This is a genomic window from Candidatus Palauibacter sp., from assembly GCF_965222475.1.
In the GTDB taxonomy this organism is placed as follows: domain Bacteria; phylum Gemmatimonadota; class Gemmatimonadetes; order Palauibacterales; family Palauibacteraceae; genus Palauibacter.
On sequence record NZ_CBDCUB010000008.1, the window covers coordinates 749,730 to 1,203,576 of the forward strand.

General features: G+C 68.7%; 363 protein-coding genes, 2 tRNA genes and 14 pseudogenes (1 of these 379 running past the window's edge). 272 read left to right on the forward strand and 107 right to left on the reverse strand.

Annotated elements, in window-relative coordinates; translation table 11 throughout:
* The 25 genes from mutS to ACOQPP_RS18820 form a co-directional block, all read left to right on the forward strand.
* On the forward strand, window positions 1–214 hold the final stretch of the coding sequence (mutS, locus tag ACOQPP_RS18700) for a DNA mismatch repair protein MutS (protein ID WP_419167271.1). It extends 2,471 nt beyond the left edge of the window; only the last 214 of its 2,685 coding nucleotides appear in the window; its start codon lies beyond the left edge, outside the window; its stop codon occupies window positions 212–214.
* A complete protein-coding gene (locus tag ACOQPP_RS18705) occupies window positions 207–623 on the forward strand; it encodes an energy transducer TonB (RefSeq protein WP_419167270.1) in 417 nt (138 codons plus the stop codon). Before mutS ends, ACOQPP_RS18705 begins: the two co-directional genes overlap by 8 nt.
* Window positions 624–633: 10 nt before the next feature.
* Window positions 634–1,791, forward strand: a complete 1,158-nt coding sequence (ddlA, locus tag ACOQPP_RS18710; RefSeq protein WP_419167269.1) for a D-alanine--D-alanine ligase — start codon at window positions 634–636, stop codon at window positions 1,789–1,791.
* A gap of 35 nt (window positions 1,792–1,826) precedes the next feature.
* Window positions 1,827–2,726, forward strand: coding sequence for a rhomboid family intramembrane serine protease (locus tag ACOQPP_RS18715; protein WP_419167268.1), 900 nt, complete (start codon window positions 1,827–1,829; stop codon window positions 2,724–2,726).
* Window positions 2,727–2,862: 136 nt separating this feature from the next.
* Window positions 2,863–4,953 (forward strand): elongation factor G, encoded by a 2,091-nt coding sequence (gene fusA / locus ACOQPP_RS18720; RefSeq protein ID WP_419167267.1) that lies wholly within the window; start codon window positions 2,863–2,865, stop codon window positions 4,951–4,953.
* Window positions 4,954–4,966: 13 nt separating this feature from the next.
* On the forward strand, window positions 4,967–5,698 hold the full coding sequence (locus ACOQPP_RS18725) for a YebC/PmpR family DNA-binding transcriptional regulator (RefSeq protein ID WP_420637149.1): 732 nt from the start codon (window positions 4,967–4,969) through the stop codon (window positions 5,696–5,698).
* A gap of 14 nt (window positions 5,699–5,712) precedes the next feature.
* Complete coding sequence (gene ruvC, locus ACOQPP_RS18730; RefSeq protein ID WP_420637150.1) at window positions 5,713–6,192, forward strand: crossover junction endodeoxyribonuclease RuvC; 480 nt, start codon at window positions 5,713–5,715, stop codon at window positions 6,190–6,192.
* A complete protein-coding gene (ruvA, locus tag ACOQPP_RS18735; RefSeq protein ID WP_420637151.1) occupies window positions 6,189–6,779 on the forward strand; it encodes a Holliday junction branch migration protein RuvA in 591 nt (196 codons plus the stop codon). Before ruvC ends, ruvA begins: the two co-directional genes overlap by 4 nt.
* The gene (ruvB, locus tag ACOQPP_RS18740) at window positions 6,776–7,870 is read left to right on the forward strand and encodes a Holliday junction branch migration DNA helicase RuvB (protein WP_419167263.1); all 1,095 of its coding nucleotides are present in this window, start codon (window positions 6,776–6,778) and stop codon (window positions 7,868–7,870) included. Before ruvA ends, ruvB begins: the two co-directional genes overlap by 4 nt.
* Window positions 7,860–8,981: a tRNA preQ1(34) S-adenosylmethionine ribosyltransferase-isomerase QueA gene (gene queA / locus ACOQPP_RS18745; protein ID WP_420637152.1), complete on the forward strand. Its 1,122-nt coding sequence runs from the start codon at window positions 7,860–7,862 to the stop codon at window positions 8,979–8,981. Before ruvB ends, queA begins: the two co-directional genes overlap by 11 nt.
* A complete protein-coding gene (tgt, locus tag ACOQPP_RS18750) occupies window positions 8,978–10,129 on the forward strand; it encodes a tRNA guanosine(34) transglycosylase Tgt (RefSeq protein WP_420637153.1) in 1,152 nt (383 codons plus the stop codon). The genes queA and tgt overlap by 4 nt, the downstream gene beginning before the upstream one ends.
* Window positions 10,130–10,169: 40 nt before the next feature.
* On the forward strand, window positions 10,170–10,472 hold the full coding sequence (gene yajC / locus ACOQPP_RS18755) for a preprotein translocase subunit YajC (protein ID WP_419167260.1): 303 nt from the start codon (window positions 10,170–10,172) through the stop codon (window positions 10,470–10,472).
* Between the two features lie 52 nt (window positions 10,473–10,524).
* On the forward strand, window positions 10,525–11,019 hold the full coding sequence (def, locus tag ACOQPP_RS18760; protein ID WP_419167259.1) for a peptide deformylase: 495 nt from the start codon (window positions 10,525–10,527) through the stop codon (window positions 11,017–11,019).
* A 51-nt stretch (window positions 11,020–11,070) separates the two neighbouring features.
* The gene (gene fmt, locus ACOQPP_RS18765) at window positions 11,071–12,060 is read left to right on the forward strand and encodes a methionyl-tRNA formyltransferase (protein WP_420637154.1); all 990 of its coding nucleotides are present in this window, start codon (window positions 11,071–11,073) and stop codon (window positions 12,058–12,060) included.
* A gap of 52 nt (window positions 12,061–12,112) precedes the next feature.
* Window positions 12,113–12,781, forward strand: coding sequence for a thiamine phosphate synthase (locus tag ACOQPP_RS18770; RefSeq protein ID WP_420637155.1), 669 nt, complete (start codon window positions 12,113–12,115; stop codon window positions 12,779–12,781).
* 19 nt (window positions 12,782–12,800) lie between these two features.
* Window positions 12,801–12,950: a sulfur carrier protein ThiS gene (thiS, locus tag ACOQPP_RS18775; RefSeq protein ID WP_419167256.1), complete on the forward strand. Its 150-nt coding sequence runs from the start codon at window positions 12,801–12,803 to the stop codon at window positions 12,948–12,950.
* Window positions 12,951–12,953: 3 nt separating this feature from the next.
* Window positions 12,954–13,730 carry a thiazole synthase gene (locus ACOQPP_RS18780; RefSeq protein ID WP_419167255.1) on the forward strand — a complete coding sequence of 259 codons (777 nt, stop codon included), beginning with the start codon at window positions 12,954–12,956 and terminating at the stop codon, window positions 13,728–13,730.
* Window positions 13,682–15,028: an RsmB/NOP family class I SAM-dependent RNA methyltransferase gene (locus ACOQPP_RS18785; RefSeq protein WP_420637156.1), complete on the forward strand. Its 1,347-nt coding sequence runs from the start codon at window positions 13,682–13,684 to the stop codon at window positions 15,026–15,028. The genes ACOQPP_RS18780 and ACOQPP_RS18785 overlap by 49 nt, the downstream gene beginning before the upstream one ends.
* Window positions 15,025–15,822, forward strand: coding sequence for a PASTA domain-containing protein (locus ACOQPP_RS18790; protein ID WP_420637157.1), 798 nt, complete (start codon window positions 15,025–15,027; stop codon window positions 15,820–15,822). Before ACOQPP_RS18785 ends, ACOQPP_RS18790 begins: the two co-directional genes overlap by 4 nt.
* Window positions 15,801–16,766 carry a YbbR-like domain-containing protein gene (locus ACOQPP_RS18795; RefSeq protein WP_419167252.1) on the forward strand — a complete coding sequence of 322 codons (966 nt, stop codon included), beginning with the start codon at window positions 15,801–15,803 and terminating at the stop codon, window positions 16,764–16,766. The genes ACOQPP_RS18790 and ACOQPP_RS18795 overlap by 22 nt, the downstream gene beginning before the upstream one ends.
* 2 nt (window positions 16,767–16,768) lie before the next feature.
* Complete coding sequence (gene tsaD / locus ACOQPP_RS18800) at window positions 16,769–17,854, forward strand: tRNA (adenosine(37)-N6)-threonylcarbamoyltransferase complex transferase subunit TsaD (protein WP_420637158.1); 1,086 nt, start codon at window positions 16,769–16,771, stop codon at window positions 17,852–17,854.
* A gap of 60 nt (window positions 17,855–17,914) precedes the next feature.
* A complete protein-coding gene (locus tag ACOQPP_RS18805) occupies window positions 17,915–18,748 on the forward strand; it encodes a prolipoprotein diacylglyceryl transferase (RefSeq protein ID WP_420637159.1) in 834 nt (277 codons plus the stop codon).
* Window positions 18,745–20,979 (forward strand): BamA/OMP85 family outer membrane protein, encoded by a 2,235-nt coding sequence (locus ACOQPP_RS18810; RefSeq protein WP_420637160.1) that lies wholly within the window; start codon window positions 18,745–18,747, stop codon window positions 20,977–20,979. The genes ACOQPP_RS18805 and ACOQPP_RS18810 overlap by 4 nt, the downstream gene beginning before the upstream one ends.
* On the forward strand, window positions 20,976–25,604 hold the full coding sequence (locus tag ACOQPP_RS18815) for a translocation/assembly module TamB domain-containing protein (protein WP_420637161.1): 4,629 nt from the start codon (window positions 20,976–20,978) through the stop codon (window positions 25,602–25,604). Before ACOQPP_RS18810 ends, ACOQPP_RS18815 begins: the two co-directional genes overlap by 4 nt.
* 3 nt (window positions 25,605–25,607) lie before the next feature.
* Window positions 25,608–26,534, forward strand: coding sequence for a diacylglycerol/lipid kinase family protein (locus ACOQPP_RS18820; RefSeq protein WP_419167247.1), 927 nt, complete (start codon window positions 25,608–25,610; stop codon window positions 26,532–26,534).
* Window positions 26,535–26,552: 18 nt separating this feature from the next.
* Here the strand turns inward: ACOQPP_RS18820 and ACOQPP_RS18825 are convergent, their stop codons facing one another.
* Both ACOQPP_RS18825 and ACOQPP_RS18830 read right to left on the reverse strand, forming a co-directional pair.
* Window positions 26,553–27,878 (reverse strand): DUF222 domain-containing protein, encoded by a 1,326-nt coding sequence (locus ACOQPP_RS18825; protein WP_419167246.1) that lies wholly within the window; start codon window positions 27,876–27,878, stop codon window positions 26,553–26,555.
* 196 nt (window positions 27,879–28,074) lie between these two features.
* Window positions 28,075–29,295: an exo-beta-N-acetylmuramidase NamZ domain-containing protein gene (locus ACOQPP_RS18830; protein ID WP_419167245.1), complete on the reverse strand. Its 1,221-nt coding sequence runs from the start codon at window positions 29,293–29,295 to the stop codon at window positions 28,075–28,077.
* Between the two features lie 67 nt (window positions 29,296–29,362).
* Here ACOQPP_RS18830 and ACOQPP_RS18835 point away from each other — a divergent pair, with 67 nt between their 5' ends.
* Window positions 29,363–32,572, forward strand: coding sequence for a glycoside hydrolase family 3 N-terminal domain-containing protein (locus tag ACOQPP_RS18835; protein ID WP_420637162.1), 3,210 nt, complete (start codon window positions 29,363–29,365; stop codon window positions 32,570–32,572).
* Window positions 32,573–32,634: 62 nt separating this feature from the next.
* Window positions 32,635–34,002: a sodium:solute symporter gene (locus tag ACOQPP_RS18840; RefSeq protein ID WP_420637392.1), complete on the forward strand. Its 1,368-nt coding sequence runs from the start codon at window positions 32,635–32,637 to the stop codon at window positions 34,000–34,002.
* 115 nt (window positions 34,003–34,117) lie between these two features.
* On the opposite strand, the gene ACOQPP_RS18845 is transcribed toward ACOQPP_RS18840, so the two are convergent.
* The gene (locus ACOQPP_RS18845; RefSeq protein WP_419167243.1) at window positions 34,118–34,672 is read right to left on the reverse strand and encodes a DUF3226 domain-containing protein; all 555 of its coding nucleotides are present in this window, start codon (window positions 34,670–34,672) and stop codon (window positions 34,118–34,120) included.
* Entirely contained in the window at window positions 34,669–35,964 is a 1,296-nt protein-coding gene (locus ACOQPP_RS18850) for an AAA family ATPase (protein WP_420637163.1), read from the reverse strand. Before ACOQPP_RS18850 ends, ACOQPP_RS18845 begins: the two co-directional genes overlap by 4 nt.
* 75 nt (window positions 35,965–36,039) lie before the next feature.
* Here ACOQPP_RS18850 and ACOQPP_RS18855 point away from each other — a divergent pair, with 75 nt between their 5' ends.
* Complete coding sequence (locus ACOQPP_RS18855) at window positions 36,040–36,168, forward strand: hypothetical protein (protein WP_419167242.1); 129 nt, start codon at window positions 36,040–36,042, stop codon at window positions 36,166–36,168.
* On the opposite strand, the gene ACOQPP_RS18860 is transcribed toward ACOQPP_RS18855, so the two are convergent.
* Entirely contained in the window at window positions 36,162–36,476 is a 315-nt protein-coding gene (locus tag ACOQPP_RS18860) for a hypothetical protein (protein WP_419167241.1), read from the reverse strand. The genes ACOQPP_RS18855 and ACOQPP_RS18860 overlap by 7 nt on opposite strands.
* Before the next feature lie 224 nt (window positions 36,477–36,700).
* Here ACOQPP_RS18860 and uvrA point away from each other — a divergent pair, with 224 nt between their 5' ends.
* From uvrA to ACOQPP_RS18890, 6 genes are all read left to right on the forward strand, one after another.
* Window positions 36,701–39,604, forward strand: a complete 2,904-nt coding sequence (gene uvrA, locus ACOQPP_RS18865; protein ID WP_420637164.1) for an excinuclease ABC subunit UvrA — start codon at window positions 36,701–36,703, stop codon at window positions 39,602–39,604.
* A 286-nt stretch (window positions 39,605–39,890) separates the two neighbouring features.
* A complete protein-coding gene (locus ACOQPP_RS18870; protein ID WP_420637165.1) occupies window positions 39,891–44,891 on the forward strand; it encodes an Ig-like domain-containing protein in 5,001 nt (1,666 codons plus the stop codon).
* A gap of 318 nt (window positions 44,892–45,209) precedes the next feature.
* Window positions 45,210–48,548 carry an Ig-like domain-containing protein gene (locus ACOQPP_RS18875; protein ID WP_420637166.1) on the forward strand — a complete coding sequence of 1,113 codons (3,339 nt, stop codon included), beginning with the start codon at window positions 45,210–45,212 and terminating at the stop codon, window positions 48,546–48,548.
* A gap of 122 nt (window positions 48,549–48,670) precedes the next feature.
* Entirely contained in the window at window positions 48,671–51,721 is a 3,051-nt protein-coding gene (locus ACOQPP_RS18880) for a leucine-rich repeat domain-containing protein (RefSeq protein ID WP_420637167.1), read from the forward strand.
* A gap of 211 nt (window positions 51,722–51,932) precedes the next feature.
* Window positions 51,933–54,242 carry an RCC1 domain-containing protein gene (locus ACOQPP_RS18885; RefSeq protein WP_420637168.1) on the forward strand — a complete coding sequence of 770 codons (2,310 nt, stop codon included), beginning with the start codon at window positions 51,933–51,935 and terminating at the stop codon, window positions 54,240–54,242.
* A 155-nt stretch (window positions 54,243–54,397) separates the two neighbouring features.
* The gene (locus ACOQPP_RS18890; RefSeq protein ID WP_420637169.1) at window positions 54,398–56,842 is read left to right on the forward strand and encodes an Ig-like domain-containing protein; all 2,445 of its coding nucleotides are present in this window, start codon (window positions 54,398–54,400) and stop codon (window positions 56,840–56,842) included.
* Here the strand turns inward: ACOQPP_RS18890 and ACOQPP_RS18895 are convergent.
* Window positions 56,740–57,267 (reverse strand): annotated as a pseudogene (locus ACOQPP_RS18895) (transposase); the annotation flags it as partial. The gene ACOQPP_RS18890 and the pseudogene ACOQPP_RS18895 overlap by 103 nt on opposite strands.
* A gap of 352 nt (window positions 57,268–57,619) precedes the next feature.
* Between ACOQPP_RS18895 and ACOQPP_RS18900 the strand changes: the two are divergent.
* The 6 genes from ACOQPP_RS18900 (at window position 57,620) to ACOQPP_RS18925 (ending at window position 66,728) form a co-directional block, all read left to right on the forward strand.
* On the forward strand, window positions 57,620–62,641 hold the full coding sequence (locus ACOQPP_RS18900; protein WP_420637170.1) for an Ig-like domain-containing protein: 5,022 nt from the start codon (window positions 57,620–57,622) through the stop codon (window positions 62,639–62,641).
* A 217-nt stretch (window positions 62,642–62,858) separates the two neighbouring features.
* Window positions 62,859–63,764, forward strand: a complete 906-nt coding sequence (locus tag ACOQPP_RS18905) for a tyrosine-type recombinase/integrase (protein ID WP_420637171.1) — start codon at window positions 62,859–62,861, stop codon at window positions 63,762–63,764.
* Window positions 63,765–63,978: 214 nt separating this feature from the next.
* A complete protein-coding gene (locus ACOQPP_RS18910; protein WP_420637393.1) occupies window positions 63,979–64,554 on the forward strand; it encodes a phage integrase central domain-containing protein in 576 nt (191 codons plus the stop codon).
* Between the two features lie 134 nt (window positions 64,555–64,688).
* On the forward strand, window positions 64,689–64,961 hold the full coding sequence (locus tag ACOQPP_RS18915) for a hypothetical protein (RefSeq protein ID WP_420637172.1): 273 nt from the start codon (window positions 64,689–64,691) through the stop codon (window positions 64,959–64,961).
* 400 nt (window positions 64,962–65,361) lie between these two features.
* Window positions 65,362–66,063 (forward strand): HepT-like ribonuclease domain-containing protein, encoded by a 702-nt coding sequence (locus tag ACOQPP_RS18920; RefSeq protein ID WP_420637173.1) that lies wholly within the window; start codon window positions 65,362–65,364, stop codon window positions 66,061–66,063.
* A gap of 503 nt (window positions 66,064–66,566) precedes the next feature.
* Window positions 66,567–66,728, forward strand: coding sequence for a hypothetical protein (locus ACOQPP_RS18925; RefSeq protein WP_420637174.1), 162 nt, complete (start codon window positions 66,567–66,569; stop codon window positions 66,726–66,728).
* A gap of 13 nt (window positions 66,729–66,741) precedes the next feature.
* Here the strand turns inward: ACOQPP_RS18925 and ACOQPP_RS18930 are convergent.
* Window positions 66,742–68,228 (reverse strand): IS3 family transposase gene (locus ACOQPP_RS18930; RefSeq protein WP_420637175.1). Its coding sequence is split into 2 segments (ribosomal slippage): window positions 66,742–67,829 and window positions 67,829–68,228, totalling 1,488 coding nucleotides; the frame shifts between segments, so codons are not numbered across the junction.
* A gap of 1 nt (window position 68,229) precedes the next feature.
* On the opposite strand from ACOQPP_RS18930, the gene ACOQPP_RS18935 reads away from it, so the two are divergent.
* Window positions 68,230–69,150, forward strand: a complete 921-nt coding sequence (locus ACOQPP_RS18935) for a helicase-related protein (protein WP_420637176.1) — start codon at window positions 68,230–68,232, stop codon at window positions 69,148–69,150.
* A gap of 343 nt (window positions 69,151–69,493) precedes the next feature.
* Here the strand turns inward: ACOQPP_RS18935 and ACOQPP_RS18940 are convergent.
* Window positions 69,494–70,650, reverse strand: a protein-coding gene (locus tag ACOQPP_RS18940; protein WP_420637177.1) for an IS3 family transposase whose coding sequence is annotated in 2 segments (ribosomal slippage) — window positions 69,494–70,401 and window positions 70,401–70,650 — 1,158 coding nt in all. Because the reading frame shifts where the segments join, the coding sequence is not laid out codon by codon here.
* Between the two features lie 250 nt (window positions 70,651–70,900).
* Here ACOQPP_RS18940 and ltrA point away from each other — a divergent pair.
* The 7 genes and pseudogenes from ltrA (at window position 70,901) to ACOQPP_RS18975 (ending at window position 75,577) form a co-directional block, all read left to right on the forward strand.
* Window positions 70,901–72,187 (forward strand): group II intron reverse transcriptase/maturase, encoded by a 1,287-nt coding sequence (gene ltrA, locus ACOQPP_RS18945; protein WP_420637178.1) that lies wholly within the window; start codon window positions 70,901–70,903, stop codon window positions 72,185–72,187.
* A 211-nt stretch (window positions 72,188–72,398) separates the two neighbouring features.
* Window positions 72,399–72,686, forward strand: a complete 288-nt coding sequence (locus ACOQPP_RS18950; protein ID WP_420637179.1) for a transposase — start codon at window positions 72,399–72,401, stop codon at window positions 72,684–72,686.
* 20 nt (window positions 72,687–72,706) lie between these two features.
* Window positions 72,707–73,261 (forward strand): IS3 family transposase, encoded by a 555-nt coding sequence (locus tag ACOQPP_RS18955; protein WP_420637180.1) that lies wholly within the window; start codon window positions 72,707–72,709, stop codon window positions 73,259–73,261.
* Between the two features lie 98 nt (window positions 73,262–73,359).
* A pseudogene (locus ACOQPP_RS18960) lies at window positions 73,360–74,480 on the forward strand (IS256 family transposase); the annotation flags it as partial.
* Window positions 74,480–74,590: pseudogene (locus ACOQPP_RS18965) on the forward strand (IS110 family transposase); the annotation flags it as partial. The pseudogenes ACOQPP_RS18960 and ACOQPP_RS18965, both read left to right, overlap by 1 nt.
* Window positions 74,591–74,645: 55 nt before the next feature.
* Window positions 74,646–74,891, forward strand: a complete 246-nt coding sequence (locus ACOQPP_RS18970; protein WP_420637181.1) for an integrase core domain-containing protein — start codon at window positions 74,646–74,648, stop codon at window positions 74,889–74,891.
* Window positions 74,888–75,577, forward strand: a complete 690-nt coding sequence (locus ACOQPP_RS18975; protein WP_420637182.1) for a transposase — start codon at window positions 74,888–74,890, stop codon at window positions 75,575–75,577. The genes ACOQPP_RS18970 and ACOQPP_RS18975 overlap by 4 nt, the downstream gene beginning before the upstream one ends.
* Before the next feature lie 315 nt (window positions 75,578–75,892).
* Here ACOQPP_RS18975 and ACOQPP_RS18980 read toward each other — a convergent pair whose 3' ends face one another.
* Both ACOQPP_RS18980 and ACOQPP_RS18985 read right to left on the reverse strand, forming a co-directional pair.
* Window positions 75,893–76,753, reverse strand: a complete 861-nt coding sequence (locus ACOQPP_RS18980) for a hypothetical protein (RefSeq protein ID WP_420637183.1) — start codon at window positions 76,751–76,753, stop codon at window positions 75,893–75,895.
* A gap of 204 nt (window positions 76,754–76,957) precedes the next feature.
* On the reverse strand, window positions 76,958–77,236 hold the full coding sequence (locus tag ACOQPP_RS18985; protein WP_420637184.1) for a hypothetical protein: 279 nt from the start codon (window positions 77,234–77,236) through the stop codon (window positions 76,958–76,960).
* Between the two features lie 751 nt (window positions 77,237–77,987).
* Between ACOQPP_RS18985 and ACOQPP_RS18990 the strand changes: the two genes are divergently transcribed.
* The 3 genes and pseudogenes from ACOQPP_RS18990 to ACOQPP_RS19000 all read left to right on the forward strand — a co-directional run.
* Complete coding sequence (locus ACOQPP_RS18990; protein WP_420637185.1) at window positions 77,988–78,581, forward strand: hypothetical protein; 594 nt, start codon at window positions 77,988–77,990, stop codon at window positions 78,579–78,581.
* 73 nt (window positions 78,582–78,654) lie between these two features.
* The gene (locus ACOQPP_RS18995; protein WP_420637186.1) at window positions 78,655–78,903 is read left to right on the forward strand and encodes a sigma factor-like helix-turn-helix DNA-binding protein; all 249 of its coding nucleotides are present in this window, start codon (window positions 78,655–78,657) and stop codon (window positions 78,901–78,903) included.
* Window positions 78,900–79,073: pseudogene (locus ACOQPP_RS19000) on the forward strand (SUMF1/EgtB/PvdO family nonheme iron enzyme); the annotation flags it as partial. The gene ACOQPP_RS18995 and the pseudogene ACOQPP_RS19000, both read left to right, overlap by 4 nt.
* A 353-nt stretch (window positions 79,074–79,426) precedes the next feature.
* Here ACOQPP_RS19000 and ACOQPP_RS19005 read toward each other — a convergent pair.
* The 5 genes from ACOQPP_RS19005 to ACOQPP_RS19025 form a co-directional block, all read right to left on the reverse strand.
* Window positions 79,427–82,000: a leishmanolysin-related zinc metalloendopeptidase gene (locus ACOQPP_RS19005; protein WP_420637187.1), complete on the reverse strand. Its 2,574-nt coding sequence runs from the start codon at window positions 81,998–82,000 to the stop codon at window positions 79,427–79,429.
* A gap of 232 nt (window positions 82,001–82,232) precedes the next feature.
* A complete protein-coding gene (locus ACOQPP_RS19010) occupies window positions 82,233–82,388 on the reverse strand; it encodes a hypothetical protein (protein WP_420637188.1) in 156 nt (51 codons plus the stop codon).
* A gap of 240 nt (window positions 82,389–82,628) precedes the next feature.
* Window positions 82,629–83,624: a tyrosine-type recombinase/integrase gene (locus tag ACOQPP_RS19015; RefSeq protein ID WP_420637189.1), complete on the reverse strand. Its 996-nt coding sequence runs from the start codon at window positions 83,622–83,624 to the stop codon at window positions 82,629–82,631.
* Window positions 83,617–84,570 (reverse strand): tyrosine-type recombinase/integrase, encoded by a 954-nt coding sequence (locus ACOQPP_RS19020; RefSeq protein WP_420637190.1) that lies wholly within the window; start codon window positions 84,568–84,570, stop codon window positions 83,617–83,619. The genes ACOQPP_RS19015 and ACOQPP_RS19020 overlap by 8 nt, the downstream gene beginning before the upstream one ends.
* Window positions 84,567–85,964, reverse strand: coding sequence for a tyrosine-type recombinase/integrase (locus tag ACOQPP_RS19025; protein ID WP_420637191.1), 1,398 nt, complete (start codon window positions 85,962–85,964; stop codon window positions 84,567–84,569). The genes ACOQPP_RS19020 and ACOQPP_RS19025 overlap by 4 nt, the downstream gene beginning before the upstream one ends.
* 170 nt (window positions 85,965–86,134) lie before the next feature.
* Here ACOQPP_RS19025 and ACOQPP_RS19030 point away from each other — a divergent pair, with 170 nt between their 5' ends.
* From ACOQPP_RS19030 to ACOQPP_RS19070, 9 genes are all read left to right on the forward strand, one after another.
* Complete coding sequence (locus ACOQPP_RS19030; RefSeq protein ID WP_420637192.1) at window positions 86,135–86,593, forward strand: hypothetical protein; 459 nt, start codon at window positions 86,135–86,137, stop codon at window positions 86,591–86,593.
* Window positions 86,594–86,924: 331 nt separating this feature from the next.
* Window positions 86,925–87,125, forward strand: coding sequence for a hypothetical protein (locus ACOQPP_RS19035; RefSeq protein ID WP_419167226.1), 201 nt, complete (start codon window positions 86,925–86,927; stop codon window positions 87,123–87,125).
* A 254-nt stretch (window positions 87,126–87,379) separates the two neighbouring features.
* Window positions 87,380–87,637, forward strand: coding sequence for a hypothetical protein (locus ACOQPP_RS19040; RefSeq protein ID WP_419167225.1), 258 nt, complete (start codon window positions 87,380–87,382; stop codon window positions 87,635–87,637).
* 48 nt (window positions 87,638–87,685) lie between these two features.
* Complete coding sequence (locus tag ACOQPP_RS19045) at window positions 87,686–88,090, forward strand: hypothetical protein (protein ID WP_419167224.1); 405 nt, start codon at window positions 87,686–87,688, stop codon at window positions 88,088–88,090.
* A 26-nt stretch (window positions 88,091–88,116) separates the two neighbouring features.
* Window positions 88,117–88,974, forward strand: a complete 858-nt coding sequence (locus tag ACOQPP_RS19050) for a PspA/IM30 family protein (protein WP_420637193.1) — start codon at window positions 88,117–88,119, stop codon at window positions 88,972–88,974.
* On the forward strand, window positions 88,971–90,137 hold the full coding sequence (locus tag ACOQPP_RS19055) for a DUF1611 domain-containing protein (protein ID WP_420637194.1): 1,167 nt from the start codon (window positions 88,971–88,973) through the stop codon (window positions 90,135–90,137). Before ACOQPP_RS19050 ends, ACOQPP_RS19055 begins: the two co-directional genes overlap by 4 nt.
* 381 nt (window positions 90,138–90,518) lie before the next feature.
* Window positions 90,519–90,983: a hypothetical protein gene (locus ACOQPP_RS19060; RefSeq protein WP_420637195.1), complete on the forward strand. Its 465-nt coding sequence runs from the start codon at window positions 90,519–90,521 to the stop codon at window positions 90,981–90,983.
* A complete protein-coding gene (locus ACOQPP_RS19065; protein ID WP_419167220.1) occupies window positions 90,980–91,540 on the forward strand; it encodes a hypothetical protein in 561 nt (186 codons plus the stop codon). Before ACOQPP_RS19060 ends, ACOQPP_RS19065 begins: the two co-directional genes overlap by 4 nt.
* Window positions 91,537–91,920, forward strand: coding sequence for a hypothetical protein (locus tag ACOQPP_RS19070; RefSeq protein ID WP_419167219.1), 384 nt, complete (start codon window positions 91,537–91,539; stop codon window positions 91,918–91,920). Before ACOQPP_RS19065 ends, ACOQPP_RS19070 begins: the two co-directional genes overlap by 4 nt.
* Here the strand turns inward: ACOQPP_RS19070 and ACOQPP_RS19075 are convergent.
* Window positions 91,917–92,363, reverse strand: coding sequence for an inositol monophosphatase family protein (locus ACOQPP_RS19075; RefSeq protein WP_419167218.1), 447 nt, complete (start codon window positions 92,361–92,363; stop codon window positions 91,917–91,919). The genes ACOQPP_RS19070 and ACOQPP_RS19075 overlap by 4 nt on opposite strands.
* Window positions 92,364–92,562: 199 nt before the next feature.
* On the opposite strand from ACOQPP_RS19075, the gene ACOQPP_RS19080 reads away from it, so the two are divergent.
* Window positions 92,563–92,928, forward strand: a complete 366-nt coding sequence (locus ACOQPP_RS19080) for a helix-turn-helix domain-containing protein (RefSeq protein ID WP_419167217.1) — start codon at window positions 92,563–92,565, stop codon at window positions 92,926–92,928.
* Window positions 92,929–93,333: 405 nt separating this feature from the next.
* The gene (locus ACOQPP_RS19085; protein WP_419167216.1) at window positions 93,334–93,888 is read left to right on the forward strand and encodes a hypothetical protein; all 555 of its coding nucleotides are present in this window, start codon (window positions 93,334–93,336) and stop codon (window positions 93,886–93,888) included.
* Here ACOQPP_RS19085 and ACOQPP_RS19090 read toward each other — a convergent pair.
* Complete coding sequence (locus tag ACOQPP_RS19090) at window positions 93,863–94,036, reverse strand: hypothetical protein (protein WP_419167215.1); 174 nt, start codon at window positions 94,034–94,036, stop codon at window positions 93,863–93,865. The genes ACOQPP_RS19085 and ACOQPP_RS19090 overlap by 26 nt on opposite strands.
* A 131-nt stretch (window positions 94,037–94,167) precedes the next feature.
* Between ACOQPP_RS19090 and trpS the strand changes: the two genes are divergently transcribed.
* The 16 genes from trpS to ACOQPP_RS19170 all read left to right on the forward strand — a co-directional run bounded on the left by trpS (window position 94,168) and on the right by ACOQPP_RS19170 (window position 111,350).
* Window positions 94,168–95,229 carry a tryptophan--tRNA ligase gene (trpS, locus tag ACOQPP_RS19095; RefSeq protein ID WP_420637196.1) on the forward strand — a complete coding sequence of 354 codons (1,062 nt, stop codon included), beginning with the start codon at window positions 94,168–94,170 and terminating at the stop codon, window positions 95,227–95,229.
* Window positions 95,230–96,276, forward strand: coding sequence for a D-2-hydroxyacid dehydrogenase (locus tag ACOQPP_RS19100; RefSeq protein WP_420637197.1), 1,047 nt, complete (start codon window positions 95,230–95,232; stop codon window positions 96,274–96,276).
* A gap of 113 nt (window positions 96,277–96,389) precedes the next feature.
* Window positions 96,390–96,989 (forward strand): RCC1 domain-containing protein, encoded by a 600-nt coding sequence (locus tag ACOQPP_RS19105; protein ID WP_420637198.1) that lies wholly within the window; start codon window positions 96,390–96,392, stop codon window positions 96,987–96,989.
* A gap of 389 nt (window positions 96,990–97,378) precedes the next feature.
* Window positions 97,379–98,200, forward strand: coding sequence for an Ig-like domain-containing protein (locus ACOQPP_RS19110; RefSeq protein WP_420637199.1), 822 nt, complete (start codon window positions 97,379–97,381; stop codon window positions 98,198–98,200).
* Window positions 98,197–100,599, forward strand: coding sequence for an Ig-like domain-containing protein (locus tag ACOQPP_RS19115; protein WP_420637200.1), 2,403 nt, complete (start codon window positions 98,197–98,199; stop codon window positions 100,597–100,599). Before ACOQPP_RS19110 ends, ACOQPP_RS19115 begins: the two co-directional genes overlap by 4 nt.
* Window positions 100,600–100,763: 164 nt before the next feature.
* Window positions 100,764–101,591, forward strand: coding sequence for an Ig-like domain-containing protein (locus tag ACOQPP_RS19120; protein WP_420637201.1), 828 nt, complete (start codon window positions 100,764–100,766; stop codon window positions 101,589–101,591).
* Window positions 101,592–101,938: 347 nt separating this feature from the next.
* Entirely contained in the window at window positions 101,939–102,589 is a 651-nt protein-coding gene (locus tag ACOQPP_RS19125) for a hypothetical protein (RefSeq protein WP_419167208.1), read from the forward strand.
* A gap of 321 nt (window positions 102,590–102,910) precedes the next feature.
* Window positions 102,911–103,804, forward strand: coding sequence for a dihydrodipicolinate synthase family protein (locus tag ACOQPP_RS19130; protein WP_419167207.1), 894 nt, complete (start codon window positions 102,911–102,913; stop codon window positions 103,802–103,804).
* A gap of 126 nt (window positions 103,805–103,930) precedes the next feature.
* A complete protein-coding gene (locus tag ACOQPP_RS19135; RefSeq protein ID WP_419167206.1) occupies window positions 103,931–105,250 on the forward strand; it encodes a Fic family protein in 1,320 nt (439 codons plus the stop codon).
* Window positions 105,251–105,266: 16 nt separating this feature from the next.
* On the forward strand, window positions 105,267–106,586 hold the full coding sequence (locus tag ACOQPP_RS19140; RefSeq protein ID WP_420637202.1) for an adenylosuccinate synthase: 1,320 nt from the start codon (window positions 105,267–105,269) through the stop codon (window positions 106,584–106,586).
* A 487-nt stretch (window positions 106,587–107,073) separates the two neighbouring features.
* Window positions 107,074–108,432 carry a signal recognition particle protein gene (gene ffh, locus ACOQPP_RS19145; RefSeq protein WP_420637203.1) on the forward strand — a complete coding sequence of 453 codons (1,359 nt, stop codon included), beginning with the start codon at window positions 107,074–107,076 and terminating at the stop codon, window positions 108,430–108,432.
* A gap of 13 nt (window positions 108,433–108,445) precedes the next feature.
* Window positions 108,446–108,913 (forward strand): 30S ribosomal protein S16, encoded by a 468-nt coding sequence (rpsP, locus tag ACOQPP_RS19150; protein WP_419167203.1) that lies wholly within the window; start codon window positions 108,446–108,448, stop codon window positions 108,911–108,913.
* Entirely contained in the window at window positions 108,861–109,499 is a 639-nt protein-coding gene (rimM, locus tag ACOQPP_RS19155) for a ribosome maturation factor RimM (protein ID WP_419167202.1), read from the forward strand. The genes rpsP and rimM overlap by 53 nt, the downstream gene beginning before the upstream one ends.
* 5 nt (window positions 109,500–109,504) lie before the next feature.
* A complete protein-coding gene (gene trmD, locus ACOQPP_RS19160; RefSeq protein WP_419167201.1) occupies window positions 109,505–110,185 on the forward strand; it encodes a tRNA (guanosine(37)-N1)-methyltransferase TrmD in 681 nt (226 codons plus the stop codon).
* Between the two features lie 110 nt (window positions 110,186–110,295).
* On the forward strand, window positions 110,296–110,667 hold the full coding sequence (gene rplS / locus ACOQPP_RS19165; RefSeq protein WP_419167200.1) for a 50S ribosomal protein L19: 372 nt from the start codon (window positions 110,296–110,298) through the stop codon (window positions 110,665–110,667).
* Between the two features lie 92 nt (window positions 110,668–110,759).
* Entirely contained in the window at window positions 110,760–111,350 is a 591-nt protein-coding gene (locus ACOQPP_RS19170; protein ID WP_420637204.1) for a ribonuclease HII, read from the forward strand.
* On the opposite strand, the gene ACOQPP_RS19175 is transcribed toward ACOQPP_RS19170, so the two are convergent.
* Window positions 111,280–112,527: a glycoside hydrolase family 113 gene (locus tag ACOQPP_RS19175; RefSeq protein WP_420637205.1), complete on the reverse strand. Its 1,248-nt coding sequence runs from the start codon at window positions 112,525–112,527 to the stop codon at window positions 111,280–111,282. The genes ACOQPP_RS19170 and ACOQPP_RS19175 overlap by 71 nt on opposite strands.
* 134 nt (window positions 112,528–112,661) lie before the next feature.
* Here ACOQPP_RS19175 and ACOQPP_RS19180 point away from each other — a divergent pair, with 134 nt between their 5' ends.
* Together ACOQPP_RS19180 and ACOQPP_RS19185 are read left to right on the forward strand one after the other, a co-directional pair.
* On the forward strand, window positions 112,662–113,372 hold the full coding sequence (locus ACOQPP_RS19180) for a class I SAM-dependent methyltransferase (protein WP_419167197.1): 711 nt from the start codon (window positions 112,662–112,664) through the stop codon (window positions 113,370–113,372).
* Between the two features lie 97 nt (window positions 113,373–113,469).
* Window positions 113,470–114,666: a hypothetical protein gene (locus ACOQPP_RS19185; RefSeq protein ID WP_420637206.1), complete on the forward strand. Its 1,197-nt coding sequence runs from the start codon at window positions 113,470–113,472 to the stop codon at window positions 114,664–114,666.
* 8 nt (window positions 114,667–114,674) lie between these two features.
* Here the strand turns inward: ACOQPP_RS19185 and ACOQPP_RS19190 are convergent, their stop codons facing one another.
* Window positions 114,675–115,070 carry a type II toxin-antitoxin system VapC family toxin gene (locus ACOQPP_RS19190; protein ID WP_420637207.1) on the reverse strand — a complete coding sequence of 132 codons (396 nt, stop codon included), beginning with the start codon at window positions 115,068–115,070 and terminating at the stop codon, window positions 114,675–114,677.
* A gap of 302 nt (window positions 115,071–115,372) precedes the next feature.
* On the opposite strand from ACOQPP_RS19190, the gene ACOQPP_RS19195 reads away from it, so the two are divergent.
* Together ACOQPP_RS19195 and ACOQPP_RS19200 are read left to right on the forward strand one after the other, a co-directional pair.
* The gene (locus ACOQPP_RS19195) at window positions 115,373–115,972 is read left to right on the forward strand and encodes a hypothetical protein (RefSeq protein ID WP_420637208.1); all 600 of its coding nucleotides are present in this window, start codon (window positions 115,373–115,375) and stop codon (window positions 115,970–115,972) included.
* 45 nt (window positions 115,973–116,017) lie between these two features.
* Window positions 116,018–116,090 (forward strand) — tRNA-Lys (locus ACOQPP_RS19200).
* A 12-nt stretch (window positions 116,091–116,102) separates the two neighbouring features.
* Here ACOQPP_RS19200 and ACOQPP_RS19205 read toward each other — a convergent pair.
* Complete coding sequence (locus tag ACOQPP_RS19205; protein WP_419167192.1) at window positions 116,103–118,865, reverse strand: TonB-dependent receptor; 2,763 nt, start codon at window positions 118,863–118,865, stop codon at window positions 116,103–116,105.
* 213 nt (window positions 118,866–119,078) lie between these two features.
* Here ACOQPP_RS19205 and ACOQPP_RS19210 point away from each other — a divergent pair, with 213 nt between their 5' ends.
* A complete protein-coding gene (locus ACOQPP_RS19210) occupies window positions 119,079–119,777 on the forward strand; it encodes a porin family protein (RefSeq protein ID WP_420637394.1) in 699 nt (232 codons plus the stop codon).
* On the opposite strand, the gene ACOQPP_RS19215 is transcribed toward ACOQPP_RS19210, so the two are convergent.
* From ACOQPP_RS19215 to ACOQPP_RS19250, 8 genes are all read right to left on the reverse strand, one after another.
* Window positions 119,774–120,577 (reverse strand): N-acetylmuramoyl-L-alanine amidase family protein, encoded by an 804-nt coding sequence (locus tag ACOQPP_RS19215; RefSeq protein ID WP_419167191.1) that lies wholly within the window; start codon window positions 120,575–120,577, stop codon window positions 119,774–119,776. The genes ACOQPP_RS19210 and ACOQPP_RS19215 overlap by 4 nt on opposite strands.
* Window positions 120,578–120,736: 159 nt before the next feature.
* Complete coding sequence (locus ACOQPP_RS19220) at window positions 120,737–123,487, reverse strand: M14 family metallopeptidase (protein ID WP_420637209.1); 2,751 nt, start codon at window positions 123,485–123,487, stop codon at window positions 120,737–120,739.
* A 22-nt stretch (window positions 123,488–123,509) separates the two neighbouring features.
* Window positions 123,510–125,348, reverse strand: a complete 1,839-nt coding sequence (locus tag ACOQPP_RS19225) for an AAA family ATPase (RefSeq protein ID WP_420637210.1) — start codon at window positions 125,346–125,348, stop codon at window positions 123,510–123,512.
* A gap of 109 nt (window positions 125,349–125,457) precedes the next feature.
* Window positions 125,458–128,286: a leucine-rich repeat protein gene (locus ACOQPP_RS19230; RefSeq protein WP_420637211.1), complete on the reverse strand. Its 2,829-nt coding sequence runs from the start codon at window positions 128,284–128,286 to the stop codon at window positions 125,458–125,460.
* Window positions 128,283–129,548, reverse strand: a complete 1,266-nt coding sequence (locus ACOQPP_RS19235) for a type II toxin-antitoxin system HipA family toxin (protein WP_420637212.1) — start codon at window positions 129,546–129,548, stop codon at window positions 128,283–128,285. Before ACOQPP_RS19235 ends, ACOQPP_RS19230 begins: the two co-directional genes overlap by 4 nt.
* Before the next feature lie 9 nt (window positions 129,549–129,557).
* The gene (locus ACOQPP_RS19240) at window positions 129,558–129,905 is read right to left on the reverse strand and encodes a hypothetical protein (protein WP_419163973.1); all 348 of its coding nucleotides are present in this window, start codon (window positions 129,903–129,905) and stop codon (window positions 129,558–129,560) included.
* A 59-nt stretch (window positions 129,906–129,964) separates the two neighbouring features.
* Entirely contained in the window at window positions 129,965–133,816 is a 3,852-nt protein-coding gene (locus ACOQPP_RS19245; protein WP_420637213.1) for a hydantoinase B/oxoprolinase family protein, read from the reverse strand.
* Between the two features lie 7 nt (window positions 133,817–133,823).
* A complete protein-coding gene (locus ACOQPP_RS19250; protein ID WP_420637214.1) occupies window positions 133,824–134,612 on the reverse strand; it encodes an SDR family NAD(P)-dependent oxidoreductase in 789 nt (262 codons plus the stop codon).
* Between the two features lie 503 nt (window positions 134,613–135,115).
* Between ACOQPP_RS19250 and ACOQPP_RS19255 the strand changes: the two genes are divergently transcribed.
* From ACOQPP_RS19255 to ACOQPP_RS19315, 13 genes are all read left to right on the forward strand, one after another.
* Window positions 135,116–135,346, forward strand: coding sequence for a type II toxin-antitoxin system RelE/ParE family toxin (locus ACOQPP_RS19255; protein ID WP_420637215.1), 231 nt, complete (start codon window positions 135,116–135,118; stop codon window positions 135,344–135,346).
* A 1-nt stretch (window position 135,347) separates the two neighbouring features.
* Window positions 135,348–135,794: a helix-turn-helix domain-containing protein gene (locus tag ACOQPP_RS19260; protein ID WP_419163978.1), complete on the forward strand. Its 447-nt coding sequence runs from the start codon at window positions 135,348–135,350 to the stop codon at window positions 135,792–135,794.
* 52 nt (window positions 135,795–135,846) lie between these two features.
* A complete protein-coding gene (locus ACOQPP_RS19265; protein ID WP_419163979.1) occupies window positions 135,847–136,332 on the forward strand; it encodes a hypothetical protein in 486 nt (161 codons plus the stop codon).
* Between the two features lie 292 nt (window positions 136,333–136,624).
* Window positions 136,625–136,924 (forward strand): AbrB/MazE/SpoVT family DNA-binding domain-containing protein, encoded by a 300-nt coding sequence (locus ACOQPP_RS19270; RefSeq protein ID WP_419163980.1) that lies wholly within the window; start codon window positions 136,625–136,627, stop codon window positions 136,922–136,924.
* Window positions 136,917–137,315, forward strand: coding sequence for a type II toxin-antitoxin system VapC family toxin (locus tag ACOQPP_RS19275; protein ID WP_420637216.1), 399 nt, complete (start codon window positions 136,917–136,919; stop codon window positions 137,313–137,315). Before ACOQPP_RS19270 ends, ACOQPP_RS19275 begins: the two co-directional genes overlap by 8 nt.
* Before the next feature lie 103 nt (window positions 137,316–137,418).
* Complete coding sequence (locus ACOQPP_RS19280) at window positions 137,419–137,679, forward strand: type II toxin-antitoxin system Phd/YefM family antitoxin (RefSeq protein ID WP_420637217.1); 261 nt, start codon at window positions 137,419–137,421, stop codon at window positions 137,677–137,679.
* A gap of 12 nt (window positions 137,680–137,691) precedes the next feature.
* Complete coding sequence (locus tag ACOQPP_RS19285) at window positions 137,692–138,111, forward strand: type II toxin-antitoxin system VapC family toxin (protein WP_420637218.1); 420 nt, start codon at window positions 137,692–137,694, stop codon at window positions 138,109–138,111.
* A 234-nt stretch (window positions 138,112–138,345) separates the two neighbouring features.
* Window positions 138,346–138,729 carry a BlaI/MecI/CopY family transcriptional regulator gene (locus ACOQPP_RS19290; RefSeq protein WP_419163984.1) on the forward strand — a complete coding sequence of 128 codons (384 nt, stop codon included), beginning with the start codon at window positions 138,346–138,348 and terminating at the stop codon, window positions 138,727–138,729.
* Window positions 138,726–140,792, forward strand: a complete 2,067-nt coding sequence (locus ACOQPP_RS19295; RefSeq protein ID WP_420637219.1) for a M56 family metallopeptidase — start codon at window positions 138,726–138,728, stop codon at window positions 140,790–140,792. The genes ACOQPP_RS19290 and ACOQPP_RS19295 overlap by 4 nt, the downstream gene beginning before the upstream one ends.
* A complete protein-coding gene (locus ACOQPP_RS19300; protein WP_420637220.1) occupies window positions 140,789–142,036 on the forward strand; it encodes a hypothetical protein in 1,248 nt (415 codons plus the stop codon). Before ACOQPP_RS19295 ends, ACOQPP_RS19300 begins: the two co-directional genes overlap by 4 nt.
* Window positions 142,033–143,373, forward strand: coding sequence for a M56 family metallopeptidase (locus tag ACOQPP_RS19305; RefSeq protein WP_420637221.1), 1,341 nt, complete (start codon window positions 142,033–142,035; stop codon window positions 143,371–143,373). The genes ACOQPP_RS19300 and ACOQPP_RS19305 overlap by 4 nt, the downstream gene beginning before the upstream one ends.
* A complete protein-coding gene (locus ACOQPP_RS19310; protein ID WP_420637222.1) occupies window positions 143,373–144,134 on the forward strand; it encodes a hypothetical protein in 762 nt (253 codons plus the stop codon). The genes ACOQPP_RS19305 and ACOQPP_RS19310 overlap by 1 nt, the downstream gene beginning before the upstream one ends.
* A 66-nt stretch (window positions 144,135–144,200) precedes the next feature.
* Window positions 144,201–145,421: a 6-bladed beta-propeller gene (locus ACOQPP_RS19315; protein WP_419163988.1), complete on the forward strand. Its 1,221-nt coding sequence runs from the start codon at window positions 144,201–144,203 to the stop codon at window positions 145,419–145,421.
* A gap of 327 nt (window positions 145,422–145,748) precedes the next feature.
* On the opposite strand, the gene ACOQPP_RS19320 is transcribed toward ACOQPP_RS19315, so the two are convergent.
* Entirely contained in the window at window positions 145,749–146,162 is a 414-nt protein-coding gene (locus tag ACOQPP_RS19320; RefSeq protein ID WP_419163989.1) for an SRPBCC family protein, read from the reverse strand.
* Window positions 146,163–146,215: 53 nt separating this feature from the next.
* Window positions 146,216–147,622 (reverse strand): MBL fold metallo-hydrolase, encoded by a 1,407-nt coding sequence (locus tag ACOQPP_RS19325; RefSeq protein ID WP_420637223.1) that lies wholly within the window; start codon window positions 147,620–147,622, stop codon window positions 146,216–146,218.
* 106 nt (window positions 147,623–147,728) lie between these two features.
* Here ACOQPP_RS19325 and ACOQPP_RS19330 point away from each other — a divergent pair, with 106 nt between their 5' ends.
* The 5 genes and pseudogenes from ACOQPP_RS19330 to ACOQPP_RS19350 all read left to right on the forward strand — a co-directional run bounded on the left by ACOQPP_RS19330 (window position 147,729) and on the right by ACOQPP_RS19350 (window position 154,007).
* Entirely contained in the window at window positions 147,729–148,754 is a 1,026-nt protein-coding gene (locus ACOQPP_RS19330; protein WP_420637224.1) for a hypothetical protein, read from the forward strand.
* The gene (locus tag ACOQPP_RS19335; protein ID WP_420637225.1) at window positions 148,727–149,086 is read left to right on the forward strand and encodes a hypothetical protein; all 360 of its coding nucleotides are present in this window, start codon (window positions 148,727–148,729) and stop codon (window positions 149,084–149,086) included. The genes ACOQPP_RS19330 and ACOQPP_RS19335 overlap by 28 nt, the downstream gene beginning before the upstream one ends.
* Window positions 149,087–149,132: 46 nt before the next feature.
* Window positions 149,133–150,380: a hypothetical protein gene (locus ACOQPP_RS19340; protein ID WP_419163992.1), complete on the forward strand. Its 1,248-nt coding sequence runs from the start codon at window positions 149,133–149,135 to the stop codon at window positions 150,378–150,380.
* A gap of 119 nt (window positions 150,381–150,499) precedes the next feature.
* The gene (locus ACOQPP_RS19345; protein WP_420637226.1) at window positions 150,500–151,759 is read left to right on the forward strand and encodes a hypothetical protein; all 1,260 of its coding nucleotides are present in this window, start codon (window positions 150,500–150,502) and stop codon (window positions 151,757–151,759) included.
* Between the two features lie 519 nt (window positions 151,760–152,278).
* Window positions 152,279–154,007 (forward strand): annotated as a pseudogene (locus tag ACOQPP_RS19350) (IS1634 family transposase).
* 87 nt (window positions 154,008–154,094) lie between these two features.
* Here the strand turns inward: ACOQPP_RS19350 and ACOQPP_RS19355 are convergent.
* Window positions 154,095–154,565, reverse strand: a complete 471-nt coding sequence (locus ACOQPP_RS19355) for a hypothetical protein (protein ID WP_420637227.1) — start codon at window positions 154,563–154,565, stop codon at window positions 154,095–154,097.
* Between the two features lie 163 nt (window positions 154,566–154,728).
* Here ACOQPP_RS19355 and ACOQPP_RS19360 point away from each other — a divergent pair, with 163 nt between their 5' ends.
* Window positions 154,729–155,199 carry a DinB family protein gene (locus tag ACOQPP_RS19360; RefSeq protein ID WP_419163995.1) on the forward strand — a complete coding sequence of 157 codons (471 nt, stop codon included), beginning with the start codon at window positions 154,729–154,731 and terminating at the stop codon, window positions 155,197–155,199.
* 22 nt (window positions 155,200–155,221) lie between these two features.
* Here the strand turns inward: ACOQPP_RS19360 and ACOQPP_RS19365 are convergent, their stop codons facing one another.
* A complete protein-coding gene (locus ACOQPP_RS19365; RefSeq protein WP_419163996.1) occupies window positions 155,222–155,506 on the reverse strand; it encodes a FeoA family protein in 285 nt (94 codons plus the stop codon).
* Window positions 155,507–155,716: 210 nt separating this feature from the next.
* Here ACOQPP_RS19365 and feoB point away from each other — a divergent pair, with 210 nt between their 5' ends.
* Entirely contained in the window at window positions 155,717–157,570 is a 1,854-nt protein-coding gene (gene feoB, locus ACOQPP_RS19370; RefSeq protein WP_419163997.1) for a ferrous iron transporter B, read from the forward strand.
* Between the two features lie 158 nt (window positions 157,571–157,728).
* A complete protein-coding gene (surE, locus tag ACOQPP_RS19375; protein WP_420637228.1) occupies window positions 157,729–158,643 on the forward strand; it encodes a 5'/3'-nucleotidase SurE in 915 nt (304 codons plus the stop codon).
* A gap of 57 nt (window positions 158,644–158,700) precedes the next feature.
* Here the strand turns inward: surE and ACOQPP_RS19380 are convergent, their stop codons facing one another.
* Together ACOQPP_RS19380 and ACOQPP_RS19385 are read right to left on the reverse strand one after the other, a co-directional pair.
* On the reverse strand, window positions 158,701–159,753 hold the full coding sequence (locus ACOQPP_RS19380) for a deoxyhypusine synthase family protein (RefSeq protein ID WP_420637229.1): 1,053 nt from the start codon (window positions 159,751–159,753) through the stop codon (window positions 158,701–158,703).
* Between the two features lie 60 nt (window positions 159,754–159,813).
* Window positions 159,814–161,490, reverse strand: a complete 1,677-nt coding sequence (locus ACOQPP_RS19385; RefSeq protein ID WP_420637230.1) for an amidase — start codon at window positions 161,488–161,490, stop codon at window positions 159,814–159,816.
* Between the two features lie 251 nt (window positions 161,491–161,741).
* Between ACOQPP_RS19385 and ACOQPP_RS19390 the strand changes: the two genes are divergently transcribed.
* The 4 genes from ACOQPP_RS19390 to ACOQPP_RS19405 all read left to right on the forward strand — a co-directional run bounded on the left by ACOQPP_RS19390 (window position 161,742) and on the right by ACOQPP_RS19405 (window position 168,455).
* On the forward strand, window positions 161,742–163,382 hold the full coding sequence (locus ACOQPP_RS19390; RefSeq protein ID WP_420637231.1) for an AAA family ATPase: 1,641 nt from the start codon (window positions 161,742–161,744) through the stop codon (window positions 163,380–163,382).
* Window positions 163,383–163,493: 111 nt separating this feature from the next.
* Window positions 163,494–164,090 carry a DUF6088 family protein gene (locus tag ACOQPP_RS19395; RefSeq protein WP_419164002.1) on the forward strand — a complete coding sequence of 199 codons (597 nt, stop codon included), beginning with the start codon at window positions 163,494–163,496 and terminating at the stop codon, window positions 164,088–164,090.
* Window positions 164,083–165,114 (forward strand): nucleotidyl transferase AbiEii/AbiGii toxin family protein, encoded by a 1,032-nt coding sequence (locus ACOQPP_RS19400; protein ID WP_420637232.1) that lies wholly within the window; start codon window positions 164,083–164,085, stop codon window positions 165,112–165,114. Before ACOQPP_RS19395 ends, ACOQPP_RS19400 begins: the two co-directional genes overlap by 8 nt.
* A complete protein-coding gene (locus ACOQPP_RS19405) occupies window positions 165,111–168,455 on the forward strand; it encodes a sacsin N-terminal ATP-binding-like domain-containing protein (RefSeq protein WP_420637233.1) in 3,345 nt (1,114 codons plus the stop codon). The genes ACOQPP_RS19400 and ACOQPP_RS19405 overlap by 4 nt, the downstream gene beginning before the upstream one ends.
* 200 nt (window positions 168,456–168,655) lie before the next feature.
* On the opposite strand, the gene ACOQPP_RS19410 is transcribed toward ACOQPP_RS19405, so the two are convergent.
* A complete protein-coding gene (locus ACOQPP_RS19410; protein ID WP_420637234.1) occupies window positions 168,656–169,876 on the reverse strand; it encodes an ISL3 family transposase in 1,221 nt (406 codons plus the stop codon).
* Window positions 169,877–170,108: 232 nt separating this feature from the next.
* Here ACOQPP_RS19410 and ACOQPP_RS19415 point away from each other — a divergent pair, with 232 nt between their 5' ends.
* The 3 genes from ACOQPP_RS19415 to ACOQPP_RS19425 all read left to right on the forward strand — a co-directional run bounded on the left by ACOQPP_RS19415 (window position 170,109) and on the right by ACOQPP_RS19425 (window position 174,474).
* On the forward strand, window positions 170,109–170,750 hold the full coding sequence (locus ACOQPP_RS19415; protein ID WP_420637235.1) for a hypothetical protein: 642 nt from the start codon (window positions 170,109–170,111) through the stop codon (window positions 170,748–170,750).
* Between the two features lie 120 nt (window positions 170,751–170,870).
* A complete protein-coding gene (locus ACOQPP_RS19420) occupies window positions 170,871–172,430 on the forward strand; it encodes a serine hydrolase domain-containing protein (protein ID WP_420637236.1) in 1,560 nt (519 codons plus the stop codon).
* Between the two features lie 79 nt (window positions 172,431–172,509).
* Entirely contained in the window at window positions 172,510–174,474 is a 1,965-nt protein-coding gene (locus ACOQPP_RS19425) for a CocE/NonD family hydrolase (protein WP_420637237.1), read from the forward strand.
* 62 nt (window positions 174,475–174,536) lie between these two features.
* Here ACOQPP_RS19425 and ACOQPP_RS19430 read toward each other — a convergent pair whose 3' ends face one another.
* The 6 genes from ACOQPP_RS19430 to ACOQPP_RS19455 all read right to left on the reverse strand — a co-directional run bounded on the left by ACOQPP_RS19430 (window position 174,537) and on the right by ACOQPP_RS19455 (window position 184,720).
* On the reverse strand, window positions 174,537–181,319 hold the full coding sequence (locus tag ACOQPP_RS19430; RefSeq protein ID WP_420637238.1) for an Ig-like domain-containing protein: 6,783 nt from the start codon (window positions 181,317–181,319) through the stop codon (window positions 174,537–174,539).
* Complete coding sequence (locus tag ACOQPP_RS19435) at window positions 181,307–181,645, reverse strand: hypothetical protein (RefSeq protein WP_420637239.1); 339 nt, start codon at window positions 181,643–181,645, stop codon at window positions 181,307–181,309. Before ACOQPP_RS19435 ends, ACOQPP_RS19430 begins: the two co-directional genes overlap by 13 nt.
* Window positions 181,646–181,988: 343 nt before the next feature.
* A complete protein-coding gene (locus tag ACOQPP_RS19440) occupies window positions 181,989–182,399 on the reverse strand; it encodes a type II toxin-antitoxin system VapC family toxin (protein WP_419164568.1) in 411 nt (136 codons plus the stop codon).
* Between the two features lie 478 nt (window positions 182,400–182,877).
* Entirely contained in the window at window positions 182,878–183,216 is a 339-nt protein-coding gene (locus ACOQPP_RS19445) for a hypothetical protein (RefSeq protein ID WP_420637240.1), read from the reverse strand.
* Entirely contained in the window at window positions 183,201–184,523 is a 1,323-nt protein-coding gene (locus ACOQPP_RS19450) for a hypothetical protein (RefSeq protein WP_420637241.1), read from the reverse strand. Before ACOQPP_RS19450 ends, ACOQPP_RS19445 begins: the two co-directional genes overlap by 16 nt.
* Entirely contained in the window at window positions 184,520–184,720 is a 201-nt protein-coding gene (locus tag ACOQPP_RS19455) for a hypothetical protein (RefSeq protein ID WP_420637242.1), read from the reverse strand. Before ACOQPP_RS19455 ends, ACOQPP_RS19450 begins: the two co-directional genes overlap by 4 nt.
* Window positions 184,721–185,590: 870 nt before the next feature.
* Here ACOQPP_RS19455 and ACOQPP_RS19460 point away from each other — a divergent pair.
* Complete coding sequence (locus ACOQPP_RS19460) at window positions 185,591–185,875, forward strand: hypothetical protein (RefSeq protein WP_420637243.1); 285 nt, start codon at window positions 185,591–185,593, stop codon at window positions 185,873–185,875.
* Between the two features lie 38 nt (window positions 185,876–185,913).
* On the opposite strand, the gene dapB is transcribed toward ACOQPP_RS19460, so the two are convergent.
* Entirely contained in the window at window positions 185,914–186,735 is an 822-nt protein-coding gene (gene dapB / locus ACOQPP_RS19465; RefSeq protein WP_420637244.1) for a 4-hydroxy-tetrahydrodipicolinate reductase, read from the reverse strand.
* A gap of 331 nt (window positions 186,736–187,066) precedes the next feature.
* Here dapB and ACOQPP_RS19470 point away from each other — a divergent pair, with 331 nt between their 5' ends.
* The 4 genes from ACOQPP_RS19470 to ACOQPP_RS19485 all read left to right on the forward strand — a co-directional run bounded on the left by ACOQPP_RS19470 (window position 187,067) and on the right by ACOQPP_RS19485 (window position 194,862).
* Window positions 187,067–188,218, forward strand: coding sequence for a N(4)-(beta-N-acetylglucosaminyl)-L-asparaginase (locus tag ACOQPP_RS19470; protein WP_419164573.1), 1,152 nt, complete (start codon window positions 187,067–187,069; stop codon window positions 188,216–188,218).
* A gap of 409 nt (window positions 188,219–188,627) precedes the next feature.
* On the forward strand, window positions 188,628–191,843 hold the full coding sequence (locus ACOQPP_RS19475; RefSeq protein WP_420637245.1) for an Ig-like domain-containing protein: 3,216 nt from the start codon (window positions 188,628–188,630) through the stop codon (window positions 191,841–191,843).
* 137 nt (window positions 191,844–191,980) lie between these two features.
* On the forward strand, window positions 191,981–193,663 hold the full coding sequence (locus ACOQPP_RS19480; protein WP_420637246.1) for an Ig-like domain-containing protein: 1,683 nt from the start codon (window positions 191,981–191,983) through the stop codon (window positions 193,661–193,663).
* Window positions 193,645–194,862, forward strand: a complete 1,218-nt coding sequence (locus tag ACOQPP_RS19485; RefSeq protein ID WP_420637247.1) for a leishmanolysin-related zinc metalloendopeptidase — start codon at window positions 193,645–193,647, stop codon at window positions 194,860–194,862. Before ACOQPP_RS19480 ends, ACOQPP_RS19485 begins: the two co-directional genes overlap by 19 nt.
* Here the strand turns inward: ACOQPP_RS19485 and ACOQPP_RS19490 are convergent.
* Window positions 194,859–195,827, reverse strand: a complete 969-nt coding sequence (locus ACOQPP_RS19490) for an aldo/keto reductase (RefSeq protein WP_419164576.1) — start codon at window positions 195,825–195,827, stop codon at window positions 194,859–194,861. The two genes, ACOQPP_RS19485 and ACOQPP_RS19490, sit on opposite strands and share 4 nt — an antisense overlap.
* Before the next feature lie 205 nt (window positions 195,828–196,032).
* On the opposite strand from ACOQPP_RS19490, the gene ACOQPP_RS19495 reads away from it, so the two are divergent.
* Window positions 196,033–197,358, forward strand: a complete 1,326-nt coding sequence (locus tag ACOQPP_RS19495) for an aspartate aminotransferase family protein (protein ID WP_419164577.1) — start codon at window positions 196,033–196,035, stop codon at window positions 197,356–197,358.
* A 193-nt stretch (window positions 197,359–197,551) separates the two neighbouring features.
* Here the strand turns inward: ACOQPP_RS19495 and ACOQPP_RS19500 are convergent, their stop codons facing one another.
* Window positions 197,552–197,710 carry a hypothetical protein gene (locus ACOQPP_RS19500; protein ID WP_420637248.1) on the reverse strand — a complete coding sequence of 53 codons (159 nt, stop codon included), beginning with the start codon at window positions 197,708–197,710 and terminating at the stop codon, window positions 197,552–197,554.
* 140 nt (window positions 197,711–197,850) lie between these two features.
* Between ACOQPP_RS19500 and ACOQPP_RS19505 the strand changes: the two genes are divergently transcribed.
* Window positions 197,851–198,642: a carboxypeptidase regulatory-like domain-containing protein gene (locus tag ACOQPP_RS19505; protein ID WP_420637249.1), complete on the forward strand. Its 792-nt coding sequence runs from the start codon at window positions 197,851–197,853 to the stop codon at window positions 198,640–198,642.
* 46 nt (window positions 198,643–198,688) lie between these two features.
* Here the strand turns inward: ACOQPP_RS19505 and ACOQPP_RS19510 are convergent, their stop codons facing one another.
* From ACOQPP_RS19510 to ACOQPP_RS19520, 3 genes are read right to left on the reverse strand one after another with little or no spacing between them, the layout of a single operon-like run.
* On the reverse strand, window positions 198,689–199,738 hold the full coding sequence (locus tag ACOQPP_RS19510; protein ID WP_419164579.1) for a peptidyl-alpha-hydroxyglycine alpha-amidating lyase family protein: 1,050 nt from the start codon (window positions 199,736–199,738) through the stop codon (window positions 198,689–198,691).
* Entirely contained in the window at window positions 199,735–200,658 is a 924-nt protein-coding gene (gene tesB, locus ACOQPP_RS19515) for an acyl-CoA thioesterase II (RefSeq protein ID WP_420637250.1), read from the reverse strand. The genes ACOQPP_RS19510 and tesB overlap by 4 nt, the downstream gene beginning before the upstream one ends.
* Window positions 200,659–200,704: 46 nt before the next feature.
* Window positions 200,705–202,414: an amidase family protein gene (locus tag ACOQPP_RS19520; RefSeq protein ID WP_419164581.1), complete on the reverse strand. Its 1,710-nt coding sequence runs from the start codon at window positions 202,412–202,414 to the stop codon at window positions 200,705–200,707.
* 110 nt (window positions 202,415–202,524) lie between these two features.
* On the opposite strand from ACOQPP_RS19520, the gene ACOQPP_RS19525 reads away from it, so the two are divergent.
* Window positions 202,525–203,427, forward strand: coding sequence for a creatininase family protein (locus ACOQPP_RS19525; RefSeq protein WP_419164582.1), 903 nt, complete (start codon window positions 202,525–202,527; stop codon window positions 203,425–203,427).
* 155 nt (window positions 203,428–203,582) lie between these two features.
* On the opposite strand, the gene ACOQPP_RS19530 is transcribed toward ACOQPP_RS19525, so the two are convergent.
* Together ACOQPP_RS19530 and ppsR are read right to left on the reverse strand one after the other, a co-directional pair.
* A complete protein-coding gene (locus ACOQPP_RS19530; RefSeq protein ID WP_420637251.1) occupies window positions 203,583–206,987 on the reverse strand; it encodes an amidohydrolase family protein in 3,405 nt (1,134 codons plus the stop codon).
* A gap of 26 nt (window positions 206,988–207,013) precedes the next feature.
* On the reverse strand, window positions 207,014–207,850 hold the full coding sequence (gene ppsR / locus ACOQPP_RS19535; protein WP_419164584.1) for a pyruvate, water dikinase regulatory protein: 837 nt from the start codon (window positions 207,848–207,850) through the stop codon (window positions 207,014–207,016).
* A 77-nt stretch (window positions 207,851–207,927) separates the two neighbouring features.
* On the opposite strand from ppsR, the gene ppsA reads away from it, so the two are divergent.
* From ppsA to ACOQPP_RS19635, 20 genes are all read left to right on the forward strand, one after another.
* Entirely contained in the window at window positions 207,928–210,318 is a 2,391-nt protein-coding gene (ppsA, locus tag ACOQPP_RS19540) for a phosphoenolpyruvate synthase (RefSeq protein ID WP_420637252.1), read from the forward strand.
* The gene (locus tag ACOQPP_RS19545) at window positions 210,288–211,835 is read left to right on the forward strand and encodes an APC family permease (RefSeq protein WP_420637253.1); all 1,548 of its coding nucleotides are present in this window, start codon (window positions 210,288–210,290) and stop codon (window positions 211,833–211,835) included. The genes ppsA and ACOQPP_RS19545 overlap by 31 nt, the downstream gene beginning before the upstream one ends.
* A 37-nt stretch (window positions 211,836–211,872) precedes the next feature.
* Window positions 211,873–213,270 carry an aldo/keto reductase gene (locus ACOQPP_RS19550; RefSeq protein ID WP_419164587.1) on the forward strand — a complete coding sequence of 466 codons (1,398 nt, stop codon included), beginning with the start codon at window positions 211,873–211,875 and terminating at the stop codon, window positions 213,268–213,270.
* Between the two features lie 193 nt (window positions 213,271–213,463).
* Window positions 213,464–214,687 carry an alpha-hydroxy acid oxidase gene (locus tag ACOQPP_RS19555; protein WP_420637254.1) on the forward strand — a complete coding sequence of 408 codons (1,224 nt, stop codon included), beginning with the start codon at window positions 213,464–213,466 and terminating at the stop codon, window positions 214,685–214,687.
* Window positions 214,688–214,849: 162 nt separating this feature from the next.
* Entirely contained in the window at window positions 214,850–215,896 is a 1,047-nt protein-coding gene (locus tag ACOQPP_RS19560; RefSeq protein ID WP_420637255.1) for a hypothetical protein, read from the forward strand.
* A 177-nt stretch (window positions 215,897–216,073) separates the two neighbouring features.
* Window positions 216,074–218,557: a DUF1592 domain-containing protein gene (locus ACOQPP_RS19565; RefSeq protein ID WP_420637256.1), complete on the forward strand. Its 2,484-nt coding sequence runs from the start codon at window positions 216,074–216,076 to the stop codon at window positions 218,555–218,557.
* A 46-nt stretch (window positions 218,558–218,603) separates the two neighbouring features.
* A complete protein-coding gene (locus ACOQPP_RS19570; protein WP_420637257.1) occupies window positions 218,604–220,040 on the forward strand; it encodes a DUF1552 domain-containing protein in 1,437 nt (478 codons plus the stop codon).
* 2 nt (window positions 220,041–220,042) lie between these two features.
* Window positions 220,043–222,064, forward strand: coding sequence for an ankyrin repeat domain-containing protein (locus ACOQPP_RS19575; RefSeq protein ID WP_419164592.1), 2,022 nt, complete (start codon window positions 220,043–220,045; stop codon window positions 222,062–222,064).
* Between the two features lie 9 nt (window positions 222,065–222,073).
* Window positions 222,074–222,394 carry a GYD domain-containing protein gene (locus ACOQPP_RS19580; protein WP_419164593.1) on the forward strand — a complete coding sequence of 107 codons (321 nt, stop codon included), beginning with the start codon at window positions 222,074–222,076 and terminating at the stop codon, window positions 222,392–222,394.
* 230 nt (window positions 222,395–222,624) lie between these two features.
* Window positions 222,625–223,137: a hypothetical protein gene (locus ACOQPP_RS19585; protein WP_420637258.1), complete on the forward strand. Its 513-nt coding sequence runs from the start codon at window positions 222,625–222,627 to the stop codon at window positions 223,135–223,137.
* A 304-nt stretch (window positions 223,138–223,441) separates the two neighbouring features.
* The gene (locus ACOQPP_RS19590) at window positions 223,442–224,353 is read left to right on the forward strand and encodes a hypothetical protein (protein ID WP_420637259.1); all 912 of its coding nucleotides are present in this window, start codon (window positions 223,442–223,444) and stop codon (window positions 224,351–224,353) included.
* Between the two features lie 17 nt (window positions 224,354–224,370).
* Window positions 224,371–225,477: a 6-bladed beta-propeller gene (locus ACOQPP_RS19595; protein WP_419164596.1), complete on the forward strand. Its 1,107-nt coding sequence runs from the start codon at window positions 224,371–224,373 to the stop codon at window positions 225,475–225,477.
* Window positions 225,474–226,619 (forward strand): carboxypeptidase-like regulatory domain-containing protein, encoded by a 1,146-nt coding sequence (locus ACOQPP_RS19600; protein ID WP_420637260.1) that lies wholly within the window; start codon window positions 225,474–225,476, stop codon window positions 226,617–226,619. Before ACOQPP_RS19595 ends, ACOQPP_RS19600 begins: the two co-directional genes overlap by 4 nt.
* 112 nt (window positions 226,620–226,731) lie before the next feature.
* Window positions 226,732–229,386, forward strand: a complete 2,655-nt coding sequence (locus ACOQPP_RS19605) for a CehA/McbA family metallohydrolase (protein WP_420637261.1) — start codon at window positions 226,732–226,734, stop codon at window positions 229,384–229,386.
* 27 nt (window positions 229,387–229,413) lie between these two features.
* On the forward strand, window positions 229,414–231,024 hold the full coding sequence (locus ACOQPP_RS19610; RefSeq protein WP_420637262.1) for an acyl--CoA ligase family protein: 1,611 nt from the start codon (window positions 229,414–229,416) through the stop codon (window positions 231,022–231,024).
* A gap of 27 nt (window positions 231,025–231,051) precedes the next feature.
* Window positions 231,052–231,630 carry a hypothetical protein gene (locus ACOQPP_RS19615; RefSeq protein WP_420637263.1) on the forward strand — a complete coding sequence of 193 codons (579 nt, stop codon included), beginning with the start codon at window positions 231,052–231,054 and terminating at the stop codon, window positions 231,628–231,630.
* An 81-nt stretch (window positions 231,631–231,711) separates the two neighbouring features.
* On the forward strand, window positions 231,712–232,479 hold the full coding sequence (locus tag ACOQPP_RS19620; RefSeq protein ID WP_420637264.1) for a hypothetical protein: 768 nt from the start codon (window positions 231,712–231,714) through the stop codon (window positions 232,477–232,479).
* A complete protein-coding gene (locus ACOQPP_RS19625) occupies window positions 232,473–233,279 on the forward strand; it encodes a hypothetical protein (RefSeq protein WP_420637265.1) in 807 nt (268 codons plus the stop codon). Before ACOQPP_RS19620 ends, ACOQPP_RS19625 begins: the two co-directional genes overlap by 7 nt.
* A 431-nt stretch (window positions 233,280–233,710) precedes the next feature.
* On the forward strand, window positions 233,711–234,079 hold the full coding sequence (locus ACOQPP_RS19630; protein WP_420637266.1) for a BlaI/MecI/CopY family transcriptional regulator: 369 nt from the start codon (window positions 233,711–233,713) through the stop codon (window positions 234,077–234,079).
* Window positions 234,076–235,311: a M56 family metallopeptidase gene (locus ACOQPP_RS19635; protein ID WP_420637267.1), complete on the forward strand. Its 1,236-nt coding sequence runs from the start codon at window positions 234,076–234,078 to the stop codon at window positions 235,309–235,311. The genes ACOQPP_RS19630 and ACOQPP_RS19635 overlap by 4 nt, the downstream gene beginning before the upstream one ends.
* A gap of 120 nt (window positions 235,312–235,431) precedes the next feature.
* Here ACOQPP_RS19635 and ACOQPP_RS19640 read toward each other — a convergent pair whose 3' ends face one another.
* Entirely contained in the window at window positions 235,432–235,836 is a 405-nt protein-coding gene (locus ACOQPP_RS19640; RefSeq protein WP_419164607.1) for a PIN domain-containing protein, read from the reverse strand.
* Window positions 235,814–236,056, reverse strand: coding sequence for an AbrB/MazE/SpoVT family DNA-binding domain-containing protein (locus ACOQPP_RS19645; RefSeq protein ID WP_419164608.1), 243 nt, complete (start codon window positions 236,054–236,056; stop codon window positions 235,814–235,816). The genes ACOQPP_RS19640 and ACOQPP_RS19645 overlap by 23 nt, the downstream gene beginning before the upstream one ends.
* 220 nt (window positions 236,057–236,276) lie before the next feature.
* Between ACOQPP_RS19645 and ACOQPP_RS19650 the strand changes: the two genes are divergently transcribed.
* From ACOQPP_RS19650 to ACOQPP_RS19730, 17 genes are all read left to right on the forward strand, one after another.
* Window positions 236,277–237,050: a c-type cytochrome gene (locus ACOQPP_RS19650; protein WP_419164609.1), complete on the forward strand. Its 774-nt coding sequence runs from the start codon at window positions 236,277–236,279 to the stop codon at window positions 237,048–237,050.
* Window positions 237,047–238,447 (forward strand): cbb3-type cytochrome c oxidase subunit I, encoded by a 1,401-nt coding sequence (locus ACOQPP_RS19655; protein ID WP_419164610.1) that lies wholly within the window; start codon window positions 237,047–237,049, stop codon window positions 238,445–238,447. Before ACOQPP_RS19650 ends, ACOQPP_RS19655 begins: the two co-directional genes overlap by 4 nt.
* Window positions 238,444–240,402, forward strand: a complete 1,959-nt coding sequence (locus ACOQPP_RS19660) for an acetoacetate--CoA ligase (RefSeq protein WP_420637268.1) — start codon at window positions 238,444–238,446, stop codon at window positions 240,400–240,402. Before ACOQPP_RS19655 ends, ACOQPP_RS19660 begins: the two co-directional genes overlap by 4 nt.
* Before the next feature lie 3 nt (window positions 240,403–240,405).
* Window positions 240,406–241,476: a P1 family peptidase gene (locus ACOQPP_RS19665; protein ID WP_420637269.1), complete on the forward strand. Its 1,071-nt coding sequence runs from the start codon at window positions 240,406–240,408 to the stop codon at window positions 241,474–241,476.
* An 18-nt stretch (window positions 241,477–241,494) separates the two neighbouring features.
* Complete coding sequence (locus ACOQPP_RS19670) at window positions 241,495–241,767, forward strand: CopG family transcriptional regulator (protein WP_419163438.1); 273 nt, start codon at window positions 241,495–241,497, stop codon at window positions 241,765–241,767.
* 6 nt (window positions 241,768–241,773) lie between these two features.
* Window positions 241,774–242,214 (forward strand): type II toxin-antitoxin system VapC family toxin, encoded by a 441-nt coding sequence (locus ACOQPP_RS19675; protein WP_420637270.1) that lies wholly within the window; start codon window positions 241,774–241,776, stop codon window positions 242,212–242,214.
* A gap of 19 nt (window positions 242,215–242,233) precedes the next feature.
* On the forward strand, window positions 242,234–243,625 hold the full coding sequence (locus ACOQPP_RS19680) for a sodium:solute symporter family protein (protein ID WP_420637271.1): 1,392 nt from the start codon (window positions 242,234–242,236) through the stop codon (window positions 243,623–243,625).
* 204 nt (window positions 243,626–243,829) lie between these two features.
* Window positions 243,830–243,902 (forward strand) — tRNA-Glu (locus tag ACOQPP_RS19685).
* Between the two features lie 146 nt (window positions 243,903–244,048).
* Entirely contained in the window at window positions 244,049–245,029 is a 981-nt protein-coding gene (locus ACOQPP_RS19690; protein ID WP_420637272.1) for a TAXI family TRAP transporter solute-binding subunit, read from the forward strand.
* Window positions 245,026–246,894, forward strand: coding sequence for a TRAP transporter permease (locus ACOQPP_RS19695; protein ID WP_420637273.1), 1,869 nt, complete (start codon window positions 245,026–245,028; stop codon window positions 246,892–246,894). Before ACOQPP_RS19690 ends, ACOQPP_RS19695 begins: the two co-directional genes overlap by 4 nt.
* 246 nt (window positions 246,895–247,140) lie before the next feature.
* On the forward strand, window positions 247,141–249,288 hold the full coding sequence (locus ACOQPP_RS19700; protein WP_420637274.1) for a HigA family addiction module antitoxin: 2,148 nt from the start codon (window positions 247,141–247,143) through the stop codon (window positions 249,286–249,288).
* Window positions 249,289–249,290: 2 nt separating this feature from the next.
* On the forward strand, window positions 249,291–251,414 hold the full coding sequence (locus ACOQPP_RS19705; RefSeq protein ID WP_420637275.1) for an AAA family ATPase: 2,124 nt from the start codon (window positions 249,291–249,293) through the stop codon (window positions 251,412–251,414).
* A gap of 30 nt (window positions 251,415–251,444) precedes the next feature.
* Window positions 251,445–252,185, forward strand: a complete 741-nt coding sequence (locus ACOQPP_RS19710) for a toll/interleukin-1 receptor domain-containing protein (protein ID WP_420637276.1) — start codon at window positions 251,445–251,447, stop codon at window positions 252,183–252,185.
* Window positions 252,186–252,649: 464 nt separating this feature from the next.
* Window positions 252,650–255,778: a site-specific DNA-methyltransferase gene (locus ACOQPP_RS19715; RefSeq protein WP_420637277.1), complete on the forward strand. Its 3,129-nt coding sequence runs from the start codon at window positions 252,650–252,652 to the stop codon at window positions 255,776–255,778.
* Complete coding sequence (locus ACOQPP_RS19720) at window positions 255,778–258,963, forward strand: DEAD/DEAH box helicase family protein (protein WP_420637278.1); 3,186 nt, start codon at window positions 255,778–255,780, stop codon at window positions 258,961–258,963. The genes ACOQPP_RS19715 and ACOQPP_RS19720 overlap by 1 nt, the downstream gene beginning before the upstream one ends.
* Window positions 258,964–259,208: 245 nt before the next feature.
* Complete coding sequence (locus ACOQPP_RS19725; RefSeq protein WP_420637279.1) at window positions 259,209–259,742, forward strand: hypothetical protein; 534 nt, start codon at window positions 259,209–259,211, stop codon at window positions 259,740–259,742.
* Between the two features lie 56 nt (window positions 259,743–259,798).
* Window positions 259,799–260,878, forward strand: coding sequence for an IS630 family transposase (locus tag ACOQPP_RS19730; protein WP_420637280.1), 1,080 nt, complete (start codon window positions 259,799–259,801; stop codon window positions 260,876–260,878).
* Between the two features lie 680 nt (window positions 260,879–261,558).
* Here ACOQPP_RS19730 and typA read toward each other — a convergent pair.
* Window positions 261,559–263,424, reverse strand: a complete 1,866-nt coding sequence (gene typA / locus ACOQPP_RS19735) for a translational GTPase TypA (RefSeq protein WP_420637281.1) — start codon at window positions 263,422–263,424, stop codon at window positions 261,559–261,561.
* 226 nt (window positions 263,425–263,650) lie between these two features.
* On the opposite strand from typA, the gene ACOQPP_RS19740 reads away from it, so the two are divergent.
* Window positions 263,651–264,295, forward strand: coding sequence for a hypothetical protein (locus ACOQPP_RS19740; protein ID WP_420637282.1), 645 nt, complete (start codon window positions 263,651–263,653; stop codon window positions 264,293–264,295).
* A gap of 4 nt (window positions 264,296–264,299) precedes the next feature.
* Window positions 264,300–264,851, forward strand: coding sequence for a hypothetical protein (locus tag ACOQPP_RS19745; RefSeq protein WP_419164618.1), 552 nt, complete (start codon window positions 264,300–264,302; stop codon window positions 264,849–264,851).
* A gap of 3 nt (window positions 264,852–264,854) precedes the next feature.
* Here the strand turns inward: ACOQPP_RS19745 and ACOQPP_RS19750 are convergent, their stop codons facing one another.
* The 4 genes from ACOQPP_RS19750 to ACOQPP_RS19765 all read right to left on the reverse strand — a co-directional run bounded on the left by ACOQPP_RS19750 (window position 264,855) and on the right by ACOQPP_RS19765 (window position 268,775).
* Window positions 264,855–265,250 (reverse strand): co-chaperone GroES, encoded by a 396-nt coding sequence (locus tag ACOQPP_RS19750; protein WP_420637283.1) that lies wholly within the window; start codon window positions 265,248–265,250, stop codon window positions 264,855–264,857.
* Between the two features lie 122 nt (window positions 265,251–265,372).
* A complete protein-coding gene (locus ACOQPP_RS19755; RefSeq protein WP_420637284.1) occupies window positions 265,373–266,509 on the reverse strand; it encodes a hypothetical protein in 1,137 nt (378 codons plus the stop codon).
* Window positions 266,510–267,670 carry a hypothetical protein gene (locus ACOQPP_RS19760; protein WP_420637285.1) on the reverse strand — a complete coding sequence of 387 codons (1,161 nt, stop codon included), beginning with the start codon at window positions 267,668–267,670 and terminating at the stop codon, window positions 266,510–266,512.
* Between the two features lie 79 nt (window positions 267,671–267,749).
* Window positions 267,750–268,775, reverse strand: coding sequence for a hypothetical protein (locus ACOQPP_RS19765; protein WP_420637286.1), 1,026 nt, complete (start codon window positions 268,773–268,775; stop codon window positions 267,750–267,752).
* A 181-nt stretch (window positions 268,776–268,956) separates the two neighbouring features.
* On the opposite strand from ACOQPP_RS19765, the gene ACOQPP_RS19770 reads away from it, so the two are divergent.
* Genes ACOQPP_RS19770 through ACOQPP_RS19785 form a run of 4 tightly spaced genes read left to right on the forward strand, consistent with a single transcriptional unit; the run spans window position 268,957 to window position 272,573 of the window.
* A complete protein-coding gene (locus ACOQPP_RS19770) occupies window positions 268,957–269,283 on the forward strand; it encodes a PadR family transcriptional regulator (RefSeq protein ID WP_419164623.1) in 327 nt (108 codons plus the stop codon).
* Complete coding sequence (locus ACOQPP_RS19775) at window positions 269,273–270,055, forward strand: hypothetical protein (protein WP_420637287.1); 783 nt, start codon at window positions 269,273–269,275, stop codon at window positions 270,053–270,055. Before ACOQPP_RS19770 ends, ACOQPP_RS19775 begins: the two co-directional genes overlap by 11 nt.
* 2 nt (window positions 270,056–270,057) lie before the next feature.
* Window positions 270,058–270,435, forward strand: a complete 378-nt coding sequence (locus tag ACOQPP_RS19780) for a hypothetical protein (RefSeq protein WP_420637288.1) — start codon at window positions 270,058–270,060, stop codon at window positions 270,433–270,435.
* On the forward strand, window positions 270,435–272,573 hold the full coding sequence (locus ACOQPP_RS19785) for an SUMF1/EgtB/PvdO family nonheme iron enzyme (protein ID WP_420637289.1): 2,139 nt from the start codon (window positions 270,435–270,437) through the stop codon (window positions 272,571–272,573). Before ACOQPP_RS19780 ends, ACOQPP_RS19785 begins: the two co-directional genes overlap by 1 nt.
* Before the next feature lie 70 nt (window positions 272,574–272,643).
* Here ACOQPP_RS19785 and ACOQPP_RS19790 read toward each other — a convergent pair whose 3' ends face one another.
* The 3 genes and pseudogenes from ACOQPP_RS19790 to ACOQPP_RS19800 form a co-directional block, all read right to left on the reverse strand.
* Window positions 272,644–272,847, reverse strand: a complete 204-nt coding sequence (locus tag ACOQPP_RS19790; RefSeq protein ID WP_419164627.1) for a hypothetical protein — start codon at window positions 272,845–272,847, stop codon at window positions 272,644–272,646.
* A complete protein-coding gene (locus ACOQPP_RS19795; protein ID WP_420637290.1) occupies window positions 272,844–273,731 on the reverse strand; it encodes a hypothetical protein in 888 nt (295 codons plus the stop codon). The genes ACOQPP_RS19790 and ACOQPP_RS19795 overlap by 4 nt, the downstream gene beginning before the upstream one ends.
* Window positions 273,728–274,114 (reverse strand): annotated as a pseudogene (locus ACOQPP_RS19800) (bacteriocin fulvocin C-related protein); the annotation flags it as partial. The pseudogene ACOQPP_RS19800 and the gene ACOQPP_RS19795, both read right to left, overlap by 4 nt.
* A gap of 486 nt (window positions 274,115–274,600) precedes the next feature.
* Here ACOQPP_RS19800 and ACOQPP_RS19805 point away from each other — a divergent pair.
* Genes ACOQPP_RS19805 through ACOQPP_RS19815 form a run of 3 tightly spaced genes read left to right on the forward strand, consistent with a single transcriptional unit; the run spans window position 274,601 to window position 278,313 of the window.
* Window positions 274,601–275,068, forward strand: coding sequence for a (2Fe-2S)-binding protein (locus tag ACOQPP_RS19805; protein WP_419164629.1), 468 nt, complete (start codon window positions 274,601–274,603; stop codon window positions 275,066–275,068).
* 18 nt (window positions 275,069–275,086) lie between these two features.
* Window positions 275,087–277,450 carry a xanthine dehydrogenase family protein molybdopterin-binding subunit gene (locus ACOQPP_RS19810; protein WP_419164630.1) on the forward strand — a complete coding sequence of 788 codons (2,364 nt, stop codon included), beginning with the start codon at window positions 275,087–275,089 and terminating at the stop codon, window positions 277,448–277,450.
* Window positions 277,447–278,313: an FAD binding domain-containing protein gene (locus ACOQPP_RS19815; protein WP_419164631.1), complete on the forward strand. Its 867-nt coding sequence runs from the start codon at window positions 277,447–277,449 to the stop codon at window positions 278,311–278,313. The genes ACOQPP_RS19810 and ACOQPP_RS19815 overlap by 4 nt, the downstream gene beginning before the upstream one ends.
* Window positions 278,314–278,323: 10 nt before the next feature.
* On the opposite strand, the gene ACOQPP_RS19820 is transcribed toward ACOQPP_RS19815, so the two are convergent.
* Window positions 278,324–280,027, reverse strand: coding sequence for a gamma-glutamyltransferase (locus ACOQPP_RS19820; RefSeq protein ID WP_419164632.1), 1,704 nt, complete (start codon window positions 280,025–280,027; stop codon window positions 278,324–278,326).
* Window positions 280,028–280,181: 154 nt separating this feature from the next.
* Between ACOQPP_RS19820 and ACOQPP_RS19825 the strand changes: the two genes are divergently transcribed.
* From ACOQPP_RS19825 to cysC, 5 genes and pseudogenes are all read left to right on the forward strand, one after another.
* A complete protein-coding gene (locus ACOQPP_RS19825) occupies window positions 280,182–280,904 on the forward strand; it encodes a TetR/AcrR family transcriptional regulator (RefSeq protein WP_419164633.1) in 723 nt (240 codons plus the stop codon).
* Complete coding sequence (locus tag ACOQPP_RS19830; RefSeq protein ID WP_419164634.1) at window positions 280,901–282,436, forward strand: efflux transporter outer membrane subunit; 1,536 nt, start codon at window positions 280,901–280,903, stop codon at window positions 282,434–282,436. The genes ACOQPP_RS19825 and ACOQPP_RS19830 overlap by 4 nt, the downstream gene beginning before the upstream one ends.
* A 9-nt stretch (window positions 282,437–282,445) precedes the next feature.
* Window positions 282,446–283,810, forward strand: coding sequence for an efflux RND transporter periplasmic adaptor subunit (locus ACOQPP_RS19835; RefSeq protein WP_419164635.1), 1,365 nt, complete (start codon window positions 282,446–282,448; stop codon window positions 283,808–283,810).
* Window positions 283,807–287,040 (forward strand): efflux RND transporter permease subunit, encoded by a 3,234-nt coding sequence (locus ACOQPP_RS19840; RefSeq protein ID WP_420637291.1) that lies wholly within the window; start codon window positions 283,807–283,809, stop codon window positions 287,038–287,040. The genes ACOQPP_RS19835 and ACOQPP_RS19840 overlap by 4 nt, the downstream gene beginning before the upstream one ends.
* A pseudogene (gene cysC, locus ACOQPP_RS19845) lies at window positions 287,027–287,656 on the forward strand (adenylyl-sulfate kinase); the annotation flags it as partial. The gene ACOQPP_RS19840 and the pseudogene cysC, both read left to right, overlap by 14 nt.
* On the opposite strand, the gene ACOQPP_RS19850 reads toward cysC, so the two are convergent.
* Entirely contained in the window at window positions 287,649–288,146 is a 498-nt protein-coding gene (locus ACOQPP_RS19850; RefSeq protein ID WP_420637292.1) for a hypothetical protein, read from the reverse strand. The pseudogene cysC and the gene ACOQPP_RS19850 sit on opposite strands and share 8 nt — an antisense overlap.
* Entirely contained in the window at window positions 288,146–289,516 is a 1,371-nt protein-coding gene (locus ACOQPP_RS19855; RefSeq protein ID WP_419164638.1) for an NAD-dependent succinate-semialdehyde dehydrogenase, read from the reverse strand. Before ACOQPP_RS19855 ends, ACOQPP_RS19850 begins: the two co-directional genes overlap by 1 nt.
* Window positions 289,517–289,610: 94 nt before the next feature.
* Between ACOQPP_RS19855 and ACOQPP_RS19860 the strand changes: the two genes are divergently transcribed.
* From ACOQPP_RS19860 to ACOQPP_RS19895, 8 genes are all read left to right on the forward strand, one after another.
* Entirely contained in the window at window positions 289,611–290,414 is an 804-nt protein-coding gene (locus ACOQPP_RS19860; RefSeq protein ID WP_419164639.1) for a 2-keto-4-pentenoate hydratase, read from the forward strand.
* 82 nt (window positions 290,415–290,496) lie between these two features.
* Window positions 290,497–292,074 (forward strand): 4Fe-4S dicluster domain-containing protein, encoded by a 1,578-nt coding sequence (locus ACOQPP_RS19865; protein WP_419164640.1) that lies wholly within the window; start codon window positions 290,497–290,499, stop codon window positions 292,072–292,074.
* A complete protein-coding gene (locus ACOQPP_RS19870; protein ID WP_420637293.1) occupies window positions 292,071–295,088 on the forward strand; it encodes a molybdopterin-dependent oxidoreductase in 3,018 nt (1,005 codons plus the stop codon). Before ACOQPP_RS19865 ends, ACOQPP_RS19870 begins: the two co-directional genes overlap by 4 nt.
* Before the next feature lie 8 nt (window positions 295,089–295,096).
* The gene (locus ACOQPP_RS19875) at window positions 295,097–295,981 is read left to right on the forward strand and encodes a TorD/DmsD family molecular chaperone (protein ID WP_420637294.1); all 885 of its coding nucleotides are present in this window, start codon (window positions 295,097–295,099) and stop codon (window positions 295,979–295,981) included.
* A complete protein-coding gene (locus tag ACOQPP_RS19880; protein ID WP_420637295.1) occupies window positions 295,974–297,182 on the forward strand; it encodes an AI-2E family transporter in 1,209 nt (402 codons plus the stop codon). Before ACOQPP_RS19875 ends, ACOQPP_RS19880 begins: the two co-directional genes overlap by 8 nt.
* 31 nt (window positions 297,183–297,213) lie before the next feature.
* Window positions 297,214–298,593, forward strand: coding sequence for a short-chain fatty acid transporter (locus ACOQPP_RS19885; protein WP_420637296.1), 1,380 nt, complete (start codon window positions 297,214–297,216; stop codon window positions 298,591–298,593).
* 39 nt (window positions 298,594–298,632) lie between these two features.
* Window positions 298,633–299,127, forward strand: coding sequence for a SixA phosphatase family protein (locus ACOQPP_RS19890; RefSeq protein ID WP_419164645.1), 495 nt, complete (start codon window positions 298,633–298,635; stop codon window positions 299,125–299,127).
* A gap of 190 nt (window positions 299,128–299,317) precedes the next feature.
* Window positions 299,318–300,817 carry a serine hydrolase gene (locus ACOQPP_RS19895; RefSeq protein WP_420637297.1) on the forward strand — a complete coding sequence of 500 codons (1,500 nt, stop codon included), beginning with the start codon at window positions 299,318–299,320 and terminating at the stop codon, window positions 300,815–300,817.
* A gap of 527 nt (window positions 300,818–301,344) precedes the next feature.
* Here the strand turns inward: ACOQPP_RS19895 and ACOQPP_RS19900 are convergent.
* From ACOQPP_RS19900 to ACOQPP_RS19920, 5 genes are all read right to left on the reverse strand, one after another.
* Window positions 301,345–302,847: an AAA family ATPase gene (locus ACOQPP_RS19900; RefSeq protein WP_420637298.1), complete on the reverse strand. Its 1,503-nt coding sequence runs from the start codon at window positions 302,845–302,847 to the stop codon at window positions 301,345–301,347.
* An 88-nt stretch (window positions 302,848–302,935) separates the two neighbouring features.
* On the reverse strand, window positions 302,936–303,610 hold the full coding sequence (locus tag ACOQPP_RS19905; RefSeq protein ID WP_420637299.1) for a choice-of-anchor V domain-containing protein: 675 nt from the start codon (window positions 303,608–303,610) through the stop codon (window positions 302,936–302,938).
* Window positions 303,611–303,620: 10 nt separating this feature from the next.
* Entirely contained in the window at window positions 303,621–304,679 is a 1,059-nt protein-coding gene (locus ACOQPP_RS19910) for a virginiamycin B lyase family protein (RefSeq protein WP_420637300.1), read from the reverse strand.
* 171 nt (window positions 304,680–304,850) lie between these two features.
* A complete protein-coding gene (locus ACOQPP_RS19915) occupies window positions 304,851–306,290 on the reverse strand; it encodes a hypothetical protein (protein WP_420637301.1) in 1,440 nt (479 codons plus the stop codon).
* Between the two features lie 8 nt (window positions 306,291–306,298).
* The gene (locus ACOQPP_RS19920) at window positions 306,299–306,739 is read right to left on the reverse strand and encodes an SRPBCC family protein (protein WP_420637302.1); all 441 of its coding nucleotides are present in this window, start codon (window positions 306,737–306,739) and stop codon (window positions 306,299–306,301) included.
* A gap of 148 nt (window positions 306,740–306,887) precedes the next feature.
* On the opposite strand from ACOQPP_RS19920, the gene ACOQPP_RS19925 reads away from it, so the two are divergent.
* Window positions 306,888–307,466, forward strand: a complete 579-nt coding sequence (locus tag ACOQPP_RS19925) for a hypothetical protein (RefSeq protein WP_420637303.1) — start codon at window positions 306,888–306,890, stop codon at window positions 307,464–307,466.
* A gap of 1 nt (window position 307,467) precedes the next feature.
* On the opposite strand, the gene ACOQPP_RS19930 is transcribed toward ACOQPP_RS19925, so the two are convergent.
* The gene (locus ACOQPP_RS19930; protein WP_420637395.1) at window positions 307,468–308,019 is read right to left on the reverse strand and encodes an O-acetyl-ADP-ribose deacetylase; all 552 of its coding nucleotides are present in this window, start codon (window positions 308,017–308,019) and stop codon (window positions 307,468–307,470) included.
* A gap of 112 nt (window positions 308,020–308,131) precedes the next feature.
* On the opposite strand from ACOQPP_RS19930, the gene ACOQPP_RS19935 reads away from it, so the two are divergent.
* From ACOQPP_RS19935 to ACOQPP_RS19970, 8 genes are all read left to right on the forward strand, one after another.
* The gene (locus ACOQPP_RS19935; RefSeq protein ID WP_420637304.1) at window positions 308,132–309,700 is read left to right on the forward strand and encodes a radical SAM protein; all 1,569 of its coding nucleotides are present in this window, start codon (window positions 308,132–308,134) and stop codon (window positions 309,698–309,700) included.
* Window positions 309,701–309,746: 46 nt separating this feature from the next.
* Window positions 309,747–310,028 carry a hypothetical protein gene (locus ACOQPP_RS19940; protein WP_420637305.1) on the forward strand — a complete coding sequence of 94 codons (282 nt, stop codon included), beginning with the start codon at window positions 309,747–309,749 and terminating at the stop codon, window positions 310,026–310,028.
* A gap of 644 nt (window positions 310,029–310,672) precedes the next feature.
* Window positions 310,673–311,032 carry an Ig-like domain-containing protein gene (locus ACOQPP_RS19945; protein ID WP_420637306.1) on the forward strand — a complete coding sequence of 120 codons (360 nt, stop codon included), beginning with the start codon at window positions 310,673–310,675 and terminating at the stop codon, window positions 311,030–311,032.
* 132 nt (window positions 311,033–311,164) lie between these two features.
* The gene (locus tag ACOQPP_RS19950) at window positions 311,165–314,920 is read left to right on the forward strand and encodes an Ig-like domain-containing protein (RefSeq protein WP_420637307.1); all 3,756 of its coding nucleotides are present in this window, start codon (window positions 311,165–311,167) and stop codon (window positions 314,918–314,920) included.
* The gene (locus ACOQPP_RS19955) at window positions 314,875–316,668 is read left to right on the forward strand and encodes a 1-acyl-sn-glycerol-3-phosphate acyltransferase (RefSeq protein WP_420637308.1); all 1,794 of its coding nucleotides are present in this window, start codon (window positions 314,875–314,877) and stop codon (window positions 316,666–316,668) included. Before ACOQPP_RS19950 ends, ACOQPP_RS19955 begins: the two co-directional genes overlap by 46 nt.
* 242 nt (window positions 316,669–316,910) lie before the next feature.
* Window positions 316,911–317,477 (forward strand): NYN domain-containing protein, encoded by a 567-nt coding sequence (locus ACOQPP_RS19960; protein ID WP_420637309.1) that lies wholly within the window; start codon window positions 316,911–316,913, stop codon window positions 317,475–317,477.
* Window positions 317,474–318,220: an ABC transporter ATP-binding protein gene (locus ACOQPP_RS19965; protein WP_420637310.1), complete on the forward strand. Its 747-nt coding sequence runs from the start codon at window positions 317,474–317,476 to the stop codon at window positions 318,218–318,220. Before ACOQPP_RS19960 ends, ACOQPP_RS19965 begins: the two co-directional genes overlap by 4 nt.
* Window positions 318,217–318,924 carry an ABC-2 transporter permease gene (locus ACOQPP_RS19970; protein WP_420637311.1) on the forward strand — a complete coding sequence of 236 codons (708 nt, stop codon included), beginning with the start codon at window positions 318,217–318,219 and terminating at the stop codon, window positions 318,922–318,924. The genes ACOQPP_RS19965 and ACOQPP_RS19970 overlap by 4 nt, the downstream gene beginning before the upstream one ends.
* Here ACOQPP_RS19970 and ACOQPP_RS19975 read toward each other — a convergent pair.
* The 8 genes from ACOQPP_RS19975 to ACOQPP_RS20010 all read right to left on the reverse strand — a co-directional run bounded on the left by ACOQPP_RS19975 (window position 318,894) and on the right by ACOQPP_RS20010 (window position 325,556).
* Window positions 318,894–319,577, reverse strand: a complete 684-nt coding sequence (locus tag ACOQPP_RS19975; RefSeq protein ID WP_420637312.1) for a hypothetical protein — start codon at window positions 319,575–319,577, stop codon at window positions 318,894–318,896. The genes ACOQPP_RS19970 and ACOQPP_RS19975 overlap by 31 nt on opposite strands.
* The gene (locus tag ACOQPP_RS19980) at window positions 319,574–319,963 is read right to left on the reverse strand and encodes a PIN domain-containing protein (RefSeq protein ID WP_420637313.1); all 390 of its coding nucleotides are present in this window, start codon (window positions 319,961–319,963) and stop codon (window positions 319,574–319,576) included. The genes ACOQPP_RS19975 and ACOQPP_RS19980 overlap by 4 nt, the downstream gene beginning before the upstream one ends.
* Window positions 319,960–320,232, reverse strand: coding sequence for a type II toxin-antitoxin system Phd/YefM family antitoxin (locus ACOQPP_RS19985; protein WP_420637314.1), 273 nt, complete (start codon window positions 320,230–320,232; stop codon window positions 319,960–319,962). Before ACOQPP_RS19985 ends, ACOQPP_RS19980 begins: the two co-directional genes overlap by 4 nt.
* Before the next feature lie 53 nt (window positions 320,233–320,285).
* Window positions 320,286–320,792 carry a hypothetical protein gene (locus ACOQPP_RS19990; protein ID WP_420637315.1) on the reverse strand — a complete coding sequence of 169 codons (507 nt, stop codon included), beginning with the start codon at window positions 320,790–320,792 and terminating at the stop codon, window positions 320,286–320,288.
* A gap of 68 nt (window positions 320,793–320,860) precedes the next feature.
* Window positions 320,861–324,226, reverse strand: coding sequence for a WD40/YVTN/BNR-like repeat-containing protein (locus tag ACOQPP_RS19995; protein ID WP_420637316.1), 3,366 nt, complete (start codon window positions 324,224–324,226; stop codon window positions 320,861–320,863).
* A 108-nt stretch (window positions 324,227–324,334) separates the two neighbouring features.
* Complete coding sequence (locus tag ACOQPP_RS20000) at window positions 324,335–324,640, reverse strand: hypothetical protein (protein WP_420637317.1); 306 nt, start codon at window positions 324,638–324,640, stop codon at window positions 324,335–324,337.
* Window positions 324,641–324,795: 155 nt separating this feature from the next.
* On the reverse strand, window positions 324,796–325,143 hold the full coding sequence (locus tag ACOQPP_RS20005; RefSeq protein WP_420637318.1) for a hypothetical protein: 348 nt from the start codon (window positions 325,141–325,143) through the stop codon (window positions 324,796–324,798).
* Between the two features lie 179 nt (window positions 325,144–325,322).
* Window positions 325,323–325,556, reverse strand: coding sequence for a hypothetical protein (locus ACOQPP_RS20010; RefSeq protein ID WP_420637319.1), 234 nt, complete (start codon window positions 325,554–325,556; stop codon window positions 325,323–325,325).
* A 562-nt stretch (window positions 325,557–326,118) separates the two neighbouring features.
* Here ACOQPP_RS20010 and ACOQPP_RS20015 point away from each other — a divergent pair.
* Window positions 326,119–326,547, forward strand: coding sequence for a DUF433 domain-containing protein (locus ACOQPP_RS20015; protein ID WP_420637320.1), 429 nt, complete (start codon window positions 326,119–326,121; stop codon window positions 326,545–326,547).
* Between the two features lie 166 nt (window positions 326,548–326,713).
* Here the strand turns inward: ACOQPP_RS20015 and ACOQPP_RS20020 are convergent, their stop codons facing one another.
* From ACOQPP_RS20020 to ACOQPP_RS20030, 3 genes are all read right to left on the reverse strand, one after another.
* On the reverse strand, window positions 326,714–327,598 hold the full coding sequence (locus tag ACOQPP_RS20020) for an HNH endonuclease (RefSeq protein WP_420637321.1): 885 nt from the start codon (window positions 327,596–327,598) through the stop codon (window positions 326,714–326,716).
* 5 nt (window positions 327,599–327,603) lie between these two features.
* On the reverse strand, window positions 327,604–328,113 hold the full coding sequence (locus tag ACOQPP_RS20025; protein ID WP_420637322.1) for a hypothetical protein: 510 nt from the start codon (window positions 328,111–328,113) through the stop codon (window positions 327,604–327,606).
* Window positions 328,114–328,283: 170 nt separating this feature from the next.
* Window positions 328,284–329,258, reverse strand: a complete 975-nt coding sequence (locus tag ACOQPP_RS20030; RefSeq protein WP_420637323.1) for a phosphorothioated DNA-binding restriction endonuclease — start codon at window positions 329,256–329,258, stop codon at window positions 328,284–328,286.
* A 135-nt stretch (window positions 329,259–329,393) separates the two neighbouring features.
* Here ACOQPP_RS20030 and ACOQPP_RS20035 point away from each other — a divergent pair, with 135 nt between their 5' ends.
* From ACOQPP_RS20035 to ACOQPP_RS20050, 4 genes are all read left to right on the forward strand, one after another.
* Complete coding sequence (locus ACOQPP_RS20035) at window positions 329,394–330,557, forward strand: ATP-binding protein (protein WP_420637396.1); 1,164 nt, start codon at window positions 329,394–329,396, stop codon at window positions 330,555–330,557.
* A 290-nt stretch (window positions 330,558–330,847) separates the two neighbouring features.
* The gene (locus tag ACOQPP_RS20040) at window positions 330,848–331,267 is read left to right on the forward strand and encodes a hypothetical protein (RefSeq protein ID WP_420637324.1); all 420 of its coding nucleotides are present in this window, start codon (window positions 330,848–330,850) and stop codon (window positions 331,265–331,267) included.
* Window positions 331,268–331,681: a hypothetical protein gene (locus ACOQPP_RS20045; RefSeq protein ID WP_420637325.1), complete on the forward strand. Its 414-nt coding sequence runs from the start codon at window positions 331,268–331,270 to the stop codon at window positions 331,679–331,681. It begins immediately after the preceding gene.
* 324 nt (window positions 331,682–332,005) lie between these two features.
* Entirely contained in the window at window positions 332,006–332,713 is a 708-nt protein-coding gene (locus ACOQPP_RS20050; RefSeq protein ID WP_420637397.1) for an aminotransferase class IV, read from the forward strand.
* Window positions 332,714–332,728: 15 nt separating this feature from the next.
* On the opposite strand, the gene ACOQPP_RS20055 is transcribed toward ACOQPP_RS20050, so the two are convergent.
* Window positions 332,729–332,902, reverse strand: coding sequence for a ribbon-helix-helix protein, CopG family (locus ACOQPP_RS20055; RefSeq protein ID WP_420637326.1), 174 nt, complete (start codon window positions 332,900–332,902; stop codon window positions 332,729–332,731).
* 223 nt (window positions 332,903–333,125) lie between these two features.
* Between ACOQPP_RS20055 and ACOQPP_RS20060 the strand changes: the two genes are divergently transcribed.
* Window positions 333,126–334,046: an alpha/beta fold hydrolase gene (locus tag ACOQPP_RS20060; protein ID WP_420637327.1), complete on the forward strand. Its 921-nt coding sequence runs from the start codon at window positions 333,126–333,128 to the stop codon at window positions 334,044–334,046.
* A 451-nt stretch (window positions 334,047–334,497) separates the two neighbouring features.
* On the opposite strand, the pseudogene rhuM reads toward ACOQPP_RS20060, so the two are convergent.
* The 4 genes and pseudogenes from rhuM to ACOQPP_RS20080 form a co-directional block, all read right to left on the reverse strand.
* Window positions 334,498–334,821, reverse strand: a pseudogene (rhuM, locus tag ACOQPP_RS20065) (RhuM family protein); the annotation flags it as partial.
* A 10-nt stretch (window positions 334,822–334,831) separates the two neighbouring features.
* Complete coding sequence (locus ACOQPP_RS20070; RefSeq protein WP_420637328.1) at window positions 334,832–335,431, reverse strand: type II toxin-antitoxin system VapC family toxin; 600 nt, start codon at window positions 335,429–335,431, stop codon at window positions 334,832–334,834.
* Entirely contained in the window at window positions 335,428–335,706 is a 279-nt protein-coding gene (locus ACOQPP_RS20075) for a ribbon-helix-helix protein, CopG family (RefSeq protein ID WP_419164661.1), read from the reverse strand. The genes ACOQPP_RS20070 and ACOQPP_RS20075 overlap by 4 nt, the downstream gene beginning before the upstream one ends.
* An 88-nt stretch (window positions 335,707–335,794) precedes the next feature.
* Window positions 335,795–335,926 carry a hypothetical protein gene (locus tag ACOQPP_RS20080; RefSeq protein ID WP_419164662.1) on the reverse strand — a complete coding sequence of 44 codons (132 nt, stop codon included), beginning with the start codon at window positions 335,924–335,926 and terminating at the stop codon, window positions 335,795–335,797.
* A 323-nt stretch (window positions 335,927–336,249) separates the two neighbouring features.
* Here ACOQPP_RS20080 and ACOQPP_RS20085 point away from each other — a divergent pair, with 323 nt between their 5' ends.
* From ACOQPP_RS20085 to ACOQPP_RS20140, 12 genes and pseudogenes are all read left to right on the forward strand, one after another.
* Window positions 336,250–338,649, forward strand: a complete 2,400-nt coding sequence (locus tag ACOQPP_RS20085) for a glutamine amidotransferase (protein WP_420637329.1) — start codon at window positions 336,250–336,252, stop codon at window positions 338,647–338,649.
* Window positions 338,646–339,674 carry a hypothetical protein gene (locus ACOQPP_RS20090; RefSeq protein WP_419164664.1) on the forward strand — a complete coding sequence of 343 codons (1,029 nt, stop codon included), beginning with the start codon at window positions 338,646–338,648 and terminating at the stop codon, window positions 339,672–339,674. Before ACOQPP_RS20085 ends, ACOQPP_RS20090 begins: the two co-directional genes overlap by 4 nt.
* On the forward strand, window positions 339,671–342,382 hold the full coding sequence (locus ACOQPP_RS20095; RefSeq protein WP_420637330.1) for a tetratricopeptide repeat protein: 2,712 nt from the start codon (window positions 339,671–339,673) through the stop codon (window positions 342,380–342,382). The genes ACOQPP_RS20090 and ACOQPP_RS20095 overlap by 4 nt, the downstream gene beginning before the upstream one ends.
* Complete coding sequence (locus ACOQPP_RS20100) at window positions 342,379–343,176, forward strand: DUF4159 domain-containing protein (RefSeq protein WP_419164666.1); 798 nt, start codon at window positions 342,379–342,381, stop codon at window positions 343,174–343,176. The genes ACOQPP_RS20095 and ACOQPP_RS20100 overlap by 4 nt, the downstream gene beginning before the upstream one ends.
* A gap of 55 nt (window positions 343,177–343,231) precedes the next feature.
* Window positions 343,232–344,320 (forward strand): AAA family ATPase, encoded by a 1,089-nt coding sequence (locus ACOQPP_RS20105; protein WP_419164667.1) that lies wholly within the window; start codon window positions 343,232–343,234, stop codon window positions 344,318–344,320.
* 55 nt (window positions 344,321–344,375) lie between these two features.
* Complete coding sequence (locus ACOQPP_RS20110) at window positions 344,376–345,302, forward strand: DUF58 domain-containing protein (protein ID WP_419164668.1); 927 nt, start codon at window positions 344,376–344,378, stop codon at window positions 345,300–345,302.
* Window positions 345,299–345,865 (forward strand): annotated as a pseudogene (locus ACOQPP_RS20115) (BatA domain-containing protein); the annotation flags it as partial. The gene ACOQPP_RS20110 and the pseudogene ACOQPP_RS20115, both read left to right, overlap by 4 nt.
* 388 nt (window positions 345,866–346,253) lie before the next feature.
* Entirely contained in the window at window positions 346,254–347,387 is a 1,134-nt protein-coding gene (locus ACOQPP_RS20120) for a hypothetical protein (RefSeq protein ID WP_420637331.1), read from the forward strand.
* Window positions 347,388–347,444: 57 nt separating this feature from the next.
* Window positions 347,445–350,930, forward strand: coding sequence for a DUF4175 family protein (locus tag ACOQPP_RS20125; RefSeq protein ID WP_420637332.1), 3,486 nt, complete (start codon window positions 347,445–347,447; stop codon window positions 350,928–350,930).
* 33 nt (window positions 350,931–350,963) lie between these two features.
* The gene (locus tag ACOQPP_RS20130; RefSeq protein WP_420637333.1) at window positions 350,964–351,977 is read left to right on the forward strand and encodes a sulfite exporter TauE/SafE family protein; all 1,014 of its coding nucleotides are present in this window, start codon (window positions 350,964–350,966) and stop codon (window positions 351,975–351,977) included.
* Between the two features lie 82 nt (window positions 351,978–352,059).
* A complete protein-coding gene (locus tag ACOQPP_RS20135; RefSeq protein ID WP_420637334.1) occupies window positions 352,060–352,350 on the forward strand; it encodes a hypothetical protein in 291 nt (96 codons plus the stop codon).
* Complete coding sequence (locus tag ACOQPP_RS20140) at window positions 352,343–352,804, forward strand: hypothetical protein (RefSeq protein WP_420637335.1); 462 nt, start codon at window positions 352,343–352,345, stop codon at window positions 352,802–352,804. The genes ACOQPP_RS20135 and ACOQPP_RS20140 overlap by 8 nt, the downstream gene beginning before the upstream one ends.
* Window positions 352,805–352,980: 176 nt before the next feature.
* Here ACOQPP_RS20140 and ACOQPP_RS20145 read toward each other — a convergent pair whose 3' ends face one another.
* Together ACOQPP_RS20145 and ACOQPP_RS20150 are read right to left on the reverse strand one after the other, a co-directional pair.
* A complete protein-coding gene (locus ACOQPP_RS20145) occupies window positions 352,981–353,673 on the reverse strand; it encodes a DUF4276 family protein (protein WP_420637336.1) in 693 nt (230 codons plus the stop codon).
* A 12-nt stretch (window positions 353,674–353,685) separates the two neighbouring features.
* Window positions 353,686–354,756: an AAA family ATPase gene (locus ACOQPP_RS20150; RefSeq protein WP_420637337.1), complete on the reverse strand. Its 1,071-nt coding sequence runs from the start codon at window positions 354,754–354,756 to the stop codon at window positions 353,686–353,688.
* 210 nt (window positions 354,757–354,966) lie between these two features.
* Here ACOQPP_RS20150 and ACOQPP_RS20155 point away from each other — a divergent pair, with 210 nt between their 5' ends.
* Genes ACOQPP_RS20155 through ACOQPP_RS20170 form a run of 4 tightly spaced genes read left to right on the forward strand, consistent with a single transcriptional unit; the run spans window position 354,967 to window position 357,504 of the window.
* Window positions 354,967–355,974: an ornithine cyclodeaminase family protein gene (locus ACOQPP_RS20155; protein ID WP_419164676.1), complete on the forward strand. Its 1,008-nt coding sequence runs from the start codon at window positions 354,967–354,969 to the stop codon at window positions 355,972–355,974.
* A 44-nt stretch (window positions 355,975–356,018) separates the two neighbouring features.
* On the forward strand, window positions 356,019–356,780 hold the full coding sequence (locus ACOQPP_RS20160; RefSeq protein WP_420637338.1) for a DUF1295 domain-containing protein: 762 nt from the start codon (window positions 356,019–356,021) through the stop codon (window positions 356,778–356,780).
* A 58-nt stretch (window positions 356,781–356,838) separates the two neighbouring features.
* Window positions 356,839–357,075 carry a FitA-like ribbon-helix-helix domain-containing protein gene (locus tag ACOQPP_RS20165; protein WP_419164678.1) on the forward strand — a complete coding sequence of 79 codons (237 nt, stop codon included), beginning with the start codon at window positions 356,839–356,841 and terminating at the stop codon, window positions 357,073–357,075.
* 6 nt (window positions 357,076–357,081) lie between these two features.
* Window positions 357,082–357,504 (forward strand): type II toxin-antitoxin system VapC family toxin, encoded by a 423-nt coding sequence (locus ACOQPP_RS20170; protein ID WP_420637339.1) that lies wholly within the window; start codon window positions 357,082–357,084, stop codon window positions 357,502–357,504.
* Between the two features lie 37 nt (window positions 357,505–357,541).
* On the opposite strand, the gene ACOQPP_RS20175 is transcribed toward ACOQPP_RS20170, so the two are convergent.
* The 3 genes from ACOQPP_RS20175 to ACOQPP_RS20185 are packed head-to-tail and all read right to left on the reverse strand — an operon-like array spanning window position 357,542 to window position 360,856.
* A complete protein-coding gene (locus ACOQPP_RS20175; protein ID WP_419164680.1) occupies window positions 357,542–358,834 on the reverse strand; it encodes an OFA family MFS transporter in 1,293 nt (430 codons plus the stop codon).
* A gap of 1 nt (window position 358,835) precedes the next feature.
* Window positions 358,836–359,576, reverse strand: coding sequence for a hypothetical protein (locus ACOQPP_RS20180; protein ID WP_420637340.1), 741 nt, complete (start codon window positions 359,574–359,576; stop codon window positions 358,836–358,838).
* On the reverse strand, window positions 359,573–360,856 hold the full coding sequence (locus ACOQPP_RS20185; protein WP_419164682.1) for an ABC transporter substrate-binding protein: 1,284 nt from the start codon (window positions 360,854–360,856) through the stop codon (window positions 359,573–359,575). The genes ACOQPP_RS20180 and ACOQPP_RS20185 overlap by 4 nt, the downstream gene beginning before the upstream one ends.
* Before the next feature lie 296 nt (window positions 360,857–361,152).
* On the opposite strand from ACOQPP_RS20185, the gene acnA reads away from it, so the two are divergent.
* Genes acnA through ACOQPP_RS20205 form a run of 4 tightly spaced genes read left to right on the forward strand, consistent with a single transcriptional unit; the run spans window position 361,153 to window position 366,292 of the window.
* Window positions 361,153–363,936 (forward strand): aconitate hydratase AcnA, encoded by a 2,784-nt coding sequence (acnA, locus tag ACOQPP_RS20190; protein ID WP_420637341.1) that lies wholly within the window; start codon window positions 361,153–361,155, stop codon window positions 363,934–363,936.
* A gap of 51 nt (window positions 363,937–363,987) precedes the next feature.
* On the forward strand, window positions 363,988–364,737 hold the full coding sequence (locus tag ACOQPP_RS20195; protein ID WP_419164684.1) for a ZIP family metal transporter: 750 nt from the start codon (window positions 363,988–363,990) through the stop codon (window positions 364,735–364,737).
* Complete coding sequence (locus ACOQPP_RS20200) at window positions 364,734–365,552, forward strand: formylglycine-generating enzyme family protein (RefSeq protein WP_419164685.1); 819 nt, start codon at window positions 364,734–364,736, stop codon at window positions 365,550–365,552. The genes ACOQPP_RS20195 and ACOQPP_RS20200 overlap by 4 nt, the downstream gene beginning before the upstream one ends.
* Window positions 365,552–366,292, forward strand: coding sequence for a ZIP family metal transporter (locus ACOQPP_RS20205; protein ID WP_419164686.1), 741 nt, complete (start codon window positions 365,552–365,554; stop codon window positions 366,290–366,292). The genes ACOQPP_RS20200 and ACOQPP_RS20205 overlap by 1 nt, the downstream gene beginning before the upstream one ends.
* Window positions 366,293–366,330: 38 nt before the next feature.
* Here ACOQPP_RS20205 and ACOQPP_RS20210 read toward each other — a convergent pair whose 3' ends face one another.
* Genes ACOQPP_RS20210 through ACOQPP_RS20225 form a run of 4 tightly spaced genes read right to left on the reverse strand, consistent with a single transcriptional unit; the run spans window position 366,331 to window position 370,000 of the window.
* On the reverse strand, window positions 366,331–366,906 hold the full coding sequence (locus ACOQPP_RS20210) for a cytochrome c-type biogenesis protein (RefSeq protein WP_419164687.1): 576 nt from the start codon (window positions 366,904–366,906) through the stop codon (window positions 366,331–366,333).
* Window positions 366,906–367,463, reverse strand: a complete 558-nt coding sequence (locus ACOQPP_RS20215) for a TlpA family protein disulfide reductase (protein WP_420637342.1) — start codon at window positions 367,461–367,463, stop codon at window positions 366,906–366,908. Before ACOQPP_RS20215 ends, ACOQPP_RS20210 begins: the two co-directional genes overlap by 1 nt.
* 7 nt (window positions 367,464–367,470) lie before the next feature.
* The gene (locus ACOQPP_RS20220) at window positions 367,471–369,552 is read right to left on the reverse strand and encodes a heme lyase CcmF/NrfE family subunit (RefSeq protein WP_419164689.1); all 2,082 of its coding nucleotides are present in this window, start codon (window positions 369,550–369,552) and stop codon (window positions 367,471–367,473) included.
* A gap of 7 nt (window positions 369,553–369,559) precedes the next feature.
* Window positions 369,560–370,000: a cytochrome c maturation protein CcmE gene (locus tag ACOQPP_RS20225; protein WP_419164690.1), complete on the reverse strand. Its 441-nt coding sequence runs from the start codon at window positions 369,998–370,000 to the stop codon at window positions 369,560–369,562.
* Between the two features lie 282 nt (window positions 370,001–370,282).
* Here ACOQPP_RS20225 and ACOQPP_RS20230 point away from each other — a divergent pair, with 282 nt between their 5' ends.
* Entirely contained in the window at window positions 370,283–370,966 is a 684-nt protein-coding gene (locus tag ACOQPP_RS20230) for a hypothetical protein (protein ID WP_419164691.1), read from the forward strand.
* Between the two features lie 273 nt (window positions 370,967–371,239).
* On the opposite strand, the gene ACOQPP_RS20235 is transcribed toward ACOQPP_RS20230, so the two are convergent.
* Window positions 371,240–371,497: a hypothetical protein gene (locus ACOQPP_RS20235; RefSeq protein ID WP_420637343.1), complete on the reverse strand. Its 258-nt coding sequence runs from the start codon at window positions 371,495–371,497 to the stop codon at window positions 371,240–371,242.
* Window positions 371,498–372,140: 643 nt separating this feature from the next.
* Between ACOQPP_RS20235 and ACOQPP_RS20240 the strand changes: the two genes are divergently transcribed.
* The 11 genes and pseudogenes from ACOQPP_RS20240 to ACOQPP_RS20290 all read left to right on the forward strand — a co-directional run bounded on the left by ACOQPP_RS20240 (window position 372,141) and on the right by ACOQPP_RS20290 (window position 385,797).
* Window positions 372,141–372,698, forward strand: a complete 558-nt coding sequence (locus ACOQPP_RS20240; RefSeq protein WP_420637344.1) for a TlpA family protein disulfide reductase — start codon at window positions 372,141–372,143, stop codon at window positions 372,696–372,698.
* A 199-nt stretch (window positions 372,699–372,897) separates the two neighbouring features.
* Window positions 372,898–374,244, forward strand: coding sequence for a hypothetical protein (locus tag ACOQPP_RS20245; RefSeq protein WP_420637345.1), 1,347 nt, complete (start codon window positions 372,898–372,900; stop codon window positions 374,242–374,244).
* The gene (locus ACOQPP_RS20250; RefSeq protein ID WP_420637346.1) at window positions 374,187–375,095 is read left to right on the forward strand and encodes a TlpA family protein disulfide reductase; all 909 of its coding nucleotides are present in this window, start codon (window positions 374,187–374,189) and stop codon (window positions 375,093–375,095) included. Before ACOQPP_RS20245 ends, ACOQPP_RS20250 begins: the two co-directional genes overlap by 58 nt.
* A gap of 38 nt (window positions 375,096–375,133) precedes the next feature.
* Entirely contained in the window at window positions 375,134–375,574 is a 441-nt protein-coding gene (locus tag ACOQPP_RS20255) for a hypothetical protein (protein ID WP_420637347.1), read from the forward strand.
* Window positions 375,575–375,660: 86 nt separating this feature from the next.
* Complete coding sequence (locus ACOQPP_RS20260) at window positions 375,661–378,453, forward strand: TonB-dependent receptor (RefSeq protein WP_420637348.1); 2,793 nt, start codon at window positions 375,661–375,663, stop codon at window positions 378,451–378,453.
* Between the two features lie 131 nt (window positions 378,454–378,584).
* Window positions 378,585–380,105 (forward strand): DUF6850 family outer membrane beta-barrel protein, encoded by a 1,521-nt coding sequence (locus ACOQPP_RS20265; RefSeq protein WP_420637349.1) that lies wholly within the window; start codon window positions 378,585–378,587, stop codon window positions 380,103–380,105.
* Between the two features lie 432 nt (window positions 380,106–380,537).
* Window positions 380,538–381,068 carry an RNA polymerase sigma factor gene (locus ACOQPP_RS20270; RefSeq protein ID WP_419164696.1) on the forward strand — a complete coding sequence of 177 codons (531 nt, stop codon included), beginning with the start codon at window positions 380,538–380,540 and terminating at the stop codon, window positions 381,066–381,068.
* A gap of 5 nt (window positions 381,069–381,073) precedes the next feature.
* A pseudogene (locus tag ACOQPP_RS20275) lies at window positions 381,074–381,190 on the forward strand (hypothetical protein); the annotation flags it as partial.
* Between the two features lie 258 nt (window positions 381,191–381,448).
* A complete protein-coding gene (locus ACOQPP_RS20280) occupies window positions 381,449–383,230 on the forward strand; it encodes a hypothetical protein (RefSeq protein WP_419164853.1) in 1,782 nt (593 codons plus the stop codon).
* A gap of 311 nt (window positions 383,231–383,541) precedes the next feature.
* A protein-coding gene (locus ACOQPP_RS20285) for an IS630 family transposase (RefSeq protein ID WP_420637350.1) occupies window positions 383,542–384,677 on the forward strand; the annotation gives its coding sequence in 2 pieces (ribosomal slippage) (window positions 383,542–383,974 and window positions 383,974–384,677; 1,137 coding nt in all).
* 124 nt (window positions 384,678–384,801) lie between these two features.
* A complete protein-coding gene (locus tag ACOQPP_RS20290; RefSeq protein ID WP_420637351.1) occupies window positions 384,802–385,797 on the forward strand; it encodes a BF3164 family lipoprotein in 996 nt (331 codons plus the stop codon).
* Between the two features lie 667 nt (window positions 385,798–386,464).
* On the opposite strand, the pseudogene ACOQPP_RS20295 reads toward ACOQPP_RS20290, so the two are convergent.
* Both ACOQPP_RS20295 and ACOQPP_RS20300 read right to left on the reverse strand, forming a co-directional pair.
* Window positions 386,465–386,641: pseudogene (locus ACOQPP_RS20295) on the reverse strand (transposase); the annotation flags it as partial.
* Window positions 386,590–386,868, reverse strand: a complete 279-nt coding sequence (locus tag ACOQPP_RS20300; protein ID WP_419164698.1) for a transposase family protein — start codon at window positions 386,866–386,868, stop codon at window positions 386,590–386,592. The gene ACOQPP_RS20300 and the pseudogene ACOQPP_RS20295, both read right to left, overlap by 52 nt.
* Window positions 386,869–387,168: 300 nt before the next feature.
* Here ACOQPP_RS20300 and ACOQPP_RS20305 point away from each other — a divergent pair.
* A protein-coding gene (locus tag ACOQPP_RS20305) for an IS3 family transposase (RefSeq protein WP_420637352.1) occupies window positions 387,169–388,325 on the forward strand; the annotation gives its coding sequence in 2 pieces (ribosomal slippage) (window positions 387,169–387,418 and window positions 387,418–388,325; 1,158 coding nt in all).
* Window positions 388,326–389,164: 839 nt separating this feature from the next.
* Here the strand turns inward: ACOQPP_RS20305 and ACOQPP_RS20310 are convergent.
* Window positions 389,165–390,340 (reverse strand): 6-bladed beta-propeller, encoded by a 1,176-nt coding sequence (locus tag ACOQPP_RS20310; protein WP_420637353.1) that lies wholly within the window; start codon window positions 390,338–390,340, stop codon window positions 389,165–389,167.
* Between the two features lie 615 nt (window positions 390,341–390,955).
* On the opposite strand from ACOQPP_RS20310, the gene ACOQPP_RS20315 reads away from it, so the two are divergent.
* From ACOQPP_RS20315 to asnB, 9 genes and pseudogenes are all read left to right on the forward strand, one after another.
* A complete protein-coding gene (locus ACOQPP_RS20315) occupies window positions 390,956–391,375 on the forward strand; it encodes a hypothetical protein (protein ID WP_420637354.1) in 420 nt (139 codons plus the stop codon).
* Window positions 391,376–391,922: 547 nt separating this feature from the next.
* Window positions 391,923–393,080 carry a M20/M25/M40 family metallo-hydrolase gene (locus tag ACOQPP_RS20320; protein WP_419164700.1) on the forward strand — a complete coding sequence of 386 codons (1,158 nt, stop codon included), beginning with the start codon at window positions 391,923–391,925 and terminating at the stop codon, window positions 393,078–393,080.
* On the forward strand, window positions 393,080–393,910 hold the full coding sequence (locus ACOQPP_RS20325) for a zinc ribbon domain-containing protein (RefSeq protein ID WP_419164701.1): 831 nt from the start codon (window positions 393,080–393,082) through the stop codon (window positions 393,908–393,910). The genes ACOQPP_RS20320 and ACOQPP_RS20325 overlap by 1 nt, the downstream gene beginning before the upstream one ends.
* The gene (locus ACOQPP_RS20330; protein WP_419164702.1) at window positions 393,907–395,109 is read left to right on the forward strand and encodes a M20 family metallopeptidase; all 1,203 of its coding nucleotides are present in this window, start codon (window positions 393,907–393,909) and stop codon (window positions 395,107–395,109) included. The genes ACOQPP_RS20325 and ACOQPP_RS20330 overlap by 4 nt, the downstream gene beginning before the upstream one ends.
* A gap of 33 nt (window positions 395,110–395,142) precedes the next feature.
* Window positions 395,143–396,621, forward strand: a complete 1,479-nt coding sequence (locus ACOQPP_RS20335) for an MBL fold metallo-hydrolase (protein WP_420637355.1) — start codon at window positions 395,143–395,145, stop codon at window positions 396,619–396,621.
* A 35-nt stretch (window positions 396,622–396,656) separates the two neighbouring features.
* Window positions 396,657–396,926, forward strand: a pseudogene (locus ACOQPP_RS20340) (hypothetical protein); the annotation flags it as partial.
* Window positions 396,927–397,047: 121 nt separating this feature from the next.
* Window positions 397,048–398,163 (forward strand): annotated as a pseudogene (locus ACOQPP_RS20345) (choice-of-anchor B family protein); the annotation flags it as partial.
* 13 nt (window positions 398,164–398,176) lie between these two features.
* Window positions 398,177–398,956, forward strand: coding sequence for a choice-of-anchor B family protein (locus ACOQPP_RS20350; protein WP_420637398.1), 780 nt, complete (start codon window positions 398,177–398,179; stop codon window positions 398,954–398,956).
* Window positions 398,957–399,005: 49 nt separating this feature from the next.
* On the forward strand, window positions 399,006–400,679 hold the full coding sequence (gene asnB, locus ACOQPP_RS20355; protein WP_420637356.1) for an asparagine synthase B: 1,674 nt from the start codon (window positions 399,006–399,008) through the stop codon (window positions 400,677–400,679).
* 240 nt (window positions 400,680–400,919) lie between these two features.
* On the opposite strand, the gene ACOQPP_RS20360 is transcribed toward asnB, so the two are convergent.
* Window positions 400,920–402,272 (reverse strand): ISNCY family transposase, encoded by a 1,353-nt coding sequence (locus ACOQPP_RS20360; RefSeq protein WP_420637357.1) that lies wholly within the window; start codon window positions 402,270–402,272, stop codon window positions 400,920–400,922.
* 400 nt (window positions 402,273–402,672) lie between these two features.
* On the opposite strand from ACOQPP_RS20360, the gene ACOQPP_RS20365 reads away from it, so the two are divergent.
* The 13 genes and pseudogenes from ACOQPP_RS20365 (at window position 402,673) to ACOQPP_RS20425 (ending at window position 416,382) form a co-directional block, all read left to right on the forward strand.
* Entirely contained in the window at window positions 402,673–405,168 is a 2,496-nt protein-coding gene (locus tag ACOQPP_RS20365) for an IPT/TIG domain-containing protein (RefSeq protein WP_420637358.1), read from the forward strand.
* Window positions 405,169–405,204: 36 nt separating this feature from the next.
* The gene (locus ACOQPP_RS20370; protein ID WP_420637359.1) at window positions 405,205–405,531 is read left to right on the forward strand and encodes a hypothetical protein; all 327 of its coding nucleotides are present in this window, start codon (window positions 405,205–405,207) and stop codon (window positions 405,529–405,531) included.
* 147 nt (window positions 405,532–405,678) lie between these two features.
* Window positions 405,679–406,560, forward strand: coding sequence for an IS1595 family transposase (locus tag ACOQPP_RS20375; RefSeq protein ID WP_420635964.1), 882 nt, complete (start codon window positions 405,679–405,681; stop codon window positions 406,558–406,560).
* Window positions 406,557–407,576, forward strand: a complete 1,020-nt coding sequence (locus ACOQPP_RS20380; protein WP_420635743.1) for a DNA-methyltransferase — start codon at window positions 406,557–406,559, stop codon at window positions 407,574–407,576. The genes ACOQPP_RS20375 and ACOQPP_RS20380 overlap by 4 nt, the downstream gene beginning before the upstream one ends.
* Window positions 407,573–408,304 (forward strand): restriction endonuclease, encoded by a 732-nt coding sequence (locus ACOQPP_RS20385; protein ID WP_420635744.1) that lies wholly within the window; start codon window positions 407,573–407,575, stop codon window positions 408,302–408,304. Before ACOQPP_RS20380 ends, ACOQPP_RS20385 begins: the two co-directional genes overlap by 4 nt.
* On the forward strand, window positions 408,288–408,437 hold the full coding sequence (locus tag ACOQPP_RS20390; RefSeq protein ID WP_420635745.1) for a hypothetical protein: 150 nt from the start codon (window positions 408,288–408,290) through the stop codon (window positions 408,435–408,437). The genes ACOQPP_RS20385 and ACOQPP_RS20390 overlap by 17 nt, the downstream gene beginning before the upstream one ends.
* Window positions 408,438–408,697: 260 nt before the next feature.
* On the forward strand, window positions 408,698–409,993 hold the full coding sequence (locus ACOQPP_RS20395) for a hypothetical protein (RefSeq protein ID WP_420637360.1): 1,296 nt from the start codon (window positions 408,698–408,700) through the stop codon (window positions 409,991–409,993).
* 173 nt (window positions 409,994–410,166) lie between these two features.
* Window positions 410,167–411,408, forward strand: coding sequence for an ATP-binding protein (locus ACOQPP_RS20400; protein ID WP_420637361.1), 1,242 nt, complete (start codon window positions 410,167–410,169; stop codon window positions 411,406–411,408).
* A gap of 38 nt (window positions 411,409–411,446) precedes the next feature.
* Window positions 411,447–411,725 (forward strand): hypothetical protein, encoded by a 279-nt coding sequence (locus ACOQPP_RS20405; protein ID WP_420637362.1) that lies wholly within the window; start codon window positions 411,447–411,449, stop codon window positions 411,723–411,725.
* A 167-nt stretch (window positions 411,726–411,892) separates the two neighbouring features.
* Window positions 411,893–412,114 (forward strand): annotated as a pseudogene (locus ACOQPP_RS20410) (integrase); the annotation flags it as partial.
* Between the two features lie 235 nt (window positions 412,115–412,349).
* A complete protein-coding gene (locus ACOQPP_RS20415; protein WP_420637363.1) occupies window positions 412,350–414,914 on the forward strand; it encodes a TonB-dependent receptor in 2,565 nt (854 codons plus the stop codon).
* Window positions 414,915–415,164: 250 nt separating this feature from the next.
* A complete protein-coding gene (locus ACOQPP_RS20420; RefSeq protein ID WP_420637364.1) occupies window positions 415,165–415,476 on the forward strand; it encodes a hypothetical protein in 312 nt (103 codons plus the stop codon).
* Window positions 415,477–415,512: 36 nt separating this feature from the next.
* A complete protein-coding gene (locus ACOQPP_RS20425) occupies window positions 415,513–416,382 on the forward strand; it encodes a choice-of-anchor B family protein (RefSeq protein ID WP_420637365.1) in 870 nt (289 codons plus the stop codon).
* Window positions 416,383–416,485: 103 nt separating this feature from the next.
* Here ACOQPP_RS20425 and ACOQPP_RS20430 read toward each other — a convergent pair whose 3' ends face one another.
* Genes ACOQPP_RS20430 through ACOQPP_RS20440 form a run of 3 tightly spaced genes read right to left on the reverse strand, consistent with a single transcriptional unit; the run spans window position 416,486 to window position 419,359 of the window.
* Window positions 416,486–417,559 (reverse strand): hypothetical protein, encoded by a 1,074-nt coding sequence (locus ACOQPP_RS20430; RefSeq protein ID WP_420637366.1) that lies wholly within the window; start codon window positions 417,557–417,559, stop codon window positions 416,486–416,488.
* On the reverse strand, window positions 417,556–418,965 hold the full coding sequence (locus ACOQPP_RS20435; protein ID WP_420637367.1) for a M56 family metallopeptidase: 1,410 nt from the start codon (window positions 418,963–418,965) through the stop codon (window positions 417,556–417,558). The genes ACOQPP_RS20430 and ACOQPP_RS20435 overlap by 4 nt, the downstream gene beginning before the upstream one ends.
* Window positions 418,958–419,359 (reverse strand): BlaI/MecI/CopY family transcriptional regulator, encoded by a 402-nt coding sequence (locus ACOQPP_RS20440; protein ID WP_420637368.1) that lies wholly within the window; start codon window positions 419,357–419,359, stop codon window positions 418,958–418,960. Before ACOQPP_RS20440 ends, ACOQPP_RS20435 begins: the two co-directional genes overlap by 8 nt.
* A 338-nt stretch (window positions 419,360–419,697) precedes the next feature.
* On the opposite strand from ACOQPP_RS20440, the gene ACOQPP_RS20445 reads away from it, so the two are divergent.
* Genes ACOQPP_RS20445 through ACOQPP_RS20460 form a run of 4 tightly spaced genes read left to right on the forward strand, consistent with a single transcriptional unit; the run spans window position 419,698 to window position 425,587 of the window.
* Window positions 419,698–421,692, forward strand: a complete 1,995-nt coding sequence (locus ACOQPP_RS20445) for a hypothetical protein (RefSeq protein WP_420637369.1) — start codon at window positions 419,698–419,700, stop codon at window positions 421,690–421,692.
* A 58-nt stretch (window positions 421,693–421,750) separates the two neighbouring features.
* The gene (locus tag ACOQPP_RS20450; RefSeq protein WP_419164715.1) at window positions 421,751–422,281 is read left to right on the forward strand and encodes a (2Fe-2S)-binding protein; all 531 of its coding nucleotides are present in this window, start codon (window positions 421,751–421,753) and stop codon (window positions 422,279–422,281) included.
* A gap of 16 nt (window positions 422,282–422,297) precedes the next feature.
* Window positions 422,298–424,679, forward strand: a complete 2,382-nt coding sequence (locus ACOQPP_RS20455) for a molybdopterin cofactor-binding domain-containing protein (RefSeq protein WP_419164716.1) — start codon at window positions 422,298–422,300, stop codon at window positions 424,677–424,679.
* Window positions 424,676–425,587: an FAD binding domain-containing protein gene (locus ACOQPP_RS20460; protein WP_420637370.1), complete on the forward strand. Its 912-nt coding sequence runs from the start codon at window positions 424,676–424,678 to the stop codon at window positions 425,585–425,587. Before ACOQPP_RS20455 ends, ACOQPP_RS20460 begins: the two co-directional genes overlap by 4 nt.
* Window positions 425,588–425,970: 383 nt before the next feature.
* Here the strand turns inward: ACOQPP_RS20460 and ACOQPP_RS20465 are convergent, their stop codons facing one another.
* Window positions 425,971–427,119, reverse strand: a complete 1,149-nt coding sequence (locus ACOQPP_RS20465; protein WP_420637371.1) for a hypothetical protein — start codon at window positions 427,117–427,119, stop codon at window positions 425,971–425,973.
* A 472-nt stretch (window positions 427,120–427,591) separates the two neighbouring features.
* Here ACOQPP_RS20465 and ACOQPP_RS20470 point away from each other — a divergent pair, with 472 nt between their 5' ends.
* The 6 genes from ACOQPP_RS20470 to ACOQPP_RS20495 all read left to right on the forward strand — a co-directional run bounded on the left by ACOQPP_RS20470 (window position 427,592) and on the right by ACOQPP_RS20495 (window position 436,101).
* Entirely contained in the window at window positions 427,592–429,148 is a 1,557-nt protein-coding gene (locus ACOQPP_RS20470) for an acyl-CoA synthetase (protein ID WP_419164719.1), read from the forward strand.
* 157 nt (window positions 429,149–429,305) lie between these two features.
* Window positions 429,306–430,094, forward strand: a complete 789-nt coding sequence (locus ACOQPP_RS20475) for a cyclase family protein (RefSeq protein ID WP_419164720.1) — start codon at window positions 429,306–429,308, stop codon at window positions 430,092–430,094.
* 63 nt (window positions 430,095–430,157) lie between these two features.
* Window positions 430,158–431,318 (forward strand): serine hydrolase domain-containing protein, encoded by a 1,161-nt coding sequence (locus tag ACOQPP_RS20480; RefSeq protein ID WP_419164721.1) that lies wholly within the window; start codon window positions 430,158–430,160, stop codon window positions 431,316–431,318.
* 32 nt (window positions 431,319–431,350) lie between these two features.
* The gene (locus ACOQPP_RS20485) at window positions 431,351–432,757 is read left to right on the forward strand and encodes an amidase (RefSeq protein WP_419164849.1); all 1,407 of its coding nucleotides are present in this window, start codon (window positions 431,351–431,353) and stop codon (window positions 432,755–432,757) included.
* 1,256 nt (window positions 432,758–434,013) lie between these two features.
* A complete protein-coding gene (locus ACOQPP_RS20490; protein WP_419164722.1) occupies window positions 434,014–435,231 on the forward strand; it encodes a M20 family metallopeptidase in 1,218 nt (405 codons plus the stop codon).
* 78 nt (window positions 435,232–435,309) lie between these two features.
* The gene (locus tag ACOQPP_RS20495; RefSeq protein ID WP_419164723.1) at window positions 435,310–436,101 is read left to right on the forward strand and encodes a carboxypeptidase-like regulatory domain-containing protein; all 792 of its coding nucleotides are present in this window, start codon (window positions 435,310–435,312) and stop codon (window positions 436,099–436,101) included.
* Between the two features lie 53 nt (window positions 436,102–436,154).
* On the opposite strand, the gene ACOQPP_RS20500 is transcribed toward ACOQPP_RS20495, so the two are convergent.
* Together ACOQPP_RS20500 and ACOQPP_RS20505 are read right to left on the reverse strand one after the other, a co-directional pair.
* Complete coding sequence (locus ACOQPP_RS20500; protein WP_419164724.1) at window positions 436,155–437,645, reverse strand: sodium:solute symporter family protein; 1,491 nt, start codon at window positions 437,643–437,645, stop codon at window positions 436,155–436,157.
* Window positions 437,645–437,944, reverse strand: coding sequence for a hypothetical protein (locus ACOQPP_RS20505; protein ID WP_420637372.1), 300 nt, complete (start codon window positions 437,942–437,944; stop codon window positions 437,645–437,647). The genes ACOQPP_RS20500 and ACOQPP_RS20505 overlap by 1 nt, the downstream gene beginning before the upstream one ends.
* A gap of 133 nt (window positions 437,945–438,077) precedes the next feature.
* On the opposite strand from ACOQPP_RS20505, the gene ACOQPP_RS20510 reads away from it, so the two are divergent.
* The 4 genes from ACOQPP_RS20510 (at window position 438,078) to ACOQPP_RS20525 (ending at window position 442,970) form a co-directional block, all read left to right on the forward strand.
* Window positions 438,078–439,049 (forward strand): MBL fold metallo-hydrolase, encoded by a 972-nt coding sequence (locus ACOQPP_RS20510; RefSeq protein ID WP_420637373.1) that lies wholly within the window; start codon window positions 438,078–438,080, stop codon window positions 439,047–439,049.
* A gap of 1 nt (window position 439,050) precedes the next feature.
* Window positions 439,051–441,369: a hypothetical protein gene (locus tag ACOQPP_RS20515; protein WP_420637374.1), complete on the forward strand. Its 2,319-nt coding sequence runs from the start codon at window positions 439,051–439,053 to the stop codon at window positions 441,367–441,369.
* 76 nt (window positions 441,370–441,445) lie between these two features.
* On the forward strand, window positions 441,446–442,276 hold the full coding sequence (locus ACOQPP_RS20520; protein ID WP_420637375.1) for a hypothetical protein: 831 nt from the start codon (window positions 441,446–441,448) through the stop codon (window positions 442,274–442,276).
* A 13-nt stretch (window positions 442,277–442,289) separates the two neighbouring features.
* A complete protein-coding gene (locus tag ACOQPP_RS20525) occupies window positions 442,290–442,970 on the forward strand; it encodes a metal-dependent transcriptional regulator (RefSeq protein WP_420637376.1) in 681 nt (226 codons plus the stop codon).
* A 12-nt stretch (window positions 442,971–442,982) separates the two neighbouring features.
* Here the strand turns inward: ACOQPP_RS20525 and ACOQPP_RS20530 are convergent, their stop codons facing one another.
* On the reverse strand, window positions 442,983–443,735 hold the full coding sequence (locus tag ACOQPP_RS20530) for an NAD-dependent deacylase (protein ID WP_420637377.1): 753 nt from the start codon (window positions 443,733–443,735) through the stop codon (window positions 442,983–442,985).
* Window positions 443,736–443,858: 123 nt separating this feature from the next.
* Here ACOQPP_RS20530 and ACOQPP_RS20535 point away from each other — a divergent pair, with 123 nt between their 5' ends.
* The 8 genes from ACOQPP_RS20535 to speB all read left to right on the forward strand — a co-directional run bounded on the left by ACOQPP_RS20535 (window position 443,859) and on the right by speB (window position 449,157).
* Complete coding sequence (locus tag ACOQPP_RS20535; RefSeq protein WP_419164732.1) at window positions 443,859–444,107, forward strand: hypothetical protein; 249 nt, start codon at window positions 443,859–443,861, stop codon at window positions 444,105–444,107.
* A complete protein-coding gene (locus ACOQPP_RS20540) occupies window positions 444,104–445,000 on the forward strand; it encodes a PHP domain-containing protein (RefSeq protein ID WP_419164733.1) in 897 nt (298 codons plus the stop codon). The genes ACOQPP_RS20535 and ACOQPP_RS20540 overlap by 4 nt, the downstream gene beginning before the upstream one ends.
* A gap of 64 nt (window positions 445,001–445,064) precedes the next feature.
* Window positions 445,065–445,415 (forward strand): HesB/IscA family protein, encoded by a 351-nt coding sequence (locus ACOQPP_RS20545; protein ID WP_419164734.1) that lies wholly within the window; start codon window positions 445,065–445,067, stop codon window positions 445,413–445,415.
* Between the two features lie 40 nt (window positions 445,416–445,455).
* Window positions 445,456–446,115, forward strand: coding sequence for a dephospho-CoA kinase (coaE, locus tag ACOQPP_RS20550; protein WP_420637378.1), 660 nt, complete (start codon window positions 445,456–445,458; stop codon window positions 446,113–446,115).
* Window positions 446,108–447,163: a DHH family phosphoesterase gene (locus ACOQPP_RS20555; protein ID WP_419164736.1), complete on the forward strand. Its 1,056-nt coding sequence runs from the start codon at window positions 446,108–446,110 to the stop codon at window positions 447,161–447,163. The genes coaE and ACOQPP_RS20555 overlap by 8 nt, the downstream gene beginning before the upstream one ends.
* Window positions 447,164–447,276: 113 nt before the next feature.
* Window positions 447,277–447,702, forward strand: coding sequence for a hypothetical protein (locus ACOQPP_RS20560; RefSeq protein WP_419164737.1), 426 nt, complete (start codon window positions 447,277–447,279; stop codon window positions 447,700–447,702).
* A gap of 94 nt (window positions 447,703–447,796) precedes the next feature.
* On the forward strand, window positions 447,797–448,243 hold the full coding sequence (locus ACOQPP_RS20565; protein ID WP_419164738.1) for a Fur family transcriptional regulator: 447 nt from the start codon (window positions 447,797–447,799) through the stop codon (window positions 448,241–448,243).
* An 11-nt stretch (window positions 448,244–448,254) separates the two neighbouring features.
* Window positions 448,255–449,157 (forward strand): agmatinase, encoded by a 903-nt coding sequence (gene speB / locus ACOQPP_RS20570; protein WP_419164850.1) that lies wholly within the window; start codon window positions 448,255–448,257, stop codon window positions 449,155–449,157.
* 1 nt (window position 449,158) lies between these two features.
* On the opposite strand, the gene ACOQPP_RS20575 is transcribed toward speB, so the two are convergent.
* Window positions 449,159–450,940 carry an ABC transporter ATP-binding protein gene (locus tag ACOQPP_RS20575; protein WP_419164739.1) on the reverse strand — a complete coding sequence of 594 codons (1,782 nt, stop codon included), beginning with the start codon at window positions 450,938–450,940 and terminating at the stop codon, window positions 449,159–449,161.
* A gap of 111 nt (window positions 450,941–451,051) precedes the next feature.
* On the opposite strand from ACOQPP_RS20575, the gene ACOQPP_RS20580 reads away from it, so the two are divergent.
* Window positions 451,052–451,798: a hypothetical protein gene (locus ACOQPP_RS20580; RefSeq protein ID WP_419164740.1), complete on the forward strand. Its 747-nt coding sequence runs from the start codon at window positions 451,052–451,054 to the stop codon at window positions 451,796–451,798.
* 5 nt (window positions 451,799–451,803) lie between these two features.
* Here the strand turns inward: ACOQPP_RS20580 and ACOQPP_RS20585 are convergent, their stop codons facing one another.
* A complete protein-coding gene (locus ACOQPP_RS20585) occupies window positions 451,804–452,565 on the reverse strand; it encodes an endonuclease III domain-containing protein (RefSeq protein WP_419164741.1) in 762 nt (253 codons plus the stop codon).
* A 121-nt stretch (window positions 452,566–452,686) separates the two neighbouring features.
* On the opposite strand from ACOQPP_RS20585, the gene murQ reads away from it, so the two are divergent.
* Window positions 452,687–453,847 (forward strand): N-acetylmuramic acid 6-phosphate etherase (gene murQ / locus ACOQPP_RS20590; RefSeq protein WP_420637379.1); only part of this gene is annotated, 1,161 nt, incomplete at its 3' end.

The window sequence follows — 453,847 nt, forward strand, 5'->3', positions numbered from 1 at the left end:
AGGCGGGATGGGCCAGCTCTCCCTGTTCGAGGCGGCCGGGTTCCCCGCGGGGCAGGCGCCGCCGGCGCCCGGCTCGCCCGGCGATGAGGATGCGACCGACCTCGATGCCGCCCGCGAGCTGCTGGAGCGGCTGGCCCGGCTCGACCTCGACCGGCTCACCCCGATCGAGGCGCTGAACACGCTCGCGGAATGGAAGGCGTTCGGCGATGCGTAGACCCGGCCCGGCGGTGGCGACATCCGGGCTCGCGGCGCTCGCCTGGCTCGCAACGGCCGCCTGCGCCGAAAACGTCCGCCCCAGCCTCGGCGGGCTCCGCCCCGACCGGCTCGGCGACGGCAGTTTCGTCACGCCCGTTCTCCTGCCCCCGTCCGCTCCGTTCGTCTATCCGCCCGACGCCTGGGAGCGGGGTGTGGGGGGCGAAGCGCTCCTCCGCATCTACATCTCCGGGCTGGGGCGGGTCGATTCCGTGGAGGTCATGAACTCCGCCGGCGACGCCGTGCTCGACTCCGCGGCGCTGGCGAGTGCCCGGCGGCTCCGCTTTCGTCCCGCCCGGCACGGCGACACCGCCATCGCCATCTGGGGCGTGCTCCCCGTCCTCTACCCGCTGCCGCTCCCGGATGGCTGAAAGGGCCGGGATGGCCGAAACCCCCGAGACCGCCGCGCGGCGCCTGCGCGTCGGCGTCCTGTTCGGTGGCGAGTCACCGGAGCACGAGGTGTCGCTGCAGTCGGCGCAGAACGTCATCGAGGCGATCGACCGCGACCGCTACGACGTCGTGCTCATCGGCATCGACCGCCACGGCCGCTGGCGCCTGGCCGATGGGTCCGGCTTCCTGCGGGACGCGTCGGACCCGCGGCGCATCCGCCTCCCCGCCGGCGCGACGCCCCTCGCCATCGCCTGCGGCCGGGACGCGGACATCGTGCCGCTGGCGCCCGGCGACCCGCTCCCGCCGCTCGATGTCGTATTTCCCGTCCTCCACGGCCCCATGGGCGAGGACGGCGCCGTCCAGGGCCTGCTTCGCCTCGCGCACCTCCCCTTCGTGGGCCCCGGCGTCCTCGGCTCGGCGGTCTGCATGGACAAGGACGTCGCGAAGCGGCTCCTCCGCGACGCCGGGATCCCGGTCGCCCCCTTCCTCACGGTGTCCGATCGCGAGGAAGTCCCGGCCTGGACCGCGGTCGTGGAGGCGCTCGGCGCCCCCGTGTTCGTGAAGCCGGCGAACATGGGCTCCTCCGTGGGCGTTTCCCGGGCGGACACGGAGCGCGATTATGAGCGGGCGCTGGACGAGGCCTTCTCCTTCGACACCAGGATCCTCCTCGAGCGCACGATCCGCGGACGAGAGATCGAGATCTCGGTGCTGGGCAACCGGACCCCCGAGGCCTCGATCCCCGGGGAGATCGCCCCGCGGCACGATTTCTACTCCTACGAGGCGAAGTACCTGGACGAGGCCGGCGCCGACCTGCTGATCCCCGCGGACCTCGACCCGGACACCACCTCGCGCGCGCAGGATCTCGCGATCCGCGCCTTCCGCGCGCTGTGCTGCGAGGGGATGTCCCGCGTCGACCTCTTCCTCACGACCGAAGATTGCGGCGAGGTGCCGGCGGGCGAACTCATCGTGAACGAGATCAACACCATCCCCGGCTTCACCCGGATCAGCATGTATCCGAAGCTGTGGGCGGCGAGCGGCGTCTCGTACCCGGAACTCATCGACCGCCTCATCCGGCTCGCGATCGAGCGGGGGGAGCGGGAGCGCCGCCTCGCGTCGGCGATCGACCTCACGACGGACGACACGAAATGACGGAACGGAATGACGGAACGGAGTGACGCAAGCGCATGATGCGGCAGCAGGCGTACGGTAGCGGCGGGGTCCGCTTCGGCCACGGCTTCCCGATGAGCCGCTGGGTCCTGCGGCTCATGATCGCGAACTTCGCGATCTTCCTCCTCATGAGCCTGCGGATCATCCCGGCCCCGGCGCTCGAGTGGCTGGGCTTCGCCGTCCCCGGCTTCCTCACGCGCCCCTGGACCGCCGTCACCTACATGTTCCTGCACGGCAGCTTCATGCACGTGTTCATGAACATGCTCGCGCTCTTCTTCTTCGGGCCGCCGCTCGAGCAGAAATGGGGCAGCCGCTTCTTCCTCAAGTACTACCTCGTCACGGGACTCGGGGGCGCCGCCTCCTCCGTCCTCCTCTACTCCGTCCTCGGGCCGACGATGATGATCGGGGCCTCCGGCGCCGTCTTCGGCCTCCTGCTGGCCTTCGCCCTCAACTGGCCCGACGCGAAGATCCTCCTCTGGTTCGTCTTCCCGGTGCGGGCGAAGTGGTTCGTGATGGCGCTGGGCGCCTTCACCCTCCTCTCGACCGCGCAGGGCTCCGCCGACGGCGTGGCTCACTGGGCGCACCTCGGCGGCCTCGTGAGCGGGTTCGTGTACCTGCGCTACGGCGAGCGTCTCCGCCGGTTCGCGGAGAAGGCGCTCTACACGGACAAGGAGAAGCCCGCGCCCCGGCCGCGGCGCAGGCGCCGTGCGGCCTCCACCGGCGAGGCGCCGCCCCCCACCCCCCGCCGGCGGCGCCGGCAGAACGGCGACGCCCTGGACGAGGTCGACCGCATCCTCGACAAGATCCGCGCGACCGGAATGGACTCGCTGACCCCCCGTGAACGGGCGTTCCTCGACGAGGTGAGCCGGCAGTACAGGGACACGCAGGACACCCCGACGAAGTCCCGCACGCACTGAACGCCCCGGCGACGCCCGGCGCGTCCCCGCGCGGCTGGAGTTTTCCGCCGCCGGTTTCTACAATATCCGCCCCGCGCGAGCCGCGTTCGACGTCGGCCTGCGCCCCGCGATCCAGTCTCCATCCCGGGAGGTGTCCATGGCGTCTGCCGCCTCGGCATATGAAACGCCCAACATCCGCAACGTCGTTCTCTTCGGTCACGGAGGCGCCGGCAAGACGACGCTCGTGGATTCGATGTGCTACGTCGCCGGAAATACGAACCGGAAGGGCGACGTGCAGAAGGGGAACGCGCTCACCGACTTCACCCCCGAGGAGACCGGCCACCGGATCTCGATCAACCTCGCCGTGGCCCACGCCGTCTGGGACGAGACCCGGATCAACCTCATCGACACGCCCGGCTACCTCGACTTCCTCGGCGAAGTCCTGGCGGGGATCCGGGTGGGAGACGCCGGGCTCTGCGTCGTCGACGCGATCTCGGGGGTCGAGGTGGGGACGGAGAAGACGTGGGCCGCCGCCGAAGCCGCGAGCCTGCCGCGGGCCGTCTTCGTCTCGATGATGGATCGGGACAACGCGAACTTCCGGAGCACCGTCGACCAGATCCGGGCCGAACTCGCGCCGAACGCGATGCCCGTCCAGGTCCCGATCGGGGCGGGCGCCGACTTCGACGGCATCGTCGACCTGCTCACGATGAAGGCGCACATGTTCAAGGGGGGCGACAGGGGCGCCGCGGACGAGGTCGATCCCCCCGCCGAGGTGGCGGCGGAGGTGGAGGAACTCCGCGAGACGCTCATCGAGGCGATCGTGTCGGCGGACGATGACCTGCTCGAGGCCTACTTCGAGGGAGAGGAACTCGATCCCCGCCGCGTCGTGGAGGTCCTCTCGGAGGCGATCCGCGCCGGTGATGTCGTCCCCGTGTTCTGCGGTTCGTGCCAGACGAGCGCCGGGGTGCCGGCCCTCCTCGACCGCATCGTGGAACTCCTGCCCTCGCCCGACCGCGCGACCCCCCAGACCGCGTCCAACGGAAGCGGCGAGGTCGTGCTGGAGTCGGAAGCCGGGGGGCCCGCCGTGGCCCTGATCTTCAAGACGACGTCCGAACCGCACGTCGGCGACCTGAGCTACTTCCGCGTGTACAGCGGCCGCATCACGAACGGCCTCATGCTCCTCAACCCCGGCCGCGGCTCGACCGAACGCCTCGCGCACCTCGCGATCCCGCACGGCGTCCGGCGCGTCGACGTCGAGTCCCTGAACCCCGGCGACATCGGCGTCGTGACGAAGCTCAAGGACACGCACACCGGCGACACCCTGTGCGACGGCGCCTCGCCCGTCACTCTCGAGGGGATCCGCTGGCCGGCCCCCGACCTCTCCCTCGCGGTGACCGCCCGCACGCGCGCCGACGAGGACAAGATCGGGAGCGGGCTGTCGAAGCTGCACGAGGAGGACCCGACCTTCGCCGCGGGCTACGACCCCGAGCGCGGGCAGACGATCATCCGAGGACTCGGGGAGATCCACCTCAACATCTCGCTCGAGAAGATGACCCGGAAATACGGGGTCAACGTGGACACCCACGAGCCGCGGATCGCCTACCGCGAGACGATCACGAGGACCGCCGAGGGCCAGGGCCGCCACAAGAAGCAGTCCGGCGGGCGGGGCCAGTTCGGCGACTGCCATGTCCGCCTCAGCCCGCTGCCGCGCGGAGGGGGATACGCGTTCGTGGACTCGATCAAGGGCGGCGTGATCCCGACGAAGTTCGTCCCGGCCGTGGGAAAGGGGATCGAGGGAGCGTCAAGCAAGGGCGTCCTCGCGGGCTACCCCCTGGTGGACTTCCAGGCCGAGTGCTACTACGGCTCGCACCACTCCGTCGACAGCTCCGACATCGCCTTCCAGATCGCGGGCTCGATCGCGTTCCGGAAGGTGGCGCGGGAGGCGAACCCGGTGATCCTCGAGCCGATCATGGAGGTGGAGGTCGAGACGCCCGAGGAGTACATGGGCGAGGTGATGGGAGACCTCAACCAGCGGCGCGGCCGGGTGCTCGGCATGGACTCGAAGGGGCGGCGGCAGGTCGTGAAGGCTCACGTCCCCCAGGCCGAACTCTACAAGTACTCCGCCGCGCTGCGCTCGCTGACGCACGGGAAGGCGACGCACACCCGCAGCCTGGCTGCGTACGAGCAGGTTCCGCCGCATGTTCAGGAGAGGGTGATCGCGGAGTCCCGGCGAAACGACGATGAGTAGCAGGCGGTAGCCCGTGGCGGGCCATTCGAAGTGGTCGAAGATCAAGCGCCAGAAGGCGGTGACCGACAAGGCGAAGGGGAAGCTCTTCTCCAAGCTCGGGCGCGAGATCGCCGTGGCGGCGCGCGAAGGGGGAGGGGACCCGGACTTCAACCCCCGTCTCCGGACCGCGATCGACAACGCCAAGGGCCAGCGCATGCCGGCCGACAACATCGAACGCGCGCTCAGGCGCGGGACGGGCGACCTCCCCGGGGCCTCGTACGAAGAGGTCACGCACGAGGGCTACGCGCCCGGCGGCGCGGCGCTGTATCTGGAGTGTCTCACGGACAATCCGCGGCGGACGCTGGCCGAACTCCGGCACCTGCTCGACAAGCGGGGCGGGAATCTGGGGCAGAGCGGCTCCGTCGCCTGGATGTTCGAACGCAAGGGCCAGATCCTCGTGCCGGCCGACCGCAGCGACGAGGAGGCGGCGCTCGATGCGGCGCTCGAGGCCGGGGCCGAGGACTTCGAGGCGGACGACGGGATGTACGTCGTGACGACGGGGGCGGGCGACTTCCACGAGGTGCTCGCCTCGATGCGCGCGGCCGGGATCCCGGTCGCGGAGGCGGATCTCGCCATGGTCGCGAAGAACACGGTGAGGGTCGAGGGACGCGAGGCGGCGAGGGTGCTCGACATCCTGACGGCGCTCGACGATCACGACGATGTGCTGCAGGTCAACACGAACGTCGATCTGGAGGTGGGGGACTGAGCGGCCTCCTGAAGGTGCTGGGGATCGATCCCGGCACGCGGGCGACCGGCTACGGCTGCATCGAGGGGGGGCGGTCGGTCCCGGGCCTCGCGTACCGCCTCATCGAGTGCGGCGTCGTGCGGCCGCGCGGGACGGATCTGGGCTCGCGGCTGGAGGACATCCATCGCGGGGCGCTCGACATCATCGACCGGCTGGCGCCGACGTGCGTGGCGATCGAGAGCGCCTTCCACGGGCGGAACGCCCGCACGGCCATGGTGCTGGGGCACGCGCGCGGCGTCCTCGTCCTCGCGGCGCAGTTGCGGGGCCTCCCGATTCACGAGTACGCGCCGCGGCAGGTGAAGAAGCGGGTCGTGGGGACCGGCGCCGCCAGCAAGGAACAGGTCGGATTCATGGTCAAGCACCACCTGCGGCTCGGCGATGCGCCGCGCCCGGCGGACGCGGCGGACGGCTGCGCGGTCGCCCTCTGTCACCTGATCGGCGGCGGGCTCCCGTGATCCGGCGCCTGCGCGGGGAACTGGTCGGGCGCGGCGCGAGCGCCGTCGAGGTCGTGACGGGCGACGGCGTCGGCTACGAGGTCAACGTGCCGCTCGGGCTGGTCGACCGGCTGCCGCCCGAGGGGGCCGCGGTCGAACTGCACACCGTGCTCGTCGTGCGCGACGACGCGTTCGAACTGTACGGCTTCGAGACCGCCCGGGACCGCGAACTCTTCCAGCGGCTGCGCACCCCGAGCGGCGTGGGGCCGCGCCTCGCGCTCGCGATCCTCGGGGCGCTGCCGCCGGGCCGGGTCGTGCGGGCGATCCGCGCCAAGGACCACCGCACCCTCCAGACCGTGAGCGGCGTGGGCCGGAAGACGGCGGAGCGAATCGCGATCGACCTCGCGGACAAGCTCGATGACCTGGGCGACCCCGGCGGCGACCTGCCGCCGGCCGGCGGCCCGGCCGCGGCGGGCGTGCAGGCGCTGCGCGCCCTCGGCTACGGTCGCGGGCAGAGCGAGAACGCCGTGCGCCGCGCGCTCGATGCGCTGGAGGGCCGCGAGGTCGGCGCCGAGGAACTCGTGCGCCGCGCGCTGCGGCACGTATGACGACCCCCGGGGCGGACGACCGGCCGCGCACCGAGATCACCACGCCCGAGGTGCTCGAAGACGATCTGCGCCCCGACGCCTCGCTCCGCCCGGCGCGGCTCGACGAGTTCATCGGCCAGGCGCGCGTCAAGGAGAGCCTCTCCGTGTTCATGGAGGCCGCGCTGGGCCGCGGCGAGGCGCTCGACCACACCCTCTTCTACGGCCCGCCGGGCCTCGGGAAGACGACGCTCGCCCTCCTCCTCGCCCGCGAACTCGGGGTCGACATCAAGCTCACCTCCGGCCCCGTGCTCGAGAAGCCGGGCGACCTCGCCGGCCTGCTCACGAACCTCCCGCCGCGCGGCCTCCTCTTCATCGACGAGATCCACCGCCTGCGGCCCGTGATCGAGGAGTTCCTCTACCCCGCGATGGAGGACTACCGGATCGAGATCCGGCTCGGGGACGGCCCCCGCGTCGAGACGTTCACGATGAAGCTCGAGCGCTTCACGCTCGTGGGGGCGACGACCCGCTTCGGGCTCCTCACCGCCCCCATGCGGGCGCGCTTCGGCGTCGTCGAGCGCCTGGGCTACTACCCGAAGGAGGAGTTGGCGCGGATCGTCGTCCGCTCCGCGAGCCTCCTCGACATCCCCACCACCCGCGAGGGCGCCGACGAGATCGCGCGCCGCGCCCGCGGCACGCCCCGCATCGCGAACCGTCTCCTGCGCCGCGTGCGCGACTTCGCGGAGGTGCGGGGCGACGGGACGATCGACGCCGCGACGGCTGTGGAGGGCCTCAAGCTGCTCAACGTGGATGAGTACGGCCTCGACGAGATGGACGCGCGCGTGCTCAAGGCGATCATCGAGACGTTCGAAGGGGGCCCGGTGGGGCTCGCCTCGCTCGCCGTGGCGGTGGGGGAGGACGCGGGCACGCTGGAGGAGGTGTACGAGCCGTACCTGATCCAGAACGGGTACATGCAACGGACGCCGAGGGGCCGCGCGGCCACCCGGAAGGCGTACGCGCGCTTCGGCTACGCGCTCCCGCGCGGAGAAGCCGGCGGGGCGCAGGGCGCGCTGTTCGGCGATGACGTCGGCGGTGACGTCGGCGATGAAGGCTGAGCGGGCGGGCCGCACCGAGGCGTACGCCTACGAACTGCCGGCCGAGCTGATCGCGGCCCGGCCGGCCGAGCGCCGGGATGCCAGTCGGCTCCTCGTGGTCGATCGCGCGCGGGACCGCTTCACGGACGCCGCCTTCCCCGCGCTGCTCGAGCGGCTGTCGCCCGGCGATGCGGTCGTCGTCAACGACAGCCGCGTGTTCCCGGCCCGGCTCCTCGGCCGCAAGCCGACCGGCGCCCGCGCCGAGATCCTCCTCGTCCGCCCCGAAGCCCCCGCGCTCGACCCGACGGAACCCTTCGACCGGGCCGACACCCGCCTGTGGCGCGCCATGGTCCGCCCCGGCGGCAAGCTCAGGCCCGGCCGCACGGTCGATATCGCGGACGGGTTCACGGTCGAGATCCTCGACTCCGCCCCCGACGGCACGCGCCTCGTGCGGCTCGCCGGCGACGAGGACCCCTGGACGCTCATCCAGCGCCACGGCCGCGTCCCCCTCCCACCGTACATCGTGCGGGACGGGGCGGTTCGGGACGGGGCGGTTCGGGACGCGGCGCCGCGCGACGACGCGGAGGACCGCGAACGGTACCAGACCGTCTACGCGGCGCCGGCCGGGAGCGTCGCCGCCCCCACGGCCGGGCTCCACTTCACCCCCGAACTCCTGGCCGCCCTCGGGGCCCGGGGCGCGCGCCTCGTCCGCCTCACCCTGCACGTCGGGTTCGGGACCTTCCGCCCCGTGACGGCGACCCGCGTCGAGGAACACCGCGTCGCGCCCGAGGCCTACAGCTTCTCCCCCGAGGCGGCCGACCGACTCAACGCGACGCGCGCGGCGGGCGGCCGCGTGGTCGCGATCGGCACGACCTCCTGCCGCGTGCTCGAGACCGTGGGCGCCGCCGGCCGCTTCGAACCGGGCCGGGGCTGGACCGATCTCTTCATCCGCCCCCCATACGGTTTCCACGCCGTTGACGCGCTCGTGACGAACTTCCACCTCCCGCGCTCCAGCCTCCTCATGCTCGTGGCGGCCTTCGCGGGGCGCGAACTCGCGCTCGCGGCCTACGCGCACGCGATCCGGGAGCGCTACCGCTTCTATTCCTACGGCGACGCGATGCTGATCACATGACGGACGGTCACATGAAGGACGCCGGGCACTTCCGCCTCGACGGGACGAGCGGGCGCGCCAGGGCGGGGGCGCTCGACCTCCCGCGCGGCACGATCCACACCCCGTGCTTCATGCCCGTGGGGACGCTCGGCACCGTGAAGTCGCTCACCCCCGGCGAACTCCGCGCGGCCGGGGTCGAGATCCTGCTCGGGAACGCGTATCACCTCTACCTGAGGCCCGGGACCCGCGTCCTCAAGGAACTCGGCGGACTCCACCGTTTCATGGGCTGGAACGGGCCCATCCTCACGGACTCGGGCGGTTTCCAGGTGTTCTCGCTCGCGCGCATCAACGAGATCGACGACGAAGGGGTGACCTTCCGCAGCCACCTCGACGGGAGCCTGCACCGGCTGACGCCGGAACTGTCGATGGACATCCAGGCCGCGATCGGATCCGACATCCGCATGGCGTTCGACGAATGTCCCCCCGGCGAGGCGTCGCGCGAGGCGGCCCGGACCGCGGTCGAACGCTCCCTCGCCTGGCTCGAGCGCTGCCGCGACAGCCACCGGGCTCATCCCGATAGCGGCGGGCTCCTCTTCCCGATCGTACAGGGCGCGTCGTTCGAGGATCTGCGCCTCGAGTCGATCGAGCGCACGCTGGCGGCGGGCGAGTGGCCGGGGATCGGGATCGGCGGCCTCTCCGTGGGCGAGGCGAAGGACGCTACGCACCGCGTGCTCGACGTCATCGAACCCGCGCTGCCCTCCGACCGCCCCCGCTACCTCATGGGGGTCGGCTATCCCGACGATGTCGTCGAGGCGGTGCGGCGCGGGGTGGACATGTTCGACTGCGTGGCGCCGACCCGGAACGGGCGCAACGGCACCGCTTTCACGGCCGAAGGTCGCCTCAACATCAAGGGGGCGCGCTTCGCGGCCGATCCCGCTCCGCTCGACGCGACGTGCGACTGCGCCTGCTGCGCGGGCTACAGCCGCGCCTACCTGCGCCACCTGTTCGTGAGCAACGAACTCCTCGGCCTGCGGCTCCTGTCGCTGCACAACGTGCGGTTCCTGATTCGATTGACTTCACTCGCCCGCGCGGCGATCCTGCGGGGCGACTACGACCGCTGGGCCGATGCCTGGTTGGCCACGTACCGGCGCGGACCCGCGGCGCCGTGACGTCAGGGGAAGCCGAGGACACGGAAGGCGAGGACGGAGCATGCTGATTGTCAGCTTCATGGGCGGCGGGGAAGGCGGGACGGCGAACCCGGCCGCGACGATGATGATGATGTTCGGGTTCATCGCCATCTTCTACTTCATCTTCTTCCGCCCGCAGCGAAAGCAGCAGCGCGAGCATAAGGAGTTGGTCAAGAACCTGAAGCGGGGAGACGAGGTCACGACCATCGGCGGCATCGTCGGAACCATCGTCCACCTCACGAACGAGCGCGTCACGGTGAAGACCGGCGACACGCGGATCGAGGTCGAGCGCTCGAAGATCGGCAGGGTCGACTCCAGGCGCTGACGGAGCCGGCCCGTAAAATCGACATGAAGGTCCGCACCGGGAAGACCCCGCCGTGATCCTGGAAATCCGCACCTTCGGCGACCCCGTACTGCGGGAGAAGTGCGCCCCCGCGGCGGACATCGACGACGGGATGCGCCGCCTCGCAGAGGACATGCGGGAGACGATGTACGACGCCGACGGCATCGGGCTCGCCGCGCCGCAGGTGGGCGTTCCGGTCCGGCTCTTCGTCTACGACGTGCGCGATCCCGACATCGCCCCCGGCGTCCTCGTGAACCCCGAGATCGTCGAGGGACGGGGGACGTCAAAGGAGGAGGAGGGCTGCCTCAGCATCCCCGGGCTGTCGGAGATCGTCGAGCGCAGCGCGTCGATCGTCCTGCGCGGGCTGGGGCTGGACGGGGAACCGGTGGAGATCCGGGCCGACGGTCTCCTCAGCCGCTGCCTCCAGCACGAGACGGACCACCTCGACGGCGTCCTCTTCCTCGACCGCGTGAGCCCGCTCAAGCGCAAGATCCTGCTCGCGAAGTGGCGCAAGCAGGAGCGGGACTGAGGCGGTCGCGGCAGTGCGGGCGGCAGCGGCGCCGAGGCGGCGGCGCACGGCGTGAGGGTCCTGTTCTGGGGGACGCCCGGGTTCGGCCTCCCTTCGCTCGAGGCGATGCGCGCCGCGGGTCACGAGGTGGTCGGCGTCGTGACGAATCCCGACCGGCCATCCGGCCGCGGACGCGCGGGGCGGGGGCGGGCGCTGCGCGCGAGCCCGGTCAAGGAGTGGGCGCTGGCGGCCGAAGTGCCCGTTCTGCAGCCCGTCCGCCCGGGTGAGGCGGCGTTCCTCGACGCGGCCCGTCGGCTCGCCCCCGACGTCTCCGTCGTCGTGGCGTACGGCCGCATCCTCCCGCGCGAGGCGCTCGACCTGCCGCCGCTCGGTTCGTTCAACGTCCACGCATCGCTCCTGCCCGCCCTGCGCGGCGCCGCCCCGATCAACTGGGCGATCATCTGCGGGCATGCCGAGTCGGGGGTCAGCATCCAGCGCATGGTCGCCGCGCTCGACGCCGGACCGGTGCTCGGTCGGACCCGCATCCCGATCCACCCCGTGATGACGGCGGGGGAACTGTACGAGGCGGCGTCCGCGGCGGCGGGGGCGCGACTCGTCACCGTCCTCGCGGACCTCGCCGCCGGACGCGCCGTCGAGACGCCGCAGGACGAGACGCGGGTGACGTGGGCCCCGAAGCTCGACCGCGAGGCGGCGCGCATCGACTGGTCCCGCTCGGCCGCCGAACTGGACCGCTGGCTGCGCGGCTGCGACCCCTGGCCCGCCGCATGGACCACCCTCCGCGGGCGGTCGCTGCAGTGCTTCGAACCGACCGTCGAGCCCGACGCCCCCGGAGCGGGCGACCCCGCCACGACGGCCGGGGCCCCCGCGCCGGGCACCGTCATCGAAGCGCACCCCGTGCGGGGGCTGCGGGTCGCCACCGGAGACGGGGTCCTCCGCGTCGGCGCCGTCAAACCGGCCGGCCGCCGGCGCATGTCCGCCGCCGCCTGGGTCCGCGGGGTCGCCCGGGGGGTCGCCGACCTGAAGGAGGTCCGCTTCGACTGACGCGCGGCTTGACGGTTTCCGCCACCGGCTCGACGGCTTCCCGCGGCTGCACGTGCTCGTCTCGGAGCGGGAGGTGGACGGCCCCGCCGGCCTCGCGGCGGTCGAACGCGTGATGGAGCACACGGCCCCCATCGCGGTACATCTGAGGGCGCGTCTCCCCACCCGTCGCCTGTTCGAGATCACCGCTGAACTGGGCTCGAGCGCGGCGCGGACGAGGGGTTGGCTGGTGGTGAACGGACGGCCCGATGTCGCGCTGGCGGCCGGCGCGCGGGCGGTGCAGCTTGGACGAACCGCCCTCGGGGTGAAGGAGACGCGCCGCATGGTCGAGGCGTGCGCGGGGAGGCTGGCGATCGGGGCATCCGTACACGATGCGGAGGGTGCGGTTCGAGCCGTTCGGGACGGTGCCGACTACCTCGTGCTGGGCACGATCTACGCCACGCCCTCGCACCCCGGGCGCGCGGGAAGCGGCCCCGCGGCGGTGACCGGGGTCGTGGCCGCCGCCGTCCGCGCCGCGCCGACCGCCGCGCCGGTCCTCGCCATCGGCGGCCTGCGGGCGGAGCGGATCGACGAGGTCGTGGAGGCCGGCGCGTACGGGATCGTGGTGGGCCGCGCGGTGTGGTCGGCCCCCGACCCGGCGCGGGCCGCGCTCGATCTGAGGAGAAGACTGGACCGGAGATGGGATGGACGAGATAAGGATACAGGTGAACGGACGGGAGCATGACGTTCCCGCGGGAACGTCCGTGGCGGTGTTGCTCCGCGACCTCGGACTGGACGGGCGGGCGATCGTCGTCGAACTGAACCGTCGGATCGTCCGGTTGCCGGAGATCGAGAGCGTTCGGCTCGAGGCCGGCGACCGCGTCGAACTCGTCCACTTCGTGGGAGGCGGCTGAACGATGGACGCGCTCGAGATCGGCGGCCGCACGTTCGATTCCCGTCTCATCGCGGGGACGGGGAAATACCCGAGCCCCGAGGTGATGCTCGAGGCGATCCGGGCCTCCGGTGCCGACATGGTCACGGTCGCGGTGCGGCGGGTCGACATAGAGAACCCGGACCGCGACGACATCCTGCGGACGATCCGTCCGGACGAGTTCGAACTCCTCCCCAACACGGCGGCGTGCTACACCGCCGAGGACGCGATCCGCTTCGCGCGGCTGGGGCGCGCGGCGGGGATGAGCGACTGGGTGAAGCTCGAGGTCATCGGCGACGCCGACACGCTCTTCCCCCACACCGAGGCGTTGATCGAGGCCACGCGGGTGCTCGTGGCGGAGGGGTTCACCGTCCTTCCCTACACGAACGACGACCTCGTGACGGCGCTGAGGCTCGAGGACGCCGGGGCCGCGGCCGTGATGCCGCTCGCCTCTCCGATCGGGAGCGGCCTCGGGCTGCTGAACCCGCTCAACATCCGGATCATCAAGTCCAGGCTCTCCGTCCCGGTCATCGTCGACGCCGGGGTGGGGACGGCCTCCGACGCGTGCGCGACGATGGAGCAGGGGGTCGATGGCGTGCTCATGAACACGGCGATCGCCGCGGCGGAGGATCCGGTGGAGATGGCGCGGGCGATGCGGCTGGCGGTGGAGGCGGGGCGTCGCGCGTACCTCGCCGGACGCATGCCGCGCCGCGAATGGGCGGTGCCGTCGAGCCCGCTCGAGGGTCTGCCGCCCCCGGATTGAGTCCGCAGACCCCGCTGACCCCGCTGAACCCGCGCGCGGCGGCCCACCGGATCCTGGCCGGTGTGAGGGTCGGAACCCTGTCCGATCTCGCGGCCTCGCGCATCCTCCCCGACGTGGACCCCGTGGACCGCGGCCTGGCCCTGGACATCGCGTTCGGCTGCCTGCGGCTGCGCGCGCGCCTGGACGTCTGGATCGAGGCCTTCGCGGACCGGCCGCTGCGCCGGATCGACCCGGTCGTGCGGGACTGGCTGCGGATCGGGGTCTACCAGCTGACGGAGTTGCGGACGCCGGATCACGCCGCGGTCGGCGAGACGGTGCGCGCGGCGCGGGCCGGGGTGGGGCGGAAGCGGGTCGGGTACGTGAACGCCGTGCTGCGGGCCGTGGCCAGGGGCCGGGACGGCACCGATCCGTTCCCCGCGCCCGACGCGGATCCGGTCGCGCACCTGTGTGCATGGGGCTCGCACCCCGAGTGGCTCCTGCGGCGCTGGCTCGCGCGCTGGCCGCTGGCCGACGTGCGGCGGCTCGTCGAACGGCAGAACCGTCCCCCGGACGTCGTGCTGCGGATGCTGGACGGCGACGACCCCGCGCCGCCGGAGGGCGTCCGGCTCGCGCCCGTGCCCGGCTGGCCGCGCTCCTTCACGCTCGCGGAGGGCGCCCCCGCGGCGGCGCTCGCCGGGCTCCGCGCCGTGGTGCAGGACCCTGCGGCCTCCTCGGTGGTAGATTATGTCGGTCGTCGGCCCGCCGGACCCGTGCTGGACGTGTGCGCGGCGCCGGGCACGAAGGCCGTGGGGCTCGCGGCGGAGTACGGCGTGCCGGTCGTGGCGCTCGACATCTCGCGGGGGCGGCTGGCCCGCCTCGCCGCGCCGGCCCGGCGGCTGAAGCTGCCGGTGAGCGCGGCCGTCGCCGACGCGCGCCGGCTTCCGGTCGCCGAGGCCGGGACCGTGCTGGCCGACGTGCCCTGCACGGGCACCGGGGTCCTGCGACGGCGGGCCGACGCCCGCTGGCGGCTCGACGAACGCGGCCTCGGCGCCCTCGTGGCGCTGCAGCGCGAGATCATGGACGCTTGCGCCGATGCCGTACGGCCGGGCGGCCTTCTGGTCTACAGCACATGTTCGCTCGAACGCGAGGAGAACGAAGGACAGGTGGACGCCTTCCTCGAGCGCCGGCTCGACTACCGGCGCGAACCGCCGGACGCGGCCCCCGATGGCTGCCTGACCCCGCGCGGCGACCTCTTCGTCCGCCCCTGGGTCACCGACACCGACGGCGCCTACGCGGCGCGGCTGCGGAGGGTCGCGTGAAGTTCCTCCGCGTCCTCCTCTTCACCGGCGTCATGTTCGGCCTCGGCTACTTCGCGGCCTCGCGCTGGCTCTTCCCCGCGGCGGCGGACCCCACCGACGTCGACTTCACCGAGGTGCCCGATCTCACCGGCACTCCGCTCGCGGAGGCGGAGCGGCAACTCGCAGCCCTCGGCTTCGCCGCCCTCGAGCGCGGCCGCCTCAGCCACGCCGGCATCGCGGCCGGGGCCGTCGTCGCCCAGAACCCGCTCCCGGGCCAGACCACCCAGACCGGCGACACCGTCTTCCTCACGACGAGCGCCGGCGTCGAGACCCGCGTCGTCCCCGATCTCGCAGGACTCCCGACCGCCGACGCGGCGACGCTGCTCTCCCGACTCGGGTTCGAGATCGACATCGAGGATGTGGAGGATACCCCGGCGGCCGGCGCGATCCGCACCGAACCCGAAGCCGGCGCACGTCTCACGCTGCCCGCCTCGGTTCGGCTCTTCGTGAGCCGCGGAAGGGCGATCGTCACGGTCCCCGACCTGCGCGGCCGCCACGTCGACGACCTCGAGGCCGTCCTGGAGGAGGTGGAACTGCGCCTCGGCGCGGTCCGCTACCAGGCCGACGCGCGCGACGTGCAGGGCCGCGTCGTGTTTCAGAGTCCGGAACCCGGCTCCCACCTGCGCGGAGACGGGCTCGTCTCGGTGATCGTGGCCGGGACGCCGCCCGACCCACCGCCCGACACGCCGCCCGATACCGTCTCCAGGATGGAGAGACAGGATGGAGAGATAGGATGGACCTTCAGGGACTGCTGACCCGGAACTGGCCCTACAAGGCGGCCGCGCTCGTGCTCTCGATCCTCCTCTGGCTGCGCGTGTCGGCCGACGCCCAACTCGCCGAACAGGCCGTGCCCACCCTCCTCGAGATCCAGGTGAGCGACTCCGCCTGGAGTCTGCGCGAGGTCATCCCCTCGGAGATCATGACCACGTTCCGCGGCGGGAGGAACGAAGTCTTCGCCACGCGCTTCGAGGAAAACAGGATCCGCAAGGTCATCGATCAGGTGGAAGACAGCGTGGTCGACGTACCGCTCTCGGTGTCCGAGGTCATCTACAACCGCGAACTCGGCGTCGAACCCGTCGCGGTGAGCCCCGCCGTCGTCTCCATCCGGCTCGAGGAGCGCGTGGGGAGGTGGGTCGCCGTCGCCGGGAGGACGGACGCGCGGGCGGCGCCGGGCGCCTTCGTCGTCGGCATGCGGCTCGCGCCCGACAGCGTGTGGCTGCAGGGGCCCGCCTCGTTCGTGAACCGCGTCTCCGAGGTCACGACCGAGCTTCTCCGGGTCGGCGCGGTGTCGAGCCCGGTGACCCAGCAACTGGGGATCGCGCTGCCGCCCGATCTCGCGGGACTCTCCGTCGAGCCGGCCACCGTGATCGGCACCGTCGAGGTCGACTCCCTCGTCACCCGCCGGTTCGAGGCCCCGGTGTCCGCCACGGGCCCGGGGGCGGGCTCCGGAGCGGGGGCAGTGTCGCTCGATCCGCCCACCGTCGCGGCCGCCGTCTCCGGCCCGGCCTCCGTCGTGGACGGACTCGATCCCGCCGACCTCACCCTGACGGTCGAGATCCCCGCCTCCTTCGAGGGCGCGGGTTCCTTCCCCGTGCGCGCCCGGCTGCCCGAGGATGTGGCCGCCACGGTGACGATCGACCTCTCGCCGGAGCGCGTGTCCGCCGGCTCCGGCCCCGGCTCTGCCCAGAGCGACCCGTAAACGTGAGACCCACAGGCGCGGACGCGCCCGCCCTCGGGTTCCGGGACGGTCCGGTGCTCGGCATCGAGACCTCCTGTGACGAGACCTCGGCCGCGGTCGTCGACGAGACCGGCATCCGGGCGCTGGCCATCGCCTCGCAGGACGCGCACGCCGCGTTCGGCGGCGTCGTACCGGAGATCGCGGCGCGCGAGCACATCCGGTCGCTCGACGCGATGGTGCGGCACGCGATGCGCGAGGCGGGAGTCGGCCGCGACGAGATCGCGGGCGTCGGGGTGACGGCGGGCCCCGGCCTCGTCGGCGCCCTCCTCGTGGGGGTGAACTGGGCCAAGGCCTACGCCTTCGCCCGCGACCTCCCGCTGCTCGGCGTCCATCACATGGAGGGACACCTGTTCGGAACCGCGCTCGAGCACGACGCGGCCCGGCCGCCGTTCATCGGCCTCCTCGTGTCGGGCGGGCACACGCTCCTCCTCGAGGCGCGGGCGTGGGGCCGCTACCGGCTCCTCGGGCAGACGCGGGACGACGCGGCGGGCGAGGCGTTCGACAAGGTGGCGCGCCGCCTGGGCCTCGCGTATCCCGGCGGTCCCGAGATCCAGCGCGCCGCGTCGGGCGGAGATGCCGCCCGGTTCCGGTTGCCGCGTCCCATGCTGACCGGGCGCGATGATCCGGGCGATCGGTCGCACTACGACATGTCGTTCTCGGGCCTCAAGACGGCGGTGGCCCGCATCGCGGCGGAGCGGGAAGCCGACGGGACGCTGGAGGAGGCCGTGCCCGATCTGGCCGCCGGGTTCCAGGAAGCGGTCGTCGATGTGCTCACCGCGAAGACGCTGCGCGCCGTGGAACAGACCGGCTGCCGCCGGGTCGTTCTGGGGGGTGGAGTGGCGCGAAACTCCCGACTGCGCAAAAGTTTATCGGAGCGTCTGGGCTCGTCCGGGGAGCTGTACGCCCCCTCGCCCCGCCTCGCGACGGACAACGCGGCCATGATCGCCGCCGTCGCGCGTCACCGCCTGGCGAACGGCGAGCGAAGCCCGTGGTCGCTCAACGCCGAGGCGGGTCTCGCGTTTCCCGGCCTGGTCCGGGACCCGGCCTGATCCGCGGGCCGGGCCGGCCCGGCCCGGCCGGCAGCCCGTGACCCGAGGGAGTGTGCCAACGTGTATCCCGAACTCTTCACCCTGAACCTGCCGCTGATCGGCGAGTTCACGCTCACGTCGTTCGGACTCCTGATGGCGCTCGCGTTTCTCTCGGGATACATGGTCCTGCGCGCGGAGACCGACCGTCTGGGCGCGGGCCGCGACCTCGCGGCCGACATGCTGATGGGAGCGCTGATCGGCGGCATCGTCGGGGCCAAGATCTACTACGTGCTCCTGAACTGGGACCGCACGGTCGTCGACCCGCTCGGGATGATCTTCTCGCGCAGCGGACTCGTCTGGTACGGCGGCTTCCTCGGCGGCTTCCTCGGCGTCATGTGGGTTCTCGGCCGCCGTCCCGTCGCGCGCGGCCTGGCGGTGGACGCCGTCGCCCCCGCCCTCTCCCTCGCCTACGGGATCGGCCGCCTCGGCTGCTTCCTCGTCGGCGACGACTACGGGCGACCGACCGACTCCTTCGCGGGCATGGCCTTCCCCAACGGGCTGCCGCCCTCGACCGCGGGCAACCTTCGCCGCTTCGGCGCGGAGGTCGACCCCGCGCTCCCCGACGCCGAGGTCCTCGCCGTTCATCCGACCCAACTCTACGAGACGGGGCTCTCGCTCATCATCTTCTTCATCCTGTGGCGGCTGCGCCGACACCCGCACGTCCGGGGGTGGCTGTTCGGCCTCTGGCTGGCGCTCGCCGCGACCGAGCGCTTCATCGTCGAGTTTTTCCGCGCGAAGGACGACCAATTCCTCGGGAGCTTCACGCTCGCGCAGGCGATCTCGATCGTCATGTTCGCCGCGGGCGTGGCGGTGGTCGTGAGGCTGCGCCGCCGGGCGCGAGAGGCGGCCGTGTGAACCGCCCGGCTCCGGTCGGGCTGCCGCTCGCCGGCGGACTGGCGCTCGCCGTCGCGCTTGCCGGGCCGCCCCCGCTAGCCGGCCAGACGCCGACCAGCGAAGACGTGACCCGCCGCGCCGAGGTGCGCGCCCTCTACATCAACGGCAACCAGGCGCTCTCCGACAGCCAGTTGCGCGCGGCCATCCGCACCCGCGACACCGAGTGCAAGAGCCTCCTCCTGCAATTGCCGTTCTGCCTGCTCAGGCACGCGGGGGTGACCGTGGGGTTCGCTCACAGCCGGGCCTACCTGGACACGCTCGCCGTGGCGCAGGACGCGGCCCGGCTGCGCGCGTACTACAACCTGCGCGGCTACTACGAGGCGCAGGTCGATCGCGAGATCCGCAGCGACGGCCGCGAGGCCCGCGTCTGGTTCATGATCGACGAAGGCCCGCCGACCCTCATCGACAGCCTCGTCGTCCGGGGATTGCCCGAGACCCTCCCCCCGGAGCAGGCTTCCGCCGTCCTCGGCCTGGCGAAGGGAGATCCCTTCGATCAGCTCCGGCTCCGGGTCGGCAAGGACAGCCTCGTGCAGATGCTCCGCCGTCAGGGGTACATCGAGGCGCTCGTGCTGGAGGAGGGCAGCCGCGTCTACGGCGGCCCCGCGCGGGTGGAAATCGACGTGCACCCCGGCCCCCGCTTCCGCGTGGGCGAGGTCCGGATCGAGGGCGCCGAGGCCCTCGGCGAGAATGTGGTCCGCGACCTCTTCCCGCTCGCCCCGGGGCAGTACTACAACCAGGAGGCGGAACAGGAGGGCCAACGGAATCTCTTCGGCCTCGAGGCCGTCCGCTTCGCCTCGATCCGCCAGGAGGACCCGTCCCCGCCGGACGGCGCCGCGCCGGGGCGCGCGGCGGCCGACTCGACGATCGACCTCGTCGTCCAGATCACGCCGGCCGCGCCGCGGGCCGCGCGCGGGGGGGTGGGATGGAGCACCGACGCCTGCGTGCAGGCCGAGTCGCAGCTCACGCACCGCAACCTCCTGGGCGGCGCCCGCCGCCTGCAGCTCACGGCCCAGCTCTCGAACCTCTTCGCCGGGGAGCTGGGCGGCGCCTTCCCATGCTCCGACGTCGGCACCGGCGCGGAGTTCCGGAAGCTCAACTACCTGCTGCAGACCGAACTCATCCTCCCCGTCGTGTTCTCGGGCGAGAACAGCCTCCGGGCGCGACTGTTCATCGAGCGCGAGACGATCCCCGACGTCTTCATTCAGGAGGCGCTGGGGGCCGAGATCGGGATCACGCGCCGCCTGAGCCGCACCATGACGGCGACCCTCTCGTACTCGCCCACCTACACCGGCTTCGGCGAGCAGTCCGCCGACATCTTCTTCTGCGTCAACTTCGGCTTCTGCGAGGTCGAGGACATCGTCACCGTGACCCGTTCCCGGTGGCTCGCGCCCCTGACCCTCGGGTGGGTCTGGAACCGGACCGACGACCCGCTGCGCCCGACCCGCGGCTTCTACGTCACGGCCGAGGCCGAGGGCGCGGCCCGCAGCACAGGCTCGCAGTACAAGTACGTGCGGATCGTGGGCCAGGCCGCCGGCTTCTTCGAACTCGAGCCCGGCCTCGTGGTGGCCGCCCGCGCCCGCAGCGGCATCGTCCGCTTCCCCGGCACGCGAATCTTCACGCCCGGCGCGTCCCGGGCCGACCGCCTCGTCCACCCCTCGCGGCGCTTCTTTGTCGGCGGCCCCCAGAGCGTCCGCGGCTTCGGTCAGAACCTCCTCGGCCCGCGCGTGCTCGTTGCCGACGCGCTCGAGGACTGTCCGGGAGGAGATTTCGAGGCCTGCGTCGAGCGCCTGGCGGCCGAAGACCCCGGCGCCTTCGACCAGCGGCCGAGGGGTGGCGACGCCGGCCTCGACATCAGTCTCGAGCTGCGCAGATACCTGAGCCCGCAGTGGGGTCTCGTCTTCTTCGCCGACGCGGGCAGCGTCTCCCAGAACCTGACGGAGCTGAAGAACGTCGTGTGGACGCCGGGGATGGGACTGCGGTTCACGAGCCCGATCGGTTCCATCCGGCTCGATGTGGGCTACAATACAACGTATGCGGCCGAGTTGCCGGCGATCGTATCCCTGCAGGACGGGACCTTGATACAGATGGACGAGCCCGTGCGATTCGACCCGTTCCGGTTCGACGACCCGGCCCCGCTGCGTGAGATCTGGCGCCGCTTCCAGATCCACATATCGATCGGAGAGGCGTTTTGACCTCCGACGCACTGCCCCCGCCCGAAGAGACGCCGGCCGCGGAGCCGACGCCGGAGCCCGCGCGCCGCCGCCGCCGGCTCGCGCTTCCCGTGATCGGGGTCCTGGGTCTGCTCGCGCTCGGGACCGCGTACTTCGTGACCCGGACCGCGCCCGGTCGCGACGCGGCGCTCTCCCTCATCGAGGAAGCCCTCGCGGGAAGCGTGAACGGCGAGGTCCGGATCGGCCCCGCGCTCTCCGGCAACGTCGTCACCGGCCTCACCCTCTCCCGTTTCGAGATCCTCGACGCCGATAACTCGGTGTTCCTGGCGCTCGACACCGTCACGATCGCGTACGACCCCCTGGCGCTGCTCCGCCGGCAGCTGGAGATCCGGCGTCTCCACGCAAGCGGTCTCGACCTGCAGCTCACGCAGTACCCCGACGGCCGCTGGAACTTCGACCGTATCTTCGCCCCTACGCCCCCGGCCGCCGATCCGGCCGCCGACCCGGCCGCCGACCCGGCCGCCGACCCGGCCGCGGCCTCGCTGGCGCAGGCCGCGAACGGCGGCGCGCTGAGCCTCCTCTTCCGCAACCTGACCGTGGCCTCCGGCCGCATCCGCATTCGCACCCCGTTTACCTCGAGGATGAGCGGAAGCCAGCGGGCGCGCGCGCTACGGGAGGCCCGCAGCGGCACCTCCCCGTGGGCCCTGTTCGAGACCCCCGAGGGCGAGTTCGACAACCTGTACGAACTCTCGAACGTCCGCGGGCGCCTCCCCCTCTTGCGTGTCTCGGATTCGGCCGGCCCGCTCCTGATCGAACTCGAGAACCTGAGCGGCACGCTCCTCGCCGTGCGCCAGCCGCTCCAGCTGGAACGCCTCAGCGGGAGCCTCACGCTGGGGGACACCGCCCACATCTCCATCGAACGGTTCGAGACGGATCGCTCCGTGGTGCGCGGGACCGGGTGGATGGCCGGGGCCGATCCCGTGCGGCACCGCTTCGAACTCGAAGCCGAGCCGATCGATGTCCGGGATCTGCGCTGGATCCCGATCGACCTCCCCGAAGCCGGCGGCGGGCCGATGCGAGTCGACCTCTACAGCCGCGGCGCGACCACCGTCGTCGACATCTCGAACGGCGATTTCCGGACCGGCGAGACCCGCCTCACGGGCGGCATGGCCCTCGCCCTCGGTCTGCGCCCCAGGTTCGAGAGCCTCGATGTGCGGCTGGCCCCCTTCGACCTCGAGAGCCTGGACCGCCTGCCGGGTCGCGAGTCCGCGCCCGCCGGCAGCGAGGGGTGGGCCCGCGGCACCATCCGGGGCTCCGGCTACATGGACGACCTGAGGGTCGACGCCGATCTCACCTTCGAGGCCCCCGGGCCGACGCTTGGGGCGGCCCCCGGGGCGGAGACGCTCCCCTCCCGCCTGCGGGCGCGCGGGGGCGTCGCCTTCAACGCCGAAGCCGGTGCCGACACCGGAGCCGAGGCGATAAACCTGGGGCTCCGCGGGCTCGAGGTGACGCTCGAGCGGTTCGAGCCGCGCTGGACCCGGCTACTCGGTATGGATCTGGAGGTCGGCGGACGCTTCGATGGCACCCTCACGCTGGATCGCGATGCGGGCGGGGCCGTGGACTTCGTCGGCGCGGTGGATCACCTGTCGTCGGCGGGCGACTACTCCCGTTTCTCGGGCGCCGGGAGGTTGGACCTCGACGGGTCGGGCGTCGAAGCGGCGCTCGACGTGAACCCCCTCTCCCTCTCCCTGCTGCGGCCGTGGGCGCCCGGCGTCGAACTCGCCGGCAGCGTGACCGGGCCGGTCCGGGTCAGCGGGGTCCGCGAGGCCCTCGGCATCGACGCGAGCCTGGACTCCGACCTCGGCGGCCTCACGCTCGACGGGGAATTCGACCTCGCCTCCGAAGAGTTGCGCTACGACGCGCGGATCGAGGGGACCGATCTCTCCCTCAACGAGTGGATCGAGGGCGCCCCCGCGTCGCGGCTCGCCATTCGCGGACGCGTGGCGGGAGCCGGCGTCGACCCCGCGACGCTCGAGGCCGCCTTCGACTTCGACATCCTCTCCTCCGCGGTTGATCAGGCCGAGATCTTCGACAGCCGCGTCCGCTTCGACATCGCGGACGGCGTGGCCACGATCGACAGTCTCTACCTCGCCTCCGACGTGGGGACGCTGCTGGCGCGCGGCAGCCTCGGGCTCACGGCGGGGCGCGAGGGACGGCTCGACTTCGAGGCGGACGCCGCCGACCTCTCCGACTGGGACCGCTGGTTCGTGGAAGAGATCCCGGGCGCCGCCGCGGCGGAGGCCGGCGAGCCACTCTTCGACACCATCGAGGCGGTGCTGGGCGGCCCCGGGCGCGGGACGCCCACCGAAGGGCTCGAGGGCCGGCTCACGGCGCGCGGCCGGGCGACCGGCCGCTGGGGAGATCTCGCGGTCGCGGCCGACGTCGAGGCTGTCGGGGCACGGTTCCGCCGCTACCGGGCCGACCATATTCACGCCCGCGTCGAGCGGTTCGACCCGATCGGCAGGGACGCCTTCGACGCACGGCTCACGGCCACCGGCGCCGAACTGAACGGCCGCCCGCTCGACTCGCTCTTCGTCCACCTCGACCGCAAGGCCGCCGAAGCCACGGGCGCCACCTTCTACGCGCGGCGGGATTCGAGCATCGAGGCCTCCGCCCACGCCGATGTGACCAGCGGGGCTGTGTGGAGCGCCGGTCTCTCCGAGTTCCGCCTCCGCCTCGGCAAGCTCGAGTCGCGGCTGGCCCGGCCCGCGCGCCTCGTGTACTCCGATTCCGGGCTCGTCGTGGACGACCTGTGGCTCGAGGGCCAGCTCGGACGCCTGCGCGCCAACGGAGCGATCCCCGCCGCGGGGGACGGGGAACTCTCGCTCGAGCTGTTCGGCTTCCGCATCGACCAGCTCGGCTACCTCCTCGCGGAGACGCCGGCCGTCGGCGGGACGCTCGGCGGCTCCGCCACCATGCGCGGCACCCTCACCTCCCCCACGTTCGAGGGGACGCTCGACATCCTCCGGCCCTCGGTCCGGAACCAGACCTTCGAGGCGCTCAACTCCCGCTTCCGTTACGCCGGCCAGCGGCTCGAGGGGGCGATCGATCTGGTCGACGCCGGCCAGCGGCTCGGCCGGCTGGGCGGCTCCATGGCGACCGACCTCTCCCTCGTGGACGTCGAGCGCCGTCTCCTCGACGACCCGTTCGACCTCGACCTCACGGGCGACCGACTCCCGCTCGCCCTCATCCAACTCTTCGTGGGCGGGCTCGAGGCGGTCACCGGCGTGGCGGCCACCGACCTCGCCCTGCGCGGCTCGCCCCGCCGACTCCGCTACACCGGCGACGTACGCCTGATGGACGGGCGCGCGTGGGTACCGGACCTCGGCGTCTGGCTCACCGATGTCCGCGCCGGGGCCGAATTCCGCAACTCCTCCGTGGCCTTCGTCGACTCTATCCACATCGCCTCGGACCTGGGCGGCTGGGCGCGCGCGCGAGGTACGGTGGACATCGCCCGGATCCGGGACGCGGTCTTCGACCTGGACTTCGAGACGACCGCCTTCCACGGCGTGTCGCGGCCCGACATGACGATGGCGGTGGCGGGCCCCGGCCGGCTCTCCGGTTCCTACACCGCCCCCAGGGTCACGGGCGACTTCGTCCTCACCGATGGGGACCTGGGGCAGGACGAGTTCCTGCGGGCGCGGGGGATCTTCGACCTCCGCGACGCCCCGATCCGCGACCTCCTCGACGCGCAGGCCGCGAGCGAACGCCGGATCGTCCAGCGGTTCCGGAACCCGTTCCTGGAGAACCTCATCGTGGACGCGCGCATCGCCCTCGGTCCCGAACTCTGGTTGCGGTCGCTGCAGATGGACGTGGAACTCGTGTCCGAGGGACTCGATGTCTATCTCAACCGCGGCACGGACTCCATCTACGTGATGGGCGAGGTGGGGATTCCGCGCGGCACCTACCGGATCGAAATCCCGCCCTACGTCCGACCTCTGCGGATCACGAACGGGGCCATCCGGTTCGTCGGAGATCCCGACTTCAATCCGGACCTCGACATCACGGCCGAGTATCGGAACCGCACCATCGACGGCCCGGTGATCGTGGAGGCCCACATCGCGGGCCCCCTGCGGGAGTACGAACTGCTCCTGACCAGCAACCCGCCCATGGGCGACACGGACCAGTGGTGCCTGCTCGCGGTAGGGACCCCGTGCTACCGCTCCGCCGACCGGCAACTGGCCGGGCGGCTTGTGCAGGAGGGCATCCTCAACACGGTGAGTTCCGGGATCAACGCGGCGTTCGTGGGGACGACCGGCCTCTCTTACTTCAACCTCACGTCGATCAGCGCCGGCGGCCCGGGGGGCGTGGCGGCGAACCGGAACGTGTTCGAGCGCACCGCGGTGGAGTTCGGCTGGTACGCTAGCAACGACCTCTTCCTCTCGTTCTGGCAACCGCTCGGTGGCGGACCTCCGCGCGCGACCCTGGAGTGGTCGTTCCTCCCCAGCTGGTCCGTGGAGGCCCGCACCGCGAGCCGCTTCGACGAGCGACTGTTCGGTCTCGCGTGGGGGACGAACATCGCCAACGACCGCACGTTCCGGCTCTTCCTGTTCCGGGAGTGGGCACTGGGCGGCGGTCCCCCGTAGCGGATGTCAGGCCCGTACCCGTATCCCGACTCGGAGCGCTTCCTCGTGCTCCTCAACCCCGGCGCCGGAGGCGGCGCGACCCAGCTGGAGTCGCTCCGCCGGCGGGTGGGTGGCGCCTTCGCGGCGCGCGGCGTCCCCTTCGACCTCTTCGAGGCCGCGGGTCCGGAGGAAGGACTCGAGGTCGCGCGCGCCGCCGCCGAGCGCGGCTACCGGGCGATCGCCGCCGTGGGAGGCGATGGCACCGTCAGTCTGGCGCTGCGCGGCGTCGCGGGAACCCGGGTGCCCGTCGCGATCATCCCCTTCGGAACGGGCAATCAACTCGCCCTCAACTTCGATATCCCCGCTTCGCTGGAGGACAGCGTCCGCGTCGCCGTGGAAGGGAAGGCGACCGAGATCGATCTCGCCCGCGCGAACGGAGAACTGTTCGCGCTCATGGCCGGCGCCGGACTCGACGCAGAGATCATGGCCGACGCCACCGCCGAGCTGAAGAGTCGTCTCGGCTTCGCGGCCTACCTGTACAGCGGCCTCAAGAACGTCATCGGCCACCCCGCCGCAAACTTCCGGATCATCGCGGACGATCAGGAGGTGAAGGTGAAGGCGTCGATGGTCCTGCTCGCGAACGCGAGCCAGCTCGGGGCCGGCCCCCTCCCGGTGGAGTTCAGGATGGCGCCCGGCGCCTCATTCCAGGACGGCCTGATCGACGTTTGCATCTACGCCCCGCGGAACCTCCCCGAGGTCGCCCGTCTCCTGTGGCGCGTGTCGAGAAACCAGCTCGGCGGCGACGATCAGATGATTTTCTTCCAGACCCGCCGCGTCCGAATCGAGGCCGACCCGCCCGTGGCGATCGAAATCGACGGCGAACCCCGCGGCGAGACCCCCATCGAAGCCGAAGTCGCCCCGCTCGCCGCCCGAATCCTCGTCCCCCGGTAGCGGCGGCGGCTCTCTCCCTCAAGCGGCGATCTCGAACTGTCCCCACAGGACCCAGAGCGCCCAATCCAGGTCCAGCCGGTCCCCGTCCCACTTGGCGGTCGCCGTCCAGGGGTTGATCCCCTGCTGCCGGTGCCAGCGCCCGAGCCCCGCGTCGGTCGTCCACGGCGCCTTCACGTCGTCCCGCGCCGGAGGGACCGCCGGGACGATCCTTCCCTCGGGGTCTCGGAAGTGGGCCGCGCCCGCAGACCCCATCTCCACTCGCCAGCCGCCCTCGTGCACCGTCCGGTGATGGAACCGGCATAACAGGATCAGATTGTCGAGCGCCGTCTCGCCCCCCTCCGCCCACGGGATCGCGTGGTGGGCCTGCGTGTAGCGCGACCCGCAGCCGGGAAAGCGGCAGCCCCCGTCGCGCACGTCCAGCGCCTTGCGCAGCCGCCAGTTCACCGTCCTCCTCCGGCGGCCCACGTCGAGCACGGAGCCGTCCAGTCCGCGCTCGACCCGCACCGCCTCCGCGTCGCACGACAGGCGCCGGGACGTTCCCGCGGGAACGCATGAACCGTGCTCGGTGGCGACAACATCCGCGTTCCCGGCCACGGTGTGGACGACCAGCTGTACCTGCGCCTCGGTACGCTCCTCGAGCCAGGCCCCGAGGGCGTCGTGGTTCCGCTCCAGCGGAGTCCGCGGGAGCCTGAGGGGGGCCGGCTCCCAAGCGGCCTCCGTCTCGGCCTCCGTCTCGGTGGCGGCCTCGGCCTCCCGTTCGGCCTCCAGCTCCTGGCGGTAGAGTTCGTCGCCGGCGGCGTCCAGCGCCTGCATGAGGAGGGCGCCCACCTCCGGCAGGATCCGGCCCCGGATCCGGTACATGCCGTCGTGGTCCACCTGGACCGAGAGATGGCGGCGGTGCGCGAGCTCGGACTCGCCGTCCCATCCGACGGCGGCCGCGGCCTCCGCCGACCGCTGCGCGCGCACGAAGCGCTCCACCTGGCTCGCGGTGTGGCGGAGGGCGAAGTCGACCAGCCGCTCCTCGTTCTCCGGCGTGACCGCGCGGGTCAGGGCCCGGACCTTGGACCAGGAGAGTCGCCCCCTCTTCATCTCGGCGGCGGTCAGGGGAAGCTCGGCGAGGCGGCGGGCCACGCGCACCCGCTCACGGGCGGGCCCGGTGCTGATCCCGGTGCGCCAGGAGAGCCAGTGGGCGCAGGAGCGCCAGCCGCTCCAGCGTTCCTCGCGGTCGAAGCGGTGGAGGAGGGACAGGAGCCGGTACTGGCCCGCGTCGAGGTGGGCGCAGAGTTCGGCGATCTCGTCGCCGAGGGGGTCGCCGGGCGGCTGGCGGGGGGTATCGTGCAGCATGGTCTTCCATCCGGGATTCAGGGTTGAGGGCACGCGAACCTGTCGCTTTCGGTCCAGTTTCGGTTCGCATCTCAACCAGATCTCAACGCCGGGATCTCCCCGTCGCGCCTCTCCGGCCAACGGCCTCCCGCGGTTTTCGACAGCGGTCACACGTTCCCGCGGGAACGTCCGCGTCGCCCGGCGAGGCGTCGGCTGGCTAGCGGGGATAGATGAGGTAGGGGCGCGCGAGGGCCTCGAAGGCGGCGACGTCGGCGGCCCATTGCGCGGTGATCCCGTCGAGCGTGGCCCCGCGCTCGATCGCGAGGCGGAGGCGGTCCGTGCCGGCGAGGCGGTCGAAGTGCGGCTCCCTCCACGCCCACTGCGAACCCGACAGGCGACGGGCGACGAGCAGGGCGGCGATGGCGGTCCGCACCGGATCGTAGGCGGAGCGGTCCGACACCGTGAGGCGGATGCCGGAGACCGTCTCCCCCGCGAACTTGCGGTCACCCGGCGACTCCGGCGCGAAAGTGGCCGCCGCGATCTCGACCCCCGGCAGCCCCGCGTGCTCCCGGATGCCCGCGGCCCACGCTTCGCCATCCAGCCACGGGGCGCCGAGGAGTTGGAACGCGGCGTCCGTCCCGCGGCCGACGGAGATGTTGGTGCCCTCGAACAGGCAGGTGCCTGGATAGTGCGCGGCGCTCTCGATCGAGGGCATGTTCGGCGACGGCGCGATCCAGGGCAGCTCCGTGTCGTCGAACCAGCGGTCGGCGGACCAGCCGGCGGCCGGGACCACGTGCAGTTCCACCTCGACACCGAACTCCCCGCGGTAGAGGCGCGCGAGTTCCCCCGCCGTGAGCCCGTGCCGCACAGGCACCGGATACATGCCGACGAAGCTCGCGAACGCCGGGTCGAGCACCGGCCCCTGCACGAGCCCCCCGATCGGATTCGGGCGATCGAGCACGATCACGGGGACCCCCGCGCGCCCCGCCGCCGTCATCGCGCGCGCCATGGTGGAGACGTACGTGTAGTAGCGTGCGCCGATGTCCTGGAGATCGAACGCGAGCACGTCGATTCCGGCCAGCATCTCCTGCGTCGGCGCCAGCGTCTCGCCGTAGAGAGAGTAGATGGGAAGCCCCGTCGCGGCGTCCGTCTCGTCGTCGATCGCGGTGCCGCCGACCTCCGTCCCGCGGATCCCGTGCTCCGGAGCGAAGAGCGCGACGAGTTCGGCCCCCTCGTATTGATGAAGGAGATCGATCGAACTCGTGCCGTCGCGGCCCACCCCGCTCCGGTTCGTGATCAGCCCCACCCGCCGCCCGTCGATGAGATGAGATGAATCGGCGAGCAGGACCGCGACCCCCGGCCGAACCTCCGGCGTTCCCCCGCACCCGACGAGGACCCACGCAGCGAGAATCGCGCGCGCGGCCGGGTGCCGCCCCACAACCCGCCGTGTAGGTTCAGGACGGCGAACGGGACATGGGGGACACGGGGAGAGGGCGGAGGCCGACATGCTGCCGAGACTAGGGACGAAAAGCAGCCCCCGAAAGCCGGCGACCTCTCTTCCGGCGCTCGCGCTGGGGCTGGCGGCCTGCGCCTCGGTCGCGGTCACCGTCTTCAGCTGCGCCACCGCTCCCGGCCCGGCCGGCTCGAACCCCGCCGCGCGGAACCCCGCCGCGCAGGACCCCGCCGCGCAGGACTGGGTCGAGGAGACGCTCGCCGGCCTCAGCCTGCGCGACCGCGTGGCGCAACTCGTCATGGTGTGGCTGAGCGGCGGCTACGCGCCGGCCGGCGACGAGGAGTTCAGCCGCGTCGAAGCCCTCGCGCGCGACGACGGGATCGGCGGGATCGTGATGTCGCTCGGGACCCCGCTGGGATACGCATGGCGCCTCAACCGGCTGCAGGCGGACGTCCGGATCCCGCTCCTCGTGGCGGCCGACTTCGAGTCCGGCGCCGGCTTCCGCGTGAGCGGGATCTACGCGCTTCCCAACATGCTCGAGATGAGCGGCGCGACGGTGCTGCCTCCGGCGATGGCGCTGGGTGCGGCGGACGACGAGGACCTCGCCCGCATCGCCGGCAGCCTCACCGGCATGGAGGCGCGGGCCCTCGGCGTGCATCTCGCCTTCGCGCCCGTGCTCGACGTCAACAACAATCCCGCCAACCCCATCATCAACACGCGGTCATTCGGGGAGGATCCCGAGCGGGTGGCGGCGCTGGGCGCGGCCTTCATCCGCGGCGCGCGCAGCGCGGGACTCCTCACGACGGCCAAGCACTTCCCGGGTCACGGGGACACCGGCACCGACACCCACGTCGCGCTCGCGGTGATCCCCGGCGACCGCGCGCGGCTCGACAGCCTCGAACTCGTCCCCTTCCGGCGGGCGATCGAGGAGGGCGTTGATGCCGTGATGACGGCCCACGTCGCTGCGCCCGCGATCCTGGGCCCGGGGGCGCCGCCCGCGACGCTGTCTCCTTATTTCATGACCGAGATGCTACGCGGCGACCTCGGCTTCGACGGCGTCCTGTTCACCGACGCGCTGGACATGGCCGCGGTCGCCGACGGCTACGGGGACGGCGAGGCCGCCATCCGCGCGCTCGAAGCGGGGGCCGATGTGCTCCTCATGCCGCGCGAGCCGCTGCGCACCATCGCGGCCGTCGAGGGGGCGGTCCGCTCCGGACGGCTCACCCCCGAGCGCATCGAGGCCTCCGCCCGCCGCGTGCTGACCCTCAAGGCCCGCGCCGGCCTCCACCGGGGGGCGCCGCCGGTCGACGCGGACCGCATGCGGACGCGCGTCGGGACGGAGTTCAACCGGAGTGCCGCCCGGACGATCGCGTCGCGCTCCATGACGCTCGTCCGGGACGAGGACGAGGCGATCCCGTTCGACGCCCGCGCGACGCGCTCCGTCCTCTCGGTGACCTTCGCCGGCGCGAACGACCTCGCCGCGGGCCGCGCCTTCGACCGCAAGCTGGGCGAGACCGTGCGCGTCCGCCGCGCGCGCGTCGGCTTCGACACGCACCCGGCCGTGTACGATTCGCTGCTCCGCCGCGCGCGGGCCGTCGATGCCGTGACCCTCTCCGCCTACGTCCGGCCCGGCGCCGCCAGCGACACGACCGATCTCCCCGAGGAAGTCCGCGGTTTTCTGGAGGCCGTCGACGCGAGCGGGAAGACGACCGTGCTCGTCTCGTTCGGGAGTCCCTACCTGCTGACGTCGGTGCCCGATGCAAAAGCGTACCTCCTCGCGTGGGGCGGGGGAGAGGCGTCGCAGGAAGCGGCGGCCGAGGCGCTCCTCGGAGAACCGACCCCGGGGCGGCTCCCGATCTCGCTTCCTCCGTGGCACGCCCTCGGCGACGGACTCGGGAGCGGGCTCCGGCCGCTCGCCGACGCCGATCCGGAAGCCGATCCGGAAGCCGACATGCCGCGGGACGCCCACGCGGCGTTCGAACCCTTCACGGGTGAGACCCGGCCCGTGGTCGTGGGGCGCGTGCGCAGGCCTTGGGAGGACGAGCCCGGGAACGCGGGGATGGACCCGGACTCGCTGGCGCGCGTGGACCGGCTCATCGAGGCCGCGATCCGGGACGGGACGACGCCCGGCGCGGCGCTCGTCGTGGGCCGCGGCGACCGGATCGTGCGGCTGCGCGCGTACGGCCGCCTCGACTGGGCGACGGCAGCGCGCCAGGTGAGTGATTCGAGCCTCTACGATCTGGCCTCGCTCACGAAGGTGATCGCGACCACGACGGCCGTCATGCAACTCGTCGATGGTGGGGATCTGTCGCTCGAGACGCGGATCGGCGAGCACCTCCCCGAGTGGTCGACCGGCTGGAAGCGCGACGTCACCGTCCGTCAACTGCTCACGCACCAGGGCGGTCTGCCGCCCTTCCGTCCCTTCTGGCGCTCGCTCGAGGGGGAGGCCGAATACCGCGAGGCGATCGCCGCGCTCGAGCCCGACCATGAACCGGGGGAAGAGACCGTCTATTCCGACATCGGACCGATGACGCTCGCCTTCCTCGTGGAGGAGATCACCGGACAGGCGTTCGACTCCTACCTGTACGAGTCCGTGTTCCGTCCCCTGGGGATGAGGGAGACCTGGTTCAATCCCCCCAACTCACTCCGCGGGCGGATCGCCCCCACCGAGATGGACACCGTGTACCGGCAGCGGCACGTGATCGGGGAGGTACACGACGAGAACGCGCACGCGCTCGGCGGCGTGGCGGGACACGCGGGACTCTTCTCCACCGCGCAGGACCTGTCCCGGTTCGGTGCCTGGATCCTGGCGGCGGCCCGGGAAGGGCGAGATCTCGCCCCCGCGGCGCGCCCCGCCCCCGCGCGCCTTGCGGTGACGCGGTCGCCGAGGCTCGGCTCGCCCTCGCCGGAAGTTGTCGCGCAGTTCGTGGCCCGGGCCGCCGCCGGATCCAGCCGGGCGCTGGGGTGGGACACGCCGTCCGGGCGCTCCTCGGCCGGAGACTACCTCGGTGAGGAGGCGTTCGGGCACACCGGGTTCACGGGGACGAGCATCTGGGTGGACCCCGAACTCGATCTCTTCGTCGTCCTGCTCACGAACCGCGTGAACCCGACGCGGGCGAACCAGAAGCACATCGCGCTCCGGCGGGCGGTGCACGATGCCGTCGCGACCTCGATCCGGGACCAGGAGGTGCGCCCCCGCGGCGCGGAGCCGGGCGACCCGCGGTTGCAGCCGGACTCCTCGACGTTCCCGCGGGAACGCTGAACTCCGTCGATCTGCTGATCCTCGTCGTCTATCTCGGCGGGGTCACGGCGTGGGGGGCGTGGCTGGGGCGGGGGGCGCGCGGCGGCGAGGAGTACTTCCTCGGGCGGCGCGACCTTCCGTGGCTCGTCGTCCTCCTTTCCGTGGTGGCGACGGAGACGAGTACGCTCACCTTTCTGTCGATTCCGGGGATCGCGTACGGCGGGTCGCTCGCGTTCCTGCAGATCGCGGTCGGCTATGTGCTCGGGCGCATCGCGGTCGCCGCGTGGCTCCTGCCCGCGTACCACGAGGGGCGGCTGCGGACGGCCTATGAACTGCTGGAGGCCCGCTTCGGGCCGGAGACCCGGCGCTTCACCTCCGCGATCTTCATGGTCACGCGCCTCCTCGCCGATTCCGTGCGGCTGTTCGCCACGGCGATTCCGCTCACGCTGGTCACGGGCTGGCCCCTCGTCACCTCCGTGCTCGCGATCGGGGCGCTCACCTTCATCTATACCTTCATCGGCGGCATCCGCGCCGTCGTGTGGGTGGACGCGTCGCAGATGGTCCTCTATCTGGCCGGCGGCCTCATCGCGCTCGTCGTGCTCGGCCAGGCCGCGCCCGGCGGGTGGCCCGACATCCTCGCCCGCGCGGCGGAGGCCGGGAAGCTCACCGTGATCGACCCGGCGCTCGACTTCGGGCGGCCCTACACCCTGTGGGCCGGGCTGCTGGGCGGCGCCTTCCTCTCCATGGGCTCCCACGGCGCGGACCAACTCATCGTCCAGCGCCTCCTCGCCTGCCGCGATCTCGCCGCCAGCCGCCGCGCCCTCGTCGGCAGCGGCTTCGCCGTCCTCTTCCAGTTCACCCTCTTCCTCTTCGTCGGCCTCGGGCTGTGGGCGTGGTACGACGGCGCCGCCTTCGCCCGTTCGGACGAGATCTTCGCCCGCTTCATCGTCGAGGCGCTCCCGGCCGGCGTCCGCGGCCTCCTCATCGCGTGCGTATTCGCGGCCGCCATGTCCACGCTTTCAAGCTCGATAAACGCGCTGTCCTCGACCACCGCCTACGATTTCTGGGCCCGCGCCGGAGCCGCCGCCGGAGCGGACGAGCGCCGCATCCTCCGGGTGGGGAAGATCGCGGCGGCGGTGTGGACCGTCCTCCTCGTGGCGGCGGCGATCGGGTTCATCCCGCAGAGCGAGGAGAGCGCCGCCGTCGAGGTGTCGCTGGGGATCGCGTCGCTCGTCTACGGCGGGTTGCTGGGGGGCTTCGCGCTCGCCCGCTTCTCGCGGCGGGCCACGAGCGGCTCGGTCCGGCTCGGGATCGCGCTCGGGATCGCGTCGGTGGCCTGCGTGTGGATGTTCGGGCGGGCCGCCGTCGCCTGGCCGTGGTTCGTGCTCATCGGCGCTGCGGTCACCGTGGCGGTGGGACTCTTCGCCGGCCGACGCCCGCGGCGCTCCTGAACGGCCGCACGCTCAAGGGGCGCGGGCGACTGGTCAATCCAATTCGCCAAACAAGCGTTCGAGCCAATCCAGGAACTTCCCGGCCAGCTCTCCGTCGACCTCCAGGTCGCCTTCCTTAAATCGCCGCGCCCATGCGACCCGGTTGCTGTCGCGTTGCCGCCCAGGCATACACGGTTGCGCGCTGAACCTTCCTGTCGCTGAACTTCCGGATGTCAGCGGGGATCCCCTCAATGTACGATTCCGACCGAGGCCACACCGGGTCACCGTCGGGGACCATGCGCGACACGAAATCTTCGAGTTCGCCCGAGGACGTATTGTCCGGCATCACCCAGATGCCAACGCGCGGCAATCGGGTGTTGCCTTCAATGCAGACGCCCCCCGGTTCCGGTCCGTCCGGAACGCCGGTGATGCCGGCCTCCTCCAGTCCGCTGGCAACATCGGCCCAGCGATCCGAGATGCTCTCGTCGGCATCGAGAACGATGCCCAAGGCTCTCCGCCCGTCGACCTTGACTTCGCCTGGAATGGAAGCGAGCAACGGATCAACGCCGCCCTTGTCTTGGACATGAAATTCCGGCTCCCCGTGAGTGCGAAGATACAGATGAAGCACCACGTGAAGGTCGTCCGGTCCTTCAACCAACAGGACTCCTGGAGATTGAGGATCGTCGCTCACCGAACCTCGATACCCTGCTTCGCGACGACGCGCATGTCGTCCTCGGAGTACTCGACTGCCCACGTCTCGCCATTCCGTCGGTTGATGCGGGCGAGGGCGCCCTCGATGTCTTGACATTCGGTTGCCGCCCGGGCGAATCCCTCTACGCAATCACGACTGTGCGTCGTCGCCAGAACCTGAACGTTGTTCGCCTCCGCGGTCTCCAGAACCATGCGCCAGAAGCGCTTCTGCACGGAGTGATGGATACCGTTCTCGGCTTCGTCGATGACCAGGAATCCGCTGCGGCTGTTTGCCAGGGCCAAGGCCACGCCGAACAACCGCACGGCTCCGTCCCCCAGACTCTTCAGCGGAACGGGAGCGGGATCGCTCTTGAACCTTACGATCGGCCGAGTGCGGCGCCGGTAGCGCGGGTGATCCGCAACCGTGGTGGCGCGATGCACTCCATCGCCCACAACCAGCCTCAGAGCATTGACGGCCGCGTCCTCGTCGTCCGTCAGCGCAACGGCGTCCCACAAGCGCGCGATCTCGTCGTTCGCCAATAACCCCGGACCCAGAGACCGGCACCGGATCTCGGGAGGGCTCATGTCGGCGCCCATGGCGCGTTTCAGGATCCGAGCCGCATGAGCCTGCGCCATTGTATACCGTCCATCCGCAGGCGATCCCTCGTCAATCGAAAAGAACGGGAGGATCTGTTCCGTGCCCTCGAAGTGACACATCAACGCCTGGACGGAGCCATCGGAAGGTAACTCCGGTATCAGTCCTTCAATCAGGGAGAGTTGCTCTTCGGCCAGGGCAACCTCTTCGATCGTCAACTGGTGGGCGGCAGCGACGGGACCGATCGCGATCCGCTTTTCCGGCAGGCTCCGTCCAAAAAACAGCGCGGCGAAATCGAGAGCCCGGATCTTGTCCGGGACCTTGTCATCGTCGCCATCGGCATCTGCGGCGTACTCGTCCCGGTCGCGTAGCAGGCTAGACAGAGCCGAGTGGCGGCCTCGAGCCGCGAAGACTCGGACAGCCTCGAAGACGGTGGTCTTCCCCACGCCGTTGTTTCCGGTTAGCAGCGTCACCCGGCCGAGCCGGCCGATCGAAAGCTCCCCGATTCCCCGAAACCCGGTGATGGTCAGGTTTGGGAGATGAAGTCGATTCTTGGGTATTTCCTGAGCCATTAACTCTCCAGCCACGCGGATCGGCAGGGCGAAAAAGCTGCCCCCGGGGCCAGACGGCGGCAATTCGGACTGGCCCCTTTCCGGCCCGTCGAGCCCGCTTGATCGCCCAGCCGCCGAACCGGCCACTTCGCGCTCGCCCGCTTCTCGCGGCGGGCCACGAGCGGTTCGGTCCGGCTCGGGATCGCGGTCGGGATCGCGTCGGTGGCCTGCGTGTGGATGTTCGCGCGCGCGGCCGTCGCCTGGCCGTGGTTCGTCCTCATCGGGGCGGTCATCACGGTGGCGGTCGGCCTCCTCGGCGCCAGGCCGCGGGCGCCGGACGCCCGCTACTGATCCGGCTCGCTGAAGCCGCGGACTACGGGCATGGAGATCGCGGCGATCTGAGCGGCGATCTGCTCCGCCATCAGGTTGAGGTGCGCGTCGACGTGGTCGCTCAGGTCGGCGAAGCGCTCACGCAGGCCGACCATCTCGTTGCGAAGGTCTGCGAACCGGTGCTCCCACTTTGCGTCCATCGCGTCGAACCGGATGTCGATGGCCTCGAACCTGCCGTCGATGGCCTCGAACCTCGGTCCAAGTGCCTTCGCGACGGCGGCGGCCACCGCCGCGTCGCGTCCGTTCCGTGTGTATCTGCGGATCAGCAACGTGCTCCTCGCATCCGGGCCGTCCCGGAGCCGGGTGAAGGGAGCCACGCCGCGGCGCGACCCCGTGGACACAATATACCTGGCCCGGCCACTCAACGGGGGATCATCGGCACGCACGGCTGCGACAGCCCGCCCCTCGCGGCCGCAGCGCGTGCGCTGCAACCCGCTGCGGCCGTAACAGCCAACTGGCGCGCGACCGCCGACCGCGCCTACGATCCCCGGCTATGACAGACACCAACGCCGGTCCCGCTCCGGCCCCCGCCGCAAACGCCCGCCCCGCCGGCGACGGCAACTCCCGGGACGGCAAGGCGCTCATCGTGCGGGGGGCTCGGGAGCACAACCTCCGCGACGTCAACGTGGAGTTGCCGCGCGACCGGCTCATCGTCGTCACCGGGCTGTCCGGGTCCGGGAAGTCGTCGCTCGCCTTCGACACCATCTACGCGGAGGGGCAGCGCCGCTACGTCGAATCCCTCTCCGCCTACGCCCGGCAGTTCCTCGGCGTCATGGAGAAGCCCGATGTGGATGTGATCGAGGGACTGTCGCCCGCGATCGCCATCGAGCAGCGCACCGCCGGCGGCAACCCGCGCTCCACCGTCGGCACCGTCACCGAGATCTACGACTACCTGCGCCTCCTGTGGGCGCGCGCCGGCACCCCCCACTGTCCCTCGTGCGGCCGCCCCGTGCGCCCCCAGTCGCCGTCGCAGATCGCCGGGCAGATCCTCGGCTGGCCCGCCGGCGCCCGCATCGAGGTCCGCGCCCCTCTCGTCAGGGGACGGAAGGGAGAGTTCCGCGAACTGTTCGAGCGCACCCTCAGCGAAGGGTTCGTGCGGGCCCGTGTTGATAACGAGTTGATCGACCTCTCCGACCCGCCGCGGCTGGACCGGCGCCGCAACCACCACATCTCCGTGGTCGTGGACCGGCTCACGGTGCGCGCCTCCGACCGCGAGCGGCTGGCCGACTCCGTGGCCACCGCCCTCCGCATGGCCGACGGCGTCGTCGAAGTCGCCCTGTACGCAGACGCCGACGCAGACGCAGACGCCGACGCTGACGCTGATGCCGAAGCTGACGAAGAGGCGCACCTGTTCTCGGAGCGGTACGCCTGCCCGGGGTGCGGGCTGGGGATCCCCGAACTGGAGCCGCGGCAGTTCTCCTTTAACTCTCCCTTCGGTGCGTGTCCCGAGTGCGACGGGCTCGGCTCGCAGCGCGTGCCCAACGCGGACCTCATCATCGGGGGGGACCGGATCTCCATCCTCGAGGGGGTCCTGCTCCCCATGGGGGCGCCGAGCGGCAGCGTCCGCCGCCACCGCCTGCCCCGGCTCGCGCGCAAGATGGGGTTCGACCTCAACACTCCGTGGGGGGCACTCGACGACGACCAGAAGCAGGCGATCCTGTACGGCGACACCGACGTCGGCTGGGAGGGCGCGATCGCCGCTACCCTGCGCCGCTACCACGACACGACGAGCGAGCGGGTGCGCCTCGCGCTCGAGGAGTACATGACGCTCTCGACCTGCCGCGCCTGCGACGGCGGCCGGCTCAGGCCGGAGAGCCGGGCCGTGACGATCGACGGCGTCTCCCTCCCGGCGCTCACCGCGAAGTCGGTGGCCGACCTCCGCCCCTTCCTGCTCGGCTGGCTGGAGCAGGCCCGCGCCGCCGCCGGCCAGACGGCCGAGATCCGCGTCCCCATCCTCAAGGAGGTCGTCGAGCGCCTCGAGTTCCTCGACCACGTCGGGCTCGGCTACCTCACCCTGGCCCGCTCGGCCGGCACCCTCTCGGGCGGCGAGGCCCAGCGCATCCGTCTCGCGACCCAGATCGGGAGCCGCCTCGTCGGCGTCCTCTATGTCCTCGACGAGCCCAGCATCGGCCTCCACCCGCGCGACAACGAGAAGCTGCTCGGGACGCTCGCCGCGCTGCGCGACCTCGGGAACACCGTCCTCGTCGTGGAGCACGACGAACTCACGATCCGCCGCGCCGACCACATCGTCGACATGGGGCCGAGGGCCGGGCGCGAGGGCGGGGAAGTCCTCGTCTCCGGCGGCCTCGACGAACTCCTGGCCAGCGAGCGCTCCCTCACCGCCGCCTACCTGAACGGCGAGCGCGAGATCCCGGTCCCCGAGACCCGCCGCGAGCCGCGCCAGGGGTGGCTCACCGTGCGCGGGGCCCGCGAGCACAACCTGTGCGGGATCGACGTCGGCTTTCCCCTCGGGCTCTTCATCTGCGTCACCGGCGTGTCCGGCTCCGGCAAGTCCACCCTCGTCGAGGAGATCCTGTACCGCCGCCTGGCGCGCGAGATCTACCGCTCCAAGCTCGTCCCCGGCGCTCACGACGCGGTCGAGGGAATCGAACTTCTCGACAAGGTGATCGATGTCGACCAGAGCCCCATCGGCCGCACCCCGCGCTCCAACCCCGCCACCTACACCGGCCTCTTCACCCCCATCCGCGAACTGTTCGCGCGGCTGCCCGAGTCGAACATCCGCGGCTACGCGCCGGGGCGGTTCTCCTTTAACGTGAAGGGCGGGCGCTGCGAACCCTGCCGCGGCGACGGCCTCGTGAAGATCGAGATGCACTTCCTGCCGGACGTGTACGTCCCCTGCGACATCTGCCGCGGGCGGCGCTACAACCGCGAGACGCTCGAGGTCCTGTACCGCGGCCGCAGCATCGCCGACGTGCTCGCCATGAGCGTGGACGAGGCGCTCGAGTTCTTCGACGCGGTGCCATCGGTGAAGCGCCGCCTCGGCACCCTCTCCGACGTCGGCCTCGGCTACGTCACCCTGGGCCAGCCCGCCACCACGCTTTCCGGCGGCGAGGCGCAGCGCGTGAAGCTCGCGACCGAACTCGCGAAGACGAGCACCGGCCGCACCATCTACATCCTCGACGAGCCCACGACGGGCCTCCACTTCGAGGACGTGCGCCTCCTGCTGGGCGTCCTCCACCGCCTCGCGGACCGCGGGAACACGATCATCGTCATCGAGCACCACATGGACGTCGTGAAGACGGCCGACTGGGTCATCGACATGGGCCCGGAGGGGGGCGCGGGAGGCGGCCTCATCGTGGCCGCCGGACCCCCGGAAGTCGTGGCCTCCACCCCCGGCAGCCACACGGGCGCGCACCTCTCTTCTCTCCGGGAGTAACCCCCGGGACGCTCCTCCCCCCGTTTTGGGCGGCGCTGTGCCCGGGAGCGTCGGGTATTTTCGGTTGGGCACCCAATGGGCACCCGATGGGCGGGGTGTGGTACGTAGACGCGCCGATGGCAGGGTTTCACCCCCTGTTCGACCCTTTTCCCACCCCATTTGGTAGGCGCCCCGCTCGGAACCCTCTCCTATTTTTCACCTGCCCTCACGGGCTGGGGTGGGGTGGGGTGTATCGAAAACCGCTGCAATCGCCACCCCCAAAGACTTCCTTCCAAGGAGGAGTTGAATGAAGAAGGTTACGAGACGCCTGTTGACGGTCGGGGCAATCCTGGCCATCGGCGCCTGCGGAGACACCGTCGAGGTGGTCGTTCCGCCGCCGCCGCCGCCACCGCCACCCCCCGAAATTCCAGTGCCGCCACCGCCAATCCCGCCGCCCAACCGGGCGCCAGTGGCCGTCGGCTCGATTCCGGCCATCGCCGTCGATGCGGGCGCAACCGCTTCGTTCGACGCCGCCGGTTACTTCAGCGACGCGGATGGCGACGCGCTCACCTTCTCCGCCGGGTCCTCGAACGCCGCCGCCGCGACCGTCAGCATGGACGGTTCGTCGGCGACGGTCACCGGCGTGGCCGACGGGACCGCGGTCGTGACGATCACGGCACGCGATCCGGACGGCGCGGCCGCCGCGCAGAACGTCAGCGTGACGGTCGGCGACGGCGTGGCCGCGAACCGGCCGCCCACCGCGGTGAACACGATTCCCGCGTACAGCGTCGATGTCGGCGGGGCGGTCCAGGTCAACCTGGCTCCCTACTTCAGCGACGCCGACGGCGACGCGCTCAGCTACGCCGCCTCCTCGTCGAACGAAGATGCGGCGACCGTTTCGGTGGAGGGCGCCCTCGCGACGATCAGCGGCGTTGCCGATGGGATGGCCGTCGTGACGGTCACGGCGAGCGATCCGGACGGCGCGAGCGCCTCGCAGACCATCAGCGTGACGGTCGGCGACGGCGACAGCTCGAACACCCCGCCGGTCGCGCAGGGCACGATTCCCGACCACTCCGTGGCCGCCGGCGGGACGCTCAACGTCGACGTGACGGGGTACTTCAGCGACGCGGACGGCGACGAACTCACCTACATGGCTTCGAGTTCGAACGCGGACGTGGCCACGGCCACCATCGACGGGGCCACGGTCACGATCAGTGGCGTCGGCGGCGGCCGGGCGGTGATCACGGTGACGGCGAGCGACGGCGAAGCCACGGTTGCGCAGGGCTTCAACGTGACCGTCGAAGCGGCGCCGGAGAACACCGCGCCCAGCGCCGTGGGTACGATTCCGAACCACTCCGTGGGTGTGGGCGGAACGGTCACCGTCAACGCGTCGGGCTACTTCAGCGATGCGGACGGCGACGAACTCAGCTACACGGTCGCGAGTTCGAACGCCGACGTGGCCACGGCCACCGCCGATGGGTCGACGGTGACGATCAGCGGCGTGGCCGCCGGCAGTGCGGTGATCACCGTGACGGCGAGCGACGGCGAGGCCTCGGCGGTGCAGGGCTTCAGCGTGGCCGTCGAAGCGGCGCCCTCGAACAACGCTCCCGCCGCCGTGGGGACCATTCCGAACCACTCCGTGGGTGTGGGCGGAACGGTCACCGTCAACGCGGTGGGGTACTTCAACGATGCCGACGGCGACGAACTCAGCTACACGGTCGCGAGTTCGAACGCGGACGTGGCCACGGCCTCCAACGAGGGGTCGACGGTGACGATCAGCGGCGTGGCCGCCGGCAGTGCGGTCATCACCGTGACGGCGAGCGACGCCGAGGCCTCGGCGGTGCAGGGCTTCAGCGTGGCCGTCGAAGCGGCGCCCACGAACAACGCGCCCACGGCCGTGGGCACGATTCCGGCCCACAGCATCAACCTCGGCGGCACGGCCACGGTCGACGTGGCGGGCTACTTCAGCGACGCCGATGGGGATGAACTCGGCTACAGCGGTTCGAGTTCCAGCCCCGAGGTCGCGACCGTCACGATGGAAGGTTCGACCGCGACGATCACGGGCGTTGCCGTCGGCGGCGCCGTGGTCACGGTCACGGCGAGCGATGGGTCCGCGTCGGCTTCGCAGGGCTTCAGCGTCTCCGTCTCCGATCCCTCCGGGAAGCCGGCGACGGTTGCGATCTTCGGTCTGCGGGACGTCACGGACCGGAACACGGCGGTGGATCCGACGGACGTGTCCGGCGACGTCAGCGTGCTGCTCGACGTGCAGCCGAACGACGAGACGATCGCCGGCATCGCGCTGACGCTGGGCGAGCAGGCGATCCACTGCCGCGGGACCTCCAGCGACCAGGCCGGGTTTATCGCGGCAGCCAGCGGTCAGCTCGAGGTCGAGTGCCTGTTCAAGACGGCCGACGTGATGGGCGAGTGCGCCGGCGCGCAGCTGCCGCCGCTGTACGCCAACGGCGATCACACACTGGGCGCGCGTGTCACGACCGCCGATGGCGAGAGCCGCGAGGCGATCGTCACGCAGCCGGTCACGCTCAACAACTCCGGGTTCGTGATGGTCGTCCACGGCGCCGGCAGCGCGTCGGCGGTCGTGAGTGGCGTCACCTACCACGGCGGTCCGGTCGCCGAGGACGACGACGGCAACCAGAACGCGTTCCACGCCTGCCCGGTGTCGTACGACGGCACGACGGTCGGCGAGCTCGCGCTGGAGACGATGCTCACCGGCCCGGGCGCGACCGAACTCGAGGTGGGTGAGGACGAGACGAAGCCGCCGACCCTGGCCATCACCAAGCAGGGGGACGCGTTCACCTGGAACGTCGACCCGGCCAGGAACCGTGGCGTGGAGAACAGGCGCGAGCTGGACGAGCACTGGGTCATCAACAGCGGCGACATCAAGGACGATGGCGGTCTGCTGGTGACGTCGAAGTTCAGGGGCGAGGAAGAGGCGATGATCGGCCCGCTCTACTTCGACTTCAAGGCGCCGACCTGGACGCACGATCCGGACGAGGACGAGCCGCAGGAGATCCTGATCCCGATGCTTGCCAGCAGGGGTCCGGAACCGGTATTGAACGAATACTACAACCGCGGCGCGCTCAGCATACGCGGTCTGACGGACGGCGGCGTGGGCGACGCTTCGGCCACCTTCGCGGTGGGCGACTGCTCCATGGCGGCCAACAGCGACAGCCTCAAGAGCACGGCCTTCGTGCCGGCGGAGGGGCTGGCGAATGTCAGCAACGTGTCCCAGCTGCCCGAGGAGGACAAAGAGAAGGAGTTCGCGGATGATGCCGGGCTCAACTGCTACGTGGGCGAGGTGACCGGGATCGCCGACGGGCTCGGGAACGAAGCGACGCTGCCGGGCGTGCCCATCGGCACGAGGAACTACTTCGGCGTCGACAAGGGCAGGCCTGTCGTGACCGACGTGGAGCCCGCTGCGAGCGGGACGGTCCTCAAGAGAGAGGCGACCCTGAGGTTCGAGGCGGAGGATCCCGATCTCGACACCGGCGAAAATGGTTCCGGACTCTGGGGGGTCAACTGGACAGTCGGAAGCAGCCGGGTCTCGAGCGGAGCCTCGCCCACCGCGGTACTCCGGCTTACCAGCAGCGCGTTCCCGAGGGACGGTGCGTACCGCGCGACCGCGGATATATTCGATAATGCGTATCCGGGGAATGGCTCGCGGGTCGCCTGGAGCTTCACCCGGGATGGCAAGGCGCCGGAGTTCACGGTCAGCAAGTCGCAGCCGGACATCGGCAACACGCAGGCCACGAGGGTCACCGTAAGCGTGGGTGGCACGATCTCCGACGCCAACGGCATCGAGAGGGCGGAACTCAGCATCCGGTCCAAGGCGGGTGGCAGTTGCCCGACGGCGGATGACGACGATCTCAATCTCGCCGCGACCCGCGTGTCGGGGAACAAGCGGGATCTGTCGAACAACGGTTCGACGACGATCACGTTCGACCAGACGTTCACCCTGAGTGCTCCGGCCGCCGGCGTCGCCGTGCCCGAGAACCTCTGCTTCTTCCTCGTCACGGAGGATGTCGCCACGGACGAGGACGGCGATGGTCCCGGGAACTCCGGGACGTACGAGGTCGGATCGTTCACGGTCGGCTGGCCGGATCCGGGCCCGACGTACAAGATCGGCGCGGTCGTCTGGAATGATCCAGGCGAGGGTGCATCCATCACGGCTGACGCGCCGTTGCAGGTGACGGAAGGCGCAGCCGCCGGCGCCCAGTTCGTGATCACGCTGGATCCGCCTCCGGCCACCCTCGTGAGGTTCAGCCTCAGCGCGCCGCCGACCGTGAATATACCCTCTTCGGTCGACGTCAGCGGCGATGGAACGAACACGGTCTCGGCCCCGGTGATGGTGACGGCGGGCCACGACCGGAATGTGATTTCGGACAGGATCGAGATTACGGCGACCGCCGTGAGAGCGAGCGACGCGAACTACGCCGGCAGGACGGTCACTATCGCGGTGCTGGCGGCGGATGACGACGTCTCGATGGTGAGCGACGTAAATACGGTGACCGAAGACACTCCCTTTGCCGGCACGGGAGCGGTTGCGAAGTGGGCGACGATCACTTTGACGGCGCCGGAGGGTGGAAGGGCCCCCCTCGCCCCGATCGACCTTGGCGGCGGCCAGGGTTCGAGCGTTGCGGCCGACTACACCTTCACGGCAGTGACCTTCATGGGGAATAACGCGAATCCGTACGATCCGGACGCGGCGGCGATCACTACGTTCACCCCGCTATCGTTCTCGGATCCGGCAAAGGCATACGTCGACGTGTGGATCGTCGCCAACGACGACACCGACGACGAAGAGGTGGAGACCATCCAGATCGGTGCGGAGCCGAACAGCGAAGTGGAGCGGCTCGAGCCCATCTTTATCTCGATCGAGGACGCCGATCCGGACGTCACGCTCTCCATCGACGCGGTCGAAGAGGGCGCCGACGAGGTTACGATGACGGTCACGGCGACTTCCAACGGCGCCATGCCGGGCATCTTCGAGATCGACGCGGATCGCTGGGCGTTGATCGAAAAGGACGGCGGCACGGCTCTCGCCGACGCGGGCTACGCCGTCGTCGCGTCCGGGACGCTGACGATCGACCGTAACGAGAAAGAGGGGACGGTGAGCGTCACGGTGAGCGTGCCTGAGGGCGCTGGAGACAGCATGTTCAGTCTCAACCTCGCCGGAGGCGACGCGAACGCGAACGACGTGGAGTTGAGCGACGACACCGATGTCAGCCTCTCCGTCAGCGACCTCGAGGTCACCGTCGAGGCGGCCGACGACGGGAACGGAGGCGGCTGATCGCAGGTTGGCCGTTCCGGCCACCGTTTCCAAAGCAGCAGGGAAGGGGCCCCGCGAGAGATCGCGGGGCCCCTTCTTTTGGCTGGGGGCTTGCGGCGGGTGAGTTGCGCCCTCGAGAGCCCGGTCACCCTGGCCAGGTAGGCCCCTGCCAAGCCCTTGTCCGGCTTGCCAACATTTAGTCTCTTGCATCCCAAATCTCCAGTTCCGCGCGCGGAGACATCTCGCCAACCTCGACGACGAGAACAAACTGTGATGAGTACAACAACGTCCGGGACGCCGAGGCTTCGCGGCGCCGAGCGACGTCATTACCGACATCTATTGTCTGCGTCGCTCCTTCTCGTCTTTCTCGTCGGGATTACCTCCTGCGGAGGAGACGGGACAACGGATCCGCCGCCGCCTCCACCGCCCCCGCCACCCGCACCGGTCGCTCCGGTAGCGGTCGGCTCGATCCCGGCGCAGGTCCTCACCGCGGGACAGACGGTGACCGTGGATGTGACGCCGTTCTTCAGCGATCCGGATGGGGGGGCGCTGACATACACCGCTTCATCGTCAGCCCCGGCTGTGCTCTCCGTCTCGATCTCCGGCAGCAACCTGACGGTGGAGGCGGTGGCGCCGGGCACGGCGACGGTGACGGTGACGGCCACCGATCCGGACGGCCTGACGGCGACGCAGAGCGCCGAGGTGACGGTCGAGGCGGGCAACCAGGCGCCCGAGGCGGTGGGGGCGATACCCGCTCAGACGATGACGGCGGGCCAGACGGCGACCGTGGACGTGTCTGCGTTCTTCAGCGATCCGGACGGGGACGACCTGACGTACGCGGCGGAGTCGAGCAACACGGACGCGGCGACGGTCGGCATATCGGGGAGCAGCCTGACGGTGACGGCCGTGGCGGCGGGTACGGCGACGGTGACGGTGACGGCGTCCGATCCGGACGGTCTGAGCGCGGCGCAGAGCGCCGAGGTGACGGTAGAGGCGGCCAACCGGGCGCCCGGGGCGGTGGGGACGATTCCTCCGCAGACAATGACGGCCGGCCAGACGGCGACCGTGGACGTGTCTGCGTTCTTCAGCGATCCAGACGGGGACGACCTGACGTACGCGGCGGAGTCGAGCAACACGGACGCGGCGACGGTCGGCATATCGGGGAGCAGCCTGACGGTGACGGCGGTGGCGGCGGGTACGGCGACGGTGACGGTGACGGCGTCCGACCCGGATGGCCTGACCGCGACGCAGAGCGCCGGGGTGACGGTCGAGGCGGCCAACCGGGCGCCCGGGGCGGTGGGGGCGATCCCCGCTCAGACGATGACGGCGGGCCAGACGGCGATGGTGGACGTGTCTGCGTTCTTCAGCGATCCGGACGGGGACGACCTGGCGTACGCGGCGGAGTCGAGCAACACGGACGCGGCGACGGTCGGCATATCGGGGAGCAGCCTGACGGTGACGGCCGTGGCGGCGGGTACGGCGACGGTGACGGTGACGGCGTCCGATCCGGACGGCCTGAGCGCGGCGCAGAGCGCCGGGGTGACCGTGGAGGCGGCCAACCGGGCGCCCGAGGCGGTGGGGGCGATTCCTCCGCAGACGATGACGGCCGGCCAGACGGCGACCGTGGACGTGTCTGCGTTCTTCAGCGATCCGGACGGGGACGACCTGACGTACGCGGCGGAGTCGAGCAACACGGACGCGGCGACGGTCGGCATATCGGGGAGCAGCCTGACGGTGACGGCGGTGGCGGCGGGTACGGCGACGGTGACGGTGACGGCGTCCGATCCGGACGGCCTGAGCGCGGCGCAGAGCGCCGAGGTGACGGTAGAGGCGGCCAACCGGGCGCCCGGGGCGGTGGGGACGATTCCTCCGCAGACAATGACGGCCGGCCAGACGGCGACCGTGGACGTGTCTGCGTTCTTCAGCGATCCGGACGGGGACGACCTGACGTACGCGGCGGAGTCGAGCAACACGGACGCGGCGACGGTCGGCATATCGGGGAGCAGCCTGACGGTGACGGCGGTGGCGGCGGGTACGGCGACGGTAACGGTGACGGCGTCCGATCCGGACGGCCTGAGCGCGACGCAGAGCGCCGGGGTGACGGTAGAGGCGGCCAACCGGGCGCCCGAGGCGGTGAACACGATTCCCGCGTACAGCGTCGATGTCGGCGGGGCGGTCCAGGTCAACCTGGCTCCCTACTTCAGCGACGCCGACGGCGACGCGCTCAGCTACGCCGCCTCCTCGTCGAACGAAGATGCGGCGACCGTTTCGGTGGAGGGCGCCCTCGCGACGATCAGCGGCGTTGCCGATGGGATGGCCGTCGTGACGGTCACGGCGAGCGATCCGGACGGCGCGAGCGCCTCGCAGACCATCAGCGTGACGGTCGGCGACGGCGACAGCTCGAACACCCCGCCGGTCGCGCAGGGCACGATTCCCGACCACTCCGTGGCCGCCGGCGGGACGCTCAACGTCGACGTGTCCGGCTACTTCAGCGACGCGGACGGCGACGAACTCACCTACATGGCTTCGAGTTCGAACGCGGACGTGGCCACGGCCACCATCGACGGGGCCACGGTCACGATCAGTGGCGTCGGCGGCGGCCGGGCGGTGATCACGGTGACGGCGAGCGACGGGGAAGCCACGGTTGCGCAGGGCTTCAACGTGACGGTCGAGGCGGCCAACCGGGCGCCGGTGGCGTTGGGGACGATTCCCGCGCAGACGGTGAAGCAGTTCGACGCCGTCACCGTGAACATGTTCTGGTTCTTCAGGGATCCGGACGGTGACGAGCTGGGCTACGCGGCGGAGTCGAGCAACACGGCGGCGGTGCCGGTCAGCATGGAGGGCAGCGTCCTGACGTTGACGGCGGTGGCGGCGGGTACGGCGACGGTGACGGTGACCGCGTCGGACCCGGACGGCTTGACGGCGACTCACAACTTGGAGGTCATCGCCGAGGAGGGCGGCGGATTCAGGGACCACTTCGACACCGCCGCCAGCCTGGACGACTGGGACCTCTTCAGATCCACGGCTGAGGTGTTCGACGGGGTTCTGTACGTGACGCCGGACGGCACTGGGGACATCGGAACTGCGGATCGCATGTTTGACGCCCCGGTGACGGACTGGAAGGTCGGCGTGAGCATGGCCCGGGGCACAGCCGGCGAGGGCGTGAGCGCGTGGTTTGTGATGGGCCACCCCCGGTTCAGCTTCTGGCGGTTGTCAATTGGGCCGTTCGGAAAAAACAACTACCAGCTGCATGTGTGGGATCGAGCGAGTGCAAACGAAGACAAGTACGTGCTGATAACGACTGTCTCCGGCTACTCGGATGAGATCAACGATGAGGTGAACGAATTCACGGAGATGACTCTCCTGCACCGGAACGGACAGTTCGCTCTCCTCGCGGGAGGCGTGGAACTGTTCAGACTGAACAGCGCGAACCAGACGTTCAGGGGTGTTGACCTGGACCACATGCTCGAAAGCGTCGAGACAATCTGGCTCGGGGCCGTTAGCGAGGGGACGGCATCCTTCGATTGGGCGTATGCGAGTGGCACGGAGATCGGCGCGAGCGCGGCGAACCCGGCGGGGCCGCCACCCATGGGCGCCTCTCCGCGTCTTCCGGAAGGCGCGAAACAGGCGCGGCCGGGGAACCGGACCGACACTATCCGTCCCGGTAAGGGTCGATAGGCGGTGCCATGATGGCATGCACCCCGGGTGTGCCCCGGCGATCCTTCGGCTCCCGGCGCGGGCGTGTGGCGGCGACGCTCGGTGCTCTCCTGGCGGTCCTCTCCTGTGGCGACGATACGACCATGCCAGGGCCCACGACACCTGCCCCACCGACGGCGTTCGTGCCCGCGAGGGTCACGCTGGAGCCGGCGGAGGTCACCGTCGTGGCGGGCGATACGGTCCGCGTCAAAGCGACCGTCTACAACGATCGCGCGCAGCCGATCTCCGATGCCGCGGTGACGTGGACGAGCGGCGAGCCCACGATCGCCACCGTCGACGGGACGGGGCTCGTGACCGGCCTGAAGGGGGGCAAAGCGAGCCTCACCGCCACGTCGGGGCCGGCCGCGGCGACCGCCCCCGTCACCGTGCGAAGCCTGGATCGGGCGACTCTCATCGACCTGTACGACGGCGTCTCCGGCCCAGACTGGACCAACAATACGAATTGGGCCTCGGACGAGCCGATCGGAAGCTGGCACGGCGTCGTGGCGAATGCGGAGTCCCGCGTGACGGCGCTGCGGCTGAGCGAGAACGGGCTCAAGGGGCGGCTCCCGGAGAACCTCGGGGATCTGGCCTCCCTCACCGAACTGCGGTTGGACGGCAACGCGGGACTCTCCGGTCCGATCCCGTTTTCGCTCTCGGAGTTGGGCATCCGGACGCTCCACTATGGCGGCACGAAGCTGTGCACGGTGCGGGACGAAGGGTTCCGGGCGTGGCTGAACGCCATCCCGGCGCGCGACGGCGAGTTCATCGCATGCAACGAAGACCGTGAAGACCTCATGAGGCTCTACGAGGCGATGGGCGGCGAGGGCTGGACGAACTCGAGAAACTGGGGGACCGACGCGTCACTCGAGGACTGGGCCGGCATCGCACTCGACCCGACGACGGGGCGGGTGGCCGGCATGAACCTGAGCCTCAACAACCTCAGCGGAGAGATCCCTCCGGAGATCCGGTACTTCGAGCACCTGGAATTCCTGCGCCTGGACTACAACCGGCTCGAAGGCGAAATCCCGCCGGAGATCGGCGAACTCACCGAATTGGTGCGGTTGGATCTCGACGGGAACGACTTCACCGGCCAGATCCCGCCGGAAATCGCGAACCTCGGGAAGCTGGTAGTGCTCTGGCTGGGCGCCGGCGGACTCACCGGCCCCATCCCGCCCGAGCTGGGCAACCTCCGAAGACTCCAGGAACTCCATTTGTATAAGGCCCGATTCGAAGGCCCGATTCCGGAGGAGTTCGGAAACCTGACCCAGCTGCGGATACTGGAGATCTCGGATGCCGGCATCGACGGTCCCCTTCCGGAGAGTCTGGGACGGCTCGGAAACCTCGTGGAGCTCTACATCTACAGGACCGGTCTGACGGGCCCCCTTCCCGCGGCGCTTGGCAAGATGAGACGTCTGGCGCTGCTCGTGCTCTCCCAGAACGAGATCGATGGACCGCTCCCCGCGAATTTCGGTGACGCCGGCGCGCTCTTCAAAGTGTGGCTGCATGACAATCCCGAGCTGTCCGGCCCTCTGCCCGAGAGCATGACGCAGCTCGAGCGAATCTTCGAACTGCGTGCGGACGGCACCGGACTGTGCATGCCCCGGACGCCCACCTTCCGAACCTGGCTGGAATCGGCTCTCGTGAAGTACCGGATGCGTGCATGTGGAGCGGAAGCGCACGCGGAGGCCTATCTGACGCAGGCTGCGCAGTCGCGCGAATACCCTGTCCCCCTCGTCGCCGGAGAGAGCGCGTTCCTGCGCGTCTTCGTGATGACCGAGCGCGAGACCGCGGCAACGATCCCTCCCGTCCGGGCGACGTTCTTCCTGGACGGCGGGGAGGTGCACGTGGAGACCATCCCCGCCGGTTCGTCCGCAGTTCCGGCGGAGGTGCGGGAGGGCGAACTCGACCTGTCGGCCAACGCCCTGATCCCGGCCGGGGTGATTCGGCCCGGACTGGAGATGGTCGTCGAGGTTGACCCCGATGGCACGCTCGATCCCGGTCTCGGTGTGTCGAAGCGCATCCCCGAGAGCGGGCGGGTGGCAGTGGATGTCAGGGAAGTACCCCCCCTCTATCTCACTCTGATTCCGTTTGTCTCGACGACGGACAACGACCGCGCGGCCGCGGAGTTCGTCGGTACCGCCGACCCGGACGACGAGATCTTCTGGCATACGCGCAACCTGCTCCCGGTCGCCGACTTCGAAATCACCAGACACGAGCCCGTCACGGTCGACACGGACGCCATCGACGAAATCCTGTTGGACGTGGGACGAATCCGGCAGATGGAGGAAGGGATCGGATACTGGATGGGTCTGATCCCGAACCCCTCGGGTGGCAGAGGCATTGCGTACCTTCCGTTCTCCACCGGCAGACGTGCGTACCGGGGAAAGACCAGCGTCTCGGTGCTGGACGCGGAAGTGATCGCGCACGAACTCGGACACAACATGAGCCTGCTCCATGCGGACTGCGGAGATCCCCGCGCCGTGGACCCGATGTTCCCCTACCTGAGCGGGCGGACCGGAGTCTGGGGATACGACCCGCGGGATGGCGGGTCACTCGTCCCTCCCGACCGGGCGGACCTGATGAGCTACTGCGACCCCGCCTGGATCAGCGACTATTTCTTCCTGAACGCGCTGCGTTGGCGGTTCATGGATCCGCTGGAGGTTCGGGGGGCTCAGGCGCGAAGGGTGCTCCTCGTCTCCGGCAGGGCCGCCCCGGATGGGTCGCTCCATCTCGATCCCGCCTTTGTCGTCCAGGCGCCGCCGTTCGTCCCGTACGTCTCCGGTCCGTACACCTTGAGCGGGAGGCGCGCCGATGGAAGCGAGTTGTTCTCGGCGAGCTTCGAGATGACGGAGATCCTGGACGGGGACGGGGGGGCCGGGTTCACCTTCGCGCTTCCGGTGCAGTCCGAGTGGGAATCGGGACTGGTGAGCCTCGCACTCTCCGGACCGGGCGCTACGGTCGAGATCCGGGAGGGAAGCACACCGCCGATGGCGATCGTGCGCGACCCCGTGACGGGCCAGGTGCGCGCCATCCTCCGCAACCTTCCGCCGGGTCCGCTTGCCCGCAGCGAGGCGGAGTCGCGCGCTCCCGAGCCGGGGCTGGAGGTGCTGGTGAGCAGCGGGCTCCCCGGCGCGGAGGCCTGGCGGCGATGATTCAAGGTTGAGGCCGGGGCTTGTCTCCAGTGGCGATGGTGTGAAACCGCCCCCGCCCCCGACCGGTGTTGCGCAAGCCTTCGCGGCCGCACTCGGTGTCCTGCTGTTGGTGCCGGTCGGGGCGTGCCGGCGCGAAATCGATCCGGCCGGTCCGTCCGCCACCCGCGCGCCTGCGACGGCGACGATACCTGCCACCGGCACGGCGATCCGCGTGAGTCCGAAGGCGATCGCGTTCTTCTCCCGGACCGGAGATCCGGATCGGGAGCTTGAGTTCGAGGCCCGGTTGCTGGATGCCGCCGGGGAACCGGTGGACGCGACAGCCGTGAGCTGGACCGTAGCCGGGGGCGAAGGAGCGGGACTTCGGGTCACCGGCACCGCCCTGTCGGAGGACGCGCACACGTCCGTGGCCAACGTGAGTTCCGGCAGCCCGGGGCGGGGTTCCGTACTCGCCAGCGCGGGTCCCGTGTCGGGCCGCGCGACGCTCCGGCACTGGCACTGGCTCGACGGCGCCCTGCGCGGGCCGAACTGGGGCCTGCCGGGCCAGGTCCACTGTCTCGATGTCGATTTTGCCGCTACGGACGCTCAGGGAGCGGCCGTGCGGCTCGACGAGTTCGACGGCCTGTTCGTGGTTTCGCTGAACGACGGAGTGGCGGTCGTCGATTCCCTGAACTTCTCCGGCGACGGCGCCTCGGCGCGGCTCTGCACGACCGGTCGTTCGGCCGGCACCACCGTGATAGGGGTCGTTGCCTGGGACACGACCTCGTTCAGCTACGTGGGGCAATACACCGACTACCACGTGATGGAGGCACCGGTGACGGTGGCGTTCGGCGCCGATCGCTGGGAGTTGGGTATCGGGCAGTCGGCCCGCGCATCGGTAACGCTGCGAGACAATCGCGGCGCAACGGTGCCCCTGCAGCCGGAATGGCTGGATTCGTTCGGAATCGACGACGCATCCGTGGCCGCGATGGAGGACGGGCGGCTCAAGGGGATCTCCGCGGGCTCGACCACGCTACGCGTCGACTATCTCGGGCAGGAGGTCAGCAGGCCGGTGGATGTGTTCACCGTCGTGGATTGGCGCTTCGACACGGATATCGCCTGCGTCCTGTTGCAGCAGGGCTCGCTGCGGTGCTGGGGCGATCGGGGCAGGGCCCTGTGGGGCTACGGCCAGGCTCGCTCGGATCTCGTGGGGCCGACGATGGTCGGCGACCTGCCGCTTGGCGGACCGGCCGTCCAGCTCCGCGGTGCATTCCAGTGGGAATGCGCGCGCATGGCGGCCGGTGACGTGCGGTGCTGGGGGTCAGCCGGCGGAGGAGTACTCGGGTACGGCAACCGTCGCGCGATCGGCGACGACGAGACGCCCGCGGACGCGGGTCCGGTGCCCGTCGGCGGCGGAACCGCCGTGGACCTCGGCGGTGGCGATGATTTCACGTGCGCGGTCTTCGACTCCGGACGGGTTCGCTGCTGGGGAAGCAACCATGCGGGGCAGCTGGGCCTGGGACACCAGCGGGCAGTCACGGTGGGAGACAACGAGACCTCCGACGCGACGGGTGACGTGGTTCTGGGCGGCCATGCCGTCCAGGTCGTAGGGGGACGGTACAGCGCGTGCGCCTTGCTCGACACGGGCAAAGTGCGGTGCTGGGGCTACAACGGCGAGGCATGGAATCACGTCACCGGAAGATCCGGAGGGCTGAACATGGGTCTCGGATACGGCGGGCGGGACATGCGTGAACCCATCGGCGACGACGAGACGCCGGAGTCGATGGGCGACCTGCCGCTTCCAGGCAGAGCCACCAGGCTCGCGGCGGGCGGTTACCACGTCTGCGCCATCATGGAGGGCGGGGAAGTCAGGTGCTGGGGGCGTAACTCTCATGGCGCTCTGGGCCACGGGTGGGGGCCGGGAGTAAGCATCGGTGACGATGAGTCGGTTGCCGAGACGATCCCGCTCTTCTTTCCTTCGCCCGTCGTAGACATCGCGGCGGGGTATTGGCACAACTGCGCCCTGACGGAGGCGGGGTCGGTGTGGTGTTGGGGTCGCAATGCAAGCGGGCAACTCGGCCTCCCCGGGTGGGAGAGGATCGGAGACAATGAGCCCGCAATGGCTGCGGGCCCGGTCGATGTGGGCGGCGCGGTGCAACGGATCTTCGCCTTCGCGGACGGCACCTGTGCGGTCGTCCGGGGCGGCGGGCTGCGATGTTGGGGATACAACGGCGGGATTCTCGGCTACGAATTCAGCAGCAACATCGGCCGCAGTCAAACCCCCGCTTCCGTTGGCGACATCCCGCTGTTCCCGGGCGCCATCCTCGAGGACAGCCACGGCGCGTCGGGTCCGCCGCCGGAACAGGCCGCACCCGATGCGGTCCGGTCCGTGATGATGGCGCCCGCCTCAAGATATGCGGAGTGGCTGGGTCCACTGGCCGGGCCGCGCGGCGTCATCCTCCTGGATTCGCTGCCCGCGATCTCGCCTCGCGTGACCGACCTGTCACGCCGGATCGGCGCGAGTCCCCCGGGCGGCGGATCGTGACGACGCAAGACGCGGACCAAACCGGTCGGACGCTCGCCGGAGGCGTCGTCCTTGCCTCTCTCCTCGCCCTGGCGTCCGCCTGTGGGGGGGATGGCGGAACCGGACCCGTTCCGGTCCCGCCTCCACCGCCTCCGCCGCCTCCGCCGCCTCCGCCAATGGCGGCCGCGGTCGCGGTTGCGCCGGCCAGCGTTTCCTTCACCTCGCTCGGAGACACGGTCCACCTGACGGCCAGCGTGACGGACCAATACGGGCAGGGCTTCAATGCTACGGTCACGTGGGAGAGCGAGGCCCCCACCGTGGTCACCGTCGATGCGGGAGGCGTAGCGACGTCGACGGGGAACGGTTCCGGGACGGTCCGCGCCACGGTTGGGGAGGTGAGCGGCACGGCCGGGGTGACGGTGCGCCAGGAGGCGGCCGAGCTCACGATAGAGCCTTCCTCGATCACATTCTCGAGCCTTGGCGACACGGCTGTGGCGGTGGTGTCCGCGACGGACGCGAACGGCCACCCGGTGCCGGACCCCGCGGTGATCTGGGAGAGCAGCGCGCCTCATGTCGTCGCGGTGGATTCGGCCGGCGTCGTCACGGCCGTGGCGCCGGGCAGCGCGCTCATCACCGCCACTTCCGGTGCAGCCGGCTTCAGCGTGACGGCGACCGTTGAGATCGAGACCGGCATATCGGTAACCGTGCTGGACACGACCCTTGTGCTGCCCGTCGCTGCGGGCGGTCTGCAGTGGACTCTCGAGACGGAAGAGACGCGCTGGCTGCCCGAACTGCCTGTGGCCGCGGTCGAGCGCCGCGACAGCCCGCCGGGTCTCCTGGTGCGGGTTCTCGGACCCGGCTGGGTGCGAGCGCGGGTCGATCTGGCTGGCGGGGGCTCCATCGCGACCACAGTTGCGGTGGAGCCTCCCGATCCGTTCGTGCTGGAACTCAGGCAGGACGACTGGCCGCGGAGCGACGCCGTGACGGCGAGGGGATACGCGGTGGACCGCATCCCCTTGCCGGCCTTCCACGTATCGGGCGCAGGCGCGCTTCAGGCCGAAGGAGACAGCGTCGAGATGGTCTTCCGGCTCCCGCCGCTCAACGAAGGGCGGTGCGCCGGCAACCCCCTGTCGGCGGGCACCGTGGTCGTCCAGGGAATCGACGTGCGAGCCAACCCGGCCGTGAACCGCCTGGCCGGGCCGGTCGCGGCTCTGGAAGTGGGCGAGTCCTACCGTCTCAGCGGCCGGGAGGCGTGCCTGCGTCTCGTGGCGCCCCCGACCGCCCAGTACGTCCTGGCCGGGATGGAGCGGAGCACGATCGACGACACCCGCCTGCGTCCACTTGAGTGGCGCTACGGCGGCGGCGGACCCTACGAGATCGAAGTCATCGATCGCACGTCCGAACCCGCGCGCGACCGCGTGGCCGAGCCGGACGTTGAACCGGACGAGCCGTTCTTTGCGCTGCCCAGGATGCAATCAGCCGATTTCGCCGCGGCCACCGACCATGGAATCGATGACGCCACCACGCCGTGGAAGGTTGGCGATCGGATCGAACGGAGTGCCATCGACGGTCGTTCAGGCACTTTCGAGGTCGTCGGAGTGTATCCGCCAAACCTCGTACTCGCGATCTTTGAACCGGACAGGGAAATCATATGGGCCCCGAGGAAGGCCCGAGAGATGAATGAGGTAATGGAACGGCTCGCGTCGGACCGGATTCAGAATGTCTATCGCACGATTTACGGTCCGTCGAGTCGTCCCCCGGCCAGCAATACCATCAACAACCAGCTCGTCATCATGTACAGCCGCGGAAACAACAACACCCCGGGGGGCCGCACGTCACACAACGTCATGAATGACGACCGGCGCACCACGCTCATTCATATTGCGGACTACAGCTGGAGCCTCCAGGCCTTCTTCCACGAGTTGGTGGCCCACGAGCTGGCTCATGCCTGGCAATTCGCCAACCTTCCCGGCTTCGTCGGCGTATGGAGCTCGGAAGGAATCGCCCATTTCGTCGCCGACGAGGTGAAGCGGGCGGCCTCGGGTACGCCGCTGGACGCGAACCTGGCCCCGAACAGATACTGGCTGGGGCTGGACCTCAACGTTCCCGACACCGGGGATTTCCTCTGGGGATACCACGAGAGTGCCGATTATCTGAGGTTCCTGGTGAACCAGCTGATCTTCGGCCGGGGCATGGCCTATGAGTCCGCCGCTCATGACGTCGTGGCGGGTTTCGCCGAAGGCTACTGGGGCCACTACTACACGCACTTCGGCAGTTGGCGGCGCACCGAGACAGGCCGCGGTCTCGTGGATCGAATGCGTGCGGAGATTCCAGGCTGGGATCCGGTGGATTCCCGACTCGACTGGATGGTCTCGTACGCCATCGACGACCGCGTGCGGTTGGCCAACTACGACATCCCCTTCGTGAGGAATGCGTGGGCGGCCTTCCCACCCCGGAGGACGTTCACGCTCGGGCGGGGACAAACGGGAGGAGGCACCGCCGCGCTGGGCGGCCAGTTCTATTTCAGGATCGAGCACGCGAACCAGCCCGCGGGGAGCCTGCAACTGAGAGTTACCGCCGGAGACGCGGAGATGGAGTGGAAAGTTGTAAGATACCGGTAGCAGGTCGAAGGCCGAGGAAGACGACGTTCTCCCTGATCGAGGGCTGGAAGCTGAAGTCGAAGTCGGCCAGCGTCTTGAGCGCGGGCAGCCGGCTGGCGCGCATGACGGTGGCGTCCGGGGCCACACGGGGGGGACTCCCCACCGTTTGTAGACGGAAGTAGACGGAAGCGGAGGGCGCGGCCGTGGCCGCGCGCGCGAAGGGCCGCGTACCTGGCCTTGCTCACGGGGTCGTGCTGGACGGCGACTCGGGCCCAGTGGTACAGTGCGTCGCGCAGGCGGGGGTGAGCGGCGAGGCGGCGCACGACGATGGCCGACTTGCCGGAGCGCCGCGTGACGGGAGCCACTCCGGACAGGCACCGGAGCGCCTGGTAGTCGCGTCTGCGCAAGGGCTGGGAGGCCTCGGCGAGGAGCGTGGCGAGCACGGTCCGGCCGACTCCGCCCCGCCGTGGCGGAACGTGCGTTCGCGCCTACATCGTCCCGTCCAGGCGGAGGCTGGCCGGATACTCCACTTCGGACTTCGGCGACGACATCCGGCGCGTCACCGGTCACGACCGGACCTGATCCCGCACTGAACGCGGGGGCGTGAGCCCCCCTCCTACCCGGTTCCTACCCCCCTCTTCCTCCGTCCGCGCAAGGGTCCTCGCGGGAACCTCTCCGCGCCCCCGGTTTACGGGGCGTGGCTCCCCCTTGTTTTGGGTGGGATGCAACACTACCTTCCGGCGCAAACCGGGACTATTGCATCACCACCCGAAGGACTTCATCCCGAGGAGGAGTTGAATGAAGAAGGTTACGAGACGCCTGTTGACGGTCGGGGCAATCCTGGCCATCGGCGCCTGCGGAGACACCGTCGAGGTGGTCGTTCCGCCGCCGCCGCCGCCACCGCCACCCCCCGAAATTCCAGTGCCGCCACCGCCAATCCCGCCGCCCAACCGGGCGCCAGTGGCCGTCGGCTCGATTCCGGCCATCGCCGTCGATGCGGGCGCAACCGCTTCGTTCGACGCCGCCGGTTACTTCAGCGACGCGGATGGCGACGCGCTCACCTTCTCCGCCGGGTCCTCGAACGCCGCCGCGGCGACCGTCAGCATGGACGGTTCGTCGGCGACGGTCACCGGCGTGGCCGACGGGACCGCGGTCGTGACGATCACGGCACGCGATCCGGACGGCGCGGCCGCCGCGCAGAACGTCAGCGTGACGGTCGGCGACGGCGTGGCCGCGAACCGGCCGCCCACCGCGGTGAACACGATTCCCGCGTACAGCGTCGATGTCGGCGGGGCGGTCCAGGTCAACCTGGCTCCCTACTTCAGCGATGCCGACGGCGACGCGCTCGGCTACGCCGCCTCCTCGTCGAACGAAGATGCCGCGACCGTTTCGGTGGCGGGCGCCCTCGCGACGATCAGCGGCGTTGCCGATGGGATGGCCGTCGTGACGGTCACGGCGAGCGATCCGGACGGCGCGAGCGCCTCGCAGACCATCAGCGTGACGGTCGGCGACGGCGACAGCTCGAACACTCCGCCGGTCGCGCAGGGCACGATTCCCGACCACTCCGTGGCCGCCGGCGGGACGCTCAACGTCGACGTGACGGGGTACTTCAGCGACGCGGACGGCGACGAACTCACCTACATGGCTTCGAGTTCGAACGCCGACGTGGCCACGGCCTCGAACGACGGCGGGACCGTCACGATCGAGGGTGTGGGCGGTGGCAGTGCCGTGATCACGGTGACGGCGAGCGACGGCGAAGCCACGGTTGCGCAGGGCTTCAGCGTGACCGTCGAGGCGCCGCCGGAGAACACCGCGCCCAGCGCCGTGGGTACGATTCCGAACCACTCCGTGGGTGTGGGCGGAACGGTCACCGTCAACGCGTCGGGCTACTTCAACGATGCGGACGGCGACGAACTCAGCTACACGGTCGCGAGTTCGAACGCGGACGTGGCCACGGCCTCCAACGAGGGGTCGACGGTGACGATCAGCGGCGTGGCCGCCGGCAGTGCGGTCATCACCGTGACGGCGAGCGACGCCGAGGCCTCGGCGGTGCAGGGCTTCAGCGTGGCCGTCGAGGCGGCGCCCTCGAACAACGCTCCCGCCGCCGTGGGTACGATTCCGAACCACTCCGTGGGTGTGGGCGGAACGGTCACCGTCAACGCGGTGGGGTACTTCAACGATGCGGACGGCGACGAACTCAGCTACACGGTCGCGAGTTCGAACGCGGACGTGGCCACGGCCTCCAACGAGGGGTCGACGGTGACGATCAGCGGCGTGGCCGCCGGCAGTGCGGTGATCACCGTGACGGCGAGCGACGCCGAGGCCTCGGCCGTGCAGGGCTTCAGCGTGGCCGTCGAGGCGGCGCCCTCGAACAACGCGCCCACGGCCGTGGGCACGATTCCGGCCCACAGCATCAACCTCGGCGGCACGGCCACGGTCGACGTGGCGGGCTACTTCAGCGACGCCGATGGGGATGAACTCGGCTACAGCGGTTCGAGTTCCAGCCCCGAGGTCGCGACCGTCACGATGGAAGGTTCGACCGCGACGATCACGGGCGTTGCCGTCGGCGGCGCCGTGGTCACGGTCACGGCGAGCGATGAGTCCGCGTCGGCTTCGCAGGGCTTCAACGTCTCCGTCTCCGATCCCTCCGGGAAGCCGGCGACGGTTGCGATCTTCGGTCTGCGGGACGTCACCGACCGGAACACGGCGGTGGATCCGACGGACGTGTCCGGCGACGTCAGCGTGCTGCTCGACGTGCAGCCGAACGACGAGACGATCGCCGGCATCGCGCTGACGCTGGGCGAGCGGGTCATCCACTGCCGCGGGACCTCCAGCGACCAGGCCGGGTTTATCGCGGCAGCCGGCGGTCAGCTCGAGGTCGAGTGCCTGTTCAAGACGGCCGACGTGATGGGCGAGTGCGCCGGCGCGCAGCTGCAGCCGTTGTACGCCAACGGCGATCACACACTGGGCGCGCGTGTCACGACCGCCGATGGCGAGAGCCGCGAGGCGATCGTCACGCAGCCGGTCACGCTCAACAACTCCGGGTTCGTGATGGTCGTCCACAGCGCCGGCAGCTCGTCGGCGGTCGTGAGTGGCGTCACCTACCACGGCGGTCCGGTCGCCGGGGACGACGACGGCAACCAGAACGCGTTCCACGCCTGCCCGGTGTCGTACGATGGCACGACGGTCGGCGAGCTCGCGCTGGAGACGAAGCTCTACGGCCCGGGCGCGACCGAACTCGAGGTGGGTGAGGACGAGACGGCGCCGCCGACCCTGGCCATCACCAAGGAGATGGGCGCGTTCACGTGGAACGTTAACCCGGCCCGGAACCGTGGCGTGGAGAACAGGCGCGAGCTGGACGAGCACTGGGTCATCAACAGCGGCGACATCAAGGACGATGGCGGGCTGCTGGTGACGTCGAAGTTCAGGGGCGAGGAAGAGGCGATGATCGGCCCGCTCTACTTCGACTTCAAGGCGCCCAGCTGGACGCACGATCCGGACGAGGCCGAGCCGGTGGAAATCCTGCGGAGCACACGCTCCGGGCCGGTGCCCGTCGCGGGCAACACCTTCTATAACAGCGGCAGCTTCTCGGTGCGCGGTCTGACGGACGGCGGCGCCGGTGGCTCAGCGGCCACCTTCGCGGCGGGCGACTGCGGCATCGTGGCCAACAGCGACAGCCTCAAGAGCACGGCCTTCGTGCCGGCGGCGGGACTGGAGGCGGTCAGCGGCTTCGACGATCTGCCCGAGGACGACTATGTCAACGACTTCACCGATGCCGGCGGACTGAACTGCTACGTGGCGGAGGTGACGGCCGTGTACGACGGGTTCGGGAACGAAGCCACGCTTCCGGGCACACCCATCGGCACGCGAGGGTACTTCGGCGTCGACAAGACCAGGCCGAGCGTGTCCGACGTGACGCCCTCCGGGGGGGGAATGATCCTCAAGCCTACCGCGACGCTGTCGTTCGAGGCCGAAGATCCCGACCTTGCGACGGGCGAAAACGGTGCCGGACTCTGGGGGACCAACTGGTTCATCCCGGGCCGGACAGGGGCGCTCCGCGAGCTACCGCCATCGCCATTCGGAATCACCATTGGCAGCTATCTGACGAGGGATGGTACGTACAGCGTAGACGCTCAGGTGTGGGATAATGTCGAACCCGGGAACGGCGTGGAGATCACCTACAGCTTCACCCGGGATGGCAAGGCGCCGGAGTTCACGGTCAGCAAGTCGCAGCCGGACATCGGCAACACGCAGGCCACGAGGGTCACCGTAAGCGTGGGTGGCACGATCTCCGACGCCAACGGCATCGAGAGGGCGGAACTCAGCATCCGGTCCAAGGCGGGTGGCAGTTGCCCGACGGCGGATGACGACGATCTCAATCTCGCCGCGACCCGCGTGTCGGGGAACAAGCGGGATCTGTCGAACAACGGTTCGACGACGATCACGTTCGACCAGACGTTCACCCTGAGTGCTCCGGCCGCCGGCGTCGCCGTGCCCGAGAACCTCTGCTTCTTCCTCGTCACGGAGGATGTCGCCACGGACGAGGACGGCGATGGTCCCGGGAACTCCGGGACGTACGAGGTCGGATCGTTCACGGTCGGCTGGCCGGATCCGGGCCCGACGTACAAGATCGGCGCGGTCGTCTGGAATGATCCAGGCGAGGGTGCATCCATCACGGCTGCCGCGCCGTTGCGGGTGACCGAGGGCCCCGCCGGTTCCCAGTTCCTGTTCACGCTGAATTCGGCCTCGACAGAAGAGGTGACGTTCAACCTCAGCGGGCCGCCGTCCGTGACGTTCAGTCCCGCTTCGGCCTCCGTCACTATCGGTCAGATGATATCGGAGCCGGTGACCGTGACGGCGAACCACGACCGGAATGTGACTTCCGACAAGGCCGTGATTACGGCGACCGCCGCGTCGGCCGACGACAACTGGGCCGGCAAGACGCACACGGTCCCGGTGCTGGCGGTCGATGACGACTACACGATGAGTGTGGTGATCAAAGGCCGCTCCGGTACCCCTCGCTTCAACGGGGTGACCGAGAAGTCGCCCTTCGACGACGGGGCCGCGGTTGCGAGGTGGGTGACGATCAGGATCACGGCGCCGGAGGGTGGAATGGCCAACACCGATCCGATCGACCTGACCGGGTCGTCGGCGACGGGCGACTTCGCCTTCAGTAATCCGACCTGGGGTATCTATGAAAGCTCTCCGGATCCGTACCTGGGCACCGAGGCGGTAGTCACCACAACGACGCCGCTGGTGTACGGCTTCCTTCCCGCGGGAGCGACGGAGGCCGACGTGTGGCTCATCGCCAACGACGACCTGGAGGACGAAGAGGCCGAGTTCATCCAGATCGGCGCGAATCCGACCGATGAGGTAGGGCGGATCGAGCCCAGGATGATCAGGATCGATGACGCCGATCCGGACGTCACGCTCTCCATCGACGACGTGAGTGAGGGCGCCGACGGGGTGACGATGACGGTCACGGCCACGGCCGCGGGCGCGATGCCCGGAATCTTCGAGATCCCGGCGGATAGCTGGAAGCTGGTAGACGAAGACGACGTTCTCGTCACCGCCGGCTATGCCTTCACAGCCTCCGGAGCGTTGACCATCGACCGCAACCAGACGGAGGGAACGGTGACCGTGACGGTTACCGCGCCCGAGGATGCGGACGAGGACAACGAGATGCTCGAGATCGGTCTCGCGAATCAGGTCGTGGCGCTGGCCGATGCCACAAACGTCAGCGTCACGGTCGGCATGCTCGAGGTCACGGTCGAGGACAACGACGGAGGGAACGGCGGGAACGGAAACGGAGGCGGCTGATCGCAGGTTGGCCATTCCGGCCACCGTTTCCCGAGCAGCAGAGAGAGGGCCCCGCGAGTCGCGGGGCCCTTTCTTTTTCTCCTTGCAATCTCCTTCTTGAAGCAGCCCCCGCCTGATATCACATTGAGGCTCACCCGGAGATCGGGTCCAGATCGGGAACGGACCCATGGGAAGCGGAGACAGCAGCCATGACGGTAGAGGGTTGGAAGGGAATCCGTTGAGGCGACTTCTGTGCGGGGCGCTCCTGGTTTCCCTCGGCGCGTGGTGGGTTGCCTGCTCGGATGCGAGTACGGGCCCGCCGCCGCCCGCGCCCCTCGACCCGAACCGTCCACCGACGGCCGTGGGCGCGATTCAGGGCCAGTCGGCGATGGTCGGGGATACGGTCGCGCTGACGGTCTCGTCGTACTTCGCCGATCCCGATGGAGACCGGCTCCTGTACGACGCGCGCTCGTCGGATCCGGGGGTCGCGACGGTCTCCGCCGCGGGCGACACCGTGACGGTCGTCGCGGTGCGCCGAGGTGCGGCAGCGATCACCGTGACCGCCTCGGACCCCGACGGCCCCGAGGCGTCGCAGCCCTTCGAGCTGACGGTACTGAACAGCGGGCCGGCCGCCCCCGGCCGGATTCCGGATCTGGAGCTGCCGTTGGGCCAGGAGGCCACCGCGGAGGTGTCTCCGTCCATGCTCCGGCGTGGCGAGGCCGCCGCGCTCACCTGGGCCGACGTGGAGTTCTGGAGCGACGGGTCCGCCAGGGTCACGGTGCGCCGCTCAAAGAGTGACCAGGACGGCAACGGGGCCACCCTGTACGTGGGCAGGGACGCCGCGACGGAGCTTCGGGCGATCCACGGCCCGGACGCTTCCCCCGGCGCCCCCGTCTTCGGCCTGCGTACCGGCAAGGCCGTGTCGAAGCGGATCGGCAAGGCGGCCAGGGCTGCTGGGTTGGTCGGCCGCTTCTCGGGGCACTCGCCGCGCATCGGGATGGCGCGTGACCTGGTGGCCTCGGGTGCGGGCGTCGCCGCCGTCCAAGTCGCCGGACGCTGGGCCTCGCCCCAGATGCCGTCCTATTATGCCCGCGCCGAACTGGCCGGGGACGGCGCGGTCGCCCGGTTCTACGGCGAGGAGTGACCAGTCATGTCGACCCCGCATCACGGGCGTGCGCGCCGCCGTGAAGAAGCTCCGCGCTAAGCTCGGCGACGACGCGGCCGCGCCGGCCTGCATCTTCACCGAGCACGGGGTCGGCTACCGCATGGCGACCCAGGTTGTTGGAGGCGGTTGGAAGTGAGCTGCTGGCGGCGCTCATTGCTGCCGCAAGCGCGAGCTCGGGCTCGGCAGCGTCGCGCTGGTCTCGCTCGCCGAGGCGCGGGAGCAGGCCTTGGCCAACCGCAAGCTCGCCCGCGCGGGCGGCGATCCGCTGGCCGAGAAGCGGCGCTCGGCGGGCATCCCCCCCTTCGCCGAAGCCGCCAAGCGCGTCATCGAGCAGAACCGCGCCGGGTGGCGCCATCCGGCGGTGCCGAGGAACTGGCATCGCAGCTTCGAGATCCACGTCTTCCCGAGGATCGGAAGGGTGCCGGTCTCGGAGGTGACGAGCGCCGATGTTCTGGAGATCCTCCGCCCACTGGCACACGAAGGCGCCGACGGCCCGGATCGTTCGTCACCGCATCCGCGCCGTGCTGGAATGGGCCATCGCCATGGACTGGAGAACGGACAACCCGTGCGACCGGCTCCTGCCGGTGCTTGGCTCCCAGAACCATTTGGTCCGGCACCGGAAGGCCCTGCCCCACCGCGAGGTCGGGGCGGCCATCCAGAAGGTGCGGGCGGCGAAGGCGGGCAAGGTGGAGGCGCTCGCCTTCGAGTTCATGGTGCTGACGGCGGCGCGGGGCGTCGAGGTCCGCGGGGTGGTGTGGAGCGAGATTGACCGGGCGGAGCGCGTCTGGACGGTGCCCGCTAGCCGCTTGAAAAGCCCGCGCCCGCACCGGGTGCCGCTGTGCGGCCGGGCGCTGGAGATTCTCGACGCGGCCCGCAAGCTGGGCGGCGGCGGGAGTCCGATTCGTGTTCGTTGGCAAGCGCGGCGGCCAGATGGGCGGCGAGCAGATGGGCCGGCTGCTCAGGAAGCACGGGATCGAGGCGGTGCCGCAAGGCTTCCGGTCGTCGTTCAGGGACTGGGCGGCCGAAGAGACGGACCACCCTCGCGAAGTCGTCGAAGCGGCACTGGCCTATGTGGTGCGGAACGCGGTCGAGGCCGCCTACATGCGCTCGGACCTGTTCGAGCGCCGCCGCCGGCTCATGGACGACTGGGCCGCGTATCTGGCGACCGAGAGGTAGGCCCTCGCCCGCCGTTTCGGGCCGTGCTTCGAGGCGCGCTGGATGGCCTTCCGGGAGGCTTTACACGCCCCTGGAATCCCTTTAAGCTTTCTCGCGCAACCGCAAGACAAGGACCCGAAGGAGGGATGGGCCGCAAGCATGGCACGGCCACCGGAAGGACTCGGTGCCAACCTAGGCCGAGAACTTCCAGCCGAACTCGATCTGGGGCTCGGGTGGCAAAATCGAGAATAGTCCTATGAGCCGCACGGACACACGGAGTACTAAGCGATTCGTTTCCAGATTAGTGAATCATGGGGCGTCCCTCGTCCCGCTTGAAGAGCTTGTGGCACAGGCTCAGATCATTTGGACAATCGGATCGGAGCAGGAGGTATCCGAGGCCTGTCTCCATGCGGAAGAATTCATGGCGAGTGCGGCGCGCGACTGTGGGCGGGCAGTGAGCGTCATGGATCGGATGAGGCAGGACGAAGGAAGACGGGACGCGGACCTGATGACGGCTCTCAAGAAATACGTTGAAGACACCTGCGAAGCGATCAAGCAAGTCGACAATGAGCTGAAGCGCAACGAATCGAGTCTGGAGACCCTACTGTTTGAGATCCCCGGGGAGTCGGATGAGCAGATTTCCTGGCGTAACCTCGTTGGGCGGCGAGATGTCATCGCGCACCAGTTGCTCACGGTCGACGACCGGAGGGTGTACCGAGAGGCCGAGCGGGATTTCTATTCGCTACAGGAGTTCGTCTCGCGTGTTTACTTCGCGCCAATCAAGACCAACTTCAGTGCCGGTCGGGGCGCGACACCGTTGTTCCGGCTTGAAGTCCTGAACAGGCTGACGCCGGCCGTGGGAGGCGAGCGCCCGCGGATCGGTACTTCGATTGTGTTTGTGTTCGAAGACGTGGTCGATGGATTCGTGTGTATTCGCATGGGACGGACAGACAAGAACAAGATCGCGCTCCAGGCGCCTCGTCCAATGTACTTTTCGGTAGCGGGCGTGGACGGGATGGAGAGAGTGAAGGACGACCAGGGTTTCCGCGAGACAATCTTGGCGGCACGTAGGAATAGGAATGAGCAAGGCACGTTCGTCTACCCCAAGGTTGGAACCGAATAGCCGCTATTCCGGCCGACCCGATACCGCCGGGCGGGCGCGCCCGATGCCCGGGAGACCGCGCTGGTGGGGCTCATCCGCTCGGGGCTGCTCAAGCGCTTCGAGTCGTCGGCGCGGGCGTTCGTCCAGACCCTGCACAGGATGGTCGCTGCGCACGACTATTTTGTGCGGGCGGTCGAAGCCGGCGTGATCCCGTCCTCCGATTCGCTGGCTGCGCTCCGCGCGACCGATTCCGACGAGGCGTGGGAGGAGCTTCTCCGCGAGGGCGAGCCGGTCGAGGATGACCTCGACACCGCAAGGCTCCTGGAAGACGTGAAGAGCGGATCGGGCGCTCCTCGAACGCCTCCGGGTTTGGGCGTCCGCGATAAGGGCAGAGAACGATGCCAAGCTCAGGCTCCTCGTCCGGGAACTCGCGCGCATCGCGGCGGAGGCCAAGCGGGAGGGCATCTCGAAACGCGACATCCGCAACCGGCGCAAGGTGCTCGTGTTCTCCTACTTCGGCGACAATGGTCGAGTGGATCGCCGAACGCTTGCGAGAGGTGGTGGGCGCGGACCGGCGGTTCGCCAGCTACCGCGGCCGCATCGCCGTCGTCCGGGGGACCGACTCGTTCGAGGGGATCACCCGCAGCGACGCGGTGTTCGGGTTCGGAACCTGCCAACGACTTTGAGACACGTGACGATTCAGTTTAGTGATCCCTCCTTTCCCCCGTCGGCGGGCCCTGCTACATCGACCGCCGTGACGGGGAGTGCGCGGTTGATCCAGACCTCCGCCGGGAGTTCCGGGGCCCTCGGCGGGCCGACGACGAAGCGGTCGGGCCGGGCCGCATAGGCCGCGGCCAGCACCTCCCGTCTGTGCTCGATGACCTCGGGCGCGCGACCGAGGTGGACCTGCTCGGGGGTGAGCAGGCCGATGCCGCCGTGCCGGTGCTGGGTGTTGTACCACGGGAAGAAGGTGCGGCAGAAGTCCTTCGCCTCCTCGATACCGGCGAACCGGCCCGGGAAGCCCGGGTGGTACTTGACGGTCTTGAAGTGCGCCTCCGAGTAGGGGTTGTCGTTCGAGACCCGGGGACGGCTCAGCGACTGGGTGACGCCGAGGTCGGCCAGGAGCTGCGCCGTGCACTTGGCCGTCATGGGAGATCCCCTGTCCGAGTGCGGCGTGAGCACCCGGGGCTGGACGCCCTGCTTGAGACAGGCCTCCTCGATCAGCCGCCCGCCCAGGCCCGCGGTCTCCCGGTCCGCCACCATCCAGCCCGTGACGTAGCGGCTGAAGATGTCCAGAATGACGTAGAGATGGAAGTACCGCCACTTCTCCGGCCCGAGGAGCCGCGTGATGTCCCAGGACCACACCTCGTTGGGCGCGCGGGCCACGATCTCCGGCTTCGGGTGGTTCGGGTGGCCGCGCTGAGCCCGGCGCTCCCGGACCGCCCGGTTCTCGGCCAGGATACGGTACATCGTCCGCTCCGAGCACAGATAGACGCCCTCGTCCAGCAGCGTCGCGTACACTTCCGCGGGCGCGCGGTCGGCGAAGCGCGGCGAGCACGGCACACGGAAGACCTCCGTGCGCTCCGCTTCGCCCAGGGCCCGGGCGGGAGCCGGCCGGGGCCGCCGCCGCCCGGTCTTCGGCCTCCGGCGACGGTAGAACGTGGCGCGCGCGACCCCGAGGGCCTCGCACGCCGCGCGTACGCCCACGTGCCCGGCCAAGCCTCCGGCCGCGCTCAAGAGCGCTTCCCGTCCCCGGGGCTCACGCCCGGCAGCCCCGCAACTTTTCCCTGGACATCGATGATGATGCGCGCCTTGCGAAGCTCCTCGCGCAGCCGCGCAACCTCCCGCTCCAGCTTCCGCACCCTCCTCGCCTCACGCTTCCCGCCCGAGGGCCTCGGTCCGCGCTTCTTCGCAAGCGCCCGCAGCGACCCTTCCCGCACCGCCTTCCGCCACGCCGACAGGTGCGAGCTGTACAGCCCCTCGCGCCGCAGCAACTCTCCGGTCTCGCCCGGCGTCTCGCAGGCGTCCGCCTTCTCGACGACCGACAGCTTGTACGCCGCCGTGAAGCGCCGCCTCGTCGCCTTCGCCGAAACCTCCGGATCCGGCGGGGAAGCTGCCGCGCTTCGCTTGCCCTCCCCCGAAGGGAGGGACGTTCCGTTCAACTTCATTCCTTCTCCTCGTTCCATCGTGAAACTCTCTGCCTCGCCCTACTCTAATATCTTTCTCCCTTCGTGTCTCCATGCCGTTGGCAGAGAGGGGTTTGCGCCCGAGTCCACGGAGGCCCCGCCGTCACGTTCCGACGACAGATACGACATCCTCGTTACGACCGACGTGCTGGCCGAGGGGATGAACCTCCAGCAGTGCGGACGGATCATCAACTACGACCTGCCGTGGAACCCGATGAGGCACGGGCGCATCGACCGCATCGGGAGTCCGCACGAGAAGGTGTTTCTGACCTGCGTTTTTCCCGACCGCCAACTCGGAGCCCTCCTTGTCCTCGAAGAGCGGATCCGCCGGAAGCTGGCCCAAGCGGCGGCCTCCATCGGCCTCGATCAGATCGTTATTCCGGATGCGGCCCACACCGAACACGTCTTCGCGGACGACCGGAAGCAGATCGAGGCGCTCCGAAGAGGCGATTCATCCCTCTTCGAACGCGGTGGCGAGGGCGTGCACGCGCACAGCGGCGAGGAGTACCGGCAGGAACTCCGGAAGGGTATCGAACGCTGGGGCAACCGGATCCGGAACCTTGCGTGGGGCGTGGGCTCTGGGTTCGTCGGCGCGACCCGAACCGGATACGTCTTCTGCGGCCGCGTCTCTGATCGCGTTTTCATGAGGTTCGTGCCCCAGGAGGCGGACGGGGAGATCGAGTGCGACACCCTCACCTGCCTCGGGATCCTCTCATGCACCGGGCACACCGAGCGCGCGTCGCCGGAGGCGTTCGCCGAAGGAGCCTTTGGCGCGTGGGAGCGCGCCCGCCGCGACATCTACGAGGAATGGATGCGCGCCACCGATCCGGCCACGCTCCAGCCCAGCAATCCGCCCGCTCGGGCACGAAGCTGGAAACGGCGGAGACGGCCAAGGGAGGAGCTAAGTCGTCAGGCGGCTTAGCGACCACGCGGGCCGGAACGTGCAGTGAACGCTGAGCAGGCCTCGAAACGTCAAACGCGGGAGCCGACCCTCCGCAAGAAAGGGGAAGGCCGCCGACCGGCCGGGAAGAGAGCGACGGGACAACCGGCTGGTTTCCGCCGGGGTAGTGGCGTCGGCACGTGTGGAAGATGGAGAGTGTGGCAACACGGGAAGCCCCGTCGGTGCCGTGGCACGCTGGGCTTACCCCGTTTCAGTGGACAGGTGAAAGTGGTGGTTTCCTCCTTTCTCGCCACCTCGCGGGAGAGAAGAGCGGTCGCCGCGCCGAAGGCGTGGCGGACCGTGGGAGAGGGACGCGGCCCGGGGGTCACGCCGCCTCCCCTTTCTCGCGCGCCTCGAAGCTGGCGGGCGACTCGTAGCCGAGGCTCGAGTGCCGCCGGCGCGGATTGTACCAGCCCTCGATGAACCGGAACACCTCCCGGCGGGCCTCGCCGGGCGTCCGGAACGAGCGCCGCCAGATGAGTTCACACTCCAGCGTGGCGAAGAACGACTCGCACATGGCGTTGTCGTAGGCGTCGCCCACCGAGCCCATCGAGGGCCTGACCCCGGCCCTCCGGCAGCGGCCGCCGAAGGCGTGGGACGTGTACTGGCCGCCTTGGTCGCTGTGGTGGATCACCTCCTCGGGGCGCCGCCGCGCCAGCGCCATGTCGAAGGCGTCCAGCACCAGGGACGTCCTCAGGTGCGTCGCCATCGACCAGCCCACGATGCGGCGGCTCCAGGCGTCGAGCACGACGGCCAGATAGAGGAAGCCCGCCCAGGTGGGCACGTACGTGATGTCGGCCACCCAGAGTTCGTCCGGTCCGGAGGCCGAGAAGTCTCGGTCCACGAGATCCGGCGCGGGCCTGGACTTCGCGGCCCGCTTCGTCGTACTGCCCTTGCGGCGCCGGCTCACGCCCTCGACCCCGGCCGCCCGCATCAGCCGGGCGACCCGGTTCACGCCCGCCTCGCGGCCCCGGGCCCTCAGCTCGGCGTGGATCCGCGGCGCCCCGTACGTTCCGTCGCTCATGGCGTGAATCTCAAGGATCTCCTCGGTGAGCGCCGCGTTCGCACGCGCCCGCTCCGACGGCTCCCGCGTCCGCCACGCGTAGTACCCGCTCGGGGAGAGTCCCAGCAGGCGGCACATCACGCGCACCGGATAGGCGGCCTGGTGATCGCTCACGAACCGGAACCCCCTCGGGGGATCGATCCGCTCTCCTTGGCGAACCAGGCCGTGGCTTTTGCCAATATGTCGCGCTCGATCTTCACACGGCGCAGTTCGCGCTTCAGTTCCCGGACTTCCTTGCGCTCAGCCGTCGTCAGACCGTTGGTGCGACGCCCCTCGTCCAGATCGGCCTGTTCCACCCAGCGCCGGATCGCCGTCGCCGAGGGCTCGAACTCGCGAGCCAACTGGTCCGCGCTCTGCCCCGCACGGACCAGATCCACCATCCGCGCCTTGTACTCCGGCGCGTATCTCCGTCCCGACATGCGACACCTCCTCGTTGTGACCAACGCTCAAAGGTGTCCACCAACTCGGGGTAACTCCACGCGGCAACCGGAACCCCGCGAGGGGCGGGCCGGGCCGGCGGGGTGGCGGATGGGCCCGTAGTACCGGGGACGCGGGGTAATGCCCGTCGAGGGAAGGGGCCCTGAGTTGGGAGCGGTACGGAAAGGAGGCAGGGACATGACCACTGGCGCGAGCCTAACAGGGTCGGTGAGCGTTCGGAAACTCCAGACCGTGCTACATGCGAAAGCGAAGGAAGAACCCGGACGGCGCTTTCACGCCCTTGTCGACAAGGTATGGCGGGAGGACTTCCTGCTGGCGGCATGGGGGATGGTCCGGCGCAACGGCGGAGCGGCTGGCGTCGATGGTGTGACGGTCGCGGACATCGGGGCGCACGGAGTGGAGAGCTGGATCGGGGAACTGTCGCGGGACCTGAAGGATGGCACCTACAAGCCGAACCCGGTGAGACAGGTGCTCATTCCGAAGAAGCAGCCGGGGAAGTTCCGTCCCCTGGGCATCCCCTGCCTGAGGGACCGGGTTGCGCAGACGTCGGCAATGCTGGTGCTGTCGCCGATCTTCGAGGCGGACCTGGAGCCGGAGCAGTACGGATACCGGCCGGGACGAAGCGCCAAGGACGCGGTCAGGCGGGTCCACCGCCTGCTGCGCGGGGGCCGCAACGAAGTGGTCGATGCGGACCTCTCGAACTACTTCGGCGAGATACCGCACGCCGAATTGATGAAGAGTGTTGCCCGGCGCGTGAGCGACGGACGGATGCTCGGACTCATCAAGGCGTGGCTGGAGATGCCGGTGGTCGAGGAGGACGGGGAGGGCGGCACGCGCCGCACGAACCGGGCGCGGAAGGAGAGAAAGGGGACTCCGCAAGGGGCTCCGATCTCGCCGCTGTTGAGCAACATCTACATGCGGCGGTTCATCCTTGGCTGGAAGGCGCTGGGTCATGCCCGGCGCTTCGGTGCGGAGATCGTGAACTATGCGGATGACTTCTGCGTGCTCGGAAGGGCCCCGGCGGCGGAGATGCTGGCGGCGGTCAACCGGCTCATGGAACGACTGAAGCTACCGGTCAACGCCCGGAAGACCCGATGCCTCCGATGCCCCGAGGAGCCTCTCGAGTTCCTTGGATATCGCATCGGCTGGAACTATCGCCCGAAGGACGGAAGCCGGTACATCGGCACTCGGCCAAGCAAGGCGAGCGTTCAGAGCATACGCTGCGGGATCCGCGCGCAAACGGACCCACGGTACGAGGGCTGGCCAGCCGAGGAGGTCGTAGGGCGCCTCAATCGGATGATATCCGGATGGGCAAACTACTTCACACTCGGCCAGGTCGGTCCGGCCTACGCGGCTGTGGATACGTACGCGGCCCAGCGGCTGCGACAGTGGTTCTGCCGGAAGCACAAGGTGAAATCAGGAAAATACGTGCGATTTTCCAACCGATGGCTGTGGGAGAAATGCGGCCTCACGCGCCTTGCGTTGACGACACGACACCTTCCGTGGGCGAAGGCATGATCCCGACTGAGAGCCGGATGCGGGAGATCCGCACGTCCGGTTCGATGAGCGGGGGCTGGAAACGTAACTACGGGAGCCGGTCTGAGGCCCGGAGCGAAAGCGACGGAATAGCCACCGGACCCTACGGTCGGCGCGCCAGCGGTCTGAGGTGGTCCCAGTTTTTTGGACAGGTCGTTAAGGTGGATTCCAGGAAGGAACGGGAGGCACCGAGATGGCCGGGAAGAGACGGCGGTTCACGCCGGAGTTCAAGGCGCGGGTGGCGCTGGAAGCGCTGCGCGAGCGGGACAGCGTGCAGGCGATCGCGAGGCGGCACGAGCTTCATCCGAACCGGGTGAGCACGTGGAAGCGGCAGTTGCTCGAGGGGCTGCCGGAGGTGTTCGCCGGGGGCGCGGGCCGCAGGCTCGCCAAGGAGCACGAGGCGAAGGTCCGGGAGCTGCACGCCAAGATCGGGGAGCTCACGGTCGAGCGGGATTTTTTTCGTCGCGGGCTCAAGCGCTGAGCCGGGCGGAGCGGGTGCGGATGATCGAGCGGGACGGGCCGCCGAGTCTTTCAAGGCAGTGTGCGCTGGCGGGGGTGAGCCGGTCGTCGCGGTACTACCGGCCGAAGGGGGAGAGCGCGGAGAACCTGGCGCTCATGCGGCGCATGGACGAGCTCCACATGGACTACCCGTTCTACGGGAGCAGGCAGATGATGCGCCATCTCCGCCGCGAGGGCGTCGTCGCGGGCCGGCACCGGATCCGGCGGCTCATGCGGCTGATGGGAATGGAGGCGACCTACCGGCGGCCGCGCACGAGCGTGGCGAACTCGGAGCACCGGGTCTTTCCCTACCTGCTGCGCGGCCTGGCGATCTCGCGGGCGGACCACGTGTGGTGCGCGGACATCACCCATGTCCCCGTGACGCAAGGGTTTTTCTACCTCGTGGCGGTGATGGACCGGGCGACCCGGCACATGCTCGCGTGGCGGCTGTCGAACACCATGGACGCGTCGTTCCGCGTGGACGCGCTGGACGACGCGCTGGGCCGGCGGGCTCCGGAGATCCTCAATACCGACAGTGAGTATGTGAGGGCCGGTTGAGGTAGGAACAAAAGGTGTGTAAAAAGGGAGGCGACGTACCTTTCAGCTGACCAATCACAGCGGATCCGGGGGGAGACCCGGAGAAAGGACGTCGCCTCATGGGCAACGATACGCGGGAGAGATTCGACGGGCCAGCGTGGGAGACGCTGGAGGTGTGGGTGCGGGAGCAGGCGCGGGACATGATCCAGGCGGCGCTGGAGGAGGAGGTGACGGAGCTCTTGGGCCGGGTGAAGTCTGAACGGCGTGCGGCGGTGGACGCGCCTCCGGGCTACCGGAACGGGTACGGCAAGCCGCGTCGTCTGGCCATGAGTTCGGGGACGATCGAGGTGCGGCGGCCTCGGGTCGGGGGCCTGGAGGAGCGGTTCGAGAGCCGGGTGCTGCCGTTGTTCGCGCGCCGGACGCGGGAGGTGGGGGACTTGATCCCGGAGCTGTACCTGCACGGGCTGGCCGAGGGCGACTTCGAGCTGGCGCTCAGGGGGCTGTTGGGCGAGGGGGCGCCGCTGTCGAAGTCCTCGGTGAGGCGGCTCAGGGCGAGGTGGACGGCGGAGCACGAGGCGTGGAGCCGGCGGCCGCTGGGCGACCGTGAGTTGGTGTACGCGTGGGCGGACGGGATCTACGTGAAGGCGGGGCTCGAGAAGGACAAGGCGGCCCTGCTGGTCGTCATCGGCGCGATGAGCGACGGGACGAAGGAGGTGCTGGCGGTCACGCCGGGCTACCGCGAGTCGACGGCGTCGTGGGCGGCGGTGCTGAGGGATCTGAAGGCTCGGGGGCTCGGGACGCCGAAGCTTCTGGTGGCCGACGGGAACCTGGGGATCCGGGGCGCGGCGCGGGAGGTGTGGCCGGAGACCGCCGAGCAGCGGTGCTGGAACCACAAGACGACCAACGTGCTGGACCGGCTGCCCAAGAGAGAGCAGATCGCGGCGAGGGAGATGCTGCGCGCGGCGGCGTACGCGCCCTCGCGGGCGGCGGCGAAGGAGGCGCGCGACGCGTTCGCCGACCGCTACGCGGACGCGCAGTCCAAGGCGGTGGCCGTGCTCGAGGACGACTGGACCGGATGACGGCCTTCTACGACTTTCCGGAGAAGCACTGGCGGCACCTGAGGACGACCAACGTGGTGGAGAGCCCGTTCGCCTCGGTCCGGCTCCGCACGACCGCGGCGAAGCGGTTCAAGCGGGGGGACAACGCCACGGCGCTGATCTGGCGGCTGCTGCTGGTGGCGTCGAGCGGCGCACCGGGGAGGGCCTCTCCAAGCGCGAGGTGATGCGCTGCCTGAAGCGCTACGTGGCCCGCGAGATCTACCGCGTCCTCACCGCCCCATCGTCCGCTTGACAAACATGAGAGCGTCCAGGGCGCCCAGTTCACCAGCGAGGCGTTCGCCGAGCGCGTGCTGGGTGCGGGCGTGGCGTTCTCGATGGACGGCCGGGGCCGCTTCCTCGACAACATCTTCATCGAGCGGCCGTGGCGGTCGCTGAAGTACGAGGCCGTGTACCTCCACGAGCTCCGCGACGGGCTGGACGCCGAGCGCATCATCGGCTCGTGGATCGACTTCTACAACGAGGTGCGCCCGCATTCGTCCCTCGGCGGGCGGACGCCGGGCGAGGCCTACCGCAACGGCACGGGGGCGGTGTGAACGGCGGATCTCCGCACCTGCCGGAGCGCGCCCTCCCGAGTCGCCGCGGCCGAGCGGAAACCCGGGATCCGCCCGTCCCGGACGCCTCGCGCCATCGGCGGCCAAGCCCCGGTCACCGGCCGGGTTCCCCTCCCGGCCACCGGGGCCCATGTTGGAACCTGTCCTTCCCCCGCCGGTGGAGGACCTACGGGTGGAGCACCCACCCCGGGACAACTCACGGAGAATGCTCCCGAGGGCTCTCACAATCACTCGGAATCCACCTTAACTTTGCCCTCGGACTGTCCAACGAAGTAGGACCACCTCACAACATCGAGGGCATCGGCCCCGTCGAGGCGTGGCGCGCCTACAACGCGGGCGCGGTCGTCGAGCAGCGGATCGCCGAGCTGGGCCAGCTCTCGGCCGGGCGCACCGCGGTGGACGACCTCGGCGGCAACGCCCTGCCGTGGAGCCTCGCCGCGCTCGCCCACCAACTCCTCCACATCCCGCGCGCGAACTGCCTCGGCGGCCGCTGGCGCGCCGTCCAGCCGCGCGGCATCCGCCTGCGCCTGCTGCGCGCCCCCGCCAGGATCACCTCCCACGCCCGCCGAACCTCGCTCGGGTTCGCGCGCGCCGAACCGGCCCTCGGCCTCCCGCGACCGGCGCTCCGGGCCATCGAGCGGGGTCTCCCGCCGCCCGCGCCCGCCTGACCGGTCCCAACTCCGGCTTTCCGAAGGCGCCGCGCGGCGGCGCCCCCTCCCCGTGTCTCCGCGAGCCGCCCGGGACGCTCCGGGAGCGCCCCCGGGACGTCCCCGACGCCCGGCGCCGCCTCGAAAACGCCCCTCCCGGCACCGAACCGCCGCCCCCGCGGGTCATAATCACGCCCCCGGCCCACGACTATCCGCCAATGCAGGATCCGGGTTTACTACAGGAACTCCGCGCAACGCCGACCTGAAGCTCTCCATTTCTGCACCTGTCTGGTTTTACACGTCGCGGCAGCCGCACCGCCGCACACGTCTTCCGCGCTATCCTCCAGTATTCGATCCGGCGAACGGCTTCTTCAATTGGTCGACAGCCTGCAGAAATGAATATGATAGCGCAAGAAACCAACCGCAGCTGCTCTTCCTAGGCAAGTCTGACAAAATGTTGTCATCAAAAACGGGTTGAGACATGTTGACGCCGGCTGGCAATCGCGACTCGGCACCTAGGACGACTCCAAGGCTCACGGTCATTTTGTCGCCAAGGCGAATACTAGGTCCCAAATAGTACTCTGTCTTGGCCGGCTCTTGTATTCCTAATCCAAACGTTACAGCTAGCCATGGCCGACGTGTGTGGTACACGTGTGCGAGAGTTGCGACCCCAAGGGAAAAATCATCTCTCTTGTCAGGCTCGGCGATGATCCGCCTTGCGTCGGTCACTGACGGATGTGGCTGCAGCGCGTACGCTGGATCTGTTAGCGAGCGTACCGTGAAACCGCCGCCGAAGGCGAGCGCCCAACTCGAGCTTCGTACGTAGATCGTCAGAACGCGGTCCTGGAGTGCTTTGCCGCCTTCGCATTCGGTTTCGCCGTTGCGGGTGAGTAGAACGACGTAACCCCCATAGATGTCGTCATGCGTGACCGAAAGTTCTTTCGTAGTAAGCAGGGGCATAAGACCGGCGACCGGCGGTTCAGGTTCGAGACTGCGGATCTCATATGTAAACATGGACTCGCACGTGTTCTCGATCTGGATCGTAAACTGCTCTCGATCCTTCAAGTTCAACGTATACGTGCGATCGCTGTCCCGGGCGTGGTCGAAGGTGATCGTCTGTTGCGCCAAGACGGCTGTCGTCGAGAGCGGACATGCGATCAGGATGATCAGCAGAGCGTGAAGGCGGCGTGCGAGCATGAGGTCTGCTCCTTGTTCTCGGAAGTGAGCTGTGTCGGGACCGAACAGCGGGAGCCGCCGGCTGGTTTCGAGCGGCAGCACTGAAAGCAGAAGATTGATAGATGTGGGTAGCTGTAGTGCCCTGGATCCCGTTGTCAGAGCGAGGCTGGTGCTCAGCGTACACCGGGACGTAACGGCCTGGCGGGTGGATCTTACGGCAGGCCGTCAGATCGCTACCCCACTGCATGGAGCCAGCCGCGGCTCCCCACTGCACCGGACGGGATAGACAGTCGTGAGACGGCCGGAGTTCGCCTTCTTCTGCTCATTCGACACGGCGATCTGGGCCGTCTCGGAGACGTTCCGCTTGGCAGCGGGGTACTGGCTGCTGCGCGCGGGGGCCGTAAGTTCGTCCCCGTCGATCTCCATCAACCGCTGCCCCTCGACTCCAGTCGTTGTCGTGAGGAGTGAGGCCGCCACCGACCGGCGAACCTCAAATCGAACCATCGGACCTCCTGCCCCGCTACGAAAGGTGTTCAGAGATGGCCGCCCTGACTTGGCGCAGCGTGCGACTCTCTGTGCCCCCCCCCAAATTTGGTTGGAATGTACCATAGCGAGGTTTCGTGGCGGCGCGCCAGCCCTGCGCCCAGGGTGCGCGAGGAAGACCGGGGGCGCAGAACCCGGCCACCGACGGAACGTGTTGCGCCTTGGCCGACGAGTCGTGTGAAGTCTTGCCCGCTTTCGACGTATAGGAGATGAGGGGCTTTCACGTGCGCGATCCACGCGGGAGGTCCTGTGGCTTGCTCGGCCGGGGCCGCTGGGAGGCGCGGTTTTATTCTTCCTCCGGCTCCTTACGCTCCCGATCAAATCCCAAATGACGTGGCGAGGAGAGCGGAATGTCTCGAACCGAGACGGGTTCTCTGGAAGATCATCACGGCAATCCATACTCGATGCGGTTGATGAGCATCACCTCGCTCGCGGCCAGCATCACCTTCGGGCTGGTCTCGGTGCTGCATTCCGGCGCGCAGAGCGGCCCAATGGGCTCTACATCACGATGGCGTTCCTCATCGCCGCCTTCGCTCCGAAAGCTCTCCAGAAGTTCGCCGAGGCGAAGTTCCCCCAGTCGCCCGCCGGAACGGGAGCTGCGGAGTAAATGGCAAGCGACAGGCCTAGGACGCCCGAGACCTGTGAACTCGTCCTGAAGGGGTTCCGATTTTCCGGGAGGCTGTCGAACAGCAAGGCCAACTTTCGGTTCATCGTGGACCTGCGGTTCGTCAACGACAGGAAGAACTTCGACAGCGAAACACGCCGTCATGCCCAGCCTCGACACGTTCTGGGAGTGCGACACGAATCGAACAAGCCGAATTTCGTCCGTAACTTGTCTGAAGCTGCCCGGAACGCCCCGTTCGTGAGCTTCAACATGAGCCGGATCGACTCGTGGGACGCGCTGATTCTCGGAGTGAATGCGAAAGGCCTCCATCCGATCCAGTTCAAGGTGATCGACGTCAACCGCGCGGATGCGTGGGATTGGGTGAAGGGGATCCTCGGCGGGATCATCGAGTCGCTGAAGTACCAGGCGAAGAAGACGATCGAAGCCACGCAGCAGGGCGACGGGGAGGACGAGAGCGAACTCGTGTCCGACAAGACAGTGGTAGCAGGATCATTGGGCGGGGCGGCGGCGGACCTCCGATCCTGCGGATTCCGACGCGTGCCGATCACTGATTCCGATCCATGCCGATCACCGATTCCAGTGCATGCCGATCACCGATTCCAGTGCATGCGGATCGGTGATTCCGATTCATGCCGATCACCCTGGAGCGAGCGAGTAGCGGTGCTGGAGAACCTGCTGTAGCGCCCCCCTCTTCCCTTCTCGGCGGAGGTCCCCCGAGACGAGGAGGGAGAGGGTGTCGCAGAAGAGGTTGTCCATGCGCAAGATCCGAGAACTGATGCGCCTGAAGTACGAACTCGGGCGCAGCCACCGCGAGATCGCGGCCTCGCTGGGCGTCGCCAACAGCACGGTGAGCGACTACGCGGGCCGGGCGAGGGGGGCCGGGCTTTCGCGGCCGCTGCCGGAAGGGCTGGACGACGCCGCTCTGGAGGCGGCGCTGTTCCCTCCGCTTCCGCCCCTCGCGGGTTCCCCGTCCCGAGCCGGACTGGGACCCGGTGCACCGTGAGCTTCAGCGCCACAAGTGCAGGCGCCCCGGCGAATGGGAGCGCTTGGCAGTCTGGACAGTGTAGCAGTCGGGTCCTCCGCGGCGGTTCCTGGTACTTCTTCCCGGGGTTCCTCCGCTCCGCGAGCCGGGACGGGGACTCCACCGTCAACCGGTACTTCAGCTACGGGTTCCGTGTTGCCCGGACGCTCAATCAATTCCTGCATCCTTATCTCCTTACCGCCTCGCGGCGGCCGCATGAGGTCCGCACCTGTCATGATGGGAGCGGTGCGTGGCTACGTGCTGGAGCGGATGATCCCGGGTTGGGGCCGCGCGCGCGACATCGATTCTCGGTCCGAGGGCCACGTTCCTGGCGTCCGTGTCTGGTTGGTGGTGCCTCCGCCCCTGGCGCGCCTGGCCACCGGGGTCGTCCCGCCGGGGTCGGCGGCGGGGCGATCGAGGGCGCGGATCTGTCGCGGTTTCGGAGCGTGGCGGGTTCGGCGCGGAGCGCGAGAGGTGGCGTAACATCCGGCAACTCCCCGGCGCTTCAGTTGCGGGTCACCCGGCGGACGACGCGTCCATCCCGGTCGAAGATGAGTAGCGGCGGGGAGAGAATGTCCCCGGTCAGGTCGAGAGAGAGCGCGCGTTGGCGCTTCGGCACATCCGCGGCCTCACCGCCGGTGCCGGGCAGCGCATACTCATCGGCGAGGCTCGCATCGACCGTGTACCCCAGGTCGGCCAGCGACCAGATCGTAACCGCGCTCAGCGGATGCTCAGCGCCGCGATTCAGACGCGACGTCATCAGTTCGGGGCCGAGCACCGATTCCCGCCAGTGCGAGTCAACTGAACCAAGCCCCCCTCGGATCTCCACCGGCACCTTGGCATATTCGTAGTCGGTTCCGCCGGCCGAGTCGAACGCGGCGATCGCCAGCGGGCCCGCGAAGTAGAGGTCGACGGGGATACCGGGACTGCTGGTCCACCGGAGCAGCCCCAGCTCTTCCCAGCTCGGTCCGATGCCCAGCGCGTGGCCCAATTCGTGCAGGATGACGGCGTTCGCGTCCTCCTCCCCGAGCCGTTCAACGTCGTCCGCGTCGATGTGGATGGCGGCGAGTACGGGAAGCAAGGACTCCGCGCGCAACCAGCATGTCGCCGCGTATCCCAGAGTTCCGCCGGGTCCGTCAACGCTCCGAACCGAAACAAGCACGGTGAGGTCATCCACCTCTCCCATGCGGGCGTCCAGGGTCAGGCTCGTGCAGCCGAGTTCCGTGTTCTCGGGAACGGGCACGTTGGGCAGCTCGCTCTCCCGGAGCACATCCATCCAGTGCCCCGCTGCGTCGCGAAGTCTCGGGCTCAGGGATTCCGCGCCCGCATCCATCGGCACGATGTCGATCTCGAACGCGCCCGGGACGCGATCCCGCACCTGCACGGCGAACGACTGCGAGACGCCCAGCCCCGCACCGTCCGTCGCGGTGACCGTCACGGTCGCCGTCCCGGGGCCGGCGGGTTCGAGCGTGATCCGCTCGCCGTCCGCGCCCGTGGAGACGACGCCGACATCGCCGGACGCGGCGGTGTAGGCGAGGGAGTCGCCGTCCGGGTCCCTGAAGTAAAGCGCGTTCGTCACGGCGACCTCGTGCGCGCCGGCCTGCAATCGGTGCGGTGGGATCGACCGCTCGGCGAGGGGAGGCCGGTTGGCGTCCGCCGCGAACAGAACGATGGGGTCGCCGGGGGCGAGAACCAGCCCAAAGAAGCCGGGCGGCAGGGCGGGTGGCGCGCTCACACTGACGTGCGTCGCGCCGGCATCCTCCCCGGATCGGGTCACGGTGACTTCGCCGCTCACGCCCGTCCCGGCCGCGAACGTGACGGCCTCGGAGGACAGCGCGCCGTCGTACGCGGTGAGCCCGAACGAGATCTCGAACGGCAGGCCTTCGACGACGGTGGCCGCCACGCGCGCGGGGCCCGGCGCCAGGTGATCCGGGTTGTCCACCCGCTCGAGTTCAGGCCGCAGGACGAACGGTGCGCCGGCGTTCTCCTGCAGAAACAGTTCTTCCAGGTGGGACAGCCCCGTGAACATGCCGGCCGGCAACCCGCTCAGGTCGTTGTAGCCGAGGGCCAGACGCCTGAGTTGCGAGAGATCCGAGAACACGCCCTCCGGCAGCTTGGCGAGCCGGTTCGCGTCCAGCCACAGCACCTCGAGCTGCGCGAGGCTCCGGAAGACCGTCGGGGGGAGGGCCGGCAGCGCGTTGTCCGCGAGATCGAGGACTCTCAGGCCGGAGAGGTCCGAGAAGATGCCCGCCGGCAGCCTCTCCAGCCCGTTCTCGGGAAGTCGCAGTTCACGCAGGCTCGACAGCCCGGCGAAGAGTCTCGCGGGCAGCGCGCGGAGTCCGGTGTAGGTCAAGTCCAGGGACTCCAGGCTCGACAGCCCCGCGAACACGCTCTCGGGCAGCCGCTCAAGGAGGTTTTCCTGGAGTTGCAGGACCCTCAGACCCGTCAGGCCCGTGAAGTCACCCGCCCGGATGGAGATGGGTGTCTCGCCGAATAAAGCGCTCAGGTCCAGTTCGGTAATCGACGCCAGGTGCGCGTCCGTTACTTCCGCGCAGTCCTGCACCGCCGACTGGCCTACGATGCCGTCCCGTACCCTGTCCCAACGGTCGCACACGCCCTCTTCGATGGTCACCGTGGCCGACCGTCGAGGCCCGATGCGGTACGCCATGCCTCCGTCCCCGGCTTCGAGCGTAACGACGAAGACCTCGCGAGTCGGTTCGATGTCGGTGTCGTCGGCGATCGGAATCTCGAGGGTCGCCTCCGCCGCGCCCGCCTCGATCCGGATCGTGCCGCCCGCGCCGACTTCGTAGTCCGAGCCGTCGGCGTCCGCGGTCCCGGGATCGGTGTCGATCCCGATCGTGTAGCCGACCGAGATCCCGTGTGCCCGCAAGGGGCTGACTCCGATCTTCAGGCCAACGGTTTCTCCCTCCCGCGCGGCCGCCGATTCGGTCGCGAGAGTGACCAGCGCGGGAGGCCCGTCCGGCGCGGTGGGAGCGGTTGGGGTGGTGGGTGCGTCGTCGCAGGCCGCGGCCAGGGACACGGCCAGAATCACGGGAGTAGAAGGGGCTTTGGTCTTCATCTCGTATCCGTCTCAGCCGTCGGCTGTTGCTCAATCATGGTTGGGGGCGGTACGGGACCGCGCGAGTCGTCCAAAGGTATACCGGATCCGCTCCTAAAGGGTCCGGATGACGGGCGGCGGCGCGGTCCGACGTGCTCTTGGAGCCTCTCACCGCGAAAGTAGCCCCTCACTCCGGCGCCCCGCTACTCCGAGTCACTGCGGGCTCAGCGGAACATGTACTGAAGGCGGGGATTCACGTCTCGCAGGCGTCCGCCTTCTCGACCACCGACAGCTTGTACGCCGCGGTGAACCGCCGCCGCGTCGCCTTCGCCGCAACCTCCGGATCCGGCCCCGCCGCCTCGCCTCGCTTGCCCTCCCCCGAAGGGAGGGACGTTCCGTTCAACTTCATTCCGTCTCCTCGTTCCATCGTGAAACTCTCTGCCTCGCCCTACTCTAATATCTTTCTCCCTTCGTGTCTCCATGCCGTTGGCAGAGAGGGCTGCTCGTCGAACCGGACGTGCGGATCTCCCGTTATGTTGAGTTCAACATAACGGGAATTATGTTGCGGTCCCGGTTATGTTGCGGGCGAGTCGTATCGTATTGCTGGACATGAAGATGCGCCATATGAACGCAACATAATATCCTTCTCTCAGAGTGCGGTCAGGACACTCATGAGTCCGTTGCCTGTCTTCCACGGGCGATCCGGTCCGGGCTCCGTGGCATCGCAGAGTGCCATGGCCTTGGCTTTCATCTCCATGTCGATCTCGGCGTAGACGTTGGTGGTGTCGAGGCTGGCATGTCCGAGCCAGGCCCGGATCGTGTTCAGATCGATCCCGGCCCGGAGCAGGTGGCGGGCGCTCGTGTGACGGATCGTGTGAGGCGTGATCCGTCTTCCGGCGAGCGAGGGTACGCGGGCTCCGGAGCGCTCGACGAGCCGATAGACGCCGAACCGCGCATACGGTCTTCGTTGCCGGCTGAGGAAGACGGTGTCTGCGGCTTTCTGGCCCTGCGCGAGCTCGGCGAGCACGGCTTCGGTCCGCGGCCACAGCGGACACTGCCGCTCTTTTCTGCCCTTGCCATGGATGTTGACGAGCGCGTGTGCGCCGTCGCGTCGTCCGATCCGCGGATCGTCCACGAGGAGCTGCGTCGTTTCGGAGACGCGGGCGCCGGTGTTGTAGAGGAAGAGGAGGAGGGCGTGTTCGACCCGGCCTCTGGGCGTTCGGCGGTTCGGGACCTCGAGCAGTTCGGCCATCTCGGTCTTGGTGAGCCACCCGATCGGCTTCGGCGCCGCCTTCTTCGAGGCGATCGTCCGGATACAGCCGGTCCACTCGATGCGCGCGGGATCGCGACTGGCGACGAAGCGTGCGAATGCGCGGATCGCCGATAGCCGCTGGTTGCGAGTCTGCACGGAGCAGCCGCGGTCCTCCTCGAGGTGGTCGAGGAACTGGCGCACGCGCCGGGGCGTGAGGTCCTCTATCGCGATCCGGTCGACCGGTTTGCGGATCCTGGTGCCGACGAACGGCAGGAGGAGGAGGAAGGTGTCGCGGTAGCTCTTCCGGGTGTTGCGGGCGAGGTTGCGCTCGGTGACGATGTGCTCGGTGAGGAAGCGGCGGAGCCAGGGACCGAGGGTGCGGGGGCTACTCATGGTTGTCTCCTTCGTTGACGTAGGCGTCGAAGCGCACCGAAGCCTGCCGCGGCAGCTCGGGCGTCATCGAGAGGTAGACCCGGGTGCCATCGAGCTTGGTGTGCCCGAGCCAGATGGAGAGAGCAGGCAGCAGTCGCTGGACATCGGCACCCTGCCGGTACCGGGACTCCAGCCGGTGAACGGCTGCTGCGTGGCGCAGCGAGTGAAGGCACGGAGCTCGCCGTCCGTCGCCGGGAAGCCCGATCCCGGCAACCTTGAGCAGCTTGGCGAACGCGGTGCGGGTCGTGCGCTCGGCCAGAGGCGCACCGTCGCGATTGGCGAGGAAGGTCGAGGCGGTGCCCTTGGGAAAGGGGCGTTCGGCGCGCTTGGCGGCGTGGGCACCCAGCGCGTCGGCAAGCTTCGGGCAGACGGGAACGAGGCGGGTCTTGTAGAACTTGGTGTCGCGTATGGTCAGCAGCGCATCGGGCAGGTCGACATCGCCGAGGGTCGGGCGCCGGGCCTCGCCGAAGCGCTGCCCTGCGCCGTAGAGCAGCAACGGCAGCGTCCGCAGAGTGTCGGCGTCGATCTGATGCGAACCCCGCCGACTGATACCGATGGCGTCGAACAGGCGCTGCAACTCGTTGCGGGAATAGACGTAAGACGGTACCGAGCGTGATCGTCTCGGCTCGCTATTACGTGCTGGAAGCGGCGACCGGGTCAGATAGCCGCGGCTGATCGCGTAGCGGTAGAAGCCGGCCAAGGCACCGTACTTGTTGGCGCGGTACCGGGTAAGCGGACCCCTGCCGGCAAGGAAATCGAGAACGTCGGCCTGGACGACGGTGTCGCAGCCGATGCTGCCATCGACATGCTCCAGGAACAGATACAACAGGCGTGCGCCGCTGTCGAACTTCGCGCCGTGGGCGCGGCGCCAGGCGATATAGTCGTTGACCGCATCCCGGAGCATCATGCCAGCCCCTCCAGATCGATGTCGGCGATCTCGCGGAGGGTGCTGAGCTGCACCTTGGCGTACACGGCGACGGACGAGGTGCTGCGGTGGCCGAGGTAGTCGCCGACCTCCTTGAAGGAGAGGCCACGGTCGAGCAGGTGCTGCGCTGCGGCGTGGCGCAGTGCATGGGCACCGCGACGCTTGCCGGTGATCCCAAGCCGATCCACGCGTCTTCGGACGATGCCCGACACTACGTTCCGGTCTACCGGATGAATCGGAGCGATCAGCGTGAAGAACAGCGCCCTCTCCGGGCGCATCGGACGAGCCTCGGTGAGGTAACGCACGATTGCCCGTCCGACACCGCGGGAGAGCGGATAGTGTTGCGTGCATCCCGACTTGGAGCGGCGTACCCGCAGCGTCTCCTCTTCCCAGTCCAGATCATCGAGCCGCAGGCCGGCGACCTCGCCGGCACGCAATCCGTACGCGATCGGCACCATCGGGATGGCCCGGTCACGCACGTCGACCGGCCGGTTGCCTTCGGACGTTGCGAGCAGGCGTCGCGCCTCGTCCCGGTTGAGTCCCTTCGGAAGCGTCTCACCGGGATGGAACCGTGTCGGCATGATCCCGTCGGCCAGCCCCGGTCTACACCAGCCCTGGTGTTCAGCGAACCGGAAGAAGGTGCGCAGACGCTGTGCGTAGTTGCGGATCGTGAGCCGACCGCAGCCGCGTGCGTGCCAGCGCGCGACCGCCCGGTCGATGTCGGAGATAACGACCGCGCCCAGGGCCGTGCCCCACTCGTCACGCCGATGCTTCGGACGACACCGTTCGGCTCGAGGCGTCGTTCGGGAGCGAAGGAAGTGCGTACTTCGCGGCGTATCCTCCGCGTGAGCACGGAGAGAGTGGCGACGCGAGTTGGGACGCCGGCGGCAAGCAACGCTTGCGCGAGGACATCTTCTACGTGTCAGCGGATCGCCTCGGGCCGCAGCAGACGCTTCCGTTTGAGGAGGAAGGCCCTCCCTCCGCCACTCCGTTGGGCAGGAGGGGCGAGTACGTGCTGTGGTATCTGGAAACGCGTGGCCATGTCCCGGTCGGCACGGCGGTGCGGCGCAGGAGGGAACCCAAGATCCTCCCTGGCGTACACGGTCAATGCCGCCTTCGCCGAGCCGTGCCAGGTCTCGGCCGCCGACCTCGCCCCTGATCGGCCCGGCGCCGTGATCCATCTGGGCGACGACATCCTCGCACCCCCCCCTCTCTCCAGACCCCGTTATCGTTGGACCGGGATTGGCCAGCTCATGACCGACAACGGAGCGGCGTACCGCTCGAAGCGGTGCCCCTGTGTCGGCCCAGGCCAACCTCAGGTCGCGCTCCCTCGGGTGGCCCCTCGCGATGCCGCCGAGACGCTCGCACGCGGCCATCGGACGCCGTACTCCCTTCCAGCGCCTCCTGGAGCCCAGTAACCCGAGTCCCCCGATATCTCGTTGACCCTCTGTTGATCAGCGCTGCGATCCTTTGACGCATGGTGCGCGGCGAAGTTTCCGCGCGCCACGACGATCGGTTAGGTTCACCTCGTCACCAGGGATCGCCCATGTCGAAGTCGAAGACGGACGCCGCGAAGTCTCGAACCGCTGTCGGAAAACCCGGCCCCGGCACGGGCTCGACTACGCGCGCGGACCGAGACCGGACGACGGACGGCATCACCATCACCCGCTGGAACCTCGGTCTCTCGCTCACCATCGCGCTCACGGTCATGGCGGGAGCCTTCTCCCTTCTTTGGGAGCGGACGAACGCCCTCCACGACACGCAGATTCAACTCGTTAGCCGGGTCTCCGGCCTCGAAGCGCGGGTCTCCGGCCTCGAATCGGAGGTGCGCGAGTTGCGCCTGGAAATGCGAGCCCTGCGCGAGGAAGTCCGCAGCGACATCAGCGATCTGCGCGAGGAAGTCCGCAGCGACATCAACGATCTCCGCGAGGAAATGCGTGCCGGCATGCAGGAACTCGCCGACCTGATCCGCGCCAGAGAGACCCCGGGCGCCGGCGCCGGGTAACCCCTCTCCGCTCCGCCCCCGCGCGGGTTCCGTGGCGGGTTCCAGAGGAGCAACTCGTCCTGTGTCTCGGCTTCGACCTCTCCGCTCCGCCCCCGCGCGGGTTCCGTGGCGGGTGCCCGGGCGTTGTCGGGCTCATCACCCTCGGCGAGGTGGCCTCGAAGTGGTTCGAGGCGCGCCCGTCGCGTCCCGAGGTGGAACCCGCCGGCCCCTTTCTTTTGGCCGGGGTCTGCATGACGGTGCTTGAGGCCCTCCCCACTTGATACCACATTGAGGCTTACGCGGAGATTGGGTCCGTATCGGTAACGGACTCACGGGGAAGAGGAGACGGGGCATGACGGCAGAGGGCTGGACGATTATCGGAGCGGCCATCGCGCTCGTTGGCGCGTTCACGCCTGTGCTTCTGGGCATCCGCCGAGATCTCACGGGCCTGACCCGGGATGTAGCGGACCTGCGTGAACGAATGGCCCGGCTCGAAGGGTTGTTCGACGGCTTCATCCGCCGCGACGGACGTGTGTCCAGCCCCTCCGCCTGACGCCGTGAAGTCTCGGACGGCCGTCCGGAGGATGGACGGGATCGCCATCACGCGCCGGAGTCTTGGGCTCTCGCTTACCATCGCGCTCACCGCCCTGACGGGAGCGTTCCAACCGGGTTCCGTGGTGGGTGACGGGACGTTAACATGGCCCCCCGTTCGGCGGTCGCGCGGCCGCCCGCGGGAAACTTCGGTTCGGGCCGCCCCGTAGGTCCGTGACAGCCGATGGCGGCCGGTCCCGGGGGGACACAGGGCAGATGAGCGTCTTCATCTTCATCATCATCATCGTCGGGCTCATCACGCTCGGCGAGGTGGCCTCGAAGTGGTTCGAGGCGCGCCCGTCGCGTCCCGAGGTGGAGTCCGCCGGGGACGACGAGGAGATCGAGCGACTGCGCGAACACGTGGCGCTCCTCGCGAGTCAGGTGGACCGGTTGACGGAGGAGCAGCGGTTCATGACCCGCCTCCTCGAGACCGGCGCGCGAGGCGACGCGCCGCCAGCGGATGAGACAGGCTGAGACGCGCCCGGGGGCGCGACCCGATTCACGACTGCGGGAACCGAATCGATGCTGAACAGAGAAGACATTGAGAGCTACCTCATCCGCACCGAAGCGGACTTCGAGGAACTCGACGAAGGACTTTGGTTGGTCCACGCCACGGGCGAGTCCGCGGAGCAGCGGCCGGGAATCGTGGTCAACTACCAGCCGCCCGTCCTCGTATGCCGCGCCGACGTGCGGGCCCTTCCGATCGACGACGAGGACCAGCTCGCGCTCTACCGGCGGCTCCTGGAGCTGAACGCGGTGGACCTCATCCACGGGGCCTACGGTCTCGAGAACGACGAGGTCATCCTGAGCGACACGCTGGAGCTGGAGAACCTCGATTTCTCCGAGTTCCGCGCCACGCTCGAGAGCCTCACCCTGGCGCTGACCACGCACTGGGACAGCTTGACCACCGAAATCCCCAGCGACTGAAGAAAAAACACAAGGACAGGCATGAAATGGGTGTCCTGGACCGTCTTACCCGCCTGATTCGTTCGAACATCAACGACCTCATCGCTCGGGCCGAGAACCCCGAGAAGATGCTGATCCAGATCATCGAGGACATGCGCCGCCAGCTCGCCCAGGCGAAGCAGGAGGTGGCGGTCGCGATCGCCGACGAGCGCAAGCTGCGTGCGCAGTTCGAGGAGACGCGCGGCCAGGCGACGGAGTGGGAGCGCCGGGCGCGGCTCGCCATCCGCGAGGGCCGCGACGACCTGGCCCGGCAGGCGCTCGTGCGCGGGCAGGAGCACGCGCAGCACGCGCGCGAACTCGAGGAGCAGTGGCAGAAGCACCGCGCCGAGACGGACAAGCTCAAGGATTCGCTGCGGCAGTTGAACGCCAAGATCGAGGAGGCGAAGCGCAAGAAGAACCTCCTCATCGCGAAGCAGAAGCGCGCCGAGGCCCAGAAGCGCATCCACGACACGATGCAGGGGCTGCAGGACAAGAGCGCCTTCCGCGCCTTCGACCAGATGACCGAGAAGATCGAGGAGGCGGAACGCCGCGCCCTGGCGAGCGCCGAGGTCACCGAGGAACTCACCGGCGACACGCTGCTGGGCGAGTTCGCGGCGCTGGAGGCCGGCGGCGACGCGGCGGTCGAGGACAAGCTGCTCGCCATGAAGGCCTCCATGGGCCTCCTCGCCTCCGGCGAGCCGGAGGAGGAATTGAAGGCCCTGGGCGCCGGCGCCGAGTCCGACGAGATCCCGGAGGCCGAACTCCTCGACCTGTCGGACCTGCCCGACGAGTCCGACGAGTCCGGCGAATCCGACGACGACGCGGCCGAGGCGGCCGGCGGAACGGAGCGCGCCGGCGGCTCGTGAGCACGGCGGGCACTTCCTCCTCCCGGGAACGGCTCTCCTCGTCCCGGATCACCATCCTCTGCGAGGGCGCGTTCGGCGTCGAGACGGCGAAGACCGCCTCCTCGGCCGTCCGCTACCAGCCCGAGCGCGTGACCTCGGTGATCGAGTCCCGCTTCGCCGGGCGCACCGTGGGCGAGACGCTCGGTTTCGGCGGCGACATCCCGATCGTGGCGACGTTCGAGGAGGCGCTCGCGCACGAGCCGCGCCCGGAGGCGCTCCTGATCGGGATCGCGCCCCAGGGCGGACGGCTGCCGGAGGCGTGGCGGACCGTGCTCGTGGCGGCGCTGGAGGCGGGGCTCGACATCATCGGCGGCCTGCACTTCTTCCTCTGCGACGACCCGGAACTGGCCGCGCTGGCGGAGGCGCGCGGGTGCGCGCTCTTCGACCTCCGCAAGCCGCCGGACGACCTCCCGGTGGGCACGGGCCGCGCCATGCGGACGGAGGCGTTCCGGGTGCTGACCGTCGGCACGGACTGCAACACGGGCAAGATGACGGTCTCCCTCGAACTGCAGCGCGTGCTCGCCGAGCGCGGCGTGCGGGCGGCCTTCGCCGCCACCGGCCAGACGGGGATCCTCATCGCCGGCAGGGGCATCGCCGTGGACGCGGTGGTCTCCGACTTCATCTCGGGCGCCGCCGAGTGCCTCACGCTGGAGGCCGCCGCTGACGGCGGGCGCGCCTCGGGGTCCGGCGCCGCCCCGGGCGCCGGCGACGGCGAGGCGGAGATCGTGCTCGTCGAAGGCCAGGGGTCGCTCATGCACCCCGGCTACTCCGGCGTCACGCTGGGCCTGCTGCACGGCACGCTGCCGCAGGCGATGATCCTCACCTGGATGCCGAGCCGCCCCCGCATCTACGGCGGCAACCACGGCTGGGTCGAGCTTCCGGATCTCGACGAGATCATCCGCCGCTACGAGGGCGCCCTCGCCTGGGCCTGTCCGGACGTCGCCGGCCGCGTGATCGGCGTCTCCCTCGCGACCTACGACATCTCCGAGGCGGAGGCCCGCGCCGCCGTCCGCCACGCGCGCGAGGTCACCGGCCTCCCCGCCACCGACCCCATCCGTTTCGGCGCCGCCCCCCTGGCCGACGCGATCATCGAGGCCCGGGACGCCGCCGCCGGCCCCTCCTGACTGGCCACCCTCAGAGCGCCGCCCCCCCCCCCGCGCACCGCAGCACCTCGCCCTGCCAGCGACCTGATGAGGCGCCGTTGATGGGCTCCCTTATCATGTGCGTGACTCGAAGGCTGTCCGCCTCCCTTGAAACGCGAAACCGTTGCTTCCCGTCGGATCTCGCCCGTAGACTCGTGGTGTCAGAAGGGTCCACTTCGGGGAAGACGGGAGGCCTTTACCACTGACCGGAGCACAGCCGTGGGACAGCGCAGCACCGCGAGCGATACCAGGCAACCGGGTGCGGACCACCCCATCCGGGGCTTTGGGCTCCATAACCTCAACGGCTGCGCGCCTTGAGAGAAGGGGGCTCATGAAAGGGGAACCGTGCCGACGCCCGATGTGATGAGGGAGTGGATTGAGGGCTTCGGGTTCGCGGCGAAGCCGGCGGATGTGGAATCTCCTGACGAGTGGGGATTCCTGCTATCGGACACGGAGACGGAGCACGCTGCTCTTGTCGCGTTCCGGGGCGAGCCTTTTGCCCAACTCTCTCTCCAGGCCGGTGTCGAGGTGTCACGCGAGGCACTGGAGGAAAAAGGCAGCGGAGCAATCGGAGGCAAAGCACGCACCGTGTTTCTTCTGGACCTGCGGCTGCGGTTGCTCCTTGTACGGGCAGTGACGTCCCGGTTCGCGGTCAAGCCTGCGGAAGGCGGAGGATTCGAGAGGATCCGGATCATGTTCGAGACTCGGTTGGTGGATGATCAGATTTCGCGGGCGAGCTTCTACGAGCGGTACACGGCGATCCAGTCCGCCGTCGTGACGGCGTGGACGATGTTCGACAAGATCGGTGCGCGAGGAGAGTGGTCATGACGCCAGCCTTGGCTCAGTACGACGGCAGGTCCACCTTGACCGGTGCGCCGCCGTTTGGTGCGCCATCTTTCCCGGTGGCGATCTGGAGCCCTCGCCCCTCGAACCGCGGCCAGCGCGAACGGCAGGCCATCCGAACCTGGCAGGCCGGCCGTGACGCGGTGCAATCCAATGCGACTGAGCAGGCCCGCAGGTTGCAACGCTTCATGCTTCGGCTGCGGTTTCAGAAGGAGCTCGACGAGTGCGGGGAGCCAGGCTGGATCGATGACGCGATACCCGCTGATCCGGAGACGATCCCTCTGGCCCTTGATGTCGCGGAGCAGTGCCCTCTCGATGATCTCGGCGACCCTTACTGCTCGTTCGATCCCGATACCGGCGACGCGCTTCTGGAGTGGCGGTTCGCTCGGCGAAGGGTCCTTATCCTCACGATCAACTCACAGAGAAAGCTCGGCTACGCGGCGCTCGTAGGTGACAACTCCTACTCTGGAACGAAGCCCTTCGCGGGCGAGCTTCCGGCTACGGTCATGCGGATCTTGCAGGAGCTTTCCGCTCAACCGTGAGCCTCTCCATAACCCGGCTCTCCTTCAACAAGGGAGAGCTCAAGACGGTCGCCGGCGAGACCGTCGCCACTTGGCGGCTTTTTCGACCGGACAGGTCCGGCGCGGTTTCCGTGTTCCGAATCGACGGGTTGGATGAGCAAGGAATATGGGGCCACGCCGACGAATACTTCGACCGTGTGAACCAAACCATGCGTGGACGCGGCGACTTTGCGGAGTCGGATATCGAGGGCACAGACCTGACGTTCACGCTCGATGAGACCCCGCCGCGACACGGTGAGATTGCAGGCTGGCCGGAACGAGGAACCCCGCTGCATAAGGAAGTCGCAGAAAACCTCGCTTCGGAGTGCAAGGGCGTGTTACGGCCCGAACAGAGCGGCTAAAGATCCAGCATCGCCTCGGACCAGAAGTCGTGCAGGGTCGGATCGAGACGTCTGTTGCCGGCCAGGAAACCGCCTCCCGCGCCGCGCGCCAGTTCGCCCGTGCCGGCGAACGCGCGGGCGATCGCCTCTCCGCCCTGGATCGCCTCGTCGAGCGCAGGATCGCCGCACGAGGGGAGGGGGCCGAAGGTGCCGCCGCCCTCCCGCACGATGAGCACGCCCGCAGCCACGTCCCACGGCATGAGCCAGTGCTCCCAGAAGCCGTCGAGGCGGCCGCAGGCCAGATCGCACAGGTCGAGCGTCGCGGCCCCGGCGCGCCGCACGCCGCTCGTCGCCTCGCCGGCACCGGCATCGCCGTGGACGCGGCGGTCTCCGACTTCATCTCCGCCGCCCCCCTGGCCGACGCGATCATCGAGGCCCGGGACGCCGCCGCCTGAGCGCAACACCTCGGTCCTCCCAGTCCTCCCACTTGGCTCGATGATACGCCGTCGGCGGGCTCTCCTATTGTATGCGTGACGATGGGGCCGCGTGCCTCCCGGAACGTAAGACCGTGGATTCTCGTCGGATCTCGTCGGTAGGCTCTTGGTATCAGGGGTCCACTTCGAGGGAGATCGGAAGCCCTTGAACACTGACCGGAGTAGAGCCATGGGGCAGAGAAGCATTGCAGGTCGCGACGATGAGGCATGGGCATCGGAATACCTGCCCGAACGCGAACTGGACCGCTTGCGGAGCGATATCGAGTCGGATCGCGTAGAACGCAAGAGTTCCGCCTCCGACCGGAGCAACCTCCGGCGGAACATCTGCGCGCTTGCCAACGACCTTCCGGGACATGGTCTGCCCGGGGTAATCTTCATTGGAGTAGAGGACGATGGTAGCTGCGCCAACGCAACCATCAACGACCAACTCCTGACTCAACTCGCGGGCATGAAGGACGACGGGAACATCATACCCATCCCGTCCCCGATCGTTCAGAAGCATGTCCTCTCCGGCTGTCGCCGTGATTGTCGTTGAGCCTTCACGGAGTCCGCCGGTACGCTACCAGGGGCGTGTCTGGGTGAGGGTTGGCCCGGCCGTACGGTCCGCCTCTCGAGAAGAAGAGCAGCGCTTGAGCGAGCGGCAACGCGCCGGAGACTTGCCTTTCGATCGCCGCCCAGCGCCAGGAGCCTCGGTCAAGGAACTCGACCTCGAGTATTTCGAGTCACACTACTTGCCGCAGGCGGTGGCGCAGGAAGTCCTGGATGACAACCGGCGTTCCCTGGATCAACGGCTCCAGTCTCTGCGCTGGAGCCGATCGTCGAGGCCCTCTCCCGCGCAGTTCGCGGCACCATCGGCGTGACCCCGCATCAAGCCTATCGGGCGCAGAGCGAATTGTGGGTCGGGGCTGCCCTGTCTTGCGCTGGCGTATCCGTTGGCGTGTTGACCAAACCCAACGGGACGAGCCCGGACTACGTTGTTCGGAATGACGCAAAGGAATACGCGGTCGAGGTCAAGAGGATAGCCAGTGGCGGTAGCGTGAGGAAACGTGTTTCAAAGGCAGCCCAACAGGTCCAGGGCAGTCGATACGACGGTGGAGCCCTGATCGTCGACCTGACGGACTGGCTTCCTTCGGAGGTGACTCTCCGCTTTGCATCGGGCTCGCCCGACTTCACCGGCGCGCGCATGCCAATTGCGAGAAAAATAGACCAGCTCCGCAAGGAAATATTCGATGACCGGACCGACCGGATTCGCCCCAGGCGGATGCAGCTGCTTGCCGTCACCGCATTCGCGCGATTCATCCACTGGGATCTTGAGGACCTGTCACAGATGCACCTGACTCGGTACATCGCCCCATTATGGTTCTGGAAATCGGGTAAGGATCGCCGGGATCACCAAGCGCGTTGGCTCGCGGAACTTCTCAACGACGGTGTCAGGAACATCGGCTACCAGGATCTCGGAGCCCACGAAATCAGATTCGGGAATCCGGGCGGCTGACCTCAGGTCCCCACTCGAACACACCCAGATCCCTCGGCTCGAGGTCGTGCTCGGCGTCGAGATCGGGGTCCAGGTCGGCGTCGCGGGCGTCCCCCGAATCGGCGTCGCGTGCCGTCTCGCGATCGGAATCTCTGGAATGTGACGGCAAGTCGGGACTTCCTTTCGGGGGTCGCGGAACGCCCGTCGCGATACGCGGCCGGGGTCGCGGAAGGCGGCCGGAGTCGCGGGGTCGCGGCCAGGGTCGCGCGCCGCGGGACGCCAGGCGATACTACGCGCACCATGAATCAGCGCAAGCGAGTCTTCAGCGGAATCCAGCCCACCGGCGAGGCGCACCTCGGCAACTACCTCGGGGTGTTCCGGCGCTGGGCGCGCATGGTCGACGAGTACGATTGCTTCTACTGCATCGTCGATCTGCACGCGATCACGCGCGAGTACGAGCGCGAGGATCTCCTGCGCCGCGTGTTCGATCTCACCGTGTCGCTCGTGGCTTCGGGGATCGATCCGGAACGCTGCACGCTCTTCGCGCAGTCTCACGTCCCCTATCACAGCGAACTCTCCTGGCTCTTCAACACGGTCACCCCGGTGGGCGACCTGGGACGGATGACGCAGTTCAAGGAGAAGTCCGCCGGACGGAAGTCGGTGAACGCGGGACTCCTCAACTATCCGGTGCTGCAGGCGGCGGACATCCTCCTCTACCGGACCGATTACGTGCCGGTGGGAGAGGACCAGCGCCAGCACCTCGAGTTGTCGCGGGAGATCGCGCGCCGCTGGAACGCGCGCTTCGGCGACTTCTTCCCGGAGCCGGAGACGCTGGTCGGGACGGGGAGCCGCGTCCGCGGCCTCGACGGCGTGGCGAAGATGTCGAAGTCGAAGGACAACACGGTGCGCATGATCGCCGAGCCGGACGAACTGTGGGCGCGGCTGCGCACGGCGGTGACGGACCCGGCGCGCGTGCGGAGGGACGATCCCGGCAACCCGCACGTGTGCAACGTGTTCGCCCTGCACGAGTTCTTCACGGACCCGGCCGCGCGCGAGGAGATCGAGATCCGCTGTCAGACGGCGGGCATCGGCTGCGTCGGCTGCAAGCGCATGCTGACCGACAACGTGGCCGAGGACCTCGCCCCGGTGCGCGCCCGCGCCGCCGAACTGCGCGCAAACCCGGCGCGCGTCCTCGAGATTCTCGCGGCGGGAGCCGAGCGCGCGCACGCGGAAGCCGCCCGCACGATGGAAGTCGTCCGCGACCGCATGGGCGTCGGCGCCGCCACCCTCGACGGAGACCTGCCTCGCCTGACGGGTGCCGCGGGTGCCCCGGAGTCCGCCCCGGGGTCCGCCGGAGCCTGAATGCGCCGCTTCGTGATCTGGATGTACGCGCCGGAGACCCCCCACTGGTCGATGCCGTCGTGGTCATCCGAACGGATCCGCGAGGCGCTCGACCCCGAGTGGGAGATCGAGTCCATCCGCATCGCGCTCGAGGCCTCGGGCGATGGCGTGCGGGTGACGCCGCCCGTACTGCTCGAGGCGGTCGCGGACGCCGAGGTCTACTGCGGGTGGGGGATCCGTCGCGACGTCTTCCTCGCCGCGCGCCGGCTGCGCTGGTTCCACTCGGGCGCGGCCGGGGCGCGGAACTCGCTCTTCCGCGAGATGCGCGAGAGCGACGTCATCTTCACGAACTCGGCGGGCATGTACGCGGACTCGCTCGCCGACCACGCCCTGGCCGGCATCCTGTACTTCGCCCGCGGCCTGGACGTGGCGGTGCGGGCGCAACGCCGGCGCGAGTGGGTCCAGACCACGCTGAACTCGCCGCGCAGTCCGCTGCACGCCCTGCCCCCGGCGGGCGAAGTGGCCGGGGCCTCGCTCGGCATCATCGGCTACGGCGGCATCGGATCGGCGCTCGGCCGCCGCGCCCACGCCCTCGGCATGCGAGTGCAGGCCATTCGCCGAAGGGCCGGCGCCAGGCCCCCCGAGCTCGACCGTCTCGAGGGACCGGACTTCCTCCCGACCCTCCTCGAAACCTCCGACTACGTCGCGCTCACGGCCCCCGAGACGCCCGACACCCGAGGCCTCCTCGGTGCCGCGGAATTCGCCCGCATGCGGCCGGGGGCCGTCCTCATCAACCTCTCGCGCGGTACGCTGGTGGACGAACCGGCGCTCGTCCGGGCGCTCGAGGCGCGCCGCCTGCGCGGGGCGATGCTGGACGTGTTCGAGAAGGAACCGCTCCCCCCCGGCCATCCCCTGTGGGGACTCGAGAACGTGCTCGTCACCCCGCACGTGGGCGGCACCTCCGCCCGCTTCTGGGAGCGCGAGACGGATCTGATCGTCCGCAACATCGCCCGCTACCGGTGCGGCGAGCCGTTGGAAAACCGCGTCGACAAGGCGCGCGGCTACTGACGGTGCCGCGACAGGCCCCTCTTCCGGCGGCCGGGTTGGCGTAGGGTCCGCTCCTGCCTTGACCCCCCCCAAATGGGGTGAGAAACCTGGGTCTTGGATACGGCGGGCGGGACATGCGTGAACCCATCGGCGACGACGAGACGCCGGAGTCCATGGGCGACCTGCCGCTTCCCGGCAGAGCAACCAGGCTCGCGGCAGGCGGTTACCACGTTTGCGCCATCATGGAGGGCGGCGAAGTCAGATGCTGGGGGCTTAACGTTTACGGTGCTCTCGGCCACGGGCGGGGTGCGACAATGGATATCGGCGACGATGAGTCGGCCGCCGAGACGATCCCGCTTTTCTTTCCTTCGCCCGTCGTAGACATAGTGGCCGGGTATTGGCACAACTGCGCCCTGACGGCAGCGGCGTCGGTGTGGTGTTGGGGCCGCAACGACTCCGGGCCGGGACAACTCGGCCTCCCCGGGTGGGTCAGGCTGGGGGACAATGAGCCCGTGCTGAGCGGGGGCCCGGTCAATGTGGGCGGCCCTGTGGAACGGATCTTCGCCTTCGAGGACGGTACCTGCGCGGTCGTGCGAGGCGGCGGGCTGCGCTGTTGGGGATACAACGGCGGGATTCTCGGCTACGATTTCAGCAGCAGCATCGGCTTTCGTGAACCCCCCGCTTCCGCAGGCGACATCCCGCTGTTCCGGGGTGCCATTGTCGATGACCGCTAGGGCGCGCAGGGTCCGCCGTCCGCCGCCAGGACGGTTTCTCTCCAGTGGCCGGGGCCCGCCCAGGGTGATGCAGCCCGCTCCCTCCCGAGCCCGCACCCCGCCGATCTGTCCCCGGCTGGCCCCACTTTCGTCTCCCCCCCTTTTTTGGGGGGGAGCGCAATCCTACCTTGGCAAATCCCGGTCTCGTCGGAGGACCTTAGCGCTAATAACTGGAAGGGGATGTGAACATGAGCAGCAAGGGGATCGTAACCGCACGTCGTTCGGGGGCACAGCCGAGAGTACTCGGCGCGTCGTTGTTGTTGGCGGCTCTCGCGGGGATTTCCTCTTGCGGGGGAGACGGAGGGCCACAGGAGCCGCCGCCTCCTCCACCGCCTCCCCCGCCCGCACCGGTGGCTCCGGTAGCGGTCGGCTCGATCCCGGCGCAGGTCCTCGCCGCGGGCCAGACGGTGACCGTGGATGTGACGCCGTTCTTCAGCGATCCGGATGGGGGGGCGCTGACATACACCGCTTCATCGTCAGCCCCGTCTGTGCTCTCCGTCTCGATCTCCGGCAGCAACCTGACGGTGGAGGCGGTGGCGCCGGGCACGGCGACGGTGACGGTGACGGCCACCGACCCGGACGGCCTGACGGCGGCGCAGAGCGCCGAGGTGACGGTCGAGGCGGCCAACCGGGCGCCCGAGGCGGTGGGGGCGATCCCCGCGCAGACGATGACGGCGGGCCAGACGGCGACGGTGGACGTGTCTGCGTTCTTCAGCGATCCGGACGGGGACGACCTGGCGTACGCGGCGGAGTCGAGCAACACGGACGCGGCGACGGTCGGCATATCGGGGAGCAGCCTGACGGTGACGGCCGTGGCGGCGGCTACGGCGACGTTGACGGTGACGGCGTCCGACCCGGACGGCCTGACCGCAGCGCAGAGCGCCGAGGTGACGGTCGAGGCGGCCAACCGGGCGCCCGAGGCGGTGGGGGCGATCCCCGCGCAGACGATCACGGCCGGCCAGACGGCGACCGTGGACGTGTCGCTCGTTCTTCAGCGATCCGGACGGGGACGACCTGGCGTACGCGGCGGAATCGAGCAACACGGAGGCGGCGACGGTCGGCATATCGGGGAGCGGCCTGACGGTGATGGCCGTGGCGGCGGGTACGGCGACGTTGACGGTGACGGCGTCCGACCCGGACGGCCTGACGCGCGGCGCAGAGCGCCGAGGTGACGGTCGAGGCGGCCAACCGGGCGCCCGAGGCGGTGGGGGCGATCCCCGCTCAGACGATCACGGCCGGCCAGACGGCGACCGTGGACGTGTCTTCGTTCTTCAGCGATCCGGACGGGGACGACCTGGCGTACGCGGCGGAGTCGAGCAACACGGCCGCGGCGACGGTCGGCATGGAGGGCAGCAGCCTGACGGTGACGGCCGTGGCGGCGGGTACGGCGACGGTGACGGTGACGGCGTCCGACCCGGACGGCCTGACCGCGGCGCAGAGCGCCGAGGTGACGGTCGAGGCGGCCAACCGGGCGCCCGAGGCGGTGGGGACGATCCCCGCTCAGACGATCACGGCCGGCCAGACGGCGACCGTGGACGTGTCTTCGTTCTTCAGCGATCCGGACGGGGACGACCTGGCGTACGCGGCGGAGTCGAGCAACACGGCCGCGGCGACGGTCGGCATGGAGGGCAGCAGCCTGACGGTGACGGCCGTGGCGGCGGGTACGGCGACGGTGACGGTGACGGCGTCCGACCCGGACGGCCTGAGCGCGGCGCAGAGCGCCGAGGTGACGGTCGAGGCGGCGAACCGGGCGCCCGAGGCGGTGGGGGCGATCCCCGCTCAGACGATGACGGCCGGCCAGACGGCGACCGTGGACGTGTCTGCGTTCTTCAGCGATCCGGACGGGGACGACCTGGCGTACGCGGCGGAGTCGAGCAACACGGACGCGGTGGCGGTCGGCATGTCGGGGAGCAGCCTGACGGTGACGGCCGTGGCGGCGGGGACGGCGACGGTGACGGTGACGGCGTCCGACCCGGATGGCCTGACCGCGGCGCAGAGCGCCGAGGTGACGGTCGAGGCGGCCAACCGGGCGCCCGAGGCGGTGGGGACGATCCCCGCTCAGACGATCACGGCCGGCCAGACGGCGACCGTGGACGTGTCGCCGTTCTTCGGCGATCCGGACGGGGACGACCTGGCGTACGCGGCGGAGTCGAGCAACACGGACGCGGTGGCGGTCGGCATATCGGGGAGCAGCCTGACGGTGACGGCCGTGGCGGCGGGGACGGCGACGGTGACGGTGACGGCGTCCGACCCGGATGGCCTGACGGCGACGCAGAGCGCCGAGGTGACGGTCGAGGCGGCCAACCGGGCGCCCGAGGCGGTGGGGACGATCCCCGCGCAGACGATCACGGCCGGCCAGACGGCGACCGTGGACGTGTCTTCGTTCTTCAGCGATCCGGACGGGGACGACCTGACGTACGCGGCGGAGTCGAGCAACACGGCCGCGGCGACGGTCGGCATGGAGGGGAGCAGCCTGACGGTGACGGCCGTGGCGGCGGGGACGGCGACGGTGACGGTGACGGCGTCCGACCCGGACGGCCTGACCGCGGCGCAGAGCGCCGAGGTGACGGTCGAGGCGGCCAACCGCGCGCCGGAGGCGTTGGGGACGATTCCCGCGCAGACGGTGAAGCAGTTCGACGCCGTGACCGTGAACATGTTTTGGTTCTTCAGGGATCCGGACGATGACGAGCTGACATACGCGGCGGAGTCGAGCAACACGGCGGCGGTGCCGGTCAGCATGGAGGGCAGCGTCCTGACGCTGACGGCGGTGGCGGCGGGCACGGCGACGGTAACGGTGACCGCCTCGGACCCGGACGGCTTGACGGCGACTCAGAACGTGGAGGTCATCGCCGAGGAGGGCGGCGGATTCAGGGACCACTTCGATACAGCCGCCAGCCTGGACGACTGGGACCTCTTCAGATCCACGGCTGAGGTGTTCGACGGGGTTCTGTACGTGACGCCGGACGGCACCGGGAAAATCGGATCTGCGGATCGCGTGTTTGACGCCCCGGTGACGGACTGGAAGGTCGGCGTGAGCATGGCCCGGGGCACAGCCGGCGAGGGCGTGGTCGCGTGGTTTGTGATGGCCCACCCCCGGTTCCTCTTCTGGCGGTTGGCGATCGGGCCGTTCGGAGAATACAACTACGTCCTGCATGTCTTTGATCTCGCAGTGAATGACTACATCCTGATAACGAATCTCTCCGGCTACTCGGATGAGATCAACGATGACGTGAACGAATTCACGGAGATGACTCTCCTGCACCGGAACGGACAGTTCGCTCTCCTCGCGGGAGGCGTGGAACTGTTCAGACTGAACAGCGCGAACCAGACGTTCAAGGGTGCTGACCTGGACCACATGCTCGAAAGCGTGGAGACAATCTGGCTCGGGGCCGTTAGCGAGGGGACGGCATCCTTCGATTGGGCGTATGCGAGCGGCACGGAGATCGGCGCGAGCGCGGCGAACCCGGCGGGGCCGCCACCCATGGGCGCCTCTCCGCGTCTTCCGGAAGGCGCGAAACAGGCGCGGCCGGGGAACCGGACCGACACTATCCGTCCCGGTAAGGGTCGATAGGCGGTGCCATGATGGCATGCACCCCGGGTGTGCCCCGGCGATCCTTCGGCTCCCGGCGGGGACGTGTGGCGGCGACGCTCGGTGCTCTCCTGGCGGTCCTCTCCTGTGGCGACGATACGACCACGCCAGGGGGGCCCACAACACCTGCCCCACCGACGGCGTTCGTGCCCGCGAGGGTCACGCTGGAGCCGGCGGAGGTCACCGTCGCGGCGGGCGATACGGTCCGCGTGAAGGCGACCGTCTACAACGATCGCGCGCAGCCGATCTCCGATGCCGCGGTGACGTGGACGAGCGGCGAGCCCACGATCGCGACGGTGGACGGGACGGGGCTTGTGACCGGCCTGAAGGCGGGCAAAGCGAGCCTCACCGCCACGTCGGGGCCGGCCGCGACGACCGCCCCCGTCACCGTGCGAAGCCTGGATCGGGCGACTCTCATCGACCTGTACGACGGCGCCTCCGGCCCAGACTGGACCAACAATACGAATTGGGCCTCGAACGAGCCGATCGGAAGCTGGCACGGCGTCGCGGCGAATGCGGAGTCCCGCGTGACGGCGCTGCGGCTGAGCGAGAACGGGCTCAAGGGGCGGCTCCCGGAGAACCTCGGGGATCTGGCCTTCCTCACCGAACTGCGGTTGGACGGCAACGCGGGACTCTCCGGTCCGATCCCGTTTTCGCTCTCGGAGTTGGGCATCCGGACGCTCCACTATGGCGGCACGAAGCTGTGCACGGTGCGGGACGAAGGGTTCCGGGCGTGGCTGAACGCCATCCCGCCGCGCGACGGCGAGTTCATCGCATGCAACGAAGACCGTGAAGACCTCTCCGGTCGTGCTTGCGCCGGTCTCCCGGCCGCCGCGGGATCAACGACGGCGCCACGATCTCGCACTCGTAGCCCCAGTGCCGCATCGCCCGTTCCAGCACGTAGCCCGCCCCGCTCGCCTCGTAGCAGGCCCGTACCTCCCCCTCCCGCGATATGCGGCCCAACCACCGCCTGATCTTGCTCGCCTCGTTCGGCAACCGCTTCACCACCGTCGGCTCCGGTGCCTCCGCCGGAAGCAGCGCAACCATCACCGTGTCCTTGTGAACGTCCATCCCGACGTACAGCTTGCTCTTCTTCGCCATGGGGCCGGTCTCGTGTCCGTTGCGATCTCACGTATCGCATGTGGCTCTGGCACCGCCGAACACCGGGGCGCTGACCCACGGTATACGGCGGGCGGCCGGCCCTTCCGTACCTTCTAGTCAAGCTGGCCAAGTTCCGCGGGGAGAGGTCCATCGATCTCGTTGTCAGTGAACCAGAGCCCCCAGGCTCTCGGGAATGGGGCCATCGACGCGGGTATCCGAGATGTCCCGTAACCGCAGTTCGCTCAAGGACGGCACCGGGCTGTGCGTCCCTCAGACGCCCACTCTCCGTGACTGGCTGGAGTCGGCGGTCCTCAAGTACCGCATCAAGCCATGCGGGGCGGAGGGGAAAGCCGAGGCCTACCTGACGCAGGCGGCGCAGTCGCGCGAGTACCCTGTTCCGCTCGTCGCCGGGGAGGGCGCGCTCCCGCGCGTCTTCGTGATGTCCGAACGGGAGACCGGCACGATGATCCCGCCGGTCCGGGCCACGTTCTTCGTGGACGGGGCCGAAATCCATGCGGTGGACATCCCGGCGGGTTCGTCCGCGATTCCGACGGAAGTGCCGGAGGGCGAATTCGACCTCTCCGCCAACGTGGAGATCCCCGCCGAGGTGATCCAGCCCGGCCCGGAGATGGTTGTCGAGGCCGTCTTCGATCCGCTCTTGAGCTGGAACCGCTGGTGGTTGCGGAAGAGGCTGAACCAGGGGCTCCTCAGCTATGGATCCCACGCGGCCGCGAACCCGTTCGATGAACCGGCCCTCCGCTCCGTGCGGACGGCCGGATACGAATCGGGCATGGATGATTCGCCGATGTACGAGGGCGTGCCGTTCAACCCGGGAAAGAACACGCTCGAACTCCAGGATGTGGGTTCGTGAGCGAGTGGCGCCGGAAGGGATACGTAAGCGAGAACTATTCATCGATTACGGGTACCAGTGACGATGACCGCCTGTCGAGCGATCCCTTCCATTCGTGGGGCGGTCTGTTCGGGATAATGGCCTTCATCGAGGCCGGATACCTCGGCCCCCCCGAGGATCCGAATCGGCGACCGGCCGCCGCAGGATCGGGTGGACAAGGCCCGCGGCCACTGAGTACGATGTCTCACCGCGTTCCCGCGGGAACGCGATGATGCTCGAAAGCGTTCCCGCGGGAACGTCCATGACCCCCGAACGACCCCAAACTCCAAGTTCGGAAATCCCATGAGAGACCTTTCCGGTGTACATCTGCCCGTGGCCACGCCCTTCGCCGAAGACGGAGGGGTCGCCCTCGACGCCTACGACGCGAACCTGCGGGAGTGGCTCTCGCACCCGATCGCCGGCATCGTCGTGGCCGGTTCGACGGGCGAGGCGCCGCTGCTCAGCCGCCGCGAACTCGGCGCGCTGGTCGAGGCCACCGCCGCGCGAATCGGGGACCGCACGCTCACCGTCGGCACCGGGGCGGAGTCCACGCGCGAAGCGATCGCCGTGACCCGGGAGGTGGCCGCGTTCGGCGCGCACGCCATCCTCGTCCGTTCTCCGTCCTACTACCTGAAGGCGATGCAGCCGGGCGTGGTGCGCGACCACTTCCTCGCGGTGGCGGACGCGTCGCCCGTGCCCGTCATCCTCTATCACATCCCACAGTTCGTGCCGGTGCACCTCACGCCGGATCTCGTGGGACGGCTCGTCGAGCACCCCAACATCATCGGGATCAAGGATTCATCCGGAGACCTCCGGAACCTCGGCGCGCTCGTCGAGGCGTGCGGCCGCAACGCGCAGGTGCTCGTGGGCTCGGGAGCGCTCCTCTACGCGGCGCTGGAGGCGGGGGCGGTGGGGGGCATCCTCGGCGTGGCCGTTATCGCCACGCGCTCGTGCTGCCAGATCTTCGACGCCTGGCGGGAGGGTGACCACCGCCGCGCCGGGGCCATGCAGGAGCGCGTAGCCCCGCTCCACAAGACGGTCGTCGCGGGAAGCGGGGTCGCCGGGGTCAAGGCCGCTCTCGACCGCCTCGGCCTCTACGGCGGCTCCCCGCGCAGCCCGCTGCAGCCGGCCGACGCCGCGAAGCTGGCGGTCGTCGATGGCGCCCTCGAAGCCGCCGCCCTCGGCGTCTCCGCCTGAGCATCGCCCGAATCTGTCCCCGACTCGCCATATTGGGGCATGAGCAACGGGACTGAAGGCATCGCGCACGAGGCCCTGGCGAACCTCGAAGCGGCGATCTCGGCGTGGCACAAGGCCCGCGAAGAGATGGCCGGCGACGACGATGAACGCCTGTGGAGGAAGCTTCGCCTCGAGTGGAACTACAACAGCAACCACATCGAGGGGAACACGCTCACCTACGACGAGACCGTACTTCTCCTCATCCACGGGCAGACCGCCGGCTCGCATCCCCTTCGCGACTATGAGGAGATGAAGGCGCACGATGTCGCGATCGAACTCGTACGCCGGCTCGCCGCCGCCGAGCAACCGCTGACCGAAGCAGACATCCGGGAACTGAACCGGACGCTGCTCAAGGAACCTTTCTGGAAGTCCGCCGAGACGCCCGACGGACGGCCCACCCGCAAGCGGATCATACCGGGAGAATACAAGAAACAACCGAACCACGTACGGACGGCCAGCGGAGAACTCCATCGGTTCGCCGAACCCGAGGCAACGCCTGCGCTGATGGAGGATTGGGTGCGTCGGTTCCGGCGGAACCTGACGCGGGAGGACTATCCCTTCCCCACGCTCTTGGCGAAATTGCATTCGTCGTTCGTCGACATCCATCCGTTCGACGACGGTAACGGCCGCACGGCTCGCCTGCTCACCAACTACGTCCTGCTTCGGAAAGACCTCCCTCCCATAGTCATCGAGAGCAAGGATCGGGATCGGTATATCGCTGCCCTTCGACGAGCAGACGCGGGAAACAACCAACCGCTGGAGGAGTTCATGCTGACCCAACTCCTCTGGTCACTGGATCTCGGTATGCGCGCGGCCCGCGGCGAGTCGCTCCGGGAGCCCGACGACATCGACAAGGAGATCTCCATCTTCGTGAGGGGGCAGACGAAACGCACACAGACCCACACTGAGATCTTGGACGCCACTTACGAGCTATTGATTCGGCCGACTGCGCAAGAGCTTGATCGTCGGGTGAAGAACTTCACGCCGCTGTTTCGTGTCTCGCGTACGAAGTCGACGCTGCATACCGGCGGGCGCGGGGTTGGTGGCCTCAGCAATATCTTCCTGGAAAGATCGAAGTGGGAAGATTGGAGTCGCGAATATGTCGTGGTGCCGGGGGTTGTTCTCGGGGAGCCAGAGGTAGTATTGACCCTCACATATGAATGGGAGGGTTACCTTGGTGATGCGGCGGGGGTGGGATCCTTGCGTTTGGAAGTCCGCTGGTATCTGGACTCCTCGACCGCTCGCTTCGCTGCGGAGATCAATCAGCGGAGCGTCTCTGACGCAAGTTACAGTACTCCGTACTCGCGGATGTATGACAAGCCAAGAGACTCCGTCGAACTTGTAACGAACATCTGCCGGGCGGTAATGAGCGAGATCCGCGCGAATTCAGAGACGAAGTCCGAGTAGGCGAACGGAGAACCCAATGTTCAGCGACGATGTGCGCTGCCTGGTGGTCGTGGGCGCGCAGTGGGGAGACGAAGGGAAGGGGAAGATCGTGGACGTGCTCGCGGAGCAGGCCACGATCGTGGCGCGCTACCAGGGTGGCGCCAACGCGGGGCACACGGTTCGGGTCGGCGAGGGCGCCGACGAGGACGAGTTCATCCTCCACCTCATCCCCTCCGGGATCCTGAATCCGGACGCTCGCTGCCTCCTCGGGAACGGCGTGGTGCTGGATCCGTGGGTGCTCGCGCGGGAGATGGACACGCTCCGCGAGCGGGGGATCGATCTCGACGGGCGGCTCGGCGTATGCCGGCGGGCGCACCTCGTCCTCCCCTATCACCGGCTGCTCGACGCGGCGCAGGAGGACAGTCGGGGCGCGGCGAAGATCGGGACGACGGGGCGGGGGATCGGCCCCGCGTACCGGGACAAGGTCGCCCGCACGGGGCTGCGCGTCGGGGATCTGCGGGACGTGGACCGCACGCACGAGATCGTCAGCGGGGCGGCGGCGCGCGCCAACGTCACGCTCGCGGGACTCGGGGACGAGCGGCGAGTGGACGCGGACGACGTGATGTCGCGGCTCGAGGCGGTGCGCCCGGAGATCGTCGCGCTCTCGGCGGACGCGGGGGAGGAGATCCGCGCCGGGCTGGCGGCGGGGGGCCGGGTGCTGCTGGAGGGAGCGCAGGGCGCGCTGCTCGACATCGACCATGGGACGTATCCGTTCGTCACATCTTCGACCACGACGGCGGGTGGCGCCGCCTCGGGGGCCGGGATCGGCCCGACGCTGATCGACGGGGTGCTGGGCGTCGTCAAGGCGTACATCACGCGCGTGGGGGCGGGCCCGCTCCCGACGGAATTGGCCGAGGCGGAGGCCGAACGCCTGCGGCGGCTGGGCGGCGAGTTCGGCGCCACGACCGGGCGGCCCCGCCGCCCGGGCTGGTTCGACACCAGCGTGGCGCGTCACGCGGCCGGCGTGAACGGCCTCACCAGCCTCGCGGTCACGAAGCTGGACGTGCTCGACACCTTCGAGACGATCCACCTCTCAACGGGCTATGAATGCGACGGCGCGCCCGTGGCCTCGTTCCCGGACTCCGTCTCGGATCTCGCGCGCGTCTCCCCCGTGTACGAGCGCTGGCCGGGCTGGGCCACGGACACGACCCGCTGCCGGAGCTTCGCCGACCTCCCGGGCGCGGCGCGCCGCTACCTCGCCCGCCTCGAGGAGGTATGCGCGACCCCGATCCGGTTCGTGGGCGTCGGCGCCGCCCGCCGCGAGACGATCGCCCTCCCCACCGGCGCCGCCAGCTGAACGCGGAGTAGGATCGGCCAGCTCATGACCGACAACGGAGCGTACCACTCGAAGCGGTGCCCCTGTGTCGGCCTATGCCAATTGAAAGTGTGATGTTGAATTGGCATAAGGCTTCACAGGGACTTCCAGCAACAACCCCACGGCAGCAAGAGGCTTTCCCGTGGCAAACCTCGGGATCGACGGTGATGTGGTCTCGCCAGTTCATGTCTTCGCCCTCGAACCGTTCCGGGTAGGGCAGGGAACCATGCCATGCCAGGCCAGGCCATGCGGGGTGTCGCAACCATGCGTCGTTGCCTGGGGTGGAGGAAATCCCTAAACTTCGCGGTTGTTTACGGATCGGGTGCGGGTGCTTCCCGCGGCTTCTCGAGACGCGAATGGAGATCCTCCAATCGCGTTTTTTTTGATGCCCTGCGGCGGCCGGACCCGCGCGGCCCTCGGGGCCGCCCGAAGGGCCCGAAGGGTCCGATGAGTCTTCCGAGAGCGGTGGATGTTCGAACGTCTGGGTGACCGTCTCGACGGCGTGCTGAAGCGGTTTCGTCAACGCGGCGTCATCACGGAAAAGATGCTGGACGAGGGGCTGCGCGAGGTGCGGCGCGCCCTGCTCGAGGCGGACGTCAACTTCCGGGTCGCGCGCGACTTCCTCGAGAGGGTGAGGACGCGGGCCCTCGGCGAGGACGTGCTGAAGTCGGTCCGCCCCGGCGACCAGATCGTGAAGATCGTGCACGACGAACTGGTCGCGCTCCTGGGCGAGGCGGTGCCGGAGCCGTTCGAGGCCTCCGTGCCGCCCACGGTGATCATGCTCGTGGGGCTGCAGGGGTCGGGGAAGACGACGACCGCCGCGAAGCTGGGCCGGCGCCTCGCCAAGGAGGGACGGGGACGGCGGCCCGCGCTCGTCGCCTGCGACCCGTATCGCCCGGCCGCGGCGGACCAGTTGGAGGCGCTGGCCGGGAGGGTCGGGGTCCCGCTCCTGGCGCGCCCGAGCGGGACGGACATGGCGGAGTTGGCGAGCGGCGCCCTGGACGAGGCGCGCAGAGGCGGCGTCACGCACCTGCTGCTCGACATGGCGGGCCGCCTGCAGGCCGACGAAGCGCTCATGGACGAACTGCGCCGCGTGAAGGCGGCGGTGGGCCCCCACGAGGTCCTCCTCGTGGCGGACGGGATGACCGGACAGGAAGCGGTCCGCATCGCCGAGGGTTTCCACGCGGCGGTGGGCCTCACCGGCGTCGTCCTCACCAAGATGGACGGGGACGCGCGCGGCGGGGCGGCGCTCTCGATCTACGGCGTGCTCGGCGTCCCGATACGCTTCGTGGGGACGGGCGAACGCCCGGAGGACCTGACGCTCTTCGATCCGGAGCGCATGGCGGGGCGGATCCTCCAGATGGGGGACATCGTCGGCCTCGTCGAGCGCGCCCGGCAGACGGTCGACCTCGGCGAGACGGAGCGGCTGCAGAAGAAGCTGCTGGCGCGCAAGGGAGAGTTCGACCTCGGGGATTTCCTCGTGTCGATCCAGCAGATCCAGAAGATGGGACCCCTCAAGGGTCTCCTGAAGATGATGCCGGGGATCGACGCGCGGATGCTGGACCAGGCGGACGTCGACCCTCGACGGGTGAGGCACCTGGAGGCGATCATCCTCTCGATGACGCCGGAGGAGCGGCGCCGGCCGCAGATCCTCGACGGGTCGCGGCGGAAGCGGGTCGCGAAGGGGTCGGGACGTCCCCTGCAGGAAGTGAACCGTCTCCTCAAGCAGTTCCGCGAGATGCGGAAGATGATGAAACAGATGGGCAAGCTCATGCCGCACATGCAGGGAGGCGGCGGGCCCGGAGACTTCGGCCGGCTGATCGGCTGAATCGGAGAACAGAATGGCGACAACGATCAGACTCAAGCGGGTGGGCGCGAAGAAGGCGGCCTCGTACCGCATCATCGTGACGGACCAGCGCGAAGGGACGTCGGGGCCCTCGATCGAGCGGCTCGGGCTCTACAACCCGCGCACGGAGCCTTCGCTGGTGCGGATCAACGCCGCGCGCACGCTGCACTGGCTCAACGAGGGGGCGAAGCCGAGCGACACGGTGCGTTCGCTGCTCCGGAAGACGGGCCTGTGGCGGCAGTTCCACGACGGCGTGGACCCGGCGTCGCTCGAAACCGCGATCGTGGAGATCGGACCGCCGCCCGGCCGGCGCGGCACCTCCCAGCGCCCCATGCCGAAGCCGGAAGCCCCCCCGGAGCCGGAGGCCGAAGCGGAGCCGGAGGCCGAAGCGAAGGCCGAGGCGGCGGCGGATGACGGCGACGAGGCTGGCGATGCGGCGGACGGCGACGACGCGGACGACTGACGCCGGGCCGCACGCCCCCGACGGTGCCGTGGCGACCTCCGATCCTCCCGTGATCGTGGCCCGGATCGTTCGGCCCCACGGGATCCGCGGCGCGCTGCTCCTCGAGGCGGAGACGGATCACGCCGAGGCGCTCTTCCGGCCGGGCCGGCGGCTCCGCCTCGTCAGCGACACACCTGCGCGAACGGGCGAACGGGTCGCGCCCCCAGCGGCCGGCCCCGAGGCGCTCACCCTCGAGACGGCGAGGTTCCACTCGGGACGCTGGCTCGTAACGGCCCCAGAGGTGGCGGACCGCACCGCCGCCGAGTCGTTGCGCGGCGCGCACCTCGGTGTCCCGCGCGAGGAGTTGCCTGATCTGCCGGACGGCGGCTACCTCCTGCACGACCTGGTCGGCATGTCCGTGCGCGAGGGGGGCGAGACGATCGGGACGATTCGCGAGGTCTACGACCAGCCGGGCGGGCCGCTCCTGGCGCTGGACGTGGCCGGACGCGAACGGTTGATCCCCTTCCAGGCCGACTTCGTGGTGGAAATGGACATCGACGGGCGCGTACTTCACATGACGCTCCCGGCCGGCCTGCTCGACATCTGATTCCGATGCGCATCAACGTCATCACGATCTTCCCGGAATACCTCGAGGGTCCGCTGGGACTCTCGATCCCGGGACGCGCCCGCGAGGCGGGGCTCGTCGACTACCGTCTCATCGACCTCAGGGAATACGCGACGGACCGCCACCGGACGACGGATGACGAACCGTTCGGCGGCGGCGGCGGGATGGTCATGAAGCCGGAGCCGTTCGACGCGGCGCTCGGCGCGCTCGAGGCCCCGGGGCGTGTGGTCTCACTCTCCCCTCGCGGACGTCCATTCGACCACCGGACCGCGGTCCGCTTCGCGCTCGAGTCCGACCTCACGCTCCTTTGCGGGCGCTACAAGGGGATCGACGAACGCGTCGCGGAGCAGTGGGTCGACGAGGAGGTCTCGATCGGCGACTACGTCCTCAGCGGGGGCGAGCCGGCCGCGCTCGTCGTCATCGACGCCGTGGTGCGCCTCCTCCCCGGGGCGCTCGGCGACCACGATTCGGCCGCCTCCGACTCCTTCTACGAGGGCCTGCTCTCCGCTCCCTCGTACACCCGGCCCGCCGAGCACGACGGCCGGTCGGCGCCGGGCGTGCTGCGGTCGGGCGACCACTCGCGCATCGAAGCCTGGCGGGCCGGGCAGGCCGACCGCGCCACCCGCCACCGCCGCCCCGACCTCCTCGATCTCGACGCGGCCGACTGATCTGGCTATAATAGAGGGCTGCGGCCGCAGACCGTCACGCCGCCGCGACCCTCCCGTGGCACGAGTTCGACACACGAGTTCGACAAGAGAGAAACAAGGATAGACGAACGATGGATCCCAGGATCGCCGAGATCGAGGAGGGATACAAGCGCTCCGACCTTCCGGCGTTCGCGCCGGGGGACACGGTGCGCGTCCGCGTGCGCGTGAAGGAAGGCACGAAGGAGCGCATCCAGCCGTTCGAGGGCGTGTGCATCGCTCGCCGGGGGGCGGGGGTCAACGCGACCTTCACGCTGCGCCGGATCTCCGGGGGCGTCGGCGTCGAGCGCATCTTCCCGCTCCACTCGCCGTGGATCGTCGGGCTCGAGGTCGTCCGCCGGGGCGATGTCAGGCGCGCCAAGCTCTACTACCTGCGCCAGCGCCGCGGCAAGCGGGCCCGGGTGCCCGAGCGGAAGTGGTGGCTCGACAAGAAGGAGAGCCGCTGACGGGTCCTCCCCGGCCGCCCAGGCCCGCACGGTCCGCCGCGCGCTCCGCTCCGCTGGACCATGAAGAGCGGGGCTGGTCCGCGGGCTGCCGCGTGGTAGTCGGGATCGATGAGGTCGGTCTCGGCCCGGTGGCCGGCCCGGTCGTCGTGGGAGCGGTCGCCCTCCACCCCGGCCAGCAGTTCGAGGGCTGCACGGACAGCAAGCTGGTCCCCCCGGCCCGCCGCGAGGAACTGGCCCTCCGCATCCGCGCCGAGAGCCTCGCCTGGCGCGTCGCCGCCGCCTCCACCCGCGAGATCGAGCGCCTGAACGTCCGCGCCGCGACCATCGTCGCCATGCGCCGGGCGCTCGACCGCCTGCCGGTCGAGGCGGACCTCGTCCTCGTCGATGGCAATCCCGTCCCCGAACTCGGCGAGCACCGCTCCATCGTCGGCGGAGACCGGGCCTCGCATTCCATCGCCTGCGCCTCGATCCTCGCGAAGGTCACGCGCGACCGCCTCATGCGGCGCCTGGACGCGCGCTACCCGCTCTACGGCTGGGCCTCGAACAAGGGATATCGGACGCGGCACCACATGGAGGCGATCCGCCGGTACGGCCCGACGCCGCACCATCGGGTCACTTTTCGGGGCGTCCTCCAGACGGAATTCGACCTGGACCGGGAGCCCCCGCCGCCACCCCCGCCGTGACCGGCGTTCTCAGCGGCATCGGGAAGGCGGGGCGCGCTCCGGCGCTCGCGTCGCCCTCGTACCAGCTCGCCATGACGGTCTCGGCCGCCTTCCCCTGCGGTGAATAGTCCGTCGCGATCCACTCCGCCGACGGCATGCCCGCATACCACTTCCAGGCGAACCCGCCCGCGAACCAGGGCCGGTTCCACCACACCCGGAACATCGCCTCGTAGGCCGCCGCCTGCGCCGCCCCGTTCGAGTGCAGTCCCCGCGCTCGCCGTCCCTCCGGCAACTCCCACTGGCGGCCCGCCGCCCCGTCCACGCTGCGGTATCCGAACTCGGCGAACAGGATCGGCTTGCCCGTGGTCCGGGCCACCTCTCGCAGTTCGTCGCTCCACGGTTGCCACGCCTCGACCAGCATCTCCACCGCGGGCGTCGGGTCGTCGGCGAGCGGGAAGTACGCGTCCACTCCCACGAGATCGAGCGCGTCCCAGAACTCGATCTTCGCGTACTTGTCCCAGTTCGCCGCGTAGGTGAGCCGTCCGCCGTAGATCGCCCGCACATCGGCGATGAGCGCGCGCCAGTAGTCGGGACGCGCGAGCGCCACGAGGTCCACCTCGGTGCCCACGCTCATCATCTCCACACCCATGGAGTCCGCAACCTCGGCGAAACGGAGGATGTACTCGCGATAGTCGGAGAGGAACGTCTCCCACTGCTCGGCGGTGCGCGGCTCGAACTCGCCCGGCCAGCCCTGGCCCCGCACCCAGAGGTGAGGTTTGAGGAGGACGGAGAGCCCGCTGCCTCGGGCGTATTCGATCGTCTTCGCGACGCCGCCCGCCGTCTCGCCCCAGAACTGGCGCTCACGGTCGAAGGCGACGCGGGGATCGGCGGGATCCACGAAGGCGTAGGGGATGACGGCGACCCAGTCCGCCCCCGCCGCCACGGCGGGCTGGAGAGCGTCGGACGCCATCTCACGTCGCGGGGCGGAGAAGGACACGCCCCGGATCCGGTCCTCGGGTCGGACGGAGACGTCCGGGACCGCGGGCTCGCGAAGGCCAGCCGACCGGCCCGCCGACCCGGCCGCGGCGGCGTCGGCCCCCGCTCCAATGGAACCGCACCCCTCCGAGACCACCATGGCGAGGACCGCGGCCGCAACCACGAAGCCGGATCCCCTCGCCGCAAATCCTGTCGTTCTCATCTATACCATCGTGCCTGAAGGCACCGAGAATCTCAACACGCTCACCGCCCCACGCTCACCGTCTCCCGTACGAGCTCCGCGCCGCGCCGGGTTCAGGCCTTGAGCGAGCCTCGCGCCCCGAGTCTCTTGTGCGCATGAGTCCGGAACCCTTCGACTTCGACGGCGCCTACGGCGACGTCTACGAGCGGCTCGCCCGCACCGTTATACCCGGCTACCTGAGCTCGTTCCGCCAGGCGCTCGCCCTCCTGCAGGGACGCCTCGGCCCCCGCGCGCGGTTGCTCGTCGTCGGTGCCGGCACCGGGATCGAGATCGTCACCTTCAAGAGGGCCGAACCGGGGTGGCGGCTGACCGGCGTCGATCTCTCCGCCCAGATGCTCGACATCGCCGAGCACCGGGTGCGCGAGGCCGGCGTCGAGGCCGGCGTCACGCTCATCCACGGGACGGTGGACGACCTCGACGCGGCCGACTTCGATGCGGCCGACTTCGACGCGGTCACCTGCTTCAACGTGATGCACTTCCTCCCCGACGACGGCGCCAAGCAGGCTCTGCTGCGCGGCATCTCGAATCGCCTCGCGCCGGGCGCCCCCTTCGTCCTCTTCGAACTCCACGGAGATCGCGCCGCCCCCGACTTCAACGAACTCTTCACGGCCTGGAGCCGCTACTGGGAGATCCAGGGGATGGGAGGCCCCGAACGGGTCGAGTTCCGCGCCAGGATCGACGCGGGCATCCACTGGGCCTCCGAAGCCCGCATCCGCGAACTGATGGCGCGCGCGGGGTTCGAGGACGTGCGGCGCTACTTCCGCTCGCTCCTCTACGGGGGCTGGATCGCGCGCCGTGCGCGGTAGCGACGTTCCCGCGGGAACGTCTGCTTCGGCCAGTTGCCCAACTGGCGGGGTTCCCGCGGGAACGTTTCCCGGGCGAAGCCGGTCCCACGCGTGGCGCGTGGCGGCCGCGTGCCTGGCGTTGGCGTGCGGCGGCGAAATGGGGCCGCCGGGCGTCGACGAGCCGCGTGTCGCCTCGGTGGAGGTCGTCCCCGGCGTGGCCCTCATCGTGGGAGAGGGTGGGGAAGCGACGTTCTCGACCATCGCCCGCGCCGGGAACGGGACGGTGGTGACCCGCACGCCCCGGTGGTCCGTGGAAGATCCCGGCGTCGCCGCCATCGTGCCCCCGGGTGCCCGGGTCGGCCCATCGACTGCGGTGGTGCGGAGCGTAGGCGCCGGCGTGACCCGGGTCGCCGCGACGATCGATGGGGTTCGGGGCACCGCGCGGCTGGAAGTCTTTGTCCCCGAAGAAGTCGTCCGCTTCGAACCGGGGCGGAGCTACTTCGGCCGCAACGGCTACGTCGAGTACGTCCCCGGCGACCTGCCGGTGATTCTGTCGGCGCCACACGGCGGAGGGCTGACCCCGGCCGAGATCCCCGATCGTCGGTTCGGGACCCACGTCACGGACCTCAACACCGTGGAACTCACGCTCGCCCTGCGCGGGGCCCTGATCGACCTCACGGGGCGCGCGCCGCACGTCATCCTCTCCCACCTTCGCCGGACGAAACTCGACCCGAACCGGGAGATCGGGGAGGCCGCCGAGGCCAACCCGTTCGCGGAGCAGGCGTGGCGCGAGTTCCAGGGCTGGATCGAGTCGGCCCGCACCGCCGTGGCGGCGGATTTCGGGGCGGGGCTGTATCTCGACATGCACGGCCACGCGCACGACATCGACCGGATCGAGCTGGGATACCTGCTCACGGCCGACGAACTGAACCAGCCGGATGCGGCGCTCGATGGCGCGCGGGTCGCCGCGCGCACGAGCATCCGCGCCCTGGGGCGGGCCTCGCCGCTCCCCTTCTCGCGGCTCCTGCGGGGCTCCACCTCCTTCGGGGGTTTGCTCGAGGCGGAAGGGGTCGCGTCGGTGCCGAGCCCCGGCGACCCTTCCCCCGGCGACGCGCCCTACTTTACCGGAGGCTACAATACGCGGGAACACGGGTCGCTCACGGAGGGTGAGGTGATCAGCGGCATGCAGCTCGAGCACCACTTCCCGGGGCTGCGGGACACGCCCGCGAACCAGCGAGCCTACGCGGCCCGGGCCGCCCGCGTAATCCGCCGCTTCATGCTGGAGCACTACGGGGGCCTCGCGCGCCGCGGGTGACCCCCCGCTCAGGAGCTGTCGAGTTCGGGGAAACAGGAGGAGAAGAAGCCTCGGTCCCGCGTCAGGAAGCGCTCGGCCGCCGCCACCGCATGCGCGCCGATGAGGAAGTCCGTAATGATTCGCTCTCTGGTACCGCCGGCTTCCCGGTATCGTTTCCAGCGGCGCCCGGCGTCGTAAGCCATATCCGAGTCGATCGCGGACACGACGACATTGACTTCGCCGAGCGTCCGGTCCAGTGCCCCTCGGTCGGGGAACGCCGGGGCCAGTTCCGCGTACGCGACGTCACAGATGATGATCCCCCCCGCGTCGTAGGCCTCCCGCAGCCACTCCCTCGATGCGGCGCCGTGCCGAGGGTCACGCAGGAAGATGTCCAGCAGGACACTCGTGTCCACCGCCGTGATCATCTCCCCCGAATCTCCTCGAGGTAGTCGTCTGTGGTCCCGCCGGTCTCAAGGACGCCGTACACACGGTCGACGGGGTGCCGGGCCGCGGACCGCTTTCGAACGAGGAGGCCCCCGTCCGCCGGCACTACCTCATTCATACCTATGGCTGCGCTCCGCAAGTCCCTCCGCCGATCTGTGAGACGTTCCCGCGGGAACGTCCTCTTCAGCCAGTTGCCTGACTGGCGGGGTCCCGGCCGGGCGGGAACGTTCCCGCGGGAACGTTCCGCTGGAGCACGACGGGGGGTCGGGGGTACGTTCCGACCATGAATGGGACAGAGCGGGGGAAACGAACCAGACTCGTGCCGGCGGTCGCGGTGGCGCTGGCGGTAGCGGGGTGCAGGGCATTCCAGGCCGACATCTCGGCGCAGGAGCGACCGCCGCCTCAGGAACCGCCTCGGGAACCGATGGTGCTCCTCGTGTCCGGAGGGGTCCGGGACGGCGAGATCGTCCTCGGACCCGCCTTCGCCTACGAGGGGGCGGTCCGGCTGCCCGAGCCACCGGGCCCCTACCGGCTGAGGGGGCTGGACGCGGAGGGGGACACGCTGTTCTCCGTGAGCCTCACGCCGAGCGAAACCAGCGAGGGGGGGAGCGGTTTCGCCGTCGCGATCCCCTTCGATCCCGCGTGGACGGAGGCGCTGGACCGGATCGAACTGCGCGGCCCGGGGGGCGTGGCCACGCTGGACCGGACGGACGGAGCGCGGGCGATGCTGATCCGCGACCGCGCCACGGGACAGGTGCGCGCCATCCTGCGCGACGCCTCCGGCGGGCTTCCGCCGGAGTTGGCGGCGGACAGCGCGTCCCTCGACATCATCCTGGGACTGCCCCGTCCGCCGGCGCGTCCCCCGCCGCGTCCGCCGGGCTGAGCCGCGAGGTGAACACCCCGGGCGATCGTGTTAGCTTCGCCTTCCGGCCGGGTAGCTCAGTTGGTAGAGCAACGGACTTTTAATCCGCAGGTCGTGGGTTCGATCCCCACCCCGGCCCCTCCTGGCGCCCCTACTTCCAGCGGTATCCGAGACGGGCGTAGTAGAATCCGCCGTTGGAGCCGAAGGGTGATCCCGGACCGTAGCGGTTGCCCGAGAACGTGGCCCCGGGATTCTCCTCCGGGTAGTGGTTGAGCGCGTTCTGCCCGCCGGCGGAGAGGGTCAGCGACTCGTTGATCGACCAGGACGCATCGAGATCGAGGAGCATCTCGCCGGGATAGGAGTAGTCGTCCCGGGCGTCGAACCAGCCCGCGTAGTAGCTCACCCGCGCCATCAGCCCCAGCCGCCCGAGCGCGTGCTTGCCCGTAAGGAGCCAGCGGGTCGCCGGGAGCGCTTCCTCGAGCTGACGGATCCGCGTGTCGTCCACCTTCTCCGGATCGAACCGGGTGACGCGCGTGTTCGTGTGGTTGAAGGCGAAGCTGATCGACGTGCCGCCCCCGAGGGCGGGCGGCGCGTAGGTGGCGACGACGTCGACGCCCTGCGTGCGCGTGCTGAAGTCGTTCGTGAAGAAGCGGAACTCCTGCAGGTTCCGCGCGCTCACGATGCCTTCCTCGACGAGCCGGGTCTGCTCGTCCGGCGTGAGATTGAAGCGCTGCGTCAGCGCGATCCGGTCCGACAGGGCGACGCGAAAATAGTCGGCCGTCAGGTGGAAGGCCCCGCCGCCGCCCAGCACGGCGCCGAACGCGAAGTTGCGCGACTTCTCGGCGTCGAGCGGGACCCCGCCCACCAACGCGGCGACTCTCGACGTGGAGGGGATCGTGCCGCTGTTCACGAGGTCCCCGAGTTCACGGTCGAACAGCGTCGACACGTTGAAGGCGTTCTGCTGGCCGGGCGTGGGCGCCCGGAAGCCCGTGCTCACGCTGCCCCGGAGAGCGAGTGCGCGGGTGAGCCCGTAGCGGCCGGCGAGCTTCCCGTTCAGCGTCGAACCGAAGTCCTCGAAGTCCTCGAAGCGGAGGGCGCCGCCCAGCGTCCAGCGGTCGTTCCGGTAGTCCCGGAGTTCGGCGTCCGCGTAGAGGGCCGTGTTCGTGCGGTGCCAGTCCCCGGCGGCGATCGGGCTGAAGCCGGGGAAGCCGTTCGAACCCGCGCTGAATCCCTGGGCCGCGAGCCGGCCCAGCGTCCACGACGCCTCATCGCCGAGTCCGATCGTGAAGTGCTCGTCCCGCCACTCGACGCCCGCCGCGAGGTCGAGGAGGTCGCTCACGGTGTACGCCGCGTCGACGTGCAGGTCGATGTCCACCTGCCGGTACCGCCCCGGATCGAACTCGGTCGGCGTCTCGGGGCCCAGCGAGGCGTTCACCGTGTTGAAGATGAAGTAGTCCACCTCGTTCCGGCCCCAGTTCCCGCTCACGTCCCAGTGGAGTCGCCCGGCCTGGCCTTCGACACCCGTCACGAGCGAGGCATCCCGCACATCCCCCCCAAATTGGGGGGTAAAGCCGCCCGGGAACCGTCTCTGGAAGGTGAAGCAGTTCGGATCCGCCAACACGCGTTCGAGGGCGGTGGGGTCCGGCAGTCCGTTGGTGACCCGGACCTCGGGACAGCCGGCGGAGCCGTCGAGGACCCCGTCCTGCGCGTCGAGCAGGTCGCCGATCAGCAGCGTCTCGCCCCCGTCGAGGCTGAACACGCCGCTCCGGGTGTTCGGGTTCCGGAAGAAGAAACCCCCCGTCACCTGCTGGCTCGCGTAGTTGGCGTGGGCGTAGATCTTCGTGCTGCTACCGAGGAAGTAGCCGAAGTTGCCCCACAGCTTGAGGTCGTCCTCGATCTCCGGCGCGCCCCAGATCTGCGCCGGGTCGCGCACGTGCGTGTTCCCCGCCGCGACGAGGACCTCCGCGTCCCCCCGCTGCACGCTGCGGCTCGTCGAGTTCGAGCGGCCGTACTCGGCGCTCAGGTTCGCGAACCCGGTCGGGCCGAGGGGGAGTCCGGTGTTGCCGGAGATCGTGTAGCCCTCGCCGCCGCCGTCGGCGAAGCCGCCGCTCCGCACCTCGAGCGCGCCGCCGGAACGCGCGTCCTTGAGGTGGAAGTTCATCACGCCGGCGATCGCGTCGGACCCGTACTGCGCCGACGCCCCGTCGCGCAGCACCTCGACCTGCCGTAGCGCGATCGCCGGAATACTCGAGAGATCCGGCCCCTGCGCGCCGTCGGCGACCCCGTTGCCGATCCAGGTGATGACCGCCGCCCGGTGCCGCCGCTTCCCGTTCACGAGCACGAGCGTGTGGTCGGGCGCCAGCCCCCTGAGATTCGCCGGCCGGATGATCTTCGCCGCGTCCCCGGTCGCCTGCGGGTTGATGTTGTAGGAGGGGACCGTCGTCCTCAGGAGGTCGCCGATGTCGGTGTCCCCCTGGTCCATCAGTTCCGACGGGGCGATGGCGTCGATCGGGACCATGGATTCCGTCGCCGTCCGGGGGCGCGAGCGGCTGCCGACCGCGACGAGCCCGGCCACCGAGATGACCGTCTGCACGAGCGGCAGCTCGAGCGTCACGACCTCGCCGTCGACGATCGTGGCCTCGCGCCGCTCGATGCCGTAGCCGAGGAGGCGCACCTCCACCTCGAGCGGGCCGGGCGGGAGGTTTGCGATGTGGAAGTGGCCCTCGACGTCGGTGATCCCGCCGTAGCCGAGTCCCGGCAGGGAGATCTGGGCCCGCGGCAGCCCGGTGCCGCTCGCCGCGTCCTGGACGATGACGTCGAGCCCGCCCTGCCCGAGCAGCGTCGCGGGACTCGCCCCCAGCGCCAGGGCCGCGACGAAGCAGACGCTGAAGAAGGCACCGGGGGTTCGTCGCATGTCAGTCCTCCTTCGGTGGTACGGAGAGCAGGTCGCGGGTCCACGCGGCGATGTGTTCCATCCGGCGCTCGCGCCGTACCTGCGCTCGGTCATCCGGGATTCTCTCCGGTCCGCTCATTGACTGCGCGATGGGACCGTCGCGGGACCCACCATCGGATCACGATGGGACGTCGAGAGATGACACGCGGGAGGGAGGGGCGCAACTTGTCCTCCGTGTGTTCGGCGCGACTCGACGGGAAGGAGCCCGATGTGAAGGTCACCAGGTGGCTGGCGGGACTCGCGGTGGCGGCGCTGCTCGCGGTGACGACGCTCCTCGCGTCACCCGGGATGCTCGAGGGGCAGCGGGCGTTCGGGGTCAAGGGCGGGGTCACGTTCGCGGACGCCGAATTCTACGACGCGTTCACCTCGCGTCACCGGGCGCGTACGGCCGCGGGCGGGTTCGCGACGTTCCCGATCTCGAACCGGGTCGATGTCCAGCTCGAGGTGCTCTACATGCACAGAGGCTTCGCGACGGACGGGGAGTACCAGGATGGTTCGACCACGCGGATGTCGTACCTCGACTTCCCCGTCATGCTCAGGCTGCGAATGACCCGCAACCCGACGGGCGTGCGCCCGTTCCTCAGCGGCGGCGGCTACTGGGCGCACGAGGTGGGCTGCCGAACCAGCGGCGGCGTGGCCCAGCACGAGCAGAGCGACAGCTGCGAGGGCCGCTTCATGCGGCGCGGGGTGGCGGACGTCGGGCTCATCGTCGGCGCCGGCCTCGAGGCCACGGTGTCCACCGGGTGGTTCCTCCTCCTCGACGCCCGCTACAACTTCGGCGTGCGGAACCTCCACTGGGATCCCGCCTCCGAGGGAGCCAAGGCGCGCAACCTGTCGTTCTTCGGAGGCGTCGGGGTGCGGATGGTCGGCTAGCGGCCGGGCGGCTGGCGGCCGGGCAGCGCCGTGATCGGGAAGGCCTTCACCGCCTCGACGATCCCTCGGGCCGCCCGCTGCGGCGCGTCGAGGATCACCCGCCGGTCGTGCGCGCTCGTGATGAAACCCGTCTCGATGATCAACGCGATCGTCATCGGGTGGAGCGCGTGCTCGTACCGCCGGTAGTTGAAGGCGTAGTAGTTCTGCATGCGGCGGGTCTGCACCGGCAGGTTCCTGAGTCCGGTCGCCGCGCCGTAGGTGTCCCGGAGCAGGCGCGCCGCGTCCCCGGCCCGTCCCGTGGCGTCACGCCGCGGGGAGGCGACCCTGTATCCGGAGGCCGCCGGACTGTCGCTCCCATCCGCGTGGATCGCGATGAAGAGGTGCGCCCGGTAGCCGGGAGGCACGACGGCGGGGAGGATGTCGACCTCGTAGCCCAGCGCCTCGAGTTGCGCGCCCGCAAGTTCGGCGATGGCGAGGTTCGCCTCCCATTCGGCGGTCCCCTGCCACTGCGTCCCGTTGTAGCGGAGACGCCTGAGCTCGCGCGGGGCCTCGTCGGCGCGCCAGTGCCCGGCCTGGAGTGCGATGCGGATCGGGCCGGCGGGGGGTTCCCACTCCTCGGGGGTGGGGATGGGACCGGGGTAGCGGTTGTAGTTACGCCACCTGCGCCACCTGTCGCTCGCGTCGGCGGACGCGTCGCGTTCGGTGGCGCGCTGCTCCTGGGCCGCGGCCATGCCGACGCCGGGTCCCGCGAACCCGGCTGCGAACAGAACCACGGCGGCCGTGAGTACCGTCAGATTCAAGTCGAGACCTCCTCGCGAGCGCGGCTCCCACGACCTCAACCCCCCCACGGTCCGGATCGTTGAGGCTAACCGGCGCGGCGACCGCCCGGCAACACCCGACCTCCTGGACCCCACTGGACCCCGCTGGCCCCACTGGACGAGGGTGAGGCGCCACGGGATTCAGCGGCAGCGGAGCCCCGGGCTCGCGGGGAGGCCGTCCGTCGCGGAGGCGGCGAGCGCGTTGAACAGGAGCTTGAACGTGTTGCGCGGCTGCCCTCGGAAGTGCGGCCGGAACGCGAATAGCACGACTTGGCCCTGCCCGACCCCCACCTGCGCGGCGGCGGGGTAGCCTGCGAGCACCTCCTCGCCACCCAGCGTCCACCCGCTCACGAGGAAGTCCGGGTCGGCGTAGCACACCGGGGTCGAGATGCGCCCGCCCGCGCTCGCCCCGCCGCCCCCGCTGGCGACGCGCTCGAGCACCTGGCTGCGGGAGAAGAGGGCCATCGCCTCATCGTCCATCCCGTAGCCGAGGGGGTGAGAGGGGTCGACGTCGAGCCGGATCACGGAGCCGGGGATGAAGAAATCCTGCGAGGAGAGTCCCCGCGTCCGGTTCCGGAAGGGGAGGCCGAACGTCTCGATCGCGTAGTCCACCGCCTGGTCGACGGCGACGAGCCAGCCTCCGCCCTCGACGAATGCCCGCAGCCGGGCGGCGCCCTCCTCGCCCAGGCCGCCCGTGTACTGCTCCGGCATGCTGCCCGGTTCGTTCCCGCTCGCGATCCCCCCCGCGCCCTGCGAGGGGAGGAGGATGACGTCGAAGCGGGACAGGTCGCCGCTCCGTATGTCGGCGTCCCATGCGTTCTCCCACTCGAAGCCGTACTGGTCCAGCACCCAGCGGGTCCAGCCCTCCGGCATCGGGGCCTGCCACGAGCGGTAGATCGCGACGCGCGGGGCGCGTGACGCCGCGGTCGCGCCGGAGGGCAGGGGATCGGGCACTCCGGTGAGCGTGAGTCCCTGCTCGGCCGCGAGCGTCCGCGCCGCGTCGCTCGACAACCCCGGGAGCCAGTACGAGCCGGCGGGGATGTCGCCGTTCGGCGTCGACACGTCGCGCGTGGTTCGGTGGCGCTCGGCCGGCCCGCCGTCCGCAGCCCCGCCGCTGCCCCCGTCCGCCGCGGCCAGCCCGCGGTAGACCCAGTTCGAGTTCCCGTGCAGCGCGAAGCCCGCCGCGCCCTCGCCACGCACCTCGCCGACGTCCGCCGACACCTCCCCCCACTCTCCGGTCGGCATCTCGAACGGCTCGTCCACGTTCACCACCTCGAGGCCCATCTGGAAGCGGAGTTCGTAGCCGGTCATGTCGTACGGGGGCTCGGGCGGTCCGCCGGGGTACTGGCGCCGGTCCGGGTACTGCTTGGGTTCCATCAGGTCGACGACGTACGGCCGGAAGGCCTGGGGCGGAATCACGTACGACCCCGCGGGGAAGGCGAGGTCTCCCGCCGCATCTCCCGCCGCATCTCCCGCCGAAAACCCCTCCGACGCGCGCACGAACTCGATCCCCGACCGAGACATCAATCCCATGAACTCGACGACCGTCCCCGGGTCGTGCGAAGCAGCGGGGTCCAGCACGTAGGCGAACGGTCCGCCCTCGGCCGCGTTCCCCCGTTCGATCTGGCGCCGGCCCATGCGGTAGTGGTTGAAGAGGTACTCCTCCTTGAGCTTGGCCCCCATGTCCGCCACGGCCTTCGCCGCGGTCATCATGTAGTCCATGGCGTCGCGGATGTGCCAGCAGCCGCCGAGCCAGGGGTTGTTGTAGTTCGTCGAGGGCGTCTTCGCGGGCAGGTTCCCGGCGCGGGCGCCGAACGTGTCGGGGATCTCGTCCTCGTCGTAGCAGTGCGGCGTCGCGTACCCGGCGCCCGCCGTCTCCGTGAGGAAGCCGAGCATGTTGTGGTAGTCGGGCCCGCCCCGCATCGATCCGTTCCACCACAGGTCGAACACGATGTCGCTGTTCACGCCGGGCTTCCCCTCCTCGTCGAACCGGCGCCGCATCGAGTGCCCCATCTGGTTGATCGAACTCACGACGAGCGGGTCCAGATTCGGGCTCACCGGGTTCTCGAACGGCGGCATCCAGATCCGCCCCGGGAAGGGGCTCGACTGGTGCTGGTTGTAGACGATCTGCGGGAACCAGTTGTGGTACAGTTGCCGCGTCACGGCCTGCGTCTCGACCTGCGTCAGCATGTACCAGTCGCGGTTGTTGTCGTGCCCGATGTAGTGGTGGTACAGCTCGGGGACGCGCGCCATCTCGAACTCGCCCCCGACGTTGGACATGTACCAGTCGGCCACGATGTTGAGGCCGTCCGGGTTCATGTTCGCCATCAGCAGCACGATCGCGTTGTCGCGGATCCGCCGCGTCTCCGGCGACTCGTCCGTCACGAAGTGGTGCGCCATCTCGGGCATCACCTGCCCGTGCGCGACCTCGGTCGCGTGCAGCCCGCCGTCTATCCACACGACGGCGACGCCTTCCCGCGCCCGCGCCCGCGCCTCATCCTCCGCCAGTACCGATCCGTACGCGGCTTCGGGGTCCCGCGCGTAGGCGAGCGTCCGGGTGATCTCCTTGAGGCGCTCCATGCGGCGGAGGTTCGCGGGCGACGAGATCGCGGCCAGATAGAGCGGTTCGCCACGCGTGCTCTCGCCGATCTGTTCCAGCGCCATGCGGTCGGTGGACGCGGCGAGCGCCTCGAAGTAGGCCTTGATCCCGTCGTAGTTCGTGAGCTTGTAGTCCTCGCCGGGCGCGAACCCGATGATCTCCGCGGGGGTCGGCACGTCGCCGGCCCCGCCGCCGCCGTCCGTCGCGCACCCCGCCAGCAGTATGGAGGAACACAGGACGGTGCTCGCGAGCCGGGGGCCGAGGGTCGTGCCGTCGAATGTGGATCTTGTCACTTCCAGCCTCCCTTCGGGGTCACTACGGTCCCTCCGCAGATCTCCTCACGTTACCCTTCGGTGCCCCCCCCCGGGGCTGCATAAGTTCGAGCAGTAGATCGAGCTTCTGCCCAACTTCCCGCGAGATCGCGGAAGGCTCCCACAGAGCCACGAGGCGGTGGAAATCTCCCTTCCTGAGCAGTATGGGAAGGCCGAACCGTCCTCCAGACCGGCGAAAGAACTCTTCGGCGAGCTCGCTCAGCTTGACCGTTCGTGTCTTGGCATCCCACAGGAGAGTTGCGGCTTCGGGATCCAGCCCCTTCCAGGTCGAGAAATCTCTGTCTTCTCCGTCGAAGACGCCGTCGAGGATGAGAGCGTCCAGCACCTTGTCGATCGCCTCTCGAACGTCGGCATCCCGACTCCCGCTGAATCCACCCCCGGCAAGGGATTTCTCCGCGAAACGCCTCAGGATCTCAGGCGTGACGACATAGTTTTCGACCTCATAGCGGGTCCAGGACGCAATGGTCAGACCGCCTTCTCGCGAATCCTGTCGCTCTCTTCCGTCACTGTCGCGAATCCACAATCCTTTGAGTCCCGGCACCATTCCGCTGATGGACTGGAAATGCTTCCTGGGTTTCTTCCCATAGGCGCCCTCCGCCCGCTCGAGCTCAGATTCCAGGTCACGTTCCGGATGGTTGTCCCGCTCATAGTATGCATTGATCCCGCTTCCCTCTTCCCAAACGTCCGCCGCCGGGTGTTGCAGTTTCTTCGCCAGCTCGTGAAGGATGTCGAGGTCTGTCCGCCCTTTGACGTAGAGCACATGTCCGCTCTGACGGGCCCTGACATAATGTTCCGCGCCGTAGTACCGGAGGGCGTCGAGAATAGGGTCTTGTGCTGAAAGATCGTGGACCGCTCCCTGAAGGAGCAGGGTAAGGTTGTCACGGACGGCTTCCGCGTATACGACTTCGGAATGGGTCGCGATGACCACCTGCGAGTCGTTCTCGGCGGCGACTTGGCGGAGCAGGGTGTAGACCTGCTTCTGGCGGAGAATCTCGAGGTGCGCGTCGGGTTCGTCGATGAGGAGCACACTCCGAGGATGGGAATGGATGTATGCGAGGATGAGCAGCATCTGCTGGAGGCCCCGACCAGCGAGGGCGATCTCGAGCGGCTCCCGTACTCCTGACTGCTTGTACTGGAGAGCGATACCGCCGCGCACGGTCTCGGTGGGGTCCTCGAGGTCGATCGCGAACAAGCGACCCATCAACCGGACGATACGTCCCCACGTATCGGAGTCGTCTCGGTACACCATGAGACAGAGATTGCGCAGTACCTGGGCCGTCTGTCCCTGGCCGAGCAGCACGTCGACCCGGCCCGGCTGGAGAAGCGGCTCCTCGATGTCGATTCCGGACATCGGGTACAGAAGCCGCACATCGATCCCGGCGGCGGTCTCGATGGCGCCGGGGTTCGCGAGCGTCGATTCGTCCGGCGTGCAATAGACGACTTCCGTACCTGAGTTACGGAAGCTCATCGTGACGGGACAGACCCTGCCCTCGTGCAGCACGCCGAGCGCGATCTCCATCATGACGTCCGTGCGCCCCGTCCGAACCACCGTGTTGTGCCAGAACTGGCGGGTGCGCGACACGGGCACGGAGACGATGCTCAGCCTGTTTACCGCGGTTGCGGTTCGCTTGCTGGGTGGCGCTTCGCCCTTGCGTGCAAACCACGTCTTCACGGCCTGTGACCGGAGCGCCAGCGCCTGGATCGCGGTCGTCTTGCCGCAGTTGTTCGGGCCGATCAGAACCGTGGGATGATCGAGTTCGATGCGCTGCGCCTCTCCGAACTGCTTGAAATTCCGTACTTCGAGATAGTGTAGTGGCCTCATCCAACCTGCACCTCCTGGCCCGGTGTTAGTCGAAGGCGTTCTCGGACGTCTCGGGGGATCACCACGCGATGCCGGGAAGAGATGGTCACGATGCTCATGGCGCAATCCGTCAGTTGGGGATGATGCGGACGACGCGGCCGTCCGGGTCGACGACGGCGATCGGTCCTCTCAGGATGTCGTCGCCGTAGGGGATCGCGCGAGTCGGCGTCGCGCGCGCCGCGGCGTCGGGCTGCGGCAGCTGGTACCATTCCGCCAGGCCCACCTTGACCGCGTAGCCGAGATCCGCCAGCGACTGGACGGTGATCAGGCTCAGCGGTTCGCGCTCCCCGATGGCCTGGTAGGGCGTCATCAGTTCGTGTCCGAGCACGGATTCCCGCCAGTGCGAGTCGGCGGCCCCGGGACCCGACGCGTTCTCGACCGGCACCTTCTCGCCGTCGTCGTAGTTCAGGCCGCCCTTCTCGTCGAACGCCTGGATGGCCAGCCGGCCCGTGAAGTGGGTGTCCGCGTCCGGGTTGTGGAGCGACGGGTCGCGGAGCAGGCCATGGTAGCTCCACACCGTGCCGATTCCGAGCACGTGGCCGATCTCGTGCAGGATCACCTCCCCGACATCCTTCAGGTCGCCGTCATCCGCCAGCGAGGCCAGGTCGGCGGCGTCGAACTCGACCGCGCCGAGGAAGGGGAGAGCGGAGCCCTGACGGATCCCGCAGGGACCGGCCCGCGCCAGCGTGTGGCCGACGCCGTCGATCTCCCGCACCGAAGCCACGACGACCAGATCGTCCACCGTCCCGATGCGCTGCTCGCTCAGGATGTCCCAGCACCCCGTCTCCGCGTCCTGGCCGAGCGGCACGTCCGGCAGTTCCGTGTCCGCCAGGATCGCCGACCAGAAGCGTACCGCCTCGTCCAGCGCCTCCGCCTGCGACGCCGTGACTTCGTCGAGGAGGATGAGATCGATGTCGAACGGGCGGGAGTTCGCCTGTCTCACCGTCACCTGGAACGAGATCTCCGCCGTGCCTCCCGCCGAGTCGGCCGCGGTCACCGTGGCGGTCGCGGATCCCCGGGCCACGGGAGTCAGGGTCACCGTGTCCCCCCTGGCCGCCGCCACGACCACGGCCGAATCGGAAGAGCCGGCCGTGTACTCCAGCGCCTCTTCCTCCGGGTCCCGGAAGTAGGACGACATGTCGATCATGGTCTCGTGGGCGCCCGCCTGCATCCGCTGCGGCGACACCTCGCGCACCGGCACCGGCGGCCGGTTCCCGCCCGACCCGAACAGGACCAGGGGGTCGCCGAGTCCGATCTCGATGCCGGAGGCCGCCGCCGGGATCGAGGGCGCCGGCCCGGCGACGACCTGTGCCTGGCTCGCGCCGTCCCCGCCGCCCGTGACGGTGACCTCCGCGCTCCGCTCGCTCCCGGCCTCGATGACGGTTGAGTCCGCCGACAGTTCGCCGCCGCGCACGGACAACGGGACTCGCATGCGGAAGGGCGCTCCCGCGGCCAGGCGGATCCCGATCCGGGCCGGGCTCGCGGCGTCGGGTTCCTCGCCGTCCGTGCGCTCGATGTCCAGCCGGAGCGCGAACGGAGCCCCGGGGTTGTCGGTCAGGAGGAGCGTGTCGAGGCTCGCGAGTCCGACGAACATTCGCTCGGGCAGCTCCGTCAGCCGGTTCCGTTCCAGCCGCAGGATCCGCAGGTCCACGAGCCCCGCGAACGGGGCCGGGGGGAGCGTGGCGAGCCGGTTGCCGTACAAACGCAGCACCTCCAGCCGCGTGCGGCCCGCGAACACGTCCTCGGGCAGCGTCTCGAGCCGGTTCCGGTCCAGCCGCAGTTCCCGGAGGCCGGAGAGCCCCTGGAAGACATCATCGGGCAGCGTCTCCAGCCCGCTGTCCTGCAGGAGCAGGCTCTCGAGCCCGGAGAGGCCGGCGAAGGCGCCCGCGTCCACTTCCCCGATTCGGCCGTTGCCGAGATACAGCCACTCGAGCGCGGGGAGCCCGGCGAAGGCGCCGCGGGGCAGCGTCTCGAAGTCGTTGTTCGCGAGATTCAGCCGTGTCAGGCGCGCGAGCCCGGCGAAGGTGCCCGGCTTCAGGGTGGCGAACGCGTTCCCCCGCAGTTCGAGGCTCTCCAGCGCCGGGAGCCCCTCGAAGGCGCCTTCCGGCAGCGCCGCGAGTTCGTTCTCACCGAGGTCCAGCGTCGTGAGCCTCGAGAGCCCCTCGAAGGCACCCTCCGGCAGCGTCTCGAAACCGTTGTTCCGCAGGCGCAGCGTCTCGAGGCTCGCGAGATCGGCGAAGGCCCCCGCCGGGAACGCGGTGAGGCCGACGCCGGAGAGGTCGAGGTTCCTCAGGTTGTAGAGACCGGACAGGTCGCCCCGCCGCAGAGTCGGGATCTCGAACCCGGCGAGGTTCAGGGTCGTGATCCCGAGATGGGAGACCGTGACCTCCTGACAACTCGTGGCCCGGGTGCGCACGACGAGAGCGTCCCGGATCTCGGGGGTGCGGTCGCAGACGCCCTCCTTGATCGCGACCGCCGTGGAGGTCGTCCCCCCGAGGACATATCCGGCGTCGGTCGTCGGCGGATCGAGGCTGAGCAGAAAGACCTCGCGCGCGGGCTCGATGTCCGCATCGTCCCGGATCGGGATCCGGACCTCGACGACGCTCGTCCCGGCGGGGAAGGACGCCGACGTGCCGGCTTCATAGTCCGCCGCATCGGCATCGGCCGTGCCGGGGTCCTCGTCCGCCGCGAGCGTGTACCGAACGGTGAGGGGCGTGGTGGGCGCGGGGTCGAGCCGGATCGGCACGATGACGTCCACGCCCTCGGACGCCTCCGGCGACCGCACGACGACCGTCGCCACCGGCGTCCGGGCGGGTTCGGGACCCGGCTCCGTCGTGCCGCCGTCGCACGCGGCCAACCCCGCGGCGACGGCGAGCGCCGCCCATCCATTTCGCGTCAAGCCCACGACCCGGCCATCTTCAGATCCTCGTGTACGAAAGCGGACTCCATCCGTGCGATGCTCCTCGCGGAAGCCCCCAGAGCGGCCGCCTCGGCCCTCCAGCCGGAAACCCCCCGCCCCACCTCGCCGGCGATCCGCTTCGCCCGGTCGAGTTCGAGCCCATAATACTCCGCCGTGGCCAATGCGCGGTCCAGTGAGGCCGTCCCGTCATACTCGTCGATGTGTGTGCGGAGGACCCGCGGTCGGATCTGCGTGGGCGCCGGGTTCAGATCGTAGGCCGGAGAAAGACGCCAGCCCGGGGCGTCGTCATAGAGGAAGCCGTGGTTGCGAAGGTGGTCATCGGTGTTCGAGACGAGGATGCTGAAGACGATCCTTCTCCAGAGTTCGGCCAGACCGCGCTTCGCGGCGGCTCCGTGGCGGCGAAGCGCGTCCGCGATCTCCAGATAGGATCTTTGCTCGCGATCGTCGGCCCCAAGCATGCTCATCGCGGACACGAAGGGCACGCGACGGGCGCCGTCGCGATCGAAACGCCGCAGGATGAGGACACACTGCCCGGCGACCCGTTCGATTCGCCAATCGGGAACCTCGATCCCGGCGCGTCGCGCCAGCGAGAGGGCGACGCCTTCCCAGAGCACGACATCGTATTCGTCCGCTGCGTGGGGGAACTTGGCGATGGCGAGCCCCCCGTCGCTGTCCCTCACGGCGGCCTTCGGCCGGGCGCCCCCGAGCGAGGCCCCGGGCCCGAGGAGCAGCCGCAGGTCGTCATCCCCTTCCTCATCGCGTGTGACCCGCGTCGAGGCGGCCAGGAGTCGTCCCAGATCGAGCAGGGGAGGGATGCGCCTCGCTCGAGGCTCGGCGAGGAAGGGCTCGGCGAGGAAGGGTCCGTCCGGGCCCCTTGAGAACCTGAGCGCCCCCATACGCAGTTCGTCATCGACGCGGAGAAGGAAGTCGGACTCGAAGAGGGTGCGGGGTGCGCGGCCGTCCCGCCGGGCGCGTCGAACCTCCTCGCGCCGCAACAGGACGCGGCCCCAGCGGTCCGGCGCCGAGTCGCCGATCGATCCGAAGAGCGCCCGTCGGGTGTGAAACGGACCGGGTCCGAGCCCGAGCGCCGGCTCCAGCGCGAACCGTCGCGGGTGGGCAAGCCAGTCCGGATCGTAGTCGAACGATGCGTTCTCGCTGCCGCCGCGAACTCTGACCCGGAGTCGTCCGACGAAGGTCGGCGTTCCGTTCAGGTCCACATGGACGAGGATCCGGCGCTCCACGAGACGGCCTCAGTCCCCCCCGCGGTCGCGCCGCGAGCGCGGAGCGGGATTGCGGACGCGCTGCGGGAGGCGCTCCTCGAGCAGGTCGAGCCCGAGGCCGTCCCGGCTGCGGTCGGCGAGTTCCGCCACGCCGTCTTCCATGCCGAGGACGAAGAGGACGGTCGCGTAGTTGCCCATCGAGACGCCGGGATCGCCGCGCTCGATCTTGTGCAGCGTGGTGCGGCTGATCAGCGCCCGTTCCGCCATCGTCGTCGCGCGGATGCGGCGGCGAAGGCGGGCGTCCCTGATGTCCGAGCCGAGCTTACGGAGGAGTCGCCGAACCGGAAGCGGCAGCGTCCCCCGAACGGGGTTCTTCATTGTAATGACCATAATAATAGTAGATATTATGTATATGGTACACTATCATGGACCTGATCTCAAGTCCGGGCACCGTACGCGCGCGTCGCCTCATCGGCGGAGACGTAGCCGTCGAGCACATCCTCCCGGACGCGCTCGGGCGGCCGCCGGGACGGGTCGCCGAGGCCGCCTCCGCCCGGCGTCTCCAGCACGATGCGCTGGCCCGGGGGCACCACCTCGCGGCCCTTGGGCCGGAAGTCGCCCACGCCCGGCACGTGAACCCGTCCCGCGGCCCCGTCGCCGCCCCCGTCCCGGCCGCGGGCCGGATTGCGGACCCGCTCGAACATCTTGGAGACGGCGAACGCCTCGCCCGACGCGTGCGAGATCTCCATCACCTGTCCGAGGCCGCCCCGGAACTCGCCGGGACCGCCGGAGTCGGGGAGGTACTCCTTCCGCCAGAAGATGAGCGGCGCGACCGTCTCGGTGATTTCGATCGGCGTGCTGCGGACGCCGGAGGGGAAGGCCGTCGCCGACAGCCCGTCCTTCCCGGGGCGGGCCCCCGTGCCCCCGGCGTGGAAGGGGTTCACCACGAAGTCCTCGCCGCGGTAGAGGTGGGCGCCGGTCAGCCCCGGCCCGGCCATGATGACCGGGTTCCACAGGCAGGAGGCGCCCTCGGCGGGCACCGAACCGGGGTTCATCGCCTGCTCCAGGCAGCCCAGCACGACGTCCGGCAGCATCTGCCCGATCGCGTGGCGGGCGGAGACGGCGGCGGGCGGGGGCGCGTTGAGGAGCGAACCGGGCGGGGCGGAGACCGCAATTGCGGCCAGCGACCCGGCGTTGTTGGGGACGTCGGAGCCCACGACGCAGCGTACCCCGAACGAACTGTAGGCGCGCGTATACGTGACGGGGACGTTGATGCCGCGCGACGACATGGGCGACGTGCCTTCCCAGTCGATGCGGATCCCGTCGGGACCCACCGTGAGTGCGCAGACGAGGTCGAGGTCCTCGTCGTAGCCGTCGATCCTCATCCGGTTCCGGTACGTGCCCGGGCGCAGGGCGCGGATCCGCTCCCGCATCGCCCGCCGTGAGGTTTCGATGATGGTCTCGGCCAGCGGTTCGAGCGCATCGATGCCGAATTCCGTCATCATCGCCGCCAGCCGCTCGCATCCGGTGCGGTTGCACGCGGCCAGCGAGTAGAGGTCGCCCTGGGCCACGTCCGGGTCGCGGACGTTGGCCCGCACCAGCCGCATGAGCGTCTCGTCCACCCGCCCGCCCCGGATCAGGTAGCCGATGGGGAGGCGGATCCCCTCCTCGAACACCTGGTTCGCGTCGGCTCCGAAGCCGCGGCCGCCGACGTCGGCGATGTGGCTCGTGGCCGCGAACAGCGCGACCGGACGCCCGTCCAGGAACGCCGGCGTGACGACCGTGAAGTCGTTGAGGTGTCCCGTCCCTTCCCACGGATCGTTCGTGATGAGGACGTCGTCCTCCGCCAGCGTCTCCACGGGATAGTCCCGGAGGAAGAACCCCACGGAGGCGGCCATGGCGTTGACGTGGCCGGGCGTGCCCGTGACCGCCTGCGCGAGCATGCGCCCGGAGAGGTCGAACACGCCGGCGGAGAGGTCGCCCGCCTCGCGCACGGGGGTGGAGAACGCGGTGCGCACGAGGGTCCGGGCCTGTTCCTCCACCACGGAGAGGAGCCGGCTCCACATGATCTGTCCCTCGAGGGCGGCGATGCCGTCGTGGGCGCCGCTGGCCGCTGCCGCGCCGCCGCCCGCTGCCGCGCTCCGCTCGACGAGGAGGTGGCCGCCAGCGACCGCCCGCGCCTCCCAGCCGCCGGGGACCACCGTCGTCGTCTGGTCCTCCGCGATCAGCGCCGGACCCTGGACGCGAGCGCCTTCCGCCAGCGCCACGCGCGTGTAGACGGCCGCGGCCGCCGACTCGCCGCCGGGTCCCTCCCACAACTCGGTCCAGCGCGCGGGGGCCGATTCCGTCGCGGCGGGTCGTCCGGACGTTCCCGCGGGAACGTTTTTCCCCGTTTCGGGACCACCTCGGGACCACAAAGACGTTCCCGCAGGAACGTTCCCGGCCTCCGTCGCGGGCGCCGACACGACGAGCGTCCAGCTCAGGACCTCCACGTCCAGCCCCGGGATCGTGCGCCCGTACACGGTTTCGTAGCCGCGGTCGAACGCCTCGCGCAGCGCCGCCGCGTCTCGGAGGTCCTCGGGGAGGTCGACGCCGATCTCGTGGCCCTGGCCTACATAGCGCATGTAGGCGCGCGCCTTCTCGGTCGTCGCCGCGCCAGGCGCTCCGCGCGACACTACCGGCACCGCCTCCGCCCGCATCTCGTCGAACACCTCGCGGACGACATCGGGATCGAACCCCGACAGGCGCATGTAGCGGCTGCGCACGACCTCGTAGGAGATGGGGGCGAGGAGGAAGCCCACGGCCGATCCCACCCCCGCGTCGGCGGGGACGAGAAAGCGGTCCACCTCGAGCTTGTCCGCCAGCCGCGCCGCGTGGATCGGGGCGGAGCCGCCGAAGGCGATCAGGGTGCGTCCGGCCACCCCCTTCCCCCACTCGACGGCGTGGGTGCGAGCCGCGTTGGACATGTTCTCGTCCACCATCTCGCTGATGCCGAGTGCGGCGAGCTTCGGGTCGAGTCCCAGCTTCCCGCCCACGCGGGCCCCGACCGCGGCCTCGGCGCGCACCCGGTCGAGAGCGATCGAGCCCCCGGCGAAGAGATCGGGATCGATCCGCCCCAGCACGACGTCGGCGTCCGTCACCGTGGGCTCATCCCCGCCCCCGCCGTACGCCGCCGGCCCCGGCTCCGACCCGGCGCTGGCCGGCCCCACCTGGATCCGCTCCAGATCGTCCACTCCGGCGATCGATCCGCCCCCGGCCCCGATCTCGACCATCTCGATGACGGGGATCCGCACCGGGAGCCCGCTCCCCTGCTTGAAGCGGTAGCTGCGGGCGACCTCGAATGTCCGCGAATGGAGCGGGCGCCCGCCATCGATGACGCACAGCTTCGCCGTGGTGCCGCCCATGTCGAAGGAGAGCACGTCGCCCAATTCAAGTTCTCGCGCGAGGTGGCTGGCGAGGATCGCGCCCCCGGCGGGTCCGGATTCCACGAGGCGGACGGGAGCCGCGACCGCCGTCTCGAGCGTCGTGAGCCCGCCGCCCGAGGTCATGAGAAGGAAGGGGCACCCGAACCCAGATTCCCGCAGCGAATCCGCGAGCCCCGTCAGGTAACGGGCCATGAGCGGCTGGACGTAGGCGTTCGCGCAGGCCGTGGACTGTCGCTCGTACTCCCGGACCTCGGGGCACACGTCCGAGGCCAGCGTCACCGGCAGCCCCGGCCTCCACTCGTCCAGGATCTCCCCGATCCGGCGCTCGTGGTCCGGGTTGGCATAGCCGTGGATGAGCCCCACCGCGACGGATTCCACACGCTCGGCCTCGAGCGTTGGCAGCAGCGCGCGCACCGAACCTTGCTCCAGCGGCACGAGGACACGGCCGCGGTGGTCGACCCGCTCCTCCACCGGCAGCCGAAGCCGGCGCGGGACGAGGGGCGGGGGACGGTCCACCCCGATGTCGTACTGCTCGAAGCGGTTCTCCTGTGCCATCTCGAGGGCGTCCCGGTGCCCCGACGTCACGATGAGGGCGGTGCGGGCCCCCCGTCGCTCGATGATCGCGTTCGTGGCCAGCGTGGTGCCGTGGATGACGAGACGCACGGCGGAGGGCGGGACCCCGGCGAGTCCCAGCACCTTGTGCACCCCCTCGAGGACGCCGCGCTCCGGCGCCGCGGCGGTCGTGAGCACCTTCGTCGTGACGAGGCGCCCGCCGGCCTCCAGCGCCACATCCGTGAAGGTCCCGCCGATGTCGATCGCGAGCCGCGCCTCGCCGCGCGATTCGTCCAGCGGATTGCCGCTCACCCGCCGTTCACCCGTCTTCGCGCAGGGGGACGGTGTAGTTCAGCGCCAGCCGTCCTCCGTCCGGGTAGATCGTCTCGCCCGTGAGGTACGAGGCGTAGTCGCTGGCGAGGAAGACGGCCACGGTCCCGATCTCGGCCGGATCGCCGAACCGTCCCAGCGGGGTGCGGGAGAGGATCGTGCGCCGGGCCTCATCGTCGGCGATCACCGAGTCGAGGATGTCCGTGACGATCGTCCCCGGCCCGATCGCGTTGACCCGGATGTCATGCGGCGCGAGCGCGAGCGCCATGACCTTCGTCAGCTGCATCACGCCCCCCTTGGAGGCCGCGTAGGCGAGCTGGTTCGGAATCGTCACCACCGCGTTCGTTGAGGACATGTTGATGATCGACCCCTTCACCCCCCGCGCCACCATGTCTCGCGCCACGAGGCGGGAGAGGAGGAAGCTCCCCCGCAGGTTCACCGACAGCACGCGGTCGAAGTCCTCCACGGTCACGTCCAGGATCGACCCCTCCGCGATGATCCCCGCGTTGTTGAGCAGGATGTCGCAGCCGCCGAAGCGGTCGGTGCACGCGTCGAGGAGCGCGGCGCAGTCCCCTTTGTCGCTCACGTCGGCGCGCGCCGCAAGCGTCTCCCGCCCCGTCTCCTCCGCGATGCTTCGCGCGGTGTCGGCGCAACGCTCCTCCAGCACATCCCCCAGCACGACGTCCGCCCCGTGACGGGCGAAGGCGAGCGCGCACGCGGCGCCGATCCCCTTCGCCGCCCCGCTGACGATGGCGGTCTTCCCCTCGAGTGTGATCACGTCAGAGCCTTCCTCATTGCGGTCGATGCCGCCGCGCTGATGCCTCCCGCGATGATGATCCCGGTTTGATCGCCGCCGCGAACCTGCGGGTGTGCGAGCAGCGGGGAGACATGCCCGCGGGCGAGCGGTCGCGCACAAACCTTGCGTCCTTTCCCGCCGGAGGCGAGACACGATCTTGGAGGCAAGCGGAACGAAGGCTTGTCGGGTCGTCGGGTCGCCGTTAACATATGCCTTACCTGTACGGATGGGAGGGTGGGCGTGCGTGCAATCTGTTCTCGTGGACGACGACGAATCCGGTGTTCCTAAACGTGTTCGAAGCCTAAGACTTAAACCGCTTAGCGAATGAATCGAGAGTACACGCGTGCCACGTTCTCCCGAGTACGTTGGATCCAAGCTCACGATCGAATGTATGGAACGAGTGAGCGGCGCGTGTCCGGTTGGAGATTTCCTAGACGGGCTACCACCGGGGGCCCGGGTGAAGCTAGACGCGATGTTCCAACGGCTTGGGGAAGAGGGGTCACTCTGGAACAAGACCAGATTCAAGAAAAATTGACGCTGATATTTTCGCGATCCGAAGCGATCAAGTCCGGATCTTTTGTTTTTTTACCGAAGACGCGCGCCTAGTGCTCCTGCACGCCTTGAAGAAGAAGCGAAATCGACACAAGCCACGAGACATCAAGAGAGCAAAACAAATGAGGCGCGAGTTTCTCAACAACCAGAACGGAGACAACTGACATGGCCAACGAGGCATGGGTCGAGCGGCAAACCGCAACTCCAGAGGCTCGAAGGCTGTACGAGGAAGAACGCTTGATCCTTTGGACGACCGAAGCGATCGCAGAAGCCATGGCTAGACGGGGACTCACGCGCGCCGGCGTGGCGGCAATTCTGGGTACGAGTCGCCCGAACGTTACGCAACTCCTCAGCGGATCCCGCAACATGACCCTGCGAACGCTGGCTGCACTCGCCCACGCCTGCGGTACGCGGGCGGTCATCGAATTCGAACCCGTCGTCGCTTCCACATTCAAGCAGCTCGGAGATCATACGATCTGGAGTCACCGGACCGTCCACGTCACGTCCGCTGTGGATCCGCAGCTGGCACTCGAAACGTCGGTTTCACAGCATGGCCCCCAGCACAATCGCGCGTCCGTTCAAGAAGACAGCCGCCTCAACCTTGTCGCCTAGGGTATTGTCTATGCCTACCAATTTCGATCGCGCCAGCTTGGTGTCTCGCCATGTGCAGATTGAATCGGTGACCCTGGCACACGCCGAACTGAAGGTGGGTCTGGATCCGCTCGATATGCCGGAAGAACTCAGGCTGTCCCAGCGATTCCGGTGTCGATGTGACCTGTCGGCGCGCAAGCCGGACCACGCATTCGTCTACATCGACCTCATGCTGGATGCAACGTCGGCAGACGATGCTCACAAGGGTCAATCGCTCTTTGGTCTCAGTGCAACGTTTCTCGCGATATATCGACTTGAGGGCGCGGCCGCGTACCCGACGGACTCCCTGGAGCATTTTGCCGAATTGAACGGAACCTACAACGTGTGGCCTTACTGGCGAGAATTCGTTCAGACTGCAGCCGCGCGTGCGGGCTTGGCCAGCATCGTCGTTCCCGTGTTCAGACCGCAAGTCCAGGAAATCGAGGAACAGGGGGAGATCTCATTTGACGAGGCGAGTCAATCTCAGGAGGCAACGAATAGCACTGCGGGTTCAGAGTAGGCTCGTGGGCCTCCCCCGGATGAACCTCCACTGATGACCAGCGAGGCCTAGGTCGAGCGCGGAATCTCAACTCCAGAGGCTCGAAGGCTGCGTGGAGATGGGCGGCTGACCCCTCGACGGAAACGATTACCCAAGCTATCTGCATTACGGTCGCGTGTGCCGCATTGCGCGCAGACATCGGACTGAAATCGCTTGCCGAATGCCCCGACGGGGACGTGACTAGCATACCCCCTCGCGTCACGAGACCCGATATGGTATGCTTGTATACTCTACCATTACATGGCGGTATACCATGGCAGACGGGACAGGGTACGCGGCTCTGGGGAGTTCGCCGGATTCTTCGGTAGATACCGAGCGCGTGACGATCGACGAGGCCGGTCGGCTGGTGGTTCCCGCACGTTTTCGGAGGGCGCTCGGCATTCGCGGTCGGCAGCAGTTGCTGGTCGGCTTGGAGGGCGACACGATCCGGCTGCGCACGGTACGCGGGGCACTCGCGCGCCTGCAGGCCCTCGCTGCGCGGAACCGGCAGGAATCCGGGAGCGTCGTTGACGCGTTCATCCTGGAACGGCGAGCCGAAGCCGCGCGTGAGTGAACCGGCCGAGAGCGTCCTGGACCCTTCGGCCGTCCTGGCGGTGCTCTTCAAGGAACCCGGGACGGCCCGCGTCCTCCGCGCGCTCGAGCGTGGCGCGGCCATGTCGTCCGTGAACGTGGCCGAAGTCGCGGCGCGCCTCTCACAGAACGGCTGGACCGCGGGAGCGGTGGCGAGCGTTTTCGATGAACTGGGGATCGAATCCATTCCCTTCGACTACGAAACCGCCCTGCTCAGCGGCGCCTATCGCCCGATGACGCGGCACGTCGGCCTCGGACTGGGTGACCGGGCTTGCCTGGCCACTGCGTGCAGGCTCGGTCTCCCGGCACTGACCGCCGATCGGAGCTGGGCCGAACTCTCGATCGAAGGGGTGAGAGTCGTCACAATCCGCTGACTGCCGGGGGGAGAGGCGGATTTTGTGGTCACGATGTAGTCTTGAATTGGAGGGAGCGTTGCGGCCTACCGGGCCAGCGGCGCGCACCCGGGAGCGATTCACCATGGAATTGGCCCTGCGCGAGGCGAAGGCCCGCCTCTCCGAACTCATCGCCGCCGCCCGCAACGGCGAGCGCGTGATCATTACGAAACATGGCCGCCCGGCGGTCGAACTCGTGCGCTGCGACCATGGCGGCGGGATCGACTTCGACAAGCTGGAGGCCGCGCGCCGTCGGCTCGGAATGGAGGGAGATGGCGAGAGGTGGCCGAAGGAATACGACGATCCGGCCTTCAGCCGCCGCGTGCTCGGTCTCGACACCGGGTAGTCGGACGGACGAATGCGCGTTCTGCTCGATACGTCCTATCTCTACGACCTCATGGAGGCGCCCGGAAAGTTCCGTGAGCCCGAGCGCCGGTTTCTGGCCGGCCGCGATGTTCGGATCCACGTGAGCGCGGTGTCGATCTGGGAGATGCGGCTCAAGCACCATGCCCGTCACCCGTCGGGCGCGCGCAAGAGCCGTTTCGCTCCGACCGACGTAGTCGCGGCCCTTGAAGATCAGAATGTGACGTTCCTGCCGATGACGATCCTCCATGCCGCGCCGCCGCTCGAGCCGCCGCTCGAGCCGCCGCTCGATCACAAGGACCCGTTCGACGAGTTGCTGCTCGTCCAGGCTCGGCGGGAGGGCCTCAGACTGCTCACCGCCGACCGGCGTCTTGCCCGCCATCCGCTTGCCGTCGCCGCGGAGGGACTCGGCTAGGACACTCCCCTCGCCGACATGCACGCGCGTTCCCGCGGGAACGTCTCCGAACGCGCGATACCTCGATGCAACCCTGTGCGCGTGACCGCTGTCTGTAGGGGTGTGTTGATTTTTCAGCACGCCGGCGCTAGGGTTTCGTCCCGGAGGGGACATCGGCCCTTCGCGAGATTTCGTGAGACGTCGTGCGACGTCTCGAAACTTGATGAGTCGTGGTGAGAGAAGGAGACGGTCACAGTGAGTCCACTCCCGGAACTGAGCAGACGAGAGCGCGAGGTCATGGACCTCGTGTATGAACTGGGGAACCCGGCGGCCGCGCAGATCCAGGAGAACATGGCGGATCCTCCGACCTACTCGGCCGTCCGTTCGATCCTGCGGGGTCTCGTGAACAAGGGGCACCTGGTCAGTGAGCCGGACGGGCCCCGCTACCTCTATTCGCCCACCATGCCGGCCCTGCGCGCCCGGCGCTCGGCCATGCGCCGCGTGCTCAAGACCTTCTTCGGGGACTCCGTGGAGGGGGCGGTGGCCGCGCTGCTCGAGCTTCGCGAGGGCGGCCTCACCCCGGAGGAACACGCCCGTATTACCGAGATGATCGAGCAGGCGGCGGAGGAGGGACGGTGAGCGGCGCCGGCGCCCAGAGCGGCGCGTTCCTGGCCGCGGCCCCGGATGCCGCCCTGGATGCGGTGGCGCTGACCGCGCAGGTCACGCTCCTGCTCCTTCTGGCGCTCGCGCTGGCGTGGTTCGGGCGGCGGGGGGCTTCCAGGACCCTGCATCTGCTGTGGACGGCGACGTTCGCCTTCGTGCTCGCGCTCCCCGCCCTCGGCCTCCTCGGTCCCTCGTGGGAGGTGCCGCTCCTTCGCGCCCGCGGCGGGGAGCCCGCCCCCGCTTCCATCCCCGGCTCGGTCGAGGCCGCCGGCAGGATCCCGGCGCTGGAGATCGACAGAACGCGCGAAGCTCTGGTTCTGGCGGAGCGAGCCCGCCTGGACGCGCGCGTCGGCGGGGCGGGAAGCGCTCCGGCGAGCGCCGGCACGGGACGCTCCGGGGTTCGGATCGCCTGGATCGTCTGGATGATGGGGTGCGGCCTCTCGCTGGTCTCGCTGGCCGTCGCGGCCCTCCGGCTGCGGAGACTGGTGCGGGCGGCGCGTCCCGTGCGCGATCCCGAGTGGGTTCGTCAGGCCGAGGCCCTCCGGAGCCGGTTGGGCCTCCGGGGCGAGATACGGCTCCTGGTGAGCGGGGCGGTGACGACGCCGATGACGGGGGGTCTGCGGCGGCCGGTGATCCTGCTTCCGGAGTCGGCGGCGAGCTGGAGTCGGGAGCGGCGCGAGGTGGTGCTCGCGCACGAACTCGTCCATGTGCGGCGGCGGGATACGCTCAGGCAGCTCATACGCCGCGTCGTGCTCGCCCTCTACTGGTTCCATCCCCTGGCGTGGCTCGCCTCGCGCCGTGCCGCGCTTGCCAGCGAGAAGGCGTGCGACGAAGAGGTGCTCGCCTTCGGCACGCGGCCCTCGGACTACGCCCGGCACCTCCTCTTCCTCGCCCGCGGCCTCTCCCGCGGTCCGAAGGCGCTGGCGCTGCCCATTGTGCACCCCTCGCAACTGGAGCGGAGGATCACGTCCATTCTCGCGCGCCGGCGTCCGCGCCACAGCATCGTGCGCACGGCCCTGACGCTGACGGTCATCGGCGCGGCGGGGGTATCTGTCGCCGCCGCGCGCCCGGTCCCGGTCGAGGACGGGGCCGCCGCAACCGCCGCCCTGGCCACCGTTCAATCCGCCACCGTCGCCGCAGCCGCAACGGAATCGCTCCGCGACGAGACCGGAATCCCGGGCATCCCGGAGTTCTCGCCGGGGGACGCGCCGCCGGCTCCCGCCGCGCTGCAGGAGGTCGAGTGCTTCTCGTCCACCGCCGATTCGATGCGGCCGTACGCAATTCAGGCCCAAGGCACGCTGTTCCCGGGTTGGAGGTGGCGGGACGGGGAATTCACGATCGAGAAATCCGTTGCGGACAGGCGCCTCTGCATGCGGTTGCACGGCGATGTCGAGTTCGGCGAGGACGGCACCGCGGTGGAAGCTCTGGGTGAGGACAGCTGGGTCATCCTCGGGTCGAGGGGTGAGAAGACCCACCGGCTCGTGGTGACCCGTGGCCCCAACGGGATCGAACGCGAATGGAGCGTCGATGGCGCCCGCCGGCCCTTCGACGCGGAGGCGCGGGAATGGCGCGACCTCATGTTCACGGTCATGCGCGGCTACCACGAGGCGTGGCAACCCTACACGGGGGCTATCGTCCTGTACGGCAGGATATCGGGATACCGTGACCGAATCTCCGCCCTCCGCTCCGGCATGCGCGATGCGCGAGCGGCGGAAGCACGGGCTCGGCTGGAGCGAGGCTTCACCGAATTGGAGGCGGGGCTCCGGCGGGCCGCGCAGGTGATCGAGCAAGCCGACGTCGAGGGTCGGCTCCGCGAGATCGCGGAACGAATCGACAACTACGACTTCGCGCGGGAAGTGGCTCGGATCCAGGCCGACATCGAGGCACGGACCGAGGCCTGGGTGCTCGACGGGACGCTGGCGGAGATCGCCGACCAGCTTCAGCGCGAGATCGAGGCAATGGACCTCGAGAGCCGGATGGAGGAGATGGAACGCCAGCTCCAGGATATCATCGCCGAACTGCAGCGGGTGACCCGATGACGGCCGCCGCGCGACGACGCCTCAGCGGAGGGCTTGCAGCGGTCCTGTGGGGGGTAGGCTTCCAGGCGCAGGAAGCCATCGCGCAGGAGGTCGTGGATCTCCCCGCCGAGGATCGTCTCCCGTCCCCCGAACTGGAACTCGTGTACCGCATCGGATCGGCCGGGGCGGAGGCCGAGTGGGAGGAGTTCTCGTCCATCGAGAGCCTGTGGTTCGACGGCGCGGGGAACCTCCACCTCATGGACCAGACGGGAGGATTTCTGGGCCGGGCCCGCATCGTCGTCGTGGACCCGGCGGGCGGGCTCGTGACCGAGTTCGGTCGCTCCGGCGACGGTCCCGGCGAGTTCCGGGCGCCGAGGCGGATGTACGTGTGGGCGGACGGGACAACGCTGGTCCAGGACATCATGCACATGGGCTACCACGTCTTCGCCCCGGGCGGCGAGTTCGAACGCATGCTCGGGATGGAACCGGGCAGCGACATGCGACCGGAGCGCACCGGCGGCCGGAGCGTCGTCGGCGGTTCCTGGGACTCCTCGACGGGCGACGAGGGGCGGGTCATCCTGCGCTTCGATCTGTCGTCGGACGAGGTGTCGGAGCAAACGCTGGTCGAGGCCTGGGCGCCGCGGGAACAGGAGGAGCGATCCCACACCGTCGAGGACATCGAGGACATGGTGCGCGCCGAGTGGGCGTTCGAGCCTGCCCTGCTGTTCGACGTGCTCCCATCGGGCGGGGTCGCGTTCTCGGACTCGTCGGCCTACGCGATCAAGCTGACCGATCCGTCCGGCGCGGTCTCGCGCGTCCTGCGCCGACCCATACGACCGCTGCCGGTCACGGAGGCCATGCGACGGGAGGAGCGCGAACGCCGCCTCGAGCGGTTGCGAAACCCGTCGGTCAACGTGAGGGGCACCCCGTCACCCCAGACCATGGTGACGATGAACTTCCTTACCGAGGCTCGGATGCTAGGGGTCGAGAGCATGCGGTTCTACCCCGAGGTACCCGTGATCGCGACGGTCCGCACGACCTGGGACGGCACCCTCTGGATCCAGCGCAGCGCGGAGCCGGGCGCGGAAGAGCCGGGCCCCATCGATGTGCTCGCGCCGGACGGGCGCTACCTGGGCACGCTCGCTCCCGATGTCCTCGAAATGCCCGCCGCCTTCGGCCCGGGCGGCCTCGTCGCCTTCGTCGAGACGGACGCGTTCGACGTCCCGGTCATCACCGTGCGGCGCCTGCCGCCCGAGATCCGGTGAGCCTGCCGATGGGTGCGGTCGAACTGACGGCGCAGGTCACGCTGCTGCTGTTGGTGGCGCTTGCCCTGGCCTGGCTTGGACGGCGCGGATCGCCGGGGACCATTCATCGGTTGTGGACCACGACGTTCGCCCTGGTGCTCGTGCTCCCCCTGCTGGGCATCCTCGCCCCCTCCTGGAACGTGCCGATCCTCCCCGCTCGGGACGGCGAGCCCCGGCCGCCCGCACTTGAGGCCCCTGCCGCCGTCGAAGCCGCCGCCGTCGGTACGCCGCGGGTGAGCGCCGAAGTGCCGGGCTCCGGAGTTCCACACCCGCGCGCTCTTCCCGGCGCACCCGCCGGCCAGCCGACCGGATCCTCCTGGAGTCCGGTTCGCGTTCTCTTCATTGCATGGGCGCTGGGCTGCGCGATCTCGCTGATCTCGCTGGCGGCCGGAGCCTTGCGCCTGCGCGCGCTGGTACGTGCCGCCCTCCCGCTTCGCGACCCGGCTTTGCGGCGACAGGCCGACGCGATCCGCAAGCGGATGCGTATTCGCGCGGATGTGCAACTTCTGTCTAGCGACGTGACCGCCACGCCGATGACGGGCGGGCTGTGGAAGGCGGTGATCCTGCTCCCCGCGGCGGCCGTGAAATGGAGCCCCGAACGGCGGGCTGTGGTGCTGACCCACGAACTCATCCATGTCCGTCGAAGGGACGTGCTGCGGCAGCTCATGCGGCGGATCGTGCTCGCCCTCTACTGGTTCCATCCCCTCGGCTGGGTCGCGGCACGACGCGCGGAGGTCGCCAGCGAGAAGGCCTGCGACGAGGAGGTGCTCGCGCTCGGAGCGCGTCCCTCCGATTACGCCCGCCTCCTTCTGCGGCTGGCGTCTGCCCGCGGCCGCCGTCCGAACCTACTTGCGCTCCCCCTCGTGAAAACCTCGCAACTGGAGACAAGAATCGTGGCCATTCTGAAGCGTAGGCGCCCGCGTCCAAGCGTGACTCGGACTGCCGTGACCTTGACGATCGTAGGCTCGGCGGCGGTCTCTGTCGCTGCCGCCCATCCCGTCCCGTTCGACGAAGCTCCGGTGCCACCTCACGAAGCCAGGCTCGCCCGGGCGGAGGCGCCTTCGGCCGCAATCCCGGCACCGCGCGAGCACGAACTCGCGGTTGCGGCCGCCGTGCAACCCGAACCCCCGCGGCCGATGCGGCAGGAGATCCAGTGCCCGTGGGCCGGCAGCGATTCGATGCGCACGATGACGGTAAGGGGCGGCCTGCGGGTCACCGGTTGGAACACGGAGACCGCACGATCGAGAGATCGGTTGCGGGGATGTACCTGTGCATGCGGGCACACGGAAACGTGGTGATGAGCGACGACGGCACCGAGGTCCGAGCCGTGGGTGCCGACAGCTGGCTTCTTCTCGAGTCCAGGGAAGACAAGACCCAGCGGCTCGTGATCACCGAGGGCCCCGGCGGAATCGAATACGAGTGGAGTGTCGACGACGTGCGCCGGACCTTCGACGCCGAGGCACGCCAGTGGCATGACCTGATGCTCAGGATCATGAACGGCTATCAGGAGGTGATGGAGATTCGGGGAGAGGAGTCCACTCTGCGCGGCCGGATCTCCGGGTACCGGGGTCATGTCAGCGGTCTGCGCGGCCGGATCTCCGGGTACCGGGGTCATGTCAGCGGTCTGCGCGGCCGGATCTCCTCCTACCGCGGCCGGATCTCTTCTTTGAACGCCGCAATGCGGCTGGCGGCGAGAGCCGAAACCCGGGCAGCGCTGGAGGCGGAGCTTCAGGAGTTGGAGTCGCGGATGCGGCAGACCGAGGAGGAAATCGCCGCCTACGACCTGGACGGGAAGGTCCAGGAACTCGAGGAGGAGATCGCGGCCTACGACGCGGAGGGAAAAACCCGCGAAGTGGAGCAGCAGATCGAAGACTACGACGCGTCGGGGAAGGTCGCGGCCATCGAAGTCGAGATCGAGGCGTACGATCTTGAAGGGAAGACGCGCGAGATCGAGCGGCTGATCGAGGAAGTCGACGCCGACCGGCGCATTGAGGAGATCGAGGGCTCGCTGGAGGACGAAGTCGCCGCGCTCCGCCGTCTGGCGGGCTCGACGGGCTGACGCGTGTGGCCCCCTCCGGGGAGAGGCGCGGCCAGGAACATGCCCCCGTCATCAGAGAGGAGTTGAATGATGTATGGAGGAGAACGCCGCGCCCTGCTCGCCGTGGCGTGGGTAACCCTGACCAGCTGCGGCGACAACGCGCCTCAGCCCGGCTGGACCACGGTGCGGGACACCTTGCCTTCGGGCACAGTCCGCGTGACCAACGTCCCGAGGACGGATGCCGCCCCCACCTGGACGCTGGTCGAGGAACTTCGGGTCGGCACCGTTGAAGGGGCCGGACCGGACGCGTTCGCATACCTGAAGGGCCTTGTCGTGCTGGACGATGGGCGCTTCGCCGTCCTCGATTCGCAGTCGCAGGAACTCCGCGTCTTCGGCCCGGATGGCGCTCACATCGCGACCCACGGCCGCAAGGGGCAGGGACCCGGCGAGTTCGTGAACGCGAACGGTCTCATGCTGGATCACGATGGGCGGCTTTGGGTCCCGGATACCCGCAACGGGAGGATGTCCGTCTTCGATCCCGAGGACGGTTTCGTGGAGTCCTTCCCGTTCGCCGACGCGAACATCAATGCGACCTGGAACGGGGCGATGGTAGAGGGGAACCGTATCTACCGGCCATCGCGGGTGTCCGGGAACCGGCGGCGGCTTCGCGTCTACGATCTCAACATGAGACTCACAGACTCGCTGCCGCTGCCGAGCGATGGCCCCGAAGACGAAGAGTTCGATCCCGAGAGCCAGCCCGGCGCCTTCTACCAGGAGATGGGCGGCGGCTACATGGCGTACTCGATCCCGTTCTATCCCGGCGAGGTCCGCTACCTCGATCCGCGAGGTGCGGCATGGTCCACCCGGCCCGGAGATCCCGAGTACCGCATCAAGCGATGGCAGCCGGGCGGTGACACGACCCTCGTGGTCGAGACACGCCGACCCCCCGTCGCCGTCCCCACCGCCGAGCGCGACTCCGTCATCGACATGATGCGGCAGATGACCTCGAACATGGGCGTGGGCGAATGGGACTGGTCCCGGGTCCCCAGCATCAGACCCGCCGTCGAGGACATCTTCGAGACGGCCGAAGGCAACCTGTGGATCCGGACCCCCTCCAGTGGCGACGGAGTCCTGTTCGATGTCTACTCGAGGGACGGCGCCTATCTCGGCACGGCCAGCCTTGGGCCCGGCCTCAACCTCTTTGAGCGGGTCGCCCCGGTCGTGCGAGGCGATCTCGTCTGGCTGATCGTGACGGACGAACTTGACGTGCTTTACGTCGTGCGCGCACGCATCACACCCGTCGGCTGACCGACGCCATCTCTGGATTTCACACCAGCGTCACAACGGGCATGGTTCGCCGCGGCCCGCCTGAGCAACGGCGCGAGATCTCCAGCACTCGTGGGAGGAGCCAGCGCCCCTGCATCGGCTTAAGCCAATCGAAAGTTCAATCTTCAATTGGCTTAACGCTTCACAGGGACTCCCAGGAACCCCCGGGCACCTCAGGTTGCCCCCCCGGTTGGTGCCGGGCGGCGGCAGATGGGCGGTGGCACACGCGCATTGGACGCCGTACTCCCTTCCAGCGTCCCGTGGAGCTACCGGTCACCAACGTCCTTGTTACGCACAGCTAGCCAGCCGCTAGCCTCGGAACAGCTCCGCGATGGCGTGGCGGCGGTATTCGAAGATGCGGTCGAGATCCGGGCGTACGAACCATCGGTCGACCAGCGCGCCGCCCGGCACCGCATACGTGACATGATCCTCCACGCGCGTGCCCCCGTCCTCCTCTCGGAAACAGTGCTCGTGGATCCACTTCCGGTACGGTCCGCGGCGTTGCTCGTCGACGAAGCCGTGCGGCGGATCCCAGCGCGTCATCTCGCTACGCCACCGCAGGGGGACGCCACGGAGCCGCAGTCGATAGTCGATCTGCGTCCCCTTGCGCATCTCGATAGGGGGCGGGGTCAGGATCCGGAAGCCCACGAAGGGCGGAGTGATCCGCTCCAGATGGTGGGCGTCCGAAAAGAACTCGAACGTCCGGCCCAGTGGGCGCGGCACCCACTGGGAAGCGACGAAGATGCGGTCGCGAGACGTTCCCGCGGGAACGTCTCCTACGTCGCGCAGGGGGACATTTCGGGGTGCGCGGTCCAGCGCTCGAAGGCCTCGCCGCCGACCGCCAACTCGACCTCCGCCGCCGCGCCTGGGGCCAGATCCGCCCGCTGCGTGGGCCCCAGTTCCGTGCCCGAGGACAGGTGGACTTCGACGCGCACCGCGCACAGGGTCTCACCCGTCGTGTTCTCTACGGTCCCCGCGAAAGCCTCGCGCCCCGGATCATAGGAGAGGATCAGCCGCGCCCCTCGCCGCGTCGCGTCCCAGGTCTCGGCCCGCCCGAGGTATTCGCCCGACTCTTCGCCCTCGTCGCCTTCGTCGTGGCCGCCTTCGCCGCCGTGCTCGCCGCCATTGCCGTCGTGCTCGCCGCTGCCCTCTCGGCCCTCGCCCTCGCGGTCGTGCTCGCCGCTGCCCTCGCCTCCCTCGCGCCCCTCGCGGCCGTGCTCGCCCTCGCCCTCCTCGCCGCCCTCGCCCTCTTCTTCATCCTCTCCCGCGCCGGCGGCGGAGAGCTTCCGGTGCATGCCGCGCACGTTGAGTTCGCGCCAGTCGTCGTAACGGTCCCAGTGACTGTAGTCCTCGAGGAGGACGGTGGCGGCGGTCTCGTCCTCGCTCAGCCCCGCCTCGACCGCGCCCCTCACCCCGGCGTCCAGGTCGCGGTAGTAGGTCAGTTGCCGCTCGATAGCGGCCCGATCTCCCGACGGTCCGTGCCCGAACACGATGGTCTCGAACGGGATCTCGAGCAGTCCCTCGATCGCCCCGAACATGTCGGGGAAGTGGAAGGATGCGAGGTCCATGTACCCGAACCGGTCGCGCGATACGAAGTCCACCGCGAAGGCGAGGCCGTGTGCCGGGAGGAAGGCGACGGCCATGTCGTCGCTGTGGCTCCGGCCCAGGTAGTGGAGTTCGATCTCGCCGCCCGCGAGCGTCATCGTCTCGGCGAAGGTGGAGGTGGGCGGGGGAAGGTCGGGATTCGCGGCCTCCCGCAGGGGCGCGTCGGCGTTCTCGTGCGCGTAGATGGGGACATCCGCCCCGAAGGCTTCTCGCAGCACCTCGGCGCCCGTCGCGTGATCCGCGTCCCGGTGGCTGTAGACGATGGCCGCGAGTTCGGCCCCCGGCGCGACCCGCCGGATCTCCTCCGCGTAGGTGGCAGCCGCCTCGACGGAAATCGGATCGAAGGCGAAGACTTCCTCCGAGGTCACGACGAACAGGGCGTTGTGCCCGATCCAGCGGAACTGGTACACCCCCTCGGCGACCTCCGTCGTCTCGAACTGCGGTGGCGCGTCGGCGGACGCGGCCCCCGCGGGTTCGTCGGAAGCAGCCTCCCCCCCTCCGCAGCCGACCCACGACGCAGCGGCGACCCACACGAGTAGAGTGGTGACGGTCGAATCGAGTGAACGCTTGCGAGTCATGTCTACTACCTCCATAGTAGGTAGCGCGGTACGCCCGTTCGTCGGGGTGGGCCGAGGACCGCGCCTCACTCCGAACAAACCTACGCCAGCGCAGGGGGCTGCCAAGATGCGACGAAGATCACGAACGGGGTTCAGCCGTGGGAGCGGGGTCGCCGTGGGGGTCGTCGCGGGGCGGCTGGCGGCACTCGGGGCGGCACTTGGGGCGGCCGGTCTCGAAGCCCAGGAGATCGTCGATCTTCCCGCCGAGGATCTCCCCGTGTCACCGGACCTCGAACTCGTGTACCGGCTCGGATCGGCCTCCGCGGGAGAGGAATGGGAGGAGTTCACGTCCATCTCCGGCGTCGCGTTCGACGGCCAGGGCAACCTGTACCTGCTGGACGGGACGCGAACGTCGGCCGACGTGCGCATCGTCGTGGTGGACGCGGCGGGCGGATTCGTGAACGACTTCGGGCGCGCCGGTGACGGGCCGGGCGAGTTCCGCGCCGCGACGCAACTCGTGGTGTGGGAGGACGGGCAGGTCCTGGTCGAGGACATGATGCACGCGGGATACCACGTCTTCGGCCCCGGCGGCGAGTTCGAGCGCATGGTGAGAGAGAGCGGAGGGGGCATGGGGTTCGCCATGGCGCGCCGCCCGGACCTTCGCCCCGAACGGACGGGTGCTCGCACCCTGGTCGGCCGCAGCCGGCGCACGATCCAGCGCGTCGACATGTCATCGGAGGAGGTCGAGGATCGAGTGCTCGTGGAGGCTTGGGCGCCGGTCGAGGACGAGGGCCCGAGGAGTGGCGACCCCGAAGACATGATCGGCGAGGAATGGGGGTTTGAACCGGACCTCCTGTTCGACGCGCTGCCATCGGGCGGGGTCGCGTTCTCGGACTCGTCGGCCTGGGCCATCAAACTCACGGATCCGTCGGGTGCGATCTCGCGCATCCTGCGCCGACCCATCCGGCCGCTGGCCGTGACGGAAGAGATGGAACGGTTGGAGCGCGAACGGCGGCTCGAGGTCGAGAGCAATCGCACGGTCACGCAGCGCGGGAGCGCACCGCCCCCCTCGGTCCTCGAGTTCATCGACAACATGAGGTCGCTGCAGCGGAGGCGGTGGAGAAGATGCGATTCTTCCCGGAGGTGCCGCTGATCGCCGCCGTGCGCACGGCCTGGGACGGCGCGCTGTGGGTGCAGCGGAGCACGGAGCCGGGCTCGGACGAGCCGGGCCTGATCGACGTGGTCGCGCCGGACGGGCGCTACGCCGGCACGCTCGAGACGGGGACCGCGGCGCTGCCCGACATGCCGGACGCCTTCGGCCCGGACGGCCTCGTCGCGTTCATCGGAGCGGACGAGTTCGACGTGCCCGTCATCACGGTGTGGCGGCTTCCGCCGGTGATCCGCCTGGAATCGGCGCGACCTCCCCCGGCTCTCAACGACCCCGCGCAACCCAGATTCGAGGATCCCGTGTCACCGATGTGGTGATGTCCGGGATTCGGGCGTCATGACTCCCATCGGAAGAGGCGCCGCGATGGATCGAAGATCACGAGCCGTCGTTCCCCGAACGCTTCTGAATGCGGCGGTCGCGGCCGCGCTGGGAGCTGTCGGCCTGCGGGCGCAGGAGGTGGTCGACCTGCCGGCCGAGGATCTGCCGCTTTCCGTGGACCTGGAGCCGGTGTACCGCATTGGGTCGGCGCTTGCCGAGTCCGAATGGGAGGAGTTCACGGCGATCCGGCACATCGGCTTCGACGGCTCGGGCTACCTCTACCTGCTGGATGCCCCGGGGCCCGAGGCCGGGACGCGCGTCGTCATCGTGGACCCCGCGGGTCGACACGTGAAGGACTACGGTCGCCACGGGGACGGGCCGGGAGAGTTCCGGTGGCCGAGGGAAATGGTCGTCTGGCCGGACGGAGGTACGCTCATCCAGGACGTCATGCACATGGGGTACCACGTCTTCGGACCCGAAGGCGACTTCCACCACATGGTGCGGGACGAGATGGGCCGCGACATGCGACCGGACCGGATCGGCGCCAGGACCGTCGTCGGCGCGTCATGGCGCCGTGCGGACGACACCGGGCGCTCCATCGTTCGCTTCGACCTGTCGTCCGACGAGGTGAGCGGGCGGACTCTTCTCGTGGAGGCTTGGGCGCCCCGGCCGGGGGACGAGGGCCGCGGCGCCCCCGAAAGCCTGGAGGATTTCGTCGATGAGGTGTGGGGCTTCGAACCGGCCCTCCTGTTCGACGTACTGCCGTCGGGCGACATCGCATTCTCGGACTCCTCGGCGTACGCCATCAAGCTGGCCGATCGATCAGGCGCGATATCGCGCGTCCTGCGGCGGCCCATATCGCCGTTGCCCGCCACGGAGGCGATCAGACAGGCGGAGCGCGACCGTCGGCTCGCGGAGGCACGGAACTGGGAGGCCACAGCCGGGGGAGCGGAGTCACTTCGCGAGTTGGGGAGGGCCCTGGCCGCTGCGCGGGTGGCGAAGGTCGAGACCATGCAGTTCTTCCCGGAGGTACCGGTGATCGCGGCCCTACGCGCTACGTGGGATGGTACGCTGTGGGTGCAGCGGAGCACGGAGCCGGGCTCGGGCGAGCCGGGCTTGATCGACGTGATCACGCTGGACGGGCGCTACGCGGGCACGCTCGAAACGGGGACCGCGTCGCTGCCCCATATGCCGGACGCCTTTGGCCCGGACGGCCTCGTCGCCTTCCTCGACACGGACGCCTTCGACGTCCCGGTCATCACCGTGAGGCGGCTGCCGCCCGAGATCCGCTGAGAATCTGCGCGACACTTCACCAGTGACCCCGCGCAACCCAAACCCGAGGGTCCAGCGTCTACGGCATGGGACGACCGGGATCCGGGCGTCCTGTCTCGACCAGCAGCGGAGGCGCCGCGATGGACCGAAGATCACGAGCAACCGTCATTGCCGGAACGCTTCTCAACGGAGTGTTCGTGGTGGCGCTGGGAGCTGTCGGCCTGCGGGCCCAGGAGGTGGTCGACCTGCCGGCCGAGGATCTGCCGCTTTCCGTGGACCTGGAGTCGGTCTACCGCATTGGGTCGGCGCTTGCCGAGTCCGAATGGGAGGAGTTCACGGCGATCCAACACATCGGCTTTGACGGCGCGGGCAACCTCTACCTGCTGGATGCCCCGGGGCCTGAGGCCGGGACGCGCGTGGTCATCGTGGACCCTGCCGGTCGGCACGTGAAGGACTTCGGTCGCGACGGCGACGGGCCGGGGGAGTTCCGGTGGCCGAGGCGCATGGTGGTTTGGGCGGATGGGGGCACGCTCGTTGAGGATGTCCTGCACACGGGACACCACGTGTTCGGGCCGGAAGGCGACTTCGACCGCATGGTGAGGGGCGGGGTGGGCTTGAACATGCGACCGGACCCGGGCGGCGCGAGGACGGTCGTGGGCGCGTCGTGGCGTGGTGCGGACGACAACGGGCGCTCCATCGTTCGCTTCGACCTGTCGTCGGACGAGGTCAGCGAGCGAACTCTCGTGGAGGCCTGGGTGCCGTGGCCGGAGGACGAGGGCCGCGGCGCCCCCGTCACTCTGGAGGATTTCGTCGGTGAGCTGTGGGGCTTCGAACCGGCGCTTCTGTTCGACGTACTGCCGTCGGGCGGGGTCGCGTTCTCGGACTCCTCGGGCTACGTCATCAAACTGGCCGATCGATCGGGCGCGATATCGCGCGTCCTGCGGCGGCCCATGTCGCCGTTGCCCGCTACGGAGGCGATCAGACAAGCGGAGCGCGACCGTCGGCTGGAGGAGACAGGGAACCGGACGAGCGCCACGGTGGGGGGAGGGGAGAGAACTCCCGAGATGGCGGAGTTGTCGAATGCCCTGGCCGCCGCGCGGGTGGCGGCGGTCGAGAACATGCGGTTCTTCCCCGAAGTGCCGGTGATCTCGGCCCTGCGCGCGACCGGGGACGGCGCGCTGTGGGTCCAGCGCAGCGCGGAGCCGGCCTCGGGCGAGCCGGGCCTGATCGACGTGATCACGCCGGACGGACGCTACGTGCGCACGCTCGCCCCGGGGACCGCGTCGCTGCCCGACATGCCGGACGCCTTTGGCCCGGATGGCCTCGTCGCCTTCCTCGACACGGACGCGTTCGACGTCCCGGTCATCACCGTGAGGCGGCTGCCGCCCGAGATCCGCTGAGAATATTCCCATCCCGGCGTGCGCTCCTCACGGCGGGCGGAGCACCTCGGCCAAAGCCCCGGCTTTCGCCACGCGCTGCTGCTAGCTGTGCGTAACGAGGACGTTGGTGACCCGCAACTCCACGAGGCGCTGGAAGGGAGTACGGCATCCAATGCCTGGGGGTGTTGCCGGCAGTCCCTGTGAAAGCCTATGCCAATTGAAAATCACACTTTCAATTGGCATAGGCCGATGCAGGGGCACCGAAACAGGGGCACCGACACTGCCATGATCGCTCGAGATCTCGCGCCGTTGCGCAGGCGGGCCGCGGCGACCATGCCCGTTGGTCCCGGGCGTGTACGGGCGGGTGAAGATGTGGCCGATCCCGAGCTAGGCCGAACTTCCGCGTGAATCGGGGCCGCTGCAGGCCGTAACTCGTTAACGGGGAACCGCATACGCGGCTTCATGCGCGGTTCTCGGTACCCATGTAGCGTAAGATGCATAGCGTTGCCACGATGTGTTGTATGCGTTATGTTTATGTCCATGTACGTCGAGCGCGTCCCCAACCGGAACTCCCCGCCCGCCGTCCTTCTGCGCGAGTCCTACCGCGAGGGCGGCAAGGTCAGGAAGCGCACGCTGGCCAACCTCTCGAAGTGGCCCGACGAACTCGTCGAGGGGCTCCGCATCCTCCTGAAGGGGGGCGTCGCGCTTCCCTCGATGGACGACGCGTTCGAGATCCTTCGCTCCCGGCCCCACGGCCACGTCGCCGCCGTCCTGGGCACCCTTCGCGCCCTGGGGCTCGAGAAGCTGCTGGACCGCCGTCCGTCCCGGGAGCGGGGCGCTCGCCGTCGCCATGATCGTCGCCCGCGTCCTCGACCCCCGCTCGAAGCTGGCCACCGCGCGCTCGCTTGGCGGGGAGACCATGAGCCACACGCTGGGCGGGGAGCTCGGCGTCGGGGACGCGGACGCGGACGAGCTGTACCGGGCCATGGACTGGCTGCTGAGGCGCCGGGACCGCATCGAGCGGCATCTGGCGGGGAGACGCCTGGCGGACGGCTCGCTGGTGCTGTGCGACGTGACCTCGACCTACTTCGAGGGCCGCAAGTGTCCGCTCGCCAGGCGGGGCTACTCCCGCGACGGCAAACGCGGCAAGCTCCAGATCGTGTTCGCGCTGCTGTGCGACGGAGAGGGGTGTCCGGTGGCCGTCGAGGTGTTCGAGGGCAACACCGCCGATCCGGGTGTCGTCGGCGCGCAGGTGGCGAAGCTGCGCGAGCGCTTCTCCCTGTCCCGGATCGTCTTGGTCGGCGACCGGGGGCTCATCACCGGCGCCCGCATCCGGGAGGAGCTGCGGCCCGCGGGGCTGGGGTGGATCACCGCCCTGCGCGCCGACGCGATCCGCAAGCTCGCCGGCGGCGGCGACCTCCAGCTGTCGCTCTTCGACGAGCGGAACCTCGCCGAGATCGAGTCGCCCGACTATCCCGGGGAGCGGCTGGTCGCGTGCCGCAACCCGCTCCTGGCCGCCGAGCGCGCCCGCAAGCGCGAGGAACTCCTCGAGGCCACCGAACGCGAGCTGGAGAAGGTCGCCGCGGCCACGCGGCGCGAGCGGAGCCCGCTCACCGACCCCGAGAAGATCGCCGTGCGCGCCGACCGCGCCCTGCGATCCCGCAAGGTCGGCAAGCACTTCGACACCGAGGTCGCCGGGGACGGCCGCTTCGCGTACGCGCGCAACGAGGAGCGCATCGCCGCCGAGGCGGCCCTGGACGGCATCTACGTCATCCGCACCAACGTGCCCGCCGACGAACTGCCGGCCGGGGACGTGGTCCGCTCCTACAAGAGCCTCAGCCGCGTGGAGCGCGCCTTCCGAAGCTTCAAGAGCGTCGACCTCAAGGTCCGTCCCGTCCACCACCGCCTCGAGGGGCGCGTGCGGGCCCACGTCTTCCTCTGCATGCTCGCCTATTACGTCGAGTGGCACATGAGACGCGCCCTCGCCCCGCTGCTCTTCGACGACGACGACCCCGACGCCGCCGAGGCCCAACGCGCCTCGCCCGTCGCGCCCGCGAGACCCTCGCCCGCCGCGCGCGCCAAGGCCGCCCGCAAGCGCACTCCCGAGGGGCTGCCCGTCCACAGCTTCCGGACACTCCTGGCCGACCTCGCCACCCTCACCAAAAACCGCGTCCGACCCGTCGCGCCCGGAGCCCCGGCCGCCGACATCCTCGCCCGTCCCACCCCCCTTCAGGCCGAGGCCTTCCGGCTCCTCGGCGTCAAACCGTGACCCGTACCCAGTAGCACCCACCCCCGAAATCGAGTCATGTGACCACGTCGCAACAACTTGCCGCGTTCCGGGCTGCGGAAGTTCGGGCTAGGCTTCGGCCGCCAGCGGAGGGAAGGTGTTCCGTACTCGAAGCGATCGCTGGAAGTAGACCGTCCAGATCGTCGCCCACGCCAGCGACCCGACCACGATGACGGCGAGGATCGCGATCGCGGCCGCCCATTCCTCGGGGCTCCTCCTCTGCGCCGCCCCGTCGGTCTCCAGATTGAAAGGGACGGCGGCCGCGCGCAGCGTGATCTGGAGGGCGACGACCCACAGCGCGAAGATGTTCCACCTCGGGGCTCGCGGCGACTTCAGGAGGATGAGAACGAGCGGGGACGCGAGGAGAAGGAAGATCGCGATCAGCAGCCAGAGGGCATAGTCGAGAAACCATCCCGACAGGCCCGCCGAATGGAAGAGCAGGAAGGGGATGGAACCATAGAGGTAAACCAGGAGCCAACCTCCCACGCCGACCGGGGTGCTCCCGTTGATCGCGGTGTCGGTGTTTGGGTCTGGTCCCATCGGCTTTCCTGGTCTCGGTTCGCGGTGTGCCCGAAGAAACTAACACGGCCCCGGCGAGTCCAGCCGGCCCCGGCCGGTCTCGCTTGACAACGGCGCGGTCGGCGAGCATAGTCCGCGCACGCCGAAGAAATACCGAAATTCACCATCCTTAGCGGAACTTTTCGTGTCACACGCCGAACGCCTGGCCGCAGACCTCTCCATGTCCGTGAAGCTGTTCACGAAGACGCTCGAGACCTTCGACGAGGACGATTCCGGGTTCGCGCCGCAACCCGGGCTCTTCACCGTCGCGGGCCACGTCGCGCACGCCGCGGGGACCGTGGACTGGTTCGTGGACGGGGCGTTCGGGGAGGGGTGGGACATGGATTTCGAGGGTCACCTTCAGGAGGCGCACGCGACCACGTCGCTGGCGGACGGGATGAGGTGGCTGGATCACGCCTACGAGCGGGCGATCGAGGTCATCGGCTCCGCGTCGGACGACGAACTGAACGAGCTGATCGGGGATCCGCGGATCATGGCAGGCCAGCCGTGCGGCGCGATCGTGAACGGGATCGCGGATCACACGGCGCACCACCGGGGCGCGCTGACGGTCTACGCGCGTCTGCTCGGCAAGGTGCCGGTCATGCCGTACGCGTAGGCAGCTCCGGGGGGCGGCTAGGCTAGACCTCGCGCACGAAGAGTTGCGCGGCGGATTCGCGGCGCAGCGCGAGGAGGGTGCCCTCGACGGAGATGATCGGGTCTCCCGTGGGGGAGTTGCGGACGCGGATGAGCCGGCAGCCCGGCAGGATGCCGCGTTCGAGCAGCGGTTCGACTTCCTCGTTCGGGGCGTCGATGCGCTCGAGTTCGACCGCCTTCCGCAGCGGTACGTCCATCAGCGACGTGCGCGAGCCGTTCCCGGAGTCCGGGGGCGCCAGCACTTCGGCCGTCGCGAGTTCGCCGTTCAATCTTCCATCCTTCGCGCCATCCTTCGCGCCGGGTTGACCTTCAGCCTGGTTTGACCGTCGACGGGCAAGATAGTAGCGTCTTCACCAGTTGAGAACCAGTCTCAACTAACGATAATCGTTATCGGTTGTGTTCCCTTCATGTCCCCAGTCGCGACCTCACCACGCGCGGATCGCAGCCGCCGCACGGATGTCCCGGATTCGGGGCCGCCGGTGGTCGCGCTCATCGGGCCTGCGAACTCCGGCAAGACGACGCTCTTCAACCGCCTGACCGGGCTGCGCCAGAAGGTCGCGAACTACCCCGGCGTCACGGTCGAGAAGCACGTCGGCCGGGCGCGCTTCGCCTCGGCTCTCGACCTCGACATCGTCGACCTGCCCGGCGTGAGCGGATTCTCGGCTCGCTCCCCCGACGAACGCATCACGCGCGATGTGCTGGAAGGCCGGATCGAGGGGTTGCGGGCGCCCGAGGCCATCGTGCTCATCGTCGACGCGGTCCGGCTCGAGACGCAGCTCATGCTCGTGGGGCCCGTCCTCGAACGGGCGCGCCCCACGCTGCTCGTGCTGAACATGGCGGACGAACTCGAGGCGGGGGGCGGCGGCCTCGACGACGAAACGCTCGCGGCGCAGTTCGGCGTGGAGGTGCTACGAACCGACGCGCGGACCGGGCGGGGCGTCGACGCGGTGGCCGACTTCCTGGACCGGGTGGCCGTCCGCTCGACGACCGCCGCGACCGCCGCGCCGCCGCGCCGACGGACCGGGGCCCGGGCCGGACTCCCGACCCTCGACGCGCTCAGCCGCCGCCGCGAAGTCGTCCAGCAGGCGCTCGCGGCCGCGAAGTACCGCTCGGCCGGCCCGCCGAAGCTGACGGAACGTCTGGACGCGATCTTTCTGCACCGGATCGCGGGGCCGGCGCTGTTCGTCGTGCTCGCCGCGCTCGTCTTCCAGGCGATCTTCACCTGGGCCACGCCGATCATGGACGGGGTCGAACTCGGGATCGCCTCCTCCGGCCAGTGGGTCGCGGCGCGCCTGCCGGCGGGCTGGTTCCGCGACCTCCTCATCGACGGCGTGTGGGCGGGGGTGGGCTCCGTCCTCGTCTTCCTCCCCCAGATCCTCATCCTCTTCCTCTTCCTGGGGATCCTGGAGGACTCCGGCTACATGGCGCGCGCGGCGGTCATCGCGGACCGGATGATGCTGCGGGTCGGGCTGCAGGGGCGGGCCTTCCTGCCGCTGCTCTCGGCCTATGCGTGCGCGGTCCCGGCGATCCTCTCCGCGCGCACGGTGGACGACGAGCGCGACCGGCTCGCCACGATGTTCGTCACTCCGTTCATGACCTGCTCGGCGCGCCTCCCGGTGTACGCGCTCCTCATCGCGGCGTTCATCCCCGAGCGACCGCTCCTGGGGCCGTTCGTGGGCACGCGGGCGGCGACGATGCTCGGCCTCTACGCCCTCGGCCTCGCGGCTGCGGTGGGCACCGCCTTTCTCCTCCGGCGCACGGTGCTGAGGGGGAAGCCGGCCGGGTTCGTGATGGAACTGCCGCCGTACCGGATCCCCTCGTTGCGTACGCTCGGACTGCGGCTCCTGGACCGCAGCAGGATATTCCTCCGGAGGGTCGGCAAGATCATCCTCGCGGTGACCGTCGTCCTCTGGGTCCTCGCCCAGTTCCCCCGGATCGACGGAAGCCCGCCGCCCGTGGAGGAGAGCGCCCTCGGACAGATGGGGCAGGTGATCGAGCCGGCCATCGAACCGCTCGGGTTCGACTGGAGGATCGGGGTGGGCCTCGTCGCATCGCTCGCCGCGCGCGAGGTCATCGTCGGCACCCTCGGCACGATCTACGGGATCGAGGACACGGACGAGACATCCCTCGAACTGCGGGCCGCCCTGCAGCGGGACCTGGATTTCGGGGGGGCGGTCGCCCTCCTCGTCTTCTTCGTGTTCGCGCTTCAGTGCATGTCCACCGTCGCGATGATGAGGAGGGAGACGGCCGGCTGGAAGTGGCCGCTGGCCCAGTTCGGCTACATGCTGGCGCTCGCCTACGCCGGCGCGCTGGCCGCGAACCAGCTCTTCTGACCCCGGCGCTCCGTGCCGCTCAGGCCGCGTCTTCTCGCGCCGAAATGCCGGTCTCGCCGCGAAAGAACAGGCCATGAAAGCTTACTTTTGCAACCTTGATCACGCCAAGCATGGATCCCGGGCATCACGCGGGACCCAGGAAAGAGCGGGAGACTGCGATGAAGACCAGGGGAGCGACGATGCGAACGTTGGCGGCGGTCGCGTGCGGTGGAGCCCTCGCGTGCGGCGGGGGACCGGCTTCGGAGGCTCCGGCGGAAACTCCGGACGAGACGTCTCCGTTCCACATCCTCGTTACGAACGACGATGGCATCGACTCTCCCGGGATTCAGGAGTTGGCGGCGGCCCTGCGCGCCGTCGGCGAAGTCACGGTCGTGGCCCCCTGCGGCCAGCAGAGCGGGACCAGCATGTCCATCAGCCTGAACCAGGAGATCCGGCTCCGGACCTCCGAGGCGGGACACTGCGTCGACGCCACGCCGGCCGGGGCGGTCCTTCTCGCCCACCGCGCGCTCCAGCCCGAATCGGGGTTCGACCTTGTGGTGAGCGGCATCAACATCGGCGCGAACATAGGTGAGGTCTCGCACATGTCCGGGACGATCGGGGCGGCGATGATGGGGGCCTATCTCGGCGTGCCGGCCGTGGCGGCCTCGCTCGGCGGCCGCCCGAGCGGGGTCGAGTATCCCGCCGGCGTCGTGGCGCGCTTCGTCGCCGAACTCCGGCGACGGGGACCCGAGGCCGGCATCGTGTACTCGATCAACTTCCCCGCCGGGACGGAGGAGGAGACCCGCGGCATCGCCGCCCGGCCCATGGGCGGCAGCTATTTCCGCGTCGACTACGAGGAGGTCACGGGGGCCGACGGCGCCGAGGGCGCCGGGGAAGACCGTCTGTTCCGGCCGGCGTTCGGGCCTCCGGATCCCATCCCGGCCGGGAGCGACACCGAGGCGCACAACGAGGGTCTCGTCACGATCACGCCGCTCCGCTTCGACTGGACGGATCGCCCGACCGTCGGAGAACTGGAGGGGTGGGACCTCGAAGCGCTCCTCGGAGACGGGGGAGACGGGGGAGACGGGGGATAGCAGCGCGCCGGCTTCGCGGCCGGTCGCCCGACGGGAGGCCGCGAGAGCGGTCGCCGCCTACCAGCCGAGGACGTAGCCGAACACGAGCGGGGCCACGATCGTCGCGTCGGACTCGATCAGGAAACTCGGCGTGTCCACGTCCAGCTTGCCCCAGCTGATCTTCTCGTTGGGTACGGCGCCGGAGTACGAGCCGTAGCTCGTGGTGGAGTCGCTGATCTGGCAGAAGTACGCCCAGTAGGGGCACTCGCGGCGCAGATCCTGTCGGATCATGGGGACGACGCAGATGGGGAAGTCGCCCGCGATCCCGCCCCCGATCTGGAAGAACCCCACTGGGCTCGTGTCGGCGTCTGGGGTGGCGTCGTGATCCGGCCGCGGCTCCGAGACCCGGTCTCCATCCATCTCCGGGAGTTCCGCGAGGGTGCGGCCGGTGGTCGTACGCACGTACCACTCCGCGAGGGCGGCCATGTACTCCGTTCCCGGGAGCAAGGGTCCGGGGCGGCCCAGGCTGCCGGCGAGCTGTTCCGCGACGAGGACGTTGCCCAGCGTGGAGTCCTCCCAGCCCGGCACGAAGAGGGGGAGGTCGGCCTCGGCCGCCGCCACGAGCCAGGAATCGGCCGGATCGATCTGGTAGCTGTGGGTCAGCGCACGGTCGCGGATGAGCTGGTAGAGGTACTCGTGCGGGAGGCGGCGCTCGCCCGCGGCCTCGGCGGCCCGCCACAGTTCGCGCAGCGGGGCCTCGACGGCCCGGAACGCCTCGGCCTCGGGGATGCAGGTGTCGGTGACGCGGTTCAGTCCGCGACGCTCGAGGTCCTTCTCCTGCTCCGCCGTGAGCGCGCGCCAGTCGGGAATGCGCCGGTAGTGATCGTGCGCGACGAGGTTGAAGAGATCCTCCTCGAGGTTCGCCCCGGTGGCGCAGATGGCGTGCACCTTCCCGGCCCGGATCATCTCCGCCAGCGAGAGGCCGAGTTCCGCCGTGCTCATGGCGCCGGCCAGCGTGAGGAGCATCCGGCCGCCGCCGTCGACCAGGTCGCGGTAGGCCCGGGCGGCCGCCTGGAGCGTCGCGGCGTTGAAGTGGCGGTAGTGCCGGTCGATGAAGTCGCTGAGCGTCACGGTCTACGCGGTCGCCGGAATCGCGGGATTCGTCGGTCTTGGCGGTGTCGCCGGTCGCGCTCAGACCTGCACGGACGCCTGGAACGTCGGCGGCCGCCGGTGGTTCGTCGCCTGCTCGAAGGCGTAGGCAAGCCGGACCAGCGTCGCCTCGCTCCAGGCGCGGCCGCACAGCGACATCCCGACCGGGAGCCCTCCGATGAAGCCCATCGGCACCGACATGTTGGGATAGGCGGCCATGGCCGGCGGCGTCGAGCACCCGCCGCCCCCCCCGCCCGAGGCATCGAGCGGATCCTGCATGGCGGGGATGCCGGCCGTGATCCCGACGAGCGCGTCGAGCCGGTGCTCGTCCATGGCGCGGTCGATCCCCTCGTCGCGGGAGAGGCGGTGGCTCGCGGCCAGCGCGTCGAGGTATTTCCGGTCGGTCAGCGGGCCCCGTTCCTGCGAGCGCACGTGCAGTTCCTGCCCGTAGAGAGCGAGTTCGAGGTCATGGTTCGCCTCGTTGTACTCGATGAGTTCGGCAAGCGACTTGATCGGCGCGCCGGGACCGAGCGAGGCCAGATAGGCGTTCAGATCCGCCTTGAACTCGTGGTACAGCACCTCCATCTCGTAGTCGTTGCCGAACCGCAGTTCCTCGGGCAGCGCGACGGGATCGACGACGGTCGCGCCTCCCGCCCGCATGACGTCCAGCGCCTCCTCGAACAGGGAGTCGACGCGGCTGTCGAAGCCCGCGTACTCGCGCAGGACGCCGAGGCGGGCGCCGTTCAGGCCGCCCGGGTCCAGCGCGCCGGTGTAGTCGGTCAGGAAGTTGCCCGCGCTCGCGGCGGTCAGCGGGTCGCGGGGGTCGACGCCGACCATCGTGCCGAGCATGATCGCGGCGTCGCGCACGGTGCGGGCCATGGGGCCGGTGCTGTCCTGGCTGTGGGCGATGGGGATGACCCCGCCCCGGCTGTGGAGGCCGATCGTGGGCTTGATGCCGACCAGGCAGTTGCGCGACGACGGGCCGACGATCGAGCCGTCGGTCTCGGAGCCGATCGCCGCGACCGCGAGATTGGCCGCGGTGCTTGCCCCGGACCCGGAACTCGATCCGCCCGGGGTGCGGTCGAGCGCGTACGGGTTGCCGCAGAAGCCGCCCCGGCCGCCGTCCCACCCGCGGCCGCTCCAGCCCGACGCTCCGAACTCGAACGACTTCCAGCCCGCCCACTCGCTCATGTTCGCCTTGCCGAGCAGCAGCGCCCCCGCCCGGCGCAGTCCCGCCGCCACGAACGAGTCCTGCGGGGCGATCGAGCCGAGCAGCGCCGTCGACCCGGCCGTCGTGGTCATCCCGTCCGCCGTGTCGATGTTGTCCTTGAGAAGGATCGGGATCCCGTGCAGCGGCCCCCGCGGCCCCGAGGCCTGGAACTCCCGGTCCAGTTCCCCGGCGATCTCGAGCGCGTCCGGGTTCACCTCGAGCACCGCGAACAGGCGCGGCCCCTGCCGGTTCAGCGCCTCGATCCGCTCGAGGTACATCTCGGCGATCGAACGGCAGGTGTACTCGCCCGTCCGCATCCCCTCGTGAACTCCGTCGATCGTGATCTCGTCGAGCGCGAAGTCGGCGATGTCGGATGCGGAGGTCTCGTCCCCCGATCCTCCGGATCCCGAGCGAGAGTCATCGCCCCGGGGCGCGCAGCCGCCCAGGGAGAGCAGGGCGCCGGCCGCCACGCCGGTGCTGACGAAGGTGCGCCGATCCATTTCAGTCATGGTTCCCATCCTGTCTCTCAGCCTGCCGGGCTCGGGGATGACCTCGGCCTCGCGGGGTCGACCCGTCAGATCGATGGAGGCATCATGGAAGCGGCTTCGGCCGGCGGTCAATGAGGCGGCCTGCGTCCAGCTCCGTTGACGCTCGCCCGAGCTTGCCTTCACCGTACATTGTCGGGCACGACACCGTGGAAGGAAGATCGTGGCGCCTTGTACCGAACTGCGCGGAGGCCCGCGCGACGACCCGAGGTGAGATGACGGGGGACATGCGCTACTTCAACACCGCCGGCCCCGTGAAGCCGGCGAAGCACTACCACGTTCCGCCCCTCTCGCGGCTGGATGTGGACAATCTGTTGGAGCTGCTTCGGCAGGAGAAGTATTTTGCGCTCCACGCCCCGCGGCAGACGGGCAAGACATCGACGCTGCTTGCACTCCGCCGGGAACTGAACGACTGCGGGGAGTTCCGCTGCGCGTACGTCAACGTCGAGGTCGGCCAATCGTCGCGGGAGGATGTGGGCGCGGCCATGCAGGCGATTCTCAGCGCGCTGGCCCGGGGGGCGCGCCACTCGCTTGACGACCGGTTCGTCGCCGGCATCTGGCGGGACGTCCTCGAGGAAGCGGGTCCGCACGACGCGCTGGGGGAGACGCTGGCGCGCTGGGCCGAGGCGGACGCCAGGCCGCTCGTGCTTTTGATCGACGAGATCGACGCGCTCGTGGGAGATTCGCTGGTCTCCGTCTTGCGCCAGCTCCGGGCCGGCTATCCGGAGCGGCCGCGCCGGTTTCCACAGAGCGTGATTTTGTGCGGCGTCCGGGATGTACGGGACTACCGCATGCACTCACCTTCGGGGCGCGAGATCATCGCGGGCGGAAGCGCCTTCAACATCCGTGCGGAGTCCCTGCGGCTCGGGGATTTCTCCCGGCGCGAGGTCGAGTCGCTTCTGGCACAGCACCGCGAGGACACCGGCCAGCCGTTCACGGACGGCGCGCACGCCGCGGTCTGGGAGCTCACGCGAGGCCAGCCGTGGCTGGTGAACGCCCTGGCCTACGAGGCCTGTTTCCGCGATGAGGCTGGCCGCGACCGGGAGAGGCCCGTTCGGGCCATCGCCATCCGCGGCGCGCGCGACCGGCTCATCCTGCGCCGGGAGACGCATCTCGAGCAGCTCACCGACAAACTCCGGGAGGAGCGGGTGCGCCGCGTGATCGAACCGTTGCTGAGCGGAAGCGCCGCCATCGCCCCGATACCGGTGGACGATCTGGACTACGCGCGCGATCTCGGCTTGGTGGCGCGGGAGAACCCCATCGCGATCGCCAACCCGATCTACCGCGAAATGATCCCCCGCGACTTGACCCACACCACACAGGCCGGTTTCGAGCACGATGCAGCCTGGTACGTGGACGAGGGCGGCGCCTTGCGCGCCAACGACCTGCTCGCCGTCTTCCAGGACTTCTTCCGGCAGCACTCCGAGCATTGGGTGGAGCGCTTTCAGTACAAGGGGGCCGGGCCGCAACTCCTGCTGCAGGCGTTCCTGCAGCGGATCGTGAACAGCGGCGGGCGCATCGAGCGCGAGTACGGGCTGGGCCGGGGCCGAACGGACCTGCTGATCGTGTGGCCGCTCGCCGCAACCCCCAGGCGGACGGAGGTGGATGCCGATGGCAGGATCGGGACGCGCCCCGCCACGCAGAAGATCGTCGTGGAGTGCAAAGTGCTCCGCAGCGGACCGGCGCGGACGCTGCGCGACGGCCTGGAGCAGACGCGCGCCTACATGGACCGCTGCGCCGCGCCGGAGGGCCACCTCGTCATCTTCGACCGCGACGAGGACAAGTCGTGGGACCGGAAGATATACATCCGCGAGGAAACCGGGGGCGGCGCGCCGGTCACCGTGTGGGGCATGTGACCCGCATCAAGCCCACAGCCAATCCAGATCCGAAAAGGCGAGGCTGCGGTCATGATTGCTGCGAGCACCACGGCAATATATTGGCCGAAGGATTTCTGACGGAGAGACGCCATGAAGAGTCTGGCGGAGCGGATCATGGAGTACGCCGAGGCCTCGCCCGAGGCCACGCCGATCTGCCCGAGCGCCCTGCTTCATCTCGGCACGCGCGGGGCGGTGAATCAGGCTCTGTCGCGCCTCGCCCGCTCCGCACGGCTCCTGCGGATCTGCCACGGCGTCTACATGCGCCCGATCGAGACGCGGTTCGGGCGCTGCGCACCGAGCGTCGACACGTCGCTCCAGTCGCTGTCGGAACTCTGGGGCGAGACCATCGTCCCGAACGGAGGCGGCGCGGCCAACTGGCTTGGCCTGACGACCCAGAATCCGGTTCGCTCGGTCTATCTCACCTCCGGCCGCAGTCGGCGATTGCTCTTCGGCAAGCATCCGGTGGAGCTGCGGCATGCGCCGCGCTGGCAGCTCGCGGCCCCGCATCGGATGGCGGGGGTGGTCATCCGCGCCTTGGCATGGCTTGGCCCCCATGAGGTCGAGGATGGCCTCGACGCCATCCTGCCCAGGCTCGCCCAGGAAGATCTCGACGAGCTTGCAGCCGCACAGGCCGTCATGCCCCGGTGGATGGCGGAGCCGCTGAGCACGCGTCTCGCGCATGGGTGAGACACACTTTCGGCATCTCTCGACCGAAGAGCGCCGCCTCGCCCTACGCAAGGCCCAGGCGGAATGCCCGCACCCCGCGTTCCTGCTCGAGAAGGACATATGGGTTGTTGCGACCCTCAACGTCCTGTTCGAGGCTCCATTCGGACGGCATCTGGTGTTCAAGGGCGGCACATCGCTCTCCAAGGCGTGGCAGGCAATCCGGCGGTTTTCCGAAGACATCGACATCACATACGACATCCGCGGTTTCGCCCCGGATCTTGTCGCTGGCGTCGGCGACGAGGCGTTGCCGCCGACGCGCAGCCAGGAGAGGCGCTGGACACGAGCCATCCGCCCTCGCTTGACCGAGTGGGTACGTGACACTGCCGGGCCGCTCGTCCAGGAAGAACTCGCGCACGCTGGATTCCCGGCGCGGATCCGTGCGGAGGCCGAGCGGCTGTACGTCGGCTACGAACCGCTGTTCGAGGCGCGCGGCATCGTGCGCCCCGAGGTTCAAGTCGACTTTGGGGCGCGCTCCACGGGCGAGCCTCACGCTGCCCGCCCCGTCGTGTGCGATGCAGCCGCGTACGTTCCCGAACTCGGATTCCCGGAAGCTCGGCCGGCCACCATGCTGCCCGAGCGCACGTTCTGGGAGAAGTCGACCTTGATGCATGTCTACTGCCTTCAGGGTCGCATACGGGGTGCGCGCTGGTCGAGGCACTGGTACGACCTCGTCCGCCTTGACGACGCCGGGGTCGCGGCACGAGCTCTGACGGACCGCGAACTCGCACTCTCGGTTGCGCGCCACAAGGCCATGTTCTTCCGGGAGAACGATCCCACCGGCCGGAGGATCGACTACGAGGCCGCCGTCTCCGGCAATCTCAGGCTCGTTCCCTCGGGTGCGGCTCAGGAAGCACTTGCCGAAGACTACGCCAGCATGCTCGCTACGGGGATGCTGCTGGACGAACACGAGGCGTTCGAGGCGCTCATGGGACAGTGCGCCCTGATCGAGAGTAGGGCCAACGCTGCCCGGGCGACCGACCCATGAGCATGACCGAAAGCAACGGCCCGGGCTTCCACCGCAATCCACTCGACGAGATCAAGGCGATACAGTCTCTCTTGGCCGACGTCTACACGGACGCCGGGGATGGACGCACACTGTTCCGGGAGCTCGTTCAGAACGCCGACGATTCCGGCGCGCGACGGCTCGAGTTCACCGTGCTGGCCAGCGGCTGGCCCGATGCCCGGAACAGTCTGCTTCACGGTCCCGCACTATTGGTGGCGAATGACGGGCCGTTTCCCGAGAAGGATCGTGACGCGTTGCACAAGCCCCTTGGCGGATCGAAAGAAGACGATGCCACCAAAATCGGTATGTTCGGAATTGGGTTGAAGAGCGTTTTTCACATCTGCGAGGCCTTCATCTACATTGGCGCTGCCGGTGCTGCGCAATCGGAGTGGCACCCCGGCGTTCTGAACCCATGGTTCGGCACCGGGAGAGACGGAAGCGCGGACCCCATTCATCCCGATTGGGACGAAGTCGGCAAAGAGGATCAGAAGCGGCTTCGGGGCGCCGTGAGGGATTTGCTCGGGGAAACGGACAACGGCCTGCTGCTGTGGATTCCGTTGCGACGGAGTGAGCATCGGGATCGGGGGACCGAAGGTCGTCGATTCGGGCTGGGGGACCATTGCCCAGGACATCAAGAGCTATGCTCCTGGTTCGGTCGTTCAACGCCCGCAGCGCTGCTGTTGGCGCAGTGCGGACATCTTCAGACCATCGCCGCGCGGAGTGCAGTGAACCCCGCGACTCTCGGCGACAGCAGGACGCTGATGAGCGTCACTCGCCCGGTGAAGGGACGGTTGGGACGTTATCGGGACGAAAACCGTGAGTTTCGCGGGGAAGCATTTGAGGGCGAAATCGCGTCGAAGTCGAAAATGTCGAAGTGGTCCGTAGTCGGAATCCAATCTCTCGGAAGCGAGAGTCTGCACGACCTCCGGTCGCAGCCCGATTGGCCGCAGTTTCTTGACTCGCGGAACGGTCGGCATACCACGGTGCCTCGGAAAGCGCTCGCTCACGCCGCAGTGACGGTACTACGACCCGTCGGCCGTGACGCCAACCGATTCGGTATGCGGCTTCGCTGGGCCGCGTTCTTCCCGCTGGACGATCATCCCGCACCCAGTCCCAGCCCGATCGTCGAGAGCGACGGTCCCTCGCCTGCTTGGGAAGTCATCTTGCACGGCTACTTCTGGCCCTCCCAGGATCGCAAGTCCATTCCCGGAGTCACCGACGAAGGCGGCGATGCCACAAGTGATGGCGACATGCGCAGCCGTTGGAATCGCACGTTGTGCGAAGACTTGCTGCTTCCTCTGCTGCCAAGCGCCCTCGCCAAGGCGGTTGATGGGGTCAACGAGCATGCAGCACGAAGGTTGCTGGGCGCGGTCGCTCGGTCGGACATGGTCAAGGACCGCTTGCCCTTCGTCAGGCGACGGCATTGGCTCCTGCCAATCGCTTCACCCGATCGGGTGCAATGGGAAGCGCGGGACGCTGATCGGTGCCCGGTCCTGTCGATACCCAACTGGAGTCAGGCGCCGGAGGCCGTTCGCACACGCTTCTTGGCCTCTTGCCGGGAATACATGGGCCATGTGGTGTTCATCGATGACGGCGCCCCCCGATTGGCAGGCGAACTCGACGACTGGGCCGTCGAACACCTCGAATGCCTCCTGAACAGCATTCCGGTCGATGCGTTCGCATCGCAGCAGTCTCTACGGTGGATTGAAGGAGTTGTCAGTCATGTACTCGGCCCGGATGCGCGTGCGGAGGACGTTCGTGCAGCAGCTTTCGTCCAGTGGCTTGCGGGACAGATCGGCGACGGTGTCCTGGCGCCCACGATCCGATCCGCCTCGAGAGAAACGCAGGACGAATTACGGGAGGCATGGCGCGGGCTGTGCGCGGCCATCCCAAGAGCGTGGCTGGTGGAGGCACCGGTGGGTACGCTACGCGCTGTCGTCGACTTGGCTGTAGGTGGTGGGGTGATCGGCGAGGGACTGTTCCTTCTGCCGGTCGGGCGGCGTCCGGACGATTCGCGACCGACTCGCAACCGTGACCAGGAGCCGCTGGATCGTGCGCTGACAGCTTTGGGACAACGGCTGGAAGCGGGCGGCGAATCGGAGCGAATGCGGAACTCCCGGCTTCTCCTCGCCGAGACACTGCTATCCATCCGTCCCTACTGTCCCGCGGTTCCTCCCCTGTCTGAACTGCCGTTTCTCCGAGCGATCAGCTTGCCGGAGGACAAGCAGGAAGCCTGGCGTATCGCCGATCTCCGCCACCAGATCGGGAACCATCGGGTATTCGCCAGTCCGGTTTCGGGGGATCCCGAAGACGTCACCACAAACGGAACACAGCCCGAACGGACTTCCGATCCGAAACGCGCCGCCACCGATCTCGCCATGGCACTCGACGAGACGGTGTGGTGGGTAGACGGCGACGCGGTGGCGTCAGTCGCTACTGAGGTGCCGTCACCCGAACCCAAAGCCTTAGCCCGTGCAGTGCTTCAGGCCGACACGTTCGCCGAAGCCGCCTCTCGAACACCCCTGCTTCGTCGCCTCGCGTCGAACATTTCAGGGGACGCCGATCTTCGCTTGGCTGGGCGTGCGCTTCTTGCTGGATGTACTGCAGATGTTGTCGGATGCGACACGGAGTTGTTCCATGTTCGCGCTAGCCACGAGCGCGCGCTGCTCATTCTGTTGCACCTTCTCGACCGATCATGGTGCGCAATCGACAGGCGGTTGGCGAGCTCGCTGTCGCAAGACACCCTTGAAGCCCTTTCCGTCGATCAGGCCGATCTCGAAGCACTGCATCGCCTACTCGATGACTGCCTGGATAGATCCGTGGACTGGATGTCGCTAAACGACGGGGAGGCACTGCATCTACTCCAGCGCTTGTACGGCGCGGAACCGGAGGCACAACGACGCTGGCGCACGATGCCTCTGCACCGGGCCGCTGACGGAAAGCGTGTAGCGTTCGACGACCGTGCACGGCTGTCGACGGGGAGGACAAGTGAATTCGTGCTGCCCCCGGAACTCCGCGCGGATGTCTGCCTTCTGGATCCGGATCCCGACGTCGCCCATCTGTACGACGCCGTTCCTGACATGGACCGTGACGGCATCCTTCAGCGGATGGTCGACGCTTTGGATGCTGATCGCGTGGCGCAAGTACATGACGGGCACTGGCTCATCATGCCCGAGCCAGGGTTGGTTGACACTTCATTGATTGCCACGGCACTGAAAACAACCCTTGCTGGAAGCCACGGCACTGAAAACAACCCTTGCTGGAAGCCATCCCGGCTGGAAGCTGGTGCACAGCGTTCGCCACATCCTGGAACAGGGGGATAGCCAACCGAGAGATGATTCGAAACTGCTGCTGAAGTTGGCGAAGTCGCTCTGTGCGCCTGTCCCCCTTGAACGCCAGATCGAAATGCTGGAACGCCTTGCCGCCAGCAGGCCAGCAAAGGACTCTCCCGGTGGGCGCATGTTCAGGAGACTCCTCGGCTGTTTCGCAGAGACCGTTGGCTTTTTCGAGGTTCCTCGCTGTTTCATGTGGGTAGGTTGAAGTCGAGTTTGCCGCACACGAGATAGGCGACGGTGATGAAGTTCTCGGTGGTCCGGTAGCCTCGGGCCCTGGCCTTGGCGGCCTGGACGAGCGAGTTGATGCCCTCGATCATGCCGTTGCTGATCCTCGAGCGGAACCAGAGGAGGATGCCGTCCCAGTGCTTCTCGATCGTCTTCGCCGCGTCGATGACGGGCTGGAGACCGCTTTTGCCGGCCCAGAAACACCATCTCTCGAGGTAGACCTCGGCCAGCCGGGGCGGGAGGGTCCGGAACGCCTCGAAGGCGAGCTTGAACCGGTAGGCGAGGGCCGTCTTCAGGCTCCGCCGCGACGGATCGAGCAGTTCGCCGATCCACTCGCGCTGGGAGGCGGTGAGCTTGCCGCGCCTCTTGAGCCACAGGTAGCGGGTGCGGTTCAGCTCGGGGCGCTCCTTGCGCTCGGCGCGCCTCACCTCATCCACCGCCCGGTTCATGAGCCGCTGGACGTGGAAGCGGTCGAAGGTGACGCCGGCCTCCGGGAACGCCTCCCGCGCCCCCTTCATGTAGGCCGCCGACATGTCCATGCAGAGGTCCCGGACGCTCCCGGCCCGGCCCCCGCGCGCCTCGAGATCCTCCCGGAACAGGCTCACGACCGAGGCGTCGCGTCCCGGCGTCGCGTACGGAAGCCGCGAACGGTCCAGGTCGGCGAACAGCGTGATGTGGTCGTGGCCCCGCCGGCACGCCGTCTCGTCCACCGCCACCGCGCGCACCGCGGAGAAGTCCGCCTCCGCCCGGGCCTCCCCCACGCGGCGCTTCAGCAGCCGCCACAGCCGCGTGTCGTGCTCGCCCACCAGCCGGGCCACCGCCCGCACCGGCATCTCCCGCGCCAGCGCCACCGCCAGCGCCTCGAACCACAGCGTGAAGCCCGAGCCCGGCTCCGCCCACGGCACCTTCGCCTGCCTCACCCCGCACGCCGGACACCTCACCCGCGGCACCCGCGCGTGCAGGTAGGCCCGGTGCTGAAAGAAGTCCAGGTGCCGCCAGCGCTTCGGGCTCGCGTCGTGCGCCTTGCAGCCCTTCCGCCCGCACGAGGGGCAGTCGAACGTCCCGCCCGGCTCGAAGTCCAGATGCAGGTCCAGGCGGCGCTCCGCCGCGTCGAACTCCGTCCGCTCCACCCGCCACGGCCACTCCAGCCCCAGCGCCCGCTCGAACAGTCCACGCTCCGCCATGCCGCCGTCCCGCCCGGCCGCTCCGAGTCCCCCCAACCGCCCCGGCCGGCCCCCGGAGACCACCGGGCACATCGCGGACCGGCAAGGGCACCGCCGGCCGACGCCGCCGGCACCGCCACTCTACCGCCCCTCATCCACCCCCAACAGCGAAGAGCCGACTTTCGGCAGTGAGGACGCCGTACACACCGTACGAAATCTCATCGGCCATGTCGCTCGCTTCGACTTCGGAACGGTGGCGGGCCAGATCCCTCGTGTAGATCTGCCGGATCTTGTACCGTTCTTCAAAGCGATCCTCGCCGTGCGCGGTCGGCGGCCCGACCAAGCGGACGACCTTCGTCTGCGCTTCCGCCCAGCGGAGGAGTGGAAGGATGACTTCCTGATCGCCGCAGTCGACCGCTATGACCTTCTCTTCGCCCGGGAACCGAAACCCGAGGAAGGGGAGGATGTCGCTGGGGTCGGCCTGCGGGTTGTCGACCGGGCGGTCCGGGATGCCGTGGAACTGACCGAGTCTTTCGCCGCGATCCGTGGCTTGGACGCTCCCATCTTCGTGTTCAGTGTGCGTGATCGCATTACCGGGTCCGATGGTTCCGTTCGCGCCGTGGTCGTCGTCGCCCAGTCGGGGGCAGACGGCGCCTGGAGCCTAATCCGCGATTGGGAACTAGTACATCGACTCAACCCGCTGGCCGACAAACCCCGCAGCCCCGTCTTCACGGATGCCGACTCGGTGGACGACTTTTCGGATCTTATGATGAGCGCACGACACTATGTGGTATCGCAGCTCGATGCACTGGATCTCCCGTTCGCCTTGCCGATCGTCGAGAGCTTGGCTTGTCTCGTGCCGGGCCGAGCGGAAGCGCATTCGCAGAGCCGGTGAGGTGCGTCGCATGGCCTGCATCCGAGCCCCCCGGATGCTCCATTGACGCCCGGACGTGGGTTGCTCCACCCTCCAGAGACGTAGCCTGGCGCTTGAGCCACTCTCGCAAAGGAGACCAACATGACGCGAGTCGTCCGACGCACCGGCGCCCCGTGGCTTGCCGTCGCGGCTCTCGGATTCCTGTCCCTCGGCGCGGCGGACGCAAGGGGCCAGGCCGCCCCCGACTTCTCGCCCGTCCGTAGCGAGATCCGGAATGCGCTCGTGGCCTGGGATGCGCCCTCCATGGCCGTCGCCGTCGCCATGGGCGGCGCGATCGTGTGGGAGGAAGGGTTCGGGTGGGCGGACCGGGAGCGGCGGATCCCCGCCACGGAACACACCATGTACTCCCTCGCCTCGATCTCGAAGCCGATCACGGCGACGGGCCTCACGGTGCTCGTGGAACGCGGCCTCGTCGACCTCGACCGGCCCGCGAACGACTACCTCGGCCCCGCGAAGATCGACGGGCGGGCCTGGGACGCGGCGGGCGCCACGGTTCGGCACGTCGCCAGCCATACGGCCGGACTCCCCCTCCACTACCAGTTCTTCTACGAGGACGAGCCGTACCGGCGGCCCCACATGGACGAGACGATCCGCCGCTACGCCAGCCTCGTGACGGCCCCGGACGAACGCTGGAACTACTCGAACCTCGGCTACGGGATCCTCGACTACATCATCGAACGCGTTTCGGGGCAGTCGTATCCCGACTTCATGCGGGACGAAGTGTTCCGGCCGCTGGGCCTCACCCGGACCTCGGTCGGCATCGGCCCCGGACTCGACGAGTTCACGGCCACGCGCTACGCGACGGACCAGAGTCCGATCCCGTTCTACGACTTCGACCACCCCGGCGGCTCCGCCGTGTTCAGCAGCGCCCACGACCTCGTCCGCTTCGGGATGTTCCACCTCGGCCTCGACCTCGACCATCAACGGAGGATCATCTCCGACGCGGCGATCGAGGCGATGCGACGCCCGATCCGGGAGAGCGCCCCCGGCGATGTGTACGGCATCGGCTGGGTGATGCGAGCCCTCCCGGGCGGCCTCCGTCTCCAGCGCCACGGCGGCGGGATGGGCGGCGTCCGCACCGAACTCGCGATCGCCCCGGAGGAGAACGCCGCCGTCGTCGTCCTCTCGAACTCGGCGACGCCCCTCACCGGCTACGTGTCGAATCTCATCTGGCATACGCTGTACCCGGAGGCCGTGCCGAAGCCGACGCCGCCGGAACTCCCCGACCCCCACCGCCCGGAGCGGGAGGGGATCCTCGCGGACGCCGGGGACGAAGCCGCGCCCCTGATCGAGTTCACGCCCATGCCGGAACTGGTCGGGGACTGGGTCGGCGAGGTCGACACCCACCTCGGACCGCACCGCCTGGCGCTCGCGATCGACGACGGCGGCCGCGTCCACGTCCAGCTGGGGGACCAACTCTGGACGCTGCTCAACAACGCCCGCTTCGATGGCGAGTATCTGCGGGGCGGCTTCAAGGGCGACATCGGAACGGAGGACGCGAACCGGACCGACTACGTGCTCTCGTTCGAGCTTCGGCTGAGAGGCGACACGCTGAACGGGCCGGTGACGGCCATCACGCTCCCGAACGTGCGGCTCGGCAACGCGCTCACGCACTGGGCGGAAGTGCGCCGCCGTCCCTGAGGCCGCAGCGGGTTCAGTCCCCAGCGACGACTGCGGGCGAAACGACCACGAGACGACCTGTGAGGAGAAGGGGACTGCCATGACGCGACCGAACCGGCCGGACCATCGATTCGGGATCACGCTGTGGGCGATCGCGCTGTTCGCGGTCGCGTGCGGACCGCAGGGGGATGCCGCCGACGCGGCGCCCCCGCCGCCCCCGGCCCAGACCGAGGTCGCGCAAACCGAAGCCGAAGCGGTCGCCGCGGCGCACCTCGACTACCTCCTGGAGAACTACGACAAGTCCGAGTACATGGTCCCGATGCGGGACGGCATCGAACTGTACACCCTCGTCTACGCGCCCCGGGACCGCTCCCGCGCGTACCCCATCCTCCTCTTCCGAACTCCGTATTCCATCGGTCCCTACGAGCCCGGCGAATACCGGAACCCGCTCGGGCCGTCGAGAGAGTTCGATGAAGCCGCGTACATCTTCGCCTTCCAGGACGTGCGGGGGCAGTTCAAGTCCGAGGGCGAGTTCGAGGTCATCCGTCCCCCCGCGCCGGAGCCGCGCGGTCCCACCGACCCCGACGAGATCACGGACAACTACGACGCGATCGAGTGGCTGCTGGCGAACGTCGAAGGCCACAACGGGCGCGTGGGGCAGTGGGGGATCTCCTATCCCGGCTGGCAGACGGTGATGGCGATGGTGGACGCGCACCCCGCACTCGTCGCCGCCTCGCCGCAGGCCTCGCCCTCGGACATGTTCATCGGCGACGACTGGCACCACAACGGCGCCTTCCGGATCATGTACGCCTTCTCCTGGCTGTCCGGGAACGCCCGCCGTCGCGACGGTCCGACCGAGACGCGCGGCGCCCGCTTCGACTACGGAACGCCCTCCGGGTACGACTTCTTCCTCAACGCGGGCTCCGCCGCCACCGTGGACGAACTGTATTTCCACGGCGAAGTCCCGGCGTGGCGCGACTTCATCGAGCACCCCGACTACGACGAGTTCTGGCAGCGGCAGAACGCGCTCCGCTACCTGGACGATGTCCGCCCGGCGACGCTGAACGTGGCCGGCTGGTTCGACACCGAGGACTTCTACGGCCCGATGTCCATCTACCGGACGGTCGAGGCGGAGAACCCCGGCCTCGAGAACACGCTCGTCGTCGGCCCGTGGCTGCACGGGGGCTGGCGGCGGATGGAGGGCGATTACCTCGGCTGCATCGCCTTCGACACCAAGACCTCGCTCCACTTCCAGCGCGAGTTCCAGTTCCCCTTCTTCGAGTATCACCTCAAGGACGAAGGAAGCTGGAAGGCGACGGAGGCGAACGTCTTCCTCACGGGATCGAACGAATGGCGCGCCTACGATTCATGGCCGCCGGACGGCGTCACCCCCACGAGTCTGTACCTGGGTTCGGACGGAACGCTGGGCTTCGAGCCGCCGACCGAGACAGGGGACTCCGCCGCCGACACCTACGTGAGCGATCCGGCGAACCCCGTGCCGTTCTCGGCCGAGGAGCGCACGACGCTCGGGCACCTGTGGAAGGTGGAGGACCAGCGCTTCGCCTCGGCGCGTCCCGACGTCCTCGTCTACCAGTCCGAACCTCTGGAGGAAGACCTCACGATCGCCGGTCCGGTCGGGGCCGAGGTCTTCGTCTCGACGACGGGGACGGACTCCGACTGGATCGTCAAGCTGATCGACGTCTACCCCGGCGACGCGCCCGCGAGCCCCAACTGCGACGTCCCCATGGGTGGGTACCAGATGCACCTCGCGGGCGAGATCATGCGGGGCCGCTTCCGGAACGACCCTGAGGACCCGGAGGCGATGGTGCCCGGCGAAGTGACGAGGATCGAGATCGATCTGCGAGACCGCTTCCACACCTTCAGGGCGGGACACCGGCTCATGGTCCACGTCCAGAGTTCGTGGTTCCCGGCCTACGACCGGAACCCGCAGACCTTCGTGGATACGTACCGCGCGTCGCCCGACGATTACGAGGTCGCGACGCAGACGGTGTACCGCTCGGCCGAGCACCCGTCGCGGGTGATCCTCGGCGTCCTCCCACGTTAGCCGGCGGCGCCGGACGTTCCCGCGGGAACGTTTCTGGAGGCGCCCGAAGCGTTCGAGTCGGCTCAGCGTCGCCAGGCGCGGGGCCCCGGAAGGCCGCGGCTGAACAGCGCCTCCAGGCCCCGCTCCGGTGACAGGGCCCCAACATCCACGGCACCCCCGGCGAGCGCGGCGGGCGCCGGATCGCGCAGGAAGGCGCGCACCTGTCCGCTTCGCGGGTCGCGCAGGATGACCATCGGCCGGTCCGTGTCCCCGTCCAGGGTGACGTCTCCACCGGGACCGCTGAGCGCAATGGAGGCAAGCTCCCCGGCCCAGGCCGCCTCGACGGGGAGCGCGAACACGAAGGAGGAGCGTCCCTCGGCGTCGGGGATCTCCGGCATGTCGAAGCCCAGTGAAAACAGCACATCGCCGTCGGCGGCCCGTCCCGCCAACTCGAACTCGCCGCCGCTGGTTGGCGGGAGCGCGGCAGGCGCGTCGACGACGAACGCAGGCTCGAGGAAGGGCATACTGTCCTCGTCCGCGCCACCCCAGAGCAGGAGCGACTGGACCCGGCGGCCGTCCCCGGCGGCGGGTCCGGTCCCCTCATCGGCGAGGCGGTAACGGAGCGCCCGGGAGAAGTGGTAGTCGCTGATCCATTGGGGGTGGCAATAGGACATCAGGTCGGCCGTGTCTGAGGGGACCAGACGACCACCGTCACGGAAATCGTATCCCCACACCCCGATCGTTCCCCCCTGGTGGGGGTAGTCGACAGGACCGACAACGTTACAGGGAGCGTGTTCGAGCGACATGTTGTGCCCAAGTTCGTGCGCGATGACCGACGAGCGAGCCACCGAAAACGTCGATCGCCCAGGGCGGAAGGCAATCCCGATGACGCCTTCCCGCTCGTGGTCGGGAAGCAGGCCCATGTAGTGGCTCGTTGCGCCCTCCATAATGCGGATCGCCCGGGTCTCCCGAACCAGTACCTCGGGGTCGTTGCTTGAACTCACCACGGGCTCGTGTGCCGTCACTTTCAGGTCGCCCACCGGTAGCAGGGTATGGGTGTCGAAGAGCAGTTCGTGGCCCTCGGCGTCGGCCGCCATCGCCTCAACCGTCGCCAGAATCGTCGAGTCCGGTGCCTGACTCCACAGGAACGGGATCAGCGTAAGGTCCAACTCGGGCATCTCTCGAACGTCCACGCCCAGCCGGCCCGCTTCCGGGATCCGTTGCACGACGCCGAGTCGGGCGGGCAGGGTACCCTCCGGGTCGATCTCGACCACCATCTCCAGCCCCGGGTGGATGACCTCCCCCGGGATTTCCACGTTGGCTGAAGCCGCGAGGTCGCCCTCGTCCACTTCGGTCGGTATGGCCGTGGTCCGACCGGGGATCTCCGCGACATGCGCCTCCGAGCCGTTCAAAAAGAAAGTGGCTCGCGTGCGTGGGATCTCCAAAGACGTGGCGCGCTGGGCGGTCACGAATGTCCGCAATAGCGCGCGTTCGCCCGCAACCAGCGGCACCCGGGACGTCCGCGACTGTGTGGCTTGCGTCAGATACGCGGTCGCCCGCCCTTCGCCGTCGAGGCAGAAAGGCACATGCCGGTTCGCGACGCCTTCCAGCCAGGTCCGAAAGTCGTTGTCCGGCGGCGCACACAGGTCTGTACCCTTCACAAACAGGGTCTCGAGTCGAACGAGCGCCATCAGGCTTGACGGGAGGGGGCCGGACAGTCCCGGATTGTCCGATAGCCGAACTTCCGCCACGCGGATCAGGCGGCCGAGTTCCGGCGGTATCGGACCCGTGAGTCGGTTATACGAGAGGTTCAGTCCCTCAAGATAGGCAAGGTTACCGAGTTCCGGTGGGATCGGTCCTGTCAGGCTGTTCGTCGCCAGCGAGAGCTGCCGCAGGTTGGCGAGGTCACCGAGTTCCGGCGGAATCGAGCCTGAGAACTGGTTCCACGAGAGGTCCAGTTCCATCAGCTTCCGGAGGTCTCCGAGTTCCGGCGGTATCGGTCCTTGGAACTGGTTCCCCCAGAGGTCCAGTTGACTGAGGTTCTGGAGTTTGGCGAGTTCCGGCGGGATCGGATCTGTCAGTTCGTTCCGGAACAGCTCGAGACGACCCAGGTTGGTCAGATTGCCGAGTTCCGGCGGGATCGGACCCGTCAGTGAATTGCCCGACAGGCTGAGGCGTTTCAGGCTGACGAGATTGCCGAGTTCGGCCGGGATGCGCCCACTGAGTCCGGCGTTCCAGAGCAATAGCTCTTCGAGGCTGGCGAGGTTTCCGAGTTCCCGCGGGATCGGACCGCTCAGCCGGTTACCGCCGAGCCACAAGGCATGCAGCTTGACAAGGTTAGCGAGTTCCGGCGGGATCGTGCCCGTCAGTCGGTTGGAGGAGAGGTGCAGACTCGTGAGGTTGGCGAGGTCGGCTAGTTCCGGCGGGATCGGCCCCGTGAGTTCGTTCCCCCTGAGGTCCAGCTCCCGCAAGTTGGCGAGCCCGACGAGTTCCGGCGGGATCGTACCGGTCAGGTTGTTCTGAAAGAAGCCGAGTCCAGAAACGCGGCCTTCCGCGTCGACCGAAACGCCGTACCACTGGTCGAGCGGAGCGTCGGTCAGCCAGTTGTCGCTTTTCTTCCAGCGCGGTCCCCCGGCCGCCTCGTACAGCGCGACGAGTATGTCTCGATCCGAGAGATCTCCGCAGGTTTCGCCGGTGCCCTCGTGCGCCGGGAGGGAGTTGAGCCATGCCTGGAACGATGAGTCGCGAGGTACGCACAACCTGGTGTCGGAGTAGCTGAACTCCTGAAGCGGTAGCTGCGCCAGTCCTACTTGCAACTGGCCCACGAGCGCGTTGCCGCCGATCCGCAGTGCGTGCAATCGAGTAAGTTGAGCAAGCGCCGATGGAAGTCTTCCCACGAGCTCGTTCCGGGTCAGGTCCAGCGTCAGCACGTGACCGAGGGAATCGGTGGCGACCCCGTACCATTCGGTGAGCGCGCCGTCGCCGGGCCAACCGTCCGATCTCGTCCAGCTATCGCCGCCGGTGGCCTCGAACAACTCGATCAGTGCGACCTCGTCCGCCTCGTTGCAAAGCGGTCCGGCAACCAGGTCAATGTGCCCGAGCCACGCGACGAAGGCTGAAGTACCCGGCGCGCAGACGCCGTCGTTACCCTCGAACACGAGTCGTTCCAATTCGGTCAGTGCAAGGAAGCTCCGGGGCAAGGGACCCGTCAGCCGGTTCGCGTTGAGCCAGAATCTGTGCAGCTTGACAAGGTTGCCGAGTTCCGGAGGGATCGGCCCGGTGAGCCGGTTGTCCAGCAAATACAGCCGGCTGAGGTTCGTGAGGTCACCGAGTTCCGGAGGGATGGAGCCCGTGAGCCGGTTGCCGTTGAGCTCCAGCTGGCTGAGGTTCGTGAGGTCGCCGAGTTCGCGCGGGATCGATCCCGTAAGTTGGTTGCCGCCGAGGCTCAGCCGCTCCAGCTTGGGAAGATCGCCGAGTTCCGGCGGGATGGAGCCCGTGAGTTCGTTACCCGCGAGGTTCATCCGCTCCAGCTCGGGAAGATTGCCGAGTTCCGGCGGGATCGATCCCGTGAGTTCGTTGAGCTCGAGATGAACATGTCCGACGTTGACGAGGTCGCCGAGCTCGCTCGGGATTGGGCCCGTGAGTTGATTGTACGCCAGGTTCAGGTTCCACAGCCGGGCGAGGTTACCCAGTTCCGGCGGGATGGAGCCCGTTAACTGGTTCGAAATGAGTCCCAAGCTCTCCAGTCTGTCGAGTTTGCCCAGGTCGCTGGGGATCGGACCCGACAGCCGGTTGTTGTTGAGGTCCATCCGCCGAAGGTTGGCGAGGTTGCCGAGCTCGCTCGGGATCGATCCCGTGAGTTGGTTCCCCCGGAGTCGCAGCACCTCGAGTCGTTGAAGGTTGCCAAGCTGCGGCGGGATCGGACCTGCGAGTCCGTTATGCGCAAGGTCCAGTTCTCGGACAGTGGCGAGGTGGCCGAGTTGCCATGGCATCCGGCCGGCGATGTTGTTGTCGGGAAGTTGCAAGTGTGAGACCCGTCCCTGGTCATCGACTCGAATGCCGTACCACTCCGCCACCGGGGCTTCGGTAAGCCAGTTGTCGCTGCGGGACCAGTACCGCCCGTCGGTCGCATGGTAAAACGCCACGAGCGCTGCTCGATCCGGGTTGCCCACGGCGATCTGCGAGGTCCCCTTCGCCCTCCCCGAGCGCGCGGTAATCGTGGCGATGCCTGGGCCGGCGCCGTGTACCAGTCCCGCGGCGCCGACTGTCGCCACGGACGGGTCGCTCGACGACCAGGAGAACTCTGCTCCCTCCACAACGTGCCCATTCCAATCAAATGCCGCCGCCGTGAGGCGGAGGGTAGCGCCAGACGCTACGGCGCCCGTGGCGGGCGACACAACGACGGAGGCGGCGATTCGCATCACCGAGACCGGGACGGACCCCGAGGCCGCGCCCGACGCCGCGGCGATGGTCGCCGTACCCTCGCCGACCGCTGTCACCAGCCCGTTCGGGTCTGCGGTCACGACGGATTCGTCGTCGCTGGACCAGGAGACGACTGCGTCCTCGATCACGCGTCCAAGTTGATCGTATACTTCGGCCGCGAGCCGGACGGTGTCTCCCAGCGCCTCCAACGCCACCATGGGGGGCGTCACGTCGATTGCGGTGGCCGCGGGTGCGATGACGAGCAGCTCCATATGCCCGCTGGCGCCGCCAGACGTGGCGGTGATAGCGGCCTCACCGGGGCTGGCCGCGGTCACCAGCCCCACGCCGTCCACCGTCGCGACGGCGGGTTCGCTCGATGACCAGGAGAACGCCGCCCCCGAAACGGCGCGTCCATTTGCGTCTAACGCCTCCGCCGCGAGCCGCAGTGTGTCGCCGGGAGCGATGGTATCCGCCGCCGGTGACACCACCACGGAGTTGGCGGTCTGCATCACCGATACCGCCGCAACCCCGGAGGCCTCCCCCGACGTGGCCGTAACGCCGGTCGTACCCTCGCCCGCGGCAACAACCAGCCCGGCGGAGTCCACGGTCGCGACGGATTCGTCTGCGCTCGACCATGAGACCGCCGCGTCCCCGATCACTCGTCCCAGTTGGTCGAGGACCGCGGCCGAAAGCCGGACCGTGTCTCCCAACGCCGCCAGCGCCACCGTATCGGGGCTCACGTTGATCGTGGCCGGGGCGGGCGCGATGACGAGAAGCTCCATGTGCCCGCTTGCACGGCTGGACGTGGCGGCTATAGCGGCTCCACCGGCACTCACTGCCGTCACCAGGCCGGTCGTGTCGACCGTCGCCACGGCGGGGTCGCTGGACGACCAGGAGAACGCCGCCCCCGAAACGGCGCGTCCATTTGCGTCTAACGCCTCCGCCGACAGCCGCAGGGTGTCGCCCGCCACCAGCGTGTCTGCGGCCGGGAAGACGGACACCGTGCTCACCGCCTGCATCACCGACACCGCCGCAACCCCGGAGGCCTCCCCCGACGTGGCCGTAACGCCGGTCGTACCCTCGCCCGCGGCAACAACCAGCCCGGCGGAGTCCACGGTCGCGACGGATTCGTCTGCGCTCGACCATGAGACCGCCGCGTCCCCGATCACTCGTCCCAGTTGGTCGAGGACCGCGGCCGAAAGCCGGACCGTGTCTCCCAACGCCGCCAGCGCCACCGTATCGGGGCTCACGTTGATCGTGGCCGGGGCGGGCGCGATGACGAGAAGCTCCATGTGCCCGCTTGCACGGCTGGACGTGGCGGCTATAGCGGCTCCACCGGCACTCACTGCCGTCACCAGGCCGGTCGTGTCGACCGTCGCCACGGCGGGGTCGCTGGACGACCAGGAGAACGCCGCCCCCGAAACGGCGCGTCCATTTGCGTCTAACGCCTCCGCCGACAGCCGCAGGGTGTCGCCCGCCACCAGCGTGTCTGCGGCCGGGAAGACGGACACCGTGCTCACCGCCTGCATCACCGACACCGCCGCAACCCCGGAGGCCTCCCCCGACGTGGCCGTAACGCCGGTCGTACCCTCGCCCGCGGCAACAACCAGCCCGGCGGAGTCCACGGTCGCGACGGATTCGTCTGCGCTCGACCATGAGACCGCCGCGTCCCCGATCACTCGTCCCAGTTGGTCGAGGACCGCGGCCGAAAGCCGGACCGTGTCTCCCAACGCCGCCAGCGCCACCGTATCGGGGCTCACGTTGATCGTGGCCGGGGCGGGCGCGATGACGAGAAGCTCCATGTGCCCGCTTGCACGGCTGGACGTGGCGGCTATAGCGGCTCCACCGGCACTCACTGCCGTCACCAGGCCGGTCGTGTCGACCGTCGCCACGGCGGGGTCGCTGGACGACCAGGAGAACGCCGCCCCCGAAACGGCGCGTCCATTTGCGTCTAACGCCTCCGCCGACAGCCGCAGGGTGTCGCCCGCCACCAGCGTGTCTGCGGCCGGAGAGACCGAGATCGTGCCGGCCGTCTGCAACACCGTGATGGTCGCCGTGCCCGCCGCGGATGCACCGGCCGAAGCCGTGATCGTCGCCTCGCCGTTGCCGACGGCGCGGGCCAACCCGGAAGCGTTCACGGCCACGACCGAGTCGTCGCTGTTCGTCCAGGTGACGGTCGCACCGGAGATCGGGCGCTGGTTCTGGTCTCGAACTTCCGCAGTCAGCTGTACGGTCTCGTCCAGCGCCGAGAGGGTAGCGGACGCCGGAGAAATCGAGACGGACGTCGGCCGGGGGACGTCAGGAGGCGGAGGGGGAGGGGGCGCCGTCGAACTGTCGCCGCAAGAGAGCAGGAGAGCGGGGGCAAGCAGCGCCAGCGCCGGCAGGAGCCAGAGAACTCGTCGCGGGCCGGAAGGGGCCTCTTCGGGTCGGCTCAGCGTCGCCATGCGGGAGCGTCCGGAAGGCCACGGCTGAACAGCGCCTCGAGACCCCGCTCCGGCGACAGGGCACCGATGTCCACCCGCCCCCCGGCCAGGGCCGCGGGCGGCGGATCGCGCAGGAAGGCGCGCACCTGCCCGCTCCGGGGGTCGCGCAGGATGACCATCGGGCGGTCCGTGCCCCCGTCCAGCGTGGCGGCGCCCCCGGGGCCGGAGAGCGTGATGGAGGCGAGCGCCTCGGTCCACGCCGACTCCACGGGGAGCGCGAAGGCGAATGAGGAACGTCCCTCGGCGTCGGCGACCTCCGGCATGTCGAAGCTCAGCGAGAACAGCACATCGCCATCGGCGGTCCGTCCCGAAAGCTCGAACGCGCCGGCACCGGGCGAAGGAAGCGCGGGCGGAGCGTCGACGACGAACGCGGGTTCGAGGAACGGTTCGCCTGCCGCGTCGACCCCGCCCCGCGTGGGCCAACGAACGCGTCGTTGCGATGTTCATCCTCGGCAGTCCGCCCACGCTTCAGGTCGGGGATGCCGTGAGCGGAGAGATCCGGGTCATTGCCGAGCGCCCGGGCCGCTCGATCGTCGCCAACCGGCCGGGAGGCTGAGACGGCGGCTGTGCGGCCGCGCAGAAGCCCCGACACGTTCCCGCGGGAACGTCCCGGAGGCCAACCTGGGTCGGTCATGACCGGGGGAAGACCTCGGCTCCCCGCAACGCCAGGTGATGGTCGGTCGCCCACGCGATCTTGATGTCCAGCTCCTGCATCAGGACCAGGCTCGAAGCGTCCACGTACGTTAGGCGGGCCCCCCGAAGGCGGTCCAGCATGTGGCACGTCTCGCTGTGGAGCCCGGCGGTCCCCTCGAGCAGCACGAGTCCGTCCAGGTTCTGCAGGAACCGACGGCACCCGCGAGCCTGCTCCTCGCCGTGGCGGTGCAGGAACCACGAATACGTCTCCGACCACACCAGCACCGACGTGTGCCACCGGGGCGTGGGACCTCCGAACAACGAAGCCGCCTGGCGGTGGTATTGGTCGCGCCGGTTGAGGGCCGCGATCAGAATCCCGGTATCGAGGAAGACCTTGCGTCCCCTCAAGGTGACGTACGCCCGTAGACGACATCATCCACGGTCGTACTGTCTTCCGGGTCGCCGTCGAACATGCCCACATAGGCCATCCACGGTTTACTGCAAGGCTGTCGAGAAAGGGTCTCGGCCAAGCTTCTCCTGCACAACTCGGCGAACGAAATACTCTCTCTGCGGGCCGCTTCCCGGGCTCTCTCGTAAAGCTCTTCGTCCACCGAAATCTGTGTTCGTATCATTTCGATCGCCTCTCCGAGCCCCGAGTGTTATCGCCATCTCTAGTCATGATAACATAGAGTCGAGCCGCAGGCGACTCAGGGAAGCGAGGATGAGAGCATGATCCAGGGCTTCGCCCAGCCCTCCCGCTCGCAGATCGCGAACATCTCGCACATCTGCCACGCGACAGTCCCGTGTATTCGACGGGATCTCCCATCGGGTTCCGGACCTTGCTCGCGAGGACGATGTCCCGGCGCCGGACGATGGCATGTTCAAGCTAGTGTCGCCACTCGCGGGGGCCCGGGAGGCCGCGGCTGAACAGCGCCTCCAGACCCGACTCCGGGGACAGGGCCGCGACATCCACGGCGCTCCCGGCCAGCGCTGCGGGCGGCGGATCGCGCAGGAAGGCGCGCACCTGTCCGCTTTGCGGGTCGCGCAGGATGACCATCGGCCGGTCCGTGTCCCCGTCCAGCGTCGTGGTCCCGCCCGGCCCGGACAGCGTGATGGAAGCCGGCGCCCCCGCCCGTAGCGCCTCGGTCGGGAGCGCGAATACGAAGGAGGAGCTCCCGTCGCCGTCGGCGATCTCCGGCATGTCGAAGCTCAGCGAGAACAGCACGTCGCCACTGGCGGTCCATCCCGCAAGCTCGAACGCGCCGCCGCCGGGTTCGGGAAGCGCGGTCGGGGCGTCAACCACGAACGCGGGTTCGAGGAAAGGCGCCCCCGCCGCGTCCACGCCGCCCCACAACAGCAGCGACCGGGCGGCGCGTCTCCCTCCCGCAAGGCGACTCCCTCCGGCGCGGCATCAGGCCGGAAGCCTCGGGAGGTCAGACGAAACTGGAGCGCCCTGTTGAAGTGATAACCGCTGATCCACCTGGGGCTGCAGTAGGACATAAGGTCCCGGTACGCCCACGGCGCAACCAGTGACTGCCAGTAATCGTAACCCCAGTCACCGATGGTCCCGTCGGCATGCGGATACGCTGGGTCGATGCCGGAGGGCTTCCCGCACGGGGCGTGCATGAGGTTCATGGTGTGTCCGAGTTCGTGTGCGATGGTCGGGGCGTGGGGCTGCGCGACACTCACCCGCCCCGGTAGTGCGCCCAGGCCGAGGGGCCCGCTCATCGTACCCGACATCATGCCCAGGTAGTGGCCGTTTCCACGCTCCATGATTCGGATCAGGCGTGTCTGGAAGAACAGTTCGCGCGTCTCCCTGCTGGAACTCGGCACGGGCTCGTGCACCGTCACCTTCAGACCGGAGACAGGCAGAAGCGTGCGCGTGTCGAACAGGAGCGGATGGCGCTCAGGGTTAGCCGCCACGGCATCGATCGTCCCCGCGATCCTCGTGTCCGGCGCCTCGCTCCAAAGGAAGGGGATCAGCCTGAGATCCAGCACGGGCATCTCTCGCACATCGACCGCCATGCGGCCCTGCTCCGGGATCCGCCGCGCAACGCCGCGCGCGGCGTCCGGCGTCCCCCCGGGGTCGATCTCGACCACCAGTTCCAGCCCCGGCCGGATGACCTCGCCGGGAATGCGCGCGTTCGCCGACCCCGCCCAGCGGCCCTCGTTCACCGTCGTTGGAGTGACCTCTGCCCCGGCCGGAATCTCCGCCGTGTACGTCTTCACACCGTTCACATGAAAGGTGGCCCGCACCGGCGGGATCACCGCGGACGTCGAGTCCGGGGCCGTCACGAACACCCTCAACAGCGCGGACCTGCCCGTGACCAACGGCACGGGGACGGACCTCGACTGCACCGCCTGCGTCAAGTACACCGTCGTGGGGCCCGTGTCATCCAGACAACGAGGCACCGTCCCGGAGACGCCTTGGATCCACGCCTGAAAGACGAGATCCGCGGGGGCACAGAGGGTCGTGCCGACGGTCTCGATCGTCGCAAGCCGGTCCAGAGCGAGCACTTGAAGCTGCGTCAACCGACCCATTTCGGGCGAAATCGTCCCGTGAGGCGGTTCTTCTCAAGCCACAGTCGTTCCAGGCCGGCGAGATCGCCCAGCTTGGGCGGGATCTCGCCCGACAGGTTGTTATGGGCGAGGTCGAGCGCGAGGAGCGCCAGCGTCATGGGAAGCGTCGCGATCCGACGCCGGCCGGGCTTCCCGCAGCGGTACGTCATTCCACTTCGGGTTTCTCCGGGCCACCCGCGCGGCTCTTCCGCACGACGCGCTTCGGACACAATGTGCGAGTGACCGGATGGGCGGCAACAGACGAAGAAGGGCGGGACGAATGATCCAGATGAGATTCCGGCAGGCCGCGCGCGCGGTGACGGCCTTGGCGCTCGGGCTCGCGGCGTTGACCGTAGCGGGTTGCGCTCCGGGGGACGACCAGGAGGACGCGGTGGCCGGTGGGCCGGAGGCGGCGATCTCCTTCCCGGCGGAGCCGCCCGACGGGCCGATGCCCGAGATCGGGCCGGCGCCGGAGGGATACACTCCAACGGCCGCGGGTTCGCCGTCCACGGACATCTGGATGGCGGCGCTGGTCCGGGAGGGCGGGGCGCTCTCGATCCCCGACCCGGGGCGGGCCACGGACCGCGACGCGTACGACAACCAGCCCAGCTTTCTGCTCGACGGCTCGGCGATCCTCCACACGGCGGCGATCGACCGGACGCAGACCGAGATCATGCGCCTCATGGGACCTGGGGCGGGGTCCGGCGCGTCGGAGCGGCTCACGAACACCGCGGAGGCGAGCGAGTTCTCGGCGCTCCAGATCCCGGGGCAGGACGCCTTCTCCGCGATCCACGAGATCCGGGGCAAGCAGTACCTCTGGCGCTACGACCTCTCGGGCGAACCGCTGGGGCCGATCTTCGCCACCGCCGAGCCGGTCGGATACCACGCGTGGGCCAACGAACGCGTCGTCGCGATGTTCATCCTCGGCAGTCCGCCCACGCTCCAGGTCGGCGACGCGGTGAGCGGAGAGATCCGAGGTCGTCGCCGAGCGCCCGGGCCGGTCCATCCACCGGATTCCGGGGACGGAGGAGATCTCCTTCGTGCGCAAGGTCTCGGACGAGGAGTGGTGGATCGAACGCCTCGACCCCGGCGCCGGGACCTCGGAGCGGATCACGCGGACCCTGCCGGGCCGCGAGGACTACGCGTGGACTCCCGAAGGCGAGATCCTGATGGGGGATGGGTCGCGGCTCTACGCCCGGTCGGAGGGCTCGGAGTGGACGGAGATCGCCGATTTCTCGGACCTCGGCGTCGAGGGCATCAGCCGGCTCGCCGTGAGCCCCGACGGCTCCCGAATCGCGCTCGTCGCCAACCGGCCGGGAGGCTGAGACGTTCCCGCGGGAACGTCCCGGCACCGTTCCGGCCCTCAGTCTCCGGCGGGCGGCGGATCGAACAACAGCCGGTCGAGTCCCTGCGTCAGCCCCACCCGCTCCGGCGCCAGCCGCGCGGCGAGGAGGGTGCCGCCGACGTAGGGTTCGGCGCTCGAGCCCGCGTCGTGCCGGATCGTGAGGCGTTCGCCCGGGAGTCCAAAGATCGACTCCACCGAAATCACGTAGCTCGGGAGCCGCAGCGAATGCACCTGCGCCCCTCCGATGGTGGCGCCGCGCGCCTCCCGTGACCCGAGAGTCGCGGCGACCGGCCTCGCGAACTCGTTCTGCGCAACCGTCCCCAGAAACTCGGCCAATTCCTGTGCCGTGCCGCTGGGCGCGTCGGGTTTCGCGGCCGGCGCCATGTCGACGATCTCCCAGTGCGGCACATGGCGCGCGGCGATCCCCGAGAAGTGCTTCAGCAGCGCCGCCGTGATCGAGAAGTTGCCCGCGGCGATCACGCCCACGCCCCGCGCGCGGGCGGCTCGGTCGATGTCTGCATACTCCCGCGACATCAGTCCCGAGGTGCCCACCACCGCCGCCACGCCCGCCTCGATCGCGACCATCACGTTCTCGTAGACGGCCGTCGGGTGGGTGTAATCGACGTACACATCCGTCGGGGCCTCGAGCGCCTCCCGTACCGTGGCCGCGATGCGGACCGCGGAACCGCCCCTCTCACTCCGGAGGGCACCCGCCGACTCGCCCGCTGCCCGGCGCGCCACCGCGCCCACCAGTTCGAATCCGTCCGAATCGAGGACGGCGGACACGATGCTCGCGCCCGTCCAGCCGGTGGCGCCTCCCACACAAACCCGAATGCTCATGCTTGCTCCCGTCCGGTCTCGGCTCATCCCGACGACTCGCTCGACGTTCCCGCGGGAACGTAACGAGCGTGGACCGGCACCGGGTCAGGACCGGGGAAAGATGTCGGCTCCGGTGAGGCCGAGGTGATGATCCGTGGCCCACACCGTCCTGATGCGCGCCTGCCGGTGGTACTGGTCACGTCGGTTCAGCGCCGCGATCAGAATCCCGGTATCGAGGAAGACCTTCCGACCTTTCGGGATAACAGCCGGTCTCGCCAGCCGCCATTCGCGGATGGGGGGATGGCATATGGTATGTTGTGGGGCCACGCCCCCCGGAAGCGAGGATGAGAGCATGAGCATGGACCGTCGAGATTTCGTTCGGACCTCCGCCGCCGGCCTGGCTTCGGCCGCAGTCGCCGCGCCCGCCGCTCTGGCTGCGGAAAGTCGCCCTCCCCGCGCTTCCGACCGCTTCGGCGCGCCCGCCATCCGACGCTCCCGGGCCACGCGACCGGTCGTCATCTCCGACCTCAGCGGGATCCGCTTCACGAACGGCGGGCCCGAGAGTTCGGTCGAGCGCGCCTTCCGGGGGATCACCGAAGGCGAGGATGTGCTCGACGCCCTCATCGCGGGCGTGAACATCCCCGAACTCGATCCCACCGAGATGGGGATCGGCTACGGCGGACTCCCCAACGCCGACGGTGTCGTCCAACTCGATGCGTGCTGCATGCACGGGCCCCGCCACTGGGCCGGCGGCGTCGCGGCGCTCGAGGGCGTCCGCGCTCCCTCACTCGTCGCGAAGGCGGTCGCCGAACTCACCGACCACCATCTGCTCGTCGGGGCCGGAGCCCAGGCGTTCGCCCGCCAGCTGGGATTCGAGATAGAGGAAGACCTCAACACGGAAGCGTCCCGCGCGCTGTGGCTGGAGTGGCGCCGCCGGGTCGACCCCGGGCACTGGCTCGACCCCCGCAAGAGGCTCGACGCCGGCCTCGCCATGGTCGACGAGGGGCTCATCCCCGCCCACTCGTTCCGGGGCACGACAAACTGCGACGCGGTGGACGCGGACGGCGACATCTGCGGCGTCACCACCACAAGCGGGCTCTCGTGGAAGATCCCCGGCCGCACCGGCGACTCCCCGATCCTCGGCGCCGGTCTCTACGTGGACAACGACGTGGGCGCGGTCGGCTCGACGGGCAGGGGCGAGGCGAACCTCTACAACCTCTCGTCCTTCCTGGCCGTGGAGTTCATGCGCCAGGGGATGAGCCCCCTCGACGCCGGAATGGCGACCCTCGAGCGGATCAAGTCAAACACCGTCGAATCCCGACTCCTCAACGAGCGCGGCCAGCCGAACTTCGACGTCCGCTTCTTCATCCTCAACAAACAGGGAGAGACGGCCGGCGTCGCCATGTACGGATCCGGGGAGACGCACTACGCCGTCTGCACCGAGAACGGCGGCGAGGAGCGTCCCTTCGAGGGTCTGCTGGAAGGCTCCCCGCGCGACCCGTAGCGAGCGGTGGGCCCGGGACTGCCGAGGCTCCAGCCCAAGCCGTTCGTCCACGCCCGGAGCGTATGGGCTGGGGAACGTCCACGCGGCGTTGGGCGCGCGCCAAACTGGCGTTCGCGCGCCCCCTTGACATGGGGTGCCACCCATGGCCCGGGACGGTACTATGGAAGATGTTGATTCCCTAGCCGGTCCATGAGGCTCGGATCGCCACATTAGCCCCGAGGAGAGGTAGAGACCCATGAGTGAACGAACATCGATCCGGCGCCGGCCTTCACGAAAAGAAGGATTCCGATACCGCGACCTGTCCCGTTCGTTGCTCATGTGCGCGGCTCTCATCGGGATTGCCTCCTGTGGAGGAGACGGGACAACGGATCCGCCACCCCCGCCCCCACCGCCACCACCGGTGGCCCCGGTGGCGGTCGGTTCGATCCCGGCGCAGGTCATGATCGCGGGCCAGTCGGTGACGGTGGACGTGTCTCCGTTCTTCAGCGACCCGGATGGGGGGACCCTGACGTACACCGCCGCATCGTCGGATGCGGGCGTGGTGTCGGTCTCGCTGACCGGCAGCAACCTGACGGTGACGGCGGTGGCGGCGGGGACGGCGACGGTGACGGTGACGGCAACGGACCCGGACGGCCTGACGGCGACGCAGAGCGCGGGAGTGACGGTGGAGGCGGCCAACCAGGCGCCCGAGGCCGTGGGGGCGATTCCTCCGCAGACGATGACGGCCGGCCAGACGGTGACGGTGGACGTGTCTTCCTTCTTCAGCGATCCGGACGGGGACGAACTGACGTACACGGTCGAGTCGAGCGACGCGGACGTGCTGACCGCGAGCATGTCCGGGAGCAGCCTGACGGCAACCGCGGTGGCGGCGGGTACGGCGACGGTGACGGTGACGGCGGCCGACCCGGACGGCCTGACGGCCATGCAGAGCGTGGAGGTGACGGTCGAGGCGGCCAACCAGGCGCCGGAGGCCGTGGGGGCGATTCCTCCGCAGGCGATGACGGCCGGCGATGAAGTGACCGTGGATGTGTCTGCGTTCTTCAGCGATCCGGACGGGGACGAGCTGACGTACACGGCGGAGTCGAGCGACGCGGCCGTGGTTGCGGTCAGCGTGTCGGGGAGCGGCCTGACGGTGACGGCGGTGGCGGCGGGGACGGCGACGGTGACGGTGACGGCTGCGGACCCGGGCGGCCTGACGGCGACGCAGAGCGCGGAGGTGACGGTCGAGGCGGCGAACCAGGCGCCGGAGGCCGTGGGGGCGATTCCTCCGCAGGCGATGACGGCCGGCGATGAAGTGGTCGTGGATGTGTCTCCGTTCTTCAGCGATCCGGACGGGGACGAGCTGACGTACACGGCGGAGTCGAGCGACGCGGCCGTGGTTGCGGTCAGCCTGTCGGGGAGCGGCCTGACGGTGACGGCGGTGGCGGCGGGGACGGCGACGGTGACGGTGACGGCTGCGGACCCGGGCGGCCTGACGGCGACGCAGAGCGCGGAGGTGACGGTCGAGGCGGCCAACCGGGCGCCTGAGGCGCTGGGGGCGATTCCCGCGCAGGCGATGACCGAGGGCGACGAAGTGGTCGTGGATGTGTCCCCATTCTTCAGCGATCCGGACGGGGACGAACTGACGTACACGGCGGAGTCGAGCGACGCGGCCGTGGTCGCCGTCAGCCTGTCGGGGAGCGGCCTGACGGTGACGGCGGTGGCGGCGGGGACGGCGACGGTGACGGTGACGGCTGCGGACCCGGAGGGCCTGACCGCGACGCAGAGCGCGGCAGTGGCCGTCGGGCAGGCCAACCAGGCGCCCGAGGCGCCGGGGGCGATTCCCGCGCAGACGATGACCGAGGGCGACGCCGTGACGCTGGACGTGTCCTCCTTCTTCAGCGACCCGGAAGGAGAGGAACTGACGTACACGGCGGAGTCGAGCGACGCGGCCGTGGTCACCGCCGGCATTGAGGGCAGCAGCCTGACGGTTACGGCGGTGGCGGTAGGTACGGCGACGGTGACGGTGACGGCTGCGGACCCGGAGGGCCTGACCGCGGCGCAGAGCGCGGAGGTGACCGTGGAAGCGCCCAACCAGGCGCCCGAGGCGGTGGGAGCGATTCCGGCGCAGACGATGACCGAGGGCGACGAAGTGGTCGTGGATGTGTCTCCGTTCTTCAGCGATCCGGACGGGGACGAACTGACGTACACGGCGGAGTCGAGCGACGCGGCCGTGGTCGCCGTCAGCGTCGAGGGCAGCAGCCTGACGGTTACGGCGGTGGCGGTAGGTACGGCGACGGTGACGGTGACGGCTGCGGACCCGGAGGGCCTGACCGCGGCGCAGAGCGCGGAGGTGACCGTGGAGGCGGCCAACCAGGCGCCCGAGGCGGTGGGGACGATTCCGGCGCAGGCGATGACGGCCGGTGGCGAAGTGACCTTGGACGTGTCTTCGTTCTTCAGCGATCCGGACGAGGACGAACTGACCTACACGGCGGAGTCGAGCGACGCGACGGTGCTCACGGCCAGCATTGAGGGCAGCAGCCTGACGGTGACGGCGGTGTCGGCGGGGGCGGCGACGGTGACGGTGACGGCCGCCGACCCGGACGGCCTGACTGCGGCGCAGAGCGCGGAGGTGACCGTGGAGGCGGCCAACCAGGCGCCCGAGGCGGTGGGGGCGATTCCGGCGCAGGCGATGACCGAGGGCGACGAAGTGGTGGTGGATGTGTCTCCGTTCTTCAGCGATCCGGACGGGGACGAACTGACGTACGCGGCGGAGTCGAGCGACGCGGCCGTGGTCGCCGTCAGCCTTGAGGGCAGCAGCGTGACGGTAACGGCGGTGGCGGAAGGATCCGCGACGGTGACGGTGACGGCGGCCGATCCCGGCGGCCTGACCGCGACCCAGAGCGCGGAAGTGACGGTGGAAGCCCGCACCGGATTCCGCGACGACTTCGACTCCGACGCCAGCCTGGACGATTGGGAACTCTACCAGGCCGAAGCCGATGTGGTCGACGGGATCCTGCACGTGACCCCGGCTGCGGACGTAGTTGGAACTGTAGACCGCGTCCTCGAAACACCTGTGACGGAGTGGACGCTCAGGGCCAGAATGGCCAGGAACGAAGCCAGCGGGATCGCGTTGCTGTATTGGCCAACCGGACACGAGCGATTCTCGAGCTGGAGGCTGGCAATCTCGACCTTCAGCGACGGCGACAACTGGTGGTTGGTTGTGCGCGACAGCCAAGAGCGTGAATGGGTGACGGTCACGGATTTTGCCGGCAACTCGAACGCCATCGGCGAAGGTGCGAAGGAATTCACGGACATCGCTTTCTCGTACCGGAATCAGGAATTCGCCCTCGTCGCGGGAGACACGGATCTGATCAGATTCGAGAATACCGGATTCTCGCTCAGGGGCGTTCCGCTCCACGACTTCATGGCCAACGTAACTGAAGTCTGGCTCGGGGGGTTCGACGTGACGACGCTGTTCGATTGGGCGGAGCTCCGCGGTGAAGAGAGCGGCGCCGACATGGCGGACGGGGCAAGAGCCCCCAGGGCCATCGACCTGATGAGAGACGCCCTCAAGGCTTCCGCCGGGGATCCGATCCGGCTCGACAGGCTCCCCCGAGCCCGCGCAACCCGAAGGGATCGCTAGCGCCGAAGCGATAGCGGCGCCTCGGCGCCGGGAGATTGTCTCCTCGCAGGGTGGTTAGGCCGCGGAAGCGAATACGGGTCCTTGCAGCGGCGGCAGTGGTATGGGCCGCCGCCTGCGGGGAAGCGGGCCCGGGAACCGTGGGCCCGTCCCCCGTGCAGAACCGGGGGCCTCAGGCGGTGGGTACGATTCCCGCTCAGATCGTTGCCGCCGGTGAGACGGCCGCGGTGGACGTGTCGTCGCACTTCCGCGACCCCGACGGAGATGCCCTTTCCTACACGGCGGCGTCATCGAACGCCGGGGTGGTCGGCGCCGATGTGTCGGGCGATTCCGTCGTGGTCACGGCGTTGGCGAGGGGCGTGGCGACCGTCACGGTGACGGCGCGCGATGCAGGGGGGCTGGTCGCGCAGCAGCGCTTCCAGGTGACGGTGCCGAACCGGGGCCCCGAGGCGGTGGAGGCGATCCCGGCTCAGACTGTGTTCGCGGGCCGGACGGCATCCGTGGACGTATCGGGTTACTTCCGCGATCCGGATGGCGACCCGCTCACCTACAAGGCGACTTCGTCGAATGCCGACGTCGCGACGGTCACGGTCTCCGCGGCGACGATCACGATACGCGCCATCGCCCCGGGCGTTGCGACCATGACTGTAAGCGCGAGCGATCCGGAGGGGGGCGCGGCGCAGCAGACGGTCCAGGTGACGGTGCCGAACCGGGGGCCCGAGGCGGTAGGCACGATCGCCGCTCAGACCGTTCCCGTCGGCGAGTCGAAGACGGTGGACGTGTCGTCGCACTTCCGCGACCCCGACGGAGATGCCCTTTCCTACACGGCGGCGTCATCGAACGCCGGGGTGGTCGGCGCCGATGTGTCGGGCGATTCCGTCGTGGTCACGGCGTTGGCGAGGGGCGTGGCGACCGTCACGGTGACGGCGCGCGATGCAGGGGGGCTGGTCGCGCAGCAGCGCTTCCAGGTGACGGTGCCGAACCGGGGCCCCGAGGCGGTGGAGGCGATCCCGGCTCAGACTGTGTTCGCGGGCCGGACGGCATCCGTGGACGTATCGGGTTACTTCCGCGATCCGGATGGCGACCCGCTCACCTACAAGGCGACTTCGTCGAATGCCGACGTCGCGACGGTCACGGTCTCCGCGGCGACGATCACGATCCGCGCCATCGCCCCGGGCGTTGCGACCATGACTGTAAGCGCGAGCGATCCGGAGGGGGGCGCGGCGCAGCAGACGGTCCAGGTGACGGTGCCGAACCGGGGGCCCGAGGCGGTAGGCACGATCGCCGCTCAGACCGTTCCCGTCGGCGAGTCGAAGACGGTGGACGTGTCGTCCTACTTCCGCGACCCCGACGGAGATGCCCTTTCCTACACGGCGGCGTCATCGAACGCCGGGGTGGTCGGCGCCGATGTGTCGGGCGATTCCGTTGTGGTCACCTCGCTCGCGAGGGGCGTGGCGATCGTTACGGTAACGGCGCGCGATCCACGGGGTCTGGCCGCGCAGCAGCGCTTCCGGGTGACCGTCGCGAACCAGGCGCCCGAGGCGGTGGGCGAGATTCCCGCGCAGGCTGTGTCCGCGGGCGAGACGGCGACGGTGGACGTGTCTCCGTATTTCCGCGAACCGGACGGGGACGCCCTTTCGCGCAGGCTGTGTCCGCGGGCGAGACGGCGACGGTGGACGTGTCTCCGTATTTCCGCGAACCGGACGGGGACGCCCTTTCCCACACCGCGTCCTCATCGAACGCCGGCGTCGCCGGGGTCGAAGTGTCCGGCAGTTCGGTCGTGGTCAGCGCGCTCGCGGGGGGCATGGCGACCGTCACGGTGACGGCGCGCGACCCGCAGGGCCTGGCCGCGCAGCAGCGCTTCCAGGTGACGGTGCCGAACCAGGCGCCGGAGGCGGTGGGCGCGATCCCCGCGCAGGCGGTCCCCATCGGCGGGACGGCGACGGTGGACGTGTCTCCGCACTTCAGCGACCCGGATGGAGACGAACTTTCCTACGATGCGGCTTCATCGAACGCCGAGGTCGCCGAAGTCTCCGTGACCGGCAGCTCCGTTGCGGTCGCGGCGGGCGCGCGCGGCGTTGCGACCGTCACCGTGACGGCGCGCGATCCGGGAGGCCTGAGCGCCTCGTCCTCGTTCGCCGTCAACGTCTCCGAACGGGGATTCCAGATCGAACTCGTGTTCGTAACGTCCGTGACCCGGGCCCAGAGGGCGGCCTTCGTCCGGGCGGCCGAGCGCTGGATGACGATTCTGGCTCCGACGGAACTCCCGGACTTCAGAGCGAACCGCACCCTCACTTGCGGCGACGATACGAGGTTCGCGCGGTATGTGGCGACGATCGATGAACTGATGATCCTGGCCGCCGTTGGCGAGATCGATGGTCCCGGCGGGACCCTGGCACGAGCCGCACCCTGCTGGATCCGGAGCGGGTCCGCGTTGCCCTTTTACGGCCGAATGGAGTTCGACGCGGCCGACCTCGAGCGGCTTGAGCAGTTCGGCGCCATGGAGGAGACCATCCTTCACGAGATGGGGCATGTGCTCGGAATCGGCACCATCTGGGACCGTCTGGGACTGCTCCGGAATCCCGCCTCGGACACGGAGGCGCCGGATACTCACTTCACGGGCCCCTTGGCGATCGAAGCGTTCGATGAGGCGGGCGGCACGGGCTACGGCGGCGCCAAAGTGCCGGTGGAGAACACCGGCGGTCCGGGATCGCGTAACAGCCATTGGAGAGAAACCGTCCTGGTGGCGGAACTCATGACGCCGTACACGGACCTTGGCGTGCCGGAACCGTTGAGCGCGATTACCATCCAGTCGCTGGCGGACATCGGCTACATGGTCGATCCGACCGGGGCCGAACCATATCGCCTTCCGAGCGCCGACGCTGCGCGGGCGATGGACCCTGACCGGCTGATTCCGTACGGGGACGACATCTGGCGAGGCCCGGTCGTCGTCGTCGATCCGGACGGACGGATCGTGCGCGTGATTCCGGGTTCTAGCGGCGGCGATCGCCTCCGGTTCTAGCGGTTGTAGCTGGGCGTCGGCCCACGCAGCCGCGCCCAGACCCCGTCACAGGCGGCGAGCACCTCCGCGCTGAGCGGCGGAGCCTCGAACGCGGCGAGGTTCTCCTCCAGGTGTTCCATCCGTGAGGCACCGAGGATGATGCAGTCCGCCCCCTCCTGCGCGCGCAGCCAGCCCAGCGCGAGTTGTACCGGAGTCAGGCCCGCGTCTCCCGCGATCCCCTCGACCTCGGCCACGGCGTGGAAGTACTCGTCGTGCCAGAAGCGGTCCAGGTACATGCGGTTCCCGTCGAACCGGGTCCCGGGGAGCGGCGCCTCGGGGCTCTGCTTGCCCGTGAGCAGTCCTCCCGCGAGCGGGTTGTAGACGACGTTCGAGATCCCGTAGCGCTTCGTGAACGCGAGGTATTCCTGCTCGATCCCGCGCGCCGCGAGGTTGTACATCGGCTGCGCGATCCACGGCTGCGCCCAGCCCTCCCGCTCGCAGATCGCGAACATCTCGCACATCTGCCACGCGCTGTAGTTGGACGTCGCGGGATAGCGGATCAATCCCTCGACCCGCAGTTGCTCGAGCGTGGCGAGACTTTCCTCTATGGGTGTGTCATAGTCGGGAAGGTGCAGATAATAGATGTCCAGATAGTCGGTCTTCAGCCGCCGCAGCGAGGCCTCGATCCCGCGCCGGATGGCGTCGCGCGACAGTCCCGTGTATTCGACGGGATCTCCCATCGGGTTCCGGACCTTGCTCGCCAGCACGATGTCGGGGCGTCGGCTCCCGAGGACTTCACCGAGCACCTCCTCGGAGCGGCCGCCGTTGTACACGTTCGCGGTGTCGAAGAAGTCCACCCCGCGCTCGAGGCACAGGTCGACCATCGCACGGGCGGTGTCGACGTCCGTCTGGGATCCGAAGGTCATCGTCCCCATGCAGGCACGGGACACTTCCAGGTCTGTGTTGGCGATTCTCCGTCTCTCCACGCGGCGTTCGTCTCCTCTGCGGGCGTGCGGGCGTGCGGGCGCCCCACAATACGAGGCGCGTACCGGTGCGAGCGAGCGCCTCCGTCTCCCGCCGCCGTCCCCTTGAAACCTGCCCCCCGCCGTGCGAATCTCCGCGGGACAACGGGGGCGACGCTGCGGGCGGGCTCCCGGAAGGGCTGCATGACCCGAACGCGGGACGGAACTCATGGCCGCACGCCCGGCCCAGACCCGGACGCTGCAGGAACTCGCCTCGGACGCGGCCGCGCGGTACACGGCCGCGAATCCCCTGAGCCAGGCCAGCTTCGAGCGCTCGACGGAATTCCTTCCGGGGGCGGACACCCGCACGGTCAACCACTTCGCGCCTTTTCCCGCCACGATCGTGCGGGGGGAGGGGGCCCGGCTGTACGACCTCGACGGGCACGCGTACGTCGACTTCCTGAACGACTATACGGCCGGCCTCTACGGGCACTCGAATCCCGCCATCCAGGCCGCCATCGCGGAGGCGGCGAAGAACGGCCTCACGCTCGGCGGACCGACCCCGAACCAGCAGGAGTTCGCGGAACTCATCTGCGGGCGCTTCCCGTCCGTCGACCGCGTGCGGTTCACGAACTCGGGGACGGAATCGAACCTCATGGCCGTCAGCCTCGCGCGCGCGGTCACGGGCCGGGACAAGGTTCTCGTGTTCGACGGCGGGTACCACGGCGGTCCGCTGAGCTTCATGGGGCCGGATCGGCGTCTCAACCTTCCGTTCCAGTGGATCGAGGGGGAGTACAACGACGCGGAGTCGGCGCGGTCGCTGATCCATGCGCACGCCGACGAGCTCGCGTGCGTCCTCGTCGAGCCCATGCTGGGCGGCGGTGGCTGCATCCCGGGGACCCGCGTGTTCCTGAGCGCGCTCCGGGACGCGACGGAACGCAGCGGTGCGCTGCTGATCTTCGATGAGGTGCAGACCTCGCGGCTGGCTCCGGGTGGACTTCAGGAGGCGCTCGGCATCCACGCCGACCTCACTACGTTCGGCAAGCACCTCGGCGGCGGGGCCTCTTTCGGAGCGTTCGGGGGGCGCCCGGATCTCATGGACCGGTTCGACCCGCGCCGCCCGGATCACTTCAGCCACCACGGGACGCACAACAACAACGCGGTCACCATGGCCGCGGGACTCGTCGGGCTGCGCGACGTTTTCACACCCGCGGTCGTCCGCCGGCTGGCCCAGCGCGGAGATGCCCTTCGAGCCGCCCTCCACGGCGTCGCGGCACGGCTGGACGCCCCGGCCCAGGTGACGGGCCGCGGTTCGATCATGACCGTCCACTTCCAGCGCGAGCCGGTCCGCTGCCGCGCCGATACGGCCGCCACGCCGGAGGCCGCCCGCGACCTCTTCCACCTCGAGATGCTGCTCGCCGGGTTCTGGGTCGCGCGCCGAGGCTTCATCACGGTTTCCCTCGCCCACGACGACGAGGACTGCGACGCGTTCGTCTCGGAGTTCGAGGCCTTCCTCGAACGGCACGCCGCCGCCATCGACGCGGCCCTCGAGTGATGCCGCGAGATTGCCCCCCACCGGCATCGTGCCGGCCGCGGTCGAGATGGAACCGCTCGTCGCAATGGCCACAAGACTGCGTCGGCGGGAGCCGGGAGGCTTCTACGAACGCAAGCTGTGGGGCGAACGGCTCCGAATCGGCACGTTCTTCCCGGCCGACTACATCGAGCTGCCGGCAGCCATCGGGCATCGGTCACCTTGTCTTGGACCGCATTCCGGGAATCCGCCGCAGCGGCGTGACGTTGGTGAACCCGATGACCCGGCCGCTGCGGTCGGCGGCGCTGGCCGCGATCTCCGCCGCCCCGCAGCTCGGCTCCGGGGCGGACTCCGTGGCGGGACAGGCGGCTGTCACCTGCCCGTCCGACACCTGGCTGAGCGTTGCCGTCCTCGACGAATCGGCGTCGGTGCCGCTGCCTGGGGCGGGGGTGATCGTTCGCTGGACGGTGGAGACGCTGGCGCCCGCCAGGGGGCACCGCCGGGCCGGAAGGACGGGTGCGGATCTGCGTCCCGGGCGGCGTCGAGGAAGCCACCCTGTGGGCAGCCTTCGGCGTGGAACTGGGCGCACCGCTGACCGTGACCCTGGAGCCCCATGCGACGCGCGAGGCTGTGTTGCGTCTCCCCCTGCCGAAAGGCCAGCCGGGGAGGCTCGTCGGCCATCTGTACGACGCGTCCACCGAGGCACCCGTGGTCACGGCGGCAGTCTCGGTGCTCGGCCGGCCAGCGGTCGTCGACACCGACCGGCAGGGGCGCTTCATCCTTGCCGATGTCCCTCCCGGCGAGCGCGTGCTGCGGGTGCGCCGGATCGGCTATGCTCCGCTCTCCCGGACGATCGCCGTGCCAGGTGGGTTCACGACCGAGGTGGAGATCGGCATGGTCCCGGCCCCGATCGAAATGGAGCCGCTCGTCGCGACGGCCACGAGATCCCGTCGCCTCGAGATCAAGGGCTTCTACGAGCGGAAGTGGTGGGGTGAGCGTACGGGCAACGGCTACTACATTACGCAGGACTACATCGAGCGCTGGCGCCCGTACTCCATCGCTTCCCTGGTCATGATGACGGTGCCGGGCGTCGGTAGCGGACTGAGAAACAGGCGCCATGCGATCGGTGTCAGCTCCGGCTGCCCAATGACCGTGTACGTGGACGGGATCAATCGGCGGGGCACCGGGATCGGTGTCCTCCCGATCGAGGTCGCAGCGATCGAGGTGTACAAGGGACTGGCCAGCCTTCCGGCCGAGTTCGGAGGGTTCGCCAACCGCTGTGGCGCCGTCGTGATCTGGACCAAATAGCAGCCCGCGGCGGCCCGGGGTTTCGCCACGGACCGCCAGCCTCGACTCACCTCACGGGGACGTGCTTCTCGAGCATGCGGCGTCGCACGACGCCGCCGTAGACGTTCCCTTCCGAGTCCACGCCCACGGCCTCGGCGCCGCTGTGCTCCCGGGTCATCGACTCGATGTCCTCGATGAAGTACGAGATGGAGCCGTCACGCGCGCTCCCGATGCGGATCCCCTTCTTCCAGCCGGGGTTGTCGGGGCCCCAGCTCTCGGAGTCGGCGACGTAGATCGTGTCGTCCTCGTCGATGAAGATCCCGCTCGGGCGGCTGAACTGCTTCCACTCCTCGAGGAACGTCCCGTCCTCGCGGAAGATCTGGATCCGGTTGTTCGCCCGATCCCCGATGAAGATCCGTCCCTGCGAGTCCCGGGCGATGGCGTGCGGCGTCCGGAACTGGCCGGGGCCCGAGCCGGGGCCGCCCCACGCGTCGATGAACTCGCCCTCGGGGCTGAAGCGGACGACGCGGTCGTTACCCTCCCCGTGACCCTCGGTGACGAGGAAGTCTCCCCCGGGAAGGACGAGGACATCCGTGGGCTGGTTGAAGACATCCGGGCCGATGCCCGCCACGCCGGCCTGTCCGAGCGTCGACAGGAGTTCCCCATCCGCGCTGAACTTGAACACCTGGTGGCCGAGTTCGCCGTCCCCCCGTGCGTCCGTCGCCCACACGTTCCCCTCGTAGTCCACGTGGAAGCCGTGGGGATAGTTGAACAGGCCCGCGCCCCACGCGGCGAGCGCCCGGCCCGACATGTCGTACTTGACGATCGGGTCCTCGGGACGGTCCGCGCAGCTGTTCTCGAAGCAGCGGTGCATGACGTAGAGGTTCCCGTCGGGACCCTGCTCGACCCCCGTGACCTGGCCCCACTGCGTCGCGCCCGGGGGCAGTGCGGCCCACGGTTCGATGCGCTCGTAGGGGTTGGGCAGGTCGTTCACGGGCTCGACCCCGGCGTCCGCCCCGGGGCCCGGGCCGCACGCGCCAACGGCCGCGACCGCCGCGCCGAGCGCGACGGCCGCGCCGATCCCGACCTCCCCGAACGTCCCATTGAATCGCGTCATCCGCCATCTCCTTGTTTCTCGTCTTGTGCGGGCCCGGGCCGACCGCGAGAGCCCGGCCGCCCGCCGGTTCGGATCACGCCCTCCTGCGCGACGGAAGCCACCAGCTGACCGTCCCGGGTGAAGAACGTCCCGCGGGTGAACGCCCGCGCGCCGCTCGCGATCGGGCTCTCCGTCTCGTACAGCAGCCATTCATCGATCCGAAACGGGCGGTGGAACCAGATCGCGTGGTCGAGCGACGCCCCCATCAGGTCCGCGTCGAAGAAGGTGCGGCCGTGCGGCAGCAGGGCGGCGCTGAGGAGCCCGTAGTCCGAGGCGTAGGCGAGCACCGACTGATGTTCGAGCGGATCGTCGCCGAGGTCGCCCACGGCGCGAATCCAGGCGCGCTTGACGGGGTCCGCCGGCTCCGGTTCGAAGGGATCCATGGGCACGACCGGGCGCCGGTCGATCGGGCGGTCCTGAGTCAGAAGGTCTCGTCGCCCCTCGGGAATCCGGTCCGCGTGCCGACGGATGACGTCGAGCTGGGACTCCAGCTCTTCCGGCGGCGGCACGTCGGGCATCGCGGCCTGATGCGAGATGCCGGGCTCCCGCTTGTGAAACGAGGCGGACATGTTGAAGATCGCGCGCCCGTGCTGGATCGCCGTCACCCGCCGCGTCAGGAAGCTGCGGCCGTCCCGCAGCCGGTCGACGAAGTAGACCACCGGGATGTCGAGATCGCCGGCGAGGATGAAGTAGCCGTGCAGCGAGTGCGCCTCGCGGTCCGGCGCGTCGATCGTCCGGCGTGCCGCGACGAGCGCCTGCGCGAGCACCTGCCCGCCGAACAGCCGCCCGGACCCGATGTCGCGGTTCTGACCCCGGTAGATATTCCGCTCGATGGGCTCGAGGTCGAACAGGGCGACCAGGTCCTCGACCGTGTAGGGCATCAGCCCGTACTCTCGCGTGACCGGGGCGCCCCGGCCCGCCCGCGGCTCACCGGAACCCTTCCGGGGCCACGCGCCGCAGGGTGGCCTGCTCGAACGCGTAGGCGAGTTCGATGAGCCGCGGCTCGCTGCACGCCGACCCCGTGAACCCGACCCCGAACGGCGCGGGCCGGGCGTCAAAGCCCTCGGGGAAGGGCGGCGACGGCGCGTTGGCCACGAAGCCGAACGGCACCGCGATGTGCGGGTACTGCGCCCGGGCCGCGAGCCCCGCGCCTCGGCTCCCCGGCGTGAAGATCGCGTCCAGTTCGTATTCGGCCAGCACCGCGTCGATCCCCCGCGCCTGGCTGAGGAGCGAGTCCTTCGCCATGTCCGCCGCGTTCCGGGCCCGGTCCGCCTCCACGTCCATCTCATCGGAGATGTCGTAGCGCGACTGCTCGTACTTCATCGACCCCGCATCGCGGTGCGCGAGGTTCCATTCGCGAAGCTCGGTGAGCGTCTTCACCGGCGCCGAGGGCCCGAGCGAGGCGAGCCACGCATCGAAGTCCCGTTTCATCCCGTACTTGAAGTTCACGGAGCACCCCTCGTCCGCACCTCTTGCCTGGTGTCCGCCGATGCAGAGCGACCATGTGTTGAAGTTCGCGTCGGGATCCGGGTCGACGAAGCTCGGGATCTCGGCCGGATCCACGACGACGGCGCCCTCCGCTTCGAGCACCGCGACCGCCTCCGCCATGAGCGCGGCCGCCTCCTCGCCCAGCCCGCCGATCGACCGCCCCCCGACGTCCACCGGCTCGTAGTAGAAGGCCCGCGGGATCCCGATCCGCGCCCCCTCCAGCCCGTCGGCGTTCAGGAACGGCGTGTAGTCGAGCCCCGGCGGCGCCTCGCAGCGCCCGGTGGCCGCATCGTCGGGGTCGGGCTCCGCTCCCTCCATGGCCCCGAGCACGATCGCCGCGTCCGTCACGGTCCGGGCCATCGGCCCCGCCATGTCGTGGTCCAGGGTGACGGGGGCCACGCCCCAGCGGCTGACCCTCGCGATCGTCGGCCGGATGCCCACCAGCATGTTCGCGTTCGAGGGGCTGATGATCGACCCGCCGGTGTCCGTGCCCACGTTCGCGGCCCAGAAGCTCGCGGTCGTCCCGATCCCGGAACTCGAGCCCCCCGTCGTCAGGGCGGGGCGTCCGTCGTTCCGGTCATCGCGCGGGTCGCGGCGCGGGTCGTACGGGTTGAGCCCGTAGCCGGTGAGCGCGTTGTAGTTGCCGGGCATCCGGTTCGGCGGTCCGGCCATGAAGTTCGCGAACTCCGTGAGCCCCGCCTTGGCGATGATGATCGCGCCCGCCTCGCGCAGGTTGGCCGTGAGCGTGGCCTCGTACGGCGGGTAGAATCCCTCGAAGGCGAGCGAGCCCCCCGTCGTCGGGATGTGCGTCGTGTGGATGTTGTCCTTGAGCGCGACCGGAATCCCGTGCAGCGGCCCGCGCACGTTCCCCGCCGTGCGCTCCGCGTCGAGCGCCTCGGCCTCCTCGAGCGCGTTCGGGTTGATCGACACGGCCGCGTTGAGCTGCCACTCGTAGCGGGCGATTCGCGCCAGGTGCTCCATGACGAGTTGCCGCGAGGTGAGTTGCCCGCTCTCCATTGCGGCCCGCATCTCGGGAATCGTCGCTTCGACCACGTCGAACGGAGTTGCGTCCGCGGAGGGTGACTGGCAGCCCGCCAGGGAGGCCGCCAGCGCGACGCCGGTCAACGAGACGCGTGGGGCCGGCTTCATGGGGTCCTCCGATGTCAGGGGATGTCCGGGACTCTGACGCGAACCTTCAACCTCGCCGTATAGTACGGATCGTCCGCCGTCCGCCGCAGCCTCGACCCCGGGAGACCGCCGTGTTCAGCCACGTTTTCCCCCGCGCCCCGCTCTCGTCGCGCCCCCTCGCCTCCGGCGCGGCCTTCCTCTGCCTGTGCATGACGGCCCTCGCCCCGATGCCGGCGAGCGCCCAGGATCTCGACGCCCCGCGTCCGATCGACCGGCTCGACACGGTGTGGATCGAGGAGATGACGTGGATGGAGGTGAGGGACGCGCTCGCCGAAGGGATGACGACCGCGATCGTCGGCACCGGCGGCGTCGAGCAGAACGGACCCTATCTGGCGAGCGGCAAGCACAACTTCGTGCTGCAGGCCACGGCCGAGGCGATCGCGCGCGAGCTCGGCGACGCGCTCGTGGCCCCCATCATCAAGCTCGTCCCGGAGGGGAGTATCGACCCCCCGAGCGGACACATGCGCTACCACGCGACGATCAGCGTCCGGCAGGAGACGTTCGAGGCCATGCTGGCGGACGTGCTCGGCAGCCTCGCCGCGCACGGGTTCGAGAACCTCGTCCTCATCGGGGACAGCGGAGGGAACGTCCGCGGGATGGAGAACGTGGCCGCCGCCCTCAACCGGGCCTGGGCCGACCGCACGGCGCGGGTCCACTTCATCCCCGAGTACTATGCCGGGGACATCTACAGTTGCGACTTTCTGAAGGAAGAACTGGGGATCTTCCAGCAGCCCGACGATTGCGTCGCCACCCGCAACGAGTACCACGACGACTACCACTACTCATCGATCATGGCGACGGTGGATCCGAACACGATCCGCACGGATCAGCGAATGGACGCCGGACTCTTCTCGATCAACGGCGTCGACCTCTCACCGGTCGAGCGGACGATCGAAAACGGGCGCAGGCTCGTGACTTACCGCGCCGAGATCACCGCCCGGGCAATCCGCCGCGCCATCGCCGGCAACGACTGAACAAGGCTCAGCTCTGCTCGGGCGCATGTCGTCCCGGTGCCGGTACGAACTGCTGAGGTTGAGTCCGGCCAGCGCCGCCCCCACGCCGAGAATCCCGATCGGTTCAGCGCCCATTCACGTTTACTGGGCTCTCCGGCTACCTTCGTGTCACGCTGTCAGTTCCGGGCATCGGAGCCACCGCCGCTACGAGGGCGAGGTGACGCCTCACCCGGGGGGCTCCCTCGCTGGCCGTCCCAGTAGTCGGTGGAGCGGTCGTCGCTCATGAGGGCGTCCTCGTCCACCCAGTAGTGGTGGCCGAACGGTTTCGGGTTCGGCCACACCTCGTCGAGCGTGTCCGCGTCGTAGACGATCCCGTCCTTCACCACGAGGCGGATGTCCGTCGTGTTCCGGATGTCGTCCAGCGGGTTCGAGTTGAGGACGATGAAGTCCGCCAGCTTGCCCTCGGCGAGCGACCCCGTCTCGTGTTCGAGCCCGAGGAAGTGGGCCCCGTGGATCGTGCCGATCTCGATCCCCGTCATCTCGTCGGTGCCCGCCGCGGCCATCCACACCTCATAGTGTGACCCCAGGCCGTGCAACTGGCCGTGCGACCCGATCGCGCCCCAGCCGCCTTCCTCGATGATGTCGCCGAGGCCGCGCGCGAGGAGCGGGAAGCTGTAGTCGGTCTCCGGGCGGAGCATGCGGCGCCGGGTGGAGGGGATGAGCATCCGCCACGGCAGCCAGCGGCGCATCTTCTCGTCCTTCCACACCTCGTACGTCTGGAAGAAGTACTCCTCGTTCCAGGCGCTGGGGCCGCCGACGATGAAGGTGGGTGAGTACACCGCGTCGGCGTGGCCGAAGAACTTCGCCACGTCCCGGTACAGGGGCATGTAGCTCATCGGGTGCTCCCACCCGGTATGGCCGTCCATGATCATGCCCATGTTGTATTCGATGTCGCCGCCCTCGGCGGTCACGCGCATGCCTCGCAGCCGGGCCGCCTCCGTCACCCACTGCCGCTGGTCGCGCCGCGGCTGGAGGTACTCCTTGATCATCACCGCCCCCCACGACATGAGACGCGCGACGTTCTGGTCCGCCACCTCGTAGCTCGTGATCTCGTTCTGGCGCGCGCCGTCGCCCGAGTAGACCGGATCCCCGGTGCTGTAGGTCCGGGGGCCGATCATGGCTCCCGCCTCGACGAGTTCGGCGGCGGGGAAGACGTTGGAGGACCACTGCGAGTTGTCGAGCGTCGACGTGATCCCGTACGCCATGTAGATCGCGGACTCCCAGTTGCGCTGGGGGATGACGCCCTCGTGGTCGCGGTGGTGGTGCGCGTGCATGTCGATGAGGCCGGGCATGATCGTGGCGCCGGCCGCGTCGATCACACGGTCCACGCCGTCCGTCGCGCAGTCGCCGATGCAGGCCAGGCGCCCGTCGCGCACGACGATGTCGCCGCCCTCGATGACCCGGTCATCCTCGACCGTGATGATCCGGGCGCCCGTGAACGCGACGCTCCCGCGGGCGATGTGGCGCGGGAGTTCGAGGTCGATCGGCGTCTCGACCGTCTCGCCCGAGGCCGCGTCGTGCGTGTAGAAGCGCGGGCCGCTCACGAACTCGAGCCTGCCGGCGTCGCGCCAGCGCGGGTGGATGCCGCCCTCGAGGCTGACCTGCGTCACCGGGAGCTGGCCGTTCCGCTTGTCGATGCGGACGGTGTTCGACCCGGTCCCGCCGTAGGGGAAGGGCATCTTGTAGATGTTGTCCCCCTCCTGGAAGGCGAGCCACGCGCCATCGGGCGAGACCGCCGCCTCGTCCGCGTCCGGCAGCGTGAAGTGCACGCGGCGGTCACTCCCGTCCAGACGGATGGATGCGATCTCGGTCCCCGCCGGCTCGCCGTCCGCCGGACCGACGGCTTCCGGATAGAAGAGCCGCCCGTCCGGGCCGAACGACGCCTGCGAGATGGGCCGCCGCGGCATGAGCGGGCGTCCCCCGCCATAGGGCCGGGCGACCTTCGCGATCAGCGTCGCGTCGCCGCCCCCGGCCGGCACCCGCACGAAGTCGTAGAACTGGTTGCTGGCCACCGTCCGCCCGTGGCTCGTCGCCCCCGACCCCCGGGTGACGACGATGTCGCCGCCGTCCGGGCTCCACACCGTATGGACGTATTCCCCCGCGCGGGTCGTGAGCTGCCGAGGCTCGCCCCCTTCCGCGGAAACGCGCCACACATGCCCCTGCGCGGCGTCAGCCCAGCTCGTGAAGGCGATCGAGCCCCCGTCCGGCGACCAGGCCGGCGCCATCTCGAACGGTCCGAACGAATCCGGCGTCAGCCGGCGCGGCGTCCCGTCGGGAAGGTCCATGACCCACACCCGCCCCACGGCCTGGAAGACGAGCCGGCTTCCGTCCGGCGAGGAGGCGGTCCAGCGCGGGAACTTCACCTTGAACGTCTCGCCCAGCGCCACCTGCGGCCGGCCCGCCATCTCCGAGATGGTGCGCTGCACGCGGGCGGTGAAGGGGATCGTCGTCACGGAGCCTTCGAGATCCACGCGCCGGATCTTCCCGCCGGCGGAGATGACGATCGACTGCGAGTCCTCGGACCAGCTGTACCCCGGCAGGTCGCGGGACACCTTCATCCCCTCGGCCATGTCCACTTCGATCGGGTCCATGAGGACGCGCTCGTCGCCCGTCTCGAGATCGCGCAGCCACAGCGCCGTCCGAGGCCCGAAACGGAGTCCCCGATGCGAGATCGTCCCATCGGGAATCCGGCGGGCGAAGGCGAGCCAGCGTCCGTCCGGCGACGGCTCCGGCGCGATCGCCCCCCCGCTCGAGGTCTGCCCCTGCTGTACCATGATCCCGGAGGTGATCTCGTCCACCCGTCCCGACTCGAGGTCCAGCCGCCGGATCTGCTTGTGCCCCTGCATGACGTCGGTGCGTCCCGACCACGTGCCGGGGGGAGCCGTGCGAATCTGGAAGTAGAGCGACGCGCCATCGCGCGAGAACGCGGGCCACGCGGCGCCGGAGTAGTCCGAGCCCACTAGCTGCACCCCTTCGCCGCCATCGCGCGAGTACATCCACAGGCCCGGCGCGGGGCCCCCGCCCCCCCGTCCCGTCGAAGCCCGCCTCACGGCGATGAAGCGCCCGTCCGGACTCCACGCGGGTTCCCAGGCCCGCAGCCCCTGATCCTCGAACACGGGACGCGGGTTCGAGCCATCGGCGTCCATCAGCCACAGGTTGCTCTGACCCCCGCGGTCCGAGATGAACGCGATCGTCGACCCATCGGGCGAGAGACGCGGGTGATAGTTGACGGCCACGCCGCTGTTCTGCGTAAGGACCGTCGCCTCTCCCCCCGTGACGGGGAGTCGGTAGATATGGCCCAGAAGGTCGAACACGAGCCACTCGCCGCCCGGCTCGAGGTCGATCGAGATCCACGTCCCCTCGTCCGTCGTGAAGTCGATCTCGCGCGTCTCGCCGCGCGGCGCGGTCACGTCCCAATCGGCGGCCGGGCCGGCTTCCTGGGGAAGCGCGGCGGCAGTCGCCGGTGTCGCGCAGAGGACGAGGAAGGGCAGCGCCAGCAGGCGGGTGATGGACGAACGCATGGTGCAACCTCCGGTCGGGGGGTGAATCACGAGGTGGTGCGTCGCTCGAGCCGCGTCGCATCGAGGATCCGGCTCGCCAGCTCCTCGATCGAACAACGCGTCGCATCGACGAACGGAATGTCGAGTCTGTCGAACAGGGCCTGGGCCTGGCGGACTTCGAAGCTCACCTGCCGGGGCGACGCGTAGCGGCGGCCGATCCCGCGCGCGCTCCGCAACTCCCGCAGGCGCCGGGGTTCGATCGTGAGCCCGTAGATCTTGTCGCGATGCCGGGAGAGGGCGGTCGGAATCCGCCGCTCCTCCAGATCGCTTCCGGTGAGCGGATAGTTGGCGGCGAACACGCCGTACTGCAGCGCCAGATACAGACAGGTCGGGGTCTTGCCCGACCTCGAGACGCCCGCGAGGACGACATCGGCCTCCTCGTATCCGTCCGGGCTCGAACCGTCGTCGTGCGCGAGCGCGAAGTTCATCGCCTCGATGCGGCGGTCGTATTCCCGGTAGTTCTGAATCCCGTGCGAGAGGCCCATCGCGTGCTGGGACGTGCGGCCGAGTTCCTGTTCGAGCGGGCCGAGGAAGGAGTCGAAGAAATCCAGAAAGAGCGCGTCGGTGCGCGCGACGATGGCGCGCACCGTATCTCGAACGTCTTCCTTCACCAGCGTGCTGAAGACGATCGGAGGCGACCCCTGCTCCCGCGCGGCGGCGTTGATCTTCCTCGCGGCCCGCTTCGCCTTGTCGACGGTGGACACGAATGGTACGGTGATTTTCGTGAAGTCGAGAGCGTCGAACTGGGCGATCAGGCTTTGGCCGAGCGTCTCGGCCGTGACGCCGGAATGGTCGGAGACGAAGAAAACCGTTCGCTGGGTCATCGTACGCTGATTCTCCGGCTTCGATCCACCTTAGACAACCGTCCAGGGTCGTCGGGAGGCCGGGGTTGGGAGTCGCCGTGTCCGGGTACATCGCACCCTTTGAGTCCATCGGGCTGTCCGATCTCGAATCGGTCGGGGGGAAGAACGCCTCGCTCGGCGAGATGATCTCCCACCTCTCCGCCGCGGGCGTGGACGTGCCGGGAGGTTTCGCGATCACCGCGGCGGCGTACCGCGACTTCCTGTCGGGTGAACTCGGCGACCGCATTCACGAGACGCTCGACGCGCTGGATGTCGAGGATCTCGCAGCCCTCGCCTCCGCGGGCCGCGAGATCCGGGCCTGGATCGCCGACACGCCGCTCTCGCCGGGACTCGCCGCCCGGATCGAGGGGGCGTACCGCGAACTCGGCGGCGGGGCCGGTGCCGACGCGTCCGTGGCGGTGCGCTCCTCCGCCACCGCCGAGGATCTCCCGGAGGCGTCGTTCGCGGGGCAGCAGGATACCCTGCTCAACGTCCGGGGCGTGGACGCGGTCCTGCGGGCGGTGCACGAGGTCTACGGCTCCCTGTTCAGCGACCGCGCGATCGCCTACCGCGTCCACCAGGGGTTCGCCCACCGTGACGTCGCGCTCTCCGTCGGGGTGCAGCACATGGTGCGCGCGGACCTGGGCGCGAGCGGCGTGATGTTCACGCTCGACACCGAGTCCGGGTTCCGGGACATCGTCTTCATCACCAGCGCGTACGGGCTCGGCGAGACGGTCGTGCAGGGGAGCGTGAACCCCGACGAATTCTACGTCTACAAACCCGCCCTGCGGGCCGGCCGCCACGCGATCGTACGCCGCAACCTGGGCGGCAAGGCGATCAAGCTCGTCTACGCCGAGGCCGGATCCGCCTCGGGCTCCGCGTCCGGCGGCGCGGCCCCGGCGGTCGAGACCGTGGACGTGCCGGAGGAGGATCGGCGTCGCTTCTCCCTCACGGACGACGAGGTGCACGAACTGGCCCGGCAGGCGCTCCTCATCGAGGAGCACTACGGCCGGCCGATGGACATCGAGTGGGCCCGCGACGGGGTCGACGGCGGGCTGCGCATCCTGCAGGCGCGCCCGGAGACGGTGCAAAGCCGCACGGGCGGCGTCATCACGCGCTTCACGCTCAGGGAGCAGGGGCGCGTGCTCGCCGAGGGCCGCAGCATCGGGGGCCGGATCGGGCGCGGGCCGGCCCGCGTCATCGAGTCCACCTCCGAGATCGGACGCTTCCGGCGGGGCGATGTCCTCGTCACGGACATGACGGACCCGGACTGGGAACCGATGATGAAACAGTCCGCCGCGATCGTGACGAACCGCGGCGGCCGCACCTGCCACGCGGCGATCATCGCGCGGGAACTGGGCATTCCCGCGGTGGTGGGCTGCGGTGACGCGACCGCGCAGCTCGCCGATGCCGGAGAGGTGACGGTGTCGTGCGCCGAGGGCGATGTCGGCTACGTCTACGAGGGGATGCTGGACTTCGAGGAGGGTGAGATTCAGCTGGGCGCCATGCCCGAGATCCCCGTCAAGATCATGCTCAACGTGGGGAACCCCGACCGCGCGTTCGACTTCGCCACGATCCCGAACCACGGGGTGGGACTCGCCCGGCTGGAGTTCATCATCAACCGCATGATCGGCGTCCACCCGCAGGCGCTGCTCGAGTTCGACGATCTGCCTCCGGAGCTTCAGGAGGAAATCCGCGTCCAGCACGCGGGCTACGCCGACCCGGTGGAGTTCTATGTCGAGAAACTCACCGAGGGGATCGCGACCATCGCCGCCGCGTTCGCCCCCGAACCCGTCATCGTCCGGCTGTCCGACTTCAAGTCGAACGAATACGCGGACCTCATCGGCGGACGACGGTACGAGCCCCATGAGGAGAACCCGATGCTCGGCTTCCGCGGCGCCTCCCGCTACGTGTCGGAGAGCTTCCGGCCCGCCTTCGAGCTGGAGTGCCGGGCGCTGCGCCGGGTGCGGGGCCGGATCGGACTCGACAACGTGTGGGTGATGGTCCCCTTCGTCCGCACCGTGGCGGAGGCCCGGGCGGTCGTCGATCTGCTGGCGGAGAACGGTCTCGCGCGCGGCGTTGACGGCCTGCAGCTCATCATGATGTGCGAGCTTCCCTCGAACGCGCTGCTGGCGGATGACTTCCTCGAGCACTTCGACGGGATGTCGATCGGGTCCAACGACATGACGCAGCTCACGCTCGGCCTCGACCGGGACTCGGGGCTCATCGCCGACATCTTCGACGAGCGCGACGCGGCGGTGAAGGCGACGCTCTCGATGGCGATCCGCGCCTGCACCGGGGCGGGCAAGTACATCGGCATCTGCGGCCAGGGACCGTCGGACCACCCCGATCTCGCCCGCTGGCTCGTGGAGGAGGGGATCGAGAGCATGTCGCTCAACCCCGACACCGCGGTGGAGACGTGGATGTTCCTCGCGGGGGAGGAAGTCTGACGCCGGGGAACGGCGGCCCGGGGACCTCCGCCCCGGAGGGGGTCGGCCTCGTCCGCCGGCTCGGCCTGTGGGGGCTCGCGGCGACGGGCATCTGCTCGATGCTGGGTGCGGGGATCAACGTCGTCCCGGTCATGATCCAGCGGAACGTGCCCGGGATCGGGGAGAACGTGCTCCCCGCGTTCGCGTTCGGGGCCCTCCCCGCGGTCCTCGCGGCGCTCGCCTACGCGGTCCTCGCCTCGGCGATGCCGCGGGCCGGCGGCAGCTATGTGTACGCGAGCCGGGCGCTCGGTCCCTACTGGGGCTTCGTGGCGAGCTTCTCGCAGTGGTTCGGCCTCTCGATCGTGATCGGGGTCGTCTCCTATCTCGTCATCCCCTTCCTGCGGGACATCGTGGACGCGCTGGGGTTGGGGGGCGCGGCCGCTGCCCTCGAGACCGACTACCTCCGGGTGGGACTGCCGCTCGCGCTCCTGTGGACGTTCGTGTGGGTGAACCTCCGCGGCCTCAGGGCCTACGAGCGCACCGTCGTGCCGCTCATGATCGTCATGTTCGCCCTCGGCGCGATCGTCATCGTGGCCGGGTTCGCGTTCGATCACGATGACTTCGCGGCCGCGCTGCTCGCCCGGGAGGGGGTCGGGGTGCCCAGCGTCACCCCCCCGCCCCTCGGCCCGGCCGGCTTTCTCGCCGCCACCGGCCTCCTCTTCGCCAGCTTCGTCGGCTTCGACGCCATCGCGCAGGCCGGCGGCGAGGCGAGAGACCCCGGCCGCTCCCTGCCCCTCGCGATCTGTCTCGCGGTGCTCATCGTGGGGGCCTACTACCTGCTCTTCACGGCGGCGGTGTATCACACCGTGCCGTGGGAGTTCGTCTGGGACCGGGCCCAGGGCCAGGACCTCACCGCGCCGGGGCTCCTCGGCTACGTCCTCCCGCCGGGGTGGACGATCGCCATCGTGGCGGGGGCCGCGATCGCCCTCATCAACGATCTCCCGGCCATGCTCCTCTCCGTGTCCCGTCTCGTGTTCGCGTGGGCGGAGGACAGGATCTTCCCCTCGCGCCTGGCGCGCGTGCATCCGAGGCGGCATACGCCGACCGCGGCGATCCTCCTCTCGGCGACGCTCGCCTCCCTCGCGATCCTCGGCTCCCGCTTCGCGGGCGACTTCTTCCTCGGCATCGACATCATGGTCACCTCGATGCTCGTCAACTTCATCCTCATGTGCGTCTCCGTGCTCGTGCTCCCGCGCCGGAACCCCGGGATCGCCGCGAACTTCCGGGTCCTCAGCGGCCCGACCGACCGAACGTGGGCGTGCCTGGCCGGGGTCGTGCTGCTCGGCACGTTTCTCGCGACGCACATCTGGAAAGACCTCACAGCGGACGTGTCGGCGTGGTACTTTCGCTCCACCCCGATCTGGATCGGCGTCATGACGGTCGCATCGCTCATCTACGTGCGGAACATGAGACGGCTGCGAGCCTCGGGGGTCGACGTGGAGCGCCTGTTCCGGGAGTTGCCGCCTGACCACGCCTGAACGCCGGGAACTGGCCCCCGGTCTCGAGATCTCGAGGGTGCTGACGGGGCTGTGGCAGATCGCGGACCTGGAGCGCGCGGGTCCGGTCGATGTCGACGCCGCGGCCGCCGCGATGGACGCGTACGCCGAGGCCGGGTTCACGACCTTCGACATGGCGGACCACTACGGCTCCGCAGAGGACATCGCCGGAGTCTGCGCCACGCGCCGACCCGGAGACCTCCAGCTCCTCACCAAGTGGACCCCCGAGCCGGGGGCGCACACGCGGGCCACCGTGCGCGAGGCCGTGGGGCGGTCGCTCGACCGGCTGCGCGCCGACGCGGTCGACCTCCTGCAGTTCCACGCGTGGCGCTATTCGGACCCCGACTGGCTCGACTGCCTGTTCGCCCTCCAGGAGTTGAAGGACGAGGGACTCATCCACCACCTCGGACTCACGAACTTCGACGCCGCGCACCTCGACATGGTGCTGAACACCGGGATCGAGGTCGTCTCGAACCAGGTCTCCTTCTCCCTCCTCGACGGGCGGGCGGCGGGCGCCATGACGGACGTGTGCCGGAAGCACGGGGTCCAACTCCTCGCGTACGGGACGCTGGCGGGCGGGCTCCTGACGGAACGCTGGCTGGGGGCCGAGGACCCGGGCCCGGAGGGCGTGAAGACGTGGTCCGAGATGAAGTACAGGCGCTTCGTCGAGGCGGCGGGCGGATGGGAGCGCCTGCAGCCGCTCCTGGCCGCGATCCGAACGGTGGCGGAGAGACACGGGGTGTCGATGGCGAACGTCGCGACGCGTGCGATCCTCGACCGGCCCGCGGTGGCGGGCGTGATCATCGGGGCCCGGCTGGGGCGGCGCGATCACATCGCCGACAACCTCCGCCTCGCCCCGCTCCGGCTCGACGCAGAGGACCGGGAACGCCTCGCGGCGGCCAGCGCGGCGCTGGACCCCATCCCCGGCGACTGCGGTGACGAGTACCGGAGGCCTCCCCATCTGACGGCGGCGGGCGACCTCAGCCACCACGTGGGGGGTTTTCCGTCCCCGTATCCGGTCCATGACGGGCCCGGGAGCCGGACGCGGGCGGTGTCCGGAACCGTGTGGGAGGAGGTCGCGGGGTTCAGCCGCGCGGTGCGGACGGGCGACCACATCGCGGTCTCCGGGACGACGGCCACGCACGGAGACCGTCTGATCGGCGGTGACGACCCCGCCGCGCAGACGCACTTCGTCATCGACAAGATCGAGGGTGCGCTCGAGGCGCTGGGGGGGACGCTCCAAGACGTGTACCGGACGCGGATCTTCATCTCCAACCTGGCGGACTGGGAACCCGTCGCGCGCGCGCACGGCCAGCGGTTCGGCGCCATCCGCCCGGCCAACACGCTCGTGCAGGCGGGCCTCATCGGCTCGGGCTACCTCGTCGAGATCGAGGCCGAGGCGCGCGTCGGATCGTAGCACGATCCGGGTTCACGCGTTCCCGCGGGAACGTTTCCAGACTCTCCCGCCACCGTTTCGCGCCCTTCCGCAGCGGCCGGACGTTCCCGCGGGAACGTTTCGACGGGCTGCGCGGGCTTGCCGGACCCCGTCCCCTCTCGTACCGGTTCACGGCACCGATCACGCCGCACACGCCGCAGGTCGCGGAGGCCTCATGCTGAAGACGCTGCGCTCCGTCGTTCGCTTCAGAAAGTTCGAGTGGAACCCCGTCGTGCGACGACTGAGCCGCTGCGCGAGCGTCGAGGACCTGCGCGAAGTCGCCCGCCGCCGCCTCCCGCGCGGCGTGTTCGGCTACATCGACGGAGCGGCCGACGACGAGCGCACCCAGGCGCGGAACTGCAACGCCTTCCACCGGCTCGAGTTTCGGCCCCGGGTCCTGCGGGATGTGACGAACGTGGATCCCGGCGTCACCGTCCTCGGCCGGCGCCATCCGATGCCACTGATCCTCGCGCCCACAGGGTTCAGCCGCATCGCGGATTCACAGGGAGAACTCGCGGTGGCGAGGGCCGCCGAGCGGGCGGGGATCACCTACAGCCTCTCCACGCTCGGCACCCGCTCGATCGAGGAGGTGGCCACCGTCAGCTCCGGCCCCAAGTGGTTCCAGGTCTACGTGTGGAAGGACCGGGGGCTCGTCGAGGAACTCGTCCGGCGCGCCGCCGAGGCCGGCTATGAGGCGCTCCTCCTCACGGTCGACGTCGCCGTGCTGGGGCGGCGGGAGCGCGATGTCCGGCTCGGCTTCACCCTCCCCCCGCAACTCGGCCTCGACACCTTCGTGGACGGGATCCGGAAACCCGGCTGGACGTGGGACTTCCTCACCTCCGAGCCGATCGTCTTCTCGAGCGCGGTGAGCCGCGACGCGAAGGGCGGGGCGGGCGGCGTCGACGCCATGGGCCTGGCGCAGTACGTGAACGAGCAGTTCGACCCCAGGCTCGCCTGGGACGACGTGGACTGGCTGCGCTCCATCTGGGACGGCCCGATCGTCGTCAAGGGCATCCAGACCGTGGAGGACGCGGTGCTCGCCGCCGACGTCGGTGCGGAAGGGATCGTGATCTCGAACCACGGCGGACGGCAACTCGACGACGCGCCCCCGACCCTGGAACTGCTGCAGCCTGTTGCCGACGCGGTGGCGGACCGGCTCGACGTCCTCATCGACGGCGGGGTCCGCCGCGGGAGCGACATCGCCAAGGCGGTGGCGCTCGGCGCGAAGGCCTGCCTGGCCGGCCGCGCCTACTTCTACGCGCTGGGCGCGGGGGGAGAGCGCGGCGTGGACCTCGTCCTCAAGTGGTTCGACGAAGGATTCCGGCGCACCATGGCGCTTCTCGGCGCCCGCACCGTGACCGAAATCACCCCCGGAATGGTGCGCTGGCGAGACCGCTGAACCCCGGCTGTCCGGAACGGAAAGGGAGCGCTCACAGTGCTGATTCGCGAAGTGTCTCAAAGTCGTTGGCAGGTTCCGTCGCTCCTGCTGGCTTCTGTGATGGCCGGTTGCGACTCGCCCGGACCCGCTGCCTGTGAAATCACGGACCCCAGCGGTCAGGCTGTGACGAACACGAGCGTCGGGGTCTGGCCTGCGGACCTCTCCTGGCGTGAGGTCTGGCGTGCCGGAGGCGTCGATGAAGCCGAACAATTGGCCCTGCCGGCCGGTGTCGCCGTAAGCCCCGACGGATCGGTCGCCATCGCGGACTGGGGCCTGGCCGAAGTGATCGTGCTCGACCCCGATGGCGAGTGGCGGGGGCCGGTCATGACGCGCGGCGAAGGCCCCGGCGAGGTCCAGGCGCCGGCCGCGGTGACCTGGCTGGATGCCAACACCGTCCTCGTCCTGGACTTCGGCACATCTCGGCTGACCACGCTGGACCTCGCTACTCGCTCGGCCAGCGTCACTGGGGTCGATGGGGCGTTTCTGTTACCCGTGTTCGCGTCCGGCGAGGTCACGTTCGTGGCGCTCCAACCGGATTCCGCGGTGTGGCTGGAATCTCCTGGCCCAATCGAGGAGGATTGGCAGGAGCGGTCCTTCGTCCGTTGGTCGCCTGGCACGGCGGTGCACGACACGGTTGCGCGGTCCCGTGCAAGAGTCTTGTCGGGTTCGACGCTGCCCGCATGGCCGCGGTCGTTACTGGGTGTCGGCGCGGAGACCTGGGTGGTCTCCGACCCGGATGGACGTTACGAACTGACCGTATTCGACCGGGATGGCGAGACTCTCGTTCGGTTCTGCCATCCGGGGGAGGCGCTCCCGCTCTCGCCTGCCGAGCGCGGGGAGGGCACTGATGAACGAATGCCCGAAGCGTGGCGGCTCGCCCTCCGCGAACTCGGCGAGCCACGGGAGCCGGCGATCATCTCCCGAATCGTCGTCGACGCGGACCGGCGGATCTGGGTTCAGCGAGACCGCCCGCCGCCCGGTGCAAACAGTATGTACGGGGCACCCGGAGCCATGTATGACGTATTCCTCCAGTCCGGGCATTTTCTTGGCTCGATCCGCCTTCCGGACGATCAGCGCTTGGTGGAAGCAAGCGGGAGCAGGGTGTGGACGCTCCACGCCGGCAGCCTCGACGAATCCTCAATCGTAGCACTCGAGATCGAGGGATTCTGAGGTCGTTGCGCGCTGTTCCGATACCTTCCCGACAGCCGTTTCCCAGCCTGCTCCGAGCCTTGCGAGACAACGCGATTCGGGCTTAGCCTGTTACGCGGATACATCCTCTTAAGGAACGGCCCGAAAGAACGGCCCGAGATGCCCGCAAACGCAGCGTACGCAAAGGTGGCGCCCCGCATGCTCGGCGCGGCATTCGCGGTGGCCCTCGCGACTCCGGCGGGTCTCTCGGCGCAGGACGCCGAGGCGACCTCCGTCGCGGCCCCGTCGAACTCGGTGGCGGCCGTCGCGTGGGCCGCGAATCACCTCGGTCTGGGCTCGGCCGCGGATTTCCGCCATGCCCGCGTTTTTCCGGTCGCGGGGGGGCCGAACGACATCGTCCAGGGCGTCTGCACGAACTGCCACAACAGTCGCCGGCTGGCGGGGAACCTCACCCTCGAGTCCTTCGATGTCGACGTCGCGGACACGGAGGCCGAGACCGCGGAGAAGATGATCCGCAAGCTGCGCGCCGGCATGATGCCGCCGCCCGGCGTGCGCCGTCCCCCGGCAGACGAACTGCTCGAACTCGTCGAGACGCTCGAGGACATCGTCGACCGCGCCGCGGCGCTGGACCCGAACCCCGGCGGGCGGACCTTCCAGCGGCTCAACCGGCCCGAGTACGAGCGGGCGATCCGCGACCTCCTGGGGCTCGAGGTCGACGCGGGGAAGTGGCTTCCGAACGACCAGATGAGCGCCAACTTCGACAACATCGCCGATGTGCAGGCGCTCTCCCCGACGCTCCTCGATGCCTATCTGAACGCGGCGGCGGAGATCAGCCGCATGGCGGTCGGGGACCGCGAGGCTCCGGCGGTCAACACGACGTACAAGAACTCCCAGTACGTCTCGCAGCACCCGTGGGACCACGTGGAAGGGGCCCCCTTCGGTACGCGCGGCGGGATGGTTGTGGAGCACACCTTCCCGGCCGACGGCGAGTACACCTTCGCGCTCGTCTTCACCTCGGGCGCGAACTCCCGCATGGAGGACCTCGACATCTCGGTCGATGGCGAGCGCGTCGCGCTCCTCCACTACACGCGGCGCGGCGGCGGGGCGGATGACCGCGGCTTCACGCCCGTCGGGACGGAGCCGATCTTCGTCCGGGCCGGTCAGCACCGCGTTTCCGCCGCCTTCGTCAAGCGCCAGGAGGGACCGTACGAGGACCTGATTCGGCCGCACGCATGGTCCAACGCCGGCGGCGGTTCGGGCGGCGGCGGGGTCACGACGCTGCCGCACCTCCAGGACCTCATCATCGGCGGGCCGTACAACCCGACCGGCGTGTCGGAGTCGCCGGTCCGCCAGCGCATCTTCACCTGCCGTCCCACGTCGCTCGAAGAGGAGCGGCCCTGCGCCCGCGGCATCCTGACCGACCTCGCGCGCCAGGCGTACCGTCGCCCGCTCGAACCGAGCGAGGTCGACGGCCTGATGAGGTTCTACGACATGGGCGTCGAGCAGGGCGGGTTCGAGATCGGCGTGCGGTTGGCCCTCGAGGCGATCCTCGCGAGCCCCTTCTTCGTGCTGCGGCTGGAGCGCGAGCCCGAGGGCGTCGCGAGCGGAGAAGCGTACGCGCTGGAGGACATCGACCTGGCTTCGCGGCTCTCGTTCTTCCTCTGGGGACTTCCGCCGGACGAGGAACTGCGGGCCGTGGCGGTGGAGGGGCGGCTGTCGGATGCCGGCGAACTGGAGCGGCAGGCGCGCCGCATGCTGGACGACCCGCGCTCCGAGGCGCTGAGTTCGCGCTTCGTGTCGCAGTGGCTGCGATTGCAGGATCTCTACAAGGTCCGTCCCGACCCCAACTTCTTCCCCAACTTCGACGAGAACCTCGCGGACGCGATGAAGCGGGAGACCGAACTCCTGTTCCAGAGCCTGATCCGCGAGGACCGTAGCCTGCTCGACTTCTTCCGGGCCGACTACACGTTCGTCAACGAGCGTCTGGCCCATCACTACGGGTTCGAGGGCGTGGCCGGGCGTGACTTCCAACGCGTGACCTACCCGGGTGACGAGCGCGTCGGGATCCTGGGCCACGGCAGCGTCCTCGTCCTCACCTCGCTCGCGAACCGGACCTCTCCGGTACTCCGCGGGAAGTGGGTCATGGAGGTCCTCCTCGGCACGCCGCCGCCGCCGCCCCCGCCGGGGGTGCCGGATCTGGACGAGACGGAGGATTCCAGGGACGGACGGCTGCTCACGACGCGCGAACGCATGGAGATGCACCGGGCGAGTCCGGCGTGCCGGTCGTGCCACCGCTTCATGGACCCGATCGGTCTGGCCCTGGACAACTTCGACGTGACCGGCAAGTGGCGCCTGCGCGAGAACGGGATGCCGCTGGACACGCGCGGCGACTTCTACGACGGGACGCCGGTGCAGACGCCGCCCGAACTGGTCGACGCGCTCCTCGGGCGCCCGCTGCCGCTGCTGCGGAACTTCACGGAGAACCTGGCCGCGTACGCGCTCGGCCGCCGCGTCGAGTACTACGACCAGCCCTGGATCCGGTCGATCGTGCGGGAGGCGGAGACGGACGACTACAGGCTGTCGTCGCTGATCCTGGGCGTCGTGAACGGCGACGCGTTCAGTATGAAGCGGGCCGCGCCCCTAGCTACGGTAGAAGAAGAGGTTTCCGAAGACCGCCGCTGAACGGCCCCAGGGCCGGGCGGCGATCCGACGCTCCGAGAGGGAGAACATGGAATTCATCACCGGACAGCACCTGCCGCGCAGGACCTTCATTCGGGGCGTCGGGGCCACGCTGGCCCTGCCGTTGCTCGACGCGATGGTTCCCGCGGGCCGTCTCCTGGGTTCGACGCGCGCGAAGAGCCTGACGGAGGGGAAGGGGACCCGGCTCATCGCGATCGAGGAGGTGCACGGACTCGCCGGCTGCAACCGGGAGCACGGCGCGCCGCAGTTCCTCTTCGCGCCGGAGAAGGCGGGGCGCGAGTTCGAGATCATCGATGAGAGCGCGCTCGTCGAGCTGCGGCCGTACCGCGAGCACCTCACGATCATCAGCAACACGGACGTCCGCAACGCGGAGGCGTTCACGCCGCCCGAGATCGGCGGGGACCACTTCCGCTCGAGCGCGGTGTTCCTCACGCAGTCCCATCCGAAGCAGACGCAGGGGTCCGATATCTTCTGCGGGACGTCGATGGACCAGATCTACGCGCAGCGCTTCGGCCAGGACACGCCGATGCCGTCGATGCAGTTCTGCATCGAGAACCTCGATCAGGCGGGCGGCTGCACGTACAACTATTCGTGCGCGTACACCGACTCGCTGAGTTGGGCTTCGCCGACGGAGCCGCTGCCCATGATCCGCGATCCGCGGGTCGCCTTCGACCTCCTGTTCGGTGCGGGCGGGAGCGAGGCCGAGCGAGCGTCGCGGCGCGCCACGCGGCGCAGCATCCTCGACTGGATTTCCGGCGAGATCTCCTCGGTGCAGCGGACCCTCGGTCGGGAGGACGCGCGCCGCATGGACCAGTACCTCACGAACGTGCGCGAGTTGGAGCGGCGCATTCAGATGGTCGAGTCACGGAACTCGAGCGGTGAGGAGCGCGCGCTACCCGAGGCGCCGGCCGGCGTGCCGGACTCGTTCACCGAGCACATGCAGATGCTGTTCGACATCCAGGTGCTCGCGCTCGAGACCGACATGACGCGGGTGATCTCCTTCAAGACGGGGCGCGACGCGCAGAACCGCGTCTTCTCCGACAGCGAGTCCGACCGGCCCTTCCACCCGGCCTCACACCACGGGAACCGGGAGGAGGCGGTGCTGGAGTTCAACAAGATCAACCAGTTCCGCGTGGGTCAGTTGCCGTATCTGATCGACAAGCTGAAGAACACGATGCACGGAGAGTCGAGCCTGCTCGACCAGAGCGTGGTCCTGTGGGGTTCGCCGATGGCGGACGCGAACCTGCACAACCACCGGCGGGCGCCGCTCTTCCTGCTTGGGCACGGCAACGGGATGCTCGAGGGCAACCTGCACATCAAGGCGCCCGACGAGACGCCGATGGCGAACGCGATGCTCTCGATCCTGCACGATCTCGGCGTGGACGACATGGATTCGTTCGGCGACAGCACGGGTCCCATGCCGCTCAACCAGGCCGACCCGGTCACGACGGACGCGGGGAGCTGACCGTGCGCAAGGCGAGGCTCCGGTCCGGGTTCGCGGTCCTCTGCGCGGCGCTCCTCGTCTCGGCGGGGGCGCCGCACGCTTCGCCCGAGGGTTCGCCTCCTGATTCGCCCGTCGCCGACGCGGCGATGCGCGGCGATGTCGCGATGGTGCGCGAGTTGCTGCAGCAGGGACTCGACGTCAACGCGGCGCAGGGCGACGGGATGACGGCGTTGCACTGGGCCGCAGACCGCGGCGACGCCGAGCTGGCGGCCATGCTCATCTACGCCGGCGCCGACGTGAGGGCGGTCACGCGAATCGGGCAGTACACGCCGCTCCACCTCGCCGCGAGGCGGGGCTCGCCGCAGATCCTGGGCAGTCTGATGGCGGCGGGGTCCGACGTGATGGCCCTGACCGGGAACAGCGGCTCCACGCCGCTCCACCTGGCCGCGGCGGCCGGGAACCCCGAGGCGATCGTCGTCCTGCTCGACGGGGGCGCGGATCCCGATGCGCAGGAGGCCGAATGGGGCCAGACGCCGCTCACCTTCGCCGCCGCCGGCAACCGGGCGGACGCGATCCGGGTCCTGCTGGAGCGGGGTGCGGACCCCGACATCACGTCGCTTGTCATCGACATCCTGGAGCAGGAGAAGCTGGATCGCCTGGCGCGGCAGCGTGAGACGGAGGTCCTCGAGGCCCTCGCCGGAGAGGGCGACGAGGCGCGCACGCCCACGGCCGGCGAGCTGCAGGCCGCCGTCCGCGCGGGGCGCGAGGTGTACGCAAGAGGCCTGCCCGAGGAAGAGGAGGAGGAAGAAGAGGACGAGAGCGACTTCAGCCGTCTCTTCCTGCCCCCGGTCGAGAAGATCGGCGGCCTGACCCCGCTGCTGCACGCGGTCCGTCAGGGGTACGTGGAATCGACCGTGGCCCTCCTGGACGGCGGTGCGGACATCGATGTGGTGAGCGCGGCGGACGGCACGAGCCCGCTCGTGATGGCCGGGATCAACGGCCAGTTCGACCTCGTGCTGCTCCTCCTCGAGCGGGGCGCGGACCCGAACATCTCCGCCGAACTCAACGGCGTGTCGCCGCTGTGGGCCGTGATCAACGCCCGCTGGCAGCCCCGCACGCGCTTCCCGCAGCCGCAGGAGCGCTCGCTCCAGCGCGCGAACTACCTGGAAGTGGCGCGGGCGCTGCTCGAGGCCGGCGCGGATCCCGACCACCGGATCACGCGGCACCCGTGGTACATGGTGTACACGGGCTGCGGGAACCGGAACTGCGGCCTCGTCGACACCAACGGCGCCACCGCCTTCTGGCGCGCGGCGTACGCGACGGACGTCGACGCGATGAAGCTCCTCGTCGAGTACGGCGCGGACCCGAACATCCCGACCAAGGCGCCCCCCCGGCGCCAGCGTCTGTCACCGGACGAGTTCCTGCGGCAGCAGGCGCTGAACGCGCTGCGCGACTCCTCCTACGCGGAACTGTCCGAACCGGACCAGATGAAGCTGCTCCAGGACATCCGGGGGCAGTTGCCCGAAGAGGAGCAGGGGCAGTTCCCCGATGAGGACCTCGAGAACCTGAACGAAGAGGTGCGGACGGCGCTCATCCAGGCCGCCGAGACGGCGGACCGGGACCGGGCCAACGCGCCGGACGCCTCCGGCCTGCCAGCGGTGCCCCCGGGCGGGCCCGGCGTGATGCCGCTGCACGCCGCCTCCGGCGTGGGCTACGGCGAGGGGTTCGCGGGCAATGCGCACCGGCACACGCCCGATGGCTGGATGCCGGCCGTGAAGTACCTCCTCGAGGAGTTGGGCGCGGACGTGAACGCCCGCGACCACGGCGGTTACACCGCGCTCCACAACGCCGCCTCGCGGGGCGACGACGAGATGATCCTCTATCTCGTGGAGATGGGCGGTGACGTCACGGTCGTCAGCCGCCGCGGCCAGACCACCGCCGACATGGCGAACGGTCCGGTGCAGCGCGTCTCGCCCTTCCCGGAGACGGTCGCGCTCCTCGAGAGCCTGGGCTCGCACAACAACGACAACTGCCTAACCTGCTGACGGAGAACCATGGCCAAGTACATGTTCCGGACGAGCTACACGCAGTCCGGCCTCAAGGGTCTGATCGCAGAGGGAGGCACCGGGCGCCGCGAGGCACTGCGCCAGACCGTCGAAAGCGCCGGCGGTACGCTGGAAGGCTTCTACTACGCCTTCGGTGAGAACGACCTCTATCTCATCACGGACCTTCCCGGCGAGACCGCCGCCCTCTCGCTTTCGCTGAACATCGCCGCGGCCGGGGCCCTCACCGTCAACGTGACGGTGCTGCTCGACGCCGAGACGGTGGACGAGGCCGTGGCCCAGGGCGTTTCCTACCGCCTGCCCGGAGCCTGACCCACGGCGCCCGCGAGCGCCTCAAGCTTCGCTTCTATTCCCGCACGACGGGCGAACTCCTCCATACCGTCGGCGGAGAGGGCGAGGGGCCTGGAGAGTTCCAGAGAGTCGGCCGTCCGCACAAGATCGGGGACTCGACGTATGACGCGAACGGGGCATTCAGGGACAGTCTGGGCTCGTTCGTCACGTCCGACAGCTATGCGGAACCCTTCGGACGCGGAGGGGAGCAGATGACTTCGGCCGTTTTCGGGCGCGACGGCGTGGTGGATGTGCTCGGCGGACGGTACTACGTCATGGACAACGTGAACCACGCCGTCGCCATCTTCGACCAACACGGAGAATCCCTCGGGGCCCTGCTGCCGGATCCTCTTCCCGAACCCGTCCCTGTCACGCAGGCTGACGTCGAGCTCGTGAAGTCACGGGGTTCGGAGCTCATGCGGAAGGCGCTGGACGAGGGACGGATGCCGGTTCCCGAGTACTTTCCGCCGTACGGCTGGTCGGGTCGCCGTTCCCTGAGTGCACTCCGGACGACGGGTCTCGGTGCCATCTGGCTACTCGACTACGGTGGGGTTCGTGACTCCACTCCCACATGGACAGTGTACTCCCCCGAGGGCACGCAGGTCATGCGCGTACGTTCACCGGATGAAGTCAGCGTGCTCGCCGTCGATGGGGACATCGCGGCGGTTCTTGCCTGGAACGAGTTCGACGTGCAGACGATCGAGGTGCGGCGGATTCTCCGCTAGCTGCCAGCCGGTCCAATCCGGGACATGTGACCTTCTCCATCCGACGAGGGTCTGTTTGTCATGACGAATCGGTCCGCCCTCGCCCGCTCGGCACTGGTTGCCGCTCTCGGACTCCAGTTGATGGCGTTCCCCCTCGGCGCACAGGAGGTGGGTCGGCGGCTGTCGGGACTCCTCCTCACCGAAGGCAGCGGGGCGCCGGTCGAGGGCGCGCACATCAGGCTCGTCGATCCGGCCGATAGTGTCCGGGCTGAAGCGCTCTCCGACGCGCAAGGCGCGTTCAGCCTGCCCATGCCGCCGGCGGGGTGTGTATCGTCTCCTGGTGGCCCGCATCGGCTATCAGTCCTGGGCCTCCGACACTCTCCACGTCGACTGGGCGTCGGAGTCGCGGTCGCTGCGGCTGGACATCCCCGTAGAGCCAATTCCGCTCCCGGAACTGTCGGTCTCGGAGGAGAACGTCTGTCCGACCACTCGCGAGCAGCGCGAGCGAGCCTTCGCACTCTACGAATCGGTCCTCCCCATCCTCGCCACCGTGTCGCACACCGCGGATCTGGGCTCGCTGCGAATGCAGATGGTACGACCGCGCAAGGTGTATTTCCGCGGCGGCACGTACCGATTTGAGCGGGACACGACGACGGTCGTCGTACCAAAGTCTCTGTACAACGCATCGCCGGAGCACCTCGTGGCGCACGGGTACGCCGGTGTGGTCGACACCATGACCACGTTCTACGCCCCGGACGGGGACGCGCTGGCGGCTCCGGGTTTTCTCGCTACGCACTGCCTCCGGCCAGTCAGGAGTGAGGAGGAAGCGACCGTCGGGCTGGGGTTCGAACCGAAGCCCGGGCGCGAGGTCGTCGATGTCGCAGGGGTTCTTTGGATCGACACGGTGGCCGGCGAGCCGCGCGAACTTGAGTTCCAATACACCTCCCTGCGACCGTTCCTGCGGAAGCACCTGGAGCCGACGTTGCGGCTGTGGGTAGAGGCCCACCACGGCCGTGTTAACTTCAGCGCAATCCAGATACGAGACGAGTCCCGCTTCGGCGGCGTCCTTCACTTTGGGCGCCTGGCTGGTGATCGATGGCTGATCCGCGAATGGCGGATTCGCCGGCCTGCCCTCGTCTATCGCGGGTATTTCGCGGCTGGTTCGCGGGGCCAGGTTTGGCCCATGACGCGTTCGCTCGAGTTCGCCGGGGAGGTCCTCGCACTCATCCCGCCATAGCCCAGGGGATCGTTCGCATGCGCCCACGAAGGCCTCTTGTAGTCGCTCTCGTCAGCCTGTCCATTCCTGTGTACGCGCCTCGCGCTCAGGAGTCGCGCGTCACATGGATCCCGGACGACGTTACGTGTCCCGTCTGTACCGTACGGCTCACAGAACGGGTTCGCCTCGGAGACACGGAGGGCCCGGGCGCCATCGACTTCCTCGGGGGACATTCGTTCTCCGCCGTCGATTCGCGAGGGCGCATTTATCTGCGCGGGTACTTCTCGACGGAGATCAAGGTATACGAAGCGGACGGCGCCTTCCGGAAGACGATCGGGCGCGAGGGCGAGGGCCCCGGCGAGTTCAGGGGAATCAATGGCGTCGTCGTCGGGTCGGCCGACTCTCTTCTGGTTCTTGACCGGCTCGGCATGCGGATGAGTGTGTTCAGTCCGGACCACGAGTTCGTCCGATCCGTTCCCCTCGAGATCCTCCCTCAGGGAATAGACCCGATCATCGTACCGTGGAACACGGACCATTTCTATATCACGTCGGACATGGAGCGGGTTCCGGGATTGGGCGGCTTGCCGATCCACGAGGTGGACAGAGAGGGAAAGATCGCCCATTCCTTCGGCTCGGGGAACGACGAGGTCCCGCCATCGGCACCGTACAGCGAGACGCGTGTCATCGCCGATGGAGGTGAGGGAACTCTGTGGGTGGGCCGAGTGGCTCACTATTGGATCCAGCGTCAGTCACCCACTTCGCCGGAACCGATCGAGGAGATCCGGCGTGAGGCCGACTGGTTCCCCGAGCCCTCGGAGGCCGAGCTTCGCTCAGGGGGCCATGGGGTCGGCAGGCCACCCCCCTTGTTGAGTGACATCCTCGAATACGACGGATTGCTCTGGGTCCTCACGTGGCCTGTCGATCCGGACTGGGCCCGCGCCGGTCCGGATCTCGAGGACGAACGCCTCCGTTACGACTCCACGATCGAGGTGATCGACCTCGAAGCCAAACGAGTGGTCGCGCGAGCCCGCTTCGACGAACTGTACGATCATTTTCTCGGACCGGGACTGGTCGGGGGTCCGCATTACGTGGGTGGGTACATTCCCGCGTTCCGGATCATGAACGTGGAGATCATAGGACGTTGACGAACCGAACCGCAGACCTCGGACTCACGCTTCTCGCCCTCGCGCTGGCTTTCCCCCTCGCGGCCCAGGAGGCTCGCCCGCGTTTGTCGGGGCTTCTCCTGACGGAAGGGAGCGGGGTGCCCGTGGAAGGCGCGCACGTCCGACTCGTCGATCCGGACGAACTCGTCGTGGCCGAAGATATTTCGGACGCCCAGGGCGCGTTCAGCCTGCCCAAGCCGCCAGCGGGTGTGTATCGCCTCCTGGTGGCCCGCATCGGCTATCAGTCCTGGGCCTCCGACACTCTCCACGTCGACTGGGCGCCGGAGTTGCGGACGCTGCGGTTGGACATCCCCGTGGAACCGATTCCGCTCCCGGAACTGTCGGTGTCGGAGGAGAACGTCTGTCCGACCACCCCGGCGGAACGCGAGCGGGCCTTCGCCCTTTACGAGTCGGTTCTCCCGATCCTGGCAACGGTATCGCACACCGAGGACCTGGGCTCCCTGCGGATGCGGATGGTACGACCGATCAAGTACTATTTCGCCCAGGGCACGTACCGATTCCGACGCGACACTGTCACCATCCTGGCGAGAAGGTCGCTGAACAACGCGTCGCCGGAGCACCTCGTGGCACGCGGGTACGCCGATGTGGTCGATACCATGACCACGTTCTACGCCCCGGACGGCGATGCCCTCGCCTCACCGGGTTTTCTGGCGACGCACTGCCTCCGGCCTGTCGAGAGCGAGGACGAGACGACCATCGGACTGGGTTTCGAACCGAAGCCCGGACGGGAAGTCGTCGATGTCGCGGGCGTCCTGTGGATCGACACGGTCGCCGCCGGGCCGCGGGAGCTGGAGTTCCAGTACACTTCACTGCGTCCGTTCCTGCGGCAGCACTTGGAGCCGGCGCTGCGATTGCGCCTGCAGTCCGACCATAATTCCAACCGCCTCCGGTTTTTCCAGATTGAGATAGACGAGTCGCAATTCGGCGGCGATCTGTACTTTGAACGGATCAGTCGTGATCGCTGGCTGATCCGCGAGTGGCGGATTCGACGGCCCGATCTTCGCTACCGAGGCTATTTTGCGGTTGGTTCGGCTGGAAGAATCTGGCCCTTCGCCGTTCCGCTGCCGTTCAGCGGGGAGGTTCTGGCGCTCATCCCGCCGTAGAGGTAGAAGGCCCACACCCGCCGCACGGGCCGCGTTGCGCGGGGTGGTTGGCGCGCGGCAAGTTGGGGGCGCTGTTCAGCGATCCTCCGAGCCCCTGAGCCTGCGAGCTGACATGCGTATCGGCCCCGCTCCCGTCCTCTTCCTCTCGTTCCTGTCCGCCGGACTGACGCTCGGCTGCGAGCCGGGTGACGGCGCGCCCGGCGTGGCCGGCGAGCCCGGGCTGCTCGAGTCCGCCTCGGCCCGGCCCGTGACGCCCGTCCTCGCCGAGGAGCCGCCGCCCGAGTTCGGCGGGTATCCCGGCGTGCGGCACGGCGGCAACTACATGCACAACTACTACCTGCCGCCGGCGCCCGGGACGACGCCCTGGTTCCCCTCCTGGTCGCCCGACGGGGCCTCCATCGCGGTCGGGATGGCCGGCTCCGTCTGGGAAGTGGACGTGGAGACGGGCGACGCCACCGAACTCACGCGGGGGGGGACGTACCATTCATCCCCCTCGTATTCTCCCGATGGACGCTGGGTCGTGTACACGGCGGACCACGGCGGAGAACGAATCCAGCTCGAACTGCTGGACACGGAGACGGGTGAAACGCGGGCGCTCACGGACGATGGCTTCGTGTACGCGGATCCCGTGTTCTCGCCGGACGGCGGACGCCTCGCGTACGTGTCGAGCGCGCCGAACGGCTTCTTCAACGTCTACGTTCGGGGGGTCGCGGAAGGCGATTGGGAGGGCCCCGAGATCGCGGTCACGAGCGACAACGATTACGGCAACAACCGGCTCTACTTCGGGCCCATGGACATGCACCTGTCGCCCGCGTGGATGCCGAACGGAGAGGAACTCCTCCTCGTCTCCAACAGAGATGTGCCGCTGGGCTCGGGGAATGTGATCCGGGTCCCGGCCCGCGCGGACGGAATCCAGGCGGCGACGACGGTGCTGCGGGAGCAGACCCTCTACCGCACCCGGCCGGACGTGTCGCTGGACGGCCGACGGTTCGTCTACTCCTCGACGGCGGGGGCCGCGGACCAGTTCAACAACCTCTACGTGCAGCCGACCGAGGGTGGGGAACCGTACAAGCTCACCTTCTTCGAGCACGACGCCTTCCATCCGCGCTGGTCGCCCGACGGCGAGACGATCGCCTACATCACGAACGAGGGCGGCCTCCCCCAACTCGAACTCATCGAGACCTACGGCGGCGGGCGGCGGCGGATCGAGATCGGCGAGCGCGAGTACGCGGGGCCGACGGGCATGCTCTCGGTCACCGTGCGCACGGACGCGAGCGGACGGGCTCCGGTGCCGGCGCGCGTGACGCTGCTGGGCGCGGACGGCAAGTACCACGCGCCCGCCGACGAATACGCGCGCATCGGCCAGCGGGGGCGCTATCCCGCCTTCCACACGGACGGGACGTTCACGGTCGCGCTCCCGCCGGGCGAAGCCGACCTCACCGTCGTGAAGGGCTTCGAGATCGAGCCCCAGCGCATGAAGGTGGCGATCGGGGCGGGGGAGACGGTCGATCTGGCCGTCACGCTGCACCGGTTCGCGGATCTCTCGGCCGGCGGCTGGCACAACGGCTCCACGCACGTCCACATGAACTATGCCGGGAACCTCCACAACTCGCTCGAGAACCTGATGTTCATGTCCGCGGGGGAGGACCAGGACATCGTGAACGAGCAGGTGGCGAACAAGGACAACCGGATCCTCGACCATCAGTTCTTCGTGCCGGGAGGCGGTGCGCACCCGGTGTCGACGGAGGAGATGGTCGTCGTAGTGGGGCAGGAGTACCGGCCTCCGTTCTACGGGCACGTGTTCATGTTCGGGATGCGCGACCACCTCATCTCCCCGTTCACGACGGGATACGAGGGGACGGCGATCGAGAGCCTCTATCCGTCGAACACGGACATGATGCGGAAAGCGAAGGACCAGGGGGCGACGACCGGCTACGTCCACCCCTACTTCGGTGACTTCGACCCGCTCGATGTGGGCCTCATGGGCGGGAAGGGGTTCATGGTCGACGCCGTGCTGGGGACGAGCGACGCGCTGGAGTGGTCCTCGGCGGAGCGGGCGGGCTTCTTCCCGATCTACGCCCTGTGGAGCAACGACGTGCGCGTGTGCGCGACCGGCGGCGAGGACTCGATCAGCAACCTGCAGGCGACCCCGCTCGTGGGGGCGATGCGGACCTACGTGCGGACGCCGGATGGGCGCCTGACGGCGGAGGGCTGGTACGAGGGGCTGCGGGGCGCGGCCGCGTTCGTCACCAACGGGCCGCTGGTCGAACTCACGGTGGACGGCGCGATCCCCGGTTCGGTGCTGGATCTCGGGGCGGACGCCGCGAGCGTAAGCGTCGAGGCCAGCGTCCGCTCCGTCGTGCCGCTCACAAGGGCCTGGCTGGTGCGCGACGGAGAGGATGTCCTCGATCTCGAACTCTCGGAGGATCGCATGTCGGCCTCCTTCTCGGGCGACGTGGAGATCGAAGGAAGCGGCTGGATCCACCTGCGGGCGGAAGGAGAGCCGGAGGAGCGGTTCCCGCTCGATGCGGCGTACCCGCAGGGGTTCACGAATCCGGTCTGGTTCACGGTCGGCGGCGCGGCGATCCGCGACGCGGCGGGCGCCCAGTACGGCCTCGACTGGATCGACGAACTCGAGCGGCAGGCGAGGCAGTGGCCGGGTTGGCGGTCGCAGGCCGAGCAGGATCACGTCTACGGGCAGTTCGAGGAAGCGCGCGAGGTCTACCGGCGGCTGCTCTCCGAGGCCTCCGCAGCCGGCGGCGACTGAGCGGCGCGGCGCGGCGCGGGACCGCCCGTGAGTGAGAGGAGCCCCTACCGGACCGAACTCACGCCGCTCGAGTTCCTGCGGCGGAGCGCGTTCGTGTACCCCGGCAAGGTCGCGGTCGTGCACGGCGACCGGAGCTACTCCTACCGCGAGTTCGAGCTGCGCGTGCGGCGGCTGGCCGCCGGGCTACTCGGCGCCGGGCTGCGGCCGGGCGACCGGGTCGCCTTCCTGTCGCCGAACACGCCGCCACTGCTCGAGGCGCACTACGGGGTGCCGGCCGCGAGCGGCGTGCTGGTCGCGATCAACACGCGGCTCGCAGCGGGCGAGATCGCCTACATCCTGGAGCACAGCGGCGCGCGGTACCTGTTCGTGGACCGGGCCCTCGAATCGCTCATCGACGGGGATGCGCTCGCCGGCGAAGGGGTGTCCGTCGTGCGGATCGACGACACTGGCGCCCCGGACGATCCCTACGAGGCGTTTCTTGCGTCCGCGCCGGCTCACGCTGCCGGCGCCGGGGAGCCGCCCCCGCTCGCGGCCGGACCGGCGGACGAGGAAGACCCGATCTCGATGAACTACACGTCGGGTACGACGGGCCGCCCCAAGGGCGTGGTGTACACGCACCGCGGCGCCTACCTGAACGCGATCGGGGAACTGATCGAGGCGGAGATGACGCCGGGGGCAGTCTATCTCTGGACCCTCCCCATGTTCCATTGCAACGGGTGGTGCTTCACGTGGGCGGTGACCGCCGTCGGCGGCACGCACGTGTGCCTGAGGGACGTCGACCCCGGCCGCATCTGGGCGTTGATCGAGTCGGAGGGCGTCACGCACTACTGTGGGGCTCCAACGGTCCAGATCATGCTCGTGAACCATGCCACCGCGCGGCGGCTCGAGCACCCGGTGCGGACGATGATCGCGGGGGCGCCCCCCTCGCCCACGCTGCTCGAGCAGTTGCGGGCGCTCAACTTCGAGCCGATCCACGCCTACGGTCTCACGGAGACGTACGGCCCCACGGCGACCTGCGTCTGGCATGCGGACTGGGACGACCAGCCGCCGGAGGAACAGGCCCGGCTGCTCGCGCGCCAGGGGCAGGGGTTCGTCACCTCCGATCTGATGCGCGTCGTTGACGAAGAGGGCCGCGACGTGCCGCGCGACGCCGCGACCATGGGCGAGGTCGTGATGCGCGGGAACATCGTCATGAAGGGCTACTTCGCACAGCCCGAGGCGACCGCCGAGGCGTTCCGCGGGGGCTGGTTCCACTCCGGCGACCTCGCCGTGTGGCACCCCGACGGCTACGTCGAACTCCGGGACCGCGCCAAGGACATCATCATCTCGGGCGGCGAGAACATCTCCACCATCGAGGTCGAGCAGACCGTCGCCCGCCACCCCGCCGTGCTGGAATGCGCCGTCATCGCCATCCCCCACGACGAATGGGGCGAGCGTCCCAAGGCGTTCGTCACGATGAAACCGGGAGGCGACGCCACGGAGCGGGAGATCATCGACTTCTGCCGCGACCGGATCGCCCGCTTCAAGTGCCCCGCCGCGGTCGAGTTCGGTCCCCTCCCCAAGACCTCCACCGGCAAGGTCCAGAAGTACATCCTCCGCGACCGCGAATGGGCCGGCCGCGAGAAGCGCATCAACTGAGGCCGCGGACGATAACCGGAGTCAGACATGACAAGACCCGTCAGTGCCTGCGCGTTGCTGGCCATGGCGCTTGGTATCGCGTGCACCCCGTCACCGCCGGAGGAGTCGCAGGAACCACCCGCACCCGAGCCGCTGTGGGTCGGGATCCTCCGCCGGGACGGGGCTCTGATTCCGATCGCGCGATACGATCGGAGCCACTCCGTTACCACGGACCCTGGCGCTGAACTCCGGGATGAACCGTGGCCGGAATTGTTCGAGTTGGAATACCTCCGGTTCGACCGCCGGACGGGCGCGGCCCGGGTCATGGAGCCGCGCTGGGTGAGGGGTACGGGCGCGGACAGCAGGTTGGTATGGGAAGAGTCCGAGCAAGCCGACTGGCGTCCGACCATGGCGGCGCCCGTTCGGTGGCACCTCTACGCGGACGGGGAGAGCGTCGCGACGCTCGATGCGGAACACCTGAACGTGAGGGGAATGCACTGCATGGCCGGGTGGGCTCTGGGTGCCGCGGCGAATGGACGAGCCTATGAAGGAGAAGGATACCAGGTGGTCGAGATCCAGGGGGACCAGGGCAGGCTCGTCGCAGATGTCCACGGCGGCGGCTGCTGAGCGGGACCTGCCACAGCCCGCGGCACCCGCGGGCGACGTTCCCGCGGGAACGTTCCATTAGCCCGGGGCGTATGCACGAGAATGAACCCCACGGCGCTCACGCTGCTCGCCATCGCGCTCGGCCTCGTCTTCGACCCCACGCGGGTGGAGGCACAATCCAGGCCGCCGCAGGAGGAGCCGTTGTGGGTCGGCGTTCTTGATCGGGACGGCAACCTGGTTCCGGTCGCGAGATACAAGGCCGCTCAACCCGGAACGGGCGAAGGCGCCTGGGACGAGCCGTGGCCCGAACTGTTCGAGTTCGAGGCGCTCCGATTCGACCGGCAGACCGGTACGCCCCTCTTTGTGGATCTGCCCCGGTGGTTGCCCAACCAGGAGACGAGGTCCGGCTGGAGGCGGACGAAGGCGGCTCCCGTCCGATGGTACGTGCATTCGCCCGGGGAACCCGTCACGCCGGTCGACGCGACCTTCCTGACCATCACACACGCACATTGTGTCATGGCGTGGAGGCTCGACGTGGAGGAGACTCCCGAGGTGAGTGCGCTACTGCGCCGAGCCGACGAGCGGCGCCAGCAACTCGTCGGCGCGGTCTTCTCCAGGCCCGCCGCTGCGGTCGTGGATGAAGTGGACATCCCGGTGCTGGACCGGATCCGCCAGGACCTGGACCTGGTCGATCGACCTGCCAAGGGCGACGTGCGCCTCGACCACCGATGGCTCGGATTCTACCACTTCAGCGATCTCCTGCTGGGCGTGATGCACGTGCGAGGCTACGAGGGGGAATCCTACGTCGTCGTCGAGATCGATGGAGACCAGGGCCGGATCGCGGCGCGCGTCCACGGGGGCGGATGCTGATCCGCCGAGCGCACTGGCTTCTGATCGCAATGCTCGGGGCCGCGGACTGCGCTCCGCCGCCGGATACGCCACCGGATCGGCCGCCCGAAGATCCTCTGTGGATCGGCATCCTGCGGCGTGACTTTCACCTCGTTCCGATCGCTCGTTACGACGCCGACCGGCCCGCGTCGGCCGAAGGCGAAGGGTGGGACGAACCCTGGCCGGAGCTGTTCCGCCTCGCGGATCTCCGCTTCGATCGGGACAGGGGGACGCCCGTGATCTCCCCGGAGTTCGCGACGGCCACCGGCGCCGACATAACCGCGAGCGGTGGGTCCGTCGGATACGACTGGAGCCGAACCACGGAGGCGCCCGTCGACTGGTACTTCCATGTACGCGGGCAGAGCGCCTCCACGATCACCACGGCGCACCTGTCGCTCATGTGGACCGAGTGCCGTATGGCCTGGAGCCTCCCCGTCGAGGAGACACCCGAGTTGGAGGAGGCCCTCCGGCAGGCGGCGCTACGGCGTGACGCGCCTGTCGCGGTGACGTTCTCGCGGGCGCCCGACGCCGTCGTGGACGACGCGGAAATCTCGGCGCTGGACGAGATCCGCCTGGAACTGAACCTGGTCGATCGACCCGAGCCCGGACGCCCGCCGGACGACAACGCGGCCACTTTCCGGTGGCTCGGATTCTACCGCTTCGGCGATCTCCTGCTGGGCGTGGTGCATGAGAGAGGCTACGAGTACCAGATGTTTCAGGTCGTCCGAATCGACGGAGACCGCGGCCGAATCGTGGCCGCCGTCCAGTTCAGCGGCTGCTAGCGAGGTCCATGTGCACCAGAGACCCGGACGCGACCGCTCGTAGCGCCCCACCGGCTCCGGAGGCGCCAGGCTTCGAAAGCCGGATAGCCGCTCCACCCGACAACCCGGGGGGGCACCCGAGGGAGCGCGACCCGAGGTTGCTGCCTGGGGGTTGTTGCTGGTCCCTGTGACGGCTTATGCCAATCGAAAATCACACTTTCAATTGGCCTGGGCCGACACAGGGGCACCGACACTCCCATGATCGTTCGGCTGGCGCTAGCGCAGGCTCTCCAACCCCCAATTTACACTCGAGCGGCGTTCCCGCGGGAACGTCGGGGACCGTGGTGACCGCGCAACGCTTCGGTCGATCACCGCATCCCCTTGACGCGTACGACATCTCGTCGCATGTTACGACAACGTGTCGTTCTGGCCCTCAACGGAGACAGCGAGAGATGACGGTACCGAAACTTGCGAACGCGGAACTCGCGGTCATGGAGCGGCTCTGGGAGGAACGGAGCCTGACGGCCCGCCACCTCCGCGAGCGGCTCTATCCGGAGGCCGCGAGATCCATGCACGGAACGATCCAGAGACTCCTGCAGCGGCTGGAGGACAAGGGTTTCGTCGACCGGGACCGCGACCGGGCCGCGCACCTCTTTGCGCCGAGGATCAGCCGCGAGGCCTATGCGGCCGGCCGTCTCGAAGCCTTGGCCGATCAGGTCACCGGCGGATCGTTCGTCCCGATGATCACGCACCTGGTGGAGGAGCGGAAGCTCTCCGACGCCGACATGGAACGCCTGCGCCGCCTGCTGGAGGAGAGATGACGGATCTCGCCCTGCAGATCGCCGGCAGCAAGCTCGCCATCTCGATCGTCCTCGGCGGCGCGGTGTGGCTTGCCGCGCGGGGCAACGAGCGGCCGCGGCTCTGTCATGCGCTCTGCCTCACGCTGTTCGCAGCGCTGCTCGTCCCGCCGCTGATCGGGCTCCCGGTCCTGCAGCCCGAGCCCTCAGCCGCCGGGCCCGCGGACGTCGCGTCCCGTGATGCCGCGCCCCCGGTCGCCGCGGCCATCGGCGATGCCCAGCCCGCTGCCGTCGGCGGCGCAGTCGACGGAGGGTGGCTTGCTGCCTACGGAGGGTCGGGCCTCGTCCTCCTCTGGCTCGTGGGCGCTGTCGTGATCCTGGGCTGGACGGTCGCAAGGACGCGAAGCTTCCGCCGCTCACTGAGGGGAGCCTCACGCGAAGCCCCTGCGCAACTACAGCGAATGGCTGGAGAGATCGCCCGCAGTCTGGGCCTCGCGAAAGTTCCGACGATCCGCACGACGGACGCGGTCGTGTCGCCCATGGTGTACTGGGGCGGCGATACCGCCCGGGTCCTCATCCCGTCTGCCCTCGTCGAGGGCCTGAGTCGGACCGAACTGCGCTACATCGTGGCGCATGAGCTGGCTCACGTCCGGCGCCGCGACCACCTCGTCCGCTGGATCGAGTGGCTCGCGTGCACCGTCTTCTGGTGGAACCCGATCGCCTGGTGGACGAGGCGACGGCTGCGGGCGGCAGGGGAAATCTGCTGCGATGCGCTTGTCGTAAACACCTTCGGCTGTGCCCCCCGCGATTACGCCCGCTCGCTGGTTCGGGCGCTCGACCTCGTGCGCACGGAGCGGACCTCCCGTCCGCCGCCGTTCGCGAGCGCCGCCCACAGCGGTCGCCGCACAAGACACCTGGAAAAGAGGCTTCGAATGATCATCACCAACAGGCCTGCTGGGACCCGGTCACCCGCGCTTCGCACCGTACTCCGCGGCGGGCTCGTCGTCCTCCTCGCGTTCGGCTTCGTCTACTGCAGCGAGCGGACCTCTCCGACTGCGGTCGAAGTGTCCGGCAGCGGCACGCCACTCCTCAACTTGACGACCGCAGACCTGGAAGTCTCTGCGGACCCTCATGACGATTCCGGGTCCACGCGTCCAGGGGCCTCGCGCGGAGCCACGATCCTGTCATCCCAGTGGCTCCCGCCGGGGACCATTGAACGCGTCCTCGTGGATCAGCCGCCTCCCCGCGCCCGATGAGTTCAGCCGCGACCCGGATCGGAGCGTGGGCAGCGATCCTGTTCTCCGCCGCGGTCTGCGCTGGCGGCGACTCCGCGACCACGCAAGCGGAGGTACCGGCCTTCGAGGGGTTCGTCGACCTCAGGGGGCGAGGAGTCGGGCGCGGGGGAGGGTGGCCATCGCCTTGTCCAGCGTCAGGACATCCAGGTCTTCACGCGCATAGTCGTTGGCGATGAGACGGTCGAGCAGTCCCGGTCCACCGGAGGCCTCGAGGGCCTCCAGGATCGGACGTCCGTTCAGGGGGGCGACGAGTCCGCTGCGAAGAACGTCGAGCAAGCCGCCGCGGGCGTCGGCTCTGGTCACGCCGTAGTGGTGCCGGACCGCGATGTACGCTTCCCCGATCACCTGGTTCGAAGCGACCACGGCCGAGCCTTCATCGGCGACCAGGGCGGAAAGCCGCCGGACGGACTGAGTGAAGTCCGCTTCCGGCACGCCCGTCAGCAGGCGCACCAGCACGGAGGTGTCAATCCCGTAGCGCTGGATCATGGGGCTCGGCGCGGAAGGCGTGGATATCGAACTCGCCGGATCCGGAGCGCAGCCTGGCGCGCAGCGGTGCCAGACGTGAGAGGTCGATCCGCTGCGGCCGCAGGATAAAGCCTTCGGGGCTTTCTTCCAGCTCGAGCCGGTCGCCGGGCTGCACGCCCATCGCATCGAGGACGCGGGCGGGGAACGTCACCTGACGCTTGGATGTGATCCTTACCAGCATGGTCTCCTTCCTTCCGTGGATGCCTTACATAAAATGATGATTCAGTAAGGTATCCGTGTCAAACCATCGGCTCCCACACTAAGCGGGCCCGTCAACCGACGATCAAATGACGTCGTGTGCTTGACGACCGCTGCCCTGTGCGAAGATCATCTGCAGGTCCGGGACAACACGACTCCAACCCTTTCAAGCGCTCCCCATGTGTACGCCGGTCCGAAAAAAGATGCTTCTGGCCGTGCTGGTACTCTCTTTCGGGGTCCAGACGGGGCTGGTGTATTCCGACTCGCGCAGCGTCCCGTTGTCGGAGGCGGCGCTCGCGGGGCGTGAACTCTGGCAGGGGTATGCCTGTCAAACCTGTCACCAGCTGTACGGTCAGGGGGGGTTCCTCGGACCGGATCTGACGAACGCCGCGAGCCGGGTCGATTCCACCCGGCTCGTTTCTTTGTTGAGGGTGGGTAGCGGCCAGATGCCGCCGCTCGCCTTCAGCGACGAGGAGGCTGCGGCGATGGCGGCGTTCCTGCGGGAGATGGATCGGCCGGAGATCGGCCGCGGCGAGTTGCGGCTCGGGAATCCGGGGGAGGGGGCCGGGGCGCAGGCCGCGTTCGAACGCGCGATCGAGGCGGCGGTAGCGGCTGGCGAGGGAGAGGTTGCGGCCGAGGATGTGGCCGAGGTGGCCGCCGGGCTGGCGGCCTGGCGCATGCGGCCGTGCAGCGCGTGCCACTTCCCGTTCCGGGCGTCGCCGGTCGGGGCGCCGGACCTGTCGCTCGTCTCCGGGTCGCTCGCGCCCGACTCGCTCGACCGGGTCCTCGCCGAGGGCCGCCCCCTGAAGGGCATGCCGCCCCCGGTGCCGCCGCTCGACGATGCCGACCGGGCGGCGATCACCGCGTTCCTCGAGTTCCTGGGTGCGAACCGGGAGCAGCTGGAGGCGGCGACGCAGGCGCTGGCGGCGGACCGCAGCCTGGACTGGCGCGCGCTGCCGTGGTGGGAGTTTCCGTGAAGCCCTTCGAGGCCGGCCACCCCGCGCACCAGTTCGCCGTGCTCACCTTCATACGTGGCGGCCTGGTCGCGATCGCGATCACGCTCGTCGGCGGGATCCTCGCGGCGTTCTACTCCGTGCCGTCGCTGGCGCCGTGGTTCCAGCAGGTGGGACTCGATCTCCGACAATTGCGGCCGATCCACACCGTCTTCGCCTCGGCCTGGGTCTTCCTGGGCGTCGTCGCCGTCGTGTACCGCTTCCTGCAGGACGAGGGCCCCCCGACCGCCGGGGACCGCTGGCGCCTCCGCATCCAGGTCTCGACGTGGGCGATCGCCGGGCTCGGCATTCTGCTGACGCTGGCCCTCGGGGTGGGCACGGGCCGCGAATACGTCGGCTTCCACCCGTTCTTCTCCCTCCTCATCCTCACGGGCTGGGTCTGCTATACGTGGAACTTCTTCCGGCTGGCGGGGAAGCGGTTCTGGGAACGGCCGGTCTACGTGACGATGTGGGGCGTCGGGCTGCTCTTCTTCATCGTCACCTTCATCGAACAGCACATGTGGCTGATTCCGGGGATCTTCGGCGATCCCGTGCAGGACATGCGGATCCAGTGGAAGGCGACGGGCACCCTCGTCGGCAGCTTCAACCTCTTCGTCTACGGCTCGGTGATCTATCTGGGGGAGCGGATCTCGGGCGATCCCTCGTACGGACGTTCGACCACCGCGTACATGCTGTTCGGGGTGGGACTGCTGAACTCGTTCACGAACTTCGCGCACCACAGCTATCATCTCCCGGCGCGGGAGTCGGTGAAGTGGATCGCGTTCGTCGTGAGCATGATGGAGATCATCGTCCTCGCGCGGGCGATGTTCGACCTGTGGCGGGCGCTGCGGAAGCCGAGCGATCCGACGTTCTGCGCGGCCCGGGGTTCGTTTGCGGCGGCCAAGTGGTGGACGTGCGCGATCCTGTTCAGCGCGGTCCTCATCTCCGTTCCCCCGCTCAACGCCGTCATCCACGGGACGTACGTGGTCACGGGACACGCCATGGGGGCCATGATCGGCATTGACACGATGATCCTGCTGGGGGCCGTGATCTGGATCCTCGGCGAGCACGTCCAGGCCCGCGAAGGGGAGGGCGGCTGGGAGGCGCTCCACACGACCGCGATGCGGCGGGCGTTGCGGGGGCTGAACGTCTCGGTCGCCGGGCTCGTGCTCTGGCTGCACGTGGTGGGGACGGCGGTGGGGGTGACGCGCGCGGTCCACGCCCCGGGTGAAACGTACGTCCCGCCCGAGTGGGTCTCCGCCTGGAGCGGGGTGGGGTTCGCCGTCTCCGGCACGCTGTCGCTGATCTTCTTCGGATGGGTCGTCGCCCAGCTCGCGCCGCCCGCCTTCCGGTACTTTTGGGTCTCGGCCGAGCGAGCATGACGGACATGAAGGGGCCGCTGTGGACCCCGGATCCCGCCTTCGCCGCGACGACGAACATGGCGCGCTTCACGCGCTTCGCGAACGGGCGCTGCGGGGCGGGGGCCGACTCTCCGGAGGCGCTGTGGCGCTGGTCGGTCCGCGAGCCGGAGGCCTTCTGGAACGCGGTGTGGGACTTCTGCGGCGTCATCGGCGAGCGCGGCGAGCGCGTCGTCGTCGACTTCGACCGCCTGCCCGGTGCCCGCTGGTATCCCGACGCCCGGCTGAACTACGCCGAGAACCTGCTCCTGCGGCGCGACGACACGCCGGCTCTGATGTTCCGGGCCGAGGACCGCGTGCGCCGCGACCTGACCTGGGCGCAGCTCCACGACACCACCTCGCGGCTCGCCCAGGCGCTGGGGGCGCTGGGACTCGCGCCGGGAGACCGGGTGGCCGGCTACGTGCCCAACGTGCCGGAGTCGATCGTGTACATGCTCGCGTCGGCGAGCCTCGGGGCCACGATCTCGACGGCCTCGCCCGATTTCGGCGTGCAGGGGGTGTTCGACCGCTTCGGCCAGATCGTGCCCCGCGTCCTGCTGGCGGCCGACGGCTACTTCTGGCAGGGGAAGCGGTATTCGAGCCTCGACCGTCTGCCGGAGATCGTGCGCCGGCTTCCGTCGGTGGAACGGGTGATCATCATCCCCCACACCGATCCGGAGCCCGACATCTCGGCGATCCCGCACGCGGTGCTGTTCGACGACTTCATCGAGCCCTTCGAAGCGGGGGAGATCGAGTTCCGGCGCCTTCCCTTCGACCATCCCCTCTACATCCTCTTTTCCTCGGGTACGACCGGGGTCCCGAAGTGCATCGTCCATACGGCGGGGGGCGTCCTTCTCACGCATCTGAAGGAGCACCAACTCCACGCCGATGTCCGGCCCGGCGACCGGACCTTCTACTTCACCACCTGCGGGTGGATGATGTGGAACTGGCTTTCGTCTGCGCTCGCGAGCGAAGCGACCGTCGTCCTGTTCGACGGCTCGCCCTTCCATCCCCGGCCTGAAGTTCTGTTCGACTACGCGGACGAGGTCCGGATGACGCAGCTCGGCGTGTCGGCGAAGTTCATCGACGCGATCGGGAAGAAGGGTCTCCGGCCGCGCGAGACGCACGACCTCTCCTCGGTGCGGACGATGGTGTCCACGGGATCTCCGCTCGTCCCGGAGGGGTTCGACTACGTGTACCGGCACGTGAAGTCCGACGTCCACCTGGCCTCGATTTCGGGAGGGACGGACCTGTGCGGGGGCTTCGTAGTGGGGCATCCGCTCCTCCCGGTGTGGAGGGGGGAGATCCAGGCGCCAGCGCTGGGCATGGACGTGGATGTCTGGGATGAAGAGGGACAGTCGATGCCGACGGGGAAGGGGGAACTGGTCTGCAAGTCGCCGTTCCCGTCGGTGCCGGCGGGGTTCTGGGGAGACGAGGATGGGAGCCGGTTCCACGAGGCATACTTCGACGTCTACCCGGGCGTGTGGCGGCACGGCGACTGGATGGAGTGGACGGAACACGGGGGGGTGGTGATCTACGGCCGCTCCGACGCGACATTGAACGCGGGCGGGGTGCGGATCGGGACGGCGGAGATCTACCGGCTGGTGGACCGATTGCCGGAAGTCATGGAGTCCATCGTCATCGGACAGCCGTGGGAGAATGACACGCGCGTGATCCTCTTCGTCCGGCTCGCGGACGGGCAACGTCTCGATGGAGAACTGGAGGGGCGGATCAGAATGGAGATTCGCGACAACGCCTCGCCGCGGCACGTCCCGGCGCGCATTCTCGAGGTGTCGGACATCCCGCGGACGAAGAGCGCCAAGATCTCCGAACTCGCCGTCCGGGCGGTCGTCATGGGCGAGCCGGTGAAGAACTCCGACGCGCTGGCGAATCCCGAGGCGCTCGAGGAGTACCGGGACCGTCCGGAACTCCGGAGGTAACCTGTGAGAGCCATCGGATTCGTCGGACTCGCCGTGTTTGCTTTGTTCGCCCAGACGGGAGGGTGTGTGGCGCAGGAGGCATCGGACCCGGCGGGAGCCGGGATCACGGCGGTGGAGGGCTTGCGGCTCGGGCACTTCACGCTCCGGGAGCGGCCTACCGGGTGTACGGTCGTGCTCGCCGAGGACGGCGCGGTGGCCGGCGTCGACGTGCGGGGCGGGGCGCCGGGAACGCGGGAAGTCGCGCTGCTCGATCCGGTGAACCGCGTACAGGCCGTCCATGCCATCGTGCTCTCGGGCGGGAGCGCGTTCGGGCTCGACGCGGCGTCGGGGGTGGTCCGGTACCTGGAAGAACGTGGCATCGGGTACGCCGTCGGTGGTCACGTCGTCCCGATCGTGGCCGGGGCGATCCTGTTCGATCTCGGCGTGGGCGACGGATCCATCCGGCCGGGACCGGAGTGCGGCTACCAGGCCGCCTTGGCGGCGAGCGCCGCGCCACCTGACGAGGGGAGCGTCGGAGCCGGGGCCGGGGCCACGGTCGGGAAACTGGGTGGTCGCGACCGGGCCATGAAGGGAGGGATCGGGAGCGCCTCCATCACCCTGGAGGACGGGCTCACCGTGGCAGCTGTCGTCGCGGTCAACTCGATCGGCGACATCATAGACCCGGCGACGGGAAGCATCGTGGCCGGGGTCCGCACCGAGGACGGGACGGGGTTCGCGGACGCGCGGGCGCTGCTGCGGGCGGGTGAGGTGCCGGGGAACCGGGGCGAGGTCGGCGGGAACACGACGATCGGCGTCGTGGCCACGAACGCGACGTTGACGAAGGCGGAGATCACGAAGGTCGCGCAGATGGCGCACGACGGGGTCGCCCGTACGGTCTACCCGGCGCACACGCCGAGGGACGGCGACACGGTGTTCGGTCTCGCCACGGGGGTGCACCTCGACGAGGGGGGGCTGACGCGGATCGGAGCGCTCGCCGCGCAGGTCATGTCGGAGGCGATCCTGCGGGCCGTCCGCGCCGCGACCGGACTCCCCGGCATCCCCTCGGTCGCGGATCTGGCGGGAGCCGGCGGCTGATCGTTGATGCAGTGATGCATGGCTGTTATTCTCTTCACCATGCGAACGACGATTTCCCTCGACGACCGACTTGACAGGCAGGTGCGCCGCGAAGCGGCCGCCCGCGGGATGAGCGTGAGTGCCTTCATCGCAAGAACCCTGGACGATGCACTGAAGCAGCGTGTACGCACGGAGCCGGCGCCGCCTTTCCGACTCGTGACCGTGCGCGCCCGCCTGCGTCCGGGCGTCGACCTCGACCGGCCCAGGGCCCTCGAGGCCGGAGACGATGAGTCCCGGTTCGGGCGCGGCTGAGTCTACGTGCTGCTTCCCGATGTCAACGTCCTGATCTATGCGTATGTCGAGGATTCGACCCCGGATCATCTCGAGTACGCGAAGTGGGTTACTCGCATGGCAACCGGATCGGAACCGTTCGCTTTGTCCGTTCTCGTCCTTTCCGGTTTCATTCGCATCGTGACCAACTCCCGCGTGTTCGATCCCCCCTCCACACTGGACACGGCGTTCGCATTCGTGTCTGCACTCACGGAGCGCCCGACCGCGCGGATCATCGGCCCCGGCCCTGAGCACATGGCGATCTTCGAACGCCTGTGTCGCCTGGCGGGGGCCACAGGCAAGTTGGTCGCGGACGCCCAACACGCCGCAATCGCGCTGGAACACGGCTGCACCATGGTCTCGACCGACGCAGATTTCGGGCGCTTCCCGGAGCTCAGATGGCAACACCCACTGCGTCCTTCGATATGAGCGCGCCGCCCGCGATCACATGACGGCCAGCCTGTGGGGGATCCTCGCCTACGCCGCCGGACTCATCGCCCTTGGAGCGTGGATCGGCCGCCGGGTCGGCGCCGCGGGCAGCTTCTTCGTCGCCGACCGCAAGCTCGGCCCCGTCCTCCTCTTCGCCACCATCCTCGCCGCCAACCTCGGCGCCGGCACGACGGTCGGCGCCGCGGGGCTCGCCTATCGCGACGGACTGAGTGCGTGGTGGTGGGTCGGCTCCGCGGGCATCGGCACGATCCTGCTCGCGGTCTGGGTCGGCCCGCGCATCTGGCAGGTCGCCGCGCGCCACGGGCTCCTCACCATGGGCGACTACCTCGAACTGCGGTACGGCCGCTCGGTCCGGCTACTCATCGCCGGGCTGCTGTGGTTCGCGACGCTCACGATCGTGTCCGGACAGCTCATCGCGATGGCCGAGATCGTCTCCGTCGTCGCCGGATCCCCGCGCTGGGTGGGCGCCCTCATCGGCGGAATCGTCGTCATCGTCTATTTCAGCGCGGGCGGCCTCGTAGCCTCCGCCTGGGTCAACCTCGTGCAGCTCGTCGTCATCCTGGCCGGGTTCGCGATCGCGATCCCGTGGGCGCTGGCCGACATCGGCGGCTGGGCGGCGGTCGAGGCGGCCGCCGCGCGGACATCGCCGGACTACCTGAGTCTGTGGCAGGGCGGCGCGTCCGGCTGGGTGTACATCGCGCTCCTCGCGCCGGCGTTCATCATCTCGCCCGGTCTGGTGCAGAAGGTCTACGGCGCCGCGAACCCGCGGGCGATTCGCACAGGGCTGCTGGCGGCGGGCGTCGCGCTGGTGCTGTTCGCCTTCGCGCCGACGCTGCTGGGCATGATCGCACGTGTCTACGATCCGGCGCTCGCGAGCCGTGAGCAGGCGCTGCCCATGTTGCTCGCCACGGCGCTGCCGCCGGCTCTGGGGCTCCTCGGTCTGGCCGCGGTGTTCTCCGCCGAGGTGAGCTCGGCCGACGCCGGCCTGTTCATGCTCTCGACGTCCCTCTCGAAGGACCTCTACAAGGGCTTTCTCCGCCCCGAGGCCACCAGCGGACAGGTGCTGCGCGTGGCGCGAGGCGCCGCCATCGCGGGCGGTACGCTCGCTGTGCTGTTGGCGCTATGGCTCGAAAGCGTGATCGCGTCGCTGACGATCTTCTATTCGATCCTGAGCGTGAGCCTCTTCGTGCCGGTCGCGGCCGGACTGCATTCGCGCAGGAGCGGTGTCCCCGAGGCCCTCGCCGCCATCGGGGCCGGCCTCGCGGCGCTGGCGGCCGTCCGGATCTTCGCCCCCGCCGATGCGCCCGCCCTGCTGGACCGCACGCTCATCGGCCTCATCGTCTCCGCCGCCGTCTTCGGCCTCGTCGCCGTCGCCCGGGGACGCCGGTGATTTCCTCCTTGCAAATCCGGCATACCGTTCCGGATTTGCAAGGATACGGCAGGATCAGCCGCGAGCTCCCGGAGTCCGATGGCCCAACGTATCGAGAGTGGGGCTGCGACCCCATCGGGTGTCCGTTCTTGCGCTCTGCATGGGCTTCATCGCATTTCTGGGGTCGTGGAATAGGAGATCGTCGTACCCTTCTGTAACGTGTTGGCTCCCATGGTCTAATGGCTAGGATCTCACCCTTTCAAGGTGAGGGAGGTGGGTTCGATTCCCCCTGGGAGCGTTGAGAAAGGAGAAAACCTGCGGAACGGGAGCCTCCGAGGGTGGCGCTTGCCGGACGCGGCGCGAGAAGGGAGCATAGCAGCGCCGTGTGATCGAGGGGCAACGCCGAGCGGAGCGGCCGATGGGGGCGCCAGTCGCAGAGAACGCGTGTTGACACGACGCGGGGTCGTCCGCGCCGCCGTGGCGTGTATCGTGGTATCCATCAGCGCGGCAGCATGCGGGGGCGAGGGACAGCGGACGCTCTCCATCGCAACCGGAAACACGAACGGGTTGTACTACCCGCTCGGCGGCGGGCTGGCATCGATATGGTCCCGTCACGTCGACGGCGTGAACATGAAGGCCGAGACCACCGCCGGCTCCGTCACGAACCTCATCCAGGTCGCCAAGGGCGAGAGCGAGGTCGGCTTCACGCAGGCGGACGCCCTCGCCGCCGCGCTCGCGGGCACGGGCCGGTTCCCCGAACCCATGCCGCTCCTCTCGATCGGGAAACTGTATCCCAACGTCGTGCACCTGGTGACGATCCGGAGCACCGGGATCGAGTCCGTGCAGGATCTCCGCGGGCGCCGCGTGTCCGTCGGCCCGCCGGGATCGGGGAATGCGGTCACCGCCTGGAACGTGCTCGGGGCCATGGGCATCGGTGAGTCCGACTTCACCGTCCGGCAACTCAACTACGCGCAGATGTCGAACGGCCTCAAGGACGGGACGCTCGACGCGGGGTTCATCGCCGGCGGAGTGGGAATGCCCGCCGTGGTCGAGATCGGGGTGTCGCGGGACATGGTCCTCGTCCCGTTCACGGACGGCGAGATCGCGACCATTGTCCGCGCGGAACCGGCCTACTCCGGGTTCAACATGCCGCCGGGTGTCTACCGCGGCGTGGATGAGCCGGTGCTGACCCCGACCCTCTGGAACCTCCTCGTGGTGTCGCGCTCGATGGATGAGGGCCTCGCCTACGACCTCACGCGGACCATGCTCGAGCGCCGCGGCGACCTCGAGAACATCTCCAGCGTCGCGAGCTTCATCACGCCCGCATCGGCCCGGGACGTGGGCGACTTCCCGATCCATCCGGGGGCGAGGCGCTACTACGACGAAGTCCTGGGAGGCGAAGTGCCGGGTTCCGGCGGCCGTTGACGACCGAAAAGCTGCCCTGGCGGCACATCCTCTTCGCCCTCGCGATCGGGCTCTCCCTGTTTCAGCTGTGGCAGAGCACGTCGGGCATGCTCTCCGCCACGCTGGCTCGACCCATCCACCTCGCCTGGGTCATCGTCCTCACCTTCCTCGCCAAGCCCTCGTGGACGCGGGAAGGGGCCGCCCCGCGCTGGTGCCTGTGGCTCGACGCCGCCCTCGCGCTCGCCGCCCTCTACTGCGGCTGGGTGATCGTCGGCTTCGACTACCGGGGCGTGGACCACATCCTGTACGGACTCGGCACCCACGACCTGATCGTGGGGCTGGTGTTCGTGGTCCTCCTGTTCGAGGCGACGCGCCGGGCCGTGGGCTGGGTGATGGTCGCCGTGGGGCTGGTCTTCCTTCTCTACGCGGCGCTGGGGCACCTGCTCCCGGAGGTGGTCGCGAACCGCGGCTTCAGCGTCGAGCGGATTCTGCGCTTCCAGATCTTCACGGGCGCCGGGCTGTTCGGGACGCCGCTCGGGATCGCGGCCGGAACCGTCTTCATCTTCGTCCTCTTCGGCGCCTTCCTGGAGGTGACGGGGGCGGGGCGGTTCTTCATCGACCTCGCCTTCGCCGCCGCGGGCCGGTTCCGGGGCGGACCGGCCAAGGCGAGCGTGATCGCGTCGGCCGCCATGGGGTCGATTTCGGGTTCGGCGATCGCGAACACCGTGACGACGGGCGCGCTTACGATTCCGATGATGAAGAAGCTCGGCTACCGCTCCGAGCAGGCGGGCGGGATCGAGGCGGCCGCGTCGACGGGCGGCCAGATCATGCCGCCGATCATGGGCGCCGGCGCCTTCATCATGGCCGACTTCACGAACACGCCGTACCGGGAGATCGTCGGGCTCTCCATCGCCCCGGCCATCCTCTACTTCGGGTGCACGCTTCTCTTCGTTCACCTCATGGCGCTGAAGCTCGGCCTGCGGGGGATGTCGAACCCGCCCGCCGTGAGGCGCACGCTCAGCGAGGGGGTCCACTTCCTGCTCCCGCTCGGGCTCGTAGTGGCGCTGCTGCTGCTCAACTACTCACCGCCGCTGGTGGGCGCCGTCGGCTGCCTCGCGGTCGTCGTCACGGGGATGGCCCGAAAGAGGACGAGGGTCGGGTGGCGGACGATCCTCGAGGGGCTCCGGGCGGGAGCCGTCATGGCGCTGCCGATCTCGCTCGCGTGTGCGACCGCCGGGATCGTGGTGGGCGTGATCGGCCAGACGGGGATTGGCCTCCAGTTCACGGAGTCCGTCGTACAGGCGGCGGGCGGGCTGCTGTGGCTCGCCCTCATCTTCATCGCGATCGCGGCGCTCGTTCTCGGCATGGGGCTGCCGGTGACCGCGGCCTACATCGTGATCTCGGTCATGGCCGCGCCCGCGCTCGAGGGTCTGGGGCTCTCCCTCCTCGTCGCGCACATGATCATCTTCTGGCTCTCGCAGACGTCGAACGTGACGCCTCCGATCGCGCTCGCCGCCTTCGCGGGCGCCGGGGTGGCCGGCTCAGCTCCCATGCGAACGGCGACCCAGGCCGTGAAGCTCTCGCTCGGCTTCTTCATCGTGCCGGCGATGATGGCCTACTCGGCGCTGATCCTGGTCGACGGGACCTCGGTGACGGCGTTCGTCTTCGCCATCGGCTGCACCCTCGCGCTGATCGCGGTGCTCGCCTTCGCCATCGAGGGGTTCGCTCTGTCCGCGTGCAGCGTCGGGGAACGCGCGCTGTTCGTACTGGCGGGCGCGCTCATCCTGGTTCCGCACGGCCCGGCGAGAATCGGAGGGGTGCTGCTGGGGGCCGTGGTGTTCGCGCTACACACTAGGCGGGGCGGCGCTGTGCGGGAAAAGGTGTAGCAACCGCCCATCCACCTGCTTCAAACGTCGCGGGCCCGGACGTGAGGGCCTCGAGGGGTGCGGTCGCCGCAAGGCGGGTCGCCCGATTCTGCTCGTTTGGGTCGAAGAGACTCGTGCCCCACATGCCATCCTATGAACCGCGAGAATCCCGTTTGTTGACGAACGTCTTCTCGTATGTGTATTGTCGTCCTTACGGCAATACACAGGATGATGAGACCGAACGGAATCTGAACGGAACGGAGCGCGGTGAAGGAAACGGACCACCTAGGGGCGACCCTGAAGAAGTACTTGGAAGCACATGGGCTTACGGTGCAGCGGAGTGCAGAGCTACTCGGCGTGGCGCGGCCGACGCTATCACGGATCTTGAATGGCTGGGCGTCCGTTTCGCCGGACATGGCGGTCCGATTGGAAGAGATTGGATGGGCGGACGCCGAGTCTTGGCTCGATCTGCAGGCTGCCCACGATCTCGCGTGCACTCGTGGAGTCCCTGATCCGCAGGGCAGGCTGGTCGCCCCGGAACTCGAGTATCTAATGGCATGGCGCAAGGACGGGGAGTCCGCGTGGCCGTCGCGGCGATACCTGCGGCAGCTCGCCCCGAACCTCGGTCGTCTGACGCCGAAGAAGCGCGGTGCCGCCCTCGTCGGCCTTGGGATGTCGCTGGTTTGCGAGGGTGAGCCGGTCGAAGAGGTACTCAACGGATTGGCCGAGCATCCTACTTGGCGTCGGCTGGAGATGCCGTTCCGCCCGTCGGACCACTTTTCTCACCCACGACGACGGGGCCGCGCGGACGGCGCAACCCACGCCGTTCACCGCCCCTATCCGCCGGGCCGATATCTGGTGGCGTGGAACCCCTCCGACTCGGTGCATCGCTTGACCGTGGGTCCCTGGCCCGATTACGACGGCTGGTCGACGGGATTCGTTAGCGGCGTTGTGGGAGGGACCACCCTATCGCACACGATTTGGCCGGAAAGCCGCGAGATTGCCCTCTTGATGCTTGCGTTCGGGCTAATCGCGGAGGGTCACTTCTTTCGCGAGGTGCTGGAGGAATTCGCGGCGATTCGCGAATGGCGCGATACCGGCGTTCTGCTGCCGGACGGATACTACGAGAGGGCGCTGCGAGACAACGCCCCGGAGCACTGGGCTCCCCACAACCGGCGCTCTGTCGAATCCCCAGGTTCCGACGACGGCGGGGACAGCGGGAAGACGGGCGAAGGCCCGGGAGCGGAGCGACGAGCCAAGTCGGTGGTCCGCAACGCTCCGGAATGGGAACTGCTGTTCCTGCTTCCCAACCTCAAGGTCGAACCGGAAGACCTCGCAACGTGGGGCTTTCCGCCCCAAGCGGGCCTTACTCTGGGACTCGAAGGCGTGGCATTGACCTCTGCGAAGGATGAGCGTGTCGTCGAGACCCTGGAATGGTCCGCCGCCGCCGCCGCCTGGGTGAACTCGTTTCACGATGGGCACTGGAACCCGGTGGTGCCCGCAGCGCTGATCGCAAAGAAAAGCTGGGGTGCCTTGATGGGCAAAGATCCGGAACCCGTGATGTCGTTCCTGAACGCCGTTGCCATTGCCGCACTCCTAAGGACCAGAGCCAAGTGGCCTGGTGAGGGCGTACGCGGGCCATCGTGGTCTGATTCTTTCGACTACCATCCGATCGAACTGCGGCCGGATGGTTCGGCCTTGGACATCTCGACGCCCGCAGTCGATCACTTCCATGTGCCTTGGACAGAGCTTTCACTGACGTGCAACGTCGGGTTGGGACAATGCGAAATGGATTCCATGGACGAGCACTTGGCTCTCCGGCTCGGCGCCGCCTGGAAACTGCGATACCAGGAGAGGCTGACGAATCGCGCGACGACTCGGCTGTTTCGATCAATTGAGGTCGCCAACGAAGCCCTCAGGATGACGTCACAAGGCTACCGCACCACCCGCGACGCGGCTTCCGCTTCGGTTCGCTGGGCAACGTCCGTGGAGATGCTTGCGGCTCCTGGGGAAGGATACGTAAGCAAGGACGATTGCTTCGCCTTGATCAAGGAAAACTCCTGCTCCGACGGTGAAGAGGAAATCGCTGCGGATATCTTTCAGCGGCTGTACAAGCTGCGGAATGACAGCGTCCACGGCCGCGAGATCGGTTTGGACCAGCTTCGTCCTTTTGGTGAGCGCGCTCCTCCGCTGCTTTCTCTCGCCTCGACGGTATATCGATTGGCGCTGGTCGCCTATCTGAACCGACACTGGCCGGCTTCGGCTCAGGATGCTGCGGAGGATCCGAGGACTGAGATGGCGCTGGGACTGCTCGATCCGCCTCGAGCCGATTACGAGGCGCACCTTGGCTACGGTCGAACAACTGACCACCGACCCTTTACCGGTGGCAAGGGAATGTACAACTCGGGAGTGTGAGAATGGGCGCGAGGATGAACGCTACTCGGTTCCGGATTCGGAACTACCGCAATATCGATGATAGCGGCTGGATCCCGCTGGAGAAGGTCACAGCCTTCGTTGGCCGCAACGAATCCGGCAAGACATCGCTGCTTAAGGCACTCCACAAATTCAATCCTGCGACGCCGGAGCCGTATGACGCGCAACGCGAGTTCCCACGCGACCGCTACACGCGCGACTACGTGTCCAGCGGATCACGGGGAGCGAATTGGCCGGTGTGCTCGGTTGAGTTCGAGATTCCGGAGGATCTCCGGGCTGAAATTGCGGCCTTCCTAGAGGAGGGAGCGGAGGCTCCCGGGAAAGTCATCGCGACGCGCCGTTACGATGGAACTCTCGAGTGCGAATACGACCCCGAGATGAGCGAGGGCCCGGTGACGCCCCGAGACGCGCTCGATGCGCTCGACCAGTTTGCGAAGAGAGCGCGCCGCGTGCCGGTGCCAGACCCCGCTCAGGAGGAATATTGGAGGGAGCGGCGCGGCCAGATAGCAGCGTGGGCAACGGAGTGTCAGGCCGAGCTGAGTGCCGTAACGGATCTGAGGGGTGCCGATGGAGAAGAGTTGTTGGCCCGGGTGGCGAGTGCGGCAGAACAATGGAGCGAGCCGGCTACGGCCGACATGGTGGAGGCCCTACAGGAATCGCTGAGGCCCATCCGCGAGGCGGCGAGCGAACCTTCGGTACGTGCCAGGGTTGACGAATTGATCGAACAGGCACTGCCAGTACTGATCTACTTCGAGAACTACGGGATTCTGGATGGTGCAGTCTGGCTGCCTCGATTCATCGACGACCTCGACCGGGAGCCGGCCGAGCCACGTGTACGAACGATCAACGCGATGTTCGGGCATGTAGGCCTCGATCCGAGGGACATCGCCGAGCTCGGCGAGGGAGAGACGAGGAGCGCCCGAGATCGCGGCGCGCAACCGACGCCGGAGCAGATCAAACGCGACCAAGAGCGCATGGAGGAACGATCGATCAAGCTTAATTCAGCCTCGAACGACATCAGCCGGAGGTTCTCGGAGTGGTGGTCCCAAAGGCGGCATAAGATTCGGTATCACGCCGATGGAGATTACCTCCGCATTTGGGTTGCCGATGACCGCCGCCCGGATGTCGAGATCGAACTCGAGGCTCGGAGCAAGGGCTTCCAGTGGTTCTTCTCGTTCTATCTCGTCTTCCTCGCGGAATCGCAAGGAGGACACAAGGACGCGATGTTGCTTCTCGACGAGCCCGGCCTGCACCTGCACCCGACGGCGCAGCAGGAGTTGATTCGGTTCTTCGAGAGACTTGCCAAGGACCACCTTCTCGCCTACACGACGCATTCTCCTTTTCTGATTGACGGCGAGCACCTGCACCGGGTCAGGCCGGTGACCGAGGACGAGCGGGGGCATTCGTGCATCAGCTCTGGGACGTGGCCGAGCGATCAAGAGACCATCTTCCCGTTACAGGCCGCCGCAGGATACGCAATGATCCGGGGGCTATTCCAGCACCACAGCAACCTGCTGGTGGAGGGGATGACGGACTTCTACTACCTGCATGCGTTGTCGCAGCTGTGTGCGAAATCGGGTCGCGCGTCATTGCCCGAGGACGTTCACGTTACGCCCTGCGGGGGAACCAAGAACGTTGGACGCTTGGCATCCCTGTTTCTCGGTCACAGGGTTCGTCCGGTCGTGCTCTTGGACGGCGACGATGCGGGACGAGTCCGGCATGACGCCCTGATGAAGGCACTCTACGTTGATTCTGGGTCGGACATTGTGATGCTCGACGAGGTGCTGAAGCGACCCGGCGACGACGTGGAAATTGAAGATGTCCTAGGGGAAGCCTTGGTTGTTTCCGCGGTCGGGGAAGTCTTGGAGAGCGCCTTCCAACTCGACGAAGTTGATCGGAGTGCCGGAAGCTTGCCAAGTCAGATCAAGGCTGCGGCGCGCCGCCAAGGAATCCAACTCCCGGACGGTTGGAAGGCGCTGGTGGCTCAGTCCCTGGTTACGTCATGGGCGGAAGGACGAAGCGAACCGCCGAAGGAAGTTCTTGATGATGCGGCAGCGCTCTTGGCGGCCCTCAATGAGAGGCTTGGCAAGTTCGATTCTAGGCAGTGACGACCACTACCGACCGCACGAGAGGATGAGATGGCCGATCAGTTGACTGTAGTAAACGCGTTCGTCTCGTATTCGCACACGGATCGCGGGTGGGCGCGGCAGGTGAAGAGAGAGCTACGGGCGGTGGGGATTGAGGCGTTCTTGGCACACGAAAATATACAAGTATCAGAGAAGTGGCGACGCCGGATCCTCCAGGAATTGGGACGCTGTGACCTGTTCGTGCCCCTCTTGAGCCAGAACTTCGTACACTCGAAGTGGGCACCGCAAGAAGCGGGATTCATCGTATCTCGCCCAGAAGTCGTTATCGCGCCGCTTTCAATTGATGAGACCGTGTCCTTCGGGTTCTTCGCAGATGTTCAATGTGGTTATATCGGCAGCGACGGCGTAACCTATGATCTTCATGTGGAGCCGTTGTTTGAGCGACTGGCCGACGCCGTTCCGCGGCAAATCTTGCCCACTCTGATTCGACGAGCGGCCAATGCAGGATGCTTTCGGCGTGCGGAGTTCCTAATGAGCCCACTGGTGCCACTCTTTCCGCTCCTCACCTCTTGGGAGGCGCAGACCCTAGCCGGGGCGGCGGTGGAGAACCCACAGATCTGGTCTGCCTGGCAGTGTAGGACTGAGTATCTGCCAGAGTTCATCCGTGAACATGAGAACAACATTGAGCCCGAGACGCTACGGATCCTGCAATACCAGATTGAGAAGAACGAACGATACATCCCCAGTCCCGAAGAACTGGCCGAGCGCGAAAGCGAAACGTACAGACAATGACGACTCACTATGTGAATGAGGAGCCGTGGCGTGACGGGATACATTGCCGCGCACCACTCCGATATTGGGTGAGTCCGATGGTGTAAGCGGTGTCCCGTACGCACGGGCCGGGTCGCGCTTTCTCCGGCCCCCGGGGTGCTGAACTCTGAGGGGATTAACGCTTCGGCTGATCGGATGTGCGGAGCTGAAAGGGAGTCGTAACCGGCAGGTGACGGCACGCGCGGCGAGTGCGCCGGGACCGATGTCGTGCGTGCCACTGGGACGATTCCATCGTCGCAGGCGCGGGCTACCAGCTGCTCGAAGGGCAGGGGTTCTCGGGCCACGGCGTTCTTGTGACATGGGCCTGCCGGTGCGCGCATTGCCTCACGCCGCGTTCTGGCGCAAACTCCGTTCCATGCTGCGCGGCACATGGACCCCGTCGAATCCCTGCAGACCCGTTCCGTCGGACCGGGGGCCGTAGGGTGGTGCGAACACCGTTCCACAAGCGGTGGGCACCGAAGAACGCCCCGACACCGCCCTCGCCGCCGCCGGAGGAGCAGGGCCGGTTCCAGCAGCTCCTGCGCGAGCTGTTTCAGTTCGACTGCGCGGATCTGGATTTCGGCATCTACCGGATCATGAACCACAAGCGGGAGGTCATCGACCGCTACATCGACCGGGAGCTGCCGGGTGCCATCCAGGAGGCCGTGAGCCAAGGGGCGCTCGAGACGGAGGCGAAGCGTGCCGACGTCTTCGAGGAAACGCGGCAGCAGGTGGTGGAGTCCTTCGGAGAGGACGCGATCGCGCCGAGCGGAGAACTCGTCAAGTACGAGGAGACCCCGCTCGGGAAGACGTACATCCTGTCGCGCGAGCGGGCCCGCCATTCCGAGTCCGCCGGGGACGTGCGCCGCGACATCTACAACCACCTGTACGCGTTCTTCAGCCGGTACTACCAGGACGGCGACTTCGTTCCGAAGCGGCGCTACTCGTGGGAGCACCCCTACGTCGTCCCGTACAACGGCGAGGAGGTCCACTTCCACTGGGCGAACCGCGACCAATACTACGTGAAGTCGGCGGAGCACTTCAAGGACTACACGTACCGGACTCCATCGGGAATCTCCGTCCGCTTCTTCCTGCGCTCGGCGCACGTCGAGCGGGACGACGTTAAGGGCAAGAAACGGTTCTTCTTCCCCCTGCCCGATACTGCGGAGTGGGACGGTGATCGCCGATTGCTGGACCTGCCGTTCGAATATCGTCCGCTGACCTCGGCCGAGGCGAAGGATCTCGGAGGGAAAGGACAGCAGGAAGCCATTCTGGAACGCGCCGAAGCAACCGTTGCCGACGCGCTCGCCGCGATGCCGGAAGCGGCGCTGGCGCTGCTGGACAAGACAGCGGTGGGTGAAGACGACGCCGCGCCGACCCTGTTCGCGCACCACGCACAGCGCTTTGCTCGGAAGGTCACCTCGGACTACTTCATCCACCGCGATCTGAAGGCGTTCCTCGGCCGGGAACTCGACTACTATCTCAAGTCGGAGGTTCTGGGGCTCGGTGCGCTCGAAGCGGGGGGCGAGACGAGGGCCGACGCTTGGCTCGACAAGTTGCGCGTCATCCGCGAGGTGGGCGGAAACATCATCGACTTCCTTGCCCAGATCGAAGGCTTCCAGAAGATGCTCTGGGAAAAGCGTAAGTTCGTCGTGGACGCGCAGTACTGCGTGGCCGTCCGATTGCTTCCCGAGGAGCTTCGATCCCGCGTCCTGGAGTGCGAAGCGCAGTGGGACGAGTGGCGCTCCCTGGGCTGCATCGTGGATGACGACACCCTGTTCGCCGAGGGAGAAGATCCGGTTGCCCGCCGCGACTTCTTGGAACGGAATCCAGGGATTCTCCTCGACACCCGACACTTCGACTCGACGTTTGTTGACAACATCCTCGCTGCCGTTGGCGACATCGATGACATGACCGACGCGGTGGCCACGAAGGGCGAGAACTGGCAGACGCTGAACCTGCTGCAGGAGAGGTACAGAAGCCACCTGGCTTGCATCTATACCGATCCTCCCTACAACACCGGCGATTCCGAGATTCTCTATCGAAATGGCTACCTGCACTCGTCTTGGCTCACACTAATGGCGGATCGTTTGAGCATTAGCGGAACTCTGCTGCGGGACGATGCTGTTGCCTTTGTTGCCATTGATGATTTTGAAATGCGCAACCTGTGCGCCGTTGTCGATACCGTGATGCCGGATTTCGCACGTGAGATGATCATCGTGAATCATCATCCTCAAGGGGGAAAGGCCAAGACTCTGGCTGCGACGCACGAATACATGGTCACGTGCGTGAGAGGAGGGCGAGTTCTGAGAGCACGCCACGCGGCGTCCGATGTGGAAAATCGGCCCTTCAAGAGGAGTGGTACGGCCGCGAGCAACTTTCGCGCAGGTCGTCCGAACAGCTTCTACGCCATACTGGTAGACCCTGACTCGCGTCGAGTGGTGGGAATCGAGCCTCCGCCGTCGGCGGAGGATGCGAGCTATCCGCGAGAACCGACAGAAGACGGGTACGTGCGGGTTTACCCGATGGGTAAGGACGGCAGCGAAAGGGTATGGCGGCGAGCGTACGAATCGTGTCGTACGCTAGTCCGTGATGGTGAGTTGACGGCGACCGCCAGAATGACAATCTATCACACCCTGAAGCCGGAGGATCGAGCAGCTGCGGTGTTTAGCAACTGGACAGATACCCGCTACAATGCGAGTACTTACGGTGCCAACCTGCTGACCGATCTCATGGGAACTCCGAATATGTTCCCTTATCCCAAATCGGTTCACACGGTAGGGGATGCCATTGCGTCGGTTGGAGCAGACGGTGACGCGCATGTACTCGACTACTTCGCCGGCTCCGGCACCACCGGGCACGCCGTCATCAACCTCAACCGGGAAGATGGCGGTCGCCGCAAGTTCATCCTAGTGGAGATGGGCAAGCACTTCGACACCGTGGTCATGCCGCGGCTCAAGAAGGTGGCGTTCTCCCCCGAGTGGACGAACGGGACCGCGAAGCGGGAGGCCACGGCGGAGGAGTCCGAGCGCGGCCCGCGCATCATCAAGTACTTCCGCCTGGAGAGCTATGAGGACGCCCTGAACAACATCGAGTTCGAAGAAGGCGAGGAGAGCCTGTTCGAGCTGGAGGACTACCTGCTGCGCTACATGCTCGAATGGGAAACGAAGGGGAGCGCGACGCTGCTCAACGTCGCGGCGCTGGAACGGCCGTTCGATTACAAGCTTCGGCTGGGCGGACACGGGGACGGCGCGGAGGAGATCGTGGATCTCGCGGAGACCTTCAACTACCTGCTCGGGCTCGCCGTCCGCACACGCCGAACGTACGAGGACGACGGCCGCCGGTATCTCGTCTATGCGGGGGAGACGCGGGACGGTAGATCTGCGGTTGTCATCTGGCGCGACACGGAGGGATGGACGGCGGAGGACCGGGAGCGGGACCGGGACTTCGTGGCGAAGCACGAGATGACGGCGGGGGCGGACGAGATCTGGATGAACGGCGACTCTATGGTGGAGGACGCGCGTCCGCTGGAGAACCTCTTCAAGCAGCGCATGTTCGCGTCCACGGACGGCTGATGACCCCCGGTCGCCCCAGCACCATTCTCCGCCGCCTCGAGGCGGAACTCCTGCTGCTGGGCTGGGCGAACCGGCAGTTCGGGTTCGAGACCAACCAGGCGCTCTTCGACGCCTTGAAGGATGCGCGCGAGGGGTATGAGGACGGCCGCAGCCATGTGGCCCGCATGCTCGCGAGCCGGGAACGCCTGCTGGTTCAGCCGAGCGACCTGGCCCGCTACGACGACAACGTGCGACGCCGCCTCGACTCCATAAACAGAGGACGGCGCGAGCCGATCACCCTGCGGTACTTCCAGCAACTCGCGGCGCTGTACGCGGAACTCTTCCTCGATCGGCGGGCCACCGCCCCGGAAGCTCTCGCGCGGGAGATCCACCGCTATGTCCGGGAGAAGGTGCACGGCCTGGGCACCTCCTACCCGATCCGGGAAATCACGCCGGACGACCTGAACAAGCTTGCGTTCTGGATGGCGACGGGGAGCGGCAAGACGCTCATCATGCACCTCAACTACCTTCAGTTCCTGCACTACGGCGGGGCAGAGGGCCTGGACAACATCATCCTCATCACGCCCAACGAAGGGTTGAGCGCCCAGCATATGGAAGAGATGGCCGCGTCCGGCATCCCCTCGGCGCGTTTCGGCGAGGCCGGGCTCCTCGCGGGCGGACGCCGTACAGTGCGGGTGACCGAGATCACGAAGCTGGTCGACAAGCGCCGCGGGAAGGGGACGGGCGTCAGCATCGAGGTGGACGCCCTCGGCGACCGCAACCTCGTATTCGTGGACGAGGGCCACCGGGGCGCGAGCGGGGAAGCGTGGCGGGCGGTGCGCGAGGCAGTGGCCGCGCGCGGTTTCACCTTCGAGTACAGCGCCACCTTCGGGCAGGCGCTGGCGGCGGCGCGCGACAACCAACTCACCCTCGACTACGGCAAGTCGATCCTGTTCGACTATTCGTACCCCTACTTCCACCGGGACGGGTTCGGAAAGGACTTCCGCGTCCTCAACGTGTCGGGGCAAGATCCGCCGCCGGAGCTGGCCGACCAGCTCTTGTTCGGCAACCTCCTCTCCTTCTACGAGCAGCTCCGCGCCCACGGCGAGAGCGCCGCCGCGCTGCGCGCCTACAATCTGGAGAAGCCGCTGTGGGTCTTCGTGGGCGGGAGCGTTAACGCGGTCTACAGGCGGCGCGGGCGGGACACGAGCGACGTGCTCGCCGTGCAACTCTTCCTCCACCGCGTGCTCAACGAGCCCGCCTGGGCGCGGGAGACCATCGCGAGGCTGCTGCGGGGCGAGTCGGGGCTGTACGCGGCGTGGAACGTGGACCTGTTCGCGGACCGCTTCAACGAGTTGGCGAAGCTCGGGGAGTCCCCGGACCAGATCTACGCCGACATCCTCCGCACCGTGTTCCACGCGGAGGGTCCCGGGGGTCTGCGTCTGTGCGACATTCGCGGCGCTCCGGGCGAAATCGGTCTGAAGGCGTCCGGATCCGACGACTACTTCGGCCTCACCTACATCGGCGATACGTCGAAGTTCAAGAAGTTGGCGCTGGCAGCCGACGCGGGGATCAGCTTCGAGCCGGACGCCGTGGGCGGCTCCATGTTCGGCCGGGTCAACGAGGCCGGGGCCACCGTCAACGTGCTCATCGGCGCCAAGAAGTTCGTCGAGGGCTGGAACTCGTGGCGCGTGTCGAACATGGGCCTCATGAACGTGGGACGGGCCGAGGGCTCCGAGATCATCCAGCTCTTCGGCCGGGGCGTGCGGCTCAAGGGCAGGGGGATGTCGCTCAAACGGAGCGCCTATCTGGACGGCCCCCACCCGGACAAGGTGGGGCTCCTGGAAACCCTCAACATCTTCGCCGTGCGCGCCGACTACATGAAGAAGTTCCGCACCTATCTGGAGCGGGAGGGACTCGAGGCGAGGGACAGCGTGACGCTGCGCGTGCCGGTGCGGGCCAACGAGGAGTTCCTGGGCCGAGGACTCGTGGTTCCGGCCCTCCCGGAGGGCAGCGACTTCGAGACCGAGGCGAACTTCGCGCTCGGCGCCGGCGCGGGACTTCCGGTGAAGATCGACCGCGCTACGCGCGCCTCCTCGTGGGAGAGCGGGGCCCGAGGCAGCGAGGCGATCGAGGGAGCGGCCGGGCACACGCGACCCGCCGCCGAGCTACCGCTGGGGCTGGTGGACTGGGAGCGGGCGTACCTCGACCTCATGGAACACCGGCGACAGAAGGGGATGCGGCCGCTGGCCGTCCCCGGGCCGGATGGCCTGCGGTCGCTCGTCGAGAACGGAGCCGCGACGGTGTCGGCCGACGAACACGTGTTCGAGCCCCGGAACTGGCACGACCGCGAGGATCTGCAGGCGATCGTGCACGCCGTGCTCCGGCGAACTGCGGATCGGTGCTGGCAGATGGAGCGGCGGACGTGGGAGGCCGAGCGCATGAAGTACCGCGAGGTGGACGGCGCCGACCCCAATCTTCTCCTGAATGTCGACCCGGAGGCGGCCAGCGCCTGGCCCGCCGGGCCGCAGCCCCACTACGTCGTGACGATCCCGCACGCCGACCGCGCTCTGCGCGACGAGATCGTCGAACTCATCGAACAGCGGGGCAAGCTCTACGAGCAGGAACTCGGCCCGCTGGCCCGCATCCACTTCGACCGCCACCTGTACCAGCCGCTGCTGATCGAGTCCTCGAACGCCGACGTGAAGATCTCCCCGCCGCCCCTCAACGAGAGCGAGAAGCGGTTCGTGCGCGACCTCCGCGACTGGTGGCGGGACTCGGGCAGCGTCCTCCACCCTGAAGCGGAACTCTTCCTGCTCCGAAACCAGGCCCGGGGCCGCGGCGTGGGCTTCTCGCTGGAGGGACGCGGCTTCTACCCGGATTTCATCGTCTGGCTGATCGACGGGGGGCACCAGCGCGTCGTGTTCGTCGAACCGCACGGCATGCTCCACGCCCGCGCCTACGCGGAGGATGAGAGGGCCCGCCTACACGAGCGGCTCGCGGATCTCGCGGACGCCATCGCCGAGCGCAGCGGCGTCCCCGTCGGCACGGTGTCTCTCGACTCATACATCGTGTCCGCCACCTCCCACGCCGAACTTCGCCCGCGCTACGACGACGGCTCTTGGAGCCCCGAGGACTTCGCCCGGAAGAACATCCTCTTCCCAGACCCAAGCCGCCGTTACATGGAGACCCTCCTCGCTCCATAGCGTCGCCTTGGAGCAGCAGGGGTGGCGGAGGTCGCGTCTTCCCCACGGAACTTGACGTGTCCCTCGCACCTCTCTGGTCATCTGGTGCGCATTGAACAACGATTGTCGGAGGTTCTGCATTCCGGCAGCGCTCTGGAGACCCCCCAAAAAAGGACATCGGAATGGTTATGTACCGGGATTACGTGAGCGACTTTCCTCGCCGATGTTCGAGGCTGCTCAGGGAGCTTTGTTCCACGACGCAAAGTATGGATCTGGAGGTGACCCACCTTCTCTCGATCACGACGGTCGGTCTGACCGTTCCCTACGAGCGACTCAGAAAGGGAAGCCGAACCCCGCATCCGTCGGATGATCGCCGCCGCTACAAGAGGGCGGCCTCCGAGTACAACAGACTCCTTGAGAAAACCTTCCCTTCGTCTCAACTCTGGCTCGACGGGGCATCGACGTGGCGGACGGGCGAGGTCGAAGACGTTAGAGCACAAGCACCGGATTTTGTTCCGGCATTCGCAAGCGCCGAGCCCATGCAACCCGACTACAGGGCAGAGTGTGTGGTGAGGATCATGCGCAACGCCCTGGCACACGCCAACATCGTGACCAGGGGGACCAGGGGTCGGGAGATCAACGACATCATGTTCCTCTCTGAGAAGAGATACCCGGCCTTCCGTTTCGTCGCCGTTGAGCCGGAAGACCTCCGCAAGTTCATGATGAACTACTTCGAGTTTCTCAGCCGCTTGGACTTGGGCAGGGGACAACTGGTCGGTGGAGCACCCGAAGCTGCCTAGTGTAGTGCCGCTAAAGAGCGATGTACATAACGTTGAGGGGGTGCTATCTTTCATGCATGCCCAAGATACGAAGGATCCGATTGCGACCCGGGGACCGCAAGGAGCTCGAGAGCTGGGTTCGGGCCCGCACGACCCCGCAGCGGCGCGTCGAGCGCGCCCGGATCATCCTCGGCTCGGCCGACGGCCTGTCGGCCCGGGCTCTACGCCGGGAGGTGGGCGTCTCGCCGCCGACGGTGAAGCGCTGGCTGGACCGGTATGAGGCGGACGGTCCGGCGGGACTGGAGGACCGGCCCCGCGCGGGGCGTCCGCGAACGAGCATCACGCCGGAGGTGGAGGCTGAGATCGTGCGCCGGACGCTGGAGGAGAAGCCTCCGCGGGGGACGCACTGGAGCACGCGCCTGATGGCGGAGGCGGCCGGGGTGCACCACAGCCAGGTGGGGCGGGTGTGGCGCGCGCACGGGCTGAAGCCCCACCTCACGCGCACCTTCAAGCTCTCGACCGACCCGGAGTTCGTGGAGAAGCTCCGCGACGTGGTGGGGCTGTACGTGGACCCGCCGGAGCGGGCGGTCGTGTTCGCCTTCGACGAGAAGAGCCAAATCCAGGCGCTGGACCGCACGCAGCCGGGGCTTCCGTGGAAGAAGGGCCGGTGCGGCACGATGACGCACGACTACAAGCGCCACGGGACGACGACCCTGTTCGCGGCGCTGGACGTGGCGACCGGGGAGGCGATCCACAAGTGCATGCCCCGCCACCGGCACCGGGAGTTCCTCCGCTTCATGGCCGAGGTGGAGACGCGGGTCGATCCGGAGCTGGACCTTCACGTCATCCTCGACAACTACTCGACGCACAAGCACGGGAAGGTGGAGGCGTGGCTGGAGAAGCACCCCCGGGTGAAGTTCCACTTCATCCCCACGTCGTCCTCGTGGCTCAACCTCGTCGAGCGCTTCTTCTCGGAGCTGGCGCAGCGCCGGCTCAAGCGGCTCGCCGTGACCAGCGTGAAGCAGCTGACCGACACGATCACGGCCTACATCGACGACCGGAACCGGGACCCGGCGCCGTTCAAGTGGACCGCCGCCGTGGAGGACATCCTGGCGAAAGTGAACCGTGCGAACTCCACTTTAGCGGCACTACACTAGCGTCGGCTTCTATCCCGCCCGCGGTCGCGATGTGCGGGCGTCCGCAGCGCTTCTCGCCCCTTCGTCGACCGGATCCTGTACTGCGACGTCAACGCGCGGCTGGTCCCGTACTGGAACCGGATGAAGCGCACCCTTCCCCCGGCCCCTGCGGCGAGTTCAAGTGCGGCCGACGCGCACACTGCGCTTGTGGGCAATCCGCGGATCAGCGTCGCGTTCCATCGAGGGGACAGCCTGGGCGAGGGCGGGAGCGGGCTCAGCATCGTCAGGGGCCGCTTGGCGGGGACGATTCCGGATCGGTTCCCTGCACAGGTTGGGCTCCTTATAACGGACGGCGCGAACCTCTGGCCCAACGAGCTCAGGCGGCTCACGCGTGCCAGCGGAGTGGCGACTCATGGCTGGCGGCTGCGCCCCGCTCTGGACCAAACCCGCCTCAAGTCGCATGGACTCTGGATCATCACCGCAACGAAGGGAAGCTAGCCAGGAATCCGACCTGAGGTTCCTGCCTGGGGTGGTTGTTGGGAGTCCCCTGTGAAGCCTCATGCCAATCGAAAATCGGACTTTCAATTGGCATAGGCCGATACAGGGGCACGGAGACTCCCATGATGGCTCGAGATCTCGCGCCGGTGAGCAACTATCTTGGGATCCAGAACCAGCGCCGGCGGGCGTCGGCGCCACGGGCGTCAGCCCTCGCGGGCCTCCGCGGCCGCCCGCCGCATCGCCTTCTTCCGCTCGGTCGGGCCCAGGAGGCGCTTGCGGAGGCGGATCGCGTCGGGCGTGACCTCGATCAACTCGTCGTCGTTGATGAACTCGAGCGCCAGTTCCAGCGTCAGTACGCGCGGCGGCTCCAGGCGGACGTTCTCATCGGCGGCCGCGGCCCGCATGTTCGTGAGCCTCTTGCCCTTGGACACGTTGACCTCGAGGTCGCCGGGGCGGACATGCTCCCCCACGATCATCCCGCCGTAGACCTCGACGCCGGGCCCCACCAGCATCTCGGCCCGCTCCTGCAGATTGAAGAGAGCGAAGGCCACCGACGTCCCCGGGCGGTCGGCGACCAGCACGCCCTTGCGCCGGTGTTCGAGATGGCCCGCACGGGGTCCGTACTCGAGGAAGCGGTGGTGCAACTGGCCCTCGCCGCGCGTGTCGGCGAGGAACTCGGAGCGGTATCCGAACAGGCCCCGCGCAGGGAGTCTGAAGTCGAGCCGAACGGGCCCCTGGTCCGTCGGCCGCATCGACAGGAGTTCCGCGCGCCGGCCCCCCATCTTCTCCATCACCACGCCGACCATCTGCGCGGGGACTTCGACCACGGCCTCTTCGTACGGCTCCAGGATCTCGCCGCCGGGACCCTCGCGCAGGATGACGCGGGGGCGCGAGACGGAGAACTCGTATCCCTCGCGACGCATCGTCTCCATGAGGATGGTGAGGTGCAGTTCCCCGCGGCCCGAGACGGCGAAGGTGTCGGGCGATTCCGTGGGCTCGACGCGGAGGGCGACATTCCGCTCCAGCTCGCGGAAGAGGCGCTCGCGGAGCTGTCGCGTGGTGACGTACTTCCCCGTCCGCCCGGCGAACGGGGCGTCGTTGACCCGGAAGTCGACCGCGAGGGTGGGCCGCTCGACGGCGATCCCCCGCAGACGCTCCCGGTGGTCCGGGTCGGCCACCGTCTGGCCGATTTCCACGCCCTCGAGCCCGGCCAGCGCCACGATGTCTCCGGCGCCCGCGTGCGGAATCTCGATCCGCTTCAGCCCCTCGAATCCGTAGATGCGGAGTACGCGGGACGGGATCGCCTCGTCGGCCGGGACGGCCCCCGGCTCTCCGAGCGGAAGCAGAACGACGCGATCCCCCTCGGCGACCGCGCCCCGCTCGATGCGGCCGATCGCGATGCGTCCGACGTAGGCGGAGTGATCCAGGGTCGAAGCCAGCATCTGGAACGGCCCCGCGGCGTCGCCGGCCGGGGCGGGGACGCCGGAAACGATCGTCTCGAACAGCGGCTCCAGATCTCCGCCGCGCGCCTCGATCTCCCGCGCCGCCCATCCCTCCCTCCCGCTCGCATACAGAAACGGCGCGTCGAGTTGAGCCTCGGTGGCGTCCAACTCGAGAAACAGCTCCAGCACGTCGTCGTGCACCTCCGCAGCGCGCTGCCCGGACCGGTCGACCTTGTTGATCACGACGATGGGCGCGAGTCCCAGTGCGAGGGCCTTCCGCGTCACGAAACGCGTCTGCGGCATGGCGCCCTCGGCCGCGTCCACCAGCAGGAGCACGCCGTCCACCATCCTCAGGATGCGCTCGACCTCGCCCCCGAAGTCCGCGTGGCCCGGCGTGTCGACGATGTTGATGCGGGTCTCGCCCCAGCGCACCGCCGTGTTCTTGGAGAGGATCGTGATCCCGCGCTCCCGCTCCAGCGGGTTGGAGTCCATGACCCGGTCCTTCACTCGCTCGTGGGACTGGAAGGCACCCGCCTGCCGAAGCATGTGATCGACGAGGGTCGTCTTCCCGTGATCGACATGGGCGATGATCGCGACGTTCCGGATGTCCCGTCTCTGGGGCGTCAAACGGGCCTCGATGTTCTCGTGGTCCTGCTCGTGGTCCTGCTCGTGGTCCTGCTCGCGGTCGTCGCGGGGCAGGGGATCCTACGCCCCCGGCTCCGAACCACAAAGCCGGGCCCGGGGAACGGCCGCGCCTGTTGTGCATGGCTGCGCGGGGTCTGCTAGGTTACCCCGGCACCATGGTGCGGCTGGCGGGTATGAAGCTTGACCTTACGGTCCTCGCGTTCCACGCATGGAGAATACGCTGGCTTTCACGAAGCTGAAGACCCGCACGACGCTCCTCACCGTCGCCCTGCTCGCGGCCGGCTGCGCGGACGCGACGCGGCCCGAAGCCGTGTTCATGGGCACGCTCAACGTCGTCGTGGCGGACGATGGCGTCGGGGCGCGGGGCTCCTTCGAAGGACGGCTCAGCGCGGACTTCCGGGTCTCGATCTCCCGGGATGGGAGCGACTGGGTCCACCTCGGCGTGCCGACGCAGGTCGATCTCCAACTCCAGGACGCCGGGGGCGCCCTCTTCCTGCACCCGCCCATCGACGTTCCCGCGGGAACGTATCCGTACCTCAGAATCGTCGGCGGCTGGGGCCTGGCGCGCATCGAGGGCGGCGCGGAGGTCGGGGGTCGCAGCTTCCCCGATCCCGTGCACCTGCGGGTCGGGGAGGAACGGCTCGCAATCGAGACCCGTCTCCCGACCGCGATCTTCGTCGCGCCGGGAGGGCACATGACGCTCCGGGTCGACCTCAACAGCGAGGCGTGGGTCTCGCCGGAGAATCTCGAGGCGGGCCGCGTTCCGGCGGCCGATGTCGAGACCGCCCTCACCGGCCGAGCGCACGAGAGGTTGCCGGCGCTCGTCGTCCCGCCTCCGAACCGACAGGCGTAGCCGCTTGTCGCGGCTGGTGGCGGTGGCCGGGCTGGCGATCGCCTTCGTGTGGGCTTCGCTCTGGCTCCGCTTCCGTGACGCGCCGTCCGAACCGCCGCCCGAGCCTCCGGATCTCCGCGTGTGGGACTATGTCGGCTGTCACCGGCTCCAGTTCGACAGCTGGGTCGCGGACGAGGACGGCGAAGCGCCCGACGGCGACCCCCCGGTGGTGCGATCCCTCATGCTGTTCCCCGACTCGGTGGACGAGTACGGGAGGCAGATGAACGCCTACCGCGCCGTGCCGCTGGAGGCCGACCTGGACCTCTCGCGACTGGAGACGCGCTGGTTCCCCCGGGCCGACACCCTGTGGTTCGTGTGGTCGAGCCCCGAAGTGCGGGGCGCGGTAGCGCTGCGGACGGCCCGCGGGGGGATGGCCGGACGGGCGGTGGCGCGGCTGCGGGGGCGAGCCGACGGCACGAACGCGGGGGGCGGCGGCTCGCTGCAGGCTCCGGTCTCGGCCTGGGAAGTGAACTGCCACTCGCTCCGCCCCGACCGGATCGGCCCCGTCGAGCGCTAGCTGCTAGAGGAATGAGGGGTCGAACCCCTCCGAGGCCTTTTCCCGCTCCTCCTCGCGCACGAGGGTGAGGATCGCGCCCTGTGGTGCGACGAGATACCGGGTGCCCTCGAAGGTGATCTCGACCGCGGCCTTCCGGAAGAAGAGGGCGTAGTCGCCCGGCCGTGCCTGCATGGGGAGGTAGCGCGCCTCGGTTGCGCCGATCTTCCACGGCTCATCGCCCAGTTCCGCGGGTGGCCCCACCGGCGTACCGGGGCCCACCGCCACCACCGTGCCCGCCTGCACGGCCTGTTTGTCGATCGCGGTGGGAGGCAGATAGAGGCCGACGTTGGTGCGCTCTTCGCCCTCCAGCGGTTCGATGAGCACACGGTCTCCGACGACGATGAGTCTCTTATCGCTCACGGCCTCTCCTGCGGGCGTCCCTTCCGTGGCGGGTGGACTGCGGGGCGGGCCGACGCCGGATCGCCGGGTCCCGGCGCCCCCGATCCGGCACGATAGGGCGCAGGACCGCCTCCGGACAGGCTTCAGCGCGTCGAAATCCGGCCCTTGGAGTCGGGTTCGAGGCGGGCGCGCTCCTCCTCGATGAAGCTGTCCACGTTCTCGGGGACGAACAGCTTGTCGGCGATGCGGGCGATTTCCTCCGCCTCGCGCCATCGGGCCTCGAGTTCCTTCAGTTCTCCCTCCAGCGCCTCGCGCTCGGCCTGCTCGTGCGTCGCCATCTCGATCGCCAGCCGCACATCCACCTTGAGTCCCGCCAGCGTGCCCGGCAGGGGCTTCATTAGTTGCTCGGGATTCAGGGTCGAGAGCTTTGACTTGGGTAACTTGGAGAAATCACGCAGCGCCAGATCCGCCGCCTCCGGGAGAAAAGCTTCGGGATGACCGGCCTCCTCGATCCGGGCCACGGCCGTACGCACCGTCTTCCGCCCGCCACCGCGCCGGTTCGCATGAGCCATGAGCTGCCCGGCCAGCCCGATCGCCTCGCTGCCGTGCACGATCATCGTGTGTCGCCGGTTCTTTCGCTTCGTAGTCCTCGCCCACTTGTCCCACCCGGGGATGTGATCGACCTGGATGTCCCATCCCGAGGCGTCGGTGCTCGGGACGAGGCGCGACGTGTAGAGGTGTTTCCGCTGGACCCGGATCGGTTCGTCGAACTCGTCCCTGAGACGGAGGATCACACGACTGCGATACCACTGCTCCATCGCTTTGGGGATCGTCCAGACTCCCCCCATCGTTGTCGGGACGGCCACGACGGCCGCTGCGACGCTGCCGGCGACGAGTATCCCTCCTGCGGTCAAGGCCGCTCCGGTGGTTAGCATCGCCCGTCGGCGCCGCCGGCCGAACTGGTCGCCATAGCGCCACGCCGCGAACTCCTGGCGGACGGGATCGCCGACCCGGACGAGTACGAGGCCCTCTTTCAGCTTCGCGAGTCCGATGTTCTCGGAGGAGACCCGCGTGCGGGTGTCGCGGAAGGCGCGCTCGCACGCTTCGATCGCCTCCCAGCGGGTCTCGAGCGGGGAGAGATTCCAGCGTTCGCAGCGCCGGCAGACGACCCAGAGCCGCCCCTTGGCCCCGTCGAAGGCGAGGCGGCGCCCGACCGGGAACTTCTCGATGGCCTCGTTCCGGTCGAGGTCGCCGTGGCAGAAGATGCACGTCGTATACATTCAGACCTTCTTCCGGACGTCATTCGTCGGGCTCGCGGGGGCGGCGTCGATTCGCTCGCGCTCGTCGGCGATGAAGCTGTCGACGCTCTCGGGGACAAAGAGATTATCGGCGATGCGGGCGATCTCCTCCGCCTCTCGCCACCGCGCCTCGAGCTCCTTCAGTTCTCCCTCCAGCGCCTCGCGCTCGGCCTCCTCGTGCGTTGCCATCTCGATGGCCAGCCGCATGTCCACCTTCAGGCCTGCCAGCGAGCCTGGAAGCGGCTTCGACATCTTCTCAATCTTCTTTGGGGACCACTTCCGCTTCCTGGATTGCCGCAGGTCGCGGAGTGCCACCTCGGCCGCCTTCGGGAGAAACGCCTCGGGGTGACCAGCGTCCTCGATCCGGGCGACAGCCTGACGAACCGCGCGCGCGGCTCCTCCCCTACGGTTGGCGTGAGCCATCAGTTGCCCAGCAAGTCCGATCGCCTCGGGGCCGTGTACGATCATCGTCTCCCGCTGGCCTCTGAACCCCTTCGGTCGGCCCAAAAACCATGCGCGCAGCCTGTCGGAGCGCTTGTCCCAGCCAGGAAGGTGATCGACCCGAAGGCTCCAGCCGGGCCCATCGTTCTCGGGCACGAGGCGAGACGTGTAGAGATGCTTCCTCAATATCTGGATGGGGTCGCCACTCTCGTCCCTGAGTTGGAGGATTAAGCGCTCCCGATACCAGCTTTGCATCGCTGCGGGCACTCCTCCGAAGGCTCCCAGGGAGAAGCCGGCCACTGCACCGCCGATGGCGATCGCCCCTCCTGCGGTCACAGCGGCGCCGGTGACGAGCATGGCCCGCCGTCGGCGCCGGCCGAACTGGTCTCCGTAGCGCCACGCGGCGAACTCCTGGCGGACGGGGTCGCCCACCCGCACGAGTACGAGACCTTCCTTCAGCTTCGCGAGTCCGATGTTGTCGGAGGCGACCCGCATGCGGGTGCTCTCGAACGCCCGCTCGCACGCCTCGATGGCCTCCCACCGGGTCTCCAGCGGCGAGAGGTTCCAGCGTTCGCAGCGCCGGCACACGACCCAGAGCCTTCCCTTCGCCCCGTCGAACGCCAGCCGCCGCCCGACCGGGAACTCCTCGATGGCTTCGTTCCGGTCGAGGTCGCCGTGGCAGAAGATGCACGTCGTATACACTCAGACGCTCTTCCGGACGTTCTTCGGTGGTTTCGCGGGGTCGACGTCGATTCGCTCGTGCTCCTCGGCGATGAAGCTGTCAACGCTCTCCGGGACGAGCAGCTTGTCGGCGATGCGTGCGATTCGCCTCGGCTTCGCGCCACCGCGCTTCGAGTTCCTTGAGTTCTCCCTCGAGGGCTTCGCGTTCGGCTTCCTCGTGCGTCGCCATTTCGATCGCCAGCCGCAGGCTCTCGCTCATGCCGGCAAGCGTACCGGGCAGAGGTTTGCGGAGTCGTTCGATGCTTCCTGCGGGCAGGTGGTCCTTGGCGGTTTCCTGGAAGACGCGCGACGCCATTTCCGCCGCCTCGGGAAGAAACACCTCGGGGTGGCCGGCGCTCTCGATCCGCCTCACCGCCGTGCGGATCGCACCCTCCTTGCCTCCGCGCCGGTTGGCTTTCGCCATCAACTTTCCGGCGAGCTCCATCGCCTCGCGTCCGTGGATGATCATCGTGCTTCGCCCGTCCCCCCCGCTCCAGCCCGGACGGTGATCGACGCGCAGCCCCCAGCCACGGCCCTCGCGATCGGGCAGGAGACGAGATGTGTAGAGGTGTTTCCGCAGGACCCGGACCGGCGCTCCGCGCTGATTCAGGGTCCGGAGGACAACGCGATTGAGGTACCACGTCTTCGTCACCCTGCTCGTCAGCCAGAGTCCGCCCAGGGACAGCGCGCCTCCCACCACGAGAGCCCCTGCGGCGGTCGCGACGGCTCCGGTGATCAACATGGCCCGTTTACGGCGCCGGCCGAACTGGTCGCCGTAACGCCAGGCCGCGAACTCCTGGCGGACGGGGTCGCCGACCCGGACGAGTTCGAGTCCTTCCCTGATCTTCGCGAGCCCGATGTTGTCGGAGGAGACGCGCATGCGGGTGCTCGAGAACGCGCGCTCGCACGCTTCGATCGCCTCCCACCGCGTCTCCAGCGGGGAGAGGTTCCAGCGCTCGCAGCGCCGGCACACCACCCAGAGGCGCCCCCTCGACCCGTCGAAGGCGAGACGGCGGCCGACCGGGAAGTCCTCGATCGCCTCGTTCCGCTTGAGATCCGCGTGGCAATAGATGCACGTCGTAAACATTGCCCTCCCTGATCCGTTCCCACCGGAATCTCGTCACCAGACCCGGCCCGGGATACCCGCCATCGACACGACTTCATCATGGGGATGGTGCCGATATGAAGGCTTGCAATATAAAGATTCTCTTTATATCTTCCGATCCGAACGCAGATCGAACCGCTTCCCCGCCATGGGAGACGGAAACATGCAGGTCAGGCTGAGCAAGCGAATCAACGAGCTTCTGGTGCTCGCGGTACTGGAACGCGGGCCCGCCCACGGCTACCAGATCGCGCTCTCGGTCGAGGAGCGCAGTGCGGGCGCGTTCTCCTTCCAGCACGGGACGCTGTACCCGATCCTGCACCGGCTGGAAGCCAAGGGGCAGGTCAGGGGGTCCTGGGACGGCGAAGGTCGCCGTCGCAAGACGTACGAGATCACCCGTGCCGGGCGGGAGGAACTCGCGGACGGGGCGGCCGATCTGGAGCGGCAGTTTCGACTCCTGTTCGAGCTGCTGGGGGGGACCCATGCGGCGTAAGCACCCGTTGGAGGAGGTCGAACGCGGCCTCAAGGTGTCGCCGCGACGCCGTCTCGAGCTGATCGAGGAACTGGGCGCGGACGCGGAGGCGCTGCAGGAGGCGCTGGAGCGTCGCGGTCACCGCCCGGCCCGGGCCCGGCGCGCCGCGCTGCGGCAGCTCGTCCCGACGGAGGAGGCTCTCTCGGAGCTTGAGGCGCAGCATGCGCCGGCTCTGGGCCGCCGGCTGCGGGCGGCCGGGTGGCTGGACCGGGCGGAACGTGTCGGCATCGCCGGGGCCACGATCCTGGCCGGCGCCGCGGCCCTCGTGGCGGTTCGATGGCACGCCCCGGCCGGCGCGGCCGCCATTCTGGCGTGGCCCCAGGTGGCTGTTGTCGCGTTCCTCGCCACCAACTGGACCCGGGCGGCCAAACGCCTGTGGATCGACGGCGATCTCCGCCCCGAGCCGCGTCGACGCCTGTGGGAACGGCAGGTCGGCCTCGTCGTCGCTGCGGTCGCCCTCGGGGCGCTGGGTGCCGCGTGGGAGGGCTACACCGCCCTCGGTGCGCTCGAAGCCGAAGCCGCTGCGACACCGGCCCTCTGGGAGGCGGTCCGCCGCGGCGTCTCCTTCGCCGCGCTCGGGGTCGGCGCGGCGATCTGCGGACTCTTCGGCTGGCTCGCGATCACACCGCGCCTCATCAGCGACGAGACGATCGAGGGCCGCATCTCCCGGCTATTCGCCCCTTCGCCACTCACCCTGACCTCGTCCGCACGGACTTCAGCCACGCGGAGGTAATGATGTCCTTCTTCGCATCACTCGGCGTCATCCAGTACCCGCTCTGGATCGTCCTCGTACTCATGCTGGTGCAAATCAGCCGCGCAACGGTCGGACTGGTTCGGCGCGACCCGGCGGGCTCCGGACTGCGGATCCATTCGATCCTCATCCTCGGCGCCCTCGCGGCGTGCCTCGGCCTCCTCGGTTCACTGGTGGGCGTCTGGAAGATGGCCGACTTCATCTCCCGGGCCGGGGAGGTGTCTGCGGGATTGGCCTGGAGCGGAATCCAGGTGGCCCTCGGCTCCTCCATCGTCGGGTTCCTCCTTCTGGGGATCGCCGCGGTGGCTTGGCTCGGGCTCCAGTTCGCGCAGGGACGCCGGGATCCGGCCGCGACCCGCTGATGCGGTCGCGGATGCTGATCGCGGCGGGTCTCTCCCTGGGAGCCTGCGGCCCGGAGCCGGAAGAGGGCATTGGGGGCATGTCGCGGCGCGACTCGGCGGGGGTGGCGATCTTCGACAACGAGGCGGCCGACGCGCCGTTCGAGGGCGGGGCGGTCCACATCGCCGACCTCATGACGCCGGACAGCTCCCTTACGGCGCTCCCGTGGGGGGTGGCGGCGGATCCGGTGGCCGGGCGCGTCTACGCCGCGGACATGACGGGCGCGCGGGTCGCGGTGTTCGACGCCTCGGGCGCCTTCGTGGAGGCGCTGGGGCGGACGGGCGAGGGTCCGGGCGAGTTTCGGGGCGTGTCCGCGCTAACGCTGGCACCGGGCGGGACGCTCGTGGCGCTCGATGCGAGGCGCGGCGTGCTCAGCCGCTGGTCCCCGAGCGGAACGTTCGAGGGGGAGGAAAGGCTTCCGGCAAGCTACTTCGGCCCCGGTTTCGCGGTCGGTGAGGGGGGCGGGGCGGCGTGGTTCGTGACGGTGGGAGCGGCCACGGCGGACCTGTCGATGGAGCAGACGCTGGCGGTGCACACGCCGCCCGGGTCCGAGCCGATCCACATCGTCCGGCGGGAGCTCTCGCTCATGGAGCTGCCGTGCGCGTCCATGCCCGCCCCGAAGGTGTTTGCGCCGGATGTGGTGTGGGCAAGCCGCGGCGACACACTCTGGTTCGTGAACGGCGACGGGTTCCGCATCGACGGCTACGCACAAGGAGGGGTCTTCGCCAGCATACGGCGGGCGGCGGCCCCTGCGATCGCGGTCACGCGGGGGATGGCGGTCGCGTCGCTCTCGTTCGGCGTGGGTCCGTACCGGGGCCTGATGCGGCAGTGCGGGGTGACGGCGGAAGAGGTGGTCGACGCCACCGGATACGAGGAGACGCTGTCTCCCATCGTCGGGTTCACGTCCGATCCGGCGGGCGGGCTGTGGGTGTCGCGCCGGGTGCGCGGTCTCATCCCCGAGGTCATCGACGTGATCGGGGCCAGAGGCGGATACCTGGGGACGCTCGACATCCCCGCCATCCCCGTCGGGTTCGCGTCGCCGTCGCGGTTGGTGGCCGTGCGGCCGGTGATGGAGACGGGGGAGGTGCGAGTGTCGCTGTATGACGTCGGGGCGGACGCGGCGGCGGCGGGCGGGACAGGCACGCCCGGTGGTGGCGCGCTCGCCGCGGGGAGACCGGCCCGGCGGATCGGGTCGGTGCTGCGCGGCGGGTCCACACAATCGCCCTCCGCCGCGGCGTCGGCCCCGCCAAGGCGTCCGCCCGAGCCCAACCCGGCGGGTCTGCGCGAATTCAGGGACTGTGACCTCTGTCCGACCATTGTGGAGCTGCCGCCGGGTGGGTTCGTGAGGGGACGGGCCGAGGGCGAGGACCGGCGCCTGGGGCTCGACCGGGAGCCGCAGCGGCCGGAGTTCAGCCGGGAGAGGGAGCGTCCGCGCGTGCGGATCGAGTTCGGACACCGGTTCGCGATCGGCAAGTACGAGGTGACGTTCGACGAGTGGGACCGCTGCGTCGCGGCGGGGGGATGCGACTACCGGCCCACGGACAGGGGGTGGGGGCGGGGCGACCGTCCCGTGATCCACGTCTCCCTCCTCGACGCCGAGATGTACCTCGCCTGGCTGGCGGAGTTGACCGGCCGCGCGTACCGGCTGCCGAGCAGTGCCGAGTGGGAATACGCGGCCCGCGCCGGGACGACGACCGCCCGCTGGTGGGGAGACGAGGTCGGGAGCGGACACGCGGTGTGCGAGGAGTGCGGGCTCGAGTGGGAGGTGGGGTCCACCGCGCCCACGGGATCGCTGCCGCCGAATCCGTGGGGACTGCACGACATGCTCGGCAACGTGCAGGAACTCGTGGCCGACTGCTGGATCTCCACGTACGAGGACGCTCCGACCGATGGCTCGCCGGTCCGCGAAGCGTCCCGTCACTGGAGCGAAGGCCGCTGCCTGCGTCCCACCTGGAGGGGCGGCGCGTTCAGCTATTTCCGTTGGACCGTGCGCTCGGCGTGGCGCAGCGGAGGGGGGATCCTGGCCACCGCCGAAGAGCGCCACGCCCACCCGCAGGTAGGCGGCGGGACAGGCTTCCGCGTCGCCCTCACCCTCGACTGAGGGCGGCCGCCCCGCCCGGCGAGGCTCGGTTCACGGCCCTTGCCGGGGCATCAGAGCGCTGCGGGAGCGGCTATCCTCCGCTCGTCGGACACTCCCGCCCGACGAGCGACGGCGAAAACAGCACCGCCCGCGGAACGATTCCATCCTCCCGCACCGAATAAAGGGACGCCTTGTCACCCGTCCACGCCAGAACTTCGTCGTGCACCGCCCGGGCTACCATCTCCCCCGTTCCCGGATCGATAACCTCGATGACCGTGTCGAGCAGCCGGGTCATGTCCAACGGTTCGGACAGGGATGGCTCCCCGTACTCCGCCCAGTTGGGATCTGCGACCATTGTTCCGACCCACACCAAGCCATCGTGGACGCGGAGCGCACCAATGACCGAGGGGTAAGGGTCGTCGAGGGGGAATCCCGGACCGGGCGGACCGGGCAGGAACCAGCCAGGGCGGCCCTCAAGCCGGATCCATCCTGCGGAGTCTCCCGGGAGTCTCGCCTCGACAACGTACTCCGTCGGATGCGCCCACCACACCCGACCGAGCGCGTCGACATCCATGGGAAAAAAAACAGTTGTCGCATCCACCGTTCGCCGGCGAGAGCCGAAAGGTCGGCGAGCGTACCACCCTCCGTGTCGACGACTTGGATGGTCGCGTCGTGGTTGTCGCCCCAGCCACCGACGGCGAACGGCCCCGCGTCGGACAGGGGCAGGAAGTTGAAGGCCAACAAGCTTCCCAGATCCACGGTCTCCAACGCGTCGCCAGCTGTCGACAGATGCGTGATCCGCCTCAGCCCGGGATCCAAGACGAAGAGGTGTCCGGCCGGGGCTGCTCGGAGCTTGCCGAGCCCCGGGTCGAGGAATTCGCCCGGCCCGTCCCCGGCCCTACCGAGGCTACGCCGATACTGGCCGGTCGAATCGAAGACCATGATCTCCGCCCCGTTCAGCCACGAGACGAGGGCATATTCGCCCGTCCGGAGGCGCGTGATCTGAGCCGGGAAGGATATGGTTCCGGGGTCGTCGAACGCCCCCAAGGCCACCGCCTCCCGAAGCCTCACGGAGCATTCCGGGATCTCCGTGGAGATCGGGACGATCTCCTGCGCCCACAGGGAGCCGGGCAGCGCCGCCAGCGCGGCAAGTCCCCACCCGCACGGCACGATCCTCACCACAGGCTGCGGCACCTACCCCGACAGAGAAAACGGCCATGCGGACCACACCCGAACCAAGGGATGCACCATCCCCGCGCACAGTATGCTCCGTCGTTGCAGTCGAGAGGTCCCGACAGGCAGCGACAGATGAGCCCCGCCTCCAGCTGTTCCGGGGCCGGCCGAACCGGAGCCTGCGCGATCGGACCGAGGAGCCGGAAGACGAGCCCGATGTCTTCTCGTTCAAAAGCTCGACGCACTTCCTCTTCAGTGATCGCAACCTCCTCCGGATCCGGGCCGCCGGAGCTGTCGTACCAGCCTCGCACGCGCTCGATCAGTGCTCGCTGCGCGGGGCCGAAGCGGCTTTGCGCGGCCGCCCTTGAGAGATGCTCGCGCCGGAGTCGGGCTCCTTTTCTTGGTGCTCACTCACTCGAGGGTTCCGGGCCTGGGCACGCGCCGGTTACCATCGTTGAACCTGTCGATCCGCTACCGCACCTTGACGCCCCGCCTTGCGAAGCACAAGATCGCGATCTGACGTGGTCCCGCCGACAGATCGTAAGGGCGGATTCGAGAGCAGCAGAGGAGGCACCGACTTGTCCAGGAAGAGAGGCCCGGTTTCACGGCCGAGTTGAAGGCGCGGGGGAGCGCTGGAGGCGCTGGGTGGAGGGGATCATGTCGTTCACAGGGACGCGCTGCCGCAACCGACCGCCGCAGTGGCCCCGGCCTCCTGCGGGCGCCGGATGACCGGTCTCCGCAGCGCGGCCGCCGAGCCGGTTGCACCCTCCCCGTAACCCGTTCTAGACTGAGATCCCCCGGCCGACGAGCGGCCGGATGAGTCTCGTTCCGGAGTTCGCCGGCGTTCCCGCCGGCACAGGATCAGGAGTGGCCGCATGAAGCGCATCTCCGTGACCGTGAACGGGGTTCGGCACGAGGCGGACGTCGAACCCCGCACCCTCCTCGTTCATTTCCTTCGCGAACAACTCGAGCTGACCGGCACCAACGTGGGTTGCGACACGTCCTCGTGCGGCGCCTGCACCATTCTCATGAACGGTCAGTCGGTGAAGTCGTGTACCGTGCTCGCCGTCCAGGCGGATGGCGCGGACGTGGCGACCGTCGAGGGTCTCGCGAGCAACGGCGACTGGCATCCGGTCCAGAAGGCGTTCCACGAGAACCACGGCCTCCAGTGCGGCTTCTGCACGCCGGGGATGATGATGGCCGCGGTCGGCTACCTGGATGAGAACCCCTCGCCGACGGAGGGGGAGGTTCGGCTGGCGCTGGAGGGCAACCTCTGCCGCTGCACCGGCTACCACAACATCGTCAAGGCGGTGCTCGCGGCCGCCGACGATATGGGCGCCTAGAGGCGGGGAGAGAGAGACATGGCGACGGCTGAAAAATACGTAGGCGGCGGGGTCCCGCGGAAAGAGGATCCCAAGCTTCTCACAGGGCAGGGCCAGTTCGTGGAGGGGCTCACGCTGCCCGGCATGCTCCACATGGCACTCGTGCGCAGCCCGTTCGGATCGGCGCGCATCAACTCGGTGGATGTGTCCGCCGCCAGCGCCGCGGATGGCGTGGTGGCCGCGTTCAGCGGGGCGGACCTGTCCGGCGAGTGGGCGGCGGGGCTCCCCATGGCGTGGCCCGTGACGGACGACATCCGGATCCCGGACCACTGGCCCGTGGCGCAGGATGTCGCGCGCTACGTGGGCGACGCGGTCGCGGTCGTGGTCGCCACGAGCCGCAACGCGGCGCTCGACGCGGCCGAACTGGTGGAGGTCGACTACGAGGAGCAGCAGGCGGTCGTGGACGTGGAGGCGGCGCTGGCCGACGACGCGCCCCGCGTGCACGAGTCGTTCGACGACAACAAGAGCTACACCTGGGCCCTGACCAACGGCGACGTGGATGCGGCGTTCGCCAAGGCCGACGTCGTCGTCAGGGAGCGCTACACGCAGCCGCGGCTGATCCCGAACGCGATGGAACCGCGCGCGGTCGTCGTGCAGTCGGTTCCCGCGGCGGGCGACTTCACCGTGTGGTCGACCACGCAGATCCCCCATGTGGCGAAGGTGCTGTTCGCGCTCACGCTGGGGATTCCGGAGTCGCAGATCCGCGTGATCGCGCCGGATGTCGGCGGCGGCTTCGGGTCGAAACTCAACGTGTACGCGGAGGAGGCGCTCTGCATCGCGCTCGCGCGGCGCCTGGGGCGGCCGGTGAAGTGGGTGGCGGGCCGGAGCGAGGGATACGTCGCCACGATCCACGGGCGGGACCAGGTGCAGGAGATCGAGATCGCGGCGACCTCGGACGGCACGATTCTGGGATACCGCGTGAACATTCTCGCGGCCATGGGCGCCTATCTCCAGCTCGTGGCGCCGGGCGTCCCGCTTCTCGGGGCCTTCCTCTACTGCGGCTGCTACGGCGGGGAGGCGTACCACTTCGAGTGCACGGGCGTGTTCACGAACACGACCCCGACGGACGCCTATCGCGGCGCGGGCCGGCCCGAGGCCACCTATGCGATCGAGCGGGCGATGGACGCGCTCGCGCGCGAAGTGGGGGTGGATCCGGTGGAGATCCGGCGGCGGAACTTCCTCCCGGCGGGCGACATGGTGCAGAGCCCGGGCGGCCTCGCCTTCGATTCGGCGAACTACGAGCCCGCGCTGGACCGTGCCGTTGAACTTCTGGACTACGAGGGGTTCCGGAGCGACCAGGCGGAGCGCAGGGAGAGCGGGGCGGGCAAGCAGATCGGCGTCGGGTTCTCCTCCTACGTGGAGATCTGCGGGCTCGCGCCCTCGCAGGTGCTGGCCTCGCTGAAGTACGCCGCGGGCGGCTGGGACGCGGCCACGGTGCGCATGCTGCCCACCGGGAAGGCGGAGGTCGTGACGGGCAGCTCCCCGCACGGGCAGGGGCACGTGACCTCCTGGTCCCAGATCGCGGCGGACGCGCTCGGGATTCCGTACGAAGATGTCACGGTGCTGCACGGCGACACGCATGTGGCGCCCCACGGGATGAACACATACGGAAGCCGCAGTCTCGCGGTGGCCGGAGTCGCGGTCTACAAGGCCTGCGGACGGGTCGTCGACAAGGCGCGGCTGCTGGCCGCGCACCTGCTCGAGGTCGCGCCCGAGGATCTCGACTACGAGTCGGGGACGTTCTCCGTGAAGGGGGTTCCGGACCGCACGAAGTCGATGCCCGAACTCGCCTTTGCGGCATGGACCGCGCACAGCCTGCCGGAGGACTCGGAACCCGGGCTCGAGGCGGGCTGCGTGTACGATCCGCCGAACTTCACCTTCCCCTTCGGTACGCACGTTGCCGTGGTCGAGGTGGACACCGATACCGGCGCGGTGGAACTCGTCCGTTATCTTGCGGTTGACGACTGCGGGCCCGTGATCAACCCCGTCATTGTGGACGGACAGGTACACGGCGGCGTGGCGCAGGGGATCGCGGCGGCGCTGTACGAGGAGGCGACGTACGCGGAGGACGGCACGCTCGAGACCTCCTCCATGATCAACTATCTCGTGCCGTCGGCGGCCGAGTTCCCGTCCTTCGAGACGGACCGGACGGTGACGCCGAGTACCTCGAACCCGATGGGGGTGAAGGGGATCGGCGAGGCGGGGACGATCGGTTCCGCGCCGGCGGTCATCAACGCGGTCGTGGACGCGCTCGCGCACCTCGGCGTGACGGACGTCCCGATGCCGGCGACTCCGGAACGAGTATGGCGAGCCATTCAGGCGGCGCAGGGAGGTGAGGCATGATTCCGGCTTCCTTCGAATACGAGCGCGCGGGGTCCCTCGACGAGGCGCTGAGTCTCCTCGCCCAGGGAGGGGGAGACGCGAGGCCGCTGGCCGGCGGCCATTCGCTGCTTCCGCTCATGCGGCTGCGCCTGGCCCGGCCGACCCTGCTGGTGGACATCGGCGGGCTCGATGAACTGCGTGGCGTGCACGCGGATGGGGACGGGGTCTCGATCGGCGCGCTGACGACGCACCACGAGCTGGCCGGCGCGTCCGAACTGACGGGCGGCTGCGGGCTGGTCGCGCAGGTGGCGGAGGGGATCGGCGACCCGCAGGTGCGGCACCGGGGCACGATCGGCGGCTCCGTCGCGCACGCGGATCCGGCTTCGGATCTTCCCGCCGCGCTCCTGGCACTCGACGCGGAGATCTCGGTGGCCGGGAGCGGCGGCACGCGCTGGGTCGCCGCGGCCGACTTCTTCGTCGGGCCGTTCATGCCGGCCATGGACTCCGGTGAGATCGTGACCGGGATCCGCGTGCCGCGAAAGGACGGGTGGGGCAGCGCGTACCACAAGTTCCAGCGGCGGGCGCAGGACTGGGCGATCGTCGGGGTCGCCGCGGTCGTGCACTGGAGCGACGGGATCGCGGGGGCCGCGATCGGCCTCACGAACATGGGCGGCACGCCGCTGCGGGCGCACGCGGTCGAGGCCGCCCTCGCCGGCACCTCCGAGAAGGCCGAGATCCTGGCGGCGGCCTCGAAGGTGTCGGAACTCGAGACGCCGCCGGCGGACGAGAACGCGAGTTCGGAGTTCCGCCTGCACCTCGCCGAGGTGCTGATCCGGCGCGCCCTCGCGGAGGCGGCGGGCTGCCCCGGGATGCAGCGGGGCTAGCGGCCGGCGGCTAGTCCCGCCCCCCGGTCGCCCCGGCGGGGCGGGGCGCCACCGCGGCGCCCTCCCAGTCGGGGTCGGCCGCCCCGGTCCAGATGCCCGTCGCGGCGTCGTACTGAAGGCCGTGGATGCGCCCGAAGGCGCCCTGTCGCGGCGTGGCCGTGATGTCGAACCCCATGTCGCGGAACGCCTCGACCGACGCCTCCGACCAGCCGTCCTCCGGTCCCGCCTCGACCGCGAAGCCGGCGAGTCCCTCGGGTCCGAAGTCCGGATGCACGCGCGGGGCCGCGAGCGCGGCAGGGAGCGCCAGCCCGTCGTCGATGACCCGCGTCACCGCCTGAACGACCGCGGAGATGATCCGGATGCCACCCGCGGCTCCGAGCACGAGGAGCGGTTCGCCGTCGTCCAGCACCATCAAGGGCGTTATCCCGGAGCGGGCGCGCTCCCCCGGCTCGCTGATCCCGAGGTAGCCGCCCAGCGTCACCGCGTACAGGAACCCGAGTCCGGGGGTCGCGACCTTCGCTCCCATGCCGGGGCCGATCGTCTGCGTGAGGGCGACCGCCATCCCGTTCCCGTCGGCCGCCGACAGGTGCGTCGTGTGACTCTCATCCGGGGGCAGCCACAGCTCGCGACCTCCGGTGGCGAGCGCGAGGCTCAGGGGTGAGCCCGATTCCAGGGTGGCCGCGGACGGGACCTGGACCTGCGCGGCCAACTCGCGCGCGAAGGCCTTCGACGTCACGCGTACGGCGGAGGAGTCGGAACTGTCCCGCCGGTATTGCGTCATCGCGAGGGCCAGCGACTGGGCGATGACGGAGCCCCACGCCTCGCCGCTCATGCTGTCGGGATCGAACTCCTCCGCGATGTGGAGGGCGAGGATCGCGACGGCGCCCGAAGCCGGGATGTCCGACCCGACCATCTCGAACCCCCGGTACGAGCCCCGCACGATCCGGGAATCCTCCGCCCGGTACGCGTCGAGCGCCTCGTGCGTCAGGAAGCCGCCGTTGGCCGCCATGTCCGCGGCGATGCGGTCGGCGATCCCGCCGCGATAGAAGGCGTCTCCCCCGCCCAGCGAAATCGCCTTGAGCGTCGCGGCCATGTCGGACTGGACGAGGCGGTCGCCCGGCTGCCAGGGCGACCCGTCCGGCTTCAGGTAGTAGCGCCGCGCGCCCGCGGATTCGGCGACCTGCGCCCGCGAGCCGGCCTGGCGGCGGGCCTCGCCCGGCAGCAGCCGGAAACCATGCTCCGCGTAGTCGATCGCCGGGGCCATGACCGTGGTCAGCGGCAGCGAGCCGTGCTCCTCGTGCAGCCGCATCAGCCCGGCCACGGCTCCCGGCACGCCGACCGTGGCGTATCCGTACGCGGCGCTCGGCGCCGTGGCGGGATCGTATCCAAGCGGGACCGAGGTCGTTCCGTCGATGCCGGCGATCTCGCCGTCGGGGGTCCGGATGAGGATCTGGTTCCGACCCCCGATGCTGTTCATGCTCGGTTCGACCACGGAGATCGCGAAGGCCGCGGCGACGGCGGCATCGGCGGCGTTGCCGCCGAGTTCGAGCATGCGCGCGCCGGCGGCCGCCGCCAGCGGCTGCGCGGCGGCGACGACCCCGTCCCCGGAACGCGCCACCTGCGGCGCGCTCTGTCCCTGCAGGACGGACGGCAGCGTCGCGAACGCGAGTACGGTGGCGATGGTCGCGGCGTACGCCCGGATGCGTGGTCTCATCTCTCCTCCGTCGGTCCACATCTCGAATCGCGCGGCCCGCTGCGCAAGGTCACGAGCCCGGGGGGGCAAACTTGCGGTCGATACGGCTGGTGACTAGTGTCCGGCCCCCGTTGACAAAAACGTTAAACCTTCCTGATAACTGCGGGAGATCGTGATGGTCGCGAAATCGGGAGCCGCCCCGGCCGCCCTGGCCGGCGACCCGGGCATGGAGGCGACGCCGAAGGCCGGGAGGGCGCCGGAACCGCCGGGGACCGAGCGGAGAATCTTCGACGCGGCGCTCGAGGTGTTCGCCCGCAAGGGACGGGATGGGGCGCGGCTGCGGGAGATTGCGGATCGCGCGGCGATCAATCGCGCGCTTCTGCACTACTACTTCCGCACCAAGGAGCAGTTGTACGAGGCCGTGTTCGCGCACGGATGCCGGCAGTTCATGGCCGGGCTGAGCCAGTCGCTGCGGGCGGAGCAGGGGTTCGAGGACAGCCTGCGCGCGTTCGTGTACGGATACATCGAATACATCTACGAACATCAGGACATGGCCCGCCTCATGCTGAACGAATGTCTGTGCGGCGGCGGGGTACTCGAGCGACACCTGACCGCCGCGATGGAGGCACGTGAGGAAGTGCCGGGGCTCCTGCTGGAAGACAGGCTGCGGACGGCCATGGCGGCGGGAGAGATTCGGGAGGTCGACCTGCGGCACACGCTGCTCACGATCGTCTCGGCGTGCCTGTTTCCGTTCGTCGCGCTGCCGACGGTGCGACTCTTCCATTCGCGGGCCGTGGAGGACTTCGATCGCTTCCTGCAGGAGCGGAAGGCGCACATCGTCGACCTCCTGCTCGGGGGGCTGCGCCCGGTCCCCGCCCGGGAGGAGGCGCGCGCATGAGCACGTTCCCGCGGCGCGGCGCCGGACTGCTGCTGTTGGCGACTGCGAGCGCCTGTTCGCTCGCTCCGGCGCCCCGCCTGCCCGCCACGGTGGTGGAGATGCCCGAGGCCTACGATGTCGAGGCGCCGCCCGCCGAGGCCGAACCCGAAGCGCTCGCCTGGTGGCGCGCGTTCGACGACCCGACGCTGGACCGGCTGATCGAGACCGCCCTCACCCGGAATCTCGACCTGCGGGAGGCGATAGCGCGGCTCGAGGAACTGCGGCATCGTTACCGGATCGCGCGGGCGCCGCTCTTCCCGGCCCTGAGCCTGAACGGGGACGGCAACCGCTCGAGCACGCCCGCGAATACCGGACTCGGCTCCCAGTTCGGCGGCGACGATGAGGGGGGCGAGGGCCCGATCCCGGGGTTCAGCTTCGACTTCCCGGACCGCTTCGAGTTCACCACCTATTCGGCTTCTCTCGGGTTCTCGTACGAACTCGACTTCTGGGGGCGCCTGCGGAACGAATCGGGTGCCGCCGTGCGGGATTTCCTCGCCTCTCGAGGGGATGCGGAAACGGTGCGTCTCACGGTCATCGGCTCCACGATCTCGACGTATCTCGAGGTCGTCTCCGCGCGCGCCCAGCTCGTGATCGCCGAGGACAACGTGGACCTGCTGAGGGAACGCGCGGAACTCACCCGGGAGCGATACCAGGCCGGCCTCACGAACACCTTCGAACTGTACGCGATTCGGCAGCAGTACCGGACCGCCGAATCGAATCTTCCGGGGCTGCGCACGGCGGTGGACGACGCGGAGGGCCGTCTCGCGCTCATCCTGGGACGCTACGCGGGGACCATCGATGACCTGCTGCCGGCCGGCCTCGCGCCGGCGATCGACCCGACGCCGATCCCCGCCGGGCTGCCGGTGTCGCTGCTCGAGGCGCGGCCCGACGTGATGGCCGCCTTCGAGCGCGTCGAGGCGGCCCGCCTCCGCGTGGGGGCGCGCCGCGCGGACCTGCTCCCGTCCATCTCCCTGAACGCTTCGGGGGGCTTCCAGTCGGGTGAGGCGGAGAACCTGTTCTACGTCGACCAGTGGTTCACGAACCTGATCGGCGGCATCGTCGCGCCCATCTTCCAGGGCGGCCGGCTGCGGGCGAACCTCGGCGCGGCCGGGGCGCAGTACGACCAGGCCCTGATCGCCTACGCGCGCACGGTGCTCGGCGCCTACCGGGAAGTGCGGACGAGCCTGCGGCAGTTCGAGAACGAGCGGGAACGCCACGCGCAGGTCATGGAACAGGTCGCGGACGCCCGAGCCTCGCTCGAGAACCAGCTCGAGCGCTACCAGAGCGGCGTCGGGGACTACGTCGAGTACCTGGACGCGAGGGTCAACCTGAACGGGGCCGAGACGACGCGGGTGCTCGCCGAACGCGGGATCGGCGAGGCGCGGCTCGCCGTCCACCGCGCCCTGGGCGGCGCGTGGGTGGTGGAGGATGTCGAAGAAGTCGACATGAGCGACAACGAGGGCGGAGCGCGGACGCTCCCCGATCGGAGATAGGGCGGAGCGATGGAAGACGGAACGCGACAGACGCTGTACTGGGCCGACGACGCGGAGGCACCCGCCTCGCGGCCGGGGTTCCTGAAGCGGCTGGGACAGGGTGCGATCGTCATCGGCGTGGGGGTGCTCGGTTTCGCGCTGCTGTTCGGGATTCGCGCCGAGCCGGCGGAGGTGGAACCGCCGCGCGTGATCCCCACCGTGAGCACGGTGCCCGCCCGCGTGACGCAGGGGGCGATCAAGGTGCGGGGAGGCGGCACCGTGCGGCCCAGCGCCGAAGTCACGATCGCGCCGCAGGTCGGCGGACGCGTGATCTGGGCGTCGCCCGCCCTCGTCAGCGGTGGGCGCTTCCTCGAGGGCGAGCCGCTCCTGCGCGTGGATCCGGCGGACTACGAGAATGCCGTGGAGGCGGCGGAGGCGGATGTCGCGCAGCGCGAGGTGGCCCTGCTGGAGGCCGAGGAGAACGCGCGGCTGGCGCTCGATGAATGGGCGCGGCTCGCCGCCCGCGAGAACCTCGATCCGACGCCGCCGAACGCGCTCGTCACGCGGCAGCCGCAACTGGATGCGGCCAAAGCGGCCCTCAAGAGCGCCGCGGCGAGGCTGGACGACGCGCGGCTGGCCCTTGAACGGACGTGGATCCGGGCGCCGTTCAACGGGATCGTGCGCGAGGAGACGGTGGACCTCGGGCAGTTCGTGGCGGCCGGGCAGTCGGTCGGCCGCCTGTACGCGACGGACGAGGTGGAGATCGTCGTGCCGCTGAGCGACAACGAGGCGGCGCTGATCGAACGACTGTGGAGCGTGCGGGCCGGCGAGGCCGAGACCCGGATCCCGGTCGGGATCACCTCGGAGTACGGGGGCGTGGAGTACGTATGGTCCGGCTACGTGGACCGCGCGGAATCGGCGCTCGACGAGCAGACGCGCACCGTCGACGTGGTGGTCCGCGTTCCCGAGCCGTTCACGACCCCCGAGGATGAGCCCCGCCGGCCTCCGCTCCTGATCGGCAGCTACGCGACCGTGGACATCGAAGGGACGAGCTTCGAAGAGTACGCCGTCGTCCCCGCCGGCGCCGTGCGCGACGGCGACGTGCTGTGGACGGTGCGGGACGACACGCTGCTCGTCATGACTCCGGTCGAACCGATCCAGGAGGTGGACGACGAGGCGATGGTGCTCGGATCGATCGCCGACGGCACCCCGGTCATCGTGTCGATGCTCATTTTCGTCACCGACGGCATGACGGTGCAGCCCGTGCAGTTCCTCGAGAGCGCGCAGACCTGGGATGCGGCACCCGAGGGCGCCGCCGAACCCGAGGGCGCCCCCGAATCCGAAGGCACCGCTGATCCCAACGGCACCGCCGATCCGGACGGAGTCGGCTCATGAGGGGCGCGATCGCATGGATGGCGAAACACGGCGTCGCCGCCAACCTGCTCATGGTGCTGATCCTCCTGGCCGGGTTCGTGAGCCTCGTGAGCCTGCCGCAGGAGACGTTCCCGGAGATCTCCCTGGACACGATCCAGATCCGGGTCCAGTACCCCGGCGCCTCTCCCGACGAAGTGGAGCAGGCGATCGTGCGGCGGATCGAGGAACGGATCGCCGGCATCCAGGGCATCGACCGCATGACGAGCGCGGCCTCGGAGAACGTAGGGATCGTGATGGCCGAACTCGCGCTCGGCACGGACCAGTCTCGTACGCTGGACGAGATCAAGTCCGCCGTCGACCGGATCACGAGTTTCCCCCTCGATGCGGAGGAGCCCGAGGTCGTCGCGCTCACCGCGGAGAGCCAGGTGATGGACATCGCGATCTTCGGGGATGCTCCCGAGCGGACCCTCAAGGAGATCGCGAACCGGGTCAAGGACGACCTCACATCGCTGCCGACGATCTCCCTCGTGCGCGTCTCCGGCGTACGGCAGTACGAGATCTCGATCGAGGTCTCGAAGGAGGCCCTGCGCGCGCACGGTCTGACGCTCGACGAGGTCTCCGCGGCCGTGCGGCGCGGCAGCCTCGATCTGCCCGGGGGGAGCGTCGAGACGGATCGCGAGGAGATCCTCGTTCACATCCGGGGGCAGAACTACACCCGGGCGGACTTCGCCGACATCGTCGTGCGGGCCAACGTCAACGGATCGATGCTCCGCCTCGACGACATCGCGGACATCCAGGATGGTTTCGAGAGCAACGACCTCATCAACGCCTACAACGGGGAGCCGACGGCCTTCGTCCAGGTCATGCGGTCGGGGGACGACCGCGTTCTGGAGATCGTCGATGAAGTCGAGCGCTACCTCGAAGAGGAGTTGGCCGCCTCGCTGCCCCGCGGCGTGGACTACAGCGTGTGGCGCAGCGAGGCCGAGTATCTGCAGAGCCGGATCGACCTCCTCATCAAGAACGGCCGGCTCGGTCTGATTCTCGTCCTCGTGGCGCTGGCCCTCTTCCTCGACCTGCGCCTCGCGTTCTGGACGGCGGTCGGGATCGGCCTCTCCTTCGCGGGCGTGTTCGCCGTGATGGCGTGGTTCGGCATCTCCATCAACATGATGGCGCTGTTCGGCTTCATCCTCGCGATCGGGATCGTGGTCGACGACGCGATCGTGGTGGGAGAGAACATCTTCGCCCAGCGGGAGAAGGGGACGCCGGGGCTGAGAGCGGCCATACGGGGGACGAGAAGGGTCTCCGTTCCGGTCACGTTCGCCGTGCTCACGACCGTGGCGGCATTCACCCCGCTGCTCTTCGTGCCCGGGAGCCTCGGGAAGTTCCTCTACGTCATCCCCGCCATCGTCATCTCGGTGCTCCTGCTGTCGCTCGTCGAAGTCCTCTTCATCCTCCCCTATCACCTCTCGCACCTCCCGGCGCCGGGCTCGTACCGCGGGAAGGGGGGGCTGCTTCGGCCGGTGTACCGCCTGCAGGCGCTCGTGCAGACGAACCTGCAGCGCTTCATCGATGGCCCGCTGGAGCGCTCCGTGCGCTTCGCGGTGCGGCGCCCGGGGCTGACGGTGCTGGGGGCCATCTCCTCCCTGTTGCTCGTGGCGGGACTCGTGGCGGGACGCCACCTGCGGTTCAGCCTCCTGCCGGTGATCGAGGGTGAACAGGTCGTCGCCTATATCGAGATGGCCGAGGGGACGACGAGCGAGCGCACGCTGGAAGTGGCGAGCTATGTGGAGCGGGAGGGATACGCGGCGATCGCGGCGCTCGAGGCTGGGACGCCGGATGACGAACCACCGCTGGTCGACGCGGTCTTCACGAGCGTCGGGGAGCGCCCCTCGCAGGTGGGCGGGCCGGGGATGGCCGCCGAGGCAAGCTTCATCCGGTCCAACATCGCGGAAGTCAGCCTGCGCCTGTCGGACCCGGAGATCCGCAGCGTGCCGGCCATCGAGCTGGAACGGGCGTGGAGGGAACGTGTCGGGCCCGTGGCCGGCGCCCGGGAACTCACCTTCAGCTCCATCCTCATCGATCTCGGGGCTCCCGTGCAGGTGGAACTCTCCCATCCGGACACGGCGATGCTGAGGGCCGCGGTCCCGGAACTGGTCGACCGGCTGACGCGGATCGCCGGGGTCACCGAGGTCCGCGACGACCAGAGCCAGGGCAAGCGGGAGCTGGAACTGGAACTCAAGCCCGCCGCGCGAACGCTCGGGATCACGCTCGATGACCTCGCGCGCCAGGTACGCGGCGCCTTCTTCGGGAACGAGGTCTACCGCCTGCAGCGCGGCCGCGACGAGGTGCGGGTCTACGTCCGCCTTCCCGAGTCGGAGCGGAACACGCTCGCCGACCTGCAGGACTACCGGATCCGGACGCCGACGGGTGGGGAGGCGCCCCTGTCCGAGGTGGCGGATGTCTCGTTCGGCGTCGCCTCATCCGCGATCAACCGGATCGACGGACGGCGCATCGTCACCGTGACGGCGGACGTGGACGCCGCCGTCATCACGGGCCAGGAGGTGAACACCGAGATCACCTCGGCGATCCTGCCGGAGCTTCAGACCCGGTTCCCGGGCCTCCGATACGGGTTCGGAGGGGAGCAGAGACAGCAGACCCTGGCGTTCGAGGGGCTGGCGCGCGGCTTCGTGCTCGCCCTGCTCGCGATCTACGGGCTCCTCGCCATCCCGTTCCGCTCGTACGTGCAGCCGCTCGTCATCATGGCCTCGATTCCGCTGGGGCTCGTCGGCGCGGCGCTCGGGCATCTCATCATGGGACTCGATATCGGCATGCTCTCCATGTTCGGCATCGTGGGCCTCTCGGGCGTGGTCGTGAACGACTCGCTCGTCCTCATCGATTTCATCAACGAACGGCATCGAGCGGGACTCCCGATGGCGGAGGCGATCGTGCAGGGGGCCAAGGTCCGCTTCCGCCCGATCATGCTGACGTCCGTGACCACGTTCCTGGGGGTGTCGCCGATCATCCTCGAGCGCAGTACGCAGGCTCAGTTCCTGTCGCCGATGGCGGTGAGTCTGGGCTTCGGGATCCTGTTCGCCACCTTCATCATCATGCTCGCCGTGCCGGCGCTGGCGATGATGAACCACACGCTCACGCTTCGGGTGAAGCGGGCGTTCGGTCGCGGCGGCCGGCGTGAGCCGGAACTCGGTCTGGCCGCGGGCGGGCTCGAACCCCCGCCGCCGCTGCGTCCCTGAGGCCGCCGTGGAATTCGCGCGCGCGCGCGATCCGTCGGGAGAACTGAACGTCGAGTGGCAGCACTTCGATGTCTCGCGCGAGGTGCGCGAGGAGTTGAAGGCGCAGCGCGCGCAGTGTCTGTGGCTCACGGGGCTGCCGGCGTCCGGGAAGTCCACGATCGCGAACCTGCTCGAGCGGCGGCTCACGGCGGAAGGCCGCCACACCTATCTCCTGGACGGCGACAACCTCCGCCACGGCCTCAACCGGGACCTCGGGTTCGCCGAAACGGACCGGGAGGAGAACATCCGGCGCGTGGCCGAGGTGGCGCGTCTGATGGTCGATGCCGGCCTGATCGTGATCGTCGCGCTCATCAGTCCGTTCCGGGCGGGGCGGGACTACGCGCGCAACCTGTTCGAACCCGGCGAGTTCCATGAGATCTTCGTGGACGCCTCGCCGGCGACCTGCGCGGCCCGCGACCCGAAGGGGCTCTACGCCCGGGCGCGGCGGGGAGAAATCCGGAACCTGACCGGCGTGGACGCCCCCTACGAACGGCCCGAGCGGCCCGAACTCCGGCTGGATACCGAGGCGCGTTCGCCGGAGGAGTGCGTCGAACTCGTCGTGGCCGAGTTCACCTAGCAGATGGGCCCGGGCCGGGAGAAGTCAGGCTTCTCACGCGGGCGCAGGCGGCCAGGTCCTCGTTCGGGGCGCTGGCTTCGGCGGGCAGGCGGTTCTCCAGCGCGAGGAACACGGGCCCGGTCCAGTCGCGCGGGCTCGGGTCGAACTGGAAGCGGGCGCGGCTGACGACCTCTACGGCCCACACGTCCGGTCCTTCGCGCTCGACGAAGACGCCGACGACTTCGCCCTGGTCCGCGTCGAGGGCCATCTCCTCCGGGGTCTCGACTTCGGGTTCGTAGCTGTGGGCGAGCACGAAGCCGTTCCCCACGTTCTCCCGCTCGATGACGAGCCCGGCGTAGCGGACGGCCTCCACGACGCGCTCCCACAACGCCTCGTACTCGAGCCGGTAACAGCGGGCGAGGCCGGTCCCCCGGTACCGCAGCACGCTCCCCGTCGCCAGACACCCGGCCGTGACGAGCCCGGCGAGCGGCGCCGCGACGGCGGCCCGCATCAGTCCTCGCCGACCCACACGGTCTTCACGTTGACGAACTCGCGGATCGCGTGGGGGCCGAGTTCGCGCCCGTATCCCGAGCGTTTCACACCTCCGAAGGGGACGCGGGGGTCCGAGGCGGACATCCCGTTGATGAACACGCCGCCGGCCTCGAGGTCGCGCACGGCGCGGGCCCGCTCGTCGGGATCGTTCGTCCAGATCGCGGCACAGAGGCCGAACTCGGTCGCGTTGGCGCGCTCGATGGCCTCGTCCAGATCCTCGACGGGGAAGACGCTCGCGACCGGGCCGAAGATCTCGTCATCGGTGGCCGGTGAGCCGTCCGGCACCTCCGTGAGCACCGTCGGATCGTAGAACCATCCCGGGCGTTCGGGGACGCCGCCGCCCGCGGCGACCCGGGCGCCCGCCGCCACCGTCGCGTCCACCTGGCGCGCGACCTTGTCCCGCAGATCCCGCCGCGCGAGCGGTCCGATCTCGACCTCGGGGTCCCGCGGGTCGCCGACCCTGAGCGCCGAGACGCGCTCGATCAGGCGTGCCGCGAACTCGTCGGCGATCGAACGCTGGACGAGCATCCGCTTGGCGGCGATGCAGGACTGGCCGTTGTTCCACATGCGTGCGTCCACCGCGGTCGCGACGGCCCGGTCGAGGTCGGCGCTCTCCATGACGATGAATGGGTCGCTGCCGCCGAGTTCGAGCACGGTCGTCTTGATGCGGCGGCCCGCCTCGGCCGCGAGCGACGAACCGGCGGCGACGGAGCCGGTGAGGGAGGCCGCCTGCACGATCGGGTCGTCGAGCAGGCGGGGGATGTCCTCGATCTCGACGAAGAGGTTCTGGAACACGCCCTCCGGGAAGCCGGCACGCGCGAACAGGCCCTCGAGGGCGATGGCGCACTGCGGGACGTTCGGCGAATGCTTGAGCAGGAAGACGTTGCCCGCCATCAGCGTCGGGACCGCGGAGCGCATCGCCTGCCAGAAGGGGAAGTTCCAGGGCATGATCCCGAGGACGGCCCCCAGGGGGTGGTACTCGACCCAGCAGCTCGTGCCGGTGGACTCGAAGGGCTCGGACTCGAGTTGCGCAGGGCCGTGTTCCGCGTAGTAGCGGCACACCCAGGCGCACTTTTCCGCTTCGGCTACCGCGCTGGCGATCGGCTTCCCCATCTCGCGCGTCATGAGGAGGCCGTACGCGTCCCTCCCGCGCTCGACGAGATCCGCGAGGGCGAGCAGCCGCCGCGCCCGCTCGTCCAGCGACACCCGCTTCCACGCGTCAAAGGCGCGCCGCGCCCGGTCGAGAGCCGCATCGATCCCGGCCGCGTCGAGGGCCGGGAACGAGGCAAGCTGTTCCTCTGTCGCAGGATCCATACTCTCGAAGGGCATCTCATCCTCCCTCGCGGGACGTTACCATGGGGCGCATCGTCCGGTTTCCGCGCGCCACTCGCAAGTCCCGGTCGACCTCGTGCAGGAGCGCCCCGTGACCGAAGCCGAAATCGCCCGCGCGCTGCTCTCCGCCCGAGATGGGCGCCGCCCGACGGCGCCGCCGACGCTGCGGGATGACGGTTTCGGCCTCGAGCGGGCGTATCGCGTCGGAGCCGCGCTCGATCGCCGCCTCCACGAGCGCGGATACCGGCGGGCGGGCTGCAAGGTGGGTTTCACGAACAAGGCGATCTGGCCCCGGTTCGGGCTGGAGGAGCCCATCGTGGCCCCCGTCTACGACCGGACCCTCCATGCCGCGGCGCCAACCGCCCGGGTCTCGCTCGCCGCCTTCTGCGCGCCGCGCATCGAGGTGGAGGTCGTGTTCGGGGTCGATCCGGATGGCGGGATTGCGGGGACCGAGGGACCGGCCCGGCCGGCCTGGGTCGCGCTCGGGTTCGAGATCGTCGACTGCCACTATCCCGACTGGCACCTCACCCCGGCGGACTCGGTGGCGGACTTCGGGCTGCACGGCGCGCTCGTCATCGGCCCGCGTATCGAGCGGGCGGCGCCGGGTTTCGAGGAGCGGGTCGCCCGCCTCGACCGGCTCGAGGTCCGGCTCCTGCGGGACGAACGGCTGTCGGCCCGGGGGCGGGGGCGCGATGTGCTCGGCCACCCGCTCGCGGCGCTGGACTTCGTTCCCCGGCTCCTGCCCCGCTTCGATGGCGCCGGGATGCCCGCTTCGGGCGGCGTCGTGAGCACGGGGACGATGACCGCGCTCGAACCGCTCGCCGCGGGGGAGCGCTGGCGGGTCGAGGCGTGCGGCGTGGACCTGCCCGGCCTCGAGCTTGTCGTGACCGACTGAGCGGCCTTGCCCGGCCCCTCACGACAGGGGAACATAGCAGCGCCATGTGATCCAGGCAGCGCCATGTGACCCAGGAGCCTGCATGCCAGAGTCCACGCCGACAGGGGCCGGTCCGGCCCGCTGGGCGAAGGTCATCGATCACACGCGCTGTATCGGCTGTCACGCCTGCACGACGGCGTGCAAGTCCGAGAACGAGGTGCCGCTCGGCGTTACGCGCACCTACGTGAAGTACGCCGATGTCGGGACGTTTCCGGCCACCCGGCGCGCGTACCAGGTCACGCGCTGCAACCAGTGCGACGATGCCCCGTGTACGACGGCGTGCCCCACGCAGGCCATGTTCCGGCGCCCCGACGGGATCGTCGACTTCGACAAGTCGATCTGCATCGGCTGCAAGGCCTGCATCGCCGCCTGCCCCTACGACGCGATCTTCATCAACCCGGAGGACCACTCGGCGGAGAAGTGCAACTTCTGCGCGCACCGCATCGACATGGGGCTGGAGCCGGCCTGCGTCACCGTGTGCCCGACCGAGGCGATCATCGTCGGCGACCTCGACGACCCCGAGTCGAAGGTGTCGCAGTACGTGGGCCGCGACCCGGTCAGCGTCCGGCGGCCCGAGAAGGAGACCCGCCCGAAGCTGTTCTACAAGGGGGCGCACCAGGCGACGCTCGATCCGCTGGCCGCCATGCGGCCGGACGGCGGATTGTACATGTGGAGTGAACAGCCCGGCGGTCCGCACGAGATCGGGTCCGGCCAGCCGTACCCGATGGCACGGGACGGACGCCACGGCCCCAACTCCTCGGCCGCCGCCATCCTTTCCTACGATGTGTCGCACACCGTGCCCTGGGACTGGCGTGTGAGCCTGTACACGCTCACCAAGGGGGTCTCGGCCGGCGTGTACCTCGCGGCGCTGCTCCTCTGCCTGCTCGGCGGCCTCGCCTGGCAGGGCGGGGGATGGCTCACGACGACGCCGCTCCTCGGGCTGTTCGCGCTCGCCGTCACGGGCGGGCTCCTGATCTGGGACCTGGAGCACCCGAAGCGCTTCCCGATGATCTTCACGCGCCCCCACATGAAGAGCTGGCTCGTCCGGGGGGCGTTCGTGATCGCGGGCTACGGTCTGGCCCTCACCGCGCACCTCGCGGCGGGGCTGATCGGCGGCGACGGAGGGGTGGCGGCGACCCGCTGGCTGGCGTGGGCGGGGGCGCCCCTGGCGGCCATGACCGCGGTCTATACGGCCTACCTCTTCGCGCAGGCCAAGGCGCGCGATCTGTGGCAGAATCCGCTCCTGCCGCCGCACTTCCTCGTACAGGCCGTGCTGGCCGGCGGCGCGGCCCTGATGCTCGTCCCGTCGCTCGGCGGGTCCGCCGCGCTGGGCCGGCTGGTCGGGCTGTCGGCCGCCGCGCACCTCCTGCTCGTGCTCGCCGAACTGACGCTCACGCACGCGACGGCCCACGCCGCGCTCGCCGCCCGGAACATGGTGCGCGGCCGCTACGCCCCCTGGTTCTGGAGCGGCGCCCTGCTCGTGGCGCTGGCCGCCGCCCTGACGGTGATCCCCCTCGGCGGCGCCTGGGTCGCGGCGGCCGCCGGCCTCGCCGCCCTGGCGGGGCTGCTCGCGCACGAACACGCCTACGTCCAGGCCGGCCAGTCCGTGCCGCTCGCATGAGCACGAGCCACGGCTCCGGCCCCGGGCCGAACGGGGCCGGCCCCGATGGCGTCTCGCGCCGACTCGACGAACTCAACGAGCGGGTGAGCGCGGCGCGCCGCGAGACCGAGCGCCGCGGCGAGACGTTCTATCCCGGTCCCAGCCGCGCCCACCTCGCCGCCTTCCCGCCCCGCGAACGGTGGGACGACTGGGTCGAACTCGATTCGAAGGCGTGGCCCGAGCGCCGCGAACGCCGCTACATGCTGGTGCCGACGACCTGCTTCAACTGCGAGTCCGCGTGCGGGCTCCTCGCCTACGTCGACCGCGACACGCTTCAGGTGCGGAAGTTCGAGGGGAACCCCGAGCACCCCGGCTCCCGGGGCCGTAACTGCGCCAAGGGCCCGGCCACCCTGAACCAGATCGTCGACCCCGACCGCGTCCTCTACCCCCTCAAGCGGGCGGGCGCACGAGGGGAGGGGAAGTGGGTCAGGGTCTCCTGGGAGGAAGCGCTCTCCGATATCTCGACCCGGATCCGCAAGGCGCTGGACGAGGACCGTCAGCGCGAGATCATGTACCACGTGGGACGACCGGGCGAAGACGGATTCACCGAGCGCCTGCTCGCGGCGTGGGGCGTCGACGGACACAACTCGCACACCAACATCTGCTCCTCGAGCGCCCGCGCCGGCTACCAGTTCTGGCTCGGGATGGACCGCCCCAGCCCCGACCACGCCCGCGCGGACGTCATCCTCCTCGTGAGTTCGCACCTCGAGGCCGGCCACTATTTCAACCCCCACGCGCAGCGCATCATCGACGGCGTGAAGAAGGGGGCGCGTCTCATCGTCTTCGACACACGGCTTTCGAACACGGCGACGCACGCCGACCACTGGCTCCCGACCCAGCCCGGCTCCGAGGCGGCCGTCCTGCTCGCGATCGCGAACCACCTCATCACGACGGGCGCCTGGGACCGCGAGTTCGTCCGCCGCTGGTTCAACTGGGAGGAGTACCTGGCGGCCGAGAAGCCCGACATGCCGCGCACGTTCGAGTCGTTCGAGCACGCGCTCCGCGAACTCTACGGGGACTGCACCTTCGAGTGGGCCGCGGAGGAATCGGGCATCGGCGCGGCGCAACTCCGCGAGGTGGCCGAGATCGTGGCCCGAGCCGGCTCGCGCCTCTCCACGCACAACTGGCGCAGCGCGGCGTCGGGAAACGAGGGGGGTTGGCAGGTGGCGCGGACCCTCTTCTTCCTCAACGCCCTCACCGGCTCGGTCGCGACCCCCGGCGGTACCTATCCGAGCACCTGGAACAAGTTCATCCCGAAGCCCATCCGGATGCCCCGACACCCGGAGCACTGGAACGAACTCACGTGGCCCGAGGAGTACCCGCTCGCGATGTACGAGGTCTCCTTCCTCCTTCCCCATCTCCTCAAGGAAGGTCGCGGGAAGCTCGACGTGTATTTCACCCGCGTCTACAACCCCGTGTGGACGAACCCGGACGGCTTCAGCTGGATCGAGGCCCTCACGGACGAGACGAAAGTCGGGCTCCACGTCGCCCTCACCCCGACCTGGAACGAGTCGGCCTATTTCGCGGACTACGTCCTCCCCATGGGACACGGTCCCGAGCGTCACGATCTGCACTCCTACGAGACGCACGACGGCCAGTGGATCGCCTTCCGGCAGCCCGTCCTGCGCTCCGCGCGCGAGCGCCTCGGCGAGCAGGTGGCGGATACGCGCCACACCAACCCCGGAGAAGTGTGGGAGGAGAACGAGTTCTGGCTCGAACTCTCGTGGCGCATCGATCCGGACGGGAGCCGCGGGATCCGCCAGTTCGTGGAGTCGGAGCAGAACCCCGGCCAGCGGCTCACGGTGGACGAGTACTACGGCTGGATCTTCGACCACTCAGTCCCCGGACTCCCGGAGGTGGCGGCGGCCGAAGGGCTCTCCCCGCTCGACTACATGAGGCGCTACGGCGCCTTCGAGGTCGCGCGCGACATCGGACCGCTGTACGAGGAACCCGTGCCCCCCGAGGAACTCGTGGACGCCCGGGAGGACGAGTTCGGCCGCATCCATACACACGCCCCGAGTCGAGCGGCGGTGAATCTGGCCCCGATGGGCGCCCCCGATCCCGACCCTGAGGGACGCCGTCCCGTGGGCGTGCGCGTGCCCGGCGGCTCCATCCGCCGCGGCTTCCCGACCCCGAGCGGGAAGCTCGAGTTCTACTCGCCCACCCTCGTGCGCTGGGGCTGGCCCGAGTACGCGGTTCCCGCCTACATCCGGAGTCACGTGCACCCCGCGGAGATGGCGCCGGACCAGATGTGCCTCATCTCCACCTTCCGGCTCCCGGTGCAGATCCACACCCGTTCGGCCAACAGCAAGTGGCTGGATGAGATCGCGCACACGAACCCGCTCTGGCTCCACCGCTCCGACGCGGCGCGGATCGGGGTGAGGACGGGGGATCTCGTGCGGGTCGAGACGGAGATCGGCCACTTCGTCCTCAAGGCGTGGGTCACCGAGGGGATCAAGCCGGGCGTCGTCGCCTGCAGCCACCACATGGGGCGCTGGAAGCTGGCGGACGCGGCGGGCGCGCAGGAACCGGGGCGGGCCGGCCGCGGCGAGCGCGAGGGCACGGCCGGACAGCGGCAACTCATGGCGACCGTGGGGCTCGGCGTGGACGCGAGCGGCTGGAAGCTGTCGCGGAAACGGGGCGCGGGGCCCTACGAGACCGACGATCCGGACACCTCTCGCGTCTGGTGGACGGACGTGGGCGTGCACCAGAACCTGACGTTCCCCGTCCATCCCGACCCGGTGTCGGGGATGCACTGCTGGCATCAGGCGGTTCGCGTCGTGAAGGCGTCGCGCCGCGACCGGCACGGCGACATCCACGTCGACACGGCGAAGGCCCACGACGTGTACCGGAACTGGATGAAGAAGACCCGGGGCGCCCGGCGCCATTCGCCCGACGGGACCCGGCGCCCCCACTGGCTGATCCGCCCCCTCCGCCCCGTGCGCGACGCGTACGACCTGCCCGACGAGGCGTAGGCCCGGGGATGGAACTCTTCCGCGCGCTCGGCGCCCTGCTCGACGCCCCGTGTTCCGAGAACCGGCTCCTCGGTCACCTCCTCGAACTGGGCCCGGTGCCGGACGAGCCGACGCACAACGACCTCTTCCTGTTCCAGCTCTACCCGTACGCCTCCGCCTTTCTCGGGGAAGACGGACGGCTGGGCGGGGAAGCGCAGGACCGGGTGGCCGGCTTCTGGCGCGCCCTCGGGGCCGATCCGCCCGCCGAACCCGACCATCTGCGCGCGCTGCTCGGAGGCTACGCCCGACTCGTCGAGGCCCAGCTGGGAGCGAACGGGAAGGCCGCCGCGGCCCTGCGCGATGCGCGGCACGCCTTCCTGTGGGAGCACCTGCTGTCGTGGGTCCTCCCCTTCCTCCTCAAGCTGCGGCAGATCGCGCCTCCGTTCTATCGGAGTTGGGCGGACACCCTCGAGACGGTCCTCTCCCGGGAGTCCGCGCTCCTAGGTCCGCCCACGAGGCGGCCGCTCGCCCTCCGTGAGGCGAGTCCCGTGCCCGACCCGCGGAGGACGGAGGGCGACCGCTTCCTGCTCGCGCTGTTGAGTCCGGCGCGCAGCGGACTCGTCCTCACCCGCGCCGACCTCGCGCGTGCCGCGCGCGACCTGGGTCTCGGTCTCCGCGTGGGCGAGCGTGCCTACATCCTTCGGTCCATGCTGGCGCAGGGGCCCGGGGCGACCCTCGGCTGGCTCTCCCGGGAGGCGCACGCGTGGGCGCGTCTCCACGATCGCACGGGGATCACGGCGCCGGAGGTGGCGGATTTCTGGACCCAGCGCGCGACCGCGACGGGTCGCCTGCTCAGCGACCTCGAGGCCGACATCCCGGACATGGCCGCTGTCACGGATACCGCACATGACTGAGCCCGCCGCGAAGCCGCCCCTCGATCCGGCGCGCTTCCGCGCCATCTTTCTACTCCTGCTCGTGGTCGGCATCAGTCTGCTCTTCCTCGAGATGATCCGGCCTTTCCTGACGGCGCTCTTCCTCGGTGCGATCCTGAGCGGGCTCATGTATCCCGCCTACGGTGCGCTCCACCGGTGGCTCCGGGGTCGGGAGGGTCTGGCTTCGGCGGCGGCGCTCGTCCTCTTCGTCATCCTCCTCCTCGGTCCGGTCGCGACCTTCCTCGGCATCGTCACGAACCAGGCGGTGCAGGTCACGCAGTCGGCGGGCCCCTGGATCGAGGAGATGCAGGCCCGGCTGCGCGAGCCGGGCGGGTTCGATGAACTCCTCAACCGGATCCCATGGGTGGAGTCGCTACGCCCGTATCAGGAGCAACTCGTCCAGAAGCTGGGCGAGGTGGCGGGCTCTCTGGGCGGGTTCGTGGTCCAGGGACTCACCGGCATCACGACGGCGACCGTTCGGATCGTCTTCCTCCTGTTCGTGATGCTGTACGCCATGTTCTTCTTCCTGAAGGACGGGCGCGGCGTGCTGCGGAAGGTCCTCTACTACCTCCCCCTCTCCGACGAAGACGAGCGGCGCATGCTCGACCGGTTCGTCTCCGTGACGCGGGCGATGGTCAAGGGGACGTTCCTCATCGGGATCGTGCAGGGCGGCCTCGCCGGCCTCGCCTTCTGGGTCGTGGGGATCCCGTCGGCGGCGTTCTGGGGCACGGTCATGGCGGTGCTGTCGATCGTGCCCGGCATCGGGTCCGGGCTCGTGTGGCTGCCCGCGGGGATCTACCTGCTCGCCGCCGGACGGATCGGAGCAGGGGCCGGGCTGCTGCTCTGGTGCGGCGTCGTGGTGGGGACGCTCGACAACCTCATGCGCCCCTGGCTCGTGGGGCGCGACACCCGCATGCCCGACCTCATGATCCTCCTCGGCACGCTGGGCGGGCTGTTCGCGTTCGGGATGGCCGGCGTGCTCATCGGCCCCATCATCGCGGCGCTCTTCATCACCGTGTGGGAGCTGTACGGCGAGTCCTTCCGCGACATCCTGCCCGCGACGGCGTTCGGCGGCTCGGCGGGCACGCTACCCGACCCCGCGGAGGAGGCGCCCGAACCCGCCGAGGACGCGGCCGCCGCAGACGAGCCGGTCGCCCCCGAGACGGCCCCGCCGGAGGCTTAGCGCCATCGACCGCCCCGCGTCGAGAGTCGGCGTGCTGGACCGGCTGCGGGACGGCGGGGCGGTGCTCTCCCGCTTCACGGAGCGCTGGACGCCGGACGCGTGGGTCATCCTCATGTCGCTGACCGTGGTCGCGCTCATCCTCGCGGTCACGGGAGGGGGCGCCACGATCCCGGAGGCGGGGCTGGCGTGGGGCGCGGGCGTGTGGACGCTGCTCGAACTCGCGATGCAGTTCTCCATCGCCATGGTGGCCGCCCACGCGTGCGCCTCGTCGCCTCCCATCTACCGGCTGCTCGATCGCCTCGCGCGCTGCCCGAACCCCGAGCGCCCCGTCCAGGCCGTCGCCCTCGCCGCCGGCTTCTCCATGGCGGCCGGCTATCTCAACTGGGCATTCGGGCTCGTCGGTTCCGCGCTCTTCGTCCCGTTCATCCTCAAGCGCAACCCGCGCGCCGACGTGCGCCTCGTCATCGCCGCGGCCTACATGGGCATCGGGACCGTGTGGCAGTCCGGCCTCTCCAGCTCCGCCCCGCTCATCCTCGCCACCCCCGGCAACCCCCTCCTTGAACCCGGGACGGGCGCCCCCATCGTGGACCGCCTCTATCCCGTCACCGAGACCCTCTTCCACCCGTTCAACCTCGGGTACGCCGTCGCCATGCTGCTCGTGGGGCTGGTCGCCGCCATGGCGCTCCACCCCCGCCGCGACGTCGTCACCCTCACCGAGGCGGAGGTCGACGAGATCCTCCCCGCGCCCCCGCCCCGCGCCGAGAGGGCGAGGACGCCCGCCGAGCGGCTCGACCGCTTCCGCGGCTGGTCGCTCCTCGCCGCCGTCCTGTTCGCGTACCCGCTCGTGCACTCGATCGCCACCCGCGGCTTCGGCGCGAGCTGGACGATCAACGCCTACAACACCGTGTTTCTCGTCCTCGCCATCGTCCTCCACGGCCGCCCGACGTCGTTCCTGCGTGCCTGCCGCGACGGCGTCGGCGCCGCGTGGGGGATCATCCTCCAGTTCCCGTTTTACGCCGGCATCTTCGGCCTCATCCAGAACACGAGCCTCGGCGGCTGGCTCGGCGAGCAGTTCGCGCAAGTCGCCACGACCCGGCTCTACCCGCTCGTGGTCTACTTCTATTCGGGCCTCATGAGCCTCTTCATCCCCTCGGCGGGCTCCAAGTGGATGATCGAGGCGCCGTACGTGGTCCCCGCCGGCGAAGCCCTCGATGTCTCCGTCATGACCACGCTCCTCGCCTACGCGTACGGGGATTCGGCCTTCAACCTCATCCACCCGTTCTGGGCGCTGCCGATCCTGGCCGTCACGCGCCGCCGCTTCGGGGAGGTGCTCGGGTACGCCTTCCTCATCTGGCTCGCGACGATCCTCCTCGGCATCGTGACGATGCTCGTGATCCCGACCGCCTGGTAGCCAGCGCCGTGACGAGCGCCCTGACCGACCGGTGACGCCATGAAGACGCTCCTCATCCTCCGCCACGCCAAGTCGTCGTGGGACGATCCCGGGCTGCGCGACCACGACCGGCCTCTGAACCGGCGCGGGAAGCGCGACGCCCCCCGCATGGGACGGCTGATCGCGGACCGGGACCTCATCCCCGACCGGATCGTGAGTTCGACCGCCGTCCGCGCCCGCACGACCGCGGCGCTCGCGGCGGCCGAGTTCGACCACGACGTGGAGATCGAGACGACGCGCGACCTCTACGGCGCCCATCCCGACGGCTACATCGAGGTCGCCGAGGAGAGGGGCGGGGCGGCGGAACGCCTCATGGTGGTGGGACACAACCCGGGGATCACGGCGCTCGTCTCGCGCCTCACGGGAGTAGTCGAGTACATGCCCACCGCCGCGCTCGCCATCGTGGAACTCGACATCGAGGACTGGAGCGAACTGGGCCGGGCGGGGGAGGGCCGCCTCGCCGCCTTCTGGCGGCCGAAGGCGCTCCCAAGTTGACACCTGAAACGTTCCCGCGGGAACGTCCGACCGCTCGGTGCGGCCGCTCATTCGCCCCAAGTTGACAGTTGACACGTTCCCGCGGGAACGTCCCGCCGCCCGGCCACCCGGCTCTCTTCCGCGCGACTCCGCCTTCGGCATAGCTTTCCAGGTGGTTCGCAGCGTGCCGACCCCAGCGGAGGATGTCCCGATGACCCGACCTTCGATCCACGCCCGGCCCGCCGTGGCGGCGCTCACCCTGCTTCTCCTCCTCCTTCCTATTCTCCCCGCCCTTCCCGGCGTCGCGGACGTCCGGGTTGAAGCTCAGGAGAAACTGGCGCAGGATCCCGGCGTCCAGGAGGCCCTGCACCTGCTCGACGTGTGGATGGACGCGGCGCAGGCCTACGAGGGGATTCCCGGCGCCTCCCTCGCCGTCGTGCATGACCAGGAACTCGTGTGGGCGAAGGGGTACGGCTACGCGCATGTGGAGCGGAAGGAGCCGGCCACGCCGTCGACGATGTATTCGATCTGTTCGATCTCGAAGCTCTTCACCTCGGTCGGCGTCCTGCAGTTGCGCGACCAGGGGAGACTGAGGGTCGACGATCCGGTCGCGAAGCACCTCGCTTGGTTCACGATCAAGGACGGCTTCCCCGAGGCGGGACCCGTGACGATCGAAGGCCTGCTCACCCACTCCTCCGGCCTCCCGAGGGAGGCCGCGGCCCCGTACTGGACGGGGCCCGAATATCCGTTCCCGACGCACGAGGAGATCGTGGAGCGGCTGCCGTCGCAGGAGATGCTCTACCCGCCCCGCACCTACTTCCAGTACTCGAACCTGGCGCTCACGCTGGCGGGGGAGATCGTCGCCGCCGCGTCGGGACATTCGTTCGACGACTACGTGCGCGCGAACATCCTCGACCCGCTGGGGATGTCGAGCACGTTCACCGATCTCGACGACCGCTTCCGGGGGAACCGCCTCGCGAGCGGATACACGGCGCGGGGACGCGACGGCACGCGCGAGCTCGTGCCCGACTACTGGGTGCGCGGGATCAGCCCCGCCGCCGGCTTCATCTCGACGGTGGAGGACCTGGGACGCTTCGCCTCGTGGCAGTTCCGCGTCCTCGAGGGCGACGATGCGCTCCTCGACCGCAACACGCTGCGCGAGATGCACCGCGTGCACTGGAGCGAGCCCGACGGGGAAACGACCTACGGGCTCGGCTTCTCCGTGTGGAAGTCCGATGGAGACACCTTCGTGGGACACGGGGGCTCGTGCCCCGGCTACCGGAGCCAACTCCTGCTGCGTCCGCGGGACCGGATTGCGACGACATTCATGACGAACGGGTCGGGGGTCAACGCACGCGGCTTCGCCCAGACGGCGTACGACATCGTGGCCCCGGCGCTGCGCCGCGCTGCGAAGGGCGAGGCGGCCGAGGCGGCCGATGCGGCGCTCGAGCGCTACACCGGCACCTACCGGCGTCCGCTGGGCGGCGAGAGCGCCGTCCTCGTGTGGGAGGGAGATCTGCACGTGCTGTCGCTCCCGACGGGCAACCCGCTCGACGCGATGACACGCCTCCGTCACATCGAGGGCGACACCTTCCGCCGCGTGCGGGACAGCGGCGACCTGGGCGAGGCCTTCATCTTCGAGGAGATGCCGGACGGCGCGATGCGCATGTGGCGCAACAACAACTTCAGCGTGCGGCCGGCCGGTAGGTGACACGCGACCGCTCCGGAAGCAGGACAGGATTATCGCAGCTTTTCCTTGACGCTCTTCCCGCATTCCAACGGGCGAATATTCTCGGTGCGCCCCCGCATCACGACGCGGTATTCGGCCTTGGTCAGGTTTAGTCGCGCCCATGGTTGCAGGTTCCTGAATCCCAGAATCGGCCGGAGCCGTACCCGGTCGTCCCGCGCTCCGACGCAGGCGAGTCGTGCTTCTGCAACCTCTGCCCCCGTCTGAAGCTGACCACGAATCCCATCAAGATCCTCTTTCTTTACGTGGCCCTTCAACTCGATCGGTGCCACCCAGTGGCCCTTACTGTTTGACGACTGGACGAACAGGAGGAAATCGCAACGCTTGCGATCGGAGGGCAGGGCGAGTTCGTCACAGCCATCCACTCGCAGCAGGCAGCGCTTGGGAGGCAGTTGGGAGACTTCGAGAACGCAACCCTGGTCCTGGCAGGACCCTGTCAGGCACCCCGGTGGGAGGCTCCGCCGGACATCTTCTGCCCAACCCGACAGCCGTCAATCCTCCTGCAACCGGCTGTGGATCGTCGCCCAATCGTCGTACAAGGCTTGGGCGACCCGGGGATATCCGGCGTCGTACATCCCGTTGTCCGAGTCAAGCACGATCTCTCGCGTCTCGGTCCCCCCCGTCCCGTTCGGAAGGAACTCCCAAATGCCGACATGGCTGGCGGGAAGCGTGACGTCCCCGCCCGCCATGTCCGTGCGACCCTCCTCGGGCAGTTCCGCCATGCGGCAGATGTTCGCCAGCGCGGAAAGAATCCAGTCGCTGTGAAGAGTGATGATCACCCGGATCCCGGCCGCGACGATCTTTGCCAGCGCCGCCGCAAGCCGAACCTGCATCGCGGGGTGCATGTGGGCCTCGGGTTCCTCAATGATGATCGTAGACCCCGGCTGAACGTGATGGCGAAGATAGAGCACAACGGGGATCATCTCCGTCACCATTGAAGCCACCCGCGCCAGCGGGAGATCCTCGTCCCAACCGGCGGGCCGGAACCGCACCGAGGGATTTCCATTCTCTGCTCGCTCTACGCGAACTGAACCCTTGAGGACTTCCTGCTCGATATGCCGCGCAAGTTCGCCCCCACTCTCCCAACCCGATATCGCGCGGGGCAGGCCGAAGGACGAGTCTTCGATGTAGTCCTGCAAGACGCCGGATAGCGGATCTGTGGACTTCGCTCTCTGCTGGCCACGCGTCGCCTGGTGGAGCAGCGAGCCGACGACCAGGTGTTGTACTTCTACCCCTCCAGAGCGACCCGCCGGCAAGTAGTAGGCCGAACGGGAGATGGCTCCGACCGTCGATGGCTGGGCAAGATCGGCGAGCACAGTTTGTAGTGCCATAGGATTGATGGGACTGCCGTCAATCGACGTTTCGGGTGCGCGGCGCTCGAAGAAACCGGGCTTTCGCGCACGGAGCCAGTAGGATCCGCTGCGGTCAAGCCGAAGAGGCGCGTCCTCGTGAACGTGCAGATCCCAACCAAGTTCGTCGCCGGCGATCTTGAACTCATAGCGAAACCGTGGCGGCTCTTGCGGTGTCTCGGGGGGGCTATGACTGAGTACGATCGTGGCATCAGACTTGGTCTTCTCGACTAAGCTGCCGAGCGCGTCCGCGCCGAAGATCCGCTGCAGCTCGTGAGCAAGCGCGAAACCCGTGTCCGCCACCTTAACTGCTTCTCGCGCGAGAACAGCCAACTCGCCAGGAATCTGCACATCCAGTTTGTCGCCGGCCAAGTGTTTCTCCAGCCACTCGACCAACTCAATTAGATTGGGAGTCGATCGTACCAACTCATAGAAGTCCGGGGTTCCAGGCCAGCGGCTCCAATTGAATGCCAAATGCCGCGAAAAATACTGGTGCAGGGCGTAGACGAGCCGGGCCAGATAGGACTTCCCCGAGCCGCTTGGACCGACGAAGACAGTAAGCGGACGCAACTCCACGTTGGCATTTGAGATGGACCCGAAGTTCTCGGCTTGCAGCCGGAGATAGTCGATGTCGTGGGCGCCCATTGGATGTCTCGGGCCTCCTTCGTTGCCTGTTTCCTGACGGACACGACAAGCGCCCGACCGTGGCCGAGACGCGATCCACCGCACCAACCTAACGCGGTTCGCGTTGCCCTGCCGGTTTGGAGGCTGTTGGGGTCAGCGAGACCGCGCGGGTGTAGACGAGGTCGTCGAGCGGGGAGTCGTCGCCGCTCCCCGAGTTCGCGGCCACGTGCAGGACGATGGTCGCCTCCGTCTCGGGGGCGCGCCACTCGAACGTCCATGCCGCGATGTCGTCGGTCGGTCTGGATCCGGCGCGCGTGTGCTGGACGTACTCCGTGCCGCCGTCCGCCGTGCCGCCGTCGTCCGTCCGCGCCACGGTGACCTGGTCGTCGAGCGGCCGGATCTCTCCGGCACGCGCGCCGCGGCGCTCCCCACCGTCGAAACGGAACGACGCCTGGAAGCCGGCCGAGCGCATGTCGAAGCTCTCGAGGCGGATCGTCACGGGATGACGCTGGCCCGGACGGTAGCCGTCCTCGAGGCCGAGCACCTGGAGCGTGGAGCCCGGTTCGTTGAGGGGCGCGCCGATGTGACAGGTGGCGCAGGTCGGCTCCCCGAAGCCGCCGGTGTGGCCCGCTGGCGGCCCCTCGATGTGCGCCGCGCCGCGTGCCTCGAGGGGCGGCCCGATCCCGGAGTTCCCGGGCGGAGCCGCCGCCGCCAGGGCCAGCGCGAGGAGGCCCGCGGCGCACAGCGTGGCCGCGGGGCCCGGGGCGGACAGGCTCGTCCTCACAGCACGCGGATCAGCGCGAGCGCGGCGACACCACCGCCCGCCCGACCGTGTTCACGTCGGCCCCGAACCAGATCGAGTCCGTGGCCGGATCGTAGTACATGTGCCGGATCGTGCCGCCGCCGCTCGGCACGTCGAGCATGCCCACGAACTCCTCCGTGTCCGTGTCGAAGCCCACGAACCGGTTCGGCTGGATCCCCGTCTCGACGAGCCACACCACGTCGTACCTGTCGATCGCCATCCCGTACGGCCGAGACTCCTCACCCGCCGGCAGGTCGTACTCCCGCTGGAATCCGCCCGCCTCGACCACGAGACCGATCTTCCCGCGGCTGTAGTCGACGTACCAGATCCGGTCCCGAGAGTCGATCACGAGACGGCGCGGCCGCGCGCCCTCGGGCAGGTCGTAGCCGATGAGTTCGAACGAGGACGGCTCCACCATGCCGATCAGGTTCGTGTTGAAGTGGGCGATCCAGGGCCGGTTCTCGGAGTCCAGCTTGATCCCGTACGGGCGGCTCGAGCCCATCCCGCGGCGCGTCTCGACCTCGGGCGCCTCCACCAGCCGCACGTCTCTCGCATCCTTGTCGAGGAAGCCGATCAGGTTCCCCTGCTGCACCGAGAACCAGATGTCGCCGTTGTCGTCCCAGATCAGCGTGTGCGGATCCCGGGCCCGTGCGTCGGGCATCATGATCTTGTCGATCTCGCCCGTGGCCGGGTCGATGATCCCGATGTGGTTCGCCCGGTTGCCGGCGTAGTAGACCATCCCGTCGTCGTCGACGATCAGGTTGTGCGGTCCCGTGCCGTCGTCCATGTCGTAGCGCTTGAACTCGCCGCTGGCCGGATCGAGCACGGCGGCGTAGTGCGCGGCCTGCCCCACGAACCAGACCCGCCCGTCCGGTCCGACGAACGGGTCGCGCGGACGGCTCTCCGGGTAGGGGACCGTCCACTCCTCGATGGTGAGAACGTCGGTGGCCGCCGTGTGGTCCTGGGCCGCCGCATCCGCGGAGCCGACGATGCTCGCCAGGATCGCCAGCCCTGCCGCCGCCCGCGCCGCGACCCGAATTCGATGGATCATCTCCGTTCCTCCTCGATCGCTGTCCGCTGAAGCCGCCGACCGCTCGATTCCGGCCGGCGTCGCACACCATATCGCACGCTATCTCGCACACTATTCAGAAGACCCCCGATCCCGCGAATCCGTTGAGTTCCGGGCCGTCGGGACCACTCCGGCCGTCCGCGGCCGAGCCGTCTACGGCCGCGCCGCCCGCGCACGGGCCGCCCGCACCTTGGGGGTCAGGTACAGATTGGCGATCAGCCGGCCGAAGAGGAAGCCCGTGAAGGCGGCCGTGGCGCCGACCCAGCCCAGCCCCCAGCCGACGACCACGAACACGGCGGCCACGGCGGCGATCTCCGCCGCGGTCGCGCCGATGATCGGGCCCGTCGTCCGGTTCCGGATCAGCGTGCCCCTCTGGAGCGACAGGATGACCCCGAGGAAGGGGATGGGGGTGAGGACGCGCGCCGCCGGGATCGCAAAGTCCGCCAGCTCCGGCGAGAGGCCCGATACGTGGACGAACCAGATATGGGAGAGGGGCGTGAAGGCGACGAGGGCGAGGATGCCCGAGAGCCCCGCCCCGAGTCCGATCGCGAAGCGGCGGATCTCCGCGTAGCCTTCGTCCCGGCGGCCGAGCAGCGCGATGACGGCATCCTGGAAGCTCAGCCCCACGGCGCGGAAGATGAACCCCAGCGAGTGCACCACGGGGAAGACCGCCAGCGACTCGACCGGGGAGGCGGCGCGGCCCATGAAGAACGTCAGCATGGGCTGGATGGCGATCCCGATGAGCGAAGTGAGCGCCAGAGGCACGTAGAAGCGCCCGATGTCCGAGAAGCGCAGCTCACCGCCCGCGGACGGGTCGGCGGCCGGGTCCGCGGTGGAGACGCCCGCGCGGCCGATCTCCGCGATGTCGTGCGGGTCGGCCGAGACCGCCGGCGCGTCGGCCGCGCTCGCCGCCCGGTCGGCCGGGCCGAGCAGGGCACCGATCGCGCCCCGGGCCATCCAGCGGGCCACGACCGCCTCCGCGACCACACCGAACGAGAGCGCGGAGGCGCCGACCGAGGCGCCGGGCAGGTCGGTGGAGACGGCGAGCACGATCGCGGCCGTCGACATCGCGATCAGGCGCAGCACCGTCCCGCCCGCCACGAGGCGCGTGCGCCCCGAGCGGATGAGCACCCCCTGCCAGAAGCGCCGATAGCCGATCGCGGCCGGCCACGGGAGGAAGCACCACAGCGCCCCGTACGTGAGGTGCGCGAGGTCCTCCGGCAGCCCGAGGACGCCGATCATGAGCCCGTGGTGCACCGGCGGCACGAGCACGAGGAGCAGCAGCAGCGTCGAGAAGACGTTCAGTCCGTGCGCGAACGCCCGCAGCCGGCGGTAGGAGACCGCGTCCTCCACCAGCGCGGTCGAGGCGCTGAGCAGCATGATGACCGGCGCCTCGATCAGCACCGCCATCGCGATCGCGACGCCGTACGCCGCCAGCCCCAGCGTGGGGTCCGGCAGCCGCGCCACCACCGCCGCCAGATAGGGGCCCTCGACCGCCATCATCACCCATGTGGCGGCGAGCGGCGCCCAGAAGGCGAGGATGCCGCGGGCGGAGAGGTCCTTCGCGGCGGGGGCCCGGGAATCGGAAGGCACGGAGCGGCTCAGTCCTCGAACAGACCCGCAAGCAACCCCAGGCAGGCGATCCAACCCTGCCGGTGACCCTCCGCGGCTTCCGCGGCCGGGAATTCCTCGTGCGTGACGATGACCAGGGTGGACCCGCCTTCGGGGAGGAAGTCGACGCTCACCAACGTCTCACCGACCGAGTGCTCGCCCTCCCAGTCCCACGTATAGACGAGTCGGTTCGGGGCATCGACCTCGCGGTACACGCCGAGGGCCGTGTGAATCACCCCTTCCTCGTCCTCCATACGGATCTTCCAGGTGCCGCCCGCCGCGAGGTCGACCCTCGACTCCGCCACCTTCGCTCCGGGCGGCGCGGACCATCGGGCGATCTCCTCTGGCTCGGTCCACGCACGGAACACCGTCTCCTGCGGGGCGGGGATTGCCTTCGAGACGCGAACTCCGGTGTCTGCGTCGTCGGTCATGCGTTTTCTCCTCTCTCACGGGTCTCACGGGCACGGGCTCTGGCGCGAGCCGGCGGGAAGAAGTCTGTTTTCGGTCCGTGATGGTTCCCGACCCGTCGGGCAAGGACCACCCGCGTACGTGCGTTCGGTGATATTCGGTGATATTCGCGTGAACCTGGTGAAGCTCGTCATCCCCGCCGTTGCCGCCGCCCTGCTGGTCCCTTCCTTTGCGGGGGCCCAGGGGCCTCGCTCACCGCAGGAGAGGTTCGCCCTCTTCACCTCCTGCGCGCCTCTCAACGTCGAGGTCTTCGTGACCAACGCCGGGGCGAGCGGCGTCACGCAGGAATCCGTCGAGGACATGACGACGAGCCGGATGCGGCAGGCCGGAATCTACGCCCCCGCCGACCAGCCAACCTGGTCCCTGCTCCGCGTGACCGTCTTCATCACCACACAGCCCGTCCCCGGAGGCGTGGCCCAGACCGTGTACATCATCCGTCTGCGGTTCATGAAGCTGGTGTACGACCAGTTGAGCGACCCCGAACTGGCCGCGAACCGGGGGCGCCTTTCGACCGATTCGCTCGGCGCCGCGCTGCGATGGATCCACTGGGCGCCGACGTGGGAATCCCCGCGCCCCGGCATCGGCTTCTTCGGCGGCCGCCGCGACGATCTCATCACAGGCACGGTCCGCACGATGCTGGACGAGTTCGTCACCGAGTACCTGCGCGTCAACGCGGGGTCGTGCCGCTAGTTTACTGCGGTCCGCCGGCCTTGAGCAGGCGGGCGAGCGCATCCTCCATCGCGGTCCGGACTTCGCCGCCCCAGGCGGTCAGGAGCACCGTCTCGAGCGCGTCGTCGCGGGCCAGCGCCTCGGCCACCGTCTCGACCGCGATCCGGCAGGCGGGCCCCACCGGGTATCCGAACGTCCCGCAGCTGATGGCCGGGAAGGCGACGGTTCGCAGCCCGAGCCCGATCGCAAGCCGGAGCGACTCCCGGTAGCAGGAGGCGAGCAGCCCCCTCTCCCCCCGGCCTCCACCCTGCCACACCGGCCCCACCGTGTGGATCACGTAACGGGCCGGCAGCCGGAAGCCCGGCGTGATGCGAGCCTCGCCCACCGGACAGCGCACGCCCGGGTGCGCCTCGGGCAGCGCGCGACAGGCCTGCAGAAGCTCCGGTCCGGCGGCGTCGTGGATCGCCCCGTCCACACCGCCCCCTCCCTTCAACGGTTCGTTGGCCGCGTTCACGATCGCGTCCACGGGCAGCGCCGTGAGGTCACCACCCCAGATCGTGAGACGAGATTCGATCAACTCGATCACCGCACCCCCTTTGCCGCCGACACTCTGTGGTCCGTAGGTTTCCGGTTCCGAGACGCGTTCCGGAGCCGGCACCCGTGTACCCATTCCGAGAGGATGGCTGTTGCGCAAGCTTCGCGTAGGGATTGTGGATCTGGTCGCCAAGGGGCCGACGAAGGCGCTCTACGCGAAGGTAATGCACGCGAACCTCGCGAGTATCATGCCTCAGGTGCTCGCCGTGTGGTGCGAGGAGGCCGGCCACGACGTGAGCTTCGTCTGCTACACCGGTCTCGAGGACCTCGTCGACGACCTCCCGGAGGATATCGACCTCCTCTTCGTCGGCGCCTTCTCCCAGGGGGCCCAGCTCGCCTACGCGATCAGCGAGATGTTCCGCCAGCGCGGTGCCGTGACCTGCATCGGCGGGCCGCATGCGCGCTGCTATCCCCAGGATTCGCAGAAGTACTTCGACTACGTGTTCGGCTTCACCGACCAGGCCACGCTGAATGAAGTGCTGGACGACTGCCAGCCGCACCGCCCGCTGGGCCGCCACGTGACGGCCGAGATGCAGCCAGTCTCCCTGCCTGGAGTACGGGCGCGCTGGAAGTACATCGAACCGACGCTCGAGAAGGCGCCGCTGATCAAGATAGTCCCCATGATCGGCAGTCTCGGGTGCCCCTACACGTGCAGCTTCTGCATCGATTCGGTCGTTCCCTACCAGCCGCTCGACTTCGACGAGATGCGCGGCGACCTCCGTTTCATCGCGCGCAAGATGAAGAAGCCGATGGTCGGCTGGCACGACCCCAACTTCGGCGTCCGCTTCGACGACCATCTGGGCGCGATCGAGGAAGCCGTTCCGCCGGGGACCATCGATTTCATCGCCGAGAGCAGCCTGTCGCTCCTCGCCGAGCCGCGCCTCAAGCGTCTGGCGAAGAACGGGTTCCGCGCCATCCTCCCCGGCATCGAGTCCTGGTACATGCTCGGGAACAAGTCGAAGTCGCGGAACCGCCACGGCATGGAGAAGGTCAGGCAGGTGTCGGAGCACTCCAACCTCATCACGAATTACATCCCCTATCTCCAGACCAACTTCGTCATGGGGCTGGACTGCGACGAAGGTCCCGATCCCTTCGAGTTCACGAAGAGGTTCCTCGACGCGTCGCCCGCGGCTTTCCCCGCCTACTCGCTGCTCACGTCGTTCGGGCAGGCGGCGCCGCTGAACCTCGAGTACCAGAAGGAGGGACGGCTCCTCGGCTTCCCGTTCCACTTCCTCAACAACCATCACGCGATGAACCTGAAGCCGAAGAACTACGAGTGGATCGAGTTCTACGATCACGTGATCGATCTCTCGAAATACTCCTTCTCGAAGCGCGCCATCTGGCGACGGCTCAAGGCCAACAGAGGCGGCATCCCGCGCATCATGAACGTCGTGCGGGCGATCTCCTCCGAGGGGAAGGGGCGGATCGAGTACTTCAGCACCGTCCGTGACAAGCTCGCCACCGATTCGAAGTTCAGGGATTACTTCGAGGGAGAGTCGCAGGTGCTGCCGCAGTTCTACATCGACCGGGTGAAGAACGACCTCGGTCCGCTGTGGGAGTTCCTGCCCGAGGGCGCGCTCGAGCACGACCCCAACGCCTACATCAAGAGCACCGGGGGCACGGCGCCCGTGCAGGCGCGGGCCGGCGCGGTGGTCCACTAGCGCCCGATCCCCCGGCGCGTTCCCGGGCCCGCTCCGCGATACGCCGATGTCCCGAGCTTTCGTCAACGAGGACGCGACTCACGAGCCCGAACCGCGCTACACGCTCCCCCCGCGTGAGTCGCCGCGTTTTGAGGCGGCCGCGGCCCGTGCCCTCATCGAGGGCGCCCACATCGGCAACACGCAGAGCGCCGAGGCCGCGACGGGGTACGCCTGGGGCGATCCCGCCCTGATCCCGCATATTGAGGCGCTGCTCCGCGAGGCGGGGGACCTCGGGGACGAACGCATGGCGCGCCTCGGCCGACGCTATCTCCGCAAGGCAGGCCGCTGAGACCGCGAGTCGACGCCATCCCCGCGGCGCGCGACCGCTTTCCGGACTCGGCGAGGCGCGACGCACGCCGGTCTGCGGACGACCCGTCCTCGGCCTCGTGATGAGCGACCATCGGTTCTGTCCCCCAACCGTCCTAACTGCCTCTGATTCATAGGATTAGGCCATGTCTCCTACGTCCAACGGAGTGTAGACTAAGCAGTCTCGTAGTTCACCAAGGCAGCGCGTCGAACGAGACTGCGCGGAAGGCAACGCAGGGAGGCCGGGATGCGGAGTGGCGGAAGGCGGCGGTGCGTCGCCCCTTCCCCGTCGAACGCGGCGAAGCCATACAGTGCTGGCGGCGCTCGTTTGTGGGATGGGGGGCATCACGTGTGGGACGACACCGGCGGCGTTGCCGAACCGGCCGAGGTTCCGCACCCGATCTCGCCGAGTAAGTCCGATGGACCACTCGTCCACCAATGTTGAGGGACGTTCGGGGCCTTGTAGGCTCCCAATCACTGGAGGCGAATCTGCTGAGAACGACGCGTGAAAATCGGACCTGCGCGGCCTATGCGTGTCTCGTTGTCCTGACCGCAGCCTGGGGCAGTGCCTGCGGCGATGAGAGCGACAGACTCGCCGGCCCTGCGGAGATGCCGAACCGGGCTCCGATGGTGGTAAGCGAGATCGCTCCACAGACCGCGTTTCCAGGCGATACGGTGGCCGTGGACGTATCGACTGCGTTCCGGGATCCGGACGGCGACGCGCTCACCTTCACGGCCGTCGCTTCGGATTCGTCGGTGGTCGGCGTCTCAGTCTCGGAGAGTCACGTCACCATGGTGGGCTTGTCACGGGGGAGCGCGGTCGTGACGGTCACGGCACGCGATCCGCACGGAGCCGAAGCCGGCCAGAGCTTCGAGGTGACCGTGCCGAACCGGGTGCCGGCGGTGGCGGAGGCTATCGGGCCGCGGACGGTGTTCCTCGGCGAGAGCGCCGTGGTGGACCTGTCCGGGCGTCGGAGAGCGAGGTGACCCTCGAGACGGCGAGGGGCGTCGCCACCGTGACGGTCCGGGGCGTTCAGCGATCCGGATGGCGACGCACTGACGTTCGAGGCGACCTCGTCCGACACGACGGTCGTCCGGGTCCGGGCGTCGGAGAGCGAGGTGACCCTCGAGACGGCGTCCAGGGGCGTCGCCACCGTGACGGTGACGGCGCGCGACCCGGCGGGCGGCGAGGCCGGCCAGAGCTTCGAGGTGACCGTGCCGAACCGGGTGCCGGCGGTGGCGGAGGCTATCGGGCCGCGGACGGTGTTCCTCGGCGAGAGCGCCGTGGTGGACCTGTCCGGGGCGTTCAGCGATCCGGATGGCGACGCACTGACGTTCGAGGCGACCTCGTCCGACACGACGGTCGTCCGGGTCCGGGCGTCGGAGAGCGAGGTGACCCTCGAGACGGCGTCCAGGGGCGTCGCCACCGTGACGGTGACGGCGCGCGACCCGGCGGGCGGCGAGGCCGGCCAGAGCTTCGAGGTGACCGTGCCGAACCGGGTGCCGGCGGTGGCGGAGGCTATCGGGCCGCGGACGGTGTTCCTCGGCGAGAGCGCCGTGGTGGACCTGTCCGGGGCGTTCAGCGATCCGGATGGCGACGCACTGACGTTCGAGGCGACCTCGTCCGACACGACGGTCGTCCGGGTCCGGGCGTCGGAGAGCGAGGTGACCCTCGAGACGGCGTCCAGGGGCGTCGCCACCGTGACGGTGACGGCGCGCGACCCGGCGGGCGGCGAGGCCGGCCAGAGCTTCGAGGTGACCGTGCCGAACCGGGTGCCGGCGGTGGCGGAGGCTATCGGGCCGCGGACGGTGTTCCTCGGCGAGAGCGCCGTGGTGGATCTGTCCGGGGCGTTCAGCGATCCGGATGGCGACTCCCTCACCTTCCGGGCTTCGTCGTCGGACACGAGCGTGGTCACCGCCGCCGTCGCCGCCGCCGCCTTGACCGTGCAGGGCGTCTCAAAGGGTACCGCGACGGTGACGGTGACCGCACGGGATGGCCACGGAGGAGAGGTGGCACAAAGCATGATCGTAACGGTGCCGAACCGGAGTCCGGTGACCACCGGTTCGATTCCCGCCCAGACCGTGGCCGAGGGCGAGACGACGACAGTGGACGTCTCTCCCTACTTCGGAGACCCGGACGACGACTCACTCGGCTTCGGTGCTTTTTCATCGAACGCCGCCTACGCCGGTGTCTCCGTGTCCGGGAGCGCCGTGACCATCGAGGGAGTGGCCGCCGGGTCTGCGTCCGTCACGGTGACCGCGCGAGATCCGGATGGAGGAGAAGCGCGCCAGAGCTTCGGCGTAACCGTGCGGCAGTCCCCTCCACCGAATCAGGCGCCGGTGGTCGTGAGCGCGATTCCCGCCCAGACCGTGGCCGAGGGCGAGACGACGACAGTGGACGTCTCTCCCTACTTCAGAGACCCGGACGACGACTCACTCGGCTTCGGTGCTTTTTCATCGAACGCCGCCTACGCCGGTGTCTCCGTGTCCGGGAGCGCCGTGACCATCGAGGGAGTGGCCGCCGGGTCTGCGTCCGTCACGGTGACCGCGCGAGATCCGGATGGAGGAGAAGCGCGCCAGAGCTTCGGCGTAACCGTGCGGCAGTCCCCTCCACCGAATCGGGCGCCGGTGGTCGTGAGCGCGATTCCCGCCCAGACCGTGGCCGAAGGCGAGAGCGTCTCGGTGACCCTCGACGATTACTTCAGCGATCCGGAGGGCGGCTCGCTGAACTACGGAGCGACGAGTTCCAATGAAGGAGTGGCGACGACGAGCATCTCCGGCAGCGCTGTGGTGGTGGAAGGGGTGAGCGAGGGGACGGCCACGGTGACGGTGACGGCCACGGATCCCGGCGGCCTGAGCGCCCGGCAGCAGTTCGGTGTGACGGTAGGGCGGGCTCCGGGCAACCGGGCCCCGGAGGTGGTGCAGGGGATCCCTGATCGAACGCTCGCCGTTGGCAAGTCCTTCGGAGGCCCGGCGGGTCCGTACTTCAGAGACCCGGACAACGACTCGCTCCTCTATACGGCCACGAGTTCGAACCCCGGTGCGGTGACCGCTACCACGGCTCACCTCCCCTTGTTCCCGCCGGTCTTTGAAGTAGGGGCCGTGACCGAAGGCACTGCCATAATTACGCTTACAGCCACCGACCCGGAGGACCTCTCCGTCTCACTGACGTTTCAGGTAACGGCGGAGATCCTGCCCAACAACCCGCCGGTCGCGACTCAGGATCTGTCGGACCAAACCATAAACGTGGGCCAGGAGCGCACCGTCGTACGGAACCTTCACGACTATTTCAGCGATCCCGACGGCGACAGGCTCGGGTTCTCGGCGAGCAGTTCGGATACCTCGGTCCTCGAGACCGGTTGGTCCATCGTCTCCGGGTGGTGGATAAACGGTCGATCGGCGGGCACGGTAACGGTCACCGTGACGGCCACCGATGAGGTGGGGGCGTCCGTCTCGCAGAACGTCACGGTGACCGTGGTGGAACTTCCCAACGAGGCACCGATTGTCACCGGCGCGATTCCGAACCAGTCCATGGTCGTCGGAGAGACGGATTCGCTCTCGGTGGGAGACCTGCACGGATACTTCAGCGACCCCGACGACGATGCGCTCACTTTCCGCGCAAGCAGTTCCGCTCGGGGGACGGTCTCGGTGTGGATCCAGGAGACCAGCCTGTACATGAGGGCGTTCCTCACGGGCTCGGTTACGGTCACGGTTACCGCCACCGACCCTGGGTTGAAGAACGTTTCCCAGGAGTTCACGGTGACGGCAGAGCCGGAGGGCTCGACCAACCAGGCGCCGGAGGTCGCGGGCACGATCGCCGATCGTACAGCGATCATCGGCGGCGAGCTTCACGTGCAGACGTACAGGTATTTCACCGATCCCGATGGCGACGACGCGAACCTGGATTATACGGTGGGGACATCGAACGCCGCCGTGGCCACCGTGAGACAGACCAGCGAAGCCGTGTTCCGGGTGACCGCCGTCTCGAACGGCTCGGCAGTGATTACGGTCACAGCCGAGGATCCGGGGGGGCTCGCGGCCTCCGTGTCGTTCACGTTCACCGTCGGGAACAACGCACCCCGGGTGAAGGCTGCTGCGCCGGCTGTGACTTCGTCGCCGGGTGAGGTCGACACTCTCGTCTTCACCTCCCACTTCGAGGAAACCGACGTCGGCGACGCCCTCTTATATGGCGCTTCGAGCACGAACTCGGGCGTGGCCAGCGCTTCCGTGAAGTTCGACCCCATCTCCGGCGACATCGTCGAGATAACGGGGGTCGCGGCCGGGGAGGCGACGATCAACATGACCGTGACGGACAGAGGAGGGCTCAGCGCCACCACTTCGTCGCTCGTGACCGTGCACGCGAACGGCCCTCCGCAAGTGACGCAGTCGATCGGAAACCAGTCTCTGGCCGTGAACGACACTCTCACGTGGGACCTGTCCCAGCACTTCTCGGACCCGGACAATGATGCATTGACCTACACGGCAGCCGGCGGATTCGCGGTGACGGTTTCCGTGTCGGACGCCACTTTCCAACTGGTGGGGGCGACTCGGGGAATCTCGCCCGTGAGGGTCACGGCTACGGACCCGTCCGGCCGTGAAGCCGAGATCACCTTCCTCGCGTTCGTGAGCAACGCGCAGTCGTTAGACGATCTCGCAGCCTCGAACCCACCGGGACCGCGGCCCGACGCCCTCCCGCTGGTGGGGATCCGCTCGACGGTGGACGCGGCACCTGACGATGGTGCGGTATTCGCCGGGATTCCCCGGTCCGGCCATGGTCGGGCCGACCACGTATTCCTCCTCCTGCCCGCCGTCACGGCCTCCGGCGGCGTGTGCTCCGGCAGCGACACTACTTCCGCAGGGAGAGGTGGCGCGTAGCGGCCCTGGAGTTCGAACGCCGCGCCGCCGGTCTCGTCGGGGTCGCCGGCGGCCCGCACTTCCAGCACGCGCTCGTCCGCCCGCGCCACGATCCTCGGCTCGGTCAGGTGTTTGTATTCATCCGCATCACGGCGCAGGATCTGCGCGATGCGGTTGCCAGCACCGGCTTCCTCGTCAGCGTTGAAGAGAATCGGTCGCCGCGCGTCACCAAGCAGATCGCTGGCCGCGTCGAGAAGGTGGGGCACAGTATCTCATGGGACCTGTCCGATCACGGCCACCGCCACCTAGGCGGACCCGTGGCGAAGTGCGGGAAAGGGAGCCAGGATAGATTACCGAGGTTCGCGACCGTGGGTGGAGGCGAAGACTTGGATCGGATACCGAGGCTGGTCGCCGGCATAACCGGAACCGCGGCCGCGCTCTTCTATCGCGTCGACCGGCACGGGCCTCCACTCCCCGAAGGTCCGTTGATCGTGGCGGCCAACCATCCCAACAGCCTGGTCGACGCGCTGCTGATCTTCCGCTGCAGCGAGCGGATCACGCGGCCGCTGGGTCGCGCACCGCTCTTCGACAGGTTCCTTCTGGGTCCGGTGCTGCGCGCGCTGGGCGGCATACCGGTCTACCGGAGGGAGGACGATCCCGAGGCGACGCACCGCAACGACCGGATGTTTCGGTCTGCGGTCGGCGCGCTCCACGGGGGTGGCGCCATCCAGATCTATCCCGAGGGCAGGAGCCACTCCGAGACGCACCTGGTGGAGTTCCGCACGGGCACCGCCCGGATCGCGCTGCAGGCGGAGGATGGCGCCGACTGGGGGCTCGGGCTGTCCATCGTTCCCGTGGGGATCACCTATTCCGCCAAGGAGTTGGCCAGAACCGAGGTCGCCGTGCGCTTCGGCAAGGCGTTTGGGTGCGCGGACCTGAAGGATAGGTACCGGGAGGATCCCGTCGCTGCGGTGCGCAGGCTTACCGAGCGGATCGAGAGGGGGATCCGCCGCCAGACGCTGAACTTCGACCGCCACCGCGACCGGATCCTCGTGGAGGTGGCGGAGCAGCTCTACGTGCGCGAGTCGCGGTGGGTTCCGTGGCGGGTCCGGGAACGGCTGGGTACGCGGTTCCCTCGCCTTCAGCGTTTTGCGAGGGGGCTGGAATGGATCCGCGGGGCGCACCCGGAGGAACACCGCCGCCTGATCGAGAGGGTGGAGCGCTACGCCGCGCTCAGCGACGAACTCCACGCCGGGGAGGGGGGCGTGCCTCCCCGCTACAGGTTCCTCCCGGTCGCGAGATACGTCCTCGTGCGCGGGACGCTCCTGGCGCTTGGGCTTCCCTTCGCGATTGCCGGATCCCTGCTCTGGGTTCCCGTAGCCCGGCTTCCCGGCTTCGTCGTCAGGCGCGTGAAGCCCCAGTTCGAGGTCACGGCGACGATCAAGCTGGCGACGCTCCTGGGCGGAACGTTTGCGGCCTGGATCCTGTGGCCGGCGCTGGGCTACGTGGCGGGGGGGTTGTCAGTGGCCGTGGTGGCCGCCGTCCTGGCTCCCGTGTGCGGCTTCGTGGCCATGCGGTGGGTGGAACTCGCCCGCGAAGTCCGCGAGGACACCGCCCTCTTTCTGCGGCTGCAGGGCCGCCCCGATCTCCGCGAGCAGTTCGCCGAGCTGCGCTCGGAACTCACCGAGACCCTCCGGCAGCTGGAAAAGCGGTGGATGGAGGAACGGCAGGTGAGCCCGCGGAAGGAGTCCGACGGACGCGGTACCTGAGGATCCTGCATGCGGACGATTGAGCGGACCGGGCGGTCCAGGCGCGAATACCCGCGTGAGTCCCGGGGTCGGCACCGAACCTACGTTGGTAGACGTTGTTGACGATGCGAACAGCATCGGCTATGCTGTCGGCCGCTAAATGGACCCCATCGTTCCTGCGGGCACGATGGGAAAAATGGGACAAATCAAAGGGTCGGCCCTCGTGGGCCGGCCCTTTTTTTCTTCTGACGAGAGATATCGCAATGGGTGTGACGGCCATATTCATCGACGGGGCCTATCTGGAGAAGGTCCTCCTGCACGACCACGGCAGAGCGCGAATTGACTTTGGACGCCTCGTTGCCACCATGGTCGAGGGCGACGAGCTACTGCGTGCCTACTACTATCACTGCCTTCCGTACCAGAGCCATCCGCCAACCGATGAGGAGAAAGCACGATACGCGGCCCGGCATCGTTTTTTCACTGCGCTCCGCCACATTCCGAGGTTCGAGGTCCGGTTGGGTAAACTTGCCTTCAGAGGGGTGGGCAAAGACGGTAATCCGATGTTCCAGCAAGAGCGCGTCGACCTCATGTTGGGTGTGGATATGGCGCTGCTGGCCGGGGAAAACCGTATCGCGAAGATGGCGTTGTTGTCTGGAGACAGCGATTTCACGCCAGCGGTCGAAGCCGTGAAGAACGAAGGGGTTCTGACGACGCTTTGGCATGGGAGTCACGCTCGGGAGGTCAGGCCGAGTGCCGAATTGCTCCAGGTATGCGATGAAGGCCGCGAGCTGACGGCAGAGATCATCCAGTCGGTTCTTCGGCACCCGTGATATCAACTCGCCAGGGATCGAGACCTGTAAAGCACGACTACGATGTCGAGTGGTGCGCCTTCTCCGTAAAATATCCGTTGTTCGAGCTTGAACCCCTCAGCATCGCACTGGCCGCGGGCGAACGCGTGGCCCTGGTCGGTCCGAACGGGGCGGGGAAGACCACGATCCTGCGTGCGCTCTCGGGGTTGCTGCCGGAGTACGAAGGCGACGTGCGGTTCGGGGGCATCGATGCGCGCGCGCTCCTACCCGGCTTGCGCAAGCACGTTCGCGTGATGCCGGAAAGACTCCTCGGATTCGGCTGGATGACGGTCCGGCAGCACTTCGACCTACTCGCGCGATTCTACGACAACTGGGATCGCGATTACGAGGCGCGGCTGACGGATCGATTGGAGATTTCAGACGGCGCGAATCTGGCGACTCTTTCGAGCGGTACCAAGGCAAAGGTTGCATTCGTGTCTGCCGAGGCCTGCAGGCCCCGCGTTCTGCTCCTCGACGAGCCCACGGCCGGCCTGGATCCCGTGATGCGCAGGCGCCTCATGGAGGTCGTCGCTGAGAGTCTGGACGAAGACCGGGCGAGAGTCCTCCTGTTCTCGACTCACATCCTCGAGGATGTCGAGTGGCTGGCCGAACGCGTGCTGGTCCTCGTCGACGGAACCATGATCGCCGACCATCCGGTGCAGCACATGCGCGCCGACCACGCGTCGGTGGCGAGTGCCCTTTACGACCTTCTGGATGCCAATTGAACCTGCGACACCTTGGAGACCTGACCCGCGTAGAAATCCGGCGCGCCAAATCCCTGCTGGGGCGGCTATATCTGGCCGGGACGGCAGGTCTCGCCTTCTTCTTCGTCATCGGACGGGCCACCGACGAGAACATCCTGGCGGTCGTCATGGGAGTGACGCTGGGAATGGTCCTGGTGGTGCCCCTCGCCGTCATGCGAGACAAGCTCGACCGAACATTGGAGTTCCTGCTGTCCCTCCCCGTGACCGTAGCCGATCTGGTGGCGTCCCGTTTCCTGGCGGCGGCGGTGGGCCTGTTGCCCGGCGTAGTCGCCACAGGAGTGACGCTCGCGCTGGTCACGCCGCCCGTTGAGTTCGGCGCGCTCGCGGCGGTCGCGCCTCTTCAGATGGCGTTGGGGTACTGGGTGCTGCTCACCCTCGCGGCGTGGTGCCTGACCGCCGCCGCGGCCTGCGAGCTGACCAGACTAATAGGCTGGTCGGTGGCCGCGATGGTTGTCCTCGTAGGCTGGGTCGCGCCATGGGCGCTCGGTCTACTGGAAAGCGAAAGCATCGGTGCCACAATCCGGTCGTTCCTGGAGCGGCCCTACGCCCCTGTCGCCATAGGAGCGGTCGCCCTTGCCATCGTCACCGTGCTCGCCGCCGCGGCCTTTGGCATCGCACATCGGAGCTTGGCGCGCTATCCGTCTCGGCCCGAAAAACCTCTCTGACCGGACGGCCGACCACGGGCCGATCCCGCCTTGCGGATGCGATACCTGAGGATCGTGCGGTACTCGTCGGGATTCCCTGGGCCCGCCATGGTCGGGCCGAGGACGTACTCCTCCTCGTGTCCGCCGATGGTCTCGTAGCCCTCGGCCTCGACGAAGGCCTTCAGCCGCTCGATCGTAGGCTGTTCGGCGTCGTATGGGCCGACGTGGAGGATCTCGGCAACGGTTCCGTATTCCCACGTCGCGAGCGAGGCGGTCACGCCGTCCGGCGGCGCGTGCTCCGGCAGCCAGTTCACGGCTTCCGGGATGGGTAGCGCGTAGCGGCCGATCCACTCGCCGCGCGGAATCTCGTCGAGCCCTTCCTGCCAGCGGGCGCGCGCAACGGGAGGCGCGAAACCGGTCGCTGCTCCGCTCGAGAAGTAGAGCTGGAACAGGAGTCCGAACGCCGCGTCGCCGATCTCGTCGGGGTCGCCGACGGCGCGCACTTCCAGCACCCGCTCGTCCGCCCGCTCCACGATGCGCGGCTCGACCAGGTCGTCGTAGTCGGTGGGATCGACCTGCTGCGCTCCGAGTGCGGCGGCGTCGGCCGCCGCACTGAGGGACCATGCCAGGAGTACGTGGGCACACCTCAGAACACTGGCGGCGCGATGGGTCATGACAGATCCAGGATCGGGATGCCCATGGCTTCGGCGGCGCCAACCATGCGGTGATCGTAGCTGGCAAGTTCGACGGCTTGGCCACGCCCCCGCAGAAACTCCAGCGATGCCAGGTGAAGCCCGTCCAGTGTCCGAACCGGGACCGGGAACGCGTCGAGCGCACGAGTCAGCACGGGCGGCGCCAACTCCACCAATGAGATTTGAGCGATTACCGCGTGTGCGGCCTCCGACCGCGATCCCGCCAACTTCCTCGCGTGCAGAGTTGTCCAGATCTCGTACTCCAAGAGGCGGCTGGAGACGAGGTTCTCGGTCCAGAAGGCGGCGGGCGGACGGCGATCTTCGGCCAGCAGGTGAGCCAGAACGACCGAGGTGTCGACGTAGATCACCGATCGCTGCGGTGGTCTTCCAGTTCATCGAGCAACTCGGATAGCGTCGCCACCGGCGGCCCGCCGCGGGGAGGCTCGGAACCCGAAGAGAGAGCAGGCGTCAGCCAACCCTTCCGCACCGCATCGGCAAGCATGGCGTCGGCGAGGACCGGACTCCGTGATGCACGCGGCGGACCGATCTCGGCGACGACCCGGTCGCGGTCCGTGACGAGTACGGTCTCGCCCGCCGCGGCGAGACGTACGTACTCGCTCAGCTTGCTATTCAGCATCTTGATGCCTACGGATCTCATGCTTTAGAGGTAGCTACCAGTAGCCACTTATGTCAATCGATGGCCTCGGATTCGTGGCGGATCGTCCACCAGACGGTACCCATCGCGGCGGCGCTGGCGACGAGATGCAGGACGAGGCCGATCTCCTCGGCGGACTCCAGGGCGCCGGCGCGATCGAGGAGCTGGCGCCAGTCGTGCGGGTGGTCTCCGATCAGGGGCAGGGCGAGGCGGTTCGCATCGGCCATGTACTCCGCCGTGTACATGAGGCTCTCGGCCGACCACAGCGCGCTCACCGCCGCCGGCACCGCCTCTCCCCGCCGCCACAGCCGGAACGTGATGTAGAAGGGCACCGCGAGCTGAAGCAGCGGGCCGGCCAGCACGCCCGCCGTATCTCCGAACAGGGAGAAGACGAGGTGCCCCGCCTCGTGGATGAGGAGGTTGATCCCGTCCACCCAGTGGTAGCGGTAGAGGAAGACGAGCCACGCCGCGTACACGCACATGACGACGAGCCCCACCCGCCGGGGCCCGATCGTCTTCCAGATCCACGAGAGAATCTTCACGCGGGCGCGCCCCCGCCTCGGCTAGCGGCGACGGTACCGGTGCCGCCCCCGCGCGGGAGAGCCGACACCTACTCGTTCGGCGGCCAGTCGGGCAGCGCGCGGCCCGTCGTCCACGGCACGCCGGCGGCCTCCAGTCGGCCCTCAAGGGCGGGGAGGTCCGTCTCGATCAGGTGCCGCATGTCGGGATAGAGTGCGGTAAAGGCGCCGTTCGCGATCCGGTACTGCTCGCGGTGCGTCTGCGTGGGGCCGTGCATGCCGTTCCAGTGGCCGCGGACGACCTGGTTCACGCGAGACACGATCCCAGGCATCTCCGGCTCGGCGCGGGAGGCCCGGGTGCGGGAGCCGTTCAGCGCCTCCTGGAGGTCGAGCAGCCGCAGCTCCAGCGCCCGGGCGTCGTTGCGCAGGGCCGGGTCCGCCGCCGGCCAGCGGTCCACGGCCTGCTTCATGGCCGAGATGCGGGCCATCGCGGCCGTCGCCACGCGCTGCGTCCCGGTGACGGCCCGGAGCAGCTCCCCGGTCTCCCGCTGGAAGGCGAGCACCGCCGCCCGGTCCCGGGGCGGGATCGCCGAGCCCCCCATGGGCGCGATCTCGAACGGCACCGTGCCCACCAGCTCGGTCACCTCGCCGTCCACGCGCTGCGAGAGCGACACCGTGTAGCTCCCCGGCAGCGCCATGGGTCCGTTCCCGCCGCCCCCGAAACCTCCGAAGCCGCCACCGCCACCTCCGCCCCCCGTGACCGGGTTGTAGCCCGGGTACCGGTAGTTCCACGTCGCCCGGCGCATGCCGCGCGAGGTCGAGCCGTTCACCGTGTTCACGATGTTCCCGTCCGCGTCGCGCACCGTGAGGAACACCCGCGGCGCCTCCTCCCGCTCTTCCGCTTCGAGTTCTTCCCACGTCGGGTACGGGGTGTCGTCCCCCCGCCGCTGCGCCCGCCGCTCCTCCGCCTGCCGCGCCGCCTCCCGCGTGCGCAGCGTCTCGCCCACGTAGTAGGTGAACGTGACCCCGAAGTCCGGGTTGTCCGCCGTGTAGAAGTCCGACCCGCTCGTGCCGCCCGGGCTCCATCTCAGGAACATCTCCCCGTCCTCCACCTCGAAGATGTGCCCCTCCGAGGCGAGGATCTCGTCCGATTGCGCCGCGAGTTCCCGTAGCGGCGTGTAGTCGTCGACCACATAGAAGGAGCGCCCGAACGTGGCCGCGACGAGGTCGCCCTCCCGCTTCTGGATCTCGAGTTCACGCACCGGGATCGTCGGCAGCCCGCTCCCCAGCTCGAGCCACAACGCGCCCCCGTCCACCGAGGCGAAGGCCGAGAACTCCGTCCCCACGAAGAGGAGGTCGGGCTCCACGTGGTCCTGCACGATCGTGAAAACGGGACCGTTCTCCGGCAGGTCCCCCGAGATCGAGGTCCACGTCACGCCCCGGTCCGTCGACTTCAGCACGTACGGCCGGAAGTCGCCCCGCTTGAAGTTGTTGATGACGGCGAACACCGTGTTCGGATCGTGCAGCGACGCCTCCACGTCGTGGACGAAGCTCGTGTCCGGCACCCCCGGGAAACTCTCCACCGCGCGCCAGTTCTCGCCCCCGTCCTCCGTCACCTGCACGAGTCCGTCGTCGGTGCCCACGTAGATGAGCCCCTCCACGAGCGGCGATTCCGAGACCGCGACGATGTGCCCGAACACCGAGGTCGAGCGGTTCTTGCCCACCGCGTCCACGCTCCACACCCGGCCCATGACCTCGAGCTGGTTGCGGTCGATGTTCCGCGTGAGATCGCCCGAGACCGGCCGCCAGGTCGAGGCCTGGTCATCCGAGCGGAAGAGGATCTGCGCCCCATAGTAGAGACGGTGGTTGTCGTGCGGGGACATGTGGAGCCCCGCGTCCCAGTACCAGCGGAGCGGGGGACCGTCGGCGTCCTCCTGCGGCTGGATGTCGAGCCGTTCCTTCGAGACGCGGTCGAAGCGCGACAGCACGCCGTTCTGGAGCTGGGAGTAGATGATGTCGGGGTTCTCGGGGTCGATGACGGGGTCGAAGCCGTCACCCCCGAGCGTCACGTACCAGTCCGAGTTCCGGATCCCCGCGTTGTCGAGCGTCTGCGACGGGCCGCCCCACGTGTTGTTGTCCTGCGTCCCCCCGTACACGTAGTAGAACGGCTCGTCGTTCGAGGTCGCGACCTTGTAGTACTGCGTGAGCGGCAGGTTGGCGAAGAAGTGCCAGTTCTCCCCGAAGTCCCGCGTCTCGTACAGCCCCCCGTCGTTGCCCAGGATGAGGTGCTCCGGGTCGTCCGGATCGAAGGCGAGCGCATGGTGGTCGACGTGTACGTCCTGAGTGGGGAGCCGTCCCCACGTCTCCCCGCCGTCCTCCGACATCTGCACGAAGGTGTCGAGCGAGTAGATGCGGTCGAAGCGGTGCGGGTCCGCGTACAGTTCGTGGTAGTACATGGGCGCGCCCGACTGGTAGCGCGAGGTCCGCGACCAGTTCTCCCCCATGTTCTCGGAGCGGAAGGTGCCCCCGGCGTCGCCGCTCGCCTCCACGATCGCGTACAGGACGTCCGGCTGCTGCGGCGAGATGGCGAACCCGATGCGCCCCTTGTCCCCCGAGGGGAGGCCGCGGTTGATCTCCCGCCACGTGTTCCCGCCGTCGGTCGACTTGTGGATCCCCGAGCCGGGCCCGCCGTCGATCATCGTCCACTGGTGACGGCGCCGCTGCCATGAGGTCGCGTACATCACGTCGGGGTTCCGCGGGTCGAGGAAGACCTCGTTCACCCCCGTGTGCTCGTCGATCTCGAGCACCCGCTCCCAGCTCTCGCCGCCGTCCGTCGTCCGGTACAGCCCGCGCTCGCCTCCCGCGTTCCACAGCGGTCCTTGGGCCGCAACGAAGACGATGTCCGAATCATGAGGGTGGACCGCGATCATCCCGATGTGTTCGGAGGTCTCGAGTCCCATGTTCGTGAACGAGCGCCCCCCGTCGATCGACTTGTAGACGCCGTCCCCGTACCCGACCGAGCGCTGCCCGTTGTTCTCCCCCGTCCCCACCCAGAGGGTGAGATGGTCGTTGGGATCGAGCGCGATGGCCCCGATGGAGTAGGAACCGTAGTCATCGAAGATCGGCGTCCAGGTGGTCCCGGCGTTCGTCGTCTTCCACAGGTTCCCGGAGGAGGCCGCCACGTACCACACGCTCCGGTCCGTGGGATCGACCGCGATGTCCGCGATGCGCCCGGAGGCGACGGCGGGGCCGATGCTCCGCCACCGGATGCCGGAGATGAACCCGGAGTTCAGTTCGGCCGCCCCGTCGTCTTCGTCTTCACCCTCCTGGGCGGCCAGCGCCCCGGGGCCGCTGAGAGCGCCGAGACTCGCCATCCCCGCGAGGAGGAGAACGGAGAATCGCGAGATGACGCCGCAACGGGCGCCCGGGTTCGCGTGGAAGCTCTCGAAATCGATCATGGTCGCACCTTGTGCCGGTGGCGGGTGGCTATCGGGCGGTGTCGCCTGTGGAGTTCGTGGCTTGGGAAGGTCGGCCCGGGGACGGGAGGCGGGCAACCCGTGCCGAGGTCAGGCGGGGTCGGTTCCGGTGCCGTGTAGAGGGATGCCGAACACGCGCCCTTCGATGCGGGCGACCCCGTCGGCCATGGCCACCCGCGTCTCGACCAGTTCGTCACGGACGCCGTCGATACGACCACCCAGGCGCTGTTCGACTTCACCGAGTTCCGCGCGCAGTGCGCCGATCTGCGACTCGAGCCTGGCCCGTCCGAGGGCGCCCTCTTTGCGCACGCTCGCGATCTCCGCCTTCAACTCCTTGCGCGTGCGGTTCTCGGCACCGCCCAACATGCGGCCCAGAGCAGTGGCGCCGACGATCAAGCCCACCAGAGCGATGTCGCCAAACAAGTCCGGTCCCATGGTGCTGCGCGGCCTCCGCGGAAGATCGTGTACGGTCGAGGATCGGGGCCCTGCGGGTCCCGACTCACGCCAAAACCTCCGCTCGCCAATCAACGCGCCATCATCCCGGGAGTGGGTTACGCCCCGTACTTCAGATGGCCGCGTGAACGGGGACTCTCGATTCGTCTGCGGGCAAGAGTATCGAGGCGGCCGCCGAGCCGCCGCTCCAGGTGCCCCACCTCGTTGCGGATTTCGTGGCGAAGTTGATGCCGCAGTTCGTTCCGTATCTCGCGGCGAATCTCGTCTTGGACTTCGCGCTGGAGTTCGCGGTAGCGCTCATCGATCCTCGCCTCCAATTCCCGGTGCCTGTGCTCCCGATCCCGAATCTTCCGGTCGCGCCGCATAAGGATCCATTGGATGGCCACGCACGTCCACACGATGACCGCTCCGCCGATGGAGACGGCGATTTCGACCCACTCGGACATGCTCCATTCCTCCCTTTACGTCCCCATGCCGTGGGCCCGTCCCGCGACATCGCCGCGAGTTTGCTCCCAAACCCTGCGAGCGAAACTCCAACGTGCGTCCCCGCCGATGCCGCATCAACCGCCGGAAGCGCCGGTCGCGAGGATCGGGCCCGGGCCCGCGACGAGGAGGAAACGAGCCGTCAGTCCCCGTCCAGCTCCGGCGATTCGCGCCCGGGATCCCCTGTTTCCTGTCGCGGGCCGCCTTCGTCATTTCCAGTTACGGTGGCGCGATGGGCGGACTGGAATCGCTCATACACGTCCATGATGAATGGTCTGGCGCAACCCTCGCGACTACCGGTGAGTCTGGTGAAGTGGCACCGTTGGATGAAGAGGTAGCCGCCCAGGATGGAGATGAAGAGGACGCCGAATCCCATGGCGGGGTGTCGTCCCGGACGACTTCTAGCGGTTCCTCTCGGCGGGGGTCGCGGGCGCGGACTTCACGGGGAAGTTCTCTCGCACGTTTCGCAGGATCTTTTTCGCGCTGCTGCTTTCCAGGATCTCGCGAGGATCGACCGAGTACCCCTTCTCCGTGAAACGAACGTTGCGACGCGGCCTGTCGTCTTCGGTACGGCGCTTTGACATGGGCGATCTCTTCTCCTTCTCGCCGTCTTTGCGGATTGCTCCCGGCAATGGTTCCATCCAGAACGTAGAGTGCGTGGTACGGGCAGACCAACATGGTCGAGGCCCGCGACGGGCGGACGACCTCCGCCGCTCCGATCCGAACCAACTTCCGGGAGTCCGTCAACGGGGCATCAAACGCAAGCAGGGGCGGGTGGCGGGCATCGGATCGCGGGTGTCCAAGGTTGGTCGACACGCACGCGACCCGAGCTCCCGCGCCTGCGACCCGATGGTACTTGTTCCCACCTCCGCAACAACCTCGTCGAGGCTCATGTTCTCCGCGCCCTGCGGAGCGTCCATGGCGCGAGAACGGAGAACGTGCGATCGGCGCTCTCGTATGCGGAGGAACAGCTGGGGATCTCGCGCTTGCTGCTGAGCGACGAACTCCTCACCAGCGGGGGCGAACTTTTCCTGCTGCAGCTCGATCAGCTGATCAATCTGTCGCGGTCGGGACAACTCGCACTTCGAACGCTGCTGAAGGATTGCCTCAACCGCGTGGAACGTGACGACCAACGCCTCCCGTTCCGGCTTTATCCGGTACTTCCGCGGCAATCGGCGAACGCGCGGGCCATCTCGATCAACCCGAGGATCTCGTCCGGCCGACCCGTGCTGGCCGGATCCGGCGTGTCCACTCGGGCCCTCGTAGACCGCATCGACGCCGGCGAAGACATCGCCGCCATGGCCCACGACTACGGTCTGGACGAGAGCCAGATCCACGACGCCGTCCTCTACGAGACGGCCGCGTAGACCGATTCCCACATACTTCGTCGACGCGCGATCTCGGCCGTTACGTCTTCGCGAACCTTCTCAGGGAGGCAGGTCTCGAAGTCGAGGTCCATGACGACCCCTCTTCGGCGTATGAAGACGTTGTTGAGGGCGCCAGACATGCTCAACGCATATGCACTTTCCCTTCCTACGCATGAGTCCGGAAGACGTGCTCGCGATGGTACTTCAGGAAGCTCGGGTGCGGGCGGTTCGACGGCGCGCGGGGCACCTTCAGCCGCCGGTCGTCGTTGATGAGTCCGAAGAAGTTGTCCGGGATCGCGCGATCCTTCAGCAACAGCTGGTAGTCGTCGCCGACCGAGATGAGGCCGCGGTCGAACATCCAGTGCGCGGTTCCGCATAGCGCCAGGCCGTTGCGCATGCTGTCCGGTCCGCTCACAGCGACGGGTTTGATGTGGGCGGCCTGCACCTCCGGTCGCCCGCCGCCGTTGATAATCCGGAGTCCCGTGATTGCGCAGGTGTTGTCGTAGGCCGTGCGGACGGCTGTCGAGAAGACCCGGTCCCGGAACGGCCTGCGCGAGATCTGCTCCACGATGCGGCGCTCCGTCTCCACCGGATCGCGCTCCATCATGCGCCACCGCGCGTCGGCGAAGTCGTGGAATCCCGCGTGGAGAATCAGGTGGTATTCGGCGTCGCGGATCGTCCGGACCGCGCGCCCGAACCGCCCCTGGTTCGGGGTGCCGTCCGCCTTCCGCAGGTTCCGCTCGTAGTAGAAGCTGCCTTCGCGAAAGGGGACGGGCGTGTCGAACTCGAGGTAGTCCTTCACATATCCGTAGTAGTGGCCGGCGAGGCGGGGGTCGTCCTCGATGCTCGCGAGGCGGGCCGCGGCAAAATAGGACAGGCGTCCCCCGGAGCTGGACTCGTGGGCTGTGGAGCGCCGCGGCTCGTAATACACGATCCAGTCGCCCAGCGCGGCTTCAACCGCCCGTAGGTACGTCTTCGGGAAGTGGTACCGCTGCTCCGGCAGATCGTCGTAGGCGGGATTCACCTTGGTCGTGAAAACGGCCTTCGCCATCGCCCCTACCGGGCCACGTCCCTCATCCCCGGGCGCCGGGGAGAGGGTCCCAATGGAAGCGTGTCGATCTCTCCGTCCATGTACTCGACGAGCGTCGCGAGGCTGACGTTCGCAGGCTCGGGCCAGCCACGGCGGCGAAACGGCGGCGGCCAGCCGAGCGCCTCCTCGTGCACGAACATGTAGCGGCCCTCCTCGTCCTCCCGATAGAGCGCCAGCGTGTCCGGGAGACCGCCACGTTCGCGAAATCCGCGCCAGAAATCGCCGGGTGTGTACGACGCGACCTCTTCCTCGTCGATCCACGCATACCGCACCTGGAATCGTCCGAGCGCGTCGGCCTCGAAGCACCCGTCTGCCGACTCCGCGGCCACATGGCCGAGGGTTACGCCGCCGCAGGAAATCCGAATCCGTTCGGGGACCAGCCCGGACCCCGGCCACTCGCGCGGCGGCAGATCCTCGTCTCCGCAAACGAACACGATGTCATACCGGCTTTGGTCTCGCGCCCCGACGTTTCCCATTCCGCCTCCCGGCCTTCGGTCAAGCTCCTCGTTCGGCCTCGATGATTCCGGGCAGGACGCGAACCTCCCGTCCGTCCGGCACCAGAAGATGAGACAGCGGCAGCGGCCTCATCAACCCCGCGTCGGGAGCCCACCTGACGGTCGGTAGACGGGAAGACGTTGACCGCAGCTTAGAGTGGCGGGCTGCGGAAGACCTCACTGGAGTGCCAGTCCACGAATGGGCGCGCGGGTGCCCGCGACTCGGTGCGGGGACACCGAATCCGGCGGCCGGAGAACTCGATGAGCGACCCAGCGGCCTCGCCGCGCGACTCCCGCACGTCGTGAGAAACGAGCACGTTGAAGCCCGTCCCCCTGCGTTCCTCCAAGCCGAGCGCGCCGCGGTCGAAGGCCTCGTGATGTAGAAGGCAGAGGGCGAGGCCGTTCACCACTTCATCGGGACCGGCGTGGGAATGCCATTGGATGTGCGCGGCTTCCAAGCCGAGGGGCATTGCACCGAAGCGGATGTCGAGGTCGCACACCGCACAGCGCTCCATGTATTCGTCGAGCACTCTCCTGCGGAACAAGGGATCGCGACGCCGTCGGCGGGCCGGGTACGAATAGAAGCTCGGCGGGTCGACCTCCCGTTCCCGAAGCGTCGGGGTTGCAGAGGAATCTTCCGCCTCACTCGCCATCCGCTCTCCCCGGATGCCGGCCGCCTCGCGGATCTCCCGATGCAGGGATTCGGGAAAATGTCCGTGCAGGATCTCCTCCACGGCTCGCCATGCGAGACCGGGATCGACGCGAAGGAGGTCGTGCACTCGCTCCGGGAAGCCTCCCTCGACGCCCAGATCCCTCAACTGCCGAACATACAGGTCTCCGCTCGCGTTCTTCCGAAGCTCCGCATACCGAGGGATCTCCCAGAGTCCATCGGAGAGCAGCCAGCGGAACGGATACTGGGGACGAACGGCGCTCCTGGGTAACCCGAAGCGCCGCATCAGGTCACCGACGCGCCGATCCACCTCCGCGTACCTGACCAGACGGTCGCGGTCGCGCAGCACGCGGCCCAAGGCGAAGAGGAGGAGGAGCGGCTTGTGCGGCGCCCGCCTGCCCCGGCGCTGGTGGGTGTTGAGTTGCGCCAGGTGACGGAGGAACTCAGCGGGAGTCATTGATTCTGCGGATTCTCTCATCAGAGCGAAAGATGAGACTTCCACGATCACGTTCTCAACCCACGTCAGGCAACGGATCGCCGTGCAAGTGAATTTTGCATTGAAATTTGATCGGTCGTCGATCATATTTCAATGATGGAAATCATCCGAGAACACGATTTACGTCGCGTCCGCCTATTGCTGGGAGAGTTTCCCGTCGTCGCGCTGCTGGGGGCGCGACAGGTGGGCAAGACCACGCTGGCCCGGCAGTTGGCGGCGGCGTACTCCGAGCCCGTGGCCTGGTTCGACCTCGAGGATCCCGCCGATCTTGCGCGGCTGGACGATCCCGGGCTGGAACTGCGGCCGCTCAAGGGTCTCGTGGTTCTGGACGAAATCCACCGCCTGCCCGACATCTTCCAGCTCCTGCGCGTCCTCGCGGACCGTCCCGGCCCGCAGGCCCGCTTCCTCGTACTGGGGAGCGCTTCGCCCGAACTCCTGCGTCAAACGTCGGAGTCGCTCGCCGGACGTGTCGCGTTCCACGAACTCGATGGCTTTGACCTCACCGATGTGGACGACCTGGAACGGCTCTGGCTGCGGGGTGGGTTCCCGCGCTCGTTCCTGGCGAGATCGGAAGCCGCGAGCCGCCGCTGGCGCGACGGGTTCATCCGCACGCTTCTGGCGAGGGACCTCCCGGAACTCGGGAGCACCATCCCGTCGGCGACGCTCCGCCGCTTCTGGGCGATGCTCGCGCATTGGCACGGACAGATCTGGAACGGCGCCGAGTTCGCACGCGCCTTCGGCGTCTCCCACGCGACGGTCCGGCGGTATCTGGACCTCCTGACCTCGGTCTTCGTCGTGCGGCAACTCCAGCCCTGGTTCGAGAACATCAGCCAGCGCCAAGTGCGATCACCGAAAGTCTACATCGGCGATTCGGGCATCCTGCACGCGCTGCTCGGCCTCACCAGCCGGACGGATGTCGTGTCGCATCCCAAAGTGGGGGCTTCGTGGGAGGGGTTCGTCATCCGGCAGATCGTTCATCTGTTGCGCGCCGCTCCAGAGCAGTGCTTCCACTGGTCCACCCATACGGGAGCGAAACTCGACCTTCTCGTGATGGCCGGAGCGCGGCGCTATGGTTTCGAGGTCAAGCGCTCGGAGGCTCCGCGTATCACGCGATCCATGCGGTCGGCGCTGGAAACGCTGAACCTCGACCGGTTCGAAGTGGTCCATGCGGGCACGGAACGCTACCGGCTGGCCCCGCGCGTGCGTGCGCTACCTGTCGGGCAGCTGGTGGAGGTGTTGCGGGCTGGTACGGACCGCTAACCCTGGCAGTCGCGCGCGCTCGATCCCCTCTTCGGGACTCCTCGGCGGGCAACGCGCGAAACGCATTGAGACTCCGATGATGCTTAACGTGTAGGATCGGCATGGGATGCAAAATCATACCGTGACGTCCCGCTGGGAACGTGCGCGTTTCCGTGGGAAGGCGTTGACGACGTGCGGTCATGTTAGCAACATCGCAGGAATCCGTGCGACGAATCCGCAGGTCGCGAGGGACACCCTCGCGGCGGGAATGCGTATTATCGGGTGGATTCCTACGAGCAAGGAGGGGGCTCATGAGCGAACCTGGGCAGTCCAGCGCTCTACAGTTCTTGGGCGAACCGCAATCGGGACGCGCGGATGAGCAGCAACTGGCCGCGCGCGAACTGGTTGACGCCGTCGGCCAGCTCCTGAAGGAGGCAATCCTTCACGACGAATCCACCGAGTCGTGGTGGGGTGACCGCCTGCGGGCCTTTTCCGAAGCGCTTATGGGTTTGCGAGATGCCCGTGTACTTACGGACGATCAGGCACTGGAGTTGCTCTCGCTGCTGCTTGCGCAGATCGGCGAATCCGAAGTAAGCAAGATCACTTCGGACCTGCTGGATGCGGCGCTCGGGAATGTTGGACGGCACGTCAACGCGGGTCTCGAATTCGCACCCGACCGGAAGCCGACGACGCGTTTGGATGTGCGAGCAGCATTCGTGGGGAGCGGGTAGGTGACCAACAGACTCGATCCTTCCGATCCGGAAGCAGGCGAGACCGAAGTCGTGCCGGCGGAGTCGGCGGGCTCGTCCGGCACCTCCCCCACCGAAAATCAGTTCGCGGCTCTAATGGCCTCCTTCCGGCGTGGCCCTGCTCCCAATCCCATCGCGAAACACATCACCGCGGACCACATCGACCGTGCCTTCGACATCACGGAAAAGGGCATGGATGCGATGGAACGAGACCGCAACGAATCGCGCAACTACTGGAAGTTCATGGCTGTGCTGATCGTTGCGGCTTCATTGGTCTTGGTAGGACTTCTCGTGTTCAGCGGGAACGCCGCGTTGGTTTCGGAGATTCTGCCCGTCTTCGGCGCTCTGGTCGTCGGCTTCGTTGGGGGCTTCGGTTACGGAAAGAGCCGAAACTGACTCGGACCGGACTCCCGGCCGAGGTTCAACTGCGGCGCGCGCGCTCCGGCTCCGCCTCAACGCCTCCGCTGGAGAGCCGGTGTTGAGTGGTCCACGCCTGCCCCTCCCGGACTGACGGCGGATCTCCGTGCTGCAGCGGTTTGACGAGCGGAACCGAGATCTCCTCGTCAATGTGAACGGGGAGCTGGTCCACCGGGACGAGGCCGGCGTCAGCCCCTTCGACTCGGTTGTGCAGGGGGGCGATGCCGTCCGGGAAGGCCTGCGCCTGTACGACGGACGTATTTTCAGCTGCGGGAGCACCTCGCCCGGCTCCGGTCCTCCGCCCTGGCCCTCGCTTTCGCCGACATCCCCACGGACGAGAAGATCATCGAGGAGATCCGTCGCACGCTGATCGCGAACGGCATGCGGGACGGCGTGCACATCCGGCTGACGCTGACGCGGGGCGTGAAGGTCACCAGCGGGATGGATCCCCGGCTCAACCGGGAGGGCCCCACGCTGATCGTGCTCGCCGAGCACAAGGCGCCGGTCTACGATCGGTCGGGCCGGCGGCTGATCACGAGTTCGATGCGCCGCTTCGGACCGGACACGCTGGACCCGAAGATCCATCACGCCAACCTCCTCCAGTCGATCCTGGCCAAGATCGAGGCGAACGCGGCCGGCGCCGACGATGCGCTGATGCTCGACCAGCGCGGATTCATCGCCGAGACGAACGCCACCAACCTCTTCTTCGTGCGCGGGGGCGTCGTGATGACGAGCCGGACGGTGGCCTGTCCCGAGGGGATCACCCGCGCCACGGTGCTCGAACTGTGCGCGCAACACGCGATCCCGTCCCGGGTGGACGATCTCTCCCTCACGGAGGCCTACCGCGCGGACGAGGCGTTCTGCACCGGCACGATGGGAGAGCTGGCGAGCGTGACCGAAATCGACGGGCGGATCATCGGAGACGGATCGCCGGGACCGCTGACCAAGAGGCTCAGCGAACTCTACTCGGAGCTGACCGCGCGCGAAGGGGTCGTCCTGATCGGCGGCTGAGGGTTCGACCCGGCATCAGTCGTCGGGGTCGCGGAACCTCCGGGCCGAGCCGGCCAGATCGCCGAAGTCCTCCAGGTATCGCTCCAGCGCCCGCTGAACGATCTCCTCGCGGCTGTGTCCCAGCGCCACCGCGGAGGCCTCGATCGCGTCGAATACCGCGTCCGGTAAGCGCACCTCTATCTGAACCATCCATACCCCCCTCGCGGCGAGACCGGCCGCGGCAACCCCATCCCTCACAGGGTGATACCGTCTCGTTCCGCGGAGCGTTCCCCTTCGAATGCCGCGGGAGGGGGCTGGCCGCCCCTACCCCCGGCGTGGTCGGGGACGACGGGAACCCCGGACCTTCCCGCGGCGGCGCGGGGTATTCGATGGTCGGATAGGGCGTCTCCACGGAGGCAAAAGGAGGCATCCAATGACGTCATACATGTGGAACGTGCCGGAGCCGCTGGACACGGCGGAGGTCGAGGTGACCTGCGGCGCCCGGATCATCCTGCGGCGGCACGGCAACTCCGACGGTCCCCGTCTCGTCCTCAGCCATGCCAATGGCCTGGCGGCGGACCTCTACTATCCGTTCTGGAGGCTGCTCGCCTCTCGCTTCGATCTCATCCTCTACGACCTGCGCAGCCACGGCTGGAACCCCCGGTCGGAGCTGCGACATCAGAACATCGCCACCTTCGCCGCGGACCAGGAACTCGTCCGGCGCGGGGTCGAGCGCCACTTCGGCGCGAAGCCCGCCGTCGGCGTATTCCATTTGGTGTCGGCGCTGGCGGCGCTCCACCAGGAATCCCCGGGGCAGGGCTTCGAGGCGCTCGTTCTGTTCGATCCACCCCTGTACCCGCCGAACGGGGATGCCCAGGCGGCCGAAGCCCTGTGGCGGCGCCTGCGTACCCAGGCCCGGTTCCGCCGGGATCGCTTCGCGACGCGCGAGGAGTTCGCGGAGGACTTCCGCCGGCAGTGGATGTTCGAGCTGGTGGCGCCGGGAATCCCGGAGCTGGCGAGCCAGGCACTGCTTCGTACCGCGGGGAACGGAGGCGGCGGACCGGGCGGGGGCGGATACGAACTTCGCTGCCCGCGCCTCTGGGAAGCTCACGCGCTTCAGTACGCTTTCGCCTACAGTCTGGAACCGGAGCTGTCGCGTCTCGCCTGCCCCGTGAAGGTGATCGCCGGCGACCCCACGTTCGCCTTCTCCTTCATGCCGAGCACCGAGCTGGAGGGAATCGTGGGGTTCGAGTACGACTTCATCCCGAACACGACGCACCTCCTGCCGCTCGAGGAGCCGGCGGAGTGCGCGGCGACCATGGTCGAGTTCCTGGAGAAGGAGGGGTTCGCGTAGTCGTCGTCCGGTGTCGGCGAGACCTGCGGCTGCCCGACAACCCGGCGCTCGCTGGCCGGGGGTCCGGTGGCCTGCGGGCTCTCCCTATGCCTGCGTCGGGGTCTCGTGGTTGACGCCCGCTCCCGATGGTCGACCGCTCGCAGGCCCGCCGCCGGGCGCTGCGACTACTACGGCGTCCCGAGGGTGTCAACCCATTCGCCAAACTCGGAGTTCTTTCGTGGCCGTTTCCGGGACCGCCCTTTCCGTAGCGCCTCTGCCGTCCGTTTGTCCGCAAACGCCACATCGCAGTACCCGATGCCCGGGACGTGAAGGCAGTCCGCGATGTCGCTTCCCGAAGCCCCCGCCGGATCAAGGTTCCAACCCTCGTGCCAAGCCTGATCCACGAGGAAAGCGGGGCATCGATCTAGATCCGGGCGGGGAAGGATTCGGTGAACACCCCCGGAGGCGTCCAACGGCGGTTGACGCGATAACCGACGGAGATGATGGCATCAAGGTTGTAATGTTTGAGATTACGCCGTACTCGACGGTTTCCTTCGATTTGAACTACCGAGAAATCCTCGGCAGTTGCCTTTTCCTCCAATTCACCGTCCCGGAAGATGTTCTTCACGTGGAGTCCGACGTTGTCCGTTGAGGTGTCGAACACCTCCGCCATCTGCCGCTGGGTCAGCCAGACCGTGTCCCGATCGACGCGGACATCGACGCGCGCATCGCCATCGGACGCCTCGTAAACGATGACCTCACCCGCAGGGGCCGCTGCGGAAGCCGCAGTCCCCACGGCCTTGCCTTCAGCCTCCGAGCGCCCGGCCGAGGCGGTCGAGCGCTTCCCGTGCCTCCCGCAGCGCGGTCTCGGCGAGAAGACGCCCGGTCACGGCGTCCGGCGCGTCCCGACCCTCGTGGGGCGCAGGAGTCAGCTCCGTGCCGTACGCGGCGTCCGGGTCGCCCGTCTCCCGAACCATGGGTGGCTCGCCCTCCGGACCAACGAGCGTCAACGCCACGTGGCGTTGGCCGCGCTTCATGCGGTACGCGGCGAAGTGCCGCTGGTCCAGCGTGAACACCCGGTCAATCCCGGAACGCTCCGCCACGGCAACGACCGAGGCGTCGGCGAAGTCCATCGGCGCGTCGGCGTACCGGAGCATGAGTTCGAAGCAGCGGCCGAGGTCCCGGTCCCCCAGCCGGGACACCGTGAGCGGCCCGTACCGCACCAACTCCATGAGCCCCAAGGCTTGCCGCGGGCGTCGCGACAGAAAATGAAACGCCTCGGTGAGCACCGGAATCGTCGTCAAGGCTTCTTCCCCAAACTCGGCAAGAACTTGTTTCCATGCCGCGTGGTCGGAGTCGGACGGGTCGAAAGCGGCCACCAGCGGACCGGTGTCCACCACGATCACCGGGCGTGCCTCCTCTGGATCAGCTCGCCCAGGGTCTCCCTGCGCCGGCGGGGCGGCAGAACGGCCCGCTCGTCTTCGTACTGCCGCACAATGCGCCGGAATCCTTCGCCGAACGTCTCGCCTTTCCTGGCTCCCAGCCGAATTCCGTTCACATCCGTGTTGTACGAGCGGAGCCCCCGTCTCAAGACCTCGGAGATCGAACCCCCCGTCTTCCGCCGGAGATCTTCGAGGATCGCCTCTTCCTCCTCGTCGAGTCGTACCGTGCGCAAGCCCATAGTGTCGTACCTCTCCCGTGTTGTTTCTGCGCCTGCCGGTCGCCTTCGGCGCGAACGGCTAAGGATCCCTTGGGAGTTCAACGGTAGTTCAACGGCCGTGCTTCCGGCGGATCGCCTCGACCACGGCTTCCTTGTGCCGTCGCCGCGGCATGGGGGCGGATTCGTCGTCGCGCGCCGCAACGGCGGGTTCCTCGGTGGGTTCGTCCTCGTACCGCTGCACGATCCGCCGGTATGCTTCGCCGGCCGTCTCGCCCTTCCCGCCCCCCAGCCGGATACCGTGAGTCGTACTGTCCTCAGGCCCATCGACCTGCCTCCCGTGCTCTCGCGTATCGTGGCTCGTTGTAGTACACGGGTAATACAACGCTGCGGCGACTACAAATGTGACGACGCCGTCCGACGGGCAACGATCGTCCGACGGGCCTTGTTTCTAAGAGGGATAGGAAACCCGTACGTTGGAGCCGCCAACGCGCGCGCGGGGCGAGGCCCTCCCGCCGCCGCTCGGTTCCGACGACCGCCTCGGAGAAACGAAGGGCTGGCCAGCGCGTGTTCGAGTTCCTCTTCAAATACCGGCCCGTCGTCTTCGAGCGCGGCGATCTCTCGCTGGCCGCGCCCTGGTGGGGCGTGATCCTCGTCTTCCTCGGGGTCGGCGCCGTCGTGTGGTTCGCCCTCCAGTACCGCGGCATCGGACCCACGGTGGAGACCCGCGACCGCTGGGTTCTCATGGCGCTTCGCGCCGCCGCCCTCGGGGTCCTCGCCTTCCTCCTGCTGCGGCCGGTGCTCCTCGTCTCGACCGTCGTCCCGCGGCGGAACTTCGTCGCGGTGCTCCTGGACGACTCGCGCAGCATGCGGGTGGCCGACGAGGACGGCGAGACGCGGGCGCGGCGGGTGCTCGACCTCTTCGGCGGCACGGATGACGGCGGCATGGATGACGCGGCGACGGATCCGCTGGCGTCCGACCCGGGGGTGGAAGGTTCCGCGGCCATGGACCCCGCCGGGGAGCCGGAGCCCCTGACGCAGCGCGGGGAGGGTGGCCTTCGCGCGGCGCTGGAGGACCGCTTCCGGCTGCGGATGTACGGGTTCGATTCCGACGCGGACCGGATCGACGGGGCGGGGGAGTTGGCCTTCGCCGGCTCGCGCACGAATCTCGCCGCGGCGCTCACCCGGGTGCGGCAGGAGATGGCGGGGCTGCCGCTCTCGGGGGTCGTGGTCGTGTCGGATGGGGCGGACAACGACGACGAGGCGACCCCCCCGCTCTCCGAGGCGCTCCTGGAGGCGCGCGCGGCCGGGGTCCCGGTGTACACGATCGGCGTCGGCTCGGAGCGCATCGTCCCGGACATCGAGGTGCGGCGGGTGGAGGTGCCGCGCGAGGCGCTGGAGGGGACGACGATCGTGGCCGACGTCATCATCTCCCACGCGGGACTCGCCGGGCGCACGGTGCGGCTCGACGTGGAGGACGAGGGCCGCATCGTGGGCACGCACGACCTCACCCTCGGTCCGGACGGGGAGGAACCGGTCCAGGTCCAGTTCACGCTGGAGGAATCGGGCCCCCGCGCCATCCGCTTCTCGGTGGATCCGGTGGAGGGGGAGGCGCTCAGCGGAAACAACGAGCGGCAGATCCTGGTGGAGGTCGGGGACACGCGCCGGAAGATCCTCTACTTCGAGGGCTCCCCGCGCCCCGAGAACAAGTTCGTGCGCCGCGCGGTGACCGATGACGAGAACATCCAGGTCGTGACGCTGCTGCGGACGGCGGATGAGAAGTATCTGCGGCTCGATGTGGACGGCCCCGGAGAACTGGCGGGCGGGTTCCCGGACACGCGCGAGGAGTTGTACGAGTACGACGGGCTCATCCTCGGGAGCGTGGAGGCGAGCTTCTTCACCCACGACCAACTGCAGATGATCGCGGACTTCGTGGGACAGCGCGGGGGCGGTCTCCTCGTGCTGGGCGGGCGGCGCGCCCTGGCCGAGGGCGGTTACGCGGGGACGGCGCTGGCGGACGCGCTCCCCGTGGTGCTGCCGGGGGCGGGGGAGCCCGATGTGCTCGAGGTGTCGGCCGAACTCACTGCGGCGGGGCGGCGTCACGCGGCGATGCGGATCGCGGAGACGGCGGAAGCGTCGGCGGCGCGCTGGCCCGAGCTTCCGCCGCTCACCTCCGTGAACCGGGTGTTCGAGACGAAACCGGGCGCGGTTCCGCTCCTGAGCGGGGTTCCGGTCCAGGGGGAGCCGCGAGTGCTGCTCGCGCACCAGAGGTACGGGCGCGGGACGTCGATCGCGTTCACGGCCCAGGACTCGTGGCTGTGGCAGATGCACGCGGACATCCCGCTGGAGGACGAGACGCACGAGACGCTGTGGCGGCAGTTGCTGCGCTGGCTCGTGCACGACACGCCGGGCCGCGCCCGCCTCGATCTGGGGGATGACGTGGCGCCCGTCGCGGAGCCGCTCCGGATCCGGGTCGAGGTGGAGGATGAACGGTACCTGCGCGTGAACGGGGCGGATGTCGTCGCCACGGTGACGGGGCCGAGCGGGGTGCCGTCGGAGGTGCGCCTCGACTGGACGGTGGAGCGGGACGGCGAGTACGAGGGCCGCTTCGTACCCGCGGAGCCGGGACTGCACCGGGTCAGCGTCCGCGCCGTGCCGCGCGGGACGGCCCTGGCCGAGGACGAGGTCGTCGAGGGTGACGGTTTCTTCCAGGCGGGGACGCCTCGGATCGAGCAGTTCGGCGCCGGGCGGCGGACGGAGCTCCTGCGGAGGATCGCGGACGAGACGGGCGGGCGCTTCTACGCGGCGGAAGATGCGGATCTGCTGGCGGAGGAGATCCGCTATACGGAGAGCGGCGACACGGTGTACGAGGAGCGGTCGCTGTGGGACATGCCGGTCCTCTTCCTCCTCCTCGCCGGGCTGCTGGGGGGCGAGTGGGCCTACCGGCGCCGGAAGGACCTTGCGTGAGCCGGGCGGGCTTCGGCGCCGCGGCGCTCGGTGCGGTCTTCGCCCTCGCGGGCGCCCCGCCGGTGGCCCTCGCGCAGGGGGCGGCGGCCCCGCCTCGGGCGCAGGTCCTCATCGTGAGCGGGCTCGGCGGCGCCCCGGAGTACAGCCAGCTCTTCCGGGAGCAGGCCGAGCGGCTGATCGAGGCCCTCCGCGAGCGCTTCGGCGTGGCGGAGGAGTCCATCGCGTGGCTCGCGGAGGACGCGGCGATCTCGCCGCGCGCGTCCGGCCGGGCGACGCTGGAGGCCGTGGAGCGCGAGGTGCTCGCGATGGCCACCCGGGCCGGACCGGCCGACCCGGCCCTCATCCTCCTCCTCGGCCACGGGAGCGGCAGCGGCCAGGAGTCGCGCTTCAACCTGCCCGGTCCCGACCTCTCGGGCGAAACGCTCTCCGTGTGGCTGAGCGCCTTCGCCACGCAGACGGTGGCGGTCGTGAACGCGGCGAGCGCGAGCGGCGGCTTCGTGCCGGCCATGGCGGGCGACCGGCGCATCGTGGTGACGGCGACCCGCTCCCCGCGCGAGCGCGATCACTCCCACTTCGGCGGCTTCTTCGTCGACGCCTTCGCGCTCGACGACGCCGATGTCGACAAGGACGAACGCGTCTCGCTGCTCGAGGCGTTCAGCTACGCGACGGGCGAGGTGCAGCGCCGGTACGAGAGCGAGAACGAGATGCTGACCGAGCACGCCCTGCTCGACGACGACGGCGATGGCGAGGGAGCGCTGGAGCCGACGGCGGAGGGGCCGGACGGAGCGGTCGCGAACCGGTTCTTCCTCGCCGCCGCCCCGGCGGCGGTGGCGCAGGCCGCCGCCGATGATCCGGAACTGGCGGCCCTCCTGGCCGACAAACAGCGGGTCGAGGACGCGATCGCCGCTCTGCGCGGGCGACGCGCCGAGTTGAGCGAGGACGAATACGACGACCGGCTCGAGGCGCTGCTCGTCGAACTCGCGGGCATCAACCGGGCCATCCGGGACCGGGGAGGTGCCCGGTGAGGCTGAGCCGCCGCGCCGCGCGAACCCGCCGACCGGGGCTGCGAGGCTCGCTCGGGGCGCTCATCCTCGCGCTCGCCGTTCCGCTCCCGGCTTGGGCCCAGGATCGCGGCAGCGCCCCCCCGGGCAATGATGCGCTCGCCGCCGCCGTCCAAGCGCTGCAGACCGGCGAATACCGGCAAGCCGTCGCGGGTTTCCGCGACCTGGCGCGCTCGGGGCGCGAGTTCCCGGCCTCCGCGCGGGGGTGGGCGCGGGCCCTCGCCGCCACGGGTGAGTACGAGTCCGCGCTCGAAGCCCTCGACCGGGTCGCCGCGCGCGCCCCCCCCCCCGCCGACCCCGAGACGGAACTCGCGCGCGCCCGCGGGGTCCTCCTGCGGACGCTCGGCCGCCTCGACGAGGCGGAGGCGAGCTTCCGCCGCGCGATCGAGAGCCGGGCCGGCGACGCCCAACTCGCGCGGCTCGATCTCGGCCGCCTCCTCTTCGACCAGGGCGCGCGCGAGGAAGCACTCGCCTTCTTCGACGGCTTCATCGACTTCTACAACACGGCCGACCCCCGCCGGCTCGACGCGGAGCACCTGCGCGCCGTCGCCGCCGCGGTCACCTATCTCGGGGCCCGCGACCCCGACCTCTTCCACGACGCGGTGCGCGCCTACGAGGAGGCGATCGCGGCCGACCCCGGCGACCCCGAGGCGCGCATCGACCTCGGTCTCCTCTTCCTCGACAAGTACGACAGCTTCGAGGCCGGGCCGCTGATCGACGAGGCGCTGGCCCGGAACCCCGTCCACCCCCGCGCCCTCCTCGCCAAGGCGCGGCGCGCGAAGTTCGACGGTTCCTCGGAGGCCCTCGAACTCGCGGAACAGAGCCTCGAGACGAACCCCGACTTCACCGAGGCGAGGGTCTTCCTCGCGCGTCTCTATCTCGAACTCGAGGACGTGGAGACGGCCGAGGAGGAGGCCCGGCGCGCGCTCGAGACGAACCCGGTGTCCCTCGCCGCATGGACCGAGATCGCGGCCGCCGCCCACCTGCGGGGGGACGCGGCCGCCTTCGCCGAGGCGCGCGACCGCGTACTGGGGCTGGACCCGCGGCACGCCGACCTCTACGTGGCGCTGGCGCAGGTCGCCTACCGCACGCACCGCTACGGGGACGCCGTCGAATTCGCGCGCCAGGCCGTGTCCCTCGATCCCCTCTCCTGGGCCGGCCGGGCCGAACTCGGCCTCAACCAACTCCGCGTCGGCGACATCGACCAAGGGCGCGCCACGCTCGAGGCGTCGTTCGAGGGCGACCCCTTCAACGTGTGGGTCTTCAACACGCTCGACCTGCTCCAGGAAGTCGCCGGCTTCGAGACGACGACGAGTCCGCGTTTCTCCTTCTCGTTCCACCCGCGGGAGGTCGGGGTCCTCTCGATCTACGCGACCGCCCTCGCCGAGGAGGCGTTCGACGCCATGCGGGCGCGCTACGGGTACGAGCCGCCCGCCCCGATCTCGGTCGAGGTGTACGACCGGCACGCGGACTTCTCCGTGCGGACGGTGGGACTCGCCGGCATCGGGGCGCTGGGCGTGAGCTTCGGTTCCGTCCTCGCCATGGATTCGCCGAGCGCGCGCGACGGCGGCGACTTCAACTGGGGCTCGACGCTGTGGCACGAGATTTCCCACGCGTTCACCCTCGGATATACCGAACACCGCGTGCCGCGCTGGCTCTCGGAGGGGCTGGCGGTGCTCGACGAGCGGCACGCGCGCGAGGGCTGGGGTTCGGATCCGGACCCCGGCTTCCTGGCCGCCTTCGCCGAGGAACGGCTGCCCTCGCTGGAGCGCTTCAACTACGGGTTCGTGCGCCCCGCCTATCCGGGACAGGTGCAGCACGCCTACTACATGGCCTCCCTCCTGTGCGAGATGCTGGAGACGTCGCGCGGCTTCGAGGCGATCCTCGCCGTGCTCGACGGCTACCGGGACGGCCTCGAGACGCCCGAAGTCGTGGAACGGGCGCTCGGCACGACGCTGGCCGACCTCGACCGCGAACTGAAGGACTACATCGAGACGCGCTTCGGCCGGACGCTCGCGGCGCTCGGAGGCGCCGCCACGGGGGAGCCGCACGCGCGGACGCCGGGGACGGAGCCGGATCCGGAGCCGGAGTCGTTCGCCGGGCAGATGATCGCGGCCGCGGCGGCCCATCGCGACGGCCGCACCGAGGCGGCGATCGAGGCGCTGAGCCGCGCCCGCGACATGTTCCCGGAATACGCCGGCCCCGACGCGCCGACGCTCCTCCTCGGCCGCCTCCACCGCGAGGAGGGCGACCCCGGGCGCGCCGCGGAGGCGTACCGGGCCTACACCGCCCTCAACGAGAACCACCTCGACGCGCACCTCGAACTCGCGGATGTGGAGGAGGAACTCGGGAACGATGCCGCGGCCCGCGAGGCGATGGAGCGCGCCATATGGATCGACCCCTTCCACCTCGACGTTCACGCGCGGCTGGCGGCGAGCTCCGAGGCGGCGGGGCGCTGGACGGAGGAGGCGCGCGAACGGCGGGCGCTGCTGGCGCTGGCGCCGGCGGACCTCGCCGACGCCCACTACCGCCTCGCCCTCGCCCTCCACCGCGGCGGCGACGGGGCCGGGGCGCGCCGCGCCGTCCTCGACGCGCTCGAGATCGCGCCCAACTTCGAGGCGGCGCTCGACCTCCTGCTCGAGATCCGCGGCGACCCCGGGGGGCGCCCGTGACGGCCCGGACGCGGGGACTCGCGGCGGTCGCGCTGGCCGCCCTGCTCACGCTGGGCGCCTCCACGGACCTCGAGGGGCAGCGCCGGCGCGGGCGCGGTGGCGGCGGCGGGTTCGGGAACGACCTCGCCGCCTACCAGGAGTACAACACGCCCTACACGGGCGATTTCACCTTCGTGCGCCTCTACTACCGGACGGGGGGCTGGGGCTGGAACCCGGGCTGGTCGCATGACTGGCCCACGGCCGAAAGCAACTTCGGCGAGATCATGCAGGCGATCACGACCATCAACCCGCGCCTGGGCGGCGGCAACGTCCTCGCCATGGACGACCCCGATCTGTTCAAGTTCCCGGTCGCGTACCTCTCGGAGCCCGGCGACTGGAGCATGACCGAGGCGGAGGCCGACAACCTGAGCAACTATCTGCGCAAGGGCGGGTTCCTCATCATCGACGACATGGGCGGCTATCGCGATCTGGAGTGGACGGACCGCATGCTCGAGGTCCTGCTCCCGGGGCACGAACTCGTGCAACTGGACGTGAGCCACCCGATCTTCGACTCGTTCTTCCACCTCGAGCGGAGCAACATCGAGATGCCGCACCCCTACTGGGGCGGGGTGGCGAGCTACTGGGGGGTCCTGGAGGACAACGATCCCGAGGGCCGGCTCATGGTCATCGTCAATCACGACAACGACATTGGCGACTACATGGAGTGGTCCGACCGGGGGTTCGTCCCCATCGCCCTCTCCAACGAAGCGTACAAGCTGGGCGTCAACTATGTGGTATACGCCCTAACACACTAACACGGGCTGTCAAACCCCGACCCCGCCTCGCGCGGTGGTGACGGAAGGAGCCGGCATGGAAGCCGACCCCCGCTGGATCGACACGCCGGACCAGGACCAGGACCGGACGCCGGACCGGACGCCGGACAGCGCTCCGGAGAGTGCCCCGGACGACGGCGAGATGGCCGACCGCCTGCAGCAGAGCGCCGAGGCCGTCCGCCAGGAGATGAAGAAGGTCATCATCGGGCAGGACGACGTCGTCGAGCAGGTCCTGATCGCGCTCTTCGCCGGGGGCAACAGCCTGATCGTGGGCGTCCCGGGACTCGCGAAGACGCTCCTCATCCAGACGCTCTCCGACGTGCTGCACCTGAGCTTCAACCGGATCCAGTTCACGCCCGACCTCATGCCGTCGGACATCACCGGGACCGACATCATCCAGGAGGACCCGGAAACCGGCCGGCGGCACCTCGTGTTCATGAAAGGGCCGCTGTTCGCGCACATCGTGCTGGCCGACGAGATCAACCGCACGCCGCCCAAGACGCAGTCCGCCCTCCTCGAGGCGATGGAGGAGAAGCAGGTGACGATCCAGGGGCGGAGGTACGACCTCCCGTCCCCCTTCTTCGTCCTCGCCACGCAGAACCCGATCGAACTGGAGGGGACGTACCCGCTGCCCGAAGCCCAGCTCGACCGCTTCATGTTCCAGATCAACATCGGCTACCTGCCCGAGGAGGAGGAGTTGGAGGTGATCCGGCGCACGACGACGGTCGCGGGCGAGCCGCCCCGGCCGGTGCTGTCGGCCGAGGAGATCGCGGCTTTCCAGCACCTGGTGCGGAAGGTGCCGATCTCGGAGCCGGTGGCCCGCTACGCGGTGCAACTGGCGCGGCGGACCCGGCCCGGCCGCGACGACGCCCCGGACTACGTGAAACAGTACATCGCCTACGGGGGGAGCGTGCGCGCCGCCCAGTACCTGGTGCTCGGCGGGAAGGCGCGGGCGCTGCTGCGCGGCGAGGTGAACGTCTCGTTCGACGACGTGCGCGCGCTCTGCGCCCCCGTGTTCCGCCACCGCGTGCTGACGAACTTCCACGCGGAGTCCGAACGCGTCTCCACGGACGACCTCGTCGAACGTCTCCTGGACGACGTGACCCCGCCGAAGTCGGGGATGTGATCCGGGCCGGCGACGTGACGGGGTCGTGGACGTGAGCGGGAGCGCCGGCTAGCCCATGCGCGCGCGGATCGCCTCGAGGACGGTTCCGGGGACGCAGTTCCTCGATCCGACGGTGCTGACCCGGATCGGCAACCTCGAACTGGTGGCGCGCTACGTCGTGGAGGGGTTCATCGCCGGGGCGCACGGGTCGCCTTTCCTCGGGCTGTCGCTCGACTTCGCGGCGCACCGCCAGTACCTGCCCGGCGACGACATCCGCAAGATCGACTGGAAGGTCTACGGACGCACCGACCGCCACTACATCAAGGAATACGAGGCGGAGACGAACGCGAACGTCTTCTTCGCGATCGACGCCTCCCGTTCCATGGACTACGGCTCGCGCGGGATCACGAAGCTCGACTACGCGCGCTACGTGGCGGCCTGTCTGGCCTACCTCTCCGCGAGCCAGCGGGACCGGGTGGGCGCCGCCGTGTTCGACGACAAGCTGCGCGAGTACATCCCCCCCTCCGTCCGGCACCGGCGCCTGATCCTCGCCGCGCTCGACCGCATCGGCGCGGAGACGGCGGGCGACCTGACGCGGCCGCTCATCCAGGTGGCCGAGAGCCTCACCCGAAAGGGGATCGTCGTCCTCATCTCCGACCTCTACGCCGAGCCGAAGACGGTGCTCGACTCGGTGGGGGCACTCCGGAGCAAGGGGCAGGACGTGATCGTGTTCCAGATCCTGGACCCGGCCGAGGTCGACTTCCCGTTCGAGGCCGCGAGGTCGTTCGAGGACCTGGAGACGGGCGAGCGGATCCCGGTGATGCCGGATGACATGCGGACGGAGTACCTCTCGCTGGTCGAGGGGCACGTGGGCGAACTCTCGAAGCTGATGATCGAGCGCGGGATCGACCACGAACTGGCGGTGACGTCGGTGCCGCTCGACGCGGTGCTCTTCCGCTACCTGTCGTACCGGGCGCGGCGCCTCAAGGGGAAGGAACGATGAGTCTCCTGACGCCGTGGTTCCTCGCCGGACTCGGGCTCCTTTCCGTGCCGATCATCATCCATTTGACGCACCGGCAGCGGAGCCGGGTGACGGTGTTCCCCTCGCTCATGTTCCTGCGCAAGCTGCCCTTCAAGTCGATGAACCGGCGCAGGATCCGCCACCCGCTGCTGTTCGCGCTGCGCTGCGCCGCGATCGTTCTGCTCGCGCTGGCCTTCGCGCGGCCCTTCCTCGACACCACGGAAGGGGTGGAGGGGGGCTCGGCGCGCGACGTGGTGCTCCTCCTCGATGTGTCGGCGAGCCTCGGCTTCGAGGACCGCTGGGAGGCCGCGCTCGACTCCGCCCGCGCCTTCCTCGACGGGCTGGGGGAAGGGGACCGGGTCGCGGTGGCGAGCTTCGACGAACAGGCCCGGGAGCGGCTCTCGCTGACGCTCGACCTGGAGGCGGCCCGGGTCGCGCTCGAGGGGCTGTCGCCCACGGATCTGGGGACGCGGATCGAGGCGGGGCTCCAGCTCGCGGGGCGCATCCTCTCCGAGCCGGAGGGACGGGTCCGCGAGGTCGCGCTCATCTCCGACTTCCAGCGCACGGGGTGGGAGGACGGCGGGCGGATGCGGCTCCCGGACGGGGTGTCGCTGCGGACGGCGAGCGTGGCGGGCGCTGCGGAGGGGACCGCGGCGGCGAACGTGGCGCTGGCGGAAGCGGCGTTGCGGACGACGGACGCGGGGCGCGTCCGACTCGTGGCCCGGCTCGCCAACATGGGCGAAGCGTCCGTCGACGCGCTCCCGGTGTCGCTCGAGATCGCGGGGCGGACGGTGGCCACACTCCCGGTGGACATGCCGCCGCGCGGGACCGGGACGATCGTGTTCGAGGACCTCGCGCTCCCCGAGGGGCGGAGCCGCGCGCGCCTCACGATCCCCGGGGACGGGCTGGCAGATCGACGATGTGTTCCGCTTCGTGGCGGCATCGGAGGCGGGGCTCAGGACGCTCATCCTGGGGACGAACCGGGGGCCGGAGGACCCGAGCCTCTTCCTCGAGCGCGCCCTGGGGATCGGGGAGGCGCCGCGCATCGAGGCTTCGCGGGCGCCCGCCAGCGGCATCGACGCCGCGGGGCTGTCGTCGATCGACTTCGTGGTCCTCAACGACGGCGATCTCGCCGACGCGGGGCGGGCCGGACGGCTGCGCGACTGGGTGAGCGCGGGCGGCGGCCTGCTGATCGTGCTCGGACCGGGCGCGCAGATGGACCGCTGGTCCGCCGCCGGACAGGGCCTGCTCGGCGCCGAGCCCGGGCCGCTCGTCGACGTCGGCGAAGGCCGCCGGCTCTCGTGGCTCGACTACGACCACCCCGTGTTCGAGCTGTTCTCGGCTCCCCGCAGCGGCGACTTCTCGGGCGCGCGCTTCGTACGCTTCTGGCAGGTCGAGCCCGCCGAGGGAACGGCGGTGCTGGCCCGCTTCGACAGCGGGGAGCCGGCGCTGCTCGAACACCACGTCGGAGAGGGACGGGTGCTCGTGTGGACCTCGACCCTCGACCGCTTCTGGAACGACCTCGCGCTCCAGCCGGTCTTCCTGCCCTTCGTGCACCGGCTCGCGCTGCACGCGACGGGATACCGGGAGCCGGAGCGCTGGATCGCGGCTGGGGGCGTGCTCGAACTGGGGTCGCTGGTCGGGGCCGGGGACGAGGGCCTCGCCGGCGGAGAGGGCGAGTGGGTGCTCGTCGATCCGGCCGGGGACCGGCATCAGTTGGAGATCGCGGAAGGCCCGACCTGGATCGATTTTCCGGAGACGGGATTCTACCGGGTCGAGGCGAGGGACGACGCGGCGCGAGCCGTGACCGTGGCGGTCAACCCACGGATTGCCGAATCTGATCTGGCGCCGGTGGCGACGGAGCGCGTGGCCGAGGCCGTCGCGGGCGCACCGCCGGCGGGGGCGACGGGAGAGGACGGGGCGACGGTCGACGGGGAAGAGGTCCCTCGGCGCGCCGAACTCTGGTGGCTGCTCCTGGCGCTCGCCGCGCTGGTGCTCGGCGTGGAGAGCGTGCTGGCGAACCTGTGGACGCGGCGGCGTCCGGCATCGGCGCTGACGAGCGCGTAGCGGAACTTGGACATGGTCTCCGCGCGAGGGGGGCGGAGGTCGTCAAGGAGGATGACGATGCAGGGATGGGCGAGGACGAGAAACTCCGAGCGGCAGCTGCTCGACGTCGTGGCCGCCGTGAGGCGGCGCTGGCGCGCGCGGCAGCTCATTCAGGGCATCGCGCTGACGCTCGGCGTCGGCTTCGCCGTCTTCTTCGCCGCGACCTGGGGCATCGACCGGCTCCGCTTCGAGGACACGGCGGTTCTCGTCTTCCGCCTCGTCCTGTGGGCGGCCGCCATCGGTCTCCTCGGGTGGTTCGTGGTGCGGCCGCTCTTCCGCCGCGTCTCGGACGCGCAGGTCGCGCTCTACCTCGAGGAACACGAACCATCGCTGAAGGCGGCGTTCCTCGCGGCCGTCGAGCGGGCCGGATCGCCCGAAGGCCGCTCCGGCCTCGACGCGCGTCTGCTGGAGGTCGCCGTGAAGCGCGCCCGGCGCATCGAGCGCGGCCGCCGCGTGGAGCGCGCCGGGCTGCGGCGCTCGACCGCCTGGTTCGCGGGCGTCGCCTCCGCCGTGCTCCTCGTTGCTCTCTTCGGCCCCGCCTTCCAGGGGACGGCGGGCTCGCTCCTCCTCAGTCCGTGGCGGACCGCGGACGCCGCCAACCCCTACGCCATCACCGTGGAGCCGGGCGACGCGCTCATCGCGCGCGGCTCCGACCAGCTGGTGCGCGCCTTCCCCCAGGGCTTCGAGACGGACGAAGTGGAGGTCGCCGTCCGCCGGGGCGAGTCGGAGGTGTGGGAACGCTACTTCATGACCCCGGCCGCGGAGGGCGCCTCGTTCGAGATCCTCCTCTTCGACCTGGATGAGCCGGCCGACTACACCGTGTCCTCGGAGGGCGTGCGCTCGCCGGTGTTCAGGATCGACGTGGCCGACCTTCCCTACGTGGACCGGATCGACCTCGAGTACCGCTTCCCCGTCTACACGGGGCTCAGCCCGCGGACGGTCGAGGACGGCGGGGACATCGCGGTGCTCCGGGGGACGGAGGTCCGGCTCCGGGTGACGCCGACGATGGCCACCGAGGGGGCGCGGCTCGCCTTCGACGACCGGGAGGAGGGCGAGGGCACGGCGCTCGAACTCGTGGATGGGGCGTTCGAGACGAGCTTCACCGTCACCGAGGAGACCTTCTACCGGGTCGAGTTCACGGGTCCGGGCGGGCGTTTCGTCGTCGGCTCCCCCGACTATCTCGTCGAGCCGCTGGACGACCAGCCGCCGGGGATCCGGATCGCCGAACCCGGGCGCGATACGCGCCTGTCGCCGATCGAGGAACTGTACGTCGAGGTCGAGGCCGAGGACGACTTCGGGCTCGGGCGGGTCGAACTCCTCTATTCGGTGAACGGAGGCGAGGAGGCGTCGCGGGTCCTGCACGGGACGTCGCGCGGCGGGACGACGCAGGTCTCCGGCGGGCACACGTTCTTCCTCGAGGAACTGGATCTCGAGCCGGGCGATGTCCTCTCCTACTACGCGCGCGCCACGGACCTCAGGGCCGGCGGCGGCTCCGGCAGCGGCTCCGGTCGTCGAGGCGAGGAGAGTTCGGACATCTACTTCGTCGAGATCCGGCCCTTCGACCAGAACTACAGCCAGGCGGAGCAGGGAGGCGGCGGAGGGGGCGGTGGCGGCGGCGGCGGCGCGGGCATGCAGGGCGAGTTGTCCGAGCAGCAGAAGCAGATCGTCGCGGCGACCTTCCGCCTCATGCGCGATGAGGAGGACTTCGACGAAGCCGAGATGTCGGAGAACCTCGCCACCCTCACGCTCCTGCAGGGCCGCCTGCGACAGCAGGTCGAGGAACTCATCGTGCAGATGCGGCAGCGGGGCGTGGCGGCGGATCCGTCGTTCGAGATCGTGTTCCGCGAACTCCCCCTCGCGCCCGCCGAGATGCGGGAGGCCGAGACGAGGCTGGGGGAGCGTCGGCTCCGGGATGCGCTGCCGCCCGAACAGCGGTCGCTGCAGCACCTGCAGCGGGCCGAGGCCGCCTTCCGCGACGTCCAGGTGCAGCAGGGCGGCGGCGGCGGCGGTGGCGGAGGCGGCGGCATGGCCGCGGCCGAGGAACTCGCCGACCTGTTCGAGCTGGAGCTCGACCGGCTCCGGAACCAGTACGAGACGGTCCAGCGGGGCCAGCGGCAGCAGCAGGACCAGGAGGTTGACGAGGCGCTCCAGAAGCTGGAGGAACTCGCCCGGCGCCAGCAGCAGATGAACGAGCGGGCGGCGGCGCAGCCCCGCGGAGCGGCGAGCGGAGGCCAGGGCCAGCAGCAGCAGATGATTCAGGAGACGGAGGAACTGGCCCGGCAACTCCAGCGTCTGGCTCGCGAAGATGACCGGGCCGACATCGAGGAGTCGGCACGCCGGCTTCAGCAGGCCGCGGACGAGATGCGGCGGGCGCAGGCGCAGGGGCGCCAGGGACAGGGGCAGGCCGAGTCGTCGAACGCGCTCGATCGTCTGCGCGAGGCGCGGCGCCTGCTGGAGAACCGCCAGGTCGCCGCCGTGGAGCGGGAGGTCGAGGACGCCGCGCGGCGCGCCGAGCGCATCGTCGAGCGCCAGCGCGAACTCCAGAGCGACGTGAATGAGGATCCGACGACGCGGGACCCCGACCGTATCGCCGGGCTCCGCGAGCGGAAGGCCGACCTCGCCCAGGAGGTGGACCAGCTCGAGCAGGACCTCGACCGCCTCGCCCGCGAGGCCCGGCAGGAGCAGCGGGAAGCGTCACGCCGTCTCGGGGAGGCGGCGGCGGAGATCCGCGAGAGCCGGCTGCGGGACAAGCTGAACTTCTCGCGGGGGGTCCTCGGCACGCAGTCCGAAGACTACGTGCGGAACTTCGAGGAGCAGATCACGCGGGACGCGGAGAACATGCGCACCCGGGTCGCGGCCGCGCGCGACGCGCTGAGCGAGTCGGACCCGCGCCGCCTCGGGCGGCAACTCGACGAGACGCGCGACCTGGTGCGGGGCCTGGAGTCGCTGCAGGAGCGCCTGCAGCAGCGCGCCGAGGGCGAGTCAGCCGAGGGCGGCGAACAGGGGCAGGGCGAGGGCCAGCAGGGCCAGCAGGGGCAGGGTGGCCAGGGCCAGCAAGGCGGCGCAGGCCAGCCCGGCGAACTCGGCCCGCGCGGCGGCCAGGGCTTCGCGCCCGGACCGGGCGGCGGCGGAGGCGGCGGGCGTTGGCTTTCGCCGGAAGATATCCGGCAGTTCCAGCGGGAATTCCGCCAGCGGCGCGAGGACGCGACCCGCCTGCGCGATGACCTGCGCCGGGAAGGCGTCGACGTCGCCGACCTCGAGCAGGCGATCGCCGACCTCGACCGACTCCGGACGATGGGAGACTTTGACGATCCGGAGGAAATCGCCCGGCTGCAGGCCGACGTGCTGCGCGGACTGAAGGACTTCGAGTTCGCCCTGCGGCGCAACCTCGGCGAACAGATCGAGCGCTTCTTCCTCTCGGGGTCTGACGATGTCCCCGACGAATATCGCGAACTCGTGGAGGCCTACTACCGGGCGCTGTCCGAGGACCGCCCGCCGCGCTGACCCCCGGCTGTCCGGCAAGGAGGTCCGACCCAGGTGTCCGATTTCAGTGACCCGCGCGTCTACCTGTTCTCCGCACTGGCGGTCCTTACCGCCGCCCTTCTGATCGCCTGGGTGCGCGCGGCGGCCGCCGCCACGCGGGCCGGGCGGGGGAACGATGGCTGGAGCGGGCCGCCCAACTTCTTCGAAGTGGCGGTCGGCTTCGTGACGAATTTCTTCGACACGCTCGGCATCGGCTCCTTCGCGCCCACGACGTCCCTCTTCAAGCTGAAGAAGGTGGTCCCGGACGAGGAGATTCCAGGGACCATGATGATCGGCCACACGCCGCCCGTCGTCGTCCAGGCGTTCATCTTCATCGCCATCATCAGCGTGGAGTCGGTGACGCTCTTCGTTCTGGTCGCGGCCGCCGTGCTGGGGGCCTGGCTGGGGGCCGGGGTGGTTGCGCGCCTGCCTCGATACCGGATCCAGATCGGGATGGGGGTCGCGCTTCTCATCGCCGCCGCCACCTTCCTCATGGCCATCTTCGAGATCACGACCGTAGGTGGAGAAGCCGCCGGCCTCTCGGGCGGGCGCCTCGCCTTGGCGGCCGCGTGCCTCTTCGTCCTCGGCGCCTTCATGACGATCGGCATCGGGATCTATGCCCCAACCATGATCGTCGTCAGCATGATGGGGCTGAACCCGGCCGTCGCCTTCCCGATCATGATGGGCGCCTCCGCCTTCCTCATGCCGGTGGCCGGCGTTGCGGTTCCTGAAGGCCGGGCCGCTATGGGCTGCGCGCGGCGCTGGGTCTGGCCATCGGCGGACATGCCTGCGGTGCTCCTGCGCCGCGTTCATCGTCCGCTCGCTCCCCCTGAACGCCATGCGCTGGCTCGTCGTGGCGGTCGTCCTCTACGCCGCGATCCTCATGCTCCGCTCCGCCGCGCAGGAACGCCGGTCCCGCATCGACGGGGCCGAGGCGTGAGCGTCGGTCGGCCGCGTCCCCACTACGACGCTGTTGAGGTCTGGTTGATCGCGCGGGCGAGTCTGGAACGTGGAACAGACTGGCGGTGACGCCGTACCTTGGGCGACGGACACCCACATCGGAACCCAACGAACCTGACTCCGCGCGACCAGGCACGGGAGGGCCCCGAAAGTGACGCACCTGGACAAACTGGAACGCATCGTCCGAAGGGTTCTCAAGAAACAGTTCCGCGGTGTGATCTTCGACTCCGTGCGAATCCGCGAGGGCATTGACCATGACGACGATGGCGTTCTCTACGTGAGGGCGGTTTTCCGTTCGGATGCGCCCCTCGATGTGAACGCCCGGGTCGGCTTTGTCCGGCATCTCAGACCTCATCTCAGGAAACTCGACGAGGATCGTTTTCCGATCATGTCGTTTGTTTCGCGCGATGATCTGCCGGAACGAGAAACCCTGAATGCTTGAGCTCATCGGGACGGCAAAGGAGTTGGCGGGCGGCACGCCCCATAAGCCCCGCCAAGCGGACCTGCGCTGTGCAGTTAGTGCAGCCTGCTACGCCCTGTTTCACTGCGTGATGCGGACATGTGCGGACAGCTTCATCGGTACCACGGGGGCGCAGCGGAGCGACTCCGCCTGGCGGCAAGTGTACCGGGCTCTCGACCATGGGAGCTGTAAGAAGAGATGCGCGCAGGTCGACAAGTTCGGCTTTCCGCAGCCGATCCTCGATTTCGCGAATGTGTTCATCGAGATGCAGGACAAGCGACATCGGGCGGACTATGATCCGTCCCCCAGCCTGATCCGTGGCGAGGTGATGGCAGACATCGAAGATTGCGAGAACGCGATCGAGCGGCTTGAGGGTTCGAAGCCCCGGGACAAGCGCGCGTTCGCAGCGTTTGTTCTGTTTGCCAGGCGAGCCTGATCGCGGCGGAGGCTTCCGGGCAGGCGCGAATCGCCGTGGACAACGCCGTGGCCGTGGACGCCAATGCGGGTCGCGTTCGAGGAGTTGTCCGCGGCTCGCATAACGTGAGGTCGAATACGCCGTACGGCGCTCCGAGCGCATCGCGGAGCGCAAGAGCAGATCGAGCGGGCGGCGGTTCAGCGCAGCGCGGTCTCGAGCCGTTTCAGCCATTCGTCGAAGTGCGGGCATTCGGACCGCATCGTTTCGAGGCCGATTTCCAACGCGGCCAGAACGCCCATCAGCGGCTTCTGGTATCCGGGAACCAGCTTCGTGATCCGCTTCGATGGAGCCGTCAGCGGGGAGTCATCGATCTCCTCCGGGCCCGGGAAGGCATCCCGGATGGCTTGAAAGTCCGAAGCCAGAGTCTCTTGGCCGATCCCCTCCGCGAACCCTTGGCAATCGCTGAACAGGAGCGCCTCGAATTCATGGATCATGACGAACGGAATGAAGCGAGACGGGTTGAACGCGTGGCCCATTTCGCTCGTGACGTCGCGCAACAACTTCTCCTCGACGTGCGCCACGTTCTCGGGATACGGCAAGCCCGAAGCCGCGTCTCGACCGGGCCACGCCTCAGGCCCGCTCTGCGGGAGTCCGTAATAGTCCACCATCGTGGCGGCGAGAGATCCGTGATCTTCCTTCAGGTGATCCGTGATCTCTTTCCGTACCACCTGCCATGATTTGACTCCGCCACGCCGACCACGCTGGCGAGCGTTGCCGAGAAGCCGCGCGCCGACTGAGGCGTAGCCGTGATCGTACAGATGAGGCGCGAGCAGTTCATTGACGAACTGCTCCTCAGTCTGACCCTCGACATGAACGATCAGCCGGGTCACTGGTTCGGATCTTCAGCCTGCCCGGGGGGACGGTCGTCCACCGAACTGATTCTTTTCCCAGAGCTGCCCCAGACTGTAGTCCTCCAACCAGCCCCCGAATTTCTCGCCCTCGAGTCGTCGGAGCGTCGTCGCGCCGCCAACCCGATCGGCCACCAGCACGTCTTCCGGTTCGAAGTGATCCAGCAGCACCGGTGACTGCGTGGCCACGATGATCTGCCCGTCGACTGACGCCTGCTTCAGCATGGAGGCTAGCAGCGTTACGGCGTACGGGTGAAGTCCGAGTTCCGGTTCATCAAGGACCATCACCGATGGCCGCAGCGATGTCGGCTGGAGAAGCGCGGTGGCCAACGCCATGAACCGAAGCGATCCGTCAGACAGTGACGAAGCGTCGAAGTATGCATCCGACCCGGTGTGTCGCCAATCGAGTCGGATCTTGTCCTCGTTCAGCGCGAGGGGCCGGAGTACGAAATCCTCGAAGAACGGCGCCACCAAGCGCACCGTCCGCCGAATCATGTCGTACGCGCCCGCGTACCTTTCCCGCAGGAGGTACAGGAACGGTGCGAGATTCGAGCCGTCGTGGCGCAGTTGAAGATTGTCGTGCAGGTCGGCGTTCTTCTTGATTGGGGAAGTCGGGCTGGTATCGTGAAAATGGAATGTCTCCAGATTGGCCAGCCTATCCTGCAGAATGCCGAGGAGCCATTTCTTGCTGGGTTTCGACTCGATCTCGCCGAGCAGGTCGGTTCCGGTTGCCGTAATCAGCGGAAAGAGTCGGTCCTTGGCATCCGGATGCATCAGGATGCTGAAGTTCCCTTTGTCGTCGCCGAATCGGGCTTCGAACTTGACCTGCCGGGTTACCTTGGAACCGAAGTGAAGGAGCCGGTTCGCCCCGCCGGCGCGCTGTACGTATTCGTCGACTCGGGGGCCACTGAAGACGCAAAGCTCCATCAGTTTGAGCGCCTCGAGGAAGTTGGACTTGCCCGAGCCGTTGGCGCCGATCAGAACATTAAGGGGTCTCAGCGGAAGATCCCTCAGAGCAGCGAAACTCCTGAATCCTTCGATCGTGATTGACCTGATCGCTGACATGGTTTGACTCGGTGGAGTTCAAGAGGCCGCTGGGGCCTACTCCAACGCCTTATCCAATCGGGTGGCCGGTATCGCCCGGCTGCTGGCGGTCAAGATAGGAGGTTTGCTACCCAATCTGCACGAGACAGCGGCACACGACCGAGTACCGAGCAGATCCGGCCTACCAAATGACCTCTGGCTAACGCCCTTCCTTAGAGGCAGGATGTGCGCATGACAATTCGGATTCTCTCGAGAGACGACATCGAACGGGCCGTGGACGCGGCGGCGGCCGTGGACGCGATGCGGGCCGCGTTCGGGGAGTTGTCCGCCGGCCGGGCCGTCGTCCCCGTGCGGGGGCACGTCGAGAGCGCGCGCGGGATCACGCTCCTCATGCCGGCGTTCCTCGGCGCCTCGCGGGAGCTCGGGGCGAAGATCGTGTCCATATTCCCCGACAATCCGGCCGTGGGCCAGCCGCCGATCCAGGGGGCCGTCATCCTCCTCGACGCGGAGACGGGACGGGTCCGCGCCCTCCTCGACGGGACATCGCTGACCGAGATCCGGACGGCGGCCGGAAGCTGCCTCGCCACGGAGTTGCTCGCCGATCCCGGGGCCGATGTGCTCGCGGTGTTCGGCGCTGGCGCGCAGGGGCGAGCGCACATCGAACTCCTCGCGGCGACCCGGCTACTCAGGGAGATCCGCATCGTCTCGGTCCCGCCCGAGGGCGCCGAGTCGCTGGCGGCGGCGTTCACGAAGCGGGCGGAAGCGCTCGTGCCCCCGGGGGGTGGGCGTCCGCCTCTGATACGCGCGGCCGCCACCCCGGCCGAGGCGCTGGACGGCGCGAAGCTCGTCGTCACCGCCACGACGAGCGAGACGCCCGTCTTCTCCCCCGAACTCCTCGAGCCCGGGGCCCACATCAACGCCATCGGTGCCTTCCAGCCCCACACGCGCGAGATCCCGGGCGAGATCGTGACCCGAGCCCGCGTCATCGTGGACCAGCGGGAGGCGATCTGGGAAGAGGCCGGCGACCTCATCATCCCCGTGGAGGAAGGGCTTGTCGGGCGCGATGTGATCCACGCCGAGCTGGGTGAGATCGTGAACGGGGACGCCGCCGGCGGGCGCGCCGGCTTCGACTTCACCCTCTTCGAGTCGGTGGGGAATGCCGCTCAGGACGTGGCGATCGCGGAGGCCGCCCTCGCCCGGGCCGAAGCGCTCGGCCTCGGCTCCGTCGTCCCCTTCTGAAGCCATGAACGTCCGGGGCTCGAAGCTCGGGGGCCCGCGTCGCGATGACTGAAGCGACATTCCACGGCGCGCTCGTATGGGTCCTGTTCGCGCTGGCCGCGGTGACCTTCGCGATCCTGCTGCGCCTGAAGGCGCCTTACGGCCGCCACTACTCGGGGAGCGGCTGGGGACCGGACCTTTCGAACAGGGTCGGCTGGATCGTCATGGAACTCCCGGCGCCGGCCTTCTTCGCCGTCGTCTATTTCATGGGAGAGTCGGCCGGCGGGACCCTGCCCCTGATCTTCCTCGGCCTGTGGCAGTGCCACTATCTGCATCGAACCTTCGTCCATCCCCTGCGTTTGCGGACGACGGGGAAGAGGATGCCGGTCGTCGTGGCGGCCTCCGCCTTCACCTTCAACGTGATCAACGCCTACGTGAACGGGCGCTGGGTCTCGGAGATCGGCCGGTACGAGCTCCAGTGGCTGGGGGATCCTCGCTTCCTGGCCGGAGTGCTGGTCTTCGTCGTCGGCTTCGCCATCAACAACCATTCCGACAACATCCTCCTCGGACTGCGGAAACCCGGCGAGACCGGCTATTCGATCCCGCGCGGCGGCGCCTTTCGCTGGGTCTCCTGTCCCAACTACTTCGGGGAACTGCTGGAATGGGCCGGCTGGGCGCTCGCCACGTGGTCGCTCGCCGGACTCGCCTTCTTCGTCTACACGGCCGCGAACCTGGTTCCGAGAGCGCTCAGCCACCACGCGTGGTACAAGGCGCGCTTCGAGGACTATCCCTCCGACCGAAAGGCCGTCATCCCCGGGCTGCTCTGACCAGGCGCACAACACCCTCCCAGCCGTCGTTGACATGTGGAACACATGAAAACATGTTATGCACATGGCAAAGATGCTGCAGATCCGCAACGTGCCGGACGACATTCACCGCCGGTTGAAGTCCCGCGCCGCGCTCGCCGGCACATCGATGTCGGACTACGTCCTGCGGGAGATCGAGCAGTCGCTTGAGAAGCCCACCCGCGAGGAGCTGTTCGCGCGCATCGCCCAGCTCCCGCCGATCGATCTTCACCCACCTGCGAGTGACGTCCTGCGGGAAGAGCGGGAGAGGCGCTGACCCGGCGTGATCGTCGTTCTCGACGCATCCGCCGTCGTCGAACTGGTCGTGGGCACGAGGCCCGGGATCCGGATCCGGGACAGGCTGGCCGATCCCGGGATCTCGCTGCACAGCCCCGAACTCCTCGACCTCGAAGTCTTGAACGTCCTGCGGCGCTACGAGCGGACGGGAACGGTCTCGCCGGACCGCGTCGCGGAGGCGTTCCGTAACCTGCTCGATCTCGATCTCGTGCGGCACGGTCACGGCGTGCTGCTGGAGAGGGTCTGGGCGCGCCGCCTCAACCTCACCGCGTACGACGCCGCGTACGTCGCGCTGGCCGAGATCCTCGATGCTCCGCTCCTGACCACGGACGGCCGCCTGGCACGAGTGCCGCAGCTCCCGATTGCCGTCGAGGTCTTCGCCCCCTCCGCCCCGGGTTCGCCTGCCTGATCCGAACCTCCGGGATCGACTTGGCCGGTCCTGATCGTCAGGAGCGTCCCGGAGCCGGGATTCCGTAGCGCTCCAGCGTCTGCTTCACCGTGGGGCGGCCGATGCGGACGCGGTCGTCGTCCAGCAGGTAGGAGAACAGGTAGCCCGCGCCGAGCATGAGGATCCCGATGAGGAAGCAGTACATCACCGCCCGGTCGGGATAGCTGTCCTTCAGATACCCCACGTACAGCGGGCCGCAGATGCCGGCCGCGGCCCAGGCGGTGAGGATCGCGCCGTAGACCTTCGTCATGATGCGCGGGCCGTACACGTCGAGGATGAAGGAGGGCATGGTCGCGAACCCGCCCCCGAAGCAGAGGAGCACGTAGCACACGAGCGCCGAGAACACCCACGGGTTGGACTCGGTCATGAGGACGCCGAACACCACCATCTGACTCGCGAGGAGGATTCTGAACACGGCCACCCGCCCGATGCGGTCGGACAGCCAGGCCCACAGGATCCGTCCCAGTCCGTTGCACACGGAACTCGCGGCGATGAGCGTCGCCCCGTACTCCGCCAGGACCACCGGTTCGATGCCGGGATCGGCCAGCCCCCACACCTCCTGCAGGAGTTCGGACTGGAAGCTGATCACTGAGATGCCAGCGGCGATGTTGAAGAAGAACACGATCCAGATGATGACGAACTGGCTCGTACGCAGGTACTTGCCCACGCTCCCGGGCTTCTTCCACGCCGCCACCTGCGCGGCCGGCGGGTCGTCGAGGACCAGGCTGCTCGGGATCAGGATGCAGGCGAAGACGATCCCCAGCCAAAGGAAGACCTGCGCGAGATCCCCCTCCGTCTGCAGGACCAGCAGCGGCGCGAGACCCTTGCTCAGGAGGAGCGCGCCGATGCCGAAGCCCATGACGACGATGCCCGTCACCAGCCCCTTGCGGTCCGGGAACCACTTGGCGGCCGTCGCGACGGGCGTCACGTACCCCAAGCCGATGCCCACCCCGCCGACGACGCCATAGCCAAGATAGAAGAGCAGGATCGAATCCAGGCGCAGTGCGAAGCTCGCGATCACGTATCCGCTCGCGAACAGGGTGCTTCCGGCCAGCGCGAGACGGCGGGGCCCTACCCTCGGCAACAACTGGCCGGCCCAGGCCGCCGCCATCCCGACCGAGGCGATCGCGATACAGAAGGCCAGCGATGTCTGAGTGAACGTCCAGCCCGACTCCCGGACCAGAATCGTCTGAAAGAAGCTCCAGGCGTATACCGTGCCGAAGCAGACCTGCAGGACGGTGCAGAAGAAGGCGATCGCTACTCTGGGCGCCTTCCACCCCTCGGTGGTCACCTCAGTCCGCTCCCGAAGTCTTTTCGCTCTTCACGGCGTGCAGCATGAGGCGGGCCATCTCCCCGATCTCGTCGTCGCGCGCCAGGATCTTCGCCTCCGTCGCCTCGTCCCCGTCGCGCCTGGCCAGCCCGACCACGTACGCGAGGAGGTCCTCCAACGGGGTGACGGCGAGCTTCACGAACCAGATCGAGCCCAGGATGCCGACGATGAGGATGATGCAGATGAGGTAGATCTGCTGGCCGGTGGCCCGCTGGATCTTCAGCCGCACCAGGTCGAGGTCCATCCCCACGTGCACCGTGCCGGCCTGGCCGGCCAGAATCGGACTCCCGACCTCGACGAAATCCCCCATCCCCGGCAGGCTGCGTTCGACCGGCTCGGTGACGTGCGGGTCGCTCTCGCGGATCACGGCGGGAACGCCGGGCACGAAGGTGTGGGTCAGGATCTCTCCGGTGTCGCTCGTGATGTAGATGTACCGGATGCTCTGGATCTCCACGAACTGGTCGATGAGCGACTGCAGCGTGGCGAGGTTGCGGTTGAGGAGGATGTCGACGCTCGAATCGGCGATGTTCTTGGCGATGTTCGCGCTGTTGCTCTCGTACTCCTCGGACAGCTGGCTGGAGACCGTGCGGATGGAGAGCGTGGATGTAGAGAAAACGATCGCCCCGAAGAGCACGAAGATGCCGAAGCGCGTCTTCCGGAAGAGTTTCCGGATCCGGATGTCGTGCGGCTCTGGCTGCGTCACGCGAACTTGGCTTCCCAGTCGCTGAGGGTGACGAAGCGGCCCTCCTCGACGACCGTATAGTACACGGACTGGAGTCCCTGCCGCCGGTCGGGCCCGAACGACACCCGCTCGCCGATCCCCAGATCGTAGTTGCGCACCGAGAAGACCGCGTCGTTCAGCTTCCCGCGCTCCGGCGTCCCTTCGATGCGCCGCAGGATCTCGGCCAGCAGCTTCGCATCCAGATAGCCCTCTAGGCTCACGAAGCTGTTGGGGAAGGGGTCGTACGATTCCTTGACGAGTTCCTGCGGCACCTGGGGGTCGTAGCGCCCCATCAGTTCGCGGTACTCGGGCACGGCCGGAATGGACGTGTCCTCGTAGCTGGGCACGACCTGCGAGTTCACGAGCCACGGCGTGTAGTACGCCGGATCATCCTCGTTCGCGTCCATGAGCAGCTGCAGCAGGTTCTCGCTTCCGACGAAGGAGAGGTTGGCGACGGGCACATGCAGGCCCAGATCCATCGCGTCGCGGGCGAAGGCGGCGCACGCGGCGTAGGCGCCCACGCAGATCACCGCGTCGGGGGAGGCCTCCCGCAGGATCTCGACCTGCGCCCTCATGATGGAGGTGAACTGCGTTCCCCGGCTGTAGGTCGCCTCGCCGGCGATCGTTTCGCCATGCCGGGCCAGCGCCGCCCGCACTCCCGCCCATCCGCTGCGTCCGTACGCATCCGCCTGATAGAAGACGGCGATCCGCCGCCGCCCGATGCGGACGAAGTTGTCGACCAGACCCGCGGTCTCCTGTCCGTAGGACGCGCGCAGGTTGAAGGCGAACTCGCCGTAGGGCGGCTCACGCTGCGGTTGGGCGCCCGTGAAGGGGAAGAAGATGTACATCTGCTGGTCCTGGAACTTCTTCAGCAGCGGCAGCACGCGGGTGACGGTAGGCGTGCCCACGTAACCGAAGAGGAGGAACACCTCGTCGTCCAGCATCAGCTTGAGCGTGTTCTCCACGCACGGGTCGGGCTGGTAGCCATCGTCGTAAAGCTTGAGAACGATGCGGCGGCCGTTGACGCCCCCCTGCTCGTTGACCTGGCCGAAACAGGCCATGGCGCCGCGGTAGAGTTCGGTGCCGAGGCCCCGGGAAGGGCCGGAGAAGGCCGCCGATACGCCGAGGACGATCTCGTCGTCCGGCTGGCGGGGGCGTCGTCCGCTCCAGCGCAAGCCGGGCGCGAGCGGGCGGGCGGCGGCGCCGAGCGAGGAAGCGGCGAAGGGCGCCCCGAGGAGGCCCGCGACGCCGGCACGGACCACGGAGCGACGCGTCAGCAGCCCGCTGGCAGGAACCGGGGTCTCAGCGGTCGAGGCTGGAGAGTCGGCGGAAGGCTGTTCTCCTGTTCGTCTTCCGGACATCCCGCACTCCTTGCGTCCGTCGGTCGTCCCGCGCGTCGCCAAGGGCGGCACGTCGTGTCAGGACGATACCGCCAAGAGAGTTTATTCGGAACCAGATGTATCTTCAACTACATGCCGAGGAACGGTCGATCCACAGCCGCGAATTCGATAGGTTGCGGACGTAGATCAACGCTTCGCGGTCCCGATGAGGTTCTCCCATGTCCAACCTGTCCAATCTCGATTCTTTCGGCGCGCGCGCCTCGCTGGATGCCCCCGGGGGCCCGGTCGCGATCCGCGACCTGCGGGCCGTCGCCGCCGCCACGGGGAGCGACCTCGCGCGCCTCCCCTTCTCGATCAAGATCGTGCTCGAGAACCTGACGCGGCACGAAGACGGCCAGTCCGTGACGGCGGACGACATCGCCGCCATCGCGGGCTGGGACGCGCAGGCGACGCCCGGGAGGGAGATCTCCTTCCGGCCGGCGCGCGTCCTCCTCCAGGACTTCACGGGGGTTCCCGCCGTGGTGGACCTGGCGGCGATGCGCGACGCGATGGCCGACCTGGGCGGCGACCCGGCCTCGATCAACCCGCTCATGCCGTGCGAACTCGTCATCGACCATTCGGTGCAGGTCGACTCGTTCGGGACGCCGCGTTCGCTCTTCATCAACTCCGAGCGGGAGTTCGAGCGGAACCACGAGCGCTACGCCTTCCTGCGCTGGGGCCAGACGGCGTTCGACAACTTCAAGGTCGTGCCGCCCGAGACGGGGATCGTGCACCAGGTGAACCTCGAGTACCTGGCGCGCGTCGTGTTCGACGAGACGACCGGGGGCGGGCGGGTGGCCTATCCCGACACGGTCGTCGGCACGGACAGCCACACGACGATGATCAACGGCCTCGGCGTGCTGGGCTGGGGCGTGGGCGGCATCGAGGCCGAGGCCGCGATGCTGGGCCAGCCCCTCTCCATGCTCGTGCCGCGGGTGCTCGGGTTCCGCCTGCACGGCGCGCTCCCCGAGGGGGCGACGGCGACCGATCTCGTGCTCCGGGTCACGGAGGTCCTGCGCGGGACGGGGGTCGTCGGGAAGTTCGTCGAGTTCTACGGGCCCGGTCTCGCGGGGCTTTCGCTCGCCGACCGCGCCACGCTGGGCAACATGTCGCCCGAGTTCGGCTCCACCTGCGCCATCTTCCCGATCGACGCCGAGACGCTCTCCTACCTCCGCTTCACCGGCCGCACCGAGGCACGGGTCGCGCTCGTCGAGGCGTACGCCCGGGCGCAGGGTCTCTTCCACGACGCGGACACCCAGCCCGCGGAGTACAGCGACCACGTGGAGCTGGATCTGGCCACGGTCGAGCCGGCGATCGCGGGCCCGAAGCTGCCGCAGCAGCGGGTGCCGCTGTCCGAGAGCAAGCCGCGCTTCATGGACGCACTCGAGACGCTGAAGGGCCCCGGCGCCGGGGGTGGCGCCAGTGCCCCGGCCGCGGGCTGGTCCGGCGGGGCGGGGGAGGGCGGCGTGGCCGTCGCCGAGGCGCCGGCGGGCGTGGCCGTGCGGCTGACGAACGAACAGGGAGAGGCGCACGAGTTCTCGCTCCACGACGGCTCCGTGGTCATCGCGGCGATCACCAGTTGCACGAACACCTCGAACCCGACGGTGATGGTCGGAGCGGGCCTCCTGGCCCGGAACGCCGTCGAGTCGGGCCTCCAGCAGCGTCCATGGGTGAAGACGAGCCTCGCCCCGGGCTCGATGGTCGTGACCGAGTACCTGAACGAGGCCGGCCTCATGCCGTACTTCGAGCAACTCGGCTTCCACGTGGTGGGATACGGCTGCACGACCTGCATCGGGAACAGCGGACCGCTCCCGGCCGAGATCTCCGGCGCGATCCGCGAGAACGATCTCGTCGCCTGCTCCGTCCTCTCCGGCAACCGGAACTTCGAGGGCCGCATCAGCCCCGATTCCCGCGCCAACTACCTCGCCTCGCCACCCCTCGTGGTCGCCTACGCGCTGGCGGGCCGGATGGACATCGACCTCTACGCCGAGCCGCTGGGGACGAACGACCGCGGCGAGGAGGTGTTCCTGCGAGACATCTGGCCCAGCCAGGACGAGATCAACGAAGCCGTCCGCACCTCCGTGAAGACGGAGATGTTCCAGGCCAAGTACTCGGAGGTGTACGCGGGGGACACGCGCTGGAACGCGCTCGACATCCCCACGGGGGACCGCTTCGCGTGGGACGAGGCCTCGAGGTACGTGCGCCAGCCGACCTTCTTCGCCGGCATGTCGCCGGAGGCGTCCGAGCCCGCCGACATCGAGGACGCGCGCTGCCTCGCCCTGCTCGGCGACTCGGTGACGACGGACCACATCTCGCCCGCGGGTTCCATCGCCATGAATTCGCCGGCCGGGGAATACCTCCGCGCGCACGGCGTCGCCCTGCGCGACTTCAACTCGTACGGGGCCCGGCGCGGGAACCACGAGGTGATGATGCGGGGGACGTTCGCGAACATCCGCCTCAGGAACCTGATGGTGCCGGGGGTCGAGGGCGGATTCACCGTCCACGTCCCGAGCGGCGAACAGTCGTCGATCTTCGATGCGGCCATGCGCTATCGCGAGGAGGGGACGCCCACGATCGTCATCGGCGGCGCTCTCTACGGCTCGGGATCGAGCCGCGACTGGGCCGCCAAGGGCCCGTTCCTCCTGGGCGTGAGGGCGGTGATCGCCGTCAGCTACGAGCGCATCCACCGTTCGAACCTCATCGGGATGGGGATCCTGCCCTTGCAGTTCCGGGAGGGGGAGACGGCCGCGAGCCTCGGCCTCACCGGGAACGAGACGTTCAGCATCGGCGGGATCGCCGACGGCCTGCAGCCCAAGGATGTGATTGCGGTGACGGCGGTCGCGGACGATGGATCGGAGACGCGTTTCGAGACGATCGCCCGGCTCGATACCGAGGTCGAGGTGGACTACTACCGCAACGGCGGGATCCTGCAGACCGTCCTCCGCCAGCAGCTGGAGGCGTAACGTGCTCGGCCGCCCCGAGGGCGCCCTCGGGCCCGCGACGGACACGCGCTGATGGATCCGGCGCTCGCCGTCCTCCTTCTCTCGTCGATCGCGGCGGCGATGTCCACGGCGGGTGTCCTCCCCCTCGTGCGGCGGCCGCATGTGCCCCGCCTCACCATCGGCTGGGCGCACGCGCTCGCCGCCGGCGCGATGCTGGGCGCGGCGTTCGTCCTCATGACCGCGACCCGGGACCGGAATCTCGATGTCGCGGCGCTGGGCGCGCTGCTCGGGATCGCCTTCGTCCGCTTCACGCACATGGCTTCGGGCACGGAGGATCTCGACCTGGACCGGGTGGACGAGTCGAGTGAGACGTACGGGTACAAGGTGTTGCTCGTGAACGCGTTCCACTCGGCGTCGGAGGGGGTCGCCATTGGGGCGGCCGTCATGGTCAGCCTCCCGTTCGGCGTGTTCGTCGCGCTCTCCATGGCGGTGCACAACGTGCCCGAGGCGACCGCGCTCGGCGCCGTGCTGCGCGCGCGCGGCGTGCGTCTGCGGCACGCCGCCGGCCTCGCCGTGGTGAGCAACGTCCCCCAGATCCTGATGGCGGTCGTCGCCGTCGCCCTGATTCAGGCGGCGCCGTCGCTCCTGCCGTGGGCGCTGGGGTTCGCGTTCGGGGCGCTCGTCTATCTCGTGCTGGCCGAGCACCTGCCCGAGTCGTACCGCAAGGCGGGCCACACGACGATCGCCCTCGTCACCATCGTCGCCATGGGGATCGTCGTCCTCATCGGCGGCGGCAGCGGGGGCGGGGGAGGGGGAGGGTGAGGGTGCGCCCCCTGATTTCGCTGATGCTCCTGGTCGCCGCGGCTCCCGTCGCGGCCCAGGAACCAGGTCCCGGAGACGTGTTTCGGGACTGTGCGCACTGCCCGCAGCTGGTTGTGATCCCCGCGGGCGCGTTCGAGATGGGATCTCCGGCGACGGAGGCGGACCGGTGGGAGGACGAGGATCCACGTCACCGGGTGGAGATGTCGGCGCCGTTCGCGGTCGGGGTGTACGAAGTGACCTTCTCCGAGTGGAGGGCCTGTGTGTGGGCGCTGGCCTGCGAGCGTGAACCCGACGACTGGGGTTGGGGCAGAGAAGATCGCCCCGTCATCAGCGTGACCTGGGACGAGGCGCAGCAATATGTCGCCTGGTTGTCGCGTGAGACCGGACAACACTACCGACTGTTGAGCGAGGCGGAGTGGGAATACGCGGCCCGTGCGGGTGCGGAGACGGCGCGGTACTGGGCGGAGACGGAAGCCGGTCAGTGCCGGTATGCGAACGGCGGGGACGAATGGTCCCCGTGCGCGGACGGGCACGAACAGACGGCGCCCGCGGGTTCCTATGAGCCGAACGCCTTCGGTCTGTACGACGTGCTGGGGAACGTCGCGGAGTGGACCCAGGACTGCTGGCATGACAGCTACGCGGGCGCGCCCAGCGACGGAAGCGCGTGGGAGTTGCCCGGGTGCACCGAGCGCGTACTGCGGGGAGGGGCGTGGGTCGACGGTCCGGCCTTCCTCCGCCTCGCCTTCCGCACCAGGAACTCGGCGGAGGTCCGGTATCCCAACTACGGTTTCCGCGTCGCGCGGACGATGAACTGATGCAGACGCCGGATCCGTGGGTCATTGTCGGCATCTACGGGCTCATCACGGCGCTCGCCACGGGGCTGGGCGCGATCCCGTTCGCCTTCGTGCGGAACGTGTCGCCGCGGGCCGTCGCGGTGTCGAACGCGCTCGCGGCCGGGCTCATGCTCGGAGCCAGCTTCGGTCTCGTGGCCGAGGGGACGGCGCACGGGAGCTGGCAGACGCTGCTCGGCGCGGTGATCGGCGTCGCGTTCATCCTCGTCGCGCAGCGGGCGCTCGAAGGCCACGACCTCGAGATCGGCTCCGTCCGCGGGGCGGACGCCCGGCAGATGGCGCTCATGGTCATCGTCATGACCGTCCACTCCTTCTCGGAGGGTGTGGCCGTCGGCGTCTCGTTCGGGGGCGGCGTCACGCTGGCGACCGTGATCACGGTGGCGATCGCGGTGCACAACATCCCCGAGGGGCTGGCGATCAGCGCCGTGCTGCGCCCGCGCGGCGTCTCGGTGTGGAAGTGCGCGGGCTGGAGCATCTTCTCGTCGCTCCCGCAGCCGCTGATGGCGGTGCCCGCGTTCCTCTTCGTCGAGGTGTTCCGGCCGGCGCTGCCCTACGGGATCGGTTTCGCGGCGGGCGCCATGGTGTTCATGGTGCTGGTCGAACTCCTCCCCGAGGCCTACGAGACCGAGAGGAAGCCGGCCGTGGCGCTGCTCGTGAGCCTCACGCTGGTGGGGATGGTCCTCTTCCAGCGCGCGCTCGGCTGACACCCAGGAGACGTTCCCGCGGGAACGCGCGATGTCCGTCAGGATCCCTTGATCGCCGCCTCGATCCACTTGCGGTCGGCCTTGCGCAGCGGATCCCGGCCCGGCGTCGGGCGGGCGGCCTCGGCGGGGTCTTCCGCTTCATCCCTCTGCCGGCGGCGGATGCGGCGCGCCACCAGCAGTCCTCCGAGGGCGAACGCCACGGCCGGACCGATGTAGACGAAGAGGTTGATCCCCTCCGCCCGCGGCCTCAGCAGGATCCACGGGCCGTAGGCCTCGACGAAGTAGGCCTCGATCTCCTCGGCGGTGCTGCCGTCCATGAGCATGGTGCGGATCACGCCCTGCATCTCGCGCGCGATCCGGGACGAGGACTCGGCGACGGACTGCTGGCGGCAGATGGGGCAGCGCAGGGTGGCGCCAATCTGGGCCGTCTTCGCATCGATCTCGGCGCTGGGGACGGCCTCGCCGGGCGCGGGCGGCCGCTCGGTTCCGTCCAGCGCGCCATCGACGGTCTGGGCCTGGAGCGTTCGACCCGAGAGCTCGAGGGCGACCAGCGGAAGGAGGAGCGTGAGCGCCCCGGCCGGCCTGCGCAGCGGCCTGCGCGACGTCCCGCGCATCAGCTGCCCGCCCCGGAAGCGCCCGCGCGCCGCGCCACGAGCAGCGAGTCGACGGTACGGGTCACGAGGTCCCACGTGACCGCCAGGTCGTGCCGCAGCGCCACGATCCCATCCGCACCGATGAAGTACGTCTCGGGCACCCCGTACACGCCGTACTCGATGGCGGTCCGGCTGCCCGGGTCGAGGACGAGCGGCCACTCGCCGCCCAGTTCCTCGATGAAACGCTTCCCGTTCTCCGGCGCATCCTGAAAGAGCACGCCGACGAGCGCCACCTCGTCGGGGTCGTAATGCTCGCGCAGCCGCACGAGGATGGGGTGCTCGCCGATGCAGGGGATGCACCACGAGGCCCAGTAGTTGAGCACGACGACCTTGCCATCGAGGTCGCCCAGGCTCAGCGAGTCGGTCGGGTCGTAGAGGTTCGCGAGGCGGAAGGCGGGTGCCTCGCGGCCCTCCAGCGCGGACGGCAGCCGGCGCTGGTCCTGACCCAGCCCCCAGTAGAGGAGCGCCAGAACGGGGACGGCCCAGAGCGGGAGCGCCCACCGCCGCCATCCCTTCACGCGACCCTCACGCCACTCTCGGCGGCGCGTCCGCCGCCGGCTCGGCCATGAGTTCGGCCCCCGCCGCCTGCATCCGATCCCGGCGCCGGGGCCAGATCGCGAGGAGGGCGCCGAGCCCCATGATCATCCCCCCGATCCACAGCCAGACGATGCCCGGGTTCACGATCGCCCGCACCGTCACGTGCTCGCCCCGCTCCGGCTCGACCGCCATCAGCGTGAGGTAGAGGTCGCTCGTCAGCGAGCTCTTCACCGACGGCGTGGCGATCGTCTGCTGGGTCGCGGTATAGAAGTTGAGCCGCGGCTGCTCCTGCCCGATCCCCCGGCCGTCGCGGTAGGCATCGAACGTCGCGCCGATCACGTAGCGGTGCGCCTCCTCACGTCCCCAGGCCTCGACGAACTCGATCTCGTAGTCCTCGATCGCCAGTCGTTCCCCGGCCCGGAGCGTCATCTCGCGCTCGACCTTCCACGTCCACGCCACCGAGATCGCCAGCGCGATCACCACCACGCCGACATGCACCACGTAGCCGCCGTAGCGTGCCCCGTTTCGGGTGAAGAGGTCCGCCAGCGCCCCGCCTACCGAGCGCTCCGCGATCCGCCGCCGCGCCGCGATCCCCTTCTGGAACTCCTGGAAGATCGTCGTGAGGACGAAGGCCGCGAAGACGATCGTGAGAATGGGGAGGAAGGCACGCATCCCGAACGCCAGCGCCCCCACCCCGGCCGCGAGCCCCATCATCACCGGCCACGCGAACGACCGAGCGATTTGCTCGCGGCTCGTGCGCCGCCACGGGAGCGCGGGACCGATCCCCATGAGGAAGAGGAGCGCCAGTCCGATCGGGCTCGCGACGCTGTCGAAGTACGGCGGTCCGACCGAGATCCGGTCCCCGCGGAGTGCCTCCACGACGAGCGGCCACATCGTCCCCAGCAGGACCGTGAACGTGAACCCGACGAGGAGCAGGTTGTTGAGGATGAACGCCGATTCCCGCGACACGGCGCTCTCCACCTGTCCCGGCGCGTGCAGGCGGTTGCTCCGCCACCCGATCAGCGCGAGCGACCCGAGGGCCACGAACGCGATGAACCCGAGGAACGCGGGTCCGATCACGCCCTCGGTGAAGGCGTGTACCGAGTCGATGACGCCCGAGCGGGTGAGGAACGTCCCGAACAGGGTGAGGAGGAAGGTCCCGATCATCAGCGACAGGTTCCACGTCTTCAGCATCCCCCGCCGCTCCTGGACCATCGCCGAGTGCAGGAAGGCGGTGGCCGTGAGCCAGGGGAGGAAGGAGGCGTTCTCCACCGGGTCCCACGCCCAGGCCCCGCCCCAGCCCAGGACCTCGTACGACCACCAGCCGCCCCCGATGATCCCCATCGTGAGGAAGGCCCACCCGGCGACCATCCAGCGCCGCGAATCGCGCAGCCAGCGCGCCTCCACGTTCCCGCGCACGAGGCCGGCGATGGCGAACGCGAACGGCACCGTCATCCCCACGAACCCGAAGTAGAGCATGGGCGGGTGCAGGCCCATGAGCGGGTGGTTCTGGAGCAGCGGGTTCGGGCCGGGCCCGTTGAGCGGCGCCGGATCGACGAGCCCGAACGGGTTCGCGGGACCGGCCAGGAGCCCGAAGAAGAACAACTGGACGGCGCCGATGACCGCGATGACGAGCGGCGTCGTGCGCAGCCCCGGCGCGAGGCCGCCCTGAATGGCCGTCACGCGTCCCCCCGCGGCGCGGTGCGCCTCCCACTCCCGCCGGCGTGTGAAGGCGAGGAGCGCGCCGTAGCCGGCGAGGATCCAGGCCCAGAACAGGATCGACCCCTCGAGGCTGCTCCAGAGGGAGATCGCCGTGTAGTAGGTGGGCGTCTCGAGGCTCCCCACGCGCGCCACGTATTCGACGCTGAAGTCGTGCGTGAGGAGGGCGACCTCCATCACGGCCATCCCGGCCGACATGGCGAAGAAGGCGAAGTATGCGGCCCGGCGGGCGAGGGCGGTCGAGGTCTCGCCGCCGGAGCGGCCCAGCCCGGCGTGGGCCCCGGCGGCGACGGCCAGGAGCGCCCCCATCAACCCCGCGATGACGGAGGCGTATCCGAGCGTGCTCAGCATCGGAGGGCTACGTCCCTTCGATCAGGGACTGGTACGTCTCGCTCGCGTCCCCCGGGTGGTCCGGCGGCGCGTACTCGTTCGAATGCTTGACCATGAGGTTGGTGGCGCGGAAGACCCGGTCGTGTCCGTACACGCCCTCCACCACGACCCCCATCCCTGCCTGGAACATTGCGGGCGGAGCCCCGGTGCTCTCGACGGAGATCTCGACGCCCTCCTCGGCGAGCACGAAGCGCAGTTCGGTCGCGTCCGCGTTCCAGTCTACGCTCCCCGGCTTCACCTGGGCGCCGAGCCGGATCGGCTTCCCGGTCACCTCCTGCGCCCGCTCCTCCAGTTCCACGGGCGTGAGGAAGAACACCATGTTCTCGCTCAACCCGCCCGCCGCGAGCACCGTGATCGCCACGGCGATCGCCGCGAGGCCGACGAGCCTCCACACTTTATTCTTCAGCATTCTTCAGCATTTCTCGACGCGTTCTCCCGAATCCGAAACACTTCGCCGGAGATCCCTCCAAGATGCACGCCCCGCGCCACCTCTGCCACGGCGCGCACGGAGGTCCGCCGCCCGCTGGACCCCATCTTCGACGCTCACGTATACTTCCCCGCGATTACGTCCCTTTGAGAACATGAGACGAACGTGACTCCGGCAACACCGAAATCCACGAGACAGCGGAGAGCGCCAAGCGCTGCGGAGTACCGGTTCAAGATCGATGCGTTCACACCGGACACGCTGCCCATGGCGCGTCTCGCGCAGTACCTGGCGAGGTTGGCCGACATCCTCGGCGAGCCCAAGTACGTCCACCTGGTGGGGATCGAGGAAGGCAGCGTTGAGCTCGTGCATGCGATCGATGCCGACGCCGCCACGAACGTTCGTGCCCGAGTAGACGCGGTCGGCAAGGGCCGGGGTCCGCGCGACGCCCAGGCTGCCTATCTGAGCGTGAACGAATACCTGCGAGAGGACGGCGCGCGGGCTGTTTTGAGAGAACGGACGACGGGTCCAGGAATCCTCGAATTCCCCGGCAGGGAGGATGCCGAGGAGGCGTTCCCCCTGGTGAATCAGCCGGGGCACATCTTCGGTATCGTCGTGCGGGTAGGCGGAACCGGGGATCGGATCCCCGTACTCATCGAGTCCGAAGGCAGCAGGATCTCCGGATGCCATACGGACAGGGAGATGGCCAAGAGCCTGGCCCGGCACCTGTTCGAACACGTGCGATTGAAGGGGAACGGCTCCTGGCTGCGGGATGCCGAGGGGCGGTGGAGGCTCAATCGTTTCAGAATCGAGGGTTACGAGCCCGTGGCGCGAACGAGCGTTGCCGAAGCCCTTGACGAGCTTCGAACTGCGGCGGGAGACTGGACCGAAGAAGACTATCGGGACGTAGAGCGCATCCGAGGTGGGCGGGCAGACAATGGTGGTGATTGATGCCACCATGCTGCTTCTGTTTCTCCGGCCGGACATCCCCGGGCCGAAAGACGCCCAGGGCCGGCCTCTGCCATACGCCAGGCAGCGCATCCAACACCTCGTAGCCCAGCTCGACGATAAGCCCGGCGAAATCATTGCCATCCCCGCACCCGTTCTCTCTGAAGTACTCATAAGGAGAAGTCCGCTCGAGACCCGGCAGATCATCGCTCTCCCGAATAAACGAGGCGTGTTCAGCATCGAACCGTTCGACCAACGAGCCGCGATCGAGTTGGCTCAGATGCTGAAGAAGAGACCGGGAAAGGGTCCTGAAACGTGGGCCAAGTTGAAGTTCGACTGCCAAATCGTGGCCATCGCGAAGGTAGGCGGCGCGACGACGTTTACAAACTGGGAACCGCCGCAGGCATACCGGTCGTGCGCACGCGCGACCTCGAATTGCCATCCGACGCCGATCAGGCTGAACTCTTTCCATCCGACGAAGACGGCCCATACGACGAGGACGGCGTCGGAGATCGGGAACCGCGGGCGTTGCATTGACGATGCGGCGGCTGAACGTAGTGTTTCGCGTTACCCTCGTTCTCGAACCCCAGCCGGAAGGGGGCTATACCGTCACATGCCCCTGCCTGCCGGAACTGATAACCGAGGGAGACACACAGGACGAGGCCATCGTCAACTCGTATGACGCGATGGCGGCCGTGATCGACTCTATGCGGAAGTCTGAACGAGGGCGCGTTCTCGGCAGTCCTGAGCCGCAGGGGCAGCCAAGGAGAGCAGAAAAGTCGATGGCTGCCGCCCACGACCCATCACGACTATCCCGGCAATCCCGTTACGCTGGACATGGCGGTCCCCCTTTAAAGTCTCGATGTAGGCGTCCAGATCCTCCTGCATCTCGCTGACTGAATCGTCCCAAGTGGTTCGTCTCTTCACCCCTGAGGCGCTCGTCCAGGAGCGTGCGGTGGAAGCGCTCGATGAGCCCGGTCGACTTGCGGCCGGTCCACCTGGTCGTGCGGTGGCTCGATCTCCGTTCCCCGAGGGCTTCCGGATCGGCGCGTGACGTTTCACCGACTCAAAGCATATCAAGTGTGAGGGTATGTCACGGCCCACCGGCCGAGGTGCCCCAAATGGTCGAGAACGCTCCGGTCGTGCTGCGCAGAATCCAGAGGGGAGGCGGCGCTTCATGTCGAGATGGGAGAGAGTCCTTCTGTACACCGGGTTGGTCCTCGGCGGCGTGCTGATCTTCTGGATGGTCGGACAGCACGACGATCTGGCCGGACAGCATTCGGAGTTGCGGGACCGCCTCAGGTCACCGCAGCCGGGGTATTCGGTCCCCACGTTTACGAACCGGACGATTGACGGAGCGCCGATCACGCTAGGGGAACGCGAGGTCGGCCGGCAACTCGTGTTCTTCTTCACGACCACATGCGAGTTCTGTCTCGCCTCGCTCCCCGCGTGGCGGGAGATCACCGACAGGAGCGTGCGAGAGCACGCAGATGTGGAGGTGGTCGGGGTGGTGCTGGACGCCGATGGCCCGGTCGCGGAGTACCGGGACCGACACGGCCTCCGCTTCCCGATCACGACGTTTCCGCAGGAGAAGCTGTCGCGCCTTTATCGGGCAGGGAGCGTTCCGCTGGTCGCGCTCCGTGTTCGCGGGTGCTCTGATGTTCGGTGCGCAGCAGGCGTTCGCCTCGACCGGGTCGACGTGGTGCGACACCCCGGTCAACGTCTGTTGGAATGACTTCCATTGCAACTGGGCGTGCGAGTACTTCGCGGGCACTAGGAACGGAGGTGCCTGCTTGCCCAGTGGGTGCTGCATGTGCCTCTTCTAGCCGAGTTCGCAGTCGTGTAAGGGCGGAACCGGCTTTCGGGGTCGGTCGTCCGGCCGATTTTCGTCGGCTCGGGGGCCGGCCCCAAGGCCATCTCTATCGGGGGAGTTCGTGCATAGGCGACTGATTCTGACCGGCGTGGTGGTGGCTGGCCTCGGCGTGGGTTGCGGGGGCGAAGTGGGGGTGTCGGATCCCCCGCCCGGCGGGGACGGTCGTCACCTCCGGCCGGGGCTCACGGTCAATGTGGGCGTGGCCTCCGAGGCGGCGGGTGTCGCGGAGGCTCTGGGCTGGGCCGGCGGCGTGCCGGGCGCGGAAGTGCGCGTACACCGCATCGGGACCGATTTCGCCTGGGAGACGGCCGTCACGGACGACCGGGGCACGGCCTACCTGCCCCAACTGGTGTCCGGCCGCTATCGCGTGGCGGTGTACCGTCCCCTTACGGATGCAGAATCGGCGCAGGCCGGTGTGGCGGCACTGGCCTCGGGACGGATTGCTGAAGTCGTCGGGGGCGGCACCGAGGCGACGATGGAGTTGGTGCCGAACCGGGTAGGGGCACTCGTCATCAGCGAAATATATGCGCCGTCGCCGCCCGTCGCGGAACTCAGGTACAACTTTCACATGTACTTCGAGTTGTACAACAATTCGCAGCAGACAGTGTTCCTGGACGGGTTGACGTTTGGTCGGGTGCAGCTCAACGACATCGCCACCCCGGAGACATCGTGCGCGGAGTCCGCTCGGCTCCGGAAGGATCCGGACGGTGTCTGGGCGGAGTATCTACACCGCTTTCCGGGCAGCGGCGGCGAGTACCCAGTGGCGCCCGGCGACGCCGTCGTGGTCGCGCTGGATGCAATCGATCATTCGGTGGTGGACCCGCGTTTCCCGGATCTCTCGAACGCCGATTTTGAATTGCTGGGATCTGGAGATGTGGACAACCCCGCTGTCCCCAATCTGGTCGAGATCGGACTCCGGTCCTGGCCGCACGGGCACGGACTGCTCTTCTATAACGGTCATTCGCTGTTCATCGCGAATGAAGTGGACACGGCGAGCCTGCAGCGGACCGTCCGTCGCCTTTCTGGCGGGGACGTAACGTTGATAAGGGTCGCGGCCACAGCCCTCATCGACGTCATGTGGTTGGAGAGGGCCGAGGCGCTCCAGGATCAGCGGTACGAACGCTGTGACGGGGTCGTGCACGAGACGTTCGACCAGCTGGGAGGGGGATTCGTGTCGGGGGCTGCGGACTTGTTGCTGACTCCACAGCGCCTTCGCCTTTCTGGAGCGGCGGGTCCCCTTACGGACGCCGAATCCGGGCGGGCCGGTCAAGTACGGGGTTTGCGTGGCCCAATTACGTCCGCCTCAAGCGCGGCCCGCCGGTGGCGGCGGCACTGGCCTCGGGACGGATTGTGGAAGTCGTCGGGGGCGGCACCGAGGCGACGATGGAGTTGGTGCCGAACCGGGTAGGGGCACTCGTCATCAGCGAAATATATGCGCCGTCGAGATGGGAGAGAGTCCTTCTGTACACCGGGTTGGTCCTCGGCGGCGTGCTGATCTTCTGGATGGTCGGACAGCGCGACGATCTGGCCGGACAGCATTCGGAGTTGCGGGACCGCCTCAGGTCACCGCAGCCGGGGTATTCGGTCCCCACGTTTACGAACCGGACGATTGACGGAGCGCCGATCACGCTAGGGGAACGCGAGGTCGGCCGGCAACTCGTGTTCTTCTTCACGACCACATGCGAGTTCTGTCTCGCCTCGCTCCCCGCGTGGCGGGAGATCACCGACAGGAGCGTGCGAGAGCACGCAGATGTGGAGGTGGTCGGGGTGGTGCTGGACGCCGATGGCCCGGTCGCGGAGTACCGGGACCGACACGGCCTCCGCTTCCCGATCACGACGTTTCCGCAGGAGAAGCTGTCGCGCCTTTATCGGGCAGGGAGCGTTCCGCTGGTCGCGCTCCGTGTTCGCGGGCGCTCTGATGTTCGGTGCGCAACGACATCGCCACCCCGCAACTGGGCGTGCGAGTACTTCGCGGGCACTAGGAACGGAGACATCGTGCGCGGAGTCCGCTCGGCTCCGGAAGGATCCGGACGGTGTCTGGGCGGAGTATCTACACCGCTTTCCGGGCAGCGGCGGCGAGTACCCAGTGGCGCCCGGGTGGCGGTGTACCGTCCCCTTACGGACGCCGAATCCGGGCGGGCCGGTCAAAGGGGCGTGGCGGCCGTCGTGGTCGCGCTGGATGCAATCGATCATTCGGTGGTGGACCCGCGTTTCCCGGATCTCTCGAACGCCGATTTTGAATTGTTGGGATCTGGATGAGATGTGGACAACCCGATTTTGAATTGTTGGGATCGGAGATGTGGACAACCCCTGTCCCCAATCTGGTCGAGATCGGACTCCGGTCCTGGCCGCACGGGCACGGAATGCTCTTCTATAACGGTCATTCGCTGTTCATCGCGAATGAGGTGGACACGGCGAGCCTGCAGCGGACCGTCTGGAACCTTTCTTCCGGAGACTCCCCGATGGTCAGGGTTCCGGATACGGATCTTATCGACGTCATGTGGACGGAGGACGATGATGCACTCCAGGATCAGCGGTACGAGCGCTGCGACGGGGTCGTGCACGACCACTTCGACCAACTCGGGGGAGGATACCTGCGGCACGGTGTAGAGCTGACGCTATCGGTACAACGGATTCGCCTACCCGGGACGGCGGGAGCTTCGGGGCACCTTCAGGACACCAACGTATCCGCAGTGGACCTGAGCAAGGGGCCCATTTCGCCCGGCACGATACGGTGACGGTTTCCCGCCCCCGCGGGCCCACGCCCCTCCGTCGACTGACTTCCGCGCTTGCGTCCGGTTTTTTCGGTCTGGCCGTACTTGCTATGTCCATCCACGCTCAAGTGCCGACGGGCGCCAGCATCAGCGGGCGGGTATCGGACGAAGAGACCACGGCGCCGTTGGCCAGCGTTCTCGTCGCCATCGAAGGCACGACGATCTCCACTTTGACGGATGCCGGGGGTCGATATCGGCTGGAAGGTGTGCCGCAGGGTCCCAAGATACTGCGCGCCCAGCGCATCGGACTCGCCACGGCCCGCGTCCGCATTTCTGTCCCGGCGGAAGGCTCACTGACACGGGACATCGAATTGTCGGTCAGCGCCCTGCGCCTGGAGGAAATCACGGTGACCGCCGATGCGGTCGGCAGGGCCGAGGGGGAACTGGGGACCGCGAGCGTCATCGAGCGCGACGCCATCGAACACATCACCGCCACCAGTCTGGCGGGCGTACTCCAACTCGTGCCTGGCATCTCGACCCAGGCCCCGGGGCTGAGCGACGTGGAACAGATCGCACTCCGCACCGTCCCCACCGGATCCAGCGTGGGAGCGCTCGCCGACGATGCGGGCGTGGGTCGAAGCTCGGCTGACCTCTCGGCGTTCGGGACGCTGATCGTCCTGGACGGGGTTCCGCTGTCGAACAACGCGAACCTTCAGAGCCTGGGTCCGCGCGGCGGCGCCGACCGGCAGCTGCTGAGTTTTGCGACGGCGGCGAACGGAGGGATCGACCTGCGACGGATCCCGGCCGCCGTCATTGAGCGTGTGGAGGTGATTCGCGGCGTCCCCTCGGTGCGCTACGGCGACCTTACCCAGGGGACAATCGTGGTCGAGACCCGCGCCGCCCCGGTGCTGCCGATCACGGAAGTGAAGCTCGACGAGCGCACATTCGGGAGCAACGTCGTGGGCGGACACGCCTTCGGCGGACCGGGCCACGCGGCCACGATGACGTTCGATGTGGCGCGCACACGGGTCGAGCCGGGGGTTTCGGACGATGAGTCCACCCGTTTCTCGAGCCAGCTCGCGCACCGCGCGGAGATCGGAGGCAGCGAAGGGACAGCGGGCGTGCCCGATCCGAAGCTCGTCCTCGACACGAGAGTCGATCTGTTTCAACTCGTGGACAACCGGCCGGAGAACCCGGTCATCAGGCCAAGCCGAGCCTCCCGCAGCCGGGATCTCGGAGTGCGCATATCGGAACGGGCCCGGCTCCGGCTCGGAGACGATTCCCGCCTCTCCTTCACGGGCTCGCTGAGCCGTATCAACCAGGAGTCGACGAGCCGCTCCCCGAAGGTGAGTGGAGTGCAGCCGTTCACTCCTGCGCAAGTCGCGGGCCGCAACGAAGGCTTCTATATCGGCGGGACCTACCTTGCCGAGGTGACGCTCGACGGCACCCCATGGTTTGGGTTCGGCCGCCTGGAGTGGGAGGATCGGGTTTGGTGGGCGCGCGCGAAGCACCAGCTTCTCGCGGGCGTCGAGTTGCGTCGCGAGTGGAACAACGGCGCCGGATTCCAGTTCGATCCGCAGTTTCCGCCCTCGATCGGGTGGAACGGCGTGCACGGCTACGACCGTACCCGGACGTTCGACGAGATCCCGGCCCTCGCTACCAGCGCCTTCTATGTGGGCGACCGCATGGCCACCCGCCTTGGACCGTGGGTCGCCAACATACAGGCGGGCCTTCGTCTCGATCTTCTGCACAATGGCGGGTCGTGGTTCGGCGGCGCACGAGACGCGGTCTTCCAGCCGCGAATCAACGTCGAGGCGGCGCCGCGGCACTGGCTCAGGCTCCGCGGCGGGTGGGGCCGGACGGCGAAGGTCCCGGCGGTCGGCGACCTGTACCCGGCGCTCCAGTACTTCGACCTCGTCAACGTGAACTTCTTCGCCAACGATCCGACCGAGCGGCTCGCCGTCCTCACCACGTTCGTGGAGGACCCGAGCAACCCGAAGCTGCGTTTTTCCGCAGGGACGAAGGCGGAAGCGGGCTTCGAGATCGATGTCGGTGAGGGCACGATCGCCCTCACCGCCTTCCGCGACCGGATCGACGGAGGCGTGGGGATCGGGTCCGTGCCGGATTTCATCACGCGCGATCACTTCGCCCTCACGGATTCGCTCACGGGGAACGGCATCCGCCCGGAGATTATTCTTCCGCCGGCGTTCAGCGATACGGTGCCGGTGCTCATTGACCGACCGAGGAACATGCTCGATCAGGTGAACCGGGGCTTGGAACTGACGGCCGCGCTGCCCCAGTTCCGGCCGCTCGCCACCCAGCTATACGTTACCGGGGCGTGGTTCGAGACCCGGACGAGTTCGGAGGCTCGCTTCTTCGGGTCCCGGTTCCGCTTTTCCGATTTTCAGGTGTCCCAGAGAAACGAACGCTCACCGTACTGGGAAGGACTGACCGAGCGCGGCGAGTCGATGATGTTCCTGTATCGTTTCATCCACCACCAGTCCGAACTCGGACTCGTGGCGACGCTCACGGTCCAACACAATGTCCGTAACGAGACGGAGGACATCGTTGCGGGGGACACCATGGCCTTCGCCGGCTACGTGACGCGCGCCGGCGAGCTCGTGCCGGTGCCGGCCGAGCGGCGAGGCGACCCCGAGTTCGCCGACCTTCGGGTCTCGCGCAGCGGCCGATCGCTGCCGCTCCAAGGGCCCCGACCCGACTGGATGGTGCATCTTCAGGTCTCAAAGACCCTGCCTCTTGAAGGCCAGCTTCGAGTGTGGGCGTTCAATTTTTTCGACCGCCGCGGCCAGCCGTGGGAGGGCGACCGACTGGGACGTCTCTATCCTTCGGTGCGGTTCGGGGCGGAAGTGACGTTCCCCGCCGCCGGGTTCTTCGGCCGGTGAGAGGCCAGGAGGTGTCCAGAGCTTGGATCGCGCTCGCAAGCGTCTGCGTCTGGCTTTCGCTCCCAGCCTGCGCACTCGCGCAGGCCGCCGCCGCTCACGGCACGCCACTGCGGCCGGAACTACCGAGTTGGATGACCAACTGGAGTCCGCTTTCGCGGATCGCGGATCTCCCGCGCCATCTGCCGGCCGGAGCCCGCTTCCCCGGTCTGCTCTCTACACCCGCGCCGCGCGTGGGGGAGTTCTGGACCGCCGGCAACTCCGCCGCCTTGGCGCGCGAACTCGACGACCGGCGTGCTGATTTTCGGCTGGCCTGGCGGACCACCTCCGGGCATTACGCGCGACCCCTCGACCCGGGCGGGGTGGGACGAGGCGAGGTGTCCACGACCGGGTGGACGCAGGTCGGGCGGCGCGGCGCGGCGATCGGGAGCGCGATCTTCGACCGGACGAGTCTCCGTGATTCGATCTTCGCCGACGTCCTGCTGCCGTATGGTTCGAATCCGCTCATCGTGGTGGACACCATAGGGGACCCGCTACGCAAGTCCGCCCTCCGCCTCGAGGGCGCGCTCGGCTGGGAGTTCGGAAGGTTCGGGGTGGGACTTGCGGCCGGCTGGGAAGGGCAGAGCAGTCGCACCGTGGTGTCCCCGGTTCCGCGCCTCGACCGCACGGCGACGCCCGGCTTCTCGGCGGGGCTGAGCTACGATCTCGGCCCACTCCGCCTCGGGCTGCTGGGGCGTATGCGCTATACGGCGGAGTTCATCCGGATCCAGACGGTGGCGCAGCCGTCCCGCGTGTTCCAGTTCGAGGGCTACGCGGAGCCGATCCCGCTGGACCTCCATCCGGCCCGCTATGAGCGGCGGCACGAGCGGGACTCCCATTCGTTCGGCGCATCGGCCGCCTTCGCGGCTCTCGGCGCGGATTGGGCGCTGTATGGCCTCCGGGAGCAAGCATCCGAGGCTCAGTTCGTGAGACTCCAGGAAAGCGATCCTGCTAAGGACATGTGGGACGCGGAGGGCTGGAAGTTCGGCCTCGCCGGCCAATGGGCGTTCCGGGGGGCTCGGGACGCAGAATGGTTCGTCACCGTCGAAAGCGAATATCGCACACTCGAAGGGGAGGCGTTCCAGGCGTCGATCGGAGACATAATCTTCACGGCCGAGGAGTCGCGGCTCGACCTGGGCGTCGACACGCGTCTGCGGTTCGCGAACGGCTGGCTCCTCGGCGGCCGCGCGGAAGTCAGGCAAAGCCGGCGTGACCGCCACGACCTCTTCGCCGAGGCGACCTCGGACATCCGGGGCACCGAAGGGGGTGGGGCCCTCGAACTCGGCCGCGGCTTCGGCCAGCGGCTCGCGATCTCGGCGGGTGCCCAGGTCGCCATCTACGGGCCTTCCGGCACGATGCCCAACCCGGACGCGCGGGGGCCAGAGTATGGCCGTTTTGTCGGCCCCGGCCTCGCCCTCGATCTCAATCGAGTACTTGTCACGGGCGGCGTACTCACGTTGCGCTGGCAAACCGGGGCAACCACGGGCCTATGGTTTCGTTCGGTGCTCGGTTCGCTCAGTCCGAGGGAGACCCAGCTCCCCTTGACTCCGACCGGAAACCGCCGGGCCTGGGCCGTGACCGTCGGCGTCGTGCTGGACGAAGTTCTGTTTCCTTAAGAGAGAGCCTGGAGACCGCTTGGGACGTTTGTGCATTCACACGTTGGCGAGACCCCGCAGGTGGTGAAATCTCGCCCACCACCCACGCGCACCGGCGATCGTCGCCGATACACCAGGACAACCCCAGCCTCACCAGATGTCTCTCCTAATCATCAGTCAGGACACGCTTTAGTGACGATCTGCTCTTCGCTTTGGGCGTCGGCACCATATGCCTGCTGGTCGGCCGGCGTGACGTCTTGCCCACTCGCAACATATAAGAAATGAGCTGTCTGCTTAACGGCTCGCGATGCGGAATTCCCTGTTTCGCCAGATTGATGTCGACGAAAGGATACAGATTGTGTTGCATGGGAGGCGGGAGATCGTCTTGGGACCGCTCTTGACTCGCTGGAACCGACGTACGGTCCGCCGCCGTTGGGCTCCGGAAGGGATCGCTTGATAACGATCGCTGAGGAGCGACGACTCGCCGAGAGGGCGGCGGCCGGTGATCGTGACGCGTTGAGTAGCTTGTACGAGGAATACTCGGAACAACTGTTCGCCGTCGCGTATCGACTGACCGGGTCGTCCGCCGATGCGGCGGATGTGTTGCACGAAGTGTTTAGCCGGCTACCGGAGACCCTCCAGAGCTTTGATCGAGGGCGGTCGCTTCCGCCTTGGCTTCGTACCGTGACCACTCGTGCCGCCCTCGAACAACTCCGGCGGGAGAGGCAACGGTGCGAGGCTCCGCTGCCAGACGGCTTGGAGGATGAGACCCTCCGGACGCCGTGGGTGCTCGATTTCATCGTACTGGAACGAGCATTGTCCTCACTCCCGGAAGACCTTCGGCAGGTGATCGTTCTCAAGGCAATGCTGGGCTACTCACATGAGGAGATCGGCAAACTCTTGGGGATACGGCCCGCGACCTCAAGAGGACGGCTGTACAGAGGGCGTGCGGCACTGCATGCGCAGCTAGGCGATAGGCGGTAGATAGTATGACGAGACTCGATGGCGACGCTCAGCATATCGATTGTGTCCTTCTGAACGAGTTCGCCGATGGTGAGCTTACGGGAGCTTCGTTCGAGGCCGTCCGGTCACACCTCAGTTGGTGCGCGGCCTGTCGCGAACAAGTCTCCTTCATACGCCTGCTAGGGGCCGCGATCCGCTCGTTCCCGACGCCGAGGCCGCCCGCGCAGCTATTCCAGCACATCTTCCCTGAGGAGCCAAGAGACACCGAGGTTCTTCCCCTGCCCGTCCAGCGGGCCAGTCCGCGCTCGGGAGTTCGATCTGCACGGTCTGTCCCACTCGTGGCATTGGGACTGTCCCTCATCGGGGCTGCTGTGGGCATAGCCGTAACTTCGGACCGAGTCATGGCGGGCACCAGCAACCTGATCCTTGAACTGGATAACGCGGGGTCGCTGAAGCTCCAGTACGAGACCGTTTCAGCGCTTGCGGCCGAGTCAAGTCTTCGGGTGCGGGTCCGGTATTGGATCCCGGATTCACTCCGCCTCACTCAGACCGAACCACGTTACACCGGGATCGAGCTAACCAGAGCCGATGTGGGCATGTTCAAGGGGGTCGCAAATCTGCCGCCCGGCACGGCCTACGCTGTCGCGGCCGTCGAGGATCGCGAGGCAACGCGCGTCGATACCAATCGCGGCGGGTTATGGGAGTACCTTGAGACGGACCGGCAGGGTCGGCCGACGGCCCGCGCGCGCCTCCATCAGATGCTGTCCACTCAAGAGTTGCGTCGCTCGAGGTTTGCCGACGTGGTGGAACGAGGGATCGCGGAGTTCCCCGAAAGGGCTGAGTTCTGGGCAGCACTTCTCCGCATTCAACAACGAACCATGCTGGGCGGCTCGAACGATACCCTCTCGCAGACGCACCTGGAGCGTCTCGATCTCCTTGACAGGGCCGCCCGGGAAGGAGATCCGAAGCCCAGCGAGATGTACGCCCTGGGCGTGTACTCTCGGCTCCTGGGACGACGGGACATCGAGGCGTATTGGCAGTCAGAGCTTACTTTGAGACATCCTCGACACGAGTACGCGTCACAGGCCCGCTTGTGGAAGATTCTGCCTTCATCGCTGTCAGACCATGCGAAAATGGATGCATTGGAACAAAGTTGGAGGCTTGCTCCCATGCCGGCGACGGCGCAGGCCGGGCTGCAGCTGTCGTACCGGTTCAGCGATCCCGCGTTGACGAGAATTTGGCTCGACCGATATGACAGCGAACCCGTCCTTCGTGATCTACGCTTCGATGTCGAGACAGCTCGCCGCATCGCGGAAGTACCGACCCTCCGCACGGTCGCCGAAGAATGGATTGTGGAACAGTTGCAGGCCCGTAGCGACTGGCTTGGTCCCGACCGGCCCCTCAACGAGACGCGATCCAACTTCGAAACGGAACGTGCCGAGAGCCTGGGCCGCTTGAATCTCCTGCTCGGCCGTCTGCGCCTCGCGCGTGAAGATGACCTCGGTGCGATTGTGGCCATGGAACGCGCCGTCGATTTGACTTGGAGCCCTGAAGTGTTCGCCGAGGTGGCCCGGCTACATCAGGATGCAGGCTCCGCAGTTCGGGCGTCTGCGCTGCTGGCGCGCGCGCGAATGGACCCACTGATACCCCTGGCACCGTATCTGCCCGTGGCCGAATCTGACATGCTCCCGCCGACGGAGACCGACTTAGCCATGGCCGGTGTCGCGTGGCGCGAGCATGTATTGGCGGCTTTGCTGGACGAACCGATTAACTGGACCGCACGCCTGCGTACCCCTTCTGGCGAAGAGACGACGCTTGGAGAGGCGACGGGCAATGGACTGACGCTGATCATCCAGAGCCTGAGCCGGCACTTGGTCCCCGCGGAAAGCTTGGAACTGATCGAAGCCAACGCAGATGGACTTGCCGCGACCGGCACGGAGATCTTCTTTATCACGGTGGGTGTCGGTCCCGCAACTGCAGTCGAATCTGCCTCGTTGGTTCTTACGAACGCCTCGTATCACGACGACGAGCGATTCGAAGTGTGGGAGGCGCTCGGAGCTTGGCGGGAAGTACAATACTTCGTCGTGGGCACCCGCGGAACTCTACGGTATCGTGGAGAGGATCTGGCGACCGCGCTCCGTGTTGCCCTCGTACTTGGAGACCCACGGACGCCCTTAAGATAGTCGCTACAAACTCAAGCATAGGAGTGAAGAACCATGAGGATGAGACGTGTTTTCGTCATGACAGTACTAGCTATCGTTGGCGCCGCCCTACCGGTCAGCATTGACGCCCCAGGCGCTAACCGACTCGGCTTGGCCACGGCCTCGTGCCAGGAGAGTGACTGCGGTCGGGATGCAAAGATGGACTGCGTATGTCCGGATGAGGAGGCGTACAACCGGAAGCCGCGTTGCGCAGTCTAGTGTCATGTCACACGTGATATGTCGTAAGGATCGTGATAGACTTCTTGCCGGTTCACGATGGCGGGGAGGCTGGCATGAAACGGTATTCGGTGGAGTTGGAAGCGGGGGAGCGCGAGGCGTTGGCGGCGATGACACGCAAGGGTTCGCATCGTTCGCAGAAGGTGATCAACGCGCTGGTTCTGCTCAATTGCGACGAGGGCGAGTTCAACGAGCGGCGCACGACCGGCGGGGCGATCGCCGGGGTGTTGCGGATCAGCGCGCGCAGGGTGGACCGGGTCAAGAAGCGGTTTGTGGAGGACGGTCTGGATGCGGCGCTTGGGGGCCGGCAGGGTCGTCGCGCGAAATACCTTCGCAAGGCGGACGGCGAATTCGAGGCGCGGCTGGTCGCGCTCAGTTGCGGCGATCCGCCCGAGGGGCGCGCGCAGTGGTCGCTGCGCCTGTTGGCGGACCGCGCGGTGGAACTTGGCTATATCGACAGCGTCTCGCACGAGACGGTGCGGCGGGTGCTAAAAAAAACGCCCTCAAACCGTGGCGGCGCGTCGGCTGGGTGATCCCGCCGCGGCGCAATGCCGACTTCGCGGCGGGCATGGAGCGGGTGCTCGACGTCTACCGGCGTCCGTACGATGCGAACTTCCCGGTGGTGTGCATGGACGAGACGCCGCGCCAGCTGATCGGCGAGACGCGCACGCCCGTCCCGCCGGCACCGGGGCGGGCGGCCCGCGAAGACTACGAGTACCGGCGCCTCGGCACCTGCAACGTGTTCATGGCCACCGAACCACTGGCCGGCCGACGCCAGACCAAGGTGACCGAGCGCAGGACCAAAACCGACTGGGCCCGCTTCCTGCGCGACATCGCCGCGCAGTACCCCGACGCCACCCGAATCACGCTGGTGATGGACAACCTCAACACGCACCGCCCCGGCGCGCTCTACGAAACCTTCGAACCCGCCGAGGCCAAGGCGCTTTGGGATCGCTTCGAGTTCGTCCATACTCCCAAGCACGGCAGTTGGCTGAATGTCGCCGAGGTCGAACTCAACGTCATGATCCGCCAATGCCTCAATCGCCGCATCGACTCCATCGACACCCTACGCGCCGAAGTCGCCGCCTGGCAGGCGGCCAGAGACCGAATCCAAGCCAAGGTCAACTGGCAATTCACCACGGACGACGCACGTGTCAAGCTCAAGCGTCTCTATCCGACGTTTGATGTGTGACGTGACACTAGCCTTCCACGCACGTCTCGCCCCGAGGCGTTCCGCTATCGGCCTGCTGACGATTGTCGCGAGCCTTGCCTGTCGTCAGCACGATGGACTAGACCAGAGCACTCGGAAGCTTGCCGTGCTGACGCCGGATGTCGTTTTCGCGGACAGTTCCCTGGGCCGGATTGTCGAGATCGCACTGGTGGGTGACCGGCTGGTCGCGCTCGACGCGATGCTTGACCCGGCCATACACGTCATCGATCCCGCACGTCCACGCCGCCTCGGTTCGTACGGTCGGGGGGGAGATGGGCCCGGCGAGTTCAAGGATCCCGAGCAGCTCGTGGCTGGCGTGGCGGAGTCTGACGACGAGGTGTGGATCCTGGACGGCGGTCATCAGCGCATGACGCGGATATCGCTCTCGGAGATGGAACGGGGGATCACAGCGGCGCCGGAGACGTTTCGCATCGACGGTCCCAACGCCGGGGCCCTCGTGCGCGTAGAGGATGGCCGCTGGTTCGGAGGAGGTTGGATTACCGGGGGTCGGATTGCGCGCTATCACGAAGACCTCACTTACGACCGCACGATTCTCGGCTTTCCGGCGTCGTCGGCTGACGCTCCTGGAACTACGCTGCTCCAGGCATACGAGAGCTGGGTTGTGGCAGACCCGGCGGGCGGTCGTTTGGCTGCGGCGACACTACTTGGGGGACTGCTGGAGATCTTCGATTATGACGGTGTGTCCATCGCACATGCCGCTGTGCCCGAGCCCTTCGAACCTGTGTGGGCGCAGGGACGATCCAGGAGTGGAAAGGCTGTGATGGCGGTGAGCGGGGAGACGCGTTACGGTTTCACAGACTTGGCTGCAACGGGTCGCTACCTGTACGCCCTCTTTTCCGGGCGTAGAGTAAATGACAAGGGTGTACCGTGGACTTCGCATAATGTTCAGGTCTACACGTGGGGCGGCGAATACGTGAAGACGCTGCGCCTCGACCGCGCCGCAGAGGCCATTACGATCGATGCCTCCGACACCTGGCTCTACGCGGCTGGACTCGAGCCGCGTCCCTGGGTGGGCCGTTTCCGCTTGCCGCAAGCTGTACTGGTTAAGAGCCTGCTACAGGCCACCCGTCCAGGAAGCTGACCCTCTCTGCCAACACGCGCGAGACACGAGAGGAGAAAGAGATTAGAGTAGGGCGAGGCAGAGAGATGGAGGATGGCACGGGGAGAAGGAATGAAGGTAAACGGAACGCCGCTCCCCTCGGCGTTTAAGGAGTGCGGCCCATGAACTCGATTCCGCAACCAGACGAACTGCACCGGTTGGTGAAACATGCGATCGATAGCGGGAAGGCGGAAAGCATTGAGGACGCCGAAGCGATGTTCCGTAGCTACCGTCTTGCCATCGAAGTCGGCCCTGAAGTATCAGCGGATCCTGGCAACCAGGCCGCGCTTCTTACTCTGGTAGCGCTCGCTCGCCGCGTATTTCTGGGAGGTGTGAGCGTGGCCGGCGAGCTGAGCGCGGATCTCGTGACGCCCTTGCCCCTCGGGCGAACGCTCGCTGACGCAGTAACGGCGCTTCGAGGGGACGTTGGCTCCGCTACTAGGGGGACACCCACCATCGTGATCGGCGGAGAGCGAGGTGATCGACGCGAAGGGTTCTGCGTACGAACTGTCACTGCTGGCTGGCGGGGAGGGATACTACCGATCCACTCGCCCCTGGTGCCCGCGCCGGGACCGGCGATGCCTTTGGCTGGGATGCTGTCGGCAGCGTTGGCTGTCAACGAAGCGTACCTTTTCGGTTCCTCGCTGTTTCAAGTGGGTAGTTTGAAGTTGAGTTTGCCGCACACGAGATAGGCGATGGCGATGAAGTTCTCGGTGGTCCGGTAGCCGCGGGCCCTGGCCTTGGCGGCCTGGACGAGCGAGTTGATGCCCTCGATCATGCCGTTGGTGATCCTCGAGCGGAACCAGAGGAGGATGCCGTCCCAGTGTGCAGGTAGGCCCGGTGCTGGAAGAAGTCCAGATGCCGCCAGCGCTTCGGGCTCGCGTCGTGCGCCTTGCAGCCCCCGCGCCCGCACGAGGGGCACGCGAACGTCCCGCCCGCCTCGAAGTCCAGATGCAGGTCCAGGCGGCGCTCGGCCGCGTCGAACTCCGTCCGCTCCACCCGCCACGGCCACTCCAGCCCCAGCGCCCGCTCGAACAGTCCCCGCTCCGCCATGCCGCCGTCCCGCCCGGCCGCTCCGAATCCCTCCGCCGCCCCGGCCGGCCCCGGAGACGACCGGGCACGTCACGGACCCGCTCGGGCACCGGCGGCCACCGCCGCCGGCCCCGCCACTCTACCGCCCCTCATCCACCCCCAACCTCTCGTGTCTCTCGCGTGTTGGCAGAGAGGGCGGCGCTCCGCGTCCGAGTGTTGTTCGTCGGGCCGGGGAGTTCCCGGAGCGCGCCGCGTGACGTTTTGGAGTTACCCCGAGTTGGTGGACACCTTTGAGCGTTGGTCACAACGAGGAGGTGTCGCATGTCGGGACGGAGATACGCGCCGGAGTACAAGGCGCGGATGGTGGATCTGGTCCGTGCGGGGCAGAGCGCGGACCAGTTGGCTCGCGAGTTCGAGCCCTCGGCGACGGCGATCCGGCGCTGGGTGGAACAGGCCGATCTGGACGAGGGGCGTCGCACCAACGGTCTGACGACGGCTGAGCGCAAGGAAGTCCGGGAACTGAAGCGCGAACTGCGCCGTGTGAAGATCGAGCGCGACATATTGGCAAAAGCCACGGCCTGGTTCGCCAAGGAGAGCGGATCGATCCCCCGAGGGGGTTCCGGTTCGTGAGCGATCACCAGGCCGCCTATCCGGTGCGCGTGATGTGCCGCCTGCCGGGACTCTCCCCGAGCGGGTACTACGCGTGGCGGACGCGGGAGCCGTCGGAGCGGGCGCGTGCGAACGCGGCGCTCACCGAGGAGATCCTTGAGATTCACGCCATGAGCGACGGAACGTACGGGGCGCCGCGGATCCACGCCGAGCTGAGGGCCCGGGGCCGCGAGGCGGGCGTGAACCGGGTCGCCCGGCTGATGCGTGCGGCCGGGGTCGAGGGCGTGAGCCGGCGCCGCAAGGGCAGTACGACGAAGCGGGCCGCGAAGTCCAGGCCCGCGCCGGATCTCGTGGACCGAGACTTCTCGGCCTCCGGACCGGACGAACTCTGGGTGGCCGACATCACGTACGTGCCGACCTGGGCGGGCTTCCTCTATCTGGCCGTCGTGCTCGACGCCTGGAGCCGCCGCATCGTGGGCTGGTCGATGGCGACGCACCTGAGGACGTCCCTGGTGCTGGACGCCTTCGACATGGCGCTGGCGCGGCGGCGCCCCGAGGAGGTGATCCACCACAGCGACCAAGGCAGCCAGTACACGTCCCACGCCTTCGGCGGCCGCTGCCGGAGGGCCGGGGTCAGGCCCTCGATGGGCTCGGTGGGCGACGCCTACGACAACGCCATGTGCGAGTCGTTCTTCGCCACGCTGGAGTGCGAACTGATCTCGCGGCGCTCGTTCCGGACGCCCGGCGAGGCCCGCCGGGAGGTGTTCCGGTTCATCGAGGGCTGGTACAACCCGCGCCGGCGGCACTCGAGCCTCGGCTACGAGTCGCCCGCCAGCTTCGAGGCGCGCGAGAAGGGAGAGGCGGCGTGACCCCCGGGCCGCGTCCCTCTCCCACGGTCCGCCACGCCTTCGGCGCGGCGACCGCTCTTCTCTCCCGCGAGGTGGCGAGAAAGGAGGAAACCACCACTTTCACCTGTCCACTGAAACGGGGTAAGCCCATTTCACCAACTCAAAGCATATGGGAGGTGATGGAACGGCTCGACTCCTGCGGTTGCCCACGAGATGGCCGAGAACGTTCCGCACATGCTGCGCAAGACCCATACAGGAGGCAAGTCCTGCCTAAACTGCTGACGCCCATAGGCGTCGTATTGAGTCTCGCCATTCCAGCCTGTGCGGGTGACGTGGGCTTCTCGGACCCACCGCTCGACGAGGGAAACGATCTGCGGCCGGGTCTCACGATCAACGTGCGCGTGGTCCCGGAAGCCGCGTCCATCGCGCAGACCATGGGGTGGGAGAACGGGGTCCCCGGGACCGAGGTCCGCGTCCACCGCATCGGGACCGATTTCGCCTGGGAAACCGCTGTGACGGACGATCAAGGAACGGCCTACCTGCCACGGCTGGTATCCGGGCGGTATCGCGTGGCCGCCTTCCGTCCACTGACTGACGAGGAGGCCGCTGAGAGCGGTGTGGCGGCACTGGCTTCGGGTCGCATCCTGAGCGTCGCGCCCGGCGGCACCGAACACACGGTGGAGTTGACCCCGAACCGCAGTGGGGCACTCGTGATCAGCGAAGTGTATGCGCCGGCTACGCCCTCGAGAACGGGACTTTCATACAACTTCCACATGTACTTCGAGTTGTACAACAGCTCCGACCGGACTTTGTTGCGACAGCAGGCCCACTTGTCAAGCCATCGTTATAATTCCCAATCGCTACCCGCCCGAGGGTACCTCGATGAGATCGTACATTCGCACGAACTCGATACCGAGTCCGTCTCTCCATTCGCCCAGCACATAGTCTGGTCCGATGTCGTACGGGCGGAAGCCCGCCGGCAGTATGACGGTGTCGCCGAAATTTCCAACAATCAACGGATCAGTGACAATCCAGCGTGAGGGATCGTCCTCCGTATGTGCCGGATCATACACCTCCCTCCACACCTTCCCGCCGCTCTGCACCACGAGCGACGTGAACGATGGCAGCGTCGCGGGTGCCGAGTCGGACGACAGAAACTCTTCATATCGGTCTCGCCATTTTCTGCGCTCGCTCGGGCTAGAAAACCCGGAGACCCACTCGTCGAGCCACGCCTCGTGTACTCCCTCCGGTACCTCCTTTGGCGGAGGTCCCCCGAAGCCCGCTTGCAGCGTGCCGTCCGCGCCATATACGCCGACCATATACCCTTCGATCGGCCCCAGAGCAATCCGTGTGCCGCGCACGGCTACCATCAATGTACGGAGGAAGGGCACGGAGACCAGCCGTCCACCCACGCGTACGTTGTCGCCTCCCGTGCTCATCTGCATTTGGGAGACGGTTTCGCTCCCCGGAGCCGGTCTTCCAAAGGGGAGGGCCCGCCCCGCGGTGTCGATGAGGACAGGCTGGACGATGGGCTCCCTGTACGTAAGCACGCTACCCGGATAATCTCCGTAGTGCGTCTCGACGCCCTCGCCCTCGACCACTTCGAGTCCCACCAAGGTTCCGTCCGCAAGAAACCCGTATGGGTCGACTCTTCGGCCCGTCTCGTCGAACCTCCGGAACACCTGGTAGGTCTCTTCGAGCCCCCCATCGGCCGAGAACACGGTCACGCGCCGCAGCAGGGGATCCAAGACTGCCAGCCGTCCATCTTCGAGTTCAGCGACCCGGTACAGACTCCTGAACTCCCCCGGTCCGTCGCCTGTGCGGCCAAGCGACCTCAGGAAAGCACCCTGCGAATCGAAGAATTTGAGTGCCCCCGAACCTCCCTCCGCGACGAGAATCCGACCGTCTCGTAGGCGAATCACGTCCGTCACCCCGAACAGGCTGGAGCCATCGCCGTCGATGGATCCGATTTGGAGCCGAGGCTTGTCGGGAACTCGATAAACGACCGACTTCTCCTGGTCCGCGCCAGTCGCCACGGCGGGACCAGGGAAGCCGACACAGGCCGCAACTATCGAGCTTAGAACCAGCACCCGTCCCAGACGCCGTATGCCACGCCTGTTGTACGCCTCCTCGACCATTACTGGGCGCAGATACAATGGGATTGTCCGCCGGAACCATCCAAGCCGCAACTCACCTCGCAGTGGGCACGGGTACCGGGGGGGCAATGGCGGTCCCAAGACTCAACCTGGTCTCTCCACGCCTCTATGCACCTGTTGATCGCACCCTGGTCCTGCGCGCACAGCGGCTCGGCGCCGATGATCCCGGCGGTGTACCGGCTGTCGACGGGAGCGAGGGTGAAGACGAGTGCGATGCAACTCGCCGGGAGCAGTGTGGCGAGTACGCCGTTCAGGTTTCTCATGAATCCCCTCCTAGAGTGAAGAGGCCCCTGCCACGTGCCAGCCCACCACGTCGGTCGCGTGGAGTCAGCTAATGCTACCACCGAAATCTCAGAGCCACAACCACAGAAATCAACCGTCCGTGAAAGCGGGACAGCTCCAGACTTCACCCGACAGCAGTCGGAGCTTGGGGTTGCCCTGTGCGGCCTCGATAACGCCCAGGGCCCTGGCGCGCTGGACCGGGTAGGGTTCAAAATGGTGGTTGAGGCCGGCTTGGGACGGGGGCACCGTGATTTCCGGAAGATGCGTCTCCATACCCTGCCGAGTTCCCGTCCGGCTGCCGAGATCTGGAAGGCCGTGCGCGACTCCGGTGAAACCGTCGAGGATCAACCTGCCTACCAGCGCATGCGAAGCGAGGACGATCTCGACCAGTGTGGGATGACGCTGCTCGCCGGAAAGGCGGTCGGTGCTCCCTTCGTTGGGGCGGTCGCGGCTACCTTGGTCCTGTCCGAGATCCTGCGGCTCCTCCATGGTGGCTGCGTACACGGCATGATCGACTTGGATCTGTTGGGCCTTGAACGGCGTGTCGCCTCACGTCACGAGAACAGTTTCGCCGGTTTCAATCCCGGATTCACCGACGCCGAAGAGGCACACGACACAAGGCCCTTCGGCTGAACCGCGCGACGTTCGCCCGAAGAGGGATGCTGGTTCATGAATCTTCCGGCTTCGCGCAGGTCTTGACCGAGGGCAGCTCCTCCTCCAAGACCAAAAGAACCTACATCAATTGAGAGTTTTTCTCAGCTGGTCTGGAGCGGAGAGTTACGCTCTTGCGAAGGTACTGCACGAATGGCTCCCGTCGGTATTGCCCTTCGCCGATCCTTGGATGTCCTCGGAGGACATCGCGAAAGGCCGGCGGCAGGTGTGAGGGCGTGTCGACCGACGTTCCGGTTTCGGTCGGGACAGAGGTATGTTCCATGACGCTCGGCGGGAACCGGGGGCTGCAAGGGGAACATGTTGAGGTCTACGGAGAGAGGGATCACTTCGATCCATGAGAATAGGCGATAGAACCGGCTTGGCCGCGATGAGGGCCCGACAGGGCCGCGGCTGGATAGCGTGTACCTTTGGGGCTGTGGTCTTGACCCTGCCAGGCGTGCTCCTGGCGCAGGCAACGGAAGAACCAGTTCGGACCTGTCCCCATTACGCCCCGCGGCTGGGTGCGCCCATGGAGACGGTGCGGTATCTGGCGGACGACGCGCTCGGGGGCCGGTTCCCGGGGAGCGCGGGTGAGCGGTGCGCGGGAGAGTTCATCGCCACCAGGTTCGCCTCGCTCGGCCTCGAGCCGGCGGGGGAGGACGGCTACTTCCAGGAGGTGCCGCTGGCGAGCGCGGCCCAGCCGCACGCGCCGGCGGGGCGGGGGCGCAACGTGGTCGGGCTGCTGCGGGGCGCCGATTCGGCTCTGAGCGAGACGGCGGTCGTGATCGGCGCGCACTACGACCACCTCGGCCTCGGCGAATTCGGGAGCACGGGTGAGGCAGGGGAGATCCACAACGGGGCGGACGACAACGCCTCGGGCGTGGCGGCGCTCCTCGCCGCGGCGCGGGCGCTGACCGGGGGTCCGCGGCCGGCGCGGTCGGTCCTCTTCATCGCCTTCACCGGAGAGGAACTGGGGCTGATCGGGTCGTCCTGGTACGCGAACCACCCCGCGTTCCCGCTGGAACGCACCGTGGCGATGATCAACCTCGACATGGTGGGGCGGCTGGAGGACAGCGAACTCATCGTTTACGGGATGGGGACGGCCCCCGAGTGGCGCGAGATCGTGCCGGCGGCGAACGCCGGCCTCGATATCCCGCTGGCGTACGAGGAGTCGGGCTTCGGGCCCAGCGACCACACCTCCTTCTACGCGAACGAGATCCCCGTCCTCCACTTCTTCACCAACGTGCACGGGGACTACCACCGGCACACGGACGACGCGGAGAAGATCGATGCGGAGGGCCTCGGCCGCGTGGCGCGTCTCACGGAGAACGTCGCCCGCCTCGTGGCGACCCTGCCCGAGCGGCTGGCCGTCATCCCGGGAGTCGGGGAACGCACGGAGAGCCCGCGGGGATCCGGCGCCTGGCTGGGGACGGTGCCCGACTTCACGCCGGTGGACTCCGGCGTCCTGCTCGCCGGGGTCACCGCGGGGTCGCCGGCGGAGGGCGGCGGACTACAGCGGGGCGATGTCCTGGTTGGCCTCGGGACGCACGAGGTGGCGGACCTCCAGGGGTTCACCGATGCGCTGGCCGCGTACCGGCCCGGCGACGAGGTCGTGCTGCGCTATCTGCGCGAGGGCGAGGAGCGGGAGACGACGGTGCGGCTCGGCGACCGCGCGGACCGGCCGTGATGACGGCACCCCGGGAGTGTCCGAGCTGCGGGAGCGAAGGGGCGGGGAAGTTCTGCTCCCAGTGCGGGGCGCCGCTGGGCAGAGGTGCCGTCTGCCGGGGGTGCGGCGCCGCGCTCAAGCCGAAGGCGCTCTACTGCACCGAATGCGGCGCGCCGGTGGGCGCCCGCGAGGCCAAGCCTCGTTCCGCCCGCATCCCCTGGGCTGCGTCGGCGCTCGCGCTCACCGCCTTCTCCATCCTCATCGCCGCCCTCGTGCAGCGCGGGAGCATGGAGAGGGTCGGAGAGATGACGATGACGGGCGGTCTCCCCGGGGAGACGCCGGGTGCCGGCGCGGCAGGCGCAGGCGCAGCGGGCGGAGGCACGGCCGGGGCCGGCATGCCGACGGCGGAGGAACTCGCGGCGATGACGCCGCGCGAGGCGGCCGACCGCCTGTTCGAGCGCGTCATGCGGGAGCACGAGAGCGGGAACTTCGAGCGGGCCGCCTTCTTCATCGGCATGGCGCTCCAGGCTTACGACGCCGTGCCGCCGGCCGACATCGACGCCGACCTGCGCTTCCATGTGGGACTGCTCAGCCTGATCTCCGCCGATTCGGTCGCGGCCCGGGAGGGGGCGGAGGCGATCCTCGCCGAGGAGCCGGGCCACCTGCTGGGGCTGCTCCTCGCCTCGCGGGCGGCCGAATTCGCGGGTGACGCGACCGCGGCCCAGGGGTTCCGGGACCGGATGCGTGAGGAGGTGGCGGAGGCCGGGGGCATTCCCGAACGGGTCGAGTACGATGCGCACCGGACGCTCATCGAGGGAACGCTGGCCGAAGAAGGGGACGGCGGCTCGTGAGCGGCGCCGGCCCGAACGGCCGGGGACGCCCGAACGGTGGATTGCCCCCGGAAGGTCCCGCGGCCGCGCGGGCGGTCCTCGCGCGAATGGGCGAGTTGCGGTCCGACTTCGTCGACTTCGTCCAGCAACTCGTGCTCGAGGAGTCGCCGTCCACGGATCCGGACACGCAGCGCGGCATCCAGGCGCTCCTGACCTCGGGCCTGCGCGATGTCGGGCTGGATGTGGAGCGCATCCCGGGCCGGCGCACCGGGGGGCACCTGCTGGCCCGGAGCCCGGCGGCCGGAGTGGGCGGGCAGCAGCTTCTCATCGGCCACACGGACACCGTGTGGCCCGTCGGCACGCTGCGGCGGATGCCGGTCGCGGTGGAGGACGGCCGACTGAGCGGCCCGGGCGTGTTCGACATGAAGGCCGGGCTCGCCATCGGCGTGTTCGCGTTGCGCGCGCTGCGGGATCTCGGGCTCGACACGGGCGTGGCCCCCGTCTTCTTCATCAACTCTGACGAGGAAATCGGCAGCCCCGAATCCGAACCGCTCGTCGTCGACTGGGCGCGCCGCGTCTCCCGGGCCTTCGTGCTCGAGCCCGCCCTCGGCCCCGGCGGATGCCTCAAGACGCGGCGCAAGGGGATCGGCCACTACCGGGTCGAGGTCTCGGGTCGAAGCTCGCACGCCGGACTCGCGCCCGAGGAGGGGGCGTCCGCGATCCTGGAACTCGCCCACCGGATCCGGGAGATCGACGGCCTGGCCGATCCCGGCTCGGGGACGACGATGAACGTGGGCGTCATCCGGGGCGGCTCGCGGGCCAACGTGGTCTCCCCGGAGGCGAGCGCGGAGGTCGACGTCCGCGTCTGGAGCGCCGCGGAGGCCGAGCGCATTCGCGCGGCGATGTTCGGTCTCGAACCCACGGTTCCCGGGACCTCGATCACGGTCACGGAAATCGCCGCTCGCGGACCCCTGGAGCGGACCCCGCGCAACGTCGAGCTTTGGGAACGGGCGCGTCTCGTCGCCGGAGAACTCGGCCTCGAGCTGGAGGAGGGATCGGCGGGCGGCGGCTCGGACGGTAACTTGACGAGCCAGTACACGGCGACGCTCGACGGTCTCGGCGCGGTCGGCGACGGAGCGCACGCCGTGCACGAGTTCGTCTACGTGGACCGGGTGATCGAACGCGTGGCGCTGCTGGCGGGGCTGCTCGCCACCCCGTAGCGCGGGACGCGCGCCGCAAGACACGGAATCCGAATGTACTTTCGACAGGTCTTCGACGAGAAACTCGCGCAGTACGCGTACCTGATCGGGTGTCAGCGTACGGGGGACGCGATCCTCTTCGACCCGCAGCGGGACATCGACCGCTACGTCGATCTGGCGCGGCGCGAGGAGCTGCGGATTGTGGCCGTGGCCGAGACCCACATTCACGCAGACTTCCTGTCGGGCGCGCGGGAGTTCTCCGAGCGCTTCGGGGTCCGGCTCTATCTCTCCGATGAGGGCGGTCCGGACTGGCGTTACGAGTGGGCGGCCGACGAGCGCTTCGATCACACGCCGCTCACGGACGGCGCGCGCTTCGCGATCGGAGAGATCGAATTCGAGGCGGTGCACACGCCGGGCCACACCCCCGAGCACATGTCGTTCCTGGTCACCGACCGGGGCGCGGGGGCCACCGAACCCATGGGCCTGCTGTCGGGGGACTTCGTGTTCGTGGGCGACCTCGGCCGCCCCGACCTGCTCGAGACGGCGGCCCGCGTCGAAGGCGCGATGACCCCGGCCGCGCGCCGTCTGTACGGATCGGTCCAACGCTTCCTCGAACTGCCCGACTTCCTCCAGGTGTGGCCGGCCCACGGCGCGGGTTCCTCGTGCGGGAAGGCGCTGGGGGCCGTGCCGGAGACGACGGTGGGCTACGAACGGCGCTTCAGCCCGGCGATCGCGGCGGCGCTGGAGGGGGAGGACGTGTTCGTGTCCCATATCCTGGAGGGGCAGCCCGAACCGCCGATGTACTTCGCGCGCATGAAGCGGGAGAACAAGCTCGGCCCCGCCATCCTCGGGGCCCTTCCGGACCCCCCGCGGCTCTCGGTACGGGAACTCGAGGGGTTCGCGCGCCCGGCCGCCGGCGGAGCGGGAGCGGGAGCGGGCGGAGACGGGCCGGCCGAAGTGGTGATCGACACGCGGCCCGACCGCTCGGCGTTCATGGCACGCCACCTTCCGGGGTCGGTCTACGTGCCGCTCACGAAGTCGTTCTGCACGGCAGTCGGCTCGGTGGTCGTCGATGAGACGGCGCCGATCACGCTCATCGTCGCGGAGGCGAAGCTGGAAGGCGTGGTCCGGGACCTGGTCCGGATCGGGTTCGACAACATCCGGGGGTTCGTGGAGCCGGAAACGCTCGACCGGTACTTTGCCGAGGGCGGGGCTGCGGCCGCGATCCCGGAGATCGACCTTGCCGCGGCGAGCCGGCTGTCGGAGGACGGGGACGGAGAGGTGCTCGACGTGAGGTACGCCTCGGAGTACGCGGCGTCGCACCTGCCCGGGGCCGTCAACGCCTCCTACACCCGGCTGCCCGACCACGCGGACCGGCTGCCGGCGAACGGCTCGCTGCTCGTGCACTGCCTGAGCGGCGCGCGCGCGGCCGTCGCGGCAAGCTATCTGGCCCGCGAGGGGCGCGACGTCCATTACATCAACGACCTGTTCACCGCCTACGCGGGGTCGCTGGAAACCGGAGGACCGCAGTGATGGTCACACACATGAAGATCCGACCGCTGGCCGTCATGGCCGCTCTCGCCATCCTCGCCTCGCTGGCCGGCCCGTTGGGTCCCGTGCCCCTCGTCGGGCAGGGATTCGGCAGCTCGGTGCTCGTCGGTGAGGACGAAATCCTGGTGGGCGAGCCCACCTCCGAACGCGAGCCCGGGAGCGTGCGGGTGTTCCGCGCCGGCAACTGGGCCGAGATCCAGGCGCTCTACGCGCCGGACGCCGCCGTGCGCGACCGATTCGGGGCGGCGCTGGCGGGGGACGGCTCCTGGTTGTTCGTGGGAGCGCCGGGTGCCGGCGCCGTGCACGTGTTCGAGCGCGGGACCGAATGGCTGCACGCGGCGAGAGATTCCATCTCCCGGCCTGGAGGAGTTCGGGCGCTCGCTGGCCGCCGGAGACGCACACCTCCTCGTGGCGGCCGCGGACGGCTCGAGCGGACAGGAAATCGTCGTCGCCTACCGGCGCGCCTTCGGAGGTGGCTGGGAGGAGGAGGTCCGTCTCGCGGCGGACGGCGGTCCGGTCGGGTTCGGGGCCTCCGTCGCCCTGGAGGAAGATCTCGCGCTCGTCGGCGCGCCGTTCGCCGACGAGGGTCGCGGCAATGCCTACCTCTTTCGCTTCGACCAGGGCACGGGCTGGGATCGCGTCGCGCAACTCGGCGTCGATGGCGCCGACGATGGAGCGGGCTTCGGCTCGGCCGTCGCGTTCGGCGCCGGCGAGGCCCTGGTCGGAGCGCCGGGACAGTACCAGGGACTCGGCGCCATCCACCGATTCGCGAGGGGCGCCGCTGGCGATTGGCAGCGCACCGGCACCGTGACGCCCGACAACCCGGCCTCCACCGCGTTCGGAGCCGCGCTCGCCGTGGACGGCGCCGTCGCGTGGGTCGGCGCGCCCCTGGCCGCCGGAAGAGGCCTCGTGTACCGGCTTGAACGGGCCGAGGACGGCTGGACCGTGGACTACGGGTTGGAGATGCCGGGCCGGGAGCCGGTCCCGACGGGCCGCGTCGTGGCGGCGGGCGGCGGCCGCGTGGTCGCGGGTCTGCCGACGGACGACTTTGGAGCCGGGTCCGCGATCGTCTCGGAAGCCGGGGCCGGCGCGGCGGTGCGGCTGGTGAGCGAGCAGGTCGGGCTCTCCTCGATCTCGGGCGGCCAGATCGACTGCGAGGAGGGACTCGCCGAAGGATTCGACTGCGACCGCGTGGATCTCCTCTCCTTCCTCCCCCGCGAAGAACTCGGCGCGGGACGCGGCGCGCGGCTGAACGATGTGTGGGGCTGGACGGACCCGTTGACGGGGCGCGAGTACGCGCTGGTCGGCCGCATGGACGGCACCGCCTTCGTCGACGTGACCGATCCCTTCCATCCCCGCTACCTGGGGAATCTGGCCAAGACCCCGGGCAGCCGGTCCAATACCTGGCGCGACATGAAGGTGTTCGGGGATCATATGTTCGTCGTTGCGGACGGGGCGGGGCAGCACGGGATGCAGATCTTCGACCTCACCCGGCTGCGGGACGTGACGGAGTCGCGGGAGTGGGAGCCCACGGCGACTGTACGAGAGCGTCGCCTCCGTGCACAACGTCGCGATCAACGAGGCGACGGGCTTCGCCTATCTGGTGGGTGCATCGGGCGGCGGCGAGACGTGCGGCGGCGGCTCGCACATCGTGGACATCAACGATCCCCTGAACCCCGTCTTCGCCGGCTGCTTCGCCCACCCCAACACCGGGCGCCGCAACACCGGCAACTCGCACGACACGCAGTGCGTGAGCTACCACGGCCCGGACGAGGACTACGCGGGCCGCGAGATCTGCGTGAACGCGAACGAGACGGCGCTCTCGATCGCCGACGTGACGGACAAGTCGAACCCGGTCGCGGTGGCGCGGGCCGAGTACCCGAACGTGTCGTACGCGCACCAGGGCTGGTTCACGGAAGACCACGAGTACTTCTATTCGAACGACGAAGCCGACGAGGTGAACGGTTCCGTGGAACAGACCCGGACGCTGGTGTGGGACCTGCGGGATCTCGACGATCCCCTGCTGGTGCGGGAGTACTTCAGCCCGACGAAGGTCACGGATCACAACCTCTACGTGCGGGGCGACCGCCTCTACATGTCGAACAACCGCGCCGGCCTGCGCGTGCTCGACATCAGCGACCCCGAGAATCCGGCGGAGGCGGGGAGTTTCGACACCACGCCGTGGAGCGAGGACTCGGCGGGCTTCGACGGCACGTGGAGCGTCTATCCCTACTTCGCGAGCGGGACGATCCTCCTCTCGAGCCGGCGCGAGGGACTGTTCCTCGTACGCCCGAGGACAGAGCGCCTTGTCCCGTAGCGGGCCGGACGCCGCGTCCCCCGAGGGCTGAGAGCGGGGGCGTCAGACCATGTGTTCCGTCCTCGGCATCTTCGAGATCGAGCCGGGCGCGGCGGGCCTGCGCCGCCGGGCGCTGGACCTCTCGCGACGCCAGCGGCACCGGGGCCCGGACTGGAGCGGGATCTACGCGGGGGATCGCGCGATCCTCGCCCACGAGCGGCTGTCGATCGTCGACGTGGAGAGCGGCGCGCAGCCGCTGTTCGGCCCCGATCGCACTACGGTGCTCGCCGTCAACGGGGAGATCTACAACCACGCGGCGCTGGAGAACGGGGTGGCGAATGGCTACCCGTTCCGCACCCGCTCCGACTGCGAGGTCATCCTCGCCCTGTACGAGCAGCGGCCCGCTGACCCGGCCGCCTGGCTCAACGAGCTGAGCGGGATCTTCGCCTTCGCCCTCTACGACGAGGCCCGCGACCGGTATCTGATCGCGCGCGATCCCATCGGCGTCATGCCGCTCTACACCGGGCGGGACATCGAGGGGCGCTTCTACGTCGCCTCGGAGATGAAGGCGCTCATCGACACCTGTCCGGAGATCCACGACTTCCCGCCGGGGCACATGCTCGACAGTCGCACGGGCGAGCTGACGCCGTACTACCGGCCAGGGTGGCGCGGCTACGAGTCCGTGGCGGAGGGTCCGACGGATCCCGCCCTGGTACGTGACGCGCTCGAGGAGGCGGTGCACCGGCAGCTCATGTCCGACGTGCCGTACGGCGTGCTCCTGTCGGGCGGCCTCGACTCGTCGGTCATCTCGGTCCTCGCCATGAAGTTCTCGCGCCGCCGGGTCGAGTCGGACGACGCGGAGGAGGCGTGGTGGCCGCGGCTGCACTCGTTCGCGGTCGGCCTCGAGGGCGCCCCGGATTTGGCAGCGGCCCGCGCTGCCGCCGCCGCGATCGGCACCGTGCATCACGAGATCGTCTACACGCTCCAGGAGGGACTCGACGCCATCTCCGACGTCATCCGCCACCTGGAGACGTTCGACGTGACGACCGTGCGGGCGTCGACCCCGATGTACCTCATGGCCCGCCGCATCAAGGCGATGGGGATCAAGATGGTGCTCTCGGGGGAGGGCGCGGACGAGGTGTTCGGGGGCTACCTCTACTTTCATAAGGCCCCCGACGCGCGGGCCCTCCACGAGGAGACGGTCCGCAAGCTGGACCAGCTCCACAAGTACGACTGCCTGCGGGCGAACAAGTCGATGGCGGCGTGGGGGGTGGAGGCGCGCGTCCCCTTCCTCGACCGAGAGTTCCTCGACGTGGCGATGGCGCTCGATCCCGAGTCGAAGCGGCCGGCGGACGGGCGCATGGAGAAGCACATCCTGCGCCGGGCGTTCGAGGGGCTCCTCCCGGACGAGATCCTGTGGCGCCAGAAGGAGCAGTTCTCCGACGGCGTGGGCTATTCCTGGATCGACAGCCTGAAGGAAGTCGCCGAGGCGGAGATCAGCGACGGCCAGTTGGCGCGGGCGGCGGCCCGCTTCCCGACGAACACGCCGCTCACGAAGGAAGCGTACCTCTACCGCTCGATCTTCGCGTCGCACTTCCCGGGCGAACCGGCGGCCCGGTGCGTCCCCGAGGGCCCGAGCATCGCGTGCAGCACGCCCGCCGCGATTGCCTGGGACCCGGCCTTCGCGGGCATGGCCGACCCCTCCGGCCGGGCCGTACAGGGCGTCCACGCCCACAGCTACTGACCCGAAGGCCATCTTGCGTACGAGTGCGGAGTGCGTTCTAGTCTAGTTCCCGTCCATAAAATGCCGTTTCGCGGGACGTTCCTCGAGGCTTTCGCCCCTTGATCCGGCCGGTCCCGGCGCTCCGGACCGTCACCGGGGGTGGTTTCGCGCACCTCCGGCACGTTTTTTTGACCCGCGGAGACGCGGGAGCCCCCGGCTCTCGCGAGCCGGCCGGATGCGGTCCGTCCGAGGGGGCCGGCGCTACGCCGGCTTGAGTTTCAGCCTGCTTCGGGCAAGAACGACGAGGTTGTGCGTGACGATGGCCGACCACACGTAGGCCCGGAAGTGCTCCAGTCCCCGCCAGTTGCACCGCCGAAGGCCGAAGCAGCGCTTCAGGTACGAGATCGCCGCCTCCATCCCGGCCCGGAACCTCCGCAGCCGGCCGTAGACCCCCGCCGAGGACGCCATCTCCAGCGGGTCCAGCCCCCGCTTCTTGTGGAACACCATGTCGACGACGCCCAGCGCCTTCGCTTCGCGCAGATTCGCCTTGCTTGCGTAACCCCCGTCGCACGCCACCTGCGCCGGCGCCTCCCCGTACAACTCCGCGTGCCGTTCGATCATCGGGATGCAGCGCGAGCTGTCGGCCGGGTTGCCGCGCTCGACCACCGCGTCCAGGACCATGCCGCTCCCGCCCGTCGACAGATTCAGCTTGTGCCCGTACTGTGCCCGGCCCCGCTTCACGATGATGTCGGTGTGCGGCTCGAACAGGCTCACCACCTTCTCCCCGGAGGGCACCGTCTCGCCCCCGAGCACCCGGCGCTCCGTCTGGTCGATCACCCGCTCCACCAGATCGAGGTAGTGCTCGACCTCCTCCCGCCAAGCCGCCGCCCACGGATCCCCGCACTCCTCCGCCGCCGCCAGCGCCCCCGGCACGTAGCGAAGCGTCTTCTTGACGACCGCCAGCAGCTTGCGGTAGGCCTCCACGCGATCCTCCCCGCGCCCATTCGACACCGTCAGGCACCGGCGCTTCGCCGCCCGGTTGTGGTCGTGGAGCCGGAACGCCCCGTCCCCCAAGTTCTTGCGCGCACGGCGCATGAGCCGCGTCAGAACCCGCACCCCGTCGCGAAGAAGCTGGTTGTCCGCGGGCCTCGGGATGTGCGTCTCCGTCACCGTGCCGTCGATCCGCGCCTTGCGGCCCGTCTCAACCCGCCCGCCGCGCGCCGTGTCCAGAAGCGCACGGTTGATCCGCTCCCACACCTCCGCCCGCACCGTACCGACCGTCTTCTGAAGCGCCGACTTCTTCGGCGGCCTGAGCGGGTCGACCCGCGCGAAATGCCGCGCCGAAGCCGAGTCCAGGAGCGCGAACTCCAAGTCCCGGTAGTCCGACTGCCACAGCTGCTTCAGGATCCCGCACCTGAGAACCACCTCGCACGCGAGCCCCGCTCGGCCGCGCCTCGACTTCCGCCCCCCCCGGTTCAACTCCGCCGCGATCCAGTCCAAAAACTCCGGGTGGCCGTCCAGGATCAGCGACACGCGCTCCAGCGTCCGCCCCATCTCGTGATCCGGGTAGCCCGTGTCGAACAAGCTCCGCTGCGATGCCCGTTTCCTCCGCACAACCGCCTCCGCCAACTATGGGGAACTATCCGTTTCCCCAATCATACGTCCCCGGAGACCTCCCCATCAAGGCTGAAACCACACCCCCGGTTAGAACGCATCATCAATGACTGCAACACCTTGCGAATTTATGGACGGGAACTAGTCTAGTAGCAGATGAACGTTAGCGGAGGGCGTGTGGGGACTTCGCACCCAAGGCAAACCGTCGCGAGGAGCCAATTCCACAATCCAACAGATGAGAGAATCCAGCAGCCGACTACGCACTACTGTCGGCCGCTCCGTGCCTGGGTTGGCGTCGGTCTCCGTGACGGCAATCTTGGCCAGCATTTTGGTCGTGGCGTGCGGCGGCCAAGCTACTGCGCCACCGCCGCCTCCTCCGCCTCCTGGTAATATGCCCCCCGTGGCATTGGGCTCGATTCCCGGCGTAGAGTTCGCGGAAGGAGATTCGGCCACAGTCGACCTGTCGGGATTCTTCCGAGACCCGGACGGAGACAGGCTGACCTACGCGGGCAACACTTCAAACGCTGCGGTGGCCGTAGCCTCGGTAGCCGGCAGCACGATTCTGGTCTTGGCCATCTCTGAGGGAGTTGCGGCAGTCACCGCAACCGCAACGGATCCAGGTGGCCTAACCGCCCGCCAGGAATTCCAGGTGCGCGTGACTCCACCGGCCAACAGAGCGCCCATCGCGGTCGGGGCGATTCCCAGGGTAGAACTTGCCGAGCGGGATTCCGTAATCGTCGATCTCGTCGGCTTCTTCCAGGATCCAGACGGAGATTCGCTGACCTACGCGGACAGTACTTCAAACGCCGCAGTGGTAACAGCCACAGCAGCCGGTAGTACGGTCCTCGTCATTGGTGTCTCCGAAGGCGTTGCGACGGTCACCGTAACCGCGATGGATCCAGGCGGCCTGACCGCCCATCAGGACTTCCAGGTCGTCGTGTCGGCGCAGAGCGAGGTCATCATCACCGGTGTCGAGCCAAACGTACTTGTCGAGGGGCAAGATGCGATCATCAGAGGATCGGGTTTCTCCACCCATTCGGGAGACAATCGGGTGTCCGTCGGTGGTCGGCCCGCGCTTGTGACCGCCGCCAGCGACACGAGCCTTTCCGTGATTGTTCCGCAGAGCGACTGTCTTCCGCCACGCAGGGAGGAGCTACGCGTAACCGTCCTGCTGCGGAGTGCCGCCCGCCTCGTCGGCGTGACGCCGTTAAGCAGGGAAGATCTTGAATTGTCTCCATACGTCTATCGCTACACGCGTGCGGGGGACGGTTGCATTCACCTTCCCGGCGATGCTTCTGGCGGAGAATACCTGATCGGTGTCTTGTCGATTTCGGAGTCACCTTCCGACCTGACCCCTGTGATGCTGACCAGCAATGTGGGCGTCGGATCAGTGTTGCCGGAGGCGGATCCCGTGACCGGTATCGCCGAGCGCACAATGTCAGTCGCGCCGATGGCGCTTCGGCAGACCGGAAGGAGCCGGCCACTGCAGGTTTCGCACGGAGATGAGTCTCCCTTGCCGGTCTCTCACGGCCCCAGATATGACAAACGGTCTCACTACGAAACGTTGGCCACGAACCGTGCGCTCATGGACGAACTGGGTCGACAGCCGACCTCGTCGCCGGTGCGGGCGATGCCGGGTCAGGTGGTCTCGACCGGCGACACGCTGTTGCTCTTCGCAGCGCCCACGCGGACCTGCTCCTCCGGCGAGCGCGTACAAACCATCGTCCGCTTCGTGGGAGACCATACAGTGTGGCTGGAGGATCTCTCCAACAGTGGTGGCAGCCTCACCGATTCCAACTTCGAGGGTTTGGAGAACTTCTATACCTCGCGGTTGAGAGACATGCACCACGAGTATTATGGCACTCTCTCCGACGTAGACGGGAACGGTCGCCTACTCATCTTGATGACGCAGGAAGTCAACCGAACGGGGGCTTCGGGTGCCGTCTGGTCGGGTGACCTCCGGGCAGAGGCCTTCTGTGCATCGAGCAACAGGGCTGAAATAGTCTACGCTCAAGCTCCCGATCCTGATGGCACCGCCGGGCAGCCGATTACAGCAGCTGAGGTAAGGGCTTCCATAGAGAGGATGTTGGCCCATGAGATAACGCACCTGGTCCAATACAACGCCTCCATCCATGGCGGTGCGGGGGATAAGGCCACGTGGGAGCTGGAGGGCGGAGCGGAGTTGGCTGAACAGTTGGTCGGCTTCGGGCTGTTTAGGCACGAATCCGGGCAGAATCTGGGGTACGGTGAATTTATCGCCGGGCAAGAGTGGTACGCCGGTTGGATGCGAGATCTCCTCCGCTTCTTCGGATGGGATCCCTCAGCGATGTCGTCCGCGGCGGTGGACGGTGCGCCGGAGGAGTGCGGTTGGCTCGACGGCGTGGAAGATGGAGCCATCGGTCCGTGCGTTGGGGGAGCCCTCGACGGAGTGGCGTCGCTGGTCCTGCGGTATGCGATGGATCGTTGGGGCGAGGAATACCCGGGAGGCGAGCAAGGGCTGCTGAGACGCCTTACGCAGTCTCCGCACAGCGGTTTCGCAGCTCTGGAGGACGTCAGTAACTGGAGAATCGAACAGCTTCTCGCCGACTTTTATATCGGTCTTTGGATGGATGGGCGACGTCTGCCTAGCGGAGAGATCCTGGATTCATTTGGGTTCACGACATGGGATCTCTACGGCATTATCGGCAACTTGTTGACCCTCCCGTTCCGTCCACAGATCGGTGTTTCCTCGACCGCCAGCTTCAGTCGGAGCTGGAACGTTCGCGCGGGTTCGACCTCGTATGTCCATTGGACACCTAGTAGCAGTCGTCGGGCGCCCACCAGCCTCAAGGTCTCGTCACCGGATGGAGATCCCATCCCGGGTCACGTTTCGGTATGGGCGCTGCGAATCCGATAGGCAATAGGAGAGATAATGACACATCGGAGGGCACTGGTGATCATGGGACTGCTGGGGGGCGTCCTGGCTTGCGACTCGCCCCTCGAACATCCGTACGGGTCGGATGAGCCACGAAGTCTGACAGGTCCAGATGATGTGAGAACACTGGTGCCGCGCGGTGGAGCAGGGCCGGACGATGTCGAGACGCTGATTGCGATGTCGTTCGAGAAGGTCTGGGAAATCGGGCACCACTGGGACAACGCGAATTTCGCGTCCAATGCCATGTCGAACCGACACACGGCGTCTTGGGGAAACATGGGGCTGAACGATTTCGGACGCGAACCGCGTGGGCCGCTTCCAAAGGGAATTATATCCTTCGCTTGACAAACCGCTCTCAAGTGCTTATACTTCAATAGGATGAGAAACGGAGCGGAGGCCCCAAAGATGACCGAAACGAACGAACTGAAGACTCCCCACACCGGCCCCGGCAAGTCGCACCGCAAGGGCATCACGCTGGCCCAACTCACGCGGATGTTCCCGAACGAGGCAGCGGCCGCGGAGTGGTTCGAGGGCGTGATCTGGGCGTCTGGGCGGTTCTGCGGCAAGTGCGGCTCGGTCAACACGCACCGGGTCAAGAGCGGCAAGCCGATGCCCTACCGCTGCCGGGATTGCCGGGGCTACTTCTCGATCCGCACCGGAACGGTGATGTCCCATTCGCATATCAGCCTCCAGAACTGGGCGTTTGGGATCTACCTCGAAGTGACGAACCTGAAGGGCGTCTCCAGCATGAAGCTGCACCGCGATCTCGGGATCGGCCAGAAGGCCGCGTGGTTCATGCTCCACCGCATCCGCGAGACGTGGGACCACAACATCGCGCCGTTCGTCGGCCCGGTCGAAGTGGACGAGGCGTACTTCGGCGGGTTGGAGAAGAACAAGCACGCTAACAAGAAGCTCAACGCCGGTCGAGGGCCGGTCGGCAAGACTCCGGTCGTGGGCGTCAAGGACCGTGCTAGCAACAAGGTAGCGGCCCATGTGGTGGACCGGGTGGACGGCGAGACCTTGACGGGGATCGTCCTAGCGCATACCGAAGAGGGGTCAACCGTCTACACCGACGAACACGGCGGCTACGAGCAACTCGGGGGACGCTACGAGCACGAGACGGTCAAGCACTCAGTTGGCGAGTACGTCCGGGGCATGGCCTCGACCAACGGCGTCGAGTCGTTTTGGGCCATGCTGAAGCGCGGCTACCACGGCGTCTACCACCAGATGAGCCCCAAGCACCTTCAGCGCTACGTCAACGAGTTCGCCGGGCGTCACGGGCAGCGCGACCTCGACACCATCGACCAGATGTGCGCCGTCGTTGCCGGGTTCATGGGCAAGCGGCTCACATACCGGGAACTGGTCGCCAAGTGACGCCGCTCACCGTTGAGCGGAAGATCAAGATCCGCGCGGCCGTGAACGATTGGATATCGCGGAGCTTCCCGGTTCACCGGAAGCAGTTGCTTCATGGCCAACCGGAGTACAGTCCGGATCGCGATGCTTGGGCGATCCAGATCGAGACCAGACCCAGTGGTAGGGTGTCGGTAATCCTTGGACACCTTCTCATCACTGCCGATGCCACCCTTGTGGAGGCTACAGAACCGGAGCGGGTTGTCGAGCGACTGCGATCAGCCCTTCGCAACGCAGACGAGCCCGTGCCGGTCGGTGCGGCCAATCTCATTGGAGACAGCTATGAGTTTCGACTAGGGGACGGGCTGGTTGGCACGAGCGAGCTAGACCCTCTTTCCGTTGACCTGTTGCTCACCGATCCCCCCTACGGCATTAGTCGTCCGTACACCTGCGAGAATCAAGTACCCCGCAGGCTACGAAAGAACGGCGCGGATTTCATCATGCCCAAAGGCTCGTTTGGCGACTGGGACGGCGCGGTTGATACGTCATGGCTCGACGCAGTGCTCCCAAAGGTGCGGGGCTGGGCCGTGACGTTTTGCGCCCAGGCGCAGATCGGCGAATACTCGGCCATCCTCAAGGATCATCGCTTCGTCGCTGTTGGAACACTCGTGTGGCAGAAGACGAACCCGGTCCCATTCAACCACAAGTACAAGCCGATCAATGCGTGGGAGGCGCTGGTTGTCGGTAAGCGATCCGGTACGAAGTTCAATGGCCGTGTTGTGCATAATGTTTTCAGATATAAGTCGCCCGCGCCGCAGCACCGGATTCACCCCACGCAGAAGCCCTTGCCGTTGATCGAGAAGTTCATCTCGCTATTCAGCGATGAGGACGATCTTGTGTTCGATCCGTTCGCTGGAAGCGCAACGACCGTCCTCGCAGCGCGAAATCTGCGACGGCAAGCTCTGGCATACGAGAAAGACCCGACGATCTATCACAGCGCTTGCGCGCGGATCGTCAACAGCGTGAGCCTCATCCCGTGATGGGGTTAGATGAGTTCGCGGCGACGTTTGATACGGAAACCAAGATCTACAAGGTGTTCCGCATTCTCAAGGATATGGAGTGGCATTGTCGAGGATGCGAGTACGGCCACGTCCGCACGACACAGATAGCGGGCGGCTCTGGAATCCAAGGCTTACAGCGCGGGACGATTAGTCGGCCCGGAATGGTCATCTCAAGCGATGACCATCTGTGCATCCAATGCGATAAGAAGACGCGGCAAGACAAATGGGAAGGGGCTTGGCATCCCAACACGACTGGGGCAGGGATGCCGACGGCATTCAGACGCCGGGTAGTGGCGTTGTTGGGGAATCGCGATATCATTGAGCAGACGGAACGAACCCCGGCTCAACTCACGGTTGACCACAAACTCCCGATGATACGGTGGAGCCCCGATACCGTCGCTGATCTGACACGCTACGCAGACATGACCGATGGGGATGTTCAGGCTAACTTTCAGTTGCTGAAAAAGTCAAATGGTAGCGTTAGCCATAATCTTCTCAAGAGCCGCGCGTGCGAGCGATGCTATCAATCCGGCAAGCGCGGCACTCCATTTGGCATCCGCTTTTTCTACGCCGGTTCTGATAGATGGGAACCGGACAACAAGCAAGACGCCAAAGGCTGCGTCGGCTGCGGGTGGTACGATTTCGACACTTGGCGCGAAGGCCTGAACCAAACATTGACGGAATCCGGAAATGACGAAGCCAACTAAGAACGATGAGCCTTCCAGCAACCCGCGCTATCTGGGCCGGACGCCCGAGGAGGTCGCGAAGGTCATCATGACCCCGCGCCCGGCGAAGGATAACGGCAAGCCGCTCCAGCGGGCCCCGCCCACCACGAAGTGACGCCACCCCCAAGCAGGATTTTGGTGCCGTGGCCGGGTCGCTCCCGGCCCATGCTCCGTCAAGCGAAGGATATAATTCCCCTTCCAAACGCTAGGTCGTACCGGTGGGCCTATATCTTCGAGGGGAACTGGACGGACGCATACGTGGGTATCTCTGCAACTTCGGACGGGATCCGGGCCATCGACGCAGGTCTGGAGATTGGCCCGGGAGGGGAGGGAAACGCACGTGCCCGGTCCTTCGCGCTGGGAGTCCAGGGCATCTTGAGTTGTCTGCTGGCCCTCTGGTACGAGCAGTCCTTCATCGTGGACGAGACGACTGACCCGTACGTAGTGCCGGAAGCAGTGGATTATGATGCCATGGCCACCCACGCGCTCGAGGAACTCGATGAAGCCGAAGCGGCGTCGCGCGGTTCTTCGTTCACACTCGACGAAAGATGGATCAACGGGAACGCGTGGGACAGCAACCAGTGGGCGGATTATCTCGTGAGCTGGAAGGCGCGCTGCGCGGCGAATCTGCCGCGCACGGATGCCGAGGCCGGAGGGGCCAACTGGAGCCAGATCATCGCGAATGCAAAGAATGGCATTCGCGACGTTGTGGTCACGGGAACGGACTCCTCCCGGGGTACACCTTGGTACGACGGCCTCAAGTCGCTCATGCAGGAGAACGAGACCTGGCACCGCATGCACATGGACTGGATCGGGATGGCGGACCAGAGCGGCGAGTACCAAGACTGGCTGTCGCTCCCCCTTCAGCAGCGAGCACCGCGAAGATTGACCTTCGGTGATGACACACGGTTTCCGCCGGTAAACGAGGACAGCGTGACCTCCGAGATCGTGAGTCCGTCGATTGCGTCGGACGGCCCGCGCTCCCGCTATCACGAAACGATCATCTTCCGGCCGGCGCGCGGGCGGTACCGTCAGTCGCACTACGGTGACATGCGCTACGACGACTACACGTTCAGCTGCTCGTTCTGCTTCTTCGGCCCGATGGAACACATGACATCGCAGGAGATGGACCACTACATCGCCGAGGGGCACTACCGCATGGGCAACTTCGCGGGAGCCGCGGAGATCGTGAACGAGACGCGCATAGAGGCCGGTCTTCCGCCGGCGCCATCGAACCCCTCCGATCCGGTTCCGTCGAACGAAGCGGGCGAGTGCACGCCACGGAAGCGGTACGACGTGCAAGGTCGTTGCGGCAACCTGCGGGACGCGATGTGGTTCGAACACTTCGAGAACGTGTTCAACGTGTTCGGCGGACTCGAGTTCTGGCACGGACGGCGTAACGACATCCTGCCAGCGGGAACGGCGCTTCAACTGCCCATGCCAACCCCCGACCTCGATATTCTCGTACCCGATGTTTCTAGCGCTGGCCGCGATGGACGAGCGTCGACGGCCGGCCCCGGGTCCGAAGGCCTTCCCGCGGATTTTCGTTCCGCGCTGGAGCGCGCGGCCCTTTTTCGTTCCGCGCTGGAGCGCGCGGCCCTCTCACTGGCGAACCTCGAAGCCAGCAGAACGGCCCGTGCATCGAAGAAGCAAGACCTCGTTATCCGGTAGCGCGGCGGCTCGGGGGTTTGACAGCGTTAGATTGTATACCGCCTACGCGGACACTGTTGGACGCTGGACCCCTGGGCCGCGCGGTGCAGGGCCCCACAGGGCACAGCTATTGACCTCTTGCCAGACTCGGCAACCTCTCCTCGGCCACGCTTCCCTTTCAATTCATGCCATGAATGATTATCATTCACGACGTGAATATATCTCTGCTCTCTCGTTTCGTGGCGAAGGATCTCGAGGCCAGGATGCGCGTGATGCCGGCGGTCGTCGTGGCCGGGGCGCGCCAGACCGGCAAGAGTACGCTCGCGAGAGGGTGCGGGCCGAAGGGGCGTCGGTATCTCTCGCTCGACGACTTCGACGTGCTCGATCTGGCTCGGCGCGATCCCGACTCGCTGGTGGCGGGAACCGGGCCGGTGACGCTGGACGAGGTGCAGCGGGAGCCTGGCGTGCTGAGCGCCGTCAAGCGCGCGATCGACCGTGAACGCCAACCTGGGCGGTTTCTCCTCACGGGCTCGGCGAACCTGCTCATGATGCGCCGCGTCTCGGAGTCGCTGGCGGGGCGGGCCAGCTATCTGACGCTATGGCCGATGACGCGCGCGGAGCAGCTGGGACGGGGACTGTGTGGCGCCTGGGAGGAACTCATCGCGGCGCGCGATGCGGACTGGCTCGAGGTCCTCGCGGCGCAGCCGGACGAGCGGGCTGACTGGCGAGCCCTCGCGCTGCGCGGTGGCTTCCCGGTCCCCGCCGTTCACCTCCGGAATGCCGAAGAGCGGGACATCTGGTTCGATGGTTACGCGCGCACGTACCTGGAGAGAGATCTGCAGGCGCTGTCCTCGATCGCCGCCCTCCCGGATTTCCGGCGCCTGATGCGAGCGGTCTGCCTGCGTATCGGCGGCCTCGTCAACCAGACCGCCCTCGGGCGTGACATCGGACTTCCACAACCGACGGTCAGCCGGTACCTGAACCTGCTGGAGACGTCGTATCTCCTCGTGCGCGTTCCCGCCTATTCGGTAAACCGCACCAAACGGCTCATGAAGTCGCCCAAACTCTATTGGGGGGACACGGGCCTGGCGCTGCACCTGGCCGGGGAGAGCGAGCCCCGTGGCGCGCATCTCGAGAACCTCGTGCTTCAGAGCCTGCTGGCCTGGCGCGACGCCCGACTGGGCCGGGCAGAGATCCTCCACTGGCGCACGACGGTGGGCGACGAGGTGGACTTCGTGATCGAAATCGGAGACGCACTGCTGCCGGTCGAGGTCAAGGCCACGTCCCGGCCGCGCCTGCGCGACGCCCGGCACCTGAAGACGTTCCGGAACGAACACGGAGAGCGCGCTCGCGCCGGGCTGCTGCTCCACGCGGGGACCTCGCTCGAGTGGCTCGGCCCACACGCGCTCGCGGCCCCATGGTGGCGGGTGCTGTAGAGGCGGCCACGTGTCGGCAGGATGATCGCGGGTACGCTTTGGCGCCCGAACGCGGGCGCGTCGAGGTCGTCTACGAGTACCGGACGGTGGTACCCCTTGAGAAGTCGAACGCAACGGTCAGGGACGTCCTGGTCGGCGTCGATGCCGAAACCGGGGAAGTTCTAACCGTGCCCGCGCAGTCGACACCGAAGCTGAAGGCCGCGAGGGAAGCGAAGAATCTGGTTCGCGGAGCGATCATGGCGGCGAAGGAAGATGTGCTGGACGATCGTGCCCCGAAACGCAAGCGCGAATTGAGTGCGATTGCCCTGGCCGTATGACGATATGCGTCGATACCCCACGCCCGTGCCGTCCACATGTTCGTGGTCGCGGGAGGGACCGTCCGCCACGGCATGCAGGTCTTCGATCTGACGCAACTCCGGGACGCGCGGGAAGCGCGGGTATACAGGCCCACGGCGACGTACAACAGAAGCACCGGATCGCGGCCGTGCCGCACGGCTTCCGGTCGTCGTTCCGCGACTGGGCGGCCGAGGAGACCGATCACCCGCGCGAGGTCGTCGAGGCGGCCCTTGCGCATGTGGTGCAGAACAAGGTCGAGGCGGCGTATCGGCGCACCGACCTGTTCGAGCGTCGGCGTCGGCTCATGGATGATTGGGCCGCGTATCTGGCCGGCGAGCGCCGAGACCTGGGGTCCGGGTCGATCCGGTGAGGAGCTGGCTCAGGACCCGTTAGGAGTCATGAGCCAGCATACCCCTTGGGGCTGGGGGAGGCCCGCTCCGGTCGAGCTCATTCCATTCGCTGATGCTCATCGTGGGCGCTACGTTATCGGAGACGGACAACCGACCGTCCAGGATGGGGTCCTACAGCCGAGGGGGGGAGTCGTCGCCATGCCAACTTCGTCAAGGGGCCTTTGCCTCATCGCTGCCTTTTGCGGCGGCGCCGCGTTGCTGTTGCTGCTGGCCGCAACGCCGGCGACTGCCCAGTCGGGGGGAACCATCAGGGGCACGGTCGTGGACGTGTTCGGCAACGCCTTGCCCGGTGTCCGGGTGACGGCGGCCGGTTCCGGCGTGGACGCGGAGGTCGTCACGGATGCCGAAGGCGCCTACGAATTCACCGGTTTGGCGGTCGGAGACCACGTCGTGACCGCCACCCTGTTTAGCTATGCGCCCCGGGAGCTTCGGGTCACCGTCCGCGCGGGTGCCGTCGAAACGGTCCCGATCGTTCTGGAGCCCGCTTTCCGGCTCGATCCGCTCAGCGTAGTGGCGGAGGAGCCCACGGTCTTCGCGCGCAATTTCGTCTCGGAGCCGATGCTGAGGCAGCAGTCGAACATCACCGCCGTGACGTCGGTGATCGACAACCTTCCCGGCGTCTCGGTCCAGGAGGGGGACGCGTACGCCTTTGACGACTGGTCGAGCAACGTCGTCATGCGCGGGTTCCAGTCGACCATCAACGACGTACAGATCGGCACCACCATCGACGGATTCCCCAATGGCACGTCGGACTACTGGAGCGGCGCGAAGGCCAACCGGTTCGTCGACCCGATGAACCTCGGCGGCGTCGAGGTGTCGCAGGGGACCGCCGACATCGCCTCGCGGTCGGTCGAGGCGCTGGGCGGCACGTTCAATTTCCTGACGGCCGACCCGTCGGCGGAGCGTAGCCACACGGCCTCCGTCACGATCGGCGAGAACGAGGGCCAGCGGTTCGCCGCGCGGGTCGAGACCGGATCGCTGTTCGGCGGCACGACGCGGGCCTGGGTCGCCGCGATCCGGCAGGAGGCGACCGACTGGATGGAGGGCTCCGCAAGGAACGAGCGGGAGCACCTCGCCGCCAAGATCGTGTCTTCGCACGGACCTCTCGATCTCACCGGCTACCTCTCGTACGACGACATCCACGAGGACGTGTACCAAAGGCTCTACGGCGAGGCCGACTTCAGGGCCGACCCGCGCTGGGACCGGCTGGTCGGCCACTGGCCTGGCGTGCCCTACCTGAACCAGTTCTACCGGCCCGGCTGGCAGACCCGGCGCAAGAACACGCTCGCCTATGTGAAGGCCGACTGGTCCGTCACCGAGTTGATCTCCCTGAGCGCGGGCGCATACCGCCACCGCAACTCGGGGCGTGGCGACTGGTTGCCCCCTTACATCGTCGACCTGGTGGACGACGGGGATGGACCGGAGTCGGAGCTGGCGGGCCTCGCGCCGGCGCGCGGCGGCAGCCAGCTCGGGGTGATCCGCTTCGTGGACGGCAATGGCGTCGCCGTTGGACCGGTGCCGGGATGCGCGTCGTCCTACATCTTCAACTACTACGGGTCGGGCGGTCCGGAGGTCGACCCGGCATGCCACCCGGGGGCAACCGCGGTTCAGTCGTACCGCCACAGCCACTACGGGAAGAGTCGTCTCGGCGTCAACATCGACGGGGAGTGGTCCGCACCGTTCGGCGGGGGAGGGGGCAGCGCGCTGCGCGCGGGCATCTGGTACGAGGACTCGCGGCGCGACCTCGGCCGGGACTGGCACCGGATGCTGGACCCGGCGCTCAACTTCAAGTGGGACGAGCAGCCCTACTGGCACCAGTACGAGTGGGACTTTCCGCAGGACATCTTCAAGTGGTACGTGGAGGAGACGCTGTACTTCGGCCCGTTCGAATTGGCCGGCGGCGTCAAGCAGTACCTTGTCTCCGTGTTGCGCGAGGACCAGTTCGGCATCGATCGGGACCTTGGTGTCGATTCCGATTCGGAGCTGCTCTTCTCGGGCGGCGTCACGTACGAGACGCCGGTCGAGGGCCTCGACCTGTTCGCCGGCTACGCCGAGAACTTCAGGGCGATCGGCAGCACGTTGCTCGAGGTGCCGGGACGCAGTTTGGACCTTCTGGAGCCCGAGACCGCGTCGAACATCGATGTCGGAGTTCAATACTCCAGCGAGCGGCTCGCCTTGAGCGCCACCCTGTATTCCATCGATTTTGACAACCGGATCTTCTATCTCGGCCCGCAGACGCCCGCAGGACCCAACTACCTCATCCCCGGAGGAGGGGCCTACTTCAACGCGGGCGGCATCGAAACGAGTGGTGTCGAGGTGGCCGCCACGGTGGCGTTGCCGGGTCGGACATCGCTCTACACCGCTCTCACGCTCAACGACTCGAAGTACCTCGGGACCGACGATCCGCTCGTTGACGCCAGCCAGGGCACTGTGCCCGGCACGGACGTTACGGGCGTGCCGCCTCGGCTGTGGGTCGTGTCCCTCGACCGCACCGGACCCTTGGGCGGGGGGCTGTCCGCGAAATACACGGCATCGCGCCGCGTCAGTCTGACGGCGGACTGGTACACCGACGCCTACTGGGTGGTCGACGCATACGTCAGCTTCAGCGGAGAAGCGTTGAGCGATCTGTTCCGGTCGACGGAGTTCTCGATCGTCGCGAACAACGTACTCGACAACCCCTATCTGTCCGCGATCACCGAAAACGCAGCCTGGCTGGGCGCGCCCCGGACGATATCCATGACCGCGACCGTCTCCTTCTGACAGACAACAAGTCCGCTCGTTTCGCATGAGCGGGCGGCACCGGCGAGCCACGGCGAATGCCGGTCCAAAGGGTCCACGGTCCAAGGGTGCCAAGGGTCCAGGGACCTCCGATGCGGTCGATTGGAAGCCGGTTCGGGAAGAGGGATCTAATGAGGTAATCGCAGGGAACGACAACCTGTAACTCGTCACAGCCCGCGATCCCGGAGGGCTCTCGGCCGTGGTACACACGTTCATCGAGCCGGGTGATGAGATGAAGATCTTGCGGGAAGGGGATCGCGGGTACGCTTTGGCGCCCGAACGCGGGCGCGTCGAGGTCGTCTACGAGTACCGGACGGTACACCTTGAGAAGTCGAACGCAACGGTCAGGGACGTCCTGGTCGGCGTCGATGCCGAAACCGGGGAAGTTCTAACCGTGCCCGCGCAGTCGACACCGAAGCTGAAGGCCGCGAGGGAAGCGAAGAATCTGGTTCGCGGAGCGATCATGGCGGCGAAGGAAGATGTGCTGGACGATCGTGCCCCGAAACGCAAGCGCGAATTGAGTGCGATTGCCCTGGCCGTATAACGATATGCGTCGATACCCCACGCCCGTGCCGTCCACATGTTCGTGGTCGCGGGAGGGACCGTCCGCCACGGCATGCAGGTCTTCGATCTGACGCAACTCCGGGACGCGCGGGAAGCGCGGGTATACAGGCCCACGGCGACGTACAACGGCGTCGAGTCGAGCCACAACGTCGCCATCAACGAAGAGACCGGCTTCGCCTATCTGGTGGGCTCCGCGGGGGACGGCGAGACGTGCGACGGCGGCTTGCACATCGTCGACATCAACGATCCGCCGAATCCCGTCTTCGCGGGCTGCTTCGCCCATCTCGGCACGGGCCGGCGCGGCACCGGGTATACGCACGACGCGCAGTGCGTGACCTACCACGGTCCGGACGGGAACCATCGGGGGCGAGAGATCTGTGTGGGCGGTAACGAGACCGCGTTCTCGTTCGCCGACGTCACGGACAAGTCGAATCCCGTTGCGCTGGCGGATGTTCAGTATCCCCACACCGGATATGCCCACCAGGGGTGGCTCAGCGAGGACCAGCACTACTTCTATGGCAACGACGAACTCGACGAACTCGTCGGCAGGATGGCGGGCCCCCGGGTGCTCGTGTTCGACGTGAGGGACTTGGACGACCCCGTGCTGGTGAATGAGTACTTCGGTCCGGCGAAGGCCGTCACCCACAACCTGTACGTGCGTGGCGACCGGCTCTACACGGCCAACAACCTCGGCGGCCTCCTCGTACTCGATCTCACCGATCCCGAGACCCCCGTCGCGGTCGGCAGTTTCGATACGACCCCGTCCAGCGGGGACGAAGGGACGTTCGGCGGCGCCTGGAGCGTCTATCCCTTCTTGAAGAGCGGGACGATCCTCCTCTCCAGTCGCCGCGAGGGCCTCTTCCTTCTGAGGGCGACCGCCGGATAGGGCGTTCGACGCCCCGGAGCGATGGCCCGAGGCGTCCGGCATGTCCGGCTGCAGTTTCGATGGTATGCCCCCCTACGCCGGTTCGGCTCTTACCGATGCGCCTTCACCATTCCCCCCGCTGCAGGATCGCCAGTGTCGGGAACGGCTCCCGGTACACCACCGCAATGCGCTCTCCAAGACCTGACACTACGACGGCGCCAGACTCGTCGCGCCGCGTTTGTGCGCCCGTGGCCAGATCAAGCAGTGCGAGCAGGCCCTCCACCTCCGGCTCCTGGCCGCGAGGGACGGAAACGGAGATCGACACTGCGAGATGCGTGTCCGCCACAGGGGCCGCTCCGACCACGGCGTAACTGAAGTTGAAGTCGGGGTCGAACTCGTACTTGATGGCGACGCCGCCCGCCGCCGGCACGACCATCCCCTTCACGAAATCGGGAAAGGACGAATGCCAGGCCAGGTCGCCCGCAGCCGTGTACGCGCGCCCCCAGCCGAGACGGCGGGGGACATGCATCACATGGCCCGACGCCTCCGAGCACACCAGGAGTCCGCTCTGCGCCTGGTCGCGCAGGTCCCACGCGATGGCCTCGGGAGCGCCCTCGGCTGCTTCGTCCGCGTAGTCGCTCGCCGGAAAGGAGTTGAGGACCGCGCCCTCGCGGTCCACCTCGTGCACGGCCCGGTCCTCGTAGCCGCCGAGGATGAAGATTCGTCCCCGCATCGAACAGCCGGACGATGGCCAGAAGGGCAGTTCGCGCCGCCCAATCTCGCGGAAGGTGTCCGTCGGATGCTGCTTGGCGAACAGCTGCAGGGTGCGGACGCTCCGGTTCAGGAACGCGAGCGTGTCGTCGGAGATCCGGAAGAGCGCGGACGGGTCGACGAACTCGCCGGGCCCCTGACCTCTGCGCCCGAGCGTGAAGGCGTGGGTGCCCCGGTCGTCGAAGCCGATCGCTCGCGCGCCCTGGTCGTCGAGGATCACCACGCCGTCCCTCTCGAGCAGCACCGCCGATCGGATGTTCCCGAACACCTCCTCGTCCGATCCTTCGAGTCGGCCGATGCGCACGGCCTCGGTCCAGTCGCCGAGCGAAGGGCCGGGGGGAGGAAGATCGCCTTCGGGAACGCCGCACGCCGAGAGGACGAGAAGGGCGAGGGCTGCCGTGAGCGACCGGCCCCGCGAGTGGTTCACGGCCGACCCTGCATTCTCTTCTGCGTTTCGTACGCGAGCTTCGCGGTTTCGGACCTCTTCACAGCCTGGGCGTGCATGGATCGCAAGAGCCCGAATCTCTCGGCGAGGTACATCTCTTCTCTCCGGTCAAAGCGCCCATCCGTCGTATCGAATTGGCCCATCGCCTCCCCCGTCTCTTCGATCTGCTCTCGGAGGTACTGGACCTGGATTTCGAATCGCGCCAGCTCCTCTTGCGCCCTCTCCTCGGACATGTGCGTATACTGCACCGGCCCCTCGGGGTCGATCGCCAGCGGTATCGCATAGCGTTGCAGCGCAGCCTCACCGAATTCGAGTTCGGCCACCGGAGCCAGAGCATCGTCCCGGACCGACGCGTCACCCGCGGTGTCCCCCGCGCACGCACCGAGCGTCGCGGTCACCAGGAAGAGAAGCCCGGTGCCGACGACGAGGCCCATGCGCCGCCGGAACGTCAAACGGGTGTCTGCGAAGCGCTTCATGGTCTCCAACCTTTCCTTGAGTGTGAGGGACGGCGCCGAGAGGCCGGCCGCGATCGCTGGGAGCGGGAACTGCGTGGGCGTGTGGGTGTGCGCCAGCAGTTCGGCGTACGCCGCTGGACGGACGACGCCCCGTGCCAGCACCTCGGCGTCGCAGGACATCTCCCGGCAGCGCTCGATTCTCCGCCGCAGCAGCCGGACCAGAGGGTGAAACCCGAAGGCCGCCGAAGTGAGGCAATCGAGGAGGGCCGAGAGGGAGTCCGCCCGGCGGACGTGGATGAGCTCGTGCGCGAGCGCCGTTCCGAGCGAGTCGGGGGCGTCCAGTTGGGCGCGCGGCAGAACGACGACGGGCCGCCACACCCCGAAGGTCATGGGGGTGCTGCCTGGTGGTCCTTCCAGCAGTACCACCGGCCGCCGCACGCCGAGGTGCTCGGCCAGTTCGCGCAACGTGCGGCGCGGCGCCGCTTCGTCAACGCGCGCGGCCGCGAGGCGAAGCCTGCGAAGCTGCCGCAGGTCGCCCATCAGCACAGCGAGACGCGCGGCCGCCAGCAGAAGGACCGCGACGGTTGCCGCACCCAGCAGCGCCCACGCTATGTCCACGCCGCGGCCGGGATCCAGGGCGAGGGGAACCGCGCCAGGGGGCGCTGGCCCGATCTCGATACCGGACGCCGAGGGCAGCGGGCCAATGGGAGCAGCCGCGGGCGGCCACAGCTCGGGGACCCAAGGGGCCGCCACTACCGACGTCGGCAAGGCCAGCAGGAGCGCCTGGTGCAGCCGGTATCCGGAGATGGGGTGCAGTCCACGCTTCAGCCCCGGCACGAGTGCCGCCGCTCCCGCCAGTCCCGTCCAAACGGCGATGGGAACCCAGAACGGCCAAACACTCGCCCTTCCGATTCCTTCGATGAATTCAAGCACCCTCTTCCTCCTCTTCCTCGGCCATGCGGGCCAGCATCCTCTGAATCTCCGCGCTTTCCTCCGCCGACAGGGTCTCACCCCGGACCAGGGTCTGAACCAGGGCGGCGGCCGATCCCTGGAAGACATGGTCGAGGAGGTCCTGAACGAGCTCCCGCCTGACCTCGGCTGGCGGACGCGCGGCCGTGTACAGGTAACGCGAGCCGCTGGAGTCACAGTGGAGGAAGCCCTTCCGCGCCAGCTTTCTCATGACGGTCATCACGGTGGTGTAGGCGACCGGGCGAGCCCTGAGGATGCTGTCGTGCACGTCGGCCACCGAGGACTCGCCCACGGCCCAGACCCGTTGCAGGACCTCCATCTCCGTCTCGCCCAGCCGACTGAGTGATCTGCGTCTCAATTCTCGCTCCTCGTCGGTTCCGGTGGTGTGAGATCTCGAACTCGGACGCGCTGCACTCCCAACTCGTCTTCGGTCTCACAGCGGTACTATCATGATAATACGATCATGATAGTACCGCAAAGGCGGTGTCCCGATCCTGCGCCGGGAGGGCTCTTTCCGATGAGGGCGTCCGCGGGCGCAGCAACTCGCCGAGTCTCCGCCGAGTCGTTTGCGCCCTCCATCTCAGGACAGACATCTTGCGTGTGACAACGAGGATTCTCCCGCAAGATTGAGGTTGAGCGATGATGTACGGCAGATCCCGAGCGGTCCCCGGTCCCCCGACGTTTCCTTGTCTGGTTTTGCCAGCGCTTCTCCTCCTGTCCGTCGCCGAGGTGTGGGCGGCCGCCCCCGCCGCGGCGCAGGAGGCCGTCTCCGTTGAGATCGTGCCGAGCGCGCTGTCGCTGCAGGTGGGGGAGGAGGCCACGCTCGAGGCCCGCGTCCTGGACGCGAACGGGAACGTGCTCGAGGCGCAGGTTCTCTTCTTCCCGAGTTTCGCGGACGGGCGGAGCGGGAGCGCGCGGCAGAGTATCGACGTGGACCGCGCGACCGGCCGCGTGAGGGCCGTGAAGGGCGGCGAGTTCCTCATCTCCGCCATCGTGGCGACGGCGCGGAACCTGCGCGGGGAGGCCATGGTGAGCGTGGCGTTCCCCCCGCTGGACCGTATCGAAGTCACGCCTTCCGGCGGTTCGACGTACGTCGGCGTCGCGACGCGCCACCGGGCGACGCTCCTCGACGCGGCCGACGACGAGCGCGACGGCGAGATCCGGTGGTCGACGTCGGACGAGGGGGTCGCCACCGTCGACCGCTTCGGCATCCTCACGGCGCACGGCACGGGCGAGGCCGCGCTGAGGGCGGAAGCGGACGGCATCGCCGAGGTGGTGCGCTACGAAGTCAGGGAGAACCCCGCCGCCCGCATGACGGTGTCGGCGAGCCAGGAACTGGCCCGGACGGGCGATGTCGTGCGCTTCGCCGCGACCGTCGAGGACGCGATGGGCGGCGCGGTGGGAGACCTGCCCGTCACCTGGACGGTCATGGCGGACCCCTCCATCGAGGCGACCGCCGACATCCCTCCGGCGGAGATCGATGAGCAGGGGCGGTTCGTGGCCTACTTTCCGGGCGTGTACACGGTGGTCGCCAACGTCCCGGGGCGCGCGGCGCGGTCGTCGATCGAGGTCCATCCGCGGCACGTCTCGCAGGAGGTGACATTCGTCGGTCAGGGGCAGGTCACGAACGAGCGCACGTCCGACCTGTGGGTGTGGGAGGGGGTCGACGGCCGCGACTACGCGATCACCGGCACCCACGCCGCGGCGGGCGCCGTCTATTTCTGGGATGTGACGGACCCGGCCAGCCCCGTCATGACGGATTCCATCGTCGTCGACGCGCGCACGACGAACGACGTGAAGGTGAGCGAGGACGGGGAGATCTGCGTGATCTCCAGGGAGGGCGCCTCGAACCGCCGCAACGGGATCGTCATCCTCGACTGCGGGGACCCGAGCGATGTGACGCAGATTTCGGTGTTCGACGAGGAACTCACGGGCGGCGTCCACAACCTCTTCATCCATCAGGATCATGTGTACGCGGTGAACAACGGGCGCCGCTTCGATGTGATCAACATCGAGGATCCCGCGAATCCCCACCGGGTGGGCCGGTTCGAACTGGATACGCCGGGCCACGCGATCCACGACATCTGGATCGTGGACGGAGTCGCGTACACGTCGAACTGGGGTGACGGAGTCGTGCTCATCGACGTGGGGGGCGGCGACCGCGGCGGCTCGCCGTCCAACCCGGTGGAGATCGCGCGCTTCCGCGACATCGGGGGACGCACGCACGCGGCCTTCCCGTACCGCAGTCCCACCGGCCGCTTCTACGTGTTCATGGGAGACGAGGCCGGGCGTCCGGGGTTCGACGGGCAGGACGCCGAGCGGACGCCGCAGTTCATGTCGGGGTACATTCACGTCGTAGATCTCACCGACCCTGACAATCCGGAGGAGGTCGCGCGCTACGAGATCCCGGAGGCGGGCTCGCACAACATGTGGATCGAGGACGACAAGCTCTACGCGGCGTTCTACAACGGCGGGCTGCGGGTGATCGACATCTCGGGGGAACTCAAGGGGAACCTGGGCGAGCAGGGCCGGGAGATCGCCCGCTACATGGCGTACGACCCGGACGGCGTGGTGGCGAACGCTCCCTTCACGTGGGGGCCGCAGGTGCACAAGGGGAACCTCTTCTTCGCGGAGTACTTCAGCGGGCTGTGGGCCGTGAAGCTCGAGCCGCGCCAGGCGCTCGTCCCGTAAGGACCGTGCAGACCGTAACGCCGGGGCCAGTCCTCGCACCTGCGCGGGTTGCTCCGGCGTGAGCGGATTTCCGATCTCCGCGCGCATCAACGGGGCGGAGTGGACCGGCGAGGTCGAACCGCGCCTGCTCCTGTCGGACTTCCTGCGCTCCGATGTCGGACTCACGGGGACGCACGTGGGGTGCGAGCACGGGGTGTGCGGGGCGTGCACGGTGCAGTTGGACGGGGAGCCGGTGCGGGCCTGCCTCATGTTCGCGGTGCAAATCGACGGGCATGAGGTGACGACGGTCGAGGGGCTCGGCGGGGGTGGCCCCGGAGACGTGCTCCCGGTCGAGGATCTGCACCCCATCCAGCGGGCCTTCCACGAGGCGCACGGGCTGCAGTGCGGCTTCTGCACGCCGGGGATCCTGATGAGCGTGGAGGCCTTCCTGCGCGAGAACCCGGCACCCTCGCGGGAAGAGATCCGCGAGGCCGTTTCTGGACACCTGTGCCGCTGCACCGGCTACCACAACATCATCGAGGGGGTCGCGCTGGCGGCCGAGCGCCTCGCGGCGGACGGCCCCGCCGCTGACAGGGAGGGCGAGCCGTGAGCCGGGCGGGTCGCGCATGAGCCGGGCGGGCGGGACGTGGGTCGGGGCGCGGGTGCCCCGCAACGAGGACGCACCCCTGCTGACCGGCCGGGCGCAGTTCGTCGAGGACGTGGAGCCGCCTGGCGCGCTTCACGTCGCCTTCGTGCGGAGCGACCTGCCGGCCGGACGGCTGCGGAGCTTCGATGTGGAGCGCGCGCGGGCGCACTCCGGCGTCGCCGCCGTCTTCACGGCCGCCGAACTCGGCCCACTCCTTCGCCCCGGCGCGGTGCTCGTTCCGCCGCCGCCGCTCGAGGGCTTGGTGTTCCACGCCCGTACGGCGCTGCCCCTCGTCCGGGACCGGATCCGGCATCAGGGCGAGGCGCTGGCGATGGTCGTCGCGGAGAGCCGCTACGTGGCGGAGGACGCGGTGGAACTCGTGGAGGCGGACATCGAACCCCTCGACGCCGTGGTGGATCTCGGTCGTGCGCTCGATGCGGACGCGCCGCGGATCCACGACGACCTCCCGTCGAACCTCGCCGCGCACGTGCGGCAGACGAAGGGGGACTACGCCGCCGCCCGCGCGCGGGCCGACCTCCTCCTGGAGCGCCGTTTCAGCTACGACCGCGGGATCGGGGGCGCGATCGAGAACCGGGCCGTGGTGGCGGACTGGGATGCCCGGGCCGACCGGCTTGAGGTGTGGGACACGACGCAGGCGCCCATCCCGGTGCGCAACGTCGTGGCTGCCGCGCTCGGCCTGTCGGAGTCGCAGGTGCGGTTCATCGCCCCCTTCGTCGGCGGCGGCTTCGGCCCGAAGATCATGTTCTACGCGGAGGAGATCCTCATCCCATGGGCCTCGATGCAACTCGGGCGCCCCGTGAAATGGGTCGAGGACCGCTACGAGAACTTCTTCGCCACGACGCAGGAGCGGGGTCAACTCCACGAGGCGGAGATCGCGGTCACGCGCGAGGGCCGGATCCTGGGCGTGCGCGACATCTTCATCCACGACTCGGGGGCGTACGATCCGTACGGACTCACGATCCCCATCAACACCCAGTGCACGCTCCTCGGCCCCTACCGGGTGCCGAACTATGAGAGCGAGTTCCGAGTCGCGTTCACCAACAAGCCCAGCGTCACGCCGGTACGCGGGGCCGGCCGGCAGCACGGCGTGTTCATCATGGAGCGCCTGCTCGATCTCGCGGCGCGCGGCCTCGGCCTCGACCCGGTCGAGATCCGCCGCCGCAACGTGATCGGCCCGGACGAATTCCCCTACAACCATGAGATCATGTACCAGGACTTCGCCCCGCTCAGGTACGACAGCGGGAGCTACGAGGCGTCGCTGGAAGAGGCCGTCCGCCTCGTCGGCTACGAAAAGACGTTCCCGCGGGAACGCGAACGGGAGCGGACGGACGGACGCGTGGTCGGCGTCGGCGTCGTCAACTACGTGGAGGGAACGGGGATCGGCCCCTACGAAGGGGCCCGCATCACGGTCGAACCGAGCGGCACGGTCCGGCTCGCAACCGGCGTGGGCACGCAGGGCCAGGGACACTTCACCTCCTTCGCCCAGATCGTGGCCGACGCGGTCGGCGTTGCGCCCTCCGACGTGCGCGTCGTCACCGGAGATACCAGCGACTTCCACTGGGGGACGGGCACCTTCGCGAGCCGAGGGGCGGTCGTGGCCGGCAACGCGATCCACGCCGCGGCCCAGGCCGTGCGCGAGAAGATCCTGCGCCACGCCGGGGAGGCGCTGGAGGTGGACCCCGAGGACCTGGAACTCGCCGACGGCGTTGCCCGCGTGAGGGGCGCCCCGGATCTCTCCGTCGATCTCGGCGCGCTCGCCCTGCGCGCCAACCCGCTGCGGGGGGCCGTGGAACCGGGGACCGAGCCGGGGCTGGAGGCGACCTCCTACTTCGGCCCGCCGTATGGGACCACCGCGAACGGGACGCACGCCATCGTCGTCGCCGTGGACCCCGAGACGGCCATGGTCGAGATCCTGCGCTACCTCGTCGTGCACGACTGCGGGACAGTCATCAACCCGACGATCGTGGAAGGCCAGATCCACGGCGGCGTCGCGGCGGGGATCGGAAACGCCTTCTACGAGGAACTCGTGTTCGACGAGTTCGGCGGGACGAGCAACGCCTCGTTCATGGACTACCTGCTCCCGACATCGACCGATGTACCCGCGATCGAGACCGCGCATCTCGAGACGCCCTCGACGCTGAACCCGCTGGGCACGAAGGGGGTGGGGGAGGGCGGCGCGATTCCGGTGGCGGCCGCCTTCGCGCAGGCGATCGAGGACGCGCTGGCGGACCTCGCCCCGGGCCTGGAGGTCCGCGACATCCCCCTGAGCCCGGGCCGCCTGTTCGAACTCCTGCGGGAGCTTTCGGAGGGGCGCTCGCAACGCTCGGGAGGGGAGTCGTGAAGCCCCCGCGCTTCGACTACGTGGCCCCGGTCGATCTCGATGAGGCCCTCGAGGTGCTGGCGGACGACTCTCTCGAAACCCGCCCGCTCGCGGGAGGCCAGAGCCTCGTCCCGATGCTCAACTTCAGGCTCGCGGCGCCGGAGCGTCTCGTGGACCTGAACCGGATCGAGGAACTCGCGCGAGTCCAGCGGACGGCGGACGGCGGGCTTCGGCTGGGAGCCATGACGCGGCACTCCACGCTGGAGCGAGACCCGCTCGTAGCGGAAGGCGCCGCGCTTCTCGCGGAGGCGGCCCGCTTCATCGCGCACCCCCAGATCCGCTCGCGGGGCACCGTCGGAGGCTCGGTGGCCCACGCCGATCCGGCCGCAGAACTGCCCGCCGTGCTCCTCACGCTTGGGGCGCGGGTCCACATCGCCCGGTGTGCGCGGGAGGGCGAGACGGGCCCGCGCGCGGAGCGGACGCTGGATCTGAGGGAGCTATTCCTCGGGCCTTTCTTCACCGCGCTCGAGCCGGGCGAGATCCTCACCGCGCTCGAGGTGCCCCCCCCGGTCGCGGGCGAGGGGTCGGCCTTCGACGAGGTGGCGCGGCGCCGGGGCGACTACGCCATTGTCGGCGTAGCGGCGCGAGTCCGGCTGGACTCGGACGGGCTCTGCCGGGAGGCCGCCATCTCGCTCGTGAACGGGGGATCCACGCCCTGTCTTATGGAAGAGGCCGCGGGGGCGCTCGTCGGCGCGGAGCCGACGCCCGACGCAATCGCCTCCGCCGCAGCCGTGTGCGCCAAAACCTCGGAACCCGCGACCGACATGCACGCCAGCAAGGCATACCGTCGTCATCTGATCCGCGTGCTCACCGGACGCGTTGTGTCGCGCGCGGTCGGCCACGCGCGCGAGGGTTGCCACCGCCGCTGACCCGGGGGCGGCCGAAGAATCACTCTCCTCGCCAGACGGTCAAGCAACTCCGCGAGCCTGCCTCCGCTCCCGCCCGGGGAGACCGAAAAGATCACCTGGAACCCTACCTGGGTCGGGGGGGCAGAGAGCGTGATAATCGGCGCATGTCCCAGGGTACAGGACAGTGGGGTGGACTGCGGGATGGGGTGGCTCGCCTCTCTTGTGGCTTTGATCGTCGTCGCCCAGGTCGGAGGCAGTATGCCCATAATCGTGATCGGGGTCGGGATGGAACACCGTCAAACAGTGCACACACGAGTTCGTTTGCGCCTCCGCGAGGCGTGGAGCCGACAGTGTCGCCGCCACAGAGGCAATCATGACGACCGCCACCAATAAGAAAGAACGAGTCAGCATTGTCCACCTCCTCCTGTTGTGCCTGTGGCCCGCAACTCGGCGTGCCAGAACTGCAGGACGGGAAACCCTGGGGCATCATACTCCAGGGACACCATGTTCCGTCCCGCCAAAACGAAAACGATCGACCGCGGGACGGTCCGCGCAGCCATGACGCGGCCCGTCTCGGGATCCAGCACCTCGAGCCTGGAATCGTGCCCCCGGCAATCCTCGCGCCACCTGTACTCGCCGACCTCGGCGGGCGCCCCCGGTGGTGTCGCCTCAAGACATTCTTCCCAGTGCTCGGACGCCACATGGATAAGCACCCACAACCAGCCCTCTTCATCCTCCTTGACACCCCCAATCCGCGGCGGTCTGGGCTGGTCTGGCGTCAGAGACCACCTCCCATCGTGGGCGGGAAACCAATCGACCTCGCGCACCAGCGAGCGGCGGCGATCGCCCGTTCCCGGATCCCAAAGGTCGATGCGGTACTCCGATACCGACGCCGACCAGACTCCCCCGTCCCGGGAGACTGCGAGGCTGCGGTGTGGTCCCGGGACGGCCCCTGCCAATCCATGACCTCCCCGCATCTCGTCAAAGGAGCGGACCACCTTGCCCTCTCCGTCAAAAAGGTGGAGGGCGTACCCCACTCGCTCGGGGCTGGGAATCACACCGTTCATGACGTATGCCGAATCTCCGAGAGTTGCGAGTCCAAGTCCGAAATCAACGAACTGGAGTGGATTGGTGTGTTCGACCTCGAAGCCCGCGGTCAACACCGTTCGTCGCATGTTGATCAAGTCAAACACATGAAGACGGTCGCCATCGGCGCGCACCCAGCGGATGTACCGGTACTCCCCTGGTCCTTCGCCCCGGCGCCCAACCCACTGCGTCTCGCCCTCCATGATCGACGTCACCAGAATGCGATCGGAAAAGAACTCCGCGATTGCGAGACGCCCATCGGACAGCAGATCCAAGTCCCCGACATCGCTCACCCAGTAGGGGTCGTCAAGACCATCGCTCGTGAACACCGGCCCTGGCGCGAACTCGATTTCGTACGGCGGCGAGGGATCCGCCCGCAGGACTGTCTCTTCCTGCACCGCGTCCAGAGCGACGCCGGGCACCGGCGTCGCAATCACGGAGACGAGCACCGGGACGTTGATTCGCATCGCCACGATACCGACATGAAGAATCATAGCAAGCATAAGTTTCGTCCTTGAGGCACACCGTCAGCACAATGCAAGAATCCCGTAAGAACTGGCTTAGTGGCGGTCACGGCACTCTAACTTCAAAGGCCGCGGTCCGCTCAGCCAGCAACGGGGATGCCAACGCCTAAAGGAACTGTAACAAATCGGGGGGGAGGGGCAAGCGGCGGTTCGGTCCAGCAAAGCACCGGCAATCTCTTGCCGGTCATCGCCGTGGGCCGGATAGACTCTCTCGTGCCCAATGCCCGCCGACGCGGGGCGCCTTGCCTCCGACGCGCGGCACGTTTACTTCAGCTTCTCGTCGCGGTCGGGGCGAATCGCAGGTAGCGCGGAGACGAGCCGAAGGTTTGCGGATCCCCGCCCCGGCCCGTGCTAGGCGGGAGCAGGTACCGATGAAAACAGCTACGCACGCACGAGCGATGTGCACCGAGCCGGGTTGAGCGGTCTTACCCTCTTCCGCCCCCCTCCGAAGTGGTCCGCGCGAGTCGCTGCGCTCGCGGGGGGAAGAGCGCACAGCTACGAGGATCTGGAGACCCGGTCGAGCCTAAGGGCGCACCATCTCCTGGCCGAATCGGCCACGGCCGACCTTCACGGGGGCCGGGTGGGGTTCCTCATGGAGCCGGGATTCGAATACGTCGTCACCCAGTGGGCTGTGTGGCGCGCCGGCGGGATCGCCGTTCCGCTGTGTCCCGACCACCCCGCGCGCGAACTCGAATACGTGATCGAAGACGCCGACTGCTCGGCACTCATCGGCGCCGGAGAGACCGGGCGTCGCATCGAGGGCCCCGCGCGGGAGCGCGGCATCCCGTTCCACGATGTCACCGACTCGAACCAGGGCCGCCTCGCGCCCCACTCGCCTGACGCGGATCCGTTGCCGCGGATCACGGAGGATCGGCCGGCGATGATCCTCTACACGAGCGGCACGACGGGGCGCCCCAAGGGCGTCATGACCACGCACGGCCAGATCGAGGCGCACATCAGGTCGCTCCTCGACGCGTGGAAGTGGGAGCGCGGCGACCGCATCCTCCACGTCCTCCCGCTCCACCACACGCACGGGATCGTCAACGCCCTCTGCTGTCCGCTCTCCGCGGGGGCCGCGGTGGAGTTCGGCGGGTCCTTCGACCCCGCGGCCACCTGGGAACGACTCGCCTCGGGCGAAATCAGCGTGTTCATGGCCGTGCCGACGATTTACGCCAAGCTTCTGCACGCCTGGGACGCGGCGGAGGGCTCCACCCGTCGCCGATGGTCGCGGGGCGCGGGCGCGCTGCGGCTCATGGTGTCGGGCTCGGCGGCCCTCCCCGTCCGGGTGTTCGAGCGCTGGGAGGAGATCACCGGGCACCGCCTCCTCGAGCGCTACGGCATGACCGAGATCGGGATGGGTCTCTCGAACCCGTACGACGGCGAGCGGCGCCCCGGTACGGTGGGGCAACCGCTACCCGGGGTCGGCCTGCGACTCGTGCGCCCGGCCACCGGCCAGGTGCTGGCGGAGGGCGTGGAGGCTCTCGAGGCCGGAGAATCGGGCGAAATCCAGATTCGGGGTCCGATGGTGTTCTCCGAATACTGGCGCCGGCCGGAGGAGACGGCGGCCGCCTTTGTCGACGGGTGGTTCCGCACGGGAGACGAGGCGGTCCTGGAGGACGGCTACTACCGGATCCTGGGGCGCCGCTCCGTCGACATCCTCAAGAGCGGCGGCTACAAGATCTCCGCCGTCGAGATCGAGGAACTGCTCCGCTCGCACCCGGCGGTCCGTGACTGTGCCGTCGTCGGGGTCCCCGACGAGGACTGGGGAGAACGGGTCTCCGCGGCCGTCGTCCCGGAGCCAGGGGCGTCGCTGCGGACGTCCGACGGGATCGCGGCGGTGCTCGACCCGTGGGCCCGGGAGCGGTTGGCCCGGTACAAGGTCCCCCGCGCCTGGCGCCGCGTCGAAGACCTGCCCCGAAACGCCATGGGCAAGGTGCAGAAGCCAGCCCTGCGCGCGCTATTCGGGGCCTGACGGCCGTGGCCCGCGCCCCGGCCATTGCGTTCCCCGTTCCGATGGGGAAGCGTGTCGGTATCAGCTCTCGCCCACGTCGCGACGACCGGCACCACGTATACCCGTCGCCTGCGGGCGTGGGCCCCGTGAACCCGGATACCGCCGGAGTCCATCGCCCATGAAGATCTACGACCTCTCGCAGCCCCTCAATCAGGAATGTTTCTTCTGGCCCTACTATCCGCCGTTCGAGGTCAAGTACATAAAGCGCAAGGTCGAACACGGCGTGAACGCGCAGTACATCCAGACCTCCAACCACATGGGTACGCACCTCGACGCGCCCCGCCACTTCGTCACCAACGGGATGACGATCGACGAGATCCCGCTCGAGTGGCTCTACGGGGACGGCGTGATCGTCGACCTGCGCGACGAGATGGGCGACCTCGCCGTGTACACGCCGGAGATGATCGAATCGCGGGTGGAGATCCGGGACGGCGACCTCCTCATCCTCCACACGGGGTGGGAGCGGTTCGCGCAGTTCGGGGCCGAGGCGAACGAGGAACGCTACGTCCACACCCATCCCGGCGCGCACCCCGACATGGTGCAGTGGCTCATCGACCGGAAGATCAAGGTCTGGGGCGTGGACGTGATCTCCACGGACCATCCCATGAACCTCCCCATCGGACGGTTCCTCGGGAAAGGCACGTTCGGACACTGCGACCGCGTGCGGGCCATGGCCGAGCGCGTGTTCGGTGGCGCCGAGGCGGTGGACGAACTGTTCCCGGAGGAGCACTATCAGCTCACGCACAATGCGCTCTTTCCCCACAACTGTATGCACATAGAGAATCTCGGAGGGCAGATCGCGGCCCCGGAACTCCAGAACCGGCGGCTCACCATCGGCTGCTTCCCCTGGAAATTCAAGGGAGGAGAGGCCGCTTTCTGCCGAGTGGTGGCGTTCCTCGAGGAATAGTCGAGGATAGACGGCCGGGCGGACATGAGCGCCCGAAGAAGTCTTCAGACGGAGAGGTGGACCATGACTATCGCCAGCCGAGCGCGGACGGGCGCATTGCCGCTACTGTCGCTCGTACTGTCGCTCTGTTTCCTGTCGCAGACCGCGGCCCCGGTAGCGGCGCAGAGCTGGTCGTACGAGGGGCTGCTCGACTACATGGAGCAGATCCGAAACGATAACGACCTGCCTGGTTTGTCCGTGGCGGTAACGGTGGATGGAGAGATCGTCTTCTCGGAGGGCGTGGGCGTCGCCGAACTGGACAACCGCACGCCCGCGACGGGCCGCACGGTGCACAACGTGGGGTCGGTGTCGAAGGTGCTGGCCGTCGTCGGGCTCATGCAGCTCGTGGAGCAGGGGAAGGTGGACCTGGACGCCACGCTCCAAACCTACATGCCCTGGTATCCCGAGCGGGAGTTCCCGATCACCGTGCGCCACATCCTCACGCATACCTCCGGGATCCGGCACTACAACGGCGTCGAGTTCGGCCCCCACGACCTGCTCAGCCTCAGGCACTACGACACGTTCGAGGAGGCGACGGAGCTGTGGCGCGATGATCCGCTGGCCTACGACACGGGGTCCGGCTGGATGTACTCCTCGCACGCCCACAACCTGCAGCACGGGATCGTCGAGGCGGCGTCGGGCGTGGACTACGAGGAATATCTCAAGCGCTACGTGTGGGAGCCTGCGGGGATGTTCGCCACCCAGTTCGACGTCCCGTCGCGGGTGGTCCAGAACCGCGGCCACGGCTACGTGCGGGGCGAGTCCGGGCGGTTCATTCATCCCGAGCCGGAGGACCCGAGCTACAAGTACGCGGGCGGCGGGATCATCTCGAACGTGGAGGATCTCGTCCGCTTCGCGATCGCGATCAACGACGGCCGGCTGCTCGGCCCGGAGACGGTGGCCGAGATGCACCGGCCGCAGCTCGAGCCGGGGATCCGGCAGATCGATCCCTCGTCGCCGGACGGGCTGGGCGAGCCGATCGCGCACGAGCAGGCGCTGGCGTGGTTCATCCGAACGGACCAGGCAGGGCGGCGCTACCCGAGCCATACCGGCACCGTGAAGGGGACGCGCTCTTTCCTCGCCAACTTCAACGACTACGGCGTGGTGGTCGCGCTGCAGACGAACGCGCTCCCCTTCGACTCCGCCCGGTACGGCGAGGCGATCGCCCAGATGTTCCTGCCGTAGGTGCCGGCAGCCGCGGACGACCGCTCGCCGTGATGGAACGCCTCGATCCGGCGCTGCTCTCAGCCCGGGAGCAGGCCCGGCGCATCCGCGCGGGCGAAATGACGGCGGCCGAGTTGCTGGGTGCCTGCCTGGCCCGCGTCGAACGCCACAACGGGGAGCTCAACGCGGTCGTCACGCTGAACCCCGCGGCGAAGGCGGAGGCGGCAGCGGTCGACGCCTCCCTCGCGGCCGGCGAGGATCCGGGGCCCCTCGCCGGGATCGTCGTCGGCATCAAGGACGTGACCGAGACGGCGGGCCTCCGCACGACCTACGGCTCGCCGCTATTCGAGGACCACGTACCCGAGCGGGATGCCGTCGTCGTCCGCCGCCTGCGCGATGCCGGCGCGGTGGTCCTCGGGAAGACGAACACGCCGGAGTTCGCCGCGGGCGGCAATACCTGGAACGAGGTGTTCGGCGTGACGAGGAACCCGTGGAATCCCGCCCTCAGCGCCGGGGGCTCCACCGGAGGCGGAGCGGTCGCGCTGGCGACGGGGATGGCTTCGCTCGCGCAGGGGACGGATCTCGGCGGCTCGCTGCGGATTCCCGCCTCGTTCTGCGGAATCGCCGGGCTTCGCCCCACGCCGGGGCTCGTGCCGACGGCGCCGGCCGCCTACCTGTGGGACGACCTGCAGTCGACCGGTCTCATGGCACGGGATCCGGAGGACGTCGCATTCGGGCTGCGTGCGATCTCGGGACCCGATCCGGCCTCGCCGGTCTCCGCCCCCGAGCCGCTCTGGCCGGACCCGGGCGCCGCCGATCTGGCCGGGCGCCGCTGGGCCTGGTGCGGCGACATCGCGCGGATCGGGATCGACGGTACCGTCAACGCGGCATGTCATGAGGCGCTGGCGTCGCTTCGGGCGGGAGGCGCGCATGTGGACGAAGTGGATCTGGACCTCTCGTACGCGTGGGACGCGTTTCTCGTCCTCCGCGGGCACTGGTTCGTGTCCCACTTCGAGGCCGAACTTCACCGTGTTGACGCCTTCGGCCCCAACGTGTCGGCCAACCTCCGTTCAGGGCTGTCCCTGACCCCGGCCGAGATCGGGGCGGCCGAGAACGTGCGCCGCCGGGTGAGGGAGGAGCTTCTCGCCCTCCTCGAGCGATACGACGCGCTCCTGACGCCGTGCATGGCGATCCCGCCCTTCCCGGTGGAGCAGAACTACCCGGAGACCGTCGGGGGTCGGCCGATGAAGACGTACGTCGACTGGATCGCCCCGACCTTCCTCCTCTCGATGCCGGGTCTGCCCGTCGCCTGCGTCCCGGCAGGTCTGGATGCGGCCGGACTCCCGGTCGGACTGCAGGTCGTCGCGCCGCCCCGCGGAGAGGGGCAGGCGCTCGCCGCCGCCTCGGCCATCTCCCGGGCGCGGCCCATCGGCCTCCCGCCCCTGGTCGCGGACAGCTAGCTGTGCGTAACAAGGACGTTAGTGACCGGTGGCCTCCACGAGGCGCCGGAAGGGGTACGCCGCCCCGTTGTCGGCCATGAGCTGGCCGATCTTCGCCCCATGGCCGGATCGTCCTCATGACGATCGCGACCCGAGGTTCCTGCCTGGGGGTGGTTGCTGGAAGTCCCTGTGAAACCTTATGCCACTTCAACATCACACTTTCAATTGGCATAGGCCGGCACAGGGGCACCGATACGCCCATGATGGCTCGAGAATCGCGCCGTTGCTCAAGCGGGCCGTGGCGACAACGCTCGTCGTGACGCGCACGGGGCCGCGGCAGAGTGAGGCAAGCCATGCACTCGATCCGACCGCTTGGCTCCGCGCGCACACCGGCAGGTATCCGGACGCGACGTTCGAACGATCCTCAACGTCGGCGACCTCGCGACGTCAGTAGTCGAGACAGATGCGGAGGGAGGCTCGCGTCCGCGCCCGGGAGTTGGGGGAGTTGGTTACTCGGGCATCCGGTGAACAACCATCGTGGCATCTACAGCTAGCTGAGTGCGGTACCCCGTGCGGTCGCATGTGACCTTGCAAGGGGGTTTTTCGTCTGAGAGGCTGAGCGAGCGTCCAGCGAACCCGGCCAGTCGGTCGGATGCAAGCGGGAGACGAGGCATGAAATCGAGGGCTATGGCCCGAGTAGCCCCGGTCGCGAGTCTCGCCATGGCCCGAAGCCCGACAGGACGGTTGTCGATGTCAAGGGTGTTCTGTGGATCGACACGGTCTCTGGAGGACCGCAGGAACTGGAGTTCCGGTACACTTCGCTGCGCCCGTTCCTTCGTTGGTACCTCCTGCCGCCGTTGGAGGCAGAGCTTCGGGAGCATTTTCGCAACTTCAGACGCGTCTCGTTTTCCCGGATCGACATCGACGAGTCACGGTATGGGGGCGAACTTCACTTCATGCGCATCCCCGGGGACCGATGGCTGCTCCGCGAGTGGCGGATTCGCAGTCCGGCACTCTTCGAGCGCGCGGAAACCCGGGCGGGCACGGGGGCAAGCGTGCAACCCGTGGCCTGGCCACTCAGGAGCAGCGGGGAGGTTCTGGCGATTGTCAGACCGTAGCGCATGGTCGCGTATCGTAGAGTATGATCGCGCAAGACCAGCTCCAGTTCCGGCGGACATCGATGGCCTCCCGCTTGACGGGGCGGCTCTGCGATGGTCTTTCATGTCCCTAACACCTGCCCCTTGGGGGCCCTCCGATCCGTGAGCGGGAAGCGCCATATGACGACGTCACACGACACCTCTGCCCTCGAAGTCTCCAGCCCCGTGCTCGACGCCTGCGTCCGTTTTCTCCAGCGGCTCATCCGCACCCAGTCGATGCCAGGCGAAGAAGGCGATATCGCGATGCTCGTCGCCTCCGAGATGCGCGCCCTCGGCTACGACGAGGTCGGGCATGACGCGGCGGGCAACGTCATCGGTCTCCTCCGGGGGCTCGACGACGCCCCCTCGGTGATGTTCAACACCCACCTCGATCATGTGGACGCCGGGGATCCGGCCGACTGGCCCCATCACCCCTACGGCGGCGAAATACACGACGGTCTCCTCTGGGGGCGCGGCGCGATCGACATCAAGGGCCCGCTCGCGGCGCAGGTGCACGGGGTCGCCCGCCTCGTCGCCGCCGGACAGCGGCCGCCCGGCGATGTCTACGTGACGGGAACGGTACAGGAGGAAGTCGGGGGCCTCGGCGCCCGCTACATGGCGGAGACGCTGCGGCCCGATCTGGTCCTGATCGGCGAGCCGAGCCGGAACGAGGTCCGCCGCGGACACCGGGGCCGGATCGAACTCCGCGTCCAGGTACGCGGGAAGATGGCCCACGCCTCGATGACCGACATCGGGCGCAACCCGCTGACCGTGATCGGGCGCTTCCTGGCGGCGCTTGAAGACGTCGACCTCGCGCACGATCCCGATCTGGGCACCTGCTCGATCGCCGCGACGCTCATCGGGACGGACCAGGCCAGCGGCAACGTCATCCCGGGCCTGGCGGAGGTCACGCTCGACTGCCGGACGGTGACCGGTCAGGACGCGGCGTCGCTGCGGGCGCAACTCCTCCCCGTGCTGCGCGCGTGCGAGATCGAGGGGTCGAGCAGCGACATCCTGATCCCGCAGCACGAGCGTTCGAGCTACGCGGGGTACGAGATGACGTATCCGGCCGACAACCCCGCCCTCTCGCTCCCCGCCGATCACGACGCGGTCCGGACGGCGGTCGAGGTCCTGGCCGGCCCGCTCGGGGCCGAGCCGCCCGTCGACATCTGGGATTTCGCCACCGACGGCGGACACTTCGGGCTGGCGGGCATGACCGTGGTCGGCTTCGGCCCCGGCGACGACCGCCTGGCCCACACCGTCAACGAGCACATCGTCGTCGACGAACTGGCGCTGGGAATCCGCGGCAACGCGGCCCTCGCCTTCCACTGGCCGGCCGCCTACGCCCGCGCGAGTTGACTCTGCACTGTGAGCGTCCGCTGGACCGACGTCGTTCGGAGGCCGGTCCGCCGGTCCACGGGCGCCGACGGCCGCCTCGTGATCTGTGCGCCGAGGGATGCGAGGAAGGCCACCGTGTGGGGGCAGGTGGGCAGCGGCTCGAGCGAACAGGCCGTCGTCGCGTTCGGACCCGGGGAGACGCGTGAGATCGCGCTCCGCGTTCCCGCCCAGACGACGAGCCCGGGACGGCTGATGGGGCGCGTGTTCGACGCGCAGACGAAAGACGCGATCACAACAGCCGCGGTGACCGTGGCCGGCCGCCCGGCCGCCGTCGAGAGCGACAGATGGGGACGTTTCATCCTCACGGGCGTGCCCGCGGGACCGAACGAACTTCAGGTTCGGCGCCTCGGCTACGCGCCTCTCAGCCACACGATCAATGTCAAGCCGGGACTCGCCACCGAGGTGGAGATCGGGCTCGTTCCGGACCCTGTGGAGATGGAGCCGCTGGTCGCGACGACGACCTGGTCGCCCAGGCTCGAGGCCAGGGGCTTCTACGAGAGGAGGTACTGGGGCGAGATGCTGGGCATCGGCGAGTTCATCACCCGGGACTACCTTGAGCGGTGGCAGCCGTATCACATCAGCCAGCTGCTGTCGAACCACACCAGGCTGCGGCCACGCCTCCTGTCGGCGCGGAGGGGGCCACGGGTTCGAGCGGCGGACTGCCTCACCATCTACCTGGACAGCATGAACGTCTCGAACCTTCCCATCAACACGATCGCGGTCCCGAGCGAGGTCGCCGGTGTCGAGGTGTATCGGGCGCCGGTGTCGCTACCGACCGGGCTGATGCGATTCCATTCGGGCTGCAACCTGGTCCTGATCTGGACCAAATGATCAGCCAATAATCGCCGGAACCTCCGCGGATGCCTCCCCGGCGCCGCGGAGGTTCAGCGGTCGGTGAACTGCGCCACGTGCGCGGGGTCGAGGCGCCTCGTGTGACGCGAGACCGCGATCATGACGATGACGTTGCCCGCCATGCCGTAGATGCCGGGGTGTACTCCGGCCGTCGCCGCCGCCGAGATCAGATCCAGGCGCACCGCGAGGTCCAGCACGAGCGTGATCGCGCCGCCGGTGACGAGGCCCCACAGCGCCCCTGACCGCGTCACGCCCCGCCACAGGAAGGTCACGACGGTGAGCGGGAAGAGCTGCGCGATGAACCCGTAGCTGAGCAACAGGAGTTCGACGAGGCTGAGCCCCGGAATGAGGGCGAGACCGTAGGAGATGGCCCCGACGACGATCACCATCACGCGGATCCACCTGCGCTGCGCCGCGTCGTCGAGCGCTTCGGGCTTCACGTTCCCCCAGAAGTCGCGCACCGCCACCGACCCCGCCGCGTGCAGGAGCGCGTCACCCGTCGACATCGAGGCCGCCAGCGCGCCCGCGCAGAAGAGTCCCACGATGAGCGGCGGGAGGCCGATCTGCACCGAGGTCACGATGGTGGGGAGGATCGCGTCGGAGCGCTCCACGCCGGGGAAGGCGAGGATGCCGGAGAAGCCGATGAAGAGGATGGGGACGAGGAAGAGCGCGAAGGTCGGATAGTAGACGACGGTGCGCTTGAGCGTGCCGACGTCGCGGGCCGTGTAGATCTTCATGAAGTAGTGCGGCCACACGCTGAACCCGAACGCCGAGATGGCGACCGAACTCGAATACGCACCCCAGCTCCACGGCTGTCCGTCCGCCCCCAGCCCCGGCCCCCGCAGCATGTCGGGGAGTCCGGCCGCGATCGCGTCGAACATGGGCCCCACGCCACCGTGCAGCTTCCACGGCAGGTAGAGGCCGAGCCCCCACGCGAGCGCCATCATGAACATCCCCTGGAAGGTGTTCGTCCAGCCGACCCCCAGGACGCCGCTCCGGAAGACGTAGATGAGGACGACGCCGTAGGCGATCGCCGACCCGGCCCACTCCGGGACGCGATCCTCGGTGACGACGTTGAACACGTATCCCGCCCCCTTCATCTGGATCACCAGATAGGGGATGAAGGCGAAGATCGAGAGGATCGCGAGGATGGCCGGGATCGAGCGGCTGTCGAAACGGTGCGCGAAGAGTTCGGCCTGGGTGACGTAGCCGAAGCGGCGGCCGAGCGCGGCGACGCGCGGGCCGAAGAAGTACCACGGGACGAGCCCGACCGAGGCGTAGGCGAGGATGTAGAAGGCCGCGGCCCCGCGCGAGTAGGCCCAGCCCGGCCCGCCGAGGAAGGCGAAGGCGCTGAACACCGAGGCGCCCATGATGAAGTAGAGGACGAGGAAGTTCAGCGAGCGGTCGCCCGCGACGTAGCCCTCGGTGCTGCTGGACGCGTGACGCCCGGAGGCGAGCCCGATCGCGAGCGAGGCGAGCAGATACCCGATCGTGACGAGGAAGACGACGAGCCAGGCGGGCATCAGCCGCGTCCTCCGCCCGCCGCGCCCGCGTCCCCGTCGGCGGGGGCACCGGTCTCCGCCGCGTCCCGCTTCCGTTCCCACAGATAGAAGGCGAACAGGGCGAAGAAGGAGAGGAGGAGACAGACGACGACGTAGAAGAGCGAGAACGGCATCGCGAGCACGCGCGGCTCGATGGTGGCGAAGAAGGGATAGACGGGCCACACGAGCGCCACGAACAGGAGCACGTAGAATCCCGCAACGGCGAGGCCGACCCGTCTGTGGTCCTGTGGCGAGGCGCGGCGCGGCTGAGGATCGTCCATCGCCGGAAAAGGCTGGCTCCGTCCGGCCGGGTCAAGGCTCGCGGCCGATCGCGAGGCCCCCTCGCCGGCCTCACCCTCCCCGCCGTCCGCTGTCCGCCGTTGAGCCGGGACGCGGTGTGACCGATCTTGGCTCATGCCCCGCACGCACGGAACGCCGCATCGCTTCGCCTTCGTCGCCGGCCTGCTCTCCGCCGGGCAGGCCCTGGCATCCGCCGGGTGCGCCCCGGCGCCGCCTTCGTCCGCCGCGCCGGGCGCGGATCTGTCCTCCGGAACGCACGTGGTGCTGCTGGGGACCGGCACGCCGAACCCCGAACCGGCGGCCTCCGGCCCCGCCACCGCGGTGCTGGTCGGCGGCCGGGCCTACCTCGTGGACGCTGGCCCCGGGATCGTGCGGCGCGCGGCGGAGGCCGCGGAGCGCTACGGCGTGGACGGGCTCACGGCGGCGCGCCTCGACATCGCGTTCCTCACGCACCTGCACAGCGACCACACGGTGGGCCTGCCCGATCTCATCCACACGCCCTGGGTGGCGGAGCGGGAGGCGCCGCTGAAGCTGTTCGGACCCGATGGCACGGCGGCGATGGCCATGCATCTGACCGCGGCGTGGGAGGCGGACTTCGAGAACCGGCTCAGCGGCAGCCAGCCCGCGACGCCCGACGGCTGGCGAGTGGAGGCGGTCGACATCGACCCGGGCGTTATCTACGAGGACGACCGCGTCCGCGTGACCGCCTTCGCCGTCCCGCACACGGGCTGGCCGGAGGCCTACGGCTACCGGTTCGACGGCGCGGGCCGAACGGTCGTCATCTCCGGGGACACCGCCCCGACCGATGCCATCGTCGAGATGTGCGACGGGTGCGACGTGCTGGTGCACGAGGTGTACTCGGCCACGACGTTTCGCGACCGTCCGCCGGAATGGCAGACGTATCACGCCCAGGCGCATACCTCGACCGTCGAACTGGCGGAACTCGCGACGAGGGCGCGGCCGGGGATCCTCGTGCTCCACCACCAGCTGGGCTGGGGGGCGACGCCCGAAGAGATGGTCGCGGAGATTCGCGCCGCGGGCTACGACGGACCGCTCGCCTATGGCCGGGATCTTGACGTGTACTGAGATGCGTGCCGGTCGGAGGATCGAGGTCCGCGCCGCGCGCGCGGCGGTTGCCCCGGCGCTCGCGCTACTCGCGCTCGCGGGGTCGGCGGTCGCCGCGCCCGCGCCGGCATACTCGGCCCCGGGGTCGGCCCGTGCGGTCCGCACGGACGCGGTTCAGGCGCGCGAGCCGCCCGCGTCGCCCCATGCTGCCGCGGCGATGCGGATGGCGCGCGACGCGCAGCGCGCGTTCGAGCACGTCCGGCGCCGCAACTTCCCGCGCGGCCCGCTGGTCAACCCGAAGTGCGGCGAGGGGATCGGGCGCTTCTGCCTCGTCGAGGGTTGGGATGACGACGATTGGGAGCCGGTCCCGGAGGCGGAAGAGGTCGTGGCGGAGCGACTCGCCCTGATTGCGGTCCTCGACAGCGCCGCCCGGATCGCCCCCGGCGACGAGTGGCTCACAGGGCAGCGCGTCGCCTACCGGCTGGAGGCCGGCCGCGCGGAAGAGGCGCTCGCGCTGCTGGAGGTCTGCCCCGTGGAGGGTGCGTGGTGCGAGGCGCTGGCCGGATTCGTCCTCCAGGAGAGCGGCCGCTACGCGGAGGCGGAGGCGGCCTTCGAGCGGGCGCTCGGCCGGATGACGGTAGAAGAGCGCTGCGATTGGACCGAACCCGGACCGGTTCTCGACCGCCGCTCGCGCGGCCGTTACGAACGCTTCGCCTGCGGAAGCTCGCCCCGGCGCGCCGTGGAGCGCTCGTTCTGGCATCTCTCCGATCCGCTCTGGCTCGTGCCGGGACTGGAGCGGCGCTCAGAACACCTCGCCCGCCGCGTCCGCGCCGCGCTTCAGGCCGACGCCGCGAGCCCCCGGCGGCTGCCGTGGGGCGACGATCTCACCGAGATCACGCTGCGCTTCGGCTGGCCCGCGGGCTGGGAGCGGGCGCGCCGCCGGTTCGTGGGCGTGCGCACCGAGGAACTCGTCTGGGCGCGCCGCCTTCCGGGCGCGCAACGCTTCACGGTGTCGCGCCTCGGGACGGCGGAGGAGGGGCCGCTGTGGAAGCTGGACGAAGCGGACGCCCGCACGAGCTGGACGCCGGCCTTCGGCGAAGTTCTGGAGTTGCCCCATCAGGTGGCCGGCTTTCGGCGCGACGGGCGCCGGCGCGTGGTGGCGGCGTTCACATGGCCGGACTCGTTGCCCTCCTGCGATCTGGAGCGCGGTCTCTTCCTCGCCGACGCCCACGGCGTGACCGCCTCGCGCACCGGCCGCGGCGGCGGGCCGCTATCGGTCGCGGAGCCCCGGGCGGCCGCCCCCGCCACCCTCGTCGGCGTCGAAGCGCGCTGCGCGGAGGAACCGGGCGCCGCCCGCGCACGGATCCCTCTCGCTGAAGGCCATCCGCTGCTCTCCGACATCCTCCTGCTGCACGCGGGCGGCGCCCTCCCCTCCACGCTCGCCGGAGCGCTGGCCCGCGCGCGAGGCGACCGCACCGCCCGGGCGGGCGAGACCTTGGCCGTCTACTGGGAGTGGTACGGCTCCCCCCCGTCCGCCGCCGCCCTCGAGGTGACGCTTTCCCTGGCGCGCGAGGGGAAGGGGTTCTGGCGCAGGGCGCTCGAGTGGAGCGGCCTCGCGGGTCGCGACACCGAACAGGCCGGCATCCGTTGGGTCGAGGCGGCGACTCCCGGTGCCGAGGGCCGCACCGTCGAACTCCGCCTCCCGCTCCTCGACGAAGGGCGATACCGCCTGACTCTCCACGTCCTTTCCCCCGCGCACGGCCAAGCCGAGTCCAGCGTCGAAATCCAAATCGTCGCCGCGCCTCCGCCCGCCGCCGCGCGGCGCAGCGGGACCGTCGGCGCGGGGCCCCGGCTCGTTCCCGGCCCAACCCATTCCACACAAGGAGGCCGACCCGTGATCCGCACCCCGATCGTCCCGGCCGTCGTCCGCCACGTCGTCCCCGCGATGGTTTCCGTCCTCGCTGCCGCCGCCCTGGTTTCCGGGTGCGGCGAGGCCGGCGAGCAGGCGGAACCGGACGCTGCGGCCGCCGCCACCGGGCGCACGCCGCAGTTCGAGAACGAGCACGTGCAGGTGTGGAAGAGCGTGATCGCGCCCGACCAGCCGCTCGAGATGCACCGCCACGACAACCCGCGCGCCATCATCGCGCTCAGGGGCGGGACGCTCACCGTGGTCAGCGACGGCGGGAAGCGGCGCGACATGACGTGGGAGACGGGCCGGGCCTATTGGCTCGACGCCGATCCTCCGGGCGAGCTTCACGGGGACGTGAACCAGGGATCCGAACCCGTCGAGGTTATCGTCGTGCAGCTGAAGGGCGTTGGCCCCGGGCCGTCCACGCCGTGACGGGCCCGCCCTCGACGTGCATATTCCGCCCCCCGCGCGACGACGCGATCCATCCGCAGCCGATACCGGAGGCCCCATGAACCCCCGCGCCCCACTCCCGCGACGCCCCGGCCCCGCCCTCGCCCTCGCGCTTGCCCTCGCCGCAGCTGCGGGCTGTGCGGGCGATGGTTCGTCTCCGGCGGCCTCGACCGCCGATCTCGAGCCGGACGAAGTGCTCGCCGATTCGCTGATCGGCGCGTGGGTCGAGGCTGCGGGAGGCATGGCGGCCTGGCACGACATCGAATCCGCTCGCTACACGATCACGACCGTGTGGTACGACTCGACCGGCGCGATCGAGCGCATGCGACCGCGGCGCGTGGAGTACCGCAAGGTGGACGGCGTCGAGCAGACGCGGATCGAGCGGCCCGAGGCCGAGGGCCTCTACGTGCACACCTTCACCGGCTCCGACATGTGGGCCACGCTCAACGAGCGTCTCCTCGAACCGGGGATCCGGGCCTGGGACGAGTCCGAGTACGTGGGACGCGACGTGGTCTACTGGTTCGGGCTCCCCTACAAGCTGTTCGATCCGGGCGTCAACCGCCGGGCCGGCCCGTGGGAGAGCGGTGGGTACGAGGTCCGGATCACCTTCGGCGACGGCGTCGGACTTCAGTCCGGAGACCGCTACTTCTACTACTTCCTCGACGACGACCCCTGGCCGGAGCAGGTGCACTACATCTCCCAGGGGAGAGGCGAGGAAAGCCGCGCGCGCATGTACTGGGACGGATACGAGCAGGTCGGTGACTTCACGTATGTCATCTCCCGGCTCTATCGGGATACGGAGATGAACCCGACCCGCGAACTCCGCCATGATGACGTCGAACTGAACCCCGTTCTGTCGGATTCCATCTTCCAGCGGCCGGCCTTCTAGGAGCGGCTGCCCCATGCCCGAGGCGAAAGGCCCCGACCCGAGCCGCGCGGTCGAGGACTACCTGAAGGCGGTGTACAAGCTGCAGGCCGAGGCCGGGGGCGCGGCGGTGTCGACGACGGCGCTCGCCGAGGAACTGGATCGCTCGGCGGCGTCGATCACCCGCATGGTGCAGGGGTTGGCGGCGCAGGGGCTGCTGAGCTACACGCGCTACCGCGGCGTCCGGCTTACCCCGCTCGGCGAGGTGACGGCGCTCGGGATCATCCGCCGGCACCGGGTGATCGAACTCTACCTCATCGAGAAGCTCGGGTACTCGTGGGAGGACGTGCACGCCGAGGCCGAGCGCCTGGAGCACGCCGCCTCCGATGTCCTCATCGACCGCATGGCGGAGGCGCTGGGAGAGCCGTTGATCGACCCGCACGGGAGCCCCATCCCCACGCGCGATGGAGAGCTCGCGGCGACCTCGTGGGTCCCGCTCGCCGACATCGGGGACGGGGGTCGGGGCGTGGTGCGCGAGGTGTCCGACCAGAGTCCGCAGATGCTGCGGGAACTCGCCGCCCTGGGGCTCTTCCCCGGCACGCGCATACGCTGCCTGCGCGAACGCGAGGGCGGCGGAGCGCTGCTCGAGGTGGGGGATCGCTCGTTCGAGGTCGAGCCCGCGCTCGCCGGCGCCGTCTTCGTCGAACCCGACGCCTGATCGGCGGTCGCTTCAGTCGAGGAGGGCGGGGAGGACCGTGCCCGCCTCGCCGCGGAGCGCCGCCGCGGCCGCGTCGCTGAGGGCCGTCCGGCGCACGTTGACTTCCACGATGTGGCCTCCGGCCTCCAGCGTCGCGAGCGGCAGGGCGGCGGCGGGGTAGACGACCGCGCTCGTCCCGATCACGAGGCAGAGGTCGGCGCGCTCGGCCAGTTCCCGGGCGCGGCCGAGGACTTCGGCGTCCAGCGGCTCGCCGAACAGGACGATGTCCGGGCGGCGCAGGCCGCCGCACGCGCCGCAGCGGGGCAGGGCGTCGCCGAGCGCCTCGGCCGGGAAGCGCGTCCCGCAGCCGTCGCAGCGGTCACGGCCCACGGCCCCGTGAAGTTCGATCGGGAGGGCCGGGTCGGCGGAGGCGTCTCCCGCCGCCTCGATCGCGGCGCGCGTGTGGAGGCCGTCCACGTTCTGGGTTATGAGACCGGCCTCGCCGCGGCGCAGGAAGAAACGTGCCAGCGCCCGGTGTCCGGCGTTGGGCCGGCAGCCGGCGAGCGCGGAACGGCGCCAGGCGTACCACTCCAGGACGGTGCGCGGGTCGCGCGCCAACGCCTCCGGCGTGGCGAGTTCCTCGGGCCGGTACGACCTCCACAGGCCCCCGGCATCGCGGAAGGTGGGCACCCCCGACTCGGCGGAGATGCCGGCGCCGGTGAGCGCGATCACCCGCCGGGCTTCGCGCACGAGCCTGCGCGCGGTTCGCCATTGACCCTCTTCCATCGCCCGCCGATCTTTGTGGCGCCGACCCCTGCCTCGGCGTGCCGCGCCGCCCGCCCGCCGCGCCGCCCGCGAAGGACGCTGAGCCATCCTGCGAGACGGACCCACGAACGGGACGATGAACGCGTGAGCACGAGAATCAAGGCCGACGGCGCCACCTGGCGCGCGACTCTCGCCGAAGAGGGTGGCGAGCGCGTGGTCGTTTTCTTCTGCACCTCGACCGACCAGCGCCCCTATCGGGTCGTCCGGGTGGACGCGGACCGATACGCGGGGAGCGGGAGCTTCGAGGAGATCCCGGAGGAGGAACTCCGGGCGCTGTTCGACGCTTCGCGTTCGATGGGGATTCCGCGGGACTACCCGACGTACGGTCCTTGAGCGGCGGAACCGCGGGCGGAGCGACGCCGGGCGCGGGAGCGGCTGCGGGCGTCGATCTCCATCTCCACTCGACGCACAGTGACGGGACGATCCCCGTCGACGAGGTCGTGCGGACCGTCGCGGAGGCCGGCCTGGCGGGCTTCGCGCTCACCGATCACGACACGACCTCCGGGCTCGCCGAGGCGGAGGCCGCGGCCCTCAGGCACGGCCTCCGCTTCCTGCCGGGCGCGGAGTTGTCGGCCAACGAGCCGGGGCGATCGGTGCATCTCCTCGCGTTCGGCTTCGATCGCGAGCACCCGGGGCTGCAGGACTTCCTCCGCCGGTATCGGGAAGACCGGCGCCGGCGCGCCCGACGGATCGTCGAGCTCCTGCAGGCGGCGGGGGTAGCGTTGACCGGCGAGGACGTGAAGCGGCAGACGGGCGCGGCGGCCCCGACCCGGGCGCATGTCGCGCGCGCGATGGTCGCCGGGGGGCACGTATCGGACCTGAGCGCGGTGTTCCGGCTGTATCTTTCACGAGGCTGCCCCGCGTTCGTTCGCAAGAAGGAGACGCCGCCGAAGCTGGTGTTCGATCAGGTGCATGCGGCGGGCGGGGTCGTATGCGTCGCGCACCCGGGGACGGTGCACGGCGTGGATGATGTCCGCCGGTGGGCGGGCGAAGGGCTCGACGGGGTCGAGGTCGTGCACCCGGCGAACAAGGCCGCCGTGCAGGCCCGCATGAAGGCCGTGGCCGACGAACTCGGCCTGCTCACGTGCGGCGGCTCGGACTGGCACGGGCCGAGCACGGGGAGACGGAGCCCGGGCTGGGCGCATGTGCCCGCCCGCTGGATGGAGGCGATCCGCGAGCGGACGCACTTCGGTCGCGCCGCCCGCCGGAATTCGGTTCGGCAATGACCGGCAGGACGGTTATCTTGTCATATGTCGGCGGGGAGGTTCCCGCCCGGGAGGTACAGGCGCCATGAGCGAGATGACACAGGCCACCGAACCGATCGTCACCCTGACCCGGGAGGCGGCCGAGAAGGTGAGAGAGTTCCAGGCCGGAGCGGAGGTCGAGGCCGTGCTCCGGGTGAGCGTCATCCCGGGCGGCTGCTCGGGTTTCGAGTACGGGCTGGACATGGACACGACGATTCGCGACGACGATTTCACTTTCGAGTCCGAAGGGGTGCCCGTGGTCATCGACCCGTTCAGCGCGCAGTACCTCGCCGGTCTCTCGATCGGATACCACAGTTCGTTTCAGGGCACCGGCTTCACGTTCGAGAATCCGAACGCGACCGGGAGCTGCGGCTGCGGGACGTCCTTCGCCGTCTAGGCGGCGGAACCTCGGCGTCCGGCCGGGCCCGGCGGTGCGCGTGAGAGCGTCCGTCCCCTTCCGGGTGGGCCTCACCGGCACGGTGGCGGCGGGGAAGAGCGCCGTGGCCCGCCGGCTGGCCGCGTTCGGCGCCACCGTCATCGACTCCGACGAACTCGCCCGCGAAGTCGTGCGGCCGGGCTCGGCGGCCTTCCGGGAGATCCGCGACGTGTTCGGCGAAGACGTGATCGGCTCCGATGGGGCCATCGACCGCGCGGCGCTCGCGGGGGCGGTCTTCGGCGACGACGAGGCGCGGGCGCGTCTCGAGCGCATCTCCCACGCGGGCATCCGCGAACTGCGAGCCCGTCGCGTGGCGGAGGCGACGGCCGCCGGCGAGCGCGTGATCGCGGAGGAGATCCCGCTCCTGTTCGAAGTCGGCCTGGATGAAGATTACGACATGATCGTGGCGATCGACGCGCCGGCGGAAGTACGCGAGGGGCGGGCGCGGCGTTCACGGGGCTGGAGCCCCGAGCGCTTCGCGGCCGTCGATGCGGCCCAGCTCCCGGCCTCCGAGAAACGGCGGCGGGCGGACCGCGTGCTCGACAACGCGGGCGATCCCGAACGGCTCGACCAGGCGGCCCGTGAACTGTGGGAGGGCATCCTGGCGGCCGCCCGGACCCGGGACGCGGATGCGGCCGCGGGGGCGGAAGACGATGTCTGACGGCCGCCGAGTCGTGCCCCGGATGTCTTCCGCGCGGGCCGCCGCTCTCCGGGCGGTTCGGAGCCGCCTGCACGCGGCGGCGTCCGTCGTGCTGACGACGCACGTGAACCCGGACGGCGACGGCATCGGAAGCATGGTGGCGCTGGCGTCGCGGCTCCTGCGGCGTGGTGCGGAAGTCACCATCGTCACGCCGAGCCCTCCCCCGCGTTCCCTCCGCTTCCTCCTCACGGAAGTGCCGGCGCTTGTCCAGCAGGACCCCGCCGCCGCGGATCCGCTGAACCGGGCCGACTGCCTGGCCATCCTCGACACGGCCGAGCCGAAGCGCCTCGGCCGTCTGCCGGGATACGCGGCCCGAGTCGGGGGCGTCCTCATCGACCATCACCCGCCCACCGGAGCCGCCCTCGTGGACCCCGCGATCCGCGACCCGTCGGCCTGCGCCACGGGGGAACTCATCTTCGACCTCCTGTCGTTCGATGAAGACCCGCTCACCCTGCGCGAGGCGGAGGGTCTGTACGCGGCCATCTCGACGGACACCGGTTCCTTCCGTTTCTCCAACACGACCCCCCGCACCCATGCCATCGCGAGCGTGCTGCTCGGGGCGGGGGTGGACTCGGGGGCGATGTATCGAGCCCTGTACGGCGTCTACACCCGCGGCCGGCTCGGGCTGCTGCGGCTCGGTCTCGAGCGGCTCGAGGTCGACCCCCGCGCGCCGATCGCCTGGATCGCCCTCGATCACCGGGCGCTCTCGAGGGTCGGGGCGCGCGGCGAGGACACGGAAGGCCTGGTCGAGTTTCCGCGCCGCCTCGAGGGGATCGAGGTCGGGCTCTTCTTCCGCGGCCTGGCCCCCGACCGGACGAAAGTGTCGCTGCGTTCCAACGGAAGCGTGAATGTGTCCGGCGTGGCGCAACTCCTGGGGGGCGGAGGGCACGCGAAGGCGTCCGGCGCGATCATCGAACTCGATCTGGAACAGGCGGTCCGCGTCGTGCTGGATGCGTTGCGTCCGCTCGTGGAGGCGGCCACCGAGCCGGAACCGCCCTCGCCGCGCTGACGGGGGTCGATTGCCTCCGGAAGGGCGTCGTCCGTATGTTCGGGGCGTGCCGTTTGCGTCCGGGAGATCCGTTGGGGGTCTCCTGAGAGGGGTTCTGGTGGTGGAGGTGAGAGATGGACGCGAAGGTGGGGAAGAACATGCCCGGCCCCCGGAACGGGGCGCTCGATCCCCGGTCCCGGACGGCCCGTCTCGGGGACCTGAGCCGGCGGGTTCCCCCGCCGAGCATCGGCGATATCTGGCTTTTCCCGCCGCTCCCCCAGGTCGAGGATTCGTCCGAGTTTCTCCTCTTCACGCGTATCCTCGAGAATGGAAAACGGGCGCTCTACAGCGCGCGCATGGTCCCGGCCAACGGGAAGCCGACCCATCAGGTGGTGGTGGAGCACGGCCGCGCGCCCGCCGACCGCGTCCCGGGTCTCGTCGCCGGTCTCCAGCGGCGGCTGAGGCAGGCGACGCCGGCGCGACATGTGTCGATCGACGGCGATGACGAGCGCTGGGAGACCTTCCTCGAGCAGTACCGGGAGACCGACGCGGCCGATTGATCGCGGTCGACAGGGGCATTAGCTTCGAGGGTGATCGGCGGATCGCCCCCGGGGTCGGTCCGCCTCCTGATTCTCTGGACGGCGGGATATCGCAGTGAACCCTTTGGACGCGCCGACTCGCGGGATAACGCCGGAAGAGTTGCGTCGCGCTCTGGAAGCCCGGGGACACCGGTTTACGGCCCAGCGCGCCGCGGTGTACCGCGTCCTCTCGGGGACGACGGCGCATCCGACGGCGGATGACGTCTTCACCTCGGTCCGGGAACATATCCCCGACATCAGCCTCGCCACGGTGTACAAGGCGCTCGAGGCGTTCGTCACCTGCGGCGTCGCCCGCAAGCTCTCGCTCGGCGCCGGTCCGGCGCGGTACGACGGCCGCACCGACGAACACGAGCACATCCGCTGCCTCTCGTGCGGGCGCGTGCAGGACATCGAGGGTCTGCGCCCCCGCGACTGGATGCAGGGTCTGTCCGAGATGACGCCCTTCGACGTCGTCGGCTATCGTCTCGAACTGGAGGGCTACTGCCCCGACTGCCTCCACTGACCGGAACGGATCTGCCCGCCGTCCTCGCCGGTCACGGGTGGACCGACCGGCACAACTTCCTCGACCTTCCGCCCGCCCTCTCCGGATGGGACGCGTCCGCCGTCGTCATCCTGCCCGTCCCGTACGAAGCCACGACGAGCTGGGGGACCGGTACGCGGGAAGGCCCGGCGGCGATCATCGAGGCCTCCCGCTACATCGAGTGGTACGACGAGGAACTCGATTCCGAGCCGTACGAAGTCGGCGTCTGCACGCTCCCATCGATCGACCTCGGCACGGAGGGGCCGGAGCTGGCGGTGGCGAGGCTCCGCGCGCTGTACGACGACCTCCTCGAGGCCGCCGGGGACCGCTTCGTCATCGGGCTGGGCGGAGAACACTCCATCTCGAGTGCGCCGGCCACGGCCTGGCTGGACCGGCTCGGCGGTGACGTGACGATCCTCCAGTTCGACGCCCACGCCGACCTCAGGGATCGTCACCACGGCTCGCCGTGGAACCATGCCTGCGTGATGCGGCGCGTGCTGGAACGAAGCGCGAACATCGTATCGGTCGGCATCCGGGCGCTCACCCTGGAGGAGCGCGACATCATCCGCGACCGCGGACTCGAGGTCGTCTTCGCGCACGAGATGCGGCGTCCGGGGTGGGTCGAGCGGGCGCTCCGGGCGCTGGGGGAGAACGTCTACATTACGTTCGACGTGGATTTCTTCGACCCGTCGCTCATGCCGGCCACGGGCACGCCCGAGCCGGGCGGGGGCGGGTGGTGGGACGCCCTCGATCTCCTCTCCCGGGTCTTCCGTGAGCGCAACGTGGTGGGGGCCGACCTCGTCGAACTCGCGCCGCGCCGCGGCGAGGAGGCCTCGGCCTTCACGGCCGCGAAGCTCGCCTACAAGATGATCGGGTTCCGGGCCGCTGGAGGCTGAGTCAGGCGCCGGCGACGCGGCGGCGCTCGAGGCTCTCGAGTTCCTCCTCCACGAGCTGGCGCCGGAGCAACCGCGCGTAGGTGCCCTCGGCCGCGATCAGATCCTCGTGCACGCCGCGTTCCACGAGCCGTCCATCGTCGAGGACGAGAATCAGGTCGGCGGTGCGGACCGCGGATACCCGGTGCGACACGATGATCGACGTCCGCCCGGACATATAGTCGCGCAGCGCCTCCAGGATCGCCGTCTCCGTCTCCGAATCCACGGCCGAGAGGGCGTCGTCGAGGATCAGGATCGGCGCGTCGCGGTGGACCGCGCGGGCCAGCGTGGCGCGCTGTTTCTGCCCCCCGGAGAGGTTGATGCCGCGCTCGCCCAGACGGGTGTCGATCCCGGTGGGGAGGACGGCGAGCGTCTTCTCGAGCTGCGAGACGGCGAGCGCGCTCCGGAGTTCGTCGGTGAGCGGCGCCCCCGCCGCCTCCTCGCCCCGGCGCAGTTCGATGTTCGTCCTCAGCCGCATGCTGAAGAGGAAGGGTTCCTGCGGGACGAAGGCGATCGCGTCCCGGAGAGCCTCCAGCCGGATCTGCCGGATGTCCGCGCCGTCCACGCGGATCGCGCCCCCGGTCACGTCGTAGAGGCGGGGGATGAGCGCGGCCAGCGTCGACTTCCCGCTCGCGGTGGCCCCCACGATGGCGACCGTCTGGCCGGGTTCGATGCGGAACGAGATGCGGTGGAGGATGTCGCGCTCTCCGCCCGGATACCGGAAGGAGACGTCATCGAACGCCACCGCGCCGCGCGGAGCGGGGAAGGCGACCGGCGTCTCCGGGTCGCGGATCCCGGGCGCGATCCCGAGCAGTTCGTTGAGCCGCCCCATCGACGCGGCCCCGCGCTGGAAGAGGTTCGTCACCCAGCCGAGCGCGATCATCGGCCACATGAGCAGCGTGAGGTAGAATGAGAAGGCGACGAAATCGCCGAGGCTGATCGCCCCGCGCAGTACCTGTCCGCCGCCGAACCAGAGCACGACGACGGCGCCGACGCCCGTGAAGAACATGAGCGAGGGATGGAACATCCCCCACACGCGGGCGAGGCCGAGGTTGAGCGACTTGTAGTGCCGGTTCAGGGCCTCGAAACGGTGTGCCCGCGCGTCTTCGCGCACGTACGCCTTCACGATGCGGGCGCCGGCGAGGTTCTCCTGCGCGAAGTTGGACAGCTCCGAGAACTGGGCCTGGATCTTCTCGAAGCGCTGATGGATCTGCCGGCCGAAGATGAACACGACGGGGGGGAGGACGGCCATCGGGATCATCGCCCACAGCGTCAGCATGGGGTCGATCCAGATCATCAACCCGAGGGCCAGCGTGGCGACGGTGGCGGTGTTGACCGCGTACATGATCGCGGGGCCCGCGACCATGCGGACCGCCTGCACGTCGTTCGTGGCCCGGCTCACGAGGTCGCCGGTGCGCCACGCGTCGAAGAACTGCGGCGGGAGACGCATGAGGTGACCGAAGAGATCCCGCCGCAGATCGGTCTCCATCCGCCGGCTGAGGCCGTTGAGCAGCTTCCGCATCCAGAACCGCGTGACGCCGGCGAGCAGGGAAATCCCCGCGAGCAGCGCCGCGTAGCGCAGGATGAGTTCGGGGCGGAGTTCCTGTTCCAGCGCGTCGATCGCCATCTTGAGTATATAGGGGGCCGCGACGGTGAACAGATTGCTGACGATGACGAGGAGGAGCCCGGCCGAGATTCCCAACCGGTACGGGCGGAAGTAGGGTAGCAGCGTTCGAAGGGATTTCAAGGCATCTCCGGTGGACCGGCCGAGCGGACGCGGCGGATGGCGGGGGTCGCCCGGCGCGCCGTCGAACGTACGCGCGCGCCGGGGGCCGTACAATGACAGGAAGGAAGCTTGATGACTGCAAAACGGGGCATTGAACGCCTCGTCGCGACGGGCGCGGCGGCGCTTGCGACGATCGCTCTCGCGGCGGGTTGCGCGCCGGAGATCGTCCCCGATCGGGCGCGGACGGAAGGGGATGCGGGGGAGAACCCGCCCCCGGCGTCGCCCGTGCGGCGGGCTCCGGCCGCGCCGGACACCGAAACGACGGAAGGTGGAGCGCCCGCCGAGGGCGGGAACGAGGCCGAGGTCTCCTTCACGATGGTCCAGGTCAGGGCCGGCGCCGAGTTCGAGATCGAACTCATCGATCCGATCCGCGTGGGTGAACAACGCCCCGGGGACCGTTTCAGGGCGGGGGTGATCCGGCCGCTGATCGAGAACAACATGGTTCTCGTGCCGATGAACTCGCTCGTCGAGGGTGCGATCACCGCGATGGAGATATCGGGCGACGGGGGTGAAGCGATGATCAAGCTCCGCTTCCTCGAGGTCTTCTTCAACGGGCGGGAGTGGCCGATATCGGCGTCGGTCGTCTCGATCGATGCCGCGGGGTTGGGCGCGTGGGCCGACGAGGCGGCGACGGAGCCGATCCTGGGTCGCGTGATCGGGGGCGGTCGTCGGGGGTCGGTCGTCGGAGCGGCGGCCGGCGTGGCGCCGGGCACGGCGATCCTGCTGCCGGCGGGGGACGCGGCCCCGGGGCTCGATCCCGGGGCGATCCTGAGGGTGCGGCTGGACGAACCGTTCGTGTTCGGGATCCCCGCCATGTGAGTCCGTTACTTCGCCACGGGCGTCCGCACGCCCACCCTGGGGCAGTCGGGTTCCAGCGGGCATTCGCCGCAGCGCGGGGCGCGGGCCAGGCAGAGAGAGCGCCCGAAAGTGATGAGGAGCATGTGCATCCGGAATCGCTCTTCGGGGGGCACCCGATGGGCCAGGATTGCGTGCGTCCGGTCGGCGGAGGCCCGCGGAGGGGCCCACGCCAGGCGGCGGGCGATGCGCAGGACGTGCGTGTCGACGGGGAGCACCGGCCGCCGCAGCGAGAAGCAGAGCACGCAGGCGGCGGTCTTCACGCCGACGCCGCGGAAGGTCGTCAGATAGGCGATCGCCTCGTCGTCGTCCATCTCCCCGAGGTGGTCGAGCGACAGTCGGCCGACCTCGGCGGCGAGCCGTTCGAGGGCGTGGAGGATGGCCGGCACCTTCCGGTTCGCCAGCCCCGCGACACGGACGGCGTCCTCCAGCGCCTCCGGGCCGGCGCCAAGCACGGACTCCCAGCAGATCGAGACGGGTTGGCCGGAGTGTCCCGAGGGGTCCTCGCCCCCGGGCCGCGGCTCGCGCGGGAACCGTTCGGCGAGGTTGCGCCAGGCACGGTCCCGGTTCCGGTCGGTCGTCGACTGGCTCAGGATCGTCAGGATGAGTTCGTCGAGCGGAGCGAGCTGCGGCTTGTCGGGCACGGGGAACCGTCGAGCGAGGCGCCGGAGGACGAGACCGGCCTCCGGGCCGGGAGGTGTATCCCCTGCGGAACTCACGGCGGAACTCACGCTGGCGCGTCCCTCCTCTCCGGACCGTCGCGACTCCCGCGGCCACGGCGAACCTTCTAGGTTGGCGCGCAGTGTACCCTGACGCCGGATCCCCCAGCAACGAATCCCGAGGTCGGATACGTTGGATCCCCGCCTCACGGAGGCGCGCAATCCGCGCACCCGCGCGATCGATCGGGCCGACAGCGTCACGATCGTCCGCCTGATCCAGGCGGAGGATCGGGCGGTGCCGGAGGCCATCGCCTCGCAGGCGGAGGGGATCGCGCGCGTGGTGGACGACATCGTCGAGCGCTTCCGCCGCAGGGGGCGTCTCATCTACGCGGGCGCCGGGACGAGCGGCCGACTCGGGGTCCTCGACGCGGCGGAATGCCCGCCCACGTTCGGCGTCGACCCGAGCCTCGTGCGGGCGATCATCGCCGGAGGGCCGGGCGCGCTCGCGCGGAGCGCCGAGGGGGCCGAGGACTCGCGGGCGGGCGGGGCGGAAGCCGTTCGCGAGCTGGGGGTCGGGCCCGCGGATCTCGTGCTCGGGATCGCCACCTCCGGGACGACCCCGTACGTCCTCGGGGCGCTGCGCGAGGCGGCTTCGCTCGGCGCGGGGACGGCCTTTCTCGGCTGCACGGAGCCGGCGCGGGAAGTCGCCGACCTGGTGGACCACCTCATCCTCCCGCTCGTCGGTCCCGAAGTCATCGCCGGCTCCACGCGGATGAAGGCGGGGACCGCGACGAAGCTCGTGCTGAACACGATCACGACGGCGGCGATGGTCCGCGGCGGGCGCGTGTACGAGAACCTCATGGTGGACCTGCGCGCGCGCTCCGCGAAGCTCGTCGACCGGGGGATTCGGATCTTCACGATGGTGACGGGCGCGTCGCGCGCGGAGGCCCGGCGCGCGTTGATCCGCACGGGCGGCGCCGCGAAAACGGCGCTCGCGATGCACGCGCTCGGCGTCGATCGGGCGCGCGCCGAACGGTATCTGGATTGCGTCGACGGCTTCCTCGGCCTGGCGATCGAGCGTTTCGGCGGCGGCTGGCGCCCCCGCTATGGCGGCTACCCGCCGGCGCCGGGCTGGCCCGATGGCCCTGAACTCCTCGCCCGGCTGGGCGAGGCGCCCGCCCGCCTCGCCGCCGCCCGGGAGGCGGGCGCGGCGGCGGACGCGGCGGGCCGGGGCGTGCCCGCGCGGCGAACGGCCTGGAGCCCGGGCCGGCACGCCGCGCACCTGGCGGCGTTCGAGCGGGAGGCGGTGCGGCCGCGCCTCGAGGGTTGGCTCGTGGAGCCGGGCGACCCGGCG

Coding starts and splice junctions, on each gene's coding strand:
- ACOQPP_RS19775 (WP_420637287.1), top strand. CDS start 269,273: ATGCGGCGTAAGCACCCGTTGGAGGAGGTCGAACGCGGCCTCAAGGTG.
- trmD (WP_419167201.1), top strand. CDS start 109,505: ATGCGCATCAACGTCATCACGATCTTCCCGGAATACCTCGAGGGTCCG.
- ACOQPP_RS20220 (WP_419164689.1), bottom strand. CDS start 369,552: ATGCTGAGCACGCTCGGATACGCCTCCGTCATCGCGGGGTTGATGGGG.
- ACOQPP_RS19640 (WP_419164607.1), bottom strand. CDS start 235,836: ATGATCCAGCGCTACGGGATTGACACCTCCGTGCTGGTGCGCCTGCTG.
- ACOQPP_RS19300 (WP_420637220.1), top strand. CDS start 140,789: ATGACGGCCGCCGCGCGACGACGCCTCAGCGGAGGGCTTGCAGCGGTC.
- ACOQPP_RS19880 (WP_420637295.1), top strand. CDS start 295,974: ATGACTGAGCCCGCCGCGAAGCCGCCCCTCGATCCGGCGCGCTTCCGC.
- ACOQPP_RS19470 (WP_419164573.1), top strand. CDS start 187,067: ATGAGCATGGACCGTCGAGATTTCGTTCGGACCTCCGCCGCCGGCCTG.
- ACOQPP_RS19870 (WP_420637293.1), top strand. CDS start 292,071: ATGAGCACGAGCCACGGCTCCGGCCCCGGGCCGAACGGGGCCGGCCCC.
- ACOQPP_RS20105 (WP_419164667.1), top strand. CDS start 343,232: ATGGAAGCCGACCCCCGCTGGATCGACACGCCGGACCAGGACCAGGAC.
- ACOQPP_RS19815 (WP_419164631.1), top strand. CDS start 277,447: ATGATTCCGGCTTCCTTCGAATACGAGCGCGCGGGGTCCCTCGACGAG.
- ACOQPP_RS20155 (WP_419164676.1), top strand. CDS start 354,967: ATGACAATTCGGATTCTCTCGAGAGACGACATCGAACGGGCCGTGGAC.
- ACOQPP_RS18795 (WP_419167252.1), top strand. CDS start 15,801: ATGGACCTTCAGGGACTGCTGACCCGGAACTGGCCCTACAAGGCGGCC.
- ACOQPP_RS19190 (WP_420637207.1), bottom strand. CDS start 115,070: ATGATCACGGCGGTGGACACGAGTGTCCTGCTGGACATCTTCCTGCGT.
- ACOQPP_RS19780 (WP_420637288.1), top strand. CDS start 270,058: ATGTCCTTCTTCGCATCACTCGGCGTCATCCAGTACCCGCTCTGGATC.
- ACOQPP_RS20510 (WP_420637373.1), top strand. CDS start 438,078: ATGCCCCGCACGCACGGAACGCCGCATCGCTTCGCCTTCGTCGCCGGC.
- ACOQPP_RS20485 (WP_419164849.1), top strand. CDS start 431,351: ATGGAACGCCTCGATCCGGCGCTGCTCTCAGCCCGGGAGCAGGCCCGG.
- ACOQPP_RS20265 (WP_420637349.1), top strand. CDS start 378,585: ATGACCAACTGGAGTCCGCTTTCGCGGATCGCGGATCTCCCGCGCCAT.
- ACOQPP_RS20020 (WP_420637321.1), bottom strand. CDS start 327,598: ATGGCGAAGGCCGTTTTCACGACCAAGGTGAATCCCGCCTACGACGAT.
- ACOQPP_RS19100 (WP_420637197.1), top strand. CDS start 95,230: ATGCGCCGCTTCGTGATCTGGATGTACGCGCCGGAGACCCCCCACTGG.
- ACOQPP_RS20150 (WP_420637337.1), bottom strand. CDS start 354,756: ATGTCAGCGATCAGGTCAATCACGATCGAAGGATTCAGGAGTTTCGCT.
- ACOQPP_RS19045 (WP_419167224.1), top strand. CDS start 87,686: ATGCTGAACAGAGAAGACATTGAGAGCTACCTCATCCGCACCGAAGCG.
- ACOQPP_RS19945 (WP_420637306.1), top strand. CDS start 310,673: ATGGTGGTAAGCGAGATCGCTCCACAGACCGCGTTTCCAGGCGATACG.
- ACOQPP_RS20320 (WP_419164700.1), top strand. CDS start 391,923: ATGGAGACGGTGCGGTATCTGGCGGACGACGCGCTCGGGGGCCGGTTC.
- ACOQPP_RS20205 (WP_419164686.1), top strand. CDS start 365,552: ATGCAGACGCCGGATCCGTGGGTCATTGTCGGCATCTACGGGCTCATC.
- rpsP (WP_419167203.1), top strand. CDS start 108,446: ATGGCGACAACGATCAGACTCAAGCGGGTGGGCGCGAAGAAGGCGGCC.
- ACOQPP_RS19615 (WP_420637263.1), top strand. CDS start 231,052: ATGACAAGACCCGTCAGTGCCTGCGCGTTGCTGGCCATGGCGCTTGGT.
- ACOQPP_RS19310 (WP_420637222.1), top strand. CDS start 143,373: ATGAGCGACGACGGCACCGAGGTCCGAGCCGTGGGTGCCGACAGCTGG.
- ACOQPP_RS19995 (WP_420637316.1), bottom strand. CDS start 324,226: ATGATCGATTTCGAGAGCTTCCACGCGAACCCGGGCGCCCGTTGCGGC.
- ACOQPP_RS20545 (WP_419164734.1), top strand. CDS start 445,065: ATGAGCGAGATGACACAGGCCACCGAACCGATCGTCACCCTGACCCGG.
- ACOQPP_RS19765 (WP_420637286.1), bottom strand. CDS start 268,775: ATGTTTACGACGTGCATCTATTGCCACGCGGATCTCAAGCGGAACGAG.
- ACOQPP_RS18780 (WP_419167255.1), top strand. CDS start 12,954: ATGGACGCGCTCGAGATCGGCGGCCGCACGTTCGATTCCCGTCTCATC.
- ACOQPP_RS20195 (WP_419164684.1), top strand. CDS start 363,988: ATGGATCCGGCGCTCGCCGTCCTCCTTCTCTCGTCGATCGCGGCGGCG.
- uvrA (WP_420637164.1), top strand. CDS start 36,701: ATGACAGACACCAACGCCGGTCCCGCTCCGGCCCCCGCCGCAAACGCC.
- ACOQPP_RS19400 (WP_420637232.1), top strand. CDS start 164,083: ATGGGTGAGACACACTTTCGGCATCTCTCGACCGAAGAGCGCCGCCTC.
- ACOQPP_RS19660 (WP_420637268.1), top strand. CDS start 238,444: ATGACGGACATGAAGGGGCCGCTGTGGACCCCGGATCCCGCCTTCGCC.
- ACOQPP_RS18705 (WP_419167270.1), top strand. CDS start 207: ATGCGTAGACCCGGCCCGGCGGTGGCGACATCCGGGCTCGCGGCGCTC.
- ACOQPP_RS20480 (WP_419164721.1), top strand. CDS start 430,158: ATGACTATCGCCAGCCGAGCGCGGACGGGCGCATTGCCGCTACTGTCG.
- ACOQPP_RS20210 (WP_419164687.1), bottom strand. CDS start 366,906: ATGCGCGGGACGTCGCGCAGGCCGCTGCGCAGGCCGGCCGGGGCGCTC.
- ACOQPP_RS19620 (WP_420637264.1), top strand. CDS start 231,712: ATGAACCCCACGGCGCTCACGCTGCTCGCCATCGCGCTCGGCCTCGTC.
- ACOQPP_RS20560 (WP_419164737.1), top strand. CDS start 447,277: ATGGACGCGAAGGTGGGGAAGAACATGCCCGGCCCCCGGAACGGGGCG.
- ACOQPP_RS20515 (WP_420637374.1), top strand. CDS start 439,051: ATGCGTGCCGGTCGGAGGATCGAGGTCCGCGCCGCGCGCGCGGCGGTT.
- ACOQPP_RS19025 (WP_420637191.1), bottom strand. CDS start 85,964: ATGGCCGCGTGCGAGCGTCTCGGCGGCATCGCGAGGGGCCACCCGAGG.
- ACOQPP_RS19630 (WP_420637266.1), top strand. CDS start 233,711: ATGACGGTACCGAAACTTGCGAACGCGGAACTCGCGGTCATGGAGCGG.
- ACOQPP_RS19240 (WP_419163973.1), bottom strand. CDS start 129,905: ATGAAGAACCCCGTTCGGGGGACGCTGCCGCTTCCGGTTCGGCGACTC.
- ACOQPP_RS18900 (WP_420637170.1), top strand. CDS start 57,620: ATGAAGAAGGTTACGAGACGCCTGTTGACGGTCGGGGCAATCCTGGCC.
- ACOQPP_RS20300 (WP_419164698.1), bottom strand. CDS start 386,868: ATGGCGGAGCGGGGACTGTTCGAGCGGGCGCTGGGGCTGGAGTGGCCG.
- ACOQPP_RS19890 (WP_419164645.1), top strand. CDS start 298,633: ATGAAGACGCTCCTCATCCTCCGCCACGCCAAGTCGTCGTGGGACGAT.
- ACOQPP_RS20035 (WP_420637396.1), top strand. CDS start 329,394: ATGGAAATCATCCGAGAACACGATTTACGTCGCGTCCGCCTATTGCTG.
- ACOQPP_RS18980 (WP_420637183.1), bottom strand. CDS start 76,753: ATGCTCGCACGCCGCCTTCACGCTCTGCTGATCATCCTGATCGCATGT.
- ffh (WP_420637203.1), top strand. CDS start 107,074: ATGTTCGAACGTCTGGGTGACCGTCTCGACGGCGTGCTGAAGCGGTTT.
- ACOQPP_RS19015 (WP_420637189.1), bottom strand. CDS start 83,624: ATGAGTAGCCCCCGCACCCTCGGTCCCTGGCTCCGCCGCTTCCTCACC.
- ACOQPP_RS19730 (WP_420637280.1), top strand. CDS start 259,799: ATGCCCAAGATACGAAGGATCCGATTGCGACCCGGGGACCGCAAGGAG.
- queA (WP_420637152.1), top strand. CDS start 7,860: ATGAAGGCTGAGCGGGCGGGCCGCACCGAGGCGTACGCCTACGAACTG.
- ACOQPP_RS18870 (WP_420637165.1), top strand. CDS start 39,891: ATGAAGAAGGTTACGAGACGCCTGTTGACGGTCGGGGCAATCCTGGCC.
- ACOQPP_RS19895 (WP_420637297.1), top strand. CDS start 299,318: ATGACCCGACCTTCGATCCACGCCCGGCCCGCCGTGGCGGCGCTCACC.
- ACOQPP_RS19530 (WP_420637251.1), bottom strand. CDS start 206,987: ATGCGTTCGTCCATCACCCGCCTGCTGGCGCTGCCCTTCCTCGTCCTC.
- ACOQPP_RS19900 (WP_420637298.1), bottom strand. CDS start 302,847: ATGGGCGCCCACGACATCGACTATCTCCGGCTGCAAGCCGAGAACTTC.
- tesB (WP_420637250.1), bottom strand. CDS start 200,658: ATGCCCTACACGGTCGAGGACCTGGTCGCCCTGTTCGACCTCGAGCCC.
- ACOQPP_RS19140 (WP_420637202.1), top strand. CDS start 105,267: ATGTTCAGCGACGATGTGCGCTGCCTGGTGGTCGTGGGCGCGCAGTGG.
- ACOQPP_RS19020 (WP_420637190.1), bottom strand. CDS start 84,570: ATGATGCTCCGGGATGCGGTCAACGACTATATCGCCTGGCGCCGCGCC.
- ACOQPP_RS19605 (WP_420637261.1), top strand. CDS start 226,732: ATGCGTATCGGCCCCGCTCCCGTCCTCTTCCTCTCGTTCCTGTCCGCC.
- ACOQPP_RS19740 (WP_420637282.1), top strand. CDS start 263,651: ATGGAGAATACGCTGGCTTTCACGAAGCTGAAGACCCGCACGACGCTC.
- ACOQPP_RS19805 (WP_419164629.1), top strand. CDS start 274,601: ATGAAGCGCATCTCCGTGACCGTGAACGGGGTTCGGCACGAGGCGGAC.
- ACOQPP_RS19030 (WP_420637192.1), top strand. CDS start 86,135: ATGTCGAAGTCGAAGACGGACGCCGCGAAGTCTCGAACCGCTGTCGGA.
- ACOQPP_RS20280 (WP_419164853.1), top strand. CDS start 381,449: ATGGCGGGCACCAGCAACCTGATCCTTGAACTGGATAACGCGGGGTCG.
- ACOQPP_RS19410 (WP_420637234.1), bottom strand. CDS start 169,876: ATGGCGGAGCGTGGACTGTTCGAGCGGGCGCTGGGGCTGGAGTGGCCG.
- ACOQPP_RS19790 (WP_419164627.1), bottom strand. CDS start 272,847: ATGACCCGGCTGCTCGACACGGTCATCGAGGTTATCGATCCGGGAACG.
- fusA (WP_419167267.1), top strand. CDS start 2,863: ATGGCGTCTGCCGCCTCGGCATATGAAACGCCCAACATCCGCAACGTC.
- acnA (WP_420637341.1), top strand. CDS start 361,153: ATGTCCAACCTGTCCAATCTCGATTCTTTCGGCGCGCGCGCCTCGCTG.
- ACOQPP_RS20465 (WP_420637371.1), bottom strand. CDS start 427,119: ATGCGAATCAACGTCCCGGTGCTCGTCTCCGTGATTGCGACGCCGGTG.
- ACOQPP_RS19705 (WP_420637275.1), top strand. CDS start 249,291: ATGGGCGCGAGGATGAACGCTACTCGGTTCCGGATTCGGAACTACCGC.
- ACOQPP_RS20375 (WP_420635964.1), top strand. CDS start 405,679: ATGTTCCCGAACGAGGCAGCGGCCGCGGAGTGGTTCGAGGGCGTGATC.
- ACOQPP_RS19080 (WP_419167217.1), top strand. CDS start 92,563: ATGGGGCAGAGAAGCATTGCAGGTCGCGACGATGAGGCATGGGCATCG.
- ACOQPP_RS19810 (WP_419164630.1), top strand. CDS start 275,087: ATGGCGACGGCTGAAAAATACGTAGGCGGCGGGGTCCCGCGGAAAGAG.
- ACOQPP_RS20055 (WP_420637326.1), bottom strand. CDS start 332,902: ATGGTTCAGATAGAGGTGCGCTTACCGGACGCGGTATTCGACGCGATC.
- ACOQPP_RS20025 (WP_420637322.1), bottom strand. CDS start 328,113: ATGGGAAACGTCGGGGCGCGAGACCAAAGCCGGTATGACATCGTGTTC.
- ACOQPP_RS20240 (WP_420637344.1), top strand. CDS start 372,141: ATGTCGAGATGGGAGAGAGTCCTTCTGTACACCGGGTTGGTCCTCGGC.
- ACOQPP_RS20040 (WP_420637324.1), top strand. CDS start 330,848: ATGAGCGAACCTGGGCAGTCCAGCGCTCTACAGTTCTTGGGCGAACCG.
- ACOQPP_RS19940 (WP_420637305.1), top strand. CDS start 309,747: ATGTCCCGAGCTTTCGTCAACGAGGACGCGACTCACGAGCCCGAACCG.
- ACOQPP_RS19010 (WP_420637188.1), bottom strand. CDS start 82,388: ATGAAGTTGAACGGAACGTCCCTCCCTTCGGGGGAGGGCAAGCGAGGC.
- ACOQPP_RS19455 (WP_420637242.1), bottom strand. CDS start 184,720: ATGACGTACCGCTGCGGGAAGCCCGGCCGGCGTCGGATCGCGACGCTT.
- ACOQPP_RS19820 (WP_419164632.1), bottom strand. CDS start 280,027: ATGAGACCACGCATCCGGGCGTACGCCGCGACCATCGCCACCGTACTC.
- ACOQPP_RS19510 (WP_419164579.1), bottom strand. CDS start 199,738: ATGACGCGATTCAATGGGACGTTCGGGGAGGTCGGGATCGGCGCGGCC.
- ACOQPP_RS20235 (WP_420637343.1), bottom strand. CDS start 371,497: ATGCAACGCCCGCGGTTCCCGATCTCCGACGCCGTCCTCGTCGTATGG.
- ACOQPP_RS19205 (WP_419167192.1), bottom strand. CDS start 118,865: ATGCGACGAACCCCCGGTGCCTTCTTCAGCGTCTGCTTCGTCGCGGCC.
- ACOQPP_RS19520 (WP_419164581.1), bottom strand. CDS start 202,414: ATGAAGCCGGCCCCACGCGTCTCGTTGACCGGCGTCGCGCTGGCGGCC.
- ACOQPP_RS19975 (WP_420637312.1), bottom strand. CDS start 319,577: ATGACCCATCGCGCCGCCAGTGTTCTGAGGTGTGCCCACGTACTCCTG.
- ACOQPP_RS19395 (WP_419164002.1), top strand. CDS start 163,494: ATGAAGAGTCTGGCGGAGCGGATCATGGAGTACGCCGAGGCCTCGCCC.
- ACOQPP_RS19555 (WP_420637254.1), top strand. CDS start 213,464: ATGCTGAAGACGCTGCGCTCCGTCGTTCGCTTCAGAAAGTTCGAGTGG.
- ACOQPP_RS20140 (WP_420637335.1), top strand. CDS start 352,343: ATGCTTGAGCTCATCGGGACGGCAAAGGAGTTGGCGGGCGGCACGCCC.
- ACOQPP_RS19830 (WP_419164634.1), top strand. CDS start 280,901: ATGAGCACGTTCCCGCGGCGCGGCGCCGGACTGCTGCTGTTGGCGACT.
- ppsR (WP_419164584.1), bottom strand. CDS start 207,850: ATGACCCAGCGAACGGTTTTCTTCGTCTCCGACCATTCCGGCGTCACG.
- asnB (WP_420637356.1), top strand. CDS start 399,006: ATGTGTTCCGTCCTCGGCATCTTCGAGATCGAGCCGGGCGCGGCGGGC.
- ACOQPP_RS19865 (WP_419164640.1), top strand. CDS start 290,497: ATGCCAGAGTCCACGCCGACAGGGGCCGGTCCGGCCCGCTGGGCGAAG.
- ACOQPP_RS19135 (WP_419167206.1), top strand. CDS start 103,931: ATGGCCGGCGACGACGATGAACGCCTGTGGAGGAAGCTTCGCCTCGAG.
- ACOQPP_RS19770 (WP_419164623.1), top strand. CDS start 268,957: ATGCAGGTCAGGCTGAGCAAGCGAATCAACGAGCTTCTGGTGCTCGCG.
- rimM (WP_419167202.1), top strand. CDS start 108,861: ATGACGGCGACGAGGCTGGCGATGCGGCGGACGGCGACGACGCGGACG.
- ACOQPP_RS20325 (WP_419164701.1), top strand. CDS start 393,080: ATGACGGCACCCCGGGAGTGTCCGAGCTGCGGGAGCGAAGGGGCGGGG.
- ACOQPP_RS19005 (WP_420637187.1), bottom strand. CDS start 82,000: ATGAAGACCAAAGCCCCTTCTACTCCCGTGATTCTGGCCGTGTCCCTG.
- ACOQPP_RS18825 (WP_419167246.1), bottom strand. CDS start 27,878: ATGCTGCACGATACCCCCCGCCAGCCGCCCGGCGACCCCCTCGGCGAC.
- ACOQPP_RS20030 (WP_420637323.1), bottom strand. CDS start 329,258: ATGACTCCCGCTGAGTTCCTCCGTCACCTGGCGCAACTCAACACCCAC.
- ACOQPP_RS19825 (WP_419164633.1), top strand. CDS start 280,182: ATGGTCGCGAAATCGGGAGCCGCCCCGGCCGCCCTGGCCGGCGACCCG.
- ACOQPP_RS20260 (WP_420637348.1), top strand. CDS start 375,661: ATGTCCATCCACGCTCAAGTGCCGACGGGCGCCAGCATCAGCGGGCGG.
- ACOQPP_RS20230 (WP_419164691.1), top strand. CDS start 370,283: ATGGCGCGTCTCGCGCAGTACCTGGCGAGGTTGGCCGACATCCTCGGC.
- ACOQPP_RS19035 (WP_419167226.1), top strand. CDS start 86,925: ATGACGGCAGAGGGCTGGACGATTATCGGAGCGGCCATCGCGCTCGTT.
- ACOQPP_RS20490 (WP_419164722.1), top strand. CDS start 434,014: ATGACGACGTCACACGACACCTCTGCCCTCGAAGTCTCCAGCCCCGTG.
- ACOQPP_RS20580 (WP_419164740.1), top strand. CDS start 451,052: ATGACTGCAAAACGGGGCATTGAACGCCTCGTCGCGACGGGCGCGGCG.
- ACOQPP_RS19355 (WP_420637227.1), bottom strand. CDS start 154,565: ATGGGACCAGACCCAAACACCGACACCGCGATCAACGGGAGCACCCCG.
- ACOQPP_RS19670 (WP_419163438.1), top strand. CDS start 241,495: ATGGCTGTTATTCTCTTCACCATGCGAACGACGATTTCCCTCGACGAC.
- ACOQPP_RS19345 (WP_420637226.1), top strand. CDS start 150,500: ATGGACCGAAGATCACGAGCAACCGTCATTGCCGGAACGCTTCTCAAC.
- ACOQPP_RS19125 (WP_419167208.1), top strand. CDS start 101,939: ATGTCCCGTAACCGCAGTTCGCTCAAGGACGGCACCGGGCTGTGCGTC.
- ACOQPP_RS18890 (WP_420637169.1), top strand. CDS start 54,398: ATGGCGGCCGCGGTCGCGGTTGCGCCGGCCAGCGTTTCCTTCACCTCG.
- tgt (WP_420637153.1), top strand. CDS start 8,978: ATGACGGACGGTCACATGAAGGACGCCGGGCACTTCCGCCTCGACGGG.
- ACOQPP_RS20110 (WP_419164668.1), top strand. CDS start 344,376: ATGCGCGCGCGGATCGCCTCGAGGACGGTTCCGGGGACGCAGTTCCTC.
- ACOQPP_RS19425 (WP_420637237.1), top strand. CDS start 172,510: ATGACGCGACCGAACCGGCCGGACCATCGATTCGGGATCACGCTGTGG.
- ACOQPP_RS19580 (WP_419164593.1), top strand. CDS start 222,074: ATGGCCAAGTACATGTTCCGGACGAGCTACACGCAGTCCGGCCTCAAG.
- ACOQPP_RS19755 (WP_420637284.1), bottom strand. CDS start 266,509: ATGTATACGACGTGCATCTTCTGCCACGGCGACCTCGACCGGAACGAG.
- ACOQPP_RS18715 (WP_419167268.1), top strand. CDS start 1,827: ATGATGCGGCAGCAGGCGTACGGTAGCGGCGGGGTCCGCTTCGGCCAC.
- ACOQPP_RS19565 (WP_420637256.1), top strand. CDS start 216,074: ATGCTCGGCGCGGCATTCGCGGTGGCCCTCGCGACTCCGGCGGGTCTC.
- ACOQPP_RS18920 (WP_420637173.1), top strand. CDS start 65,362: ATGGCGAGTGCGGCGCGCGACTGTGGGCGGGCAGTGAGCGTCATGGAT.
- ACOQPP_RS20010 (WP_420637319.1), bottom strand. CDS start 325,556: ATGGGATTCGGCGTCCTCTTCATCTCCATCCTGGGCGGCTACCTCTTC.
- ACOQPP_RS19260 (WP_419163978.1), top strand. CDS start 135,348: ATGGCCAACGAGGCATGGGTCGAGCGGCAAACCGCAACTCCAGAGGCT.
- trpS (WP_420637196.1), top strand. CDS start 94,168: ATGAATCAGCGCAAGCGAGTCTTCAGCGGAATCCAGCCCACCGGCGAG.
- ACOQPP_RS19875 (WP_420637294.1), top strand. CDS start 295,097: ATGGAACTCTTCCGCGCGCTCGGCGCCCTGCTCGACGCCCCGTGTTCC.
- ACOQPP_RS19855 (WP_419164638.1), bottom strand. CDS start 289,516: ATGCCCTTCGAGAGTATGGATCCTGCGACAGAGGAACAGCTTGCCTCG.
- ACOQPP_RS19850 (WP_420637292.1), bottom strand. CDS start 288,146: ATGCGGGCCGCCGTCGCGGCGCCGCTCGCCGGGCTCGTCACGGCCGGG.
- ACOQPP_RS19385 (WP_420637230.1), bottom strand. CDS start 161,490: ATGACTGAAATGGATCGGCGCACCTTCGTCAGCACCGGCGTGGCGGCC.
- ACOQPP_RS20160 (WP_420637338.1), top strand. CDS start 356,019: ATGACTGAAGCGACATTCCACGGCGCGCTCGTATGGGTCCTGTTCGCG.
- ACOQPP_RS19785 (WP_420637289.1), top strand. CDS start 270,435: ATGCGGTCGCGGATGCTGATCGCGGCGGGTCTCTCCCTGGGAGCCTGC.
- ACOQPP_RS18820 (WP_419167247.1), top strand. CDS start 25,608: ATGTCAGGCCCGTACCCGTATCCCGACTCGGAGCGCTTCCTCGTGCTC.
- ACOQPP_RS18925 (WP_420637174.1), top strand. CDS start 66,567: ATGGTCGAGTGGATCGCCGAACGCTTGCGAGAGGTGGTGGGCGCGGAC.
- ACOQPP_RS19430 (WP_420637238.1), bottom strand. CDS start 181,319: ATGGCGACGCTGAGCCGACCCGAAGAGGCCCCTTCCGGCCCGCGACGA.
- ACOQPP_RS20005 (WP_420637318.1), bottom strand. CDS start 325,143: ATGTCCGAGTGGGTCGAAATCGCCGTCTCCATCGGCGGAGCGGTCATC.
- ACOQPP_RS18880 (WP_420637167.1), top strand. CDS start 48,671: ATGCCAGGGCCCACGACACCTGCCCCACCGACGGCGTTCGTGCCCGCG.
- ACOQPP_RS20335 (WP_420637355.1), top strand. CDS start 395,143: ATGTACTTTCGACAGGTCTTCGACGAGAAACTCGCGCAGTACGCGTAC.
- ACOQPP_RS19390 (WP_420637231.1), top strand. CDS start 161,742: ATGACGGGGGACATGCGCTACTTCAACACCGCCGGCCCCGTGAAGCCG.
- ACOQPP_RS19180 (WP_419167197.1), top strand. CDS start 112,662: ATGAGTCCGGAACCCTTCGACTTCGACGGCGCCTACGGCGACGTCTAC.
- ACOQPP_RS19280 (WP_420637217.1), top strand. CDS start 137,419: ATGGAATTGGCCCTGCGCGAGGCGAAGGCCCGCCTCTCCGAACTCATC.
- ACOQPP_RS20060 (WP_420637327.1), top strand. CDS start 333,126: ATGACGTCATACATGTGGAACGTGCCGGAGCCGCTGGACACGGCGGAG.
- ACOQPP_RS20525 (WP_420637376.1), top strand. CDS start 442,290: ATGCCCGAGGCGAAAGGCCCCGACCCGAGCCGCGCGGTCGAGGACTAC.
- yajC (WP_419167260.1), top strand. CDS start 10,170: ATGCTGATTGTCAGCTTCATGGGCGGCGGGGAAGGCGGGACGGCGAAC.
- ACOQPP_RS19495 (WP_419164577.1), top strand. CDS start 196,033: ATGGCCGCACGCCCGGCCCAGACCCGGACGCTGCAGGAACTCGCCTCG.
- ACOQPP_RS18985 (WP_420637184.1), bottom strand. CDS start 77,236: ATGGTTCGATTTGAGGTTCGCCGGTCGGTGGCGGCCTCACTCCTCACG.
- ACOQPP_RS19840 (WP_420637291.1), top strand. CDS start 283,807: ATGAGGGGCGCGATCGCATGGATGGCGAAACACGGCGTCGCCGCCAAC.
- ACOQPP_RS19635 (WP_420637267.1), top strand. CDS start 234,076: ATGACGGATCTCGCCCTGCAGATCGCCGGCAGCAAGCTCGCCATCTCG.
- ACOQPP_RS20255 (WP_420637347.1), top strand. CDS start 375,134: ATGTGGACAACCCCTGTCCCCAATCTGGTCGAGATCGGACTCCGGTCC.
- surE (WP_420637228.1), top strand. CDS start 157,729: ATGAAGACCAGGGGAGCGACGATGCGAACGTTGGCGGCGGTCGCGTGC.
- ACOQPP_RS19225 (WP_420637210.1), bottom strand. CDS start 125,348: ATGAGGCCACTACACTATCTCGAAGTACGGAATTTCAAGCAGTTCGGA.
- ACOQPP_RS19050 (WP_420637193.1), top strand. CDS start 88,117: ATGGGTGTCCTGGACCGTCTTACCCGCCTGATTCGTTCGAACATCAAC.
- ACOQPP_RS20505 (WP_420637372.1), bottom strand. CDS start 437,944: ATGGACGATCCTCAGCCGCGCCGCGCCTCGCCACAGGACCACAGACGG.
- ACOQPP_RS19060 (WP_420637195.1), top strand. CDS start 90,519: ATGAGGGAGTGGATTGAGGGCTTCGGGTTCGCGGCGAAGCCGGCGGAT.
- ACOQPP_RS20500 (WP_419164724.1), bottom strand. CDS start 437,645: ATGCCCGCCTGGCTCGTCGTCTTCCTCGTCACGATCGGGTATCTGCTC.
- ACOQPP_RS19105 (WP_420637198.1), top strand. CDS start 96,390: ATGCGTGAACCCATCGGCGACGACGAGACGCCGGAGTCCATGGGCGAC.
- ACOQPP_RS19625 (WP_420637265.1), top strand. CDS start 232,473: ATGCTGATCCGCCGAGCGCACTGGCTTCTGATCGCAATGCTCGGGGCC.
- ACOQPP_RS19985 (WP_420637314.1), bottom strand. CDS start 320,232: ATGCTGAATAGCAAGCTGAGCGAGTACGTACGTCTCGCCGCGGCGGGC.
- dapB (WP_420637244.1), bottom strand. CDS start 186,735: ATGAGCATTCGGGTTTGTGTGGGAGGCGCCACCGGCTGGACGGGCGCG.
- ACOQPP_RS19960 (WP_420637309.1), top strand. CDS start 316,911: ATGGGTGTGACGGCCATATTCATCGACGGGGCCTATCTGGAGAAGGTC.
- ACOQPP_RS19920 (WP_420637302.1), bottom strand. CDS start 306,739: ATGACCGACGACGCAGACACCGGAGTTCGCGTCTCGAAGGCAATCCCC.
- ACOQPP_RS20315 (WP_420637354.1), top strand. CDS start 390,956: ATGGTGGTTGAGGCCGGCTTGGGACGGGGGCACCGTGATTTCCGGAAG.
- ACOQPP_RS19335 (WP_420637225.1), top strand. CDS start 148,727: ATGCGATTCTTCCCGGAGGTGCCGCTGATCGCCGCCGTGCGCACGGCC.
- ACOQPP_RS19720 (WP_420637278.1), top strand. CDS start 255,778: ATGACCCCCGGTCGCCCCAGCACCATTCTCCGCCGCCTCGAGGCGGAA.
- ACOQPP_RS19570 (WP_420637257.1), top strand. CDS start 218,604: ATGGAATTCATCACCGGACAGCACCTGCCGCGCAGGACCTTCATTCGG.
- ACOQPP_RS19330 (WP_420637224.1), top strand. CDS start 147,729: ATGCGACGAAGATCACGAACGGGGTTCAGCCGTGGGAGCGGGGTCGCC.
- ACOQPP_RS19645 (WP_419164608.1), bottom strand. CDS start 236,056: ATGCTGGTAAGGATCACATCCAAGCGTCAGGTGACGTTCCCCGCCCGC.
- ACOQPP_RS19340 (WP_419163992.1), top strand. CDS start 149,133: ATGGATCGAAGATCACGAGCCGTCGTTCCCCGAACGCTTCTGAATGCG.
- ACOQPP_RS19585 (WP_420637258.1), top strand. CDS start 222,625: ATGACTTCGGCCGTTTTCGGGCGCGACGGCGTGGTGGATGTGCTCGGC.
- ACOQPP_RS19710 (WP_420637276.1), top strand. CDS start 251,445: ATGGCCGATCAGTTGACTGTAGTAAACGCGTTCGTCTCGTATTCGCAC.
- ACOQPP_RS20520 (WP_420637375.1), top strand. CDS start 441,446: ATGAACCCCCGCGCCCCACTCCCGCGACGCCCCGGCCCCGCCCTCGCC.
- ACOQPP_RS19175 (WP_420637205.1), bottom strand. CDS start 112,527: ATGAGAACGACAGGATTTGCGGCGAGGGGATCCGGCTTCGTGGTTGCG.
- ACOQPP_RS20455 (WP_419164716.1), top strand. CDS start 422,298: ATGAGCCGGGCGGGCGGGACGTGGGTCGGGGCGCGGGTGCCCCGCAAC.
- ACOQPP_RS19910 (WP_420637300.1), bottom strand. CDS start 304,679: ATGATCCATCGAATTCGGGTCGCGGCGCGGGCGGCGGCAGGGCTGGCG.
- ACOQPP_RS20125 (WP_420637332.1), top strand. CDS start 347,445: ATGCAGGGATGGGCGAGGACGAGAAACTCCGAGCGGCAGCTGCTCGAC.
- ACOQPP_RS19325 (WP_420637223.1), bottom strand. CDS start 147,622: ATGACTCGCAAGCGTTCACTCGATTCGACCGTCACCACTCTACTCGTG.
- ACOQPP_RS19725 (WP_420637279.1), top strand. CDS start 259,209: ATGGATCTGGAGGTGACCCACCTTCTCTCGATCACGACGGTCGGTCTG.
- ACOQPP_RS20390 (WP_420635745.1), top strand. CDS start 408,288: ATGACGAAGCCAACTAAGAACGATGAGCCTTCCAGCAACCCGCGCTAT.
- rplS (WP_419167200.1), top strand. CDS start 110,296: ATGGATCCCAGGATCGCCGAGATCGAGGAGGGATACAAGCGCTCCGAC.
- ACOQPP_RS19650 (WP_419164609.1), top strand. CDS start 236,277: ATGCTTCTGGCCGTGCTGGTACTCTCTTTCGGGGTCCAGACGGGGCTG.
- ddlA (WP_419167269.1), top strand. CDS start 634: ATGGCCGAAACCCCCGAGACCGCCGCGCGGCGCCTGCGCGTCGGCGTC.
- ACOQPP_RS19595 (WP_419164596.1), top strand. CDS start 224,371: ATGCGCCCACGAAGGCCTCTTGTAGTCGCTCTCGTCAGCCTGTCCATT.
- ACOQPP_RS20420 (WP_420637364.1), top strand. CDS start 415,165: ATGAAGATCTTGCGGGAAGGGGATCGCGGGTACGCTTTGGCGCCCGAA.
- ACOQPP_RS19405 (WP_420637233.1), top strand. CDS start 165,111: ATGAGCATGACCGAAAGCAACGGCCCGGGCTTCCACCGCAATCCACTC.
- ACOQPP_RS20165 (WP_419164678.1), top strand. CDS start 356,839: ATGCACATGGCAAAGATGCTGCAGATCCGCAACGTGCCGGACGACATT.
- ACOQPP_RS18835 (WP_420637162.1), top strand. CDS start 29,363: ATGCTGCCGAGACTAGGGACGAAAAGCAGCCCCCGAAAGCCGGCGACC.
- ACOQPP_RS19835 (WP_419164635.1), top strand. CDS start 282,446: ATGGAAGACGGAACGCGACAGACGCTGTACTGGGCCGACGACGCGGAG.
- ACOQPP_RS19485 (WP_420637247.1), top strand. CDS start 193,645: ATGGCGACCGTCACGGTGACGGCGCGCGACCCGCAGGGCCTGGCCGCG.
- ACOQPP_RS18955 (WP_420637180.1), top strand. CDS start 72,707: ATGATCGAGCGGGACGGGCCGCCGAGTCTTTCAAGGCAGTGTGCGCTG.
- ACOQPP_RS19285 (WP_420637218.1), top strand. CDS start 137,692: ATGCGCGTTCTGCTCGATACGTCCTATCTCTACGACCTCATGGAGGCG.
- ACOQPP_RS18950 (WP_420637179.1), top strand. CDS start 72,399: ATGGCCGGGAAGAGACGGCGGTTCACGCCGGAGTTCAAGGCGCGGGTG.
- ACOQPP_RS20530 (WP_420637377.1), bottom strand. CDS start 443,735: ATGGAAGAGGGTCAATGGCGAACCGCGCGCAGGCTCGTGCGCGAAGCC.
- ACOQPP_RS20425 (WP_420637365.1), top strand. CDS start 415,513: ATGTTCGTGGTCGCGGGAGGGACCGTCCGCCACGGCATGCAGGTCTTC.
- ACOQPP_RS19195 (WP_420637208.1), top strand. CDS start 115,373: ATGAATGGGACAGAGCGGGGGAAACGAACCAGACTCGTGCCGGCGGTC.
- ACOQPP_RS19040 (WP_419167225.1), top strand. CDS start 87,380: ATGAGCGTCTTCATCTTCATCATCATCATCGTCGGGCTCATCACGCTC.
- ACOQPP_RS20475 (WP_419164720.1), top strand. CDS start 429,306: ATGAAGATCTACGACCTCTCGCAGCCCCTCAATCAGGAATGTTTCTTC.
- ACOQPP_RS19270 (WP_419163980.1), top strand. CDS start 136,625: ATGGCAGACGGGACAGGGTACGCGGCTCTGGGGAGTTCGCCGGATTCT.
- ACOQPP_RS18785 (WP_420637156.1), top strand. CDS start 13,682: ATGGGCGGTGCCGTCGAGCCCGCTCGAGGGTCTGCCGCCCCCGGATTG.
- ACOQPP_RS20225 (WP_419164690.1), bottom strand. CDS start 370,000: ATGCTGAAGAATAAAGTGTGGAGGCTCGTCGGCCTCGCGGCGATCGCC.
- ACOQPP_RS19420 (WP_420637236.1), top strand. CDS start 170,871: ATGACGCGAGTCGTCCGACGCACCGGCGCCCCGTGGCTTGCCGTCGCG.
- ACOQPP_RS18995 (WP_420637186.1), top strand. CDS start 78,655: ATGCGCAAGATCCGAGAACTGATGCGCCTGAAGTACGAACTCGGGCGC.
- ACOQPP_RS19315 (WP_419163988.1), top strand. CDS start 144,201: ATGATGTATGGAGGAGAACGCCGCGCCCTGCTCGCCGTGGCGTGGGTA.
- ACOQPP_RS19065 (WP_419167220.1), top strand. CDS start 90,980: ATGACGCCAGCCTTGGCTCAGTACGACGGCAGGTCCACCTTGACCGGT.
- ruvB (WP_419167263.1), top strand. CDS start 6,776: ATGACGACCCCCGGGGCGGACGACCGGCCGCGCACCGAGATCACCACG.
- ACOQPP_RS20555 (WP_419164736.1), top strand. CDS start 446,108: ATGTCTGACGGCCGCCGAGTCGTGCCCCGGATGTCTTCCGCGCGGGCC.
- ACOQPP_RS20075 (WP_419164661.1), bottom strand. CDS start 335,706: ATGGGCTTGCGCACGGTACGACTCGACGAGGAGGAAGAGGCGATCCTC.
- ACOQPP_RS19680 (WP_420637271.1), top strand. CDS start 242,234: ATGACGGCCAGCCTGTGGGGGATCCTCGCCTACGCCGCCGGACTCATC.
- ACOQPP_RS20400 (WP_420637361.1), top strand. CDS start 410,167: ATGATTATCATTCACGACGTGAATATATCTCTGCTCTCTCGTTTCGTG.
- ACOQPP_RS19130 (WP_419167207.1), top strand. CDS start 102,911: ATGAGAGACCTTTCCGGTGTACATCTGCCCGTGGCCACGCCCTTCGCC.